This window comes from Micromonospora sp. CA-248212, assembly GCF_050948405.1.
GTDB lineage: Bacteria > Actinomycetota > Actinomycetes > Mycobacteriales > Micromonosporaceae > Micromonospora.
Map to the genome: position 1 here is coordinate 6,070,619 of NZ_CP192023.1, position 453,580 is coordinate 6,524,198.

General features: G+C 71.3%; 431 protein-coding genes, 7 tRNA genes, 5 pseudogenes and 1 riboswitch (2 of these 444 cut by a window edge). Of the genes and pseudogenes, 158 read left to right on the forward strand and 285 right to left on the reverse strand.

Annotated features, from left to right (window positions below; all coding sequences use genetic code 11):
• A protein-coding gene (gene murA, locus ACQP03_RS28495) for a UDP-N-acetylglucosamine 1-carboxyvinyltransferase (protein ID WP_357134005.1) crosses the window boundary here: on the reverse strand, nt 1-123 show its beginning. The gene continues 1,320 nt to the left of window position 1, outside the view; 123 of the gene's 1,443 nt are visible here — the first part of the coding sequence; it begins with the start codon at nt 121-123; the stop codon falls past the left edge of the window.
• On the opposite strand from murA, the gene ACQP03_RS28500 reads away from it, so the two are divergent.
• Together ACQP03_RS28500 and ACQP03_RS28505 are read left to right on the forward strand one after the other, a co-directional pair.
• Entirely contained in the window at nt 122-694 is a 573-nt protein-coding gene (locus ACQP03_RS28500; RefSeq protein ID WP_357133999.1) for a cob(I)yrinic acid a,c-diamide adenosyltransferase, read from the forward strand. The two genes, murA and ACQP03_RS28500, sit on opposite strands and share 2 nt — an antisense overlap.
• A gap of 302 nt (nt 695-996) precedes the next feature.
• Entirely contained in the window at nt 997-1,380 is a 384-nt protein-coding gene (locus ACQP03_RS28505; protein WP_357174583.1) for a peptidase inhibitor family I36 protein, read from the forward strand.
• 90 nt (nt 1,381-1,470) lie between these two features.
• Here the strand turns inward: ACQP03_RS28505 and ACQP03_RS28510 are convergent, their stop codons facing one another.
• From ACQP03_RS28510 to glyA, 13 genes are all read right to left on the reverse strand, one after another.
• Nucleotides 1,471-1,926, reverse strand: coding sequence for a DUF2550 domain-containing protein (locus tag ACQP03_RS28510; protein WP_357133993.1), 456 nt, complete (start codon nt 1,924-1,926; stop codon nt 1,471-1,473).
• A 12-nt stretch (nt 1,927-1,938) separates the two neighbouring features.
• Entirely contained in the window at nt 1,939-2,220 is a 282-nt protein-coding gene (locus ACQP03_RS28515) for a F0F1 ATP synthase subunit epsilon (RefSeq protein ID WP_355052864.1), read from the reverse strand.
• Nucleotides 2,221-2,309: 89 nt separating this feature from the next.
• Nucleotides 2,310-3,452 (reverse strand): LCP family protein, encoded by a 1,143-nt coding sequence (locus ACQP03_RS28520; protein WP_357133989.1) that lies wholly within the window; start codon nt 3,450-3,452, stop codon nt 2,310-2,312.
• A gap of 223 nt (nt 3,453-3,675) precedes the next feature.
• Entirely contained in the window at nt 3,676-5,112 is a 1,437-nt protein-coding gene (atpD, locus tag ACQP03_RS28525; RefSeq protein WP_357133986.1) for a F0F1 ATP synthase subunit beta, read from the reverse strand.
• Nucleotides 5,112-6,041 (reverse strand): F0F1 ATP synthase subunit gamma, encoded by a 930-nt coding sequence (locus ACQP03_RS28530; protein ID WP_357133983.1) that lies wholly within the window; start codon nt 6,039-6,041, stop codon nt 5,112-5,114. The genes atpD and ACQP03_RS28530 overlap by 1 nt, the downstream gene beginning before the upstream one ends.
• A gap of 4 nt (nt 6,042-6,045) precedes the next feature.
• Nucleotides 6,046-7,698, reverse strand: coding sequence for a F0F1 ATP synthase subunit alpha (gene atpA, locus ACQP03_RS28535; protein WP_357133980.1), 1,653 nt, complete (start codon nt 7,696-7,698; stop codon nt 6,046-6,048).
• 140 nt (nt 7,699-7,838) lie between these two features.
• The gene (locus ACQP03_RS28540) at nt 7,839-8,660 is read right to left on the reverse strand and encodes a F0F1 ATP synthase subunit delta (RefSeq protein WP_357133977.1); all 822 of its coding nucleotides are present in this window, start codon (nt 8,658-8,660) and stop codon (nt 7,839-7,841) included.
• Complete coding sequence (locus tag ACQP03_RS28545) at nt 8,660-9,199, reverse strand: F0F1 ATP synthase subunit B (RefSeq protein WP_112584053.1); 540 nt, start codon at nt 9,197-9,199, stop codon at nt 8,660-8,662. Before ACQP03_RS28545 ends, ACQP03_RS28540 begins: the two co-directional genes overlap by 1 nt.
• Nucleotides 9,200-9,232: 33 nt before the next feature.
• A complete protein-coding gene (locus tag ACQP03_RS28550; RefSeq protein ID WP_357133974.1) occupies nt 9,233-9,466 on the reverse strand; it encodes an ATP synthase F0 subunit C in 234 nt (77 codons plus the stop codon).
• A 65-nt stretch (nt 9,467-9,531) separates the two neighbouring features.
• Nucleotides 9,532-10,329: a F0F1 ATP synthase subunit A gene (atpB, locus tag ACQP03_RS28555; protein ID WP_357133971.1), complete on the reverse strand. Its 798-nt coding sequence runs from the start codon at nt 10,327-10,329 to the stop codon at nt 9,532-9,534.
• Nucleotides 10,330-10,340: 11 nt separating this feature from the next.
• Nucleotides 10,341-10,577 (reverse strand): AtpZ/AtpI family protein, encoded by a 237-nt coding sequence (locus ACQP03_RS28560; RefSeq protein WP_355052858.1) that lies wholly within the window; start codon nt 10,575-10,577, stop codon nt 10,341-10,343.
• Nucleotides 10,578-10,767: 190 nt separating this feature from the next.
• Nucleotides 10,768-11,190: a hypothetical protein gene (locus ACQP03_RS28565; RefSeq protein WP_357133967.1), complete on the reverse strand. Its 423-nt coding sequence runs from the start codon at nt 11,188-11,190 to the stop codon at nt 10,768-10,770.
• Entirely contained in the window at nt 11,183-12,472 is a 1,290-nt protein-coding gene (gene glyA, locus ACQP03_RS28570) for a serine hydroxymethyltransferase (RefSeq protein WP_363660972.1), read from the reverse strand. Before glyA ends, ACQP03_RS28565 begins: the two co-directional genes overlap by 8 nt.
• An 84-nt stretch (nt 12,473-12,556) precedes the next feature.
• Here glyA and ACQP03_RS28575 point away from each other — a divergent pair, with 84 nt between their 5' ends.
• Entirely contained in the window at nt 12,557-14,020 is a 1,464-nt protein-coding gene (locus tag ACQP03_RS28575) for an SDR family oxidoreductase (RefSeq protein WP_357174580.1), read from the forward strand.
• Between the two features lie 173 nt (nt 14,021-14,193).
• Here ACQP03_RS28575 and ACQP03_RS28580 read toward each other — a convergent pair whose 3' ends face one another.
• The 4 genes from ACQP03_RS28580 to prmC form a co-directional block, all read right to left on the reverse strand.
• Complete coding sequence (locus tag ACQP03_RS28580; protein ID WP_363660973.1) at nt 14,194-16,308, reverse strand: transglycosylase domain-containing protein; 2,115 nt, start codon at nt 16,306-16,308, stop codon at nt 14,194-14,196.
• A gap of 145 nt (nt 16,309-16,453) precedes the next feature.
• A complete protein-coding gene (locus ACQP03_RS28585) occupies nt 16,454-17,065 on the reverse strand; it encodes a phosphotyrosine protein phosphatase (RefSeq protein ID WP_357133954.1) in 612 nt (203 codons plus the stop codon).
• Nucleotides 17,066-17,716: an L-threonylcarbamoyladenylate synthase gene (locus tag ACQP03_RS28590; protein WP_355052883.1), complete on the reverse strand. Its 651-nt coding sequence runs from the start codon at nt 17,714-17,716 to the stop codon at nt 17,066-17,068. It abuts the gene before it with no gap.
• Complete coding sequence (gene prmC, locus ACQP03_RS28595; protein WP_357133951.1) at nt 17,716-18,663, reverse strand: peptide chain release factor N(5)-glutamine methyltransferase; 948 nt, start codon at nt 18,661-18,663, stop codon at nt 17,716-17,718. Before prmC ends, ACQP03_RS28590 begins: the two co-directional genes overlap by 1 nt.
• 73 nt (nt 18,664-18,736) lie before the next feature.
• On the opposite strand from prmC, the gene ACQP03_RS28600 reads away from it, so the two are divergent.
• Nucleotides 18,737-20,284 carry a GGDEF domain-containing protein gene (locus tag ACQP03_RS28600; RefSeq protein WP_357133948.1) on the forward strand — a complete coding sequence of 516 codons (1,548 nt, stop codon included), beginning with the start codon at nt 18,737-18,739 and terminating at the stop codon, nt 20,282-20,284.
• Between the two features lie 145 nt (nt 20,285-20,429).
• Here the strand turns inward: ACQP03_RS28600 and prfA are convergent, their stop codons facing one another.
• From prfA to argS, 11 genes are all read right to left on the reverse strand, one after another.
• A complete protein-coding gene (prfA, locus tag ACQP03_RS28605) occupies nt 20,430-21,518 on the reverse strand; it encodes a peptide chain release factor 1 (protein WP_357133945.1) in 1,089 nt (362 codons plus the stop codon).
• Between the two features lie 114 nt (nt 21,519-21,632).
• On the reverse strand, nt 21,633-21,857 hold the full coding sequence (rpmE, locus tag ACQP03_RS28610) for a 50S ribosomal protein L31 (RefSeq protein WP_088987870.1): 225 nt from the start codon (nt 21,855-21,857) through the stop codon (nt 21,633-21,635).
• A 322-nt stretch (nt 21,858-22,179) separates the two neighbouring features.
• A complete protein-coding gene (gene rho, locus ACQP03_RS28615) occupies nt 22,180-24,315 on the reverse strand; it encodes a transcription termination factor Rho (protein WP_363661531.1) in 2,136 nt (711 codons plus the stop codon).
• A 295-nt stretch (nt 24,316-24,610) separates the two neighbouring features.
• On the reverse strand, nt 24,611-25,555 hold the full coding sequence (gene thrB / locus ACQP03_RS28620) for a homoserine kinase (protein WP_357174571.1): 945 nt from the start codon (nt 25,553-25,555) through the stop codon (nt 24,611-24,613).
• Nucleotides 25,556-25,621: 66 nt separating this feature from the next.
• Entirely contained in the window at nt 25,622-26,866 is a 1,245-nt protein-coding gene (locus ACQP03_RS28625) for an MFS transporter (protein ID WP_357133934.1), read from the reverse strand.
• A gap of 11 nt (nt 26,867-26,877) precedes the next feature.
• A complete protein-coding gene (locus ACQP03_RS28630) occupies nt 26,878-27,693 on the reverse strand; it encodes a polysaccharide deacetylase family protein (RefSeq protein WP_357133931.1) in 816 nt (271 codons plus the stop codon).
• 151 nt (nt 27,694-27,844) lie between these two features.
• Nucleotides 27,845-31,123 (reverse strand): efflux RND transporter permease subunit, encoded by a 3,279-nt coding sequence (locus tag ACQP03_RS28635; RefSeq protein WP_433459113.1) that lies wholly within the window; start codon nt 31,121-31,123, stop codon nt 27,845-27,847.
• 118 nt (nt 31,124-31,241) lie between these two features.
• On the reverse strand, nt 31,242-32,291 hold the full coding sequence (gene thrC, locus ACQP03_RS28640) for a threonine synthase (protein ID WP_357133925.1): 1,050 nt from the start codon (nt 32,289-32,291) through the stop codon (nt 31,242-31,244).
• A gap of 134 nt (nt 32,292-32,425) precedes the next feature.
• Nucleotides 32,426-33,736, reverse strand: coding sequence for a homoserine dehydrogenase (locus ACQP03_RS28645; protein WP_357134032.1), 1,311 nt, complete (start codon nt 33,734-33,736; stop codon nt 32,426-32,428).
• 8 nt (nt 33,737-33,744) lie between these two features.
• Nucleotides 33,745-35,130, reverse strand: a complete 1,386-nt coding sequence (gene lysA / locus ACQP03_RS28650) for a diaminopimelate decarboxylase (protein ID WP_357174565.1) — start codon at nt 35,128-35,130, stop codon at nt 33,745-33,747.
• A gap of 1 nt (nt 35,131) precedes the next feature.
• Nucleotides 35,132-36,799, reverse strand: coding sequence for an arginine--tRNA ligase (argS, locus tag ACQP03_RS28655; RefSeq protein ID WP_357133919.1), 1,668 nt, complete (start codon nt 36,797-36,799; stop codon nt 35,132-35,134).
• 98 nt (nt 36,800-36,897) lie between these two features.
• Between argS and ACQP03_RS28660 the strand changes: the two genes are divergently transcribed.
• From ACQP03_RS28660 to ACQP03_RS28680, 5 genes and pseudogenes are all read left to right on the forward strand, one after another.
• Nucleotides 36,898-37,698, forward strand: a complete 801-nt coding sequence (locus tag ACQP03_RS28660; protein WP_357174562.1) for a DUF3105 domain-containing protein — start codon at nt 36,898-36,900, stop codon at nt 37,696-37,698.
• 8 nt (nt 37,699-37,706) lie between these two features.
• Nucleotides 37,707-38,375, forward strand: a complete 669-nt coding sequence (locus tag ACQP03_RS28665; protein ID WP_433459116.1) for a DUF305 domain-containing protein — start codon at nt 37,707-37,709, stop codon at nt 38,373-38,375.
• A 525-nt stretch (nt 38,376-38,900) separates the two neighbouring features.
• Nucleotides 38,901-39,593 carry a winged helix-turn-helix domain-containing protein gene (locus ACQP03_RS28670; RefSeq protein ID WP_355052838.1) on the forward strand — a complete coding sequence of 231 codons (693 nt, stop codon included), beginning with the start codon at nt 38,901-38,903 and terminating at the stop codon, nt 39,591-39,593.
• A 92-nt stretch (nt 39,594-39,685) separates the two neighbouring features.
• Nucleotides 39,686-39,757, forward strand: a tRNA-Arg gene (locus tag ACQP03_RS28675).
• A 218-nt stretch (nt 39,758-39,975) separates the two neighbouring features.
• Nucleotides 39,976-40,431: pseudogene (locus ACQP03_RS28680) on the forward strand (HAD family hydrolase); the annotation flags it as partial.
• Nucleotides 40,432-40,489: 58 nt separating this feature from the next.
• Here ACQP03_RS28680 and ACQP03_RS28685 read toward each other — a convergent pair.
• Both ACQP03_RS28685 and ACQP03_RS28690 read right to left on the reverse strand, forming a co-directional pair.
• Nucleotides 40,490-41,008, reverse strand: a complete 519-nt coding sequence (locus ACQP03_RS28685) for a HEPN domain-containing protein (RefSeq protein WP_396833043.1) — start codon at nt 41,006-41,008, stop codon at nt 40,490-40,492.
• Nucleotides 41,005-42,147 (reverse strand): DUF262 domain-containing protein, encoded by a 1,143-nt coding sequence (locus tag ACQP03_RS28690; RefSeq protein WP_396833042.1) that lies wholly within the window; start codon nt 42,145-42,147, stop codon nt 41,005-41,007. The genes ACQP03_RS28685 and ACQP03_RS28690 overlap by 4 nt, the downstream gene beginning before the upstream one ends.
• A 234-nt stretch (nt 42,148-42,381) precedes the next feature.
• On the opposite strand from ACQP03_RS28690, the gene ACQP03_RS28695 reads away from it, so the two are divergent.
• A tRNA-Gln gene (locus ACQP03_RS28695) sits at nt 42,382-42,437 on the forward strand.
• 237 nt (nt 42,438-42,674) lie between these two features.
• Here ACQP03_RS28695 and ACQP03_RS28700 read toward each other — a convergent pair.
• From ACQP03_RS28700 to ACQP03_RS28715, 4 genes are all read right to left on the reverse strand, one after another.
• Nucleotides 42,675-45,056 (reverse strand): ATP-binding cassette domain-containing protein, encoded by a 2,382-nt coding sequence (locus tag ACQP03_RS28700; RefSeq protein WP_396833041.1) that lies wholly within the window; start codon nt 45,054-45,056, stop codon nt 42,675-42,677.
• A gap of 34 nt (nt 45,057-45,090) precedes the next feature.
• Nucleotides 45,091-45,540, reverse strand: coding sequence for a helix-turn-helix transcriptional regulator (locus ACQP03_RS28705; protein WP_357133907.1), 450 nt, complete (start codon nt 45,538-45,540; stop codon nt 45,091-45,093).
• A gap of 103 nt (nt 45,541-45,643) precedes the next feature.
• Complete coding sequence (locus tag ACQP03_RS28710; protein ID WP_357398312.1) at nt 45,644-46,603, reverse strand: DNA polymerase domain-containing protein; 960 nt, start codon at nt 46,601-46,603, stop codon at nt 45,644-45,646.
• A gap of 31 nt (nt 46,604-46,634) precedes the next feature.
• The gene (locus tag ACQP03_RS28715; RefSeq protein ID WP_433459120.1) at nt 46,635-48,053 is read right to left on the reverse strand and encodes an MFS transporter; all 1,419 of its coding nucleotides are present in this window, start codon (nt 48,051-48,053) and stop codon (nt 46,635-46,637) included.
• Nucleotides 48,054-48,175: 122 nt separating this feature from the next.
• On the opposite strand from ACQP03_RS28715, the gene ACQP03_RS28720 reads away from it, so the two are divergent.
• The 3 genes from ACQP03_RS28720 to ACQP03_RS28730 all read left to right on the forward strand — a co-directional run bounded on the left by ACQP03_RS28720 (nt 48,176) and on the right by ACQP03_RS28730 (nt 51,454).
• Nucleotides 48,176-48,562: a winged helix-turn-helix transcriptional regulator gene (locus ACQP03_RS28720; RefSeq protein ID WP_355052881.1), complete on the forward strand. Its 387-nt coding sequence runs from the start codon at nt 48,176-48,178 to the stop codon at nt 48,560-48,562.
• A gap of 100 nt (nt 48,563-48,662) precedes the next feature.
• Complete coding sequence (locus tag ACQP03_RS28725) at nt 48,663-49,250, forward strand: TetR/AcrR family transcriptional regulator (protein WP_357174547.1); 588 nt, start codon at nt 48,663-48,665, stop codon at nt 49,248-49,250.
• Nucleotides 49,250-51,454 carry an MMPL family transporter gene (locus ACQP03_RS28730; RefSeq protein WP_357174544.1) on the forward strand — a complete coding sequence of 735 codons (2,205 nt, stop codon included), beginning with the start codon at nt 49,250-49,252 and terminating at the stop codon, nt 51,452-51,454. Before ACQP03_RS28725 ends, ACQP03_RS28730 begins: the two co-directional genes overlap by 1 nt.
• Nucleotides 51,455-51,550: 96 nt before the next feature.
• On the opposite strand, the gene ACQP03_RS28735 is transcribed toward ACQP03_RS28730, so the two are convergent.
• A complete protein-coding gene (locus ACQP03_RS28735) occupies nt 51,551-52,807 on the reverse strand; it encodes an erythromycin esterase family protein (RefSeq protein WP_357133892.1) in 1,257 nt (418 codons plus the stop codon).
• A gap of 100 nt (nt 52,808-52,907) precedes the next feature.
• On the opposite strand from ACQP03_RS28735, the gene ACQP03_RS28740 reads away from it, so the two are divergent.
• Nucleotides 52,908-53,099, forward strand: a complete 192-nt coding sequence (locus ACQP03_RS28740; protein ID WP_357133889.1) for a DUF2795 domain-containing protein — start codon at nt 52,908-52,910, stop codon at nt 53,097-53,099.
• 50 nt (nt 53,100-53,149) lie between these two features.
• Here ACQP03_RS28740 and ACQP03_RS28745 read toward each other — a convergent pair whose 3' ends face one another.
• Nucleotides 53,150-54,052: a Gfo/Idh/MocA family protein gene (locus tag ACQP03_RS28745; protein ID WP_357174541.1), complete on the reverse strand. Its 903-nt coding sequence runs from the start codon at nt 54,050-54,052 to the stop codon at nt 53,150-53,152.
• A 487-nt stretch (nt 54,053-54,539) separates the two neighbouring features.
• Here ACQP03_RS28745 and ACQP03_RS28750 point away from each other — a divergent pair, with 487 nt between their 5' ends.
• Nucleotides 54,540-54,932 carry a hypothetical protein gene (locus ACQP03_RS28750; RefSeq protein ID WP_396833040.1) on the forward strand — a complete coding sequence of 131 codons (393 nt, stop codon included), beginning with the start codon at nt 54,540-54,542 and terminating at the stop codon, nt 54,930-54,932.
• Entirely contained in the window at nt 54,925-55,341 is a 417-nt protein-coding gene (locus ACQP03_RS28755; RefSeq protein WP_355052829.1) for a hypothetical protein, read from the forward strand. Before ACQP03_RS28750 ends, ACQP03_RS28755 begins: the two co-directional genes overlap by 8 nt.
• 34 nt (nt 55,342-55,375) lie before the next feature.
• On the opposite strand, the gene fabG is transcribed toward ACQP03_RS28755, so the two are convergent.
• Together fabG and ACQP03_RS28765 are read right to left on the reverse strand one after the other, a co-directional pair.
• A complete protein-coding gene (fabG, locus tag ACQP03_RS28760) occupies nt 55,376-56,134 on the reverse strand; it encodes a 3-oxoacyl-ACP reductase FabG (RefSeq protein WP_357133882.1) in 759 nt (252 codons plus the stop codon).
• A 43-nt stretch (nt 56,135-56,177) separates the two neighbouring features.
• The gene (locus tag ACQP03_RS28765; protein ID WP_357133879.1) at nt 56,178-57,830 is read right to left on the reverse strand and encodes an alpha-amylase family protein; all 1,653 of its coding nucleotides are present in this window, start codon (nt 57,828-57,830) and stop codon (nt 56,178-56,180) included.
• A gap of 72 nt (nt 57,831-57,902) precedes the next feature.
• Between ACQP03_RS28765 and ACQP03_RS28770 the strand changes: the two genes are divergently transcribed.
• The gene (locus ACQP03_RS28770) at nt 57,903-58,517 is read left to right on the forward strand and encodes a DUF1349 domain-containing protein (protein ID WP_357133876.1); all 615 of its coding nucleotides are present in this window, start codon (nt 57,903-57,905) and stop codon (nt 58,515-58,517) included.
• 94 nt (nt 58,518-58,611) lie between these two features.
• On the forward strand, nt 58,612-59,283 hold the full coding sequence (locus ACQP03_RS28775; protein WP_357133873.1) for a DedA family protein: 672 nt from the start codon (nt 58,612-58,614) through the stop codon (nt 59,281-59,283).
• 18 nt (nt 59,284-59,301) lie between these two features.
• Here ACQP03_RS28775 and ACQP03_RS28780 read toward each other — a convergent pair whose 3' ends face one another.
• Both ACQP03_RS28780 and ACQP03_RS28785 read right to left on the reverse strand, forming a co-directional pair.
• Nucleotides 59,302-60,060, reverse strand: coding sequence for a YidC/Oxa1 family membrane protein insertase (locus ACQP03_RS28780; RefSeq protein WP_357133870.1), 759 nt, complete (start codon nt 60,058-60,060; stop codon nt 59,302-59,304).
• A 96-nt stretch (nt 60,061-60,156) separates the two neighbouring features.
• Entirely contained in the window at nt 60,157-60,450 is a 294-nt protein-coding gene (locus tag ACQP03_RS28785) for a DUF6412 domain-containing protein (protein ID WP_357133867.1), read from the reverse strand.
• Nucleotides 60,451-60,621: 171 nt separating this feature from the next.
• Here ACQP03_RS28785 and ACQP03_RS28790 point away from each other — a divergent pair, with 171 nt between their 5' ends.
• The 3 genes from ACQP03_RS28790 (at nt 60,622) to ACQP03_RS28800 (ending at nt 64,200) form a co-directional block, all read left to right on the forward strand.
• Nucleotides 60,622-61,755 carry a carboxylate-amine ligase gene (locus ACQP03_RS28790; protein WP_357133864.1) on the forward strand — a complete coding sequence of 378 codons (1,134 nt, stop codon included), beginning with the start codon at nt 60,622-60,624 and terminating at the stop codon, nt 61,753-61,755.
• Nucleotides 61,756-61,779: 24 nt separating this feature from the next.
• The gene (locus tag ACQP03_RS28795) at nt 61,780-63,159 is read left to right on the forward strand and encodes an FAD-dependent oxidoreductase (protein ID WP_357174535.1); all 1,380 of its coding nucleotides are present in this window, start codon (nt 61,780-61,782) and stop codon (nt 63,157-63,159) included.
• A gap of 72 nt (nt 63,160-63,231) precedes the next feature.
• Entirely contained in the window at nt 63,232-64,200 is a 969-nt protein-coding gene (locus tag ACQP03_RS28800; RefSeq protein WP_357134028.1) for a LacI family DNA-binding transcriptional regulator, read from the forward strand.
• Between the two features lie 96 nt (nt 64,201-64,296).
• On the opposite strand, the gene ACQP03_RS28805 is transcribed toward ACQP03_RS28800, so the two are convergent.
• The 6 genes from ACQP03_RS28805 to ACQP03_RS28830 form a co-directional block, all read right to left on the reverse strand.
• The gene (locus ACQP03_RS28805) at nt 64,297-65,583 is read right to left on the reverse strand and encodes an IS256 family transposase (protein ID WP_357175977.1); all 1,287 of its coding nucleotides are present in this window, start codon (nt 65,581-65,583) and stop codon (nt 64,297-64,299) included.
• Nucleotides 65,584-65,879: 296 nt separating this feature from the next.
• Nucleotides 65,880-67,427 carry a hypothetical protein gene (locus tag ACQP03_RS28810; RefSeq protein ID WP_433459127.1) on the reverse strand — a complete coding sequence of 516 codons (1,548 nt, stop codon included), beginning with the start codon at nt 67,425-67,427 and terminating at the stop codon, nt 65,880-65,882.
• Between the two features lie 650 nt (nt 67,428-68,077).
• On the reverse strand, nt 68,078-69,031 hold the full coding sequence (locus ACQP03_RS28815; RefSeq protein ID WP_357133855.1) for a carbohydrate kinase family protein: 954 nt from the start codon (nt 69,029-69,031) through the stop codon (nt 68,078-68,080).
• Nucleotides 69,028-70,293 carry an AGE family epimerase/isomerase gene (locus tag ACQP03_RS28820; protein ID WP_433459129.1) on the reverse strand — a complete coding sequence of 422 codons (1,266 nt, stop codon included), beginning with the start codon at nt 70,291-70,293 and terminating at the stop codon, nt 69,028-69,030. Before ACQP03_RS28820 ends, ACQP03_RS28815 begins: the two co-directional genes overlap by 4 nt.
• A 389-nt stretch (nt 70,294-70,682) precedes the next feature.
• Nucleotides 70,683-71,108 (reverse strand): nucleoside deaminase, encoded by a 426-nt coding sequence (locus ACQP03_RS28825; protein WP_357174529.1) that lies wholly within the window; start codon nt 71,106-71,108, stop codon nt 70,683-70,685.
• 12 nt (nt 71,109-71,120) lie between these two features.
• On the reverse strand, nt 71,121-71,957 hold the full coding sequence (locus ACQP03_RS28830) for a fructosamine kinase family protein (RefSeq protein WP_357134877.1): 837 nt from the start codon (nt 71,955-71,957) through the stop codon (nt 71,121-71,123).
• 120 nt (nt 71,958-72,077) lie between these two features.
• On the opposite strand from ACQP03_RS28830, the gene ACQP03_RS28835 reads away from it, so the two are divergent.
• The gene (locus ACQP03_RS28835; RefSeq protein ID WP_363661449.1) at nt 72,078-72,944 is read left to right on the forward strand and encodes an aminoglycoside phosphotransferase family protein; all 867 of its coding nucleotides are present in this window, start codon (nt 72,078-72,080) and stop codon (nt 72,942-72,944) included.
• 9 nt (nt 72,945-72,953) lie between these two features.
• Here ACQP03_RS28835 and ACQP03_RS28840 read toward each other — a convergent pair whose 3' ends face one another.
• Complete coding sequence (locus tag ACQP03_RS28840) at nt 72,954-73,763, reverse strand: Fpg/Nei family DNA glycosylase (protein WP_363661450.1); 810 nt, start codon at nt 73,761-73,763, stop codon at nt 72,954-72,956.
• A gap of 200 nt (nt 73,764-73,963) precedes the next feature.
• Between ACQP03_RS28840 and ACQP03_RS28845 the strand changes: the two genes are divergently transcribed.
• From ACQP03_RS28845 to rocD, 3 genes are all read left to right on the forward strand, one after another.
• Nucleotides 73,964-74,788: a DUF4190 domain-containing protein gene (locus ACQP03_RS28845; protein ID WP_363661451.1), complete on the forward strand. Its 825-nt coding sequence runs from the start codon at nt 73,964-73,966 to the stop codon at nt 74,786-74,788.
• Between the two features lie 428 nt (nt 74,789-75,216).
• The gene (ddaH, locus tag ACQP03_RS28850; protein WP_357134883.1) at nt 75,217-76,032 is read left to right on the forward strand and encodes a dimethylargininase; all 816 of its coding nucleotides are present in this window, start codon (nt 75,217-75,219) and stop codon (nt 76,030-76,032) included.
• Nucleotides 76,032-77,246 carry an ornithine--oxo-acid transaminase gene (gene rocD, locus ACQP03_RS28855; protein ID WP_357134884.1) on the forward strand — a complete coding sequence of 405 codons (1,215 nt, stop codon included), beginning with the start codon at nt 76,032-76,034 and terminating at the stop codon, nt 77,244-77,246. The genes ddaH and rocD overlap by 1 nt, the downstream gene beginning before the upstream one ends.
• 49 nt (nt 77,247-77,295) lie before the next feature.
• On the opposite strand, the gene ACQP03_RS28860 is transcribed toward rocD, so the two are convergent.
• The 9 genes from ACQP03_RS28860 to ACQP03_RS28900 all read right to left on the reverse strand — a co-directional run bounded on the left by ACQP03_RS28860 (nt 77,296) and on the right by ACQP03_RS28900 (nt 85,653).
• On the reverse strand, nt 77,296-78,450 hold the full coding sequence (locus ACQP03_RS28860) for an FHA domain-containing protein (RefSeq protein WP_357125731.1): 1,155 nt from the start codon (nt 78,448-78,450) through the stop codon (nt 77,296-77,298).
• Nucleotides 78,447-78,740 (reverse strand): 4a-hydroxytetrahydrobiopterin dehydratase, encoded by a 294-nt coding sequence (locus ACQP03_RS28865; protein WP_357125734.1) that lies wholly within the window; start codon nt 78,738-78,740, stop codon nt 78,447-78,449. Before ACQP03_RS28865 ends, ACQP03_RS28860 begins: the two co-directional genes overlap by 4 nt.
• Nucleotides 78,741-78,809: 69 nt before the next feature.
• Nucleotides 78,810-79,862, reverse strand: a complete 1,053-nt coding sequence (locus tag ACQP03_RS28870) for a fatty acid desaturase family protein (RefSeq protein ID WP_357125737.1) — start codon at nt 79,860-79,862, stop codon at nt 78,810-78,812.
• Between the two features lie 134 nt (nt 79,863-79,996).
• A complete protein-coding gene (locus ACQP03_RS28875; RefSeq protein ID WP_433459134.1) occupies nt 79,997-80,545 on the reverse strand; it encodes an SCO7613 C-terminal domain-containing membrane protein in 549 nt (182 codons plus the stop codon).
• Entirely contained in the window at nt 80,428-81,264 is an 837-nt protein-coding gene (locus tag ACQP03_RS28880) for a hypothetical protein (RefSeq protein WP_433459136.1), read from the reverse strand. The genes ACQP03_RS28875 and ACQP03_RS28880 overlap by 118 nt, the downstream gene beginning before the upstream one ends.
• 199 nt (nt 81,265-81,463) lie before the next feature.
• Nucleotides 81,464-83,425, reverse strand: coding sequence for a hypothetical protein (locus tag ACQP03_RS28885; protein ID WP_433459138.1), 1,962 nt, complete (start codon nt 83,423-83,425; stop codon nt 81,464-81,466).
• 48 nt (nt 83,426-83,473) lie between these two features.
• Entirely contained in the window at nt 83,474-83,794 is a 321-nt protein-coding gene (gene cutA / locus ACQP03_RS28890) for a divalent-cation tolerance protein CutA (RefSeq protein WP_357125743.1), read from the reverse strand.
• A gap of 9 nt (nt 83,795-83,803) precedes the next feature.
• A complete protein-coding gene (locus ACQP03_RS28895) occupies nt 83,804-84,820 on the reverse strand; it encodes a 1-acyl-sn-glycerol-3-phosphate acyltransferase (protein WP_433459140.1) in 1,017 nt (338 codons plus the stop codon).
• Nucleotides 84,820-85,653 (reverse strand): patatin-like phospholipase family protein, encoded by an 834-nt coding sequence (locus ACQP03_RS28900; protein WP_355052803.1) that lies wholly within the window; start codon nt 85,651-85,653, stop codon nt 84,820-84,822. Before ACQP03_RS28900 ends, ACQP03_RS28895 begins: the two co-directional genes overlap by 1 nt.
• Nucleotides 85,654-85,817: 164 nt before the next feature.
• Here ACQP03_RS28900 and ACQP03_RS28905 point away from each other — a divergent pair, with 164 nt between their 5' ends.
• Complete coding sequence (locus ACQP03_RS28905; RefSeq protein WP_357175274.1) at nt 85,818-87,317, forward strand: serine/threonine-protein kinase; 1,500 nt, start codon at nt 85,818-85,820, stop codon at nt 87,315-87,317.
• Nucleotides 87,318-87,332: 15 nt separating this feature from the next.
• Here ACQP03_RS28905 and ACQP03_RS28910 read toward each other — a convergent pair whose 3' ends face one another.
• The 9 genes from ACQP03_RS28910 to ACQP03_RS28950 all read right to left on the reverse strand — a co-directional run bounded on the left by ACQP03_RS28910 (nt 87,333) and on the right by ACQP03_RS28950 (nt 96,888).
• Nucleotides 87,333-88,388 (reverse strand): glycosyltransferase family 4 protein, encoded by a 1,056-nt coding sequence (locus tag ACQP03_RS28910; protein ID WP_357126535.1) that lies wholly within the window; start codon nt 88,386-88,388, stop codon nt 87,333-87,335.
• 141 nt (nt 88,389-88,529) lie between these two features.
• Complete coding sequence (locus ACQP03_RS28915) at nt 88,530-89,198, reverse strand: BON domain-containing protein (RefSeq protein WP_357125754.1); 669 nt, start codon at nt 89,196-89,198, stop codon at nt 88,530-88,532.
• 169 nt (nt 89,199-89,367) lie between these two features.
• The gene (locus ACQP03_RS28920; protein ID WP_433461225.1) at nt 89,368-90,915 is read right to left on the reverse strand and encodes a trypsin-like peptidase domain-containing protein; all 1,548 of its coding nucleotides are present in this window, start codon (nt 90,913-90,915) and stop codon (nt 89,368-89,370) included.
• Between the two features lie 218 nt (nt 90,916-91,133).
• On the reverse strand, nt 91,134-92,690 hold the full coding sequence (locus ACQP03_RS28925) for a sensor histidine kinase (RefSeq protein ID WP_357125760.1): 1,557 nt from the start codon (nt 92,688-92,690) through the stop codon (nt 91,134-91,136).
• A complete protein-coding gene (locus ACQP03_RS28930; protein WP_357125763.1) occupies nt 92,687-93,388 on the reverse strand; it encodes a response regulator transcription factor in 702 nt (233 codons plus the stop codon). The genes ACQP03_RS28925 and ACQP03_RS28930 overlap by 4 nt, the downstream gene beginning before the upstream one ends.
• A gap of 74 nt (nt 93,389-93,462) precedes the next feature.
• Nucleotides 93,463-94,074 (reverse strand): PadR family transcriptional regulator, encoded by a 612-nt coding sequence (locus ACQP03_RS28935; RefSeq protein ID WP_357125766.1) that lies wholly within the window; start codon nt 94,072-94,074, stop codon nt 93,463-93,465.
• The gene (locus tag ACQP03_RS28940) at nt 94,071-94,895 is read right to left on the reverse strand and encodes a DUF4097 family beta strand repeat-containing protein (protein WP_357175283.1); all 825 of its coding nucleotides are present in this window, start codon (nt 94,893-94,895) and stop codon (nt 94,071-94,073) included. Before ACQP03_RS28940 ends, ACQP03_RS28935 begins: the two co-directional genes overlap by 4 nt.
• 287 nt (nt 94,896-95,182) lie before the next feature.
• Nucleotides 95,183-96,115, reverse strand: a complete 933-nt coding sequence (locus ACQP03_RS28945) for a lysophospholipid acyltransferase family protein (RefSeq protein ID WP_363661189.1) — start codon at nt 96,113-96,115, stop codon at nt 95,183-95,185.
• A complete protein-coding gene (locus ACQP03_RS28950; protein WP_357125775.1) occupies nt 96,112-96,888 on the reverse strand; it encodes a GNAT family N-acetyltransferase in 777 nt (258 codons plus the stop codon). Before ACQP03_RS28950 ends, ACQP03_RS28945 begins: the two co-directional genes overlap by 4 nt.
• Before the next feature lie 151 nt (nt 96,889-97,039).
• Here ACQP03_RS28950 and ACQP03_RS28955 point away from each other — a divergent pair, with 151 nt between their 5' ends.
• The 3 genes from ACQP03_RS28955 (at nt 97,040) to ACQP03_RS28965 (ending at nt 99,567) form a co-directional block, all read left to right on the forward strand.
• Nucleotides 97,040-97,684 carry a hypothetical protein gene (locus tag ACQP03_RS28955; RefSeq protein ID WP_363661188.1) on the forward strand — a complete coding sequence of 215 codons (645 nt, stop codon included), beginning with the start codon at nt 97,040-97,042 and terminating at the stop codon, nt 97,682-97,684.
• A gap of 129 nt (nt 97,685-97,813) precedes the next feature.
• Nucleotides 97,814-98,749: an ABC transporter ATP-binding protein gene (locus tag ACQP03_RS28960; protein WP_357125781.1), complete on the forward strand. Its 936-nt coding sequence runs from the start codon at nt 97,814-97,816 to the stop codon at nt 98,747-98,749.
• Complete coding sequence (locus ACQP03_RS28965; RefSeq protein ID WP_357125785.1) at nt 98,746-99,567, forward strand: ABC transporter permease; 822 nt, start codon at nt 98,746-98,748, stop codon at nt 99,565-99,567. The genes ACQP03_RS28960 and ACQP03_RS28965 overlap by 4 nt, the downstream gene beginning before the upstream one ends.
• 103 nt (nt 99,568-99,670) lie before the next feature.
• Here the strand turns inward: ACQP03_RS28965 and ACQP03_RS28970 are convergent, their stop codons facing one another.
• Both ACQP03_RS28970 and ACQP03_RS28975 read right to left on the reverse strand, forming a co-directional pair.
• The gene (locus ACQP03_RS28970; protein ID WP_357396515.1) at nt 99,671-100,078 is read right to left on the reverse strand and encodes a hypothetical protein; all 408 of its coding nucleotides are present in this window, start codon (nt 100,076-100,078) and stop codon (nt 99,671-99,673) included.
• Nucleotides 100,075-100,416, reverse strand: coding sequence for a hypothetical protein (locus ACQP03_RS28975; RefSeq protein ID WP_357396513.1), 342 nt, complete (start codon nt 100,414-100,416; stop codon nt 100,075-100,077). Before ACQP03_RS28975 ends, ACQP03_RS28970 begins: the two co-directional genes overlap by 4 nt.
• A 254-nt stretch (nt 100,417-100,670) precedes the next feature.
• Here ACQP03_RS28975 and ACQP03_RS28980 point away from each other — a divergent pair, with 254 nt between their 5' ends.
• The 4 genes from ACQP03_RS28980 (at nt 100,671) to ACQP03_RS28995 (ending at nt 108,045) form a co-directional block, all read left to right on the forward strand.
• Nucleotides 100,671-104,408, forward strand: a complete 3,738-nt coding sequence (locus ACQP03_RS28980) for a multifunctional oxoglutarate decarboxylase/oxoglutarate dehydrogenase thiamine pyrophosphate-binding subunit/dihydrolipoyllysine-residue succinyltransferase subunit (protein WP_357125794.1) — start codon at nt 100,671-100,673, stop codon at nt 104,406-104,408.
• Nucleotides 104,409-104,529: 121 nt separating this feature from the next.
• Nucleotides 104,530-104,715, forward strand: coding sequence for a DUF6104 family protein (locus ACQP03_RS28985; RefSeq protein WP_139582193.1), 186 nt, complete (start codon nt 104,530-104,532; stop codon nt 104,713-104,715).
• Between the two features lie 148 nt (nt 104,716-104,863).
• A complete protein-coding gene (gene pta, locus ACQP03_RS28990; protein WP_357125798.1) occupies nt 104,864-106,933 on the forward strand; it encodes a phosphate acetyltransferase in 2,070 nt (689 codons plus the stop codon).
• A complete protein-coding gene (locus tag ACQP03_RS28995; RefSeq protein ID WP_357396510.1) occupies nt 106,930-108,045 on the forward strand; it encodes an acetate/propionate family kinase in 1,116 nt (371 codons plus the stop codon). Before pta ends, ACQP03_RS28995 begins: the two co-directional genes overlap by 4 nt.
• Here ACQP03_RS28995 and ACQP03_RS29000 read toward each other — a convergent pair.
• A complete protein-coding gene (locus ACQP03_RS29000; RefSeq protein ID WP_357175305.1) occupies nt 108,042-108,209 on the reverse strand; it encodes a hypothetical protein in 168 nt (55 codons plus the stop codon). The genes ACQP03_RS28995 and ACQP03_RS29000 overlap by 4 nt on opposite strands.
• Nucleotides 108,210-108,366: 157 nt before the next feature.
• Between ACQP03_RS29000 and ACQP03_RS29005 the strand changes: the two genes are divergently transcribed.
• Entirely contained in the window at nt 108,367-109,260 is an 894-nt protein-coding gene (locus ACQP03_RS29005) for an alpha/beta hydrolase family protein (RefSeq protein WP_433459148.1), read from the forward strand.
• A 35-nt stretch (nt 109,261-109,295) separates the two neighbouring features.
• Here ACQP03_RS29005 and ACQP03_RS29010 read toward each other — a convergent pair whose 3' ends face one another.
• Both ACQP03_RS29010 and ACQP03_RS29015 read right to left on the reverse strand, forming a co-directional pair.
• The gene (locus ACQP03_RS29010) at nt 109,296-109,670 is read right to left on the reverse strand and encodes a type II toxin-antitoxin system VapC family toxin (RefSeq protein WP_357125810.1); all 375 of its coding nucleotides are present in this window, start codon (nt 109,668-109,670) and stop codon (nt 109,296-109,298) included.
• Nucleotides 109,667-109,921: a type II toxin-antitoxin system Phd/YefM family antitoxin gene (locus tag ACQP03_RS29015; protein WP_357396506.1), complete on the reverse strand. Its 255-nt coding sequence runs from the start codon at nt 109,919-109,921 to the stop codon at nt 109,667-109,669. The genes ACQP03_RS29010 and ACQP03_RS29015 overlap by 4 nt, the downstream gene beginning before the upstream one ends.
• Nucleotides 109,922-110,041: 120 nt before the next feature.
• Between ACQP03_RS29015 and ACQP03_RS29020 the strand changes: the two genes are divergently transcribed.
• Nucleotides 110,042-110,587 (forward strand): nucleotidyltransferase domain-containing protein, encoded by a 546-nt coding sequence (locus ACQP03_RS29020; protein ID WP_433459151.1) that lies wholly within the window; start codon nt 110,042-110,044, stop codon nt 110,585-110,587.
• Here ACQP03_RS29020 and ACQP03_RS29025 read toward each other — a convergent pair.
• On the reverse strand, nt 110,469-110,930 hold the full coding sequence (locus tag ACQP03_RS29025) for a MerR family transcriptional regulator (RefSeq protein WP_363661185.1): 462 nt from the start codon (nt 110,928-110,930) through the stop codon (nt 110,469-110,471). The genes ACQP03_RS29020 and ACQP03_RS29025 overlap by 119 nt on opposite strands.
• Nucleotides 110,931-111,020: 90 nt before the next feature.
• Between ACQP03_RS29025 and ACQP03_RS29030 the strand changes: the two genes are divergently transcribed.
• Both ACQP03_RS29030 and ACQP03_RS29035 read left to right on the forward strand, forming a co-directional pair.
• Entirely contained in the window at nt 111,021-112,070 is a 1,050-nt protein-coding gene (locus ACQP03_RS29030; protein WP_433459152.1) for an aldo/keto reductase, read from the forward strand.
• Nucleotides 112,071-112,145: 75 nt separating this feature from the next.
• Nucleotides 112,146-113,111: an alpha/beta hydrolase family protein gene (locus tag ACQP03_RS29035; protein WP_357125825.1), complete on the forward strand. Its 966-nt coding sequence runs from the start codon at nt 112,146-112,148 to the stop codon at nt 113,109-113,111.
• Nucleotides 113,112-113,235: 124 nt separating this feature from the next.
• On the opposite strand, the gene ACQP03_RS29040 is transcribed toward ACQP03_RS29035, so the two are convergent.
• The 3 genes from ACQP03_RS29040 to ACQP03_RS29050 form a co-directional block, all read right to left on the reverse strand.
• Nucleotides 113,236-114,198 (reverse strand): zinc-binding dehydrogenase, encoded by a 963-nt coding sequence (locus tag ACQP03_RS29040; RefSeq protein ID WP_433459154.1) that lies wholly within the window; start codon nt 114,196-114,198, stop codon nt 113,236-113,238.
• 124 nt (nt 114,199-114,322) lie between these two features.
• Nucleotides 114,323-115,501 (reverse strand): NAD(P)-dependent malic enzyme, encoded by a 1,179-nt coding sequence (locus ACQP03_RS29045; RefSeq protein ID WP_357175327.1) that lies wholly within the window; start codon nt 115,499-115,501, stop codon nt 114,323-114,325.
• A gap of 144 nt (nt 115,502-115,645) precedes the next feature.
• Nucleotides 115,646-115,996 carry a S24/S26 family peptidase gene (locus tag ACQP03_RS29050; protein WP_357125834.1) on the reverse strand — a complete coding sequence of 117 codons (351 nt, stop codon included), beginning with the start codon at nt 115,994-115,996 and terminating at the stop codon, nt 115,646-115,648.
• An 84-nt stretch (nt 115,997-116,080) separates the two neighbouring features.
• On the opposite strand from ACQP03_RS29050, the gene sodN reads away from it, so the two are divergent.
• The 3 genes from sodN to ACQP03_RS29065 are packed head-to-tail and all read left to right on the forward strand — an operon-like array spanning nt 116,081 to nt 117,442.
• Entirely contained in the window at nt 116,081-116,485 is a 405-nt protein-coding gene (gene sodN, locus ACQP03_RS29055; protein ID WP_355050524.1) for a superoxide dismutase, Ni, read from the forward strand.
• Complete coding sequence (locus ACQP03_RS29060) at nt 116,482-117,003, forward strand: GNAT family N-acetyltransferase (RefSeq protein WP_357125838.1); 522 nt, start codon at nt 116,482-116,484, stop codon at nt 117,001-117,003. The genes sodN and ACQP03_RS29060 overlap by 4 nt, the downstream gene beginning before the upstream one ends.
• 31 nt (nt 117,004-117,034) lie before the next feature.
• Nucleotides 117,035-117,442: an ATP-binding protein gene (locus ACQP03_RS29065; protein WP_357126538.1), complete on the forward strand. Its 408-nt coding sequence runs from the start codon at nt 117,035-117,037 to the stop codon at nt 117,440-117,442.
• 119 nt (nt 117,443-117,561) lie between these two features.
• On the opposite strand, the gene ACQP03_RS29070 is transcribed toward ACQP03_RS29065, so the two are convergent.
• Nucleotides 117,562-117,951, reverse strand: a complete 390-nt coding sequence (locus tag ACQP03_RS29070; protein WP_357125841.1) for a hypothetical protein — start codon at nt 117,949-117,951, stop codon at nt 117,562-117,564.
• A 43-nt stretch (nt 117,952-117,994) separates the two neighbouring features.
• Between ACQP03_RS29070 and ACQP03_RS29075 the strand changes: the two genes are divergently transcribed.
• Both ACQP03_RS29075 and ACQP03_RS29080 read left to right on the forward strand, forming a co-directional pair.
• Entirely contained in the window at nt 117,995-118,945 is a 951-nt protein-coding gene (locus tag ACQP03_RS29075) for a diacylglycerol/lipid kinase family protein (RefSeq protein WP_433459158.1), read from the forward strand.
• Nucleotides 118,946-119,392: 447 nt separating this feature from the next.
• Nucleotides 119,393-119,650 (forward strand): WhiB family transcriptional regulator, encoded by a 258-nt coding sequence (locus ACQP03_RS29080; protein WP_007072794.1) that lies wholly within the window; start codon nt 119,393-119,395, stop codon nt 119,648-119,650.
• A gap of 85 nt (nt 119,651-119,735) precedes the next feature.
• Here ACQP03_RS29080 and ACQP03_RS29085 read toward each other — a convergent pair whose 3' ends face one another.
• The 4 genes from ACQP03_RS29085 to ACQP03_RS29100 are packed head-to-tail and all read right to left on the reverse strand — an operon-like array spanning nt 119,736 to nt 123,131.
• Nucleotides 119,736-120,521 (reverse strand): sirohydrochlorin chelatase, encoded by a 786-nt coding sequence (locus tag ACQP03_RS29085; protein WP_433459160.1) that lies wholly within the window; start codon nt 120,519-120,521, stop codon nt 119,736-119,738.
• Entirely contained in the window at nt 120,503-121,264 is a 762-nt protein-coding gene (locus tag ACQP03_RS29090; RefSeq protein ID WP_433459162.1) for a phosphoadenylyl-sulfate reductase, read from the reverse strand. The genes ACQP03_RS29085 and ACQP03_RS29090 overlap by 19 nt, the downstream gene beginning before the upstream one ends.
• Nucleotides 121,261-121,422, reverse strand: coding sequence for a hypothetical protein (locus ACQP03_RS29095; RefSeq protein WP_355050529.1), 162 nt, complete (start codon nt 121,420-121,422; stop codon nt 121,261-121,263). Before ACQP03_RS29095 ends, ACQP03_RS29090 begins: the two co-directional genes overlap by 4 nt.
• Nucleotides 121,419-123,131, reverse strand: coding sequence for a nitrite/sulfite reductase (locus ACQP03_RS29100; protein ID WP_357175330.1), 1,713 nt, complete (start codon nt 123,129-123,131; stop codon nt 121,419-121,421). Before ACQP03_RS29100 ends, ACQP03_RS29095 begins: the two co-directional genes overlap by 4 nt.
• A gap of 257 nt (nt 123,132-123,388) precedes the next feature.
• Here ACQP03_RS29100 and ACQP03_RS29105 point away from each other — a divergent pair, with 257 nt between their 5' ends.
• The gene (locus ACQP03_RS29105) at nt 123,389-124,960 is read left to right on the forward strand and encodes a glycosyltransferase family 39 protein (protein ID WP_433459165.1); all 1,572 of its coding nucleotides are present in this window, start codon (nt 123,389-123,391) and stop codon (nt 124,958-124,960) included.
• A gap of 249 nt (nt 124,961-125,209) precedes the next feature.
• Here the strand turns inward: ACQP03_RS29105 and ACQP03_RS29110 are convergent, their stop codons facing one another.
• Both ACQP03_RS29110 and ACQP03_RS29115 read right to left on the reverse strand, forming a co-directional pair.
• Nucleotides 125,210-126,805: a histidine kinase N-terminal domain-containing protein gene (locus ACQP03_RS29110; RefSeq protein WP_357125854.1), complete on the reverse strand. Its 1,596-nt coding sequence runs from the start codon at nt 126,803-126,805 to the stop codon at nt 125,210-125,212.
• Nucleotides 126,806-126,835: 30 nt separating this feature from the next.
• Nucleotides 126,836-127,867: an SIS domain-containing protein gene (locus tag ACQP03_RS29115; RefSeq protein WP_357126547.1), complete on the reverse strand. Its 1,032-nt coding sequence runs from the start codon at nt 127,865-127,867 to the stop codon at nt 126,836-126,838.
• A 181-nt stretch (nt 127,868-128,048) separates the two neighbouring features.
• Between ACQP03_RS29115 and ACQP03_RS29120 the strand changes: the two genes are divergently transcribed.
• The gene (locus ACQP03_RS29120) at nt 128,049-129,878 is read left to right on the forward strand and encodes a tetratricopeptide repeat protein (protein WP_433459167.1); all 1,830 of its coding nucleotides are present in this window, start codon (nt 128,049-128,051) and stop codon (nt 129,876-129,878) included.
• A gap of 64 nt (nt 129,879-129,942) precedes the next feature.
• On the opposite strand, the gene ACQP03_RS29125 is transcribed toward ACQP03_RS29120, so the two are convergent.
• Nucleotides 129,943-131,526: an MDR family MFS transporter gene (locus ACQP03_RS29125; RefSeq protein WP_433459169.1), complete on the reverse strand. Its 1,584-nt coding sequence runs from the start codon at nt 131,524-131,526 to the stop codon at nt 129,943-129,945.
• A gap of 112 nt (nt 131,527-131,638) precedes the next feature.
• Between ACQP03_RS29125 and ACQP03_RS29130 the strand changes: the two genes are divergently transcribed.
• Nucleotides 131,639-132,250 carry a TetR/AcrR family transcriptional regulator gene (locus tag ACQP03_RS29130; RefSeq protein ID WP_357125864.1) on the forward strand — a complete coding sequence of 204 codons (612 nt, stop codon included), beginning with the start codon at nt 131,639-131,641 and terminating at the stop codon, nt 132,248-132,250.
• 11 nt (nt 132,251-132,261) lie between these two features.
• Here the strand turns inward: ACQP03_RS29130 and ACQP03_RS29135 are convergent, their stop codons facing one another.
• Entirely contained in the window at nt 132,262-132,771 is a 510-nt protein-coding gene (locus ACQP03_RS29135) for a GNAT family N-acetyltransferase (protein ID WP_357175333.1), read from the reverse strand.
• Nucleotides 132,768-132,989: a biotin/lipoyl-binding carrier protein gene (locus ACQP03_RS29140; protein ID WP_007464729.1), complete on the reverse strand. Its 222-nt coding sequence runs from the start codon at nt 132,987-132,989 to the stop codon at nt 132,768-132,770. Before ACQP03_RS29140 ends, ACQP03_RS29135 begins: the two co-directional genes overlap by 4 nt.
• Nucleotides 132,990-133,201: 212 nt before the next feature.
• On the opposite strand from ACQP03_RS29140, the gene ACQP03_RS29145 reads away from it, so the two are divergent.
• Nucleotides 133,202-133,276 carry a 50S ribosomal protein bL37 gene (locus ACQP03_RS29145; RefSeq protein WP_369752275.1) on the forward strand — a complete coding sequence of 25 codons (75 nt, stop codon included), beginning with the start codon at nt 133,202-133,204 and terminating at the stop codon, nt 133,274-133,276.
• A gap of 123 nt (nt 133,277-133,399) precedes the next feature.
• Here ACQP03_RS29145 and rsrA read toward each other — a convergent pair whose 3' ends face one another.
• The 5 genes from rsrA to ACQP03_RS29170 form a co-directional block, all read right to left on the reverse strand.
• Nucleotides 133,400-133,687, reverse strand: a complete 288-nt coding sequence (gene rsrA, locus ACQP03_RS29150; RefSeq protein ID WP_355050536.1) for a mycothiol system anti-sigma-R factor — start codon at nt 133,685-133,687, stop codon at nt 133,400-133,402.
• A 1-nt stretch (nt 133,688) separates the two neighbouring features.
• Entirely contained in the window at nt 133,689-134,516 is an 828-nt protein-coding gene (locus ACQP03_RS29155) for a sigma-70 family RNA polymerase sigma factor (RefSeq protein ID WP_355050537.1), read from the reverse strand.
• A 216-nt stretch (nt 134,517-134,732) separates the two neighbouring features.
• Nucleotides 134,733-135,395 (reverse strand): alpha/beta hydrolase family protein, encoded by a 663-nt coding sequence (locus ACQP03_RS29160; RefSeq protein ID WP_433459173.1) that lies wholly within the window; start codon nt 135,393-135,395, stop codon nt 134,733-134,735.
• 75 nt (nt 135,396-135,470) lie between these two features.
• Entirely contained in the window at nt 135,471-135,863 is a 393-nt protein-coding gene (locus ACQP03_RS29165; protein ID WP_355050539.1) for a WhiB family transcriptional regulator, read from the reverse strand.
• Nucleotides 135,864-136,058: 195 nt separating this feature from the next.
• Nucleotides 136,059-136,769, reverse strand: a complete 711-nt coding sequence (locus ACQP03_RS29170) for an SOS response-associated peptidase (protein ID WP_357125878.1) — start codon at nt 136,767-136,769, stop codon at nt 136,059-136,061.
• Between the two features lie 102 nt (nt 136,770-136,871).
• On the opposite strand from ACQP03_RS29170, the gene aroA reads away from it, so the two are divergent.
• From aroA to ACQP03_RS29190, 4 genes are all read left to right on the forward strand, one after another.
• On the forward strand, nt 136,872-138,170 hold the full coding sequence (gene aroA / locus ACQP03_RS29175; protein ID WP_433459176.1) for a 3-phosphoshikimate 1-carboxyvinyltransferase: 1,299 nt from the start codon (nt 136,872-136,874) through the stop codon (nt 138,168-138,170).
• Between the two features lie 89 nt (nt 138,171-138,259).
• Nucleotides 138,260-139,330 carry a ribosome small subunit-dependent GTPase A gene (gene rsgA, locus ACQP03_RS29180; RefSeq protein ID WP_396832814.1) on the forward strand — a complete coding sequence of 357 codons (1,071 nt, stop codon included), beginning with the start codon at nt 138,260-138,262 and terminating at the stop codon, nt 139,328-139,330.
• 28 nt (nt 139,331-139,358) lie between these two features.
• A complete protein-coding gene (gene hisN, locus ACQP03_RS29185) occupies nt 139,359-140,177 on the forward strand; it encodes a histidinol-phosphatase (RefSeq protein WP_433459178.1) in 819 nt (272 codons plus the stop codon).
• A gap of 59 nt (nt 140,178-140,236) precedes the next feature.
• Nucleotides 140,237-141,091: a hypothetical protein gene (locus ACQP03_RS29190; RefSeq protein ID WP_357126553.1), complete on the forward strand. Its 855-nt coding sequence runs from the start codon at nt 140,237-140,239 to the stop codon at nt 141,089-141,091.
• A 76-nt stretch (nt 141,092-141,167) separates the two neighbouring features.
• Here ACQP03_RS29190 and ACQP03_RS29195 read toward each other — a convergent pair whose 3' ends face one another.
• Entirely contained in the window at nt 141,168-142,367 is a 1,200-nt protein-coding gene (locus tag ACQP03_RS29195) for a glycosyltransferase (protein ID WP_357125889.1), read from the reverse strand.
• A 170-nt stretch (nt 142,368-142,537) separates the two neighbouring features.
• Here ACQP03_RS29195 and ACQP03_RS29200 point away from each other — a divergent pair, with 170 nt between their 5' ends.
• Both ACQP03_RS29200 and ACQP03_RS29205 read left to right on the forward strand, forming a co-directional pair.
• Nucleotides 142,538-143,569 (forward strand): SDR family oxidoreductase, encoded by a 1,032-nt coding sequence (locus ACQP03_RS29200; RefSeq protein WP_357396467.1) that lies wholly within the window; start codon nt 142,538-142,540, stop codon nt 143,567-143,569.
• Nucleotides 143,570-143,620: 51 nt separating this feature from the next.
• Nucleotides 143,621-144,193 carry a DUF5709 domain-containing protein gene (locus tag ACQP03_RS29205; protein ID WP_357125896.1) on the forward strand — a complete coding sequence of 191 codons (573 nt, stop codon included), beginning with the start codon at nt 143,621-143,623 and terminating at the stop codon, nt 144,191-144,193.
• A gap of 7 nt (nt 144,194-144,200) precedes the next feature.
• On the opposite strand, the gene ACQP03_RS29210 is transcribed toward ACQP03_RS29205, so the two are convergent.
• On the reverse strand, nt 144,201-144,848 hold the full coding sequence (locus tag ACQP03_RS29210; RefSeq protein ID WP_433461227.1) for a response regulator: 648 nt from the start codon (nt 144,846-144,848) through the stop codon (nt 144,201-144,203).
• Nucleotides 144,849-144,862: 14 nt separating this feature from the next.
• Nucleotides 144,863-145,987 carry a MacS family sensor histidine kinase gene (macS, locus tag ACQP03_RS29215; protein WP_433459181.1) on the reverse strand — a complete coding sequence of 375 codons (1,125 nt, stop codon included), beginning with the start codon at nt 145,985-145,987 and terminating at the stop codon, nt 144,863-144,865.
• Between the two features lie 120 nt (nt 145,988-146,107).
• On the opposite strand from macS, the gene ACQP03_RS29220 reads away from it, so the two are divergent.
• Nucleotides 146,108-146,548 (forward strand): ATP-binding protein, encoded by a 441-nt coding sequence (locus ACQP03_RS29220; RefSeq protein ID WP_357125902.1) that lies wholly within the window; start codon nt 146,108-146,110, stop codon nt 146,546-146,548.
• Between the two features lie 302 nt (nt 146,549-146,850).
• Here ACQP03_RS29220 and ACQP03_RS29225 read toward each other — a convergent pair whose 3' ends face one another.
• A complete protein-coding gene (locus tag ACQP03_RS29225) occupies nt 146,851-147,789 on the reverse strand; it encodes a ribose-phosphate diphosphokinase (protein WP_357125905.1) in 939 nt (312 codons plus the stop codon).
• A 76-nt stretch (nt 147,790-147,865) separates the two neighbouring features.
• On the opposite strand from ACQP03_RS29225, the gene glpK reads away from it, so the two are divergent.
• The 3 genes from glpK to ACQP03_RS29240 all read left to right on the forward strand — a co-directional run bounded on the left by glpK (nt 147,866) and on the right by ACQP03_RS29240 (nt 150,314).
• Nucleotides 147,866-149,350 (forward strand): glycerol kinase GlpK, encoded by a 1,485-nt coding sequence (glpK, locus tag ACQP03_RS29230; RefSeq protein ID WP_433459184.1) that lies wholly within the window; start codon nt 147,866-147,868, stop codon nt 149,348-149,350.
• 3 nt (nt 149,351-149,353) lie between these two features.
• Nucleotides 149,354-149,776, forward strand: coding sequence for a DUF3592 domain-containing protein (locus ACQP03_RS29235; RefSeq protein ID WP_357125911.1), 423 nt, complete (start codon nt 149,354-149,356; stop codon nt 149,774-149,776).
• An 88-nt stretch (nt 149,777-149,864) separates the two neighbouring features.
• Entirely contained in the window at nt 149,865-150,314 is a 450-nt protein-coding gene (locus ACQP03_RS29240; protein ID WP_357125914.1) for a YbaB/EbfC family nucleoid-associated protein, read from the forward strand.
• A 21-nt stretch (nt 150,315-150,335) separates the two neighbouring features.
• Here the strand turns inward: ACQP03_RS29240 and ACQP03_RS29245 are convergent, their stop codons facing one another.
• Nucleotides 150,336-150,785: a hypothetical protein gene (locus ACQP03_RS29245; protein WP_355050553.1), complete on the reverse strand. Its 450-nt coding sequence runs from the start codon at nt 150,783-150,785 to the stop codon at nt 150,336-150,338.
• A 104-nt stretch (nt 150,786-150,889) separates the two neighbouring features.
• On the opposite strand from ACQP03_RS29245, the gene ACQP03_RS29250 reads away from it, so the two are divergent.
• Together ACQP03_RS29250 and ACQP03_RS29255 are read left to right on the forward strand one after the other, a co-directional pair.
• Nucleotides 150,890-151,183, forward strand: coding sequence for a hypothetical protein (locus tag ACQP03_RS29250; RefSeq protein WP_357125918.1), 294 nt, complete (start codon nt 150,890-150,892; stop codon nt 151,181-151,183).
• A gap of 17 nt (nt 151,184-151,200) precedes the next feature.
• Entirely contained in the window at nt 151,201-152,097 is an 897-nt protein-coding gene (locus ACQP03_RS29255; protein WP_357125922.1) for a hypothetical protein, read from the forward strand.
• A 19-nt stretch (nt 152,098-152,116) separates the two neighbouring features.
• Here the strand turns inward: ACQP03_RS29255 and ACQP03_RS29260 are convergent, their stop codons facing one another.
• A complete protein-coding gene (locus tag ACQP03_RS29260) occupies nt 152,117-152,950 on the reverse strand; it encodes a phosphoribosylaminoimidazolesuccinocarboxamide synthase (protein WP_357175338.1) in 834 nt (277 codons plus the stop codon).
• A gap of 148 nt (nt 152,951-153,098) precedes the next feature.
• On the opposite strand from ACQP03_RS29260, the gene ACQP03_RS29265 reads away from it, so the two are divergent.
• The gene (locus ACQP03_RS29265) at nt 153,099-154,430 is read left to right on the forward strand and encodes an ABC transporter substrate-binding protein (protein WP_433459188.1); all 1,332 of its coding nucleotides are present in this window, start codon (nt 153,099-153,101) and stop codon (nt 154,428-154,430) included.
• 50 nt (nt 154,431-154,480) lie between these two features.
• Here ACQP03_RS29265 and ACQP03_RS29270 read toward each other — a convergent pair whose 3' ends face one another.
• Complete coding sequence (locus tag ACQP03_RS29270) at nt 154,481-154,732, reverse strand: hypothetical protein (protein WP_357125931.1); 252 nt, start codon at nt 154,730-154,732, stop codon at nt 154,481-154,483.
• 172 nt (nt 154,733-154,904) lie between these two features.
• Between ACQP03_RS29270 and ACQP03_RS29275 the strand changes: the two genes are divergently transcribed.
• A complete protein-coding gene (locus ACQP03_RS29275; RefSeq protein WP_433459191.1) occupies nt 154,905-158,684 on the forward strand; it encodes a S8 family serine peptidase in 3,780 nt (1,259 codons plus the stop codon).
• 110 nt (nt 158,685-158,794) lie between these two features.
• Here ACQP03_RS29275 and ACQP03_RS29280 read toward each other — a convergent pair.
• The 6 genes from ACQP03_RS29280 to ACQP03_RS29305 all read right to left on the reverse strand — a co-directional run bounded on the left by ACQP03_RS29280 (nt 158,795) and on the right by ACQP03_RS29305 (nt 164,867).
• A tRNA-Met gene (locus ACQP03_RS29280) sits at nt 158,795-158,871 on the reverse strand.
• A gap of 131 nt (nt 158,872-159,002) precedes the next feature.
• Nucleotides 159,003-159,076: transfer RNA gene (locus ACQP03_RS29285), tRNA-Met, on the reverse strand.
• Between the two features lie 60 nt (nt 159,077-159,136).
• Nucleotides 159,137-160,075 (reverse strand): hypothetical protein, encoded by a 939-nt coding sequence (locus ACQP03_RS29290; RefSeq protein ID WP_433459193.1) that lies wholly within the window; start codon nt 160,073-160,075, stop codon nt 159,137-159,139.
• On the reverse strand, nt 160,065-160,574 hold the full coding sequence (locus tag ACQP03_RS29295) for a SigE family RNA polymerase sigma factor (RefSeq protein ID WP_357125941.1): 510 nt from the start codon (nt 160,572-160,574) through the stop codon (nt 160,065-160,067). The genes ACQP03_RS29290 and ACQP03_RS29295 overlap by 11 nt, the downstream gene beginning before the upstream one ends.
• Before the next feature lie 186 nt (nt 160,575-160,760).
• Nucleotides 160,761-163,757, reverse strand: coding sequence for a UPF0182 family membrane protein (locus ACQP03_RS29300; RefSeq protein ID WP_357175347.1), 2,997 nt, complete (start codon nt 163,755-163,757; stop codon nt 160,761-160,763).
• Between the two features lie 96 nt (nt 163,758-163,853).
• Nucleotides 163,854-164,867 (reverse strand): YlbL family protein, encoded by a 1,014-nt coding sequence (locus ACQP03_RS29305; protein WP_357125946.1) that lies wholly within the window; start codon nt 164,865-164,867, stop codon nt 163,854-163,856.
• Nucleotides 164,868-164,982: 115 nt separating this feature from the next.
• Here ACQP03_RS29305 and ACQP03_RS29310 point away from each other — a divergent pair, with 115 nt between their 5' ends.
• Nucleotides 164,983-166,296, forward strand: a complete 1,314-nt coding sequence (locus tag ACQP03_RS29310; protein WP_357125949.1) for a zinc-dependent metalloprotease — start codon at nt 164,983-164,985, stop codon at nt 166,294-166,296.
• A gap of 322 nt (nt 166,297-166,618) precedes the next feature.
• Here ACQP03_RS29310 and ACQP03_RS29315 read toward each other — a convergent pair whose 3' ends face one another.
• Entirely contained in the window at nt 166,619-167,227 is a 609-nt protein-coding gene (locus ACQP03_RS29315; protein WP_357175353.1) for a hypothetical protein, read from the reverse strand.
• Between the two features lie 366 nt (nt 167,228-167,593).
• Entirely contained in the window at nt 167,594-168,124 is a 531-nt protein-coding gene (locus ACQP03_RS29320) for a M48 metallopeptidase family protein (RefSeq protein WP_357125955.1), read from the reverse strand.
• Between the two features lie 526 nt (nt 168,125-168,650).
• Here ACQP03_RS29320 and ACQP03_RS29325 point away from each other — a divergent pair.
• The 3 genes from ACQP03_RS29325 (at nt 168,651) to ACQP03_RS29335 (ending at nt 171,482) form a co-directional block, all read left to right on the forward strand.
• Nucleotides 168,651-168,818, forward strand: coding sequence for a DUF5679 domain-containing protein (locus tag ACQP03_RS29325; RefSeq protein ID WP_007464795.1), 168 nt, complete (start codon nt 168,651-168,653; stop codon nt 168,816-168,818).
• A 208-nt stretch (nt 168,819-169,026) separates the two neighbouring features.
• Entirely contained in the window at nt 169,027-170,139 is a 1,113-nt protein-coding gene (locus ACQP03_RS29330) for a hypothetical protein (protein ID WP_363661142.1), read from the forward strand.
• Nucleotides 170,136-171,482 (forward strand): ABC1 kinase family protein, encoded by a 1,347-nt coding sequence (locus ACQP03_RS29335; protein WP_357125961.1) that lies wholly within the window; start codon nt 170,136-170,138, stop codon nt 171,480-171,482. The genes ACQP03_RS29330 and ACQP03_RS29335 overlap by 4 nt, the downstream gene beginning before the upstream one ends.
• 294 nt (nt 171,483-171,776) lie before the next feature.
• On the opposite strand, the gene ACQP03_RS29340 is transcribed toward ACQP03_RS29335, so the two are convergent.
• From ACQP03_RS29340 to ACQP03_RS29350, 3 genes are all read right to left on the reverse strand, one after another.
• The gene (locus tag ACQP03_RS29340) at nt 171,777-172,142 is read right to left on the reverse strand and encodes a WhiB family transcriptional regulator (RefSeq protein WP_355050569.1); all 366 of its coding nucleotides are present in this window, start codon (nt 172,140-172,142) and stop codon (nt 171,777-171,779) included.
• A gap of 131 nt (nt 172,143-172,273) precedes the next feature.
• Nucleotides 172,274-172,525: a hypothetical protein gene (locus ACQP03_RS29345; RefSeq protein WP_357125966.1), complete on the reverse strand. Its 252-nt coding sequence runs from the start codon at nt 172,523-172,525 to the stop codon at nt 172,274-172,276.
• Between the two features lie 122 nt (nt 172,526-172,647).
• Nucleotides 172,648-174,813, reverse strand: coding sequence for an ATP-dependent DNA helicase UvrD2 (locus tag ACQP03_RS29350; protein ID WP_357125969.1), 2,166 nt, complete (start codon nt 174,811-174,813; stop codon nt 172,648-172,650).
• Between the two features lie 93 nt (nt 174,814-174,906).
• On the opposite strand from ACQP03_RS29350, the gene ACQP03_RS29355 reads away from it, so the two are divergent.
• Nucleotides 174,907-175,149 (forward strand): mycoredoxin, encoded by a 243-nt coding sequence (locus ACQP03_RS29355; protein ID WP_357125972.1) that lies wholly within the window; start codon nt 174,907-174,909, stop codon nt 175,147-175,149.
• Between the two features lie 68 nt (nt 175,150-175,217).
• Here ACQP03_RS29355 and ACQP03_RS29360 read toward each other — a convergent pair whose 3' ends face one another.
• Nucleotides 175,218-176,576: an MFS transporter gene (locus ACQP03_RS29360; protein ID WP_357125975.1), complete on the reverse strand. Its 1,359-nt coding sequence runs from the start codon at nt 176,574-176,576 to the stop codon at nt 175,218-175,220.
• Between the two features lie 146 nt (nt 176,577-176,722).
• Here ACQP03_RS29360 and ACQP03_RS29365 point away from each other — a divergent pair, with 146 nt between their 5' ends.
• From ACQP03_RS29365 to ACQP03_RS29375, 3 genes are all read left to right on the forward strand, one after another.
• On the forward strand, nt 176,723-177,703 hold the full coding sequence (locus tag ACQP03_RS29365; RefSeq protein WP_357125978.1) for a helix-turn-helix domain-containing protein: 981 nt from the start codon (nt 176,723-176,725) through the stop codon (nt 177,701-177,703).
• Nucleotides 177,704-177,777: 74 nt separating this feature from the next.
• Nucleotides 177,778-178,017, forward strand: a complete 240-nt coding sequence (locus ACQP03_RS29370) for a DUF397 domain-containing protein (protein ID WP_357125981.1) — start codon at nt 177,778-177,780, stop codon at nt 178,015-178,017.
• Nucleotides 178,018-178,234: 217 nt separating this feature from the next.
• Nucleotides 178,235-178,510 (forward strand): hypothetical protein, encoded by a 276-nt coding sequence (locus tag ACQP03_RS29375; protein WP_355050778.1) that lies wholly within the window; start codon nt 178,235-178,237, stop codon nt 178,508-178,510.
• A gap of 127 nt (nt 178,511-178,637) precedes the next feature.
• Here ACQP03_RS29375 and nudC read toward each other — a convergent pair whose 3' ends face one another.
• From nudC to ACQP03_RS29390, 3 genes are read right to left on the reverse strand one after another with little or no spacing between them, the layout of a single operon-like run.
• On the reverse strand, nt 178,638-179,597 hold the full coding sequence (gene nudC / locus ACQP03_RS29380; RefSeq protein WP_357125985.1) for an NAD(+) diphosphatase: 960 nt from the start codon (nt 179,595-179,597) through the stop codon (nt 178,638-178,640).
• Nucleotides 179,594-180,943, reverse strand: coding sequence for a M16 family metallopeptidase (locus tag ACQP03_RS29385; RefSeq protein WP_357125989.1), 1,350 nt, complete (start codon nt 180,941-180,943; stop codon nt 179,594-179,596). The genes nudC and ACQP03_RS29385 overlap by 4 nt, the downstream gene beginning before the upstream one ends.
• Nucleotides 180,940-182,250, reverse strand: coding sequence for a M16 family metallopeptidase (locus ACQP03_RS29390; protein ID WP_357125991.1), 1,311 nt, complete (start codon nt 182,248-182,250; stop codon nt 180,940-180,942). Before ACQP03_RS29390 ends, ACQP03_RS29385 begins: the two co-directional genes overlap by 4 nt.
• A 218-nt stretch (nt 182,251-182,468) precedes the next feature.
• On the opposite strand from ACQP03_RS29390, the gene ACQP03_RS29395 reads away from it, so the two are divergent.
• Genes ACQP03_RS29395 through ACQP03_RS29410 form a run of 4 tightly spaced genes read left to right on the forward strand, consistent with a single transcriptional unit; the run spans nt 182,469 to nt 185,627 of the window.
• Nucleotides 182,469-183,533: an ABC transporter substrate-binding protein gene (locus ACQP03_RS29395; protein ID WP_357125994.1), complete on the forward strand. Its 1,065-nt coding sequence runs from the start codon at nt 182,469-182,471 to the stop codon at nt 183,531-183,533.
• Complete coding sequence (locus ACQP03_RS29400; protein WP_357125997.1) at nt 183,530-184,309, forward strand: ABC transporter ATP-binding protein; 780 nt, start codon at nt 183,530-183,532, stop codon at nt 184,307-184,309. Before ACQP03_RS29395 ends, ACQP03_RS29400 begins: the two co-directional genes overlap by 4 nt.
• Nucleotides 184,299-185,183 carry an ABC transporter permease gene (locus ACQP03_RS29405; RefSeq protein ID WP_357126000.1) on the forward strand — a complete coding sequence of 295 codons (885 nt, stop codon included), beginning with the start codon at nt 184,299-184,301 and terminating at the stop codon, nt 185,181-185,183. The genes ACQP03_RS29400 and ACQP03_RS29405 overlap by 11 nt, the downstream gene beginning before the upstream one ends.
• Nucleotides 185,184-185,186: 3 nt before the next feature.
• Entirely contained in the window at nt 185,187-185,627 is a 441-nt protein-coding gene (locus ACQP03_RS29410; RefSeq protein WP_357175362.1) for an RrF2 family transcriptional regulator, read from the forward strand.
• Between the two features lie 218 nt (nt 185,628-185,845).
• Here the strand turns inward: ACQP03_RS29410 and ACQP03_RS29415 are convergent, their stop codons facing one another.
• The 7 genes from ACQP03_RS29415 to ACQP03_RS29445 form a co-directional block, all read right to left on the reverse strand.
• Nucleotides 185,846-186,046, reverse strand: coding sequence for a hypothetical protein (locus ACQP03_RS29415; RefSeq protein ID WP_357126006.1), 201 nt, complete (start codon nt 186,044-186,046; stop codon nt 185,846-185,848).
• A gap of 201 nt (nt 186,047-186,247) precedes the next feature.
• On the reverse strand, nt 186,248-187,564 hold the full coding sequence (locus ACQP03_RS29420; RefSeq protein WP_355050584.1) for a DEAD/DEAH box helicase: 1,317 nt from the start codon (nt 187,562-187,564) through the stop codon (nt 186,248-186,250).
• A gap of 224 nt (nt 187,565-187,788) precedes the next feature.
• Complete coding sequence (gene cspE / locus ACQP03_RS29425) at nt 187,789-187,992, reverse strand: transcription antiterminator/RNA stability regulator CspE (RefSeq protein WP_007464836.1); 204 nt, start codon at nt 187,990-187,992, stop codon at nt 187,789-187,791.
• Between the two features lie 226 nt (nt 187,993-188,218).
• Nucleotides 188,219-191,641: an ATP-dependent helicase gene (locus tag ACQP03_RS29430; protein ID WP_357175368.1), complete on the reverse strand. Its 3,423-nt coding sequence runs from the start codon at nt 191,639-191,641 to the stop codon at nt 188,219-188,221.
• A complete protein-coding gene (locus ACQP03_RS29435; RefSeq protein ID WP_357175371.1) occupies nt 191,638-195,120 on the reverse strand; it encodes an ATP-dependent helicase in 3,483 nt (1,160 codons plus the stop codon). Before ACQP03_RS29435 ends, ACQP03_RS29430 begins: the two co-directional genes overlap by 4 nt.
• A 126-nt stretch (nt 195,121-195,246) precedes the next feature.
• A complete protein-coding gene (locus ACQP03_RS29440) occupies nt 195,247-195,792 on the reverse strand; it encodes a TIGR00730 family Rossman fold protein (RefSeq protein ID WP_433459204.1) in 546 nt (181 codons plus the stop codon).
• Nucleotides 195,792-196,655, reverse strand: coding sequence for a TIGR00730 family Rossman fold protein (locus ACQP03_RS29445; RefSeq protein ID WP_357126017.1), 864 nt, complete (start codon nt 196,653-196,655; stop codon nt 195,792-195,794). The genes ACQP03_RS29440 and ACQP03_RS29445 overlap by 1 nt, the downstream gene beginning before the upstream one ends.
• Before the next feature lie 154 nt (nt 196,656-196,809).
• Here ACQP03_RS29445 and ACQP03_RS29450 point away from each other — a divergent pair, with 154 nt between their 5' ends.
• The gene (locus tag ACQP03_RS29450) at nt 196,810-196,989 is read left to right on the forward strand and encodes a hypothetical protein (protein ID WP_357126020.1); all 180 of its coding nucleotides are present in this window, start codon (nt 196,810-196,812) and stop codon (nt 196,987-196,989) included.
• Nucleotides 196,990-197,051: 62 nt separating this feature from the next.
• Here ACQP03_RS29450 and dapE read toward each other — a convergent pair whose 3' ends face one another.
• A complete protein-coding gene (gene dapE / locus ACQP03_RS29455; RefSeq protein ID WP_357126023.1) occupies nt 197,052-198,125 on the reverse strand; it encodes a succinyl-diaminopimelate desuccinylase in 1,074 nt (357 codons plus the stop codon).
• Nucleotides 198,126-198,203: 78 nt separating this feature from the next.
• Here dapE and dapD point away from each other — a divergent pair, with 78 nt between their 5' ends.
• Complete coding sequence (dapD, locus tag ACQP03_RS29460) at nt 198,204-199,163, forward strand: 2,3,4,5-tetrahydropyridine-2,6-dicarboxylate N-succinyltransferase (protein WP_357175376.1); 960 nt, start codon at nt 198,204-198,206, stop codon at nt 199,161-199,163.
• Nucleotides 199,164-199,214: 51 nt separating this feature from the next.
• Here dapD and ACQP03_RS29465 read toward each other — a convergent pair whose 3' ends face one another.
• Nucleotides 199,215-202,556, reverse strand: coding sequence for a S8 family serine peptidase (locus tag ACQP03_RS29465; protein ID WP_433459207.1), 3,342 nt, complete (start codon nt 202,554-202,556; stop codon nt 199,215-199,217).
• Nucleotides 202,557-202,712: 156 nt separating this feature from the next.
• Between ACQP03_RS29465 and ACQP03_RS29470 the strand changes: the two genes are divergently transcribed.
• On the forward strand, nt 202,713-203,270 hold the full coding sequence (locus ACQP03_RS29470) for a sugar O-acetyltransferase (RefSeq protein WP_357175381.1): 558 nt from the start codon (nt 202,713-202,715) through the stop codon (nt 203,268-203,270).
• Nucleotides 203,271-203,432: 162 nt separating this feature from the next.
• Here ACQP03_RS29470 and ACQP03_RS29475 read toward each other — a convergent pair whose 3' ends face one another.
• From ACQP03_RS29475 to fdxA, 5 genes are all read right to left on the reverse strand, one after another.
• Entirely contained in the window at nt 203,433-204,068 is a 636-nt protein-coding gene (locus ACQP03_RS29475) for a nucleoside/nucleotide kinase family protein (RefSeq protein ID WP_357126036.1), read from the reverse strand.
• Nucleotides 204,068-204,718, reverse strand: a complete 651-nt coding sequence (locus ACQP03_RS29480; protein WP_357126039.1) for an SIMPL domain-containing protein — start codon at nt 204,716-204,718, stop codon at nt 204,068-204,070. The genes ACQP03_RS29475 and ACQP03_RS29480 overlap by 1 nt, the downstream gene beginning before the upstream one ends.
• A gap of 174 nt (nt 204,719-204,892) precedes the next feature.
• Nucleotides 204,893-206,044 (reverse strand): prephenate dehydrogenase, encoded by a 1,152-nt coding sequence (locus tag ACQP03_RS29485; protein WP_357126043.1) that lies wholly within the window; start codon nt 206,042-206,044, stop codon nt 204,893-204,895.
• Between the two features lie 15 nt (nt 206,045-206,059).
• A complete protein-coding gene (gene dapC / locus ACQP03_RS29490) occupies nt 206,060-207,166 on the reverse strand; it encodes a succinyldiaminopimelate transaminase (protein ID WP_357126562.1) in 1,107 nt (368 codons plus the stop codon).
• Complete coding sequence (fdxA, locus tag ACQP03_RS29495) at nt 207,163-207,489, reverse strand: ferredoxin (RefSeq protein ID WP_007464872.1); 327 nt, start codon at nt 207,487-207,489, stop codon at nt 207,163-207,165. Before fdxA ends, dapC begins: the two co-directional genes overlap by 4 nt.
• Nucleotides 207,490-207,568: 79 nt before the next feature.
• Between fdxA and ACQP03_RS29500 the strand changes: the two genes are divergently transcribed.
• Nucleotides 207,569-208,525 carry a GNAT family N-acetyltransferase gene (locus ACQP03_RS29500; protein WP_357126046.1) on the forward strand — a complete coding sequence of 319 codons (957 nt, stop codon included), beginning with the start codon at nt 207,569-207,571 and terminating at the stop codon, nt 208,523-208,525.
• Nucleotides 208,526-208,641: 116 nt separating this feature from the next.
• Here ACQP03_RS29500 and ACQP03_RS29505 read toward each other — a convergent pair whose 3' ends face one another.
• The 3 genes from ACQP03_RS29505 to mshB all read right to left on the reverse strand — a co-directional run bounded on the left by ACQP03_RS29505 (nt 208,642) and on the right by mshB (nt 210,568).
• On the reverse strand, nt 208,642-209,106 hold the full coding sequence (locus ACQP03_RS29505) for a hypothetical protein (RefSeq protein ID WP_357175393.1): 465 nt from the start codon (nt 209,104-209,106) through the stop codon (nt 208,642-208,644).
• 80 nt (nt 209,107-209,186) lie between these two features.
• Complete coding sequence (locus ACQP03_RS29510) at nt 209,187-209,624, reverse strand: hypothetical protein (RefSeq protein WP_357175396.1); 438 nt, start codon at nt 209,622-209,624, stop codon at nt 209,187-209,189.
• Nucleotides 209,625-209,641: 17 nt separating this feature from the next.
• The gene (gene mshB / locus ACQP03_RS29515; protein WP_357126054.1) at nt 209,642-210,568 is read right to left on the reverse strand and encodes an N-acetyl-1-D-myo-inositol-2-amino-2-deoxy-alpha-D-glucopyranoside deacetylase; all 927 of its coding nucleotides are present in this window, start codon (nt 210,566-210,568) and stop codon (nt 209,642-209,644) included.
• A gap of 87 nt (nt 210,569-210,655) precedes the next feature.
• Here mshB and ACQP03_RS29520 point away from each other — a divergent pair, with 87 nt between their 5' ends.
• Complete coding sequence (locus tag ACQP03_RS29520) at nt 210,656-212,800, forward strand: S9 family peptidase (RefSeq protein WP_357175402.1); 2,145 nt, start codon at nt 210,656-210,658, stop codon at nt 212,798-212,800.
• A gap of 113 nt (nt 212,801-212,913) precedes the next feature.
• Nucleotides 212,914-213,834 carry an alpha/beta fold hydrolase gene (locus tag ACQP03_RS29525; protein ID WP_357126060.1) on the forward strand — a complete coding sequence of 307 codons (921 nt, stop codon included), beginning with the start codon at nt 212,914-212,916 and terminating at the stop codon, nt 213,832-213,834.
• 105 nt (nt 213,835-213,939) lie between these two features.
• Here the strand turns inward: ACQP03_RS29525 and ACQP03_RS29530 are convergent, their stop codons facing one another.
• Together ACQP03_RS29530 and ACQP03_RS29535 are read right to left on the reverse strand one after the other, a co-directional pair.
• Entirely contained in the window at nt 213,940-214,314 is a 375-nt protein-coding gene (locus tag ACQP03_RS29530) for a DUF805 domain-containing protein (RefSeq protein ID WP_433459213.1), read from the reverse strand.
• Nucleotides 214,315-214,446: 132 nt separating this feature from the next.
• Nucleotides 214,447-215,088: a DUF7003 family protein gene (locus tag ACQP03_RS29535; RefSeq protein ID WP_433459215.1), complete on the reverse strand. Its 642-nt coding sequence runs from the start codon at nt 215,086-215,088 to the stop codon at nt 214,447-214,449.
• Here ACQP03_RS29535 and ACQP03_RS29540 point away from each other — a divergent pair.
• Nucleotides 215,055-215,333: pseudogene (locus ACQP03_RS29540) on the forward strand (XRE family transcriptional regulator); the annotation flags it as partial. The gene ACQP03_RS29535 and the pseudogene ACQP03_RS29540 sit on opposite strands and share 34 nt — an antisense overlap.
• 16 nt (nt 215,334-215,349) lie before the next feature.
• On the opposite strand, the gene ACQP03_RS29545 reads toward ACQP03_RS29540, so the two are convergent.
• The 3 genes from ACQP03_RS29545 to ACQP03_RS29555 all read right to left on the reverse strand — a co-directional run bounded on the left by ACQP03_RS29545 (nt 215,350) and on the right by ACQP03_RS29555 (nt 217,325).
• Nucleotides 215,350-215,775: an NUDIX hydrolase gene (locus ACQP03_RS29545; RefSeq protein ID WP_357126069.1), complete on the reverse strand. Its 426-nt coding sequence runs from the start codon at nt 215,773-215,775 to the stop codon at nt 215,350-215,352.
• Nucleotides 215,776-216,061: 286 nt separating this feature from the next.
• Nucleotides 216,062-216,718, reverse strand: coding sequence for an ATP-binding protein (locus ACQP03_RS29550; RefSeq protein ID WP_433459217.1), 657 nt, complete (start codon nt 216,716-216,718; stop codon nt 216,062-216,064).
• Between the two features lie 82 nt (nt 216,719-216,800).
• Entirely contained in the window at nt 216,801-217,325 is a 525-nt protein-coding gene (locus ACQP03_RS29555; RefSeq protein ID WP_357126565.1) for a YfbM family protein, read from the reverse strand.
• Nucleotides 217,326-217,618: 293 nt separating this feature from the next.
• On the opposite strand from ACQP03_RS29555, the gene ACQP03_RS29560 reads away from it, so the two are divergent.
• Nucleotides 217,619-218,383, forward strand: a complete 765-nt coding sequence (locus tag ACQP03_RS29560) for a DUF427 domain-containing protein (protein ID WP_357126075.1) — start codon at nt 217,619-217,621, stop codon at nt 218,381-218,383.
• Nucleotides 218,384-218,513: 130 nt separating this feature from the next.
• Here the strand turns inward: ACQP03_RS29560 and ACQP03_RS29565 are convergent, their stop codons facing one another.
• From ACQP03_RS29565 to ACQP03_RS29595, 7 genes are all read right to left on the reverse strand, one after another.
• A complete protein-coding gene (locus ACQP03_RS29565; RefSeq protein ID WP_396832819.1) occupies nt 218,514-219,200 on the reverse strand; it encodes a uridylate kinase in 687 nt (228 codons plus the stop codon).
• A 39-nt stretch (nt 219,201-219,239) separates the two neighbouring features.
• Entirely contained in the window at nt 219,240-219,539 is a 300-nt protein-coding gene (locus ACQP03_RS29570) for a hypothetical protein (RefSeq protein WP_357175417.1), read from the reverse strand.
• A gap of 308 nt (nt 219,540-219,847) precedes the next feature.
• Nucleotides 219,848-221,590 carry an ABC transporter substrate-binding protein gene (locus tag ACQP03_RS29575; RefSeq protein WP_357392360.1) on the reverse strand — a complete coding sequence of 581 codons (1,743 nt, stop codon included), beginning with the start codon at nt 221,588-221,590 and terminating at the stop codon, nt 219,848-219,850.
• A 146-nt stretch (nt 221,591-221,736) separates the two neighbouring features.
• Nucleotides 221,737-222,723, reverse strand: a complete 987-nt coding sequence (locus ACQP03_RS29580; protein WP_357126087.1) for an ABC transporter permease — start codon at nt 222,721-222,723, stop codon at nt 221,737-221,739.
• 10 nt (nt 222,724-222,733) lie between these two features.
• Entirely contained in the window at nt 222,734-223,741 is a 1,008-nt protein-coding gene (locus ACQP03_RS29585) for an ABC transporter permease (RefSeq protein WP_357126090.1), read from the reverse strand.
• Nucleotides 223,738-224,898: a dipeptide ABC transporter ATP-binding protein gene (locus tag ACQP03_RS29590; RefSeq protein ID WP_433459222.1), complete on the reverse strand. Its 1,161-nt coding sequence runs from the start codon at nt 224,896-224,898 to the stop codon at nt 223,738-223,740. Before ACQP03_RS29590 ends, ACQP03_RS29585 begins: the two co-directional genes overlap by 4 nt.
• Nucleotides 224,895-225,938 carry an ABC transporter ATP-binding protein gene (locus ACQP03_RS29595; protein WP_357392358.1) on the reverse strand — a complete coding sequence of 348 codons (1,044 nt, stop codon included), beginning with the start codon at nt 225,936-225,938 and terminating at the stop codon, nt 224,895-224,897. The genes ACQP03_RS29590 and ACQP03_RS29595 overlap by 4 nt, the downstream gene beginning before the upstream one ends.
• Nucleotides 225,939-226,154: 216 nt before the next feature.
• On the opposite strand from ACQP03_RS29595, the gene ACQP03_RS29600 reads away from it, so the two are divergent.
• The 6 genes from ACQP03_RS29600 (at nt 226,155) to ACQP03_RS29625 (ending at nt 233,733) form a co-directional block, all read left to right on the forward strand.
• Entirely contained in the window at nt 226,155-226,703 is a 549-nt protein-coding gene (locus ACQP03_RS29600; protein WP_357126100.1) for a Uma2 family endonuclease, read from the forward strand.
• Between the two features lie 32 nt (nt 226,704-226,735).
• Nucleotides 226,736-228,172, forward strand: coding sequence for a TldD/PmbA family protein (locus tag ACQP03_RS29605; RefSeq protein ID WP_357126103.1), 1,437 nt, complete (start codon nt 226,736-226,738; stop codon nt 228,170-228,172).
• Between the two features lie 120 nt (nt 228,173-228,292).
• Nucleotides 228,293-229,690 carry a TldD/PmbA family protein gene (locus ACQP03_RS29610; RefSeq protein ID WP_433459225.1) on the forward strand — a complete coding sequence of 466 codons (1,398 nt, stop codon included), beginning with the start codon at nt 228,293-228,295 and terminating at the stop codon, nt 229,688-229,690.
• 231 nt (nt 229,691-229,921) lie between these two features.
• A complete protein-coding gene (locus ACQP03_RS29615; RefSeq protein ID WP_357126109.1) occupies nt 229,922-230,728 on the forward strand; it encodes a hypothetical protein in 807 nt (268 codons plus the stop codon).
• 12 nt (nt 230,729-230,740) lie between these two features.
• A complete protein-coding gene (locus ACQP03_RS29620) occupies nt 230,741-232,669 on the forward strand; it encodes a fumarate reductase/succinate dehydrogenase flavoprotein subunit (RefSeq protein WP_357126112.1) in 1,929 nt (642 codons plus the stop codon).
• Entirely contained in the window at nt 232,666-233,733 is a 1,068-nt protein-coding gene (locus tag ACQP03_RS29625) for a succinate dehydrogenase/fumarate reductase iron-sulfur subunit (RefSeq protein WP_357126115.1), read from the forward strand. Before ACQP03_RS29620 ends, ACQP03_RS29625 begins: the two co-directional genes overlap by 4 nt.
• A 157-nt stretch (nt 233,734-233,890) precedes the next feature.
• On the opposite strand, the gene ACQP03_RS29630 is transcribed toward ACQP03_RS29625, so the two are convergent.
• Nucleotides 233,891-234,352 carry a (deoxy)nucleoside triphosphate pyrophosphohydrolase gene (locus ACQP03_RS29630; RefSeq protein ID WP_433459228.1) on the reverse strand — a complete coding sequence of 154 codons (462 nt, stop codon included), beginning with the start codon at nt 234,350-234,352 and terminating at the stop codon, nt 233,891-233,893.
• A 183-nt stretch (nt 234,353-234,535) separates the two neighbouring features.
• Here ACQP03_RS29630 and ACQP03_RS29635 point away from each other — a divergent pair, with 183 nt between their 5' ends.
• From ACQP03_RS29635 to ACQP03_RS29650, 4 genes are all read left to right on the forward strand, one after another.
• Complete coding sequence (locus ACQP03_RS29635) at nt 234,536-234,844, forward strand: 4a-hydroxytetrahydrobiopterin dehydratase (protein WP_357126121.1); 309 nt, start codon at nt 234,536-234,538, stop codon at nt 234,842-234,844.
• 40 nt (nt 234,845-234,884) lie between these two features.
• A complete protein-coding gene (locus ACQP03_RS29640) occupies nt 234,885-235,247 on the forward strand; it encodes a PH domain-containing protein (protein WP_355050625.1) in 363 nt (120 codons plus the stop codon).
• A gap of 218 nt (nt 235,248-235,465) precedes the next feature.
• Nucleotides 235,466-236,197: a class I SAM-dependent methyltransferase gene (locus ACQP03_RS29645; protein ID WP_357126126.1), complete on the forward strand. Its 732-nt coding sequence runs from the start codon at nt 235,466-235,468 to the stop codon at nt 236,195-236,197.
• Nucleotides 236,198-236,335: 138 nt separating this feature from the next.
• Nucleotides 236,336-237,643: an MFS transporter gene (locus tag ACQP03_RS29650; RefSeq protein ID WP_433459231.1), complete on the forward strand. Its 1,308-nt coding sequence runs from the start codon at nt 236,336-236,338 to the stop codon at nt 237,641-237,643.
• 57 nt (nt 237,644-237,700) lie between these two features.
• On the opposite strand, the gene ACQP03_RS29655 is transcribed toward ACQP03_RS29650, so the two are convergent.
• Nucleotides 237,701-238,462 (reverse strand): class I SAM-dependent methyltransferase, encoded by a 762-nt coding sequence (locus ACQP03_RS29655; protein WP_357126568.1) that lies wholly within the window; start codon nt 238,460-238,462, stop codon nt 237,701-237,703.
• Nucleotides 238,463-238,581: 119 nt separating this feature from the next.
• Nucleotides 238,582-239,013, reverse strand: coding sequence for an ArsI/CadI family heavy metal resistance metalloenzyme (locus ACQP03_RS29660; protein WP_357126132.1), 432 nt, complete (start codon nt 239,011-239,013; stop codon nt 238,582-238,584).
• Between the two features lie 93 nt (nt 239,014-239,106).
• Here ACQP03_RS29660 and ACQP03_RS29665 point away from each other — a divergent pair, with 93 nt between their 5' ends.
• The 6 genes from ACQP03_RS29665 (at nt 239,107) to ACQP03_RS29690 (ending at nt 242,798) form a co-directional block, all read left to right on the forward strand.
• Nucleotides 239,107-239,472, forward strand: coding sequence for an ArsR/SmtB family transcription factor (locus ACQP03_RS29665; protein WP_396832824.1), 366 nt, complete (start codon nt 239,107-239,109; stop codon nt 239,470-239,472).
• Nucleotides 239,469-240,206 carry an aquaporin gene (locus ACQP03_RS29670; RefSeq protein ID WP_396832825.1) on the forward strand — a complete coding sequence of 246 codons (738 nt, stop codon included), beginning with the start codon at nt 239,469-239,471 and terminating at the stop codon, nt 240,204-240,206. The genes ACQP03_RS29665 and ACQP03_RS29670 overlap by 4 nt, the downstream gene beginning before the upstream one ends.
• Nucleotides 240,203-240,604: an arsenate reductase ArsC gene (locus tag ACQP03_RS29675; protein ID WP_357126138.1), complete on the forward strand. Its 402-nt coding sequence runs from the start codon at nt 240,203-240,205 to the stop codon at nt 240,602-240,604. Before ACQP03_RS29670 ends, ACQP03_RS29675 begins: the two co-directional genes overlap by 4 nt.
• 523 nt (nt 240,605-241,127) lie before the next feature.
• Nucleotides 241,128-241,415: a hypothetical protein gene (locus tag ACQP03_RS29680; RefSeq protein ID WP_357126142.1), complete on the forward strand. Its 288-nt coding sequence runs from the start codon at nt 241,128-241,130 to the stop codon at nt 241,413-241,415.
• A gap of 9 nt (nt 241,416-241,424) precedes the next feature.
• Nucleotides 241,425-242,519: a WXG100 family type VII secretion target gene (locus ACQP03_RS29685; protein ID WP_357392353.1), complete on the forward strand. Its 1,095-nt coding sequence runs from the start codon at nt 241,425-241,427 to the stop codon at nt 242,517-242,519.
• Nucleotides 242,520-242,525: 6 nt separating this feature from the next.
• Nucleotides 242,526-242,798, forward strand: coding sequence for a hypothetical protein (locus ACQP03_RS29690; protein ID WP_357126149.1), 273 nt, complete (start codon nt 242,526-242,528; stop codon nt 242,796-242,798).
• A 491-nt stretch (nt 242,799-243,289) separates the two neighbouring features.
• Here the strand turns inward: ACQP03_RS29690 and ACQP03_RS29695 are convergent, their stop codons facing one another.
• The gene (locus ACQP03_RS29695; protein ID WP_433459236.1) at nt 243,290-245,989 is read right to left on the reverse strand and encodes an RICIN domain-containing protein; all 2,700 of its coding nucleotides are present in this window, start codon (nt 245,987-245,989) and stop codon (nt 243,290-243,292) included.
• A gap of 463 nt (nt 245,990-246,452) precedes the next feature.
• Nucleotides 246,453-247,538: a redox-regulated ATPase YchF gene (gene ychF / locus ACQP03_RS29700; protein ID WP_357126155.1), complete on the reverse strand. Its 1,086-nt coding sequence runs from the start codon at nt 247,536-247,538 to the stop codon at nt 246,453-246,455.
• 109 nt (nt 247,539-247,647) lie between these two features.
• On the opposite strand from ychF, the gene ACQP03_RS29705 reads away from it, so the two are divergent.
• Nucleotides 247,648-247,992: a hypothetical protein gene (locus tag ACQP03_RS29705; protein ID WP_357174497.1), complete on the forward strand. Its 345-nt coding sequence runs from the start codon at nt 247,648-247,650 to the stop codon at nt 247,990-247,992.
• Nucleotides 247,993-247,999: 7 nt separating this feature from the next.
• On the opposite strand, the gene ACQP03_RS29710 is transcribed toward ACQP03_RS29705, so the two are convergent.
• Both ACQP03_RS29710 and ACQP03_RS29715 read right to left on the reverse strand, forming a co-directional pair.
• Complete coding sequence (locus ACQP03_RS29710; RefSeq protein ID WP_363661507.1) at nt 248,000-248,734, reverse strand: peptidase E; 735 nt, start codon at nt 248,732-248,734, stop codon at nt 248,000-248,002.
• Nucleotides 248,735-249,216: 482 nt separating this feature from the next.
• Nucleotides 249,217-249,642: pseudogene (locus tag ACQP03_RS29715) on the reverse strand (hypothetical protein); the annotation flags it as partial.
• 242 nt (nt 249,643-249,884) lie between these two features.
• Between ACQP03_RS29715 and ACQP03_RS29720 the strand changes: the two are divergent.
• From ACQP03_RS29720 to valS, 5 genes are read left to right on the forward strand one after another with little or no spacing between them, the layout of a single operon-like run.
• Nucleotides 249,885-251,357 carry a DNA-3-methyladenine glycosylase 2 family protein gene (locus tag ACQP03_RS29720; protein ID WP_433459239.1) on the forward strand — a complete coding sequence of 491 codons (1,473 nt, stop codon included), beginning with the start codon at nt 249,885-249,887 and terminating at the stop codon, nt 251,355-251,357.
• The gene (locus ACQP03_RS29725) at nt 251,354-251,863 is read left to right on the forward strand and encodes a methylated-DNA--[protein]-cysteine S-methyltransferase (protein ID WP_357126167.1); all 510 of its coding nucleotides are present in this window, start codon (nt 251,354-251,356) and stop codon (nt 251,861-251,863) included. Before ACQP03_RS29720 ends, ACQP03_RS29725 begins: the two co-directional genes overlap by 4 nt.
• Before the next feature lie 37 nt (nt 251,864-251,900).
• On the forward strand, nt 251,901-253,829 hold the full coding sequence (locus tag ACQP03_RS29730; protein ID WP_433459241.1) for an ABC transporter ATP-binding protein: 1,929 nt from the start codon (nt 251,901-251,903) through the stop codon (nt 253,827-253,829).
• Nucleotides 253,826-255,706 carry an ABC transporter ATP-binding protein gene (locus ACQP03_RS29735; protein WP_357126173.1) on the forward strand — a complete coding sequence of 627 codons (1,881 nt, stop codon included), beginning with the start codon at nt 253,826-253,828 and terminating at the stop codon, nt 255,704-255,706. The genes ACQP03_RS29730 and ACQP03_RS29735 overlap by 4 nt, the downstream gene beginning before the upstream one ends.
• A 56-nt stretch (nt 255,707-255,762) precedes the next feature.
• Complete coding sequence (gene valS, locus ACQP03_RS29740; protein WP_433459243.1) at nt 255,763-258,327, forward strand: valine--tRNA ligase; 2,565 nt, start codon at nt 255,763-255,765, stop codon at nt 258,325-258,327.
• Between the two features lie 47 nt (nt 258,328-258,374).
• On the opposite strand, the gene ACQP03_RS29745 is transcribed toward valS, so the two are convergent.
• The 5 genes from ACQP03_RS29745 to ACQP03_RS29765 all read right to left on the reverse strand — a co-directional run bounded on the left by ACQP03_RS29745 (nt 258,375) and on the right by ACQP03_RS29765 (nt 262,543).
• Nucleotides 258,375-259,019 carry a hypothetical protein gene (locus ACQP03_RS29745; protein WP_357126179.1) on the reverse strand — a complete coding sequence of 215 codons (645 nt, stop codon included), beginning with the start codon at nt 259,017-259,019 and terminating at the stop codon, nt 258,375-258,377.
• A gap of 85 nt (nt 259,020-259,104) precedes the next feature.
• Nucleotides 259,105-259,815 carry an ABC transporter permease subunit gene (locus ACQP03_RS29750; protein ID WP_357126182.1) on the reverse strand — a complete coding sequence of 237 codons (711 nt, stop codon included), beginning with the start codon at nt 259,813-259,815 and terminating at the stop codon, nt 259,105-259,107.
• Nucleotides 259,816-259,819: 4 nt separating this feature from the next.
• Entirely contained in the window at nt 259,820-260,734 is a 915-nt protein-coding gene (locus tag ACQP03_RS29755; protein ID WP_433459246.1) for an ABC transporter ATP-binding protein, read from the reverse strand.
• Entirely contained in the window at nt 260,734-261,636 is a 903-nt protein-coding gene (locus ACQP03_RS29760) for an ABC transporter permease (protein WP_357126188.1), read from the reverse strand. The genes ACQP03_RS29755 and ACQP03_RS29760 overlap by 1 nt, the downstream gene beginning before the upstream one ends.
• Nucleotides 261,629-262,543 carry an ABC transporter ATP-binding protein gene (locus tag ACQP03_RS29765; protein WP_357126191.1) on the reverse strand — a complete coding sequence of 305 codons (915 nt, stop codon included), beginning with the start codon at nt 262,541-262,543 and terminating at the stop codon, nt 261,629-261,631. The genes ACQP03_RS29760 and ACQP03_RS29765 overlap by 8 nt, the downstream gene beginning before the upstream one ends.
• A gap of 250 nt (nt 262,544-262,793) precedes the next feature.
• Between ACQP03_RS29765 and ACQP03_RS29770 the strand changes: the two genes are divergently transcribed.
• The 4 genes from ACQP03_RS29770 (at nt 262,794) to galT (ending at nt 267,935) form a co-directional block, all read left to right on the forward strand.
• A complete protein-coding gene (locus ACQP03_RS29770; protein ID WP_357174482.1) occupies nt 262,794-264,308 on the forward strand; it encodes a glycosyltransferase family 2 protein in 1,515 nt (504 codons plus the stop codon).
• A gap of 87 nt (nt 264,309-264,395) precedes the next feature.
• A complete protein-coding gene (gene cysC / locus ACQP03_RS29775) occupies nt 264,396-265,925 on the forward strand; it encodes an adenylyl-sulfate kinase (RefSeq protein WP_433459249.1) in 1,530 nt (509 codons plus the stop codon).
• 112 nt (nt 265,926-266,037) lie between these two features.
• The gene (locus ACQP03_RS29780) at nt 266,038-266,862 is read left to right on the forward strand and encodes a DeoR/GlpR family DNA-binding transcription regulator (protein WP_357126574.1); all 825 of its coding nucleotides are present in this window, start codon (nt 266,038-266,040) and stop codon (nt 266,860-266,862) included.
• Nucleotides 266,859-267,935, forward strand: coding sequence for a galactose-1-phosphate uridylyltransferase (gene galT / locus ACQP03_RS29785; RefSeq protein WP_357174479.1), 1,077 nt, complete (start codon nt 266,859-266,861; stop codon nt 267,933-267,935). Before ACQP03_RS29780 ends, galT begins: the two co-directional genes overlap by 4 nt.
• 339 nt (nt 267,936-268,274) lie before the next feature.
• On the opposite strand, the gene ACQP03_RS29790 is transcribed toward galT, so the two are convergent.
• Nucleotides 268,275-269,492, reverse strand: a complete 1,218-nt coding sequence (locus tag ACQP03_RS29790; RefSeq protein WP_355050649.1) for an NADP-dependent isocitrate dehydrogenase — start codon at nt 269,490-269,492, stop codon at nt 268,275-268,277.
• Between the two features lie 138 nt (nt 269,493-269,630).
• Here ACQP03_RS29790 and ACQP03_RS29795 point away from each other — a divergent pair, with 138 nt between their 5' ends.
• Nucleotides 269,631-270,431 (forward strand): MBL fold metallo-hydrolase, encoded by an 801-nt coding sequence (locus ACQP03_RS29795; protein ID WP_357126207.1) that lies wholly within the window; start codon nt 269,631-269,633, stop codon nt 270,429-270,431.
• Between the two features lie 296 nt (nt 270,432-270,727).
• Here ACQP03_RS29795 and ACQP03_RS29800 read toward each other — a convergent pair whose 3' ends face one another.
• The 4 genes from ACQP03_RS29800 to ACQP03_RS29815 form a co-directional block, all read right to left on the reverse strand.
• Nucleotides 270,728-272,014 (reverse strand): IS256 family transposase, encoded by a 1,287-nt coding sequence (locus ACQP03_RS29800; protein ID WP_357175977.1) that lies wholly within the window; start codon nt 272,012-272,014, stop codon nt 270,728-270,730.
• 276 nt (nt 272,015-272,290) lie between these two features.
• A complete protein-coding gene (locus tag ACQP03_RS29805; protein WP_357126210.1) occupies nt 272,291-273,241 on the reverse strand; it encodes a malate dehydrogenase in 951 nt (316 codons plus the stop codon).
• Between the two features lie 152 nt (nt 273,242-273,393).
• On the reverse strand, nt 273,394-274,254 hold the full coding sequence (locus tag ACQP03_RS29810; protein ID WP_357126212.1) for a bifunctional methylenetetrahydrofolate dehydrogenase/methenyltetrahydrofolate cyclohydrolase: 861 nt from the start codon (nt 274,252-274,254) through the stop codon (nt 273,394-273,396).
• 95 nt (nt 274,255-274,349) lie between these two features.
• Nucleotides 274,350-274,514, reverse strand: a complete 165-nt coding sequence (locus ACQP03_RS29815) for a hypothetical protein (protein WP_357126215.1) — start codon at nt 274,512-274,514, stop codon at nt 274,350-274,352.
• A 187-nt stretch (nt 274,515-274,701) separates the two neighbouring features.
• On the opposite strand from ACQP03_RS29815, the gene ACQP03_RS29820 reads away from it, so the two are divergent.
• From ACQP03_RS29820 to ACQP03_RS29840, 5 genes are all read left to right on the forward strand, one after another.
• Entirely contained in the window at nt 274,702-276,303 is a 1,602-nt protein-coding gene (locus ACQP03_RS29820; protein WP_357126218.1) for a peptide ABC transporter substrate-binding protein, read from the forward strand.
• Between the two features lie 197 nt (nt 276,304-276,500).
• Nucleotides 276,501-277,439 carry an ABC transporter permease gene (locus ACQP03_RS29825; RefSeq protein WP_355050654.1) on the forward strand — a complete coding sequence of 313 codons (939 nt, stop codon included), beginning with the start codon at nt 276,501-276,503 and terminating at the stop codon, nt 277,437-277,439.
• 18 nt (nt 277,440-277,457) lie between these two features.
• Complete coding sequence (locus tag ACQP03_RS29830) at nt 277,458-278,414, forward strand: ABC transporter permease (protein WP_357174473.1); 957 nt, start codon at nt 277,458-277,460, stop codon at nt 278,412-278,414.
• Between the two features lie 7 nt (nt 278,415-278,421).
• Nucleotides 278,422-279,450 (forward strand): ABC transporter ATP-binding protein, encoded by a 1,029-nt coding sequence (locus tag ACQP03_RS29835; protein WP_433459254.1) that lies wholly within the window; start codon nt 278,422-278,424, stop codon nt 279,448-279,450.
• A complete protein-coding gene (locus ACQP03_RS29840) occupies nt 279,434-280,468 on the forward strand; it encodes an ABC transporter ATP-binding protein (protein WP_357126227.1) in 1,035 nt (344 codons plus the stop codon). The genes ACQP03_RS29835 and ACQP03_RS29840 overlap by 17 nt, the downstream gene beginning before the upstream one ends.
• 194 nt (nt 280,469-280,662) lie before the next feature.
• On the opposite strand, the gene purH is transcribed toward ACQP03_RS29840, so the two are convergent.
• A complete protein-coding gene (purH, locus tag ACQP03_RS29845) occupies nt 280,663-282,234 on the reverse strand; it encodes a bifunctional phosphoribosylaminoimidazolecarboxamide formyltransferase/IMP cyclohydrolase (protein WP_433459257.1) in 1,572 nt (523 codons plus the stop codon).
• The gene (gene purN, locus ACQP03_RS29850) at nt 282,231-282,851 is read right to left on the reverse strand and encodes a phosphoribosylglycinamide formyltransferase (RefSeq protein ID WP_355050659.1); all 621 of its coding nucleotides are present in this window, start codon (nt 282,849-282,851) and stop codon (nt 282,231-282,233) included. Before purN ends, purH begins: the two co-directional genes overlap by 4 nt.
• Before the next feature lie 182 nt (nt 282,852-283,033).
• Here purN and ACQP03_RS29855 point away from each other — a divergent pair, with 182 nt between their 5' ends.
• Complete coding sequence (locus ACQP03_RS29855) at nt 283,034-283,330, forward strand: CD225/dispanin family protein (RefSeq protein WP_363661426.1); 297 nt, start codon at nt 283,034-283,036, stop codon at nt 283,328-283,330.
• 26 nt (nt 283,331-283,356) lie between these two features.
• The gene (locus ACQP03_RS29860) at nt 283,357-283,923 is read left to right on the forward strand and encodes a DUF4190 domain-containing protein (RefSeq protein ID WP_357126234.1); all 567 of its coding nucleotides are present in this window, start codon (nt 283,357-283,359) and stop codon (nt 283,921-283,923) included.
• Between the two features lie 154 nt (nt 283,924-284,077).
• Here ACQP03_RS29860 and ACQP03_RS29865 read toward each other — a convergent pair whose 3' ends face one another.
• Nucleotides 284,078-285,373: a cell division protein PerM gene (locus ACQP03_RS29865; protein ID WP_433459260.1), complete on the reverse strand. Its 1,296-nt coding sequence runs from the start codon at nt 285,371-285,373 to the stop codon at nt 284,078-284,080.
• Nucleotides 285,374-285,574: 201 nt separating this feature from the next.
• On the opposite strand from ACQP03_RS29865, the gene ACQP03_RS29870 reads away from it, so the two are divergent.
• A complete protein-coding gene (locus ACQP03_RS29870; protein WP_357174470.1) occupies nt 285,575-285,835 on the forward strand; it encodes a DUF4190 domain-containing protein in 261 nt (86 codons plus the stop codon).
• 63 nt (nt 285,836-285,898) lie between these two features.
• Here ACQP03_RS29870 and sucD read toward each other — a convergent pair whose 3' ends face one another.
• The 3 genes from sucD to ACQP03_RS29885 form a co-directional block, all read right to left on the reverse strand.
• Entirely contained in the window at nt 285,899-286,786 is an 888-nt protein-coding gene (gene sucD, locus ACQP03_RS29875; RefSeq protein WP_357126243.1) for a succinate--CoA ligase subunit alpha, read from the reverse strand.
• A gap of 2 nt (nt 286,787-286,788) precedes the next feature.
• A complete protein-coding gene (gene sucC / locus ACQP03_RS29880) occupies nt 286,789-287,967 on the reverse strand; it encodes an ADP-forming succinate--CoA ligase subunit beta (RefSeq protein WP_357126246.1) in 1,179 nt (392 codons plus the stop codon).
• 417 nt (nt 287,968-288,384) lie between these two features.
• Nucleotides 288,385-288,789, reverse strand: a complete 405-nt coding sequence (locus tag ACQP03_RS29885) for a cobalamin B12-binding domain-containing protein (RefSeq protein ID WP_357126249.1) — start codon at nt 288,787-288,789, stop codon at nt 288,385-288,387.
• Nucleotides 288,790-289,216: 427 nt separating this feature from the next.
• On the opposite strand from ACQP03_RS29885, the gene ACQP03_RS29890 reads away from it, so the two are divergent.
• Both ACQP03_RS29890 and ACQP03_RS29895 read left to right on the forward strand, forming a co-directional pair.
• Nucleotides 289,217-289,924 carry a M23 family metallopeptidase gene (locus ACQP03_RS29890; RefSeq protein WP_357126252.1) on the forward strand — a complete coding sequence of 236 codons (708 nt, stop codon included), beginning with the start codon at nt 289,217-289,219 and terminating at the stop codon, nt 289,922-289,924.
• Between the two features lie 261 nt (nt 289,925-290,185).
• Nucleotides 290,186-290,953 carry a M23 family metallopeptidase gene (locus ACQP03_RS29895; RefSeq protein ID WP_363661427.1) on the forward strand — a complete coding sequence of 256 codons (768 nt, stop codon included), beginning with the start codon at nt 290,186-290,188 and terminating at the stop codon, nt 290,951-290,953.
• Nucleotides 290,954-291,044: 91 nt separating this feature from the next.
• Here ACQP03_RS29895 and pcrA read toward each other — a convergent pair whose 3' ends face one another.
• Nucleotides 291,045-293,450, reverse strand: coding sequence for a DNA helicase PcrA (gene pcrA, locus ACQP03_RS29900; RefSeq protein WP_396832831.1), 2,406 nt, complete (start codon nt 293,448-293,450; stop codon nt 291,045-291,047).
• A gap of 292 nt (nt 293,451-293,742) precedes the next feature.
• Here pcrA and ACQP03_RS29905 point away from each other — a divergent pair, with 292 nt between their 5' ends.
• Nucleotides 293,743-294,132, forward strand: a complete 390-nt coding sequence (locus tag ACQP03_RS29905; RefSeq protein WP_396832832.1) for a chorismate mutase — start codon at nt 293,743-293,745, stop codon at nt 294,130-294,132.
• A gap of 73 nt (nt 294,133-294,205) precedes the next feature.
• Here ACQP03_RS29905 and ACQP03_RS29910 read toward each other — a convergent pair whose 3' ends face one another.
• The 8 genes from ACQP03_RS29910 to ACQP03_RS29945 all read right to left on the reverse strand — a co-directional run bounded on the left by ACQP03_RS29910 (nt 294,206) and on the right by ACQP03_RS29945 (nt 303,888).
• Complete coding sequence (locus ACQP03_RS29910; RefSeq protein WP_355050671.1) at nt 294,206-295,219, reverse strand: ABC transporter ATP-binding protein; 1,014 nt, start codon at nt 295,217-295,219, stop codon at nt 294,206-294,208.
• Nucleotides 295,212-296,240 carry an ABC transporter ATP-binding protein gene (locus ACQP03_RS29915; RefSeq protein ID WP_357126580.1) on the reverse strand — a complete coding sequence of 343 codons (1,029 nt, stop codon included), beginning with the start codon at nt 296,238-296,240 and terminating at the stop codon, nt 295,212-295,214. Before ACQP03_RS29915 ends, ACQP03_RS29910 begins: the two co-directional genes overlap by 8 nt.
• A gap of 25 nt (nt 296,241-296,265) precedes the next feature.
• Nucleotides 296,266-297,225, reverse strand: a complete 960-nt coding sequence (locus ACQP03_RS29920; RefSeq protein WP_357126262.1) for an ABC transporter permease — start codon at nt 297,223-297,225, stop codon at nt 296,266-296,268.
• Nucleotides 297,218-298,144, reverse strand: coding sequence for an ABC transporter permease (locus tag ACQP03_RS29925; protein ID WP_357126265.1), 927 nt, complete (start codon nt 298,142-298,144; stop codon nt 297,218-297,220). Before ACQP03_RS29925 ends, ACQP03_RS29920 begins: the two co-directional genes overlap by 8 nt.
• 149 nt (nt 298,145-298,293) lie before the next feature.
• Nucleotides 298,294-299,934 (reverse strand): peptide ABC transporter substrate-binding protein, encoded by a 1,641-nt coding sequence (locus tag ACQP03_RS29930; protein WP_357126268.1) that lies wholly within the window; start codon nt 299,932-299,934, stop codon nt 298,294-298,296.
• 650 nt (nt 299,935-300,584) lie between these two features.
• On the reverse strand, nt 300,585-301,748 hold the full coding sequence (locus tag ACQP03_RS29935) for a Cys-Gln thioester bond-forming surface protein (protein ID WP_363661430.1): 1,164 nt from the start codon (nt 301,746-301,748) through the stop codon (nt 300,585-300,587).
• Nucleotides 301,749-301,939: 191 nt separating this feature from the next.
• On the reverse strand, nt 301,940-302,620 hold the full coding sequence (locus ACQP03_RS29940) for a response regulator transcription factor (protein ID WP_357126583.1): 681 nt from the start codon (nt 302,618-302,620) through the stop codon (nt 301,940-301,942).
• Between the two features lie 2 nt (nt 302,621-302,622).
• The gene (locus ACQP03_RS29945; protein WP_357126274.1) at nt 302,623-303,888 is read right to left on the reverse strand and encodes a PspC domain-containing protein; all 1,266 of its coding nucleotides are present in this window, start codon (nt 303,886-303,888) and stop codon (nt 302,623-302,625) included.
• Between the two features lie 160 nt (nt 303,889-304,048).
• Between ACQP03_RS29945 and ACQP03_RS29950 the strand changes: the two genes are divergently transcribed.
• The 3 genes and pseudogenes from ACQP03_RS29950 (at nt 304,049) to ACQP03_RS29960 (ending at nt 308,054) form a co-directional block, all read left to right on the forward strand.
• Nucleotides 304,049-305,914 (forward strand): PspC domain-containing protein, encoded by a 1,866-nt coding sequence (locus ACQP03_RS29950; protein ID WP_433459266.1) that lies wholly within the window; start codon nt 304,049-304,051, stop codon nt 305,912-305,914.
• Nucleotides 305,911-306,165: pseudogene (locus tag ACQP03_RS29955) on the forward strand (hypothetical protein); the annotation flags it as partial. The gene ACQP03_RS29950 and the pseudogene ACQP03_RS29955, both read left to right, overlap by 4 nt.
• Before the next feature lie 635 nt (nt 306,166-306,800).
• Nucleotides 306,801-308,054 carry a phosphatidylserine decarboxylase gene (locus ACQP03_RS29960; RefSeq protein WP_357126280.1) on the forward strand — a complete coding sequence of 418 codons (1,254 nt, stop codon included), beginning with the start codon at nt 306,801-306,803 and terminating at the stop codon, nt 308,052-308,054.
• A gap of 51 nt (nt 308,055-308,105) precedes the next feature.
• On the opposite strand, the gene ACQP03_RS29965 is transcribed toward ACQP03_RS29960, so the two are convergent.
• From ACQP03_RS29965 to ACQP03_RS29975, 3 genes are all read right to left on the reverse strand, one after another.
• Nucleotides 308,106-309,038 carry a CDP-alcohol phosphatidyltransferase family protein gene (locus ACQP03_RS29965; protein WP_357126586.1) on the reverse strand — a complete coding sequence of 311 codons (933 nt, stop codon included), beginning with the start codon at nt 309,036-309,038 and terminating at the stop codon, nt 308,106-308,108.
• 347 nt (nt 309,039-309,385) lie between these two features.
• Complete coding sequence (locus tag ACQP03_RS29970) at nt 309,386-310,273, reverse strand: NUDIX hydrolase (protein ID WP_433461228.1); 888 nt, start codon at nt 310,271-310,273, stop codon at nt 309,386-309,388.
• A gap of 136 nt (nt 310,274-310,409) precedes the next feature.
• Nucleotides 310,410-311,360 carry an NUDIX hydrolase gene (locus tag ACQP03_RS29975; RefSeq protein WP_433459269.1) on the reverse strand — a complete coding sequence of 317 codons (951 nt, stop codon included), beginning with the start codon at nt 311,358-311,360 and terminating at the stop codon, nt 310,410-310,412.
• A gap of 144 nt (nt 311,361-311,504) precedes the next feature.
• On the opposite strand from ACQP03_RS29975, the gene ACQP03_RS29980 reads away from it, so the two are divergent.
• Complete coding sequence (locus tag ACQP03_RS29980) at nt 311,505-311,843, forward strand: PspC domain-containing protein (protein WP_357126286.1); 339 nt, start codon at nt 311,505-311,507, stop codon at nt 311,841-311,843.
• Between the two features lie 7 nt (nt 311,844-311,850).
• Here ACQP03_RS29980 and guaA read toward each other — a convergent pair whose 3' ends face one another.
• Entirely contained in the window at nt 311,851-313,407 is a 1,557-nt protein-coding gene (guaA, locus tag ACQP03_RS29985) for a glutamine-hydrolyzing GMP synthase (RefSeq protein ID WP_357126288.1), read from the reverse strand.
• Between the two features lie 172 nt (nt 313,408-313,579).
• Here guaA and ACQP03_RS29990 point away from each other — a divergent pair, with 172 nt between their 5' ends.
• Nucleotides 313,580-314,041: a GNAT family N-acetyltransferase gene (locus ACQP03_RS29990; protein ID WP_357126291.1), complete on the forward strand. Its 462-nt coding sequence runs from the start codon at nt 313,580-313,582 to the stop codon at nt 314,039-314,041.
• On the opposite strand, the gene ACQP03_RS29995 is transcribed toward ACQP03_RS29990, so the two are convergent.
• Nucleotides 314,030-315,727, reverse strand: coding sequence for a GMC family oxidoreductase (locus ACQP03_RS29995; protein WP_357126295.1), 1,698 nt, complete (start codon nt 315,725-315,727; stop codon nt 314,030-314,032). The genes ACQP03_RS29990 and ACQP03_RS29995 overlap by 12 nt on opposite strands.
• A 146-nt stretch (nt 315,728-315,873) precedes the next feature.
• Here ACQP03_RS29995 and ACQP03_RS30000 point away from each other — a divergent pair, with 146 nt between their 5' ends.
• Nucleotides 315,874-316,992 carry an LCP family protein gene (locus ACQP03_RS30000; protein WP_396832835.1) on the forward strand — a complete coding sequence of 373 codons (1,119 nt, stop codon included), beginning with the start codon at nt 315,874-315,876 and terminating at the stop codon, nt 316,990-316,992.
• 48 nt (nt 316,993-317,040) lie between these two features.
• On the opposite strand, the gene ACQP03_RS30005 is transcribed toward ACQP03_RS30000, so the two are convergent.
• The 4 genes from ACQP03_RS30005 to guaB form a co-directional block, all read right to left on the reverse strand.
• Nucleotides 317,041-318,501, reverse strand: coding sequence for a M1 family metallopeptidase (locus ACQP03_RS30005; protein WP_363660484.1), 1,461 nt, complete (start codon nt 318,499-318,501; stop codon nt 317,041-317,043).
• Between the two features lie 108 nt (nt 318,502-318,609).
• A complete protein-coding gene (locus ACQP03_RS30010) occupies nt 318,610-320,031 on the reverse strand; it encodes a M1 family metallopeptidase (protein WP_357174442.1) in 1,422 nt (473 codons plus the stop codon).
• Nucleotides 320,032-320,182: 151 nt separating this feature from the next.
• Nucleotides 320,183-321,301, reverse strand: a complete 1,119-nt coding sequence (locus ACQP03_RS30015) for a GuaB3 family IMP dehydrogenase-related protein (protein WP_357126307.1) — start codon at nt 321,299-321,301, stop codon at nt 320,183-320,185.
• 31 nt (nt 321,302-321,332) lie between these two features.
• Entirely contained in the window at nt 321,333-322,895 is a 1,563-nt protein-coding gene (guaB, locus tag ACQP03_RS30020; RefSeq protein ID WP_357126310.1) for an IMP dehydrogenase, read from the reverse strand.
• A 186-nt stretch (nt 322,896-323,081) separates the two neighbouring features.
• Between guaB and ACQP03_RS30025 the strand changes: the two genes are divergently transcribed.
• Nucleotides 323,082-323,504: a DUF5319 domain-containing protein gene (locus ACQP03_RS30025; protein ID WP_357126313.1), complete on the forward strand. Its 423-nt coding sequence runs from the start codon at nt 323,082-323,084 to the stop codon at nt 323,502-323,504.
• Nucleotides 323,505-323,691: 187 nt separating this feature from the next.
• On the opposite strand, the gene ACQP03_RS30030 is transcribed toward ACQP03_RS30025, so the two are convergent.
• Complete coding sequence (locus ACQP03_RS30030; RefSeq protein WP_357126316.1) at nt 323,692-324,510, reverse strand: helix-turn-helix transcriptional regulator; 819 nt, start codon at nt 324,508-324,510, stop codon at nt 323,692-323,694.
• Nucleotides 324,511-324,766: 256 nt separating this feature from the next.
• Here ACQP03_RS30030 and ACQP03_RS30035 point away from each other — a divergent pair, with 256 nt between their 5' ends.
• Nucleotides 324,767-325,150 (forward strand): WhiB family transcriptional regulator, encoded by a 384-nt coding sequence (locus tag ACQP03_RS30035; RefSeq protein ID WP_357126320.1) that lies wholly within the window; start codon nt 324,767-324,769, stop codon nt 325,148-325,150.
• Nucleotides 325,151-325,325: 175 nt separating this feature from the next.
• Here the strand turns inward: ACQP03_RS30035 and ACQP03_RS30040 are convergent, their stop codons facing one another.
• The 3 genes from ACQP03_RS30040 to groES all read right to left on the reverse strand — a co-directional run bounded on the left by ACQP03_RS30040 (nt 325,326) and on the right by groES (nt 329,045).
• On the reverse strand, nt 325,326-326,891 hold the full coding sequence (locus ACQP03_RS30040) for a molybdopterin-dependent oxidoreductase (protein WP_357396948.1): 1,566 nt from the start codon (nt 326,889-326,891) through the stop codon (nt 325,326-325,328).
• A gap of 125 nt (nt 326,892-327,016) precedes the next feature.
• Nucleotides 327,017-328,660, reverse strand: a complete 1,644-nt coding sequence (gene groL, locus ACQP03_RS30045; RefSeq protein ID WP_357126326.1) for a chaperonin GroEL — start codon at nt 328,658-328,660, stop codon at nt 327,017-327,019.
• Between the two features lie 70 nt (nt 328,661-328,730).
• Nucleotides 328,731-329,045, reverse strand: a complete 315-nt coding sequence (gene groES, locus ACQP03_RS30050) for a co-chaperone GroES (RefSeq protein ID WP_030330046.1) — start codon at nt 329,043-329,045, stop codon at nt 328,731-328,733.
• 258 nt (nt 329,046-329,303) lie between these two features.
• Between groES and ACQP03_RS30055 the strand changes: the two genes are divergently transcribed.
• From ACQP03_RS30055 to ACQP03_RS30090, 8 genes are all read left to right on the forward strand, one after another.
• Nucleotides 329,304-330,485 (forward strand): THUMP-like domain-containing protein, encoded by a 1,182-nt coding sequence (locus tag ACQP03_RS30055; RefSeq protein ID WP_357174429.1) that lies wholly within the window; start codon nt 329,304-329,306, stop codon nt 330,483-330,485.
• Between the two features lie 9 nt (nt 330,486-330,494).
• Nucleotides 330,495-330,974, forward strand: a complete 480-nt coding sequence (gene ybaK, locus ACQP03_RS30060) for a Cys-tRNA(Pro) deacylase (RefSeq protein ID WP_433459277.1) — start codon at nt 330,495-330,497, stop codon at nt 330,972-330,974.
• A gap of 176 nt (nt 330,975-331,150) precedes the next feature.
• Entirely contained in the window at nt 331,151-332,239 is a 1,089-nt protein-coding gene (locus ACQP03_RS30065; RefSeq protein ID WP_357126335.1) for a sugar ABC transporter substrate-binding protein, read from the forward strand.
• 113 nt (nt 332,240-332,352) lie between these two features.
• Nucleotides 332,353-333,171, forward strand: a complete 819-nt coding sequence (locus ACQP03_RS30070) for an ATP-binding cassette domain-containing protein (RefSeq protein WP_357126338.1) — start codon at nt 332,353-332,355, stop codon at nt 333,169-333,171.
• The gene (locus tag ACQP03_RS30075) at nt 333,168-334,430 is read left to right on the forward strand and encodes a sugar ABC transporter permease (RefSeq protein ID WP_357174423.1); all 1,263 of its coding nucleotides are present in this window, start codon (nt 333,168-333,170) and stop codon (nt 334,428-334,430) included. The genes ACQP03_RS30070 and ACQP03_RS30075 overlap by 4 nt, the downstream gene beginning before the upstream one ends.
• A 22-nt stretch (nt 334,431-334,452) precedes the next feature.
• Complete coding sequence (locus tag ACQP03_RS30080; protein ID WP_357126345.1) at nt 334,453-335,634, forward strand: ROK family protein; 1,182 nt, start codon at nt 334,453-334,455, stop codon at nt 335,632-335,634.
• Nucleotides 335,635-335,653: 19 nt separating this feature from the next.
• A complete protein-coding gene (locus tag ACQP03_RS30085; protein WP_357126348.1) occupies nt 335,654-335,959 on the forward strand; it encodes a DUF1707 SHOCT-like domain-containing protein in 306 nt (101 codons plus the stop codon).
• 156 nt (nt 335,960-336,115) lie between these two features.
• Complete coding sequence (locus tag ACQP03_RS30090; protein WP_357126351.1) at nt 336,116-336,856, forward strand: DUF4142 domain-containing protein; 741 nt, start codon at nt 336,116-336,118, stop codon at nt 336,854-336,856.
• A 23-nt stretch (nt 336,857-336,879) separates the two neighbouring features.
• On the opposite strand, the gene ACQP03_RS30095 is transcribed toward ACQP03_RS30090, so the two are convergent.
• The 4 genes from ACQP03_RS30095 to tsaB are packed head-to-tail and all read right to left on the reverse strand — an operon-like array spanning nt 336,880 to nt 339,344.
• Nucleotides 336,880-337,134: a hypothetical protein gene (locus tag ACQP03_RS30095; RefSeq protein WP_053660576.1), complete on the reverse strand. Its 255-nt coding sequence runs from the start codon at nt 337,132-337,134 to the stop codon at nt 336,880-336,882.
• Between the two features lie 14 nt (nt 337,135-337,148).
• Nucleotides 337,149-338,195 carry a tRNA (adenosine(37)-N6)-threonylcarbamoyltransferase complex transferase subunit TsaD gene (gene tsaD / locus ACQP03_RS30100; RefSeq protein WP_357126354.1) on the reverse strand — a complete coding sequence of 349 codons (1,047 nt, stop codon included), beginning with the start codon at nt 338,193-338,195 and terminating at the stop codon, nt 337,149-337,151.
• Complete coding sequence (gene rimI / locus ACQP03_RS30105) at nt 338,188-338,670, reverse strand: ribosomal protein S18-alanine N-acetyltransferase (protein WP_357126357.1); 483 nt, start codon at nt 338,668-338,670, stop codon at nt 338,188-338,190. The genes tsaD and rimI overlap by 8 nt, the downstream gene beginning before the upstream one ends.
• Nucleotides 338,667-339,344, reverse strand: a complete 678-nt coding sequence (gene tsaB, locus ACQP03_RS30110; protein ID WP_357126360.1) for a tRNA (adenosine(37)-N6)-threonylcarbamoyltransferase complex dimerization subunit type 1 TsaB — start codon at nt 339,342-339,344, stop codon at nt 338,667-338,669. The genes rimI and tsaB overlap by 4 nt, the downstream gene beginning before the upstream one ends.
• 751 nt (nt 339,345-340,095) lie before the next feature.
• Between tsaB and ACQP03_RS30115 the strand changes: the two genes are divergently transcribed.
• Nucleotides 340,096-340,800 (forward strand): helix-turn-helix domain-containing protein, encoded by a 705-nt coding sequence (locus tag ACQP03_RS30115; protein WP_363660487.1) that lies wholly within the window; start codon nt 340,096-340,098, stop codon nt 340,798-340,800.
• A gap of 104 nt (nt 340,801-340,904) precedes the next feature.
• On the opposite strand, the gene ung is transcribed toward ACQP03_RS30115, so the two are convergent.
• The 6 genes from ung to ACQP03_RS30145 all read right to left on the reverse strand — a co-directional run bounded on the left by ung (nt 340,905) and on the right by ACQP03_RS30145 (nt 346,347).
• A complete protein-coding gene (gene ung / locus ACQP03_RS30120) occupies nt 340,905-341,606 on the reverse strand; it encodes a uracil-DNA glycosylase (protein ID WP_357399260.1) in 702 nt (233 codons plus the stop codon).
• Between the two features lie 66 nt (nt 341,607-341,672).
• Nucleotides 341,673-342,155 carry a tRNA (adenosine(37)-N6)-threonylcarbamoyltransferase complex ATPase subunit type 1 TsaE gene (gene tsaE, locus ACQP03_RS30125; protein ID WP_357126369.1) on the reverse strand — a complete coding sequence of 161 codons (483 nt, stop codon included), beginning with the start codon at nt 342,153-342,155 and terminating at the stop codon, nt 341,673-341,675.
• Nucleotides 342,152-343,255: an alpha/beta fold hydrolase gene (locus ACQP03_RS30130; protein WP_357126372.1), complete on the reverse strand. Its 1,104-nt coding sequence runs from the start codon at nt 343,253-343,255 to the stop codon at nt 342,152-342,154. The genes tsaE and ACQP03_RS30130 overlap by 4 nt, the downstream gene beginning before the upstream one ends.
• Nucleotides 343,255-344,373, reverse strand: a complete 1,119-nt coding sequence (alr, locus tag ACQP03_RS30135) for an alanine racemase (protein ID WP_357126375.1) — start codon at nt 344,371-344,373, stop codon at nt 343,255-343,257. The genes ACQP03_RS30130 and alr overlap by 1 nt, the downstream gene beginning before the upstream one ends.
• 80 nt (nt 344,374-344,453) lie before the next feature.
• Nucleotides 344,454-345,923: an NAD(P)H-hydrate dehydratase gene (locus tag ACQP03_RS30140; RefSeq protein ID WP_357174411.1), complete on the reverse strand. Its 1,470-nt coding sequence runs from the start codon at nt 345,921-345,923 to the stop codon at nt 344,454-344,456.
• A gap of 55 nt (nt 345,924-345,978) precedes the next feature.
• Nucleotides 345,979-346,347 carry a holo-ACP synthase gene (locus ACQP03_RS30145; RefSeq protein ID WP_357126380.1) on the reverse strand — a complete coding sequence of 123 codons (369 nt, stop codon included), beginning with the start codon at nt 346,345-346,347 and terminating at the stop codon, nt 345,979-345,981.
• 174 nt (nt 346,348-346,521) lie between these two features.
• On the opposite strand from ACQP03_RS30145, the gene ACQP03_RS30150 reads away from it, so the two are divergent.
• Together ACQP03_RS30150 and ACQP03_RS30155 are read left to right on the forward strand one after the other, a co-directional pair.
• On the forward strand, nt 346,522-346,818 hold the full coding sequence (locus ACQP03_RS30150; RefSeq protein ID WP_357174408.1) for a hypothetical protein: 297 nt from the start codon (nt 346,522-346,524) through the stop codon (nt 346,816-346,818).
• The gene (locus ACQP03_RS30155) at nt 346,815-348,539 is read left to right on the forward strand and encodes an alpha/beta hydrolase (protein WP_433459284.1); all 1,725 of its coding nucleotides are present in this window, start codon (nt 346,815-346,817) and stop codon (nt 348,537-348,539) included. Before ACQP03_RS30150 ends, ACQP03_RS30155 begins: the two co-directional genes overlap by 4 nt.
• Nucleotides 348,540-348,639: 100 nt before the next feature.
• Here ACQP03_RS30155 and glmS read toward each other — a convergent pair whose 3' ends face one another.
• Nucleotides 348,640-350,553 carry a glutamine--fructose-6-phosphate transaminase (isomerizing) gene (gene glmS, locus ACQP03_RS30160; RefSeq protein ID WP_355050715.1) on the reverse strand — a complete coding sequence of 638 codons (1,914 nt, stop codon included), beginning with the start codon at nt 350,551-350,553 and terminating at the stop codon, nt 348,640-348,642.
• A gap of 239 nt (nt 350,554-350,792) precedes the next feature.
• On the opposite strand from glmS, the gene ACQP03_RS30165 reads away from it, so the two are divergent.
• Together ACQP03_RS30165 and ACQP03_RS30170 are read left to right on the forward strand one after the other, a co-directional pair.
• Nucleotides 350,793-351,773 (forward strand): MmpS family transport accessory protein, encoded by a 981-nt coding sequence (locus ACQP03_RS30165; protein ID WP_357393826.1) that lies wholly within the window; start codon nt 350,793-350,795, stop codon nt 351,771-351,773.
• A gap of 79 nt (nt 351,774-351,852) precedes the next feature.
• Nucleotides 351,853-353,004: a pyridoxal phosphate-dependent aminotransferase gene (locus ACQP03_RS30170; RefSeq protein ID WP_357393855.1), complete on the forward strand. Its 1,152-nt coding sequence runs from the start codon at nt 351,853-351,855 to the stop codon at nt 353,002-353,004.
• Here ACQP03_RS30170 and ACQP03_RS30175 read toward each other — a convergent pair.
• Nucleotides 352,976-353,602, reverse strand: coding sequence for a PadR family transcriptional regulator (locus ACQP03_RS30175; protein ID WP_357393828.1), 627 nt, complete (start codon nt 353,600-353,602; stop codon nt 352,976-352,978). The two genes, ACQP03_RS30170 and ACQP03_RS30175, sit on opposite strands and share 29 nt — an antisense overlap.
• A gap of 73 nt (nt 353,603-353,675) precedes the next feature.
• On the opposite strand from ACQP03_RS30175, the gene ACQP03_RS30180 reads away from it, so the two are divergent.
• Both ACQP03_RS30180 and ACQP03_RS30185 read left to right on the forward strand, forming a co-directional pair.
• Nucleotides 353,676-356,501 (forward strand): ABC transporter permease, encoded by a 2,826-nt coding sequence (locus ACQP03_RS30180; RefSeq protein WP_357393830.1) that lies wholly within the window; start codon nt 353,676-353,678, stop codon nt 356,499-356,501.
• A gap of 3 nt (nt 356,502-356,504) precedes the next feature.
• Nucleotides 356,505-357,251: an ABC transporter ATP-binding protein gene (locus ACQP03_RS30185; RefSeq protein ID WP_357393832.1), complete on the forward strand. Its 747-nt coding sequence runs from the start codon at nt 356,505-356,507 to the stop codon at nt 357,249-357,251.
• A gap of 18 nt (nt 357,252-357,269) precedes the next feature.
• Here ACQP03_RS30185 and glmM read toward each other — a convergent pair whose 3' ends face one another.
• From glmM to ACQP03_RS30230, 9 genes are all read right to left on the reverse strand, one after another.
• Nucleotides 357,270-358,625, reverse strand: coding sequence for a phosphoglucosamine mutase (gene glmM / locus ACQP03_RS30190; RefSeq protein WP_357126402.1), 1,356 nt, complete (start codon nt 358,623-358,625; stop codon nt 357,270-357,272).
• 117 nt (nt 358,626-358,742) lie between these two features.
• Nucleotides 358,743-359,207, reverse strand: a complete 465-nt coding sequence (rpsI, locus tag ACQP03_RS30195; RefSeq protein ID WP_355050719.1) for a 30S ribosomal protein S9 — start codon at nt 359,205-359,207, stop codon at nt 358,743-358,745.
• Nucleotides 359,208-359,227: 20 nt separating this feature from the next.
• Nucleotides 359,228-359,671: a 50S ribosomal protein L13 gene (gene rplM, locus ACQP03_RS30200; RefSeq protein WP_007465158.1), complete on the reverse strand. Its 444-nt coding sequence runs from the start codon at nt 359,669-359,671 to the stop codon at nt 359,228-359,230.
• Between the two features lie 209 nt (nt 359,672-359,880).
• Nucleotides 359,881-361,266: a nitrate/nitrite transporter gene (locus ACQP03_RS30205; protein WP_357174394.1), complete on the reverse strand. Its 1,386-nt coding sequence runs from the start codon at nt 361,264-361,266 to the stop codon at nt 359,881-359,883.
• A 131-nt stretch (nt 361,267-361,397) separates the two neighbouring features.
• On the reverse strand, nt 361,398-361,691 hold the full coding sequence (locus ACQP03_RS30210) for a hypothetical protein (RefSeq protein WP_396832848.1): 294 nt from the start codon (nt 361,689-361,691) through the stop codon (nt 361,398-361,400).
• Nucleotides 361,675-361,938 carry a DUF6364 family protein gene (locus ACQP03_RS30215; RefSeq protein WP_357126411.1) on the reverse strand — a complete coding sequence of 88 codons (264 nt, stop codon included), beginning with the start codon at nt 361,936-361,938 and terminating at the stop codon, nt 361,675-361,677. Before ACQP03_RS30215 ends, ACQP03_RS30210 begins: the two co-directional genes overlap by 17 nt.
• 83 nt (nt 361,939-362,021) lie before the next feature.
• On the reverse strand, nt 362,022-362,717 hold the full coding sequence (locus ACQP03_RS30220; protein ID WP_357126414.1) for a class I SAM-dependent methyltransferase: 696 nt from the start codon (nt 362,715-362,717) through the stop codon (nt 362,022-362,024).
• 137 nt (nt 362,718-362,854) lie between these two features.
• A complete protein-coding gene (locus ACQP03_RS30225) occupies nt 362,855-363,052 on the reverse strand; it encodes a DUF397 domain-containing protein (protein ID WP_357126417.1) in 198 nt (65 codons plus the stop codon).
• Entirely contained in the window at nt 363,043-363,810 is a 768-nt protein-coding gene (locus ACQP03_RS30230; protein ID WP_357126420.1) for a helix-turn-helix domain-containing protein, read from the reverse strand. The genes ACQP03_RS30225 and ACQP03_RS30230 overlap by 10 nt, the downstream gene beginning before the upstream one ends.
• Before the next feature lie 273 nt (nt 363,811-364,083).
• On the opposite strand from ACQP03_RS30230, the gene ACQP03_RS30235 reads away from it, so the two are divergent.
• The 7 genes from ACQP03_RS30235 (at nt 364,084) to ACQP03_RS30265 (ending at nt 372,261) form a co-directional block, all read left to right on the forward strand.
• On the forward strand, nt 364,084-364,344 hold the full coding sequence (locus tag ACQP03_RS30235) for a hypothetical protein (protein WP_357393835.1): 261 nt from the start codon (nt 364,084-364,086) through the stop codon (nt 364,342-364,344).
• Between the two features lie 26 nt (nt 364,345-364,370).
• Entirely contained in the window at nt 364,371-364,619 is a 249-nt protein-coding gene (locus tag ACQP03_RS30240) for a hypothetical protein (protein ID WP_396832838.1), read from the forward strand.
• A gap of 212 nt (nt 364,620-364,831) precedes the next feature.
• Nucleotides 364,832-366,862, forward strand: a complete 2,031-nt coding sequence (locus ACQP03_RS30245; RefSeq protein ID WP_433461230.1) for a molybdopterin oxidoreductase family protein — start codon at nt 364,832-364,834, stop codon at nt 366,860-366,862.
• Entirely contained in the window at nt 366,859-368,298 is a 1,440-nt protein-coding gene (locus ACQP03_RS30250) for an FAD-dependent oxidoreductase (RefSeq protein ID WP_433459291.1), read from the forward strand. The genes ACQP03_RS30245 and ACQP03_RS30250 overlap by 4 nt, the downstream gene beginning before the upstream one ends.
• The gene (gene nirB / locus ACQP03_RS30255; protein WP_357126434.1) at nt 368,295-370,817 is read left to right on the forward strand and encodes a nitrite reductase large subunit NirB; all 2,523 of its coding nucleotides are present in this window, start codon (nt 368,295-368,297) and stop codon (nt 370,815-370,817) included. The genes ACQP03_RS30250 and nirB overlap by 4 nt, the downstream gene beginning before the upstream one ends.
• An 8-nt stretch (nt 370,818-370,825) precedes the next feature.
• The gene (nirD, locus tag ACQP03_RS30260; protein ID WP_357126595.1) at nt 370,826-371,173 is read left to right on the forward strand and encodes a nitrite reductase small subunit NirD; all 348 of its coding nucleotides are present in this window, start codon (nt 370,826-370,828) and stop codon (nt 371,171-371,173) included.
• Nucleotides 371,173-372,261, forward strand: coding sequence for a uroporphyrinogen-III synthase (locus ACQP03_RS30265; protein ID WP_355050730.1), 1,089 nt, complete (start codon nt 371,173-371,175; stop codon nt 372,259-372,261). Before nirD ends, ACQP03_RS30265 begins: the two co-directional genes overlap by 1 nt.
• Before the next feature lie 88 nt (nt 372,262-372,349).
• On the opposite strand, the pseudogene ACQP03_RS30270 reads toward ACQP03_RS30265, so the two are convergent.
• The 4 genes and pseudogenes from ACQP03_RS30270 to ACQP03_RS30285 all read right to left on the reverse strand — a co-directional run bounded on the left by ACQP03_RS30270 (nt 372,350) and on the right by ACQP03_RS30285 (nt 377,012).
• Nucleotides 372,350-372,975: pseudogene (locus tag ACQP03_RS30270) on the reverse strand (GTP-binding protein).
• On the reverse strand, nt 372,956-373,321 hold the full coding sequence (locus tag ACQP03_RS30275) for a DUF742 domain-containing protein (RefSeq protein WP_282305307.1): 366 nt from the start codon (nt 373,319-373,321) through the stop codon (nt 372,956-372,958). Before ACQP03_RS30275 ends, ACQP03_RS30270 begins: the two are co-directional and overlap by 20 nt.
• 89 nt (nt 373,322-373,410) lie before the next feature.
• The gene (locus tag ACQP03_RS30280; RefSeq protein WP_007465177.1) at nt 373,411-373,818 is read right to left on the reverse strand and encodes a roadblock/LC7 domain-containing protein; all 408 of its coding nucleotides are present in this window, start codon (nt 373,816-373,818) and stop codon (nt 373,411-373,413) included.
• Entirely contained in the window at nt 373,815-377,012 is a 3,198-nt protein-coding gene (locus tag ACQP03_RS30285) for a sensor histidine kinase (protein ID WP_433459294.1), read from the reverse strand. The genes ACQP03_RS30280 and ACQP03_RS30285 overlap by 4 nt, the downstream gene beginning before the upstream one ends.
• Nucleotides 377,013-377,458: 446 nt before the next feature.
• Here ACQP03_RS30285 and ACQP03_RS30290 point away from each other — a divergent pair, with 446 nt between their 5' ends.
• Complete coding sequence (locus tag ACQP03_RS30290; protein WP_357126444.1) at nt 377,459-378,640, forward strand: ABC transporter substrate-binding protein; 1,182 nt, start codon at nt 377,459-377,461, stop codon at nt 378,638-378,640.
• 135 nt (nt 378,641-378,775) lie between these two features.
• Here ACQP03_RS30290 and ACQP03_RS30295 read toward each other — a convergent pair whose 3' ends face one another.
• Both ACQP03_RS30295 and ACQP03_RS30300 read right to left on the reverse strand, forming a co-directional pair.
• On the reverse strand, nt 378,776-379,636 hold the full coding sequence (locus ACQP03_RS30295; RefSeq protein ID WP_357174385.1) for an ABC transporter permease: 861 nt from the start codon (nt 379,634-379,636) through the stop codon (nt 378,776-378,778).
• A gap of 128 nt (nt 379,637-379,764) precedes the next feature.
• Nucleotides 379,765-380,796, reverse strand: a complete 1,032-nt coding sequence (locus ACQP03_RS30300; protein WP_355050735.1) for an ABC transporter substrate-binding protein — start codon at nt 380,794-380,796, stop codon at nt 379,765-379,767.
• Nucleotides 380,797-381,065: 269 nt separating this feature from the next.
• Between ACQP03_RS30300 and ACQP03_RS30305 the strand changes: the two genes are divergently transcribed.
• The 4 genes from ACQP03_RS30305 to ACQP03_RS30320 all read left to right on the forward strand — a co-directional run bounded on the left by ACQP03_RS30305 (nt 381,066) and on the right by ACQP03_RS30320 (nt 386,246).
• On the forward strand, nt 381,066-381,851 hold the full coding sequence (locus ACQP03_RS30305) for an ABC transporter ATP-binding protein (RefSeq protein ID WP_357126451.1): 786 nt from the start codon (nt 381,066-381,068) through the stop codon (nt 381,849-381,851).
• 2 nt (nt 381,852-381,853) lie between these two features.
• A complete protein-coding gene (locus ACQP03_RS30310) occupies nt 381,854-382,804 on the forward strand; it encodes an LLM class F420-dependent oxidoreductase (protein ID WP_433121876.1) in 951 nt (316 codons plus the stop codon).
• Entirely contained in the window at nt 382,801-383,109 is a 309-nt protein-coding gene (locus ACQP03_RS30315) for a cupin (protein WP_355050737.1), read from the forward strand. The genes ACQP03_RS30310 and ACQP03_RS30315 overlap by 4 nt, the downstream gene beginning before the upstream one ends.
• 77 nt (nt 383,110-383,186) lie before the next feature.
• Nucleotides 383,187-386,246, forward strand: a complete 3,060-nt coding sequence (locus ACQP03_RS30320) for a hypothetical protein (protein ID WP_433459298.1) — start codon at nt 383,187-383,189, stop codon at nt 386,244-386,246.
• A gap of 91 nt (nt 386,247-386,337) precedes the next feature.
• Here ACQP03_RS30320 and thiC read toward each other — a convergent pair whose 3' ends face one another.
• The 7 genes from thiC to thiE all read right to left on the reverse strand — a co-directional run bounded on the left by thiC (nt 386,338) and on the right by thiE (nt 392,166).
• Complete coding sequence (gene thiC, locus ACQP03_RS30325; protein ID WP_357126457.1) at nt 386,338-387,930, reverse strand: phosphomethylpyrimidine synthase ThiC; 1,593 nt, start codon at nt 387,928-387,930, stop codon at nt 386,338-386,340.
• Nucleotides 387,931-387,947: 17 nt separating this feature from the next.
• The gene (thiD, locus tag ACQP03_RS30330; RefSeq protein WP_357126460.1) at nt 387,948-388,733 is read right to left on the reverse strand and encodes a bifunctional hydroxymethylpyrimidine kinase/phosphomethylpyrimidine kinase; all 786 of its coding nucleotides are present in this window, start codon (nt 388,731-388,733) and stop codon (nt 387,948-387,950) included.
• Nucleotides 388,730-389,479, reverse strand: a complete 750-nt coding sequence (locus tag ACQP03_RS30335) for a thiamine phosphate synthase (protein ID WP_433459301.1) — start codon at nt 389,477-389,479, stop codon at nt 388,730-388,732. The genes thiD and ACQP03_RS30335 overlap by 4 nt, the downstream gene beginning before the upstream one ends.
• On the reverse strand, nt 389,476-390,255 hold the full coding sequence (locus ACQP03_RS30340; RefSeq protein WP_433459303.1) for a thiazole synthase: 780 nt from the start codon (nt 390,253-390,255) through the stop codon (nt 389,476-389,478). Before ACQP03_RS30340 ends, ACQP03_RS30335 begins: the two co-directional genes overlap by 4 nt.
• Entirely contained in the window at nt 390,252-390,452 is a 201-nt protein-coding gene (gene thiS, locus ACQP03_RS30345) for a sulfur carrier protein ThiS (protein WP_357126469.1), read from the reverse strand. Before thiS ends, ACQP03_RS30340 begins: the two co-directional genes overlap by 4 nt.
• Nucleotides 390,452-391,546, reverse strand: coding sequence for a glycine oxidase ThiO (gene thiO / locus ACQP03_RS30350; RefSeq protein ID WP_363660504.1), 1,095 nt, complete (start codon nt 391,544-391,546; stop codon nt 390,452-390,454). Before thiO ends, thiS begins: the two co-directional genes overlap by 1 nt.
• On the reverse strand, nt 391,543-392,166 hold the full coding sequence (thiE, locus tag ACQP03_RS30355; RefSeq protein ID WP_363660505.1) for a thiamine phosphate synthase: 624 nt from the start codon (nt 392,164-392,166) through the stop codon (nt 391,543-391,545). The genes thiO and thiE overlap by 4 nt, the downstream gene beginning before the upstream one ends.
• Nucleotides 392,161-392,270: riboswitch (TPP riboswitch) on the reverse strand. It overlaps the preceding gene by 6 nt.
• A 290-nt stretch (nt 392,271-392,560) precedes the next feature.
• Here thiE and ACQP03_RS30360 point away from each other — a divergent pair.
• Nucleotides 392,561-398,404: a ThuA domain-containing protein gene (locus ACQP03_RS30360; RefSeq protein ID WP_396832841.1), complete on the forward strand. Its 5,844-nt coding sequence runs from the start codon at nt 392,561-392,563 to the stop codon at nt 398,402-398,404.
• 69 nt (nt 398,405-398,473) lie between these two features.
• Entirely contained in the window at nt 398,474-399,013 is a 540-nt protein-coding gene (locus tag ACQP03_RS30365) for a hypothetical protein (protein ID WP_357126481.1), read from the forward strand.
• Nucleotides 399,014-399,195: 182 nt separating this feature from the next.
• Here ACQP03_RS30365 and ACQP03_RS30370 read toward each other — a convergent pair whose 3' ends face one another.
• From ACQP03_RS30370 to ACQP03_RS30380, 3 genes are all read right to left on the reverse strand, one after another.
• The gene (locus tag ACQP03_RS30370; RefSeq protein ID WP_433461231.1) at nt 399,196-400,140 is read right to left on the reverse strand and encodes an aldo/keto reductase; all 945 of its coding nucleotides are present in this window, start codon (nt 400,138-400,140) and stop codon (nt 399,196-399,198) included.
• Nucleotides 400,141-400,226: 86 nt separating this feature from the next.
• The gene (locus tag ACQP03_RS30375; RefSeq protein ID WP_357126484.1) at nt 400,227-401,906 is read right to left on the reverse strand and encodes an ABC-F family ATP-binding cassette domain-containing protein; all 1,680 of its coding nucleotides are present in this window, start codon (nt 401,904-401,906) and stop codon (nt 400,227-400,229) included.
• Nucleotides 401,907-401,947: 41 nt separating this feature from the next.
• A complete protein-coding gene (locus ACQP03_RS30380; protein ID WP_357126487.1) occupies nt 401,948-402,553 on the reverse strand; it encodes a class I SAM-dependent methyltransferase in 606 nt (201 codons plus the stop codon).
• Nucleotides 402,554-402,656: 103 nt separating this feature from the next.
• Between ACQP03_RS30380 and ACQP03_RS30385 the strand changes: the two genes are divergently transcribed.
• Nucleotides 402,657-403,700: a hypothetical protein gene (locus ACQP03_RS30385; RefSeq protein WP_433459307.1), complete on the forward strand. Its 1,044-nt coding sequence runs from the start codon at nt 402,657-402,659 to the stop codon at nt 403,698-403,700.
• 69 nt (nt 403,701-403,769) lie between these two features.
• Here ACQP03_RS30385 and truA read toward each other — a convergent pair whose 3' ends face one another.
• The 60 genes from truA to ACQP03_RS30685 form a co-directional block, all read right to left on the reverse strand.
• A complete protein-coding gene (truA, locus tag ACQP03_RS30390; RefSeq protein ID WP_357174365.1) occupies nt 403,770-404,600 on the reverse strand; it encodes a tRNA pseudouridine(38-40) synthase TruA in 831 nt (276 codons plus the stop codon).
• A 70-nt stretch (nt 404,601-404,670) separates the two neighbouring features.
• Nucleotides 404,671-405,231: a 50S ribosomal protein L17 gene (rplQ, locus tag ACQP03_RS30395; RefSeq protein WP_357126496.1), complete on the reverse strand. Its 561-nt coding sequence runs from the start codon at nt 405,229-405,231 to the stop codon at nt 404,671-404,673.
• A gap of 34 nt (nt 405,232-405,265) precedes the next feature.
• On the reverse strand, nt 405,266-406,288 hold the full coding sequence (locus ACQP03_RS30400; RefSeq protein WP_007465227.1) for a DNA-directed RNA polymerase subunit alpha: 1,023 nt from the start codon (nt 406,286-406,288) through the stop codon (nt 405,266-405,268).
• Between the two features lie 98 nt (nt 406,289-406,386).
• A complete protein-coding gene (rpsD, locus tag ACQP03_RS30405) occupies nt 406,387-407,013 on the reverse strand; it encodes a 30S ribosomal protein S4 (protein ID WP_007465229.1) in 627 nt (208 codons plus the stop codon).
• 13 nt (nt 407,014-407,026) lie between these two features.
• Entirely contained in the window at nt 407,027-407,434 is a 408-nt protein-coding gene (gene rpsK / locus ACQP03_RS30410) for a 30S ribosomal protein S11 (protein ID WP_030329919.1), read from the reverse strand.
• A gap of 17 nt (nt 407,435-407,451) precedes the next feature.
• Entirely contained in the window at nt 407,452-407,832 is a 381-nt protein-coding gene (rpsM, locus tag ACQP03_RS30415) for a 30S ribosomal protein S13 (protein WP_007465236.1), read from the reverse strand.
• A gap of 266 nt (nt 407,833-408,098) precedes the next feature.
• Nucleotides 408,099-408,212, reverse strand: coding sequence for a 50S ribosomal protein L36 (gene rpmJ / locus ACQP03_RS30420; protein ID WP_012184307.1), 114 nt, complete (start codon nt 408,210-408,212; stop codon nt 408,099-408,101).
• Between the two features lie 91 nt (nt 408,213-408,303).
• Nucleotides 408,304-408,525: a translation initiation factor IF-1 gene (infA, locus tag ACQP03_RS30425; protein ID WP_007073013.1), complete on the reverse strand. Its 222-nt coding sequence runs from the start codon at nt 408,523-408,525 to the stop codon at nt 408,304-408,306.
• Nucleotides 408,526-408,826: 301 nt separating this feature from the next.
• Nucleotides 408,827-409,393 (reverse strand): DUF1707 SHOCT-like domain-containing protein, encoded by a 567-nt coding sequence (locus ACQP03_RS30430; protein ID WP_357126500.1) that lies wholly within the window; start codon nt 409,391-409,393, stop codon nt 408,827-408,829.
• Nucleotides 409,394-409,578: 185 nt separating this feature from the next.
• Nucleotides 409,579-410,430, reverse strand: a complete 852-nt coding sequence (gene map, locus ACQP03_RS30435) for a type I methionyl aminopeptidase (RefSeq protein ID WP_357126503.1) — start codon at nt 410,428-410,430, stop codon at nt 409,579-409,581.
• Between the two features lie 88 nt (nt 410,431-410,518).
• Complete coding sequence (locus ACQP03_RS30440; RefSeq protein WP_088950228.1) at nt 410,519-411,172, reverse strand: adenylate kinase; 654 nt, start codon at nt 411,170-411,172, stop codon at nt 410,519-410,521.
• On the reverse strand, nt 411,173-412,501 hold the full coding sequence (secY, locus tag ACQP03_RS30445; RefSeq protein ID WP_355050755.1) for a preprotein translocase subunit SecY: 1,329 nt from the start codon (nt 412,499-412,501) through the stop codon (nt 411,173-411,175).
• 232 nt (nt 412,502-412,733) lie between these two features.
• Nucleotides 412,734-413,177 carry a 50S ribosomal protein L15 gene (rplO, locus tag ACQP03_RS30450; RefSeq protein ID WP_357126507.1) on the reverse strand — a complete coding sequence of 148 codons (444 nt, stop codon included), beginning with the start codon at nt 413,175-413,177 and terminating at the stop codon, nt 412,734-412,736.
• Entirely contained in the window at nt 413,177-413,359 is a 183-nt protein-coding gene (gene rpmD, locus ACQP03_RS30455; protein WP_030329904.1) for a 50S ribosomal protein L30, read from the reverse strand. The genes rplO and rpmD overlap by 1 nt, the downstream gene beginning before the upstream one ends.
• Entirely contained in the window at nt 413,359-413,973 is a 615-nt protein-coding gene (gene rpsE / locus ACQP03_RS30460) for a 30S ribosomal protein S5 (RefSeq protein ID WP_007465263.1), read from the reverse strand. Before rpsE ends, rpmD begins: the two co-directional genes overlap by 1 nt.
• Before the next feature lie 33 nt (nt 413,974-414,006).
• Nucleotides 414,007-414,396, reverse strand: coding sequence for a 50S ribosomal protein L18 (rplR, locus tag ACQP03_RS30465; protein WP_357126510.1), 390 nt, complete (start codon nt 414,394-414,396; stop codon nt 414,007-414,009).
• Nucleotides 414,393-414,935 (reverse strand): 50S ribosomal protein L6, encoded by a 543-nt coding sequence (gene rplF, locus ACQP03_RS30470; protein ID WP_355050757.1) that lies wholly within the window; start codon nt 414,933-414,935, stop codon nt 414,393-414,395. Before rplF ends, rplR begins: the two co-directional genes overlap by 4 nt.
• A gap of 16 nt (nt 414,936-414,951) precedes the next feature.
• A complete protein-coding gene (rpsH, locus tag ACQP03_RS30475) occupies nt 414,952-415,359 on the reverse strand; it encodes a 30S ribosomal protein S8 (RefSeq protein WP_007465270.1) in 408 nt (135 codons plus the stop codon).
• Nucleotides 415,360-415,474: 115 nt separating this feature from the next.
• Nucleotides 415,475-415,660: a type Z 30S ribosomal protein S14 gene (locus ACQP03_RS30480; protein ID WP_007073023.1), complete on the reverse strand. Its 186-nt coding sequence runs from the start codon at nt 415,658-415,660 to the stop codon at nt 415,475-415,477.
• 1 nt (nt 415,661) lies between these two features.
• A complete protein-coding gene (rplE, locus tag ACQP03_RS30485; RefSeq protein ID WP_355050758.1) occupies nt 415,662-416,228 on the reverse strand; it encodes a 50S ribosomal protein L5 in 567 nt (188 codons plus the stop codon).
• Nucleotides 416,228-416,548 carry a 50S ribosomal protein L24 gene (gene rplX, locus ACQP03_RS30490; protein WP_007465276.1) on the reverse strand — a complete coding sequence of 107 codons (321 nt, stop codon included), beginning with the start codon at nt 416,546-416,548 and terminating at the stop codon, nt 416,228-416,230. Before rplX ends, rplE begins: the two co-directional genes overlap by 1 nt.
• Entirely contained in the window at nt 416,545-416,913 is a 369-nt protein-coding gene (gene rplN, locus ACQP03_RS30495; RefSeq protein ID WP_007073026.1) for a 50S ribosomal protein L14, read from the reverse strand. Before rplN ends, rplX begins: the two co-directional genes overlap by 4 nt.
• Nucleotides 416,914-417,010: 97 nt before the next feature.
• Nucleotides 417,011-417,289, reverse strand: a complete 279-nt coding sequence (gene rpsQ, locus ACQP03_RS30500; RefSeq protein WP_355050759.1) for a 30S ribosomal protein S17 — start codon at nt 417,287-417,289, stop codon at nt 417,011-417,013.
• Complete coding sequence (gene rpmC / locus ACQP03_RS30505) at nt 417,286-417,522, reverse strand: 50S ribosomal protein L29 (protein ID WP_007465283.1); 237 nt, start codon at nt 417,520-417,522, stop codon at nt 417,286-417,288. The genes rpsQ and rpmC overlap by 4 nt, the downstream gene beginning before the upstream one ends.
• The gene (rplP, locus tag ACQP03_RS30510; RefSeq protein WP_073834927.1) at nt 417,522-417,947 is read right to left on the reverse strand and encodes a 50S ribosomal protein L16; all 426 of its coding nucleotides are present in this window, start codon (nt 417,945-417,947) and stop codon (nt 417,522-417,524) included. The genes rpmC and rplP overlap by 1 nt, the downstream gene beginning before the upstream one ends.
• Nucleotides 417,948-417,950: 3 nt before the next feature.
• Nucleotides 417,951-418,820 (reverse strand): 30S ribosomal protein S3, encoded by an 870-nt coding sequence (rpsC, locus tag ACQP03_RS30515; protein ID WP_091402401.1) that lies wholly within the window; start codon nt 418,818-418,820, stop codon nt 417,951-417,953.
• On the reverse strand, nt 418,820-419,278 hold the full coding sequence (gene rplV / locus ACQP03_RS30520) for a 50S ribosomal protein L22 (RefSeq protein ID WP_089018943.1): 459 nt from the start codon (nt 419,276-419,278) through the stop codon (nt 418,820-418,822). The genes rpsC and rplV overlap by 1 nt, the downstream gene beginning before the upstream one ends.
• A 42-nt stretch (nt 419,279-419,320) precedes the next feature.
• Nucleotides 419,321-419,602, reverse strand: coding sequence for a 30S ribosomal protein S19 (rpsS, locus tag ACQP03_RS30525; protein WP_007465299.1), 282 nt, complete (start codon nt 419,600-419,602; stop codon nt 419,321-419,323).
• A gap of 12 nt (nt 419,603-419,614) precedes the next feature.
• A complete protein-coding gene (gene rplB / locus ACQP03_RS30530) occupies nt 419,615-420,454 on the reverse strand; it encodes a 50S ribosomal protein L2 (protein WP_355050760.1) in 840 nt (279 codons plus the stop codon).
• 12 nt (nt 420,455-420,466) lie between these two features.
• Nucleotides 420,467-420,769, reverse strand: coding sequence for a 50S ribosomal protein L23 (gene rplW / locus ACQP03_RS30535; RefSeq protein WP_088998352.1), 303 nt, complete (start codon nt 420,767-420,769; stop codon nt 420,467-420,469).
• Complete coding sequence (gene rplD, locus ACQP03_RS30540; protein ID WP_357126515.1) at nt 420,766-421,416, reverse strand: 50S ribosomal protein L4; 651 nt, start codon at nt 421,414-421,416, stop codon at nt 420,766-420,768. The genes rplW and rplD overlap by 4 nt, the downstream gene beginning before the upstream one ends.
• The gene (gene rplC, locus ACQP03_RS30545) at nt 421,413-422,078 is read right to left on the reverse strand and encodes a 50S ribosomal protein L3 (RefSeq protein ID WP_355050762.1); all 666 of its coding nucleotides are present in this window, start codon (nt 422,076-422,078) and stop codon (nt 421,413-421,415) included. Before rplC ends, rplD begins: the two co-directional genes overlap by 4 nt.
• A gap of 11 nt (nt 422,079-422,089) precedes the next feature.
• A complete protein-coding gene (gene rpsJ, locus ACQP03_RS30550; protein ID WP_007073037.1) occupies nt 422,090-422,398 on the reverse strand; it encodes a 30S ribosomal protein S10 in 309 nt (102 codons plus the stop codon).
• A 350-nt stretch (nt 422,399-422,748) separates the two neighbouring features.
• Complete coding sequence (tuf, locus tag ACQP03_RS30555) at nt 422,749-423,942, reverse strand: elongation factor Tu (protein WP_355050763.1); 1,194 nt, start codon at nt 423,940-423,942, stop codon at nt 422,749-422,751.
• A gap of 213 nt (nt 423,943-424,155) precedes the next feature.
• Entirely contained in the window at nt 424,156-426,252 is a 2,097-nt protein-coding gene (gene fusA, locus ACQP03_RS30560; RefSeq protein ID WP_357126520.1) for an elongation factor G, read from the reverse strand.
• 76 nt (nt 426,253-426,328) lie between these two features.
• Nucleotides 426,329-426,799, reverse strand: coding sequence for a 30S ribosomal protein S7 (gene rpsG, locus ACQP03_RS30565; RefSeq protein ID WP_007465317.1), 471 nt, complete (start codon nt 426,797-426,799; stop codon nt 426,329-426,331).
• 1 nt (nt 426,800) lies between these two features.
• Nucleotides 426,801-427,175 (reverse strand): 30S ribosomal protein S12, encoded by a 375-nt coding sequence (rpsL, locus tag ACQP03_RS30570; RefSeq protein WP_007465318.1) that lies wholly within the window; start codon nt 427,173-427,175, stop codon nt 426,801-426,803.
• Nucleotides 427,176-427,676: 501 nt separating this feature from the next.
• Nucleotides 427,677-428,057: a hypothetical protein gene (locus tag ACQP03_RS30575; protein WP_357126604.1), complete on the reverse strand. Its 381-nt coding sequence runs from the start codon at nt 428,055-428,057 to the stop codon at nt 427,677-427,679.
• A gap of 878 nt (nt 428,058-428,935) precedes the next feature.
• On the reverse strand, nt 428,936-429,304 hold the full coding sequence (locus tag ACQP03_RS30580) for a hypothetical protein (RefSeq protein ID WP_355050766.1): 369 nt from the start codon (nt 429,302-429,304) through the stop codon (nt 428,936-428,938).
• Between the two features lie 94 nt (nt 429,305-429,398).
• The gene (locus ACQP03_RS30585) at nt 429,399-433,286 is read right to left on the reverse strand and encodes a DNA-directed RNA polymerase subunit beta' (protein ID WP_357126524.1); all 3,888 of its coding nucleotides are present in this window, start codon (nt 433,284-433,286) and stop codon (nt 429,399-429,401) included.
• A gap of 78 nt (nt 433,287-433,364) precedes the next feature.
• Nucleotides 433,365-436,796, reverse strand: a complete 3,432-nt coding sequence (locus ACQP03_RS30590) for a DNA-directed RNA polymerase subunit beta (RefSeq protein ID WP_357126527.1) — start codon at nt 436,794-436,796, stop codon at nt 433,365-433,367.
• 571 nt (nt 436,797-437,367) lie between these two features.
• Nucleotides 437,368-437,751, reverse strand: a complete 384-nt coding sequence (gene rplL / locus ACQP03_RS30595; RefSeq protein WP_007465324.1) for a 50S ribosomal protein L7/L12 — start codon at nt 437,749-437,751, stop codon at nt 437,368-437,370.
• Between the two features lie 52 nt (nt 437,752-437,803).
• Nucleotides 437,804-438,352 (reverse strand): 50S ribosomal protein L10, encoded by a 549-nt coding sequence (gene rplJ, locus ACQP03_RS30600; RefSeq protein WP_355050769.1) that lies wholly within the window; start codon nt 438,350-438,352, stop codon nt 437,804-437,806.
• Nucleotides 438,353-438,688: 336 nt separating this feature from the next.
• Nucleotides 438,689-439,378: a hypothetical protein gene (locus ACQP03_RS30605; RefSeq protein WP_355050770.1), complete on the reverse strand. Its 690-nt coding sequence runs from the start codon at nt 439,376-439,378 to the stop codon at nt 438,689-438,691.
• On the reverse strand, nt 439,375-440,214 hold the full coding sequence (locus ACQP03_RS30610) for an ABC transporter ATP-binding protein (RefSeq protein WP_357126532.1): 840 nt from the start codon (nt 440,212-440,214) through the stop codon (nt 439,375-439,377). The genes ACQP03_RS30605 and ACQP03_RS30610 overlap by 4 nt, the downstream gene beginning before the upstream one ends.
• A gap of 80 nt (nt 440,215-440,294) precedes the next feature.
• Nucleotides 440,295-441,011 carry a 50S ribosomal protein L1 gene (rplA, locus tag ACQP03_RS30615; RefSeq protein WP_355053306.1) on the reverse strand — a complete coding sequence of 239 codons (717 nt, stop codon included), beginning with the start codon at nt 441,009-441,011 and terminating at the stop codon, nt 440,295-440,297.
• A gap of 78 nt (nt 441,012-441,089) precedes the next feature.
• Nucleotides 441,090-441,521, reverse strand: coding sequence for a 50S ribosomal protein L11 (gene rplK, locus ACQP03_RS30620; protein WP_355053307.1), 432 nt, complete (start codon nt 441,519-441,521; stop codon nt 441,090-441,092).
• Nucleotides 441,522-441,709: 188 nt separating this feature from the next.
• Nucleotides 441,710-442,432 (reverse strand): transcription termination/antitermination protein NusG, encoded by a 723-nt coding sequence (gene nusG, locus ACQP03_RS30625; protein ID WP_355053308.1) that lies wholly within the window; start codon nt 442,430-442,432, stop codon nt 441,710-441,712.
• Nucleotides 442,433-442,471: 39 nt separating this feature from the next.
• Nucleotides 442,472-442,864 (reverse strand): preprotein translocase subunit SecE, encoded by a 393-nt coding sequence (gene secE, locus ACQP03_RS30630; protein ID WP_357134040.1) that lies wholly within the window; start codon nt 442,862-442,864, stop codon nt 442,472-442,474.
• A gap of 213 nt (nt 442,865-443,077) precedes the next feature.
• Nucleotides 443,078-443,150: transfer RNA gene (locus tag ACQP03_RS30635), tRNA-Trp, on the reverse strand.
• Nucleotides 443,151-443,348: 198 nt separating this feature from the next.
• Entirely contained in the window at nt 443,349-443,741 is a 393-nt protein-coding gene (locus ACQP03_RS30640; RefSeq protein ID WP_357174358.1) for a MaoC family dehydratase, read from the reverse strand.
• Nucleotide 443,742: 1 nt separating this feature from the next.
• Entirely contained in the window at nt 443,743-444,189 is a 447-nt protein-coding gene (locus ACQP03_RS30645; RefSeq protein WP_357134045.1) for an FAS1-like dehydratase domain-containing protein, read from the reverse strand.
• Between the two features lie 124 nt (nt 444,190-444,313).
• On the reverse strand, nt 444,314-444,481 hold the full coding sequence (gene rpmG, locus ACQP03_RS30650) for a 50S ribosomal protein L33 (RefSeq protein ID WP_341717669.1): 168 nt from the start codon (nt 444,479-444,481) through the stop codon (nt 444,314-444,316).
• Nucleotides 444,482-444,613: 132 nt separating this feature from the next.
• Nucleotides 444,614-444,686, reverse strand: a tRNA-Met gene (locus tag ACQP03_RS30655).
• A 24-nt stretch (nt 444,687-444,710) separates the two neighbouring features.
• Nucleotides 444,711-444,783, reverse strand: a tRNA-Thr gene (locus ACQP03_RS30660).
• A gap of 92 nt (nt 444,784-444,875) precedes the next feature.
• A complete protein-coding gene (locus ACQP03_RS30665) occupies nt 444,876-447,404 on the reverse strand; it encodes a putative bifunctional diguanylate cyclase/phosphodiesterase (protein ID WP_357134049.1) in 2,529 nt (842 codons plus the stop codon).
• Nucleotides 447,405-447,508: 104 nt separating this feature from the next.
• Nucleotides 447,509-447,646, reverse strand: a complete 138-nt coding sequence (locus tag ACQP03_RS30670) for a hypothetical protein (protein ID WP_357134051.1) — start codon at nt 447,644-447,646, stop codon at nt 447,509-447,511.
• A gap of 888 nt (nt 447,647-448,534) precedes the next feature.
• Entirely contained in the window at nt 448,535-448,744 is a 210-nt protein-coding gene (locus tag ACQP03_RS30675) for a hypothetical protein (protein WP_433459323.1), read from the reverse strand.
• A 601-nt stretch (nt 448,745-449,345) separates the two neighbouring features.
• Entirely contained in the window at nt 449,346-450,059 is a 714-nt protein-coding gene (locus tag ACQP03_RS30680) for a DUF6518 family protein (RefSeq protein ID WP_357134059.1), read from the reverse strand.
• A complete protein-coding gene (locus ACQP03_RS30685) occupies nt 450,056-450,589 on the reverse strand; it encodes a GNAT family N-acetyltransferase (RefSeq protein WP_357134061.1) in 534 nt (177 codons plus the stop codon). Before ACQP03_RS30685 ends, ACQP03_RS30680 begins: the two co-directional genes overlap by 4 nt.
• A gap of 114 nt (nt 450,590-450,703) precedes the next feature.
• Between ACQP03_RS30685 and ACQP03_RS30690 the strand changes: the two genes are divergently transcribed.
• On the forward strand, nt 450,704-451,225 hold the full coding sequence (locus ACQP03_RS30690; RefSeq protein ID WP_357134064.1) for a hypothetical protein: 522 nt from the start codon (nt 450,704-450,706) through the stop codon (nt 451,223-451,225).
• Nucleotides 451,226-451,236: 11 nt separating this feature from the next.
• Here ACQP03_RS30690 and ACQP03_RS30695 read toward each other — a convergent pair whose 3' ends face one another.
• Nucleotides 451,237-452,568 (reverse strand): tyrosine-type recombinase/integrase, encoded by a 1,332-nt coding sequence (locus ACQP03_RS30695; protein WP_433459326.1) that lies wholly within the window; start codon nt 452,566-452,568, stop codon nt 451,237-451,239.
• Between the two features lie 389 nt (nt 452,569-452,957).
• On the opposite strand from ACQP03_RS30695, the gene ACQP03_RS30700 reads away from it, so the two are divergent.
• The gene (locus tag ACQP03_RS30700; RefSeq protein WP_357134069.1) at nt 452,958-453,311 is read left to right on the forward strand and encodes a hypothetical protein; all 354 of its coding nucleotides are present in this window, start codon (nt 452,958-452,960) and stop codon (nt 453,309-453,311) included.
• 26 nt (nt 453,312-453,337) lie between these two features.
• Here ACQP03_RS30700 and ACQP03_RS30705 read toward each other — a convergent pair whose 3' ends face one another.
• Nucleotides 453,338-453,580: the 3' portion of a DUF2637 domain-containing protein gene (locus ACQP03_RS30705; RefSeq protein WP_433459328.1), read on the reverse strand. 267 nt of this gene lie beyond the right edge of the window; the window shows 243 of its 510 coding nt (coding positions 268-510); the start codon falls outside the window, past its right edge; its stop codon occupies nt 453,338-453,340.

Below are 453,580 nucleotides of genomic sequence, written 5' to 3' on the forward strand. Positions count from 1 at the left end.
GACGTCGACGTCGTTGACCGCCGTGTCACCGGCGTCGCCCGGACCCACCACCGCTGGCCAGCCGGCTGTCGTGTCCGGCCGAGCGGGGATCGTCAGTTCCGGTATCCGTAGGCTGTGCGTCATGGCCGTCCACCTCACGCGCATCTACACCAAGGCCGGCGACGCCGGCATGACCAGGCTGAGCAACAACGAGCAGGTCCCGAAGACCGATCCACGGATCGCCGCGTACGCGGATGTCGACGAGTGCAACGCGGCGATCGGGGTCGCACTCGCCCTGGGCCAGCTCGACGAGGAGCTGCGGGCCGTCCTGGCGTCGGTACAGAACGACCTGTTCGATGTCGGCGCCGACCTGTCCACGCCCGTCGAGCCGGAGCCGAAGTACCCGCCGCTGCGGGTAACCGAGGAGTACGTCGAGCGCCTGGAGGGCTGGTGCGACGAGTACAACGCGCGCCTGAGCAAGCTCGACTCCTTCATCCTCCCCGGCGGCACCGCCGGCGCGGCGCTGCTGCACGTGGCGCGGACCATCGCCCGGCGCGCCGAGCGGGCGGCGTGGGCGCTGGTCAGCCACGATCCGGACCGGACCAGCCCGCTCCCGGCAAAGTATCTCAACCGGCTCTCCGATCTGCTCTTTATCCTGTCAAGAACGGCAAATCCGGCGGGCGATGTGCTATGGGTGCCGGGCGGCAACCGCTGACCGTCTGCGTCGTACGGGTGTGGGGTTCCCGATCTCGCGGCTACCACGCGTGGTCCCGGCGAATTCCCAACCAGCCCCCTCCCACCCGGCCCGCCACCGTCGTCGGCACGCCGACCGCACGCCGGCCGACTTGCCGACGTCGGGGCGGTTCTCTCACTCCCACCTGACCCGGCCAGGCGTGGAATCACGCCCGGTTCGCTTCGCCGTCACTCGATATTTATCGACGTCCAACTGTCCTATGTATAGGGTCTGGGGGGCGGCATCGATCGGCTGCCGCGAACTGCCGATGAACGGGGAGATTTGTGAGGATCGCACGCAGGCTCGTCGCCACGCTCGGAATGATGTCGCTACTCGTCTTCGGAATGGCCCTGCCGGCACAGGCAGCCGCCACGTGCCCGGTCGGGGACTTCTGCGTCTGGAGCGGCAGCAACGCCACCGGCTCGATGTGTAGCTGGAGCAACGCAGACAATGACTGGTTCAACGCGCCCGTCGTGTGTTCCTGGGCGGACAACCAGGTGGTCCGCTCGGCCGAGAACCGGGGCCGGAGCACGAGCTACCGGTCCGTGTACTTCTACTCCGGCGCGAACTACACCGGCACGTACGGATGCCTCGGACAGAACGACCAGTTCATGAACGACATCTACGAGAACCTGCGATCGCACCGCTGGCGGACCTCGAGCTGCTAGTCACGCAGCAACAAATTGGGCCACGGCTTGCCGTGGCCCAATTTTTCGTTCCGGGATCCATTCGAGCGGGACACCGACAGCCGGCACGGCTCAGGCAGCCGGCCAGTCCTGGGAGGCCAGACGCGGCGAGACCGCCCCCGGAGGGGCGGCCTCGAGCCAGGAGAGGAAACCGGTCACGGTCGATCGCGCCATGGCGATCTCCACCGGTGCGTGGTGACTCGTACAGCGGAGGATCACCCAGTCGGCCGGCATGGAGAGCCGTTCCTGCCCTTCGGGCAACCGTCGGCGCTCGACCGCGAGATCCTTGCGGGAGAGAACCCGCTTGGGGCGGATCGCGAAGCTGAACATTCGATACCAGCGCAGCTCGTCAGCGGCGAACCGGCCGAAGCCGGGCGACCAGCCACGCCCGTCGAGCACGGTGGTGACCCGGACGCTGAGCCGGATGATGCCACCGCTGCGGGTCACGAGGGCCCGCCGGACGAAGAGCACGAGAAGCGCGACGAGTATGACGGCGACGCCGACCCCGATCCCTTCGACGATCTCCATCCCCGGTGTGACTCAGCGGCTCTGCGCGGAAACCGGGGTCGCGCTCTCGGCCAGCACGGTGACGCCCTCGGCGCTCACCGAGAGGAAGCCGCCGGCCACCTCGTACGAGACCTGCTCGCCGCCGGCCAGCTTGATGCGGACCTGACCGGGCTCGGCGAGCTGGCCGAGCAGCGGCGCGTGACCCGGCAGGACACCGAGCTCGCCCTCGGTGGTCCGGGCGACGACCATCTCGGCCTCACCGGACCAGACCTTCTCCTCGACGGCGACGAGCTCGACGTGAAGCTGCTTTGCCACGCTGTCTCCTTGCTGCGGCGGCGGATTGCCGAAAGTCTAGTCGTGCCGCCGCGCCGCCCCCAACGCGGGTGGCGAGAGCTGCGCCACGGCTACTTGGTCTTGTTCTGGAATTCCGGGTGCTCGAGCAGGAACGGGTCCAGTTGTTCATTGTGCAGGGCGGTGAAGAAGTCCGGGACGCCTGCCTGGAACTGCTCACCCTTGTAGGTCTTGCCCTCGAAGAGCCCGCCACCGGGAAGCTTGATCATCTGGATGGTGTTCGGGCGGATGTTCTTGAGGGCGAGCCCGAAGTCGACAACGCTGTTGCCCCGACCGTTGAAGATCAGGGACTGGCCGGCGGCGCGCAGCACCTTGTCCAGCTTGATCGGGTTGGCGACCACGTCGGCGCTGAATGCCTGCCCGACCATCGCCTTGACGAACTGCTGCTGGTGCCGCTGCCGGCCGTAGTCGGCGTCCGGGACACCGTTGCGCTCGTAGCGCTGCCGGACGTAGTCCAGAGCCTGCCACCCGCTGAGGTGGTGGTTGCCCTTCTTGTAGACCGCCTGCGGGCCGATGTAGCCGTAGCCGTGCGGGTTGCCCGGCCGGGGCTTGCCGTCCGGCTGCTTGTGCTCCGACTTCACGTCCCGCTCGACGTACATGTCGACGCCGCCCATCGCGTCGACGATCTTCTGGAAGCCGGTGAAGTTGATGATGGCACCGGCGTCGAACCGCTTGATGCCGGTCACGTTCTGCACCGTCGTGGCCAGCAGCTCGAACCCCCGCGCCGCGTCGGGGTTCTTGCCGGGCACCTGACTGCCGAACGACATGGCTGCGTTGATCTTCGTCGACTCGCCGTTGAAGTTGGCTTTCTTGAAGGCCGGAATGTCGACGTAGAGGTCCCGCGGCAGCGAGAAGAGGTAGGCCCGGTCCATCGACGCCGGGACGTGCAGCACCATGATCGAGTCGGCCAGCGGCGCCGCCGTCGGCGTACGCGGGTCGATGCCGACCAGCAGGAGGTTGAGCGGGCCCTTGATGTCGCTCTTCTTCTCCTTGGCGCCCGCCGCCTGGTCACCGAAGAGGTCGGCCTTGCCGACGGCGCCCTCGTAGCGGGCCATCAGCACCTCGGTGCCGACCAGCACACCGCCGCTGAGCATGGTCAGCACCAGGCCGAACACGGTGCACACCTTGGCCCAGCGCGGCACGCCCCGCCACATGGACGACTTGCGGCCCTTCTTGCCGGCCTTACCCACACTCATCTCCGTTCGCTACGCCCACGCAGAGGAGACGGGCTCACGTCGTCGAAAGGTTGCACTCGTCCGCGCTCGTGATGGCGAACGCGCGGACCGACCGTATCTCGGCTGCCACGTGAGTGACGACCACGAGTAACGGACCGCGACGATGGTAAGACGTGAAGATGAACAAAAGACTGCCCCGACATTGCCGGGGCAGTCTTTTGCGGTACAGGTACGACGAGGGCTGTCAGGCCTTCATCAGCTCCTCAGCCTTGGCTTCCAGGTCCTCGAGACCGCCGCACATGAAGAACGCCTGCTCGGGGAAGTGATCGTACTCACCCTCGCTGATCTTGCGGAACGCCTCGATGGTCTCCTTGATCGGGACCGTCGAGCCCGGCACGCCAGTGAACTGCTCCGCCGCGTAGGTGTTCTGCGAGAGGAAGCGCTCGATCCGCCGGGCCCGGGCCACGGTGATCTTGTCTTCCTCGGAGAGCTCCTCGATACCGAGGATGGCGATGATGTCCTGCAGGTCCTTGTAGCGCTGCAGGATCCGCTTCACCTCGGTGGCGACCTGGAAGTGCTCCTGGCCGACGAACTCCGGGGCGAGGATCCGGGACGAGGACGCCAGCGGGTCCACGGCCGGGTAGATGCCCTTGTCGGAGATCGACCGCTCCAGGTTGGTGGTCGCGTCGAGGTGGGCGAACGTGGTGGCCGGGGCGGGGTCGGTGTAGTCGTCCGCCGGCACGTAGATCGCCTGCATCGAGGTGATGGCCTGGCCCCGGACGGAGGTGATCCGCTCCTGGAGCTCGCCCATCTCGTCGGCCAGGGTCGGCTGGTAACCCACGGCACTCGGCATCCGGCCGAGCAGGGTGGAGACCTCCGAACCCGCCTGCGTGAAGCGGAAGATGTTGTCGATGAAGAGCAGCACCTCCTGCTTCTTCACGTCGCGGAAGTACTCCGCCATGGTGAGCGCGGAGAGCGCGACCCGCAGACGCGTGCCCGGCGGCTCGTCCATCTGGCCGTAGACCAGCGCGGTCTTGTCGATGACGCCGGACTCGGTCATCTCGGCGATCAGGTCGTTGCCCTCACGGGTGCGCTCACCCACGCCGGCGAAGACCGAGGTACCACCGAAGTTACGGGCAACCCGGGTGATCATCTCCTGGATGAGCACCGTCTTGCCCACGCCCGCGCCGCCGAACAGACCGATCTTGCCGCCCTTGACGTACGGGGCGAGCAGGTCGATGACCTTGATGCCGGTCTCCAGCATCTCGGTCTTCGGCTCCAGGTCCGCGAAGGCCGGGGCCTTGCGGTGGATACCCCAGTGGTCGTCCGGGTTGAGGGTCTCGCCCTCCTTGAGGTTGAGCACCTCGCCGATCGCGTTGAACACGTGGCCCTTGACCGCGTCGCCCACCGGAACGGTGATCGGCTTACCGGAGTCGCGAACCTCGGCGCCGCGAACCAGACCGTCCGTCGGCTGCATCGAGATCGCGCGGACCAGGTTGTCACCCAGGTGCTGGGCGACCTCCAGGGTCAGCGTCTTCTCACCGCCGGACAGGCTCACGGTGACGTTCAGGGCGTTGAACAGGGCCGGCATGCCGTCGCGCGGGAACTCGGCGTCGACGACCGGGCCGATGACCCGGACCACGCGACCCGTGGCCGTCTTGGTCTCTACTGGTGCAGTCATCACACTTCACTTCCCGACGCGGCAAGCGCGTTGGCGCCGCCGACGATCTCGCTGATCTCCTGGGTGATCCCGGCCTGACGGGCCGAGTTCATCTCACGCGTGTACTTCTCGATCATCTCTTCGGCGTTGTCGGTGGCGCTCTTCATCGCCCGCCGCCGTGCCGCCGACTCACTCGCCGCCGACTCCAGCAACGCCGCGTAGATCCGCGTGTTGATGTACCTCGGCAGGAGCGCGTCGAGCAGCGCCTCCGCCTCCGGCTCGAACTCGTACGCCGGCAGCAGCCCCTCGGAGCGCGGCCGGTCCTCGACCTGCATCGGACCGATGACCTTGGTAACCGGGTTCTGCGTCATCAGTGAGTGGAACTCGGTGTAGACGATGTGCAACTCGTCCACGCCCCGCACCCCGTCCGCGCCAGCGCCACCGTCGACGTCGTCCGCGCCGGCCGTGAACGCCTTGATCAGCGTCTCACCCACGGCGCGGGCGTCCTCGAACGACGGCTGCTCGCTGAACCCGGTCCAGTTCGCCTCGATCGGCCGGTCGCGGAACCGGTAGAACCCGACACCCTTACGTCCGATGACGTAGAGCACCGGCTCCTTGCCGTCCGCCCTGAGGCGGGCGATCAGCGACTCGGCCATCCTGATCGCGTTGGAGCTGTAACCGCCGGCCAGGCCACGGTCGCTGGTGACCAACAGGACGCCCGCCCGCCGCACCCGCTCGCGCGGGGTGAGCAGCGGGTGGTCGATCCGCGCGTTGGACGCCAGCGCCGTGAGCACACCGGTGATGGCCTCGGCGTACGGCAGGGACGCCTGCACCCGCGCCTGGGCCTTGGCGATCCGGCTCGTCGCCACGAGCTCCATCGCCTTGGTGATCTTCTTCATCGACTTCGCCGAGCGGATTCGTTGACGAAGAACGCGTACCTGGGCCGCCATCAGATCAGCTCTCGGCCGGGCGGTCGGTCGCGCCGTCGCGGAAGCGGGTCACCGTCTCGCGGTTCTCGTCACCCTCGAGCGGAGCGGCCGGCGCGTCGTTGACCTTGCGCTCATCCTCCTTGTTGAGGAAGACCTGCTTGAACTCGCCGATCGCGGTGTCCAGGGAGTTGATGATGTCATCGCCCCACTGGTTGTCGGCGATCGACGCGAGGACACCCTCGTGCTTGTGCCGCAGGTACTGGAGGAACTCCGCCTCGAAGCGCCGCACCTCGCCGACCGGGATGTCGTCGAGCTTGCCCTCGACGCCGGACCAGACCGAGACGACCTCTTCCTGCACCGGGTACGGCGAGTAGTTCGGCTGCTTGAGCAGCTCCACCAGACGCGAACCCCGGTTCAGCTGGTTCTGCGAGGCCTTGTCCAGGTCGGAGGCGAAGGCGGCGAACGCCTCCAGCTCGCGGTACTGGGCCAGGTTGAGCCGCAGCGAGCCGGCGACCTTGCGCATCGGCTTCACCTGGGCGGCGCCGCCGACCCGGGAGACCGAGGTACCGACGTTGATCGCCGGACGAACGCCCTGGTTGAACAGGTCGGTCTCCAGGAAGATCTGGCCGTCGGTGATCGAGATGACGTTGGTCGGGATGAAGGCCGAGATGTCGTTGGCCTTCGTCTCGATGATCGGCAGACCGGTCATCGAGCCGCCACCCAGCTCGTCGGAGAGCTTCGCGCAGCGCTCCAGCAGGCGGGAGTGCAGGTAGAAGACGTCACCCGGGTACGCCTCACGGCCCGGCGGGCGACGCAGCAGCAGCGACACGGCACGGTACGCCTCGGCCTGCTTGCTCAGGTCGTCGAAGACGATCAGAACGTGCTTGCCGCCGTACATCCAGTGCTGTCCGATGGACGAGCCGGTGTACGGGGCGAGGTACTTGAAGCCGGCCGGGTCGGACGCCGGCGAGGCGACGATGGTGGTGTATTCCAGCGCGCCCGCCTCCTCCAGCTGCCCCTTGATCGAGGCGATGGTGGAGGCCTTCTGGCCGATGGCGACGTAGATGCAGCGGACCTGCTTCTTCGGGTCGCCGGTGCGCCAGTTGTCGCGCTGGTTGAGGATGGCGTCCAGGGCGACGGTGGTCTTGCCGGTCTTGCGGTCACCGATGATCAGCTGCCGCTGGCCCCGACCGATCGGGGTCATCGCGTCGATCGCCTTGATGCCGGTCTGCAGCGGCTCGAACACCGACTGCCGGGACATCACGTTCGGAGCCTGCAGCTCCAGCTCGCGGTAGCCCTCGTCGGCGATGTCGCCGAGGCCGTCGATCGGCTGGCCGAGCGCGTTGACCACGCGGCCGAGGAACGCGTCGCCGACCGGAACCGAGAGCACGCGGTCGGTGCGCTTGACCCGCTGCCCCTCCTCCAGCTTGGCGGAGTCACCGAGGACGACCACGCCGATCTCCCGCACGTCGAGGTTCAGCGCCACGCCGAGCGTGCCGTCCTCGAACTCCAGGAGCTCGTTGGTCTTGGTCGAGGGCAGGCCCTCGACGTGGGCGATGCCGTCGCCGGTGTCGGCGACGGTGCCGACCTCCTCGCGGGAGACGTCGGACGAGTAGGAGGAGACGTAGCGCTCCAGGGCGCCGCGGATCTCCTCCGTCGAGATGGTCAGCTCGGCCATCCTCTGCTTCCTTAAAATTCAGGGGCCCGGGATACCTAGTACCAACCGGTCCGAATGGCGTCTGTCAATCCAGGCGCTGCGGCGGCGGAGCCGCCCCAACGTGAGGCGGCGGAACCACCGCATTGCTGGCGGTGAGCCGTTCAGCGCTTCGCGAGCGCGTTGCGTGTCTCGTTGAGGCGGCGCAGGATGGTGCCGTCGTACAGGTCGGAACCGACCCGGACGCTCACGCCACCGAGAACGGCGGGGTCGACCGTCTGCTTGACGGACACCTCCCGACCGTATATCGCGGCGAGGCTCGCACCCAGTCGACGCTCGTCCTCGTCACTCAACGGGGCCGCGACGGTCACGTACGCCACCTGCCGGTCACGCCGGTCGGCGGCCAGCTCGACCAGCCGGGTGAGCGCTCCGGTGAAGGAACGCCCGCCGAAGCCGGCGAGCGCAGCCTCGACGAGGCTGACGGTGACCGGCCGGGCCTTGCCGGCGAGCAGCTCGCGAGCCAGGGTGGCCCGCTGCTCGACCGGGGCGACCGGGTCGGCGAGAGCGTTGCTCAGCGCCGACTGACCGGACACGACCTGACCGAAGCGGAACAGCTCGTCCTCCACCTCGCCCAGCTCACCGGCGGAGTCGGCGCTGGCCAGCAGCGCCTCCACGCCGAGGCGCTCGGTGCCGTCGAGCAACTCCGACGGTGCCGACCAGCGGCCCGAGACCAGCGTGACGAGCAGGTCGAGCGCGTCCGCGCCGATCCGCCCACCCAGCATGTCGCCGAGCAGCGCGCCGCGGTCCGCGCCGGAACGAGCCGGGTCGGACAGCGCCCGACGCAGCCGCGGCTCACGCCGCAGCAGGGTCGCCACGGAGAGGATGGCGTCGGCGGTGGAGGCCACCGCCGACGGCTCCGCGCCGCGGACGTACGCGTCGAGGCCCTCGGCCGCGACCTTGTACGACTCCCGGCTGGCGGCCTGCATCAGCGGGCCCCCGTGCTCTCGAGGCCGCTCAGGAACCGGTCGACGGTGCCCTTGCGCCGCGCCTCGTCGGCCAGCGACTCGCCGACGATCTTGCTGGCCAGGTCCACCGCGATGGTGCCGACCTCCGCGCGCAGCTCGCGCACGATGGTGGCCCGCTCGGCGGCGAGCGCGTCCTTGCCGGCCTGGATGACCCGGTCGGACTCTTCCCGCGCCTTGGCGAGGATGTCCTGCCGGATGCCCTCGGCGTCGGCCCGCGCGTCGTCACGGATCTTGGCGGCGTCGGTCCGCGCCTCGGCGAGCTGGGCGCGGTACTGCTCAAGCAGCTGGTTCGCCTCGGCCTGGGCGGCCTCGGCGCGCTTGATGCCGCCCTCGATCGCGTCGACCCGAGCCTGGAACGTCTGCTCCATACGCGGGAAGACGAACTTCATCAGCACGAAGCAGAGCACGGCGAAGGCGACCGTGCCGACCACGATCTCCTGCCAGATCGGAATGATCGGGTTGTGGTCTGACTCACCACCCTCGGCGGCGAGGAGGAACAACATGGGTGACCTCCCGGTCGGAAGGGGCGGGTACTACTTGGCCCAGATGAAGCCGAAGGCGATGCCGAACAGGGCGAGCGCCTCGATGACGGCGAAGCCGATCCAGACGTACGGCAGGGTCATGCGCGACGACTCGGGCTGCCGGGCGGTCGACTGGATGTAGGCGGCGAAGACCAGGCCAACGCCGATGCCCGGGCCGATGGCCGCGAGGCCGTAGCCGATGGCGGCGGTGCTGCCGTTGACCGCGGCGAGAACGCTAACGTCCATTGGTGTGGTTCCTCCTGGTTATCACGCGTGACTCTCACGCGGGACGACAACGGTTGGTGCGTGGATCAGTGCTCTTCGGCGAGAGCGCCCTGGATGTAGCTGGCGCTCAGGACCGTGAAGACGTAGGCCTGCAGGACGATGACGAGCGCCTCGAGGAGGGTCAGCGCCACGGTCATCACCCAGGAGACCACCGAGACCGGCGCCAACCAGGCGTTGGCGTTGAGCATCGCGAAGCCGCCGAGCGTGAAGACCAGCAGGAGCATGTGGCCGGCGAACATGTTCGCGAAGAGACGAACGGCCAGCGAGAACGGCCGAATGATGAAGGTCGAGAACGCCTCGATCGGGATCAGCAGCGGCAGGATGTACCAGGGTGCCGGCGGGATCAGGGCGTGCTTGAAGTACTTGCCGAAGCCGTGGTGCCGGATGCCGATGTAGTTGAACAGCACGTAGCTGATCACCGCGAGGATCGCCGGGAAGGCGATGTGCGAGTTCGGCGAGATCTGGAAGAACGGGATGATCGCGAAGGCGTTCGTCACCAGCACGAAGCAGAACAGCGTCGTGAAGTACGGGGCGAACCGCACGCCCTGGTGCCCGATCATGTCGACCGAGATGTTGTTGCGCACGAAGCCGTAGATCGACTCGGCGAACCACTGCTTCTTGGTCGGCACCAGCTTCGGGTTCCGGTAGGTCGCCAGGAAGAAGATGATCAAGGCGCCGACCGCGATCCAGATCATCAAGGTGAACTTGGTGAACCACGGAGCGTTCTCCGCGCCCCAGGGCACGATCGCGGGCAGGTAGAAGTCCTCCACACTGGGTGGGAATGCCGCCTGGCCCGCTGCCAGGACGTTCGCCTGTCCGAACACCGCGTCCCTTCCTAAGTAGGCGTGCCGAGTCGGCGGATGACCAGGATGACGCCCCCAGCCATGCCGAGCACGAAGCCGATCCCGGTGGCGACGCCACCGGTGTCGAGCCACTGGTCGACCAGCCAGCCGATGAAACCCCACACGAGCATGCCTCCGATGAGGTAGCTGAGCGCGGTCCAACCCTGACCGGCGCCGGACGGATAGTCGTCCGGTTGACCGGCGGGACGGGGGGTTTGGTCATCAGCCATGACGGGGCGAACGATATCAGCCGGGAAGACGAGGCTGTGCCTCACCCCCCGCACAACCGTCGTTGTGTGGGCTTCTCGTGGGCGCCGTCGTCTGTGGGCACGCTACTCCCCTTCCGCCCGTCGGAAAATGACCGGAGGCCGACACATTGCCGCGCGTCCGCTAGGTGGGACACCCGTGTCGACGACCAGGTCAGCCGGAGCGGCGGGCGTGCACCGTGGTCAGCCACCAGAGGTGCGCCGCTGTCCACACTGCCACCCCGGCGACGATGCCGAGGCAGAGCGGGACCAACCCCGCCCAACCGGTCGACGCCACCGCCACCAGGACGACACCCAACAGGGTGAACTTCAGCACGTACAGCCCCAGCCCGAGCGGCAGCAGCAACTGCGGGTTGACCTGGTCGGCCCGCGCCAGCACCACCGTCGTGAGGGTGTAGCTGAGCACCGTCACGCCCACCCCGGCCGCCGCGCCGAGCGCGCCCGTCGCGCCACCGGTCACCCCGCCCACCACGGCCGCGACCACGGCCAGCGCCGCCGACGCGGCCAGCAGCACCGGCAGGTGCCGCAGCCGCCACCGCCCGTCGCTCGCGGGCTCGACCACCCCGGGCTCAGCCACGGGGGTACGCCGGGAAAGCCGCGACCAGTTCGGCCACCTCGGCGCCGATCGTGCTCAGCGCGTCGGCGCCACCCGGTTCACCCGGGTTCGTGCGTACCGCGCGGGCGATCAGGGCGGCCACCTGCCGCAGCTCACCCTCGCGCAGGCCCTGCGTGGTGACGCTCGGTGTGCCCACCCGGATACCGGAGGCCACCAACGGCGGCTGCGGGTCGTACGGAATGGCGTTCTTGTTCAGGGTGATCGAGGCGGCGTCGCAGCGGGCCTCGGCCTCCGCGCCGGTCACCCCCAGCTCCCGCAGGTCGATCAGCGCGAGGTGGGTGTCGGTGCCACCGGACACCGGGCGCATGCCCTCGTCGGCCAGCCCGGCGGCGAGCGCCTGCGCGTTGCGCACCACCTGGGCGGCGTACGTCTGGAACTCGGGCTGGGCCGCCTCACGCAGCGCGACCGCCTTGGCCGCGACCGCGTGCATCAGCGGGCCGCCCTGGGTGAACGGGAAGACCGCCTTGTCGATCCGCTGGGCCAGCGACTCGCGGCAGAGGATCATGCCGCCCCGGGGGCCGCGCAGCACCTTGTGGGTGGTGGTGCAGACGACGTCGGCGTACGGCACCGGCGACGGGATGGCCCGACCGGCCACCAGGCCGATGAAGTGCGCGGCGTCCACCATCAGGTACGCCCCGACCTCGTCGGCGATCTCCCGGAACCGGGCGAAGTCGATCAGCCGGGGGTACGCGGTGGCCCCACAGATGATCAGCTTGGGCCGGTGCGCGCGGGCCAGATCGCGTACCTCGTCGTAGTCGATCAGCTCGGTGTCCGGCCGGACCGGGTAGCCCACCGGGTGGAACCACTTGCCGGAGAAGTTCACCCGGCTGCCGTGGGTGAGGTGCCCGCCGTGCGGCAGGTCCATCGCCAGCACCGTGTCCCCCGGCTGCACCAGCGCGGCGTACGCGGCCAGGTTGGCGCTCGCCCCGGAGTGCGGCTGGAGGTTGGCGTGCTCGGCCCCGAACAGCTCCTTGGCCCGGGCGATGCCGATCTCCTCGGCCCGGTCCACCTCGGCGCAGCCGCCGTAGTAGCGCCGACCCGGGTACCCCTCGGCGTACTTGTTGGTCAACGTCGAGCCGAGCGCGGCCAGCACCGCCGGCGAGGTCAGGTTCTCGCTCGCGATCAGTTGCAGGCCACCCCGCAACCGGTCCAGCTCACCGAGGACCACCCCGGCGATCTCCGGATCGGTGGCCCTGAGCTGGGCGAAATCCGGCCCCCAGAAGGTGCTCGTCTCGGTCTCCACAGCGAACGAGTCTAGGGCCTGTCGCACAAGGGCGGCCGGCCAGTTCCTGTGCGACAGGCCCTCCGGGGCCGCACACTGGGACCCGTGAGATGCCTCGTCACCGGAGCCACCGGATACATCGGCGGGCGACTGACGCCGCTGCTACTCGCCGACGGGCACACCGTGCGCTGCCTCGCCCGCAAGGCCGTACGCCTGCGCGATGTTCCGTGGGCGGCGGCGGCCGAGATCGTCGAGGGTGACCTGAGCCGGCCGGAGACACTGCCCGCCGCCTTCGCCGACGTGGACGTCGCGTACTTCCTGGTGCACTCGCTCGGCCGGGCGGACTTCGAGGCGGCCGACCGGACGGCGGCGACGAACTTCGCGGCGGCGGCCCGCGCGGCCGGCGTACGCCGGATCGTCTACCTCGGTGGTCCGGAGCCGGCGGCCGACGCGGAGGTCCCGTCGCCGCACCTGCGGTCCCGGGCCGAAGTGGGCCGGATCCTGCTCGCCAGCGGCGTGCCCACGGCGGTGCTCCGCGCCGCGGTGATCATCGGCTCCGGCTCGGCGTCGTTCGAGATGCTGCGCTACCTGACCGAGCGGCTGCCCGCCATGGTCACGCCACGGTGGGTCCGCAACCGGATCCAGCCGATCGCGGTCCGCGACGTGCTGCGCTACCTGGCCGGCTGTGCCACCCTGCCGCCCGAGGTCAACCGCGGCTTCGACATCGGCGGACCGGACGTGCTGACCTTCCGCGACATGATGGACCGCTACGCCCGGGTGGCCGGGTTACGACGACGGATCATCGTGCCGGTCCGGCCCCTCACCCCGTCGCTCTCGTCGCACTGGGTCGGCCTCATCACCCCGGTACCGAACAAGATCGCCCGGCCGCTGGTGGAGAGCCTGATCCACGAGGCCGTGGCCCACGAACACGACATCGCCCGGTACGTGCCCGATCCGCCCGGCGGCCTCACCGGCTTCGACGACGCCGTGCGGTTGGCGCTGGCCAAGGTGCGCGACGCCCAGGTGGAGACGCGCTGGTCCACCGCGAGCGGCACCGACGCGCCCGCCGAGCCGCTGCCCAGCGACCCGGACTGGTCCGGCGGAACGGTGTACACGGACGTACGGGAACGGGCGGTGGACGCGTCGCCGGCCGCGCTCTGGCGGGTCATCGAGGGCGTGGGCGGCGAGCACGGCTGGTACTCGTTCCCCCTCGCCTGGTCGGTACGCGGCTGGCTGGACCGGCTGGTCGGTGGTGTGGGGCTGCGCCGGGGCCGGCGCGACCCGCACCGCCTCCAGGTCGGCGAGGCGCTGGACTTCTGGCGGGTCGAGGAGATCATTCCGGGCGAGTTGTTGCGGCTGCGCGCGGAGATGCGGCTGCCCGGCCGCGCCTGGCTGGAGATGCGGGCGCTGCCGGCCGAGAACGGCCACAGCCGCTACCAGCAACGCGCCGTCTTCCTCCCTCGCGGCCTCGGCGGTCACGCCTACTGGAGTTCGGTGACCCCGTTCCACGCCGTGATCTTCGGCGGGATGGCCCGCAACATAGCCCGCAACGCCGAACAATCCCCCTAACCCACCCCACCCCCACGCCGCCCACGCCGCCCACGCCGCCCACGCCGCCCACGCCGCCCACGCCGATCTTGCACTTTGTGTTGTCGCTTTGCGGCCTTGGCACCCTAAATCCCCGCAGAAACTGCAAGATCGGCGCGAACGGAGTCGGCGGGGCGGGGCGGGGCGGGGCGGGGTCAGTTTGTGGTTCGGGCGGCGGTGACCTGGAAGGCGGCCCGTTCGCTTGGCGGGACGAAGTCGCGTACCGGCTGGTCATGCAGGGCACGGGAGAGGACCTCGCCCACCCCGGTCACCATCCGGGCCTGCACGGCCTGACCGACCGCGTCGCGCGGGTCGTCCGGGTTGGCCGCCATCGAGGCGACCACCAACTGCGGGGTGAAGGCCACCACCGTCTCCGTCTCGTACCGCTCGGAACTGCCGGTCTTGCCGGCCACCGGGCGGCCCAGCCGGGATCGCAGATCGGGAGCCGTGGCGCCGTCGCACCGCCCGTACATCGACTGGTCGCCCACCGGGCAGCGGGCCGCGTCCGCCGCCGCCCGGGCCACGTCGGTGTCGAGTACCTGCCGACAGTCCGGCTTGGCGGCATCCACCGGCCGGCCGGCCGAGTCGTTGATCGAGACCACCGGCAGCGGCGCGCACCACGTCCCCTCCGCGGCCACCGTGGCGTACGCCGTGGCCAGGTCCAGCGGGGTCGTCGCGGCGACACCCAGGGTGAACGGGCCCCAGTCCTTCGCGCCGTAGCGGGCCAGCCGCTCGTCGGAGTCGGCCCGCAGCACGATGCCCAGCCGCTCGGCCATCTCGACCACCCGGTCGGCGCCGACCCGCTCGGTCAGCCAGGCGAAGTAGGTGTTCACCGACCGGCCGAACCCGGTCCACATCGTGCGGGGGCCGTCCATCGCCGACGGACTGGCGTTCGCCGGGCACCAGCGGCCGTCACAGCTACCCGCACCGGTCGCCGGGAAGCGGGTGAGCAGTTGCGTCGGCGCCGTGAACTCGGTCGACAGCGGCATGCCGGATTCCAGCGCGGCCAGCATGGTGAAGAGCTTGAACGTCGAACCGGCCTGATACCCGTCGATGGCCCCACCACCGGCCACGAGCTGGTTGACCGTGTTCGGATAGTTCTTCTGTCCGACCGGGTTGTCCTCGACGCTGTAGTTGCGGTTCACCGACATCGCCAGCACCCGGCCGGTGCCGGGCTGCACCACGGCGGTGGGTACCGCCCGCGCCTCGGTGGGCCGGTAGATGCGCAGGACCTGCTCGGTGGTGGCCTGCTGCACGGCCGGATCCAGCGACGAGACGATGGAGAACCCGCCCCGGCGCAGCATGCGCTGTCGCTCGTCGGCGCTCGACCCGAACGCCGACTGGCTGCTCCACCAGCGGGTGAACCAGTCGCAGAAGAAACCCCAGTCCGAATGCCCGTCGGGCACCCCCGTGCAGTCGTTCGGCGTCTCGCTGGGCCGCAGCTGCAGCGGCTCGGCCTGTGCCGCCGCCGCCGCGTCGGCGGGGACCTGATCCGTCTCGACCAGGCGCTCCAACACGTACGTCCGGCGGTGCAGGGCGCTGTCGGCGTCCCCGTTGATCGGGTCGTCACTGTCCGGCGACCGGACCAGACCAGCCAACAGCGCGGCCTGGGGCAGGGTCAACTCAGCCGGCGAGACCGAGAAGTAGCGCTTGCTGGCCGCCCCGATCCCGTACGCCCCGGCACCGAAGTAGGCGATGTTGAGGTAGCGGGTGAGGATGTCCTCCTTGCTGAGCTCCCGCTCCAGCGCCAGCGCGTACCGCATCTCCTGGAGCTTGCGGGCGGTGGTGAGCTCGGTGGCCGCCTGGCGCTGCCGCTCGGTCAGCCGGGGATCGCTGCTGAGCACGTTGCGGACGTACTGCATGGTCAGGGTGGAGGCGCCCTGCCGGGTCTTACCGTCGCGCTTGTTCACCGTGAAGGCGCGCACCACACCGCGCAGGTCCACCCCGCTGTGCTGGTAGAACCGGACGTCCTCGGCGGCCACGATGGCCTGGCGCATCACCGGGGCGACCTCGCGCAGCGGGACCTCCACCCGGTCCTCCTGGTAGAAGGAGGTGATCAGGGTGGTGCCGTCGTTGGCGTAGAGGTTGGAGCGCTGCGCGGTAGGCGGCGTGCGGAGCGTGTTGGGCAGCTCCGAGTACGGCGTGGACAGGGCGCTGAAGCCGATCCCGAAGACCAGGGCGGCGGGCAGGGCGGCCCCGGCCAGCACCAGTCCGGCCAGCACGCCGGCGATCACCACGGTCAGCAGTTTGTCGAGTCGGGCCCGGATCATCAGCTCTCCCCGCAGGAGCCGGTCACGCTAGGACCCGTTCAGAATGACCCGGAACGCCCCTTTCGCCCCTGGTTTTCCCCAAACCCGGAGGAAACTCGCACCGCGCCCAGGGCAGCAGCGCGCCGGCCAGCGGCTCGCACCGCGCTCAGGGCAGCAGCGCGGCGGCCAGCGGGTGGACCGTCTCCTCGATCTCGTCCGCGACCCGGGTGAAACACTGGTCGCCGCGACCCCAGGGATCGTCGAGATCGTCGGTGGGCAGCGCCGAGGCGCCCAGCCGGTTGTCGTGCGCCGCCGCCACCAGGGCCACGCCCCGCGCGTACACCGCCTCCGGGGTCGCCTCGGCCGCCGGCAGCGCGGTGACGTCCACCGCGGCCAGCAGCCGGCCGAACTCACCCAGCACGAAGGTACGGGCCGCCGCGTCCGGACGGAGCGCCACCACGTACTCCTGCTGGTCGGCCGTCGCCGTCAGGACCAGGTCGGCGGCGTCGATGTGGTCCGAGCGCAGCTTGCGCGCCGCGAACCCGTCGACGTCACCGCCACGGTCGATGACCTGCCGCGCCGCCGGCGGGTTCATCTCCTCGCCCGCGTGCCAGCCGCCGGTGCCGGCGCTGTGGCTGTGCAGCAACTCCTCGACGCCGGCCGGATCCTGCGAACGCCGCACCAACCGCTCCCGTGCCGCGAGGGCCAGCAGTCGCTCGGCCATCGGTGAGCGGCAGATGTTGCCCATGCAGACGTGCAGGACGGTGAACGGGGGCACTCAGGCCCCCTGGTGGACGTCGAGGAGATCCGGTACGACGTCGCGCAGCTTCTCCAGCGGGATCGCCCCGGCCCGCAGCAACTGCGGCACCTCGCCGGTCAGGTCGACGATCGTGCTCGGCACCGGATCCGGGCAGGGCCCGGCCTCCAGGTACGCACGCACCGAGTAGCTGAGCTGGTCGCGCGCCTCCTCGGCGGTCACCGCCGCCGGCTGGCCCGTCTTGTTGGCCGAGGAGACCGCCATCGGGCCGGTCTCGCGCAGCACCTCCAGGGCCACCGGGTGCAGCGGCATCCGCACCGCGACGGTGCCGGTCTTGTCGCCCAGGTCCCACTGCAGGCTCGGCGAGTGCTCGACCACGATCGTCAGCGCACCCGGCCAGAACGCCTCCACCAAGTCCCGCGCCGCCGAGGGCAGCGAGAAGACCAGGCCGTCCAGGGTGTGCCGCGAACCGATCAGCACCGGCGGGGGCATCTGCCGACCCCGGCCCTTCGCGTCCAGCAGCGCCTTGACCGCGTACGGCGTGAACGCGTCCGCGCCGATCCCGTAGACGGTGTCCGTCGGAAGGACGACCAGTTCGCCGTTCTTGACCGCCTCGATGGCCGCAGCGATGCCGCGGTCCCGATCGGCGGGCGATCGGCAGTCGTAGAGCATCACGAGGAGTCAGTCTGCCACGCCCGCCCGGGCACGGTGTGCTGGCCGTCCGCCCGTCGGGACGCGGTGGCGTACCGGGGGCGGCCGGTGAGGTCCGGATGCTCCGTGACGGCGTCGAACCGGCCGTCGTGGGCGAACAACTCTGGCACCGCCACGCCGTGCGTGTCGTCGTGCTCGACCCCGATCACGCCCCCGGGTCGCAGCAGCGCCGCCGCCCGGTCGATCACCGGTCGGATCACCGCCAGACCATCGACGCCCCCGAAGACCGCCTCCGCCGGATCGTGCCCGGCCACCTCCGGCGGCACCACCACGTCGACCGGCACGTACGGCGGATTGCAGAGCAGCACGTCCACCCGACCCACCAGGTCGGTGAGCAGGTCGGGCGCGGTCACGTCGGCCTCGACCACCTCGATCGGCCGGTCCCCCGCCGCGGCCCGCTCGGCCGCGTTGCGGCGTAACCACGCCAGCGCCGCCGAGGACCGCTCCACCGCGACCACCCGCGCCCCGGGCAGCTCCTGCGCCACCGCCAACGCGATCGCGCCGGTGCCGCTGCACAGGTCCACCACCAGCGGCTCGGATCTGCCCCGGCCCTGCTCGACACCCCACCCGGCCAGCAATTCCGTCTCCGGCCGGGGCACGAAGACACCCGGACCGACCGCCAGTTCCAGGTGCCGGAAACCCGCCCGACCGGTCAGGTGCTGCAACGGCTCCCGGCCGGCGCGACGCCCGACCAGCTCGTCCAGGCGGGCCAGTTGGGCGTCGTCCAGATCGTCGGCGAGGGCCAGCCGACCCCGGGGCACGTCCAGCACGTACGCCGTCAGCAGTTCGGCCTCCACGCGCGCCGGGCCTACGCCGGCCGCGGCGAGTACGCGGGCCGCCCGCGCCACCGCGGCGGACGGACGGGTGCGGCCTGTCCCTTCGGGGGGGTGTTGCGGCAGAGTGGTCACACGATAATCATGGGGCGTCGCGAGGCGACGCCATGAACGGGTGCGTCGAGGCGCACACGACAGGAGGTTGTGGGTGGGCTGGCTCGACCGGGTCCATGACCAGGTTGACACTCTCTCGCACGCCCGCGCTTTGCAGGAAGCAAGTCGCTCCGCGGAGTCGTACACCCTTCTGGAGCGTGTGATCCGCACCACGTCGGACCCGGCGGCCCGCGCGGACGCCATGGTCCAGCGTCTCTCCGCCTTGATCAATCTCGGTCGGACGGCGGAGTTCACCCGGGCCATCGAGGAGGCGTCGGCGGCCGTCCGCGACCTCGCCGAGCCCTACCTGCACGGGCACCTCAACGCGCTGGCCGCGCTCGCCGCCCACCACCAGGGCGCGCTGGACCGCTGCGTCACCCACCTCGTCAAGGCAGCGCGGGCCCTGAACGCCGTGGACGACCCGGACCGGGACACCGCCTGGGGCTGGCACGACCTGGCGATGGCCTACAGCTACCTCAGCTTCCACGGGTACGCCCTGGGCGCGATCGAACGCGCACGGCAGCTCGGGTTGACCGCCGGGATCCCGGAGGAGACGTTCGCCGCGCCGGGCATCCGGCTGCGCAACGCCGTGGCGCTCGACCACAACGGTGACAGCGACGGTTGCCTGCGCGTGCTGCGGGACGTGGCGACCGACCTGGCCCAGTTCGTCCAGAGCGGGCGGGCCGGGCGGCTCCGTCCCAGCAGCCTCGCCGCGTACGGGTACTCGGCGGCACGGCAGGCCGCGCTCGGCGACACCCTGGAACCGACCGGCGACGCCGGCCCGTCCCGGCTGCTCACCCACGGCGGTGACAGCGCCCGCGCGCGGGACCTGCGGCAACTCGGCATGGTCTGCCTGGCCGTCGCGGACGGTCGGCCCATCGAGGCGGTCGCCCGACTGGACACCATCCGGGTGTCCACCGAGACGCTCGGGGCGGCCGAGCCGGCCCGGCTGCGCAGCATCGCGCTCGCCCGCGCCGGCGACCATTCCGCGGCCCACCGGGCGGACCGGCTGGCGTTCCGGCTCGCCGCCCAGCGCAACGACCGGCTGCGCGACGTCTACATCGACGGCATCGCCGCCCGGATCGACCACGAGGAGATGCGTCGCGAGGCGGCACGGTACGAGGGTGAGGCGTTGACCGACCCGCTCACCGGCCTGCCCAACCGGCGTCGCCTGGAGCGGTACATCACTGCCGTCGTCACCCGGGGCGAGCGGGTCGTCATCGGCGTCTGCGACCTGGACGGCTTCAAGGCGGTCAACACCCGGCACGGCCACCACTCCGGTGACCTGGTGCTGCAACGCATCGCCGGGGTGATCAACCGGGTGATGCGCCGGGGAGACTTCGTGGCCCGCTACGGCGGCGACGAGTTCGTCGTGGTGCTCCCGGACACGGGCATGATCGAGGCCACCGAGGTGGCCCGCCGGATCGAGGCGGCGGTACGCAACGAGGACTGGGAGTCGCTGGTACCCGGCACCCCGGTCGGGGTGAGCATCGGCTTCGCCGAGGTCTCCGGCGGTAGCGGGCTGCGCGACGCGCTCAGCGTCGCCTTCGAGCAGGCCGACCGGGAGATGCTACGCGCGAAATCCCGCCCCCGCGCGAGCTGACCACTCCCCCTCTCTCGGGGTCGATCAAGGACTTGTGGTGCCCCGCTAAAGCCCCACCACGGGACAATCTCCCCACCACGACTCCATGATCGACGGGGCAGGGGCGGGGGCGGGGGCGGGGGCGGGGGCGGGGGCGGGCGGGGGGTTAGCGGCGGGTTAGTTCTGTGTCGCCGGCCAGGCGGGCGGCGCGGTCGGCCTCGGCCAGGGCGTCCAGGACGCCGTCGAGGTCACCGGCGAGAGCCAGGTCCAGGTTGTACGCGGTGTAGCCGATCCGGTGGTCGGTGATCCGGTTCTGCGGGAAGTTGTAGGTGCGGATGCGCTCCGAGCGGTCCACGGTGCGTACCTGCGCCTTGCGGGCGTCCGAAGCGGCGGCGTCGGCCTGCTCCTGGGCGGCGGCGAGCAGCCGGGCCCGCAGGATCCGCATCGCCTGCTCCCGGTTCTGCAACTGGGACTTCTCGTTCTGGCAGGACACGACGATGCCGGTCGGCACATGCGTGATCCGTACCGCCGAGTCGGTCGTGTTCACCGACTGACCGCCCGGGCCGGACGAGCGGAACACGTCGATACGCAGGTCGTTCTGGTCGATGGTGACGTCGACGTCCTCGGCCTCCGGCAGCACCAGCACCCCGGCCGCGCTGGTGTGGATCCGGCCCTGCGACTCGGTCACCGGGACGCGCTGCACCCGGTGCACGCCGCCCTCCCACTTGAGCCGCGACCAGACACCGTTGCCGCCGTCCGGCACACCCTTGGTCTTGATCGACAACGAGACGTCCTTGACCCCGCCGAGGTCGGAATCCTGCGCGTCGATCACCTCGGTGATCCACCCGTGCCGCTCGGCGTACCGGGTGTACATCCGCAGCAGGTCGCCGGCGAACAGCGCCGACTCCTCGCCGCCCTCACCGGCCTTGATCTCGACGATCACGTCCTTGGCGTCGTGCGGGTCGCGCGGGATGAGCAACTCGGCGAGGCGCTCCTCCAGGGCCGGCAGGGACGCCGCGATGGAGTCCGCCTCGGCGGCGAAGGACGGGTCCTCGTCGGCCAGCTCGCGGGCCGCGGCCAGGTCGGCGCGAGCCTGCTCCAGCTCGCCGGCGGCCTTGTGCAGCGGCACCAGCGCGGCGTACCGGCGACCCACCCGGCGCGCGGTGGCCTGGTCGGCGTGGATGGCCGGGTCGGCCAGCCGCTTCTCCAGCTCCGCGTACTCGTCGAGGAGTCCGGCCAGACGCTCGCTGCTCATGCTGCGGATGCTCCTTCGAGGATGCGGCACCGGGAGGGCCAAGGGTGTTGGCGGGCGAAACGCGGACGGCGCCCGTGTCCGGTACAAAACCGGACACGGGCGCCGAACGGGGAGTTACTTGGCCTTCTTGGCCTGAACCTTGGCGTACTTCTGCTGGAACTTCGCGACCCGGCCGGCGGTGTCGAGAACGCGCTGCTTACCGGTGTAGAACGGGTGGCAGGCGCTGCAGGTCTCGACGTGGATCGCGCCGCCCTTGGCGGTGCTACGGGTCGTGAACGTGTTACCGCAGGAGCAGCTGACCTCGGTGGTCGTGTACTCCGGGTGGATGTTTGCCTTCATCTCGCCTCGGTCCTCTCGTTGGTGGTCGCCGGGTCGCCGTCATCACTCGTCGCGCCGTACGCGACGGGCTCGGGCGTGAACCGGAACCGGTGTGGCCGATTGACCAGTGTGCCATGGGCCTGGGCCGACCCGGTAAGCGGGCCGCACACCTCGTCCGGCATCGTCAACACGGGCCTACCTGTCCGCATTCCCGCCGTCCGGGCAGGCATTCGTCCGGGGCCGTCGTGCCCCACCCGGGGTACGCGACGGCGGACGGGCCGGTCATGCCGAAGGGGGTACGGCCGCGGCCGTACCCCCTTCGTCGTCGGTCACCGGTGCGGGATCACTCCCCCGGCGTCGACTTCGCGATCTGCATCAGGAACTCGATGTTGGTGCGGGACTGCTTGAGGCGGTCCAGCAGCAGGTCCATCGCCGCCTGCGAGTCCAGCGAGTGCAGCACCTTGCGGAGCTTGTGGATGATGGCCAGCTCCTCGGGCGCGAGCAGGACCTCTTCCTTACGGGTGCCGGACGGGTTGATATCGATGGCCGGGAAGGTCCGCTTGTCGGCGATCTTCCGGTCCAGCTTCAGCTCCGCGTTACCGGTGCCCTTGAACTCCTCGAAGATGACCGTGTCCGCCATCGAACCGGTCTCCACCAGCGCCGTGGCGATGATGGTCAGGGAGCCGCCGTTCTCGATGTTGCGGGCCGCGCCGAGGAAACGCTTCGGCGGGTAGAGCGCGGTGGAGTCGATACCACCCGACATGATCCGGCCGCTGGCCGGCGCCGCCAGGTTGTACGACCGACCGAGCCGGGTCACCGAGTCGAGCAGCACGACGACGTCGTGCCCCAGCTCGACCAGACGCTTGGCCCGCTCGATGGCCAGCTCCGCCACCGTGGTGTGGTCCTGCGGCGGACGGTCGAACGTGGCCGCGATGACCTCGCCCTTGATCGACCGCTGCATGTCGGTGACCTCTTCGGGCCGCTCGTCGACCAGCACCACCATGAGGTGGCACTCCGGGTTGTTGCGGGTGATCGCGTTGGCGATCGCCTGCAGCACCATCGTCTTACCCGCCTTGGGCGGAGACTGGATGAGCGCCCGCTGGCCCTTGCCGATCGGCATGACCAGGTCGATGACCCGGGTGGTCAGGATGTGCGGCTCGGTCTCCAGCCGCAGGCGCTCCTGCGGGTAGAGCGGCGTGAGCTTGTAGAACTCGGGCCGACGCCGCGCCTCCTCCGGCTCCATCCCGTTGATCGTGTCCAGCCGCATCAGCGGGTTGTACTTGTCCCGCCGCTGGTCGCCGCTGTTGCCGCCCTCGCGGGCCGCCCGCACGGCGCCGGTGATCGCGTCACCGCGACGCAGGCCGTACTTCTTGATCTGGGACATCGAGACGTACACGTCGTTCGGGCCGGCCAGGTAGCCGGTCGTCCGTACGAAGGCGTAGTTGTCGAGCACGTCGATGATGCCGGCCACGGGGACGAGCACCTCGTCCTCGCCGACCTGCGGCTCACGGCCGCCGCCGGTGTCCCCGCCGGTCTCCCCGCGCTCGCCGCGACCACGCCGACGGTCCCGGAAGCGGCTGCGCCGGCCACGCCGACCGCCGCCCTCGCCGTCCTCGTCGTCGCTGTCGCGCTCGACGCGCTGACCACGGTCGTTACGGTCGGCGCGCTCCGAACGGTCGTTGCGGTCGCCCCGATCGTTGCGGTCGTTGCGCTCGCCCCGCTCGGCACGGTCGCTGCGGTCGTTGCGCTCGGCACGCTCACCCCGCTCGGAGCGCTCGCCCCGATCGTTGCGCTCGGCCCGCTCAGCACGCTCGCCCCGCTCAGCACGGTCGCCCCGCTCAGCACGCTCGCCCCGATCGTTACGGTCGCTCCGCTCGGCACGCTCGCCCCGGTCGTTGCGCTCGGTACGGTCGGCACGGTCGTTGCGCTCGGCACGCTCGCCCCGGTCGGAGCGGTCGTTGCGCTCGACCCGGTCACGGCGGTTCTCGCCACGCTCGGAACGCTCGCCGCTCTCGACCTCGTCGGTGCGCGCCTCGGCGCCACGCGGCTCGGAGGTGCCGACCTCGGAGGTACGGGCCTCCGCGGCAGCGGTCCGGCTGCGCCGCGAACGACTGCGGCTCTCGGTCTCGGTGGCCGGCTCGGCCGGCGCCTGGTCGGTGCTGCGACCCTCGGCCGTCGGGCGGTCCACGGTCTCCCGCACCTCCTCACGCGCCGGAGCGGCCGCCGCGGCGACCTCGGCCCGCGGTCGAGGGGTTCCGGCGGCGTTGCCGCCCTGCCGCTCGGAGATCGCGGCGATCAGCTCACCCTTGCGCATGCGAGCAGTGCCGGAGATGCCGAGCGACGCGGCCAGGCTCTGCAGCTCTGGCAGCAGCATCGCCGACAGACCGGTACCGCTGCGCCGACGACGGGCGGGAGCGGCAGCGGTGGCATCGCCAGCGACGTTGGAAACATCCGACGTCACGTCGGTGGTGTCGCTCAATGGATTCCTTCCCTCGATAAGGCCGGGACTGCCCGGAGTCGGAGCTCAGGTGGCCGGGCGGCCTCGGTTCACCCGCCTCGCAAGGACGCGTCGCGGGAGTCTGTGACACAGCAGCCGGTGGTTTCCCGACCCACCAAACGTCGGTGGGTAGGTCTCGCCGTCTGCGGCGACCTGTGGAAACTGCGGTGCGGCGTGGGCCTTGGCAGGGGTGACGGGCTGACCGCCGAGAGCTTCGGGGGTGCGCCGCCCCGCAGGAGATCGCGTGCTTCGCGGCTGTGCTAGGTCTAGAGCGTAATCAACTCTTCCGACCTGCGGCAACAGGGTCCCGCTCGGCGTGTCCAAGTCTACCCCGGGCGACCCGGGCGCCGCTGACGTCTATCGGTAACTTCCAAATCTGCCAGTCTGTTCCCGCGTCGAAGCCCGCTGGCGGCTCGCCGAACGCCAGCACGCTCGGCCCGGCGCCGGAGACCACAGCCGCCACACCCGCCTCTCGCAGCGCGCTGACCAGCGACGACGTGCCCGGCATCCCGGCCGCGCGGTAATCCTGGTGCAGCCGGTCGACGGTGGCCGGCATCAGCAGCGCCGGATCCGTGGTGAGCGCGTGCACCAGCAACGCCGCCCGTCCCGCGGTCAACGCGGCGTCGGCGTGGGGCACGGTGGCCGGCAGGGCCGCCCGCGCGGTCGCGGTCAGGCCGCGCTCGGAGGGCACGAAGACAGTAGGTCGTACGGCGTCGGCGACCGGCAGGGACACCGCACGAGCGCCGGCCGTCTCGGTCCAGGCCAGCGTGAAGCCGCCGAGCAGGCACGGCGCGACATTGTCCGGATGGCCCTCGATCTCGGCGGCCAGCCGGAGGAGAGCCGGCTCGTCCAGCCGCTCCACGCCGTCGGCGACCAGGGCACGGGCCAGCAGCACCCCGGCCACGATGGCAGCCGACGACGAGCCGAGGCCGCGCGCCTGCGGTATCCGGTTGACGCACTCCACGCTCAGGCCCGTGGGCTGCGCGCCGAGGACGTCGAAGGTGGCACGCATGGCCCGCACCACCAGGTGCTGATCGTCGGCCGGCAGCTCACCGGCACCCTGACCGGTCACCGTCACCTGGACCCCGCCGGACGACACCTCGGCGGCCAGGTCGTCGTAGAGCCCGAGGGCGAGCCCCAGCGCGTCGAAGCCCGGACCGAGGTTGGCACTCGTCGCGGGAACCCGGACCCGGACCGGCCCGGCGGTGAAGTTCGTCGGCACGCGCTCATGCTAGGGCCCGACACCGACGATCCGGCCGCTCGCCCGCACCGTGGGACCGGCCGGGTGTCAGCCGGCGGCGTCGGAGACGGGCTCGGCGGCCGGGTCGGTCAACGAGAGACGCCGGGTGGCGATCCGCCAGCCGACCGCGTACACGACGGTGACCAGCCCGCAGCCGGCCAGCACCACCCGCTCGTCCACCACGTCCACGACCAGGGCCACCGCCAGTTGACTCACCGAGATGGCCAGTGTCGCGAGCATCATGTCGGTGGCGAACACGCGTCCGCGCAGCCGGTCCGGCACCTCACCCTGAAGGGCGAAGTTCGACATCACCCAGTTGCTGCCGCCGGCGAAGTGCGCCACGAACACCAACAGCAGCACCAGCGGGAACCAGCGGACGACAGAAGCGCCCACATAGGACAGCCCGTAGAGCGACATGGACAGCGCGAGGCCGGGCAGCAGCCAGGACCGGTTGGTCAACACCCGACGCATCAGGATGGGCCCGACCAACGCACCCGCGCCGCGTACCGCGAAGAGCAGACCCGCGCCCAGCGAACCAACCCCGTACACGCTGGCGAGCAGCGGAAACACGGTCAGCACCCCGTTGCCCAGGCCGACCGCCGACTTGACCGTCACCAGCGCCAGCACCCGAGGTCGGTGCCCGATGTAGCCGAGCGCCTCGCGGACCGCCGACCAGGTCCGCTGCGCCGGCAACAACGGGTCGCGGGCCACCTGCAACGGCCGGCGGATCCGCGTGGCGAGGCCCGCGGCCAGCGCCAGACCCGCCGCCGCCACCCAGAAGCAGGCGTACGGGCCGGCGGCCGAGCTGAGCACTCCACCCAGTGAGGCGCCCACCACCGTCATGGTGCCCCAGGCCGAGCCGGCCACGGCGTTGCCGGCGGCCAGCTCGTGCGGCTCCAGAACGTTGGGCAGCGCCGCCTGCGCGGCGGGCGAGTAGAACGCCTTGGCGACCGCGACGGCCCCGATCGCCACCAGCGCCAACCAGGCCGTGCCACGGTCACGGACACCGAGCAGCAGCAACACACCGGCCAGCGCGGCCACGTTCGCGACAATCATGATCTTGCGCCGGTCGAACCGGTCGGCGATGGTGCCGGTGTACGGCAGCAGCAGCGCCACGATGCCGGTGTCCACCGCCAGCACCAGGGCGCCCCAGACGCCGCTTCCCGTCAGGTGGGGCAGCAGCACCAGCAGCGGCACCATGACGAACCAGTCGGCCCCGAAGACCACCAGCTCGGCGAGGAAGAGATTGCGGAAGCTCCGATTGCCGGTAAGGACCGAAAGGGTGGACGCCACGGACCGGCACCCTACCCGGTGGGCGTCGGGGCCACACCCGCTCCCAGCAGCGACGAGACGGTGACGAAGGTGTATCCGCGCTCCCGGAGTCCGCGAATCATGTCGGGGAGGCCGCGCAGCGCGACCAGCCGCCGCCGCTGACCGACGTCGTGCCCGAGCAGGATCGTCCCGGGCCGGACGCCGTCCACGATCCGGCGGGCATGACCGGCCGGATCGTCGGGAAACTCCCGCTCCACCATCTGCAACGACCAGAGCACCAGCCGGTAGTTCAACCGGGCGGCCGCGTGCAGCACCGCACCGCCCAGGTGACCGTACGGCGGACGGACCAGGCGGGGGGCCCGGCCCGTCACGTCGGTGATCACGTCGTGGGTGCGACTCAGGTCGTCGTACGCCTCTGCGGCGTCCAACTGGGCGAGGTCCCGGTGCGCCCAGCTGTGATTGCCCACCTCGTGCTCGCCGAGCCGGTCGCGTACGAGGTCGGGGTGCTTACGGACCTGGCTGCCGACCAGGAAGAACGTGGCGGGCACCCGGTGCTGGGCGAGGGTGTCCAGCACCATGGGCGTCCACTGTGGCGCCGGGCCGTCGTCGAAGGTGAGCGCGACCAGCCGCTGGGTGGTCGACCCCGACCAGACGACCGGCAGGACGCCGGCGCCGACGTCCTGCGCCCCGTTGCCGACGGTGGCGCTGGCCGGGCCGCCGGCAAGAGGCAGCCGCCGGTGGGTCAACCAGACGTCCGTGACGCCCGCCCCGGCGGCCGCTCCGGTCACCACCAGGGCGCTTCGGCGCAGCAGGTCGCGCCGGGACCACCCGCGCGCGCCCTCGGTCATCCGCCTGCCCCACTCGTCACCGCCGACATCTACCAGGAGTATGCAAGAAGTGACGCAAGGCTGCGGTCAGGTCGTTCGATCGATGTGGGCACAAAGAGCAGCGCCCCCGACAGGAGATCCTGCCGGGGGCGCTGCCCGCGATGTCGGTCGGCTACTCGGTCGGCTCCGACGGGGGTAGCGGCGACCGGCGGCTGCGGGGCAACCGCAGCACCTCGAACTGGTCCGTGCCGTCCACCAGCGCACCGGACGGCGCGGGGCGCGTCGCCGACGGCTGCGCGCTCTCGGCCGACGCGGCCGGGGCGCCCGTCGGCACCGCCACCTGGTTCGGACCGTCCGGCTCGACGTTCTCCGACCCGCTCGGCACGGCGTCGCCGGAGCGCCGCCGATGACGCCGCTCCCGCAGCGACTCCTTGGTGTGCTCCACCATCGAGTAGAGCGTCGGCACCAGGACCAGCGTCAGCAGCGTCGAGCTGAGCAGGCCACCGATCACCACGACCGCCAGCGGCTGCGAGATGAACCCACCCTCACCGGTCAACCCGAAGGCCATCGGTAGCAGCGCGAAGATCGTCGCGACCGCGGTCATCAGGATCGGTCGCAGCCGACGCCGGCCACCCTCGACCACCGCCTCCTGGACTCCCATGCCCCGCGCCCGGTACTGGTTGATCAGGTCGAGCAGCACGATCGCGTTGGTCACCACGATGCCGACCAGCATCAGCACACCGATCAACGCCGGCACGCCGAGCGGCGTACCGGTGATCAGCAGCAGACCGATCGCGCCGGTGGACGCGAACGGGATGGAGATCAGCAGGATCAACGCCTGGGTGAGGCTGCGGAACGTGGCCACCATGATCAGGAACACGATCGCGATGGCGACGAGCACCGCCAGGCCCAGGTCGCCGAACGCGTCCGACTGGTCGGCGCTGACTCCACCGATGGTGAGGGTCGCTCCCGGGACGTCGATGCCGTCGAGCCGCTTCTGCAGCTCCTTCGTGGTCGCGCCCAGGTTGGACCCGGTCGCCGCGCCGGTCACCGAGACACTGCGCTCACCGTCGATCCGGGTCACCTGCTGCGGCCCCTCGGCCTGCGTGACGTCCGCGATGTCGTCGAGCTTCACCGGCCCGACCGGAAGGGCGCGCAGCTCCTCCACCGAGACCGGAGCGGTCGCGCTCAACCGCAGCACCACGTCCTGCTGACGCCCGTCGAGCGCCACCTGACCCAGCGGAGCGCCACGGAACGCCTGCGACACGAGCTGACCCACGGCGGCCTCGGTGAGGCCGACCCGACCGGCAGCGACCCGGTCGACGGTCACGTCCACCCGCGGCACCCGCGCGGCGAGGCTCGTGGTGACGTCCTCGACGTCCGGGACGTCGTCCATCGCCGTACGGGCCGCCTCGGCGGCGCGGGTCAGCACCTCCGGGTCGCTGGCCTGGACGATCACCTCGAGCTGACTGGTCGACGCGTCCTGGCCACCGCCGAAGCTGACCTCGCCCACGCTGGTGCCGAGCTTGTCGAACTCCCGGCGCAGCTCCTCGCGTACCTGCTTGGCGTCCTTGTCGCCGCCGAGCGCCAATGACCAGCTCGCGACGTTGTTACCGCCGCCACCCGCCCACGGCGTGTCGCCGCCGCCGGCCGTCACCTGGTACGTCTCGACTCCGTCGATCCGGCCGAGGACCGCCTCGACCTGCTTGGCCGCCGCGTCGGTGGCGGCCAGACCGCTGCCCGCCGGCAGCTCCTGCCGGAAGCTGAGCGTGTCCTGGCCGGAGTCGTCCAGGAAGTTCGTCTCCAGCTTCTGCGCCAGCCCGAAGGTGGCGAAGAGCACCAGCAGGCCGAGCCCGACGGTGATCCAGCGGGTCGACCGCTTACGGGTGGCGAAGCCGATCACCGGCAGGTACGCCCGCTGCAACGGGTTGTGCAGCTCCTTCTCCTCCGCGTCACGACGCACCGCCTCGTCGTCGACGGTGCCGCCACGCGGCTTGAGGAACCAGTACGCCAGCACCGGGATCACCGTCAGCGAGACCAGCAGCGAGGCGAGCAGGGCCACCGTCACGGTGATCGCGAACGGCGCGAAGAGCTGCCCCACGAACCCGCCGACCAGCGCGATCGGGGCGAACACCGCGACCGTGGTGAGGGTGGACGCGGTCACCGCGCCGGCCACCTCACGGACGCCGGTGATGATCGCGTGCTGCTTCTCCTCGCCGTACTCCAGATGCCGTTTGATGTTTTCCAGCACGACAATCGAGTCATCCACCACCCGGCCCACCGCGATGGTCAGCGCGCCGAGGGTGAGCAGGTTGAGCGAGTAGTCGCCGATCCAGAGGGCGATCAGCGCCACCAGCACGGAGAGCGGGATGGAGACCGCGGTGACCACGGTCGAGCGCACCGACAGCAGGAAGACCAGGATGACGATGACCGCCATCAGCAGGCCCAGCAAGCCCTCGGTGGTCAACGACTCGATCGACTTCTCCACGAACGGCGCCTGGTCGAACACCACCGTCAGGTCCGCGCCGGAGGCGTCCTTCAGGTCGGCCAGCCGGTCGCGGATCTCGTGGGAGATCGCCACCGCGTTGCCGTCCGGCGAAGCGGTGACGGCGATACCGAGGCTGTCCTTGCCGTTGGTCCGGGTGATCGCGGTGGCCGGGGCGAGCTGCTGCTCGACCGTCGCCACGTCACCGAGGCGCACCGGCGCTGCGCCGGGCGCGACGACGATGCCGCGCAGGTCGTCCACGGTGGCGACCGGCGTTCCGACCTGCACGGGCAGGGCCAGACCCCCCGAGGTCACCGCGCCGGCTGGGATGGAGACGCCGTTGGTCTTCAGGGCGGTGCCGATCGCGGTCGGCGCGAGCTTCGCCGCGGCCAGCTTGGCCGGGTCCGGGGTGACCACCACGACGTCGTCGCGGGTGCCGGTCACCTCGACCGTACGAACGCCCTCGATGCCCTCCAGCTCCGGCACCACCGTCGCGCGCAGCTTCTCGGCGAGCGCCCGCTCGTCCGCGCCGCCGGCCGCGGCCAGCACCACCGCCGGCAGGTCGTCGGTGCTGCCCGCGATGACCTGCGGGTCGACGCTGTCCGGCAACTGGGCGTCGATCCGGCTCAGCGCGGTCTGCATCTTGTTGACCACGTCGTCCAGGTCGGTGCCGAACTCGTACTCGACCTGGACGGTGGCCGAACCCTCGCGGGACGTGGAGGTGACCTTGTCCAGCCCCGGAATGCCCTGCAGGGCGTTCTCGATCGGCTCGGTCACCTGCGACTCGACGATCTCGGGTCCGGCGCCGGGGTAGGCGGCCACGATGAACGCGGCCGGGAACTCGAGCGACGGCAGCAGTTGCTGCTTCAGCGACGGCACGGCGAACGCTCCGAACGCCGTGGTCACCACCGCGATGAGGGCGACCAGCCCTCGGTTGGCGAGGCTGAATCTGGCGAGCAGCGACATCGGCCTGGCTCACTCCTGAAAGAGAATGCGGGCGGGGATACCTGAAAGTGTGCCGGACTCGATCACCGGAACCCCCGCCGCCCCCGGCGGCGGCCCACCGCCAGCCGCGCCAGCGCTCTCAGGCGAGGTCGAGGGCCCGGGCCGCGGCCAACGGATCGTTGCCGATGGTCAGCGGGGCGGGCGCGGTGGAGATCGCCCACTCCGGGTCCTTCAGGCCGTGACCGGTCACCGTGCAGACCACCGTCGAACCGGCCGGCACCGCGCCCGCCGCGGCCTGCTGGAGCAGGCCGGCCACGCTGGCCGCGCTGCCCAACTCGACGAACACGCCCACCTCACGGGCGAGCAGCCGGTACGCCGACAGGATCTCCCGGTCGGTCACCGCCGCGATGAGGCCGCCGGAGGCTTCCCGGGCGTCGAGCGCCTTCGTCCAGCTCGCCGGGTTGCCGATCCGGATCGCGGTGGCGATGGTGGACGGCTCCGGCACCACCTGGCCGGTCACGATCGGCGCCGCTCCGGACGCCTGGAAGCCGTACATCTTGGGCGCGCGGGTGGTGACGCCGGCGGCCTGCTCCTCCGAGTACCCCATCCAGTACGCGGAGATGTTTCCGGCGTTGCCGACCGGCAGGCAGTGGATGTCCGGAGCGTCGCCGAGCGCCTCCACGATCTCGAACGCGGCCGTCTTCTGCCCGTGCAGGCGGTCGATGTTGACCGAGTTGACCAGGGCGACCGGGTGATCCTGGGCGAGCTTGGCGGCGAGCGCCAGGCAGTCGTCGAAGTTGCCGCTGACCTGGAGCAGCTTCGCCCCGTGCACCAGCGCCTGGGCCAGCTTGCCCAACGCGATCTTGCCCTGCGGCACCAGCACCGCGCAGGTCAGCCCGGCCCGCGCCGCGTACGCCGCGGCGGAGGCGCTGGTGTTGCCGGTGGAGGCGCAGATGATCGCCTTGTTGCCGGCCTCGACCGCCTTCGACACCGCGAGGGTCATCCCCCGGTCCTTGAAGGAGCCGGTCGGGTTGGCCCCCTCCACCTTCAGGTAGACGTCACAGCCCAGCCGGGCCGAGAGCACGGGCGCCGGCAGCAGCGGGGTGTTCCCCTCGTGCAACGTGACGACCGGCGTGGCCGTGGTGACGGGCAGCCGATCCCGGTACGCCTCGATCAGACCCCGCCACATGTCAATCTCCTCGCTTTACCGCAGCTCCGACCCGAGCACCAGGTCACCCTGGACCACCCTGCCGGAGCCATCGATGGCACACCCCGGGTTACCCACCTGGCGGGACGCCCGAGCCGCCCTGATGGTCCAACGACTCAGGCGCCGCCCTCGACCCGCAGCACGCTCGTCACCGACCGGACGATGTCCAGACCGCGCAGCTCGTCGACGGTCGCGGCGAGCGCGGCGTCCGGCGCCACGTGGGTGACGATGACCAGCTCGGCGTCGCCGTCGCGGCCGGGAGCGCCACCGGCCGAGCCCTGGCGCACGGTCGCGATCGACACGTCGTGCCGGGCGAACACGCTCGCCACGGCGGCCAGCACACCCGAGCGGTCGGCCACGTCGAGGCTGACGTGGTAGCGGGTCAGCGCCTCGCCCATCGGCCGCACCGACAGGTCGGCGTACGCGCTCTCGCTGGCCGCGCGGACCCCGGCGAGCCGGTTGCGGGACACCGCCACCACGTCGCCGAGCACGGCGCTGGCGGTCGGCGCGCCGCCCGCGCCCCGGCCGTAGAACATGAGCTGACCGGCCGCGTCCGCCTCGACGAAGACCGCGTTGAACGCATCGCCGACGCTGGCCAGCGGGTGGCTACGCGGGATCATCGCCGGGTGCACCCGGACGCTGACCGTCTCCTGACCGGCCGCGTCGACGCCCCGGGCCGCGATGCAGAGCAGCTTGATCGTGCAGCCCATCGCCTGGGCGCTGGCCATGTCCGCGGCGGTCACCTCGGTGATGCCCTCGCGGTGCACGTCGGCCGCGCCGACCCGGGTGTGGAACGCCAACGAGGCGAGGATCGCGGCCTTGGCCGCGGCGTCGAAGCCCTCCACGTCGGCGGTGGGGTCGGCCTCGGCGTACCCCAGCTCGGTGGCCTCTTCCAGGGCCTCGGCGAAGCCGGCGCCGGTGGCGTCCATCGCGGACAGGATGAAGTTGGTGGTGCCGTTGACGATGCCGGTGACCCGGTTGATCCGGTCGCCGTGCAGCGACTCGCGCAGCGGGCGCAGCAGCGGGATGGCGCCGGCGACGGACGCCTCGTAGTAGAGGTCCCCGCCACCCTCGGCGGCTGCCTCGTGCAGGGCCACGCCGTCCTCGGCGAGCAGCGCCTTGTTGGCGGTGACCACGCTCTTGCCGGCGCGCAGCGCCTCGACCAGCCAACTCCGGGCCGGCTCGATCCCGCCGACCACCTCGATGACCACGTCCACGTCGTCGCGTTTGATCAGGCCGAGCGCGTCGGTGGTGAACAGGCTCTCGTCGATCGGCAGGTCACCACGGTCGCGGCCGAGCCGACGGACGGCGACGCCGGCGATCTCCAGTGGAGCGCCGATGCGGGCGGCCAGGTCGGCCGACTGCTCGTGCAGCAGCCGGACCACCTCCTGGCCGACCGTGCCGCAGCCGAGCAGAGCCAAGCGCACAGGTGACGTCATCCCACATCCAATGCCAGCAGGTCCTCTTCGGTCTCCCGCCGGACGATCAGGCGCGCCTGGCCGTCACGTACCGCGACGACCGGCGGCCGGGGCACATGGTTGTAGTTGCTGGCCATGCTCCGGCAGTACGCGCCGGTGCCGGGTACCGCGACAAGATCTCCGGGCTGCACGTCGGCGGGCAGGAATTCATCCTTCACCACGATGTCCCCGGACTCACAGTGCTTTCCCACCACGCGGGCGAGCAACGGCGCCGCGTCCGAGGCGCGCGAGGCCAGCGTCGCGGAGTAGGACGCGTCGTAGAGGGCGGTACGGATGTTGTCGCTCATCCCGCCGTCCACGCTGACGTACGTCCGGATGCCGTCGAGGTCCTTGACCGTGCCGACCTCGTAGAGCGTGAACACGGCCGGCCCGACGATGGCCCGGCCCGGCTCGATCGACAGGTGGGGAACGGCCAGGTTCTCCGCCGCGCACTCCGAGTCGACGATCTTGCGCAGCCGCTTGGCCAGGTCCTGCGGGGTCGCCGGGTCGTCCTGGGTGGTGTACGCGATGCCGAAGCCGCCGCCCAGGTCCAACTCGGGAAGCTCCACCCCCCGGGCGTCGCGGATCTGCGCCTGCAGGGCGAGCACCCGACGGGCCGACACCTCGAAGCCGCTGGCGTCGAAGATCTGCGACCCGATGTGCGAGTGCAGCCCACGCAGCTCCAGTACGTCCTCGTCGAGGATCTTGAACGCGGCGTTGGCCGCCGCTCCCCCGGCCAGGGAGAAGCCGAACTTCTGGTCCTCGTGGGCGGTCGCGATGAACTCGTGGGTGTGCGCCTCGACGCCCACGGTGACCCGGACCAGCACCCGGGGGCGGACGCCGCGCTCGCGGGCCAGCGCGGTCAGCCGGTCGATCTCGGTGAACGAGTCGACGATGATGCGGCCCACCCCGGCGTCCAGCGCCCGACCCAGCTCGGCGACCGACTTGTTGTTGCCGTGGAAGCCGATCCGCTCCGGCGGCATCCCGGCCGAGAGCGCGGTGGCCAGCTCGCCGCCGGTGCAGACGTCCAGGTGCAGGCCCTCCTCGGCGATCATCCGGACCACCGCCCGGCAGAGGAACGCCTTGCCCGCGTAGTAGACGTCCTCGGTCGGGAAGGCCGCCCGGAAGTCGCGGCAGCGTGAGCGCAGGTCGGCCTCGTCGAGGACGTACACCGGGGTGCCGAACTCGGTCGCGATGTCGCGGACGCTCAGGCCCGCGACGGCGACCGCGCCGTCCGCGCCGCGCGTCACGCTGCGCGGCCACAGCGCCGGCACGAGGGCGTTGACGTCGGCCGGGGTACGCAGCCAGGCCGGCCCCTGGTTGCTGATGTCCGCGTGCAGCGCACCAGCCTCGTGAGCCCGCATGTCACATCCTCTCGGGGGCGGAGACGCCGAGCAGGCGCAGACCGTTGGCGATCACCGTGCGGGTGGCGTTGTTGAGCCAGAGCCGGGCGCGGTGCAGGTCGGTGACCTCCTCGTCGCCCAACGGCAGCACCCGGCAGTTGTCGTAGAACCGGTGGTAGGAGGCGGCGACGCTCTCCTCCAGGTAGCGGGCCACCCGGTGCGGCTCGCGCAGCTCGGCGGCCGTGGCCACCACCGCCGGGAACTCGGCGAGCGCCTTGAGCAGCTCGTTCTCCTTCTCGTGCTCGAGCAGCTCGGGGCGGAACGCGTCGGCGTCGCCCGGAACCAGGCCCACCTCGGCGGCGTTGCGGGCCACGCCCGCCGTCCGCGCGGCCACGTACTGCACGTAGTAGACCGGGTTGTCGCGGGTCGCCCGCGTCCACAGCTCGATGTCGATGTCGATCGGTGAGTCGCTGGAGTAACGGGCCAACGCGTACCGGGAGGCGTCCACGCCGATCGCCTCGACCAGGTCCTCCAGGGTGATCACCGTGCCGGCCCGCTTGCTCATTCGCATCGGGGCGCCGTCGCGCAGCAGGTTGACCAGCTGCCCGATGAGGATCTCCAGGTTGCGCTCCGGGTCGTCGCCGAAGCAGGCGGACATCGCCTTCATCCGGCCGATGTAGCCGTGGTGGTCGGCGCCCAGCATGATCACGACCCGCTCGAAGCCGCGCTCCCGCTTGTCCAGGTAGTAGGCGCAGTCCGCGGCGAAGTACGTCCACTCGCCGTTGGACTTGCGCAGCACCCGGTCCTTGTCGTCACCGAAGTCGGTGGTCCGCAGCCAGGTCGCGCCCTCGGACTCGTACAGGTGGCCCTGCTCGCGCAGCCGCGCCAGCGCGAGGTCCAGCTCGCCCCGATCGTGCAGGTCCTTCTCATTGAAGTAGGTGTCGAACTCCACGCCGAAGTCCCGCAGCGACGAGCGGATCTCGTCGAACATCAACGCGACACCCTCGACGCGGAACACCTCCTGGGCGGCGGCGTCGTCCAGGCCGAGCACGTCGGGCCGGCGGGCCTGCACCTCGGTCGCGATCTCCGCGATGTACGCGCCGCCGTAGCCGTCCTCCGGCACGGCCTCGCCCTTCGCGGTGGCCAGCAGCGACCGGGCGAAGCGGTCGATCTGCGAACCGGCGTCGTTGAAGTAGTACTCCGTGCCGACCTCGGCGCCGGTGGCCCGCAGCAGCCGGCTCAGCGCGTCGCCGACGGCCGCCCAGCGGACGCCCCCGATGTGCACGGGACCGGTGGGGTTGGCCGACACGAACTCCAGGTTGATCTTCTCGCCCGCGAGGCGGTCGCTGCGGCCGTACTCCGCGCCGGCCTCGACGATCACCCGGGCGAGCTGGCCGGCGGCGGCGGCGTCCAGCCGGATATTGAGAAAGCCCGGCCCGGCGATCTCCACCGACTTGACCCCGGGCGCCCGACCCAGCTCGTCGGCGAGGGCGCTGGCCAGCTCACGCGGCGGGACGCCCACCTTCTTGCTCAACTGCAGAGCGAGCGTGGAGGCGTAGTCGCCGTGCTCGGGGTTGCGCGGTCGCTCCACCACCGTGCGCTCCGGCAGCGCGGCGTGATCCAGGCCACGGTCGGTGAAGACGGCGTGGGCGGCGGTGAGGACGACCGAGGCGAGTTCTGCAGGAGTCACCCAACCATGTTATCGGGGGTAGACTCGGGCACTCGGCGGCTACCCTGCGCGTCAACCGGCCCGCCATCTCCCCTGACCGACCGACTTGACGAGGCACGATGAGCATCAGCACCCCGGGTGGCCCAGAGCGCCGCCCGACCGTGGTCAGCACCGGCAAGAAGCCGGCCGCAGGCCGGCCGGCGCCTGGCGCCAAGGCCGGTACCGGCAAGCCGACGGGCTCCCCCCGGGCCGGTGGCAAGGGCCCGCGCAAGCCGGTCGCACCGGTCAAGGTGAGCCAGGGCCGGGCGTGGGGTCCGATCGCGCTCTTCGTCGCCGTGGGCGTCCTCGCGGCCGGCATCATCGGCTACGGCGCCTGGGCCGCGGTCCAGGGCTCCAAGCCGTGGGACAAGCGGGCCAACGCCATCGACGGCATCACCAACATCCGCAAGTCCGACCCGGAGAGCCTCAAGTACGAGGCGCACAAGGCCGGCCCGCTGACCTACAAGTACTCGCCGCCCGTGGGTGGCGTGCACAACGCGGCCTGGCAGAACTGCATGGGCGACGTGTACGACGCCCCGATCGCCAGCGAGCACGCCGTGCACAGCCTCGAGCACGGCGCGGTGTGGATCACGTACCGCCCGGACCTGCCCAAGGACCAGGTCGACAAGCTCGCCGGCAAGGTGCGTGGCGTCGAGAAGATGCTGATGAGCCCGTACGAGGGCCTGGACAAGCCGATCTCGCTCCAGGCGTGGGGCTACCAGCTCAAGGTCGACAACGCCGACGACAAGCGGATCGACGACTTCATCAAGGACCTGCGGGTGAACGCCTCGGTCGAGGGCCCCACGGCGCTCTGCAACCAGGGCGTCACCGCCACCGGCACCACCCCGCGTGAGCTCCAGCAGCAGCCGCCCACCCAGTAAGGACCTCGATGACAGCCCCCACCACCACCGACAGCGAGTACGACGAGACCCAGGCCGGCCCGGACGAGGGCGGCCGGGCGCCGGCACGGCGCTACGGGCTGCTCGCGCTTACCACCCTGCTGGTGGTGGGGCTGTTGCTCGGGTACGCCGGCGGTCTGCTCACCCCCCGGCTCACCCGCCCCGGTGACGCCTCGGTCGAGGCGGGTTTCGCCCGGGACATGACGACCCACCACACCCAGGCCGTGGAGATGAGCCTGATCGCGTACCGGTCGGCGACGCTGCCCGAGGTCCGGCAGATCGCCGTCGACATCGCCACCGGTCAGCAGGGTGAGATCGGCGCCATGCAGACCTGGCTGCGCGAGTGGGGGCTGAGCCCGACCGGCTCGCAGCCGCCGATGTCGTGGATGTCCGACGGCGCGGCCGTCAAGGACGGGCTGATGCCGGGCATGGCCACGCCGCAGCAGATGGCCGCCCTGCGCGACGCCAAGGGCATCGAGGTCGACCGGCAGTTCCTGACCCTCATGTACAACCACCACCTGGGCGGGATCCACATGATCGACGCGGCGCTCGCCGAGACCGACAACGCCGAGGTGGTACGGGTGGCCGAGACCATGAAGTCCACCCAGCAGTCCGAGCTGAACAACCTCCGGCAGCTCCAGGCGCAGGCCAAGGGCTGATCCACTCCGCACGGGCACACCGGGCCCGCGTCACCGCCGCACCTCGGCGGACGCGGGCCCGGCCCGTATCCGGCCGCTGCCCCGCGGCGGGACACGCCGCTGCCCGCCGCGCCGCTGCGCGGGCGCGGCGGGCAGCGGCGGGGGGCGGGGCACGGTCTCGGTGATCGACTCGGATTCCTGCAAATCGGGCTGTCGGCGCGGCCGGGACGCCCCGACTTCCACGAACCCGAGTCGACCATGACGTCCACGACGCGGGGGCGCGCATGATCCACCCGAGATCGGCGATGTGGCGGTGTCCAGGCGCGCGGATGCCGCCACATCGGCGACCTGGCGGCGGACCATGCCGGATCGCCACCCGAGCCACGCCGCCCGCCGGACCCGCCGGGCCACCCGGCGACCGTGGCGTCCCATAGATACCTATTCGTCACTTGTGGCCGTTTTGCCCTAGACAGGCGATTACATCGCTTAGAGAGTTTTCTCCACACATATCGTGACCAGTAGTGATTCGTGCTCGTTGCCCAAGACGTGGGGGTTGCACTCAGAGACGCACGGCGCTCGGTCACCAGTTGGTGCCGACGCCACACCATCGGCGGTGACGGGGCGGTGGCAGCCGTCCGTCGCGGACAGCGGCAGGGCGAGCCGGGAATGCTCAGCCGCGAGCAGGAACTCGAACTGATCGACACACTCCGGGGCGTCCACCCCGACGAGTTCGGCCTGGACGAGGAGCTGTGGACGCGGCAGAGCCTCACCACGCTCATCCAGCGCCGGTTCGACCTTCCGCTGGACGTGGGCGCGGTCGGGGCGTACCTGCGGGCCTGGGGGTTGGGTCCGCGCGAGCCGCGCGAGCGTGCCTGCGGGCTCTGCGTCAGCGCGGTCGAACGGTGGGTACGCAGCGAGTACCCGGCGATCACCCGGACGGCCCAGGAGCACCTCGCCGAGGTCTACTGGATCGGGCGGGTACGGCTGCGCGGCACGATGCCGGCCGCCGACGTGATCTCCGCCGTGTCGTCCCGGGGCCGGGTGCGCTTCATGATCACGACGCCGACGGTCGACCCGCCGCTCCCCCGCGACTTCGTACTGCGACTCAGTGGCGAGGAACAGCGCACCGTGCACCTGATCGTGGACGGGTCCTGGCCCCGCAACGAGTGGCCGCGCCGGCTGCCCCGGCGGATCGTCCTGCACCCGCTGCCCAGTTGCGGACGGGCGGTCGCGGCCTGAGTACCGGGTGGGCCGGTCGCCGACACGACCGGCCCACCCGATACCGATTCGGCGTACGCGGAGGAGGTTTGCTAGTCTTCTCCAGTCGCTGAGCCCCCGTAGCTCAGGGGATAGAGCACCGCCCTCCGGAGGCGGGGGCGCAGGTTCGAATCCTGCCGGGGGCACACTTGCTAAGAAACCTTTGACCAGCACAGTAAGACCCCTGACCAGGGAAAACCCGGTCAGGGGTCTTACTCGTGTGTCGGGCCGTCAGCGGCCCGTGGCGGGCGTCTGTGCCATATCCGTGCCAAAGTTCGGGCGCGTCAGTCGTGGCCAAACGCCCGTTCGACGCGCTGCCGGAGAGCAGCCTCACCGCCGTCTAGGCACTTGGCGTAGATCCTGAGATGCCGTCTGCGCAGCCGAGCGCCGGGCTGTCGAGACTGCCGAGCCGACGCCGTACGGCCGCGAGGTCATCGTGGTGCCCATCAAGCCGGGCTGCCGGTGACGGCGGTCAGCAATAACTCGGCCGGTGAGGTGAGCGCCTACCTGGCAGCGCCACCGGCTCGCCGGGTACGTTTCGCCCGTGGTCGGGCGGGCGTACGCCGACCCGGCTCGTATGAAACCCAATCCTGAACCGATCCTGCAAGCCGTGCGCGCCGTCAATGAGCCGGCGAGTCTGTGCGTTTTGGTCGGTGACTCGCTCTCCGATATCGAAGGAGCACGGGCGGCCGGAGTAAGGGCAATTGGCTACGCAAATCGGCCGACCAAAGTCGAGACATTCCTAGCCGCTGCGGCAGGCGCAGTAGTCACGAGCATGGGCGAGATAGCTAGTGTGCTGGTCGAGGGCATCAGCGGTTGAAATCGCGCCGCAAACTGGCGCGTATATGATGAGCAAACCGGTGGACGGCTACCGCTAGCTATTGGGCGGGAGAAGCGTCCTCCGCCTTGGCAAACCGATCCAACAGCCACTCAATGATCGCTTCGGCCACTTCAAAATACTCCCAAGCCTGCTTACGGGATAGTCCTTGCTGCTTTCCATGAGCTACGCCATTGCGGATTCCCACTAGGGAGTTGAGACTGTTCCTTCGTTCCTCCACCGCCAGGAAGGCTTCGAGCTCGTCAGCCCAGGAGCCGTCGAATCTTCGGACCATCTTCAACAGCGCGTCAGAGCTTAGATTCGGCATCCGGTCAAGCCAGGAGTTGGCAAATTGCTGAACGAATCCCCAGGAGTTTTTCGAGCAGAAATCTCTAAGGATCACTGCCGTTGCTTGCTCGAGATAGCCAGAGACCCGCAGGCAAAGATACTGGCCTAAGTCTGCGGCGAGTTCGGGATCATCGATCGCACGGGGGTCTGCTCGTATGTATAGCTCCTCTAGTTCCTTTTTGAGTCGGCCGACTTCATACCGGGCCTTCAACGAGTGATTCGGACGCCTCATGCGAGCTCTTCAAAGGCTTCCCTAGCCATGCGAAGACGCCGCTCGACACGGTCCTCGTCGGCGGTCGCGCGAGCGACAGCGCTCACGAAATCCGGCTTCCGAAGAAGCTGCTCTCTGGTCGCTGCCACGTGCGACTCATCCTGAAGTGGGCCACGGCTAAGCCTTGAACTCATACCCATGAGAATGGCGTCAGCGAAGGCAGCATTAATCTGGCTCTCTGGACGTAGAGCCTTTCGACCCAGCGTGCGAGCCAGAACGTCGCAGGTTTCGGCGAAGACTTGGCGCAGGTTTGCGACGTCCAGTCCCTCGAGGTTGCGATGGTCGGCCAGAAAGGTGTTCAAGAAAACCTTCAATGGTCTGCGATAGCTACCCTCTTCCTGATGAAAGGCCAAGAACCGCAAAATAAGCTCTTGATCTTTCAAGCGCTCCGAGATCGGACCGTAGATCGCTCGCCAAGAGGGATGGCCGTTGAATTCTCGAAGGAGTTCCACCAGAGATCCATGAAACAGGGCTACTCGAATTTCTTGAGGGTAGAGGTTCGTGCCGCCTGTATTTAGGCGCTCGAACAGTGAGTAAACGCTCTCATCTCCGCCTAGCTGAGAGTTGTACTTGACCACAGTGGCATGAATAAACGTGTTATCAAGCAGTCGCCGTTGTTCATCATCCAGCGTGGAATACGTCAATTCCTTCAACTTGTCCGTGACGTGTTCGAGCTTGAACTCTACCTTGGGATTAATCTTGCCTGCGTAGAAGCGCTGTAAGGTGCGTAGCCGTTGCTGCCCATCAAGTACAAGCAGTTGTTTGTTTGCCTGCTGGACGAGAAAGATGCCTGGAACGGGGAAGCCGAGCAGCAGTGACTCTACAAAACGGTCCATCTGCGGCTTCTTCCATACAAACTTACGCTGGAAGCCCGACAGATCCGACTCTGACTCCACGGCTGGGTCAAAGTTCGGAACGACAATGTCACGATTGTTGAGGCGTCGCACGAGGCCGTGAACGTCGAAATCCGTTCCGAAGTACGAGATTGGCTCGAGGTCTGGGATCGGCGTGTCTTGGTCGTCTCCACCACTGACACCCTCAGGCTCGAACTGCTCGTTCTCGAGGCCACCTTCCCCGTCACCCTGGTATGTGTCCGACATAAGCATCCTCAATCGTTGAAGGGCACGTGTGTCGAGACTAGTAGGCCGTGCCCGAACCGACAGCTCCCGGCCTCGGTGAGCCGGCGTGCCGAGGAACTCCTGTGATTGCTTGTGGATCACGGGCGCGTGGGGCAGCGACCGGGCATTGGACAGCACTCCATGCCACATGTGTGCCAAAGCTGCCCGCGCTGCAGCCCAACTACCAGCGTTCGCCCAGGTCAGGCATGTGGTTCGAGCGTGGCTAGCGCCGCCCTCTGGAGGCGGGGGCGCAGGTTCGAATCCTGCCGGGGGCACAAGCTTTCGCGCTCCATGTCGCTGAGAAGCGCGGACCTGGGGCGCTTGTCATTTCTGTCCCGGGGCCGAACCCCGGACCCCACGTACCCGGTGCCGGCTCGCGTCGAACGGCCCCGAACCCCTCCACTCCGCGATCTTGCAGTTTCGGTTTTCGTTTTGGGAAGTAATGCAACGTTTGTCGCCACCGAAAGTGCAAGATCGCGGGAGACCTGGGGACGCGGGGTGGGGTGGCGTTAGGCGTTTACGTACTCGGCCAGGTGTTGTCCGGTTAGGGTGCTGCGGGCCGTTACCAGGTCGGCCGGGGTGCCTTCGAAGACGATTCGGCCGCCGTCGTGGCCGGCGCCCGGGCCGAGGTCGATGATCCAGTCGGCGTGCGCCATGACGGCCTGGTGGTGCTCGACGACGATCACCGACGTGCCGGAGTCGACCAGCCGGTCCAGCAGGCCGAGCAGTTGCTCCACGTCGGCGAGGTGCAGGCCGGTGGTCGGCTCGTCGAGGACGTAGATGCCGCCCTTCTCGGCCATCCGGGTGGCCAGCTTGAGCCGCTGCCGCTCGCCGCCGGACAGGGTGGTCAACGGCTGGCCGAGGCTGAGGTAGCCGAGCCCGACGTCGACGAGTCGGTCGAGGATGGCGTGCGCCGCCGGGGTACGCGCCTCGCCCGTGCCGAAGAACGCCGCCGCCTCGGTCACCGACATGGCGAGCACCTCGCTGATGTCCCGGCCGCCGAACCGGTATTCCAGTACGGACGCCTGGAACCGCCGACCCTCGCACTCCTCGCAGGTGGCGGCGACGCCGGCCATCATCCCCAGGTCGGTGTAGATGACGCCGGCGCCGTTGCAGCCGGGGCAGGCACCCTCGGAGTTGGCGCTGAACAGCGCGGGCTTCACACCGTTGGCCTTGGCGAACGCCTTGCGGATCGGGTCGAGCAGACCCGTGTACGTCGCGGGGTTGCTCCGTCGGGAGCCGCGGATCGCGCTCTGGTCGACCGACACCACGCCGTCGGTGCCGGACACCGAGCCGTGGATGAGCGAGCTCTTGCCCGAACCGGCCACGCCGGTCACCACCACGAGCACGCCGAGCGGGATGTCGACGTCGACGTCCCGCAGGTTGTGGGTGTTCGCGCCCCGCACGGCGAGCGTGCCGGAGGGTGTACGCACCGACGACTTCAGCGCGGCCCGGTCGTCCAGGTGCCGCCCGGTCAGGGTGTCGCTGGCGCGCAGCCCGTCGACGGTGCCCTCGAACACCACCTCACCCCCGCCGGTGCCGGCGCCCGGACCGAGGTCGACGACGTGGTCGGCGATGGCGATGGCCTCCGGCTTGTGCTCCACGACCAGGACGGTGTTGCCCTTGTCGCGCAGTCTCAGCAGCAGGCCGTTCATCCGGGCGATGTCGTGCGGGTGCAGCCCGATCGTCGGTTCGTCGAAGACGTACGTGACGTCGGTGAGCGACGACCCGAGGTGGCGGATCATCTTGGTGCGCTGCGCCTCGCCGCCGGAGAGCGTGCCAGACGGTCGGTCGAGTGACAGGTAGCCCAGCCCGATCTCCTCGAACGAGTCGAGGAGGTGTTGCAACCCGCTGAGCAGCGGCGCGACCGACGGCTCCTGGATGCCCCGGACCCAGGCCGCGAGGTCGCTGATCTGCATGGCGCAGACGTCGGCGATGTTCTTGCCCGCGATCTTCGACGAGCGGGCCTCGGCGCTGAGCCGGGTGCCGTCGCAGTCGGGGCAGGTCGTGAACGTGACCGCCCGGTCCACGAAGGCACGGATGTGCGGCTGCAACGTGTCGATGTCCTTGGACAGGAACGACTTCTGGATCTGCGGGATCAGGCCCGAGTACGTCAGGTTGATGCCCTCAACCTTGATCTTGGTCGGTTCCCGGTGGAGCAGGTCCTGCAGCTCCCGCTTCGTGTACTTGCTGATGGGCTTGTCCGGGTCGAAGTAGCCGCAGCCCCGGAAGATCCGCCCGTACCAGCCCTCCATGCTGTAGCCGGGGATCGTGATCGCGCCCTCGTTGAGCGACTTGCTGTCGTCGTACAGCGCGGAGAGGTCGAAGTCGGTGACCGCGCCCATCCCCTCGCAGCGCGGGCACATGCCGCCCAGGCGGTTGAAGGTCGCCTTCTCGGTCTTCGTCTTGCCCGCGCCACGTTCCACGGTGATCGCGCCGCTGGCCCGGACCGACGGGACGTTGAAGGAGAAGGCGTTCGGCGAGCCGATGTGCGGCTGCCCGAGCCGGCTGAACAGGATGCGCAGCATCGCGTTGGCGTCGGTGGCGGTGCCGACGGTGGAGCGGGCGTTGGCCCCCATCCGCTCCTGGTCGACGATGATCGCGGTGGTGAGCCCGGCCAGCACGTCGACCTCGGGCCGGGTCAGCGTCGGCATGAAGCCCTGGAGGAAGGCGCTGTAGGTCTCGTTGATCATCCGCTGCGACTCGGCGGCGATGGTGCCGAACACCAGCGAGCTCTTGCCCGAGCCGGAGACACCGGTGAACACCGTGAGGCGACGCTTCGGCAGCTCGACCGTGACGTCCTTGAGGTTGTTGACGCGAGCGCCCTGTACCCGGATCAGGTCGTGGCGGTCCGCGACGTGCGCCGCGGGCGAGTCCGTGGCCTTGCTCATCGTCTCTCCATCTGCTGGGGTGGCGGGGCCCCGGTCACGCTAGGGGTGGCCGCGTGACCTGCGCTTCTCGATTCCTGATGGGTCTGGTGACCTGCTTCGCCGTACAGGATGGCAGCCCGGCGGTCGACAGCGCCGCCTCCCGGCGGTACGTGCTGGGGGGCATACCGACCAGTTCGGTGAAGCGGGTGCTGAAGGTGCCGAGCGACGAGCAGCCGACCGCGAAACAGACATCGGTGACGCTCAGGTCGCCACGACGCAGCAGGGCCATGGCGCGCTCCACGCGCCGGGTCATGAGATAGCTGTACGGCGATTCGCCGTAGGCGAGCCGGAACTCCCGGCTGAGGTGCCCCGCCGACATGTGGACGCCCCGGGCGAGCGCCTCGACGTCCAACGGCTGCGCGTACTCCCGGTCGATGCGGTCGCGGACGCGACGCAGCCGCGCGAGGTCGGCGAGGCGCTGGCTCTCCGTGGATCGGCTGGTCACCCGGCAAATCGTGCCACAGACCACCGACAAGACAGGACCGCCGGACGGCCGAGCCGGAGCCGAGCCGCGTGGCGGCGCGTGGGGCAGTCGTCGGGGCGTACCGTCAGGTGGTTTCGCGGCGGGCGCGGGCCCGGCGCTTGCCCTCGTGCATGGCCTGGACGCGGGCCACCGGGATGGCGCGACCCTCGGTGACCAGGTCTGCGGGGATCTGCTGGGGTTCCGGCAGCAGCGCGACCCACGGGTCGGTCCCGGCGAGCAGCGACGGCGCCGTCCGGATGGTGAAGTCCGCCGGGGTCACCTCGGTCAGGTCGGCCCAGTCGACCGGGAAGGACACCGGCATCCCGGGCCGTAGTCGCGGGCTGTACGCGGCGACGACCGTCGCCCCGCCGGAGCGGGTGGCGTCCACGAACACCTTCCCGCCCCGGTCCTCGCGGATGTACGCCGTGGTGGCGAGCGCCGGGTCGAGCCGTTCGGCGCGGACGGCGAGCGCCCGGGTGGCGGCCGCCAACTCCTCGGCGGTGGCGTCGCCCGTGACCGGGACGAAGACGTGCACGCCCTTGGCGCCGCTGGTCTTGACCGCTCCGACCAGGCCGGCGTCGGCGAGCGCCTGGCGGACCAGCAGGGCCGCGTCGACCGCCGCCCGGAACCCGTCGCCCTCCGGCGGGTCCAGGTCGAGCACCAGGTGGCTCGGTCGGTGCAGGTCGGCAACCGTGGCCAGGGTCGGGTGGTACTCGACCGCGCGCTGGTTGGCGAGCCAGAGCAGGGTCCGCCGGTCGTCGCAGAGGGCGTACGAGATCTCCCGGTGCGACGCCTCGGCCCAGACCGGCGTCCGGCGTACCCAGTCCGGGGTGTAGCGGGGCAGGTTCTTCTGCATGAACGGCGGCTGGCCGGGGCGGACCCGGATCACCGACAGCGGCCGGTCCCGGAGTTGCCCGATGATCGGCCCCCGGACCGCGTCGAGGTAGTCGACAAGGTCGCGCTTGGTGGCGTCGTCACGGTCGGACAGCGGCTGGTCCAGGTTGGTCAGGGCCACGCCGTCGCGGGTCTCGTCAGCCTCACTCACCCGATCACCCTCGCGGCCTCGGCGTCGTCGGTCAACCGGACGCGGCGCTCGGAGGCCTGCCGATTTCGAGGACCACGGTCGGCGGCCGGCCCGTCGACCGGTCCGTCGACGTCGGGTCGCGCCCCGCCCGGCCGGCGCGGCACCGTGCAAGCGCCAGCAGCAGGGCGGCGAGCACCAGGGCGGCGGCCACCGCGAACGCCACCCGGTAACCGCCGGCCAGCGCGGCCGCCTCGGCCTGACCGGAGGCCCGCAGAGCGTCGCTGCGGGCCGCCGCGAGGGTCGCCAGCGTCGCCAGGCCGACCGCCCCGCCGACCTGCTGGGTCGTGTTGGCCAGACCGGAGGCGAGCCCGGCGTCGGCGTCGGTCGCGCCGGCCATCGCCAGCGTGGTGACCGCCGGCAGGGTCAGGCCGCCGGCCACCCCGAAGATCAACATCGCCGGGAGTACGTCGGTGAGGTAGCCACCGTCGGCGGACAGCCGGGCGAGCAGCAGGAAACCGACGGCGGCCAGGCCGAGCCCGGTCACCAGCACGGTTCGGGCGCCCCAGCGGGCGATCAGCCTGCCCGACAGGCCGAGCGACACCGCCGCGATCACTACGGGGGTGGGCAGGAACGCCCAGCCGGTCGCCGCCGCGTTCAGCCCGAGCACCAGTTGCAGCTCCACGGCGAGCAGGAACTGGAAGCCGAGGAACGCGGCCACCATGAGGAACTGCACGGTGTTCGCCGCGAGCAGCCCCGGGACGCGCAGCAGTCGGGGAGGCAGCAGCGGGGTGGACGCCACGCGCTGGCGTAGCGCGAAGCCGCCGAGCAGCAGCGCGGCGAGCGCCACCGCGCCGAGGGTGCGCCGGCTGGTCCAGCCGTGCTCACCCGTACCCACGATGCCCAGCACGGCCGCCATCAGGCCGGCGGTGGCGAGCAGGATCGCCGCCCCGATCGGGAGGTTCACCAGGAAAATCGAACGCCAGCCAGCCAGCTCGGTCAGCACTCCCCCGGCCACCGTGCCGATCGACGCGCCGGCCGCCCCGGTGAAGCTGTAGACGGCGATCGCGCGGGCCCGCTCGGCCGGCTCGGGATAGAGCCGGACGATCATGCCGAGGCTGACCGCCATGGCCAGCGCGCCACCGACACCCTGGCCGAACCGCGCGCCGACGAGCAGGGCCGGATTGCCGGCCACCGCGCAGGCCGCCGAGGCCACGGTGAACAGCACGACGCCGGCCAGGAAGACCCGGCGTCGGCCGAGCAGGTCACCGAGACGGCCGGCGAGCAGCAACAGCCCGCCGAACGCCACCAGGTAGGCGTTGACCACCCAGGCCAGCCCGGCGGCGGTGAAGCCCAGGTCGCGTTGGACGGCGGGCAGGGCCACCGACACGACGCTGCCATCGAGAATGACCATGAGGCTGCCGGCGCAGAGCACCAGCAGCGCCGGCCAGCGGGACGGGGTCGCTCGGTCCACGGAATCCTCCTTGGTGCACGGTTTGTTACCGACGCCATCGTCTGTGACCATGAGCGGGAGCGGAAGGAGGCACTGTTGTGTCCCAGAGGAACAGCGATGTGTCCGCGCTGGTGGAGGCCGAGCTGACCTGCTCACCCGGGAACGTGCCCTTCACCCCCGGGCAGGCGCGGGCGTGCACCGTCCGTGAGGTGCTCGACCGGGTCGGCGGCAAGTGGAGCATCGGCATCCTGGTGGCGGCCTCGCACGGCCCGGTGCGCTTCACCGAGTTGGAGCGGCACATCGAGGGCATCAGCCGGCGGATGCTCACGCTGACCCTGCGCAACCTGGAACGCGACGGCCTGCTGCACCGCACCGTCTACCCGACCGTGCCGCCCAAGGTCGAATACGTGGCCACCCCGATGGCCCTGGAGCTGTACGAGTCGCTGGTGGCCCTGACGAGCTGGGCCGAGCGGCACCGCCGCGCCATCGCCGAGGCGCGGACCCGGTACGACGCGGAGCACGCGGACTAGACAGGAATCGGGTGTGGGGAACGCCACCCGGTTCGTCTGACCGATCGGTCAGGGTCTGACCGATCGGTCAGGCATGCTGGTTCACGGAGGTGGACCGGTGATGGCCAGAGCGGTGTCCGAAACGCACGGCGAGATCCTCGCCGCGGCGGCGCGACGGTTCGCGGTGACCGGCTACCGGGGCACCTCGTTGCAGGACATCGCCCGCGAGGTCGGCTGCTCCAAGGCCACCGTGCTCTACCACTTCGCCAACAAGGAAGCCCTGCTCGCCGAGCTGATGGCACCGGCCATCATGGTGCTGACCGACCTCGACGACCAGCTCAGCGGCCTGACCGGCGCGGCCGCCCAGGACGTCGCCGCGGTCGGCTTCGTCGACCTCGCGGTCCGGTTCCGGCGGGAGATCGCCGTCCTGCGCGGCGAGTTCCCGGAGCTGCTGTGCCAGCCGGCCTTCGCCCACATCCAGCAGATCTCCGAACGGCTGCGCGACGCGCTGGCCGGCCACTCCGACCGTCCCGGCGCCCGGATCGCCGCGCTGGTGCTGCTGGCCGGCATCTCCGAGGCATGCGCCGAGTTCGTCGACATCCCCGACGACGAGCTGCGTCCCGCCCTGCTCACCCTCGCCCGGCGGGCCGTCGAACCCGTCGGGACACCCCAGCCCCAACCACCCACGACCGAGGACAAGGACTCCTGATGGCCACCCTGCTCTACCGGCTCGGCCGGGGCGCGTTGCGCCGGCGACGGCTCGTCGTCGCGCTCTGGCTCGTCGTACTCGTCGGCGCCGGCCTGGCCGCGGCGACCCTGCGCGGCCCGACGGCGAGCAACTTCACCATGCCCGGAACCGAGAGCCAGCGCGCCCTCGACCTGCTCAGCGAGCAGTTCCCCGCAGCCAGCGGCGCCACCGGCACGATCACGCTCAAGGCGCCCGGCGACGGCCAACTGGCCTCCCCGGAGGGCCAGGCCGTGGTGCAGGAGCTGGTCCAGCAGGCCGGGACGCTGCCCGGCGTCGTCGGCGCGGTCAACCCGCTCCAAGTCGGCGCCGTCTCGCCCAACGGCCGGTACGCGCTGGTGCAGGTTCAGTTCGCCACCGGGGCGGACGAGGTGACCGACGCGCAGAAGACCGCGTACGAGGAGGTCGGCGCGGCGGCCAAGGCGAAGGGCTGGCAGGTCGCCCCGGGCGGTGAGGTGCTGGGCGGGGAGCCGGAGATCGGCTCGACCGAGGCGCTCGGCGTCCTGGTCGCCGCGATCGTCCTGATCATCACGTTCGGCTCGCTGGTGGCCGCCGGCATGACCATGCTCAACGCGCTGATCGGCGTGGGCGTCGGCATGGCCGGCCTGTTCGCGCTGAGCGGCGTCATCGAGTTGACCAGCACGGCGCCGATCCTCGCGCTGATGCTCGGCCTCGCCGTCGGCATCGACTACTCGCTGTTCATCACCTCCCGGCACCGGCAGAACCTGCTCGACGGCCTGCCCCCGGACGAGGCGGTCGGCCGGGCCGTCGGCACCGCCGGCTCCGCCGTGGTCTTCGCGGGCGCCACCGTCGTCATCGCGCTCGCCGGCCTGGCCGTGGTGGACATCCCGTTCCTCACCGTGATGGGTCTCGCCGCCGCCGGCACCGTCACCGTGGCCGTCCTCGTCGCCATCACCCTGCAGCCGGCGCTGCTCGGCTTCGCCGGTCGCCGGGTGCTCCCCCGCCGGCTGCGGGCACTCGCCAACGAGGGCACGCCGGGCACCGACGCGGACCTCGACCGGCCGGCCCCGGCCGAGGACCGCACCCGGTTCGGCTTCCGCTGGGCCCGGTTCGTCACCCGTTTCCGCGTACCCGTGATCCTGGTCGGGCTGCTCGGTCTGGGGCTGCTCGCGCTGCCCACGCCCGACATGCGGCTGGCGTTGCCGGGCGCGGCGACGGCCGCCGTCGGCTCTCCGGCCCGGGTGGCGAACGACCTGACCGTCGAGGGCTTCGGCCCGGGCTTCACGGGCCGGCTCGCGGTGGTCGTCGCGGGCGACGACGCACCGGCGACCGCGGCCGCCGTACCGCAGGTCACCGCGCTGCTGCAACGTACCGAGAACGTCCTCGCGGTGGCGCCGCCGCAGCTCAGCCCGGACGGCCGGACGGCGCTGCTCGGCGTGGTGCCCAAGACCGGCCCGACCGACGAGGCCACCGAGACGCTGGTGCACGACATCCGCGACTCGGTCAGCGGCATTCGCGGCGCGGACGTCCTGCTCACCGGCGTCACCGCGATCGGCATCGACGTCTCCGAGAAGCTCTCCGACGCGCTGCCGGTCTACCTGCTGCTGGTGGTCGGGCTGTCGGTCCTGCTGCTGATGCTGGTGTTCCGCTCGCTGCTGGTGCCGGTCAAGGCCGCGCTGGGCTTCCTGCTCACCGTCGCCGCCACGTTCGGCATCACGGTGGCGGTGTTCCAGCAGGGGCACCTCGCCGACCTGGTCGGCCTGGACACGCCCGGCCCGCTGATCAGCTTCCTGCCGATCCTGCTCATCGGCATCCTGTTCGGGCTCGCCATGGACTACGAGGTGTTCCTGGTCTCCCGGATGCGGGAGGACTTCGTGCACGGTGAGAGCGCCCGGGCGGCCACGATCAGCGGCATGGGGCACGGCGCCCGGGTGGTCACCGCCGCCGCGCTGATCATGATGTCGGTGTTCGGGGGCTTCGTCTTCCTCGATGACCCGGTGATCAAGTCGATGGGCTTCGCGCTCGCCATCGGCGTGGCCATCGACGCCTTCGTGGTCCGCATGACCATCGTCCCGGCCGTGATGTCCCTGCTCGGTGACCGCGCCTGGTGGCTGCCCCGCTGGCTGAACCGCGCCCTGCCCAACGTCGACATCGAGGGCGAAGGCCTCCGCGACCACCTCACGACCCAGGAACCCACGAGGGTCTAGGTCCCAGCCTGGTCGATCATGGAGTTGTGGTGCCCGTCGTGCCCTGACTCGGGCACTTCGTCCGGCACCACAACTCCATGATCGGCGCGGGCCCGGTCACACACCGGCCGGGTACGTCTCCATCTCGCCGGGGGCGGCGGGGACCGCCAGCGGGTGCAGGGCCGTCGTTTCGTCGCACCAGATGAGCGCGTCATAGCGCGCGGCCAGGCGCGTCGGCACATAGTTGCCCCAAGACTCGAACGACGGGTCGTAGACCACCCCGATCGCCCGGTGGTCCGCCGGCTCGGTGACCCAGCCCGGCTGGTCGTCACCGCCGAAGACGAGCACCGCCCGCTCGGGCATCAGCTCGTGCAACCGCCGCTCCACCGAGCCCTCCCGTGCCGGCGGCACCACCATCGCCTCCGAGGGGGAGCCCCACCGGGGAGCGGCGATCACCGTGCCCCGGTAGGTGCCGAACCCGATCAGCGCCACCGCGTCGTCGCCGTGCCGTTCGCGGGCCAACTGACCAATGTTGACCATCCCGTCCGCGGCCATGTCGGTGGCCCGCGCGTCCCCCACGTGCGTGTTGTGCGCCCAGACGATCCCTCGGGCGTCCGGGCCGTAGCGGTGCAGCAGCCGGTCCAAAGTGTCCTGCATGTGGGTGTCTCGGATGTTCCACGAGTCCGGACCGCCGGCCACCATCGCCCGGTAGTAGCGCTCCGCGCCGGCCACCACCTCCGCGTTCTGCCAGGCCGAGAAGCGGTCCGGGCCGTCCGACATGGCCTGCTCCCGGGTACGCGCCAACAGCCGGACCACCTCCTCCTCGCACCGGGCGGAGACGAACCGGCTGGCCGCGCCGTACTCCTCGACCCGCTTGCCGTACGGCTCGAAGCACCGGTACGCGTCCTGCGCCGCCTCCAGCGAGGTCGGGTCCTCCTCCCCCAGGTAGTCGAAGATCGCCTGCATCGACTCCCAGAGGCTGTAGACGTCGAGCCCGTGGAACCCGGTCCGCTCACCCTCCGGCCGTTGCAGGTTCCACGCCCGCAGCCACCGGCAGAAGCGCGCCACCTCGGCGTTGGCCCACATCCAGGTCGGCCACCGCTCGAAGCGCTCCAGCGCGCTCTGCGGATCCAGGGCCCCGCCGGGCGCGGCGGTGACCGAGCGGTGCACCCGGTCGCAGTCCGGCCAGTCGCCCTCCACGGCCACGAACGAGAAGCCGCACTCCGCGATCAGTCGACGGGTCAACTGCTCACGGAGCCGGTAGTAGTCGTAACTGCCGTGCGTGGACTCGCCGATCATCACCACCCGGGCGTCCCGAACGCGCTCCAGCAACGGGTCGAAGTCGCTCGGCGCGCCGAGCCGCTGAACCAGCATGGCAGCGGCTACCCGGCGCTCACGCCGACAAACCGTCGGCGCGTCGCGAGCCGACACGCCGTCAGCGTGTACGCCTGACACGAGCGGGTAGCCAACCGACATGACCGTGTCAGGCGTGCAGTTGCAGGAGTACCTGGCCGGGCTCGACTACCCGGTCTCCCGCGAGGACCTCGTCCGCTGGGCGCAGGAGAACGGCGCCGACACGAGCATGCTGCACATGCTCCAGGCCCTACCACCCGAACAGTTCGACAACCCCGAAGAACTAACCGAGGCCCTAACAACCCCCACCTAAACCCCAGACCCCGTTGTACGGGGTGGGAGGGGTTTGGGGGATAGGGAGGGTCAGGGAAGGCGGATCGTGCGGGATTGTTGGCGGGCCTCCTCGGCGGCGGCGATGATCGTGACCACCTCGCGGCCAAAGCGGACGTCGCAGCGGTGGTCGTGGGCACCGGTCCGGACCTGCTCGACGAGCTGGTCGATCGCCACACCGAACGCCGTCGCGGCGTCGTTCTCGCCGTGCGGCACGGTCTCGATGCCGTTCTCGCCGTAGAACACGAACTCGCGGGCCATCGCCTCGGTCGGCGCGTCCAGGGAGAGCGAGGCGCTGCTGGTCGCACCACCCTCGTGGGTGAGCAGCAGGTGCACCATCCCGCTCGGGCCGTCCATCGCGGCCACCTGGGTGACCCGCCCCAGCACCGGCAGAAGGATCGAGAGCGCGTGCGGGGCGATGTCCCAGAGCGCGCCGTGCTCGCGACGCCACAGCGAGCCGCCGTACGGGCTGCCGTCCTGGAAGATCGACGCGAAGGCCGTGGTGCGGCCGTGCTGCCAGCCACCGGCGGCGGCGGTCGACGCGAGGAACGCGGTGACGTTCGGCTGGAACCGCTGGGTGAAGAACACCACCGAGGCCACTCCCGACGCCTGGGCGGCGGCGACCACCCGGTCGGCGTCGTCCACGCTGAGCGCCAACGGCTTGTCCAGCAGCAGGTGCCGGCCGGCGTTCGCGGCACGGACCGCGATGTCGGCCTGGACGTCCGGCGGCAGCGCGACGGCGATGGCCTCGCACTGCTCAATGAGGGCGTCGACGTCGGCGTACGCGGGCACGCCGTACCGCTCGGCCAGCGCGGAGGCCCGCTCCGGGTTACGCCCCCACACCCCGACCAGTTCCGCGTCCGGGTGTGCGTGCAGCGCCTTCCCGTGCGTCTCGATCGCCCAGTGACCGGTGCCGAACAAGCCGAACCGCAGCACGTGTACCTCCGCCGTTTCCCCCGACCGTGGCGACGCCACGGACGTGATCCACGCTAGTCGCCCCAGCAGGTCCGTCGGCGGCGGGTCGCCAACCGGAGCAGCACGCGTACTGCCGACCGGGGGTGACCGTGGTCCGACGAGTGCCTGTCGAGCTGCCCCAGATCCGGGGCGCCCCACACCGTCCTGCAGAGCCCCATCCGACTTCCGACGCTCGCCCCACTGCTGGCGCAGAGATCCGAGATGGCCTTGCCCCAAATCTGGGGCAGCTCGACAGCGCCTGCATACCCTCTTGGGCTGCCGCGCGGCCGAACGCACCGGCCGCCCGCCCCGACACACCCGCCGCGCGGCCGGACGCACCGGCCGCCCGCCCCGACACACCCGCCGCGTTCGCGGACGCGGCGGGGCGCGATGGCCAGGCAGCGCGCGGCGGGTACTACGACGGTTAGTAGGCTGTGCCGGTGACCGAGGCGACGACCGGGTGGGGCCGATGACCAGCGCGGCGGCCGGCTCGCCGGTAGACGGGCCCCTCGCGACGGTGTCGATCGTGCTGTCGCTGCTCGTCGCCGTGTGGGCGCTGGTCGCGGCGGTACGCCACCGGCCGCCGGACCGGGTGCAGTTCGCCGGTCTGGCCGTACTCGAGTTGGTGTTGCTCGCGTTGGGTGTGCTGGCCCTGGTGGCGGTCGGCGGCGGCGACCGGCCGGGCGAGCCCGGCGCGTTCTTCGGCTACCTGGTCACGCTGGTCTGCCTGCCACCGCTGGCCTGGGTGCTGGCCCGGATGGAACCGACCCGGTGGGGGTCGGCGATCGTCTGCGCGGTCTGCCTGGTGACGCCGGTCGTGGTGGTGCGGTTGCAGCAGACCTGGGAGGTCCTCGGTGGTTGAGACTCGTCCGGCCCGACAGCGCACGAACTCCGGGCCCGGCCGTCTGTTGATCGCGGTCTACCTGCTGTTCGCCATCGCGGCGACGAGTCGGGCGGGCCTACAGATCGCCACGAAGTTCGACGAGGCGCCGGTGGCGTACCTGCTCTCCGCCCTGGCCGCGCTCATCTACATCGTGGCCGCGGTAGGTCTGGCCCGAGCGGGACACACCGGTCGACGGGTGGCGCTGGTGTGCTGTTCGGTGGAGTTGGTCGGTGTCGTCGCGGTCGGCATCCTGAGCCTGGCCGACAAGGCCCTCTTCCCCGACGAGACGGTGTGGTCGCAGTTCGGTAGCGGGTACGGCTACATCCCGCTCGTCCTGCCGGTGCTGGGCCTTTTCTGGCTCTGGCGCACCCGCCGCGACCCGGCCTGACCGACCGGGCCGCGGAGAACGGAAGCGGCGCGGGTCAGGCCCGTGGTCCGCCCGCCACGTAGATGACCTGACCGGAGACGAAGCCGGCGCCCTCGCTGGCCAGGAACGAGATGGTGTGGGCGACGTCCTCCGGGCGACCCGGGCGACGGACCGGGATCTCGGCGGCGGCGTGCTTCTGGAGGTCCTCGAAGTCGACCTTCATGCGGGCGGCGGTGGCCGCCGTCATGTCGGTGACGATGAAGCCGGGCGCGACGGCGTTGACGGTCACCCCGAACGGCCCCAGCTCGATGGCGAGCGTCTTGGTGAAGCCCTGGAGGCCCGCCTTGGCGGCGGCGTAGTTCGCCTGCCCCCGGTTGCCCAGCGCGGAGGTGCTGGACAGGTTGACGATCCGCCCCCACTTGCGGTCCACCATGTGCTTCTGAGCGGCCTGGCTGAACAGGAACGCCCCGCGCAGGTGTACGCCCATGACCGTGTCCCAGTCGGTGTTGGTCATCTTGAACAGCAGGTTGTCGCGCAGCACGCCAGCGTTGTTGACCAGGACGGTGGGGGCGCCCAGTTCGGCGGCGACCCGCTCCACGGCGGCCCCGACCTGGTCGCGGTCGGACACGTCGGCACCCACGCCGAGCGCACGGCCACCCGCGCCGGAGATGGCGTCCACCGTCTCCTTGGTGGCCGCCTCGTCGATGTCGACGACCGCCACTGCCATCCCGTCGGCGGCCAGCCGCCGGGCGGTGGCGGCACCGATACCGCGTGCGGCTCCGGTGACGATGGCGACGCGGTGCTCCTCCGACATGATTACCTCCGGGTAACTTTGGGGTGATCGAAGGAGCTTAGCCTCAGAACCCCCGACCCCGGCATAGGCGAATCCACCGGTATCCGTACCCGGAGACCTTCACCGCGCCGAGCTTGCCCAGCTCGCCGTAACCACGGTCAGTGAGCACGTCGATCGGCAGGTCGGCTTCCGCCTCGAGGCTGCTCAGGTCCACCTCGACGTCGTCGGTACCCAGGTTGTGCAGGAAGACCATCGTGCCGGTCGGCCCGTCCGCGCGGTGCGCCAGCACCCCGGGCGGCATCGCCACGTCGATGTGTGTGGTGGAGCCGGAGCCGATCTCGGGGGCCTCCCGAAGGGTACGGATCATGCGCTCGAACCAGGCGAGCAGCGACTTCGGGTCGCCACGCTGGGCGGTGACGTTGACGTTCTGGTAACCGAACTCACCCTTGTCGATCACCGGGCGGACCAGCTTCTCCGTATCCGCGGTGGAGAAGCCGGCATTCGGCTTGTACGACCACTGCATCGGCGTACGGATCGCCTCCCGACCGGGCAGCGACAGGTCCTCGCCCATCCCGATCTCCTCGCCGTAGCGCAGCACCGGAGTGCCGCGCAGGGAGAACTGCAGGGCGTACGCCAGCTCGATGCGCCGCCGGTCGTTGCCGAGCATCGGGGCGAGCCGACGGCGGATGCCCCGGTCGTAGATGCGCATGTTCTCGTCCGGGCCGAACTCGGCGTACACCTGGTTGCGCTGTTCGGTCGTCAACCGGGACAGGTCGATCTCGTCGTGGTTGCGCAGGAAGGTGGCCCACTGCCCACCGACCGGGAGCTTCGGCGTGTCACGCAACGCCTCGATCAGCGACTCCGGGTCCTGCCGCGCGAGGGCGAGCATGAGCCGGCCGTTGAGCATGAAGTCGAAGAGCATGTGGATGCGGTTGCCGGATCCGCCGGCGTCGCCGAAGAACGTCGGAAGCTGGTCCGGTTCGACGTTCGCCTCGGCGAGCAGGACGGCGTCCCCGCGCCGCCACTGCACGTGCTGGCGCATCTCGGTGAGGAACTCGAAGTCCTTTGGGGAGTCCGGGTTGCCCGGCTCGGTCAGCTCGATGATGAACGGCACCGCGTCCATCCGGAAGCCGGAGACTCCGAGCTGGAGCCAGAACGACATGATCTTCTTAACCTCGGCCCGGACCTCCGGGTTGGCGAAGTTCAGGTCCGGCTGGAACTTGTAGAAGCGGTGGTAGAACCACGCCTTCGCGGTGCGGTCGTAGCTCCACGTCTCCTTCTGCTCCCCGGGGAAGACCATGCCCTGGTGGCGGTCGTCCGGCTCGGTGTCGGACCAGACGAACCAGTCCCGGTACGGCGAGTCGGGCGAGGAACGGGCGGACTGGAACCAGGGGTGCTCGTCCGAGGTGTGGTTGACCACCAGGTCGATGATCACGCGGATGCCCCGGTTCTGCGCCTGGTGCAGCAGTTCGGCGAAGTCACCGAGGGTGCCGAAGCGGGGGTCGACGTTGTAGAAGTCGGTGACGTCGTACCCGTCGTCGCGGTTCGGCGACGGGTGGATCGGGTGCAGCCACAGGCACGTCACGCCCAGCCGGGCCAGGTAGTCCAACCGGCCGATCAGACCACGGATGTCGCCCACACCGTCGCCGTCGGAGTCGGCGTACGTGTCGATGTCGAGGCAGTAGACGACGGCTTCGGAGTACCAACGGTCACCCATGCCGCGAAAATCTCTCCAGTTGATCTCCGCGGCAAACCTGCCGGGGCGGCTGCGGTCGGTACCCTGCCCGGCATGGAGACCGACCTCGTACCGCCGAGCGATGAGTTGGACTGGTCCCGGGGCCGGTGGCTGCACCCGCCGGTGCGCGCCGGACACGGTCCGACCGGTGAGCTGGTCGTCGAAGCCGGGGCGGAGACCGACTTCTGGCGGCGGACCAGCTACGGCTTCGTCCACGACAACGGGCCGGCGCTGCTCGCGCCGCTACCCGTCGGCGCGGCCATGGAGGTGAGCTTCCGGCTCGACTTCTCCGCGCAGTTCGACCAGGCCGGCGTGCTGGTCCGGGTGGACGAGCGGACGTGGGTCAAGGCGGGTGTCGAGGTGAGCGACGGCGAGTCGCAGCTCGGTGCCGTGGTGACCCGGGAGTTCTCCGACTGGTCGGTGGCCCCGGTGCCGGGCTGGGCGGGTCAGGAGGTGACGGTCCGGGTCAGTCGGGCCGGTGACGCGCTGACCGTACGGGCGCGGGTGACCGACGCGCCGTGGCGGCTGGTCCGACTCGCCCCGCTGGACCCGGAGGCCGAGGCGATGGCCGGCCCGTTCTGCTGCGCGCCGACGCGCGGCGGCCTCACGGTGGCGTTCACCGCCTGGCGGCAGGGCCCGGCCGACACCGCGCTGCACCCGGAGGGCTGAGCCCGTCCGTGGCGCGGATCACCCGCAGGTGTGCCGCGCCGATCATTGGGTATGACAACCCGATCCCCCCGTAGGCCCGTCGGAAGGATGACCAATGGCGTACGCCCAGACTGGTGACCCCTCCGAGTTCACCGGCCTGACCGGGTGGGTGGCGTCCGTCATCGAGGCGATGGGTCCGGTCGGCGTGGCCCTGCTGGTCGCGTTGGAGAGCATCGTCCCGCCGATCCCCAGCGAGATCGTGCTGGCGATGGCGGGTTTCCTCGCCCACGAGGGTCGGTTCAACGTCGTCCTCGTCATTGTCGCCGCGACGGTCGGCTCACTGGTCGGCGCGCTGGTGCTCTACTGGCTCGGCGCGGCGCTCGGCGAGGAACGGCTCAAGCGCTGGCTGGACCGCATCCCGCTGGTGGACCGCGACGACCTGGAGAGGGCCGACCGCTGGTTCGAGCGGCACGGCCGGTGGGCGGTGCTGATCGGCCGGGTGGTGCCGGTGGTCCGCAGCCTGGTCTCCGTCCCGGCCGGGGCCAACCGGATGCCGCTGGGCGAGTTCGTCCTGCTCACCACCATCGGCAGCGGCGTGTGGAACGCCCTCATCGTCGGGTCCGGTTACGCGCTGGGCAGCCGGTGGCAGAACGTCGAGCGGTACAGCGACTGGTTCAACTACGCAATCGGCGCGGTCTTCGTCGTCATGGTAGTCAGCTGGGTGGCCCGCAAGATCCGCCGCCGCCGGCAACGCGACGACCGGCGGTCGGTGACCGCCGGTCGCTGATCCGCGTCCGCGCCGCGATCAGGGCACCTGATGCCCTGCGGCGGGTGCCGGCGCTGCCTGCGGCCGGCGCAGCACCACCTGCTCCAGCGCCGACCAGGCCGTCGTCGTCACCAGGTAGATCACGGCGGCGAGCGGCAGCACCAACGCCACCACCACGGTCGTGAACGGCAGCAGAGGCAGCAGCCGACCGAGGGTGGCCGCCCCCGGCCCCTCGGTGGGCGTACCGGCCACCGTGCCGACCGCCGCCGACGCACGTCGCGCCCGGCGTGACGACCACCAGGCCAGCGCCAGCAGCAGGACCAGCAGGCCGGCGAAGAGCGGTCCGGCCGCGCCGGCCAACCCGTCGCTGAGGTGGTGACCCAGCGGTACGCCGGCCAGCCGCTCGTCGAGCAGTCCCGTGCCGCCCTCGTCGGTGGCGAACAGCCGGTACAGGACCAGCAGGAACGGCGCCTGGATCAGCAGCGGCAGGCAGCCGGCGACCGGGTTCGCCCCGGCCGTGCGGTACAGCGCGAACACCTCGCGCTGGAGGGTCGCCGGGTCGTCGGCGTACCGCTGCTGTAGCTCGCGGACCTGCGGGGCGAGCGCGGCGCGGCGTCGCTCCCCGCGGACCTGCGCGACGGTCAACGGTGTGATCAGCAGCCGGACGGCGACGGTGAGCAGCACGATGGCGGCGACGGTCGCCGTGCCGTCGGCCAGCGGTTCGAGCAGGTCGGTGAGCCAGGACAAAGCGCTGCCGGCGACGCCGACGACGGTGTGCAGCGGTGCGAAGGAGAGCATGGGAAACCCCTCGGTCCGATTCCGGTGGGTCCTGGAGCCGTCGTGGACGGCACCTAGGACCAATGACGGTGGGATCGGCCGCGCGGCGAGGTGTTGCTACGCGGCGCGGGGGCGTCCGGGTGCGCGGGGGCGGGGTCGTCCGGCGGCGTCCGGATCGATCTGGCGGGGTGTCCGGCGGCTGCGGGCCCGGGCACGCAGCCCGGCCCAGCGTCGCGCGACACCGGGTGCGCGGGACGGGCCGAGCGGGCGCGCGGCGAGCAGCGCGGCGACGAGGACCAGGGCGGTCAGCGCGGCCCCGGCGAGCAGGTCGGCCGGACGGTCGGCGAGCATGCCGAGCTGGGCGAACGCGGACATCCACGTGGCCCAGAGGAATCCCAGCAGCACCGGCACGGGCTCAGCATAGGACCCGGTGTCACGTCCCCCGGCCGGATCGCCGATGGTCCGGCGACACGCCGGAGACGCCGTGCCGTCACCACGTTTCCGGGCGTTACCACCCTGGGTAACCAAACGTCCGACCGGCGCGGACGGACCGCGGGCGGCAGAAACGGACGGTGGTGCGCGATGACCGGGCAGGTGGCGGAGGCGCACGGGACGACCGCGGGGACCGAGGTGCTCACCGTTGGCGTCGAGGAGGAGTTCCTGCTCGTCGACCCACACACCGGCGCCGCGGTGCCCGCCGTGGACCTCGTGCTGGAACAGGTCCCGGCGGAGCTACGCGGTCAGGTCGAGCGCGAGTTCCAGACCAGCCAGATCGAGATCGGCTCGCCGCCCGGGCTGGAGCTGTCCTCGATCCGGCACTCCCTCGGCGTACTCCGTAAGGCCCTTGCCGACGCGGCCGAGCGGGCCGGCGTACGGCTGCTCGCCATCGGCACCGGTCCGGTGGACGGCCCGGTGCCCCCGGTCGTCGACAAGCCCCGTTTCGACCGGATGATCGAACGGTTCCGGCTGCTCGTACCCGGTCCCGGTAACAACGGCATGCACGTGCACGTGGGTGTCCCCGATCCGGAGACCGGCGTGCAGGTGCTCAACCACGTCCGGCCGTGGCTGCCGACGCTGCACGCCGTCACCACCAACTCGCCGTTCTCCCGTGGCGAGGACACCGGCTACGCGAGCTGGCGGTCGGTGGAGTGGGAGCGCTGGCCGTCGGTCGCGCCGACGCCCTTCCTGGAGTCGCACGAGCACTACCAGCGGCTCATCCGCCAGTTGATCGCCAGCGGGGTGATGCTCGACGAGGGGATGCTCTACTGGTACGCCCGGCTGTCGGCGAAGTACCCGACCGTCGAGCTGCGCATCGGCGACGTCTGCCCGACCGTGGACGACGCGGTGCTGGTCGCCGCGCTGGTCCGGGCCCTGGTGGCCACCGCCATGGACGACGTCGAGGCCGGCCGCCCCGCGTTGCGGACCGACCACCACCTGCTGGTCGGCGCGCACTGGCGGGCCGCCCACGACGGCCTGGAGGGCGAGGGCGTCGACGTCACCACCGGCGAGTTGCGTCCCGCGTGGGAGTTGCTGGACGAGTTCGTGGAACGGCTGCGGCCGGCGCTGGAGCGGCACGGCGACTGGGCCGAGGTGTCCGACCTGCTGGGTGGGCTACGCCGCCACGGCACCGGCGCGGCCCGGCAGCGCGCCGTGTACGCCCGTACCGGACGGCTCGTCGACGTCGTGCAGGACGTGGCGCGACAGACCCGCGGTTGAGCGCCCGCATGACAGGATGATCCTGTGGCGCAACGACTGATCGTCATCGGCGGGGACGCCGCCGGCATGTCGGCGGCGTCCCAGGCACGCCGCCGCCGCGACCGGGACGACCTGGAGATCGTGGTCTTCGAGCGGGGACATTTCACCTCCTACTCGGCCTGCGGCATCCCGTACTGGATCTCGGGGCTGGTGCCCGGCCCGGAGGATCTGATCGCCCGCGCGCCGGAGACGTTCCGCACGAAGTTCGACATCGACGTGCGGTTGCGCCACGAGGTGACGGCCATCGACCTCGAACGGCGCGAGGTGGTCGCCCGGGACCTGGACCACGGCCGCGAGGTCACCGAACGCTTCGACGAACTGATGTACGCCGCCGGCGCGACACCGACCAAGCCCCCGTGGGCGCAGTCGGACGTGGCCGGCGTGTTCGGGGTGCAGACCCTCGACGACGGCGCGGCGCTGCGCGACTGGCTGGACGCCGAGCCGCAGCCGCGCCGGGCGGTGGTGGTGGGCGGCGGCTACATCGGCGTCGAGATGGCCGAGGCGATGATCCAGCGCGGCCTGTCGGTGACGCTCGTCGAGCAGGCCGAGCAACCCATGTCGACGGTCGACGCCGACATGGCCGAACTCGTCGCCGATGCCATGCGTGGCCTCGGCATCACCATCCGCGCCGGCCTGCCGGTGACCGGCCTCGAACAGCGGGACGGCCGGGTGTCCGCCGTGGTCACCGCCGAGGGGCCGATTCCGACCGACGTCGTGGTCCTGGGTCTCGGGGTACGCCCCAACATCGGGCTCGCGGAGGCCGCCGGGCTGCCGCTCGGGCCGACCGGCGCGATCCGGGTGGACCGGCGGATGCGGGTCCCCGGCTTCCCGGGGGTCTGGGCGGCCGGCGACTGCGTGGAGACCCTGCACCGGGTCAGCGGGATGCCGGTGTACATCCCGTTGGGTACCCACGCCAACAAGCAGGGCCGGGTGGCCGGCATCAACATCGGCGGCGGGTACGCCACCTTCACCGGCGTGATCGGCACGGCCGTGACCAAGGTCTGCGAACTGGAGGTCGGTCGCACGGGCCTGCGGGAGCGGGACGCCTCGGCGGCCGGCTTCGACTTCGTCTCGGTGATCGCAGAATCGACCAGCCGGGCCGGCTACTACCCGGGTGCCCGGCCGATGACCGTCAAGCTGATCGCGGAACGACCCAGCGGCCGTCTGCTCGGCGCGCAGATCGTCGGCTGGTCCGAGGCGGCCAAGCGGATCGACACTCTGGCCGTCGCGTTGTGGAATGGCATGACCGTGGACGACATGACCGCACTGGACCTGGGCTACGCTCCGCCGTACGCGCCGGTCTGGGATCCGGTGCTGATCGCCGCCCGCAAGGCGGTCGACGCGCTCGCCGCTCTCGATCGCTGACCCGCGCCCGCCGTGGAGGTCCACCCCGTGACCCAGACCCCGACCAGGTCCGCCGCGCGCCGACGACCGACCATGGTCGATGTCGCGCGGCACGCCGGAGTAAGCCTGAAGACGGTCTCCCGGGTGGTCAACGACGAGCCGGTGGGTCAGGAACTGCTCGGCCGGGTGCTGGCCGCCATCACCGAATTGGGCTTCCGGCGCAACGACATCGCGCGCAACCTGCGCTCGCGACAGCTCAACGCCACCGTCGGGCTGTTGATCGAGGAGATCGCCAACCCGTTCTACGCCACGATCGCGAGCGTGGCCGCCGAGATCGCCGCCGCGCACGGCACGATGCTGATCACCGCCTCCTCCGAGGAGGACCCGGAGCGCGAACGCGCCGTCCTGCAGGACTTCACCCAGCGCCGCGTCGACGGGCTGCTGGTCGTGCCGGCCGGCCCGGACCACTCGTTCCTGCGCCGCGAGGTCGAGCTGGGCATGCCGGTGGTCTTCGTGGACCGGCCACCGCAGGGTCTGCTCGCCGACACCGTGCTGTTGGACAACTCCGGCGGCGGCCGGTCCGGGGTCGAGTCCCTGCTCGACGAGGGGCACCGGAGGGTGGCTCTCCTGCTCGGCGCGCCGAGCGTGCCCACCATGCGCGAGCGGCTGGTCGGCGCGCGGACGGCGCTGGCGGCCGCCGGGGTCGAGCCGGACGACTCCCTGGTACGCGACCACCTGATCGCCCCCGAGGACGCCGGGCGGGCGGTCGCCGCGCTGCTCGACTCCCCGAACCCGCCCACCGCCTTCTTCTGCGGCAACAACCGGCTGACGGTCGGCGCGTTGCAGGAGTTGCACCGCCGGGGCAGCGACGCGTCGCTCGTCGGGTTCGACGACTTCGAGTTGGCCCACCTCATGCCCAGGCCGTTCACGGTCGTCGCCTACGACACCCGGGAACTGGCCCGGGTAGCCACCGAGCGCCTGTTCCACCGCATCGCCGGCGACGACTCCCCACCAACAACGACAGTCCTCCCCACCCGCCTCCTACCCCGAGGCCTCCTCTAGTTCTCGGGCCGCCCCCCTGCCCCCTGCCCCCTGCCCCCTGCCCCCTGCCCCCTGCCCGCGGGGCTGTCTCGCTAACGGTGTTTCCGGCGATCTTGGTTAGTAGGTTTCAGCGGCTGGGAAGCGGTCGCTGAAGGTGATGGCGAAGGCGTTCAACGCGGGTTTCCAGCGCATCGTCCATCGGGTTCTGCCTGTTCCGGTGGGGTCCAGGGATCGGGTCACCAGGTACAGACACTTCAACGCGGCCTGCTCGTTGGGGAAGTGGCCGCGGGTTTTGATCGCCCGTCGGTAGCGGGCGTTCAACGACTCGATCGCGTTGGTCGAGCAGATCACCCGCCGGATCTCGACGTCGTAGTCGAGGAACGGGATGAACTCCGCCCAGGCGTTGTCCCACAGCCGGATCACCGCCGGATACCGCTCGCCCCACTTCTCTGCCAGGTCCTCGAACGCGGCCCTGGCCGCCGCCGCGTTGACGGCGGTGTAGATCGGTTTGATGTCGTGCTTGAGCGCGTCCCAGTACTTGCGGGAGGTGAGCCGGAACGTGTTGCGGATCAGATGGATGATGCACGTCTGCACGATCGTGCGGGGCCACACGTTCGTGACCACCTCGGGAAGACCTTTCAGGCCGTCGCAGACGAGGAAGAACACGTCCTTCACGCCCCGGTTACGCAGGTCGGTCAGCACGCTCATCCAGAACTTCGCACCCTCACCACCCGAGCCGGCCCATAACCCGAGGATGTCCTTCTCCCCGTCGAGCGTGACCCCGATAGCGGCGTAGAAGGGCCGGTTCGCGACCTGCCCGTCGCGGACCTTGACCACGATCGCGTCGATGAACACGGCGGCGTAAATCTCATCCAACGGGCGGTGCGACCAGTCGGTCATCTCCTCGATCACCTTGTCGGTGATCCGCGAGATCGTCTCCTTCGACACCGAAGCCCCGTAGATCTCCGCGAAATGCGCCGAGATCTCCCCGGTGGTCAAACCCTTGGCATACAACGACAACACGACTTCGTCGACCCCGGACAGGCGCCGCTGCCTCTTCTTGACGATTTGGGGCTCGAAGGTGCCGGCCCGGTCCCGGGGCACATCGATCTGGACCGGCCCCGTGCTATCGGTCAGCACCGTCTTCGCCCTGGTGCCGTTGCGGACGTTGCCCGACTCCACCCCAGCCGACTCATGTTTCTCATAGCCCAGATGCTCGGTCATCTCCTCCTTCAGCGCCGTCTCCAGGACCGTTTTGGTCAGCTGCTTGAGCAGCCCGTCCGGGCCGGTCAGCGACAGCCCTTGTTCCTTCGCGGCCCGGACCAGCTCGGCGGCGGCCTTCGCCTCAGCCGACGGCTCGGGCCGCTTCTTACGTCCGGTCTGGTCGTTCAGTGTCGCGGTCATCACGGCACCCTCCTCACCAGGCACAACGCCCGATGGGTCAGGCCGGAAACACCCTTAGATGCACAGACCCCTGCCCGCCGATCTTGCAGTTTCTGTTGTCGTTTTGCGCGGGTCCGACCGTTTCGTCGTGACAGGAAGTGCAAGATCGCGGAGGTCTCGGGGTGACGGCCACGGCGATCATGGACTTTAGGGTGTGGGCCGGCACGGTTGGTGAGGGCACGAAGTTCCGCATGAGTGTCTGTGGCGACCCGGTCCCTGACCCACCGGAGCACGCAGAACCCGATGAAGACAGGCCGTCAAGCGCGTCGGCGCTGTTTCCTGGGACGCGGCTCAGGAGTCGGTGATCTGCTTTCGATGACGCTGTTGTCGGCCTGGTAGTACGTCGGGGCTCCTGACGATGGGATGCGTGCCGCGTCGGGTTGCCAACTGGTGGTGATACTCATGGAGTTCATCTGTGCCGTTGTGTAGCTGATGGCTTGCTGGTCGACGTTGCTGTTGCCGTACTGGATGGTCGGTGTGGCGGCGGTGGGGGCGTAGCTCGGGCCGGCGGGGTTGTAGGCGGGACCTGCGCTGTCGGCGTATTGGGTGTAGGTGGACCCGTAATTGGGCGCATAGGTGGACCCGTAATTGGGCGCGTAAAGGGTCGGCTGGTTGACGCCGTAGGACGCGGTCGTGTCGTATTGAGCCGGGTACTGACTGACCTCGGGCGAGGGGTACGAGTAGGGGTCCTGGGGTGTGAATGATGACTGAGCCGCGACCGAATAAAGGTTGGTGTTCTGGAATATCAGGTCTGATCCGGTGGCGGGTGGACCTGCGTAGTACGGGGGTGCTGCGTCGTGGGCGTACTGCGCGGAGGGCGTCGAGTAGGAACGGGCGGGGCTGCCTGGGGCGGGCAGCCGCTGTGGCGGGTGGATGACCTGTTCGTTCTGGTGCGCCTCGACGGGTACCCTCGGTCGCCATCCCTGGGGCAGTGGGATCCTGCCGGGTGCCGCGATCTCCGGGTCGCCCACGGCGGGCAAGCGGTCGGGGTTCGGGTGCAGGACGGAGCTGTTGCCGTATACGTTCAGGATGAACGAACGTCTGGGCAGTCCGTGGGCATCGGTGAAATCGTTCACCACCGCCAGGCTCAGAACGCTGGCGTTGGGATTGGCGAGTCGGCCGGTGGCGCCAGCCCAGGCCGCGATGAGTGAGTGATCGACGATGGCGGGGTTGTCGATGACCTCCTGGTAGGCCACCGGTACGAACAGTCGCGGGGGCCAGCCGGCGGGCGGGTCGATTCGCTGAGCTGCCGCGGCCCTCGGGTCGGCACCGCCGGGGGCAAGATCAGGATGGTTCGCCAGGAAACAGCTCCTACCAAGCTGCTCAGACGTGTAATAGCCGGCGGGAAGCCCGTGCGACCGGGCAAAGTCATCCAACACTCCCGGGCTCATGCCAGCGAGGCTGGTGGCGGTACGCCCCAACCGGCCTGTCGCATGGGTCCAGGCCACCACGATGCGGGCGTCGGCGATGCCCGGGTTGTCGATGACCGCCTGATAAGCCGCCGGGGTGAACACTCGCGTCCAGCGGGCGGGCGGGTCAATTCGCTGAGCTGCCGCGGCCCTCGGGTCGGCACCGCCGGGGGCAAGATCAGGATGCTTCCCCAGGAAATACTTCGCGCCATCCCACTCGAGTGTGTAGTAGCCGGCGGGGAGCCCGTGCGACTGGGCAAATTCCCCCAACACTCCCCGGCTCAACTGACCGGGGCTACTGGTACCACGCGCAAGTCGGCCCGACCTGTGTGCCCAGCTCAGCGCGAGGCTGGTATCGGCGAGGCCCGGGTTGTCGATGATCTGCTGGTAGGCCATCGGCGTATAGGCGGGGGCGGGTCCGGGTCGTCGGGGCATGCTTCTGGTCCTCTCGTGCGGGCGGTCGCTGTCTAGCTCCCCAACGGCGCGTCCACAACGAAGGTTCAACACGAAACGGGCCCACCCGAATCAGTGCCCGCCGCAGCTCCGCACACGGCGCCACTGCGCCTGCTCACCCGCGGTCACCAGGTCCTGCTCACCCGCGGTCACCAGGTTTGGTAGGAGCGGCGCCGCTTGAACGGAGTACGCGGGCTGCCGCGCGCTGGCCCGCCTGGCCACCGAGCGCCTCTTCGAACGCAGCGCCGGCGACGACTCCCCACCGTCAACGACAGTCCCGCCCACCCGCTCCAACACCCAGGCCTCCCCAACCCCGCGCCGCGCCCACGCCCACGCCCGCGCCCGCGCCCGCGCCCGCGCCCGCCGATCTTGCACTTTCTGTCGCCGCCTTGCGCGGATTCGACCGTTTCGCCGGGACAGCAAGTGCAAGATCGCGCAGGTTCAGGGGTGGTGTCCACGGCGATCATGGACTTGTGGTGCCTCGCGTATGCCGCAAACAACCACGGAACGCCCACCACAAGTCCATGATCGACCCGGGCGGGGGCGGGGCGGCGCGGGGCGGGGCGGGGCGGGGGGCGGGGGGCGGGGGTGGGTCAGGTTGTTGTGGTTAGGCGGGCTTTTAGTTCGGCTTGGGTTGGGGGGTTGGCGCCTCGGCGGGCGCAGGTCAGGGCCGCGACGGTCGCCGCTTGGCGCAGCACTGTCGTCCACTGCTGCTCGGTCACCGCGGCGAGCCGTTCGGTCGGCCGGTCGCCGAGCGCATCGATGTCGGCCAGGGCGGCGAGCAGGCCACCGGTGAACGAGTCGCCCGCGCCGACGGTGTCCACCACCGTGGTGCGTACGGCCGGCTGCTCGTGTAGCACCCCGTTCGGGGCGAGCAGCCACACGCCCTCACCACCGCGGGTCACCACCGCGCAGGACACTCCGGCCTCGCGCCACTCGGCCATCACGTCGGCGATCGACCGGTCCGGATAGAGCCAGGCCAGGTCCTCGTCGCTGGCCTTGACCAGGTGCGCGAGGGGCACCTGCCGGCGTACCCGCTCCTGCTCGGCGGTCCGGTCGGTGACGATGCTCGGTCGCAGGTTGAGATCGATCGAGAGGGTCAGCCCGCCACGGTCACGTTCGCGGGCGAGCAGCCCCTCCAGCGCCTGCGCGCCGGGGGCGAGCGCGAGGGCGAGCGACCCGGTGTGCAGGGCCGTCGCCGAGGAGCCGGCGAGGTCGGGCAGTTCCTCCGGCGTCCACTGCCAGTCCGCGGCACCGTCGAGCCGGAACTCGTAACTGGCCTGGCCGGTGGCGTCCAGGGTGGCGACCGCCACCGAAGTGGGCTCGGACGCGTGGACGGCCCAGCGCAGGTCCACCTGGTTGGCCGCCAGGTAGTCGGCGATCTGCCGGCCGTACTCGTCGGGGCCGAGGCGGGCCAGCAGCCGTACCGGCTGGTCGAGCCGGGCCAGGGTGACCGCCACGTTCGCCGGCGACCCGCCCGGGACCGCCCGTTGCCCGTCGGCGGTCACCACCAGGTCGATGAGGGCCTCCCCCGCCACGACGATCATGCGGTCACCGTGCCGGGGGCGAGCGGGCCGGGGCCACCGAGGCCGTCGGCCGAGCGGGACAGCAGCACCGCCTGGTACGCGTGGTACACGTCGGGTCGACCGTGCCAGACCGTGTCGGCGGGCAGGTTCCGCGGGTCCAGCTCGTGCCGCCAGCCGGTGCCGTCGATCAGGTAGCGGCGCGCGTACGCCCAGAAGACCCGGTACCAGTCGGCGTAGACGGCGTCCCCGGTGCGGCGGTGCAGGGTGACCGCCGCGCCGATGGCCTCGGCCAGCACCCAGTGCATCCGGGAGCGGACCACGGGCCGGTCGTCCCAGTCGATCGTGTAGACGAAGCCGTCCGCGCCGTCGACCGCCCAGCCACGTCGCAGGGCGGCGGCGAAGAGGGTACGGGCGTCGGCGAGCAGCCAGCCCGGCGGCTGCGGCAGGACGGCTTCCAGTTCGAGCAGCAGACGGGCCCATTCCAGCCAGTGGCCCATCGTCGAGCCGTACGGCCGGAACGGGTCGGCGGGCTGGTCGCGGTTGTAGTCGAGCAGCGGCGTCCAGTCGGTCGTGAAGTGCTCGGGCAGCCGCCAGTCGTGCCGGGCGGCCTCGGTGTGCACCAGGTGGGTGGCGATCCGCAGCGCCCGGTCGGTCCAGCTCGTGTCCCCGGTGGCGGCGGCAGCGGCGAGGAACGCCTCGACCATGTGCATGCTGCTGTTCGCGCCCCGGTAGTCCTCGGTGACCGTCCAGTCGCGGTTCCACGACTCGCGGACCGCGCCCGCCTCGTCGTCCCAGAACCGGTTCAGGACCACGCTGAGCGCGTCGGCGAGCAGGCGGTCCGCGCCGGGGCGCCCAGCCCGCGCGGCGCTCGACGCGGCGAGCAGCACGAACGCGTGGTCGTACCCGGCCTTGCGCTCGTCGATCGGGGTGCCCTGCTGGTCCACCGCGTTGAACCAGCCGCCGTCCCGGTCGTCGCGCAGCAGCGTGTCGAGCGCGGCGATGCCGTGGTCGACGATGGTGGCGGCATCCGGGTCGCCGTTGCGGTGGGCGAGCGCGGCCACGTGGGTCATCCGGCAGGTGATCCAGGTGTAGACGGCTTCGCCCCGGTCCGGGGTGCGGTCGTCGGTCAGCCACCAGAAGCCGCCCTCGGGTCGGACCGAGCGGCGGGCCGTGTCGAGCAGCGTGCGGGTCTGGTCGGCGAGGAACCCGTCCAGGTCGGGCAGGTCGGGCACCCCTGCCGGGGCAGGGGTCGGTTCGGCGTCGGAGCGGGGCGCGTCGGTCATCTCAGCTGGTCACCGTCGAGGAGCGAAGGGGCATACGGCAAGGATCGGCGGACGGACCGGGTCCGCGCCGGCAAACCCGCTAACGGTACGCCCGGAGCTGGTCGACCGAAGGGGTACGGCGCAAGAAGGATCATGAGGAACATCATCCCGTTTGCCCGTTGACATCGTTGTCACCCCCTCAACCCTGCTCCGACCGCCGGCTCACTGTCAATTCCGTCCCGTGCCCAGGGCCTGTTTCATAAGGGCGGTCGAGCCGAGGCGGAGTCCGGGCGGCGATCCGGCAAGGCGCGGTGTCGTCCGGATACCGGTGTTGTATCCGGACACCACCGCAACGCCGCCGGTCGTCGTCCGGGCCCGCCGCAGGCCGGCCAGTTCTTATGAAACAGGCCCTAGTAGTGCTCGTCGATCGGCCGACGCGCCTCCTCGAACAGCGCCGGCCCCTCGTAGCGCACCGGAGGCAGCGCCGGGGTGGCCGGCTTGACCTCCTCGAACTGCTCGCTGGAGAGCGCGTACACCACCCGGCCGAGGCCGGAGCGGTCGATCGCCGTCGCGCACATCGGGCAGGGCTGGCAACTCGTGAACATGGTGGTGCCGGCGGCCACCTCGGCGGACAGCTCCCGGGCGGCCCAGCGGGCCAACTTCAACTCCGGATGGGCGGTGATGTCCGAATCCGAGACCACGGTGTTGTGGTCCTCGACCAGGACGACACCGTCCGCGTCGACCAGCAACGAGCCGAACGGCCGTTCGCCGGACGCCCCGGCCTGGCTGGCGATCTCCACGGCGCGGCGGAGGAACTTCTCGTCGTCGGGTGTCACACGGCCTCCTGGTCACGTCCTGCTGCGGAACGGGGCGAGCGTGGCCCGGATCTGGTCGCCCGCGCCCCAATCGTCGTCGAACTGGGCCAGCACCGCGAGGTGCTGTCGCAATTGGACGATCGGCATCCGGGCCCGCCAATCATCGTCGAGCGACGTCAGCTCGGCGTAGACGTCGAAGAACCGCCGCGCCTCAGGCGGGGGCGACGTCGTCCAGACGTGGGCGAGGTCGACCTCGGCCCACAGGTAGGACACCGCCGGGTCGATCAGCGCCGGCTCCCCGTCCGGTGTGGCCAGGATGTTCTGCGCCCACAGGTCGCCGTGCGTGAGGCACGCGGGCCGTTCCGGCAGCAACTCGGGCAGCCGCGAACAGAGCCGTTCCAGTGCCGCCCGGTCCTGCCGGTCGAGCGCGGCGTCGACACGGGGCTCGCCGAGCCAGCGGAGCAGCCGGTGCTGCGCGAAGAACGCGAACCCGTCGTCGTTCCAGGTGTTGACCTGTCGGCGACGCCCCAGCCAGTTGTCCCGGTGCCAACCGAAGCGCGGATGGGTCGTGCTCAGGTGCAGGTGGGCCAACTGTTGCGCGAACCGCTCCCAGAACGCCGCACTGCTCGGCCTCGGCCGCAGCAGCGACAGCACCAGCACGTCCCGGTCCGCGAGGATCACCTCGGGCGTCGGCACGCCGCCCAGGTCGCGCAGCGCGGCCAACCCGTCTGCCTCGGCGGGGAAGACGTCGTCGGCCGGCGTCTCGGCGAACGCCTTGACGAACACCGACGGCGCGTCCCGGCGGGTGGCGATACCCGCGAGCGCCGCGAGCCCGCCCGCCGCCGGTTCGACGGCGACGACATCACGCATTCCGGCGCGCAGCAGGCTTTCCCGTAAGAACGGCCCCGGTCGCATCACGACAGGCTCCCGGATGTCCGATCCGCTGTCGACCCGGTATGCCACCCGCCCCGGCGCGGGCAGGATGGCGGGATGGAACTGCCCGAGGGGCTTGGTTGGGTACGAGCGTCAGCGGTGGGCCGGGCCTGGCTGACCGCGCTGCCGACGCTGGTGTCGGAGTGTGCCGAGCGGTGGTCGCTGCGGCTCGGTCCGCCGTTCCGGTACGCGTACGCCTCGCTGGCGCTCCCCGCTGATCTGCCCGACGGTACGGCGGCGGTGCTCAAGGTCCAGTTCCCGGACGAGGACAGCCGGTACGAGGCCCACGCGCTCGGCCACTGGGCCGGCGAGGGCGCGATCCGGCTGCTCGCTCACGACCCCGAACGGCGCGCGCTGCTGGTGGAGCGCTGCCGACCCGGTACGCCCCTGCACGAGCTACCGATGGACCGGGCGCTGGACGCGGCGGTCGACCTGCTGCCCCGGCTCTGGCGACCGGCCGGCGCGCCGTTCACCCCGCTCGCCGAGGAGGCCGCCGGCTGGCTCGACCGGATGCCGCGCAGTTGGGAACGGGCCGGCCGGCCGTACGAGCGGCGGCTCCTCGACGCGGCGCGCGCCCTGCTGGTCGACCTGTCGGCGAGCCAGGGCGAGCAGGTGCTCGTCAACCAGGACCTGCACGCCGGCAACGTGCTCGCCGCCGAGCGCGCCCCCTGGCTGGCGATCGACCCCAAGCCGCTGATCGGCGAGCGGGAGTTCTCGGTGGTGCCACTCGTACGCGGTCCGGAGCTGGGTCACTCGCCGGCGGCCGTCCGGCACCGACTCGACCGGCTCAGCACCGACCTCGGGCTGGACGTCGAGCGGGTGCGGGGCTGGGCGATCGGCCACTGCCTGGCCTGGAGCATCGCCGACCAGGTCGTCTTCACGCACCAGGTCGAGGTGGTCCGCTGGCTGCTCGGCACCGACTGACGCCGAGGGTCAGCGGGCCTGGCAGGTACGGCACCAGTAGAGGTTGCGGCCGACCAGCTCGCCGCGACTGACCTCGGTGCCGCAGATGTGGCAGGGGGCGCCGGCGCGGCGGTAGACGTACACCTCGCCGCCGTGCCGGTCGACGCGCGCCGGTCGACCCATCGCCTCGGGCAGGTGGGCGTCGCGGACGGTGTCGATCCGACCGTGTTCCAGGGCGAGCCGCATCAACGCGACCAGGTCGAACCAGAGGGCGTCCCACCCGGCCCGGGTCAGCGCCCGACCGGGCATCGTGGGCGGCAGCCCGGCCCGGAACAGCGCCTCGGTCACGAAGATCAGGCCGGTGCCGGCCACCACCGACTGGTCCAGCAGCAGGGCCGCGAGGGGCGTCGGGCTGCGGGAGATCCGGGCGTACGCCCGCTCGGGGTCGGCGTCGGCGCGCAGCGGATCCGGGCCGAGGCGGGCCCGCAGGGCGTCGACCTCGGGCGGGGTGAGCAGTTCGCAGGCGGCCGGACCGCGCAGATCCAACCAGTGCCGGTCACTGGTCAGCCGCAGCCGCACCTGGCCGACGGGCTCGGGGGGCGTCCCTGATCCGTCGGTGAATTTGCCGTACAGCCCGAGGTGCACGTGCAGGGTCACCTCGTCGGCGAAGTGGTGCAGCAGGTGCTTTCCGTACGCCTCGGTGCTGTCCAGGACGGTCCCGGAGAGCCGCGCGGCGCCATCGGCGAAGCGGCCCTGCGGGCTGTCGGCGTGCAGCTTGTCACCGGCGAACAGCTCGGCGTGCCGGGCCGCCAGGCGGTGGATCGTGTGTCCCTCTGGCACGGGTGCCAAGGATAGCCAGTCGCACCGGGGCCACCGGGTGACGCTGCTCCTTCACGCCGAACGCCGGGTGGATCCGCCCCTGATCCGCGGGCCGTACCCGGAATCGGTGTCAGGAAACGCCGAGGTGGGTATTTCGGGGTCGTAGCGCGTGGGTGCCACCCCTGAACGTCGGCCACCACGCATTCAACAGGAGGTGTGTAGTGGTCAGGATTCCTTCGCTGTCCCGGCGGTCCGAGCAGACGCCGACGCGGGACGAGAACCTTGACGGTCCCGATACCCCGGTCACCGAGACGGGCCGGACCGACGACGGCCGACCGGTTGTCACCGACCGGGACGCCGACCAGACGACGTACCGCAGCGCCACGGCGACCGGCGACGCCACCGCGACGACCGGGCGCACCGGCGAGGCCGAGCGACGGGCCGCGGAGCGCGCGGCCGTGGCCCGCGCCGCCACCGCCCGGCCGGTGGAGACCGACACCGCCCGCCCGACGGAGGGCGAGGCCCGGCCGCTCGCCGCCAAGACGGGCACGGCCGCCGTCCCGACCATCGAGCGCGACAACGACCTCGACGGTACGACCCGACGGCCGGAGCGCGACCCGGACCTCGACCGGACGACGACCCGCCGGCCCGACGTGACCGACCGTCCGGTCGACACGACCCCCGCTCGCGACACCGAGCCGGAGCCGGTGACGCGCGGCCCGAAGCCGCGGGCCAGCCTGCTCGCCACCCTCGGCCTGATCGTCTCCGTCGTCGGCGCGCTGTTCGTGCTGAGCGGCACCCTGGCCGGGTACGGCATCGGGCTCGGCGCGGTCGGCGCGGTGCTGTCGGTGCTCGGCCTGATGGCGACCCGCCGCCGGCACGTCGCCGGCAAGACCGACGCGCTGTTCGGCATCCTCATCGGCCTGGCGGCGGTGGTGGTCGGCGTGCTCGCGATGACCGGTCAGTTCGCCTGGCCGACCACGGACGGCGACTGGGTGCAGCGCCTCCGGGAGTGGCTTGACTCACAGTTTGTGGATCGTTTCTAGCGGGCACTGTTCCGCTCGCCGGTGGTGCACCGGCGAAGAGCCGGCGGTTCGCCGGCAGCCCGACGGTGGTTCACCAGCAGGGCGACACCCTTTCAGGGGCGGCGATTCGCCGCCCCTGAAGTGCATCCAGACCCCCCACCCCCACCCCCACCCCACCCCACCCCACCCCCCAGAACAGTTGATCAAGAGGTTTGCGTCACCAGAAGCCGGTCTGGTGACGCAAACCTCTTGATCACTGTTGGAGGGGTGAGCTGGCCCTCCTGCGCAACGGATCGTTGGTTGCTGTGCGTTACACGCAACGGATCTACGGTCTGCGCAAGTCTCGGTGGTGGATCCTTCCGCTGACGCCGCATAACGTTGAGCAACGGCGCCAGCCCGTGGGCCACGGTGGCCGGGCGCGCCCGACCCCTGGGAGCAGGACAATGACGATGGACGCCACCAGCCAGCGCCTCTTGATGTGCCGGCCGACGTACTTCGCCGTCGACTACGCCATCAACCCCTGGATGGACCCGAGCGCGCCGGTCGACCCCGCGCTGGCCGTCCGGCAGTGGGAGCAGCTTCGCCAGACGTACCTTGACCTGGGCCACACCGTCGAGGAGATCACTCCGGTGCCCGGCCTGCCCGACATGGTCTTCGCCGCCAACGGCGGCACCGTGATCGACGACAAGGCGATGGCCGTGCAGTTCCGCGACCCGCAGCGCGCCGACGAGGCGCCGGCCTACCGGGCCTGGTTCGAGGCCGCCGGGTTCGAGATGTACGACCCGAAGCACGTCAACGAGGGTGAGGGCGACGTCCTGCTGGCCGGCGACCACCTGCTGGCCGGCACCGGCTTCCGGACCGCCCACGCCGCGCACGCCCAGTTGCAGGAGGTCTTCGGCTACCCGGTGATCACCATGCAGCTCGTCGACCCGCGCTTCTACCACCTGGACACCGCGCTGACCGTCCTCGACGAGCGGACCGTGGCGTACCTGCCGGAGGCCTTCTCCCCCGGCAGCCAGGCCGTGCTGCGCCGGCTCTTCCCCGACGCCGTGCACGCCACCATGGCCGACGCCGAGGTGCTGGGCCTGAACGCGGTCAGCGACGGACGGCACGTCGTGCTGCCCGCGCAGGCCACCGACCTGGCCGCCAAGCTGCGCGACCGGGGTTACGAGACCATCGGTGTCGACCTGTCCGAGCTGCGTAAGGCCGGCGGCGGACCGAAGTGCTGCACGCTGCGACTCCGTCAGGGAAAGGCAACCAAGTGATCGTGGACGACAAGCTGCGTACGCCGGGAGCGGTCCGGGACGCCGAGCGCTGGACGGCGCACAACTACCACCCGCTGCCGGTGGTCATCTCGTCGGCCGAGGGCGCGTGGCTCACCGACGTGGACGGCAAGCGCTACCTGGACTGCCTGGCCGGCTACTCGGCGCTGAACTTCGGCCACCGGCACCCGCAGCTCATCGCCGCCGCGCACGCCCAACTCGACCGGCTGACGCTGACCAGCCGAGCGTTCATCCACGACCAGTTCGCCGACTTCTGCCGGGAGCTGGCCGAGCTGTGCGACAAGGACCTGGTGCTGCCGATGAACACCGGCGCCGAGGCCGTGGAGACCGGGATCAAGGTGGCCCGCAAGTGGGGCTACCAGGTCAAGGGCGTACCGGCCGGTCAGGCGAACATCGTGGTGGCCGAGGGCAACTTCCACGGCCGGACGACCACCATCGTCAGCTTCTCCACCGACGAGGACGCCCGCGCCGACTTCGGGCCGTACACCCCGGGGTTCACGGTCGTGCCGTACGGCGACCTGGACGCCCTCACCGCCGCGATCGACGAGAACACCGTCGCCGTGCTGCTCGAGCCGATCCAGGGCGAGCAGGGCGTGGTGGTGCCGCCGGAGGGTTACCTGCCGGGCGTACGCCGGGTCTGCACCGAGCGGAACGTGCTGTTCATCGCCGACGAGATCCAGTCGGGTCTGGGGCGTACCGGCCGGACCTTCGCCTGTGACCACGAGGGCGTGGTGCCGGACATGTACCTGCTGGGCAAGGCGCTCGGCGGCGGCATCGTGCCGGTCTCCGCGGTGGCCGCGAACACCGACGTGCTGGGCGTGCTCAAGCCCGGTCAGCACGGCTCCACCTTCGGCGGCAACCCGCTGGCCTGCGCGGTGGCCACCGAGGTCGTACGGCTGCTGGCGACGGGCGAGTTCCAGCGCCGCTCGGCCGAGCTGGGCGAGCGGCTGCGGGCCGGCCTGGACGGGCTGGTCGGCAAGGGCCTCGTCGGCGTACGCGTCCGGGGCCTCTGGGCTGGGCTGGACATCGACCCGGCGCTGATGAGCGGACGCGAGGCGTGCGAGCGCCTGATGGAGCGCGGCATCCTCGCCAAGGACACCCACGGCTCCACGATCCGGCTAGCCCCGCCCCTGGTGATCACCGAAGAGGAGATCGACCAGGCCATCACGACGCTGGCCGAGGTGTTGGCTGCCTGACCCGGAACGTGTGAGTGGCGGGCGCCGACGTCGGCGCCCGCCACTCGCGTCACGGACGGGGTAGGCGCATCGCCATGGTGGGAGCCTCGGCCATTACCGAGGTGGGGGTGAACGGGGCGCCGGTGGGCAACTCCTCGGCGCGGCCGATCTGCACGCCGGGGTACAGCTCGATCATGTCGTTCTCGCCGAGGACCCGGGACTGCTGCGGGGCCAGCGGAATCCGGTCCGACTCGGCCATCGAGCCGGCCGGTCGGATGCCCGAGCCGTTGGTGCTGATGTCGGTCACGATGACCTCGCCGACCCGCAGCTCGAAGTGGACGTGACCACGGCTGATCCACCGCCGGGCCTCGTCGTTGAGCCACTGCCCGAGCATGATCCCGCCCTCCTGCTCGGGTGCCCGGCCGGCCACCACCGGCTGCTCCTCACTGAGCACGAACCGCCGCCGGACCAGGCCGCCGACGCGCACCGCGAGCACCTCCGTACGCGGACGCGGGCCCACGTCACCGAGCCGCGCGCCGTGTCGGGGGCAGGTCGGTACGCCGTTGCGCAGCGAGGGCGGCGGCTGCGCGGCCGGACTACGGTCGGCGCCGCCGGCGAGGTCGGCGAACGCGCCACCCCCACCACCGCCGCCGAACAGCGCGCACCCCGACTCCGGGCACCGCCACTGGCGGGCCAGCAGCTTCGCACCGGTGGGCGAGCGCTTGCCGGCGACCGGGGCGTGCCCGCCGCCGACGTGCGCGATGAACACCGGACCACCCGCGCCCGGCACCGGGGCGACCACCCGACCGGGCTGCTCGACCAGCCACGGGAACCGCCCACGCAGCCCGTCGAAACGGACCCGGGTGAGCACCGGCACGCCCAGCAGGTCGGCCACCTCCAGCATCCGGTCACCGGGATTGTCGAGCACCTCGACCAGCCCGTCGTCCGCCCAGCGGCGGACCACCATCCGCTCGTTGGAGGTCAGGTCGGCGTCGGAGAGCAGCGCGCGATGCACCACCGCGTACACCTGGACGCTGTCCTCCTCCAACTCGCGGGAGAGCGCGTCGATGACCATGCCGAGGCGCAGCAGACTCGCCGGCCGACCGCCGTCGATGTCCTGGTAGCGAATGATCTCGGCCAGGTCGAGCACCGCCCGGACCAGCGACGGGTCGGTGCAGACCCGCCCCTCGATGGCGTCCAGCACCTTGCTGATCTCAAATCTCATGCCGCGCTCCGGACGATGTCGTCAATCCGCCTGGCCAGCTCGATGTCCCGGTGGGTGACCCCGCCGGCCGAGTGCGTGACACAGCGGAAGGTCAGGGTCCGCCATCGGATATCGATGTCGGGATGGTGGTCGATCTCCTCGGCCACCGCCGCCACCCGGTCCACCACCGCGATGGCGTCCGGGAAACTGCCGAGCTGGGCGGTACGGCCGATACCGGTCGGGTCGCCCGACCAGTCGGACAACCCGCCCAGCTCTCTCCGCACCGCGTCCGCGGTGAGCAGGTCTGCCATGACCAGACCCTACCGGTGGCGCACCCGCCGCGTCCGACGCGCCACCGGTGGACGGCACAGCGGGACGCGTCAGCCGCGCAACGGCCGGCCCACCTCGTGCAGGTGAGCGAGCGCCTGCCGGTACGACTCGACCAGACCCGTTTCCGCGTACGAGATGCCCTGCTCGGCGCAGTAGGCGCGCACGATCGGCTGCGCCCGACGCAGGTTGGCCCGGGGCATGTTCGGGAACAGGTGGTGCTCGATCTGGTAGTTGAGCCCGCCCAGCGCGGTGTCGACCAGCCGGCTGCCCCGCACGTTGCGCGAGGTCAGCACCTGCTTGCGGAGGAAGTCCAACTCGTCCGCGGCGGTCGGCATCGGCATGCCCTTGTGGTTCGGCGCGAACGCGCAGCCCATGTAGAGGCCCCACAGCGCCTGGTGCACGGCGGCGAAGAGCAGCGCCTTGCCCGGCGACATGACCGCCAGCAGCAGCGCCACGTAGCCGACGGTGTGTGCCACGAGCAGCGCCGCCTCGGCCGCGCGGTGCCGCATCGGGGTGGCGTACCGGCCGTCCGGCCCCCGGCCGACGATCGCCCGGATGCTCGCCGCGTGCAGGTTCAGACCCTCCAACAGCAGCATCGGAAAGAACAGGTACGCCTGCCGCCGCGCCAGCCACCGACCGAACCCTCGCGTACCCAGTGCCTGCTCGTACGTCCACACCAGGGCGCCCGCCCCGACGTCCGGGTCCTCGTCCTCGTGGTTCGGGTTGGCGTGGTGCCGGTTGTGCTTGTCGACCCACCAGCCGTAGCTGAGCCCGACCGCCGCGTTGCCGGCGACCAACCCGACCAGCTCGCTGGGAAGGCGACGACGGAACATCTGGCGGTGTCCCGCGTCGTGGCCCAGGAACGCGACCTGGGTGGTGGCGACCGCCAGCACGACGGCCAGCGCCACCTGCCACCAGGAGTCGCCGACGAGGACCACGGCGACCCAGCCGGCCACGAACGCGCCGAGGGTGAGCACGATCCGGGCGACGTACGAGGCGGGCCGCCGCTCCAGCAGACCGGCCTGACTGACCCGTCGGGACAACTGTGCGTAGTCACTACCCCGCCGTCGTGCGGGCCGTTCCGCCACCGCTCCGAGCGCCATCGCTGCTCCCCGCTTCATGTGGATCGGACCGGACGGTCCGGGCTCACCGTCAACCCTGCCCAAAAAAGTTGCGCTGAGTAACCCTGGGAACCCCCGTACGGGGGGTAGGGCGAGCCCTACCCCCCGACCTCGACTCAGCCCAGCCGGGCCACCACGGCGCGCAGTCGGGCCAGGTCACGCCGCCGCCGCTCGTAGCTCGCGGCCAACCCGATCAACGCCAACCCGCCGACGCCCAGGTAGATCCACCGGGGTAGCAGGTCCCAGCCACGGGCCAGCTCGTGCAGCGCCAGGGCCGCCAACACCGCGCCCCCGACCAGCACCGGCGCCTGCCAGCGACGGCGGGCCCCGGCCAACACGATGCCCAGTGCCGCCGCTCCGAGCAGCAGCCGCCGCCACGGCTGCGGGTCCGGCCCGGCCAGCACCGACACCAGGCTCGGCACCAGCGCCGCGACCAGCCCCGGACCGAGCGCCGGCCAACTGGTCAGCCCCGGCCGGCTCCGCATCGCCAGCAGCCCCGCCCCGACGGCGAGCGCCGCCGCCGGCAGGGTGTACGCCTCCAGCACGGTCACCCCGCCCGCCGCCAGCAGCACCCACGCCCCGAGCAGCTCACTGCCGGCGGCGACGGCCGCGAACCGCCACCGTCGACCGGCCGGCTCGCCCCGCCGCAGCAGCCGCAGCGCCACGGCCACCCCCACAGCACGCAGACGGTCGCGAGATGCCGGGCCGACTCGACGGCGAGCACCGCCGCCACCAGCGCCACCGCCTGCGCGGCGGCATCCAGCACCCGGCCGACGACCAGCCGCCGGCCGCTCGCGGCGGCAACGGCGAGGACCAGCACGGCCACCCCCAGCAGCGGGTACGCCGCCGCCCGCACCGGCAGCCCGCCGGCGAGCGTCGCCGACACCGCCAACGCGCACGCCGCCCCCACCGCCGCGACGCTGCCGGCGACGCGTACCCCGGCCAGCCGCGCCCCGACGCCGATGACCACGGCGGCCACGACGAGCGTGCCCTCGGCCACGAGCGTGCCGGACCGGGTGGCCAGGAACCCCGTCACTCCAGACACGGCCAGCACCGCCCCCGTCGGTGCGACGAGCGACGCGAGCGCCCACCGGGGCGTCAGCAGCGCGGCGAGCAGCAGCGCGGACACCCCGGCGAGCAGGGTGGCCGCCGGCAGCACCGGCCAGGGCGCGCCCACCGCGACGAGCAGCACCGGCAGCGCGGCACCGGCGAACGGCACGGCCGCCAGCACGGGTGGGCGTACCCGCCAACCGGCCAGCACCGCCGCCACCGCCAGCGTGCCGAGCGCCAGCCCCGCGGGGAGCAGCCCACGGTCGGCGACGACGGTCGGCGCGCCGGACCAGACCGGCCCGGGGATGCCGTACGGCGTGAACAGCGCCCCCACACCGCCGGCAACGCGGCCAGCGCCGAGACCCCCGCCAGCACCGCACCCGCCGCCACCAGCACACCCGACGCGCCGACCATCGACGGCCCCCCGACCGCCGGCTGTTCCCCCGGCCCGGCGGGCTCGTCACCGGTCGCCGACAGGCCGCCCCAACGGGCGACGAGCACGACGCCGAGCGCCGCCAGCGCGGCGTACAACGTCACCGGCTCGTCCCCCGCCGCCAGCAGCGGCGCGACCCCGGCCGCCAGCGCGGCGACCACCGAGCCCTGCACCGCGTACCCGATGAGGTCGGTCCGGCGGCGACGCACCGCGAGCACCGCGACCAGCGAGAGCCCGGCGGCGGCCAGGGCCGCGCGGGCCTGCCACCACGGCGGCGAGCCGGCCGCGAACACCGCCGTCGCGGCGACGCCGGGCAGCGCGAGCTGCGCGACCAGCACACCCACACCCGCCACCCGGCGGTACGCCCCGACCCCCGCCGCGACGCCACCGCCACCCCGAGCACCCCGGCGGTGCCCAACGCCACCGCCACGCCGACCGGATCGGCAAGCGCCACCAGCAGCGCGTGCCCGAGCAGGACCGCGCCGCCGGACGCCCAGCCGAGCAGAATCGCCGGTCGGGTCGCCGGACGGGCGAGCACGGCGAGCAGCAGCATGGACGCACCCACCAGGTCCACGGCCACCACCGTCGCCCACGACGCCGTCCAGCCGGCCGGAACGGCGAGCAGCACCGCCACCGCGCCGGCCGAGGCGAGCACCGCCCACAGGCGTCGGGGCAGCAGCGACACGGTCGCGGCCAGCGCCAGTGCCACGGCGGGCGCCAGCTGCCACCCCCAACTCAGGTCCGGCCCCCAATCGGCCCCGTGCCACGGTGGCAGCGACCGGGCGGCGGCGGCCACCGCCAACGCGCCGGTGATCAGCACCGTGATCTGCGCCGTGCCGGCGGCGACCAGCAGCGCGCCGGCACGCGGCCCGGCACGCCAACCGGTGGGCAGCAACCGCACCACCCCCGCCAGGACGAGCGCCACCGCCGACGCCGCGAGCAGCAGCAGCGACGGACGCAGCTCGCCCACCGGGCGCAGCAGCGCGGCGGCGAGCACCGGAACCAGCAGCCCCGCGGTCACCGCCCGCAGCGCCGCGCCGCCGACCAGCCACGCCGCGCCGACCCCCGTCACCGCGACCAGCAGCAACGGCGCCCCGGCCAGCAGCGGCGTACCCGCCGCCCGCCCCAGCAGCAACGGCACCAGCGCACCCGCGGCGGCGGCGACCAGCGCGCCGACGTGACCCACCCCGGCGAGCACCCGACCGGCGAGCCGGCCGCCCGCCACCCCGTCGCGCAGCGCGACCAGCACCCCCAGGTCGAGCAGGGCCACCCCGAGCAACACCAGCGCCCAGCCGTCCGCGCCGACCTCGGCCTCCACCGCGAGCAGCGGCAGCACCGGCTGGGCCGCCACCAGCGCGGTGAACCAGGGCCCGGCCAACCCGCTGAGCCGCCCGTACGCGACGGCGACCACCGCGCTGACCCCCCCGACCAGCGCGGCGTACCGGGTGCCCGGCCAACCGGACACCCCGGCCAGGTCCACCGACCAGGCGGCGTACCCGTCGAGCAACACCAGCAGCAGGCCCACCGCGGCGAACGTCTCCGCCGTCCCCCGTAGACCCCGCCGGACCACCAGCAGCGGGACGGCCAGGACCAGGGCCGTGACCGCCGCCAGGATCAACGCCCGGCCACCGACCCCCACAGCCGCCCAGGCCACCGCCGTGAAGACCACCGCCGCCGTGCCGAGCAGCAGTCCACCCAGGACGAACAGCAGCCCCTGGACGGTCCGCGTCGAGGTCTCCGCCACACCGGGTGCCGGCGTACCCACCGCTGGCGTCGACGCGGCGAGCGACGTCGCCGGCACGACCGGAGTCCCCGCCGCCCGCTGTGCCCGCACGACGGCAGCCAGCTCGGCACGCCGCCGCGAGGTCGCCGCCAGCAGGCCCGCCAACTCGGCGTACGTCCGGCGGGCCCGCTCAACCTCGGGTTCGAGCCGAGCCACCTCCCGGCCGAGTCGGACCACCTCGGCCGCCGTCGGGTCCGGTGGGCGGTGGCAACCGGCGCAACCGGCGCTCAGGTCGGCCGGGCCGCCGCAGGCGGGGCAGGGATAGCGGGTGTCGTCCACCCGGTCATCATCGACAAGCCGGTGGGGTACGGCCCAGAGTAGGCGTACCTAGGGGCGGGTGTGGTCGTGCACCCAGGCCGCGTAGGCGGGGTCCCCGCTCTCCACCCTGGACACGAGGATCTCCGGAACCTCGTACGGATGGCTGGCCCGGATCTGGTCCACCAGCGCGGCCAACCGGTCCGGCGCGGTCTTGAACAGCACGGACCACTCGGTGCTGGTCTCCACTCCGGAGCGCCACCAGTAGGTGCTGTCCACCTGACCGCCGACCTGGGCACAGGCGGCGAGCCGCCCGGCGACGGCCGCGGCCGCCAACACGTCCGCGACCGAACGCGCATCCACCACCGTCGTCACCACGCAGATCTGCTCCACGAGCGCACCCTACGCGGAGACCTCACGGTTGGCGGCGATCCACGTGTCGATCTGCGCCCACCAGTCGAAGAGCCAGTCGATGCGCTGCTGCCGCCCGGTCGGCACCTCCTCCGGCGGCACCGACCAGAACCGCATCACGATCCGCTTGTCCATGGGCAGTTCCCGCCACACGTCGCCGATGCTGACCAGCTGGTCCAGGCCGGTGTGGGCGACGAAGATGACCCCGGCGTCCGGTGCGGCGTCCAACGCGGCGAGCACCCCACCGGGCTGCGGGGCGAGCACGTGGCGCATGCGTTCGGCACGCCTCGCCATGCGTTCCATACCGAGCGAGCGGAGCCGGGCGATGGCGCGCAGTCGCCGCCTCGGGGTGAAGTTGCCGCCCTCCGGGAAGATCACGAAGGCGTCGTTGTCGTCCAGGCCGGTGGCCAGGTGCCCGACCTGGCGTACGGTCTCCTCGCCACGCTCCGCCGTGGGCGCGATGAACCGGTTGGGCAACCTGTTGAGCAGCACGTCGATCGCCGGGTCCCACTGGAGGCTGTCCTTGAGGACGATCCGCGGCTCCCGCTTGAACCAGTTGACCAGCCCGTGGATCAGGATGAACGAGTCGCCCGGCCCGGCGTGCCGGCACAGCACCAGCTCGGGCCGCCCGGGCAGGGCAGTGTCCGGGTCGGTGCCGACCACGTCGATGCTCAGCCGCAGCGACCAGCGGGCCTGCCAGAACAGCACCCGCAGGAACCAGCCGGCCAGCACGTAGTGCGCGCGCTGGAAGGCCGGCGACCGGCTGCGCCAACCGAAGCCCGAGGCGAGCCAGAGGACGAACAGGGCGAGCAGCGCGGCGGCGTCCCAGACCAGGTAGACACAGCCGATCCAGAGCAGTCGCAACGGACGCAGCCGGCCCGGGACCAGCTGTGAGGCAGCCGCGGCCAGCAGCGCCCAGACCGGCAGCGTGGTCACCACGACCACCGCGAGCAGCACCACGCCGGGAGCGATCAGCAGCCGCCGCAACCACCTGGGAGGAAGCGGCATCAGCGTTCCACGTGAGTGGCGAGGTAGCGGCGGGAAGCGGTGTACGCCCGGCTGATCCGGCGGCCCACCGCCGCCATGTCCCGGTACGCCCACGGCGTGTCGTCGCGCGGATTCAGCCCACCGGTCGGGAGGACGTGCACCTCCACCCCCTCGGGCAGCGCGGCCATCTCCCGGAAGAAACGGTGCCGGCGGGAGATCTCGAACGCCACCTGCGCGATCTCCCACGGCCGCCGGGGCGGCGTCAGCTCCCGTTCGATCCGGCCCACCTGAAGGACGAAGACCTGACTCGCGCCCGCAGCCACCGCCTCGCCGATCGGGATCGAGTTGACGATGCCGCCGTCGATGTAGTGCGCGCCGTCGATCTCCGTGGGCGGGAGCAGGCCCGGCACCGACGCCGACGCCAACACCGCCGGAACGACCGGGCCGCTGGTGAACCAGTGCTCGGCGGCCCGCTCGATGTGGGCGGCGCAGCAGCGGAACGGCACCCGCAGGTCGGCGAAGGTGGTGTCCACGCCCAGCTCGGATTCGAGCAGCCGGCGCAGCGGCCGGGGCGAGTGCAGATGGGTACGGGCGGCGAAGCGGCGCAGTTGTCGGGCGACCGAGTCGCCGTACACCTCGCTGGCCTCGGGTGACGCCCAGAGCCGGACCAGCCGGTCGGTCACCGCCTCGGACGGGTCGGCGGCGACCAGCGCGCCGTTGACCGCGCCGATCGACGTGCCGAGCACCATGTCGGGCTGGATGCCGGCGCGGAACAGCGCGCGCAGCATGCCCACCTCGACGGCGCCGAGCACCCCGCCGCCGCCGAGTACGAACGCCACCGGTCCCGGAGCCATGTCCTCATCCTGGCACGGGCCCGCCGCCCACCCACGGCCCGCCGCCAGCGGACGGTCGGCGCACCCCAGCCACCGTCCGCCGACGATCCGTACCGTCGGCGTTGACAGGGTGGACACATTCGCGCAACCTGATACCGCTCCCACCCCGAGGGCAGGTGCGATCCGTGAAGGCAGCATTGCATCCGGGCCGCTTGCTGGCCCGCAGGTACCGACTCATCGACCAGATCGGTGCCGGCGGCATGTCGGTCATCTGGCGCGCGCGGGACGAGGTGCTCGACCGCTTCGTGGCGCTCAAGGTGCTCGCCGCCTCGCTGGCCGCCGACGCGCGGTTCCGCGACATGGTGCGGGAGGAGGCGCGCGCCGCCGCCCAGTTGGTGCACCCGCACGTGACGTCGGTGCACGACTACGGCGAGACGGTCGACCCGGACGGCTCCATCACCTCGTTCGTCGTGATGGAGCTGCTCAGCGGCGAGGAGCTGGAGCTACGGCTCACCGAGGGGCCGCTGCCATGGCCCGAGGCCGTCGAGGTGGGGGCCCAGGTCGCGGATGCGCTGGCCGCCGCGCACCGGCTGGGCATCGTGCACCGGGACATCACCCCGGCCAACGTCATGATGACGGCGATGGGGGTGAAGGTCCTCGACTTCGGCATCGCCACCCGGATCGGCGCACCGGACGAGGACGAGGACGGCGGCACCTTCGGCACCCCGGCGTACGTCGCCCCGGAACGCCTCGACGGCGCGCCCGCCCAGCCGGCCACCGACGTCTACTCGCTCGGCGTCCTGCTGTACGAGGCGTTGACCGGGCGGGTGCCGTACCCGGCGGACACCTGGGAACAGCTCAGCGCCGCGCTCGCCGGCGGCCCCGCGCCGACGCTGGCCGGCGTGCCGGAGCTGCCCACCGAGGTCGCCCGGATCTGCCTGCGCAGCCTCGCCCGCGACCCGGCCGACCGGCCGACGGCCCGGCAGGTCGCCACCGTGCTGCGCGGGCACCTGCTGACGCCCGAACCGCCGACCGCCACGATCGCGGTGCCGGTTCCGACCCTGTCGGGTTCGTTGCCGCAGCCGGCCGTTGCTCCGGCCGCGCGGGCGGGCGTCGTGACGGTGGTACGCGCCGACGACGTGGCCCGGCCGCTGACCTCGCCCGGCGACGGTACCGGCCGGTCGTTCCGACGTCCGGCGCTGCTCCTGATCCCGGTGGTCCTGGCCGTCGCCGTGGCGCTGGCCGGGGTGGCCCTGCTCCCCGACGACCAGCCGCGTCGTCAGGTCCAGCCCACGGCCGGCCCGACGACGCCCGCGACCAGCGAGCCGCCGACCGATCCGCCCGCCACCCAACCGCTCCAACCGGCGCCGGCGAAATCGTCGGCGCCGCCCAGCGTCGCGTCCACCGCCGGGCCGGGCACCCTCGCCGAAGCTGGCCTCCGCGTCAACGGGCTTGTCGACGCCGGGGTGCGCGACGGGGAGATCCGTAGCGATGTCGGCCTCGACCTGCGCCAGTCGCTGGGCAACCTGCTCGTCGCCGTCAGCTCCGGCCGGGACGAGCTGGCACCATCGGTGGCGCGGCTGCGGGCGAAGGTCGCCGTCCGGCTCGGCGAGGGAGCGATCAGCCCGGCGTACGCGCAGCGGCTCGACGCCGCGATCGCCGAACTGGGCGCGGCACGTGTCTGATCCGGGGCGAGGCGGTCAGCGCACCGCGACGGTGGCGGTGCGCCGCACGTCGGGCCGGCCGAGGGCGAAGCGCTGGTAGACCTCCTCGTAGCCGTACGCCATCCGCTCGACCGAGAAGTTCTCGGCGACGTGCGCCACGCAGTCGCGCGGGTCCAACCCTCGCGCGGCCAGCAGCGCGGCGGGCAACTCCTCAGGCCCTCGGCAGATCAGCCCGGTTCGTCCCGGTCGCACCAGTTCCGGCACCGCGCCCCGATCCAGCGCGACCACCGGCGTACCGGTCGCCATCGCCTCCAGCATCACCATCCCGAACGGCTCGTCCCACTGGATCGGCATGATCAGACAGCGGGCGTCGACGAGCATCCGCAGGGTCTCGGCACGGTCGGCGTTCAGGACGACTGTCACGTCCTCGTCGAGAAGCGGCTCGACGACCTGCTCGTAGTAGCGCCGCTCGGCCGGCTCGTTGCACTTGCCGGCCAGCAGCAGCGGTAGGCCCGCCTCCCGGCAGGCGCGGATGGCGACGTCCGGACCCTTGTCCGGGCTGAACCGGGCCAGCCACAGCACCGGCCCCGGGCCCGGCTCGGTCTTGCGCGGAAAGCCCCGCAGGTCCAGCGCGTTGTGCACGGTGCCGGCCCAGGGCAGGCCCGTGTTGAGTCGACGCTGAGCGTGCGAGATGGCCACCAGGGCGACGTTCTCGTCGGCGTCGCCGAGCACGTCGCCGTACTCCCCCACCGGGTTGCCGTGCACGGTCGCCACCGTCGGCACCGACCGACGGCCGGCCACCAGCGGGCCGATCGTGCTGTGGTCGTGGATCACGTCGAAATCGGCCGGCGTGATCAGGCGGTTCACCCGGGCCAGGTGCGCCAGCTCCGGCAGGGACTCGCCGAGTCGTTCGTACTGCACCTCCGCCACGGTGGAGACGAAACCGCTGGCGGCGGTGCCATGGTGATCGCCGGCGCCGAACAGCGTCAGCGCGTGACCGTGCGCGGTCAACGCGTCCACCAGGCCGGCCACCACCTGTTCCAGGCCGCCGTAGCCGGGCGGCGGCACGGACAGCCAGGGCGGGACCACCATCGCGATGCGCAACGACCGCTCCGGCGGGCGGTCGGCGGGCGGGTGGTTCACGGCCACGAGTCCTCCCCGTTGGTCCCCCGGTCGGCATGGTTCGCGGCGGGTTCCCCCCGCGACCACCGATAAACCGGACACGACGGACGCTCACCCGCCGACCAGGAGTTGGTCGTGCACGACCCGCACACCCGGCGTGGACCACGCCACCCGCTCCACCTGGTCCCGTTCCCACCACGAGCGGACCACCCCGGCGAGGACCAGCGTGTCACCGTCCACCTCCACCGTCACTCGTTCGCCGCCGAGCGTCCGCGCCAGCGCGCGCTGGACGTCCTGCCGGGTCCGCTCGTCCGGCGGCGGCGTCGACGGTCGCACCTCGACGAGGTTCGTGACACCCCGTACGCCGTCCAGGCGGCGCAGCTCCCCCTCGGCGGCGCGGCGCTGCCAGCCGAACTCGACCTCGCCGCGCAGCATCAGCCAGCCGTTGGCCACGCTGACGTCCAGCCGCTCGGCGGGTACGAAACTGTCCCATTCGAGGGCGCGGGACGCCGCGAGGGCGATGTCACCGTCGGTACGCCCCGGCGTCCCCGGTAGCCGTACCTCGATCTCGTCGGCCACCGCGCGTACGCCCCGGACCCGCTGGGCGCACCGGGTGGCCGCCCAGCCACGGGCAGCGCCGTCGACGTACCCGGTGAGGGTGACCACCCCCCGGTCGACGGTCACCCCGATCTCGTTCGGCAGCACCTGCGGATCCCAGGCCAGCTCGGCCAGGACGTCCCGCTGGATCCGCTGGTCGTCCTCGACATCCACCGTGCTCATCGGCCCACCCCCGTACGCTCGCCGGCTCGCCCGCCGAGCCTTCCGGGCACACGGGTGACGGCGGTTCACCCGAACCGGGTGAACCGCCGTGGAAAAGCGGCGGGTGACGGAGCCAACCCCCTTGGCTCCGCCACCCGCCGCCGGAGGGAGGCAGGTTCTGTGGTGTCGGTCAGGACGTCTCGGTGAGCGTCACCGTCGCGGTCTTCTCGGCCCCGTTGCGCTTGAAGTGCAGCTCGACCCGGTCGCCGACCTTGCCGGCCTGCACCGCGCCGACCAGGTCGTCGGAGTCGTTGATCGGCTTGTCGCCGAAGCGGGTGACCACGTCGCCCTGCTGGAGGCCGGCCTTCTCGGCGGGGCTGCCCGGGGTAACCGAGGCGACCAGCGCGCCGCCGCCCTCGGCCTGGTTGACGCCGACCCCGAGCGACGGGTGGCTGACCTTCTCGCCGCGCTGGAGCTTGCCCGCGACGTCCTTGGCCTTGTTGCTCGGGATGGCGAAGCCGACGCCGATGTTGCCGGTGCTCTGCCCGGAGGTGGCGATGGCGGTGTTGACGCCGATGACCTCACCCCGGGTGTTGACCAGCGCGCCACCGGAGTTGCCGGGGTTGATCGGCGCGTCGGTCTGCAGCAGCCCGGAGATCGAGCTGACGGCCTGGCCCTGCTGCCTCGGGTCCTGCTGCTGGCCCTCGCCGGCCCGGATGGTGCGGTCCCGGGCGCTGAGGATGCCGGCGGTCACCGAGCCCTGGAGGCCGAGCGGGCTACCCAGGGCGAGGACCTGATCGCCGACCTGCATGGCGTCGCTGTCGCCGAACTTTGCCGGCTTGAGGTCGCTCACCCCGTTGGCCTTGACCACGGCCAGGTCGGTCTTCGGGTCGGTGCCGACGATCTTCGCCTGGACGTTCCTGCCGTCGGCGAAGACGACCTGCACGGTGTCCCCGCTCGCGGAGGCGACCACGTGGTTGTTGGTGAGCACGTAGCCGTCGGCGGTGAGCACCACGCCGGAGCCCTCACCGCTGTCGGTGGCGATGGAGACGACGCTGTCCTGTACGGCGGCGGCGATCTTCGGCAGGTCCGCGCTGTTGAGCACCGGCGCTGCCGTGTAGGTGCGGGTGACGCCGCCACGGTCGCCGTCGAGGGCGAGCGCGAGCGCCCCACCGGCCACGCCGGAGCCGAGCATCAGGGCGAACACCGCGACGCCGGCGCCGGCGAACTTGGCGATCCGGCCCGGTCGGGGCCCGGAACCGGGCGGCGTGGCCTGCGGACCCCAGGGCGGCACGGGCTGTCCGGGGTGCTGCGCGTGCTGTCCCGGGTGCTGCGGGTGCTGTCCGGGGTGCTGCGGGTAGGTCCCGCCCGGCTGGCCCCCGCCGGCCCAGCCGGACTGCTGGCCCGCGTACCAGGGGGCACCCGGGTAGCGACCGTCGGACGGCTGCGGGTAGCCGTGCTGGCCGGGCGTCGGGTGGCCGGAGACCGGGTACGGCGGCGCGGACGCGCCGGCGGTCGGCGGCTCGTACCCGGTGGGCTGGCCGGCAGCCGGCTGGTACCCGGCGGTCGGCGGCTCGTACCCGGCGGGCTGCGCGGCGGTCGGTGGCTCGTACCCGGCGGGCTGCGTGCCGGTCGGTGGCTCGTACCCGGCGGGCTGCGTGCCGGTCGGTGGCTCGTACCCGGCGGGCTGGCCGACGGGCGCGACGGGCGCGGTCGGCGCGTCGTCGGCGGCCGGCATGGCGGCGGTCGGCGTCGCGTCCCCGTGGGTCGCAAGGGAGGTGGTCGGAGAGTCGGACTGCGCGCGCTCGTCGCGCGGCAGCTCGGCGGTGGGGTGCGACGGCTCGGCGTCGGTGGGGGCCGGCCGGCGCTGCGGGTCGGACTCGAACTCGGTCATGCCCCTACCTTCTCCCCCGGCACTGCGATCAAGCTGGAACCGTCCTGGAAGTTGGCTGAAAGTCACTCGCCGCTCTCCTCGGTCGACGGCAGCAGCGGCAGCCGGACCCGGAAGGTCGCGCCACCACCCGGCGTCTCCACCACCTCGACCGAACCGTGGTGGGCGGTCACCAGGGCCGCCACGATGGCCAGGCCGAGGCCCGTACCGGTGTTGCCGTCGGCGCGTCGGGTCCGCGCCGCGTCGGCGCGGTAGAACCGCTCGAACACCCGCTCCGCCTGCTCCCGGGAGAGCCCCGGGCCGGTGTCCGCCACCTCGATGACGGCGAGGTTGCCCGTCTCGGCGCGCAGTCGCAGGCGGATCTCGGCGTCCGGTGGGGTGTGGGTGAGGGCGTTGGTGACGAGGTTGCCGATGACCTGGCGCAGGCGCGCGTCGTCGGCGAAGACGACGAGCGGACCCGATCCGGGCTCGATGTCCAGGTCGATCCGCCGGTCCGGGGCCATCGCGCGGGCCGCCTGCACCGCGTCGGAGGCGAGCACCGGCAGCTCCACCGGGGCCAGCGAGAGCGGGCGTTCCCGGTCCAACCGGGCCAGCAGCAGCAGGTCCTCCACCAGCAGACCCATCCGGGCCGCCTCGTCCTCGATCCGGCGCAGCAGGCCGGCGGTCTGCTCCGGCGCGCGGGCCGCGCCCTGCCGGTACAGCTCGGCGAAGCCGCGGATGGTGGTCAGCGGGGTCCGCAGCTCATGCGAGGCGTCCGCCACGAACTGCCGCATCCGCTCCTCGGAGCGCCGGGCCCGCGCCTCGGACGTCTGGGCGGCGGCGGCGGCGTCCCGGGCACTGCTCTCCGCCGAACGGGCGGCCGTCTCGGACGCCGCGCGAGCGGTGAACGCCGCCTCGATCTGGGTGAGCATCGCGTTCAAAGCGCGGGACAACCGCCCCAGCTCGGAGGTGGGATGCTCCTGGCCCTGTTCGGGGTCGGGCACCCGGCGGCTGAGGTCGCCACCGGCGATGGCGGCGGCGGTCTGTTCGATCTCGACGAGAGGCTTGAGGCTGGTCCGGACGATCGCCGCGCCGACCGACGCCAGCATGATCAGCACCGCGCCACCGACCAGCAGGTCGATCCAGACGAGCTGCTTCACCGCCCGGTCCACGTCGGTCAGCGGCTGACCCACGGCCAGCACCGAGCCGTCCGGCTGGGGAGCGTAGTACACCCGCCAGCGGGTGTAGCCGTTGTGGGCCAGGACGGTCTGCGGCTCGCCCTCCGCCGCCTCGAAACCCGCGCGGCTGGTGGGGAACGCGGGCAGTTGGTCGGGGCCGTAGCTGAGACGGTCGTATTTGGGCTGGTACACCTGCTGCTCGTCGGCCACGATGACGACGTAGTCGCTGGGCAGCATCGCGCCGACCTCACCGCTGCGCAGCTTCGGGAGCAACTGGCCGAGGCCCTGGGCGGTCGACCTCACCTGCCCGTCGACCTGGCCCTGGAGGTAGTTGCGCAGGAAGTAGGCGGTCAGCGAGCTGATCACCAGCAGCGCGACGGCGACCAGCGTGAGCACCGAGGTGACCAGCTTGAGCCGCAGCGGCACGCCGCGGACCCGCACCTTCGCCTGGTGGACCGGGTTCACGCCGCCGGCTTGCGCAGCACGTACCCCACGCCGCGGAGGGTGTGGATCAGCCGGGGCTGCCCGGTGTCCACCTTGCGCCGCAGGTAGGAGATGTAGGACTCGACGATGTTGTCGTCGCCCCGGAAGTCGTAGTTCCAGACGTGGTCGAGGATCTGCGCCTTGGACAGCACCCGGTTGGCGTTGAGCATCAGGTAGCGCAGCAGCTTGAACTCGGTCGGCGAGAGCTGCACCCGCTGCCCGGCGCGGTGCACCTCGTGGGTCTCCTCGTCCAGCTCCAGATCGGCGAAGGTGAGCCGGGACGGGGTCTGCTCGCCGGTGGAGGTGCGACGCAGCACGGCGCGGATCCGGGCGGTCAACTCCTCCAGGCTGAACGGCTTGGTGACGTAGTCGTCGCCGCCCAGGGTGAGCCCGCGGATCTTGTCGTCGGTGGCGTCCCGCGCGGTCAGGAAGACCACCGGGGTACGCGTACCGCCCTCGCGCAGCATCCGGATGACCTCGAAGCCGTCGAGGTCGGGCAGCATCACGTCGAGCACGACGAGGTCGGGCCGGTGGTCCTTGGCGGCGTTGAGGGCCGCGCTGCCGCTGGTCGCGGTTGCCACGTCGAAGCCCGCGAAGCGCAGGCTCGCGGAGAGCAGTTCGAGGATGTTGGGGTCGTCCTCGACGACGAGAAGTCGCGCCTCGGTCTGGGTAGCGGCCATGGGCCCAATCATCGGTGAACTCACTGCGCCGGCGCTGGACGCTTGCTGGAAAAATCCTGTGAGTCGCCGAACGGTCAGCGCAGCAGCCGCCGCAGCCCGTCCAGGGCCCCGTCGAGCAGCCGGATCGCCGTGCGCAGTTGAGTGTCGCTGAACTGCCGCCCGCGCGCCAGGCGGCTCACCTCACCGGTGAACGAGGCCAGCCGCTCGTCGAACTCGTCGAGCAGGGCGGCGCGTGGCGCGTCGGACGGCGGCGGTCGGTGCGACGACGCGGAGGGTGCCCACCGCGCCCGCCGGGTCTGCCGGGTGGCCTCGCTCAGCTCCCGCTTGAGGTCACGCGTCGAGCCACGCACCTCGCTGCGGATCTCGCCGGCCAGGGTGGAGAGGTCCGCCACCGAGGCCGCGATGTCCGCCTCCAACGCGGCCAGCTCACCGGCACGTTGGCGCAGCTCGTCGAGGCCGGCGTCGGTGATGGCGTACGTCTTGCGCCCGCCGGCGGCGGTGTGGCTGACCAGCCCTTCGGCCTCCAACCGTTGCAGCCGGGGATAGATGGTGCCGGCGCTGGGCGCGTAGAGCCCGAGGAACCGGTCCTCCAGGAGGCGGATCAGCTCGTAGCCGTGCTTGGGACCGTCGTCCAGGAGCTTGAGCAGGTAGAGCCGGAGCCGTCCGTGGCTGAACACGGCGGTCACGGCAGCTCCTCGGAATCGTCGTCGACCGCTCGGGCGAGCAGGGCGATGCTGCCCGAGGTCGCGGAGGCCCAGAGCTTACCGTCACCGCTGCCGAGCACCCCCTCGCTGCTCGGCAGCGGATATGTCGAGCTGCGTACCTGCGGGAAACCGCTGGTGATCCGGCCGGCGGCGGTGTTCAGCCGGACGGAGAGGTCGCTGTCCTCGCGGACCCGGACGGTGATGCTGCCGGAGATCGTGGCGAGCCGGATGTCGCTGCGTCGGGGGTTGTCCAGGTCGCAGGTGATCGCGCCGGAGACGGTCTGCGCCCGCACCCGCTCGGCGGCGCTGTCGGCGAGGATCACCTCCCCGGAGACGGTCTCCAGGGTGAGATCACCGCGCACCCCGAGCGCCTCCACCGGCCCCGAGGTGAGCTTCGCGAAGGTGGTGCCGCGCAGCCCCATGAGAGTGATCTGGCCGGCGGCGAGGTCGACGGTGGTCTGCTTGCGCAGCCCGGAGACGACCACCGAGCCGGCGCCCAATCCCAGGTCGGCGAGGACGTCGGCCGGTACGGCAACCGAGACGTCCACCCGGGGGAAGCGGTGGATCGCCCGGAGGCCGCGCAGGAAGTTCGGCCAGCCCCAGTCGCGCTCCTGGCGGATGCTGAGGCGACCGTCGGAGTGGTCGATCAGGACGGGTCGACGGCCGACCTCGGTGATGTCGATCCGGGCCGGCCCGTCGGCGGCGACCACGTTGAGCCGTCCGCTGACGAGGCGGACGTCCAGCCGGGTGACCGGACCGTCCAGGGTGAGCCGCTGCGGCGTCTCGACCGTCCATCCGGCCATGGGTGTGCTCCTCTCGACGGCACGCCGTGGCGCGCCTCCCGAGAAGACAGTAACGCGATACATCGCGATACGACAAGACTGTCGCGAGACGTTGTCCGGCGGCGTCCGCCAAGACCCGCGCAGTTTCCCGGATGTTGCTGCCTCCGGCACACGGGAGGCAGCAACAACCCGGTTGTTGCGCGGATCTTGACCGGCGTTCCCCCGCGAGGGCACGCGGCGCGCGGGGGCCGGCCGGGACAGCGGGCGGGGGCGGGGTCGGGGGGTCGGGACAGCGGGCGGGGGCCGGTTCAGGCGGCCAGGTCCAGCTCCCGACCGGGGTTGGGCGTTGGCGCCGGGACCGCCGGGGTCGCCGTGGGCACCGGCCGCAGCCGGGTCCGCGCCGGGGCGGCCGCCACCAGGTGTACGGCCGACTCGGCGGCCCGGGCCAGCAACCGCCGGTCGGTGTCCTGCCCCGGATGCAGCGCGGCGGCGATCGTCACCGACACCACCAGGTGCCGGGCCGCGACCACCCGGGCCACCGAGCGCAGCAGGGTGTCCGCGCCGAGGAACGCGGCGACCGTGGTGCACGCCCCGGTGTCCGCGATCCGGTACCCGAGCCGCAGCGGCACCACCGGAGCGCCCGCGTCGATCGCCGCCTGGAACATGGCCGGACGGAAGCCGCCCCCGGGGCGACACTCGGCCGCGCCGTTCCCGGCACACCAGGTCGTACCCTCGGGAAAGACCGCGACCGACCGACCGGCGCGCAGCGTGTCGGCGAGCCGGCGCACGGTGGCCGGCAGCGCGCGCGGGCGCGACCGGTCCACGAAGACGGTGCCCGCGGCGGCGGCCAGCAGCCCGACCACCGGCCATGACCGGATCTCCCGCTTCGCCACCATCCGGGTGGGCGCGACCGCCAGCACGGCGAGGATGTCCAGCCAGGACACGTGGTTGGCGACCAGCAGCGCGCGCCGCCGGGGCAGCCGCCCCTTGATCACCAGCCGGACGCCGAAGGCGCGCACCGTGCCACGGGCCCAGCCACGCAGCAGGGCCTGCCGCTCCGGCGCTGGCAGCACGGGCAGCAGCACCACCACGCCCACCCCGGCCAACAGCATGACTCCCGCCCCGACCAGCCGGAGCACCCGGCGGGCCACCGACACCGTGGGCACCTCGCCGGTCGCCGGTAGGCACTCGTCGTCGCAGCCCGACGAGGGCCGCCACAGGTCCTGCGCCGCGACGCTCACCGCTCGTCTCCGCCGAGGAAGTGCCGCAGGTAGCGCGGGTTCATCCGGTCGAGGGAGAAGAGCACGTAGAAGTCGGCGCACCCGAAGTCGGGGTCGTACGACGGCTCACCGCAGATCCACGCGCCGAGTCGCAGGTAACCGCGCAGCAGCGGCGGGACCGCCACCCGAGCGCCCGGATCGGGGGCCGGGGCGGCCAGGGCGGCGGCCGGCTCGGCGAACCACGGACGCAGCGGCCGGACCCGCAGCGGCGGCGGCGACAGGTGCCGGGCCTGGGCCTGGGCCCACACCCCGGCGACGGTACGACCGCCGTCGTCGACCGGCACCGAGGCGCAGCCGCCGAGCCAGCGCGAGCCGCGCAGGTGCAGGTAGCGGGTGAGCCCCGCCCACATCAGGTTGATCACCGCGCCGGAGCGGTGGTCCGGGTGCACGCAGGACCGGCCCGTCTCGACGAGGTCGTCGCGCAGTGGGTCCAGCGCGGCGAGGTCGAACTCGCTCTCGGCGTACCGCCGGTCGGTACGCCCCGGCGGCAGCAGCCGGTACGTGCCGACCACCTGCCCGGTGCTGTCCTCCCGGACGATGAGGTGGTCGCAGTGGGCGTCGAAGGGGTCCACGTCCAACCCGGCCCGACCGGGTGCGAGGGTGGCGCCCAACTCGGTGGCGAACACCTCGTGGCGCAGGCGTTGCGCGGCCGCGACCTGGGTGGGGTCGTCGGCGATCAGCAGGGTGTATCCGCTGGTCGTCAGTGGCGTGCCAGCGACATGCAGAACGGCCATGGGATCTGTGTAAGGGCCCCGGGTGCCATCGGCGGGCACCGCTGGTGTCGGACGGGTGAACGCCGGCCGGCGGATGCCTGCGGGGTGCCTTCGTGCAAGGCTGCGGGACGGATCGGCGACGATGCCGGTCCACGCTTCACGGAGGTCACCCATGCGCGTCGAGTCCCGCTACAACGGGCCCACCGGCTCCGGCAACGGCGGGTGGAGCGCCGGCCTCTTCGCCACCGCGGCGGGGCCCGGACCGGTCGAGGTGACGCTGCGTCGCCCACCGCCGCTGGAGACGGAGCTGACCCTCGTCGACGGCGAGGTCCGGGACCCGGCCGGCGACCTGGTGGCCGAGGTCCGCCCGGCCGGTGTCGTGGACGCCGTCGTACCACCTGTCGACGCCGGGACGGCGGCGGAGGCGGCGACCCGCTACCCCGGGTTCGTCGCGCACCCGTACCCCCGGTGTTTCGTCTGTGGTCCGGGCCGGACCGACGGCTTGCGGATCTTCCCCGGACGACTGCCGGACGGCCGGACCGCCGCGCCGTTCCGCGCGCCCGAGCAGGTCGACGACGCCACCGTCTGGGCCGCGCTGGACTGCCCCGGCGGCTGGACGGTGCTCACGCCGGACCGCCCGTACCTGCTCGGCCGGATCGCCGCCGTGGTCGCGGCCCGGCCGGCGCCCGGCGACGAGTGCGTGGTGACCGGCGCGCTGATCGGTGTCGACGGCCGCAAGGCGCTGGTGCACACCAGCCTGTACGGCCCGGACGGCACGCTGCTCGGCGCTGCCCGCGCCACCTGGATCGCCCGCTGAGGCCCGTCGCCGTTCCGGGCGTCCTTCCCAAGGAGGACCACGCCGTAGGTACTCGGGCTGATTGACCTTGTTGCTCGGTACCGTCACGCTGTGCCACGGCGTACCTCGACGCCACACGGGAGGAGAACGATGACTGACGGGCAGCGAAGCCCCACCAGCGACGGTCAGATCGTGGTGTCCGGTCTGACAAAGCAGTACAAGAACGTGCGGGCGGTGAACAACCTGTCCTTCACCGTGGCACCGGGGCGGGTGACCGGCTTCCTCGGCCCGAACGGCGCCGGCAAGACCACCACGCTGCGCATGCTGCTGAACCTGGTCACGCCCACGGGCGGCACGGCCACCATCAGCGGCCACCGCTACGCCGACCTGACCGACCCGCTGCGGCACGTCGGCGCGATCCTGGAGGCGTCCAGCGCGCACAAGGGCCGCACCGGCATCAACCACCTGCGGGTGATCTGCGCGGCGGCCGGTCTGCCCCGCAGTCGGGCCGACGAGGTGCTGGAACTGGTCGGGCTGACCCCGGCCGCCAAGCGCAAGTTCAAGGGCTACTCGCTGGGCATGAAGCAGCGGCTCGGTATCGCCGCCGCGATGCTCGGCAACCCACGGGTGCTGATCCTCGACGAGCCGGCCAACGGCCTCGACCCGGAGGGCATCCGGTGGATGCGCGGGTTCCTCAAGAACCTCGCCCACGAGGGCCGTACGGTGCTGGTCTCCAGTCACCTGCTGTCCGAGATGCAGCTCCTCGCCGACGACGTGGTGATCATCGCGGCCGGGCAGCTCGTCCGGCAGGGGCCGGTCGAGCAGGTGCTCGGGTCGATGGCGCAGGGCGCCCAGGTCCGGGTCCGCACCCCGCAGGCCGAGGCGCTGACCACCGCGCTGAAGGCGCAGTCGGCCACCGTCACCACCGACGAGCACGGCGTGCTGCTGGTCTCCGGGGTGGACGCCCCGACGATCGGCCGGGCCGCCCTGGCCGCCGGCGTGGAACTGCACGAACTGTCCACCGAACGACCCGACCTGGAACGGGTCTTCCTGGAGCTGACGGCCGGAAAGGCGGGCATCCGATGAACCTGGTCCGATCCGAGCTGCTCAAGATCCGTACCACCAACACCTGGTGGATCTTCGCGCTGATCAGCCTGCCGCTGTGGGCGCTCACGCTGCTCATCAACTGGTTGCAGGCCGACGCCCTCACCAGCACCGACCCCGCCCAGGTGGGCGATCAGGCGGACCAGTTCGCCGCGGCGGCCACCCCGGACGCGCTCTCGTCGAACCTGTTCACCACCGGGCAGTTCTTCGGCCTGCTCATCGTCATGCTGCTCGGCATCATCGTGGTGACCAGCGAGTTCTTCCACCAGACGGTCACCACCACGTTCCTCACGAGCCCGCACCGCACCGCGGTGATGCTCGCCAAGTTGGTCGCGGCGGGGGTGCTGGCTCTGCTGTTCTGGCTGGTCACCACCGTGTTCAACCTGATCGCCGGGTCGGCCGTGCTGAGCGCGGTCGGGGTGGACGGGCAACTGGGTAACGACGCGGCCTGGCGGGCCATCGGGTTGAACCTGCTCGCGTACCTGCTCTGGGCGGTGTTCGGCGTCGGCATCGGCGTGCTGATCCGCAGCCAGATCGGCGCCACCGTGACCGGCATCCTGCTCTACCTGGGCGGCTCGATCGGCGCCATCTTCGTCATCGCCATCCTGGCGGATCGTTGGGGCGATTGGATCAACAACCTGCAACTGCTGGTGCCGTCGCTGGCGTCGTCGCTGATGGTCACCGGGGCGGACATCCCTGGCAACCCGCCGCGCTGGGCCGGCGCGGCCGTGCTGATCGGATACGCGGTGGTGACCGGTGTGGCCGGCTCCCTGCTGATCCGCCGGCGCGACATCTCCTAACCAAGGGTTCTCCCGAAGGAAGGGCCCCTTACTAACGCCTGGTGTCTAGTAAGGGGCCCTTCCTTTCACAATCGGGGGTGGTGGCGGCACGGCCGCACGGGCGTCAGCCGCCGGGGCAGCCCCGGCCACCGCTGATGGGTATGCACTGGGTGATCTGCGGGGCCGGCTCCTGGTCGTCGGGGACGTGCCCGATCAGGGCGCTGGTCGCCATGCCGCCCACCAGCGCGACCGCCACGTAGATCAGCGCCATCCCGCCGAACGCCCCGGCGAAGTGGCGACGCCACCGTTCGTCCCCGGCCAGCCCGGCCAGGAGCAGACCGATCACCGGAAGCACCGCGTTGAGCAGGAGCCCGGTCGTCAACAGGGCGTCGGTGGTGGCGCCGAAGGCCTTGGCTTCGGCGTACGTCGGCGTGTAGGGCGCAGAGACGCGGCGGATGAGCCCCACCATCAGCAGGAACGGCACCCCGTAGAGCCAGGCGAAGAAGAGCCCTCCGAGGCCGAGGCGCTTCATACCAGCCCCGCGAGGACGGCGCCGCAGAGCGTGAGGCTGACCACCGCGGCCAGGGTCCCGGCGATCACGGCCGACGGAACGAGCCGGGCGGCCAGCGCGGCCACCAGCGCCGTCACGAACATCACCCCGACGAATATCGGTGCTCCCCACACCAACGCGACGAACGCCAGCGACTCCCCCGGCGACAGACAACTGAACCAGGCCGCGCAGTCGCCGTCCGACGGCGTGCTCGGCACGCTCGTGGTGCCCACCGCCACAGCCGCGACGGTGGTGACGTACCAACCGGCCGCCACCCCCATGCTCCTGCCGTAGCGCCCCCGTACCCCGTGTCCATCCATGCGCCCGATCGTGGCGGAGGAGGGCCGGCTGAGACATCCGTCGGGATACTCAATCTCGCCGTACCAGCCGGCGACGATCGCCGCAGGGGTTGCCGAACTTCTGGCATGTTCTGTGAATCGGGCCACCCGACCGAGGCGGAAATGCCGGGGCGATCCGTACGGCGTAGCCTGGGAGTCGTCTGTCCGTTCTCCTTGATCGGCGTGACGGACACCGCGTGACACACAAACCCGCGTGAAAGAGGCGATTACCGGCCGTGTCGACCCAGCAGACTTCGCAGGAGAACCCACTGGCGGGTTTCGGCCCGAACGAGTGGATCGTCGAGGAGATGTACCAGCGTTACCTCGCCGACCCCACGAGCGTCGATTCAGCCTGGCACGACTTCTTCGCCGACTATCGACCAGCGCCCGGCGCCGCCACACCGCGCCCGACGGAGAGCGCTGGCAAGCCGGCCGCCGCCCCCGAGCCGGACGGCCAGCCGGAGGCCGCGGCCAAGGTGACCCAGCCCGCCACGAAGCCGGCCGCCGCCGCTCCGGCCAAGCCGGCCGCCGCCGCGCCCGCCCCGGCCAAGAGCGCCCCGGCGCCGGCGAAGGAGGCCCCGGCCAAGCCGGCCGCGAAGGCGCCCGCGCCGACCGCCGACGGCCCGCAGACCACGCCGCTACGGGGTGTCGCCGCGAAGATCGTCCAGAACATGGACGCCTCGCTGAGCGTGCCGACCGCGACCAGCGTGCGTGCGGTCCCGGCGAAGCTGCTGGTCGACAACCGGATCGTGATCAACAACCACCTCGCCCGGGGGCGGGGCGGCAAGGTCAGCTTCACCCACCTCGTCGGCTACGCGATGGTCCGCGCGCTGGTCGAGCACCCCGAGATGAACAACTCGTTCGCCGAGGCCAACGGCAAGCCGGCCGTGGTCCGCCCGGCGCACGTCAACCTCGGCATCGCCATCGACCTGGCCAAGCCGGACGGCACCCGCAACCTGGTGGTCCCCTCCATCAAGGGCTGCGAGCAGATGGACTTCCGGCAGTTCTGGCAGGCGTACGAGGACGTCGTCCGGCGGGCGCGGCGCAACGAGCTGACCATGGAGGACTACGCCGGCACCACGATCTCGCTGACCAACCCGGGCGGCATCGGCACCGTGCACTCGATGCCGCGGCTCATGCAGGGGCAGAGCGCGATCATCGGCGTCGGCGCGATGGAGTACCCGGCCCCCTACCAGGGCATGTCCGAGGCCACCCTCGCCGAGCTGGCGGTCAGCAAGGTCATCACGCTGACCAGCACGTACGACCACCGGATCATCCAGGGCGCGCAGTCCGGCGAGTTCCTCAAGGTGATGCACGAGCTGATCCTGGGCGAGCGCGGCTTCTACGACCAGATCTTCACCTCGCTGCGGATCCCGTACGAGCCGGTCCGCTGGATGCGGGACGTCGCCGTCAACTCCGAGGGTCAGATCAACAAGACCGCCCGGGTGCACGAGCTGATCCACGCGTACCGCGTGCGCGGTCACCTGATGGCCGACACCGACCCGCTCGAGTTCAAGATCCGCAAGCACCCCGACCTGGACGTTCTCCAGCACGGGCTGACCCTGTGGGACCTGGACCGCGAGTTCCCGGTCAACGGCTTCGCCGGCCGGCAGCGGATGAAGCTGCGCGAGATCCTCGGCGTGCTGCGTGACTCGTACTGCCGCCGGGTCGGCATCGAGTACATGCACATCCAGGACCCGGAGGAGCGGCGCTGGATCCAGGAGCGGATCGAGCGCAAGTACGAGAAGCCGTCCGCCGACGAGCAGAAGCACGTGCTCAACCGGCTCAACGCGGCCGAGGCGTTCGAGACCTTCCTGCAGACCAAGTACGTGGGCCAGAAGCGCTTCTCGCTGGAGGGCGGCGAGTCGTTGATCCCGCTGCTCGGCGAGGTGCTGGAGTCCTCCGCCGAGAACGGCCTGGACGAGGTCGTCATCGGCATGGCCCACCGGGGCCGCCTCAACGTGCTGGCCAACATCGTCGGCAAGCCGTACGAGAAGATCTTCTCGGAGTTCGAGGGCCACCTGGACCCGCGCTCCACGCAGGGCTCCGGCGACGTGAAGTACCACCTGGGCCAGAACGGCAAGTTCACCACCCCGGACGGCGAGCACGCGGTCAAGGTGTCGGTGGTGGCGAACCCGTCGCACCTGGAGGCCGTCGACCCGGTGCTGGAGGGCATCGTCCGGGCCAAGCAGGACCGGATCGACCTCAAGCTGGAGGGCTACACCGTGCTGCCGCTGGCGGTGCACGGTGACGCCGCGTTCGCCGGGCAGGGCGTGGTCGCCGAGACGCTCAACCTGTCGCAGCTGCGCGGTTACCGCACGGGCGGCACCGTGCACGTGGTGGTCAACAACCAGGTCGGCTTCACCACCGCCCCGGAGTACAGCCGGTCCAGCCTCTACAGCACCGATGTGGCCCGGATGATCCAGGCGCCGATCTTCCACGTCAACGGCGACGACCCGGAGGCCGTGGTCCGGGTGGCCCGGCTGGCCTTCGAGTACCGGCAGACGTTCAACAAGGACGTCGTGATCGACATGGTCTGCTACCGCCGGCGCGGCCACAACGAGGGCGACGACCCGTCGATGTCCAACCCTCAGATGTACAAGATCATCGACTCGAAGCGCTCGGTGCGCAAGCTCTACACCGAGGAGCTGATCGGTCGCGGCGACATCACCGTGGAGGACGCGGAGGAGCTGCTGCGCGACTACCAGGCCCAACTGGAGAAGGTCTTCAAGGCCACCCGGGACGCCGCCGCCGCGCCGCGCCAGCTCAACCGGCCGCGCCGCGAGGAGGAGCCGGAGCCGGCCGTCGACACCGCCACCGACGCCGCCGTCGTCAAGGCGATCGGCGAGGCGCACGTCAACCTGCCGGAGGGCTTCACCCCGCACAAGCGCATCCAGCAGCTGCTCGACCGGCGGGCCAAGATGTCCGTCGAGGGCAACATCGACTGGGGGTACGGCGAGATCATCGCGTTCGGGGCGCTGCTGCACGACGGGGTGACCGTCCGGCTCGCCGGTCAGGACTCGCGTCGCGGCACCTTCGTCCAGCGGCACGCGTCGGTGGTCGACTCCCGTACCGGGGACGACTACCTGCCGCTCAAGTCGCTCACCGGCGACGGCGAGCGCTCCCGGTTCTTCGTGCACGACTCGCTGCTCAGCGAGTACGCGGCGATGGGCTTCGAGTACGGCTACTCGGTGGAGAACATCAACGCGCTGGTCGCCTGGGAGGCCCAGTTCGGCGACTTCGTCAACGGCGCCCAGTCGGTGATCGACGAGTTCATCTCGTCCGGTGAGGTGAAGTGGGGTCAGCGTTCGGCTGTCACCCTGCTGCTGCCGCACGGCCACGAGGGCCAGGGCCCGGACCACACCTCCGGTCGCCCGGAGCGGTTCCTGCAGATGTGCGCCGAGGACAACATGCGGGTCGCCATCCCGACGACCCCGGCGAACTACTTCCACCTGCTGCGCCGCCAGGCCCTGTCGCCCAAGCGCAAGCCGCTGGTGGTGTTCACGCCCAAGTCGCTGCTGCGGCACAAGCTCTGCGTCTCCTCCGTGGAGGACTTCACCACCGGCACCTTCCAGCCGGTGCTGCGCGACACGGCCGCCCCGGCGCCGGAGGCGGTGAAGCGGGTGCTGCTCTGCTCCGGCAAGGTCTACTACGACCTGTTCCAGGCCCGGCAGGAGCGCGGCGTCACCGACACCGCGATCCTCCGGATCGAGCAGCTCTATCCGCTGCCGGTCGAGGAGATCCGCGCCGCCCTGGCGCAGTACCCGAACGCGGAGGACTTCGCCTGGGTGCAGGAGGAGCCGGCCAACCAGGGCGCCTGGTCGTTCGTGGCGCTCAACCTGCTGGAGCACCTCACCGACGTCCGGCTGCGGCGGATCTCCCGCCCGGCCGCGGCGGCCCCGGCGGTCGGCTCGGCCAAGACCCACGAGGTCGAGCAGACCGCGCTCATCGAGGCGGCACTTCCCCGCCCGTGAACTGACCGCGCCACGCGAGCCGGGGCAGGGCCGTCGACCGCGGTCCTGCCCCGGCTCGCGTCGGTCCATCCGATCACCGACCCGCCCGGTCCGCGCCGGGCCGAGCACGAGGACGTACGACGTGTACTTCACCGACCGTGGCATCGAGGAGCTGGTCGAACGCCGGGGCGACGAGCAGGTGACCCTGGAGTGGCTGGGCGAGCGCCTGCGCGACTTCGTCGACCTCAACCCGGAGTTCGAAACCCCCATCGAACGCCTGGCAACCTACCTGGCCCGCCTGGACGACCCCGACGACGAAGACGCCTAACCCCTTTGACCCGGTGATCAAGAGGTTCGCGTCACTTCTGGCCCCGATCGTGACGCAAACCTCTTGATCACGAGGGCGGGGTGCTCGGGAGGGGGCGGGGTGCTCGGGAGGGAGCGGCGTGGGGCCGGCGATCTTCTAGGGTGGGGGCGTGGCTCGCAGCGTGTACCTGACCAGCGTGGGTTCGGGCGGGGGTAAGTCGACCATCGCTCTCGGACTGGCCGAACTGCTGTCGCGGCAGGTGGGGCGGATTGGCGTGTTCCGGCCGCTGGTCGCCGACACCGGCCCCGATTCGATCCTCGCCCTGCTCAGCGAGCGGTACCGGGTCGAGGTGCCGGTCGCCGAGCTGGCCGGGGCCACCTACGCCGAGGCGGCCGCGCTGGTCGCCGACGGCCGGCGCGAAGAGCTGATCTCCGCGATCGTGGAGCGCTACCGGGCGGTCGAGCGGCAGTGCCCGGCGGTGGTCGTGGTGGGCAGCGACTTCGACGAGCCGGGTGACCCCGCGCACCCTCGCGAGCTGGCCTTCAACGCCCGGCTGGCCACCGAGTTCGGCAGCGTGGTGGTACCGGTCGTGGACGGCTACGAGCAGGAGCCGGCGGCCGTCGCGGCGGCCATGCGCGGGGCGTACCACGATCTGGCCGACCTGGGCGCGACAGTGCTCGCGGTGATCGCCAACCGGGTGCCCGGACCGATGACGCTGCCGGAGCTGCCGGTGCCCGCGTACGCCATCCCGGAGGTGCCGAGCGTGTCGGCGCCGACGGTGGCCGAGGTGGCGGCGGCGCTCGGCGCCACCCTGCTGGCCGGGGACGACGCCGCGCTCGGGCGGGACGTGCTGGACTTCGTGGTCGGCGCGGCGCACGTGCCGACCCTGTTGGGCCACCTCACCGAGGGCGCGCTGGTGATCACCCCGGGCGACCGGGCCGACCTGCTCGTCGCCGCCAGCGCGGCCCACGTGGCCGGGCAGGTGTCGGTGGCCGGGTTGGTGCTCACCCTGGGCGAGCAGCCCGATCCCCGGGTCATGCGGCTGGTGGAGGGGTTGAACACCGGGCTGGCGGTGCTGTCCGTGGGCAGCGACAGCTACGACACGGTCGAGGCGTCCAGCCGAATCGAGGGGCGGCCCAGCGTGGCCAACCCGCGCAAGGTGGAGGCCGCGCTGGGCGCGTTCGAACGCTGCGTGGACACCGACGACCTGGCCCGCCGGCTCCGGGTGAGCCGCTCGACGCGGGTCACCCCGCTGATGTTCGAGAACGAGCTGATCGACCGGGCCCGCTCGCAGCGCCGCCACCTGGTGCTTCCCGAGGGCACCGACGACCGGATCCTGCGGGCGGCGGAAATCCTGCTACGCCGGGGCGTGGCCGACCTGACGCTGCTGGGCCGTCCCGACGACATCGCCCGGCGCACCCGCGAGCTGGGCATCGACCTTGGCGACGCGCGGCTCGTCGACCCGACGAGCAGTGGGTGGCACGACGAGTTCGCCGCCGAGTACGCGCGCCTGCGCGCCCACCGGGGCGTCACCGCCGAGCTGGCGTACGACATCGTGGCCCAGCCCAACTACTTCGGCACGCTCATGGTGGCCACCGGGCACGCCGACGGCATGGTCTCCGGCGCCACGCACACGACCGCCGCCACCATCCGACCCGCCTTCGAGATCATCCGTACCGTCCCGGACGTCTCGGTGGCCTCCAGCGTCTTCTTCATGCTGTTGCGCGACCGGGTGCTGGTCTACGGCGACTGCGCGGTGAACCGCGACCCGGACGCCGCCCAGCTCGCCGACATCGCGATCTCGTCGGCCGACACCGCCGCACGGTTCGGCATCGAGCCCCGGGTGGCCATGCTGTCGTACTCCACCGGCAGCTCCGGCGCGGGCGCCGACGTGGAGAAGGTCGCCGCGGCCACCGCGCTCGTCCGGGAACGCCGGCCCGACCTGCTGGTCGAGGGGCCGATCCAGTACGACGCGGCGATCGATCCGGCGGTGGCGGCGACCAAACTGCCGGAGAGCAAGGTCGCCGGGCACGCCACGGTCTTCATCTTCCCGGACCTCAACACGGGCAACAACACGTACAAGGCGGTGCAGCGCTCGGCCGGGGCGGTCGCCGTCGGGCCGGTGATGCAGGGCCTGCGCCGGCCGGTGAACGACCTGTCCCGGGGCGCGCTGGTGCCGGACATCGTGAACACGGTGGCGATCACCGCCATCCAGGCGGCCGCCGGGGAGGCGTCATGAGTCGGGTCCTGGTGCTCAACTGCGGGTCGTCGTCGGTGAAGTGGCGGCTCTACGACGGGGACCGCACGCTCGGGCAGGGCACCGTCGAGCGGGTCGGCGAGGCCGGTGGCGGCCCGGCGGACCACGCCAGCGCGGTCCGGCAGATCCTGGACGGGCTGGACCTGACCGGGTTGACAGCCGTCGGGCACCGCGTGGTGCACGGCGGCCGGACGTTCACCGCCCCGACGCTCGTCGACGACGCGGTGCTGGCCGCGATCCGCGACCTGGTCCCGCTCGCCCCGCTGCACAACCCGGCCAACCTGGCCGGCATCGAGATGGCACGGGCGGCCCTGCCGGACGTACCGCAGGTCGCCGTCTTCGACACGGCGTTCCACCACACCCTGCCCGAGGCCGCCGCGACCTACGCGATCGACCGGGACACCGCCGAGCGGTACGACATCCGCCGGTACGGCTTCCACGGCACCTCGCACGCGTACGTCTCCCGGCGTACCGCCGAGCTGTTGGACCGCCCGTACGGGCAGCTCAACACGATCACCCTGCACCTGGGCAACGGGGCGAGCGCCTGCGCGGTGGCCGGTGGTCGCAGCGTCGCCACCTCGATGGGGATGTCACCCCTGCAAGGGCTGGTGATGGGCACCCGCAGCGGCGACCTGGACCCGACCGTGATCTTCCACCTGCGACGCGAGGGCGGCCTGTCGGTGGACGAGATCGACGACCTGCTCAACCACCGCAGCGGCCTGCTCGGCCTGAGCGGCGTCAACGACATGCGCGAGGTACTGCAACGCCGGGCCGCCGGCGACCGGGCCGCCGCGCTGGCCTTCGACGTCTACTGCCGGCGGATCACCGGGTACGTCGGGGCGTACTACGCGCTGCTCGGCCGCGTCGACGCGATCGCGTTCACCGCCGGGGTGGGCGAGCACGCCGCCGGAGTGCGGGCTGCCGCGCTGGCCGGCCTGGACCGGCTCGGCATCAGCGTGGACGACACCCGCAACGACGGCCAGGGTGACCGGGTGATCTCACCCGACGGCGCCGAGGTGAGCGTGTGCGTCATCCGCACCGACGAGGAACGGGAGATCGCCCGGCAGACCCGGGACGTGGTGGGGAAGCTCTAGGCGAGCCAGACGACCAGGGCCACCAGCAGCACCACGACCACCGCCGCGCCGACGATGAGGGGCAGCCGGGACGGCGCGTCGGCCGGGGCGGTGGCCTCCGGCGTCTGGGTGAAGGCACGGAACGCCTCGGTGTTGCCACTGGGGTCGGTGTAGTTCTCAGCCATGCCGGTGACCCTAGCGAAGCCGTGGCCGACGCACCGCCCCCACCTCCCGTGGTCGCGTCGGGTCGGGCCGGGCGGCGGAGCGACCCGACCGGGTGGCGGGCAGACGCAGGCCGGACGGCGGGGTCGTCGCGCAGGTCCCGACGCCTACGGTGAGACAGTGGGGGCGGGACGGCTGGTCGCCGTACTGGTGACAGCGCTGCTGGCGGGGTGCGCGCCGGCCTCCGCCGTGGCCGGCGGGTCCACCGGGGCACCGGCCGCGCGCCGAGCGCCCGAGGGGTCGTACACCGTCGGCGTGCGTACGCTCACCCTCGATCCGCGCTCGGCGCGCCCCCTGCCGGTGACCCTCTGGTATCCGGTGGGCACCGACGGTGTGGCCGCCGGGCGGTTCCCGGTGGTCGTCTACAGCCACGGGCTGCACAGCCGGCCCGAACTGCACGCCGGGTTGACCACCCGGTGGGCGGCGGCCGGATTCGTGGTGGCCGCGCCGGCGTACCCGCACACCCGCTCGGACGCCGCGCACTTCACCCGGGCCGACGTCCGCAACCAGCCCGCCGACGGTTGGCGGCTGATCCGGCACCTGGGACGCCTCGACCGCGACCCGGGTGATCCGCTCGCCGGCCACCTGGATCTCGCGTCGGTCGCCGCCGCCGGTCACTCGGCGGGTGGCTTCACCACCTCCGGCATGTTCACCGAGGGCCACCCGACCCGGCTGCGCGCCGGCATCGTGATCGCCGGCGGCGGACTGCCCGGTAGCTTCGCGGGGCCGAGCGCCCCGGTGCTGTTCGTGCACGGCACGGCCGACCCGGTGGTGCCGGTGACGGTCGGGCGGGCGGCGTACGCGCGCACCCGGGGTCCGGCGGCCTTCCTCAGCGTCGTGGGGCAGGGGCACGGCGAGTACCTCACGCCGGACCGTCCCGGGTTCACACCGGTGCTGGCCACGACGACCGACTTCCTGCGCTGGACCCTCTACGGCGACAGCACGGCCGGCGCGCGCCTCCCCCTCGACGCCCGCACGGCGCTGACCCGCTACGAGTCACGCCCGGCCCGCTAGCAACTCCCCACCCGGCACCCGGCCGAGCCGTCCGGTCACACCTTGAGGACGTCCACGTCGTACAGGGCTATCGACGCGTCGCGCGAAGCGAGGGTCAACCCTTCGGTGATCGCCTGCGCCACCAGCATGCGGTCGAAGGGGTCGCGGTGATGTGGTGGCAGGCGGCCAGCGGCGATGGCGTGGGCATGGGTCACCGGGAGGTCCCGGAAGCCCATGTCTCGAACCCGCTCCGCAAGGTCAGGCGGTCCGGCGAGTTTCCCGGTGCTCTGCTTGATGGTGATCTCCCACAGGGTGACCGGGGAGAGGAAGATGTCTGGCTCGTGGCGTAGTTGGTCGAGCAACTCGGGGCCGAGGTCCGGGTCGCCGGCGATGGCCCAGAGGGCGACGTGAGTGTCCAGCAGCAGGTTCATGCGCCGAGGCCGAAGTCCTCGGCGATCTCGGCGTTGGTCCGTGGTGAGTCCCAGTCACCCGAGAGGTCCACTTGGCCGGCGAGCGAGCCGATCGCGGTGCGGTTGGCCCGCCGGACCAGGGGTACGACCTTCGCCACCGGGGTGCCCGCCCGGTCGATGATGATCTCCTCGCCGCGTTCCACCCGTTCGATGATGCGCGACAGATGGGTCTTGGCATCATGCATGTTGTAGTGCACGGCCTCAGCCGACATGGCGCAGCCCTCTCGCTTAGCTAAGGGATTAGTCTAGCCTGTTTGAACGCCGACGTCAGCGGCCTTGTCGGCTCGGGGCGGGGGTCGGACGCGCACGCCTCCCGACGGTACCGTGGCCCGATGGACGACCTCGCGCAGCGTCAGTTGGCGAGCATCGCCGAGCTGGTCGAGGTGAGCACGTCGGCTGGTGTCCCGGTGTGGTTGCGCGGCGGCTGGGCGATGGACTTCCACCTCGGCGCGGTGACCCGCCCGCACGTCGACGTCGACTGGTACTGCTGGCACGAGGACGCGCCGCGACTCGCCGCACTGCTGCTGGCCCGGGGCTGGCGTCCCGACCCGAGGATGCCGGCGGAGCGACAGCTCGACCTGTTCGCGGGAGACGTCGAGGTCAGCGTGGCGTACCTGGGCCGGGACGACAGCGGTCGGCCGACCGTGGGCGCCGGCCCCTGGGCGGGCACCCCTCTGCCGGCCGGGATGCTGGACGCGCCGCCCGGCCGGATCGGCTCGTTGACCGTGCCGACGATCTCGGTGGCGGCCCAGATCGAGTTCAAGCAGATGTACCCGGTGTGGATGCCGGAGCGTCCCCGCCGTCCGAAGGACGCGGACGACCTGGCTCGACTGCTCGCTGGGCCTCGTCGAGCAGGTCCTCGTACACCCCGATCTTGAAACCGATCAGGTCCAGGCACTGCGTGAGTTTGCCGATCTGGCCGGTGACGCGCTCGCGGTGCTCGCGCATCAGGGCAAGACGTTCCTCCTCGTTGCCGGCACCCGCCCGGACGAGGTCGGCGTACCGGCGCAGCGCGGGCAACGGCATGCCCGAGGCACGGAGAATGATGCAGACGGTCAACCAGTCCACGTCGTCCTGGCTGTAGACGCGACGCCCGCCGGGCCCACGGCGTACCGGATCGACGAAGACGCCCTCCTGCTCGTAGAAGCGCAGGGCGTGCACGCTCAGGCCGGTGCGTTCGGCGACCTGCCCGATGCTCAGACTCGCGATGTCGTCGGCCATGCCGAGCAGGGTAGCGAGGCTTGACCTAGAGCCGACTCCAGCTCCTAGGGTCCCCCGTGATCGTCACGACATCGCCAGAGGAGCATCGGCATGCGCTATCGCACCCTCGGCGGGACCGGCATCGAGGTGAGCACCCACTGCCTCGGAACCATGATGTTCGGTGCCGTCGGAAACCCGGACCACGACGAGTGCGTCCGCATCATCCACACCGCGATCGACAGCGGCATCAACGCCATCGACACCGCCGACATGTACGGCCGGGGTGAGTCCGAGCAGATCGTGGGGAAGGCGCTGCGGGGGCGTCGCGACGACGTCGTCCTCGCCACCAAGGTCCACTTTCCGATGGGCGAGGGGCCCAACCAGGGTGGCAACTCGCGGCGGTGGATCCTCAAGGCGGTCGAGGGGAGCCTCCAACGTCTGGGTACCGACTGGATCGACCTCTACCAGGTCCACCGCCGGGACCCCTCGACTGACATCGAGGAGACGCTTTCGGTGCTCACCGACCTGGTGAGCCAGGGAAAGATCCGCGCCTTCGGATGTTCGACGTTCCCCGCTGAGGAGATCGTCGAGGCACACCAGGTGTCCGAGCGTCGCGGCCTCGGCCGGCTGCGCACCGAGCAGCCGCCGTACTCGATCCTCGCCCGCGGGGTGGAGACCTCGGTCCTCCCGGTCTGCCAGCGCTACGGCATGGGGGTGCTGGTCTGGAGCCCGCTCGCCTTCGGCTTCCTCAGCGGCAGGTACCGCAAGGATCGGGCCGTCGACCTGTCGACCGGGCGGGCGGTTCTCCGGCCGGCGCAGTTCGATCCCGCGATCGCGGAGAACGCGGCCAAGCTCGACATCGTCGAGCGGCTCGTCGACCTCGCGGCGGACATCGGGTGCACGCTGCCACAACTCGCCATCGCCTTCACCGTGGCCCATCCGGCGGTCACCTCGGCGATCATCGGACCACGGACCATGCAGCACCTGGAGGACCTGCTCAAGGGCGCGAGCCTCGCCCTGGACGACGCGACCCTCGACCGGATCGACGAGATCGTGCCACCCGGCACGAACCGGTACGAGCCCAACGCCGCCTTCCGCCCCCGCTCCCTGACCGACCCGGCGCGGCGGCGGCGTCCGCTCTCCGAACGCGCCGCGGCCTGAGACGACCGGTGACAGCGTGGCCGCAGCGCGCCGGACCGCCCCGAGCCACCGGCGCGGCACGGCACAATTGAGGCCATGTCGCGTCGTGTCACCCCCACGCTGCTGGCCAGCGCCCTGCTCCTGACCGGTCTGGTCGGCTGCTCCACGGACGCCCCGAGGAAGGAGACCGCGCCGGTCGCCGTCGAGCCGCCGCCGGCCGCCACGCCGACACCGCGGGTACCCGCCGGGTCCGCGCCCGAGAGCGCCTTCGGCGTCGGCGTACGACAGCTCAAGCTGAACCGGGACGGCCGTGCGCTGCCGGTGACCCTCTGGTATCCGGCGGCCGGGAAGGCCGGCGGCGCGGCCAGGCGGTCCGCGGCGGCGGCGGACGGCCGGTTTCCGGTGGTGATGTTCAGCCACGGCCTCGGCGGGCGGCCGGAGGACTACGCCGCGCTGCTGACCCGCTGGGCCGCGGCCGGCTTCGTGGTGGCCGCGCCGACCTTCCCGCACACCTCCAAGGGCGGTGACGGCAACGTCCTCGACGTCCTCAACCAACCGGCCGACGTGTCGTACGCGCTGACCCAGGTGCTGGCGCTCGACGGCAGGGCCGGCGACGGGCTGCGCGGCCGGTTGGCGACCGACCGGGTGGCCGCGGCGGGGCACTCGGCCGGCGGGGTGACCACCATCGGCCTGTTCACCGCGGGCCGGGACGAACGGCTGGACGCCGGGGTGGTGTTCGCCGGTACGGCCGTCGGCGTCGGTACGGCGTTCGCGGGCGCGACCGCGCCGCAGTTGTTCGTGCACGGCGAGTTGGACGAGGTGGTCGACTACGCGGCGGGCAAGGCGGCGTACGACAAGGTGCCGTGGCCGAAGGCGCTGCTGAGCCTGCCCAAGGGTGACCACGGCCGAGCGCTGCTCGGCGACGCCGCGTCACTGCGGGTCGTCTCGGACACGTCCGTCGAGTTCCTGCGCTGGTCGCTGTACGGCGACCCGGCGGCCAAGAAGCGCATCGCCAAGGACGCGACCCGCAACGACATCGCAACCTTCGACGATCACCTCTGAGCGTCGCCCCTCCCCCGCGCGATCTTGCACTTTCTGTCGCGTCATAGCGGGACATTTTTCGCGAGACGGCAACAGAAAGTGCAAGATCGCGGGGGTGTGGAGGTGTGGGGGCCGGGCGCGGGGGTCAGGCGGTGTGGTCGATGACGACCTTGCCGAAGGCGTCGCCGGAGTGCAGGCGGGCGAAGGCGTCCTCGACCCGGCTGAACGGGACCACGCTGTCCACCACCGGGCGGACCTCGTTCTCGGCGCAGAACGCCAGCAGCTCGTACAGCTCCCCCGGGGTGCCCATCGACGTGCCCAGGATCTCCAACTGCATGGCGAAGACCCGGCGCAGGTTGACCGTCGGCTGGTGGCCGGCGGTGGCGCCGGAGACCACGATTCGGGCCATCGGGGCGGCCGACTTCATCGAGTGCTCGAAGGTCGCCGCGCCGACCGTCTCGATCACCACGTCGACCCGCTCCGGCAGCCGGGCGCCGGGCTCCACAGCGGTGGCCCCGAGAGCGGAGATCCGCTCGCGCTTGGCGGCGTCGCGACTGGTCGCGTACACCCGCTTGCCCATCGCGACGGCGAGCGCGACGGCCGCCGTCGCAACGCCGCCGCCCGCGCCCTGCACCAGCACGCTGTCGGCGTCCGCGACGCGACCCTTGGTGGTCAGCATCCGCCACGCGGTCAGCCAGGCCGTGGGCAGGCACGCGGCGTCGGTCGCGGCCATGCCGTCGGGCAGCGGGACCAGGTTCGACCGGGGTACGGCGACCTGCTCGGCGAGGGTCCCGGCGAAGTGCTCGGAGAGGATGGAGACGCCGCGTGGGTCACCGGGAGTGACGACGACCGGGTAGACGACCACGTTGTTGCCCTCGGGGTCCACACCCACCGCGTCGCAGCCGAGGATCATCGGCAACTGCGCCTCGGTGAGCCCCACCCCGCGCAGCGACCACAGGTCGTGGTGGTTGAGCGAGGTGGCGCGCACCCGCACGGTCACCCAGTCGTCCTCCGGGTGGGTCGGCTCGGGTCGCTCACCGACGGTGAGGGCGGTGAGCGGATCGGCGTCGTCGAAGCGGGAGACGAAGGCAGCACGCATGATCGGCACCGTAACAAGCTGAGCGCTCGTTAAGAAGGGCCGGCCGCCGGGCCACGCCGCACGCCGGTCACGCCGTCGCGGTCACCACGCCGGTCACGGCGTTCCGGTCACCACGCCGGTCACGGCGTTCCGGTCACCGCCGGGCCACGCCGTCACGGCGGGCGGCCTCGGCCACCGCCTCGGCGACGGCCGGAGCGACACGCGGGTCCAGCGGCGACGGGACGATCGCCTCGGGAGTCAGCGACTCGGCCACCACCCCGGCGATGGCGTCCGCCGCGGCGACCTTCATCGCGTCGGTGATCCGGGTGGCGCCGGCGTCCAGCGCGCCCCGGAACACCCCGGGGAACGCCAGCACGTTGTTGATCTGGTTGGGGTAGTCGCTGCGGCCCGTGGCGACCACCGCGACGTGCCGGGCGGCCACCTCCGGGTGCACCTCCGGGGTGGGATTGGCCAGCGCGAACACGATCCCACCGGGTGCCATACCGGCGATGGCGGCCTCCGGGATCTCGCCTCCGGAGACGCCGATCAGCACGTCCGCGTCGCGCAGCGCCTCGGTGATGTCGCCGTGGCGGCCGTCCGCGTTGGTGCTCGCCGCCAACTCGGCCTTGCCACCGGTCAGCTCGGTGCGGTGCCGGCCGATGATCCCCTTCGAGTCGCAGACGACGACCTGGTCGGGGTTGACGCCACCGGCGATGAGCATCTTCGTCACGGCCACCCCGGCCGCGCCCGCGCCGCTCACCGCGACCCGCAGGTCGCCGAGCTTGCGGTTGAGCAGGGTGGCGGCGTTACGCAGCGCCGCGAGCACCACGATGGCGGTGCCGTGCTGGTCGTCGTGGAAGACCGGGATGTCCAGCGCCTCGTCGAGGCGACGCTCGATCTCGAAGCAGCGCGGCGCGCTGATGTCCTCCAGGTTGATCCCGCCGAACGAGGGGGCCAGCGCCCGCACCACCGCGACGATCTCGTCCACGTCCTGGGTGTCCAGGCAGATCGGCACCGCGTCCACCCCGGCGAACTGCTTGAACAGCACCGCCTTGCCCTCCATCACCGGCAGGGCGGCGCGCGGGCCGATGTTGCCGAGCCCCAACACGGCCGAGCCGTCGGTCACCACCGCGACAGCGTGCGACGCCCAGGTGTACTCGTCGGCCAGGGCGGGGTCGGCGGCGATCGCCTCGCACACCCGGGCCACCCCCGGGGTGTACGCCAGGGAGAGGTCCTCGCGGCTGGTGAGCGGCACCGTCGAGGCGACGGCCATCTTGCCGCCGACGTGCAGTTGGAAGACGGGATCAGCGGGGTCCACGGTGGATGAAGACATGGCGGTGACTCCAGGATCTGTCGAGCAGATGTGAGGCGGCGGGCCCGGCCGCGAGGTGGGCGGCGAGCGATGGCACGCGGCGCGGGGGGTCACCCGGCACTTTCCGAGCATAGTGTCGACCCTGCCCCTCGGATGTGAGCAGGGTCATATATCCCGACGAGGCACCCGTCCGGGGCGCGGCCAGTAGCGAGCCACCACCCGGCCGCGTACGTCGGCCACGCCGTACGCCCGGGAGTCGTCGGTGATCAACTCGTTGTCACCGCGCAGCCACCAGCCGCCATCCTGGGGCCGGACCGCCCGCTTGACGACCAGCAGTTCCGGCCGTGTTCGGAAGACCGCGACCACCACGTCGCCGGGCCGGATGGGACGCCCGCCCGAGCGGACCAGCACCGCGTCGCCGTGCCGCAGCGTCGGCGCCATGGACGGGCCGGCCACCGCGACCGCCGTCAGCGGGCCGCGCAAACGAGGCGGCTCACCCGGGTGATCGGCGCGCACCGGTTTCACCTCCACCCGGTTCGGGGAGCATTCCCAGGAGTAATGTCGCCTTTGATCATCGCAAACTTCCCATGGAGGATCCCGATGCGACTTCCGCGCATCCTTGCGCCCCGCGTCACCGCGAGCGCTCACTGCGACCTGCCGTGCGGCGTCTACGACCCGGCCCAGGCCCGGATCGAGGCCGAATCGGTCAAAATGATCTGCGAGAAGTACCAGGCGAACACCGACCCGGAGTTCCGCACCCGGGCGGTCATCATCAAGGAGCAGCGCGCCGAGCTGGTCAAGCACCACCTGTGGGTGCTCTGGACCGACTACTTCAAGGCGCCGCACTTCGAGAAGTACCCGAACCTGCACACCCTGTTCAACGAGGCCACCAAGCTCGCCGGCGCCAGCGGCGTCAAGGGCAGCCTCGACCCGGCCACTGCTGACCAGCTCCTCGCGAAGATCGACGAGATCGCGAAGATCTTCTGGGAGACCAAGAAGGCGTGACCAACCCGGTCACCCCGACGATCCGGCCGGTACGTCCCGCGGACGTACCGGCCGTCGTCGCCATGGTGCACGAACTGGCGGCGTACGAACGCGCTCCCGAGCAGTGTCACCTCACCGAGGAACAGCTCACCTCGGCGCTGTTCACCACCGCTCCGGCCCTCTTCGGTCACGTCGCGGTCGACGAGCACGACGCGCCGGTCGGCTTCGCCCTGTGGTTCCTCAACTTCTCCACCTGGGCCGGCGTGCACGGCATCTACCTGGAGGACCTGTACGTCTCCCCGGCGGCCCGGGGCACCGGCGCGGGCCGCCTACTGCTCGCCACGCTGGCCGACATCTGCGTACGTCGGGGTTACCGCCGGCTGGAGTGGTGGATGATCGAGTGGAATCCGGCCGCCGGCTTCTACGCCTCGATCGGCGCCCAGCAGATGAACGAGTGGGTCCCGTACCGGCTCAGCGGTGACGCCCTACGCGATCTGGCCGCTCAGGCGGAGGCCGCCGACACGCGCCCGGGCGACTGACCGGGTAGAGTCCCCGACCGGGGGGATGAGCGTGACTCAACTGACCGGCCAGCCAACGACCGACGACGACGTGGTGCACCTCACGGTGCCCGCCGACGGCGGTTACCTCGGCGTGCTCCGTACCGCCACCGCAGGCCTCGCGGCCCGGCTGCAGTTCGCGCTCGACGAGATCGAGGATCTGCGGATCGCGGTCGACGAGGCGTGCGCCATGCTGCTCGCCATCGCCACCCGTGACGCCGAGTTGGAGTGTCGGTTCGCTGTCACCAACGACGCGCTGACCGTCGAGGTGACCGTGCCGACCGTCCGCGGCGCCACGCTGCCCGCCGAGTCGTCCTTCGCCTGGAAGGTGCTCACCGCGCTGACCACGTCGGCGTCCGCCACGGCCACCGACGGCCGGGCGACCATCTCGTTGCTGACCCGCCGCTCCGGCGGCTACTGACCGGCAACGCTCCGCCGTGCCGGGCCGCGAGGCTCAGGCGGCGCGGCGCGGCGGGGCAGGCGGGACCACCGTGCACGTCAGCGTGCCGCGACGGGATCAGCCGCGCCCGCCGGTCGACGTCACTCGAAGCCGAGGGCCTTCGTCGTGGGCGGGCTGACGAGCAGCCAGCCGACGCCCAGGCCGAGCGCCATCAGCGGAATGCCCAGCCAGCCCAGCCCGCCCTGGATCATGAACCAGCCGATCGGCAGCAGCATCAGCTGAAGGACGATCGCGGGGGCCCGTGCGCCGGCCCGGCGGCGCAGCAGCGCGCGGCCCAGCGCCCACAGCGCGACGGCCGCCCCGACGGCGAAGGCGGTCACCAGCAACGCCGACGCGAGATCGGTGGTGGCGGCGGTCAGGTCGGCCCAGAGCAACCAGACCGCGATCAGCCCGACGGCGACCGCCTCCGCCCACAGCAGCCGCACCGCCCAGCGAAGCGTGCCGGGAATCCGGGCCGAGTCGATGGTCACGCGCGCCACGATACCCGTGCTACCGAGAGGTACAGTGCCGCCCATGCGGGCCGTCCTGGTGGTCAATCCGAAGGCCACCACCACCAGCGAACGCAGCCGAGACGTGCTTGTCCGGGCGCTGCGCAGCGAAGTCGACCTCAGTGTGCGCTACACCCGCCGCCGGGGGCACGCCATGGCGTTGGCCCGGGAGGCCGCCGCGGAGGGCGTCCATCTCGTCGTCACCCTGGGTGGTGACGGCACCGTGAACGAGGTGGTGAACGGCCTGATGACGGCCGAGCCGCCGGCCGGTGTCGGTGACGCGTCGATGGCCCAGCGACTGCCGGCGCTGGCCACCGTCCCGGGCGGTTCCACGAACGTCTTCGCCCGCGCGTTGGGTCTGCCCCGGGAGTGGCCGGACGCCACCAGCATGATCCTGGAAGGGCTGCGCCTGGGCCGGCAGCGCACGGTCGGGCTGGGCCGCGCCGACGACCGCTACTTCACCTTCTGCGCCGGGTTCGGGCTGGACGCCGCCGTCATCCACCGGGTGGAGCAGGCCCGGCGCAAGGGGCGGGTCTCGACGCCCGGGCTCTACTTCCGCTCGATCATGAGCCAGTACTTCTTCGCCTCGGACCGGCGGCATCCGGCGATCAGTCTGGAGCGACCGGGTGAGGAGCCGGAGGGCGAGCTGGCCACCGTCATCATCCAGAACACCGCCCCGTGGACGTACCTGGGTGATCGGGAGGTCAACCCGAATCCGGAGGCGTCGTTCGACCTCGGCCTCGACGTGCTGGCACTGCGACAGCTCCGGGTGGCTAGCACAACACGGACAGTCACCCAATTCATGGGTCGGCAGCCAGATCCGAACGGACGTCAGGTGTTACGCCTCCATGACACTGCGGAGTTCACGCTGGTCTCCAGCCGCCCGCAGGCGTTCCAGCTCGACGGTGACTATCTTGGCGAGCGGGAGAAGGTCAGATTCACCTCCATTCCGGCCGCACTGAGAGTAATCTGCTAGGTCTCGGGTACTGCCCTTGGTCGACGCGGCGCCGCAACCGCTTCGGCAGGCGCCGCCACACCGAGGGGCAGGTGCCGGAAATGTCAGCAATGTCACGCGGACTGTACTATATTGATCCTCGACTGTGGCACGGCGGGTAACCAGGAAGGCACTGGAACCCGGACAAATGGGTTGTGGGCTTGCTCACCGCGCGGAGTTTTTCCGAGCGTCACCCTTGACATCGCGAGCGTTCGTGAAAGTATTCACAAGCGAACTTGAGTTACCGGGACATTGCCTGGATATGCTCGTCAGGTTGAGCTGTTCCAGCAGGTCCCCGGGGCTGACTGCCTGCTCACGCACTGCCGAATGGTCAGACGCGAACGGTCACCATAGGCACTGCGGATGCATATAGGAAAAGCACGACCCGCAATAAATTGCCACCCATCCAGAATGAGGAGTGTTGCCGCCATGGACTGGCGTCACCATGCTGTCTGCCGCGACGAGGACCCGGAGCTGTTCTTCCCGATTGGGACGTCCGGACCGGCTCTCCTTCAGGTCGAGCAGGCCAAGGCCGTCTGCCGGCGCTGCTCCGTCACCGACCAGTGCCTTCAGTGGGCGCTCGAGTCGGGTCAGGACGCCGGCGTCTGGGGCGGGATGAGCGAGGAGGAGCGGCGCGCTGTCAAGCGGCGCGGCGGCCTCCGGGTGCTGCGCGCTCACTCCGCCTGATCTCCCAACGACACAGCAGTACGCCCCGGCGGGTCCGCCTGCCGGGGCGTACTGCTGTCCAAAACCGACCGGGTCGGACGAGCGGTCAGGCCGGCTCGTCGACCCGGCTCAGCACCAGCTCTGCCAACTCGGGCGCATCCGTCAACGGGGCCGCCACCGCCACCGCGCCGGCCGCCCGCGCCGAGGCGGTCACCGCGTCGTGGAACAGGCCCGGCGCGAGAAAGTACGCGGACACCGCGACCCGACGCGCGCCCGCCGCCCGCAGCCGCGTCACCGCCACACCCGTCGCCGGCGGGGCCGCCGAGGCGTACGACACCCGGCAGGGCACCCCGAACTCAACGCCGAGCGCATCGGCCACCCGGCCCACGGAACCGCGCGCACGCGCGTCCCGGGTGCCCGCGGCGGCCAGCACCAGGGCGTCGAAGCGCCCCGGCGCGACCTCCCCGAGCCGACGACGCAGCCCCGCCAGCAGGGCCGGCGTCACCGTCCCGTCCGCCGGGCCGAGCACGTCGGTCACCCGTACCGTCAGCGCTGCTCCGGCCGTCGTCGCGGCGGTCACCGCCGCCGGGATGTCCACCCGACGGTGGTACGCGGCGGTCAGCAGTAGCGGCACCACCACCGCACGCCGGTGCCCCGCCTGGGCCAGCGTGCGCAGCACCTCGGTCGGCCCCGGCTCGGTGTGGTCCAGCCAGCTCGCCCACACCGACAGGCCGGGCCGAGCCGCCGACACCGCCCGGGCCAGCGCCCGGGTGGCCTCGGCGGCTCGTGGATCCCGGCTGCCGTGCGCCACCAGCACCACCGGGACCGCCCCGCCGGCCGCACCGGGGCCGGTCGGGGTCGTCGAAGACGAGGTCAGACGTGCAGCCCGCACTCGGTCTTCTCGAACATGGCCCAGCGGCCAGCGCGCGGATCCTCGCCGGCCTTCGTCCGGCGGGTGCACGGCCAGCAGCCGATCGAGCCGTACCCCTGCTTGAACAGCTCGTTGACCGGCACGTTCCAGCGGGCGATGTAGGCGTCCACGTCCCCCTGCGACCAGGCCGCGATCGGGTTGACCTTGACCTTGCCGCGCCGCCCGTCGAACGTCACCACCGGCGTGTTGGCCCGGGTCGGCGACTCGTCCCGACGCAGACCGGCGGCCCAGGCGTCGTACCCGGACAGGGCCCGCTCCAACGGCTCCACCTTGCGCAACTGGCAGCAGTCGTCCGGCGACTTGTTGAACAGTCGCGGACCGTACTGGCCGTCCTGCTGCCCCACGGTGAGCCGGGGTCGGATCGACCGGACGTTCACCGGCAGCGTACGGGCGACCTCGTCGCGTACGCGAAGCGTCTCGGGGAAGTGCAGACCGGTGTCGAGGAAGACCACGTCCACGCCCGGGGCGACCCGGGACACCAGGTGGGCCAGGACGGCGTCGGCCATCGAACTGGTGACGCAGAACCGGTCGCCGAAGGTCTGCGCCGCCCAGCGGGCGATCTCCAGCGCGGGAGCGCCCTCCAGCTCCCGACCGGCGTCCTCGGCCAGCACGCGCAGCTCGTCCGGGCTGCGCAGGGACGGGTCGGCGGGCTTCGGACCACCCGGGCCGACCAGGCGCAGGCTTGCGGCGGAGACGAGGCTCATCGGGTCACCGTCCGGGAGAGCAGCCCGGTGAACTTCACCGAGAAGACCCGGGCGCAGGCGTGGCACTCCCAGGCGCCGTGCCCCGCCTCGTGCGGCCGCAGGTCCTCCTCGCCGCAGTACGGGCAGTACAGGGGTGCCGCTCGGTTCTCGCTGCTCACCGCAGTTCCTCCTCGTCGACTCTGATCACCCAGTTGGCGAACGTCTCGCCCTCGTTCCGCCCGGCCAGGTAGCGGCGGGCCAGCCGTTCCACGTACTCGGGAAGCTCCTCGGCGGTGGTCTTCAGGCCTCGCAGCTTGCGGCCGAAACCGGCGGTCTGCCCCTGCGCCATGCCGAGGCCGCCGCCCAGGTGCACCTGGAAGCCCTCCACCTGCCGGCCGTCCGGGCCGACCACCAGCTGACCCTTGAGGCCGATGTCGGCGACCTGGGTGCGGGCGCAGGCGTTCGGGCAGCCGTTGATGTGGATCGAGATGTCCGCGTCGAAGTCGCGCAGCCGCTGCTCCAGCCGGGCCACCAGCTCCTCACCGCGAGCCTTGGTCTCGACGATGGCGAGCTTGCAGTACTCGATGCCGGTGCACGCCATCGTGCCGCGACGCCACGCCGACGGCCGGGCCTCCAGGCCGATGCCGCGGAGCGCGTCGACGAGCGACTCCGTCCGCGCCGTCGGCACGTCGAGCACCAGCAGCTTCTGGTACGGAGTGAGCCGCACCCGGTCGCTGCCGTGCGCCTCGACCACGTCGGCCAGTTGGCTGAGCTGCGCGCCGGAGACCCGCCCGACCACCGGGGCAGCACCCACGTAGTTCCGCCCATCGGCCTGCTCGTGCACACCCACGTGGTCGATCGGCTTCGACGGCAGGGTCGGCGCGGGGCCGTCGAGCAGCGTACGACCGAGGTAGTCCTTCTCCAGGACCTCGCGGAAGCGCTCGACGCCCCAGTCCGCGACCAGGAACTTCAGCCGGGCCCGGTTACGCAGCCGGCGGTAGCCGTAGTCACGGAAGATGCCGACCACGCCGGCCCAGACGTCCGGTACCTCGGCCAGCGGCACCCAGACGCCGAGCCGCTGGGCGAGCATCGGGTTGGTGGAGAGGCCGCCACCGACCCAGACGTCGAAGCCGGGGCCGTGCTCGGGGTGGTCGACACCGAGGAACGCGATGTCGTTCGACTCGTACGGGGTGTCGACCAGCCAGGAGATCGACGTCTTGAACTTGCGGGGCAGGTTGGAGTACTGCTTGTCACCCACGTACCGGGCGACGATCTCGTCGACCGCCGGGGTCGGGTCGAGCAGCTCGTCGCGGGCCACCCCGGCGACCGGGCTGCCGAGCACGATGCGCGGGCAGTCGCCGCACGCCTCGGTGGTCTGCAGGCCGACCGACTCGAGCCGACGCCAGATCTCCGGCATGTCCTCGACGCGGATCCAGTGGTACTGGATGTTCTGCCGGTCGGTGATGTCGGCGGTGTCCCGGGCGAACTCCCGGGAGATGTCCGCGATGACCCGCAACTGGGCCAGGCTGAGCTGGCCGCCGTCGATGCGGACGCGGAGCATGAAGAACTCGTCCTCCAGCTCGTGCGGCTCCAGCACGGCGGTGCGCCCGCCGTCGATGCCCGCCTTGCGCTGGGTGTAGAGGCCCCACCAGCGGAACCGGCCGCGCAGGTCCTGCGGGTCGATGGAGGCGAAGCCACGGTGCGCGTAGATGTTCTCGATCCGGGCCCGAACGTTGAGCGGGTCGTCGTCCTTCTTGATCCGCTCGTTGGGGTTGAGCGGCTCACGGTGCCCGAGCGCCCACTGGCCCTCGCCCCGGGGCCGGCGCGGCGGCCGGGCGGGCCGGGCCGTCGGGTCCTCGGGCCGGGCCGGGATGCTGCTGACCGCCATCGCGGCGTCCTCCGTTGTCTGCTGTGCCTCGGGGCACGCGCGGGGCGCGACGGCCGGCCCGACGAAGCGGGCGGGACAACGGTGTCTTCAGACAGCCGGCGCGGAGCGCGCCCGAGACAGATTGGTCGGGCGTCGTCAGTGAGCCGGACAGATGGCGCTGCGCACGCGGCCGTAGTCGACGTGGCGACGAGCCACGAAGCGGCGGACGACAGCGGCGGTCATGCGCCCATGCTGCCACACCGCGTAGGGCCCGGCCAATGTCCACGTGCGGCATCCCACATCACGGGCCAGCCAACTCGCGGCACTTCGCGGGGTGGGCCCGAGGGCCTTGGCGGCGTGGCAGGCTCGGGGCTGTGGACGGATGGTCCGGGAAGTCGATCGGGGTCGCGCGGGGCGTGCCGGTCTGGCTTCTTCCGGCGCTGCTGACCCTGGCGGTCACGCTGACCGGGATCGGTTCGGCGCAGCTCTGGCGCGACGAGCTGGCGACCTGGAGCGCCGCCACCCGGTCGCCGGAGGAACTCGCCCGACTGGCCGGGACCATCGACGCCGCCACCGGACCGTACTACCTGTTCATGCACGTCTGGGTCCTGGTCGTCGGCGACTCCACGGTCGCCCTGCGGGTGCCTGCCGCGCTGGCCATGACCGTCGCCGCGGGGCTGCTGGCCGTGCTCGGGGCGCACCTCGTCGACCGGCGCGGCGGTCTGCTCGCCGGGCTGTTGTTCGCGGTGCTGCCCAGCACCTCCCGGTACGGGCAGGAGGCCCGCCCGTACGCCCTGGCCACCGCCCTCGCGGTACTCGCCACCCTGTTGCTGGTGGCCGCGCTGCGCCGGCCGGGGTGGGCCCGCTGGACCGGGTACGGCGTCGCCGTGGCCGCGCTCGGGCTCACCCACCTGGTCGCGCTCACCCTGCTGGCCGCGCACGCGCTGGTCGTGCTGGTCACCTGGTGGGGTGGTCCCGGGGTGGCCGGCATCGCCGCGACCGGCGGTCGGGATCGGCGGGTGTGGCGGTGGGCGGTCGCGCTGGTGCCGGTCGCGCTGGTGGTGACACCGCTGCTGCTGCATGCCCGCGCGCAACGCTCCGAGCAGTTGAACTGGGTCGGCCTGGCACGGCCGGACGACCTGAGCGCGCTGCCGGGCGGCGTGGCCCAGAGCAGCGTGGTGGGCGGCCTGCTGGTCGGGGTGGCGGCGCTCGGCGCGGCCCGACTCCGACGGCGCGCCCTGCTACCGCTGAGCGCGGTGCTGCTGCCGGTCCTGCTGCTCTTCGTGGCCGGGGCGGTCGTACCGCTGTGGGTGCCCCGCTACCTGGTGTTCGTGGTGCCGTTCGCCTGCCTGCTGGCCGGCGCGGCGCTGGCGTCGGTGCCCGCGCCGGCCGCACTCGCCGTGGTGGTCCTGGCCGGGCTTCTCGGCCTCCCCGACCAGGCCGCGTTGCGGCGGACCCACGAGTGGCCGCGCAGCGCGCCGGTGGACTACGCGGGCGTCGCCCGGGTGATCGCCGACGGCCAGCGCCCCGGGGACGCCGTGGTCTACTCCCCCCGGCACAGTTGGCTCTTCCTCGATCTGGGCATCGAATACCACCTCGACGACCCGCCACGGGACGTGCTCGTCACCGAGGACGAGGTCGCCCGGGGCGATCTCTGGGCCGCCGAGTGCTCGCGACCGGCGCAGTGCCTGGCCGGCACGGCACGGGTCTGGCTCGTGGTTGCCGGGCGGCACGCCGAGCCGCTGGCCGCCGTGCCGGCCGCCAAAGGCGACGCGCTGCGCGCGCAGTTCACCGTCGCCCAGGTCTGGCAGCGCCCCGGCCTGACCGTCGCCCTGCTGACCAGCCGCTGACCGACCGGCCCACCGCGCGGACCCGCGCGTCGACCGTCGGCCTGCTCGCTCGCCGGCGAGGTCGACCGTGGGCCCGACCGAGCAGGAGGCGGGCGGACCCCCGCGGCGTCGGCTGACGGCCTCATCGCCCACGAGGCGTGGCCGGCCCACTGCGATGAGCGTGATGCCGGTGAGTCATCTTGATGACTCACCGGCATCACGCTCATTCACATATCCGCTCCCCGCAAGGGCCCGCGGGCAGCGGACAGCTCAGCCCTGGGAGCGGCCGTCCGAGGCGCTGCGGCCCAGGGGGACGACCAGCAACGCCTCGGTGCCTCCGTTGACGCCCGCGCGCAGCTCGATGGTGCCGCGCAACTCCCCCGTGACCAGTGCCCGGACGATCTGGAGGCCGAGTCGGCTGCCACGTTCGGCGTCGAACTCGGGCGGCAGCCCGCGTCCGTTGTCGGTCACCGAGACGTGCAGCATCTTGCGGAACCGGTGCGCCGAGACGACCACCTCGGGTCGCAGCGACGGATCGACCTCGGGTGCGGCCACCGGCACCAGGCCCGAGGCAGCCGCGCTCACGGCTGGCTCCTCCGCCTCGTCCGCCGGTGGGAAGCCGTGCTCGACGGCATTGAGCAGCAGTTCGTTGAGCACCATCACCAGCGACGTGGCGATCTCGGCCGGCAGTACCCCGAAGCTGCCCTGGCGGCGCATCCCGACGCTCACCTCGGTCGCCGCGACCTCGGTCGCCGCGCTGGCGACCCGGTCGACGATGCCGTCGAACTCGACCGCCTCGTCGCTCGACATCGACAGCGTCTCGTGCACGAGGGCGATCGAGGCGACCCGGCGGACGGACTCCTCCAGGGCCACCCGGGCCTCCGGCATGGACACCCGGCGGGCCTGCAACCGCAGCAACGCGGCCACCGTCTGAAGGTTGTTCTTGACCCGGTGGTGGATCTCCCGGATGGTGGCGTCCTTGGTGATCAGCGCCCGATCCCGGCGGCGGACCTCGGTGATGTCCCGCACCAGCACCAGCGCGCCGATCGGTACGCCGGCGGGCATCAACGGCAGCGCCCGGGTGAGCATCGTGGCCCCGCGCGCGTCGATCTCCCGGCGGGGCGGGGCCTCGCCCCGCAGCGCGGCCAGGATCCCGGTCGCCGCCTCGGTGCCGTCGAGCGGGTCGCCGGCCAGTCGGCGGTGCAACGCCGCCAGGTCCTCACCCACCAGGTGCGAGGCGTAACCCAACCGCCGGTACGCCGACTGGGCGTTCGGGCTCGCGTAGGTGACCTTGCCCCCGGCGTCGAGGCGTACCAGGCCGTCACCGACGCGGGGCGCGGACGTTGTCTCGCCCGGGTGCCGGGGCGGCGGGAAGGTGCCGTCCGCGATCATCTGGGCGAGGTCGTCGGCCGTGGTCAGGTAGTTGAGTTCGAGCTGGCTGGGCGTTCGCGCGGTGGAGAGATTGGTGTCCCGGCCGACCACGGCGATCACCTCGCCGGCCTCACCGTCGGCGGTGCGCAGCCGGACCGGGATCGCCTCGTGCCGGGCGGGCACGTCGCCGTACCAGACCGGGTCGCCTTCGCGCCAGATCCGCCCCTGGGAGTAGGCGACCGCCAGGTGGGCCACCTCCGAGCCGCCGATGATGCGGCCCACCTGGTCGTCCTGGTACGCGGTCGGCGCGGTGGTGGGGCGCACCTGGGCGACGCAGAGGAACGTGCCCTCGGCGTCAACCGGCACCCAGAGCAGCAGGTCGGCGAAGGACAGGTCGGAGAGCAACTGCCAGTCACCGGCGATCCGGTGCAGGTGGTCGATGTCGGCCGGACGGAGGTGGGTGTGCTCCTCGGCGAGGTCGCGCAGCGTGGACACGGTGACCAGGGTGCCACGCCGCGCCGCGCCTCACATCGTCGCGGTGACCTTCTTCAGGCCGCGCGGCGCGTCCGGGTCCTCGCCGCGGGTGAGCGCCAACGCCAGCGCCAGGCGCTGCAACGGCAGGATGTCCAGCAGCGGGGCGTACCGCTCGTCGACCTCGGGGACGGCGAGCCGTGCGGTGCCCGGCACGTCGGCGGAGCCGACCACCACCACGTCGGCGCGGCGCTCGCCGAGCCGGGGCAGCACCTCGCCCATCGACCGGCCGCCGGGGCCGGAGCCGACCACGGCGAGGACCGGGACCTCCGGATCGGTCATCGCGAGCGGGCCGTGCAGCAGGTCGGCGCCGGAGAAGGCGAGCGCCGGCAGGTACGAGGTCTCCATCAGCTTCAGCGCCGCCTCGCGGGCGGTCGGGTAGGCGTACCCCCGGCCGGTGGTGACGAGTTGGCGGGCGAAGCGGTAACGCGGCGCGAGTTGGGCCGGGGTGTCGTCGGCGAGGGTGCGGGCGGCCAGGTCGGGCAGCGCGGCGAGCGCCTCGCTCTCGGCCGTGGGGAGTACGCCGTCGCCGGCCCGGATGCCCTCCACCAGCATCAGCAGGGCGAGCAGCTCGGCGGTGTACGTCTTCGTCGCCGCCACCGCGCGCTCGTGGCCGGCGGCGATGTCGATGCTCAGCTCGGCCGTCTCGACAAGCGGGGAGTCGGGGGCGTTGGTCACCGCGAGGGTGAGCGCGCCGGAGGCCCGCGCGGCGCGCAGCACCTCGGCCAGGTCGGGCGAGCCACCGCTCTGGCTGACCCCGACGACGAGGGCGTCGGACAGGTCGGGGCGTGCGCCGAAGAGGGTGACCACGCTCGGCGAGGCGAGCCCGGCGGGCAGGCCGAGCCGGATCTCGGTCAGGTATGCCCCGTAGAGGGCGGCGTGGTCGGAGGTACCCCGGGCGGTGAAGACGACGTGCCGTGGTCGACGCTCGGCGACGACGGCGGCCACCCGGGCGATCGCCGCCGCGTTGGCGGTGTCGAGCAGGCGCGCGTAACCGGCCGGCTGCTCGTCGATGTCGGCGGCCATTCCCGCCCCTGCACGTGACACGGACACTCCCCTCCTGCGCGATTGCCGCGCGTTTCCTGCTCAGTCTTGCACCCTTCTGCTGGCCAGAGCAATTATTCGAGCAGTAGTGCGCAGTTGATCACTTGATCATCTCAATATCAACTACGCTGGCCCCGCCGAGAAACTGCGACGAGAGGACACCGTGCCCGAGGGAAGGGACAACCCCGCGCTCTCCGCGACGGAGGAGCTGGCCCTGGCCCGGCTGGCACTGGGCGAGGGTGACCTGCACCACGCCGCCCGCCACCTCGCTGGCGCGTTGGCACGAGCGCCCACCCTGCCCGAGGTGCACGAGACGCTTGCCCACCTCGCCGCGGCCGACGGAGGAGGCCTCGACCTCTTTCCGATCAACCACCACACCTTCGTGGGCGCGGTCGTCGCCCGTGCCCACCTACTGGCCGCCGCCGGCCGCCCCGCCGAAGGGCTGGAACTGCTCGCCGCCGCGACCGGCCACGCGCCGGGCGCCGAGTGGGCGGGCGTGCCCTGGGTGACCGCTCCCGAACTGGCCGAACGGCTGGACCCGGGCCGCCTGGCCCGCGTCCTCATGCAGGTCTGCGCGGCGCTCGGCGACCCGGTGCCGCGCGCCGGCCGGGCCGCCCTCACGCCGTACCTCACGCTGGCCCGCAACGCTGTCACCGTCCATCCGGAGAACGGGACGCTGCTGGGCGCGGCGTCCGCGCTGGCCCGGCGTCTCGGCGAGGTCACGCTGGCGATCCGCTGGGCCAGCCGAGGGGTACGGAGCCAGCCGTCGAAGATGGGCGAGGTCTGGCTCGGGTACGCGTACCGCAGCGCGGGCCGGACCCGCGACGCCCTCGCGGCCCTGTACCGGGCAGTCGACCTGGACCCCGACGACCTGGCCGTCTATGCGGACATCGCCGGCACCCTGGCCGACATCGGCCGGCTCGACGACGCGCTGGAGTGGACCGAGCGGGCGCTGGCCCGGGACCCGACGTTCGACTGCGCGGTGCACACGACGCACCGCCTGCGGCACCTGCGCGACGGCGACGTGTCCCACCTGGTCGCGCTCGCCGACTTCATCCGTGACCACCCGGACGACAGTCACGAGCACGGCGACCTGGCCCAGTGCTGTCGGGCGCGGCCCTGGCTCGGGCAACTGACGCCGGCCGGCGGGCCCCTGCTGGACGCGCTGCGCCAGGCGGTCGCCGACGACGACAACGGCATCGGCGGTGTCGTACACCTCACGGCGGCAGCCCCACCGAGCGCACTGCGGACGGTGACGTCCGTGGCGCCCGGGCTGCACATCGAGGTGGCGGGCGCGGTCGAGCCGGACCCGCGCGAGCCCCGGCGCGCGTCCGCACGGCGGCTCTGGACCTTCACGGGGCACCTGCCGACGCCGGCGCTTCCCGGGCCCTCGGCGGTGGCGGTCGAGCGGATCGGTCAGGTGGCCCAACCGGCGTGGCCGCACCCACCCGCCGCCTACGACGCGGCGGTCGGTCTGGCCGGTCTCGACGTGGACGACCTGCTCGGGTTGCTGGTGCGTCCGCCCGCCGCGCCGGCCAACGCGCTGGGCCGGTTGCTGGCCGCGCAGGATCCGTCGATCTGGGTACGCGCCGTCCAGGTGTGGGCCTGCCTGGGGCTGCTGCACCAGCGCACCGACGAGCCCTGGGACGGCTCGACGAGACGACAGGTGCTGCTCGACCTGGTCTGGGGCGTGGAGGACTGGGTCACCGAGGCGGCGCTGTTCGCCCTGGTCACCGCCGCCTGGGTGGACCCGGAGGCGCGGTCGGACGTGGCCCGGGTGGTGGCGGAGCGGTTGGCCGACGTGGCGACGGTGGCCCAGACGCGGCCGGTGCCGATCGCGACCTCGCTGGCCCACCTCGCGCTGGCCGCCCCGGCCGTCGATCCGGTCACCACGGCCCTGGCCACCCGGATGCTCGGTGAGCGGGCCCCCCGCCTTCCCCGCCCCCGCAACCCGCTACGCCGTCTCTGGCAGCGCCTGACCCACCGACCCTGAGTGTTCCGCGCACACGCGAGAAGCGCCCCGCCGAGGATCGGCGGGGCGCTTCTTCGGGGGAGGATCAGGCGACCGGGGCCTTGCCGAGGGCGACCTCGGCGTCTTCCTCCGGTGTCGCCTGCGCCGGCGCCTCGTTGGCGGTGCGCAGCGGGATCTCCTTGATGAACCAGGCGAGCACCGGGATCGCCACGGTGAACAGCACGGCCCAGAGGAACACGTGCGAGATCGCGTCGGCCAGGCCGCCGAGGACCAGCTCCTGCGCCTGGGCGGGGAGCTGCTTGAGCTTCTCCAGGTCCATCCCACCGCCGCTGGACTCGCCGCCGAAGGCCGCGCCGGCGGCTGAGTCGGCCAGCCGGTTGGCGAAGATCGCGCCGAACAGCGAGATGCCGAACGAGCCGCCGATCGACCGGAAGAACGTGGCCGCGCCACTCGCCGCGCCCAGGTCCTTCTGCTCCACGCTGTTCTGCGCGATCAGCATCGAGGTCTGCATGAGGAAGCCCATGCCGACGCCGAGCACGACCATGTAGAGCGAGGACGTCAGCTTGCTGGTGTTGGTGTCGAGCATGGACAGCAGGGCCATGCCGCCGGCCATCACCACACCACCGACGATCGGGTACGCGCGGTACTTGCCGTTCTTGGTGATCGCCCGGCCGACGGCGAGCGAGACGACGAGCATGCCGAACATCAGTGGCAGCAGCAGCAGACCGCTGTTGGTGGCCGAGGCCCCCTGGACGGTCTGCTGGTACAGCGGCAGGAAGTTCATGGCGCCGAACATCGCGAAGCCGAGCAGGAAGCCGACCACCGAGATCAGCGCGAAGTTGCGGTTGGCGAAGAGCGTCAACGGCAGGATCGGCTCCGGGACCCGACGCTCCACCAGGCCGAACGCCACAAGCGTCACCAGCGCCAACGCGGCGAGGCCGAAGATCTGCGGCGAGGTCCAGTCGTACTCGTTGCCGCCCCACGTGGTGATCAGGACGATCGCGGTGATGCCCACCGAGAGCAGCCCGGCGCCGAGCCAGTCGATCCGGTGCTCGGTCCGGTACTTCGGCAGGTGCATGGTGGTGATGAGCACGAGCAGCGCGATGCCACCCAGCGGCAGGTTGACGTAGAACGCCCACCGCCAGGAGAGGTTGTCGGTGATGAAGCCACCGACCAGCGGGCCGGCCACCATGGCGATGGCCATGATGCCGGCGATCATGCCCTGGTAGCGCCCGCGCTCGCGGGGCGGGACCAGGTCGCCGATGATCGCCATGACGCCGACCATCAGGCCGCCCGCGCCCAGGCCCTGCACGGCCCGGAAGGCGATGAGCTGCACCATGCCGTCCTCGGGCCCGCCGAAGATCCCGGAGCCGGCCATGCCGCAGAGCGCCGAGCCGACGAGGAAGATGACGACCGAGGTCAGGAAGACCGACTTGCGGCCGTAGAGGTCACCGAGCTTGCCCCAGATCGGGGTGGAGACGGTGGTACCCAGGACGTACGCGGTGACCACCCAGGTGAAGTGGTTGAGGCCGCCGAACTCGCCGACGATCCGCGGCAGCGCGGTGCTGACGATCATGTTGTCGAGCATCGCGAGCATCATCGCGATCATCAGCCCGAACAGCACGACCCGTACATTGGGTCGCACGTCGGTCTGGGTTGCCTGAGTCATGGGTAAGCTCCCCCCGAGGTTTGTCGTACTTACTTGCCGCCCGGCTAGTCACCTTACTAGCCGCACGGTAAGTTGGATACCGGCACGCGGTCAAACGAATTGGAGGGCGTGGGTGAGGGAGAGCACAGGCGGCACCCGGGAGCGGATCAAGGCCGTCGCGTTGGAGCTCTTCACCGAGCAGGGGTACGAGAAGACCTCGCTACGGGAGATCGCCGAACGCCTCAACGTCACGAAGGCCGCGCTCTACTACCACTTCAAGAGCAAGGACGACATCGTCGCCAGCTTCGTGGAGGATCGGCTCGACCAGATGGACGCGCTGACCACCTGGGGCGAGTCACAGCCGGCGACCCTGGAGACTCGGCGCACGCTGATCTCCCGCTACGCCGACACGATGTTCGGCGGCGACATGCCCTCGGTGATGCGCTTCTTCGAGCAGAACCAGACCGTGCTCAAGAGCCTCTCCTCCGGCCAGCAGATGCGCGGCCGGATGATGCAGCTCGCCAACGCGCTCTGCCGCGGCGACGACTCCCCCGCCGCCCAACTCCGCGCCGCGCTGTCCCTCTTCGCCGTGCACACGAGCTGGTTCGCCGTACGGGCGCCGGGCATCACCGACTCCGAGCGCCGCCGGCTAGCGCTGGAGGTCGCCGACGAGTTGCTGGCCGCGATCGGCACTCCGCGAGACGGGGACGCCACCCCGACCAGCCCGGCCAACGCTCGCGGCTGACGGGCCGACGGTCAGCCGCGGGACAGCTCCAGCCGCAGGCCGAGCAGAGCCACTCCGGCCGCCGGCGACCAGTCCTTCTCCGGCGTCCGCACGAACCCGAGACGCTCGTAGAGCCGGTGGGCCGACACGGCCATCCCCGCGCGGACGCAGATCACGACCGCCGTGCAACCCAGCTCGGCGGCCCGGTCGACGCAGGCGCGCGCCAGCGCCACGCCGACACCCCGCCCCTGGGCGGCCGGGTCGACGGCCAGCATGCGGAACTCCGCCTCGCCCGGCCCGGACAGCTCGGCGAACAGGGTGCCCGGCAGCACGAAGGTCACCGAGCCGAGCACCGATCCGGTCGCCTCGTCCACCGCGACCAGCACCTCGCCGGCGGCGGCCCGGGTCGACACGTCGGCCAGTACCGCCGCGTAACCGTGCTCACCCTTGAGCTGACCATCCGCCTCGTACGCGGCCACGGTCAGGCGGGCGACCGCCGGGAAGTCGGCCGGATCGGCGAGCCGGACCAGCAGGCCGGTCAACCGATCACCGCGATCAGGTCACCGTCCTGCACCACGTCGCCCTCGTGGACGGCGAGCTGCTGGACCACGCCGTCGGCCTCCGCGACGACCGGGATCTCCATCTTCATCGACTCGAGGATCACCAGGGTGTCGCCCTCGGACACGGTGTCGCCCGCCGACGCGACGACCTTCCAGACGTTCGCCACCATCTCGGCGCGGATCTCCTCGGCCATGTCCACGGCCCTCCCTTTTCGCGATGTGCCTGCCGACGTATCCAATCACGCGAGGCTGGGGCATGGGTGCGCAGCGGCGCGGGTCGGCCCCGGCGGCAGGGACGGGGTGTCGGTCGCACTACCATCAGCGGGTCGGACCCGACGCCGGGCGGCGGCGTGGATGCAACCGGCGCGAGGCCGCGCGCGAGACGGATCCGACCCATCACGAGGAGGTCAGCATGGCGAAGAAGGCCCGGAAGAAGAAGGCCCGGAAGAAGAGCAGCGCGAACCACGGTAAGCGCCCCAACTCCTGAACGTGCCGACGGGCCGACAGCCCGTCGACGGTCAGCTCACCCCGGCCGAGGCCGGGTACACCGGTGGCCCGGGTCGCTATCGACCCGGGCCACCGGCGTGTGTGTGCTCTGGTACGCCGACGTTCAGTCGGCCAGCTCGCGGGAATCGCTCGTCTCGAAGACCACCAGCTCGGTGAGCTTCACCCGCAGCCGCTCACGCAGCTGGTCCGGCGCGGTCTCGTTGCCGCAGCAACGCGCGACCAGCGCCCGCACCTCCTGCTCGAGCCCGTACTCGCGCAGGCACGGCCCGCACTCGTCGAGGTGGTGCCGGATCAGCGCGCGCCGCTCGTCGGCGCACTCGAGATCCAGGTAGAGGTAGACCTCCGCGAGCACCTCGCGGCAGTCCGTCTCGTGCGGCTCTCCACAGCTCACGTCACACCTCCCGGCTGGCAGCGGCAGCGGTCGAGCCCTTCGCGGACCGGGCCGGGCTGAAGCCCCGCTCCGCGGCGTACTGCTCGAGCAGCTTGCGCAGATTACGACGGCCGCGGTGCAGACGCGACATCACGGTGCCGATCGGCGTGCCCATGATGTCGGCGACCTCCTTGTAGGAGAAGCCCTCGACGTCGGTCAGGTAGACAGCCAGGCGGAACTCCTCCGGCAACTGCTGGAGGGCCTCCTTCACGTCGCTGTCCGGCAGCCGGTCCAGAGCCTCGGTCTCGGCCGAACGCAGACCGCTGGAGGTGTGCGACTCGGCCTCGGCGAGCTGCCAGTCGGTGATCTCCTCGGTCGGCGCCTGGATCGGCTGGCGCTGCCGCTTGCGGTAGGAGTTGATGTAGGTGTTGGTCAGGATCCGGTAGAGCCAGGCCTTCAGGTTCGTGCCCTGCTCGAACTGGTGGAAGGCGGCGTACGCCTTCAGGTACGTCTCCTGGACCAGGTCCTCGGCATCCGCCGGGTTACGCGTCATGCGCAGCCCAGCAGCGTAGAGCTGATCGACGAATGGCATCGCGTCCCGTTCGAACCGGGCCCTGCGCTCGTCCGTCTTCTCGGTGGTCAACCGCACATCCCCTCGCGTCGGATGCTTTCCCGCCGAGGATACGCGCACGGACCTGCCCACAGATTCACTTCCGGCCGGTGTGCTCGTGCTCACCGCACCCACCCCGCCCGGTCCCGCTGTCACGGGCCAGTCCGGACCATCCAGCAGCCGCCGTAGCTGCCGGGCGTCCCGCTCGTCCCGTTCCAGGCTTCGTGTCTCGGTCGGCACCGGTCACCCCCCTCGCAGAAAAGTCGTCCGGGGTTAGTAACGCGAGATGACCACTGGGGCATTCCGTCCGGCTCTCCCGTTCCTGGTCCCGGCCCCGGAGACGCCGGCGCTGGGACCAGGAAGGGCCTGGGAGGACTGGTGACACCTGTCCGGTTCGGACGGGCGGCACCATCGGATGCAACGACCCGCGCCCAGCACCGGAAACGGTCCCTGAGGTCAGTCGGCTGTCCAGCCGTGGGAGCGCAGCCAGTCCCGGACGACCGCGCCCGTGCCGGCGGGGTCACGTCGCAGGTCGTGCGTCTCCCCCGGCCGGGTCACGACCCGCACGCCCGGCCCGGACCCGGGCACGCCGAACGGATCCCGGTCGCCGTTGACGACGAGCGTCGGCAGACCGGTGGCGAGTTCGGCGGCCCGGGACCGCTCCGGCTTGCCGGGCGGGTGCAGTGGAAAGGCCAGCGCGAGGACGCCGGCCGCGCCGACCGCGCCGGCCGTTCGGCAGGCGACCCGCGCGCCACTGGAACGACCACCGACCAGGAGCGTGGGTACGTCGGTGTGCCGCTCGCGCAGCACGGCCAGCACCGCCGTCCACGCCTCGTCGAGGTGCCCGGCGGGGGCCGGCGCCCGACGGCCGGCGACACGGTAGGGCTGCGTCACCCGGACCACCGTCAGGCCGGCCGTGACCGCCGCGTCCCGAACCGCGAGCAGGTCGGGGGCGTCCACGCTGCCGCCCGCCCCGTGCCCGAGCACCAACAGGGCGACCGGCGCGCGAGCCGTCGCGACGCCGGCCGCCCGGCCCGGCGCAACGGTCGGACCGACCGGTGGGTCGGTGTCGATCCGCGCCGGACCGCGCGGGGTGTCGATCTCTTCGCTGGGCAGCACCGGCCCATTCTGCGCCGACCGGGCCCGTCACCGGGATCGGTTCGCCGCGCTGGTCGGCTCAGCGGCGCGCGATGGTCAGCTCAGCGGCACCAGCGTGAGCAGGCGGTCGCGGACCGGAGGGCCGGCGTCGTCGACCGCGTCCGGGTCGGGTTCGACCTCGCCGCGCCACGCGACGAGCATCGCCCGCCGCTCGCGGGGGGTGGTCGCCCCCCAGACGCCGTGACAGTCGCCGACCTCCAACGCCCATGCCAGGCAGGAGCCCTGCACGTCGCAACTGCGGCAGAGTGCGACAGCGGCGTCCGCCGGTTCGTTAGGTGCCGGAAAGAACGTCTCCGGATCGACGCTCTGGCACGTCCCTCTGGTGCGCCACGCTTCGTCCTGTCGACGTTCTCGCAGAGCCCGCAGCAGCCGCGGATCTCTGCGTGCCGCAGCCACCTCGTGCGGGCGGGGCATACGCGCCCGTGTCATTTCACCCACCTCCCCCGTGGGACCGGCAGGATCGGTGAAGTCGTCCGCCCCGTGCGAACCGACAGCCACTACCGGCGCTGTGTTGTATCGCACTTTCGGACACCGGGACAAGGGGCTTTCAAGAACATGGCTGAACGGCCAGGCGACGAATCGATCAGAACCTGGCAAATCGGCGCTCGACGATGCCTCTCATTCTCAGAACAGGGTCAACTCCGGTGGGGACGACATTGACGGAACGGACACGCGAGCGGTCAACTCCGGGCCGTCGTTGCGCACGTCGCCCACCGCCGGCCCGACCGGGCGGATCTCCAACCCGGCGAGAAGGTCGGACGACGCGGGGGCGAGCAGACGCTCCGGCTCGTCGCACGGCGTCAGCCACGACGACCACCGCTCGGGGGCCAGCAGCACCGGCATCCGGTCGTGCACCTCGGCCAGATCGCCGAGCGCCGCGGTGGTCAGCACGCTGAAGGTGAGCCGGCTGTCCGCCCCGGACTCCCAGAACGACCAGATCCCGGCCAGGGCGAGCACCGAGCCGTCGGCCGGGGTCATGAAGTACGCCTGCCGGCCGCCATCGGGCCGGCGGACCCACTCGTACCAGCCGTCCGCCGGGACAAGGCACCGGCGGCGGGCGAACGCCCCGGCGTACGCCCGGCTGGTCGCCACCGTCTCGGCCCGTGCGTTGATCATGCGGGCGGCGCCGGCGGCGGACCGCGACCAGTGCGGCAGCAGACCCCAGCGGGCGACGCAGAGGCTGCGGTGCCCCTCGGGGCTGAGCCGGACCAGCGGGACGCGATCGGTGGGCGCGACGTTGTGATCCGGCCGGAGCACCCCGTCGGTGTCGTCGGACGACTCGAACAGGGCGCTCAGCTCACCGGCGCCCCGGGTCGTCGCGTACCTGCCGCACATGCGCTCACGCTAACCCGCCGAGGGCCCCGCCTGCTGTCCCGCCAACCGGGAGTACGCAAGCCGGCCGACGTCACCCACCCGCAGACAGGGCAGAATGTGACCGTGGGGAATCTAACCGCGACCCGGCCGCCACAGCCGTGGGCCGCACCGACCGCGTCCGACCCGGTGGCGGCGACGCTGCGCCTACCCGGCTCCAAGTCGATGACCGCACGTGCCCTGGTGCTCAGCGCCCTGGCCGCCGGGCCGTCGACCCTGGCCGAGCCGCTGCGCGCCCGGGACACCGAGCTGATGTCCGCCGGTCTGCGCGCGATGGGCGCGCACGTCTCGATCAGTGACGACGAGCGCTGGCTGGTCCGGCCGCACCCGCTGGTCGGCCCCGCCCACGTGGACGTGGGGCTGGCCGGCACCGTGATGCGGTTCCTGCCGCCGGTGGCCGGCCTGACCGACGGGCAGGTCACCTTCGACGGTGACCCGTACGTCCGCACCCGGCCGCTCGGCCGGCTGGTCGACGCGCTGCGCTCGCTGGGCGTCCGGATCGACGTCGCCGGCACCGGCAGCCTGCCGCTGACCGTGCTCGGCACCGGCGGGGTCACCGGCGGCGAGGTGACGATCGACGCCTCCGTGTCCAGCCAGTTCGTCTCCGCGTTGTTGCTGGCCGCCCCGCGCTTCGACCGGGGCGTGGTGGTACGCCATGTCGGCCCGCCGGTGCCCTCCGCGCCGCACCTGCGGATGACCGTGCAGATGCTGCGGGCCGCCGGCGCCGCCGTCGACGACAGCACCCCCGACGTGTGGACCGTCGAGCCCGGCCCCCTCACCGGGCGCGGCTGGGACATCGAGCCGGACCTCTCCGGCGCGATGCCGTTCTTCGCCGCCGCCCTGGTCACCGGCGGTGAGGTGACGCTTCAGGGCTGGCCGCACCGCAGCGCGCAGCCGGTCGAGCAACTCCGCTCCCTGCTGCAGCGGATGGGCGGCGAGGTCACCCTCTCCACCGACGGGCTGACCGTCCGGGGCACCGGGGTGGTGCACGGCCTGACCGCCGACCTCTCCGACGTCAGCGAGCTGACCCCGGTGCTGACCGCGCTGGCCATGCTCGCCGACTCACCCTCGGTCTTCACCGGCGTCGAGCACATCCGCGGCCACGAGACCGACCGGCTCGCCGCCCTCGCGCAGGAGTTCACCGCGCTCGGGGCCGACGTCACCGAGACGCCGGACGGCCTCGCGATCCAGCCCCGGCCGCTGCGCGGCGGGATCTTCCGCACCTACCACGACCACCGCATGGCGCACGCCGCGGCGGTGGCCGGGCTCGCCGTGCCGGGCATCGAGGTGGACGACGTCGGCTGTACCTCCAAGACCATGCCCGAGTTCCCGGCGCTATGGTCAGCGATGGTGACCGGCAAGTGAGCGTCCCGGACGCGCACTGAGAGCTGACGCGGAAAAGAGGACGGGTCCTGGCGACCAAGCGGCGGGAGTACGACGAGGACGACGTACGGGTGCGGCCCGGGAAGTCGTCGCGTCCGCGTACGCGCACCCGACCTCAGCACTCCGACGCGGTGGACGGCTTCGTCATCGCCGTCGACCGGGGGCGCTACCAGTGTGTGCTGTCCGGCGCCGAACGGGGAGCGGTCGGCGCCGAGCTGCCGACGGTGACCGCGATGCGGGCCCGGGAGCTGGGCCGCAAGTCGGTGGTCGTGGGTGACCGGGTCAGCCTCGTCGGCGACACCTCCGGCGCGCAGGGCGCTCTCGCCCGCATCGTCCGGATCGCCGAGCGCCGCTCGGTGCTGCGCCGCACGGCCGACGACGACGAGACCACCGCCGAGGGCCGGTTGGAACGTGTCGTCGTGGCAAACGCCGACCAGTTGGTGATCGTCAGCGCGTTGGCCGACCCGCCGCCGCGCACCGGGTTCATCGACCGCTGCCTGGTGGCCGCGTACGACGCGGACGTCGAGCCGCTGCTCTGCCTCACCAAGGCCGACCTGGCCGGCCCGGAGGAGGTGCTGGGCTACTACACGGAGTTGGAGCTGCCGTACGTGCTCAACCGTCCCGACGCCGACCTGGGCGCGCTGCGCGCGCTGCTCAGCGGCCGGGTGTCGGTGCTGGTCGGGCACTCCGGGGTGGGCAAGTCGACGTTGGTGAACCGCCTCGTCCCGGACGCCGCGCGCGCGGTCGGGGTGGTCAGCGCCATCGGTCGCGGCCGGCACACCTCCACCAGCGCGGTGGCGCTGCGGCTGCCACCGGTGCCCGGCGTCGACACCGACCCCGGCTGGATCATCGACACCCCGGGCATCCGTAGTTTCGGGCTGGCGCACGTCTCCGCCGACAGCCTGCTGCACGGGTTCCCCGACCTGGTGGAGGGCACCGTCGACTGCCCGCCCAACTGCCCGCACACGGCCGACGAGGCCGACTGCGGGCTGGACGCCTGGGTGGCCGCCGGGAAGGCGGACCCGCGCCGGCTGGCGTCGTACCGCCGGTTGCTGGCCTCCCGGGCCGGCGACGGCGACGCGCGCGGTGAGGGCGACCAGCGCGGGCCCGGCGAGGGCGACCGGCGCGGGCCCGACGAGTGACCCGGTGGACGTCGGCTAGGTTGCCGGCATGACCGGGTACGCCGACGACCTCGCCCTCGCCCATCTGCTCGCGGACCGCGCCGACGCCATCGCCACGGCCCGGTTCCGGGCGCTCGACCTGCGGGTGGACACGAAGCCGGACCTGACACCGGTCTCCGACGCGGACACCGCCGTGGAGCGGGAGATCCGGACGCTGCTGACCGAGCACCGGCCCGCCGACGGGCTGCTCGGTGAGGAGTACGGCGCGCGGCCGGCCACCGAGCCAGGTGGCCGCCGGTGGATCGTCGACCCGATCGACGGCACCAAGAACTTCGTCCGTGGGGTGCCGGTGTGGGCCAGCCTCATCGCGCTGTACGACGGTGACCGGCCGGCGGTCGGCGTGGTCTCCGCCCCCGCGCTGGGACGGCGCTGGTGGGCGAGCGCGGGCGCGGGCGCGTACGCCGGTCCCGGTCCCGACGCGGGCGAGCGGATCGGCGTCTCCGCGGTACGCGACGTCGGCGACGCGAGCGTCTGCTACTCGTCGCTGACCGGCTGGGAGGACGCCGGGCGGCTCGACGCGCTGCTCGACCTGCTGCGGGCCGGCTGGCGCAGCCGGGCGTACGGCGACTTCTACGGCTACATGCTGTTGGCCGAGGGCGCGTTGGAGGTGATGGTCGAACCGGAACTGTCCCTGTGGGACGTGGCGGCGCTGGTGCCGATCGTCACCGAGGCGGGCGGCACGATCACCGATCTGACCGGTCGACCCGCGCCGACGGGCGAGCCCGGCACCGAGAGCAGCGTGGTGGCCACCAACGGTGTGCTGCACGCCGACATCCTCGCCCGTCTGGATCGACCAGCCGAGCGCTGACTGCCGACAACCTCTATCCTCGCCAGGTGGTCTCCTCCGGCTGGTGCTTCCTCGCGGCGATGATCGTCGCGTACGGCTTCGCCAACCTGCTCCAGTCGGTGGCCGCGGCGCGCACCACCGTGCACCACACCTTCGATCCGGGTCTGCTGCTGAGACTGGCCGGGCACCGGACGTACCTGATCGGGCTGACCTGCCAGATCGGCGGTTTCGTGCTCGCCTTCCTGGCCCGGCGCGATCTGCCCCTGTTCCTGGTTCAGGCGAGCGTGGCGGCCGGGCTCGGGGTGACCGCGATCATCGGTGTGCTGGTGTTGAAGTGGCGGATGCCGATGGCGGAGGTGGCCCTGCTGGCCCTGCTCTTCGCCGGGATCACCGCGCTGGTGCTGGCCGCGCGGCCGGCACCGTCGAAGCAGCTCGGCACCGCCGGCTCGATAGCCCTGCTGGTGGCGCTCGGGGTCATCGCGGTGCTCGGCTTCTTCGCCGTCCGGCTGCACGGCGCCCCCGGTTCGGTGGCGCTGGGCTCGCTGGCCGGTCTGGCGTTCTCGTCGGCCGCCGTCGCGGCCCGGCCGCTGGCCTCCGCGCCGTCGGCCGAGGCGTTCCTCGCCGACCCGCTGTTCTATCTGCTGATCGGCCACTCGATCGTCGGCCAACTGCTGCTCGGCCTGGCCATGCAGCGCGGTTCGACGACCGCCGCGGTCGCCGCCATGGACGCCGCCGGAGCGGTGCCCGCGGCGATCGTCGGCCTGCTGCTGCTCAACGACAAGATCTGGCCGGGGCGCGAGTGGCTGGCCGCCGCCGGTTTCCTGGTCACCCTGGCCGCCGTGATCGGCCTGACCCGGTACGCCCAGCCGCAGCAGCACCGCGCGGCGGCCCGCCGCAGTAACCGGGACATGGTCGGCGCCGGCCGAGCCGCCTGACGCGAAAGCCCACGCCGCCGCCTGAGACGAGAGCCCACGCCGCGTCACGCGGACGCGGCGTGGGCTCTGCCGTCCTTCAGGCCTCGACGGGCTTGCGGCGACTCGCCACCCGCTCGTAGAGACGTTCCAGCGCGGCCGCGGTCCGTTCCCAGGTGTAGCTGCTACGGACCCGGTCCACGGCGGCGTGACCGTAGGCGAACCGGCCGGCGTTGTCGGCGAGCAGCCGGCGCAGGGACAGCCCCAGCGTCCGGACGTCACCGGGTGGCACGAGGCGGCCGGTGACCTCGTCGACGACGGCGTCCGCCAGGCCGCCCATCGCGTAGCCGACAACCGGTACCCCGCACGCCATCGCCTCCAGGGAGACGCGGCCGGCCGAGGAGTAGTGCGGAGTGCAGGCCACCACGTCGGCCGAGCGGTACCAGGTCGCCATCTGGTCGTGCGGTACGGCTCCGACGAGGCGTACCTGCTCGGCGACCCCGGCGCGTTCGGCCAGTTCGCGCAGGCGGCGTGCCTCGGTGTGGTGGGACAGTTGGTCGGCGGGTGGGCCACCGGCGATCACCAACTCGGCGTCGCCGACCAGCCGCATCGCCCGGATCAGGTCGTCCTGGCCGTGCCCCGGGGACAGCCCGCCGACGGAGAGGATCCGGGACCGCTGTTCGCGCGGAGCCGCCTCGCCGTCCGGGTGGAACTGCGCGGTGTCCACCCCGGCCGGCACCATCGCCACGGATGTCCGTTGCAGGCCCATCCGGGTCAACTCGTCGACCTCGTCGTTGGACTGGGCCACGGCGATGTCCACCGCCCGGGTCAGCGCCCGTTCCAGCGGGATGCGCTCCCCCGGGCCGTCGTACCCGCCGCCGAGGTGGCGAAGCTGCTCCACACCGAGCGAGTGGAAGGTCTGTACGACCGGGATGTCGGTCTCCCGGACGGCGTGCGCGGCAGCCAGCCCACCGATCCAGTAGTGCCCGTGCACCACCTCGGGACGCCAGGCGCCGCCCCACTCGTCGGTCAGCCAGCGCCCGAACTCGGTGACGTGCGGGACGAGTCCGGCGGTGGGCAGGGCGGTCGGCGGACCGACTGGCACCCGGTGCACCCGGTAGCCGTCGACGTCCAGCGTCGCCGGCAGTTCCGGGTCGTCCCGGCGCTCGTAGATCCGGACATCATGGCCTCTGCCCGCCAACTCGGCGGCGACCCGCGCGATGTGTTGTCGAGTGCCGACCGGCGGGCCGTCGGCGTGCCGGTACGAACTGCTGTGCGCGCAGACGAGGCCGACGCGCATGGGTCACCTCCCTGCGATCTTTTCCTCGGCGGTCCCGGTCAGAGCGTCCCATTAACCTGCGCGCGCCGAGTCGAAACCTGGCAGATCGGGAACAGTCACCGCGAGTGCCACCGACACTTGCGCCACGGCAATCACAGCGGCCCCGAATCGGAACCTCACCGGCCGGTGGTATGACCGGCCCCGACCCGGGGTACCGCTGGGAGATGCCGCTGACCCGGAGCCTCGACGATTCGACCGTGGTGATCACCGGCGCGTCCAGCGGGATCGGCACGGCCACCGCGTACGCGTTGGCGCGGCGTGGTGCCGCCGTGGTCCTCGCCGCCCGCAGCGAGCAGGCGCTACAGCAGGTCGCGCAGCGCTGCCGGCAACTGGGGGGCCGCGCGCTGGCCGTACCCACCGACGTGACCGACCTCGACTCCGTGCAGCGCCTGGCCGAGCGGGCGGTGGTCGAATTCGGCCGCGTCGACGCGTGGGTGAACAACGCCGCGGTGAGCGCGGTGGGTCTGTTCGACGAGATCCCGGTCGCCGAGTTCCGGCGGGTGCTGGAGGTCAACCTGCTGGGCACGGTGCACGGCATCAAGGCCGCGCTGCCGCACCTGGAAGCGGCCGGCGGGGGCGTGCTGGTCAACAACGCCTCGGTGCTGGCCGAGGTGGCGATGCCGTACCAGTCGGCGTACAACGCCGCCAAACACGGCATCCGCGGCCTGGCCGACACCGTCCGGCAGGAACTGCGGGTCACCGGTCGGGGGCAGATATCCGTCTGCACCGTGTTGCCGGCAACCATCGACACCCCGTTCTTCCGGCACGCGGCCAACCACAGCGGTCGGGAGCTGGTGCCACCCCCGCCGATCTACCCGCCGGAGGTGGTCGCCCAGACGATCGTGCGGTTGCTGCGCCGGCCACGCCGGGAGGCGTACGCCGGTGGGGCCGCCCGGCTGCTCGGCCTCCAGTGGCGGCTGGCGCCGGCGTTGGTCGAGCGGACCCTCGGCTGGTACGCCCACCGCACCCAGTTCGGTCCGGGCGTCCGGCTGGACAGCACGGGCAACGTGTTCCACGCCGACGGGCAGGCCAGCCGCGACGGCGGTTGGCACGGCCGACGGCGTCAGTTGGTGCGGATGACGGCGGCGTTCGGTCTCGCCGCGGCGGGCACCGCCGTCGGCACGATGGCGGCGATCAACCGCCGCTCCCGGTCGATCCGCTGATGACGGGCCCTGCCCCGGTTACGGCGGGAGGGCAGCGGGTAGTGATCAGACATGCGCGACAACGAGTTCCCGACCCCCGTGTCCGACACCGAGGCGGAGGGTCTGCCCGACACCGCCGACGACGACTCGACCGCCTACGACGACGTCCTGACCGGGCGTGAGGCGGACGGTCCGGAGCCGGCCCAGATCCCCGGCGACCGTACGCCGGTGGCGGTGGACCGCTTCGGGACGACCGCCGAGGAGCAGCTGGACGGGGAGTCGTTGGACTACAAGCTCGACCGGGAGGTCTACGAGCGCCCGGTGGACGACCCGCTCGCCGGCCCGGTCGACCCGAAGATCGCCTTCGAGGCGGAGAACGAGGCCGCCGCGGCGGAGGCCCAGCTCGACGCCGACGTGATGGACCCGGGGCCCACCTCGGACCCCAACTCGCCGGTCTCCCTCTACGACCACGGTCAGCTCGGCACCGTCGCCGACGCCACCGTGGGCCGGCTGGTGGAACCGGACGAGGGGGCGCACACCGACCAGGAGACCGATTCGGTGGCGTACGACGCGGGCGCGGCCGGTGGCGGGGCGACCGCCGAGGAGCTGGCCATCCACGAGACCGAACCGCCGCGCTCGGTCTGAGGTCCGGTCAGTCGTCCAGCCCACGCTCGATGGCGTAGCGGGTCAACTCGACGCGGTTGTGCAGGTGCAGCTTGCCCAGCGTGTTCTGCACGTGGTTCTGCACCGTACGGTGGGAAAGGCCGAGCCGCTCGGCGATCTGCTTGTACGACATCCCCTTCGCCACCAGACGCAGCACCTCCGTCTCCCGGGCGGTGAGCCGGGGCGTCCCCGGCTCACCGTCGTCGGCCGTGCCGGCCTCCGGCCCGGCGGCCAACCGGCGGTACTCCCCCAGCACCAGCCCGGCCAGGCCGGGCGTGAAGACCGGGTCGCCGTTGGCGGTGCGACGTACCGCGTCGAGGAACTCGCCGGGCGCCGTCGACTTCACCAGGTAGCCGGTGGCGCCCGCCTTGACCGCGTCGAGCACGCTCTGCTCCTCGCCACTGGCACTGAGCATGAGCACCCGCACGGCGGGCAGGGCGGCGCGCAGCCCGACGACGACCTCGACCCCGGAGATGTCCGGTAGTTGCAGGTCGAGCACGACCACGTCGGGTCGGGCGGCGGCGCCGATCCGGATGGCCTGCCGCCCCTCGCCGCTGGTCGCCACCACCAGGAAGCCGGCCTCCGCCAGGTCCCGGGCCACGCCCTCACGCCACATCGGATGGTCGTCGATCACCATCACCCGCACGGCGTTCACGGCCGCGTCCTCGGCACGGTCAGCTCGATCTCGGTGCCGGCGTCGGGGCTCGACATGATCCGGACCGTCCCGCCCAGGTCGGTCACCCGGCCGCGGATCGACTGGGTGACACCGAGCCGCCCCTGCGCGGCGGCCTCGGCCAGTCGGCTCTCTTCGATGCCCGGCCCCTCGTCACGGATCGACACGGTCACGGTCTCCCCCTCGTCCTCGACCAGCACCCAGGCCCGTCCCCCGGCGTGGCGGCCGACATTGTCCAGGGCCGCGCCGGTGGCGGCCGCCAACTCGCCGGCCACCTGCCGGGGCAGGGTCACCGGGGTGGCGGGCGCCGAGAGCGACACCGCCGTCGAGGCGTACCGGCCGAGCAGGTCCCGCAGGTCCACCGCGTCCGTCCCGGTGATTCCGGCGGGCGTGGTGCCGGCGATCAGAGCGCGCAGCGCGGCCTCCTGCTCACCGGCGAGCCGGGCCAACTCCCCGGCCTCACCGGGCAGGTGCGCGCCGCGCCGCTGCACCAACGCCAGCACCTGCAGGACCGAGTCGTGGATGCCGCGGGCCAACCGCTCCCGCTCCCGGGTGGCCGCCTCCAGCTCCACCGCGTGCTGCAGGCGTTCCTCGGCGCGCACGGCGAGCCGGGCGACGTGCCCGACCACCACCCCGGCGAGCAGCAGCAGGATCACCCCGGTGAAGGAGGACTGGCCGATCCGCTCCCGGGTGGCCAGGTCCGCGCCGGCCACCAGCAGCGCGGCCACCGTGCCGCGCCGCCGGCCGCCGGAGACGGCCCAGGCCAGCACCGGGCCGGCCATCCAGGCCACCCCGAGAGTGGGTACGCCGTGCCCGAGCGCCTGCCGCCCCACCACCCACGGGCTGGACAGCACGATGGCGATCACCACGCCGAGGTCGACCAGCAGCAGTGGCCAGCGACGCCAGGCCGGTCGGGCGTACGCGACGGCGGCCAGCCCGGTCCAGATGACCATCACCAGCACCAGGGCGCCGACGATGATCGGGTGGGCGTACCGGTCGGCGTCGCGTACGGCGAGCACGCCGACGTACCCGAGGGAGGCCAGCCGGAAGACGGTGAGCGCCCGCCAGAGCGGCACCTCGAAACCACCCGGCGGCGACGGCATGGCGGTCAGGATGCCACAGCCGGGTCGGTGACGCGGGGGCCACGTGGTGCGGTCCAGGAAACCCTGACGTACGGTTGAAAAGCCGCGAAATATTCCGAGATCCGCCGCCGGGACAGGGCCATGACGAATGCAGATCCGCACGCACCGCGTACGGTTGTGCCCATCGAACCCGCCCTCCTGATCGCCGAGGCCTTCGACCAGGCCCAGGTGACCGAGATTCGACACTCGGTCACCTCCTGCGCGCACGCCTGCGGCCTCGACGGCCAACGGCTTGACGACTTCGTGCTCGCCGTCAACGAACTGATCACCAACGCGGTGCGGCACGGCGGCGGGCGCGGGTGGCTCCGGCTCTGGCAGGAGCCCGGCGAGCTGCTCTGCGAGGTGGCGGACCACGGGCACGGCATCACCCCGCAGCGCCTCGGCGACCGGAGTCGTCCCGCCGCGGAGACAGCCGGCGGATGGGGCCTCTGGCTGGCCCGCGAGCTGACCGACGCGATGGAGATCGCCACCAGCTCCGCCGGCACCACCGTCCGAATCACCACCACCCTCCCCACCCCCTAACCCCACCCCACCCCACCCCGCCCCCACCCCACCCCACCCCACCCCGCCCCCACCCCACCCCACCCCACCCCACCCCGCCCCCGCCGCGCCCCGCCGCGCCCCGCCCCGCCGCGCCGCGCCGCGCCGATCTTGCACTTTCGGTGGCGACGAAGCGGTCCCAAGGCGACATTTGGGAGGCACAAAGTGCAAGATCGGCGAGCCGAAGCGGGGCGAGGCGAGGGGGCGGGCGGGGCGAGGGGGCGGGCGGGGCGAGGGGGCGGGCGGGGCGAGGGCGGGGGGCGGGGAGGGCCGGGGCGGGGCGGTCAGCCGAAGAGGGCGGAGACTGACTCGCCGTTGTGGATTCGGCGCATCGCCTCGGCCAGAGCCGGGGCGACCGAGAGGACCTGAAGCTTCGCCACCCGCTTCTCGGCCGGGATGGGGACCGTGTTGGTGCAGACGATCTCCAACACGCCGTCCTGGTCGCTGAGCCGGCGCAGCGCGTCGCCGGAGAACAGGCCGTGCGTACAGGCCAGCCGGATCGAGCGGACCTTCAGGTCGCGCAGGTGCTCCATCAGCTCGATCACGGTGCTGCCCTTGGCGATCTCGTCGTCCAGCACGATGACGTCCCGGTCGGCGACCTCACCGATCACCGCGCTGATCTTGACGAGGTCGTCGCTGAACCGCTGCTTCGCGCCGGCCGCGACGGGCGTGCCGAGCAGCCGGGCGAAGGCGGCTGCCTCCTTGGCGTTGCCCAGGTCGGGCGAGACCACCACGGTGTTGCTCAGGTCGTACCGCCGGAAGTGCGTGGCCAGCTCCCGCAGCGCGTGCAGGTGGTCGACGGGGACGCTGAAGAAGCCGTGCACCTGCGGCGAGTGCAGGGTCAGCGCCAGCACCCGGTCCGCTCCCGCCGAGGTCAGCAGGTCGGCGACGAGCCGGGCGCCGATCGAGATCCGTGGCGCGTCCTTCTTGTCCGAGCGGGCGTACGCGTAGTGCGGAAGCACCACGGTGATCCGGCCGGCGGACGCGCCCCGCGCCGCGTCGATCATCAGCAGCAGCTCGACCAGATTTTCCTGCACTGGCGGCACCAGCGGCTGGATCAGGAAGACGTCCCGCTCCCGGCAGTTGGCCTGCAACTGCACCTCGAGACAGTCGTTGGCGAACCGGGAGACCCGTACCGGATGCAGCGGCACCCCCAGGTGGGCGCAGATCTCGGCGGCGAGGTCGGGATGGGCAGTTCCACTGAAAACGGCGATGTCGCGCACGTTCGCACATCGTAGGCGACGCGGGGCCGACGTGACGCGTGTCGCACCACGCCGCCACTGCGGGTACGGTGCTGCCGTGACCCCCCAGTACGTCGCCGCCATCGACCAGGGCACCACCTCCTCGCGGTGCATCGTGTTCGACGCCGCCGGGGAGATCGTCACCGCGGCCCAGCGCGAGCACCGGCAGATCTTTCCCCGCCCCGGGTGGGTGGAGCACGACGCCGAGGAGATCTGGGACAACGTCCAGCGGGTGGTCGCCGAGGCGCTGCGGTCCGCCGGCGTCGATCCGTCAGGGCTCGCCGCCGTGGGCATCACCAACCAGCGGGAGACCACCGTCGTCTGGGACCGGGCCACCGGCCGGCCGATAGCCAACGCCGTGGTCTGGCAGGACACCCGCACCGGCCCGCTGCTACGCGAGCTCGCCTCGGCGTACGGCGAGGACTGGTTCCGGGCCCGCACGGGTCTTCCACTGGCCACCTACTTCGCCGGCCCGAAGCTGCGATGGCTGCTCGACGAGGTCGACGGCCTACGCGAGCGCGCGGAGCGCGGCGAGGTGCTGTTCGGCACGATGGACAGTTGGTTGATCTGGAAGCTCACCGGTGAGCACGTCACCGACGTGACCAACGCCAGCCGGACCCTGCTGATGGACCTCACCACCCTCGACTGGGCTCCGGAGCTGCTCGACGCGCTGGGCGTGCCCGCCGCGATGCTGCCCGAGATCCGCTGCTCGGCCGAGGTGTACGGGACGGCCACCGGCGTGCTCGCCGGGGTGCCGGTGGCCAGCGCGCTCGGCGACCAGCAGGCCGCCCTGTTCGGGCAGACCTGCTTCCAGCCCGGCGAGGCCAAGTGCACCTACGGCACCGGCAGCTTCCTCCTGCTCAACACGGGCGCCACCCCGGTGCCGTCCACGCACGGCCTGCTCACCACGGTCGCCTACCGGATCAAGGACCAACCACCGGCGTACGCCCTGGAGGGCGCCATCGCGGTCACCGGATCGCTGGTGCAGTGGCTGCGGGACAACCTCGGGTTGATCTCCTCCGCGGCCGAGGTGGAGGACCTGGCCCGCACCGTGGACGACAACGGCGGCTGCTACGTCGTGCCGGCGTTCTCGGGCCTGTTCGCCCCGCATTGGCGCAGCGACGCGCGGGGGGTGATCGCCGGCCTGACCGGCTACATCACGAAGGGGCACCTGGCCCGGGCGGCGCTGGAGGCGTCGGCGTGGCAGACCCGCGAGGTGGTCGACGCGATGGACGCCGACTCCGACGTGGCGCTGCGCCGACTCCGGGTGGACGGCGGGATGACCGCCAACACGCTGCTCATGCAGTTCCTCGCCGACGTGCTCGACGTCCCGGTGGTCCGCTCCCGGATCACCGAGACCACCTGCCTGGGCGCCGCGTACGCCGCCGGCCTGGCGGTGGGCTTCTGGCCCGACCTCGCCACCCTGCGCGCGCAGTGGCGCTCCGACGCGCGGTGGGAATCGACGATGGCCGCCGAGCTGCGTGAGCGGGAGTTGCGTCAGTGGCGCAAGGCCGTCCAGCGCACGCTCGACTGGGAGGAGTGAGTCATGCCGCAGGTGGTCCTGGCGATCCTGGCGGGCCTCGGCCTGGCCGGAAGCGCGTACGCCCTCGTCCGGTTCCGGCGCGACCTCGGTCTGCTGCGCCGGGGCGTACGAACGCCGGGTGAGGTGGTGGAACTGCGTCCGGTGACCCGGGGGAACGGTCCCCGCACCTACTACCCGGTGGTGCGGTACCGACTGGCCGACGGGACCGAGGTGACCGCGACGCCGGGGCGCTTCCGGCAGACCCCGCTCTCGGCCGCGCCCGGGCCGGTCACCGTGGTGTACGAACCCGAGCGTCCGAACCGGATCCTCGTCGAGTCACCGAGCATCGTCGGAAGGTCCTCGGTGCTGGTCCCGTTCGTCTCGCTGCTCACCGTCAGCGTGACCGTGCTGCTGGTCGGCGTCGGGATCTTTGTGAGCCTGGGCTGATTCGCGCTCCACAGTGGTCCGATCCCCCATGGGTGGACCGTGGTGGGTACCGTCGGCCGGTCACATCGACGACAGCGGGAGGGACACGATGAGCGGGCCGATCGGCGGCACACCGAATCCGGACGTGATGGCGCAACTGTCGGCGCGGATGCGCGAGCAGTTGAGCCGCGGCGAGGAGCTGCGCGAACGGTTGACCGGGTTGACCGGTCACGCCGAGAGCGAGAACGGGTTGGTGCGCGTCACCTGCACCGCCGACGACCCGGCGCGGGAACTACACCTCGACCCACGGGCCCTGAGACTGCCCGCCGCCGAATTGTCGGAGCTGGTCGCCGGCCTCCTGCGCGAGGCGCGGGCCGACCTGGCGCGGGCGACCAACGAGGTGATGCGTGAGTTGGGTGGCCCGGCCGGCCCTGCGGCGGTGCTCCACGACCCGGCGGCAGCGCAGGCGAAGCTGGCGCAGCTCAACGACATGGTCAGCGGGCCGCTCCGGGAGAGCACGGAGATGCTGGAACGGCTGCGGCGTCAACTGGGGGTCTGAGGGCGCCAGCCCGGGAGCGGGTCAGCGGCCGCGCCGCACCCGCTGCACGCCCGCCCGCAGGAAGACGACGGCGAGCGCCACCGTCACCGCCAACAGGACCGCGCCCACCATCAGCGGGGCGATGAGCCAGGCCATCAGGCTGGCGGTGGCCCGGTCGCCGTTGGCCCAGCCGTCGACCCGGTCGCCGGTGTGAAACGAGCCGCCGCCCACCGGGCCGCTGACCACCCTTCCGTCGGACATGTTCCAGGTGCCCCGGCACCGCTGGGTCCCCTTGGGACCACCGTTGTCACAGGACTCGACCTGGATGCTCACCCGCTCGGCGCCGATCAGGTTGCGGCCGAGGCCGATGGGCAGCACCAGCAGGACCAGGAGCATGAGGATCGGCACCATAACCCGCTGCCAGCGCGGTCGGCGGGCCATCCGGGTCAGGTAGTCCTCGGGGGGCGTCGACGCGGAACGTCCGGCTGCCATGGTTCGCAGGCTACCAGCGACGGGCACTCACGCCCATCCATGATCCTGTTAGGCTGTCCGCGCTCCGGCACCATGAACATCGATCACGTACACGGGGAGAGTCGATGATCGAGGTTGACCCGCCGGCGATCCGCGCGCTCGGCGACACGATCGAGCGTCAGGTCGGGCCGCCCCTCGACGCCTGCGCCGAACTGCTGGAGTCCGCCCGCGCCATCGAACACAGCAACTTCACCTCGGTGGTGCCGCAGCTCGCGGTCGCCTACGTCGGCGCGATCGAGTTCGTCGAGGAGCAGTTGCGCACCAAGCGCGAGCACCTCGCTGAGGTCCGGTCCCGGCTGGGCCGTACGGCGGACAACTGGGAGGCCGCCGAGACCGCCAGCACCATCGCTCCCCGCTGAGGACGCCGGAGACCGACATGGCAGACCCCACCTACCCCGCAGCCGCCGCGAAACTCGCGATGACGGAGATCAGCCTGGCCGCCGCGGTCATCCCCGCCGCCTGGCCGATCGCCCAGATCGTCTACTTCAACCAGTGCGACCCCGAGACGATCATGCGCAAGGGCGGCGACTGGTTGGCCATGTACGACCAACTCGGCACCGCCCACGGCAACCTCGACGACGCCCTCGCGACCCTGACCGCGGCCCAGTGGAGCGGCAAGGACCGCGAAGCGTTCGGGGTGCACATCAACGCGTACGGAACGCAGATCGTCGGCACCCAGGTCCTCACGGTCACCGTGGGCGTCACCATGCTCTGCGTCGGAGCCGCCCTACTCTGCCTCGTCGTGGCGTACGCGGTGGTGTCCACCATCCTGGCGGTCTTCGCCGCCTTCATCGCGGCGGCCGGGGCAACCGTCGTCGGCGCACCGGCTGCGGCGTCCGCCCTGGCGACGGCGAACTCGTTCGCCGCCTCGGCGCTCAGCTTCCTCAAGGGGATCGAGACGATGGCCGAGGCGATCGCCACCGGCGGGGCGGCGGCCATCGCGGGTGCCGCCTCGTTCGACGTCGGCACCCACCTGGGCAGCGGCGACGTCGGGGTGCTCAAGGATCTGGTCCAGGCCACCGTCGACGGGCTCGACAATGTCGCCGCCGGGTTCCTGTCCAAGTGGGAGCGCGACTTCGTGGGGTACGGCATCCACAGCGGCGCCCGACACGCGGTCGGTTCCCCGACCGGCCCCGGCTACCTGGTGTACGGAGGCGGCACCCAGGTCGCGCCGGCCGGCACGGACGGCGACGGAGACACCGTCTACGGCACCTCGGGCGTGGTCGACAACCTGTGGTCGAGGTTGTTCGGGAACGACGCCTGGAACCACTGAGGGTCCCAGGCCGGCGCGGTCACTCCCAGCGGTTGCCGGTGAGCTTCTCGTACACCTCGACGTAGCGGGCCCGGGTCGCCTCGACGACCTCGGCGGGTACGTCCGGCGCGGGCGGCAGCTTGTTCCAGCCGCTACCGGTGGCCCAGTCCCGCACGTACTGCTTGTCGTAGGAGAACTGCACACGGCCCGGCTGGTACGACTCGGCGGGCCAGAACCGCGACGAGTCAGAGGTCAGCAGTTCGTCGGCGAGCACCAGGGTGCCGTCCGACGCCCAACCCAGTTCAATCTTGGTGTCGGCGATCAGGATGCCCCGGTCGGCGGCCAGTTCGGCCCCGCGCCGGTAGATGTCGAGGGTGATCTGCCGCAGCCGCTCGGCGGTCTCCTGGCCCACCTTGGCCACCACGTCGTCGTACGTGATCGGCTCGTCGTGCTCGCCGGCCGGCGCCTTGCTCGACGGGGTGAAGATCGGCTCGGGCAGGATCGACGCCTCGCCGAGCCCTCGGGGCAGCGGTACGCCGGAGACCGTTCCGGTGCGCTCGTACTCGCGCAGGCCGCCGCCGGTCAGGTAGCCGCGGGCGACACACTCGACGGGGACCATGTCGAGCCGCTGGCAGCGGATCGCCCGGCCGGCGAACTCGGCCGGCACATCGGTGGCCGAGATGACGTGGTTCGGCACCAGGTCGGCGAGCTGTTCGAACCACCACAACGAGAGCGCGGTGAGCAGTCGACCCTTGTCCGGGATCGGTGTCGGCAACGGCACGTCGTAGATCGAGATGCGATCCGACGCGACCAGGATCAGGTCGTCGCCGTCGGCGTACACGTCCCGGACCTTGCCCGAGTGCAGAAGTTCCACGTGCCCTAGTACACCACGTGACGCCGCCGGGTCCGTCCGGCCACCCCTGGGCCCACGGGCCGACCGGGGTGACCGGACGGACGTTGACACCCTCCTGCGCCGCCTGCGTGAATGGTCCGACCCCCGTCCGTCGGTGCCAGGAGACCCCGTGTCCGCTGTTCGTCCCCCGATCAACCGGTTTGCCGCCGACCCGGGCCGACGCCGGGTGCTCACCGCGCTGTTCGGCGCTCCCCTGCTGGCCACCGGCGGCCTGGCCGGGTGCAGCGACGGCCCCGACACCTCGACCGGGAACGGCCCGGTCGAGCTGTCGGTCTTCTGGTGGGGCGGGGCGAAGCGGGCCGAGCTGACGGAGAAGGTCCTCCGGCTGTACTCCGAGCGCAACCCGGGGGTCACCTTCCGGGTGACCTGGCAGGGCGTCGACGGCTACTACGAGCGGCTCGCCACCCAGGCGGCCGGCGGGAACGTCCCGGACCTGATCCAGCTCGACGACTCGATGCTGGCCGAGTACACCCAACGCCAGATCACGCTCGACCTGAGCCAGCCGATCGCCGATCACCGACTGGACCTGCGTGGCCTGCCGGAGGGTCTGGTCCGGTACGGCACGGTGGACGGGCGGACGACGGGGGTCGCGGCCGGGCAGACACTCGCCGCCGTGGTCTTCAACCGGGACCTGCTGCGCGAGCTACAGGTGCCCGAACCGCGTGGCGGAATGTCCTGGGCGGACTACATCGCCTGGGCGCAGCTGGTCACCGAGGCCAGCGACGACCAGGTGGCCGGCACGATGGACGCGTCCGGCGACTACCGCGCCCTCTGGCTCTGGCTCCGGTCCCAGGGCGGCGAATTCTACCGGGGTCGGGAGCTGGGCTTCGGCGCCGACGAGCTGATCGCCTGGTTCGAGCTGTGGCAGCGGGCCCGCGCCGGCCGGGCGACGCCGGGCGCGGCCCTCGTCGAGCAGGCCGACAGCGGGGAGCCGTCCCGGCAGCCGGTGGTCACCGGGTTGACGGCCGCGTCCTTCGCCTGGTCCCACCAACTGCCGGAGCTGCAACGACTCACCGACTCCGAGCTGGGCGTGGTGGGCTTCCCGGGGCCGCCGGGCGCCCAGTGGGCACGCGCGTCGATGTACTGGGCCGGCTTCCGGGGCACCCGCCACCCGGACACCGTGGCCGACGTGATCAACTTTTTGACCACCAACGGCGAGGCCGGCACGGTCCTCGGCCACGAGCGGGGCCTCAACCCCAGTCTCGCCGTTCGCCGGTACACCCAGGGCAGCATCACCGACCCGGCCCAGCAGCGCGCCGCCGCTCTCGGGGACAGCCTGGCCGATCAGCTCGGGCCAGCGCCGTCACCGCCACCGAAGGGCCACGCCAAGGTACGCACCCTGCTGGTCACCGCCGCCGAGCGGGTCCGGGTCCGACGGGACGGTACCCGAGAGGCCACCGCCCGCTTCCTGTCCCAGGCCATCGGCGCCCTGGCGGGCTGAGCCCGGGTCGTCAGCGCGACGGGTCGGGCTCAGCCCACGAGCGCGACGGATCAGCGCGGCGGGCCGCCGCGACGGTTACGCGTGAGGCGCAGCACCAGGAACACGATGATCGCGACCACCACGAGGCAGCAGAGCAGACCGAGGAAGCCGAAGCCGCCACCACGGGAGCGCCGCCGCGCGGCCTCCACCACCACCTCGCCGGCCCCCGTGGACGCCCAGGCCGCGACCGGCACGAAGACCGCCAGGACCACCGCACCGAGGACCGCGCTGAGCCGGCCCCACCACTTGCCGAAGGAAGACATGCGCCCATCCTCGCCGAAGGGCGCAACCTCGGCACGGCGGTAGACGCCAAATTCACGGGACCGGGCACGGCGGGCCGCGCAATGCGCCCGCAACCACACGGTAAAAGAGATGATCTTTACATCGATCCATCCAGATGATCGGATTCGGCAACTGGTCATCTCAGGAGGCACTGTGCGGCTCTCTCTCACCCGAAGATCTGCGGCAGCAGCGGTGGGCGTCACCCTCGTCACCGCTCTCGTCACCCCAACGACGGCCCACGGCGCTCCGGCGTCCCCACCCCCGACGGCGCCGCCGGGCCGGGCGGCTGACGCCGCGGCCACACCCGTGACGGTCACGCTCGTCACCGGCGACCGGGTCACGGTGACCCCCGGGCGCAACGGCACGACGCCCACCGTGGACGTCGTCCGCGCCCCGGGCGCCACCGGCGCCGTACGCATCGCCACCGAGGGCCGCGACACCTACGTGTATCCGGACGAGGCGTTGCCGTACCTGGCCACCGGTCGCCTCGACAAGCAACTCTTCGACGTCACCCAGCTCGTCGCCCAGGGCTTCGACGACGCGCGGGCCGACGCGCTCCCCCTGGTCGTCACCCGCACCGCGGGCTCGGCGGCGCTGCGGAGCCGCACCGACCTGCCGGGCGCGGAGACCACGCTGGACCTGCCGTCGGTCCGTGGCCAGGCGATCCGCGCCCACCGCCCACGGGCCGCCGAATTCTGGTCGGCCCTCACCGGCGGCCGCCAGCCCGGCGGGACGGCGTCGACGGCCCGCGCCGCCGACACCGCGACGCCCTCCTTCACGGCCGGCATCGACAAGGTGTGGCTCGATGGCAGGGCGAAGGCCGCCCTCGCCGACACCACCGCTCAGATCGGCGCGCCGGCGGCCTGGGCCGCCGGTGGGACGGGCAGCGGCGTACGGGTGGCCGTGCTGGACACCGGAGTGGACACGACCCACCCGGACCTGGTGAACCGGATCGTGGCGTCCCGAAGCTTCATCCCCGGCCAGGACGTCATCGACCGCAACGGGCACGGCACCCACACGGCCTCCACGGTCGCCGGGACGGGCGCCGCGTCGGACGGTCGGGAGCGGGGTGTCGCCCCCGACGCCGACCTGGTGATCGGCAAGGTCCTCGACGACTTCGGAAGCGGCTCGATCTCCGGGATCATCGCCGGCATGGAGTGGGCGGCACGGACCGAACACGCCAAGGTGATCAACATGAGCCTGGGCGTCAGCGCCTGGCACAGCCAGGACGATCCACTGAGCCAGTCCGTCAACCAACTGACCGCCGAGACCGGCGCGCTCTTCGTCGTCTCGGCCGGCAACAGCGGTCCCGACCCGTACACCCTGGGCGCGCCCGGGACTGCGGACGCCGCGCTCACCATCGGCGCGGTGGACGCCACCGACCACCTGGCCGACTTCTCCAGCGCCGGGCCCCGGATGATCGACGACGGCCTCAAGCCCGACCTGACCGCCCCCGGCGTCGACGTGCTGGCGGCGCGCTCGCAGCACATCGAGTGGGGCGAGGGGTTCTACCGTCTGGACAGCGGCACCTCGATGGCGGCGCCGCACGTCGCCGGAGCCGCCGCCCTGCTGGCGCAGAAGCACCCCACCTGGAGCGCCAGCCAGATCAAGGACGCCCTCATGGGCACCAGCGTGCCCACGCCCGACTACAGCGCCTACCGGGCCGGTAGTGGTCGGGTGAACGTGGCCGCCGCCTACCACCAGGACCAGATCATCGCCACCGGATCGGTCGACGCCGGACTCGTCCCGTGGTCGCCCGGCGCGCAGCCGAAGCCGATCACTCGGAAGATCACCTACACCAACACCACGGGCAGCGCCATCACCTTGGCGCTCGCTGTCGAGGGCGCCGACGCCCCCGCCACGACGTTCGCGGTCGGTGCCAGCCAGGTGACGGTACCGGCGGGGGGCACCTCGACAGTCGACGTCGTGGTGGACCCGAAGGCGCTGACCCCCGGCCGGTACTCCGCCCGGATCACCGCCCGCCACGCGGCCGGTGCCGTGCACACGGCCGTCGGGATCGCGGTGGAGTCCAGGAAGTACGACCTCACGATCCACCTGAGGGACCGCGGCGGCCGGCCGATGAGCGGTGAGGTCGAGATCGTCAGCGCCGACGGCGTCTCCACCTTCATGTGGGTACGGGATGGAAAACTCGTCAGCCGATGGGCCCCCGGCTCCTACACCGTGGTCGGCGCGGTCGACGTCGAGGGCCTGCACGGCGACGGCTCCCTCGGCCTCGCGATGCTGACCGTGCCCGAGGTCGAGCTGACGACCAACCGGGTCGTCGTACTCGACGCCTCGGCGGCCCGTCAGGTGAAGGTGGCGACAGCGCAGCCGACCGCCGTCACCAACAGCCGCATCGACGTCTACCGCTCGTTCACCTCGCGCGAGCCGACGCCCAGCGACGCGAGCGCCCTGCGCGAGACGTTCTGGCCCGGCGCCACCTACGACAGTCTGTGGGCGCTCCCCACCAGGGGCACGGTGCGGGAGGGCAGCTTCGTCTTCACCACCCGGATCCGGGCGGAGCAGACGCCACTGGAGATCAGTCACGACGGCCGTCGTACCGGTGACCCACTCGCACAGCCGGGCGCCCGCCCGCTGACCGACGGCACCACGCGCCTGGACGCCGTCTTCGCCGGCACCGGCGCGACGGCGGACTACGCCGGGGTCCCGGCCCGCGGCAAGGCGGTCGTCGTCCGACGCGACGACGCCGTGTCCCCGTCGGACCGGGTCAAGGCGGCGACCGCCGCCGGCGCGGCGCTGCTCCTGGTCGTCAACGACGGCGAGGGCCGCGCCAGCGAGTGGTATGGAGAATCCGACGGTACGACGAACGGGCCGCTCCCGGTCGCGTCACTGATCGCGGGCGACGGCGAGAGCCTGATCGGCAAGATCACCGCCGCCGGCCGCAAGGGGGTACGCCTCACCGTCACCGCCCACCCCTCGTCGCGGTACCTGTACGACCTGGTCGACTACCACCGTGGCGGCGTACCCGTCGACCCGTCGCCCAGGACCGACCCGAAGCACCTCGCCCGGATCGACCTGGTGTTCGCCCCACCACCCGGCCAGCAGGCCGCCGAGACCCGGACGGACTTCCCGCCGTACGAGTGGGCGGCCGCTCGCGGGTTCCGCTTCCAGCCGGTGGCCCCGGGACCACGTACCGACTGGGTCTCCGCCGGCGACGGCGTCCGGTGGAAGCAGTTCGCCGACGTCCTCAACTGGGGGCGGTCGTACACGGATGAGATCGCCTACCGGCCGGGCAGCGTCCAGAAGGACCGTTGGTTCGGGCCCATCACGCGGCCACGCCTGCTGACGTACGACATCCCGTTCCGGGGCGAGTTCGGGATCAGCGCCTACATCCAGGGGTTCGGCGACGGGGGATCCGCGCACAGCGGCGGGGCCGCGATGCTGCAACGAATCTCGTTCTACCAGGGCGACCGGCAACTGGTGCAGTTCGAGAACTGGCCGGAGCTGTTCGCCGGTGAACTGCCGGCGCAGCGGTCACCGTACCGGCTGGTCGTCGAGACGGAGACCAAGCCGGAGTTCAGCCCGTACTCGTCGAGCACGCGTACCGACTGGACCTTCTTCTCCGCCGCCGTCGCTGGCACGGACGTGCAGGCGATGCCGCTGATCCAGTTGGACTACGGCACGGACGTGGACCTGGCGGGCCGCGCGCCGCGCCGGAACGACCTCACCATCACCCCGGTGGTGGTGGGCAGCACGGCCGCGAAGGACGGCGTCTCCTCGCTCGGCCTCGAGGTGTCGTACGACGACGGACGCACCTGGCAACGGCAGAGCCTCAAGGAGCGCGGGGGCACCTGGACGGCGGCCCTGAACGCGCCGGGCCGGGCCGGGTACGTGTCGATCCGGGTCACCGCCAAGCAGCGTAACGGCGGTGGCGTCACCCAGACCGTCATGCGGGCCTTCGGCCTGCGGTGACATGTGCGCGGGGGCCGGTTCGCGCCGGCCCCCGCCCGCGACGGCGGCGACGTCGACCGGAACGACAGAACCCGGTCCCTGTGCGGGAACCGGGTTCTTGTCGTACCTCGTGGTAGCGGGGACAGGATTTGAACCTGCGACCTCTGGGTTATGAGCCCAGCGAGCTACCGAGCTGCTCCACCCCGCGTCGGCTGTTAAAGCTTAACCCACTCGTCCCGGCGATGATCAGCGGGGGGTCGCCCCACCGGGCAACCGCGCGAGCGGACGCGCCAATGACGAAAGCCCGCCTCCGGAAGATCGGAGACGGGCTTTCTCTCGTAGCGGGGACAGGATTTGAACCTGCGACCTCTGGGTTATGAGCCCAGCGAGCTACCGAGCTGCTCCACCCCGCGTCGGCTCGCTAACCGTAGCGCACCGACCCGGGGCACCGCAAAGCGACTCCGATACCGCCGTCAGCCCAGCCAGTTCTCGATCGCCGCCACCGCACGCCGACTGTCGGCGTCCACCTGCGCGCGCTCGGCGGCGGTGTACTCCCAGCCCTGCTCCCAGAGCACCGTCACCACGTCGTCGACCCGGACCGCCCGGACCAGCCGCACCTCGTACGCGCCCGGGTCGCCCATGCCCGCCGGGTACGGGGCCCGCAGCTCGAACAGCACCGACTCGTCGCCGTACGCCCCCGGGTCCAGGATTCGCTGCCGCCAGACCCTGGTGTCGTCGGGCATCTTCTGCTCGGGGCAGGCGCGCACGGCCTGCCGCAGCTCCCGCAGCGCGTCGTCGGCGCGGCCCGGACGGTAGATGGTGATGCTGTGCCGGTAACTGCCGTCCGGCACATTCCCGGCCGGGGTCTCCGGCCGCTTGTAGGCGATCGACCGGGCACGGCGCTGCACCACCGCCGACTCGCTGGCGTACCGGGCGCCGCACAGCGTCGGCAGGACCGGCCCCGCGGCGGTCGACTCCAGACCGGTCCGGTTGGCGGCCGCCAGGACGAAGAAGGCCCGGTCCGGGATCGAGGTGGGCGCGTGGGCGGTGGCCTGGACGGTGGGCGCGCCCGACCGCGTACCCCCTGCGGTGGTGTGCGACGGCGTCGGGGACGACGATTGCGGCGTGGGCGGCGCGGACGCCGACGGGGTGGGCGTGGAACTGCCCGCGACCGACGGCGGGGCCGGCGTGTCAGCCGGTGGCGGCAGCGGCACGGACCCGTCCACGGGGAACGCCAGGCGTCCGCCGACGGCGACCCCACCGAGCAGCACCGCCACCGCCAGCGCGCTACCCGCCGCTCGGACCAGGGCCCGCCGGTCGGCGTGCCGCCGGACCACCTCGGGAGGTGCCACCGTCACGTCGTCCACGGCGACGGTGAGCGATCGGTACAGGTCGGAGAGTTCAGCGGACATCGTTCGCCTCCAGTTCGTCGATGTGGACGTCGGGCAGCAGTACGGCCAGCCGGCACCGGCCGCGGGACAACCAGGACTTGACGGTGCCGACCGGCACGTCGGCCTCCCGGGCGATCTCCTCGACCGACATGTCGAAGAGGTAGTGCAGAGCCAGCGCCTGTCGCTGCGCGGCCGGCAGTTGACGGAGCGCGCTCACGAGCAGCACCCCGTCCTCACCCGGTGGGGGCGCGGTCGGCGGCGGACCGCTGCGGCTCAGCAGGACCCGCCGACGGTGCAGGTGCCGCCAACGGTCGTTCGCCAACCGGGAGACCACCAGTCGCAGCCATGCCTCGGGCGCCGGGTGCTCGGCGAGCCGCCCCCACTGCCGCCAGGCCCGCGCGAACGCCTCCTGCACGACGTCCTGCGCCTCGGTGTGGTCACCGGTCACCGCGTAGCCGTACCGGATCATCCGCCGGACGGTGCCCCGGTAGAAATCGTCGAAGCTCTGTGCGTCCCTCACGACTGCCCCCTTGTCCGCCCCCGATGCATCAAGGACGGCAGGGGGCCGGCCGGGGTTGCGGCTCGGCTGGACAAAGCGTGTCGGAGAGGCGACAGGCCGGCATACCGTACGGATGCGACGGAGCCCCCGACGTCCGGACCCGGGGGTCCGACGTCGAGGGCTCCGGTGTGCCTGACGAGCGGCTGGTCAGCCGCCCGGCGTGGCGCTCGGGGTGCCGGACGGCGGGGGCGCGCCGCCGCTCGCCTGCTGCGCCTGCTGGAACGCGGTCAACGCCTCGTCCAGCGCCTTCAGCGCGCGGCCGTACCGTTCGAAGTCCCCGGAGGTCTGCGCGGCGCGAACCTCCGTGATGGCGGACTGCACCCGGTCCGCGGCGACGGCCAGATCGCCGGCCGGCGGGGCGGTGCCGCCCGGCGTCGGGGTCGCGCTCGGGGTCGCGCTCGGCGTCGCGCCCGGCGACGGGCTGGTCGGGTTGCCACCCGTGGTGGGCGGCGGCGAGGTGCCCTGCCCGGCCTTCTTACCCTGATCGACCAACTGCTTGATGCCGTCGTTGATGTTGTCGGCGAGCGCCACGAACGAGCCGCCGTCACCGTAGGAGAGCAGCACCTTCTGCAACAGCGGGTACGCGTCCTGCTGGTTGCTCTTCACGTAGACCGGCTCGACGTAGAGCATCCCGTCGGCGAAGGGCAGTGACAGCAGGTTGCCGTACTGCACCTGCGCCTGGTTGCTGGAGAGCAGGTTGAGCTGCTGACGGATGTTCGCGTTGTTGGTCATCTGCTGGTGCACCTGCACCGGCCCGGAGATCCGGGTCTGGTCCGGCAGCTCCAGCACCTCCAGCCGGGGCTTGCCGTCGACGTACGACCCGGAGATCAGCGCGGCCAGGTTCTGCCGGCCGTTCGGGGTGACCGCCGAGGTGAGCTGGAACCGAGGGCTCTCCTGCCCGGGGAACTGGGTGAACAGGTAGTACGGCGGCTGCTTCTGCCCGCTGTCCGGCGCGTCCGGCACGTTCGGCACCTGCCAGAAGTCCTGCGCGGAGTAGAAGTCACCCGGGTTGGTCACGTGGAACTTGGTGAGCAGGTTCCGCTGCACCTTGAACATGTCCGCCGGGTAGCGGAAGTGCTCGTTCAACTCGACCGGGATGTCCGCCTTCGGCTTGATCAGGTCACCGCCGAACGCCTTGTTCCACGCCTTGAGCACCGGGTCGGTGTCGTCGTACTCGTAGAGCGTCACGGTGCCGTCGTACGCGTCGACGGTGGCCTTCACCGAGTTGCGCATGTAGTTGACGTTCTCCCGGGCCAGTTGGAAGGTGCCCCGGTTGGTCAGCTCGTCGGTCGTCTCGACCTGGAGGTTGACGCGCTCGGCGTACGGGAAGGTGGCGGCCGTCGTGTAGCCGTCGACGATCCACTGCACCCGACCGTCGACCACCGCCGGGTACGGGTCACCGTCCAGCGTGAGGAAGGGCGCGACCTTCTCGACCCGGTCCCGCGGGTTGCGCACGTACAGCAGCTTGGAGTCCTTGTTGACCGCCTCGGAGAGCAGGAAGTTCGACTCCTGCTCCTTGATGGCGTAGAGGAGCCGTCGCGAGAAGGAATCGAGCTTGACGCCGCCCTCGCCGGTGTAGGTGTAGGACTCGCCGCCGCCCTCACCGACGGGCCTGTCGAACTCGGCCTTCTTGTTCGGGTCGGACTGCCCGACGATCGCGTAGTCGTCGGCGGCCATCCGCTCGCCGTAGTAGATGCGCGGCTGCTTGGCGGGGATCTGCTCGGTCTGCGAGGAGCACGCCTCCTGGGTCCGCTCGCCGAGGAAGCCGGAGACGAAGAACGGCTGCCCGCCGCACACCACCTGGTTCGCCGGGGCGGCCACCAGGCCGTACCCGTGGGTGTAGACGGTGTGCCGGTTGATCCAGGTGTTCTGCTGGTCGGTCAACTCGCCGTAGTTGATCTCGCGAACACCGACGACGTAGTCGGACGTCTTGCCGTTCACCCCGTACCGGTCGATGTCCAGCTTGGGGCCGAAGTCGTAGAAGCCCCGGACCTGCTGGAGCTGGGTGTACGTCTCGCTGACCAACTGCGGGTCGAGCAGGCGCACGTTGGACACGACGGACGTGTCGGTGGCCAGGTTCGCCGGTGGGGTGAGGTTGCTCGCCGCGTACGGGGTGGTCTCGGTGTTGCCCAACCCGAACGCCGCCCGCGTCGCGTCGATGCTGCGCTGGATGTACGGCGCCTCCTTGTCCTTGGCACTCGGCTTCACCTCGAAGGTCTGCACCGCCCAGGGGTAGATGCCGCCGATCGCCACCGCGGAGACGCCCAGCAGGGCGAGCGAGATGCCCGGCCACACCAGGTTCCGCATCCAGGCGTTGGAGAACACGACGATCGCGATGGCCACGACGACCGAGATGTACGCCAGGATCTCCTTCGCCGTCAGCAGCGCGTTGACGTCCGCGTAGCCGGCGCCGTACAGCTTGGCGCCCTCGTTGTACTCGAGCAGCATCGCCCGCCGGTCCAGCACGTACGCGAGGGCCTTGAGCAGGACGAAAACCGCGACGAGACTGCTCAGGTGCGCGCGCGCTGCGTTGCTCATCCGGTCCCCGACGCCCTGGAGGCGGACCCCGCCGAAGAGGTAGTGCACCGCCAGCGCGCCGATCAGCGCCAGCACCACGGCGGTGAAGCCGACCCCGAGCAGGTAGCGCCAGAACGGGAGCTGGAAGACGTAGAAGCCGATGTCCACCCCGAACTCCGGATCGACGGCACCGAAGTCACCGCCGTTGCGGAACAGCAGCCACTGGTCCCACCGACTCTGGGCGGACAGCCCGGCGAAGAGGCCGATCACGGCGGCGATCAACGCGATCCAGGTGCCGAGACGCGGGCTAAGCGCCATCCGGTAGCGCTCCAGCGTGGCCTGCTCCGCCGAGTGCGGTCGCAGTCGCGGCCGCAGCCGGTACGCCAGCCACAGGTTGCCGCCGATGACCACCGCCATGCCGAGGCCGATGACTGCGAAGAGCAGCAGTCGGGTGACGAGCACACCGGTGAAGACCTCGGTGTAGCGCACCTCGTCGAACCAGAGCCAGTCGGTCCAGGCCTGGACACCCCAACCGAGCAGGGTGAAGAGCACGAACACCCCGACCAGGACGGCGATGGTGACCCGGCCGCGCCGGCTCATCCTCGGCAGAGGGCTGCTGCTACGCATTACCACTGTTGGCTCCGCACGCTCGATGTGATCGGCTCCGATCAGGCACCCAGAGTACGGGTTGTTCCTGAGCGTGTCGGGGCACGGTCACACGGGTCAGCAGCGGGTCGGCTGACCACCGGCGCGCAGCGTCTCCAACGCGGTCAGCGCCTCGTCCAGCGAACCCACCTTCAGCAACGGCAGGTCGGGCTGCGGGTTACGGACCGCCTCGGCACAGTTGTCGGCCGGCACCAGGAAGACCTTGGCCCCGGCCCGCTTCGCGCCGACCAGCTTCTGGGCGATTCCGCCGATCGGACCGACGGTGCCCTCGTCGTCGATGGTGCCGGTGCCCGCGATGACCTTTCCGCCGGTGAGGTCGGCCGGGGTCAGCTTGTCCACGATGCCCAGGGCGAACATCAGACCGGCGCTCGGCCCGCCGATGTCCTCCAGGTCGATGCCGAGCGTGAACGGGTGCGGCTGCTGCTGGTCGATCTCGACGCCGATGCGCGGTCGACCGTCCTGCTCCCGGCTGGTCACCGTCGCGGTGGCCGGCGTGCCGTCGCGCGTGTAACCGATGGTCAACGCCGTACCCGCCGGCTTGGCCCGGATCAACTCGGTGACCTTGGCAGCCACCGGCACCGGCTGACCGTCGACCGAGGTGACCACGTCGCCGACCTTGAGCGTCCCGGCGGACGGGCCGTCCGCCGCGACCGTCTTGATCACCACCTGCACCGGGAAGCCCAGTTCCCGCAGCGCGGCGGTCTCGGCGCTGGTCTGCGACACCTTGAAGTCCTCGGCGTTGCGCTGCTCGACCTGCTCGGTCGACTCCCCCGGCGGGTAGACCAGTTCGCGCGGCACCACCGCCTCGTCGTCGGAGAACCAGCCGGCGATCGCCGAGCGGAGCCGAACCGTCGGCTGCACCCCCACCGTCGTCAGCCGCAGCTGGCCCGCCGACGTGGAGGTCTCCCGGCCGGTGACCTGGATGACCTCCTTACCGTCGGTCGTCCCGAGCGTGTTGACCGTCGGGCCCGGGCCGAGCACCACGTACGGAATCGGCACCCGGAGCACCCCGATACTCAGCAGGGCGGTGAACAGGGCACCGAGCAGGACCGTCAGGCCACGACGTCTCATGCGCCAGAGCGTACCGATCGCCACCGGCCGGTCCGACGGATGCGTCACACGACTTCGCCCTCAGCGCAACGCCAGCGGCGACTACCTGGGGCGCGGCGCGCGTACCGTAGAGGTCGTGCCTGATATTCCGTTCGGTTTCGCGCTCCCGGGTGGGCAACCACCAGACCCCAACGATCCCGCGCAGATGCAGCAGTTCATGTCGCAGTTGCAGCACCTGCTCTCGGCGCCGGGCAGCGGGCCGGTCAACTGGGACCTGGCCCGGCAGGTAGCGGCCAGCCAGCTCGCCGCCGCCGGTGATCCGGCCGTGTCACCGTACGAGCGCAACGCCGTCGAGGAGGCGTTGCGCCTGGCCGACCTGTGGTTGGAGCCGGCCACGTCGTGGCCGTCCGGCATCCAGTCCCCGGTCGCCTGGAACCGCAACGAGTGGATCTTCAAGACGCTCGACGTGTGGCGCAAGCTCTGCGACCCGGTGGCCAGCCGGATGGTCGGCGCGATGGGTGACCTGGTGCCGCCGGAGGCGCGCGCCCAGCTCGGCCCGATGCAGTCGATGGTGGCCACCCTCGGCGGCGCGCTCTTCGGCGGCCAGCTCGGGCAGGCCCTCGGCTCGCTCGCCGCGGAGGTGCTCTCCGCCGGTGACATCGGGCTGCCGCTCGGCCCGGCCGGCACGGCCGCGCTGATTCCGGCCAACATCCGCGCGTACGGCGAGGGCCTGGAACTTCCCGAGGACGAGGTACGCCTCTACGTGGCGCTGCGCGAGGCCGCCCACCAGCGGCTTTTCCAGCACGTTCCGTGGCTGCGCGGGCACGTGTTCAGCGCCGTGGAGATGTACGCCGCTGGCATCCGGGTCAACCGTGAGGCGATCGAGGAGGCGATGGGCCGGGTCGACCCGACCGACCCGGAGTCGATGCAGGCGATCGCCCTGGAAGGCATCTTCACCCCCGAGGACACTCCGGCGCAAAAGGCCTCGCTGGCCCGCCTGGAGACCGCGTTGGCCCTGGTGGAGGGCTGGGTGTGCCACGTGGTGGACAGCGCCGCCGGCGACCGGCTGCCCAACGTCGTACGGCTGGGCGAGGCGTTCCGCCGCCGCCGGGCCGCCGGTGGCCCCGCCGAGCAGACCTTCGCGGCGCTCGTCGGCCTGGAGCTGCGCCCGCGCCGGCTGCGCGAGGCGGCGGCCCTGTGGGCGGCGCTCACCCAGCACCGCGGCATCGAGGGCCGGGACGCCGTCTGGGGCCACCCGGATCTGCTCCCCTCGGACGACGACTTCGCCGACCCGGTGGCGTTCGCGATGAACGACATGGACCTGAGCGAGCTGGACAGCTTCGACTTCACCGCCCCGGGCGGCGCGCACGAGAAGGCGCCGGGCGAGTCCGACGACGAGGGCGACAACGACGACAGCGACAGCGGCACGGACGGCGGCACCAAGAGCTGACGCGGCCAGGCCGGGCGCCCGCGAGTCGGGCGTCCGGCACACGCCCGGCGCAGCTCGGGCGTCCGACACACGCCCGGCGCAGCTCGGGCGTCCGACACACGCCCGGCGCGCCTCGGGCGTCCGACACACGCCCGGCGCGGCTTGATGATCCACTCGGCTTCCTGGAAAGCGGGTTGTCCGCGCGGCCTGGACGCCGCGCTTTCCGGGAATCCGCTTGGATCACGCCCGCGACAACCCCGCGCGGGGCGGCCGACGCCTCGACGGCGCGGCGGCCAGGCGGGGCAACCGGGCACGGCGACGGCGGGCCGATCAGGCGGGCCGATCAGGCGGGGCGGCTTGAGCCCGACAGCAGCGAGCGGGTGGCCTCCCAGCCTTCGAAGGCCGGGTCCAGCGCGGCGAGGTCGGCCGGGCCACGCTGGCGTCGCCAGCCGGCCGTGACGGCGACGTCCCCTGGCTGGGGGGCGCCGACCCGGGCGTCGGCCGGCATTGCGGTGTCAAAGTCGAGCGGGGGCAACCACTGCGGCACGGGCAGCCGTACGGCCACTCCGAGCAGACCCGGGCCGCCGCCCTCGGCCGGGGCGACGGCGACCGACCGGGTGGTGAGCGGGCGCAACAGCTTGCCGACGGTCAGCGCGGGCAGGTCGGGCACGTCACCCGCGAGCACTGCCGCCTGGTCGTAGCCGTCCAGCGTGGCAAACACCGCGTTCGGCGTCGGCTCGGGTACCTCGTGGACCGCGGTGCCGGGCCAGACCAGCGCGTCCGCCAGCGGACGGTCTGCCGGGGTCACGGCGACGGCCACGTCCACCTCATTGAGGGTCGCGACCAGGTCGATGACATCCTCGGCGAGCGCCGCCCGCCACTCCGCCAGGTCGATCCCCGGCGGCGACCACCGCACCGGCCCGAACATGACCACCACCACCCGCCGCGCCATGACCCGACCCTAACGCCCCGACCCACCGCCTCACTCACCCCACCGACGCCCACCCCGCCGAGCCCAACGCGCGCCGAGCCCGCCTCGCCGAGCCCAACGACTCGGCCCGCCGCACCGCGCCGGCCCAGACGGGCCTAGTCGGCCGATGGGCCCGGTGATCGACTCCACACCGGTGAAGTCGGGGCATCCCGACGCCAGGACACCCCAACATCGGCGAACCGGAGTCGATCAAGCCGGACAGGCACGCAAGCCGGACAGGCACGCAGGCCGGGCAGGCACGCAGGCCGGGCAGGCACGCAAGCCGGACAGGGCCCTAGGCGCGTCAGGCCGGGCAAGGTCACCGGCTGGGCTGAGCCCAGGGGCGGGTCAGGTGGGGACGGGGGCGCAGGATGCGGCGGCGACGCCCTCCAGGTAGCCGCGCGCACGCTCCGACTTGGGGTACCGGCCGACGAGCCCCCAGAAACGGGCGTTGTGGCTGGGCACGATGAGGTGGGTCAACTCGTGCAGCAGCACGTAGTCGATCACCCAGTCGGGCATGTCCTGGACGCGATGCGAGATGCGAATGCTGCGGTCGGCGGGGGTGCAGGAGCCCCAGCGGCCGTTCTGGTTGGTGACCCATCGGACGCTGGCCGGCACGGCCTTCTCGCCGTAACCGCCCAGGTAGAGGTCGATCAGCCGGTTGGCCCGGGCGACGAGTTCGTCGTCGGAGCGGGCCAGTCGACCCTCGCGGGCGGCGAGCCGTGCCAACATGCGGTCGACCCACTCGCTCTCCTCGGCCCGGGAGAACTGGTCCGGGATGAGGACGACCACCCGCTCACCGTCACGGTACGCAGACACCGTGCGTCGCCGACGCTGGCTGCGCCGTACCTCGACGACCGGCTTACGCGTCCCCGCCATCACTGGGCCGCGCAGCCTCGGCTACGTGTCACGAGGGAAAGCTAATGCGTACTGACCAGGGGTCCGCAAGAGTCAACCGCGCGACACGCGCCCAAAAAATGGTGATTGGTCGCCCGGCGTCCCGAAAATTTCTTGACCGGACCACCGCCGAGGTGCCATCACGCCGTCTCGTCACCCACCGTGTACGCCGGCGGCGGCATCGCGCGGTCCGCCCCTCCACCGTAGGTGATCACCGCGCTCGACGCCGCCGCGGGGGCACCCGCAGGGGTGGCTGTGAGGGTTTGGTCGGCGTGTCCCCGCCAAACTGACTTATCCGACCTAATTCGCCATGCACACTCTCGACGTCGACTTGCTCACAGTGACGATGCACAGCTGACATGGAACTGCCCAGACCTGGGTAGGGTCCGCGAACCAGCGGTCACGAAGGTGGCCGTGGAGTAAGCCCCAGCGCCGGCGCCCCGTGAGGTCCGCCGCCGGGCATTCCGCCGGAACCGTATTGACCGGCGGACGAGACGAGGAGGGCACCGTGGCCGACCAGGCCCAGACCTACAACGGTTACTGCGTGAAGTGCAAGGAGAAGCGGGACTTCGAGGGGCACGTGGAGGTCTCGAAGACCGGCATGAACATGGCCAAGGGCAAGTGTCCGGTATGCGGCACAACAGTGAACCGGATTCTCGGCAAGGCGAAGGTCTGACCCGTACGGATCTGCGGGGGCGGGACGGCGGAGTGGCCGTCCCGCCCCCGTTGCCGTTCCGCCCGTAGGTGACTCTGTCGGGTGGCCGACAGCACGCGCAGTGGCCTGTGGATAACCCCGCAGATCCTGTGGACAAGGCTGGATACGGCCTTGGACGCCTGTGGACAACGATCGACCGAGCGCACGGATGCGGTCACGATTCGTCACCATGAGTCGTACGCCGCTGCCTCGCCCCACCCTGCTGCCCGGCCTGAGCCGGCTCTGGCGGGATCGGCACACCCTGCAGATCGGCCTTGGCCCCGGGCTCGCCGTACTGGTGGAGCTGACCAATCCGCGCACCGCTCACCTGCTCGATCTGCTGGACGGCACCCGCAGCGAGCGGGACGTACTGACCGAGGCCGGCGCCGCCCAGGTTGCCGCCGACGACGCTCGTACGCTGCTGGACGCCCTGCGCGCGGCGGGCCTGCTGGTGCCGGCGCACACCCTGCTCCCCCGCGACCTGGCCGGGCCGGTCCGGGCCCGGCTCGCCGCCGAGGCCGGAGCGTTGGCGCTGGCGGCAGCCCGGTTACCCGGCACCCCGGCGCAGGTCCTGCGCCGTCGGCGGGCGGCCCGGGTGCTGCTCACCGGCGGCGGGGCCCTCGGCGGACCGCTGGCGCTGGCGCTGGCCCAGGCCGGCGTCGGCCAGGTGATCCCGCACCTCAGCGGCCCGGTACGACCGATCGACCTGATCGGGACGGGCATTCCCGCTGCCGAGTTGGGCCGGCCACTGGCCCCGGCGATCCGGGCGGCGGTCGACCGTGTCGCGCCGGGCACCGGCACCCACCCGGTCCGGGCCGCCCGGACGGATCTGGTGATCCAGTTCGGCGCGGACCGTCCGCCCGCGCTGCTCGCCGCCGGTCTCGCCCAGCGCCGCCAGCCGCACCTCATGGTGACCGTCCGCGAGGGCGTACCGGTGATCGGGCCGCTGGTCCGTCCGCCCGCCGGGCCGTGTCTGCGCTGCGTCGAGCTGCACCGGGCCGACCGCGACCCGGCCTGGCCAGGGCTCGCCGCTCAACTGGCCGCGGCGCGGCCGGTGACCGCCGGCGCGACCGGCACACTGTTCGCGGCGATCGGATACGCGGTGGCGGAGGCCCTGGCCCACCTCGACGGCGGGCAGCCCGAGACGCTGGGGGGCGCCGTGGAGATTTCCGGCGCGGGCCGGTTCCGGCGGCGGGGCTGGCCGCCGCACCCGGCGTGCGAGTGTTCGCGGCGCCGGGCGTACGCACCAGCCCGGCCGCACGGCAGCATCGGACCCCTGAAGTCGGTAACAATGGCGAAGTGACCGACATCCCGCGCCGGGCCGTGTCCCGGACCGCCAAGCTCGCCGCTCTGCCGCTCGGCTTCGCCGGTCGGACCGTCCTCGGCATGGGTAAGCGCGTCACCGGGCTCGCCTCCGACGTCATCTCGGCGGAGATCCAGCAGCGCACCGCCGAGCAGTTGTTCAGCGTGTTGGGGCAGCTCAAGGGCGGGGCGATGAAGTTCGGCCAGGCGTTGTCGGTCTTCGAGGCGGCCCTGCCGGAGGAGATCGCCGCCCCCTACCGACAGGCGCTGACCAAGCTTCAGGAGGCCGCGCCGCCGTTGCCCGCCGCGAGCGTGCACAAGGTGCTGGCCGAGCAGCTCGGTCCGGACTGGCGCGACCGGTTCGTCGAGTTCAACGACACCCCGGCCGCCGCGGCGAGCATCGGGCAGGTGCACCGGGCACGGTGGCGGGAGCCGGGGTACGGCCCGTCCGGCGAGCCGAACAGCCGCGACGTGGCGGTCAAGATCCAGTATCCGGGTGCCGGCGACGCGCTGCTCGGCGACCTCAAGCAGCTCTCCCGCCTCGGCGGAATGTTCCGGGCGATTCAGCCCGGCCTCGACGTCAAGCCGCTCCTCGTCGAGCTGCGCGAGCGGATCACCGAGGAGTTGGACTACGAACTGGAGGCCGAGTCGCAGCGGGCCTTCGCCGCCGCGTACGCCGACGACGAGGAGATCTACATCCCGGGCGTCGTCTCCGCGTCGCCCCGGGTGCTGGTCACCGAGTGGGTGACGGGCACACCGCTCGCCGACATCATCCGGGACGGCAGCGAGGAGCAGCGGGACGAGGCCGGCCGACTGATGGCCACGCTGCACCTGTCCGCACCCCAGCGGGCTGGTCTGCTGCACGCCGACCCGCACCCCGGCAACTTCCGGCTCCTGCCCGACGGACGGCTCGGGGTGATCGACTTCGGCGCGGTGGCCCGAATGCCGGAGGGCACACCGGAGCCGATCGGCTTCATCGCCGGTCGGGCGTTGCGCGGGGACGCGGACGGCGTGGTGGCGGGGCTGCGGGACGAGGGGTTCATCGGGGCCACCGACGAGATCGACGCCGAGGGGGTCCTCGACTTCCTCCGCCCGATGCTGGAGCCCATCGCCGCCGACGGGTTCCGGTTCACCCGGGCCTGGCTACGCGCCGAGGCGGCCCGGCTGGCCAGCCCCCGATCCCCCACGTACCAGTTGAGCCGGAAGCTCAACCTGCCACCGTCGTACCTGCTCATCCACCGGGTGACGCTCGGGTCGATCGGGGTGCTCTGCCAGTTGGAGGCCAAGGCCCCGTACCGGAGCATCCTGGAACGCTGGCTGCCCGGCTTCGCGCCGGTCGCCTGAGGACGTAAGGGAAGGGCGGGTGCCGGTCGGCACCCGCCCTTCTGCGTGGGGTGGTACTAGAGAACGCCCAGGTCGCGCGCCGACTGGCGACGGCTGTTCATGGCGACGGTACGGGCGGATCGGGTTGCCTCAGTGCTCGTGGTGGTACGACCGGCCTGAGGCCGGCGCATTCGAGCCCTGGTCAGCGCTTCGTGGAGTAGTTGCATCTCGTAGGCGCCACTCGGAACGTTCAACATCGTCTTCTCACTCACTGCCGGTGTGACACCGGCGTCGTTGGAACGGGTCGGGAACATGTCAGGCTGCCAGCCGGACCGCGCCTCGCACCTCGGACAGCCCACTGGCCGCCAGGCGAGCCTCGGCCTCGACCCGGAGCGCGGCGTCACGAGCGACGTCCTCCTTGCGCGGACGGCCACGGGGCCGCTTGCGCGGGACGACCGCGCCACGCTCGAAGATCTCGCCGCCCCACACGCCCCACGGCTCCGCTCGCTCCACCGCCCCGGCCAGGCACTCGACGCGCAGCGGGCAGTCCCCGCAGAGCGACTTGGCCAGCTCGAGCTCGGCAGGCGAGTCGGAGAACCACAGGTCGGGGTCGAACTTCCGGCAGGGCAGGTTCGCCTCCAACTCGACGCTCACGTCGATGGGGGCCAACGCCAGACTCATCTCCCGGTCACCTCTCTCTCACTTCGATCTCGTGGATCGCATTCCGACGTACTTACGGCGGGGCAAAAAACTGAGGCCGCGGATCCCGGTAATCGGGTTCCGCGGCCTCGAGGTGAGCCGGTGTCTGAGATTCAGACCGGTCTACCTCGAGGTGGAACGCCGCGGACATCCGTACGCTTCTTGGCGCCATCGATGCCCATGCCCGTGAAGCCACTGGTCCCCTGGACTCCGGCATTCGGCGCAACGGTCAGATTCAGCTCGGTCTGAACCTGGTGCACCTGCGAAGCCCACGGTCGGGTAGCCACAAGAGCCACCCGGACAGTCGACAGCGGAGCGCAGACAGACGGCATCGCCGTCAGACGCTCATAGGTGAAGATCTTCACGGGTGCCACCTCCCTCACGTTCCTCGGATCGACTGGACCAACCCCCGTGAGCAGCCGGAATGGCGCCGCTCGCGTGGTGTGTCCTGAGGTTATTCCTCGCCTGGGCGCGAGGGCAAACGAATTTACGACGAGATTTCGAAAGTTTTCTCCGGGCAGACGTCGTCCACCCCCGCGCCCCCCACGAGCGCCAGCACCGACTCACCGTAGAGGCCGAGTTTGCGGGGGCCGATGCCGGCGATCGCGATCAACTCCTCCGGCCGGCCGGGTCGCCGCTCCGCCAACGCGGTCAACGTGGCGTCGGTGAACACCACGTACGCCGGGACCTTCTGCGCGCCGGCCACCCGCTGCCGCCACTCGCGCAGGCGTTCGTGCAGCTCGTCGTCGATGTCGGACGGGCAGGTGGGGCAGCGGCCGAGTTTGCGGTCCGGGCCGGCGAGCAGGGTGGCGCCGCAGATCCGGCAGGAGACGATCTGCGTCCGACGCCGCTCGGGTCGCCGGGCCCCGCCCGTCGAGGCGCCGGCCCGCTCGGTGCCGCCGGAGCGGTCCAACTGGGGCAGGAACCGCGAGGGCCGCCGGGCCCGTCCGCCCGGCGACCGAGCGGCGGCGTACGACAGCCAGAGCCACTGCCGGGCCCGGGTGATCCCGACGTACAGCAGCCGGCGTTCCTCCTCCACCTGCTCGACGGTCTTGGCGTACGTGGTGGGCAGCGTGCCCTCGGCGAGGCCGACCAGGAACACCGCGTCCCACTCCAGCCCCTTGGCCGAGTGCAGGGACGCCAGCGTGACCCCGTCCACCGTCGGCACGTGCTGCTGGGCGGCCCGACGGGCCAACTCCTCGGTGAAGTCGGTGAGGGTGACCGGACGCTCCACCGACGCGGCCTCGCCGATCGGCACCAGCTCGGGCGTGGCCGCGTACTCCTCGGCGAGCTGGACCAGCGCGGCCAGCGCCTCCCAACGTTCTCGTGCCGCGCCGCCGGCCGGGGGCGCGTCCGGCGCCCAGCCCACGGCGGTGAGCGCCTCGACGACGGCGGTCGGCAGCGGGGTCTCCCCCGGGATGGACCGGGTGGCCGAGCGCAGGGCGACCATCGCCTGACGGACCTCGACGCGCTCGAAGAAGCGCTCGGCACCCTGCACCACGTACGGCACGGCGGCCTCGGTCAGCGCCTTCTCGTACGCCTCGGACTGCGCGTTGGTCCGGAACAGGATGGCGATCTCCTTCGCCGGGGTGCCGGCGTCGATCAGCGCCCGACAGCGCGCGGCCACCGCGTTCGCCTCGGCCGGCTCGTCGGTGAAGATCCGCAGGTCGGGTTCCGGGCCCGGAGGGCGCTGTCCGCTCAACTCCAGTCGCAGCCGCGCCTCGGTCCCGCGAGCCTGGGAGATCACGGCGTTGGCGAGCCCGACGACCTGCGGGGTGGAGCGGTAGTCCCGGACCAGCCGGACCACCGTGGCGTTGCGGTGCCGGCGGGGAAAATCGACCAGGTACGCCGAGGTCGCCCCGGTGAACGAGTAGATCGTCTGGCTGGCGTCGCCGACCACGGTCAGGTCGTTGCGGCCGGCCAACCAGGCGTCCAACAACCGCTGCTGGAGTGGGTTGACGTCCTGGTACTCGTCGACCACGAAGTGCCGGTACTGGCTGCGGATCTGCTCGCCGACGTCCGGATGCTCCTCGATGCCCCACACCGCAGCCCGCAGCATGTCCTCGAAGTCGATCACGCCGTTGGAGCGCTTGAGCTGCTCGTACGCGGTGAACACATCGGCGACCTTCGCCGGCTCGTGCGGCGTGTCCCGCAGCGCGCGGGCCGCCGCGACGACGTACTCCCCCGGCTCGACCAGCGACGTCTTGGCCCACTCGATCTCGCCGGCCAGGTCCCGCGCAGCGGCTCGGTCGGCACGCAGACCGACCCGCGCGGCGGCGAGGGTGACCAGCCGCACCTTGCTGTCCAGCAGCTCGGGCATGGCGCGGCCGGCCAGCAGGCGGGGCGCGAAATAGCGCACCTGACGCAGCGCGGCCGCGTGGAATGTCCGTGCCTGGACGCCCTGGGCCCCGAGCAGCGTGAGACGGTGACGCATCTCGGCGGCCGCACGGGCGGTGAACGTGACGGCGAGCACGTGCCGGGGGGAGATCTCGCCGGAGAGCGCCCGGTGGGCGATCCGGGAGGTGATCGCACGGGTCTTGCCGGTGCCGGCTCCGGCCAGGATGCACACCGGGCCCGCCGGCGCGGTCACCGCGGAGCGCTGCTCCGGGTCCAGCCCGGCGAGTACGCCTTCCGACGCTGAGTGAACCCCCACAACCAGGAATCATCTCAGCTCCCCCGGGTGTTGTAGCGGACAGCCTCGGCTTGATCGGCAAGCCGGCGGCCAGAGCGGTTGGAGGATCCGATCATGCTGACGATGTATTCCACTCCCTGGTGCGGCTACTGCCACCGGCTGAAGTCGCAGCTCGACCGGGAAGGCATCGGGTATGAGGTGGTCGACATCGAGCAGGACCCGAAGGCCGCGGACTTCGTGATGAGCGTCAACGGCGGCAACCAGACGGTGCCGACGCTGCGTTTCGATGACGGCAGCGCCCTGACCAACCCGTCGATCGCGCAGGTCAAGCAGCACCTGGCGACGTTGGGCGCCTGACTGCAGGCGTAACGACCTCGACGAACGGCCACCCCCGCGGGTGGCCGTTCGTCGTGTCCGGCCTCCCGTCAACGCCGGAACGGCCGCCGGGTGGACACGGTCACCGAGCTGTCGATGCCGGCGTCGAGTGGGCGGCGTGGCCCCGGAAGGGTCGGCGGCGTGGTCTTCGCGCCGCCGGACGGCGCGCTGAGGTGTCGGCCCCGCCACAGGTAGCCGCCGGCAGCCAGCGTCGCCACCCCGACCAGCACGAACAGGGCACGGTAGTCCAGGACGCCGACCAGCAGGGCGCCCGCGCCGATGGAGAGCGCCTGCGGCCCGCTGACCAGCGCCTGGGTGGCCGCTGCCACCCGTCCGACCAGGGCGGGCGGCGTGCGCCGCTGGATCAGCGTTTGCAGACCCACCATCGTCAGCGGCAGCGAGACGCCGGCCAGCAGCACCGCCCCGAACCCGAGCGGCAGGTCGGGGTACGCGAGCGCGAGCGCCGCCGGAGCGAAGAACGCCACCCCGGCGGCCAGGGTGGCGACCTCGCCGAGTCGCCGGACCAGGACCGGTGAGCAGATCCCGCCGCACAGTCCGCCGACGCCCTGCACCATCACCAGCACGCCCACGAACGCGGCGTCCCGGCCCAACCCCTGGTCGACGTACGCGAAGATCAGCGACTCGCTGAAGCCCATCACCAGCGACCCGAGCCCGTAGCCGACGAGGGCCCGGCGCAGCGCCGGCTCACCGGTCAGGTGTCGCAGGCCGGCGCCCAGCTCGGCGGGCCACCGCAGCCGTACGGTGGGCGGCGGCTGTGCCGGGCTCGGCACCGCGGTCACCACCACGGCGGCGGTCATGAAGCCGACCATCCCGATGCCGGCCAGCGCCCACCCGCCGAGCGCCGCGTAGAGCGCCGCGCCGGCCAGGGGGCCGACCAACCGCAACCCCTGGCGTACGGTCTGCAGCACGCCGTTCGCCTCGGCCAGCAGTTCCACGGGCACCAGTTGCCGGATCAGCCCGCTGAGCGCCGCGCCGAGCGTGATGGAGGACAGGCCGTACAGGGCGGCGACCAGGTAGACGCGCCACACGTCGCCCGCGTCGCGGACGGTGAACAGCGGTACGAGCAGCACCGCGGTGACCGCGTTCGCGGCCACGAAGAAGGGTCGGCGTGGGTACCTGTCGACGAACCACCCGACCAGCGGTGCCATCGTCATCGGGGCGACAACGGCGAAGATGATGCCGCCGGCCAGCCCGTCGGAGCCCGTCAGGTCCTTGACCCAGATGGCGAGCGCGAGTAGCAGGATCGACTCGGCGGTCATGCTGGCCAGTAGGCCGCCGAACAGGAGGCGGAAGTCGGGTCGGCGCAGGACGGTGCGCATGGGTCCCTCCGGCAAGGTGGCGTGCCCGGCTGGGCGCGGTCGACGAGGCTGGGACCGCGGGTCCGTCATCGTCCGGCGTACCCGTGGTCCATTTTTGGCAAGACACGCCCCCGCCGGAACCTCCGACACCGGTCGCGCCGTCCATACTGACCGTGGGGGGCGAATTTCATACAGTTACCGTCGCGTCTGCGGCGGACGACGGGAAAGAGGACACTGTGCCTCCTGCCGCACCCAGCCCAATCATGCGCCGCCGGCGGTTGGGCATCGAACTGCGCAGTCTGCGTGAGATCGCAGGCCTCACCGGCGACCAGGTCATCGAGCGGATCGGCTGGGCGTCCGCGTCCAAACTGTCCCGCCTGGAGAACGGCCGCAGTAGACCGGACCCGCAGGACGTCAGCGTCCTGCTGGACCTGTACGGCGCCGACGCCGCCGCGCGCGAGGAGTTGCTCGGGATCGCCGGCGAGGCCGGCGACATGCGCGGCTGGTTGAAGAACTTCCCGGTGATGACGCAGCAACAGCGGAGCTGGGCCGAGTTGGAGGCCGGCTGCGCGGAGATCTCCGAGTACAACCCGGTGCTGGTGCCGGGCCTGCTGCAGACCGCCGGATACGCGCGGGTCCGACTCCAGTCGGCCCGTCGGGTGAGCGAGCGGGCCGGCGAGCCGGAGCCGGCCGACGAGTTGGAGACCGAGGTCAAGGCGCGGCTGGCCCGTCAGACGCTGCTGACGCGCGAGCCGCACGCGCCGACCTACACGGCCGTGCTGGAGGAGGCCGCCCTCGGCCGTCGGTCCGGGCCGCCCGAGGTGCTGCAGGAGCAGTTGCACCAACTCTGCGAACTTGCTCTGCTACCGAACGTGACGCTGCACGTGCTTCCGCGGGACACTCAGGTGGGCGATTGGTACCTTCCGCCGACCGCCTTCTCCCTCTATCGGTTCGCCGATCCGCTCGATCCGGAGACATTGGCCATCGAAGGGGGGTTCGTCGACGTCATGTCGACCGAGTCAATCACGCTAAATCGCTATAAAGTAGTGTTCGAGTGGCTATGCACGGCGGCACTAGACGCTTCGGACACCCTCTCCTGGCTGATCGAGGCGACGGGACGGCCGACCGGGGCGGCACCCGTATCCACAGTGGCGTTCGGGCCGGCAACGGCGCCGACCCAACGTCGCCGTGATTCGGGACGACTGACGGACCGGTGATCCACGGGGGACCCTCCGTCGGGGCGTGCGGCACCACTCGTCCCATCGGAGCGGTTCACATCAGGAGCAGAACCATGAACGACATCCACCACACGCCGTCCGTCTCCGCCAGCTCCCTGGCGGACGCCCCGTGGCGTACCAGCACACGTAGCCAGACCTCCAACTGCGTGGAGGTCGCGCCGCTGGGCACCGGCCCGTCGGCGGTCGCGCTGCGCGACAGCAAGGACCGGGGCGGCCCGGTGCTGCTGTTCAACCGGGCCGGTTGGCTCGGCTTCATCGCTGGAGCGAAGACGGGCCAGTTCGATCTGAACTGATCCTCCAATGTGGGGCGGGGCCGTCGGCACAGTGCCGGCGGCCCCGTCGTCGTATCCGCCGACGCCCCCGCTGACCAGGCATCCGCCGATCGGACGAGGCTCAAAACCAATAGGCGCGTTTCACTTGCTGGGATGAACACGGGGCGTAACATGACCCACGAGAAACGTGGAACTTCCACACACCGGCTCATCCGTCGCGGTTCATCCGGAGACCCACATGCGGTTCCTGATCGTTCGCACCGACATCCGCACCGTCGCCGACGGTGACATCGCCGCCGCCTGGGCGGACGGCCACCGCCTCCGTGACGAGACCACCACGCCCGAGCCGCGCCGGCAGACCGTGCACGCCGAGGACCGGGACGCCGCGCTGGTGCTGGCCCGGGCCCTGTCCACCGTCGGCGCGGTACGGGCCGGCAAGCAACGGGTCAAGGTCCTGCCGCTCAACGAGCCGCAGCCCGCCTTCCGGCGCAGACCCGGCCGCACCGGCACCTGACCCACCAGACGTCCGCCGTGGTCGGCTCGGCTCCCCCGCCGCGTCATACCGCTCCCACCGACCACGGCGGCCCGTGTTCCCGGCCCGTGACCGTCGCGGCAACGGCGGCCACGGGCCGGGACCGTGCTCACCGGGCGGCGTCCACCCACCCGTCCAACCAGCGGTGGATGAGGAACAACGCGATCGACGACGGCGGCGGCAGGATCAGCTGGGCCCCGTCCCCCACGTCCACGGCCCGCCCCGCGCACGCCGCCCCGATCTCATCCCGGGTGAACCACCGGGCGTACGCGATCTCGGACGGGTCGACCCGCACCGGGTCGGACGGGTCGGCGGTGGCCAGGAAGCCCAACATCAGCGAGCCCGGGAACGGCCAGGCCTGGCTGCCGACGTACCCGATCCGCTCGACTGCGACGCCCACCTCCTCGCGGACCTCGCGCAGTACCGCGGCCTCCGCCGACTCCCCCGGCTCGACGTAACCGGCCAGGCAGGAGTAGCGCCGGCCGCCCGGGGTGCCCGGCCAGCCGGCGTTGTTGCCGAGCAGGCAGCGGCCTTCGGGGCCGTCGACGCCGTCGTGCACCAGCACGATCATCGCCGGATCGGTACGCGGCCAGATCCGCCCGCCGTTGCGATCCACCCGCGACCAACCGGCCTCGTCCATGACGGTGGGAGCGCCGGTCGCCGACGAGTAGCCGTGCCGGGTGTGCCAGTTCAGCAGCGCGAGCGCGGTCGTGAAGAGGCCGGCCTCCCGGTCACCCAGCAGGTGGCCCACCTCCCGCAGATTGACCGCGCGGGTGCCCGGCAGCGCCGGCAACGGGGCGTCGACCGCGAACACCGGCACCCCGTCCGGTTCGACACCGAGGAACATCGCCGTCGACTCCGCGCCGGCCGGCGCGTCGGCCGCGCCGAACAGCACCAGCGTCGGAGGCGACACGTCGGTACGCGCGAGCGTCCGCCCATCGTTGGTCGAATCGAGCAGCAGCACCCGGCCGCGCAGCCACGCCTCGGTCAACCACTGCGCGTCACCCCGGCGGTGCGCGGCCCGATCCAGCGTCGAGCGCGCCAGCGGTGGCGCGCCCTCGCCGCTCACGGCTGCACCGGCTCGGTGTGCACGGGCGTCAGCGCGGTCAGCCCCGGGGTGATCCGCTCGGCGTCGCCGAGCACGACGACCACCGCCCGGGCGGGCGCGAGGTAGTGGGCGGCGACCCGGGCGACGTCGTCGACGGTCGCCTTCGCGAGGCGGGACGCGTACTCGGCCAGGAAGTCCAGGCGCAGGCCATTGCCGGCGTACGCGCTGGTCAGCGCCGCCAGACCGGCCTGGGTGGACATTCCGAGCTGGAGCGTGCCCAGGGCGTACTGGCGGGCCTGCTCCAATTCCTCGGGCTTCGGCGGCAGCGAGGCCAGCCGACCCAGCTCGTACGTGGTCTCCAGCAGCGCCGGGCCGGTGACCTCGGTGGCCACCTCAGCGCCCGCGACCAGCACCGATCCGGCCACCGAGTGCTCGATCACCGAGTGCGGGCCGTACGTGTAGCCCTTGTCCTCGCGGATGTTCTCCACCCAGCGGGACGAGAAGTAGCCACCGAAGATCAGGTTGGCCAGTTGCAGCGGGGCGTGGTCAGGGTCGGTACGCGGCACGGCCGGCAACGCGACACGCAGCGAGGACTGCACCGAGCCGGGCCGGTCGACCAGCAGCAGCGGCCCCGGCGTCAGCGGCGGGGTGGCCGGCAGGGTGGCCGTACGCCCGGCCCCGGCCCAACTGGACAGCGCCCGCTCGGCCGCGTCCAGGGCCTTCTCCGGCTGCACGTCGCCGACCACCACCAGCTGCGCCCCGGCGGGGTGCACCCGCTCGGTGTGCAGGCTGCGCAGCGCCGCCGGTCGTACGGCACGGAGCTGGCCCGGCTCCGGGGTCTGCGTGGCGTACGGATGCCGCCCGTAGATCCTCTTCAGGAGCGCCTCGCGGGCCAGGTGCGACGGCTGGCTCTGCGCGACCTGGATCCGGTCGATGAGCCGGTCCCGCTCGGCGGCCACCTCGTCGTTCGGGTAGCTGGCGCCGGTCAGCACCTCGGCCAGCAACTCCAGCATCCGGTCCAGGCCGGTGACCAGCCCCGCGCCGGAGATCATCAGCCGGTCGGGGTCGACTCCCGCGGATAGGCCGCCGCCCACCTTCTGCAGCTCGGCGGCGAGCTGCACGCTGGTCATCGACTCGGTGCCGGAGAGCATGGTCTGGGAGAGCATCGCCCCGCGCGCGAGGTGGGCGCGGCCGAACGGCACCCAGAGCCGGAGTTCGACCAGGGGCACGGCGGGCCGGCGTACCGCGATGACGGTGAGCCCGTTGCCCAGCGTCCGCTCGGCCGCCTTGGGCACCTTCAGCTTGCGGGTGGGCCCGAGCGGGGGGAGCGTACGCGGCCCGACGGTGGCGGTGGTCGTGGTCGTCATCGGGTGCCTCCGGGGATGACCTCGACCGTCGCGCGGCGTTCCGGGCGCAGGGTGGCCGCGGCGGCCCGGACCTGTTCCTCGGTGACGTCGCCGACCAGTCGGGGCAGGTCGTTGAGCAGGCCCGGCTCGCCGCGTTGCTGCTCCAGGACGGCCATCCGCAGCGCCCGGCCGAGCACCGCGTCGGTGTCGCGCAGCAGGTGGGTGGCCATCCGCGCCTGGGTGCGGGCCAGCTCGCCGTCGGTCAGCCCGTCGGTGGCCAGCCGGTCCAGCTCCTCGTCGATGGTGCGCAGCACCTTGTCCACGTCGCCGCCGGGCGGCAGGTGCGCCTGCAACAGCAGCGCCGTCGGGTCGCGCACGTCGAACGGGTCGCCCATGAAGCCGAGGTAGCCACCCAGGCTGGTCACCGTGCGGTCGCGCTGCACCAGGCGTTCGACCAGGCGGGACGCTTCGCCGTCGGTGAGCACCTCGGCCAGCACCACGTACGGCAGGTAGGCGGCGAAGTCGCCGACCGGGTCGGGCACCCGCCACGCGCCGGCCACCGCCGGCAACGGCGCCAAAGCGTCGGTGTACGAGCTGCGCCGCTCGGCGGTCAGGTCGGGCTCGGTGAAGTCGGGTCGTCGTGGCGCGGGACGGGCCGGCACGTCCCCGAAGTGCCGGGTCACCAGCTCGGTCGCCTCGGCCACGTCGATGTCACCGCTGACGGCCAGGACCGCGTTGCCGCTGGCGTAGTAGCGACGGAAAAAGTCGGCGGCGTCGGCGACGGTGGCCGACTCCAGGTCGTCGAAGGAGCCGTAGCCGTCGTGCGCGTTCGCAAAGGTGTCGAACATGACCGGCGGCAGGGTCAGCCAGGGAAAACCACCGTACGGCCGGCTGAGCACGTTGACCCGGATCTCCTCCTTTACGACGTCGACCTGGTTGCGCAGGTTCTCCTCGGTCAGTCGGGGCGCCCGCATCCGGTCCGCTTCGAGGAACAGGGCGCGTTCCAGGGCGTTGCTGGGCAGCGTCTCGAAGTAGTCGGTGTAGTCCAGGTGGGTGGAGCCGTTGAACGTGCCGCCGGCGCCCTGCACGTGCCGGAAGTGAGCCAGCTTCTCCAGGTTCTCCGAGCCCTGGAACATCAGATGCTCGAAGAGGTGGGCGAAGCCGGTACGCCCCTGGGGCTCGGAGCGGATGCCGACGTCGTAGACCACCGCCACCCCGATCACCGGGGCGCTGCGATCGGGGGTCAGGACCACCCGCAGGCCGTTGTCGAGGGTGAACCGCTCGACCGGATACTTCGTCGCTGGAATTCTGGATCTCCGCGCCGCCACGGGATCGACCCTAGCGCGTCGGCACCCCCGCCACCGGCGACCTTCGCGCAGCCGCTGCCACCGGCTTGAGAGGTCGACCACCTACCACAGCAAGACAGTAGGAAATGCCGACATAACTGAGACGCCCCTTCCCGGCATGTGGATGCCTCTTGACGCTGCTCGCAGCCTGGCCCAGTCTTCCTACCAACTAAGTAGGAATACTGCGGATTGGATGGACGATGAGACGCCTCCCCCTGCGCCGGTTGGTCACCCTGGCCACCCTCACCGCTCTCGGCGCGGCGACCCTGGGCAGCACCGCCGCGTGCGGCGACGACAGCGAGGGCGCGGGGGGCGGCTCCGGCCCGGTGACCCTGCGGCTCGGCTACTTCCCCAACATCACCCACGCGCCGGCCGTCGTCGGCGTGGAGAAGGGCATCTTCGCCGAGAAGCTCGGCGCCGACGTCAAGCTGGAGCCGAAGACCTTCAACGCCGGCCCGGCCGCCATCGAGGCCGTCTTCTCCGGTGCGCTGGACGCGACCTACATCGGCCCGAACCCCACCGTCAACGCGTTCTCCAAGTCCAAGGGTGAGGCGGTTCGGGTCGTCTCGGGCGCGGCCTCCGGAGGCGTGGCGCTGGTGGTCAAGCCCGGCATCAACGGCCCGCAGGACCTCAAGGGCAAGAAGGTCGCCACCCCGCAGCTCGGCAACACCCAGGACGTGGCCGTCCGCTACTGGCTCAAGCAGCAGGGGCTGACCACCACCAAGGAGGGCGGCGGCGACGTGAAGATCGTGCCGCAGGAGAACGCCCAGACGGTGGAGACGTTCACCAGCGGCGCGATCGACGCCGCCTGGGTGCCCGAGCCGTTCGTGTCCCGGCTGGTCAACGCCGGCGGCAAGGTGCTCGTCGACGAGCGGGACCTGTGGCCGGACAAGAAGTTCGTCATCACCAACCTGCTGGTCAGCACGAAGTTCCTCAAGGCGCACCCGGACGTCGTGCAGAAGCTGGTCGACGGCCAGGTCGCCGCTAACGAGTTCGTCAACAGCAAGCCGGACGAGGCCCAGCAGGCCATCTCCGACGCGATCGGCAAGATCACCGGCAAGCCGCTGGACCTCAAGCTGATCAAGCAGGCATGGCCGACGTTGGAGTTCACCAACGACCCGATCGCCACCTCGCTCAAGGCCGGGCTCGACCACGCCGTCGAGGTCAAGCTCACCGAGCCGGTCGACCTCAAGGGCCTGTACGACCTGACGTACCTCAACAAGTCGCTCAAGGCCGCCGGCAAGCCCGAGGTCACCCAGCCATGACGTCGACCACGACGACGCCGCAGAGCGCGACCACCGCGGTCGCGCTCTCCGGGGTAACCAAGGTGTACGGGCGCGGGGCGAACGCCGTACTGGCCCTGGACGGGGTCTCCCTCGACGTCGCGCCGGGCGAGTTCGTCTGCCTGGTCGGCGCGTCCGGCTGCGGCAAGAGCACCCTGCTCAACCTGGTCGCCGGCCTGGACCGGCCGAGCGGCGGCACGATCGGCATCGCCGGAGACGCCAGCCCGGGGCTGATGTTCCAGGAGCCGGCGCTGTTCCCGTGGCTGACCGTCGAGGCCAACGTGGAGGTGCCGCTGAAGCTGCGGGGCCTCTCCCGTGCCGAACGCCGCGACCGGGTCGCCGAGCTGCTGCGCACGGTGCACCTGGCCGAGTTCGGCCGCAAACGCCCGCACGAACTGTCCGGCGGGATGCGCCAGCGGGTCGCGCTGGCCCGCACCCTGGCCCTGGACACGCCGGTGCTGCTGATGGACGAGCCGTTCGGCGCGCTGGACGCCATGACCCGCGACATCCTGCACGACGAGTTGGAACGCATCTGGTCCGAGCGCCGACTCTCGGTCCTGTTCGTCACGCACAACGTGCGCGAGGCCGCCCGGCTGGCCGACCGCATCATCCTGCTCTCCAGCCGCCCCGGCCGGATCATCTACTCCACCGAGGTGGACATCCCACGGCCACGACGGATCGACTCCCCCGAGGTCGCCGCCATCGCCGCCGAGGTCACCGAACGACTCCGTACGGAGGTGGGCCGCCATGGCCAGTGACACCCTCACCAGCTCGGCGCGTAGCGACGCGGAGATCACCGGACTGGACGCGCTGGAGATCGCCGGCCGGGAGAAGGAGGTCTCCCGGGGCACCCGGCTCTGGGCGGCCACCTGGCCCAAGCTCGCCGCGCTGGCGATCGCCATCCTGGCCTGGCAGGTGGTGGTCTGGTCGGGCTGGAAGCCGCCGTACTCCCTGCCCGGCCCGTTGGTCGTGGGCCGTGAGCTGATCACCCAGGCCCAGGGCCCGCAGCTCTGGGAGGGCCTGCTCACGACGCTGCGCCGAGCGGCCGTCGGGTACGTCTTCTCGGTCGCGGTCGGCCTGCTCCTGGGCCTCGCGGTGGCCCGGTCCACGGTGCTGCGCGCCGCCATCGGCTCGATGATCACCGCGTTGCAGACCATGCCGTCGATCGCCTGGTTCCCGCTGGCCATCCTGCTGTTCGAGCTGAGCGAGAAGGCCATCTTCTTCGTGGTGGTACTCGGCGCGGCGCCGTCCATCGCCAACGGCGTGATCTCCGGAGTGGACTACGTCCCACCGCTGCTCCTGCGCGCCGGACGCAACCTGGGGGCCCGTGGGCTCAACCTCTACCGGTACGTGATCGCGCCGGCCGCGCTGCCGGCGATCGTCGCGGGCCTCAAACAGGGCTGGGCGTTCTCCTGGCGGAGTCTGATGGCCGGTGAGCTGATCGTGGTCGGCATCTCGCAGACTTCGCTCGGCGCGCAGCTCACCTACTCCCGGGAGCTGTCCGACGCGCCGTGGCTGCTCTCCACGATGATCGTCATCCTGGTGCTCGGCCTGGTCGTGGACGCCGCGTTCGGCGCGGCGGACAAGGCGATCCGACGTCGCTGGGGCGTGCTCGACCAGGCGGGCAACTGAGCGGTGTACGTCTCCGCGCGCAGCGACTACGCGCTCCGGGCGATGCTCGCCGTCGCCGCCGCCGCGCCGGGCGGCGACGGTGTCGGCGAGCTGGTGAAGGCGGGCAGCCTGGCCGAGGTGCAGGAGATCCCGCTCAGCTTCCTCCAGGGCATCCTGCTCGACCTGCGCCGCGCCGGCCTGCTGCACAGCCATCGCGGCACCGATGGTGGGTACGCGCTGACCAGGCCGGCCACCGCGATCACGGTCGGGGACGTGCTGCGCGCGGTGGGTGGGTCGCTGACCACAGTGCGCGGCCTACCGGCCGAGCGGGCCGGCTACCACGGGGTGGCCGCCGGGCTCACCGACGTCTGGCTGGCGGTGCACGGGGCGATCGCCACCGTCGTCGACAGCACCACCCTGGCCGACCTGCTGCTGGCCCACAACCAAACCCCAACCGCCCCCTGACCCTGCCCTGCGCGCACTGCCCCGCGATCTTGCACTTTCTGCGGCGACAAAGGGGGCGTATCACGGCAGATCGACGACCGAAACTGCAAGATCGACGCGCTGGCGGACCCGTGCACGTAGGCGGTGTGGTCGGGCCGGTGCCCCGCCGGCCCGACCACACCTCGTACCGATCCTGACCGGGCCTGCCCCTCCGCCGGCGCCGGTCGGCCGGTCGCTGCTCAGCCCCGGTGCTCGACCGTCGGGCCGGGGCCCGGGTCGCCGGGACTGCGCAGCTCCACCAGACCGGCGGGAGCGTTGCCCGCCGTGGTGGCATGCCAGGGGCCGAAGGCCGCGACCATGGCGAGGAGCAACCCGGCGAGCCCGACCGCGACCACCAGGATCAGTTCACGCAGCGCTCCCGAGCCGGCTTCACCCACCATTGCCGCTCCTCCCCCGTGCCGGGCCCCCGCCCAGTTCCCCCGCTGGTCAGCTTCGACCACCCGGGAGCAGGGCACAGTCGGCCAGCCGACCCAACGGAGGCTGATTACCGATTCAACCGAACGGTCAGATGGCGGGCAGCGGCACGGAACGAACCGACCCGCCCAGCCGAAGCGGGACGGGTCGGTGTCGTGCGGAAAGGATCAGACCGTACGCGGGCGGCGCGGGCGGCGGGACCGGCCCGACGCGCGGTGCGCGGAGCGGGGCGCGCCGTCCGTGGCTGCCGAGCCACCTGCGGCCCGTCCCCGGTTGGCCGCCACCGGCGGCGCGGCGATGGTGACCGGCACACCGGAGGGCTCACGCGCCCCGGTGACCCGGGCCAGCGCCTCGTCACCCGAGCGCACCTGGACCGACTGCGGCCGGATGCCGGCAGTGGCCATCAGCCGGGACACGTCGCGGCGCTGCTCCGGCAGGACCAGCGTCACCACCGAGCCGGACTCGCCGGCGCGCGCCGTCCGCCCGCCCCGGTGCAGGTAGTCCTTCGCCTCGGTCGGCGGGTCCACGTTGACGACCATGTCGAGGCCGTCCACGTGGATGCCGCGCGCCGCCACATCCGTGGCGACCAGGGCGGTCACCTGGCCGTTGCGGAACTGCTCCAGGATGCGGGTGCGCTGCGGCTGGGACTTGCCGCCGTGCAGCGCGGCGGCGCGTACACCCTTGGAGAGCAACTGGCGCGCGAGCCGGTCGGCGCGGTGCTTGGTGCCCATGAACAGGATGGTGCGGCCCTCGCGAGCGGCGATCCGGGTCAACGCGTCGGGCTTGTCGAGCGCGTCGACGTGCAGCACGTGGTGGGTCATCGCGGTGACCGTGGCGGTACCCGGGTCGACCGAGTGGGTGACCGGACTGCTGAGGAAGCGGCGGACCAGCCGGTCCACGCCGCCGTCCAGGGTGGCGGAGAAGAGCATCCGCTGACCCTGCGGGGCGACCTGCTCCAGGAGCTTGGTCACCTGCGGCAGGAAGCCCATGTCGGCCATCTGGTCGGCCTCGTCCAGCACGGTGATCTCGACCTGGTCGAGCCGGGCGTCGCCGCGGTTGATCAGGTCGTGCAGCCGACCGGGGGTCGCCACGACCACCTCGGCGCCGGCGCGCAGCGCGTCGGCCTGGCGCTGCAACGACAGTCCGCCGACGACGGTGGCGCAGCGCAGACCGACGGCGCGGGCGTACGGGGCCAGCGCGGTGGTCACCTGCTGGGCCAGCTCACGGGTCGGCACCAGCACCAGAGCCAGCGGGCGACCCGGCCGGGCCTTACGGCCGGCGGTACGCGAGAGCAGGGGAAGCCCGAAGGCGAGCGTCTTACCGGAGCCGGTACGACCCCGGCCGAGCACGTCCCGACCGGCGAGCGAGTCGGGCAGCGTGGCCGACTGGATCGGGAACGGCTCGGTGATGCCCTGCGCGGTCAGGGCGCTCAACAGCGCCGGCGCCAGACCGGTATGGGCAAAAGACGGAATAACTGTGGTCACGCAGAAGCCTTCCTCGACGCGGCACGTGTCGAGGGAGGGCGCCGAACTCGGCGCTGTCACCGGCGAAACAAGGCCGCCAGGACTCACAAGCACGAACCGATTAGGGTACGGGCCGGCCCGCCGCCGAGCCGCCGCCCGCGTTACGCGGGTCGACGGCGGGGCGGGCCGGTCCCGTCACCGTCACACCCGGAGGGCGCGACGGGTACTACGAACCGATCCGAAGATCAGAGCGGACGGATGTTCTCCGCCTGCGGGCCCTTCTGGCCCTGGGTCACCTCGAACTCGACCCGCTGGTTCTCGTCCAGGCTCCGGTAGCCGGAGGACTGGATCGCCGAGAAGTGGGCGAAGACGTCAGCGCCGCCGCCGTCCGGGGTGATGAAGCCGAAGCCCTTGTCAGCGTTGAACCACTTCACGGTGCCAATAGCCATGTGTTTCGTCTCCTTGACGGAACGTCGGACGCGCACTTGTTGCGCGCCCGAAGAGGAGCGCTCCGCGCGGGGATGCGCGAATCGCCTGTCGCTTCTGGTCGCCCCGCCCGGAGAACTCCGGACACAACAAAGAGCGCCTGGGGCCACAATCCCGCCAGGCGCACACAGAGTCTCTGGTAACCAAAACTGCAACCCGGTCAACCTACCACGGATTTCCCCGTCGTGGTCAAACTTGGCCGGAATCCACGGGCAAGTGAGCGATCATGGCGGTGAGCCCGGTCACGTCCAGCAAGTCGGTCGGACGGACGGTCGCCCCGTCCCGCACATAGTGGAACGCCGCGCCCACCCGCTCGACGTCGACACCGGCCAGCTCGGCCCAGGCCAGCCGGTACACGGCCAACTGGACCGCCGCCACATCCGCCGCCGGGCCGGTGGGACGCGCGCCGGTCTTCCAGTCGACCACGTCGAACCGCCCGCCCGGGCGGGCAAAGACCGCGTCCATCCGCCCCCGGACCACCACACCCGCGATCACCGTGGCGAACGGCACCTCCACCTCGACCGGCACCCGGTCAGCCCACTCGCTGGCCAGGAAGCGCTCCTGAAGCTCGACCAGGGCCTCATCCGGGGCGGCGTCCGCATCCGCCGCGCCGGGCAGCTCGTCCACGTCGAGCAACCGGTCGGCGCCGAAACGCTGCTCCAGCCACGCGTGGAAGGCGGTGCCCCGGCGGGCGTACGGATTCGGCTCGGTGGGCACCGGGCGGCGCAGCGTACGGGCCAGCGCCGCCGGGTCACGCCGCAACGCCACCAACTGGGTGACGCTGAGCTGTCCCGGCAGGGCCACCTCGACCGCGCCGGAGAGCCGGGTCAGCTCGGCCCGCTCGGCCAGCAGCAGGTCCGCCTCCTGCCGCCAGCGCGCCACCTCCGGGTCTGCTGTCTCGGCCGTCTCGGCGTTCGACCCGGTCGACGGCAGCGCACCGGCGAGCGCCGGCCCGACCGGCCCCGGCAGCGCCGACGCCGGACCGTCGGTCATCAGCCGGCGGACCAGTCCGGCCGCCTCGGCCAACGCCGGCCGGCGGCCACCCAGCGGGTCGGCCGGCCACTCCGCGCGGAGCACCACCTCGGCCGTCGGGTTCGTGGCGTCCGGGGTGGGCTCCGGCGTCCACGTGTCGACCAGGTGCCCGGTGCCGCCGTCCAGGCAGGCGTCGTACACCTCGCGCAGGAAGATCGACGGACCTCGCGGTCGCTTCGTGCCCTCGCCCCACCAGTACCCGGAGCACAGCAGCAGCCGGCGCGGCCGGGTGACCGCGACGTACGTCAGCCGGCGCTCCTCCCGCTCGTCGTGGGCCCGCCACGCGTCGGTGAAGTCGGCCACCGCCCGGGCCACGGCACGCTGGTCGGCCGCCTCGTCGAGCGCCAGCTCGGGCAGCCCGTCGGCGTCCCCCCGCAGCGGGAACGGCAGCACGCCCAGGCCGCCCAGCCAGTGGTCGGAGTTGCGGACCGGACCGGGCCACGAGCCACGGCACAGACCGGCCACCGCCACCACGTCCCACTCCAGGCCCTTGGCGGCGTGTGCGGTGACCACCTGCACCGCGCCCTCCACGACCTCGACCTCGCCCGGGGCGAGGCCGCGCTCCTCGTCCTCGGCGGCGGCCAGGTAGGACAGGAAGCCGGAGAGCGTCGCGCCGGGCGTCTCACCGCTGAAGCGGGCCGCCACGTCGGCCAGGGCGTCCAGATGGCCCCGCGCCAGGCCGGCGTCGCCCGCGCCGTCGCGGCCGGCCCGCACCGCGACCTCCACGTCCAGGCCAATGGTCCGCTCGATGTCCGCGATCAGATCCGGCAGCGCCTGGTCCAGGCGGTAACGCAGCAACGCCAGCTCGGTGCCGTACGCCCGCAGCCGCGCGAACCCCTCCGCCGAGTACGCCTGCGCCGGCCCGAGATCGGCCAACGCCTCCACCAGGGTCGCCTCGTCCAGCAGGTCGGGGCTGATGTCCGAGTCCTCGTCGGCGGCCACCTGCCGGCGGGCGTTCGCGATGCCCCGCGCCCGTCGGTGCAGCGCCACCAGGTCCCGCGGCCCGATCCGCCACCGGGCGCCGGTGAGCAACCGCAGCAGGGCGGCACCGTCGGTCGGGTCGGCCAGCACCCGCAGCGTGCACACCACGTCCCGGACCTCGGGAGTGTCCAGCAGGCCACCCAGCCCGACCACCTCGACCGGGAGGCCACGCTCGCGCAACGCCGACTCGATCGCCGGGATCTGGCTGCGGACGCGGACCAGCACGGCCGTCGTCGGACGCTGCGCCACCGGGATGTGCTCCGGTGCCGCACCGGGCATCCGGGCGGCGCCACGCCACGCGGCGAGCACACTGTCGGCGATCCACGCGGCCTCGTCGGCATACGTGTGCAGCAGCGCGCAGTGCACCGTGCCACCGGCCGCCCCACCGGGGCTGCGGTGCGGAATCGGGTCCCGGACGGTCAGCGCGGAACGCAGCTCCGGAACCCGCGCGCCGGCCGCACGCAACGGCGTGGACAGCGCGTTCGCCACCCGCAGGATCTCCGGGCGGTTGCGCCAACTGGTGGTCAGCCCCAACGCCCGCGCCGGCTCGCCGTCGGACCGCGCGAACTCGGCCGGAAACCGGTCGAGGGTGCCGGCGCTGGCTCCCCGCCAGCCGTAGATGGACTGGCACGGATCGCCCACCGCGGTGACCGGGTGACCGCCACCGAACAGCGCGTTGAGCAGCACCACCTGCGCGTGGCTGGTGTCCTGGTACTCGTCGAGCAGCACCACCCGGAAGCGGTCCCGCTCGATCTCGCCGACCGCCGGGTGATCCCGCGCCACCCGGGCCGCCCGGGCGAGCTGGTCGGCGAAGTCCATCGCCTCGAAGTCCAGCTTGCGCCGGGCGTACGCCCGCACCAGCGGCAGCAGGCGCAGCCGGGTCTGTTGCAGGGTGAGCGCCTTGCGTACGTCGGCGTAGACCCGGCCCGGTCGCGACTGCACCTCGGCGAAGAACCGGCCGGTCCAGGCGGCCAGCTCGTCCGGGGCGACCAGGTGCTCGTCCAACTCCCCGGCGAGCGCCAGCACCGCGTCGGTGATGGTGCTCGGCATCCGGTCCACCTCGGACATGTCGCCGTCGTAGTTGCGCACCAGCAGGTCGACCAACTGCCAGCGGGACGCCTCGGTGAGCAGCCGGGTCGACGGCTCGTAGCCGGCCCGCAGACCGTGCTCGGTGACGATCCGCCCGGCGTACGAGTGGTACGTGGAGACGGTGGGCTCACCGGCGAGCGGATCGTCGAGCGGGTCGCGCTCCTGCCGGCCGACCCGCCGGATCAGTTGGTCGAGCCGGGTACGGACCCGGTGCGCCAGCTCACCGGCCGCCTTGCGGGTGAAGGTCAGCCCCAGGATCTGCTCCGGGCGCACGTACGAGTTGGCCACCAGCCAGACCACCCGCGCGGCCATCGTCTCGGTCTTGCCGGACCCGGCGCCCGCGACCACCAGCAGCGGCTCCACCGGGGCGGCGATGATCGCGGCCTGTTCCCGGGTGGGCGCCGGCAGCCGCAGCAACTTGGCCAGCTCCACCGGCGTGTACCGGGGGCCGGAGTCCGCGAGCCGGGGCGTCGGCGCGGGACCCGCGCCGAACAGGGTGGGCTGGCTCATGAATTCTCCGGGGGACGGACGGTCGGCGGCTCGACCACCTGCCGTCCCTGCCCGGAGACCGGACAGCTGGTCCGCACCGGGCAGACCCGGCACTTCGAGTTGGCCACCGCGGCGAACGTGGCGGCTGCCATCGTATCGGCGGTCCGCCGGACCAGCGCCGTCGCCCAGCCGGCCGCCGGTCCCTCCCCCGCGGCGGGCTGGTTCTGCTCCCGGGCGTCCTTGGCGGAGGTGCCGAGCTGCACCAGCGCCGCGCCACCGGACTCGTCGCCGAACTCGGCGAACGCCCCCGCCTCCACCGCAGCCTGGTACGCGCCGAGCTGCGGGTGCTCGGCCAGTTCGCTGCCGGTGACCGCGGTCGACTTGCCGGTCTTGAGGTCGATCACCACCAGCCGGCCGGCCTCGTCGACCTCAAGCCGGTCGACCCGCCCGGTCAGGTCGACCGGGCGCTGCGGATCGTCCAGCCGGACCGCGAACTCGTGTTCGATGGCGAGCAGCCGACGCGGATTGGTGGCCAGCCAACGCAGCAGCTTGTCGACCATCGCCTCGGCGCGCTCCCGCTCGGGGCCGGCCATCCACCGCGCGGCCAGCTCGATCGCGTCGAACCGGGCGGCCACGTAGTCGAGCAGGGCGCCCCGGTCGGCGCTCGCGTCCTCGGCGAGCATCGCGGCGGCGTGCACCAGGTTGCCGACGCCCTGCGCGGTGCTGGTCGGGCCGCTGCCGCCGTGCCGTTCGAGCAGCCAGCGCAGGCTGCACCGCAGCGCGCTCTCCATCGCCGAGGGCGTGACCCGCACCGGGTCCCCGTCGTCGACCAACGGCCGGTCGTCGGAGAGCGCCCGCAGCCCCCACCAGTCGTCGGGGTGCGCGCCGGGCACTCCGGCGGCGGCGAGCCGCGCCAACTCGGTCGCCGCGGCGCGCCGCCGGGCCGCCGACGCGGCCGGGTCGATGACGGCGGTACGCAGCTCGGCGACCAGCGCCGGCAGGGTGAGCGCCCGTGGCGGCCGGGTGACCGGCAGCGCACCGGGCTGGTCCGGCTCGTCGTCTTCGTCGCTCACGGCAGCGCCGTCGCCGGCCGGGCCGGTTCGCGGGCCGGGCGGGCTCGGCGGCACGGTCGGCGGGTCGGGCGGGCCCGGCCTGTCCGGTGGCGCGCTCGGCGGACTCGGCGGTGCGATCGGGCCCAGCTCGTGCAGGAACCGGCTGGGCTGCTCCTCGTGGTCGTCGCCGCCGACCGCCGCCGACGCCACCGCGCTGACCAGCAGGCGGTGTCGGGCCCGGCTGATGGCGACGTGGAACAGCCGGCGCTCCTCGTCGAGCAGCGCCGAGGTCTGACCCACGACGTTGGCGGCGCGGGCGCCGCCGACGGACCGGCCGGCCAGGACGTCGACCAGCCGTTCCGACCCGAGCAGGCTGCCACGCAGGCGCAGGTCCGGCCAGATGCCCTCCTGCACGCCGGCGATCGCCACCAGGTCCCACTCCAGGCCCTTGGCGGCGTGCGCGGTGAGCAGTCGTACCGCCGCGCCCCGGTCGGCGGTCGGCGCGATGGTGTCCGCCGGCAGGTCCTGGGCGAGCACGTGGTCGAGGAAGACCTCGGTGCGCGCGCCCGGTAGCCGGTCGGTGAAGCGGGCCGCCGCGTCGAAGAGCACGAGCACGGCGTCCAGGTCGCGGTCGGCCGCCTCGGCCCGCCGACGCCGGGCCAGGTCGCCCTCGCCGGCCACCGGCCGCCCCTGGGCGATCGCGCCGGCCCAGCGTTCGGCCAGGCCGCTGGCGTCCCACACCTCCCAGAGGACGGTCTCGGCGGTGGCGCCCGGTTGGGCGGCGGCGTCCCGGGCGGTGGCGAGCAGCCCGGCCACCGCCTGGGCCGGCTCCGCCCACCGCCGGTCGATGGTGGCCAGCTCCGTCGGGTCACGCAACGCCTCGACGATCAGCTCGCCGGACGGGCGGCGGTCGCCCCCGGCCAACGCCAGGGCGCGCAGCCCCTGCCGCAGCCGTCGTTCGGCCAGCGGGTCAGCGCCGCCCAGCGGCGAGTGCAGTAGCGCGACCGCGGCCTCCTCGTCGAGCCGGTCCGGTTCGAGGGCGCACCGCAGCAGCAGCAACAGCGGCGCCACCGCGGGTTGCAGGTGCAGCGGAAGGTCCTCGCCGTGCACCACGGTCGGGACGCCGGCGGCGTGCAGCGCGCGTCGCAGGGTCGGCAGTTGCAGGGCGGTGGACCGCACCAGCACCGCCATCCGCGACCACGGCACGCCGTCCAGCAGGTGGGCCGAGCGCAGCATGTGGGCCAGCCAGGCGGCCTCGCTGGTCGCCGACCGGAAGGTGTGCACCTCGACCACGCCGGCCGGGGCGTCCGGCAGCGGACGCAGCCGGCGGTGCGCCGTCGGACCACGGAGACGGCGGCCCAGCCGGGCCACCGCGTCGAGCAGAACCGGCCCGGCCCGGTACGACGTGCTCAGCAGCACCTGCGCGGCCGGCGCTCCGGAGGCAGTCCGGAAACGGTGCCGGAAGGTGGACACTCCGGCCGGGTCGGCGCCCCGGAAGGCGTACGTGGAGGAGTCGGGGTCGGCGAAGGCCACGAGCGGCTTGCCACCGCCGGCGATGACCGAGAGCAGTTCGAGTTGGGCGGGGTCGGTGTCGGCCAGCTCGTCGACGTACACGTGGGCGAGGCGGTGGCGCTCGGCGGCCAGCAACTCCTCGTCGTCGCGCAGCAGACCGGTGGCGGCCCGGACCAGTTCGGCGGGGTCGTACGCGATCGAACCCCGGTTGCTGACGTCGCGCAGCGCGAGCACCTCGACGTACTCCCGCAGGAAGCGCGCGGCGGCCGGCCAGTCGGCGCGGCCGAGCTTCTCGCCCAGCCGGGCCAGGTCGCCCGGACCCACACCGCGTTCGGCGGCGCGCATGAGCAGGTCACGCAGTTGACCGGCGAAGGCCCGGGTGCGCAGTGCCGGCCGCAGGTCGGTGGGCCAGCCGACCGGGTCGTCCTCGGGCGCCTCGCCCACCACGTCGAGCAGCTCACGGATGATCAGATCCTGCTCGGGGCCGGTCAGCAGGCGGGGTGACGGCTCGCCGCGCTCGGCGGCGGCGCGACGCAGCAGCCCGAAGGCGTACGCCGGGAAGGTACGCACCAGCGGCTCCCGCAGCACCCGGTAGCCGTCCTGCGCGACCCGGGCCTCGATGCGCTGGCGCAGTGCGGTGGCGCCGCGGCGGCCGAAGGTCAGCACGAGGATCCGTTCGGGGTCGACGCCCTCGGCGATCCGGGCGGCGACCGCCTCGACGAGGGTGCTGGTCTTGCCGGTGCCGGGGCCACCGACGACAAGCATCGGCCCGTCGGTGTGCCCGACGATCTCGGCCTGGACGGGATCGGCGTGCCAGCGCGGGCCCGCCGACCGGGTCGGGTCGGCCGCGACGGCGAGGACGCCACCGTCACCCGGCGCGTCCCCGTCCCCCAGCGCCGGCCCCCCGGGCCGCCGCACCAACCGGTACGACTGCATCACCAAATCCCATCACCCCCCTACGACAGCAACCCCATCCCACGCCGCCACGCCGATCGTGAAGGTGAAGGCACGACACGCCGACGGCCCTGCCGCCACCCTCACGACCGACGAGGTGGCCCGGAGTCAGGGTAGGTGGGACTCCAGCGCCTTCAGGGCCTCGGGGACCGTGGTGACCACGGTCAGCAGGTCGAGGCCGGCCGGTTTGAGGAAGTGCTGGTCGGTGATGGTGTGCAGCCAGTCCAGCAGGGGGCGGTAGAAGCCGTCCGCGTCGATCAGCACCATCGGCTTGGCGTGCAGCACCAGGGTGGCGGTGGTCCAGACCTCGAACAGCTCGTCCAGCGTGCCGAGGCCGCCGGGCAGGGCGAGGAACGCGTCCGACCTGTCGATCATCAGGGTCTTGCGATCGGCCATCGAGTCGGTGACCAGCAGTTCGTCCGAGGCCAGGTCGGCGACCTCCAGGTCGACGAGCGCCTGCGGGATGACACCCACCGTGCGTCCACCGGCGGACCGGGCGCCGTCGACCACCGCGCCCATCATGCCGACGCAGCCACCGCCGCTGACCAGGGTGTGCCCGCGCCGGGCCAGCTCCGCACCGGTCTCGGTGGCGAGGTCGAGCCAGCGTTGGTCGAGGGTACGGGAGGAGGCGCAGAAGACACAGACGGCCGCCATCAGTTCTCCCGGGGCCGGTCGGCGGCCTGCTCGGCGGCGGCCTGCTGGTCGGCGCCGGTACGCGCCACGGCCTCGTCGCGGACCGCGTCCTGCTCGACCGAGAGCGCCGCCTCGGCCTCGACGATGTGGCGGACGGCGGCGTTGACGTCGTCGGTGAGGCAGATCAGGTCCAGGTCCACCGGGCCGATCTTGCCGCTGGCGGCCATCGTGTCGCGCAGCCAGTCGAGCAGCCCCTGCCAGTAGGCCACCCCCATCAGCACGACCGGGAACCGGGTGACCTTGCCGGTCTGCACCAGGGTCAGCGCCTCGAAGAGCTCGTCCATGGTGCCGAACCCACCGGGCAGCACCACGAACGCCTGGGCGTACTTGACGAACATGGTCTTGCGGGCGAAGAAGTAGCGGAAGTCGATGGCCAGGTCGACCCAGTCGTTGATGCCCTGCTCGAACGGAAGCTCGATGCCGAGCCCGACGGAGAGCCCGCCGGCCTCGGTGGCGCCCCGGTTGGCGGCCTCCATCACGCCCGGCCCGCCGCCGGTGATCACCGCGTAGCCCGCGCGGGCCAGCGCGCCGCCCACCTCCTCGGCCAGCCGGCACTCGGCGGTGTCCGGACCGCTGCGCGCCGAGCCGAACACGCTGACGGCCGGCGGCAGGTCGGCGAGGGTGTCGAAGCCCTCGACGAACTCGGAGAGGATCCGCAGCGCCCGCCAGGCGTCCCTGGTCTTCCAGTCCTCGCGCCCGCGCGAGTCCAGCAGCCGCTGGTCGGCGGTGCTGCTCGGGATCGCCCCCCGGCGCAGCGTGACGGCGCCCCGGTGCCGCTCCCGCCCCGGGCTGCGGCCGGCCTCCCGCCCGTTGTTCTGGCTCATGCAGCAACCGTAGTGGAGCCGCACACCTCGGGGGCGCGGGCTACCGACGCCGGGAAATAGTTCGCGATCAAGGGCAACTATTTGGCTTCCCCGTACGTCTTACTATTCACATACCGGGTATGCCCCGGCGCGCGCCTTCGGGGGAGGAGACAGCGTGATCAGCAACAGCGAGATGATCCGGATCCGTCGACAGATGCAGCGACGGATCCACGATGTGGTGGCCGAGCGCCGCCGCACCCGCGATCTCGACCCCGCCCTGTCGCCCGCCGCCGCCACCACCACGGGATCCGGAGCCGATCAAGAGGTTCGCGCCGCCGACAACGGGCCAGGCTGACGCGAACCTCTTGATCGCCGGAAACGGGGCCGACCGGCCCGACCTGAGCGATTCCGACCGGGTCAGGCCGGCGCGAGCCAGCGGTGCAGCGTCGCCGCGCCGTCCCGGATCTTGCTGATCTCGACGTGCTCGTCCGGGTGGTGGGCGAGGTTCGGATCGCCCGGGCCGAAGTTCAGCGCGGGAATCCCCATGGCCGCGAACCGGGCCACGTCCGTCCAACCCAGCTTGCCGATCGGGGCGGCGCCGACCGCCGCCAGGAACTCCTTCGCCGGGGCGGCGCTGAGCCCGGGCGGGGCGCCCGCGATCGAGTCGGTGACCCGCACCTCGAAACCGGCGAACACCTCACGCAGGTGTGCCTCCGCCTCGGCCGGGGTCCGGTCGGGGGCGAAGCGGTAGTTGACCTCGACCTCGCACAGGTCCGGGATGACGTTGCCGGCCACCCCACCGTTGATGCGTACCGCGTTCATGCCCTCGCGGTAGTCGCAGCCGTCGATGGTGACCCGTCGTGCCTCGTACGTCTGGAGGCGGCGCAGCACCTCCCCAGCGCCGTGGATGGCGTTGACCCCGTGCCAGGAGCGCGCCGAGTGGGCGCGTACGCCGGTGGTGGTGACCACTGAGCGCATGGTGCCCTGGCAGCCCGCCTCGACGATGCCGTACGTCGGCTCCAGCAGCACCGCGAAGTCCGCCTCCAGCCACTCCGGGAACGCCTGGGCGACCAGGTTCAGCCCGTTGTAGCGGGACTCGATCTCCTCGGCCTCGTAGAAGAAGTACGTCACGTCGTAGCGCGGCTCGGGCAGCGTCACCGCCAGGTGCAGCGCGTAGGCGGTGCCGGACTTCATGTCGGAGGTTCCGCAGCCGTACATCAGGTCGCCGCGCATGGTCGACGGGAAGTTGTTGTTCAGCGGCACCGTGTCGAGGTGCCCGGCCAGCACGACGCGCTGCGAGCGGCCCAGGTCGGTACGGGCCATCACCGTGTTGCCGTGCCGGTGCGTGGACAGGTGCGGTACGCCCCGCAGCACCTCCTCGACGCAGTCGGCGATCGCCTTCTCGTTGAGGGACACGGACTCTATGTCGACCAGTACGCGGGTCAGCTGCACCGGATCGGCGAGGACCTCGGGGGTCAGCGGGTTCTCCATGGTTCGCACGGTACCTTCAGGTCTGTCAGCGCGAGGAGCGAGCCGAGGCCGGCGTGGCCGCGACCGAGAGGGTTAACAGTGACGTCCGCAGATTCCGCGTGGGGCATCGGCCTGGCCACCGTCACCGCCGACGGGCAGGTGCTCGACACCTGGTACCCGACCGGCAAGCTGGGCCTGGGTGAGCTGCCGCTGATCGCCGGCGAGGACAAGTCGGACGTGCTGGACCTGCCGCCGGGTGCGTTGGGCGACCGGCCGCTGCCCGGTCTGCGTACCGTGCAGGTGGTCACCGTGATCGGCTCGCTGGACGAGCCCATCAAGGACGCCTCCGACGCGTACCTCCGGTTGCACCTGCTCTCCCACCGCCTGGTGCGGCCCAACCAGCTCAACCTCGACGGCGTCTTCGGCAAGCTGGCGAACGTGGCCTGGACGTCCGCCGGGCCGTGCCCCCCGGAGCGGGTGGACGAGCTGCGGGTGATCGAGCGGGCCGCGGGCCGCCACCTGTCGGTGTACGGGGTGGACAAGTTCCCCCGGATGACCGACTACGTGGTGCCCTCGGGTGTGCGGATCGCCGACGCCGACCGGGTGCGCCTCGGCGCCCACCTGGCCGCCGGCACGACGGTGATGCACGAGGGCTTCGTCAACTTCAACGCCGGCACGGTGGGCACCTCGATGGTGGAGGGGCGGATCGTGCAGGGGGTGCTGGTCGGCGACGGCTCCGACATCGGCGGTGGCGCCTCGATCATGGGCACCCTCTCCGGCGGCGGCACCGAGAAGGTGACCATCGGCGAGCGGAGTCTGATCGGCGCGAACGCGGGCGTGGGCATCTCCCTCGGCGACGACTGCGTGGTCGAGGCCGGCTGCTACATCACCGCCGCCTCCAAGATCACGCTGCCGGACGGCCGGGTGGTCAAGGGCCGGGAGCTGTCCGGCGTCGACGGCCTGCTGTTCTGGCGCAACTCGGTGACGGGCGCGCTGGAGGCCCGCCCGCGCACCGGCCGCGGCATCGAGTTGAACGCCGCCCTGCACGCCAACGACTGACGTACCCGCCGGGTCCGCGGCGCTCGGCCGCGGACCCGACGGGGGTACGCCTCAGCGCAACCGGTAGGCCTGGATGATCCGCTGCGTCACCGTGTTACCGGCGGCGTCCCGGGCGGTGGCCCGCAGCGACACGTGGCCCTTGCCGGCCGGATGCCGCAACAGTGCCGACCAACCATCGGCCGAGGTACGGACCAGCTTCGCCTTGTCCCAGGTCTTCCCGCCGTCGTACGAGACGTCGACGGTGAGCCCCTCCACCGGGGAGGCCGGAGCGCCCGGCTGGCGCTGCACCCGCACCGGTACGACGAAGCTCCGCCCGGCCGGAGCGCTGCCGTCGACGCGCAGCGGCGGCGCGAAGCGCACCGCCATCAGCGGCAGGCGGGCCGGCGTGTCACCGGCGACGTGCCGGGACCGGAAGGTCCAGCTCGATTCCACCTCGGTGCTCAGGTCGGTGAAGCTCCGCTTCGATGACGTGACGAGCCGGTAGTCCGCCGCGGCCGGCGGCACGGTGAACTCCCCGTAGCCGGCGTACTCGCTCTCGCCGACCAGCTTGCCGTCGCGCCAGAGCTTGGTGTGCTCGCTGTCGTTCAACGAGCCGCCCGGGTGACCGGCCGCGTCGCTGAAGATCGGCAGGTCGACCGCGATGGTGTCGCCGGCCCGGGTGAGGCTCTGGTACGGCCAGCGCGGGTTCGGGAAGGACGGCCCGAACGGCGCCTGGTTCCAGATCTCCTGGACCGTCCGCCCGGCCCGGTACGCGGTGGGGACGGAAAGGAGCACGGCCTGCGGGTTCAGCCAGCCGTCCTCGCCCCGGGTGCCGAAGTAGATGTCCGACTCCCACTGCACGCCCCGGGTGTTGTAGTACTCGACCCGCTGACCGGGCACGCTCGTGGGCAGGACCAGCGTGGAGCCACCGACGTTGTACTCCAACACGGGGTACACGGAGCGCTCAGCGTCCATGCCCGCGTAGGCACCGAGGAACCGGTGCACGACGGCGGCCAGGTCGCTCCGGCGGTAGTCACGGACGAACCCGGTGGGCATCCGACCGGGGATCGCTTCGGCCAGCGCGTACAGGTACGGGCTGTCGGGCGTGCCAGGCTTGATCCACTGGCTGCTGACGGTGGAGACGAACTGGTCGGCGGAGACCGTCTTGCCGAGCTGACCGCTGGTCAGACCGGTGAAGGTGTCCGCCCAGAGTCCGATCCCGTACCCACTGCCGTCGGCAGCCGTGAAGTTGCCGCTGACGTCGATCAGTTCCGGGGCGGCGTTACGGTCCGGAATGGTGGTCCGGACCGGTTTGGCCCGGCGGGCATCCACGACGATCCGGGTGTCCCGCTCGATCGTCAACACGGGCTGCATCAACAACGACATCCCGCGTTGCTCGTCCTCCGGCCCCGGCTCGAAGACCAGGCCGCTGAGGCCGTAGTGCCCCTTGGGCACCCGCACGGTGGCCACCCCATCGGAACTGAAGAGGTCCCAGGCGCCGAAGGTGTCCATCCCGACCAGCGTGCTCCAGTGGTCGGCGGTACGCGCGCCCGCGCGGTTCAGGTGTTCCACGGTCAGCGTGTAGCTCTCCACCTCCCGGTTCACGGCCAGCGGCGTCACGGCGACGGCCGACCCCGCGCGGGCCACGATCCGGCCGGTCCAGTAGCCGTCGGCGTCGCCGATCCGGGTGTCCGTGGTGACGGTCGTGGCGGCCGTGCCACCCGCCGGTACGGTGAGCTGGCTGGCGCCCAACTGGAAGAGACCGGCCGGCAGCGCTCGACCCCCCGGGCCGGCGCCCTCGACGCTCAGGTCCACGGTGACCGGGGCCGGACCGTCGTTACGCCAGGTCACCGTACGGGTGACCGGGGTGTCGTCGTTGTGCGGCCAGAGCGTACGCCCGAACGAGACGCTCACCGGGTCGGTGGTGATCTGCTGGGTGATCGCGTGGGCGACATCGACGCGCCCGGCGCCCTGCTGGTAGGCGGTCTGCTCCGGGTGCGGCTTGGCGGCGGCCATCAGGGTGGCCTTGAGCCGGTCGGCCCGCCATCCCGGGTGCTGCTGGGCCAGCAACGCGGCCGACCCGGCGACGTGCGGGGTGGCCATCGAGGTGCCGGAGAGCGTGACGTACCGGTCCCCCACCGGATCACCGATGACGCCGTTGGCGGACTTCGCGGCGACGATGTCGACGCCGGGTGCGGTGATGTCGGGCTTCAGCGCGTCGTCACCGACCCGGGGACCCCGGCTGGAGAAGTCAGCCAACTCGTCGTCGCGATCCACCGCGCCCACGGCGAGCCCGGCGTCGGCGCTGGCCGGGGAGCCGACCGAGCCGTCCGAGCCGTCGTTCCCCGCGGCGAGGACGAACAGCGTGCCGGTCTGCGCGGTCAGGGTCTGCACCGCCTCTTCGAGCGGGTCGACCTCCGGCGTGTCCCAGCCGCCGAGGCTCATGTTGATGACGGCGGCCTTCTTCTCCACGGCGGCCCACTGCATGCCGGCGAGGATCGCCGAGTCGGGGCAGCCCTGGTCCTCACAGACCTTGCCGTCCAGCAGCGTCGCGTCCGGTGCCACACCCCGGTAGCGGCCGTCGGAGGCCGCGCCGGAACCGGCGATGGTCGAGGCCACGTGCGTGCCGTGGCCGACGGTGTCCCGGGCGTCGGCGACCTCGGTGAAGTTGCGCGCCTCGGCCACCTTGCCGGCCAGGTCCGGGTGGGTCGCGTCGACGCCGGTGTCCAGCACGGCCACGGACACGCCCTTGCCGGTGAACCCGGCCGACCAGGCGGCGGGCGCCCCGATCTGCGGCACGCTGTGGTCGAGGGCCACCCGTCGACGGCCGTCCAACCAGATCCGCTCGACGCCCCCCGCCGCGCCGAGCCGAGCCGCGCTGGAGCCGGTGCTGACCGCCGCCCAGACCGCGCCGAGGGAGGACTTGTCGCTGGTGAGGGCGGCGCCGTCGATCGCCGGTAGGTCGCGGACCACCCGGGTGCCGGGCAGCGTGGCCGGCGCTCGCCGGGCGGCGTCCGTCGAGCCGTACGACACCAGCAGCGGCAGCGTCTTGCGGTGGGCGTCGTCGTAACCCGCCTCGATCAGCCCGGTGACGTCGAAGAGCCGCCGGTCCACCCGACCCGAGCGCAGCAACGGCAGCGCGTCCGTCGGCAGCACCGAGAGGCGTCCTCTCTCGCGCTGGACCAGGAACTGCACGTCTTTACGGCCGGGGCCGGGCTGGGCCGAGGCCCCGGATGCGGTGACGGTGACGCGGTCACCGGTGATCAGCGTGACGGTGTTCGAGCGCTCGGGACTGGCTCCGGGCGCTGTGGACTGTCGGTCGGCGCCGCCAGGTGGGGCAGGCGCGGCGGGCGCGGCTGAGGCGGGAGCCGGCGCGGCGAGCGCCAGCACCGACACGAGACCGAGAGCGGCCATTCTTCTTCCCTGGTGCAACGTTTCCTCCTGGTCATGCGTCGTGATTGATAGGAGTCGCATTGACAACCCAGAATTGCATACCGAGTATGCAAAAAGAAGTCGAAAATACGACGAACCTGCCACGGGACACCGCTCCCCGCCGGCATCATCGACCGGGTGACCTCCATGAAGGACCGGATGCTGGCGGGTGAGCCCTACCTCGCCGACGATCCCGAACTCGTCGCCGACCTGGACCGGGCCGCCCGCCTGATGGAACGCTTCAACACCAGTTCAGCGGCCGACCCGGCGGCCCGGCTCGCGGCGCTGCGCGACCTGCTCGGCGACCTGGGCGACGACACCTGGGTCCGGCCGCCGTTCTACTGCGACTACGGCTGGAACATCCGGATCGGGCCGCGCAGCTTCGTCAACTACCACGCGGTCTTCCTCGACGTCGCCCCGATCACCCTCGGCGCGGACGTCCAGGTCGGACCGAACGTGCAACTGCTCACCCCGACCCACCCGGTGCAGCCCGGCCCACGCCGCGACAAGTGGGAGGCCGCGAAGCCGATCACCATCGGCGACAACGCCTGGCTCGGCGGCGGCGCGATCGTCCTGGCCGGGGTCGCGGTCGGCGCGAACACCGTGGTCGGCGCGGGCGCCGTGGTCACCCGGGACCTGCCCGCCAACGTCGTCGCCGTCGGCAACCCGGCCCGACCGGTCCGCGACCTCGACTAGGGCGTGTGTCGAAGTCTTGGGTCGAGCCGAGGCGGAGTCCAGGCGGCGGTCCGGCAAGGCGGAGATGGGCACGGATACCGGTGTTGTATCCGGGCCCATCTCCAACGCCGCCGGCCGTCGGCTGGGCCCGCCGCAGGCCGGCCAAGGGCTTCGACACACGCCCTAGTCCCGCAGGCGGACCACCAGGTCGGCGTGCACGGCCGTCGGGGTGATGAGAGCCGCGTTGGCCTCGTCGCTGCCCAGCGCCCAGGTCCGGGCCTCCTCCGGCGAACGCCCGTACGCCTCGTGCCGGGCGGTCAACCGGCCCTGGCGCAGCTCGGCGTCCAGGTCGAGGAACCACACCTCGTGCAGCAACGTCCGGACCTCCTGCCACGGAAAGTCCGGCACCAGCAGATAGTTGCCCTCGGTCACCACGAGGCGAACCGACGGCGGCACCTCGATGGCCCCGGCCACCGGCTCCTCCACCTCTCGGCGGAACTCCGGCGCGTACACCGAGGTCGGCTCCAGCCGGCGCAACCGGCGCAGCAGCGAGACGTACCCGTTGGCGTCGAAGGTGTCGATCGCGCCCTTGCGGTCGGCGCGGCCCAACCGTTCCAGCTGCGTCTGCGCCAGGTGGAAGCCGTCCATGGGCACCAGCCGCGCGCTCGCCCCGACCTCGGCGACGATCCGCTCCGCCAGGGTGGACTTTCCCGCACCGGGCGCCCCGGTGATGCCGAGCAGTTGCCGCGGGCCGGCGTCGGCCAGTGACCGTGCCCGCGCCACCAGCTCGTCGATGGCCAGCACCCGGGCCGGCGGCATCAGTCGAGCACCGGTTCGCTGATCGTGAACCGCGCCTGCACCGCCGCCTGCACGGTCTGCGGTTGCGGGTCCAACTCCAGCTCGGGAACACCACCGCCGGCACCGCCTCCGACGTCGAACGCCGCGCGGGCGAACATCGGCCGGTCGGCCGGACCGGAGTCGGCCAGCTCGATGAGCGCGGTGACCCGGGCGCCCAACGCCTCGGCGTACTCCCGGGCACGCAGCAACGCGTCGCCGATCGCGGCGTGTCGCGCCTCGCGGTACGCCGGACTGTCCGGGCGCAGCTCCCACCAGGGGCCGGACACCTGGACCTGATCCTGGTCGGCGAGCCGGAGCATCAGCTCACCGAGCGCGGTGAAGTCGGTGACCGTCACGTTGGTGGTGACGCTGCCGAGCCAGCCCACCACACGCTCACCCGAGCGCTTGGTCTGCGGCCGGACCCACAGGTCGCCGGTCTCCCGTCGGGCCACCGCCGGCTCGGAGCCGTCCAGCAGCACCCGGACGGCGGCTGCCCCCTCGGCCAGCTGGGTGAGCGTCGCCTCCCGGTCCCGGCCGCGGGCCGTCACGGTCACCGCGAACCGGGCCAGTTCGGGCGGCACCTCCCGGGTCGCCTCGCCGCGCACCTGCACCACCGGGCCGTCCGTCGCCATGCCTGTCAGCTTAGGGCCTGTTTCATGAGGGCGGTCGAGCCGAGGCGGAGTCCGGGCGGCGATCCGGCAAGGCGCGGTGACGTCCGGATACCGGTGTTGTATCCGGACGTCACCGCAACGCCGCCGGGTGCCGTCCGGGCCCGCCGCAGCTCGACCGCCCTGATGAAACAGGCCCTAATCAGCCAGCGGCAGCAGTGCCGGGTAGGAGACGACGTCCGGACCGACCCGGCAGCCGGTCAGATGGCCGCCGGCAACACCCAGTTCGCGCAGCCAGGCCACCTCGACGGTGTGGTCGCCGTCGGCCGGGAACTCCCGGTCCGCCGCGGCGAACCGCCGATTCCGCAGCGCCGACCGCGCCGCACCGGCCTGCGCGTACCGGGCGGTCAACCCCGTCGCGTCGGCGGACCGCAACGCGTCCGCCAGCTCATCCAGGAGTACGCGCACCTCGGCCAACTCGTCCAGCACCCGCGCCCGGTTGCCGAGCAGCATGTTGGCCGTCCGCTCGGCCGGCGTCCCGGCGACCCGGGTGCCATCGGAGAAGCTGCCCGCGGCCAGCGCCAACACCGCGTCACGCAGCGGCGACCGCTGCGTCGCACCGGCCAACGCGCCGGCCAGCAGGTGTGGAACGTGCGAGGCGAGCGCGGCCACCGAGTCGTGCGCGGCCGGGGACATCGGCACCACCCGGGCGCCGAACAACTCCACCAGGAGCCCGGCGAGCCAGCGGAAGGCGAGCGTCGCCGCGCCCGGCGCCGGGCAGAGCACCCAGGCGGCGCCGGCGAGCAGCGTCGAGGAGGCCGCCGCCAGGCCGGCGGACTCCGCGCCCGCCATCGGATGCCCGGGTACGAAACGCTCGGTGAGCCCGAGCCGGTCGGCAGCCTCGGCCACCTCGACCTTGGTGCTGCCCACGTCGGTGAGCACACAACCCGGCGCGGTCAGCTCGGCCACCTGCGCCAACGTCCGGGCAAGGGTGGGCAACGGACCGCAGAGGAAGACCAGATCCCGACCGGCGACCGCCTCCTCGACGGCGTCCGGTGCCGACACACCGCACGACCGCATGCGCTCCCGGGTGGCCGGATCGGGATCCCAGCCCGCCACGTCGAGGCCCGCGTCGCGCAGCCGCAACAGCACCGAACCGCCGATCAGACCGGTGCCGACGACCGCCACCCGCGTCCGGGCGTACGCCCCGCCGGCCGCGGGTTTCCGGTCGTCCACCTCCGGGCCTGACCCGGCGGCCTCGCGGCGCTGGTCGCCCGTCTCGCGGCGCTGGTCACCCGGTGGCATGGCGGTACCGGCGTCCGGCGTCGGGACGGTCCTGCCGTCGGTCATCGCCGGACGCCCCGGTCAGGCCCGCAGCCGACCGGCGACCGCGGCGACGTGCTCGTCGGACTCGGTGAACGCCACCCGCACGTACCGCTGAGCGGCGGGGCCGTAGAACGCGCCGGCCGCGACCAGGATGCCGCGCCGGGCCAGCCAGTCGACGGTCTGCCAGCAGTCCTCGTCGCGGGTGAGCCAGAGGTAGAGGCCCGCCTCCGAGTGCTCGATCGTGAAACCGGCCTCGGTGAACGCGGCGCTCAGCACCTCGCGCCGGGCACGGTAGCGCTCCCGCTGCTCGACGGCGTGCCCCTCGTCCTGCAGGGCGGCCACCATCGCGGCCTGCACCGGGGCGGGCACGATCATTCCGGCGTGCTTACGGACCTTCAGCAGCTCGGCGACGAGGGCCGGATCGCCGGCCACGAACCCGGCTCGGTAACCGGCGAGGTTGGACCGCTTGGAGAGCGAGTGCACGGCCAGCACACCGGTGTGGTCGCCACCGCAGACCTGCGGGGACAGCACCGAGACCGGCTCGGCCGACCAGCCCAGCGGCAGGTAACACTCGTCGCTGGCGACCACCGCGCCACGCTCCCGGGCCCAGTCGACGACCTTGCGCAGGTGCGCGGCGGGCAGTACCCGGCCGGTCGGGTTACCGGGCGAGTTGATCCAGACCAACCGGACCCGCGAGGTCGGCCCGACCGAGGTGAGCGAGTCGGCGCGGACCACGGTGGCGCCGGCCAGCCGGGCACCGTCCTCGTACGTCGGGTAGGCGATCGACGGCACGACGACCACGTCGCCCGGGCCGATGCCGAGCAGGGTGGGCAGCCAGGCGACCAGCTCCTTGGAGCCGATGGTCGGCAGCACACCGAGACCGTCGACGCCCGCGCCACAGGCCCGGGCCACCCATGCGGCGATCGCGTCGCGGAGCGCCGGGGTGCCGGCGGTCAGCGGGTAGCCCGGCGCGTCGGACGCGTCAGCCAGTGCCTGACGGATCGCCGCCGGGACCGGATCGACCGGCGTACCCATGGAGAGGTTGATCAGGCCCTCCGGATGCGCCGCGGCCAGGGTGGCCGCGGCGTCCAGGGTGTCCCAGGTGAACTCGGGTAGCCGTGCCGAGACCGGCGCGGGCCGGTTCAGTGGCCCTCGCCGCGCGGCGGCTGCGCGGCGACGAAGGTCGCGTCCTTCTCCACCTTGCCAATCTTCGAGGCGCCTCCGGGCGAGCCCAGGTCCTCGAAGAACTCGTAGTTCGCGCCGGTGTAGTCCTTCCACTGCTCCGGGACGTCGTCCTCGTAGAAGATCGCCTCCACCGGGCAGACGGGCTCACAGGCACCACAGTCGACGCACTCGTCGGGGTGGATGTAGAGCATCCGGTTGCCCTCGTAAATGCAGTCGACCGGGCATTCCTCGATGCATGCCTTGTCGAGCACATCCACGCACGGCTCGGCGATGATGTAGGTCACCGGTCTTCTCCTCCGCAAGACGCGCCGCGATCTCCCGCGACGGTAAGAGCCTAGTATCTCGCCGGGGAGGGGGTCGATCGTGCTCCGACAGCAGGATGTGGGACATCGGATCGTAGTCCGGCGGATTGTGGGGATTCGCGAAGGCCGCCCGCTGTTCAGCGACGCCCTCGGCGAGCTGGTCGAGCTGAGCGAGACTCATCTCACCCTCGCCACGGCGCAAGGTCCGCTGCGCGTCCCGGTGGCGCAGGTGCACCGGGCGAAGCGGGTACCGCCGACCCGCCGGCCGACGGCCGCGGCGGTGGTGGCGCTGGAACGGGCCGCCAACGAGGCGTGGCCCGCCCCGACCCGAGGCCGACTCGGTGACTGGCTGCTGCGCTCGGCCGAGGGCTGGACCGGCCGGGCCAACTCGGCCCTGCCCATCGGCGATCCCGACCGGCCGTTGCCGGCGGCCGTGGACGCGGTCGAGCGCTGGTACGCCGAACGGGGTCAGCCCGCGATGATCAACACGCCGCTGCCGCTCGCCGCGCCGGTCGGCGCCGAGCTGGACGAGCGCGGTTGGACCACCCGCCCACCGACCCTCGTCCAGACCACGCCCCTGCCCCTCGACGCCCTCGCGCTCGGTGGGCCGGGCGCCGCGGTCGTCGAGGTGGTGACCGCGCCGAGCGAGGACTGGCTCGCCATCGCGGCCGGCCGCAAGGGCGGCCTACCGGATGCCGCCCGGCACGTGCTCACCGCCGTGGACCAGGTCCGCTTCGCCCACGGGTACGTCGACGGCGCGCTGGCGGCCATCGGCCGGGCAACGGTGACCGGCCAGGGCCGATGGCTGGGCCTCAGCCTGATCGAGGTGGTGCCGGCCGCCCGCCGGCAGGGGCTGGCCCGCCACGTGATCGGCGCGCTGGCCGCCTGGGGCGGATCGGCGGGCGCGACCCACGCGTTCCTCCAGGTGGAGCAGCGCAACACGCCAGCCATCGCCCTCTACCGAACGCTGGGCTTCACCACCCACCACACCTACCTGACGCGCGTCGCCCCGAGCTGACCCCCGCTCGTCGATCTTGCACTTTCTGCGGCGACATAAAGGGCATCTGCCCTCATATCGACAACCGAAAGTGCAAGATCGGCGCGAGGTTCTGGCTGGCGCGAGGCGCGAGGGCGTCAGCGGCGGACTACCCGGCGGGGCTTGGCGGCCTTGACCTCGGCGTACCGCTTGAGCTGCTGCGAGCGGTGGTCGAGACCGAGGGCGGTCGCCACCAGGTAGCCGCCCAGCGCGCCGAGGCCGGTGGCGAGCAGGTAGAGCCAGATCTGGGCGAAAAACGTCCCCGCGCCACCGGCGAACGGGCTGTGGCCGACGAGCAGCGGCCCGACCAACACGGTCAGGGCCATGGCGATCAACACCACGACCGTCACGTCGCCCGCCCAGACGGCCAGCGGCCGGGCGCGTCCCCAGCGAAAGGCGACCACGGCCAGGGTCAACCCGATCACCACGAACATCACCAGTGTGACCCGGTCGGCCGCAGCGTCGTCGCCGTCGAAACCGAATCGGGTGATCAGCCGGGCAACCACGTTGACCGCGAACAACGCTCCCGCGAGCACCCCGACATCACGCCACCGTCTGTCCATCGCACGACCTCCTGCCGTACGCCCCTCGTCGCGGGGCCGCTTCCCTGGCAGGAATATCTACCACTCGTAGCTGTGTGACGTCACCAGCCGCCGAGGGTGGACGGCGGGGCGAGGACCTGCCGGAAGCCCATCACGGCGAACGTCATCGCGCCGGCCACGATCATCGCCAGGCCGACCCAGTTGTCGCCGGCCAGCAGCAGGTCGCCCTCGGTGGTGCGGATGGCCGCCACCGCCATCAGGGCGAACCACGGCACCGCCGGCAGCGCCACCGCCCAGCGACGGCCGACCGTCTCGTGCGCGAACCAGCTCAGCAGGATGTTCGCGCCGACGGCGAGCAGCGCCGAGAGGCCGATGAGCTGCCCGCCGACCCGGACGGTGGCGAGTAGCAGCTCCAACACCCCCGTCACCACACCGGCCACCACCACGACGATCGCGCCGGCCACCCGTAGGCCCAGGTCCAGCAGACGCGGCGGCGGCCCCGCCGGTGGCGGGGCGTCCTCATCGTTCACGACCGACATCGGCGCGGCGGGCAACGTCACCGGAGACCGGCCGCCGCGACCGGGGAGCGGTCCGCGTCGGCCACGTCCGGCAGCCCGGCGAAGAGGTCGTCCTCCCAGCCGTACGGGCCGAAACCCGGCCCCTTCGCGCCGACGGCGAGGGTGAAGAACTCCACACCCATGAACTCGCCGCCGAAGTTGCCCGCGATCGAGTAGAGCCACGAGGTGGCCGGGATCTGGGTGCCGTGTGCCCGCATCGCCGCCTCCTTGGCCGCGTGCTGGTCGGTGCCGTCGATCCGGGCGGCGATCTGCTCGTCCGGAGTGCCGAAGGGCAGCTCGGCCAGGTCCTGGATGCCGGCGAACGGATTGTCCGAAGATTCGGCGAAGTGCGACATGCCGGCCTCCAGCACGCTGAGCGGCATCGCCGTCCAGTAGACCTTGGCCGGGGCGCAGCCCTCGAGAGCGGCCAGCTCGACGGCGCGCATCGCCACCCGGTGCGCCTGGATGTGGTCGGGGTGGCCGTAGAAGCCGTTCGGGTCGTAGGTGACCAGCACCTGCGGACGTACCTCTCGCATGATCTCCACCAGGTGCCCGGCGGCCTCGTCGAGGTCGGCCTGCCAGAAGGCCCGGGGGTGCTCGTTCGTCGCGAGGCCCATCATCCCCGAGTCGCGGTAACGACCGGCGCCGCCCAGGAAACGGTGGTCGGCGACGCCGAGCGCCGCGCAGGCGGCCGCCAGCTCCGCGATCCGGTACCCGCCGAGCTGGTCGGCCTCGGCGGCGGCGAGCTGCGCGAGCGCCGGTACGTGGATCTCGCCCTCCTCGCCGAGCGTGCAGGTCACCAACGTGACGTGCGCGCCGGCGGCGGCGTAGTGGGCCATGGTCGAGCCGGTGCCGATCGACTCGTCGTCAGGGTGCGCGTGGACCAGCAGCAGGCGGCGGTCGGGCAGCGTCGTCACGACGGTCACTCTAACCGGCGGTACGGTCCGGGAGTCGTTGGACGCGTCCGCCCAGGTCGGCCACATCACGCCCGGCGCGGCTCTACGATTTGGCCTGTGGACTTTCCGGAGCTGGCCGCCCGTACCCGCCGGTTCAGCCACGGCGCGCCCCGGGCTGTCTCCGTGGCCGCGGACGGCTCCCGGGTGATCTTCCTGCGCTCGGCCGGTCCGGAGGATCCGGCGGACGCGCTCTGGCTGCTGGACGTGGCGACCGGCGAGGAACAGCTCGTGGCCGACCCGGCGGCCCTGCTGGGCGACGACGGCGACGTCCGGGCGCTCACCCCCGGCGAGCGGGCGCTGCGGGAACGGCTCCGGCTCAGCGCCGCCGGCATCGGCTCGTACGCGTTGGACGCCGTCGGCCGGGTGGCCGTGTTCGCGCTGGCCGGCCGCCTGTTCCGGGCGGATCTGGTGCACGGCGACGTGGTGGAGGTGGCCACCGTCGGTCCGGTGCTGGACCCTCGACCCGATCCGACCGGCGAGCGCCTGGCCTACGTGACCGACGCGGCCGAGGGGGTACGCCGGGGTGAGCTGCGGGTGATCGACGCCGACGGCGCCGACGCGCTGCTGGCCGGCGAGGACGCGGGCGTGAGCTGGGGGTTGGCCGAGCACATCGCGGCCGAGGAGTTCGGCCGGTACCGGGGCTACTGGTGGGCCCCGGACGGGCGCATGGTGCTTGCCGCCCGCGTGGACGAGTCCCGGCTGGACCGCTGGCACCTGCACGACCCGGCCGAGCCGGGCAGTCCGCCGACCGCCGTCGCGTACCCCCGGGCCGGCGGCCCCAACGCCGAAGTGAGCCTGCACCTGCTGGACCTCGACGACGGCTGGGTCGACGTGCACTGGGACCGGGAGACCTACCCGTACCTGACCGGGGTGAGCTGGGGTGAGGGCAGTCCGCTGATCACCGTGCTGCGCCGCTCGCAGCAGCACGGGCTGGTCCTCGCGGTGGATCCTCGTACCGGTGAGACGCAGGTGCACGCCGAGCTGGCCGACCCGCGCTGGGTGGAGCCGATCGCGGGTACCCCGGCGCACCTGCCCGACGGCCGGGTGCTGGTCGGGGGCGAGTTGGCCCACGACGGGTACGACGCGCGGTGCCTGTTCGCCGACGGCACGCTGCTCACCCCACCCTCGCTGTACGTGCGGCGGGTCGTCGGTCGACTGCCGGCCGTCAGCGGTCCCGCCGACCTGCTGGTGGAGGCGAGCGACGGCGAGCCCAGCGAGCGGCACCTGTTCCGGGTCCGTACGACGATTGGCGGCGGGGTGGACGCCCGGCGTATCACCACCGACTCGGGCTGGCACACCGCTGCTGTCGGCGGGGACGTGCTGGTGGTCGGGACGGCGTCGCTGGACCACGCCGGGGTGCGCTGGACCGTGTCGCGCGGCGGCCAGGAGCTGACCGAGCTGCGGTCGTTGGCCGCCGAGCCGCCGTACTCGCCGCTGCCGCTGCTGGAACGGGTGACCGACCGGCGGTTGCCGGCGGCGGTGCTCTACCCGGACAACCACGTGACCGGCCGGCGGCTACCGGTGCTGCTCGACATCTACGGCGGCCCGGGGCACCAGGAGGTGGTGGCGGCGCGGGCCGCGTGGTTGGAGCGGCAGTGGTGGGCCGACGCCGGGTTCGCCGTGGTCACGATCGACAACCGGGGTACGCCGGGAGTGGCCCCCTCGTTCGAGAAGGCGATCCACCGACGGCTGGCCGACGTGATCCTGACCGACCAGATCGACGCGCTGACCGCGCTCGCCGGCAAGCACCCGGACCTGGACCTCGGTCGGGTGGCCATCCGCGGCTGGTCGTTCGGCGGGTGGCTGGCCGGGTTGGCGGTGCTGCGTCACCCGGAGCTGTTCAAGTGCGGCATCGCCGGCGCCCCGGTGACCGACTGGGCGTTGTACGACACCGCGTACACCGAGCGGTATCTCGGCCTGCCGGAGGACGGCATGGACGTGTACGCGCACCACTCGCTCATCGAGTTGGCCGCCGAGCCGGTCACCGGCCCGGACCAGGCCCGCCCGTTGCTGCTGGTGCACGGTCTGGTCGACGACAACGTGGTGGCCGCGCACACGCTGCGACTGTCGGCGGCGCTGCTGTCCACCGGCCGGCCGCACGCCGTGCTGCCGCTGACCGGCGCCACCCACATGGCCGCGAACGGCACCGCCGAGCGGCTGCTCCCGCTGGAACTGGAATTCCTGCGTACGCATCTGCGCTGAGCGGCATTCCGCACATCGAGCCCACGGCCGCATGCCATGCTGATCGAAGGCGGGACCCGACGGCGCAATTTCCGGGGTGATACCGCGTTTCGCTATCCCGAAAGGAATCCAGGATGGTTGGCATCGCCCAGAAACCCTCGGTCGCCGCCGTCCAGGAGGGCGAATTTCCCGTCACGCACTTCCGAACCGCGACCGTGAACGGGATCGACATCTTCTACCGCGAGGCCGGGCCGGCCGACGGTCCCGCGGTCCTGCTGCTACACGGCTTTCCCACGGCGTCCTCGCAGTTCCGCCACCTGATTCCCCTGCTCGCGGACCGGTACCGGGTGATCGCGCCGGACCTCCCGGGTTTCGGCCACAGCGCCAGCCCGGACCGGTCGACGTTCGACTACACGTTCGCCAACTTCGCCGACCTGATGCACGGCCTGATCGACCAGCTCGGCGTGGACCGTTACGCGCTCTACTGTTTCGACTACGGAGCGCCGACCGGATACCGGCTGGCCCTCAAAGGGCCCGAGCGGATCAGCGCGCTCATCGTGCAGAACGGCAACGCGTACGAGGAGGGCCTGAGCGAATTCTGGAATCCGATCAAGGCCTACTGGGCGGAGAAGACCGACGAACGCCGACAGGCGATCGCGTTCATCCTCAGTTCCGACGCGGTGCGGTCGCAGTACACCCAGGGGGTGCGGGACCTCAGCCGGCTCGACCCCGACCGGTGGATCCACGACGAGACGCAGCTCGCCCGCCCCGGGAACGCGGACATCCAACTCGACCTGTTCTACGACTACGGCAGCAACGTCGCGCTGTACCCCGAGTTCCAGGCCTTCTTCCGCGACCACCAGCCACCGACGCTGGTGATCTGGGGCAAGAACGACATCGTCTTCCCGCCCGATGGCGCCCACCCCTATCAGCGTGACCTGCCGTCGGCCGAGTTCCACCTGATCGACACCGGCCACTTCCTGCTGGAGGACAAGCTCGACGTCGCCGCGCCGATGATCCACGACTTCCTCGACCGCTCGATCGGTCGCTCCTGACCCGGAGCGGCGACGACGCCGCAGGGCCCCTTTCAGACAGCGCTGTCTGAAAGGGGCCCTGCCCGCTCAACACTGGATCCGCGCGGGTGGTGGCGCGGACTGCGGTCAGCCCTTGGGGCTGGGGCCGAAACGGTTCGCACCCGGCGTGCTGTCCTGCACGAAGAACACGATCAGGACGATGGCGCCGATGAGCGGGATCAGGGCGATCAGCAGCCACCGCCCCGTCTTGTCGGTGTCGTGCAGGCGTCGTACCGCGACGGCCAGCGTCGGCAGCAGCAGCGCCAGGGAGACGACGAGGCCGATGAAGCCGCTCGACGAACCGTCCACGAAGTTCAGTCCCAGCGCGCTGTCCAGGACGGAGGTGACAATGCTGACAAGGACAGTGAACAGGGCGAACCACCAGTACTCGGACCGGCGGGCCCGACCCGCGAAGCCGACGTACTGACTGAGAACCGATTTGATCGCGGCATTGAAGGACACAGCTATCTCCCGTTGGGTGAGGGGCTTGCAAGCTCAACGCGGAGGCAGCCAAGCAGATCGATCTGGCGGGGGCAACGGCCGAGCGGCCGGATAGCGGTAGCTACAGCGCCTGACTGTCGGCGGTATCGGCGGCTACAGGCTCCCCGACTCCGGCCAGTGGGACCAGTGTGTGTTCGGGTGCGCTCTCGGCGCGTAGAGCGTGCGATCGCCGGTCGCCAGGACATCGGCGATCTGGCGGAACGTTTCGGACTGGCTCGGACGTGAGCCACCGGCCAGGTCAGGGTGGTGCCATTCGTCCAGCCGCAGGATCTCAGGCAGGTCGACGGAAATTCGGCGTCGCAGTTCGCGTTCGTCCGCCAGGAGAAGCTCGCGGTGACGCGGAACAAGCCGACGCAGTACGTCGATGAGATCCTCACCTGATTCGGCGGCAACGGCGATGTCCTGACCGCGAAGCACCAAGGGCCCTCCCCGGTACGTCTCCGGCTCCTCCGGATCCTCTATCTCGTCCCAGTTGTCGACCCGATCGAGAAAGTCGCCGTTGTCGGCGCCAGGTTCGCCGCTGGTCAGGCAGTTGCCGAACACGAAGAGCACGTCGGTGAGGTTGCCGGCCCGTGGCGAGTAGCCGATCGTCTCGACGATGAGAGCCCATCGCCCCGCGTCCCGATATCCGTGCAGCCGAGCGTCGACGGCGTAGGAGTAGCCATTGTCGAGGTCCGGAAACCGGAACTCTTCGGCTGCGGCGTCGAGCTGTTCGAGGATGTCGGTCGAGCGCACAGCCGAGCACTGTAGTGCCTAACGCGGTGACCGTGGAACAGACCGATCCCGCCGGCTACTACCGCGGAGCCCGTTACCACGGCGCTATCCAGCTTCTGGTGGAACCGACGGGCAGGCGGATGGCCGGAAAATGGGTCGGATTCGGCAAGGACATGGACGTCAACACCGGCCCATGGGAACTGACCTTTCGCGATGCCTCCACCTCGAAGGCGACGCTCGACCGGTACAACACGTCACCCGAATAGGGCTGCCCTCTTGTGGTCAGGCGCGAGGCTTGGCGAGCGCTCTGCTGAACAGGGCGAGGTAGCTGTCGTGGGCCAGGCACAGTCCGCCGAGCTCGTCTTCGGTGAACCAGCCGATGGCGTCGTGTTCGTCGGGCGCGGCGTTGACCGGGGACCCCTGCCACGCCTCGACCAGCCAGATCTGCATGTCGAACGTGTCGGTGTGCACCTCGTGCATCGGAGACGCCGAGGGTGCCGTGATGTCGATGCCCACCTCCTCCCGAAGCTCCCGGGCGAGCGCCTCGCCCGGTAGTTCCCCGGGCTCGACATGCCCGCCGGGCATGTCCCAGACGTCGGGGTACCACCGACGCCGCGGAGAGCGGTGACACAGCAGCACCCGGTTCCCGTCGCGCAACAGGCCGGCGACGATACGTGCCTTGGCAGAGCTGTCCACGGTGTTCGACACGGCCATATCGTGCCGCCTGTCGCGGCTCAGCGATGCCCCGCGCCCCGCCCCGCCCCGCGCCGCGCCGCGCCGCGCCGCGCCGCGCCAAGATCCTCACAACATCCCCGATGTTGCTGCCTCAGGGTCTCCGCAGGCAGCAACATCAGGGTTGTTGCTGCTTCAGAGGCTCGGCACACAGCAACATCACCGCTGTTGCTGCTTCAGAGGCTCGGCACACAGCAACATCAGGGTTGTTGCTGCCTCAGGGGCTCTGCAGGCACCACCGTCGGCGTCGTTGCTGGGGCGATCAGGGAAGATCGCGCCGACTCGGCGGCCAGCGGTCGGCGCGCCAGTCGTCCCAGGTCGCGAAACCGGCCGGTGGGTCGTCGACAGGTTCGGAGCCGTCGAGTTCGCCTGGCGTCGGGATGTCCATGCGGGCGGCCCAGTCGGCGAGTTCCTCGTTGGACATCGGCCATGTCGTGTGGGGTGCGTCCGCCTGGCGCTGATCCAGCCGCACACGCTGCTCGGCCGGGGTGAGTTCGAAGTAGCGCAGCTCCACCCGCGCGCCGAGGTCGGCCGCGGCCTGCCGCAGGGCGGAACGCTCGTCCCGACTCCAGAGGCCGAAGTCGATCACCACATTGGTGCCGAGTTCGAGGGCGCGCAGCCCGATCTCGATGAGTCGTCCCTCGATCACGTCCGAGGCCGCAGGCGGATTCTCGACCCCGTAGAGGGCCTTCACCCACTCGTCCTTGGTCAGCCGAAGCGCCTTCTGCTCGACCTCGATCCGGCGCGCGGCAGTGGTCTTTCCGGTACACGGGAGCCCCACCGTCAGGAACAGTGTCGGTCGCGTCAGCACGGATGCCATCCGGTCAGCATGCCCGGATCTGCCAGGTTGGCAGCGGGCATCGTCGTTGTGCACGATGACGTCGGCGTGCTGCTGTTCAAGCTCCACCTGCTCGCTCATACCCGAGTCCCCCGGCCGGGCCATCGCCGACTGTCGACCTCAGGCCAGGTTCGCACAAGTCCGCCGGAGAGCCGAGCACAATTCAGTCAAGCCAGCAGATCACCGCGTCGCCGTCACTGGCGGCCGCGGCGAAGAAGGTCTGGACGCCGGGCAGATAGTGGGCCACCCACGCCAGTTCGCCGGGCTCTTCCCAGGTGTGTGGGTAGACCTCGGCCAACTTCAACTCCTGGGGGTCGACACCCCCGATCAGGTTCTCCTGGGTGAGCGCGGCCAGGTGCGAGGCCGCGACCGTCACCTGCGACGGGGTGAGGTAGGAGGGCGGCCCGTAGCCCCAGTCGTCTTCGAGGTTTTCCAGGAAGTCGAACATCTCGTCGCTGTCGGGTTCGACGTCCGGCAGCTCCACAAAGCTCTCCGCGCCGAGGACCAGCGGAACCTCGAAGCCGAGCCGGTCGAGGAGGAAGTCGAGCCCGTGCCACGCCTTGTCGGTGCCGGCCCAGCGTCCGGAGTTGTCGTCCCGCGCGCTCATGGCGTGCTCGTAGGCCCAGCCGAGGTCCCCCTTGGCCCGCTCCAATTCGTCTGGCGAGACGCGCAACCAGTTGCCGTTCATGCTCACGCCGCCAAACCTAGATCCCGGCTACGACAGGACTCGCGCCGGCTCACCTCGGGTTCAGGAAAGTGGGCTGTCGGGGCGGCCGGAACACCCCGATTTTCTGGAAATCGAGTCGATCAAGGGGCCGAGACGGCAAAGGGCCCCTCCCCACAACCTCTGCCGCGAAGGGCTCGTCACGAATGGCGAGATCGGTTACGGTCTCTGCAACAAACGCATGTGACGACGCGGGGGCCACCCTGACCGTTGAACCGGCGCCTGCCGAGCCGGCCGTCACATCACGGGAGGACAACGTGTCGGATTATCCGAAGATGATCGTCCCGGTCGACCACATTGAGCCGGTGCCTCGCCGGATCCGGGCGTTCCTCGGCGGCGAGCAGGTACTCGAAACCACGCGGGCGTTGTACGTGTGGGAATGGCCGTTCTTCCCGCAGTACTACATCCCCGTCGACGACGTGGATCGCAACCTGTTGATCGAGGGCCAGCACACCGAGGCGTCCCGGCGCGGGACCGCGCGGCTGCTCGGGCTGCAGGTTGGCGAGACGATCCGTCCTTCGTGCGGGCGGTTGTACGGAGATGACGCGCTGGCCGGGTTGGCGAACACGATCCGGTTCGACTGGGCAGCCATGGATGCCTGGTTCGAGGAGGACGAAGAGGTCTTCGTGCACCCCCGGAACCCGTTCTCGCGGGTGGACGCGGTGCGTTCCACCCGCAGCGTCAGGGTGGAACTGGAAGGGGTCGTCCTGGCCGAGTCGACATCGCCCGTGATGGTCTTCGAAACCGGTCTACCGCCCCGCTATTACCTCAACCGGACCGACGTGAACTTCACACACCTCGTGGCGTCGGCGACGAGGACCGCCTGCCCGTACAAGGGCCAGACCAGCGACTACTGGTCCGTCCGTCTCGATGACCAGACCCACCCGGACCTGGCCTGGTCGTACGACTTCCCGACCGCCGCACTCCTGCCGATCGCCGGCCTGATCGCCTTCTACAACGAAAAGGTCGATCTCTTCGTCGACGGCGAGCGACTGAGCCGGCCGGCAACGCCCTTCCACTGAACCAACCGCAGGCCCCGGCACCGCGTCGAACCGGATTCCCGGTGTACGGATGCCCAGCACGCTCGATCCGGTACACGGGAGCCCCACCGTCAGGAACAGTGTCGGTCGCGTCAGCACGGCTCCCAACCGGTCAGCGTGCCCGGGTCTCCCAGACCGGCTTCTGCGGCTCGTCATTGTGCACGAGAAAGTCGACGTGATCGGTCGGGCGCACGGTGTCGAAGTAGAGCTGTTGGGCGGGGATGTAACGCTCCCGCCAGCGCCGTTCGACCTCCGCCCGGGATGACACCCGCCGCTCACGGATCACGGCACGGTCCACCGTCGTCTCGATCGCCGTGGAGACGAGAATGCGCAGCTCCCACCGATCGATCAGCTCCGGGCGCATGAGGAAGACGCCGTCGAACACCAGCACGGCGTCGGCGGGGGCCGTCCTGCTCGGCGGGGACAGCACGGTATCCGTTGCGCGGTCGTACACCGCGGGTTGGAAGCCCCGATCGCCGCCCGGTCCGAGGGCATCGAGCAGAACCCGGTTCAGCGCCGCCCAGTCGTGGGTGTCGAAGTAGCAGCCTTCGGCCGAGTACTCGCCGCGCGGATAGCGTCGCGCCCGCGGAAAGAGGAAGTCGTCGACCGTCGCGCGGATGACCTGGCGGCCCTGACTCCGCAGGACGGCGGCGAGTTCGTCGGCGAGGGTGGTCTTGCCGGTGGCTGGTGGACCGTCGACGGCAACCCGTACCGGGTGTGCGACATCAACGGACCCGACCGCCTCGGCGAGACGGCCGAGCAGCTCCACCCGGCGCGGCCCCGGCCGTACCCCACTCACCGCAACTCGCAATCTCGGATCTGCAGCCACAGCCTCACGTCAGTCGTCCTCGATGCGCCCGGTGGTGGGATCGACCATGGCCAGGAAATCCCGGATGTTCTTCCGGTGCTCCTCCAGCGACAGGTCCGGAGCCGAACCCACGCCGAATCCGTAGCCGGGCCTCGGCCCGCTGAGCCACGTGTAGTGGGTGCCGTTGCACTCGTTCGGGCGGAGAGCGAACAACTCTCCGTCGACGTCAACCGTGAGTGACGCGGCGTCGGCGGCATCTTCAGGATCGGGGTACAGGCTGGGCACAGCCTCCGGATCGGCGTTGCCGTCATTCGGGTAGATGGGCTTCACATAGCCATCATCGCGCGGAAAGGACCATCCTGGCGGCCCAGCCGCAACTCCTGCTGCCGCACCGACCAACCCGCGACCACGCCGACCCACGACGCCGGCGGTTGCCGTCATGCCCGCACCAGGACGTCCGTCGACCCGCCGACGGCGGTGCGCGAGTGGGAATTGCCATTCCTACGCGGCACAGCCGCGCCGCCAGCCGTCACTGCGGGAACAGGTCCGCAGATTGCGACCGGACGGTGACCCGATCAGCGGAAACGGAGAGGCCCCCTCCCGACGGCATTGTCGGTAGGGGGCCCTCCTACGACGAGCTACGGCTTGACGTACGCGTTGACGAACGCCGGGTAGCCGAACACGCTGGAGACGAAGACGCCGCCGGCCTTGGAGCCGTGCACGTGGTACGCCACGTCGACGTACATCGGCACCACCGGCGCGTGCTCCTTCATGATCCGCTCGTCCAGCTTGGCCCACTCCGGGCCCTGCTCGGACGGGGCGAGCGCCAGGATCCGGTCCATCTCGGCGTTGATCGTCGGGTCGTTGAAGTAGGACTGGTTGCTGTTGCCCTCGGCCTTGATGCTGCGGCCGTCGTACAGCACCGGCAGGATCGCCGCGCCGCTCGGCCAGTCCGCCGCCCAGTTACCGATGTACAGGTCCCACGGGTTGTCCTTCTTCTTGATCTCGTCGAGCTTCGCGTCGTCGGAGATGTTCCGCAACGTGATCTTGAAGCCGGCGCGCTCCAGGTTGGCCTTGAGCTGGGCGCCCTGCTGCTGCTCGGTCGAGTTGTCGGCGACACCGAGGACCAGCTCCGGAGTCTGCCCGCCGAGCAGCTCCTTGGCCTTGGCGACGTCGCCGTTGGGGCCCGCCGGGTACGCCTCGTACGCCTTGTAGCCGATCGTGGCCGGCGGCATCAGCGTGGTCAGCGGGGCGGCGACGTTCTGGCCGCCGAGCGCCTTGACCATGCCCTCCCGGTCGATGGCGTAGTTGAGCGCCTGCCGGATCTTGAGGTCCTTGACCCGCTGGTTGTTGATGACGAGCTGGTTGGCGCTCGGCGTCGGCGAGAGGATGCTGCGCGACTTCAGCGTGGCGTCCCCGGCCACCTTGGCGACCAGCGAGGCGGGTACGGCGTTGAAGGCGAGCGCGCTCTGGTCGGTGCCGTTGTCGGCGATGACCCGGTTGTTGGCGGCGTCCGCGGTCGGGCCGAAGCTCCAGACGAACTGGTCCGGGTACTGGTGCCGGACCGGGTCGGTGTTCGGGTCCCAGTTGGTGTTGCGGTCGAGCGTGATCTGGACGCCGACCTGGTTCTTGGCGACCTTGTAGGGGCCGGACGAGAACGGCTGCTTGTCCAGGTCGATGCCGGTGTCCTTGTCCGGGGGCAGCGGCGCGGTGGTCGGCAGCGACACGGCGAACGGCAGGTCACAGCGCGGCTTGGCGAACTCGAACCGCAGCGTCTTCGCGTCCGGCGTGGTGAGGCCGGGCGGCAGGGACGTCTTGTTCTTCTTGAAGTCCCACTTGGTGTCGAACTGCGGGGTGTCGGCCAGCCACTCCTGGATATAGGTCGGGCCGCCGGAGAGGTCGGGGTCGAAGGAGCGGGCGATGCCGTACGCGATCTCCTTGGAGGTGATCGGCCGGCCGTCCTCGAACTTCACCCCGTCCTTGATGGTGAATTCCCAGACCTTGCAGTCGTTGTTGACGTTCTTGCCCGGCGTCTCGGCGAGGTCGCCGACGAGGACCAGGCCGCCCTTGCCGTCGTCCTTCCAGGTGGTCAGGTAGCGGGCGAAGAGCGGGTTGGTCATGAGGCCGGCGAACGAGTACGTCCGCTGCGGGTCGAGGTGGGAGATCGGCGACTCCCGGATGATGGTGAAGGTGCCGCCCTTCGCGGCGCCGCTCACCTCGGCCGCCGGCCCCTGCGAGTCCTTGGGGTCGGTCGCGATGACCCCGGTCTGCTGCCGGTTGTTGTCCACCGTGGTGCCCTCGCCCGTGTTCTTCGAGCACGCACCCAACGTCACAACCAGAGCGATCGCGCCGCCTGCGGCAACCGCCACGCGTGGTCGCATGAAGTACCTCCTTCACCCATGTGTCGTGCGGTTCCGTCGGGGCGGGAACCGCCGACGTCCCGAGGATCGTAAGGAAGAAAACCTACAAGTTGTGTAACAGTTGTCGATAAATTCCGCCAGCAGCCACGCGCGGCACGGCGCACGGCTCAGCGCAGCCGCACCCGTGGGTCGATGGCCGCGTACAGCAGGTCCACCAGCACGTTCGCCAGCACCACGAAGACGGCGGCGATCAGCACGGTGGCCATGATGGTGGGCAGGTCACCCGAGCGCACGGCGTCCACCGCCGTACGCCCCAACCCCTGGATGCCGAACGTCGTCTCGGTGATCACCGTGCCGCCCAGCGCCCCGCCCACGTCCAGCCCCGCGATGGTCACCACCGGGGTGATCGCCGCGCGCAGCGCGTGTCGCCCGTACACCGTGGGTTTGGCCAGGCCCTTGGCCCGCGCGGTCCGGACGAAGTCCTCGGACAGCGTCTCCAGCATCTGCGCCCGCGACAGCCGGGCGTAGATCGCCGAGAACAGGAACGCCAACGACACCCAGGCGAGCACCAGCCCACTGGCCCACTTCACCGGATTGTCGAACAGGGACGTGTAGCTGGGCACCGGCAGCCACCGCAGGTTGTAGACGAACACCAGCAGCAGCACCGCGCCCACGAAGTAGAGCTGCAACGACGCGCCGGTGAGCGAGAAGCCGATGGCCGCCCGGTCCAGCCAGGTACCCCGACGCAGCGCCGAGACCATGCCCAGCCCCACCCCGAGCAGCAGCCAGAGGATCGCCGCCGGGATGACGATGCTCAGCGTCACCGGCAGCACCCGGGCGATGGTGTCCGAGACGGCCTCGTTGGTGACGTACGACCAGCCCAGGCAGGGCGCGTCGCACCGGCCACCCTGGGCGCTGCCCAGGTCCCGACCGGTGACGATGCCCTTCATGTAGCCCGCGTACTGGCTGATCAGCGGGTCGTTGAGGCCCAGGTCGTCGCGGACCCGTTCCAGCCGCTCCGGGTTGCAGTTCTTGGAGCAGATGCTGCTCACGGGATCACGTGGCAGGGCGAAGAACATCAGGAACGTCAGCACGCTCACCGCGAACAGGGTGAGCACGGCGGAGAACACGCGCTTGAGCAGGAATCGCGTCATGGCGAACCCCCTACCGGGACGACTTCGGGTCGAGCGCGTCCCGCAACGCGTCGCCGAAGAGGTTGAAGGCGAACACCAGCGCGAAGATCGTGATGCCCGGGAAGAACACGTACGCCGGGTCGGTCTGGAGGAAGTCCAGACTCCGGTAGATCATCCGGCCGAAGCTCGGCGTCTCGTCGCTGAGACCGACGCCGATGAACGACAACGCCGCCTCGCTGGTGATGAACTGCGGCACCGCCAGGGAGAACGACACCAGGATCGGCGCCCAGATGTTCGGCAGAAGCTGTCGGAAGATGATGTGCCCCAACCCGGCGCCACTGGCCTTGGCGGCCTCCACGAACTCCCGCTCGCGCAGCGCGATCACCTGCCCACGTACCAGGCGGGCCGTGCCGGTCCAGCCGAAGATCGCGAAGACGGCGATCAGCACCCCCACCCCGAACGCGGACGACACCTGCCCCCGCTCGCCGTAGAAGCGCAGCGTGATCGTGGGGGTGAGCGCCAACGCGATGATCAGGAACGGCATGGCCAGCGTCAGGTCGGTGATCCAGTTGATCACCGCGTCCAGCCAGCCGCCGAGGTAGCCGGCCAGCGCGCCGAGCGCGATGCCGATCGCGGCCGTGATCAGGGCCGCGGCGAACGCGATGAACAGTGACGTGCGCAGCCCGTAGATCAACCGGATGAAGATGTCCCGGCCCAGCCCCGGTTCCAGGCCGAACCAGTGCTCCCCGGTGACCCCGCCGACGTAACCGAGCGGCATGCCGAAGCCGTCCAGCAGGCTCTGGAACTGCTCGCGCGGCCCGACGCCGTAGACCATCTCGATCAGCGGGGCGGACAACCCCAACAGCATGAAGAACACCAGGAGTACGCCGCTGACCACAGCCGTACGGTCGCGGCGCAGCCGCATCCAGGCGAGCTGGCCGGGTGAGCGCCCGACGACACCCTTCGTCGCCGGCCCGCTCGCCTCCGAGCCGGCCTCGATCTCGGCCAGCGCCACACCCTCCACCGGGGACAGGCTCACGACGACACCTCCTCGACGATCGCGTCTGTCGTCCCGGCCCCGACAGCCGCCCCACTCTCCGGGCCGGTGCCGCCTGCTTCCCCTTCGGGGCCGGTGCTGCCTGCTTCCCCTTCGGGGCCGGTGCTGCCTGCTTCCCCTTCGGGGCCGGTGCTGCCTGCTTCCCCTTCGGGGCCGGTGCTGCCTGCTTCCCCTTCGGGGAAGTGGCACGCGGTGGCCTGCCGGCCTCCGTCGCGCGGCGTCAGCGCGGGCTGCTCGGTGGCGCAGACGTCCTGCGCCTTCCAGCAGCGGGTACGGAACCGACAGCCCGACGGCGGGTCGAGCGGTGTGGGCACGTCACCGGTCAGCCGGATCCGGCCCGCCGGGCCGAGCTGCGTGACGTCCGGGATCGCCGAGAGCAGCGCCCGGGTGTACGGATGCTGCGGGCGCTCGTAGATGTCGTCCCGGTCGCCGATCTCCACGATCCGGCCCAGGTACATGACCGCGACCCGCTGACAGAAGTGCCGGACCACGGCCAGGTCGTGCGCGATGAACACGAACGCCAGCCCGAGTTCTCGTTGCAGGTCGCGCAGCAGGTTGACGACCTGCGCCTGGATCGAGACGTCCAGCGCGCTCACCGGCTCGTCGGCGACGATCAGCTTCGGCCGCAGCGCCAACGCGCGGGCGATCCCGATGCGCTGGCGCTGCCCGCCGGAGAACTCGTGCGGGTACCGGTTGTAGTGCTCCGGGTTCAGCCCGACCAGCTCCAGCAGCTCCTGCACCCGCGCCTTGATTCCGCCGGGCGGCTTGATGCCGTTGACCTGCAACGGCATCGCCACGATCCGGCCCACCGTGTGCCGGGGGTTCAACGACGCGTACGGGTCCTGGAAGATGATCTGGAGTTCCTGCCGCAGCGGGCGCAGCTCGCGCCGGCCGGCGTGGGTGATGTCCCGCCCGGCGAACTCGATGCTGCCACTCGTCGGCTCCAGCAGCCGCACCAGCATCCGGCCGGTGGTCGTCTTGCCGCAGCCCGACTCCCCCACCAGGCCGAGCGTCTCGCCAGGGCGCACGTCGAAGTCGAGCCCGTCGACCGCCCGCACGGTGCCGGTGGCGCGCAGTCCCTGCCGTACCGGAAAGTGCTTGGTCAGCCCACGGACCCGCAGCAGTGGTTCGTCGCTCATCGGGCCACCCCCACGGATGCCACGTTCTCGGCGTAGATCGCCGCACGCTCCTCGGCGCTCAGGTGGCAGGCGACCAGGTGGCCGTCGCCGCCCGCCGGCCGCAACTCGGGCACCTCGACACGGGACCGGTCGCCGACCCGGTCGTCGTACCGGCAGCGCGGGTGGAAGGCGCACCCGGACGGCAGGTTGATGAGGCTCGGCGGATTGCCGGGGATCGGCACCAGGTCCGCGTCCGCGTCGCCGTGCAGCGACGGCACGCTGGAGAGCAACCCCCAGGTGTACGGATGCTGCGGCGAGCGGAGCACCTGCTCCACGCTGCCGCGCTCCACGGCCCGCCCGCCGTACATGACCAGCACCTCGTCGGCGACCTGGCCGACCACACCGAGGTCGTGGGTGATCAGGATGATCGCGGAGTGGAACTCGGCCTGGAGGTCGGCGAGCAGGTCGAGGATCTGCGCCTGCACCGTGACGTCCAGCGCGGTGGTCGGCTCGTCGGCGATCAGCAACGCCGGGTCGTTGACCAGCGCCATGGCGATCATCGCCCGCTGGCGCATGCCGCCGGAGAACTCGTGCGGGTACGCATCGAAGCGGCGGGCGGGCTGCGGGATGCCGACCCGGTCCAGCATGTCCACCGCCCGCTGGCGGGCCGCCCGCCGACCGACCTTCGGGTGGTGCACCCGGTACGCCTCGGCGATCTGCCGGCCGACGGTGTAGTACGGGTGCAGCGCGGACAGCGGATCCTGGAAGATCATCGCCATCTCCTGGCCGCGCAGTTGGCGTACCTCCTCCTCGGGCAGACCGACGAGCTGCCGGCCGCCGACGGAGATCTCTCCGGTGATCGTGGCCCGCTTGGGGTCGTGCAGACCGAGGATGGCCAGCGACGTGACGCTCTTTCCGGAGCCGGACTCACCGACGATGCCGAGCGTGCGGCCCCGCTCGACGGCGAAAGACACCCCGTCGACCGCGCGCACGACGCCGTCCGAGGTGTCGAAGCGGACCCGCAGGTCACTCACCCGCAGGTAGGGATCCGAGCTGTCCACGGCACCTCCCTCAGTGACGAAGAGAACTTACAACAATGTCCAGAGGGTGAAAATAAGCTACAAGTTCGGCACGTGTCAGCGGGCCCGAGCGTAACGACTCCGCATCAGCCCCGCACGCCCGTCACCTACGGCGTTCATGGCCTCGGACGCACGTCAGGTGCGACCATGGGGCGAGCGACCAGCAGAGGATGCACCCGGCACGAGGTGGAGGTGACGATGACCGCGGCGGTGTTCAACCACGAAGGCCCGTGGACCGAAGAGGATTACCTCGCCCTCGGCGAGACGCAGCAACGCGTCGAACTTTTCGACGGGAGCCTCCACGTGACCCCAGCCCCCACCCCCCGACACCAGCGCATCTCCCGCAGGCTCGGCAACATCCTCGAAGCAGCCACCGGGCCCGCCGGCCTCGAATTGCTGGAGGCGGTCAACGTCCGACTCCGGCCCGGTCGGATCCCGATCCCCGACCTCGTGATCACCGGTCCGATCGACTTCGACGAACTCAACGTCGAAGCGGGTGACGTGCGGCTGGTATGCGAGATCATCTCACCGAGCAATGCATCCACCGACAAGGTGTTGAAGATGCACTACTACGCCGCCGCCGGGATCGGGTGGTATCTGTTGGTGGAACAGGAAACCGGCGCGCTGCGCCTCTACCGTCGCCAAGGCGGCCACTACGTCGAAGTAGGGGCCGCGAAGCGCGGCGAGGTTCTGGAACTGACCGAGCCGGTCAAGGCCACCATCCGGCCGGAAGAACTTCTTCCCTGACGGGCGTCGGTCCGCTGCCCTAGGGTCGTCGCATGACCGAGTTCGACGCGGCCACCGCCGCCGTCCAGGCCGCTCTCGACGCGGGCGCCCGGTACGCCGACGCGCGGGTGATGCACCGCCGCTACGAGTCGATGACCGCACGCAACGGCGACGTGGAGGAGCTGACCCAGGACGAGAGCATCGGGCTCGGCGTCCGGGCGCTGGTCGGCGCCAGCTGGGGCTTTCACGCCGTACCCGATCTGTCGGACGCCGCCGCCCGCGACGCCGGCCGGCGCGCGACCCGGACCGCGATGGCCAGTGCCCGGGTGCCCGGCCCCGCGGTCGACCTGGTCGCGGTCGAGGCCGTGACGGCGAGCTGGTCCTCGGACTGCCGGATCGACCCGCTCGCGGTTCCGCTGTCCGACAAGGGCGACCTGCTCGTCGGCGCGACCCGCACCATGGCCGAGCACGGCGCGGACCTGGCCGAGGGGCTCTACCAGATCTGGGACACCGCCAAGTGGTTCGTCTCCAGCGAGGGTCACCGCATCGACCAGCGCATCCGCGAGTGCGGTGGCGGTATCTCGGCCACCTCGATCGGCGACGGCGAGACGCAGCGGCGGTCCTGGCCCAGTTACCGGGGGCAGTACGGCACCACCGGCTGGGAGCTGGTCGAATCGCTCGACCTGGCCGCGCACGCCGCGCAGATCGCCGAGGAGTCACGGGCGCTGCTCACCGCGCCACCCTGCCCGGCCGGCGAGACGGATCTGATCCTCGGCAGCGAGCAACTGGCCCTGCAGATCCACGAGTCGGTGGGCCACGCCATCGAACTGGACCGGATCCTCGGCTGGGAGGCCGCTTTCGCCGGCACGTCCTGGCTGGACCTGGCCCAGCTCGGCTCGCTGCGCTACGGCTCCGAGCTGATGAACATCACCATCGACCCGACGATCCCCGGCGCGCTGGGCAGCTTCGGTTTCGACGACGAGGGCTCCCCCGCCGTCAAGCGGGACGCGGTACGCGACGGCCGGTGGGTGGGGGTGCTCGCGGGTCGCGACTCCGCGGCTGTGGCCGGTCTCGGCTACGGCGGCAGCGTACGCGCCGACGGGTGGGCCCGGCTGCCGATGGTGCGAATGACCAACGTGGGCCTGGAACCCGGTCCGCACACCCTGGAGGAGATCATCGCGGCCACCGACGACGGCGTGCTGATGGACCTCAACCGCTCGTGGTCGATCGACGACAAGCGGCTCAACTTCCAGTTCGGTTGCGAGATCGGGTGGGAGATCAAGAACGGTCGGCGGGGGCGGATGCTGCGCAATCCGACGTACACCGGGATCGGCCCGCTGTTCTGGCGTTCGATGGACATGCTCTCCGGCGAGACGGTGCCCTGGGGGACCCCCAACTGCGGCAAGGGCCAGCCGGGCCAGATCGGGCACACCGGCCACCCGGCCGCGCCGGCCCGCTTCCGCAACGTCCGGGTGGGGGTGTCCGCGTGAGCGCGAGGAGTGAGCCGGTTTTGCGAGCCCCGCAGTCGCGAACGAAAGGCGGCCCAGCGTGAGCGCGAGGAGTGAGCCGGTTTTGCGAGCCCCGCAGTCGCGAACGAAAGGCGGCCCAGCATGAACGAGTTGGAGCTGGCGGGGCAGGTCGTCGAGTTGGTCCGGCGGCTCGGTGGCCCGGACGTGCAGGCCGAGGTGGTGGCGACGCGGGCGGATCTGGCGCTCACCCGCTTCGCCAACTCGGCCATCCACCAGAACGTCTCCGAGTCGACGGTCGGCGTCCGGCTGCGGGTGCACCTCGACGGACGCACCGTCGCCGGCAGCGGGAGCATCGTCACCCCTGACGGGCTGCACGCGCTTGTCGAGCGGACCCTGGCCGCGACCCGCCTGGGTCCGCTCGACCCGGGATGGCCCGGCCTGGTGCCGCCCACGCCCGCGCCGGCCGCGCCGCCCGTCGACGAGGCGACCGCCCACGCCGAGCCGGACCAGCGGGCCGACCGGGTGGCCGCGTTCGTGGCCGCCGCCGGGCCGCTCACCACGGCGGGGTACTGCCGTACCGCGCACCGCTCGTCGGCGTTCGCGAACTCGGCGGGGCACAGCGCGGACGGCCGGTCGGCGGAGGCGGCGATGGACGGCATCGCCCGCCGCGACGGCGCGGACGGCGTCGCGCGGCACAGCGCGGACCGACTGTCTGACCTCGACGGGGCCGAGTTGGGCGCGCAGGCGGCAGCGAAGGCACAGGCGGCAGCGGATCCGGTCGAGTTGCCGCCGGGGCGCTACGAGGTGGTGTTCGAACCGGCCGCCGTGGCGGACCTGTTGCAGAACCTGTCCTGGTACGGCTTCAACGGCAAGCGGTACGCCGAGCGGCAGTCCTTCGCCGAGCCGGGGGCGGCCCAGTTCGACCCGCTGGTGACCCTGGTGGACGATCCGCTCGGCGCGTCCGGCCTGCCGTTCGACGCCGAGGGCACCGGCCGGCGGGCGGTGACCCTGGTCGAGGCGGGCACCACGCGGGCCGTCGCACACGACCGGCGGACCGCCGCCGACGCGGGCGCGGAGTCCACCGGACACGCGATCGCGGGCGGCGCCACCTGGGGCCCGATGGCCCGCAACCTCCGACTCTCGCCTGCGGCGGCCGGCCCGGCCAGCGCGGTGGGCCGGAACACCACGGGCACGGCCGCCGGCGCGGTGGTCGACGCGGACACGGCCGCGCTGGTCGCCGGAGTACGACGGGGGCTGCTGGTCAGCGACCTCTGGTACACCCGTGTGCTCGACCCGAAGAGCCTGGTCGTCACCGGGTTGACCCGCAACGGGGTGTGGCTGATCGAGGACGGCATGGTCGTCCGGGCGGTCCGCGACCTGCGGTTCACCGAGTCGTACCCCCGGGCGCTCGGGCCGGGCGCGGTGCTCGGGCTGGGTTCTCGGACGGTGCGCCAACCGGACCGGGTGGACGGTGCCTGGTGGGCGGCGCCCTCGGTGCGGCTGGCGTCCTGGCACTTCACCGGAGGCGCGTCGGGCTGAGGAGCGCGACGGTCCGCGCGCCTCGGCGTTTCACCAGGCCAGACACACGGGACGCTCCCTTGCGCGGACGGCCCGCAAAGATCGGCGTAACGTGTGTCACTTAGCTGCGTCGGTCGATCCGGCGTGGTCGTTGGTGTGCGCATGACGTGGCAGCGGGTGCGGGTTCGCCGGTCCGCGTGCCGACCGGAGACAGCAGCCCGCCCGTACGGGCCCGTCGAGGAGACGACTCGAATGACTTCAACGGCAACGAGGCCGCGGGGGGCGCGGGCGCGCGCCGCCATCACGGCGAAGACGTTGCGTACCGACCGATGGTGGTTCGCCCCGCTGATCACGGTGATCGGGCTCGGCGCCTGGGTGGCGTACGCGACGGTCCGGGTGTTCATGCACGACCACTACTGGGTCGACGCCTACCACTACCTGACCCCGTTCTACTCCCCGTGTGTGACCGACCGGTGTGTCGAGCAGGCCTCACACTTCGGCCGGTTCCTGCCCGGCTGGTGGATCATCCCGGACGCCGCGCTGACCCTGCCGTTCCTGCTGCTGTTCCGGCTCACCTGCTACTACTACCGCAAGGCGTACTACCGGTCCTTCTGGCTGTCGCCGCCGGCCTGCGCCGTCCCGGACGGTCACAAGGAGTACGGCGGGGAGACCCGTTTCCCGCTGCTCGGCCAGAACCTGCACCGTTACTTCTTCTACGCCGCCGCGATCATCTCGCTGATCAACACGTGGGACGCCATCCTCGCGTTCCACTCACCCAAGGGCTTCGGCTTCGGGCTGGGCAACCTCGTCCTGCTGCTCAACGTGGTGATGCTCTGGGCGTACACGATCTCCTGCCACTCCTGCCGGCACATCATCGGCGGCCGGCTCAAGCACTTCTCCAAGCACCCGGTGCGCTACCGCGCGTGGACCGTCGTCTCGGCGTTGAACGTCCGGCACATGCAGCTCGCCTGGATCACCCTCGGCACCCTCGCGCTGACCGACTTCTACGTGCTGGCGCTGTCGGCCGGCTGGTTCAACGACCTGCGGTTCATCAACTAAAGGGCCCCTGACATGACCACTACCACTCGCATCGAACGACACCACTACGACGTCGTCGTCATCGGGGCCGGCGGCGCCGGTCTGCGCGCGGCCATCGAGGCCCGCCTCGCCGGCAAGAAGACGGCGATCATCTCGAAGTCGCTGTTCGGCAAGGCGCACACGGTGATGGCCGAGGGCGGCGCCGCCGCCGCGATGGGCAACGTGAACAGCCGTGACAACTGGCAGGTGCACTTCCGCGACACCATGCGCGGCGGCAAGTTCCTCAACAACTTCCGGATGGCCGAGCTGCACGCGAAGGAGTCGCCGCAGCGGATCTGGGAGCTGGAGACGTACGGCGCGCTCTTCGACCGTACGAAGGACGGCAAGATCTCCCAGCGCAACTTCGGTGGGCACGAGTACCCCCGACTGGCGCACGTGGGCGACCGGACCGGCCTGGAGCTGATCCGCACCCTCCAGCAGAAGATCGTCTCGCTGCAACAGGAGGACAAGCGCGAGTTCGGCTCGTACGACGCCCGGATCAGGGTCTTCTCCGAGACGACCATCACCGAGTTGGTGCTCGACGGCGACCGGGTAGCGGGCGCGTTCGGCTACTACCGCGAGTCCGGCGAGTTCATCCTCTTCGAGGCGCCGGCGGTGGTGCTGGCCACCGGCGGTGTCGGACGCTCCTACAAGGTCACCTCGAACTCCTGGGAGTACACCGGGGACGGCCACGCGCTGGCGTTGCGCGCCGGGGCGACGCTGATCAACATGGAGTTCCTCCAGTTCCACCCGACCGGCATGGTCTGGCCGCCCTCGGTGAAGGGCATCCTGGTCACCGAGTCGGTCCGTGGCGACGGTGGTGTCCTCAAGAACTCCGAGGGCAAGCGGTTCATGTTCGACTACGTCCCCGACGTCTTCCGCAAGCAGTACGCGGAGACCGAGGAGGAGGCGGACCGCTGGTACACCGACCCGGACAACAACCGGCGTCCACCGGAGCTGCTGCCCCGCGACGAGGTGGCCCGCGCGATCAACAGCGAGGTCAAGGCCGGTCGGGGCTCCCCCGCCGGCGGGGTCTTCCTGGACATCGCGAGCCGGCGCTCCGCCGACGAGATCCGCCGACGGCTGCCCTCGATGTACCACCAGTTCAAGGAGCTGGCCGACGTCGACATCACCGCCGAACCGATGGAGGTCGGGCCGACCTGCCACTACGTGATGGGCGGCGTCGAGGTGGACCCGGATTCGGGTGCCGCCTTCGGCCACGTACGCGGTCTGTTCGCCGCCGGTGAGGTCTCCGGCGGCATGCACGGCTCCAACCGCCTCGGCGGCAACTCCCTGTCCGACCTGCTGGTGTTCGGCAAGCGGGCGGGCGGGCACGCGGCCAGCTACGCCGACGGGCTGTCCGCCCGGCCGAAGGTGGCCGTGGACGCCGTCGAGGCGGCCGTGGAGACCGCCCTCGCCCCGTTGCAGCGGGACACCGGCGAGAGCCCGTACACCCTTCAGCAGGACCTCCAGGCGGTCATGGGGGATCTGGTCGGCATCATCCGGCGCGAGGGCGAGCTGGCCGACGCGCTGGTGCGACTGGCCGAGCTGCGCGAGCGGGTCGCCAAGGTGAGCGCGGCCGGCGGCCGGCGCTACAACCCGGGGTGGCACCTGGCCCTGGACCTGCGCAACATGCTGGTGGTCTCGGAGTGCACCGCGAAGGCGGCGTTGGAGCGGCAGGAGTCGCGCGGCGGGCACACCCGCGAGGACTATCCGGCGATGGAGCCGAAGTGGCGGCAGGTGAACCTCGTCTGCTCCCTGGACGGCGACACCGTGCAGCTGACCCGTAAGCCGCTGCCGACGATGCGGCCGGAGCTGATCGGCCTCTTCGACCGGGCCGAGCTGGCCAAGTACCTCACCGACGAGGAGCTCACCGACTTCGACGCTCTCGTCGCCGACGCTGGAGAGGCGGACAACCGATGAGCGCGAAGCGTCAGTTCCGGATCTGGCGGGGCGACGAGACCGGCGGCGACCTGCAGGACTACATGGTCGAGGTGAACGAGGGCGAGGTCGTCCTCGACGTCATCCACCGCCTGCAGGCCACCGACGCGCCCGACCTGGCCTGCCGGTGGAACTGCAAGGCCGGCAAGTGCGGCTCCTGCTCCATGGAGATCAACGGCAAGCCGCGACTGGGCTGCATGACCCGGATGTCGACCTTCGGCGACGACGAGACCGTCACGGTCACCCCGCTGCGGACCTTCCCGGTCATCCGGGATCTGGTCACCGACGTCTCGTTCAACTACGAGAAGGCGCGGGAGACCCCGGCGTTCGCCCCGCCGGCGGACGTCGCCCCGGGCGACTACCGGATGCAGCAGGTCGACGTCGAGCGCTCGCAGGAGTTCCGCAAGTGCATCGAGTGCTTCCTGTGCCAGACGGTCTGCCACGTGATCCGTGACCACGAGGAGAACAAGCAGGCGTTCTCCGGTCCGCGGTACTTCATCCGGGCGGCCGAGCTGGACATGCACCCGCTGGACGCCCGGACCGACCGCAAGGAGTACGCACAGGCCGAACAGGGCCTCGGTTTCTGCAACATCACCAAGTGCTGCACCGAGGTCTGCCCCGAGCACATCAAGATCACCGACAACGGGATCATCCCCATGAAGGAACGCGTCGTCGACCGCAGGTACGATCCCCTTGTGTGGCTTGGTAGCAAGATCTTCCGTCGGGGCGAGACGCCCCAGACCAGCGTGACCACCGCCCGTCAGGGCTCGGCGACGTCGTCGGGTGCGACTCGGGGCGGGTTGCACTCGCACGCGGGTGGCTCGCACGACCAGCGGGCCGAGGCGCAGGCGCAGGCCGGCGTCAACTGGGACCGGGAGGTGCCCCACCCGACCGCTCCGGCGGTCGACGACCGGGGCCGGCTGCCGCTGACCGAGCTCACCTTCGACCGGCCCGCCGCGCCGTCGCCCTTCGGCGACGACGTGACCTTCCCGCTGCCTCCGGAGCACCTCAACTTCGCGCACCCGGACCAGGACGACAAGCACTAGCAGGACCACCGGATGAGGGGGCTGTCGGCATCGCCGACAGCCCCCGCCCCATTCCCCCACCCAACCGGCCGACCCTCAACCCCACCCCCGCCCTTGCCCCGGTTGATCATGAAGTTATTGCCCCGACACGCCGGCGGGAAGGGCAATAACCTCATGATCAACGGGGTGGGGCGGGGGGGTAGGGGGTTTTCAGGTGGGGGTGTAGGGCGGCCACGATGGGGGCGTCGGCGGGGAGCCAGGTGACCGAGTCCAGTTCGTCAATGGTCAACCAGCGCAGCGCCTGGTGCTCCAGTGCCTGCGGTTCGTCACCGTGGAGCAGGCGGGCGGCGTACACCTTGAGCACCGACCGGCCGTGGGCCATCCGGACGTTGCGGCCGACCCGGGCGCCGACCTCGACGCGTACGGCCAACTCCTCGGCGCACTCCCGGATCAGCGCGTCGGTCTCGGCCTCACCGGGCTCAACCTTCCCACCAGGGAACTCCCACATGCCGGCCACCTCCGGCGGGGCGGAGCGCGCACAGGCGAGCACCCGTCCGTCCCGGATGATCGCCGCTCCCACGATCACCTTCAGGTCCCGTCGCTGGGCCTGCCCGCCACCATTAGCCCGTTCGGTCTGCACGGGCGTCCAGGGTGCCAGATCAATCGGCGGTTTGGGTACCGACACCGTCCGCTAGGCCAATAGAACACGGAAGTGTGGGCGTGGACACCCCTACCGAGCGACGACAGACTAGAAGGCACCGACAAGACACGGGATGGCGACGATTTGGCCACAAGCCGGCAACGGCGCTTGGGGGGTGCGGTAATGCGCGTGCTGTTCAGCAGCCGAGCCAAACACGACTACCTTTCCGACGCGTTGACCTTGCTATCTGGTTGGACGCGGGACGGTGAGCAGATCCGGCGCACGCTGGTGATCGACGATACCCAACACGCGGCCCTGACTGAACGGGTCAAGGTCGTGGCGGACGCCCTGCATCTACGTCCCGAGATAAGCCGCCGGTCCGACAGCACCCTGATCCGGGTGGGGCACGGCAACGGTGACCCCCTGACCGAGGGTGAGGTCCTGCTGGCCGCCCGTATCGAGGACGCCTACCGGGCGGTCACCGAGTCCTGACGAGCCGGCGCGGTGGCGCCGGTTTCCTAACCTGGATCGCATGGCGAACATCGCGTACGACCGCAAGGAGCAGGTCCAGCAGATCGAAAGTGGGCTGCTCGACGGCGAGCAGATCATCGCCGTCTACGACGCCGTCGGCACCGGCACCGGGTTCATCGGGCTGACCGACCGGCGCGTGATCATCCAGGACCGCTCCTTCGTCGGTAAGCGGTATGCGATCACCAGCATCCCGTACTCGAAGATCACCAGCGTGAGCGTGGTCAGCAACAAGTCCTGGGGTGGGTCGTTCTTCTCCACCGGCGCGATCGCGATCCACGTCGGCACGCACACCTACGAGGTGGAGTTCCGCGGCGCGCAGAAGAGCCACCACGTGCACAACGTGATCCTGCACCACATCTCCTGACGATCCTTCGACCGGGAGCCCGGCGGGCGTAAATGCCTTGCCGGGCTCCCGGCGTCTCTGGTGTCCTCGGTGCACAGCCGCCCGAAGGGAGCAGTGCCATGCCCAACACGACGAAGTCCCCCCGACCGAACGTCATCCGACTTGAGGAAACGAGGCTTCGTGAGCAGAACTGCTCCGCAGAGGACACCCGTCACTGAGCACAACCCCGGAGGCCGCTGATGTCGGTCTTCGACGATCCGGGCCTCTTCGGCCGGCTGTGGGCTGCCGGATACGACAGCCCCGGCAACCCCGACCCGGCGCCCGCCGTGGACTTCCTGGCCGATCTGGCCGACGGCGGTCCGGTCCTGGAACTGGCGATCGGCACCGGCCGGGTCGCACTGCCACTGGCCGAGCGCGGCCTCACCGTGCACGGCATCGAGGCGTCCGACGAGATGCTGGCGCTGATGCGGGCCAAGCCCGGTGGCGACCAGATCCCGACGGTCGTCGGTGACATGGCGGACGTGGGCGTAGAGGGCCCGTTCCGCCTGGCGTACCTGGTCTTCAACACGCTGTTCAACCTGGTGGACGCCGAGCGGCAGGCGGACCTGTTCCGCAACGTCGCCCGGGTGCTGTCGCCGGGCGGGGCGTTCGTCATCGAGACGTTCGTCCCCGACCCGAGCGGTTTCGACGCGGACGAGCAGTTACAGGTCCGCGAGGTGACCGAGGACTCCGTGACGATCCGGGTGCACCGGTACGACCGGCCGGCGCAGCGGTTCATCCGGCAGACCATCACCTTCGACGGCAACGGTGTGCACCTGAAGCCGTTCGCGATGCGATACGCCTGGCCGCACCAGATCGACGAGATGGCCCGGCAGGCGGGCCTTGCGCTCACCGAGCGGTACGCCGACTGGCACCGGCAGCCGTTCACGGCGGAGAGTCCGTCACACATCTCGGTCTACCGGGCGCGGTAGCGGTCGGTCGACTCGGGTCCCCCGTGGACGTCCACGGGGGACCCGAGTCGATCCCGCCGAGCGCCTTGCGCGCTGGGCTGATTCTGCTGGCAGCAGTACCTGCTGGCGGATGGCGTCGATGCCCGGTCGACTGCTCTCATGCCTCGTTTTCCGCGTACCTCGCCGTACTGGCCGGTGGTCAGTCATCCCCTGCTGCGGCGCGTACTACCCGGGTTGGCCGTGTCCGCTCTCGGCGACGGCATGGCGGTGGTCGCGGTGCCCTGGCTGGCCAGGCAGCTCGCACCAACCGGTCAGCACGGTCTCTGGATCGCGGTCGCGGTGGCCGCGTACACCCTTCCCAGCGCTGTCGGAACGCTGGCGTTCGGTCGGCTGCTGCGCGGGCGCGGCGGCGCCCGGCTCGCCGGGTGGGACGCGATCCTGCGGGCTGCCGCGCTCGCCGCGATCCCGATCGCGTACCTGACCGGCACGCTGACGATCGGGCTGTACGCCGTCCTGCTCGCCGCCTCCGCCCTCCTGCACTCGTGGGGTTCGGCCGGACGGTTCACCCTGATCGCCGAGTTGCTGCCGCAGCGACACCATCTGCCGGCGAACGCGGTCCTCACCACCATCTCCGGCTTCGCCACCGTCGTCGGCCCACCGCTGGCCGGCCTCCTGATCGGCTGGGTGGGGCCGGCGTGGGTCATCGCCGCCGACGCCGCCACGTTCGCGGTGCTGGCGCTCACCTATCGGCTCGCGCTGCCCGCCACCGGAACAATCCGTCGGTACGAGCACAGCGCCCCGCGCACCGCAGGTTTCGCGTTCATCCGCCGCCAGCCCACGCTGCTGGGCCTGCTGGTGCTGAGCGTCGCATTCTTCTTCCTGTTCGGCCCGGTGTACGTCGCGATGCCGTTGCACGTCACCGACGACCTGCGAGGTTCCGCGACGCTACTCGGCGCGTACTACACCGCTTTCGGCATCGGTGGCCTCCTCGGCGGTGTGGTCGCCGGCCACCTCCGGCACTGGCCGCTGCGCGCGACGATCATCGGGATCGTCATCGGGTTCGGCGTCGCCATGCTGCCACTCGGCGTGGGGGCGCCCGTCGGATTGTCCCTGCCGGCCTTCGCGCTGGCGGGCCTGATCTGGGCGCCGTACATGTCCATGTCGATGGCGCTATACCAGCGCAGCGCGTCGACCGGGCAACTCCCCGCCGTACTTGCCGCGAACAGCGCCGTGCTTGTTCTCGCGGTGCCTCTGGGCACCATGCTCGGCGGCCCGCTGGTCGGCGCCATCGGTCCCCGCCCGACGCTGCTCCTCAGCAGTACGGCGATTCTGGCGCTCGGGCTGGCCGCGGCAGGGTTCGCCATGCTGCGGCAGAGTACGCCGAGTCCCGTCAGAGTGCCCCGCCGGTCCAGCTCGCGGCCCTGGCGCTCACAAGGCGAGCGCGAGGCCGAGACCGACCAGCACTGACACGGCGGCGCCGGATCGAGAAACCCGTGCAGCCCTGACGGAGGCCGTCGGCGACCGTCAGAGTCGGCGGGCGCGAAGGACACCGGTCAGCATCGGCAGGGTGAAGTCGCCCTCGGCGGTCTCGGCCATTCCGCCCAGGAACTCGCGGATCCGGTCGAGCGTGGCCGTCCGCTCCGGTTCCGGCATGACCAGCAACCCGGCCCGGGTGGCGAGCGTCGCGACCAGGGAGTCGGCGCTCCGGCGCTGCCCGTGGGGAAACTCGGCCTGCTCGGGCGTACCGAATCGGTCGGCAGTTCCGTTGCCCGGCCTGAGCAGGCCTGCCGTCGCCGCGCGCCAACTGCTTAAGGTGTCACGCGGGCCGATGGCCGCGCTCCCGCTGACCCGTTCGAGGGCTGCCACCCAGTCCACCCGGTCGTCCATCACGTTCCACAGACCGGCCAGGATGCCGCCGGGCGTCAGGACCCGGGCGATCTCCGGCCCCGCGACGGTCATGTCGAACCAGTGCAGGGCGTTGCCGGCCAGCACCGCGTCGACGGACGCGTCCGGCAGGGGGATCGCCTCCGCGCTACCGGGGAGGGCCCGTACGGTCGGCAACGCCCGGCCCAGCTCGGTGAGCATCGCCGGGTCGGGCTCCACCGCCACGACGTCGACACCGAGCGCGATCAGCGTGGCGGACAGCTTGCCGGTGCCGGCGCCGAGATCGAGGACTCGCGAGCCGGGCGCGACCTCGAGCGCCCACCGCGCCGCGGCCTGCGCGTAGTCCGGGCGATGCCGGGCGTACGCGGACGCCGCCGTACCGAACGACGAGCTGAGCACCATCGATTTCACGTCCTTCGATTGTCGGTGTCCGCATCATCCCTCGGATCCTGGATGTCGGGGTGTCCCGATCGACCGGACACCCCGACATCCAAGACGCCGGAGGCGCAGATCTGCCGTGGTCAGCAGCAGTGTGAGCCGACTCCGCTGGCCACCGGTTCGGTGTCGGTGGCCTTGGTGAGCGTGTCGGCGTCGGCCTTGACGGTGTAGACCTCCCAGCGCTCGGCACCGGGGCCGCGGACCCAGACCTTGTCCTGCAGCGCGTAGCAGCATTCGGTGTCGTTCTCCTCCAGCGTGATCAGGCCGGAGTCGGTGAGGCGCCTGGTGGCGGCGGTGACGTCGTCGGTGCTGAACACCTCGACACCCAGGTGATCCAGCGCGGTGGGCTGGTCGGCCTCGCCCTCGATGAGGACGAGCTTCAGCGGCGGGTTCTCGACGGCGAAGTTGGCGTAGCCGGGCCGACGCTTGGCCGGGTCGACGCCGAACAGCTTCGAGTAGAACGCGATCGAGCCGTCGAGGTCGGACACGCGCAGAGCGAGCTGAACACGGGACATGGGAATCCTCCTGCTGGGGCGAACTGCTGTCTAGACGGATTTCGAAGCAACCCCACCGTTGCAGCCTGATTCGATGTCTGTCAAGGTAGATGAGTGCCGAAACAGAATTTGCCGGTCGTGGACCTGCAAGCGGTAGCCTGCTGTGCGCCGCTGGCGGCCCGCCCGATGGACGCCGAACAGGCGGCGGTGGTCGCGCCGATGTTCAAGGCCCTCGGTGACCCGGTCCGACTGCGATTGATGTCGATGATCGCGTCGGTGCCGGAGATCTGCGTGTGCGACCTGACCCCGGCGTTCGACCTGTCCGGGCCGACCATCTCCCACCACCTCAAGGTGCTGCGGGAAGCCGGCCTCGTCGACTCCGAACGTCGCGGCACCTGGGTGTGGTACAGGGTGGAGCCCGAGGCGTTCCGTCAGCTCGGCGTACTGCTCGATCTGCCGACCACTCCTGCCACCGCGTGAGCCGCAACCTCACCCGCCGGGCCTCGGCCGAGTTCGCCGGCACCGCACTCCTCGTCGCCGCCGTCGTCGGGTCCGGGATCGCCGCGGCTCGCCTCTCCCCCGGTGACGTCGGGCTCCAACTACTGGAGAACGCGATCGCCACCGCGTTCGCGCTGGGCGCGCTGATCCTCGTGTTCGGGCCGGTGTCCGGCGCGCACCTCAACCCCGTCGTGTCCGCCGTCGACTGGTGGCTCGGCCGCCGCGCCGGCACCGGCCTGACCGTCCCCGACCTCGTCGCCTACACCGCCGCGCAGGTCACCGGCGCGGTCGCCGGATCCGTGCTGGCGAACCTGATGTTCGACCTGCCGGCGGTCACCTGGTCACACACCGAGCGCACCGGCGCGAACCTGTGGCTCGCCGAGATCGTCGCCACCGCCGGCCTGGTCGTCCTGGTCTTCGCCCTCGCCCGCAGCGGCCGGACCGCCACCGCGCCCGCCGCCGTCGGCGCCTACATCGGGGCGGCCTACTGGTTCACCTCGTCCACGTCGTTCGCGAACCCCGCCGTCACCATCGGCCGGGCCTTCACCGACACCTTCGCCGGAATCGCCCCCACCTCGGTGCCCGGCTTCGTGGCCGCCCAGCTCGTCGGCGGCCTGGTCGGCGTCGCCGCGCTCGCCGCCTGGTACCCCCACGCCGGAGACGTCGCTGGCGACGTCCTCGTACCCCACCTCACCGAGGAGACAGAAGCCCGATGAGCGACAAGCCCAGCGTCCTGTTCGTGTGCGTGCACAACGCCGGCCGCTCACAGATGGCCGCCGGCTGGCTCCGCCACCTCGCCGGGGACACCGTCGAGGTCCGCAGCGCCGGCAGCGAACCCGCCGAGACGATCAACCCGGTCGCCGTCGACGCCATGCGCGAGGTCGGCATCGACATCACCGACCAGACCCCGGTCCGACTCACCTGGGACGCCGCCGAAGCCAGCGACGTCATCGTCACCATGGGCTGCGGCGACGCCTGCCCCGTCTTCCCCGGCAAACGCTACGAAGACTGGAAACTCACCGACCCGGCCGGGCAATCCATCGACGTCGTCCGCGAGGTCCGCGACGACATCAAGGGTCGCGTCGACGCCCTGCTACGAGAGCTACGCCCCTGACGCCGCCACCGCGCAGGGAAGGCCCGACAGCTACATTGTCGCCACCAACACTGCCGATCATGGGGGCGTCTTGGCCAGGAACGACGATGGTGCGGGCCGCGGCAGGAACGCGCTCAGGAACCTGTTCGCGATCGGCGGTCTCAGCGGGATCGCTCTGATCGCCATCGTGGCGCTCATCGTGCTCCTCTGTTGCGCCCCCTGCCTCTGGTACCGGTCCCTGTCGCCAGACCTGCCCTTCAACTGAGGAATCCTCGGATCCGCTTCTCAGGCGGTGTCTTGACCGTCGGCGAGCGCTCGTAGCGGCGTCAGCGCCTCGCGTCCTTCACCGTCGTTGCCCCTCGCCGACCCTCGTATCGGGGCACCTCACGGGCACGCGACTGGTAAGACCGGGGCCACAGGTGCTGCTTACGCAGGGCAGCGAGGGTGTGACCGTCGATGTATCTTCGGCGGCATGGGTGGAGGCCGGAAGCCTGGTAGCCGTAGTAGGCGACGGCAGGTCAGCGAGGATGAGCGCGCTGCGGCGGTGGAGGCTTACAAGGAGTCGGTCGCCCGGTTGCAGCACACCGCCTATCGGAACATGCGGCAGGTCGTCGCCTACGCGACGATCTTTGTCGCGGTCATGGCCACGTGGATGGTGTTCATCGGCCAGCCCACGCCGGCTACTTTCCCGTGGTACGCGATCGCGATCCTCAGCGGCGCATTGGGCCTGTCTAGCTACGTCATCAGTGAACCGCGTCCGCGGCTCTACGTGCTCGCCGCCGCTGTCGTCTTCGCTGTTGTGGGCGTGACCGGCGTCTTCGTTACGGACTAGGCGCTAACTATGACGTTGTCCGTCGAGCCGGAAGCTTTGGTCAGCTTCGCCCGCCAGGTCGATCGTGGTGCCGCCGATGTGTGGGAGGTGCGCAGCTACCTCAACCGCCATGCCGACGTGGCCACGGGAGGCGAGCATCTGAAGATCGCCAAAGCCGCACATGAGCAAGCGGTCGAGGTCATAGACAGCACTCTCAAGCGACTCGCCTGCCTTCTGGAGAACTCCGCCCCCGAGCTGCGGGCTGCCGCTGGCTACTACCGCGCAACTGACCTGGCCAACGCCGACCGCCTTGAGCTCACCCTGCCGCCAGCGGGCGACCGGTGCATCACTGCCCTTGAACTGGAATTGGCGAACAACCCCTGCGCTCCCGCAAACTTCGTCGACGTGCGCGACGTGCGCGGCCACCTTGACACGCCGGGCGACCCGGACAAGCCCCCGAACGCGCTGGGTTGGATGGACTACGTCAGCCCGTCGAACTGGCTCAACGAAGTGTTCAACAACATCTTCGGCTTCGACCCCATCGGTAGGCTCCAAAGCCAGGTCTCCGGGGACTGGGAAGCCCTGGCCAAGATGGGCCCGGTTGTCGACAACATCGGGGCCGCCCTGCATGACCTCGCCTACAACCTCCAGTCCGGTACCACGACCCTGCGTCCCTTGTGGCAGGGCGTCGCAGGCGACGGAGCTTTCCGCTACTTCACGACCACTGCCAACGCCACCGCTGACCTCCGCACTCCCCTGTCCGCAATCAGCAAGGCGTACCGGGGCATGGCCGACGCCGTCTGGTCCGCCGGGGAAGCCCTCGGCGGCATTGTCAAAAGTTTCATCGACGGCGCCATCATCATTGGCGTCAGCGCTGCCGCCGGCACCGCCACCGCAGCAAGCGGGGTCGGCGCGATCGTCGGTTACGGCGTCGCGGCCGCAGAAGTCGCCGACATGTTCCGACTCTGGGGCGAAGCAACCAAACTCTCCCAGCAGATCGCCGCCGCCGTCCTCACGTTCCGCGCCATACTCAGCCGCGAACTCAGCGACCTCGACGCCGTCGCCCTCCCCGCGCTCCCCGACGGCGGCCGCTATGACCACCCCCTCGCAGGCGTGAAGGCATAAGACTTCGTGGACAACCTAGACGACATCGGCAGCGGCGACGAGAAACAAGCCCATGCCCTCCGCCGCATCCTCGACCACCTGGCGCGCAGTGAGAATCCCCTACTCAGCGAGATGGCCACCGCCGTCCAATCCGGTCAACTCACCCTGCGCCAAGCAGCCACGAGCCCGGCCTACAGCGCTGAGCTAACAACACCCTTCCAGACCTTCTGGAACGCCTATCAGAAGATGACCCCGGAAGAGCGTGAAGATCTCGCCTCTAGTTACTTGCCGCCCGAGTGACGCTCCATCTCGATCCGCCTATGGATATCAACCCCGACCCCTTGACCCCCAGGCAACCAACACACCCTTGCCACCTGCCGAACGTGCACATCGCGTTGGCCGAGTGCCGCCAGCTCGACGTGACGCCCGGCGCGGGCGAGCAGGTCCATGTGCCACAGGTGTGCGTTATGGCGCTCGTAGTCGGTGCTGTAGCACTACGCGGCAGCACCGACTACCGCGATTGCCTGGTGAGCGCCGAAACGCGCTTTCATCAGCGACCGGAAGCCCAGGTTGTTGCCGATGATCTTCCGGAGGTTGCTGTAGACGCCGGCGGGGTCCTTCAGCCGAGTGAGGCGAGGGCCCGATGCAGGCGGCCGTGCGGTACTGATTTGTCTATTCTATCGAGAGCGGGTCGTGGTCTACTCGGGCACGGGAATCCGTGCCCGAGTAGACGTCACCACATCGTCAGCTGGTCACCGGCGGTCGGACTTGTCAACCGCCTCTGGCGCTGGTCAGGCGCGCACGAACTGCCACTGTTGGTTGGTCCCGTTGTTGGCGGTCCACTGTACGACCTGCGCGCCGTCACTGGTCGCTGCGGCGTAGACGTCGGCTGCCAGGCCGCTGGCCTGGTTGACGATGGTGTAGTAGCCGTCGCCGGTAGGCCGCAGGTACCACGACTGGTTGGTGCCGCCGTTGGCCGACCACTGTTGCAGTTGCAGGCCCGTCGTGGTGCTGCCGGCGTTGACGTCGAGCATCTTTCCGGAGGCGGTGTAGCGCAGGGTGTACGCGTCCTGGGTGGTGCTGATCGTCCAGGTGGGGGTGCCGCTCTGCTGGACCGCCTTGGCGCCGTCGGCGGTGGAGTTGCCGGCGATGGCGAGGGGCTTGCCGCTGTTGCGGTTGACGATGCGGTAGGTGCCTGCTGCCGGCCCGGTTCCACCGCTTCCGCCGAGGTTGAGGTATTCGGCGGAGTCGGTGAAGACGGTGCTGCCGGACTTGGCGGTCGACAGTTGCAGGTACACGCGGCTGCCGGTGGCGGGGGCGGTGAAGGACACCGGTTGGGTGACCCGCGAGCCGAGTGGGACGGTCAGGGTGCTGTTGCCGGACGCGACGACCGCGCCGGTCGGGCTGTCGAGCCGGGCGGTCCAGGTGAAGTTCACCGAGGTGTTGGTGAGGTCGTCGTTGAACACGGTGATGTTGCGGGTCACCGTGGCGTTGCGGGCGTAGCTGGGCACCGCCTGCGCCAGCGGGAAGTTGCCGTTGGAGTCCGAATTGCCGGAGGCGGACCAGTACGGGAGGTCGATCGCGGCCACCGGGTTGAACGCCGCCTGCACACGCTGGATCTGCGCGTTGCTCCACGGGTCGGGCAGGTTGTCCGCGCCGTAGACCGGGCGAGTGTTCTCCTCCGTGGTGAAGTCGGTGGTTCGCACGCCGGGTACGACGCTGGCCCAGGCGGAGAGCAGCGTGTACGGGCGTAGGTCGCTGGCGTCCTTGCCGCGCTTGGCGGCAGTCGCGGTGGCGAACCATGTGAAGCCCTGCTTGGTGCTGCAGGCGGGCCAGATGTACTCGCCTTCGCCGTCCGGGCGCCCGGTGTGGCGATTCAGGGCCTCGCCGTAGCGGCCGACGCCGTCCAGGTAGTGCGCGAAGATGGTGAAGTTGGGGTAGGTCATGGCCGGGTACCGGCTGGGCGAGTCCGCGCCAATGCCGGCGTCGATGCTGATCGGCCGGGTGCCGTCGTTGCCGTTCATCGCCGCGTACAGGTCCTGTTGGAACTGCTGCGAGTCGTTGCTGTTGGAGCTGGGCTCGTTGATCTGACTCCAGCGGATGATCGCCGGATGGTTGCGGTCGCGCAGGGTCAGCGCACGAGCGTGGGCCACCATGTTGGTGCGTCCGGACACGAAGTCCTGGGAACCACTGCGGATGGCCGTCTCGTCGATGACCATCAGGCCCATCTCGTCGGCCACGTCGAGCATGTACGGGCTGGCCGGTTCCATGTGCATGCGTACCACGTTGTAGTTGAGACGCTGGTAGTTGTCCACCGCCTGCGGCCAGCCGCCGTTGCCAGACGACGGCGGCAGGAAGCCGGGCAGGGTGTCGTACGCGTCGCCCTTCCCGCCGTTGTTGACCCGGTCGTAGTCGGCGCCCTGCAGGCTGTCGCCGCGGAAGTTCACCCGCACGCCGTTGAGGTAGTAGTACTCGCTGTTCTGCGTGCTCTCCCGGAACCCGAAGCGGTACGTGGCGTCACTGGTGCGGCCGTCGTCAGCGGTGGCGTGGATCGCCAGGCGGTGCAGTTGGGCCCGGTACCCGGACCGGTACGGCACGTTGGGCCACCAGTACGAGGTGACGCCGAGGTCCCACGCCACGGGGCCCACCGTGACCTTCGCCGTCGAACGGGCCGCCACCGTCACGCTCTGCTGCGGCAACTGTGGGTAGCTGAAAGAGCCCGCGCCGTCGGACGTGATCGACCCGCCCAGGGTGACCGTTCTGGTCGCGGCCGAGGAGTTGGTCACCGACACGTCGTAGCTGAGGGTGCGGTTCGCCACCGAGGTACGGACGAACGCGTCGCTGACGTACACCGCCGGGTACACCCGCAGGGACGCGGACCGGTAGATGCCCTGCGGTACCGCCTCGGACCAGTCGGCCGCGATCGGGACCAGGTACTTGCCGTCGGACGACCGCAACGCACCGCGGCCCTTCACCTGCACGCTGATCGTGTGGGTGGTGCCCGGTGCGGCGTAGCTACTGATGTCGAAGTTCGACGGGGTGAACGCCGTCGTCTGGGTCGCCACCACCCGGCCGTCGACCGACAGTGTCGCCTGGTGGTTGACGGCGCCGAACTCGATCCAGGTCGACTGCGGCTGCCCCGAGTCCGGCACGGTGATGCTGCGCGAGTACACCGCCTCGTTCACGTCGGTGAAGCCCTGCTTGTACCAGCCGCCACCGGGCACCGCGATCGACGTCGTTCCCCGACCCGAGGGCGTGAAGCTCCACGTCCCGCTCAGATCGACCGAGGCGATCGCAGCGCTACCGGCCGCCACACCGTCAACTCCGGCGGCCGCGACACTCTGCGTCGCGACCGGCACGGCCAGGGCCGACCCGGGAGTCGCCAGGGTCAGGCCACCCAGCGTCAGGGGCAGGGCGAGCGCCACGGCCGCGGCCAGCCCTCTGGCCGACGCCGACAATCGGCCACCCCAGCGGACGTTCGTACGATGCACGGCAACCTCCTGTGACTCACCCAGCAGCCTTACAACTCCGGGTCAAGGCTTCGCTGCTGGCAGTAGTCGAATCGATTCGACGGTCCGCCAGGGGCGTCGGTCACCCGGGAGGGTGAACACGGCCGACACGTAGATGTGATTAACCGGCAACATGGGCACTGAGTCAAGGATTTGGACTCATCTATCTTGTGCCGAAGCCTGTAATTCCATCAATGCCGACAAAAGCCGCAGCAAAGATAGGATGAAAGGCCGGTCGGCACCACCGTCGACGCCGGGGTCACCGGCTTCACACTGCACGACCTACGCCACTAGACAGCCACCTGTGGCCGACGGTCGAGGATCGGACCCGCGAAGCGACGGCCGCTCTGATGACCGAAACGCTGGGTCTCGCCGAACGGCCTGCGGACTCCCTGCGGACCAAGGAGGCGTGACGTAGCCCGTGAACTGCGCGAACGCGGCCCACCTAGACGTTGAAGCGGAACTCCACGACGTCGCCGTCCTGCATGACGTACTCCTTGCCCTCGATGCGGACCCTGCCCGCCGCCTTGGCCGCCGCCATCGAGCCGGCCTCGACCAGGTCGCCGTAGGAGACCACCTCGGCCTTGATGAAGCCGCGCTGGAAGTCGCTGTGGATGACACCCGCAGCCTCCGGCGCGGTCGCGCCGACCGGGACGGTCCAGGCCCGGGCCTCCTTGGGGCCGGCCGTGAGGTACGTCTGGAGCCCGAGCGTACGGAAGCCGACGCGGACGAGCTGGTTGAGGCCGGGCTCGTTCTGGCCGATCGACTCCAGCAGCTCGCGAGCCTCCTCCTCGGGCAGGTCCACCAGCTCGGATTCGATCTTGGCGTCCATGAAGACAGCCTCGGCGGGGGCGACCAGGGCCCGCAGCTCGTCGAGGAACGCCTCGTTGGCGAGTTCGGCCTCGTCGACGTTGAAGACGTACAGGAACGGCTTGGTGGTGAGCAGGTGCAGCTCGCGAAGGTGCTCCAGCTCGATCTTCGCGGCGGCGGCCCCGGAGTAGAGGGTGGTGCCGCCGTCGAGCACCTCGATGGCCTGCTTCGCGGCGGCGACCGCGGCGGCCCGGTCCTTGCGGAGCTTGGCCTCCTTCTCCAACCGGGGCAGCGCCTTGTCCAGGGTCTGCAGGTCGGCGAGGATCAGCTCGGTGTTGATCGTCTCGATGTCGTCGGCCGGGGAGACCTTGCCGTCGACGTGCACCACGTTCGGGTCGGAGAAGGCCCGGACCACCTGGCAGATCGCCGAGGCGTCCCGGATGTTGGCCAGGAACGCGTTGCCCCGCCCCTGCCCCTTCGACGCGCCGCGCACGAGGCCGGCGATGTCGACGAACGACACCGGAGCCGGCAGCACCTTCTGCGAGGAGAAGATCTCGGCGAGCTTGCCCAGCCGCTCGTCGGGCAGCCCGACCACGCCGACGTTGGGCTCGATGGTGGCGAACGGGTAGTTCGCCGCCAGCACGTCGTTCTTGGTCAACGCGTTGAAAAGCGTGCTCTTGCCGACGTTGGGCAGGCCGACGATGCCGATGGTGAGACTCACGACGAGCCAGCTTACGCCGGTGCCGAGCGGACCGGTCCACGCGGCTCCGAATCCACCGGGCCGGACGCGGCCCTGGTCGCCCCTCAGCGCGTCTGCCAAGGTGGCAGACGTGCCGACGTTGCGGTTCCTCATCATGGTCGACGGCCCGCTGACGGCGGCGGAGCTGCTCGACCTGATCCGCGCCCGGCTGCCCGACGCGAAGCCCTACCGCCGGGACTCGGTCGACGTCCGGGCCAACCTGCTGGAGATCAACACCAACGAGGGCGCCGACCCGAGGCTCGCCGCCACCGACGAGGACGGCTATCTCTATTTCCAGTGGCGGGTGGAGGTGACGCCGATGGACCCGTCGGTCGACGAGGCGCAGCAGATCGCCCTGGCCCGGGAGCTGCTGCGGGCGATCGAGGGGCAGCAGGTGCGGGCGACCGTGTGCGCCGCGTTCGAGGATCGGGTCTGACCCGCGCTCACCGGAGCAGGCGGGGCGCGATGACCTCTTCCCGCACACTGCCGTCCGCGCGACGACTCACCTCGTACGCCGAGACGCCCTCGCGGTCGGCGACCGCCTCGACCAGGCGGGTCCCCCGGTAGACCAGGCCGACACCGTCGTCGGTGCAGTGACTGGTCGGCAACGTCCCGTCGCCGACCAGCTCGTGCATCAGCGGCCGGCGCTCACTCTCGCTGTCGTAGTGCACGCCATTGCCGTACGGCAGCCAACCCAACGCCTCCGTGTAGCCCCGCAGACGGGGTCCGAAGCTGTCGGTGGCGCCGCCCACGTGCCAGCAGATCGAACCGGCCGAGACGCCGGCCAACACCACGCCGGCCTGCCAGCACTCGTGCAGGATCTCGTCCAGCCCGTGTACCCGCCAGACCGCGACGAGATTGGCGACGCTGCCGCCGCCCACCCAGATCGCATCCTGGGCGAGCAGGTGGGTTCGGACGTCGTCGACGTTCGGCATCGGGAACAGCGCCAGGTGCGACAGACGGAACCGCGTGTCGGCGAACGCACCGTAGACAGCGGTGAACGAGGTCGGCTGGTCACCGACGGCCTGCCCGAGGTAGCAGATCCGTGGCTGCGGACCGGCCTCGGCCAACTCGGCGGCCAGCTCGAAGATCGGGCCGGGACGCAGGTCGGACGGCCCCCGGTCACCACGGAAGAAGCCCATGCTGGTGGCGAGGATGGTGGGTTCGCTGGCGGGCATGAGCGATCCTTCCGTCGGTGTGCTCTGCCCTCCATCCTGCCGTAGTCGATCATTGTCCAGGGGCTATCAGCATTCGGGCGCGTCGACCTGCCCGACCTCCGTCGATCTTCCGACACGGCGTCGGCCCAACCCGCTCAGCCGGCGGGCCGTCGGCCCAACCCGCTCAGCCGGCGGGCCGTCGGCCCAACCCGCTCAGCCGGCGGGCCGTCGGCCCAACCCGCTCAGCCGGCGGGCCGTCGGCCCAACCCGCTCAGCCGGCGGGCCGTCGGCCCAACCCGCTCAGCCGGCGGGCCGTCGGCCCAACCCGCTCAGCCGGCGCGGCGTTGCCGGGGAATGAGAGCGGGCCGCGCGTTGGCCGGGTCGGCGGTGCCGCTCGACGCGGCCGACGGAGTCGCCTGCGGATCGGGCCGGTGTCTCGCCGCCGCACCTCCGGCGGGAGGCTCGATCTCGGCGGGCAGGTCGTCGCACGGCCGCTCGGACGCGGGCAGTTGCGCGCACGCGGCGCGGGGCAGGGTGAACCGGTCCGCTGCCGCCGGGCCTGCGGAATTCGACTCGCGCAGCATCCAGCGCACCTCGTCCGCCGTCCAGCCGAGGCTGGGCCGGGCCGCGATCTCCGCGATCAGCCGCCGGCCGACGGTCGTGTCGTCGTCGTAGAAACGCATGCACCGGTGATGCGTCCACATGCCGAGCGCCCGCAGGCCGGCCTCGTCGAGCGACCGGACCAGCCGGCCGCAGGCGGTGTCGGCGAACGGCTCCGCCTGGTCGGCGGACCGGTCCCGTTCGATGGCGCCGACGGCGGCCGGCGCGACGGCCCGCATCCGGCGGTAGAAGGACTGCACCACGGCGCGGGGCAACGGCGGAATCGAGCCGTGTGTAGACGCCGCCACCCAACCCGCAACGCTCGCCATCGCCGCCCCCCTTCTTGAGTTGGTGGCGAGACGTTACCCGGGACGACCGACACTCCCGGGCGGAAATCCCCCACCCCCACCTCTCCGCCTCGGTGATCAAGAAGTTCGCGTCACGGGGTACGGCGTGTCGTGACGCGAACCTCTTGATCACCGGGAAAAGCGGGGGTGGGTTTGGGGGGTGGTGATGGTCGGGTCTGATTTCCGCCAGCCGACGGCTTGAGCAGCGGGGCATCATCGGTGGCGTGGAGATGGACTTCGAACGGTGCTACCGGGCGGTGGACAGTCGCGACCAGAGGTTCGACGGCTGGTTCTACACCGGCGTGACGTCGACCGGGATCTACTGCCGGCCATCCTGCCCGGCGATCACGCCGAAGCGGCAGAACGTCCGGTTCTTCCCGTCGGCCGCTGCCGCCCAGGGCGCCGGGCTGCGCGCCTGCCGCCGCTGCCGGCCGGACGCCGCGCCCGGCTCGCCGCAGTGGGACGTCCGCGCCGACGTGGTGGGCCGGGCGATGCGGCTGATCGCCGACGGGGTGGTCGACCGGGACGGCGTACCGGGGCTGGCCGCGCGGCTGGGCTACACCGAACGGCACCTGCACCGGATGCTGCGCGCCGAGATGGGGGCCGGGCCGCTCGCGCTGGCCCGGGCCCAGCGTGCGCAGACCGCGCGGATCCTCATCGAGACGACCGGGCTGGGGATGGCCGAGATCGCGTTCGCCGCCGGCTTCGGCAGCGTGCGGCAGTTCAACGACACGGTCCGCGAGGTGTACGCGAGCGCCCCCTCGGAGCTGCGGACCGCTCGCGGCCGACACCTGGCGGCAATCGGGGCGGGGACGATCACGCTCCGGCTGGCGTACCGTCCGCCGCTGCACGCCCACGCGCTGCTGGACTTCCTCGCGCTGCGCGCGCTGCCAGGTGTCGAGGAGGTACGCGACGGGACGTACCGCCGCGGGTTGCGGTTGCCACACGGCCTCGGCCAGGTGGCCCTGACCCCGGCGGACGGGCACGTGGCGGCGACGCTGCGCCTGGCCGACCTGCGCGACCTCGCGCCGGCGGTGGCCCGCTGCCGGCGTCTGCTCGACCTCGACGCGGACCCGGAGGCGGTCGACGCCACGCTGGCGGCCGACCCGGCCCTGGCCCCGGCGGTGACGGCCGAGCCCGGGATCCGCGTCCCCCGCGCGGTCGACGGTTTCGAAATGGCCGTACGCGCGATAGTGGGCCAACAGGTCTCGGTGCGCTCCGCCCGCACCACCCTGACCCGCCTGCTGGCCACCCGCGTCGATCATGAAGTTGTTGCCACCGACGACGGCGTGTCGCGACAACAACTTCATGATCAACGGGGTGACCTGCGGGGGTTCCTCACGCCGGAGGAGGTTTTGGGGATCTCCGACGGGGAGTTCGGGATGCCGGGGCGGCGGCGGGACGCCATTCGAGGGCTGGCCCGTGCCCTGGTGGACGGATCCGTGGACCTGGCGCCCGGGGGTGACCGTCAGGAGACCAGGCGGCGGCTGCTCGCGCTGCCCGGGATAGGGCCGTGGACCGCCGACTACCTCGCCATGCGCGCCCTCGGCGACCCCGACGTCCTCCTCGACAGCGACCTCGCGATCCGCCGCGGCGCGACGGCGCTCGGCCTACCCCACACGACCCTCGACGCGCACGCCGAACGGTGGCGCCCCTGGCGGTCCTACGCCACGATCAGACTCTGGAGAGCCGCATGAGCATCGACAGCACCGTCCTGACCACCCCGACCGGTCCGCTGAGCATCCTCGCCGACCGCGACGGTCAGGTCCTGGCGGCCGGCTTCACCCCCGACCCGGAGGCGCTGCCGCCCCTGATCCACCCGAGTCTGCGAGCGCCGGTACGACCACGCGCCGATCTCGGGCCGACCACCGTGGCCGTTCGGTCCTACCTGGACGGGGATCTCACCGCCATCGACTCGGTGCCGGTACGGCAGCACACCGGCGGCGAGTTCATGGCGTACGCCTGGCAGGTGCTGCGGGACGTGCCTCCGGGCGCGCCGGTCACCTACACGGGATACGCGGCGCTGGCCGGGCGGCCACCCGCGGTGCGGGCCGCCGCCGCCGCCTGCGCGCGTAACGCCGCGGCGCTCTTCGTGCCGTGCCACCGGGTGCTGCGTACCGACGGGAGCCTCGGTGGCTACCGCTGGGGGCTGGACGTGAAGAAGTGGCTTCTCGGTCATGAGCGGCGGTTGACGGCAAGCTGACAACTACACGGGCACCCAATGACGCTACCGTCGGGTAGTGCCTGTGGAGAGCGACGGCGACCGGGCCGCCCCGGTCGCCGCGGGCCGCCACCCCGTGCACAACCTCTGGCGGCTGCGCCGCTACCTGCGCCCGTACGCCACCGAGTTCGCCTGGTTGCTGGTCGCCGGGCTCGCCGGCACGGCCGCCGGGATCGCCGTACCCCTGGTGGTGCAGCGCGTGGTGGACGGGCCGGTGGCCCGCCACGAGCCCGCAGGCCTGCTTCAACTCGGTGGTCTGGCGCTGCTGCTCGGCGTGGTCGAGGCGGTGCTCATCTTCATCCGTCGGTGGGTGCAGTCGTCCTCGGCGGTGGGCATGGAGGCGGCACTGCGCGCCGACGTCTACGCGCACCTGCAACGGCTGCCGGCCAGTTTCCACGACCGCTGGCAGTCCGGCCAACTGCTCTCCCGGATCACCAGCGACCTGTCGGTGATCCGCCGGTTCCTGTCCTTCGGTGTCTTCTTCCTGGTGCTCAACCTGACCACCTACGTGGTGGTGGTGCTGCTGCTGATCCACCTGCACGCGGCGCTCGGGTTGCTGGTCGCGGCCAGCGCCGTGCCCCTGCTGCTGATCACCCGCCGATTCGGTCGGCACTACCACACCGCGTCCCGGCGGATGCAGGACCAGCAGGGCGACGTGGCGACGCTGGTCGAGGAGACCGCGCAGGGCCTGCGCACCATGAAGGCGTACGGGCGAGGGCCCGAGCTGGCCGCCCGCTTCGCCGACGGGGCCCGGGCGCTGCACGACACCGGCGTGGGCAAGGGCCGGCTGCTGGCGAACACGGCGGCGCTGCTCGACCTGGTGCCCAACCTGACGCTGGGCGTGGTGCTGGTCGCCGGTGCCGCCGCCGCCGCGCGGGGAGTGCTCACGATCGGGGAGCTGGTGGCGTTCGCCAGCCTCCAACTGATGCTCATCTGGCCGGTGCAGTCGCTGGGCTGGATCATCGCCAACGGGCAGGAGGCCGCCACCGCCGCCGACCGGGTCCAGGAGGTGCTGGACACTCCACCGCAGATCGTGGACGCTCCCGACGCGCTCACGCTCAGCCGCGACGCGGTCCAGGGTCGGCTCCGCTTCGAACGGGTCGCCTTCCGCTACCCGGGCGCGGCCACCGGCGTCCTGGACGAGATCGACCTGACCATCGAGCCCGGCGAGACGCTGGCCCTGGTCGGTGCCACCGGCTGCGGCAAGAGCACCCTGCTCTCGCTGGTGCCCCGACTGCACGAGGTGACCGGCGGCCGGATCACCCTCGACGGGCACGACCTGCGCGACCTGCGGCTGGCCTCGCTGCGCCGGCTGGTCGGGGTGGCGTTCGAGGAGCCCACCCTCTTCTCCATGTCGGTGTGGGAGAACCTCACCCTGGGCCGCCCGGACGCCGGCGACGACGAGGTCCGCGCGGCCCTCGCGCTGGCACAGGCCGATTTCGCGTACGACCTGCCGTGGGGCCTGGCCACCCGCGTGGGTGAGCAGGGGTTGTCCCTCTCCGGGGGCCAGCGGCAGCGGTTGGCCCTGGCGCGGGCGGTGCTCGGTCGCCCGGCGCTGCTGGTGCTCGACGACCCGCTTTCCGCCCTCGACGTGCACACCGAAGCGCTGGTGGAGGCGGCGCTACGGCAGGTGCTGCGGGCCAGCACCGCCCTGCTGGTGGTGCACCGACCATCGACGATCGCGCTGGCCGACCGCGTCGCCCTGCTCGACGGTGGACGGATCGCCGCGATCGGCCGGCACTCGGAACTGCTCGCCACCGTGCCCGCCTACCGGGCGCTGCTCGCCGCCGAGCCACCACCCGCGCAACCGGCTCACCCCGGAGCCGCCGAGCCACCACCCGCGCAACCGGCCGCCGCCGTCCACCCAGCCGGAACCGGGCCCGGGGGTGTCGGGCCGCCGGGGCCCGGCGCGTCCACCTCGGACGGCTGGGGCCTGGTGCGCTCGTGACAACCCCGGAGCAGGCCGATCCGTCTCCCGAGGGGGAGCCGGAGCTGGCCCGCTGGCGGGGGACGGCCACCGACCCGGAGGCCGACCGGAGTCGGGCCGAGGAGGACACCCCGGAGGCCGTCGCCCGGCTGCGCCGGCACAGCCGGGCCCTGCTGGCCGACCTGCTGCGCCCGCATCGGGGACGACTCGCCGCCGCCGTCGGTCTGCTGCTCGCGCAGAACGCCGCCGCGATGGCCGGCCCGTACCTGGTCATGATCGGCATCGATCGCGCCATCGCCCCGCTGCGCGCCGGGAACGCCACCCCGCTGGTCGCCGTGGCCGGGGCGTTCGCCGCCGCCGCCGTGACGGAGTACGCGGCCCGCCGAGGCTTCCTGACCCTCTCCGCCCGCATCGGCCAGGCCGTCCTGCTGGACCTGCGACAGCGGGTGTTCGGGCACTTCCTACGACTGTCGGTGGGCTTCCACGAGCGGTACACCTCGGGTCGGATGGTGTCCCGCCTCACCAGCGACCTGGACAGCATCGCCGAGTTGGTCGACGGGGGAATCGACAGCCTGGTGCTCGCCGCGCTGTCGATCCTGTCGGTGGCCGCCATCCTGCTCTGGCTGGACCTGCCACTGGCCGCGGTGACGCTGCTCGCGTTCCCGTTCCTGTTCTGGCTCTCCCGCTGGTTCGCCCGGGCTTCGGCCACCGCCTACCGGCGGACGAGGGAGGCCGTCGCGCTGGTCATCGTGCACTTCGTCGAGTCGATGCGGGGCATCCGGGCGGTGCAGACGTTCCGTCGGGAGCCGCGCAACCAGCGGATCTTCGTGACGCTCGGGGACGACTACCGGCGGGCGAGCCTGCACGCGTTCCGGCTGATCGCCACGTACTCGCCGGCGATCAAGTTGATCGGCAACCTCACGGTCGCGGTCGTGCTCTGTTACGGCGGGTGGCGGGTGCTCGGCGGGCGGACCGAGGTCGGCGTGCTCGCCGCGTTCCTGCTCTACCTGCGACGCTTCTTCGAGCCGATGCAGGAGCTGAGCCAGTTCTACAACTCGTTGCAGTCGGCGACGGCGGCGCTCGAGAAGCTGGCCGGGGTGCTCGACGAACGGCCCGGCGTCGCCGAGCCGGCCCGGCCGGTGCCGCTGCCGCGCGGCCCCGGTCACGGCGAGCTGACCTTCCGGGGCGTCTCGTTCGGCTACCGCGCGAACACCCCCATCCTCGCCGGACTGGACCTGCGGGTGCCGGCCGGGCAGACGGTCGCGCTGATCGGGCCGACCGGCGCGGGCAAGTCGACCATCGCCAAGCTCGTGGCCCGGTTCCACGACCCGGACGCCGGCACGGTCCTGCTGGACGGCATCGACCTGCGCGCGGTGTGCGACGCCGACCTGCGCCGCGCCGTGGTGCTCGTGACGCAGGAGAACCACCTGTTCAGCGGCACGGTGGCGGAGAACATCCGGTTCGGCCGGCCGGGCGCCGACGACGCCGAGGTGCGGGCCGCCGCCCAGGCGATCGGCGCGCACGAGTTCATCGCCGCGTTGCCCGACGGGTACGCCACCCAGGTGCACCGGCGCGGCGGGCGGCTCTCCGCCGGCCAGCGACAACTGGTCGCGTTCGCCCGGGCGTTCCTCGCCGACCCGACCGTGCTGATCCTCGACGAGGCGACGTCGTCGCTGGACGTGCCGACGGAACGGCTGGTGCAACGCGCGCTCGGCACCATCCTGCGGGACCGGACGGCGCTGGTGATCGCACACCGCCTCTCCACAGTGGAGACGGCCGACCGGGTGCTCGTCGTCGACGGCGGGAAGGTCGTCGAGGACGGCCCGCCGGCCGTGCTGGTCGGGTCCGGCGGCCGGTACGCGGCCCTGCACCGGCAGTGGCGCGACTCGCTCGGGTAGGACCGGCGATACGCAACTGCGTGGCTCGGCACCCGGCTGATGCCTACGATCGGCAGATGACCGATACGGCGAGGACCGCCCGCGCCGGCGTTCCCGAGCGTCCCAGTCTGGACGGGCTCGAGGAGCGTTGGGCGCAGCATTGGCAGGAGGAGGGCACGTACGCGTTCGACCGTTCCCGGGAGCGGAAAGACGTGTACTCCATCGACACCCCGCCGCCGACCGTATCGGGCGAGTTGCACATGGGGCACGTCTTCTCGTACACGCACACCGACACCGTCGCCCGCTACCAGCGGATGCGGGGCAAGGCGGTCTTCTACCCGATCGGCTGGGACGACAACGGGCTGCCCACCGAGCGTCGCGTGCAGAACGTGTACGGGGTGCGCTGCGACCCGGCGTTGGCGTACGACCCGGTGTGGCGGCCGCCGGCCACCCCGGTCGACGACGCCGCCCGACGCGACCCGACGCCGATCTCGCGGCGCAACTTCATCGAGCTGTGCGAGCGGCTGACGGTCGCCGACGAGCAGGTCTTCGAGGCCCTCTGGCGGCGGCTCGGGCTCTCGGTGGACTGGTCCCTGACGTACACGACGATCGGCCGGGTGGCCCGCGCCACCAGCCAGCGGGCGTTCGTGCGCAACCTGCGCCGGGGTGAGGCGTACCAGGCGGAGGCGCCGACGCTGTGGGACGTCGGCTTCGCCACCGCGGTGGCCCAGGCCGAGCTGGAGGACCGGGAACGTCCCGGCGCGTACCACCGGCTGCGGTTCGCCGGGCCCGGCGGGCGCGAGGTGCTCATCGACACCACCCGGCCGGAGCTCCTGCCGGCCTGCGTCGCGCTGGTCTGCCACCCCGACGACGAGCGGTACGCCGACCTGGTGGGCGCGACCGTGCGCAGCCCGCTGTTCGACGTCGAGGTGCCGGTGCGCGCCCACCCGCTCGCCGATCCCGCGAAGGGCACCGGCATCGCCATGGTCTGCACGTTCGGCGACCTCGCCGATGTGACCTGGTGGCGTGAGCTACAGCTGGACACCCGGGTGGTGATCGGCCGGGACGGCCGTCTGCTGCCGGAGCCGCCGGCCGGGGTGCCCGCGGCGCCGTACGCGGGGCTGGCCGGGCAGACCGTCAACGGCGCCCGCCGGGAGATCGTCGGGATGCTGGCCGACGCGGGTGACCTGATCGGAGAGCCGCGTCCGGTGACCCACCCGGTGAAGTTCTACGAGCGTGGCGACCGGCCACTGGAGATCGTCTCCACGCGCCAGTGGTACCTGCGCAACGGCGGACGGGACGCCGAACTGCGGGCGACGCTGCTGGCCCGGGGCGCGGAGCTGCACTGGGTGCCGGCGCACATGAAACACCGCTACGACAACTGGGTGGGCGGCCTGACCGGCGACTGGCTGGTGAGCCGGCAGCGCTTCTTCGGAGTGCCGGTGCCGGTGTGGTACCGGCTCGACGACACTGGCGAGCCGGACTGGTCCCACCCTCTCACGCCGGACGAGTCGACGCTGCCGGTCGACCCGTCCAGTGACCCGGCGCCCGGTTTCGACGAGTCGCAGCGCGGGCGGCCGGGCGGCTTCATCGGCGACCCGGACGTGCTGGACACCTGGGCGACCTCGTCGTTGACGCCGCAGATCGTCGGCGGCTGGGAGACCGACCCGGAGCTGTTCGCGCAGGTCTTCCCGATGGACCTGCGCCCGCAGGGGCAGGAGATCATCCGAACCTGGCTCTTCGACAGCGTGGTCCGTTCGCACTTCGAGCACGGGGTGCTGCCCTGGCGGGACACCGTGCTGTCCGGCTGGATCCTCGACCCGGACCACAAGAAGATGGCCAAGTCCAAGGGGAACGTGGTCACCCCGCTCGCGCTGCTGGAGCAGCACGGTTCGGACGCGGTGCGCTACTGGGCGGCCAGCGGCAAACCCGGCATGGACCTGGCCTTCGACCCGGCGCAGATCAAGGTCGGCCGCCGGCTGGCCACCAAACTGCTCAACGCGTCGAAGTTCGCGCTCGGCCTGGGCGCCGCGGACGCGCTGCGCGCGACCGCGACGACCCCGCTGGACCGCGCCATGCTCGCCGAACTGGGCACGGTGGTGAGCGCCGCGAGCACGGCCTTCGACGGGTACGACCACACGGCCGCCCTCCAGGTGACCGAGGCGTTCTTCTGGCGGTTCTGCGACGACTACATCGAGTTGGTCAAGGAACGGGCGTACGGCACCGGAGCGGCGGCCGACTCGGCGCGGGCGGCGCTGGCCTCGGCGCTGTCGGTGCAGTTGCGGCTGTTCGCGCCCGTGCTGCCGTACGTCACCGAGGAGATCTGGTCGTGGTGGCGGTACGGGTCGGTGCACCGCGCGCCCTGGCCCACCACCTACGAGGTGGCCCGCGCGATCGAGGGGACGGGCGAGCCCGCGCTGCTGCGGCTGGCCGGGGACGCGTTGGGCCAGGTGCGACGGGCCAAGTCGGAGCGGAAACTGTCGATGAAGGCGGAGGTGCCGCTGGCCGAGGCGCTCGGCCCGGCGGCGATGCTGGAGCAGCTCACCCTGGTCGCCGACGACCTGCGGGCGGCGGGCCGGATCGGCAAGCTCGACCTGCTGCCGGACCGCACCCCGGAACTCGTCATCGCCTGCGCCTTCTGACCGGGTCCGCCGCCGCCCACCCCCCGGGGGCGGCGGCGGACCGGCCGTCACCAGCCGCGCAGGAAGCGCAGGCCGAGCAGGAAGGCCACCACGGAGGGCCCGACCAGCAGGGTGATCGCCTGGAGCCGGTACGGCATCCGGTGCCGGGCCAGCTCAGCCGCGTTGCCCAGCACGATGACCCCGGCGAGCATCATGAACGCGCCCCACCAACCCGTCTCCAGGTGGATCACCCGGGCGTGGAGCAGTTGCAGGGTCACACCGACCAGCGCGCCGGTCAGCGCGAGCAGCGCCACCGCGCGGTGCAGACCACGGGCCAGCGGGTGACCCGCATGCCAGCCGTACGTGCCGGCCACCGCCAGGCAGGGCAGCACCACCAGCAGTGGCCAGCCCTCACCCATCGCGCCGAACATCAGCAGCGCGCCCACCACGAACGCCAGTGCCCCGACGCAGGCGACGACGTAACCCGCGAAGGCGCGACCACCGCCGCGGGCCAGCAGCGGGCCGCCGCTGGCCGCGATCAGCGCGGCCGGGATCAGGATGAAGCCGGCCCACCAGTGGAACCGGCCGCTGCCCTGGGCGGCCGTCGCGACCGTCGCGGACGCGAGGCCGGCAGCGGCGAGGCTGATCAGCCACGCCCGGCTACGGCGGGAGTACGGGTCAGCCAAGGGTCTGCGCTCCGCTTCGACAGTCACGTCCACCAGCCTCGTGGGTGGGGCCCGCCCGGTCCATCCGGCCAGCCCTACCCGTGGCCGGAGGGCTGGCCGGACTCCGCACGCCTCAGCTCGTCTCGCCGGCCACGCTGAACGAGCGCAGGCGGTCGATCGCCAGCACGGTGAAGCCGACGCTCACCAGCGCGGTCATCACGCCGGCCACCGGCACCGACACGCTGGTCTCCAGCAGCCCGCTGGGGGCGAGCCGGTCGGCGAGCGCGATCACGTACTGCTGGATGGAGAGCACCTTCGTGCCGCTGACGAAGTTGCCCAGCAGCCCCTCCCAGATCAGCACGTAGACGAGGCCGAGCAGCACCGGACGCCGGGTGATGAGGCTGAGCGCGAGGAACAGCGCCGAGTACGCGAGCGCGCCGAACGCGGACGCGGCGGCGAGCGCCAGTCCGAGGCGTACCGAATCGGCAAGCACGCCCGCGACGTAGAGCGGCACCGCGACGGTGGCCGCGGTGACCCCGGTGGCGACCGCGAGCTTCGGCAGCACGATCTGCCAGCGCGGCAGCGGCTTGGTGAGGATGTGCACGACCGTGCCGTCGTCGATCTCGGCGCCCAGCACGCCCGTTCCGATGATCAGGGCCACCACCGGCAGCACCACCGCCAGGCCGAGGCCGACCAGCACCGGCGGGCCCCACTCGCCCGGGTCCACGCCCAGGGACCGGCAGAGGACGGCCAGGCCGAGCAGCACCAGCGGCAGGGGCAGCAGCAGGAGGAACCGCCGCCGGCCGAACAGCCCACGCGCGGTGATCCAGGTAATCGTGGACATGTTCTCAGGCCTCCACCAGGTAGGAGAAGACGCTCTCCAGGGACTCGTCGGACGGCACCAACTGACGCACCCGGATGCCCTGGCGCAGGGCGATCCGGGGCAGCGCCCGGGTGAAGGCGCCGTAGTCGCCGGCGCGCACGGTCAGGCCGGTGCGGTCCAGCTCGACACCGCTCACCGACGGCTCGGCGATCAGTGCGACGGCCAGCGCCCGGTCGTCGGTGGAGCGCACCGCGAAGACGTGCGGCCGGTTGGTCATGAGCCGGCGGATGGTCCGGAAGTCGCCGGAGGCGGCCAGCCGGCCCGCCACCATCACCTGCACCGTGCCGGAGACCTGTTCGACCTCTTCCAGGATGTGCGAGCTGAACAGGATCGTCCGGCCGGAGTCGCCGAGGGAGTGCAGCAGATCCATCATGTGCAGCCGCTGACGCGGGTCCATCCCGTTGAACGGCTCGTCGAGCAGCAGCACCTGCGGGTCGTGCACCAGCGCCGCGGCCACCCGCGCGCGCTGTCGCATGCCCTTGGAGTACGTGCCGATCCGGCGGTCCTGCGCCGACTCCAACTCCACCAGGTCGATGGCGCGTCGGGCCGCCGCCGCCGGGTCGGCCAGTCGGTGCAGCTTGGCGCTGGCGAGCACGAACTCGTACGCGGTGAGGAAGCTCTGCACCGCCTCCCGCTCGCTGACCAGGCCCAGCCGGCGGTAGACGGCGGGATTCCGCCAGGTCGGCTCGTCGTCGAGGGTCACCGTGCCGCGCGACGGGGCGAGGAATCCGGCCATCATGTGCAGCAGCGTGGTCTTGCCGGCGCCGTTCGGGCCGAGCAGACCGGTCACCCCGGGGCCGAGGATCATGCTGATGTCGTTGACGGCCACCACGTTGCCGTACCACCGGGACACCCCGGTCAGGCTCAGGGTGCTGCTCATCAGGAGGCGACCTTCCGGTAGCGGGCCAGCAGGAGGGTGGTCGCCCCGGCGACCAGCAGCACCGCCACCAGGGCGTAGACCGGGCCGAATCGGCCGATCATCATCTCGCCCGGATCGCCCTCGACCAGCAGGTCACCCAGCGACCAGATGCCGACCCCCTGCACGAGGGTGGAGGGCGAGGCCATGCCGGCCAGTTCGTTGGCCGTGTTCGACGGCAGGATGCTCAGCACGCCCACGATCGGGGTGGTCATCAGGAAGACGGCGACCACCCCACCGGCGGCGAACGCGCGCTTGCCGGTCAGCGACGCGACGAGCAGCCCCACCGAGGCGAAGACCACCGCCCACAGCCCGGCGTAGAGCAGACCGGGGAGCAGGTCGAGCAGCTCGTTCCAGACGCCCTTCAGGCCGTCCTTGGTGGTGAACGCGGCACCCAGGAACATGATCAGTTGCGGTCCACCGAGCAGCAGCCAGAGGCCGGTGACGAGCGCCAGCAGCTTGGCGATCGCGTAGTCGGCGCGCGGCAGTGGGCGGGAGAAGTAGAGCGGCAGCACACCACTGCGCAGGTCGCGCGAGACCAGCTCCGGGGCGGCCACCGCGACGAAGAACAGGACCAGCCAGCTCATCGCGTCGGCGAACTGGGCGTACGTGGCGACCGGCTCACCGAGTTGGCTGCGCACGGCGGCCAGGGCCACCGCGACCAGGGTGACGATGCCGATCACCAACCACGGAAAGATCTTGGCCTTGGCGCTGCGACCGAGCCCGAAGATGGTGCGCAGCCCGTGCAGGTAGAGCGCGCCGAAGACGTGCCGGCGGCCCAGGCGGGGGCCTTCGTAGCGCTGGTAGCCGATGTCGTGGATGACACCGGCCGGCGCGGACCGGACGGCGGATGACGGCTCAGGCATGGGTGAGCTCCCTCGTGGCGAAGAGTTCGGCCACCCGGTGCCGGCGCTGGTCCAGCCGGTGCAGCGGCAGGTCCAGTTCGGCGACCGCGCCGAGGATCAGGTCGTAGGTGCTGTCGTCGGCGAGCGGTACGAGCAGCAGCCGGCCGTCGCGCGCCACCGGCAGGTCGAGCGCGGTGAGTCGGGCCGCCAGCTCCTCGGTGCCCTCGCTGACCTCGACGGCCAGCACGTCGGTGGCCGAGGTCATGGCGGAGATGTGGTCGGCGCGCAGCAGCCGGCCACCGTCGATGGCGATCAGCGTGTCGCAGATCCGCTCCACCTCGCCCAGCAGGTGCGAGCACACCAGCACGGAGATGCCGAACTCGGTGCCGATCCGGTGCACCAACGCCAGCATGGCGTCCCGCCCGGCCGGGTCCAGACCGTTGGTCGGCTCGTCCAGCAACAGCAGGTCGGGGTCGTGCACCAGCGCCTGGGCCAGCTTGACCCGCTGCTTCATGCCGGTGGAGTAGCCGCCCACCGGCCGGTAGCGCTCCTCGTAGAGCCCGACGTGACGCAACGCCTCGGAGGCGCGCTCGCGGGCCACCGTGCGCGGCAGGCCACTGATCCGCCCGAGGTGGGTGACCAACTCGGCGGCGGACAGGTCGGGTGGGAGGCAGTCGTGCTCGGGCATGTAGCCGACGCGGGCGCGGACCGCCGCCGGTTCGGTGGTCGGGTCGATGCCGAGCACCGAGACCTGCCCGCTCGTCGGAGCGATCAGGCCGAGCAGAATCTTGATCAAGGTGGATTTGCCGGCGCCGTTCGCCCCCACCAGGCCGATGATCCCGGGCTCGACGGCGACGGTGAGGTCGGTGAGCGCGGTGACCCGACCTCCGTACGTCTTGGTGAGCGACTGGGTCGCGATCAGTGTCACCAGGCCAGCGTAGGGAGTCGATGCCCCAGGTCGACACCGGCGCGCCCCCGGCGCTCCCCTGATCCTCGCGGCGCCGTACCCCTAGGGTCTGTTTCGTGCGGGCGGTCGGGCCGAGGCGAACGTTTGCGCCGGTCCCGCGCTCACCCAGACCCCGCCGCCGGAAAGTCCGCTCCGGGGTGGCACGATTCACTTCCCGTTCACCGGGCAGTGTTCCGGGGGATATTCGACCGCCGACGCGGGAAGGATCGTGATGGTCGAGGTTGGCGTCCCCAAGGTCAGTGTCGTGGTGCCCGCGTACAACTGCGGCCCGCACATCGAGAAGCTGGTGGCCTCGCTGCTGAGCCAGTCGCTACCAGCCGACGAGTTCGAGGCGATCTTCGTCGACGACGGGTCCACCGATGGCACGGGCGCGCGGCTGGACCGGCTGGCCGCCAAGCACCCGCACATCCAGGTGGTGCACATCGAGAACTCCGGCTGGCCGTCGCGCCCGCGCAACATCGGGATCGAGCGGGCCCGAGGCGAGTACGTGTTCTTCGCCGACGACGACGACTGGTTCGCCGACCAGGCGCTGGAACGGCTCTACGACTGCGCGAAGAAGTACGACGCGGACCTGGTGATCGGGAAGATGGCCGGGCACGGGCGCGGTGTGCCCCGGGAACTGTTCCGCAAGAACCGCTTCGACGCCACCCTGGAGAACGCGCCGCTGATCGACAGCCTGACCTGCCACAAGCTGTTCCGCCGCGCCTTCCTCGACGAGCACAAGCTGCGGTTCCCGGAGGGCGGTAAGCGGCGGCTCGAGGACCATTCGCTCGTCGTACGCGCCTACTTCGCGTCCCGCCGCACCTGCGTGCTGTCCGACTACACCTGCTACCACCACACCCAGCGGCCCGATGCCAAGAACGTCACCGCGGCCCGGCTGGAGCCGGCGAGCTACTTCGCGAGCGTGCGCGACGCGCTCGACGTCGTCACCGCCCACACCGAGCCGGGGCCGCTGCGCGACCGGTTGCACCGGCGGTGGCTGCGCAACGAAATGCTCAACCGGCTGCGCGGCAAGCGGCTCCTGGACGCTCCCGAGGACTGGGTGGAGCAGGTCGCCGCCGAGGCCCAGAAGATCATCCAGGAGCGGTTCGCCCCCGGGGTCGCGGCTGGCCTGCCGCCGCTGCAACGAGCCGTGGCGTACCTGGTCGAGCGGGGGCGGGTCGCGGACCTGCGGCGGCTGGCCAAGTGGGAGTCGGGCATCGCCGGGAGAGCCAGGATCGACGCCCTGGAGCCGGACGAGCACGCCGTCACCGTGGGCGTGGCCGCCGAGCTGCGCTCCGCGGACCAGCCGATCGGCTTCCGCTCCGACGGCGAACGCGACGTGCTGGTGCTCCCGGTGGACGAGATCCCCTCCGACGTGCTCGACTCCACCGCGCAGGTCCGCAAGGCTCGACTGGACGTGGTCGCCCGCCGCCGGGAGACCGGTGACGAGATCTTCCTGCCGGTGAAGTTCCAGGTCGAGCGGGTCGCCACGCCCGGCGGCGCCGACACCGTCCATCTGGTGCACCGCGCCACCACCACGATCGACTTCCGAGCCCTCAACGGCGGTCGTACGCGGGGTAGCTGGCTCCTCAAGGCACGGATCACCAACGCCGGATGGACCGAGGACGCGCGGCTGCCGCTGCTCTTCATCTGCCCGGCCGACGGCGCGACGCCGAGGATCCGGGACGAGCGGAAGGCTTGGAACTGGCTGCGGTCGGCGGTGGGGCGCCGGGTCCGTCGCTGACCCGACCGCTCAGGTCGTGGAGTGGCGGCCTCGACCGATCGGCGGTCGGCTGCGAAACTGTGTGCCGTCAGCGAGTGGGGGGTGTGGATGAGCAACGGCTGGGTGCTGCCCGACGAGGTGCTCCGGGACGCGCCGGCGTACACGCCGCGTCCCGGTGAGCTCGCGGATCTGGAGCTGCTGCTGACCGGCGCGTACGCCCCCCTGACCGGCTTCATGACCCGTGCCGACCTGGTGTCGGTGAGTCGACGCGGCCGGCTGGCCGACGGCACACCGTGGCAGGTGCCGGTGACCCTGCAGGTGCCGGCCGCGCTGGCACAGGGCTTCGATCCGCGTGATGAGGCCCGCCGGGCGCTGGTGCTGACCGACGCCGAGGGCGCGCCGGCCGCCGCCCTTCAGGTGACGGACGTCTGGCCGGTGCGCGACGGCGTCGCGGGCCTGGGTGGCCCGCTCCGGCGGCTCGGCGACGGCGCCCAGGGCCCGTTTCAGCGGTTGCGACGCAGCCCCGAGGAGGTTCGGGCGCTACTTCCCCCGGGCCGCGTGCTCGGAGTCATCGCCGACCGTCCGCTGCACCGGCCACAGCTGGCCCAGATCGCGCACGCTGCCCGTACCCTGGCCGCCCACCTGCTGGTGATGATCCCGGTCGGCGAGGGCGGTGTCGGTGGGCTCGCACCGGAGGCGCTGGTGCGTACGATCTTCGCCGCCCGCGACCGGATGCCCCCGGCCACCCTGGTTGCCGTGCCGCTGTCGCACCGCCGCGACGAGATCAGCGACGCGCTGCTGCGGGCCCGTGTCTCCGCCGCGTACGGGGTCACCCACCTGCTCTCCACCGGGGAGATGCTCTCCGGGGCGGGCCTGCGGGTGTTGGTGCCGCGCGAGCTGGCGTACGACAACCGGGACGGGCAGTGGCGCTGGCGGGAGGACATTCCGCCACGTAACCGGCGTCTCGCGCTCACCCAGGAGGAGATCGAGGACCTGCTCGACCGCGGCTTCCCCCTGCCCGAGTGGCACACCCCTCCGGCGGTGGCGAAGGAGTTGGCCCGGGCTCGGCCGCCGCGCCGGCACCGGGGGCTCGTGGTGTTCCTGACCGGCCTCTCCGGCTCCGGCAAGTCCACCGTCGCCCGAGGGCTGGCGGACGCGTTGCGGGAGAACGGCGACCGGTCGGTGACCCTCCTCGACGGCGACGTGGTACGCCGCGAACTCTCCGCCGGGTTGAGCTTCAGCAAGACCGACCGGGATCTCAACGTCCGTCGGATCGGGTGGGTGGCGGCCGAGATCGCCCGGCACCACGGCATGGGTATCTGTTGCCCGATCGCTCCGTACGCGGCGGCCCGTGCGACGGCACGGGAGATGGCCCTGGCCGCCGGGGCGGGCTTCGTGCTGGTGCACGTCGCGACACCGCTCGAGGTGTGCGAGCAACGGGACCGCAAGGGCCTGTACGCGCGGGCCCGCGCGGGTCTGCTGACCGGGATGACCGGCATCGACGACCCGTACGAGGAGCCGACGGACGCGGACCTGGTGCTGGACACCTCCCGCGTGAGCGTCGCGGAGGCGGTGCAGGCCGTACTGGATCACCTGACCGAGACCGGCTGGGTGGAGTTGAAGATCCAGTCCGCCTGACCGTTCGCCCCGCCCCCTTTCCTTCCGCCGGTTCCGGGCACGCGCTAGTGTTCATCTTTGTTGGAACACGTTCGACCGCGTGAGAGTACGTGGACCCTGGGAGGCACGGCGGATGCTCGCACGGCAGCGGCAGTCGGCCATCCTCGATCGGGTCCGTGCCACCGGCGGTGTCCGGGTGAGCGACCTGGCGACCGAGTTCGGCGTCTCCGACATGACCATCCGGCGCGATCTGGAGGCGCTGCACGAGCGCGGCCTGCTGGCCAAGGTGCACGGCGGAGCGACCGCGGCCGGCACCAGCTCGACCGACGAGCCGGGCTTCCACGCCAAGTCCGTCCGGCAACTACCGGAGAAGGCCGCCATCGCGGACCGGGCCGCGGCGCTGGTCCGGCCCGGCGCGGCGGTCGCCCTCTCCGCCGGTACCACCACCGCCGAACTGGCCCGCCGGCTGGTGGAGGTTCCCGGCCTGACCGTGGTGACCAACTCACTGCCGGTAGCCGAGATCCTGCACGCCGGCGGTCGATCCGACCAGACGGTGGTGCTCACCGGCGGCGTCCGAACGCCGTCGGACGCGCTGGTCGGACCGCTCGCGGTCGGGGCCGTCCGCCGGCTGCACCTCGATCTGCTCTTCCTGGGCGTCCACGGCATCACCGAGCGGGCCGGCTTCACCACCCCGAACCTGATGGAAGCCGAGATCGACCGGGCGCTGGTCGCCGCGGCGGACCAGCTGGTGGTGCTCGCCGACCACACGAAGTGGGGCACGGTCGGCATCTCCTCCATCGTCGAGCTGGCGGCAGCCCACGTACTGGTCAGCGACGAGGCGTTGCCTCCGACCGCGCGACGGGTACTCGGCGAACAGGTGGGCCAACTGATCATGGTTAAGGCGACGAGGGCGGGCCGCGCGACGCGCACGCCGACGAGTGAGGGGACGGCGCCGTGAAGCGCACCGCGATCAACCTGGCCGACGGCCGGGAACTGATCTACTTCGACGAGAACGACGACGCCGTCCGCGACCAGCCGGACCGCCGTGACCTGCCGCCGCCGCCACCCGCGTCGCAACTGCGCTACGACCCGCTGACCGACGAGTGGGTGGCGGTGGCCGTGCACCGGCAGACCCGTACGTTCCTGCCGCCCGCGAACGAGTGCCCGCTCGACCCGTCCGAGGGCGACCGGCTGACCGAGATCCCCGCACCGGACTACGACGTCGTGGTCTTCGAGAACCGGTTCCCCTCGTTGAGCGGCCGGGTCGCCGACGAGCCCGGCGAGATCACCCCGTTCACACCGGTCCGACCGGGCCAGGGGCGGTGTGAGGTGGTCTGCTTCACCTCCGACCACAACGCCTCCTTCGCCAGCCTCCCGCCGCGCCGCGTCCGCACCGTGCTGGACGCGCTCGCCGACCGGACCGAGGTGCTCGGCGAACTGCCCGGGGTGGAGCAGATCTTCTGCTTCGAGAACCGGGGTGTCGAGATCGGCGTCACGCTGCACCACCCGCACGGGCAGATCTACGCGTACCCCTTCGTGACGCCGCGCACCCGGGCGTTGCTGGCCGCGGCCCGCCGGCACGCCGAGCGCACCGGCGGAGGCAACCTGTACGCGGACGTGCTGGCCGCCGAACGCGCGGCCGGCGACCGCGTCGTCACCGAGAACGAGCACTGGACGGCGTTCGTGCCGGCGGCGGCCCGCTGGCCGTTCGAGGTGCACGTCGCACCACGGCGCGTGGTGCCGGACATCCCGGCCCTCGACGACGGCGAGCGGGACGCCTTCGGGCCGCTCTACCTGGATCTGCTGCGCCGCTTCGACGGGCTGTTCGACATGCCGATGCCCTACATCGCGGCATGGCACCAGGCGCCGGTGCGCATCGACCGCGAACTGGGCCACCTGCACCTTCAGCTGTTCAGCATCCGGCGGGCCAAGGACAAGCTGAAGTACCTGGCCGGTTCCGAGTCGGGGATGGGCGTCTTCATCAACGACATCTCCCCCGAACGCGCCGCCGAACTACTACGCGCCGCCTGAAGGAAGGGCACCTTATTAACGCCTCGTGTATAGGAGGGGGCCCTTCCTAACACCTGCCAGCGCGCCGGCCGCCTGCTGGAGAACAGGGCGCGGGGGGCCCGGGACAGGGCCCCCCGCAGGGAAGGGACGGCTGGCTGTGCGCGACACAGCCGGGAAGGCTGGCAGATCGGCACGCAGACCGCGGTCGACCTCGGTCAACCTTCTGGACGCGACTGGCATCTCGTCCACCCTGGTCAACGAGACGTGCCGGGCCGGGGTGACGCCGCACGCGTGTCACCCGCCGGACACAGCGGAGCCCGCCGGCGGGTGCCGACGGGCTCCGGTGCTGGTGCTGTCGAATCAGGCGGAGAGCCGGCGGGCCAAGTTCTCGTCGAGCGCGTTCATGAACTCGTCGGTGGTCAGCCACGGGGCGTCGCGCGAGATGAGCAGCGCGAGGTCCTTGGTCATCTGGCCGCCTTCGACGGTGTCGATGATGACCTGCTCCAGGGTGTTGGCGAACTCGGTGACCGCCGGGGTGCCGTCCAGCTTGCCCCGGTGGGCCAGGCCCCGGGTCCAGGCGTAGATCGACGCGATCGGGTTGGTCGAGGTCTTCTCGCCCTTCTGGTACTGCCGGTAGTGCCGGGTGACCGTGCCGTGCGCCGCCTCGGCCTCGACGGTACGACCGTCCGGGGAGAGCAGCACCGAGGTCATCAGGCCCAGCGAGCCGAAGCCCTGCGCGACAGTGTCGGACTGCACGTCACCGTCGTAGTTCTTGCAGGCCCACACGTACCCGCCCTCCCACTTGAGCGCGGCGGCGACCATGTCGTCGATGAGCCGGTGCTCGTAGGTCAGTCCGGCGGCGTCGAACTCCGCCTTGAACTCGGACTCGAACACCTCGGCGAAGATGTCCTTGAACCGGCCGTCGTACGCCTTGAGGATGGTGTTCTTGGTCGACATGTAGACCGGGTAGTTGCGGTCCAGGCCGTACCGGAAGGAGGCGCGGGCGAAGTCCCGGATCGACTCGTCGTAGTTGTACATGCCCATGGCGATGCCGCCGCCGGGGAAGTTGGCGACCTCCATCTCCATCGGCGTGCCGCCGTCGGCCGGCGTGTAGGTGATGGTCACCGTGCCCGGGCCGGGGACGACGAAGTCGGTGGCCTTGTACTGGTCACCGTGGGCGTGCCGGCCGATGATGATCGGCTTGGTCCAGCCGGGGACCAGCCGCGGCACGTTGGACATGATGATCGGCTCACGGAAGACGACGCCGCCGAGGATGTTGCGGATGGTGCCGTTGGGCGACCGCCACATCTTCTTCAGGCCGAACTCCTCGACCCGGGCCTCGTCCGGGGTGATGGTGGCGCACTTGACGCCGACGCCGTGCTCCTTGATGGCGTTGGCGGCGTCAATGGTGACCTGGTCGTCGGTCTCGTCGCGGTACTGGATCGACAGGTCGTAGTAGTGCAGGTCGACGTCGAGGTAGGGCAGGATCAGCTGCTCGCGGATCTGCTTCCAGATGATCCGGGTCATCTCGTCGCCGTCGAGCTCCACGACCGGGTTGTTTACCTTGATCTTCGCCATCGGCCGGCGCTCCTCTCGGGGGACACGTGCTCAAGCAGTACGAGCGTACTGCAATTGGGCCGGCAGCCCCCAGCCGGCCTCGGCCGACCGGTGAAACCGGGGCTGCACGGCACAGCAGTTCCCTGACACGATCGCGCGATGCCACTGAGCCGCACTCTCGGGTCTATCACGATCACCGCGCTCACCGACGGAGAGGGCGCGTTCTTCCAGCCCCGCGACGAGGTATTTCCGCACGCCACGGCCGCACACTGGGCGGAGGCCGACCGCCGCGACCCTGGTTCGGTCACCGCAGACGGGCAGTGGTGGCTGCCGTTCCGCAGCTTCGCGATCCGCTCCGGCGACGGACCGGTGACCCTGGTCGACGCCGGAATCGGCCCGACCGACGCGCCCGCCGCGAGCTGGGCGCCGGTGCCCGGCCGGCTACCCGCCGAACTGGCCGCCGCCGGCATCGACCCCACCGACGTCGACACGGTCGTACTGACCCACCTGCACAGCGACCACATCGGCTGGGCGGTCACCGGCACACCCGGCCGGCCGTACTTCCCGAACGCGAGCTACCTGCTGCAGCGCGCCGAGGTGGACGCGGCCCGGACGCTCAACCCGGGCCTGCCGGCCGGCCTGATCGCGCCGTTGCGCGCCGCCGGCCAGCTCCGGGTGGTCGACGGCGAGACAGACCTCACCCCGGGGGTACGACTGCTGTCCACCCCCGGACACACCCCCGGCCACCAGTCGGTGCTCGTGACGGTGGCCGACGAGCGCCTGCTGATCACCGGCGACCTCCTGGTCCACACGGTGCAACTGGTCGACCCCACCCTGGCGTACGCCCACGAGGAAGACCCCGACGAAGCCCGCCGTTCCCGGGAAACCACCCTGACCACGGCAAACCCCACCCTGCTGGCCACCCCCCACCTAACCACCCCCTTCACCCCCCACCCCTAACCCCGCCCAGCCAGCCCCCCGTACCCCGCACCCCGACCCCGCCCGCCCCGCCCCCGCCTGCCCGGCCCACCCGGCCTCCGGCCCGATCTCCGCCTACCCGGCCGGCGACTGCCCGGCCCACTCTCCGCCTGCCCGGCCCGCCCTCCTACCCGCCCGGCGACTGCCCGGCCCGCCCCCGTCGATCACGAAATCATTGCCTTCCCACTCGGCGTGTCCGGGCAATAACTCCATGATCGACGCGTGGATCGAGGTACGGACCGGGGCTGTCTCGCTAACGGTGTTTCCGGCGATCTTGGTTAGTAGGTTTCAGCGGCTGGGAAGCGGTCGCTGAAGGTGATGGCGAAGGCGTTCAACGCGGGTTTCCAGCGCATCGTCCATCGGGTTCTGCCTGTTCCGGTGGGGTCCAGGGATCGGGTCACCAGGTACAGACACTTCAACGCGGCCTGCTCGTTGGGGAAGTGGCCGCGGGTTTTGATCGCCCGTCGGTAGCGGGCGTTCAACGACTCGATCGCGTTGGTCGAGCAGATCACCCGCCGGATCTCGACGTCGTAGTCGAGGAACGGGATGAACTCCGCCCAGGCGTTGTCCCACAGCCGGATCACCGCCGGATACCGCTCGCCCCACTTCTCTGCCAGGTCCTCGAACGCGGCCCTGGCCGCCGCCGCGTTGACGGCGGTGTAGATCGGTTTGATGTCGTGCTTGAGCGCGTCCCAGTACTTGCGGGAGGTGAGCCGGAACGTGTTGCGGATCAGATGGATGATGCACGTCTGCACGATCGTGCGGGGCCACACGTTCGTGACCACCTCGGGAAGACCTTTCAGGCCGTCGCAGACGAGGAAGAACACGTCCTTCACGCCCCGGTTACGCAGGTCGGTCAGCACGCTCATCCAGAACTTCGCACCCTCACCACCCGAGCCGGCCCATAACCCGAGGATGTCCTTCTCCCCGTCGAGCGTGACCCCGATAGCGGCGTAGAAGGGCCGGTTCGCGACCTGCCCGTCGCGGACCTTGACCACGATCGCGTCGATGAACACGGCGGCGTAAATCTCATCCAACGGGCGGTGCGACCAGTCGGTCATCTCCTCGATCACCTTGTCGGTGATCCGCGAGATCGTCTCCTTCGACACCGAAGCCCCGTAGATCTCCGCGAAATGCGCCGAGATCTCCCCGGTGGTCAAACCCTTGGCATACAACGACAACACGACTTCGTCGACCCCGGACAGGCGCCGCTGCCTCTTCTTGACGATTTGGGGCTCGAAGGTGCCGGCCCGGTCCCGGGGCACATCGATCTGGACCGGCCCCGTGCTATCGGTCAGCACCGTCTTCGCCCTGGTGCCGTTGCGGACGTTGCCCGACTCCACCCCAGCCGACTCATGTTTCTCATAGCCCAGATGCTCGGTCATCTCCTCCTTCAGCGCCGTCTCCAGGACCGTTTTGGTCAGCTGCTTGAGCAGCCCGTCCGGGCCGGTCAGCGACAGCCCTTGTTCCTTCGCGGCCCGGACCAGCTCGGCGGCGGCCTTCGCCTCAGCCGACGGCTCGGGCCGCTTCTTACGTCCGGTCTGGTCGTTCAGTGTCGCGGTCATCACGGCACCCTCCTCACCAGGCACAACGCCCGATGGGTCAGGCCGGAAACACCCTTAGATGCACAGACCCTACGGACCCCGGCGGCACCCCCGTGATCAAGAGGTTTGCGTCAGGAATCGGGGTTTTGGTGACGCGAACCTCTTGATCACCGGGTTAGGTGGGCGCAGGCCGGGATGTGGCGCGGGCGGCCGGGTGGGGGTGGCGCGGGGGTGGGAGGGAGTGCGAGAAGGGCGCGCCGGCTTGGCCGGCGCGCCCTTCGTTGTGCTGCTGGTGGATCACATGCTGGAGATGTCGCCCTGCTTCGCGCGGACGGCCTCGGCCGCCTCGAGGAGGCTCGCGCGCTCGTCGGCGTCCAGGTCGGTCTCGACGACCCGACGGACACCCTCGGCGCCGATTTCGGCCTCGACGCCCAGGTAGACGCCGGAGATGCCGTACTCGCCGTCGACCCAGGCGCAGACCGGCATGACGTCGCCGGAGTCCTCGGCCACGGCCTTCGCCATGCGGGCCGCGGCGGCGGACGGAGCGTAGTACGCCGAACCCGTCTTGAGCAGCGCGACGACCTCGGCCCCACCGTTGCGGGTCTTGACGACCAGCTCCTCGATCTGCTCGGCCGGCATCGCGTCGCGCAGCGGCTTGCCGTTGACGGTGCTCTGCGACGGCACCGGCACCATGGTGTCGCCGTGCGAGCCAAGGGTGAGGGTGCGTACGGACGCCACGGGCACGTTCAACGCCTCGGCGACGAAGTTGCTGAACCGCGCGGTGTCGAGCATGCCGGCCTGGCCGAGGACCCGGTTCTTGGGGAACTGGGTGGCGATCTGCGCCAGGGCGGTCATCTCGTCCAGCGGGTTGGAGACGACGATGACAACGGCGCTCGGGGCGTACTTGGCGACGTTCTCGGCGACCTGGCGGACGATCTTGGCGTTGGTCTCCAGGAGGTCCATTCGGCTCATGCCCGGCTTGCGGGGCAGACCGGCGGTGATGACGACGACGTCAGAGCCCTCGATGGCCTCGTAGCCCTCACCGTTCGGGCCGGTGGTCACGCCGACGACCTTGGTCTCGAAGCCCTCGATGGCCCGCGACTGGTTGAGGTCGAGCGCGAGGCCCGCGGGCTTGCCCTCCACGATGTCGGTGATCACTACGGTGTCGAAGACGTCGTACTCGGCCAGGCGCTGTGCGGTGGTGGAGCCGTAGAAACCAGCCCCGACGACAGTGACCTTCTTACCCATGGTCGTCCCACTCCCTGATACCAGTCGGTTTTCCGGACCGTATCAGCCATCCTGGCACCGATCGGGCCAGGGGCGGAGGGTTACCGCCTTGTCGGGTTAGGAAGGGCCCCTTTACATGCACCAGGCGTTAATAAGGTGCCCTTCCTTACACCTCAGCCGCGTTCGGCGCGCTCCACCACGTTGGTCAGCAACATGGCGCGGGTCATCGGGCCGACACCGCCGGGCATCGGGACGAGCGCGCCGGCCGTCTCGGCCACCTCCGGGTCGACATCCCCGGTGTAGCGGCCCTTGCCGTCCGGGCCGATCACCCGCGTGATGCCGACGTCCACGACCACCGCGCCGGGGTTGATCATGTCGGCGGTCAGCAGTCCGGGTACGCCGGCCGCGACGATGACGATGTCGGCGGCGCGGGTGTGCGAGGCGAGGTCGAGGGTGCCGGTGTGGCAGAGGGTCACGGTGGCGTTCTCGCTACGACGGGTGAGCAGCAGGCCGAGCGGGCGGCCGACGGTGTTGCCCCGGCCGACCACGGCCACGGTGGCGCCCCGTAGCGCCACGTCGTGGCGGCGGAGCAGCTCGACGATGCCACGCGGGGTGCAAGGCAGCGGACCGTCGTAGCCGAGGACCAGGCGACCCAGGTTGACCGGGTGCAGGCCGTCGGCGTCCTTGTCCGGGTCGATCAGCTCCAGCACCCGCTGGGTGTCCAGGTGGGCGGGCAGCGGCAGCTGGACGATGTAGCCGTGGCACGCCGGGTCGGCGTTCAGCTCGGCGATCACGTCGTCGACCTGCTGCTGGGTGGCGTCGGCCGGCAGCTCCCGGCGGATCGAGGCGATGCCCACCTCGGCGCAGTCGCGGTGCTTGCCGTTGACGTACGCCTGGCTTCCCGGGTCGGCCCCGACCAGGACCGTGCCCAGCCCGGGGATGATGCCGCGCTCCGCGAGCGCCTTCACCCGTGTCCGCAGCTCGTCCTTGATCTCCGCTGCGGTCGCCTTGCCGTCCAGAACCGTCGCCGTCACGACCAGATCGTCTCATGTCCGGCACCCGCCGTTCCCGGGACCTCGCTCCGGCCGACCGCCGAGGCCCCGATCACACACCCATCGGTAACGAAGAGTCACGTGCCGTTCATCACTATCAGTGACTGCCTGTGGAACTGGTCACCGTCGAAACGGGCGGCGGCGGTGCGCGTGGGCGACACCGGACGACTCGCCACGGAGCGCCGAATCCGTTTCACCAGAGCACGGAAGATCTCCGCTTCACCGGCGAATTCCCAGTTCATGGCCGCCTGTCCGGTCTGGGGTAGCACGCGCTAGGTCCGCACGCAAGCAGGTACGACTGGAACCGTTACCCGCCCGCGACCCAGCCGTTGTCGACAGGCGGTAAGCCGACCTACCGTTACCGCCTGTTGCGCAGCGTAAACCCAGCGTCGGGCATGACTGCGCAGCGTGAGGAGATGAGGAGGCTCAATGCGAGTTCGTAGACTCGCTGCCTGGACCGCCCTCCCGCTCGCGGTGACGCTGGGCCTCGCGGCCTGCGGCAGCGGCGGAGACGGCGGATCCGGTGGCAACGGCAGTTCGGCCGTCAGCATCCAGATCGGCGAGCCGAAGCACCTGGTTCCCACCAACACCACGGAGACGTCCGGCTCTCAGGTCATCGCCGGCCTGTTCAGCCCGCTCGTCGACTATGACGCCCAGAACAAGCCGTACGAGGTGGCTGCCCAGTCGATCACCTCGTCCGACAACAAGGTCTGGACGATCAAGCTCAAGGACGGCTACACCTTCCACAACGGTGAGAAGGTCACGTCCCAGAACTACATCAACGCGTGGAACTACGGCGCGTACGCCCCCAACGGCCAGGACACCAACCCCTTCTTCGAGAAGATCGCTGGTTACGCCGACCTGCAGGGCAAGGAGCCGAAGGCCAAGGAGATGTCCGGCCTGAAGAAGGTCGACGACCTCACCTTCACCGTGACGCTCTCCGACCCGTACATCGACTTCCGCACGACGCTGGGCTACAACGCGTTCTTCCCGATGCCGGACGCCGCGTTCTCGGCGCCGGGCGTGCTCAAGGACTCCTACGAGCAGGCTCCGATCGGGCAGGGCCCCTTCAAGATGAAGGGCACCTGGCAGCACGACAGCAAGATCGAGGTCGAGCGGTACGACGCGTTCCCGGGCGAGAAGCCCAAGGTCAAGAACGTGGAGTTCCGGATCTACCAGCAGCTCACCGCGGCGTACGCGGACGTCCTGGCGGACAACCTGGACGTGCTGCCGACGATCCCGACCGAGAGCCTGAGCACCGCGCCGACCGACCTGGGCGACCGGTACCAGACCAGCCCGATGTCGTCGTTCCAGTTCCTGGCGTTCCCGACGTTCGACAAGGACTACAGCAACCCGGACGTCCGCAAGGCCATCTCGATGGCGATCGACCGTGACGAGATCACCAAGTCGGTCTTCAAGGGCTCGCAGACGTCGGCGCGCTCCTTCGTCTCGCCGGTCCTGCCGGGCTACCGCGAGAACACCACCGGCACGGCGGGCGAGTTCAACCCGACCGAGGCCAAGAAGCTCTACCAGGCCGCCGGCGGTCCCGCGAAGATCGTCATCTCGTACAACGGCGACGGCGGTCACAAGGACTGGGTCGACGCCACGGTCAACCAGCTCAAGGCCAACCTGGGTGTGGACGCGGTCGGCGTGGCCGAGCCGAAGTTCGCCGACCTGCTGACCAAGGTCGAGAAGAAGACGCCGGTGGGTGCCTTCCGGATGGGTTGGGTCATGGACTACCCGACCATGGAGGACTACCTCGGCCCGCTGTACAGCACGAACGGCTCGTCGAACTACTACGGCTACAGCAACAAGGATTTCGACAGGCTGGTCAAGGAGGGTGCCGCCGCCAAGACGCAGGACGAGGCGATCGCCAAGTACCAGCAGGCGGAGGACATCCTGGCCAAGGACATGCCGGTGATCCCGCTGCGCTTCGGCCAGAACGTGTTCGGCTACTCGTCCAAGGTCAAGAACGTGCAGATGGACCTGTTCCAGCGGGTCAACCTCGTCAAGATCGAAGCAGCCAACTGAGCTGAGCAGGGTGCGGGCCACCCGGGCGACGAAGCCCGGGTGGCCCGGTCTGCACCACCGGGGCCGGGCCGCAGCAGCGGACCCGGCGTCGGTGGCGCCGGCTCCCCCGGGCCGGACGGCACGTTCCGGATATTTCGGGTACGACCAGAGATGCCGTCCTGCGACCCTTTCGCACATTTCCGGAGAGACTGCTAAGCATGTTCCGCTACATCCTGCGGCGCCTACTGCAGATGGTCCTCGCCTTCTTCGGGACCACCCTGATCGTCTACGCGCTGACATTCGCCGGGCAGGGCGACCCGATCCAGGCGCTCGCCGGCGAACGGCCGGTGACGCCAGCGCAACGGGCCTACCTGACCGAGAAGTACCACCTCGACGCCACCGGCGTCGGCGGGTTCTTCTACCGCTACTTCGACTACGTCAAGAACCTGCTCCAGGGCAACCTGGGCGAGTCACTCACCGGTCGGAACATCGGTGACATCCTCCAGTCGGCCTGGCCGGTCACCGTGCGGCTCGCGCTCATCGCACTCGCCGTGGCGATCATCTTCGGCGTCACCGCCGGGGTGCTCGCCGGCATCCGCCGGGCCAGCATCTTCGACAACTCGACGCTCGTGCTGACCCTCCTGGTGCTCGGCATCCCGACGATCGTGCTGGCGCCCCTGGCGCAGTACCTGCTGGGCGTCAAGTGGCAGCTCTTCCCGCCCACCGCCGGCTCCGACCCGACCTTCTACGCGCTGCTGCTGCCGGGCATCGTGCTCGGCTCGCTCTCGCTGGCCACCGCCCTGCGACTCACCCGGGCCTCGGTGGCGGAGAACCTGCGCGCGGACTACGTCCGGACCGCTCGGTCCAAGGGCCTGGTCAAGCGGCGCATCGTCGTCGTCCACGTGCTGCGCAACTCACTGATCCCGGTGGTCACCTTCCTCGGTGTGGAACTGGGCAACCTGATGAGCGGCGCGATCATCACCGAGGGCGTCTTCAACATCCCCGGCGTCGGCTTCAACCTCTTCCGCGGCATCCGCACCGAGGACGGCCCCCTGGTGGTGGGCATCGTCAGCGTGCTGGTCGTGGTCTACCTGGTCTCGAACCTGGTGGTGGACGTCCTGTACGCCGTACTCGACCCGAGGATCCGCTATGAGTGAGCGCAGCGAGGTGCCGGCATGAGTGACTTTGAGACTGTCGCGGCCAGCGAGAACCAGGCCGCGCGGCGGGGCCCTTCGGGCGAACCGGGCGCACCCAACCAGGTGGGCGTTCCGCAGAAGCCCCGCAGCCTGGCCGGAGACGCCTGGCGGGACCTGCGCCGCAACCCGATCTTCTGGATCTCGCTGGCGCTGGTCACCATCTTCACCCTGATGGCACTGCTCCCCGGGGTGTTCACCACGAACAATCCGAACGACTGCCTGCTCTCCCGACAGCACGCCGGGCCGTCCGGCGGAGCTATCTTCGGGTACGACTTCCAGGGCTGCGACACGTACTCCCGGGCGGTCTACGGCACCCGGGCCTCGCTGCTGGTCGGTGCGCTCGCCACCCTCGGCACCGGGATCATCGCGCTCGTGGTCGGCATGCTCGCCGGTTACTTCGGCCGCTGGGTCGACGCGGTGCTCTCCCGGGTAATCGACGTGGTGCTCGGTATCCCGCTGCTGCTGGCCGCGATCGTGCTGCTCAAGCGGGTGTCCAGCGACAGCCAGTGGGCCCGGATCGGCGCTGTCGTCTTCGTGCTGGCCCTCCTCGGATGGACCACCGCCGCCCGCGTGGTCCGTTCCTCGGTGATCACCGCCAAGGAACAGGACTACGTCGCGGCGGCCCGGATGCTCGGCGCCGGCAACAGCCGGATCATGTGGCGGCACATCCTGCCGAACTCGCTGGCTCCGGCCATCGTGGTGCTGACGATCGCGCTCGGCTCGTTCATCGCCGCCGAGGCGACGCTGTCCTTCCTCGGCATCGGCCTCAAGGCGCCGACCATCTCGTGGGGCCAGGACATCGACACCGGCCGGATCCACATGCGCGAGGCGGCCACCCCGCTCCTCGTTCCGTCGGCCTTCCTCGCGCTCACCGTCCTGGCGTTCATCATGCTCGGCGACGCGATCCGTGACGCCTTCGACCCGAAGCTGCGGTGATTCACTCATGACCGTCGAACCCACGCCCGCCTCCGCCACGCCCGAGGGCGGTCACCTGCTGGAGCTGCGGGACCTGCACGTCGAGTTCCGCACCAACGAGGGTGTGGCCCGGGTGATCAACGGCGTGTCGTACCACCTGGACGCCGGGGAGACCCTCGCCGTGCTCGGTGAGTCCGGCTCCGGCAAGTCGGTCACCGCTCAAGCGATCATGGGCATCCTGGACTCGCCGCCCGCGTTCGTCCGCTCCGGCCAGATCCTCTACCAGGGTCAGGACCTGCTCACCCGCTCCGAGGAGCAGCGTCGGCAGGTACGCGGCAAAGAGATCGCGATGATCTTCCAGGACGCGCTGTCCGCCCTCAACCCGGTGTTCCCCGTCGGCTGGCAGATCGGTGAGACGTTGCGCCAGCGCGCCGGGATGTCCCGGGGTGACGCCCGCCGTCGCGCGATCGAGCTGATGGACCTGGTCAAGATCCCCGGGGCCGCCAAGCGGGTCGGTGACTACCCGCACCAGTTCTCCGGCGGCATGCGGCAGCGCGTCATGATCGCGATGGCGTTGGCGCTGGACCCGAAGGTGCTCATCGCCGACGAGCCGACCACCGCGCTCGACGTCACCGTGCAGGCCCAGATCATGGACCTGCTCGCCGACCTGCGCCGGGACCTCAACATGGCGATGATCCTGATCACCCACGACCTGGGCGTGGTCGCCGGCGTCGCGGACCGGATCGCGGTCATGTACGCGGGCCGGATCGTCGAGCACGCCGACGTCCGCTCGCTCTACAAGGCGCCGGCCCACCCGTACACCAAGGGGTTGTTGGAATCGATCCCCCGCCTGGACGTCCGCGGCCAGGAACTGTCGACGATCAAGGGGTTGCCCCCGAACCTGATGCGCATCCCCTCCGGATGCCCCTTCCACCCCCGGTGCCCGTACGCACAGCAGGTCTGCGTGGACGTGGTGCCGCACGACCTGGTCCTCGGCGACGGCCGAACCAGCGCTTGCCACTTCGCGCAGGAGGTCCGTGATGACAGCGCCCGCTAGCTCCGCCAAGGTCCGGGGCGAGACGATCCTCTCCGTCGACAACCTGGTGAAGCACTTCCCGATCAGTCAGGGTGTGCTGTTCCAACGGCAGATCGGCGCCGTCAAGGCCGTCGACGGCGTGAGCTTCGAGCTGCGCCGGGGCGAGACGCTGGGCGTGGTCGGCGAGTCCGGGTGCGGCAAGTCCACCCTCGCCCGACTGCTCATGCGGCTGGAGACGCCCACCTCCGGAAGCGCCACCCTGGAGGGCAGGGACCTGTTCAAGGCCTCCGGGTCCGAACTGCGCCGGCTACGCCGGAACATGCAGATGGTCATGCAGGACCCGTACACGTCGTTGAACCCGCGGATGACGGTCGGCGACATCATCGGCGAGCCGTTCGAGATCCACCCGGACGCCGCGCCCAAGGGCAGCAAGGCCAAGCGGGTCCAGGAGCTGCTCGACCTGGTGGGGCTGAACCCGGAGCACATCAACCGGTACCCGCACCAGTTCTCCGGCGGTCAGCGGCAGCGCATCGGCATCGCCCGGGCGCTCGCGCTGCGGCCCGAGGTGATCGTCTGCGACGAGCCCGTCTCGGCGCTGGACGTCTCCATCCAGGCCCAGGTGATCAACCTGCTGGAGCAGCTCCAGGACGAGTTCGGGCTCTCGTACATCTTCATCGCCCACGACCTGTCCGTGGTGCGGCACATCGCCGACCGGGTCGCCGTCATGTACCTCGGGCGGATCGTCGAGATCGGCACCGAGGACGAGATCTACGAGCGGCCGACCCACCCGTACACCCAGGCCCTGCTCTCGGCCGTGCCGGTGCCGGACCCGGAGGTACGCGACCAGCGCAGCATGATCCGGCTGGTCGGCGACGTGCCGAGCCCGGCCGACCCGCCGAGCGGCTGCCACTTCCGGACCCGCTGCTGGAAGGCCCAGGAGATCTGCGCGATCGAGGACCCGCAGACCGTCCCGAGAGCGGCAGACCCCCACCCCTCCGCCTGCCACTTCGCCGAACTCCGCTCCCCCACCACAGCCTGACCCCGCCCCCGCCCTTCCGCCCGCCCGCCCCCGCCCTTCCGCCCGCCCTCGTCGATCATGAAGTTGCGGTGGGCGAACCCTCCGCCGGCGCCCCTTTTGCGGGGCACCACAACTCCATGATCGACGCGGGCAGGGCGGGGCAGGGCGGGGCGGGGCGGGGTGGGGCGGGGCGGGGTGGGGCGGGGTGGGGTGGGTCAGTGGAAGAAGTGGCGGGTCTTCGTCAGGTACATCGTTACGTTGGCCTTCTTCGCCGCTTCGATTACCTCTTCGTCGCGGATGGAGCCGCCGGGCTGGACGATGGCGCGGACGCCCGCGTCGATGAGGATCTGCGGGCCGTCGGCGAACGGGAAGAACGCGTCCGAGGCGGCCACCGAGCCACGGGCCCGGTCGGCGCCGGCGCGGCTGACCGCGAGCTGCGCCGAGTCGACGCGGTTGACCTGACCCATGCCCACCCCGACGGTCGCGCCGTCCTTGGCGAGCAGGATCGCGTTGCTCTTCACCGCGCGGACCGCCCGCCAGGCGAACGCCAGGTCGCGCAGCAGCTCCTCGTCGGCGGGCTCACCGGTCGCCAACTGCCAGCTCGCCGGGTCGTCGCCGGGGGCGTCCACCCGGTCGGCGGCCTGGGTCAACACGCCGCCGGTCACCGACCGCCACTCGACGGCAGCCGGAGTCCACGCGGGCGCGCGCAGCAGCCGGATGTTCTTCTTGCCCTGCAACACCTCGACCGCGCCCTCGTCGAAGCCGGGGGCGACCACCACCTCGGTGAAGATGTCCGCGACCTGCCGGGCCATCTCGACCGAGACCGGCCGGTTGACGGCGATGACACCGCCGAACGCCGACACCGGGTCGCAGGCGTGCGCCCGGCGGTGCGCCTCGGCCACGTCCACGCCCACCGCGATGCCGCACGGGTTGGCGTGCTTGATGATCGCCACGGCCGGCTGGTCGGCGAAGTCGTTCGCGGCCCGCCAGGCGGCGTCCGCGTCCACGTAGTTGTTGTACGACATCTCCTTGCCGTGCAACTGCTCGGCCTGAGCCAGCCCTGCCGGGGCGTCCGGGTCGACGTAGAGAGCGGCCGGCTGGTGCGGGTTCTCGCCGTACCGCAGCACCGTCGACTTGCGCAGCGCCGAACCGGCGAACGCCGGCCAGGTGTCGTCGGCGGGAGCCAGCTCACGGGCACACCACTGGGCGACCGCCACGTCGTACTCGGCGATGTCGGCGAACGCGCGGGCCGCGAGCGCGCGACGCTGGGCCAGCGTGAAGCCGCCCTCGTCGAGCGCGCCGAGCAGCGCCGGGTAGCCGGCCGGGTCGGTGAGCACGGCGACCGAGGCGTGGTTCTTGGCGGCGGCGCGCACCATGGCCGGGCCGCCGATGTCGATCTGCTCCACGCACTCCTCGACGCCGGCCCCGGAGGCGACGGTCGCCTGGAACGGATAGAGGTTGGAGACCAGCAGGTCGAACGCGGCCACCCCCAGCTCGTCGAGCTGGGCCACGTGGGTGTCCTTGCGCAGGTCGGCGAGCAGGCCCGCGTGCACCTTCGGGTGCAGGGTCTTCACCCGGCCGTCGAGCACCTCGGGGAACCCGGTCACCGTCTCCACCGGCGTCACCGGCACCCCGACGGCGGCGATGGTGCCCGCCGTGCTGCCGGTGGACACGATCTCCACACCGGCCGCGTGCAGGGCCTGGGCCAGCTCGACCAACCCGGTCTTGTCGTAGACGCTGACCAGCGCCCGCCGAATCGGGCGACGCCCGTCCTGAGTGGGACTCACGGAACCGTGACCTTCCTTCCGGTGATGGTCCAGCCTTCGCGGACCAGCCGACCGACCTGCTCGACGAGCTGGCGGCGCTCGGCTTCCTTGATGCGTTCGGTGAGGGTGTCCACGTCGTCGTCGTCCAGCACCGGCACTGCGACCTGCGCCACGATCGGCCCGGTGTCCATGCCGGCGTCGACGAAGAACAGCGTGGCCCCGGTGAGCTTCACGCCGTAGGCGAGAGCGTCGCGCGGGCCGTGGATGCCGGGAAACGCCGGCAGCAGGGTGTTGTGGGTGTTCAGGTAGCGGTCGCCGAAGGCGGCGAGGAAGTGCGGGCCGACCAGCTTGAGGAACCCGGCGGAGATGACCAGGTCCGGTTGGTGCTTGGCGACGTGCGCGGTGAGCGCCCGGTCCCAGTCTTCCCGGCTGTCGTGATCCGGGACCCGCTCGACGAACGTCGGCACCCCGGCGGCCTCGGCCCGGTCCAGGCCCGCGATGCCGTCGCGGTCCGCGCCGACCGCCACCACCTGGGCGCCGTACGCGGGATCGACCGCGGCGTCCAGCAGGGCCTGGAGGTTGCTCCCGGAGCCGGAGACGAGGACGACGATGCGGGCGACGGACGCGGGCTCGGTCACCGCAACACCCTATCGGGCAGGTCACGAACGACCTTCGACCGGGCGGCGCGCCGATTCTGTGCCGGTGCGGACGAGCATCGAACCGGTACGCTGCCGGTCGCTCGGGCTGGACACCGCGCCGGCCCGCACCCCTGTCAGTAATCCGGCACGGCGAGCGTGCCGATCGAATGAGGAGCACCCCCATGCACCCCGGCGCCCACCCCCAGCAGCAGCCGCCGATCAACAACAACATGACGATGTCGATCGTCGCCATTTTCCTGTTCTGGCCCCTGGCCATCCCGGCGATCATCAACGCGTCGAAGGTCAACCCGCTGCTGCAGCAGGGTGACTACGCCGGTGCCCAGGCCGCCGCCGCGGAGTCGCGGAAGTGGTCGAAGTGGGCCCTCATCGTGGGCATCGCGTGGCTTGTCATCGTGTTGCTGTGCTGTGCGTTGGGCGGCCTGGGCGCGATCATGAGTGGGAACAGCAGCACCAACTGACGGATCCAACCAAGGAGTTCTCTCGAATGCAGCCCGGTAATCCCGGTCAGGACCCGTACGGCCAGCAGCCGAACGACCCGTACGGCCAGCAGCCGAACGACCCGACCGCACCCCAGCCGCCGCACGACCCGTACGCCCCGCCGCCGGCCGCCCCGTACGGCCAGCAGCCCACCTCGGGCCAGCCGTACGGCCAGCCCGCTCCGGGGCAGCCCTACGGCCAGCCGCCGCAGGACCCGTACGGCGCGCCGCAGGCCCCGTACGGGCAGCAGCCGCAGGCGCCCTACGGCGCTCCGACGTACCCGAACGCCGGGTACCCGCAGGCCCAGGGGCAGAACAACACCCTCGGTCTGGTGTCGATGATCCTCGGCATCGCGTCGATCCCGCTGGTCTGCTGCGTCTTCCTGGGTATCCCGGTGGGCATCGCCGCCGTGGTGACCGGCTACCTCGCCAAGCAGAAGGTCGCCCAGGGCCAGGCCAGCAACGCGGGCCAGGCCAAGGCCGGTCTGATCTGCGGCGCGGTCGGCGTCGGCCTGGGCATCCTGCTGCTCCTGCTGAACGTCATCGGGAGCTTCAGCCTGCCGACCGAGCCCTGATCGGCAACCCTCTCGTCGGGGCGCTCCGGATCTCCTCCGGGGCGCCCCGCGGCGTTCCCACCCTCGATCCCCCACGCGTTGATCATGAAGTTATCGCCCCGCACCTCGGCGTGTCGTGACAACAACTTCCTGATCAGCCGAAGGGCGGGGGTGGTCAGGGGGTGGGGGGGGGGGTGCGGGCCAGTACGCGGGTGGCGGCGGCGCCGAGTAGCGCGCCTACCGCGACGACGCCGGCCGCCACGGCGCCGACCTGCCAGGCCACCGGCCCGAGCTGCGCCAGCCGCCCCGATCCGAGTGGTCCAGCGGAGGCCGCGGCGGCGACGCCGAGCAGCACGCCGGCCACCGGGCCGGCCAACGCGGCCGGCGCCAGCAACTCCGCCCACCGTCGCGGGGCGCGCTCCGGCCCGGCGACGCGGGCCAGCCGGCGGGCGAGCAGCCAGCCGGCGACCATCCCGGCCAGCACCGGCACCGCGAGCAGCAGGGCGCCGAGGCCGTCCACCGGGCCGCGCGGCAGGCCGGCGAGCAGGGGTACGGCCGGCAGCGCGCCGACGGACACCTCGCTGGTACGCACCGCCGTGTCGACGCCGACCGCGAAGCCCGGCCCGAGCAGATAGCTCGTCGACCAGACCGCCGCGTTCGGCGCGTACGCCATGCTGACCAGGGTGATCCCGGCCTGCCCGGCCACGCCGGTCCGGTACGCGCCGATCATGTCCGCCGCGTCGCCGCCACCGGTGGCCACGGCCAGGCCGGCCGCGCCGGCCCCCGCGCCGAGCAGCAGGAGCGCGGCCACCAGGCCGGTGCGGACGCCGTCGCGCAGCGGGCCGGGTATCCGGGCGACGAGCAGCCGGGTCACGGCGGTGATCCGGATCGCGCCGACCAGCGCGCCGAGCGTGCCGACCACCGCGAACGTGGCCGCCGCCCGCACCGGGGACACCTGTGGACCGTGCGCGCCGATCAGCACCGCGGCGAGAGCGCCGAGCAGGGCGTACGCCAGACCGACCGCTCCGGCCGCGATCAGCGCCCGGCGCGGTGAGCGGCTGTCGCGGGCGCCGATCGCGCGACTCACGTGCACGCCGGCCCGGGTGAGTCGCCACAGCGCGAGCACGGTCAGCGCCAGCGGGGCGAGCCCGAACGGGCCCGCCTCGGTGTGCAGCGGAACGCCGTGCCCCACCAGCCAACCGGCCAACGCGGTGCGCAGGGTGCCGCCCAGCGTGGTGGAGTCCGCGCCCAACTGGACCAGGCCGAGCACGATGGCCACCGGCAGGTACGAGGTGAGGGCGGCCCCGCCGGCGGCCACCCCGGCGGCGACGGGCAACGGCGCCCGTCCGCGCGGCGACCCACCGGCGCGGGGCGCGGGCACCCGTCGGCGCGGCGGGGCGCGGTCGACCGGCCGGTCGTCGGCGCGTACGCCGCCGGCACGGCTGGGACGGTCAGGGGTGACGGGGGACATCCGCTCTACTCTGGCACGTCGCGCGGGCTGTGGCAGTCCGTTAACGCGCCCTCAGGGGCGGCGAGTTGGGCGAACCGGGTTCCGGACGGCCCGCGCGGGTCTAGCCTCGGCCCAGAGGGGGGTGGCCGTCGCCGCCATCGGGTCTCATCCGCCGGTCGCGGCCCGGGTCCGCCCGCCGCCCAGGACCGACCGGAGGTAGTCGTGACGACCGCATACCCGCCGCCACCGCCGGCCCGGGGCCGGGACCGCACCACGCTCTGGGGCGTGCTGGGCATCGTCCTCGGCCTGATCTGTTGCGGCATCCTCGGCATCATCTTCGGTTACCTGTCACTGCGGGACGCGCGGCGTAACGGCCAGTCGCCGGTGCTCGGCTACCTCGCCATCGCGTTCGGCGTGATCAACATCATCGGCGGGTCGATCCTGCGTCTCACCGGCAACTACCCGTTCTGGAACAACGACTGAGCCGGCGGTACGACGAAGGGGCCGACCGGTTCCGGTCGACCCCTTCGCTGTTGCCCTGCCGGCTCAGTTGCCGGACATGATCTCCCGCATCAGCTTCGCGGTCTCGGTCGGCGTCTTGCCGACCTTCACCCCGACGGCCTCGAGCGCCGCCTGCTTCGCCTCGGCGGTGCCGGCCGAGCCGGAGATGATCGCGCCGGCGTGGCCCATGGTCTTGCCGGGGGGCGCGGTGAATCCGGCGATGTAGCCCACCACCGGCTTGGTGACGTTGGCCTTGATGAACTCGGCGGCCCGCTCCTCGGCGTCGCCGCCGATCTCACCGATCATCACGATGGCGTCGGTCTCCGGGTCGGCCTCGAACGCCTTGAGGGCGTCGATGTGCGTGGTGCCGATGATCGGGTCGCCACCGATGCCGACGCAGGTGGAGAAGCCGATGTCGCGCAGCTCGTACATCATCTGGTAGGTCAGCGTGCCGCTCTTGCTGACCAGGCCGATCCGGCCGGAGCCGGTGATGTCGGCCGGGATGATGCCGGCGTTGGACGCGCCCGGGGAGGCGATCCCCGGGCAGTTCGGCCCGATGATTCGGGTGCGCTCGCCCTGGGCGAGGTTGTACGCCCAGAACGCGGCGGTGTCGTGCACCGGCACGCCCTCGGTGATCACCACGGCCAGCGGAATCGCGGCGTCGATCGCCTCGACCACGGCGGCCTTGGTGAACTGCGGCGGCACGAAGATGACGGTGACGTCGGCACCGGTCTCGGCCATGGCGTCCGCCACGGACGCGAACACCGGCAGCTCGGTGCCGTCGAAGTCGACCTTCTGGCCCGCCTTGCGCGGGTTGACGCCGCCCACCACGTTGGTGCCGGCGGCGAGCATCCGCCGGGTGTGCTTGGAGCCCTCGGAGCCGGTCATCCCCTGGACGATGACCTTCGATTCCTTGGTCAGCCAGATAGCCATGATCAGACCCCCGCAGCTGCCAGCTCAGCGGCCCGCTCGGCCGCACCGTCCATGGTGTCCACCCGCTGCACGAGCGGGTTGTTCGCGCCGTCCAGGATCGCCCGGCCAGCCTCGGCGTTGTTGCCGTCGAGACGGACGACGAGCGGCTTGGTGACCTTCTCGCCACGCTGCTCGAGCAGGGCCAGCGCCTGGATGATGCCGTTGGCGACCTCGTCGCAGGCGGTGATGCCGCCGAAGACGTTGACGAAGACGCTCTTCACGGCCGGGTCGGAGAGCACGATCTCCAGCCCGTTCGCCATCACCGCGGCGCTCGCGCCACCGCCGATGTCGAGGAAGTTGGCCGGCTTGACGTTGCCGTGCCGCTCACCGGCGTACGCGACCACGTCGAGGGTCGACATGACCAGGCCCGCGCCGTTGCCGATGATGCCGACCTCGCCGTCGAGCTTGACGTAGTTGAGGTCCTTGGCCTTGGCGGCCTGCTCCAACGGGTCCACGCTGGCCTGGTCGACCAGGGCCTCGTGGTCCGGGTGCCGGAACGCGGCGTTCTCGTCCAGGGTGATCTTGGCGTCGAGCAGCAGCAGCCGCCCGTCGCCGTTCTTGGCGAGAGGGTTCACCTCGACCAGGGTGGCGTCCTCGGCGACGAACGCCTGCCACAGGCCGACGGCCACCTCGACGACCTGGTCGGCGACCTCGGCCGGGAAGCCGGCCGCGGTGACGATCTCCCGCGCCTTGGCCTCGTCGACACCGGTGTTGGCGTCGATCGGCGCCTTCACCACGCGGTCCGGGGTCTCGGCGGCGACCTGCTCGATGTCCATACCGCCGGCCACGCTGGCGATGCAGAGGAAGGTGCGGTTCGCCCGGTCGAGCAGGTACGAGAAGTAGTACTCCTCGGCCACGTCCGCCGTCACGGTGATCATGACCTTGTGGACGGTGTGACCCTTGATGTCCATGCCCAGGATGTCGGTGGCCCTGGCCACCGCCTCATCCGGGCCCTCGGCGAGCTTGACGCCACCGGCCTTGCCTCGGCCGCCGACCTTCACCTGCGCCTTGACGACCACTCGACCGCCGAGGCGTTCGGCGATCGCGCGGGCCTCTTCCGGGGTCGTGGCAACGCCGCCGGCCAGCACGGGCAAGCCGTGCCGCTCGAACAGGTCCCGCCCCTGGTACTCGTACAGGTCCACGATTGCGCGTCCCGTCCCGTCTCCGCGGCGCGCCGTCGCGCCGCCACCAGCGTTCAGAAAACAGTTTGACGCCTGTCATCAGTTGAAACAGGCCATTGGCCGCAGCCTAGCGAGGTGGGCACGGCCGGCAACCGAGCGGGTGCGCGGTGTGCCGTAATGCACAGAGGCGGTCGGGACACGACCCGTTCCGACCAGGCCAGGGTCGGTGTCAGCCGTCCGGGCGATGTTGGCCGGGGTGCGTAACCCGGCCGTGGGGTCGTCGTTGAGTCAGGTGTCGGAGCGCTGCACAGCGCGATGACGGGAGACGGCCGATGCCCTGTCGGTCGAGGGGTGGCGGCGGGGCATCGTGCATAGAGGGGCCGGACGTGTGAGGGGTGCGTCCGGCCCCTCCCCCGTGCCCGGATACCGCGCCGCCGCTCAGGAGACCGGCTGCGCCACGTTCTCGCGGACCCACTCGACGATCGCCTGGGTGGTGGCGCCCGGCGTGAAGATCTTCGCGACGCCCAGCTTCTCCAACTCCGGGATGTCGTCGTTCGGGATGATGCCGCCACCGAAGACGACGATGTCCCGCGCGTCGCGCTCGGTGAGCAACTCCAGCACCCGACGGAACAGCGTCATGTGCGCGCCGGAGAGCACGGAGAGTCCGACCGCGTCGGCGTCCTCCTGGATGGCCGTCTCCACGATCTGCTCGGGCGTCTGGTGCAGGCCGGTGTAGACGACCTCCATCCCGGCGTCCCGCAGGGCGCGGGCGACGACCTTCGCGCCGCGGTCGTGGCCGTCCAGACCTGGCTTCGCGACGACGACCCGAATTCGAGAGCTCATCAGCGCACACCTTTCACCGGCTCCACGGCCTTCACCTGAACGAACGGTAACCCGCCCGGCCGGGGCCGGGAAATCCGGGCTGGAAACACGTCCGTCATCCCGGCGACCACGGACGCGCCCGGCGGCAAGCGCCCTCGCCCGGCCGTGGCGTCAAGCCGGACGATTCCGCCGGATCGGTCACGCTCGGCGACGAACGGGTGGTTACGGGGGCACCGTTCGACGGCACGATGCATGACAATCACGGACGCAAACGGACAAGTCGACACGCCAATTCAGCGGTCTGGCTTGTGACTCGCCTGGTGGTTGGCTAACGTGTCCACGGTTGTCATCAGGTCCATGGACGGGTGACGACGCGGTCGGCAGACGTTCATCCGAGCTTCACGGACGTCCACCGGTCGCCTCGGAACCCCGACAACGGAGGGTGTGCGTGCGCCAGCGCCTGTCGTCTGAGCCCGATCGATATCGCGGCCGCCGCCGCGTACCCACCCCCCCGCGTAGCCGTTACGCGGCGGTCGTCACCACCGCGTTCGTCGGCGCGGGCATCGTCGCGCTGGGCGCGTCGGCCCTGCCGGACGCCAAGGACGTCAGCCCGTCGGTGCTCGACGAGCTCAAGCAGGCGTCGGTCACCAGCCAGGACGCCGCAGCCCGCGCGGACAACGCCGAGCGCGCCTCCCGGGACAGCCGCGGCAAGGAAGCGGCCGAGCCCGAGGTCTGGATGCTGCCGCTGCAGGGCTACGACTTCAACTCGCCGTACGGGATGCGGTGGGGCAAGCTGCACACCGGTGTCGACCTGGTCGTCCCCGAGGGCACGCCCTACGTGGCCGTCCACGACGGGCTGGTCACCAAGGCCGGCTGGTTCGGCGGCTACGGCTACGCCGTGATCGTGCAGCACGCCGACGGCAGCGAGGCCATCTACGGCCACTCCTCCGCGCTCAGCGTCAAGGAGGGCCAGCAGGTCAAGGCGGGCGACCAGCTCGGCCTGGTGGGCCAGACCGGTCACGCCTACGGCACCCACCTGCACCTCGAACTCCATGTCAAGGGCGCACCGATCGACCCCGTTCCGTACCTGCAGGAGCGCGGAGTGGACATCAAGCTGCAAGTCGAGGCAATCTACAGCGATGTAGCCGCGTCCTGACGCTGGGTACTGACCGTTGACCGCCCGGATCTGTCGATCCGGGCGGTTCTGCGTGCGCTGATGTTCCCTGGGTCACAGCGTCGACTGTGGCCCAGCACACGGGCCGCATGATCACTTATCCGGACGGAACGCCTCAGGACGCCGCATAACGGGCCGTCCCGGCTGCGGCCGGCGGGCCGGGCGTCCGGTCCCGGCCATCGCCCGACTCGGCCCGGCACCAGTATTTCGAGGTCAAGTGCCCCTCGACTGTGAAGGTCCGCCGTGCCGGAAGACAGCCCCGTCCAGAACGAGAACACCCCCGACACCACCGGTGAGCAGCCTCGGCGTGCCCGCCGGCGGAACCGCCTCATCGTGCTCGGCGCGGCCAGCCTGGTCGCCCTCGGCCTGGGCGGGGTCGCCGTCGCCACCACCGGACCCGACCGGCCCGCGCCCACCGCCGTCTCGCTCGACGCGCAGTCCCGGGCCGAGGCCGCCAGCCGGGCCGACCGTTCGGCCCGCGAGGCGAGCCCGCCCGCCTCCCCGTCGGCCAGCCCGACCACGAGCCCCTCGGCCGTCGCCGCCAGCCCGTTGCCCACGAAGACGGCCACCGCCAAGCCGAAGCCGAAGCCGAAGAAGACCACCAAGCCGACGGCCGCCTGGGTCGACCCGATGCCCGGGGCCGCGGTCACCTCCTGCTACGGCGAGCGCTGGGGCACCCTGCACGCCGGGATCGACCTGGCGCTGCCCTCGGGCACCCCCATCCGCGCCGCGGCGGCCGGCACTGTCACCCAGGCCGGCGACGCCGCCGACGGGTACGGGAACTCCGTCTTCATCGACCACGGCAACGGCTACCTGACCCACTACGCCCACCAGAGCCGCATCGCGGTCACCGTCGGCCAGAAGGTCAAAGCCGGCCAGGTGATCGGTTACGAGGGCGCCACCGGCGACGCCACCGGCCCACACCTGCACTTCGAGGTGCACCAGGGCATGTGGAACCAGATCGACCCGGCCCCGTTCATGCGCGCCCGAGGCGTGGACCTGGGCTGCTGACCCCGTACCTGCGCCGATCTTGCACTTTCTGTGGCGACAAAAAGGGCATGAGCCCCGATGTCGACGACCGAAAGTGCAAGATCGGCGCGGGTTAGAGCTTGTCGACCGGGGCGTGGCGCAGGACCAGCCACATGATCTGGTCGCCGAAGTCGATCTGCGCGCGGGCACCCGGGCCGTGGCCCTCGACGGCCAGCACCCGGCCCAGGCCGTAGCGCTGGTGGTTGACCCGGTCGCCGGCCGCCACCTTCGGCCCCTGCGGCAGCTCGCTGGCCGTGGTCAGGCGACTGCCGTCCACGCCGAGCCGCTGGGCGAGCTGAGCCGCCTTGGGCGTACCCCCGGTGAAGGTGCCGCGCCCGCCGGGCGCGCGGTCCGCGCGGCCACCGACGCCGCCGCCCCCGCCAGCCCACGAGGTGTACGACCCCTCGGTGCGCTCCCAGCGCACCAGCTCCGGCGGCAGCTCCTCCAGGAAGCGTGACGGGGGGTTGTAGGACGGCTGCCCCCACGCCGAACGGGTGACCGCACGGGACAGGTAGAGCCGCTGTCGGGCACGGGTGATCCCCACGTACGCCAGTCGGCGCTCCTCCTCCAACTCGCGGGTGTCGCCCAGCGAGCGCAGGTGCGGGAAGACGCCGTCCTCCAGGCCGGTCAGGAAGACCACCGGAAACTCGAGGCCCTTGGCGGTGTGCAACGTCATCAGGGTGACGACGCCCTGGTGGTCGGGGTCGTCGGAGGGGATCTGGTCGGCGTCGGCCACCAGCGCGACCTGCTCCAGGAACCCGGCCAGGGTGGCCCGCTCCCCGTCCTCGCCCAGGGCCTCGATCCGCTCGGTGTACTCCCGGGCGACGCTGACCAACTCCTGGAGGTTGTCCACCCGACCGGCGTCCTGCGGGTCGAGGCTCTCCTCCAGCTCGGTGAGGTAGCCCGAGCGGGTCAGCAGGGCCTCCAGCACCTCCTCCGGGGTGCCGGTCTCGGCCAGCTCCCGTGCGCCGTCGAGCAGCGCCACGAAGTCGGCGATGCCGTTGGCCGCCCGGGTGGAGATGCCGGGCGCCTCACGGGCCCGGCGCAGCGCCGCGCCGAACGAGATCCGGTCGCGGCTGGACAGCGCCTCGACGCACGCCTCCGCACGGTCGCCGATGCCCCGGCGTGGGGTGTTCAGCACCCGCCGCAGGCTCACGGTGTCGTCGTCGTTGACCACCGAGCGCAGGTACGCCAGCGCGTCGCGGACCTCCTTGCGCTCGTAGAAGCGCACCCCGCCGACCACCTTGTACGGCAGGCCGGCGCGGATGAACACCTCCTCGAAGACGCGGGACTGGGCGTTGGTGCGGTAGAAGACGGCGACGTCACCGGGGCGGGTCTCGTCGGCGTCGACGAGTCGGTCGATCTCCCGGCCCACCCAGTCGGCCTCGGAGTGCTCGGTGTCCGCCACGTACCCGACGATCCGCTCGCCGTCGCCGGCCTCGCTCCACAGCCGCTTCGGCTTGCGGGACGTGTTGCGGTCGATCACCGCGTTGGCCGCGTTGAGGATGGTCTGCGTGGAGCGGTAGTTCTGTTCCAGCAGGATCGTCCGCGCGTCGCTGAAGTCCCGCTCGAACTCCAGGATGTTGCGGATCGTCGCGCCCCGGAACGCGTAGATCGACTGGTCGGCGTCACCGACCACGCACAGCTCGGCCGGGTCCAGCCCGTCGGTGCCGGAGACCAGCTCCTTGATCAGGACGTACTGGGCGTGGTTGGTGTCCTGGTATTCGTCGACGAGCACGTGCCGGAACCGCCGCCGATAGCTCTCGGCCACGTGCGGGTGGGACTGGAGCAGGTGCACCGTCGTCATGATCAGGTCGTCGAAGTCCAGCGCGTGCGCCTCGCGCAGCCGGCGCTGGTAGAGCGTGTACGCCTCGGCGAGCGCCCGCTCGTTGGGCCCGCTGGCCCGCGCGGCGAACTGCTCCGGGTCGACCAGCTCGTTCTTGAGGTTGGAGACCTGGGCGGCCAGCCCACGCGCCGGGTAGCGCTTCGGGTCGAGATCCAACTCCCGGGTGACCAACTGCATCAGGCGGCGGGAGTCATCCGCGTCGTAGATCGAGAACGTCGATTTGAGGCCGGCGTGCTCGTGCTCGGCGCGCAGGATGCGGACGCACGCGGAGTGGAACGTCGACACCCACATCAGCCGGGCCCGGGGACCGACCAGCGCGGCGACGCGCTCCTTCATCTCGCCCGCCGCCTTGTTGGTGAACGTGATGGCGATGATCTCGCCGGGGTGGACGTCCCGTGCGGCGAGCAGGTAGGCGATCCGGTGGGTGAGCACCCGGGTCTTGCCGGAACCGGCGCCGGCCACGATCAGCAACGGGGAGCCGGCGTGGCTGACCGCGTCGCGCTGCGGCCCGTTCAACCCGTCGAGCAGTTGCCCCGGATCGAGGCGGGCGGCGGCCGGCCCGGGCCGGTGCGGACGGGCCGGCGCGGACTCCGGCGCGGGCGGGGACGCGGGGATGTCGAAGAGAGGATGCATCGCGCGCCAAGTCTATGCCGCCAGCCGGACACTTCCCGACCGGTGCGGGGCCCGTCCGCCAGCCGGGCCCTGCGTCACGAACCGCGTCGAATCCTTGCGCGCCGGCCATCCGCGTGGGCATACTCGACGGCGTGATCGGAGCGCGCTACTACTTTTACTACGGCACCGGGAGTCCGGCTGCCGTAGGTCGCGCCTGATCGATCAGACCTGCGAAAAGCCCCGGGCTCCTGGAGTCCGGGGCTTTTTCGTCCCGGGTTGCGGGCACGGGGCACCAGAGCGCGAGAGGTACCCGATGATGACAGACGTGGTGGAGCAGAACGGCGGCCCGGCACGGCCGGACCCGGCACAGGCCCCGGTCGACGGGAGCGTGCCGGAGGCGGGCCCTCCGATGGAGTCCGGCGAACCGGCCGACGCGCGGACCGGCACGGTGGAGCCGACCGCCGCCGCGCGGATCGTGCAGATCAGGGAGCGGATCGACGAGATCGACCACGCCTTGATCACGCTCTGGCAGGAGCGGGCCGCGCTGTCGCGGGAGGTCGGCGCGACCCGGATGGCCTCCGGCGGCACCCGGCTGGTGCTCTCCCGGGAACGGGACATCCTGGAACGCTTCCGGCTCGCGCTCGGCGCCGACGGTACGCAACTGGCGCTGTTGCTGCTGCGAGCGGGCCGCGGCCCGCTCTGAGGCGCTCAGCGGGCCGGGAAAGACAGAACCGCCTGCCGTCGTCGTGGTGACGTCGGCAGGCGGTTCCGATGGATCACGCCTCGTGGGTGGCGACGATCTCGCGCCGCTCCGCGAAGTGGCAGGCGCTCGGGTGGTCCGAGTCGCGGCGGATCTCCAGCAGCGGGACCTGCTCGGCGCAGACATCCTGCGCCTTCCAGCAGCGGGTCCGGAACCGGCAGCCCGAGGGCGGGCTGATCGGCGACGGCACGTCACCCGTGAGCCGGATGATCGTCTTGTTGTTCCGCTGGGTCGGGTCCGGCACCGGCACCGCCGAGAGCAGCGCCTGGGTGTACGGGTGGGTCGGCCGCTCGTAGATCTCGTCCTCGGTGCCGATCTCGACGATCTTGCCGAGGTACATCACCGCCACGCGGTCCGACAGGTGGCGGACCACCGACAGGTCGTGGGCAATGAAGATGTACGACAGGCCCAGCTCACCCTGCAGCTTCTCCAGCAGGTTCATCACCTGGGCCTGGATGGAGACGTCCAGCGCCGAGACGGGCTCGTCGCAGACGATCACCTCGGGCCGCAGCGCGAGCGCCCGGGCGATGCCGATGCGCTGCCGCTGACCGCCGGAGAACTGGTGCGGGTACCGGTTGATGTGCTCCGGGTTCAGCCCGACCAGGTCGAGCAGCTCGCGGACCTTGGCCCGGCGGCTGCCCCGGGGCGCCACCTCCGGGTGGATCTCGAACGGCTCACCGATCAGGTCGCCGACCGTCATCCGCGGGTTCAGCGAGGTGTACGGGTCCTGCATGACCAGCTGGATCTGCCGACGCAGCCGGCGCAGCGCCCCACCGGAGAGCTTGGAGATGTCCTGGCCCTTGTAGACCACGCTGCCTGCGGTCGGCTTCTCCAGGTTCATCAGAACCCGGGCGAGGGTCGACTTGCCGCAGCCGGACTCGCCGACGACACCGAGCGTCTCGCCGGCCCGAAGACCGAACGAGACCCCGTCGACGGCCTTGACCTGACCGACGGTCTTCTTGAACACCACACCCTGGGTGACGGGGTAGTGCTTGACCAGGTCACGGACCTCGAGGATGTTCTCAGACACGGTTCACCAGCTCCTCGGCGAAGTGGCAGGCGCTGGCCCGGGCGTGGCCCACCTGAAGCAGCGGGGGGACCTTCTCCCGGCACACCGGCTGAGCCATGGGGCAGCGCGGGTTGAACGGGCAGCCCGGCGGGATGTTCATCAGGTTCGGCGGGAGGCCCTTGATCGTCCGGAGCTGCTGCCCCTTCTCGTCGAGACGCGGGATCGAGTCGATCAGACCCATCGTGTACGGGTGCGCCGGCTTGGCGTACAGGTCGTACACGTCGGCTTCCTCGACGATGCGGCCCGCGTACATGACGGCGATCCGGTCCGCGACGTCGGCGACCACGCCGAGGTCGTGGGTGATCAGGATCATGCCCATCTGCCGCTCACGCTGAAGCTCCGCGAGCAGGTCCATGATCTGGGCCTGCACGGTCACGTCGAGCGCGGTGGTCGGCTCGTCGGCGATCAGCACCTCGGGGTCGAGCGCCAGCGACATCGCGATCATCGCGCGCTGCCGCATACCACCGGAGAACTGGTGCGGATAGTTGTTGAACCGGCCCTTGGCGTTCGGGATCTTGACCTGGTCGAGCATTTCGATCGCGCGCTTCTTGGCGTCGGCGCGACCCATGCCCCGCCGGACCCGGAACTGCTCGGCGATCTGGAACCCGACGGTGAAGACCGGGTTCAGGGCGGAGAGCGCGTCCTGGAAGATCATCGCGATGCCCTCGCCGCGGATGCGGCGGCGCTCCTCGCCGGACATGCGGAGCATGTCCTTGCCGTGGAAGCGGACCTGCCCACCGGTGACGAAACCCGGGGGCGTGTCGAGGATGCCCATGATGGTCTGCGCCGTGACGCTCTTGCCGGAGCCGGACTCGCCGAGCACGGCGAGGGTCTCCCCCGCGTCGACGTGGTACGTGACCCCGTTGATGACCTTTGCGACGCCGTCCCGGGTACGGAACTCCACCCGCAGGTCGTCGACCTCGAGCAGCCGGCCGGAGGGACGCCCGGACCCGCCGGATCCCGGCGCGGACTGCTCGGACACGAGAATGTCGGACACTGGATCTCCCCTAGCGGAGTTTCGGATCGAGGGCCTCGCGGACCGCCTCGCCGAGCATCACGAAGCTCAGCACCGCGGCGACGAGGAAGGCGGCGGGGAAGAACACCAGCCCCGGCGCGACCCGGATGAAATCCTTGCCCTCGCTGATCATGATGCCCCAGGACACCACCGGCGACTTCAGGCCGACGCCCAGGAACGAGAGGGTGGCCTCGGCGCCGATGAACGAGCCGACCATGATCGTGCCGTAGACCAGCAGCGGGGCCAGACAGTTCGGCAGCAGGTGCTTGAGGATGATCCGACCGCTACCGGCACCCAGCGCGCGGGCCGCGACGATGTAGTCGGCCTCCCGGGTGGCGAGCACCGAGGAGCGCATCAGCCGCATCACGACCGGCCAGCTCAGCACGATCAGCGAGACGGTCACCAGGCCCATGATCTCGGCCTTGCTGTTGCTGGTGCCCGAGCCGTTGAACGTGGTCAGGATGACGATCGCGCCGAGCACGAACGGAACCCCGAAGAACACGTCGGCGATCCGGCTGAGCAGCGTGTCGACCCAACCACCGAGGTAGCCGGAGATGATGCCCATGGTCCCACCAACCAGCAGGGTGCCGACCACGGAGAGCACGGCGACCACGACGGAGGCGCGGGCACCGTAGATGACCCGGGCGTAGACGTCCCGGCCCTGTAGGTCGTACCCGAACCAGGCGTTCCCGGACGCCTTGTTGAGGCTGCGCGACAGGGAGCCGTTGACCGCGTCGCCCGGGGCGAACAGCGACGGGAAGGCCGCCATCAACAGGAAGATGACGATGAACGTCGCCGAGATCCAGAACAGCGGCTTGCGGCGCAGGTCGCGCCAGGCGTCACCGAGCAGACCGCGCGGCTTCTCGTTGCTCTGGGGCCCCGGGGCGGCCGGGGTGTCCGTCGCCTGCGGGGTGGGGGTGCTGACGATCGATGCGGTGCTTGGGTCACTCATAACGGATCCTCGGGTCCAGGGCGGCGTAGAGCAGGTCGACCAACAGGTTCATCAACAGATAGACGACCACCAGTACGACCACGATGCCGACCACCGTAGCGCTCTCCTTGGTGATGATCGCGCGGTAGACCTCGCGGCCGATTCCGTTGATGCCGAAGATGCCCTCGGTGACGATCGCGCCGCCCATCAGCGCGCCAAGGTCGGTGCCGAGCAGGGTGACCACCGGAATGAGCGAGTTGCGCAGCAGGTGCACACCCACGACCCGGCGCATCGGCAGGCCCTTGGCGATGGCGGTGCGCACGTAGTCCGCTCGGCGGTTCTCCGCGATGCTCGTGCGGGCCACCCGGGCGATGTACGCCACCGACGCGCTACCGAGCACGAAGCCCGGGACGATCAGTTCGGACAGCCGCATCTCCGACGAGACGGTCGGCTTGACGAGGCCCCACTGCACGCCCAGCAGCCACTGCAGCACGAAGCCGACGACGAACACCGGCAGCGCGAGCAGGAAGAGGGTCGAGACCAGGACCAGGTTGTCCAGGAAGCCGTTGCGGCGCAGACCGGTCAGGATGCCGGCGCCGAGGCCGACGATGGCCTCGATGGCGAGCGCGACCAGGGCCAGCTTCAGCGTGTTGGGGTACGCCGTGGCGATGATGTCGCCGATTTCGCGCTGCGAGAACGTCTGCCCGAAGTCGCCCTGAAGGAGGTTCTTCATGTAGTTGCCGTACTGCACGAAGACGTTCTGGTCCAGGTGGTACTTCTCGGTCATGTACGCGATGTACTGATCCGGGCAGCGGCGCTCGCCGCACTTGCCGGCGAACGGGTCGCCCGGGACCGACCAGACGAGCCAGTAGATCAGGAAAGTCGAGCCGATGAAGACCGGCACGAGTTGGAGCAGCCGTCTCAACAGATAACGGCCCATGGGGTGGTCCTCCAGACAGGGGGCGCGTCGGACGGCCGACACGGTGGCGACAACGTGGCGAGTGGCATGTTGTAGCACCCACTCGCGGAACGGCCCCGGGTCGGGCTCACCGGATGTGGCGAGCCCGACCCGGGGTCAGACCGTACGGATCAGAGCTCGACCGAGGTGATGTCGAGTTCGCCGACGTTGTTCAGCTCGAGCTTCTTGATCTTCTCCGAGTGGCCGGACTGCTGGCCGTAGAAGTAGATCGGGATGCTCGGGACGTCCTGGTCGACAACCTCGACGGCCTTGGCGAACGCCTCGTGCGAGGCCTCCAGGCTCGGCGCGGCGCTGGCCTGCTTGGCCAGGGTGTCGACCTGCGGGTTGCTGTACAGGCCGTCGTTGGAGGAGCCACCCTTGACGTAGAGCGGGTTGACCCAGTTCTCCACGTCCGGGTAGTCCTGCTGCCAGGCGGCACGGTACGGGCCGTTCATCTTGTGCGCGTTGATGTTCTGCCGGAAGACCGCGAAGGTCGGGACGCCCTCGGCGCGGGCCTCGATGCCGAGGTTGGTCTTGACCTGCTGCGCAACGGCGTCCATCCAGTCCTTGTGGCTGGAGTCGGCGTTGTAGTAGAACACCATCTCACCGGTGAAGCCGCCGGCCTCGGTCAGCAGCTGCTTGGCCGTGGTCGGGTCGAACTTGCAGGCGGTGCAGTTGCCCGGCTTGGCGCCCGGGGTCAGCGGGTTCGCCCAGCTGTCGGCCGGCTTGCGGGTACCGAAGAAGATCTTGTCCGAGATCTCCTGCCGGTTGATCGACAGCGAGACCGCGCGACGCAGCTTCGGGTTCTGGAAGCGCTTGTCGTAGATCGGGAACGCGATGAACGCGGTCGACGGGGTGACCGTGTTCAGGCCCCGCTCGCCGAGGTCGGCCTTCCACTTGTCGCCGGCGAGCGCCGAGGTGGGGACAACCTCCATGAAGTCGAGGTTGTTGCTCAGCAGGTCGGCGTACGCGGCCGTCTCGTCCTGGTAGAGCTTGACGTCGACGTCCTTGATCTTCATCTTGTCACGCAGGTTGTAGTCGTCGAAGCGCGTGAGCTTGATGACGACGTTGTCCTGCCACGAGACGAACTTCACCGGGCCGTTGCCGATCGGCTTCTTACCGAAGTCCTCGGGCTTCATGGTGAAGAACGCGTCCGGCAGCGGCATGAAGGCGCTGTAGCCGAGCTTGGTCGGGAAGACCGCGGTCGGCGCGGCGAGGGTGACCTCGAAGGTCTGGTCGTCGACGACCTTCAGGCCGGAGAGCTCCTTGGCCGACGGGGTCGGGGCCTTCTGCGGGCCGTCCGCGCCGTCCGGGTCCTCGGTGTAGGTCTTGTCGAAGCCCTCGATGTCCGAGAAGAAGGAGCCGTTCTGCGCGCCGTTCGGCGAGTACGCGGCCCAGTTCCAGGCGTCGACGAAGTTCTTCGCCTTCACCTCGGTACCGTCGTGGAACTTGGTACCCTTCTTGATCTTGATCGTGAAGACCTTGGAGTCCTTGGTGTCGATGGACTCGGCCAGCGCGTTGCGCGGGGCCCCACCGTCGTTCGGGTACTCAACCAGGCCGGTGAACAGCCAGTCGATGACCTTGCCACCGCCGGTCTCCGTGGTGTTCGACGGAACCAGCGGGTTCTCCGGCTGGACGCCGTGGATGACGATGGCGCCGTCCTTGCTGGCGGCGGCGTCGCCGTCGCCGTCACCGCTCGAGCAACCGCTCGCGACAAGCGCGGCAGCCGCGCTGAGCGCGATCGCGCTCGTCGCCCGCTTCGAGACTCTCATTCCGAGGGGCCTCCTCTTTCTAACCTGGTCCGTCGTGGGTTTCACGCACGTTTGGGGGTGACACCGCCCGGCTACCTCGGGGCGGAGGTCGCCGGGACCACAGGGAAGTTTGGAGACACCCCTGATGTTCCGATCCGCCGGGCTCCCCACCCGACGGGGCACGACGCTACGCAGGCGTCGCGACCACGAACCCGCCGGGAAGCAGCGGAGATCATGGTCGTGGGCCGTACGGAGTGCCACACACCGAGGGTGAGGTGCTGCCACTGTGACACCCACCGGCCTCTTCCGTGAAGGTGCCGTTATCAAGCCGTTAGTTGCCCGCCACGTAGCCGATACTTGAAAAATGATCATAAAACGGTCGGTGTGTAGCTCCCCGGCTTCAACGCTCCGACCTGCCAGGAGACCCGTGCGGCGCTCAGATCCCGGTCTTTGTGAGTCACCCCGCACCCGGGGCCGTCGATCGGTGACCGCTCGCGCACTCAGTGTTCTTTACCCGTCCGGATGATGTCCTCGTCCGCTACACGGGCACCAGCACCAACTGGGTGGACGAGGGCGCCGCGGACGGACTTCTGCACACCACCTACGGCCGAGATGACATCGGCCCCGGCACCGCTCGCGCGGTTCCGGGGCCGATGGTGCGGCGAAATGGATCAGGCGGTGAAGCGGACCTTACGGCGACGCACCACCAGGACGGCCACCGCGCCCGCGGCGAGCAGCAGCAGACCCGCGGTCGCCGCCGCCGCGATCGGCGAACCGGTCAGCGGCAGGCCGCCACCGTTGCTCGCCGGCGAGGTGGACGGGGCCGGGCTGGCCGGCTGCGCCGAGTCCGACGGCGTGGCCGACGGGGTGGTCGGCGACGGCGACGCGCTCGGGGTCGCCGACGGGGTGGCCGGCGGCGTCGTGGGGACGGCCGTGAAGGTGGCCGCCGCCTGGGCGGTGACCGTCGCGCCGGTGCTGCCACCGAGGATCAGCTTCTGCGCCTTCTTGGGGCCGGTGAACAGGAACACCCGGCCGAAGGAGACCGAGTCCTGCGCGGTCAGGGTCACGTTGACCGTGCCGGCGGCCTCGGCGGCGAGCCAGAACTGCCCGCCGTTGGTGGTCGTGGTGACCGGCTTGCCCTCGGCGTCGACGGCGGTGCCGCCGGTGGCCGCGACGGTGATGGCGCCCGCCGGGCCCTTCACCGTGAACGGACCGGCCTTGCCGCCGACCGTCGCGGTGGCGCTGGCCGGGTCGACGGACAGCTCGGCACGCGGCTCCGGCTGGTCGGTGGCGTTCTTGACGAGGTAGTCACGAACCTTCGTGATCACCTCGTACTGGTTGCGCGGCTGCAGGTCCTTCTCCCAGGCGCCCAGCTCGATGCCGTCGCTGAAGTGCCAGATGGCGGTCTGGGTGCCGAAGTAGAGCAGGTTGTCGAGCTGCTTCTTGCCGATCTTGGTCTCCACGCCGGCGGCGGCGAGGAGCTTGGTCGAGTCGGCGTTCGGGTAACCGTGGGTGAGCACCCACTGCACCTTGCCGAGGTTCTTCACCTGGGACTCGTCCCAGGTGCCCTCCTCGTACTTGCCGTCGAGCTTCACGTTGGTGTGGTAGTCGATGCAGAACGCCGGCACCAGCTTGCCGTCGATCTTCAGAGCGAGCGCGGACGTCTGGATCGGCTTGCCGTCGAGCTTGAGCTTGACCTGGCTGCCCTCGACCGCCTTGGCCACACCGGTGGCCGGAGCGGCGGCGGCGGCGCCAGCCACGCCGAACGCCAGGGCACTGCCCGCGACAGCGGCCAGGGCGACCCGCGCCCAGCGTTGTCCTCGTTGTCCGAACATCAGAAGTGGTACCTCTCCCCCAGGGGTGACCCGCGATCCGCGGGCACGCGCGTGAGCCGTCGTTTCCGCGGGATGCGACACCCACGCGCGGAAACGGGACCGGGGCAGTATGGAACCACGGTTGATCTTTTGTCAGCCCCGCCCGGCGGCATCCGTGGCATGTGTCCGAATTGCCGGGGCGGAGGAATTAATCACACGAGCCGGCGGTCCGCCGCCCAGCGGGAAAGCTCGTACCGGTTGGACATCTGGAGCTTGCGCAGCACGTTCGACACGTGCGTCTCCACCGTCTTGATGGAGATGAACAATTCCTTGGCGATCTCCTTGTACGCGTACCCCCGGGCGAGCAGGCGCAGCACCTCCCGCTCACGGTTGGTGAGCTGGTCCAGCTCCGGGTCGGCGACCGGCGCGTCCGGCCGCGCCGCGAACGCGTCCAGCACGAACCCGGCCAGCCGAGGGCTGAACACGGCGTCACCGTCGGCCACCCGGCGGATCGCGGCGGCCAACTCGTCCGGCGAGATGGTCTTGGTGACGTACCCCCGCGCGCCGGCCCGGATCAGCCCGATCACGTCCTCGGCCGCGTCGGAGACGCTCAGGGCCAGGAACTTGACCTGCGGGTGACTGCGCCGCATCGCCTCCAGCACCGCGCGGCCGCCACCGTCGGGCATGTGCACGTCGAGCAGCACCACGTCGGGCACCGTGACGGCGATCCGGGCCACCGCCTCGGCCACCGTGCTCGCCTCGCCCACCACCTCGACGTGGGCGCCCAGCTCGGCACGTACCCCGGCGCGGAACATCGCGTGGTCGTCCACCAGGAAGACCCGCAGGCGTTCCGGGCGGCTCTGAACCGGGTGCTCCGTCGGCTGCTCGGCCATGGTCATTTGTTCCTCTCCGCCGCGGACGAGTCCCGGGAGATCGGCAGGATCAACCGGACCTCAGTCCCCTCCCCCGGGCCGGACCGGATCTCGGCCCGTCCGCCGTGCCGCTTCATCCGTCCGATGATCGAACCGCGTACGCCGTGCCGGTGGTCCTCCACCGTATCCGGATCGAAGCCCTTGCCCCGGTCCCGGACGAAGACACTTACCTGTTCCGGTTCCACCTCGGCGTAGAGCGACACGGTCTGCACGCCGGCGTGCCGTGCCGCGTTCACCAGCGCCTCCCGGGCGGCGGCGACCAGCGCGCCGACCTTCTCGTCGGTCTCGCGGTCACCCACCACCACCGCCTCCACGGTGATCGCGAACGTGTCCTCGACCTCGGCGGCAGCCTGCTCCAGGGCCGCCGCGAAGCGCTCGTTCGGCGAGGCCGTGGGCTTGTAGAGCCAGTTGCGCAGCGAGCGTTCCTGCCCCCGCGCCAACCGCTGCACCGTCTTGACGTCGCCCGCGTTGCGCTGGATCAGCGCCAGGGTGTGCAGCACCTGGTCGTGCACCATCGCGGCCAGCTCGGCCCGCTCCTGCTCCCGGATGCGACCCTCACGCTCCGCGCGGAGCTGGTTGTACGTCCGCCAGAGCACCGGCGCGGCGACCACGCCGACCCCGGCCAACCCGACCAGCGCGAAGATCACCCCGTTGATCACCGCGTCGAAGTTCTGTGCCGGCGAGTAGACCGCCGCGACACCGATGATGCCGACCGCGACCAGTACCCCGCCGCCGATGAACCGGAGCACGAAGGCCCGCCGGTCGCTCTCCTCGACGACCGCCCCAAGCCACGGGACCGGCATCGTCTCGCCCCAGCGCCGCCGCCGCTCGGGCGCCGACTGGTGCCAGATCACGCCCGCGCCGACCGCGATGATGGCCACCAGCCACCCGGCGGTGCCCGCCGCGCCGACCGAGTCGAAGACCATCACCTGGATCAACAGGACGCCGAGCCCGATCGCGACGAACGGCAGGAGCTGGGCCACGTCCCGCCGGGGCGGCACGGCGGTGTCACCGGGCCGCAGCGGCACCACCGCCCAGAACGCCGCGTACAGCAGCAGGCCGAGCCCACTGAGCCCGAGCAGCACCATGAACGCGACGCGCACGCGCAGCACCGAGATGCCGAGGTGATCGGCGATACCGGCGGCCACGCCGGCGGCCATCCGATGCTCGGGGGCCCGGTACAGGCGCGGAGGCGGGGTCACGGTGCTGATCACAGGCTCCCTGGTCACGGTGGTGGGGCTTGGTGCGGGTCGGTGAGTTCGATCGTCACACGCTGCGGCGTCCCACGACCACGGGGACGCCCCCGACATTCCGGCCTTGGAGATCTCAGGGTGGTGTCAGGGTCGGGTCCTGAGGTCGTTCGGGCGAGGTGGGTCGCAGGATCGAGGCATGACCGAGGAAGCTGCCCCGCCGCCCCGCCCCGGGCCGGCACAGTCGGGCGGTTCAGTACCGCCCGCACCGCCCACGACACCCGCCGGCTGGACCGAGCCGACCACGTTCGGCCCACCCGCCACACCGCCGACTGACGCCCAGCACGAGCCGCCGGGCGCCGGCTACGCCCCGGGTGCCGGCTACGCGCCGGGTGCCGGCTACGCGGCCGGCACGGGCTACGGGCCCGGCGGGGGTACGACCGGCACGGGCTACGGGCCCGGCGGTGGCGCGGGTACGCCTGGAGGGCCCGGCACGGCCGGACCGTCCGGGGGCCCGCTGGGCGGCACCGGCTTCACCTCGCGGTACGGGCTGGTCCGGCCCCGCGACGGCCGTTACCTCGCCGGGGTCTGCGCGGCGATCGGACGAGCCACCAACACCGACCCGGTGCTGTGGCGGGTGCTCCTCGCCGTGCTCGGGTTCTTCGGCGGCATCGGCATCCTGGTGTACGTCGCCGCCTGGCTGATCATCCCCAACGAGGGCGACACGGCCTCTCCGGTGGAGTCCATGCTGGGGCGGGGCCGTTCCAGCATGTCCCCGGTAACCGTGATCATCCTGGGCATCCTGGTGGCCGCGAGCTTCGGCTACATCGTCACCGACGCCTTCCGCGCGGTCCTGCTCGGCGCGGCCATCCTGATCGGCGGCGCGTTGCTCCTCAACCGGGACAACCGTGGGCCACAGCCCTCGGGTGGACCGGTGCCGCCCGCCCCGGCGGGCACGCCACCCGGGCCGGTTCCGCCGGTCGCCTGGCCCGCTCCCGCGTACGGCACGGTGCCGCCCGGCGGTCCGCTGGCGACCGCGCCGCTGGCGGGCGACACCCTGTCGTACGCCACCGCGCCGCAGAGCGCGTACCCGCCTGTCCCGGGTGGTCAGCCGCCCGCGACGGCGCAGCCGCCCGTCGGCGCGCAGCCGGCATCCCCGGCGACGCTGGTGTCCGGGGCAGGTCCGGTGTCCGCGCAGCCGGCCGCCGCGACGGCCACGTCGCAGGGCACCGGTTGGCCGGCCCCCGATCCCGGATGGCCGGGCGGCGACTCGCCCACCAGCGGCTGGCCGTCGGCGCCGGTGACCGCCGTACCCGCCGCCGGCCCGTCCACCCTCCCCGGGGCGACGACGCCGGGCGGATACCGCCCTCCGTTCGCTCCACACGGCCCGTACGCGGCACCGGCGCCGGTCGCGTACCCCCCGCCCAAGCCACCGAAGCCACCGAAGCGACCCCGGGAGCGTTCGCCGCTCGGTCCGGTGACCTTCTCGCTGATCTTCCTGGCGCTCGGCGTGGTCGCCCTGCTCGACCTGTTGGACGTCTTCGACGTCGGCGCCTCGGCGTACTTCGCGGCCGCGTTGGCCACTATCGGGCTGGGACTGCTGGTCGGCACCTGGTTCGGCCGGGCGCGCTGGTTGATCGCGCTGGGGCTGGTGACGGCCGCCGCGTTGGGCACGGCGACCGTCGCCGAGTCCTACGACCGGATCCGGGGCGTGGACGGCGCGGTCACCTGGGCGCCCACCGACTACCGCGACCTCGCCGACCGGTACGAGAACAGTTTCGGTGACGCCGTCCTCGACCTGCGCGGCATCGACTTCACGAAGCAGGACACCCAGGTGACCGTGGCGATCAACTTCGGTCAGGCGACCGTGGTCGTACCGCCCAACGTGGACGTCACCACGGTGGCCGACGTCAACGCCGGCGACGCCACCGTCTTCGGCAACCGATCCGGCGGAATCGACGGCCGGCTGCGGGAGTCCACCGACCTGGGCGCGGACGGCCCCGGCGGCGGGAAGCTGCGGCTGTACATCCACGTCAATGCCGGCAACCTGGAGGTGACCCGGTGAAGGCTCACCGTACGGACCTGCTCTCGTTCGCCTTCGGGCTGGTGTTCCTGGCGCTGTCGGCCTGGTGGCTGCTCGCCCAACTGCTCGGGCTCGCGCTGCCGCCGGTCGGCTGGTTCCTGGCCGGCGCGCTGATCCTGATCGGAGTCTTCGGTCTGGTCGGCGCGCTGCGCTCCGGCCGGTCCGGCCGCCCGGAGCCGATCGAGACCACCGGACCGGGTGCGACGGCCTCCGCTGCGACGGGCGCGCCCGCGCCCGTCGCAGCCGAGCAGGGCACGCCGCGGACCGCCTCGTTCGAGCCGACCGGGTACGAGCCGCCCGCGCCGACCATGTTCGAGTCCATGCCCGACCCTGCGCCCACGGCGGAGCTACGCACGCCGGAGCCGCCCACGGCCGAACTACGGACACCGGAGCCGCCCATGGCCGAGCTGGGCACACCGGAGCCGCCCACGGCCGAGCTGAGCACGGCGGACGCGGCGACGGCCGGCATGGTCCATCCCGCCTGGCTGGCGCACGCCCCGGCCGAGCCGGAGACCTCGCCGGCCACGGCGCAGGCCGCCGAACCGACCCGGGTCGACCACCCGCTCACCCCGGTCGGCGAGACCCGGGCGGCCGATCCGTCGGCCGAGACGTCGGCCGGCGACAAGGATCCGGCGGCCAGCGCCGGCCCCGCCACCGGCGACGATCCGGCGGGCGCTGACGAGCGGGCGGGGCGGCGAGAGGATTCCTGACCCCGGCGGTCGCCCCGGGCCGGAGGGCTCGCCGCTGCGGCCGGGGCGGACAGGCGCATATGCTGGCCGGTGGAGATCTCGCCTCCGCCGGCCGGCCCGTCCCGCCATGGCGCCCCCGCCGCGATTCCCGTCTCTACCCCGTCAGGAGCCCGCCCGTCATGACGCAGTCCCCCGCCGTGCGTACCACCGGCCGGTCCGGTCCGGTCCGCATCGGCGAGCGAGCCGCCCGTACGCTCGTCTCCGAGCTGGCCCGGATGAACGACCCGAAGGTCGCCCTGCTGGTCGGCGTGAGCCCGGAGTCCGCGGTGCTGGCCGCGGCGATCGAGGCGCTGCTCCCCGGCGACCGGCTCACCGTGGTGCCCGCCGAGTCGTCCACCGCCGCCGCGCTCCGTGAGCACGTCACCGCCCAGGGCCGGTGGGTCGCCGACCGGGTACACGTGGTCGACGCGCTCTCCGACGCCGAGCCCGCGGCGGTGGTCGTCGCCGGTGAGGCGTTCGTCGGCACCGCCGAGGAGGCCCGTCACGACATCCAGGGGTTGTCGAAGTACCTCGCCGACGGCGCGGTGCTGACCGTCGCCACCACCGCGACGCCGGGCCGGACCACCGGCGCGGCCGGCGAGCTGGGCCGCCAGGACGCCCTGTACGGCGTCGGCAGCGACCTGGTGCTGCGCAACTCGCCGCCGATACGGGTCCACCGACTGCGGTTCACGCCGGCCAGTCCGGCGGCGGCCGACCGGCTGGCCCCGGCGTACCGGCCGTCCAGCGTGCCGCTGACCAGGGGCATGCACATCGACTCCAACGGGGTGGCGGCGGCGGGCATCACGCTGGGTCTGGCGGCGCTGGCCCGGGTGGCGCGTCCGTCGTCCAAGCTGTGGCTGCTGCCGGCGCTGGCGGCCGGCCCGGTCGCCGCGTTCTTCCGGGATCCGCAGCGGGACGTGCCGGAGGACCCGAACGCCGTGGTCGCCAGCGCGGACGGCAAGGTCCTGTCGGTGCAGCGGCTGCACGACGAGCGGTTCGGTGACGGCGAGTGGCTGCGCGTCGCGGTCTTCCTGTCCGTGCTGGACGTGCACGTCAACCGGGCCCCGGTCGCCGGCAAGGTGGTGGACTACTTCGTCGCCGACGGTGGTTTCGTCAACGCGATGAAGCCGGACGCCGAGCACAACGTCGCCGCGTACACGGTGCTGGACACCAGCCGCGGCACGGTGGTGGTCGCGCAGCGGACCGGTCTGATCGCCCGCCGCATCGTGCAGCGCGCGCCGATCGGCGCGCTGCTGGCCAAGGGCGAGCGGTTCGGGCTCATCCGGTTCGGCTCGCGGACCGACGTCTACCTGCCGGCCGACGCCGCGGAACCGCTGGTGGGGCCGGGCGACAAGGTCGTCGGCGGCGCCACGGTGATCGCCCGCTGGCGCTGAGACGAAGAACGGGGCGCCGCTGTCCGCGGCGCCCCGTTCTCGTACGTCGGGTCAGGCGGTACGACGCTGGCGCAGCCAGAGCACCGGCCCGCTGATCAGGTAACCGACCACGATCAGGGCGAACGTGAGCCGGATGTCGACGAGCGCGCCGAGCACCGGGGCGAGCCAGAGCCACGGCGGCAGCTTCACCAGGCGCGCGAGCTTGGCGTACGGGAAGCTGGACACCATCGCGAAGGCGAGCAGCGCCACGCCGGCCACGAGCACGAAGCCGGGCACCGGCAGACCGATCGCCACGGTCACGGCGAGCACGGCGGCGGCCATGGTGGTGGGGACACCGCAGAAGAAGCGGCCGTCCTTCGGTGAGACGTTGAAGCGGGCCAGCCGGATCGCCGCGCACGCCGCGACCAGCGCACAGGCGACCGCAGCCGCGGCCGTCGACACGGAGCCGGCGAGCGACGCGTAGACCACCACCGGCGCGGCGAGGCCGAACGAGCACATGTCGGCGAGCGAGTCCATCTGAGCGCCGAACGGGCTGGCGACGCCGAGCCGACGCGCCAACGCACCGTCCAGGCCGTCGAAGATGACGCAGGCGATCAGGCAGAGGGCGGCGATGCGCACCTCGCCCTGCATGGCCAGGAAGATCGCCAGCATGCCGAGCATCAGGCTGGCCAGGGTGCAGGCGTTGACCAGGGCGAACTTCATCCGGCGGGCCATCGTGCGCTCGCCGGGGAGCAGGGGGATCGACCCGGCGGTGGCCTCGTCGGTGTGCGCCATCGGCAGCGCCGGGCTGACCGGCATGACCGCTTCGATGCCGGCGCGGCTGACGCCGGCAGGCCGGCTGAGCCGGTCCAGGCCGTAGCGACGGCGCTGGCGGTCGGCGTACCGGTGCTCGGGCAGTGTCAGGTCGGTGGTCCGCAGGTCACCGTCACGGCGGCCCACCCGGACCAGCAACACCTGGCGGGCGAACGTGCTGCTGCGGCGCAACTGGCCCGCCCAGCGACGCCCTGCGGGGCGCGGACTGTCAGTCGTACGACGCCGGCGCCAAAGGGCTCTCGGCACGTTTCCTCCATCACCGGATCGGCTTGCCGCCCTCGGGGGGCGGGTGTCCGGCTGTCTCGTGCCGGACCTTACGTGGCCCGGCAGCCGTTTTGGCGGAGTACACCATCGCACAGGGGAACGGGGCTTGGCGATAGCTGCCGGCGGTACTCATCTGGTACAAACCACGCGAACCGCTTGTTATTCCCCATCCCGGGCTTCATCGCCCGTTTCCTCCACCATTCCCGCCTCTGACTCTACCGGAGGGTAGCCAACTCGGCTCGCTGAGCCGAGTGCTATGCGGCCAGCTGTCCGATTGCCGAGGCAGCGATGCCGGTCAGCGGCAGCTCAGCGGTCTGCGCGACGGTGAACCAGCCCGCCCGCGCGGTCGAGCCACCGGCGGACTCGGTCACCACGGCGTCGGTGGGGGCGTCCACCAGCACCCGGTAGACCACCCGGACGCCGTGCCAGTCCAACGGACGACCCTCCGGGCCGAGCGCGGCCGGGTTGTGCAGGTTGTCCACGCCGAGCAGCTCCACCACGCGGCCCACCTGACCGCCCTCCTCCACCAGTTCCCGGAGCAGCCCGGTGGTCGGCTGCTCACCGTGATCGGTGCCGCCGCCGGGTAGGTGCCACTTGCCGGCACCGGGGTAGCCGTCGGCGATCTGGGTCAGCAGGATCCGCCCCGCCGGGTCGGTGACCAGCCCGTACGCCCCGAAGCGCAGCCGGCGATCCGGATGCGACGGCGCGGGCGGCTCGGCGGACGGGTACGCGTCGACCGGAAGCGAAACGGCGGGCAGGCCGAGCAGTTCGGCGCTGAACGGCGTCAACGGCAGCTCGGCCACGGCCCCGGGGTCGACCCAACGGGTCTCCACGCCACCGCCGGTGACCTCCGGCACACCGTCAGGTACGGCGAGGTCGAACAGCAAGCGGTCGGTGTGCACCGACGTACCGCCACCCGCGTCGGCGTTCACGTCCGCGACGACAGCCCGCAACCGACCCACCGACGCGCTCGAACCGGTCTGCTCGGTGAACGCGCGCACCACGGCCCGCTCCGGGTGCTCCGCGTGCGCGACAAGCCCTCCCGGCAGCGACCAGGCCCGCGCCCCGCTATCCCGGACAACCAGAAACCGCCCCAGATCCCCCAACAGACCATAGGAACCAACCCGCCGCACCGACTCCACCCCGCCCACGCCCCTACCCCCGTCCCCAACAGCACCCGGTGATCATGAAGTTATCGCCGTCCATCTCGGCGTGTCCTGACAATAACTTCATGATCACCGCGAGGCCGGTGGGCGGGGGCCAGGGTGGGGGTGGGGGTCAGGTTAGTTGGGCTGCTTGGACTGCTTCGGCTGTCACCTCGGTCAGGCGGTCGGTGGGCAGGGCGCCCAACTCCTCGCGGGCGAACCAACGGGCCTCGCAGGTGGAGCCGCCGACGTCGCCGATGATCAGCGGGTTGGGCTGGTCGACCACCACGCGGTAGAAGGCGCGTACGCCGTGCCAGTCGATCGGATAACCCTCCGGACCGAGCGAGGCGGCGTCGCGGTGGCTCGCCACACCGAGCAGCTCGACGAGGCGTCCGGCCTGGCCGGTCTCCTCGACCAGCTCCCGGATGAGCGCCGCGCCGGGCTGCTCGCCGTAGTCGGTGCCGCCGCCGGGCAGGTGCCAGCAGCCGGCGCCCGGGTAGCCGTCGGAGATGCGGGTGAGCAGCACCCGGCCGGCCGGGTCGGTGCACACCGCGTACGCGGCGAAGCGCTGCGCCCGGTGCAGCCCGTCCGGGCCGGGGACCGCGTAGAAGGAGGGGAACTCGGGGGCCTCCTCGGGCACCACGTCGGCCGAGGAGGAGGGGAGGCCGAGAGTGCGGGCGGTGAAGGAGCGCAGCGGCAACTGACGCGCCTCGTCAAGCGTGTACCACCGGGCCAGGTCGGTGGGACGCTCGCCGGCCCGGTCGGCCAGCGTGCCGCCGCGCACCGCCACCCGGTAGATCAGGCGATCGGTGTGGATGGTGATGCCGCGCTCGGGCAGCGCCCGCATGTCGGCGAGCACGTCGGCCAGGCCGGAGACGGCGACCGAGAGGCCCGTCTCGGCGGCGGTCTCGCGGACCACCGTGTGATGGGGGTCCTCGCCGTGGTCGACCGCCCCTCCGGGCAGCGACCAGGTGCCGGGGGTGCCGGAGCGCTCCGATGCGCGGACCAGCAACACTCGGCCGTCTGAATCAGCACAAACTGCGTATGCCGCGATCCTGCGGAGCGGCTCCAGCATGGTGGTCACGGGTCCAAATTCTCCCCGGGCCGCGTTACCGGAACGGAAAAGAGTCGGATTCCTGACTTCTCGCTTCCCGCTCAGGGATCGATCAGGGTAGGGATCCGGGCGGTCACCGAGGGCAGGCCGGGCGTCGACGAGGACCGTGGAGGCATGACACCTACCGCCGCTCCCCAGGCCCCGTACAAGCAGCTCCGGCGACCCACCACCGACCGCATGGTGGCGGGGGTCGCCAGTGGCCTCGGCCGCTACTTCGACGTCGACCCCACCCTGATCCGCGTGGCCTTCGCGGTCACCGGCCTGCTCACCGGCGGGGTCGCGCTGCTCGCGTACCCGATCATGTGGTTCCTGATGCCCGAGGAGCCCACCGGCGCGCCCGCCTGGCCGCACCCGGCGGGCGTCGCGCCGACCGCCGGGTCCGCGCCGGGCGGTCCACCGCCGGGGTACGCCCCGACGCCGCCCTACCCGCCGACGACCCCGCCGGCCGCGTGAGGCCCGCTCACTCCCACTCGATGGTGCCCGGCGGCTTGCTGGTCACGTCCAGCACCACGCGGTTGACCTCGGCGACCTCGTTGGTGATCCGGGTGGAGATCCGGGCGACGACCTCGTAGGGCAGCCGGGACCAGTCGGCGGTCATCGCGTCCTCGCTGGAGACCGGGCGCAGCACCACGGGATGCCCGTAGCTGCGCCCGTCACCCTGCACCCCGACGCTGCGCACGTCGGCGAGCAGCACCACGGGGAACTGCCAGACGCCCCGGTCCAGGCCGGCGGCGGTCAGCTCCGCACGGGCGATCAGGTCGGCCTGACGCAGCAGGTCGAGGCGCTCCCGGTCGACGGCGCCGATGATCCGGATGGCCAGACCGGGGCCGGGGAACGGGTGCCGCCAGACCATCGCCTCGGGCAGGCCGAGCTGGAGGCCGAGCGCCCGGACCTCGTCCTTGAAGAGCGTGCGCAGCGGCTCGACGAGCGCGAACTTCAGGTCCTCCGGCAGGCCGCCGACGTTGTGGTGACTCTTGATGTTGGCGGTGCCGGTGCCGCCGCCGGACTCGACCACGTCCGGGTAGAGGGTGCCCTGGACGAGGAACTCCACGTCACCGTGCGAGGCGATCTCCCGGGCGGCGGCCTCGAAGACCCGGATGAACTCCCGGCCGATGATCTTGCGCTTCTGCTCGGGGTCGGTCACCCCGGCCAGCGCGCCGAGGAACCTCTCCGCCGCGTCGACCACCTTCAGCTTGATGCCGGTGGCGGCGACGTAGTCCTTCTCGACCTGCTCGGCCTCACCGGCGCGCAGCAGGCCGTGGTCGACGAAGACGCAGGTGAGCTGGTCACCGACCGCCCGGTGCACCAGCGCGGCGGCGACCGCCGAGTCCACCCCGCCGGAGAGGCCGCAGATGACCTCCTTGTCGCCGACCTGCGCCCGAATGCGGGCGACCTGCTCGTCGATGATGTTCTCGGGCGTCCAGGTCGGCTCGATGCCGGCGATGTCGTACAGGAAGCGGGTCAGCATCTCCTGGCCGTGCGCCGTGTGCCCGACCTCCGGGTGGAACTGCACGCCGGCCCGGCGGCCGACGATGTCCTCGAAGGCCGCCACGGGCGCACCCGCCGACTCGGCCGTCACCGTGAAGCCCTCGGGGGCCTCCGTGACGCAGTCGCCGTGGCTCATCCAGACCGGCAGATCAGCCGGCAGGTCACGCAGCAGCACACCCGGCTCGGTGAGGCGGGGACGCAGCGGGGTACCGCCGTACTCCCGGCTGCCCGTGTGCGCGACGGTGCCGCCGAGCGCCTGGGCCATCGCCTGGAAGCCGTAGCAGATGCCGAAGACCGGCACGTCGGCCGTGAACAGGCCGGCGTCGATCTGCGGGGCGTCCGGCGCGTACACGCTGGCCGGACCGCCGGAGAGGATGATCGCGGCCGGGTTCTTCGCCAGCATCTCGGCGACCGGCATGGAGTGCGGCACGATCTCGGAGTAGACCTTCGCCTCGCGGACCCGGCGCGCGATGAGCTGGGCGTACTGGGCTCCGAAGTCCACCACGAGGACGGGGCGAGGCAGGCTCATGTGCACAAAGCCTACCGACAGTCACCCCCGGCCCGACCCGCGCCCCACGCACTCGGCGCGGCGGCCGCACCGTCGGCGGTATGCCCCGTGATGTCCGGCGGGGTGGCGACGGCGTCCCGCGTCCCGATACGGTGCGCGACGATCCCCGTGCGGACCGGACGGAGGCGTGCCGATGACCGAGCTGACCATCCGAGCGTTCCGCCCCGAGGACGGCGAGGCACTGTCGGCCCTGGTCGTCCGCTGCCTGCGGGAGGTGAACAGCCGTGACTACCCGGCCGAGCTGATCGACCGGATGTGCGACCACTTCACCGCCGACCGGTTCCGCGACCTCAGTGCCGAGCGGCGGATCTACGTCGCCGAGCAGGACGGACGCCCGGTCGGCACGGTGTCCCGCGACGGCAACAAGGTCTACACCATGTTCGTCGACCCGGACGCGCACGGCCGCGGCGTCGGCCGCCGGTTGATGCGGCACGTCGAGGAGCTGGCCCGGGCCGAGGGGCACGCGTTCATGGAAACGGGCGCCAGCCACACCGGGCACGGGTTCTACCACCGGCTCGGCTACACCGACGTCCGCGTCAGCGACACCGTGTTCGGCGTCAACCACATCCTCCGCCGGCCCCTGTCAGGGGCGTAGGGCGGCCGGGGCGTCCGCGGGCACGGCCGGCGTGCGCGGGGGTACGGCCGGCAGCCGTCGGTACGGATCTCCGAGTGGGGGCCGGGGGTCCTCGTCGCCCCGGTTGGGCCAGAAGGACATCGCCCGCTCCGCCTGCGCGGTGATCGTCAGCGACGGGTTGACCCCGAGGTTGGCGGAGACGGCCGCGCCGTCGACCACGTGCAGGCCCGGATGGCCGTACACGCGGTGCCAGGGGTCGACCACCCCGTCGGCCGGGGTGGCGCCGATCACCGCCCCGCCCAGGATGTGCGCGGTGACCGGGATGTCGAACGGCTCGGTGAGCGAGCCGCCGGGCGTACCGCCGATCTCCTCGGCGAGCAGTCGGGTGGCGGTGTTGCCGGCCGGGATCCACGTCGGGCTCGGGGTACCGTGCCCCGGCCCCGCGACCAGGCGGCGGCCCCACGGACCGCGCCGCCAGCGGGTGGTCAACGAGTTGTCCACCGACTGCATCACCAGGGCGATCACCGTCCGCTCCGACCAGCCGCGCACGGTCAGCATCCGCGCGGCCAGGCGCGGCTGCCGGACGATGCTGCCCAGCCAGCGCCGGACCCGGTGCGGCCCGCCGTCGACCAGCAGCGACTGGAGCAGGCCCATGGCATTCGAGCCGCGGCCGTAGCGGACCGGTTCGATATGGGTCTGCGGATCGGGGTGGAACGAACTGGTGATCGCCACCCCCTCGGTGAAGTCGGTCCGCTCCCGTCGGGCCCGTCGCCGGGGGATCGACGCGCCGAGGATCGCCTCGGAGTTGGTCCGGGTCAACGCGCCCAGCCGGTCCGACAGGCGCGGCAACGCCCCGGTGGCCTTCATCTCGTGCAGCAGCCGCTGCGTGCCGAGCGCCCCGGCCGCGAAGACCACCTGGTCGGCGTGGATGACCTGCCGCCGTCGGCGCAACCACGCCCCGGTGCGCTCGGTGTGCACCTCGTACCCGCCACCGGCGGCCGGCCGGACGGCCGTCACCGTGGTCAGCGGGTGCACGGTGGCGCCCAGCCGCTCGGCGAGCCAGAGGTAGTTCTTGGCCAACGTGTTCTTGGCGCCGTGCCGGCAGCCGGTCATGCACGAGCCGCAGTGCAGACAGCCGGTGCGCTGCGGGCCGACGCCACCGAAGTAGGGGTCGGCGACGCGTTCACCCGGACGACCGATGTGCACGCCGACCGGGGTGGCGTGGAAGGTGTGCCCCACCCCCATCCGGTCGGCCACCGCCCGCATGGCGCGGTCCGCGCCCGTGTGGACGGGGTACGTGGTGACGCCGAGCATCCGCTTCGCCTGGTCGTAGTGGCGGGCCAGCTCGTCACGCCAGTCCGTGACGTCGCGCCACTGTGGATCGCGGTAGAAGGCGTCGAGCGGCTCGTAGAGGGTGTTCGCGTAGACCAGTGACCCGCCGCCCACCCCCGCTCCGGAGAGCACCAGCACGCCGCCGCCGGACCGGCCGGCGGCCGAGCGGAGCAGGGTGAGCCGCTGGATGCCGTAGCAGCCCAGCTTCGGCGCCCAGAGGAACCGGCGCAGACGCCACGACGTCTGCGGGAACTCGTCGTCGGCGAAGCGGCGGCCCGCCTCGACGACACCGACCGAATAGCCCTTCTCCGCCAGCCGCAGGGCGGTGACGCCGCCGCCGAAGCCGGACCCGATGACGACCACGTCGTACCGCATGGACGCATCATTACTCGCGAGTAGCGCTCGCGCCAGCGCCCGTTTTCGCGCGATCATGCACCGGCCGACCGACCCGTCGCCTCCCGGCCACAACCCGGAGCACCCGTCGGAGCGTTGTTCCGGATACGGGTGGAAGGAAGCACACGATGATCCTGGGGTCGATGGAGCCGCGCCGACGCTGGCTGCTGCTCGGGCTGGCGGCGCTCGCCGTCGTGGCGTTGGTCGTCGGCGGAGCGACGGTGATCATGCGGCTGAGCGGCGACGACAAGCCCGCCAGCACCCCGCTGGCCGGCTCGCCGAGCCCGTCGCCGGCCGCCCCACCCACCCCGAGCCCGACCGGCCCGCCGCCGGGCGCGAACATCAGCGGCCCGTTGACGCTGCTGCTGGTCGGCGTGGACACCCGGGTCAGCGTGCCGGGCTGGGAGCCGCACTCCGACGCCGTCCTGGTGCTGCACGTGCCGAAGGGCCTGGGCCGGGCGTACCTCTTCTCGCTCCCCCGCGACCTGCTGGTGGACATCCCGCCGTTCCCCAAGGCCGGCTACAAGGGCGGCAAGACCAAGCTCACCCACTCGATGAGCTTCGGCAGCCGGGTGCCGGGCAAGCCCAAGCAGCCGAGCACGGCCCAGGGGTACGAACTGCTGCGCAGCACGGTCAGCGGCTACACCGGGCTGCGGATCGACGCGGGCGCCGTGCTCACCTTCGGCGGGTTCGACAAGCTGGTGAACGCCCTCGGCGGGGTGGACATCTACGTCGACCAGCGGGTCGCGTCCCTGCACCGCAAGCCGGACGGCAAGTACCGGGACAGCGCCCCCGGCGGCTACACCGGCCCGCAGAAGGTCTACGAGAAGGGCGAACAGCACCTCAATGGCTGGCAGGCACTGGACTACGCCCGGCAGCGCTACATCACCGGCGGCGACTACGCCCGCCAGCGTCACCAGCAGCAACTCGTCAAGGCCCTGACCCGCAAGATCCTCGACGAGGGCCTGGCCCGGCAGCCCGAGCGGGTCGACCAGGTGGTCGCCGCCCTGGGCGACACCCTGGTGTACGTGGGCGGCGACCGGATCGTCGACCTGGCGTACGCCCTCAGCGGGGTGCCGGAGAACCAGTTCACCCTGGTCGGGCTGCCCGGCTCCGGCGTCGGCAAGGGCAGCGCCTACCGGGGCGAACAGCTCACCAGCGAGGGGCGGACGTTCATCACCGAACTCCGGGCCGGTCGCGCCGACGCGTACCTGAAGGCCCACCCCAAACTGGTGGTCAAGAACTGAGCCCGGCCCCCGCCCCGCCCGGTGGGGCGGGCGGGGGCGTGGGCGGGGTCAGAGCTTCTTGGGCTGGGCGGGCTTCTTGGTGCCGAAGAGCCACGCGTCGAAGAGCGCGTCGAGCTGCTTGCCGGAGATCCGCTCGGCGAGGGCCACGAACTCGGCGGTGGTGGCGACACCGTTGCGCTTCTCCGCCGCCCACGTCTTGACGATCTCGAAGAACGCCTTGTCACCGACGGCCACCCGCAGCGCGTGCAGGGTCATTCCGCCGCGCTGGTAGACCGACTCGCTGAACAGGTCCTTCACGCCCGGCTTGCCCGGCGGGGTCTTCCACACCGTGGCGGGCACCCGCTGGTACCGGATGTCGAAGGCCTGCTTGGCGGTGTACTCCTTGGTGTGCTCCGCCCACAGCCACTCCGCGTACGTCGCGAAGCCCTCGTTGAGCCAGATGTCCTCCCACTTGGCCAGCGCCACGCTGTCGCCGAACCACTGGTGGGCCAGCTCGTGGGCGACCACCTCGGTGTTCTCGCCCCGCCGGAAGAAGCCGGCCGAGTAGACCGGGCGGCTCTGCGTCTCCAGCGCGTACGCGATCCGGCTGTCCGAGACCACCACGCCGCCGTACGCGTCGAACGGGTACGGCCCGAAGACGGTCTCCAGGTAGTCGGCCACCTTGACGGTCTTCGCGATCGACGCGTCGGAGGCGCCCTTGGCCACCTTCGTGGTGACCGCGCTGTACACCGGCTTGCCCTTGTGCTGGCCCGTGGTGATCCGGAACTTGCCGATCACCACGTTGCTCAGGTAGCTGGCCATCGGCGACTTCTCCGACCACTTCCAGGTGGTCCAGCCATCCGTGGTGGTGCTACCGCCCGGCACGCCGTTGCTGACCGCGGTGATGCCCTGCGGGACGGTGATCTCGAAGTCGTACGCCGCCTTGTCCGACGGGTGGTCGTTGACCGGGAACCAGGTGCTCGCCGACTCGGGCTGACCCAGGGCGATGGCGCCGTCGGCGGTGTGCAGGAAACCGCCCTCGCCGAGCAGTTCGTTCTTCAGCGGCTTCGGCACACCCTCGTACGCGATCTCCACCACGAATCCGTTGCCCGTGATGAGGCCGGCCGCCGGCGTGATGACCAGCTCGTTCTTGTTCCGCGTGTGGGTGGCCGGCGCGGCGTCCACGGTGACCGTCGTGACCGTCAGGCCCGCCAGGTCGAGGTTGAAGGTCGACAGGTCCGCCGTCGCCGTGGCCTGCACGGTGGTCGCACCCGTCAACCGGTCCTTCGCCGGGTCGTAGCGCACCTTGACGGTGTACTTCCCGACGTCGTACCCGCCGTTGCCGTAGCTGGGGAAGTAGGCGTCGCCGACTCCGGCCGCACCCGGAGTGAAGTTCCGCGACGGCGTCGGGGACGCGCTCGGCGACGGCGGTGCCGCCTCCGGTGTGGACGAGTCGCATCCGGACAACACGAGCGCCCCGGTCACCAGCAGACCGACGCCCGCCCGCAGCCTGTGCCGCCTACCCCGCATCACGAACCTCCCCGTACACCCGGTGCGGGAGGGCCGCGCCACCCCCGCGCGACCGGCGCTCCTGCCCGATCGCAGGCGGCAGCCTATCGATAGATGATCACAAGGCCGTCACGGCAGGGTCGGTGCCGCGCCGCCCACCAGCCAGGCGTCGAAGAGCGGCCGGAGCTGCCGGTCGGCCACCCGCTCGGCCAGCGCCACGAAGTCCGAGGTGGTGGCGGTGCCGGACGCCCGCTCCGACGTCCAGGTGCGCAGGATGCGGAAGAAGGTGTCGTCACCGACCGTCCGGCGCAGCGCGTGCACGGCGAGCGCGCCGCGCTTGTAGACGGCGGTGCCGAACATCCGCTCCCGGCCCGGCTCGACCGACGGCTCCGACCAGTCGGTCGACGCGTACTGCAGCTCGAAGTTGCGCTGCGCGGTCCGGCCGCCGTCGTGCTCCTCCCACAGCCACTCGGCGTAACTGGCGAAGCCCTCGTTGAGCCAGATGTCGCTCCACCTGCGCAGGGACACGCTGTCGCCGAACCACTGGTGGGCCAGCTCGTGCGCCACCACCCCGGGGTTCGGGTGGTCGCCGGTGAAGAAGGCCGGCCCGTAGACCGGCCGGGACTGCGTCTCCAACGCGTACCCGATCCGCTCGTCGGCGACCACGATCCCGCCGTACGAGTCGAAGGGGTACGGACCGAAGCGGCTGGCCAGGAAGTCGACTATCTCCCCGGTGCGGGCCACCGAGCCGGCCGCGCCACCGTTCGCCGGCAGGCTCGCCGCGACCGCGGTGACCAGCGGCCTTCCGGCGTGGGTGCCGGAGACCACCCGGTAGTTCCCGATCACGAGGGTGCTCAGGTAGCTGGCCATCGGGGTGCGCTCCGACCAGCGCCAGGTCGTCCACCCGTCGGCGCTGCTCCGGGGGCCGGGCACCCCGTTGCTCAACGCGGACAGTCCGTCCGGGACGGTCACCGCGATGTCGTAGCTGGCCTTGTCCGACGGGTGGTCGTTGACCGGGAACCAGGTGGCCGCCGATTCGGGCTGCCCGAGCGCGATGGCCCCGTCGGCGGTGTGCAGGAAACCGCCGCTGCCCAGCACGCCGTCGTCGACGGGGGTGGGCACGCCCGCGTAGTCGACAGTCACCGTGAACGACCGACCGCGCGCGAGCCCGGCGCGTGGGGTCACCACCAGCTCGCCGTCGTCGCGTCGGTGCTGGGCGCGCTTGCCGGCGACGGTGACCCCGTCGACGTTCAGGCCGACCAGGTCCAGGTTGAACCGGGACAGCTTCTGGGTGGCGGTCGCCGTGATGGTGGCCCGACCGGTGAGCCGGTCCGTCCTCGGGTCGTAGCGGACGTCCAGCCCGTAGTGCGTGACGTCGTAGCCCCCGTTACCCCGGCCCGGCACGTACGGGTCACCGGCGTCCACCGCACCGGGCCGGAAGCCGTCGTCGTCGCCCGTGCAGCCGGCCGTGGTCAGCACGACGGCGCAGCTCAGAGCCGTGAGAGTGGCGACCAGCCGACGGCGCGGCGGCGTCAGTCCGCTCCGGACCATGCACCACTCCTTCCGCGCCACCCGGGGTCAGGACCGAGCGTAGCCACCGACCCGCCGACGGATGCCCGAATCGACGGCGAGGGCGTCGACGGTGACGGCGAAGGGCCGGCCCCGCCCGGTGGCGGAGCCGGCCCTTCGGCGACGCGAGCGATCAGCGGTCGAGGACCAGCCCGACCTTCTGGAACTCCTTGAGGTCGCGGTAGCCGCACTTGGCCATGGCCCGACGCAGCCCACCGAACAGGTTGAGCTGGCCGTCCGCCTCGTCCGCCGGCCCGAAGAGCAGCTGCTCCATTGAGCCGATCGGGTCACCGGACACCTCGAAGGCGCCCCGGGGCAGCGACGGGTGGCTGGCCGCCGAGTGCCACCAGGCGCCACCGGCGGGGGCCTCGTCGCAGAGCGACAGCGGCTCACCGAGCATCACCGCGTCCGCGCCGCAGCCGAGCGCCTTGGCGATGTCACCGGAGGTCTGGATGTCACCATCGGCGATCAGGTGCACGTACCGGCCACCGGTCTCGTCCAGGTAGTCACGACGGGCCGCCGCGGCGTCCGCGATGGCGGTGGCCATCGGCACCCGGATGCCCAGCACCGACTCGGTCGTCGACCACTCGTCGCCGCCGATACCCACGATCACGCCGGCCGCGCCGGTCCGCATCAGGTGCAGCGCCGTCTTGTAGTCCGTGCAGCCGCCGACGATCACCGGCAGGTCGAGGTCGGCGATGAACTCCTTGAGGTTCAGCGGCTCGTCGGTCGTCGACACGTGCTCGGCCGAGACGATGGTGCCCTGGATGACCAGGATGTCCACCCCGGCGTCCAGGATCACCGGCGCCAGCGCGAGGGTGTGCTGCGGGGAGACCCGCACCGCCACCGTGCCGCCGCCGGCACGCAGCTCGCGCACCCGCTCGGCGATCAGGTCGGGACGGATCGGCTCCGCGTAGACCTCCTGGAGTCGCTTGGTGGCACGGGCGTCCTCGTCCAGGCCGGCCAGCTCGTCCAGCACCTTCGTCGGGTTTTCGTAGCGGGTCCACAGACCCTCGACGTTGAGCACGCCGAGACCGCCGAGCTGGCCCAACCGGACCGCCGACGACGGACTCATCGTGGCGTCCGAGGGGTGCCCGACACAGGGGATGCCGAACGGGTACGCGTCGAGCTGCCACGCGGTCGAGACGTCGTCGACGTCCCGGGTCCGGCGGCTCGGCACGATGGCGATGTCGTCCAGGTGGTAGCCGCGCTGCGCGGTCTTGCCCAGCCCGATCTCGACCACGTCACGCATGGGGGACTCCAGGTGGTTGGGGGTGGTGGGGTCAGCGGGAGTGGTAGTTGGGCGCCTCGACGGTCATCTGGATGTCGTGCGGGTGGCTCTCCTTGAGCCCGGCCGCGGTGATCCGGATCAGCTGGCCGCGCCGGTGCAGCTCGGGGATGCTCTCCGCGCCGACGTACCCCATGGCGGCCCGCAGCCCGCCGATGAGCTGGTGGGCGACCGCGGACAGCGGGCCCCGGTAGGGCACCTGGCCCTCGACGCCCTCGGGGACCAGCTTGTCCTCGGCGAGAACGTCCTGCTGGAAGTACCGGTCCTTGGAGTACGACTTGGCCTGCCCCCGGGACTGCATCGCGCCGAGCGAGCCCATCCCGCGGTACGCCTTGTACTGCTTGCCGTTGATGAAGATCAGCTCGCCGGGGCTCTCCTCGCAGCCGGCCAGCAGGCTGCCGAGCATCACCGTGTCCGCGCCGGCGACCAGGGCCTTGGCGATGTCGCCCGAGTACTGGATGCCACCGTCACCGATCACCGGCACGCCGGCCGGGCGGGCGGCACGGGCCGCCTCCATGATCGCGGTGATCTGCGGGACGCCAACGCCGGCGACGATCCGGGTGGTGCAGATCGCGCCCGGGCCCACACCCACCTTGATGCCGTCGGCGCCGGCCTCGACCAGCGCCCTCGCGCCGGCGTACGTGGCCACGTTGCCGCCCACGATGTCGATCGTCACGTCCTTCTTGAGCCGGCGGACCATGTCCAGCACGGCCCGCTGGTGCCCGTGCGCCGTGTCCACGATCAGCACGTCGACACCGGCGTCGACCAGCGTGCGCGCCCGCTTGTACGCGTCCTCGCCCACACCCACGGCGGCGGCCACCCGCAGCCGGCCGGCGTCGTCCTTGGTGGCGTTCGGGTACTGCTCGCTCTTGGTGAAGTCCTTCACCGTGATCAGGCCGCGCAGCCGGCCGGAGTCGTCCACGATCGGCAGCTTCTCGACCTTGTGCTGGCGCAGCAGCGCCAGCGCGTCGTCCTTGCTCACCCCGACCCGGGCGGTGACCAGCGGAGTCCGGGTCATGATCTCGCGGACCGGGGTGTCCGGCTCGGTGACGAAGCGCATGTCGCGGTTGGTCACGATGCCGACCAACTGGCCGTTGCCGTCCACCACCGGAACGCCGGAGATGCGGTACCGCCCGCACAGCTCGTCGACCTCGCGCAGCGTGTCGTCCGGGCTGGCGGTCACCGGGTTGGTGATCATGCCGGACTCGGAGCGCTTCACCAGGTCGACCTGGAGCGCCTGGTCCTCCAGGGACAGGTTGCGGTGCAGCACGCCGATGCCACCCTGGCGGGCCATGGCGATCGCCATCCGCGCCTCGGTGACCGTGTCCATGGCGCTGGAGAGCAGCGGGACGGTCAGTTCGACGTTGCGGGTGAGCTTCGTCCGGGTGTTGACCCGGCTGGGCACCACGTCCGACTCGCCCGGCTGGAGCAGCACGTCGTCGAAGGTGAGCCCGAGCGGAACGACCCGGGCCGAGCCGGCGGGCAGCTCGGGCAGGTGGCCGCCCAGGTCGGCGTGCTCGACGCCGGCCGGAAGATCGGTGCTGGGCGAATTTTCCACGATTGCTCCCCTGAGCTGCTCGGATGGGCTTCAGCGAGGTGGCGCGGGCGGGCACCGGAACACGCCACGGTGCCGGCACGTCGTCCCATCGTACCCAGTGACCTGCGCGACCTGGATCGGCGGCGGTTGCCTCGGCGCGGTGCCCGGGGGCGGACGTTCCCGCCGCGTTGGGTCTACGGTGAGGGGGTGCACGACGAGCCCATCGACCCGTTCAACGGCGACCCGGCCGACCCGACCGCGGGGCTGGACGATCCGGGCGACGACGCGACGCCGGATCCACTGACCGACGTCGAGCGACAGGACGTGCTGGAGGACCTCGCCGATCTGGAGATCTACCAGGCCCTGCTGGCGCCCATCGGGGTGCGCGGGCTGGTCATCGAATGCGAGGACTGCCGGGAGCCGCACTACTTCGACTGGGACCTGCTGCGGGGCAACCTGCGGCACCTGCTCAACTCGGGGCGGCCCCGCGTGCACGAGCCGGCGTACGACCCGGATCCGGACCACTACGTGACCTGGGACTACGCCCGTGGGTACGCCGACGGGGTGCACGACACCCTGACCGAGGGCACCGAGGACGAGCCGGACCCGGGCGCCGCCCCCACCGACTGAGGTTCCGCCGGCCCCGGGCGCTCCCGAAGACCGCTCAAGATCGTGCTGGAACAAGGAAGTAGTGGCCCCGCCGCGCCGGGAGGCCACTACTTTCCGGTTCGAGCACGATCTTGAGCGGGTCGCGGCGGGCTGCGGCGGGTCGCGGCGGGCTGCGGCGGGCTGCGGCGGGCTGCGGCGGGCTGCGGCGTCAGGAGACCAGGCCGGCCCGGAAGCCGGCGGCGACCGCGTGGGCGCGGTCCCGGGCGCCGAGCTTGCGGAACAGCCGGCGCGCGTGTGTCTTGACGGTGTCCTCCGAGACGAACAGTTCCCGGCCGATCTCCGCGTTGCTCTTGCCCTCGGCCATGCCCAGCAGCACCTGGAGTTCCCGTTCGGTGAGCCCGATCGACGACCGGCCGCCACGAACGCCCGCGCCGGGCCGGATGGCGTCGGACTGCCCGGTGGCGGTCCCGTCGGTCGCCGCCTCGACCTCGTCGTCGCCCCGCTGCACGGGTACCGAGGCGACGCCCGCCGGCCCGTCGCCGGTCGCGGCGGTCCAGCCGGGCTCTGCGGCGCCGCGTACCGACGGAGTGGAACGGGCCGAGCCGCCGACCGCCGCCGCATCCCGCGCCGGGTCGGTGACCCGCTGCCGGGAGGCCCGGCCGGGCGCGGTCAACAGGAGCAGGGCCTTCGCCACCGCGCTGGTGAGGTCGTGGTCGGCGTTCTGGATCAGCCCACGGGCGCCGGCGCTGATGGTGGCGGCCGCCGCCTCGGATTCCTCGGCGCCGAGCAGCACGACCGCGGCCTGCGGCGCGCGGGCCAGCACCCGACGGACGAAGCCCGCGCTGTCCGGCCGGGTGAGGGCCGTGTCGGCCAGAACCACGTCGGCCGGTCGTTCGGCCAGTCGCAGCATCACCTCGGGATCGGAGACGGCGGTACGAACGATCGCGGACAGACCCAGCCGCGCGGCAGCAGAAGTGAGGTGCTGAGCCGCGAGCGGTGTCCGAACGCACACAAGAACGGTACGCACTGTGATGGTCTCCTCTCCGCACACGAGCAGACCATGACGAGGTCGGCTGGGGAGGAGGTTCCCGGCAATCATCTGAACTTTTCCGACAGATGGGGCAAAAGCCGCAAGTTGTCGGGGGTTTTCGATCACAGAAGTGTGAGCCGGCAACGACCCGGGTACCGGGGGGTCCAGGCCGGGAACGGTGCGCCTGCGCGGCCCGCCGCCCGGAAGCCGGCCACAAGCATTCTCGCGGTGCCGCGCGGGAGGAGGGGTGCTGATGTCGAACGTACGTAGACTGCCCGGACCCATCGTCGACCTCTGGGACTGGCAGCGGCTCGGTGCCTGCCGGGGCCGGGACAGCGCGCAGTTCTTCCACCCGGACGGGGAGCGCGGATCCTCGCGGCTGCGGCGGGAGTCCTCGGCCAAGTCGGTCTGCCGCGCCTGCCCGGTCCGCGCCGAGTGCGCCGCACACGCGCTGTCGGTCCGCGAGCCGTACGGCGTGTGGGGCGGCTTCAGCGAGTCGGAGCGGCTGCGCCTGCTCGCCGTCGGCTGGGAGGACCTGGCGGACCGCCGGCAGATCCGGGTCGACGTGGCCCGCCTGGAGGCGCGCCTGGGTCGCCCGCACAAGTCGACGGTCCCCGCCCAGCGCAACGTCGCCTGACCCCACACACCACCCCGACACCGCGAACCGCGCCCCCGCCCAGCGGGAGCGCGGTTCCCGCGTACCCACCCCACCCAACCCCGACCCCGGTGATCATGAAGTTGTTGCCCCCGACACGCCGTCAGGGTGGCAACAACCTCATGATCACCGGGCCGAGGGGTGGGGGTGGGTGGGGTTAGTGGACGTTTACCGGGACGGTGTGCCAGCCGGTGGCGCCGTCGGGGGCGACGCTCTGGGTGCGCTCGGTCTGGGTCTCGCCGGTCGCGTCCGTGGCCCGGACCTGAAGGCGGTGCTCGCCCGGCGTGGCGTCCCAGCGCCAGGACCACTGGACCCAGGTGTCCACCGACACCGTCGGGGCCAGCGCCGCCTCCTGCCAGGGGCCGTCGTCGACGCGTACCTCGACCCGGCTGATGCCCCGGTGCTGCGCCCAGGCCACACCGGCCACCGTCACCGGGCCGGCGGTCAGCTTGTTGCGCCGTCGTGGCGCGTCGATCCGCGACTGGGTCTTGATCGGCCCCTGGGCCGACCAACCGCGTGGCACCCAGTACGCGTCGAAGTCGGCGAAGCGCGTCAACTCCAGCTCGGTCACCCACTTGCAGGCCGACACGTAGCCGTAGAGACCGGGCACCACCATCCGCACCGGGAAGCCGTGCTGGACCGGCAGCGGTTCGCCGTTCATGCCGATCGCCAGCAGCGCGTCCCGCCCGTCGCGCAGGGCGGCGGTGGGGGTGCCGCAGGTCCAGCCGTCGACCGACCGGCCGACGACCTGGTCGGCGTCCTCGTCCGGCTGGGCCTCGTCCAGCAGTTCCCGCAGCGGTACGCCGAGCCAGCGCGCGTTGCCGATCAGGTCCCCGCCGACCTCGTTGGAGACGCAGGCCAGCGTGACGTACCGCTCGACCAGCGGCCGGGCCAGCAGGTCCGCGTAGCTGTAGGTGCGCTCGGTACCCACCCGGCCGTGAATGCGCAGCCGCCAGGTGTCCGGGTTCACCTGCGGCACCACCAGGGCGGTGTCGATCCGGTAGAACCCGGAGTTCGGGGTGACGTACGGCGCGAGCTGGGCCAGGGACAGGTCCGCTCCCGCGGGCACGGCCGGCGCGGGGACGGCCGGGGCGGGGAGCCGGATCGCGTCCCGGGCGGCCGAGACGCCCCGCCGCCCGGCCAGCCAACGGCCGCCGAGACCGGCCACGGCCGCCGTACCGAGCAGCACTCCGGTGCCGGTGAGGAACCGTCGGCGCGACTCCGGGTCGACACCCTCGACCGGCGCGGCCGGCGTCACCGGCGTGGGTGGGTCCCACGGCCAGGGTTCCAGCTCGAACGGGCCGGCGATGAACAGCCAGAGCACCAGGGCGCCGAGCCCGCCGCCGACCAGCGACGGCAGCGCGTCGAAGACGTCCGCGCCGGGGCGGGTCAGCGCGGCGGCCACACCGACGGCGCCGAACGCCGCGATACCGGCCAGGCCCAGGGCCAGCCGCCGGATCGCCAGCATTCCGAACAGGGCCGCGAACCCACCCAGCAGCAGGGCCGTTCCGGTCAGCAGGGCGATCTTGTCGGCGGTGCCGAAGACGTCGATGGCGAACTGCTTGATCGGCTCGGGAACGGCGTCGACGACCACCCCGCCGACCGCGACCAGTGGCGCCGACCGGGGGCCGGTCAGCACCGCCACCGGCTCCGCGGTGCCGATCGCGACGGCGGCGGCGGTGACTCCGGCCAGCGCGGCGTACCGCCGCGACGTCGTGCTCATCGGCCCAGTGTGCGCGATCATCTCGGCCGATCGCCAACGACGTCATCGCTTGGTAATGCTCGCCCGACGAAACCGGGGCACACCGCCGTACGGCGGTGTGCCCCGGAACGGGTGTCGCTACCGGGTCAGAAGCCCGGGCCGTGCTGGTGGCCGTGGCCGTGGCCGTGCCCGCCACCGGCGGCGGCCGGCTCGGGCTGCTCCGGCTTCTCCACCACGAGGCTCTCCGTGGTGAGTAGCAGGCCGGCGATCGACGCGGCGTTGGTGACGGCGTTGCGGGTCACCTTCACCGGGTCGATGATGCCGGACTTGACCAGGTCGCCGTACTCGCCGGTGGCCGCGTCGAGGCCGTTGCCCCACTGCATGCCGGCGACCTTCTGGGTCACGACGTAGCCGTCGTGGCCGGCGTTCTGCGCGATCCAGCGCAGCGGCTCGACCAGCGCCTTGCGCACGATCGAGACGCCGACCTTCTCCTCGCCGGTGAAGCCCAGGTCGTCGTCGAGCACGGGGAGGATCTGCACCAGGGCGGCGCCGCCGCCGGGCACGGTGCCCTCCTCGACCGCGGCCTTGGTCGCCGCGATGGCGTCCTCGATGCGGTGCTTGCGCTCCTTCATCTCGACCTCGGTCGCCGCACCCACCTTGATCACGGCGATGCCGCCGGAGAGCTTGGCCAGCCGCTCGGCCAGCTTCTCCCGGTCCCAGTCGGAGTCGGAGGCCTCGATCTCCTTGCGGATCTGGGCCACCCGGTCGTCGACCTCGGTCTTCTGGCCGCCGCCGTCGACGATCGTGGTGTTCTCCTTGTCGACCACGACGCGCCGGGCGGTGCCGAGCACCTCCAGGCCGACCTGGTCGAGCTTGTAGCCCAGCTCCGGGGCGACCAGCTCGGCGCCCGTGGAGATCGCGATGTCCTGGAGCATGGCCTTGCGCCGGTCGCCGAAGCCCGGGGCCTTGACCGCGCAGACCTTGAGGGTCTTGCGCAGCGAGTTGACCACCAGGGTGGAGAGCGCCTGGCCGTCCACGTCCTCGGCGATGATCAGCAGGGGCTTGCTGTTCTGCAGGACCTTCTCCAGCAGCGGCAGCAGCTCCTCGATCGCCGAGATCTTCTGGGTGGTGACCAGGATGTACGCGTCCTCGAGGACGGACTCCTGACCCTCCAGGTCGGTGACGAAGTTCGGCGAGATGAAGCCCTTGTCGAACTGGAGACCCTCGGTCACGTCCAGCTCGGTGGTGAGCATCGAGCCCTCCTCGACGGTGATGACACCGTCGCGGCCGACCCGCTCCATCGCCTCGGCGATCAGCTCGCCGATGGTGGCGTCCTGCGCGGAGATCGTCGCCACGTTCGCGATCGACTCCTTGCCGGCGACCTCGACGGCCTTGCCGAGCAGCGCCTCGGAGACCTTGGCGGCCGCCGCGTCGATGCCCCGCTTGAGGCCGGCCGGGTTGGTCCCGGCGGTCACGTTGCGCAGGCCCTCACGGACCATCGCCTGCGCCAGCACGGTCGCGGTGGTGGTCCCGTCGCCGGCGACGTCGTTGGTCTTGGTCGCCACCTCCTTGACCAGCTGCGCGCCGAGGTTCTCGTAGGGGTTGGTGAGCTCGATCTCCTTCGCGATGGTCACGCCATCGTTGGTGATCGTCGGCGCACCGAACTTCTTGTCCAGGACGACGTTGCGCCCGCGCGGGCCGAGGGTGACCTTGACCGCGTCAGCGAGGGCGTTGACACCGTGCTCCAGCAGGTGTCGGGCGTCGTCCGAGAAGCTGAGGATCTTCGCCATGAATGTCCCTTCGAAGCGCCGCTGCCCCGGCCCGGCGAGCCGGACCGGGGCAGCGACACTGATCGGTTGCTTACTTCTCGATGACCGCGAGGACGTCGCGGGCGGAGAGCACCAGGTACTCCTCGCCGGCGTACTTGACCTCGGTGCCGCCGTACTTCGAGTAGAGGACGGTGTCGCCGACCTGCACGTCAACCGGAACCCGGTTGCCGTTGTCGTCGACGCGCCCCGGACCGACAGCGAGGACGGTGCCCTCCTGCGGCTTCTCCTTGGCGGTGTCGGGGATCACGATGCCCGACGCCGTGGTGGTCTCAGCCTCGTTCGCCTGGACCACGATGCGGTCCTCGAGCGGCTTGATCGCAACCTTGGTCGCGGTAGTCACGGGCATACCCTCCTGGGGTACTGGTTTCGTTGCTGGCCAGCGGGGCTGACCAGCGTCAATCTGCCTCATGCCACCGGGCGGGGCCGTCGTCGCGGGTGCCGGTCCGCCTGGCGTGCGCACCCGGGTCGCGAGACCCGGAAGCTGGCACCCTCAGGGTGAGAGTGCTAATCGCAGGTTATTCCGTGGCTAGCACTCCGTCAAGGAGAGTGCCAGCGCGTCGCGCCCCGCCAGCGGTATTTTCCCCTCGGTCGGGAGAATGGGCAGGTGGATCTCGATCAGTTGGCGGCACTGCGTACCCCCGAGGGGTCGGCCGCCCTCACGGCGGCGGCCGAGCTGGCCGGCGGCGATCCACTGGCCGCGGCGTCGGCGCTCCGCGCGGCCGGGGTGCCGCCGACGCTGGCGGCGGCGGCCCTCACCCAGGCCGAGCTGCGCCACCGGGCGGTGGGCAAGTTCGGCCCGGCCGCCGCCGGGATGTTCCTCACCCGCCCCGGCCTGGAACAGGCCACCCGCCGGGTGGTCGCCGACCGGCGGGCCGCCCGGCTGCACGCGGCCGGCGTGCGCACCCTGGCCGATCTCGGGTGCGGCCTCGGCGCGGACGCGCTGGCCGCCGCCCGTGCCGGCATCCGGGTGTACGGGGTCGAGGCCGACCCGGTGACCGCGGCGATGGCCGCCGCCAACGCCGCCGCCGCCGGGCTGGCCGACCTGTTCACGGTCGAGTGCGGCGACGCGACCGCGTTCGACGTGTCGCGGGTGGACGGCGTCTTCTGCGACCCGGCCCGACGGGCCACCGGCACCGGCCGACGGATCTTCGACCCGCGCGCCTACTCGCCGCCCTGGGACTTCGTCACCGGCCTCGCCGAGCGGGTGCCCCGCACGGTGGTGAAGGTGGCGCCGGGCCTGGATCACGCGCTCATCCCGGCTGGCGCGGAGGCGGAGTGGGTCGGCGTGGACGGCGACCTGGTCGAGGCGGCGCTCTGGTGCGGCGAACTGGCCGAGGTGCCCCGCCGCGCCAGCGTGTACCGGAGGGAGATCCACCAGCTCACCGGCTCGGGCGACACGGAGGCGCCGGTCGGACCCCCGCGCCGCTACCTGTACGACCCGGACCCGGCGGTGGTCCGGGCGCACCTCGTCGCCGAGCTGGCCGCGGAGCTGGACGCCACCCTTGCCGACCCGAGCATCGCGTACCTCTACGCCGACCAGCCGACCCGCACCCCGTACGCGCGCTGTCTGGAGATCACCGACGTGCTGCCGTTCTCGCTCAAGCGCCTGCGGGCATTGCTGCGCGAGCGTCGGGTGGGTCGGGTGGAGATCCTCAAGCGGGGTTCGGCGCTGACGCCGGAGCAGTTGCGGCGGGACCTGCGCCTGGCCGGCGACCAGGCGGCGAGCCTGGTGCTGACCCGGGTCGCCGGAGCGCCGACCGTGCTGATCGGCCGGCCGGTGGATTAGGTTCGGGGCGTGGCGGGACAGGGCACTCCGGCAACGGCACTACTGGCCAAGCGCGGGATCGCGCACCGCACCCACCCGTACCGGGTGGCACCCGACGCTCCGAACTACGGCGCCCTGGTGGCGGCGGCCCTCGGCGTGGCGCCGGAGCGGGTGTTCAAGTCGCTGGTGACCGAGGTGGACGGCGTCCTCACCGTGGCGGTCGTACCGGTGACCGGTGAGCTGGACCTCAAGGCGCTCGCGGCGGCGGTCGGCGGCAAGCGGGCGGCGCTCGCCGAGCGGACGGTCGCCGAGCGGGCCACCGGCTACGTGCGAGGCGGGATCAGCCCACTCGGGCAGCGGCGGCGACTGCCCACCGTGCTCGACGACTCCGCGCTGGACCTGCCGACGATCCACGTCTCCGCTGGTCGGCGCGGGCTGCAACTCGAACTGGCGGCGGTGGACCTGGTGGCGCTCACGGCGGCCCGCACCGCGCCCTTGCAGGCCCGCTGACCTGTCGTTACATCGCTCTTTTCGGCGGATGTTCGGCGAGTAACAGTCGCGTTGCTGAATTGTTATCGCTTCCAACAAACTTGGGACCTGGGTGGTCTTGTGGTGCGAGTGTGACGCGGAATACGTTGCCGGACACAACAAAACAACACCTCCCCACCTCCGAAAGGACCCTGCACATGCGTAAGGGGATCCTCACCATCGCCGCCGTGGGCCTGCTCGCGACCGGCGGTTTGACCGCCTGCGGCGACGACTCCGGCAACGGCTCGGCCGACTCCAAGAAGACTCCCAAGATCGGCGTGATCCTTCCGGACAGCAAGTCCTCCCCCCGCTGGGAGACGGCGGACCGTCGCTTCCTGGAGGAGGCGTTCAAGGCCGCCGGCGTCCAGTCCGACATCCAGAACGCCCAGAACGACAAGGCCGCCTTCCAGACCATCGCCGACCAGATGATCACCGGCGGCGTCACCGCCCTGATGATCGTCAACCTGGACTCCGGCACCGGCAAGGCCGTGCTCGACAAGGCCAAGTCGCAGGGCGTCGCCACCATCGACTACGACCGGCTCACCCTGGGCGGCTCGGCCCAGTACTACGTCAGCTTCGACAACGAGGTCGTCGGCAAGCTCCAGGGCGAGGGCCTGTCGAAGTGCCTGACCGAGAAGGGTGCCAAGAACCCTGTCGTGTCGTACCTGAACGGCTCGCCCACCGACAACAACGCCACCCTGTTCAAGGCCGGCTACGACTCGGTGCTCAAGCCGAAGTTCGACTCCAAGGAATACACCAAGGGCCCGGACGACGCCGTGCCGGGCTGGGACGGCCCTACCGCCGCGACCATCTTCGAGCAGCAGCTCACCGCGACCAAGGGCAAGATCGACGGCGTGCTGGCCGCCAACGACACTCTCGGCAACGCCGCCATCTCGATCCTGAAGAAGAACAAGATCAACGGCAAGGTGCCGGTGACCGGGCAGGACGCCAGCGTGGAGGGCCTGCAGAACATCCTCGCCGGTGACCAGTGCATGACCGTCTACAAGGCAGTCCGGGAAGAGGCCAAGGCCGCCGCAGACCTGGCCATCGCGCTGGCCAAGGGCGAGAAGAAGGACACCGGCCAGTCGGTGAAGGACGGTGACCGCGACGTCCCCTCGGTGCTGCTCACCCCGAAGGCCATCTACAAGGACAACGTCAAGGACGTCATCGCCGACGGCTACGCGACCAAGGAGCAGGTCTGCACCGCGGCGTACGCCAAGTTCTGCGCCGAAGCCGGCATCAGCTGACCGACGCCGCAGTACCCGCCGGGACGACCATCGCCGCCCGGCACGGGAGCACCCTCCCGTGCCGGGCGGCGCCCGCCGGACGGGCCCCGACCCTCCCTTAAGAAGGAGACCCCGTGTCCGCGACTCCCCTGCTGGAACTCCGCGGGATCGACAAGAGCTTCGGTCCCGTCCAGGTGCTCCGCGACGTCGCCCTGAGCGTCCACCCGGGCGAAGTGACCGCACTTGTCGGCGACAACGGCGCCGGCAAGTCGACCCTGGTGAAGTGCATCAGCGGCATCTACCCCACCGACGCCGGTGAGGTCCTGTTCAACGGCGAACAGGTGCACATCGGCAGTCCCCGCGACGCCGCAACGCTCGGCATCGAGGTCGTCTACCAGGACCTCGCGCTCTGCGACAACCTGGACATCGTGCAGAACATGTTCCTCGGCCGGGAGAAGCACAGCGGCATCGTCCTGGACGAGCCGACCATGGAACAGCTCGCCGCCGAGACCCTGGCGGGGCTCTCCATCCGCACCGTCACCTCGCTTCGCCAGCACGTCTCCAGCCTCTCCGGCGGTCAGCGCCAGACCGTGGCCATCGCCAAGGCGGTGCTCTGGAACAGCAAGCTCGTCATCCTGGACGAGCCGACCGCAGCCCTGGGCGTGGCACAGACCGCCCAGGTCCTCGAACTCGTTCGCCGCCTCGCCGACAACGGCCTGGCCGTGGTGCTCATCTCGCACAACATGAACGACGTCTTCGCCGTCTCCGACCGGATCGCCGCGCTGTACCTCGGCCAGATGGTCGCCCAGGTGAAGACCACCGACATCACTCACGCCCAGGTGGTTGAGTTGATCACCGCCGGGCGCTCGGGCGGCCTCGGCCTCGCCACCGACCCGGGCGGCAACGGCGACGGCCCGCAGCCGGCCGACTCGATCTCAGGAGGCGTCCGATGACCACCACCGCCGTGCGCAAGGACGGCCCGGCGGCCGTCACACCGCCGCCGACCGTCGGGAGCCACGTCCGCAACTACGTGAGCCGGGTACGCGGTGGCGACGTCGGCGCGCTACCAGCCGTGCTCGGCCTGATCGTGCTCTGCACCGTCTTCGCGGTCATGCGGCCGTCGTCGTTCCTGTCGGCCGGCAACTTCGCCAACCTCTTCACCCAGGGCGCGGCGGTCACGCTGATCGCGATGGGCCTGGTCTTCGTGCTGCTGCTCGGCGAGATCGACCTCTCCGCCGGCTTCGCCAGCGGTGTCTGCGCGGCGGTACTGGCAAACGTGGTCACCGTGCTCGGCTACCCATGGTGGGTCGCCGTCCTCGCCGCGATCGCCACCGGTGTCATCATCGGCACCACGCTCGGCATGCTCGTCGCGAAGATCGGCATTCCGTCCTTCGTGGTCACTCTCGCCGGCTTCCTCGCCTTCCAGGGCGTCGTGTTGCTGCTCGTGCAGGAGGGCACCAACATCTCCGTCCGCGACGAGGTGCTGGTCGCCATCGCCAACCGCAACCTCGCCCCCGCGCTGGGCTGGGCGCTGACCGCCGTCGCCGTCGTCGGCTACGCGGCGGTGCAACTGCTACGCCACCGCAACCGGGCGGCCCGCGGCCTGATCACCGACCCGATCGCGGTGGTGGCGCTGCGGATCGGCGGGCTCGCCGTCATCCTCGGCACCGCCGTGTACGTGCTCAACCTGGAGCGCAGCCGCAACGTCCTCATCGTCTCGCTCAAGGGTGTGCCGATCGTGGTGCCGATCATCGCGGTGCTGCTGGTCATCTGGACCTTCGTGCTCCAACGCACCAGCTACGGCCGGCACATCTACGCCGTCGGCGGCAACCGGGAAGCGGCCCGCCGGGCCGGCATCGGAGTCGACCGGATCCGGATCTCCGTCTTCGTGATCTGCTCGTCCATGGCCGCCGTCGGTGGCATCGTGGCCGCCAGCCGGGCCAACTCGGTCGACCCGAACACGGGGGGCAGTAACGTACTGCTCTACGCGGTCGGCGCGGCGGTGATCGGCGGCACCAGCCTCTTCGGCGGCAAGGGCCGGGTATTCGATGCCGTGCTGGGAGGCGCGGTGGTCGCGGTCATCGAAAACGGAATGGGCCTGATGGGGTACAGCGCGGGAGTCAAGTACGTGGTGACCGGCGTCGTGCTGCTGCTCGCCGCCAGCGTCGACGCCCTCTCCCGCCGCCGCGCGGCAGCCACCGGCTCCCGCTGACCGCGCGGGAGGTAGCACCAGCATGCGCCCGGCACCTAGCCAGGAAGAGGTTCGCCGGCAGAACCTCGGGGCCCTGCTGCGGTACGTGCACGTCCACGGGCCGACCACCCGTGCCGAACTCACCACGGCACTGGGGTTGAACCGGAGCACCATCGGCGCGCTCACCGCCGACCTGGCCGGCGTCGGGCTGGTCAGTGAGGGAACGCCGAAGGAGACCGGCCGGGCCGGACGACCGTCCATTGTCGTCCGGCCCGAGTCGGCCCGGGTGTACGCGTACGCGTACTCCGTGGAGGTGGACCGGCTGCGGGCCGCGCGGGTCGGTCTGGGCGGCGCGGTGCTGGACCGCCGCGAGCTGGACCGGCCACGTGGCCTGCTGGCCGCGGAGGCCGCGCCGATGCTGGCCGGCGCCGTCAAGGAGATGCAGCAGGCGGTCCCGGGCGGCGCGATCTGCGTCGGCACCGGCGTCGCGGTCTGCGGCATGGTCCGCCGGGAGGACGGCCTGGTGCGGCTCGGCCCCACCACCGGCTGGGTGGACGAGCCGATCGGCGCGGCGCTCGGGGCCGAGATGGGCCTGGACGTGCCGGTCACGGTCGGCAACGTGGCGGACGTGGCGGCGTTCGCCGAGCACACCAGGGGCGTCGCGGCCGGCTGCGACAACGTCATCTACCTGTACGGCGACGTCGGCGTGGGCGCCGGGATCATCGCCGGTGGGCGTCGGCTCACCGGACACGGCGGGTACGGCGGCGAGGTCGGCCACATGAAGGTGGTGCGCGACGGCAGGCCCTGCGAGTGCGGCGCCCGGGGTTGCTGGGAGACCGAGATCGGCGAGCACGGCCTGCTGCGCGCCGCCGGACGCTCCGATGCGCGGGGACGCGACGCCCTGCTGGCCGTCTTCGACGCCGCCGACCGGGGGGACGCCCGCGCCCAGACGGCGGTACGCCAGGCGGGTGACTGGCTCGGCTTCGGGGTCGCCAACCTGGTCAACGTCTTCAACCCCGAGATGGTCATCTTCGGCGGCACCATGCGCGACCTCTACCTCGCGGCGGCGGCCCAGATCCGCAGCCGGCTCAACTCGAACGCACTCGGCGCGTGCCTGGAGCACGTCCGGCTGCGTACGCCGACGCTGGGCGAGGACGCACCCCTGATCGGGGCCGCCGAGCTGGCCTTCGAACGACTGCTCGCCGACCCCCTCGACGTGGGCTGACCCGCGTACGCTGTCCGGCGTGGACGTCGAGTTGCGCGCCTCCGACGACGACCGTCACCGGGTGGTCGCCGAGCTGCACCGGCACACCACGGTGGGCCGACTCACCCTGGACGAGTTCTCCGAACGGGTCGGCGCGGTGTGGACCTCCCGCACCCTCGGCGACCTCGCCACGCTGACCCGGGACCTGCCCGCCCTGCCCGATCCCGCAGCCGCGGCGAAGGGCGACGACGGGATCGGGCACGGCCGCCGGGAGCTGCTGGTGCTCTTCGCCGTCGCCGCGCTCACCCTGCTGCTGCTCGGTGGCTTCCTGGCCGTCACCCGCTGATCCGTGTGGCACGCCCGACGGGCTCCGCATTTCCACGGCCCGAGCGGATGAACTGATCGGACGATCAGTCCGTACCAGTGGGCGGACGGGCGGCCGGCAGGGTGCGGCTGCCCGGTCCAGACGCGTTTCGGTCCGGACCGAGGAGGCACCGCAGACATGGCACCGCTCAGATTGGCCCGTCGCCGGCCGGGCAACCGGACGCACCGCGCGGCGATGTTGCTCATCGCGATCATCGCGGGGGTCGGTGTCCTGCCGGGCGTGGCCATCGCCGCCCCCGCGGGTGGGCAGCAGCTCAACGCCGCCGACATGACGCTGCTCAACGGGGTGCGCCTGGCCGGGCTGTGGGAGATGCCGGCCGGCCAGATGGCCGCCGAGAAGGGACAGTCGCCGAAGGTACGGGAGATCGGGGCCGGCATCGCCGGCGAGCACCAGAAGCTCGACCAGCTCGTCGTGGACGCCGCCAACAAGCTCGGCGCGTCCATCCCCACCGAGCCGACGGCCGAACAGAAGGGCTGGCTGGCCGAGATGCAGAACGCGTCCGGCGCTCGGTTCGACCAGATCTTCGTGACCCGGCTCCGGGTGGCCCACGGCAAGATCTTCCCGGTGATCGGCGCGGTACGGGCCAGCACCCGCGACGCCACCGTCCGCAAGCTCTGCGAGGACGCCAACGCCTTCGTACAGCACCACATGCAGATGCTGGAGTCCACCGGACTGGTCCGCTGGCCCGAACTGCCGCCGGCCGCGCTGCCCGCGCCCGGCAAGGACGGTCTGCTCGCCGCCGCCGGGGCGAACGCGGGGCCGCAGGTCGGGGTGAGCAGCACCGTCGTCTGGCTGGTCTTCCTCGCCGCGCTCGGTACCGGCGGGATCGCCACCTACCGGATGCTGCGCCGGAGCTGACCGACGATTGAGGTGGCCCGGAGTCAGCGGTCGACCTGGGTGAAGTCCCAGGAGTGCGGGGCGCGGGCCACCAGCAGGGCGGGCGGATCGGGCAGCGGACGCGGGTTGCTGCGCCACTTCGAGATGACCACGACGCGGTGGTCGGTGGACGAGAAGACCTCGCTCGACACGTGCAGCGGGTCGTGCTCCAGCTCGGGCAGGGCGGTGTCGCACACCCAGGTGATCAGGTCGGCGACGCCGTACGCCTCGGCGCGCGCCTCCCACATCCGCACGATCATCTCCGGCGTCCCCGTCACACGCTGACCGTGGTCAACGGCAGCGCCGAGTCGGCCGGCAGATCCAGCCGGCTCGGCGCGACCCCGGCGGCAACCAGGTGCGATCCGAGCGCGGCCACCATCGCCCCGTTGTCGGTGCACAGCTTCGGCCGCGGCACCCGGACCCGGATGCCGTACTTCTCGGCCCGCTCCTCGGCCAACGCCCGCAGCCGGGAGTTCGCGGCCACTCCCCCACCGATCACCAGGGTGTCGATGCCCTGCGCCCGGCAGGCGGCGATGGCCTTGTTGGTCAGCACGTCGCAGACCGCCTCCTGGAAGGACGCGGCCACGTCGGCGACCGGCACCGGCTCACCGGCGCGTTGCCGTGCCTCCACCCAGCGGGCCACGGCCGTCTTCAGACCGGAGAACGAGAAGTCGTACCGGTGGGCCGCCAGGTCCTTCGCGGCGGTCAGGCCACGCGGGAAGGCGATGGAGGCGGCGTCACCCGCCCGGGCCTCACGGTCGATGGGCGGACCGCCCGGGAACGGCAACCCGAGCAGCCGGGCCACCTTGTCGAACGCCTCACCGGCCGCGTCGTCGATGGTGGCGCCGAGCGGGGTGACACCCCGGGCCAGGTCGTCGACCAGCAACAGGGACGAGTGCCCGCCGGAGACCAGCAGGGCGATGGCCGGTTCGGGCAGTGGGCCGTGTTCCAGGGTGTCCACCGCCACGTGCGCGGCGAGGTGGTTGACGCCGTACACCGGCTTCTCGGCGGCGAGGGCGTACCCCTTGGCGGCGGCGACGCCGACGAGCAGCGCGCCGGCCAGACCCGGCCCGGAGGTGACCGCGATGGCGTCGATGTCGGCGAGGGTGACGCCAGCGTCGGTGAGCGCCCGCTGCATGGTCGGCACGATGGCTTCGAGGTGGGCCCGGCTGGCCACCTCCGGCACCACGCCCCCGAAACGGGCGTGCTCCTCGACGCTGGACGCGAGCGCGTCAGCCAGCAGGGTGTGCCCGCGTACGATGCCGACGCCGGTCTCGTCGCACGAGGTCTCGATGCCCAGGATCAGCGGTTCGTCAGCCATGGTCGTGTGGTCCGTCCCCGGTCGGCTCGGCGTCGCGCCGCATGACCAGCGCGTCGGTGTTGCTCGGTTGGTAGTAGCCGCGACGCACCCCGATCGGCTCGAACCCGTACGTCGCGTAGAGGCGCTGGGCGGGGGCGTTGTCCACGGCCACCTCCAGCAGGGTGCTGCGGGCGCCCCGACGGTTCGCCTCGGCGAGCAGTTCCTCCAACAGGACGCGGCCGACGCCACGTCGCTGGACGTCCCGCCGGACGGCGATGACCTGCACCCACACCTCGTCCGGTGGGGCGCCGGCGAGCCCGGCGTAGCCGAGCACCGCTCCGTCGCTGTCGGTCGCGACCCGGTAGTGGTGCCCGTTGGCCAGCTCGTTCCAGAACATGGAGGGCGACCACTGCCCGGCGCCGAACAGGTCCGCCTCGATCGGCATCGCCTCGTCGACGTGCCACCAGCGGAACCGTTCCAGCCGTACCGACGTCACGGGAGGACCGGTTTGCGGCCGGTGGCCGCCACGGCGTCGGGACGGCGCAGGTAGAGCGGGGTGAGTCGCTCGCCGGGCGCGCCGGCCCGGATCCGCTCGGCGGCGAGCAGCGCCAGCACGGTGGCCTCCGGGTAGCGCGGTTCGACCCGGACCGGCAGGTCCAGAGCCTCGGCGTACCGGTGTGCTCCGTCGCCGACCGCGACCGTAGCGCCCAGCTCACGGGCGCGGGCGGCGGCCACCGCCGGCGAGGACACCTCGGGCCCGACGACCCGCTGGCCGGCCCCGTCGTAGACAGCCCAGTACAGCTCCTTGCGGCGGGCGTCGCTGGCTGCCAGCACCGGCTCGCCGGCAGCCGCCGGGTGGCCGATGGCGTCCAGGGAACAGACGCCGTACGTCGGAATGCCGAGCACCTGCCCCATCGTGGCGGCGGTGACCAGGCCGACCCGCAGCCCGGTGAACGGCCCGGGGCCGAGCCCGGCGACTATCGCGCCCAGGTCACGCGGGCGCGCGCCGGCGTCGGCAAGGACCGCGTCCACCTGAGGCGCGAGCAGTTCACCGTGCGCGCGGGCATCGACCGTGCACCGGTGCGCCCGGGACGTGACGCCGTCCGCCGAGATCTCCACCAACGCTGCGGTCACCGCGGGGGTCGAGCTGTCCACCACGAGTACGAGCACGGTTAGCCAGCCTAGCGGCCCCGCCACCGCCCGCCCGTGACGCCCCGCCCCTCGGCCACCACCGGGCCTACCGGCGGACGAGCAGCGCCGCGACTCCACCCCTCGCCACGCCACCCCGCCGGCCGTGCGCCTTCCCGACCGCCACGCCACGCCACGCGTCTTCCCGACCGCCACGCCACGCCACGCGTCTTCCCGACCGCGACGCCACGCCACGCGTCTTCCCGACCGCGACGCCACGCCACGCGTCTTCCCGACCGCGACGCCACGCCACGCGTCTTCCCGACCGCGACGCCACGCCACGCGTCTTCCCGACCGCGACGCCACGCCACGCGTCTTCCCGACCGCGGCGACGGCGACGGCGACGGCGACGGCGACGGCGACGGCGACGGCGACGGCGACGGCGACGGCGACGGCGACGGCGACGGCGACGGCGACGGCGACGGCGACGGCGACGGCGACGGCGACGGCGACGGCGACGGCGACGGCGACGGCGACGGCGACGGCGACGGCGACGGCGACGGCGACGGCGACGGCGACGGCGACGGCGACGGCGACGGCGACGGCGACACCATCCTGATGAGCCTGATGCCTGTGAGTCATCAAGATGACTCACAGGCATCACTCTCATCAGCAATACCGCCGCCGCTCAGCGACGCGGCCCCGACCGTGCTGATCCCGGCCTGCAAGACCGCGAGTCGTGAATCCGCCGCAGAGCTACCGCGACCGTCTGATGCTGGGCCAGCATGCCGGGATGCCATCGACTCGCCTCGTCACCCTCCTCGGCGCCGTGCTGCGACAACAACGCCAGCGACGCGAGCTGAGCCAGCGCCAGCTCGCGGGACTCGCCGAGGTCAGCCAGGCGGCCGTGGCGCGGATCGAACGCGGCGAACGCGCGCCGAGCGTCCCGGTGCTGGAGCGGTTGTTCACCGCGATGGACGTGCAGCTGGTGGTCGGGGTCGAACCGCTGGACGCGCATCTCGACGCTCGCATCGACGAACTGGCCGCCCGCCCGATCGGCGAACGCATCGACGAACTGGGCCTCAACGAGACGCTGGACCGACTGATCGACTTTCCGCAGGTGCTCACCGGTAGCACGGCGGCGCTGTTGCAGGGCGCGCCGGTGCCGGTGGACGCCGTCGAGATCGCCCTCCGCTGGCAGGACTCGAAACGGTTCACCGGCTGGCTGGAGGCAAACTACGGCCAGCGGTGGAACGCCCGGTGGGGCGAGTTCGGCGGGGTGTGGTTGGAGCCGGAAGAGCCGGGCGAACACCGCTGGTCGACCCGGTACGGCGAGATCAGGGCGACCATGTGCGACGAGTTGCCCGAGACGATCGAGGTACGCCACGGTGGCCGCGATTATCAGGTGGTGCCGCTGGTCGAGCTGGAGTTGACCGAGCCGCGGGCCGCCGACCTGCTGCGCCGCTACCGGGCCCGGCGCCGCGCCCCGGAAAGCTGACCGGACCCGGCCAGCCGGCGCCGGACCCGGAGCAGGCCAGCCGGCGCCGGACCCGGAGCAGGCCAGCCGGCGCCGAACCCGGGCCAGGCCAGGCCAGGCTGAGGTCAGTCGGCGGTGCGCTCCCAGTCGATGGTGGGACGGCCGGCGTCGGCGAGGGCCTTGTTGGCCGCGCTGAACGGGCGGCTGCCCAGGAAGCCGCGCGGGTTCATCGGGCTCGGGTGGCCGGCCTCCAGCACGACGTGCCGAGAGTTGGTGACCAGGCCGGCCTTCTTGCGGGCGTAGCCGCCCCAGAGCAGGAAGACCACCCGGTCCGGCAGGGCGTCCAGCGCCCGGATGGTGGCGTCGGTGAACTCCTCCCAGCCGGCGTTCGCATGCGAGCCGGGGGTGGCCTGACGGACGGTCAGCACCGCGTTGAGCAGCAGCACGCCCTGCGCCGCCCAACCGTCGAGGTTGCCGCTGCGCGGCTTGGGCACCCCCACGTCCTCGCCCAGCTCCTTGAAGACGTTGCGCAGCGAGGGCGGCACCGACACGCCCTCGCGGACGCTGAAGCTCAGCCCGTGCGCCTGACCGGCCCGGTGGTAGGGGTCCTGCCCGAGGATCAGCACCCGGGTGGCCTCCGGCGGGCAGAGTCGGTACGCCGAGAAGAGGTCCTCCAGCGGCGGGAAGACGGTCTGCGTCGCGTACTCCCGGGCGACGAACTCGGCCAGCGCGGCCGTGCGGGCCGGGTCGAGGTGCGGGGTGAGCACGGCACGCCACTGCTCCGGCAGCAGCGCCAGCAGATCCAGGGCGGGGGCATCGTCGGGCATCAGAAACCTCTTCCAGCGCGGGTCGGTCCCCCGCACTCTAAGCATCACGTCCGACAGCGCCGCGCCCTAACCCAGCTCGGCCAACCGCCGAGCCCAGTCACCACCGACCGGATCCAGCTCGACGACTCGGGTGTCGTCGTCGCGGCGGTCGATACGGACCCGCAGGTGCGCGTCGACCAACTGCTCCACCAGGCCCTCGCCCCACTCCACGACGGTCACCGACGCGTCCACCGAGGCATCCAGGTCCAGGTCGTCGATCTCGGCGCGCGGGTCGCTGGCGGCGCCCAGCCGGTACGCGTCGGCGTGCACGAGGGCCACCCGGCCGCCCCGGGCCGGATCGGGCCGGTGGACCCGGGCGATCACGAACGTCGGCGAGGTCACGTCCCCGAGGACGTTGAGCCCGGCACCGATGCCCTGGGTGAGCGCGGTCTTGCCGGCGCCCAGCGGGCCGGTCAACAGCACCAGGTCACCGGCCCGCAGCAGCCCGGCCAACCGGCGGCCGAACTCCCGAGTGTCCTCGACGGTCGGCAGTTTGACGACGAAACTCACCGGTCCTCCATGCTCTCCAGTGATTCGAGGAACCGCTCCAGCGCGGCGTTGACCTCGTCGGCGTGCTCCAGCATCACCACGTGACCACTGTCTTTGATCTTGATGAACTCGGCGTGCGGCAGCCGCCGAACGATCTCCTCGGAGTGGGTCACCGGCGTGATCATGTCCTTGTCGCCGACGACCACCAGCACCGGCGCGTTCGCCAGCGCTGCCAGCGCCGGGAAGCGCGAGTGTGTGGCGAGGGTCCGCAGGTAGCGGGTCACCGTGTCGGCCGAGGTCCGGGAGTTCATGGTCTCCACGTAGGACACCAGCCGAGGGCTGGGCTTGCGGGTGCCGAAGCCGTACTTGCGGGTCAGCAACCAGGCCACGTTCGAGGTCGACTTGCGGGCCCGGTCGATCACCGGGCCGCCGTACCGCGTGGCGTTGCTGACCATGTAGAGCACCGGACCACCGACCCGGCCCAGCAGCGCCGGGGCGACCAACTTGGTCTCCGCGACGAGACCGCCCGACGTGGCCATCAGCACCGTGCCCACCACCCGGTCACCGAACAGCTCCGGGAACAGTTCGGCGAACGCCATGATGGTCATGCCGCCCATCGAGTGGCCGACCAGCACCAGTGGCCCCTCCGGGGCGACCCGGTCGATCACCCGGCGCAGTGTCCGGCCGAGCACGGCCAGGTCGTACTCGCCGGTCTCCAAGCGACCGGACTGGCCGTGACCGGGCTGGTCGTACGCCACGATCCGATAGTCGCCACGCGCGGCCAACATCTCGCGCTGGAAGTGGAAGGTGCCCATGTCCAGGCAGAACCCGTGCACCAGCACCACCGTCGGGTGCCCCGGCACCGGACGGGTCGGCTCGACCACCTCGACGTGGATGTCGGTGCCGTCCGGCAGCTCCAGCCGGAACGCCTCGTCGTACCTCTGTTCGCCGAACGTCTCCTGGGCGTAGCGGTCGGTCGGGTCGGTCTTCAGCCGGCGGACCAGGGTGCGTTCGGTCGCGACGCCAGCGGCCAGACCGGCCGCCGCCACCCCGACCGCAGCCCCGACCAGGCCGGCGACGCGGCCGGCCGCGGTCCGCGGGCGCGGGATGCGGTACGCCATCAGGGGCGCTCACCGTCGTAGACGCGCGGCACCCGGGTGCTGCCGAACCGGGTGACGATCTCGTAGTTGATCGTGCCGACCGCCTCGGCCCAGTCGTCGGCCGTCGGCTCGCCGTCGGCGCCGCTGCCGAAGAGGGTCGCCACGTCACCGTCGGCCACCGGGTCGTCGCCGCAGTCGAGCACGAACTGGTCCATGCAGACGCGTCCGGAGATCGTCCGCCGCGCGCCGGCGAGCTGTACGGGGCCGGTGTTGGAGGCGTGCCGGGGCACACCGTCGGCGTACCCGAGCGGCACCACGGCCAGGTTCGCGTCCGACTCGGTGGTGTAGGTGTGGCCGTAGGAGACGCCGGTCCCGGCGGGCACCCGCTTGGTGAGCATCACCCGGGCCCGAGCGGTCATCGCCGGACGCAGCCCGTACGTCTCGCCGGCCACCGGGGACAGGCCGTAGATAGCCAGCCCGGGACGGACCAGGTCGAAGTGCGTGTCGGGGCGGGTCAGGGTGGCCGCCGAGTTGGCCAGGTGCCGCCACCGGGGGCGCAGCCCGGCCCGCTCGACCATGGCCAGTCCCTCGTGGAAGACGGCGAGCTGCCGGTCGGTGGTCGGGTGGCCGGGCAGGTCGGCGTACACGAAGTGGCTCCACACACCGACCACCTCGACCAGGCCGTCGGCCTGGGCCTTCGCGGCGGCGTCGAGCAGGGCCGGCCAGTCGGCGACGGTGGCGCCGCCCCGCGACAACCCGGTGTCGATCTTCAGGTGCAGGCGGGCGGGGCGCTCGGCACGCCGGCTCGCCTCGATCATCTCGTCGAGCTGCGGCACGCTGGCGGCACCGAGATCGACCCCGGCGCTGACACCCTCGTGCAGCGGCAGCCCGGGCGCGAGCAGCCACGCCAGCACGGGCGCGGTGATTCCGTTCCGGCGCAGCGTGAGCGCCTCGTCGAGGGTGCAGACGCCGAGCCAGTCGGCCCCCGCGTCGAGCGCCGCGCGGGCGGCCGGGAGCATGCCGTGGCCGTACCCGTCGGCCTTCACCACCGCCATCAGCTCGGCGGTGGTGCCGGAGCGGAGCCGGCTCACGTTCTCGCGGATCGCGTCAAGATCGACACGTACCTCGGCCTGCCACATGCGCCCAGCCTACTTTCCAGCCTGATCACCGTGGGCGGCGACGCTCGGCCCGCCGCACCGGTCGGGTCGGTTCGGGACGATCAGCCCAGCCGGGCGACGACCGGGCGCAGCGCGGTCACCACGTCGGGCGCGGTCACCGGGCCGCCGCGGGCCGCCTCCCGACCGGCCAGCCCGTGCAGGTACGCGGCCCCGGCCGCCGCCCGATCCGCCGGCACCCCGGCCGCCAGCAGCGAGCCGAGCAGCCCGGCCAGCACGTCGCCGGTGCCGCCGGTGGCCAGCGCCGGGGTGCCGGTGGGGTTGACGTACGCCCGGCCGTCCGGCGTGCCGATCACCGTGCGGTCCCCCTTGAGCAGCACCACCGCGTTCATCCAGGCGGCCAGTCGCAGCGCGGACCCGACGCGGTCGGCGCCCGGCTCCTCCCCGCACAGCCGGGTGAACTCCCGGTCGTGCGGGGTGACGACGATCGGCGCGTCCCGGCCGCGCAGCCGGTCGGCGAGTGAACCGTCGACCAGCAGGGTCAACGCGTCCGCGTCGAGCACCACCGGCACCGGTGTCGCCAGGACGGCCCGCAGCTCGGCCGCCGCCTCGTCTCCGGTGCCCAACCCCGAGCCGCACACCCACGCCTGCACGCGGCCGGCATCGGCCACCCGGGGCGTGGCGATCACCGAGGGGTGCTGGCGCAGCACCTCGTCGCGGGCCCCACCGGCGTACCGGACCAGGCCGGTCGGCCCGGCGAGCGCACCGCCGACGGAGAGCACCGCCGCGCCCGGGTACGTCGCCGAGCCGGTCGCCACCCCCACCACACCCCGGGTGTACTTCTCCGACGCGGCGCCCAGCTCGGGCCACCACCGCTGAAGGTCGGACCAGTCGGTGACGTTCAGCGCGGGGGTGCCCCGCAGCCAGGGCTCCAACCCGATGTCGACCAGCTCGACCTGCCCCGCCAACGCGGCGGCCGGCCCGACCACCAGGGCGGGCTTGAGCGCGCCGAAGGCGACGGTCACGTCGGCGCGGACGGCGGTGGGCCGGCCGGACGCGGACAGCGGCACGTGCCCGGTGTCCACCGCGACCCCGCTCGGCACGTCCACGGCCAAAACGGTGGCCCGCTGGCCGTCGCGCCCGCGCAGGTCGCCCAGCCCCTGGACGACCTCGTCCGCGTTCGCCCGCAACCCACCCGTGCCGCCGATCCCGACGATGCCGTCGAGGACCAGGTCGACGGGGCCGGCGGGGCGGTCGACCAGCCGGCCACCGGCGGCCCGCAGCGCGGCCAACCCGGCCACGTGCGCCCGGCCGGGGGTGAGCAGCAGGGCGAAGACCTCGACGCCCCGGCGGGCCAGCCGCTCTCCGGCGTAGAGCGCGTCACCGCCGTTGTCGCCCGAGCCCACGAGCAGCAGCACCCGGCCGCCGTACACGCCGCCGCGCTCGGCGAGCAGCAGGGCGGCCCGGCGGGCCAGCCCGGCGGCGGCGCGCTGCATCAGCGTCCCCTCCGGCAGCGTGCCCATCAGCCCCGCCTCGGCGGCCCGTACGTCGCCCACCCGCCACACCGGTCTCATGTCACCGTGTCCCATCCGTTCCGCGGGCTGGCCGGCACGGCCCACCCGGCCGACGTCACCGTTCCGCGACCACCATCGCCGAGGCGATGCCACCGTCGTGCGAGAGCGACAGGTGCCAGTGGTTGATACCACGCTCGGCGGCCACCGCCGCGACGGTTCCCGAGACGCTCAGCCACGGCCGGCCATCGGTGTCGGGCACGATCTCGCAGTCGTGCCACCGCAGGCCGGCGGGAGCGCCGAGGGCCTTGGCGACGGCCTCCTTCGCGGCGAAGCGGGCGGCCAACGACTCCGGCGAGCGGGGACCGCCGGAACGGGTGACCCGCTCCGGCCCGGTGAAGAGCCGGTCGGCGAGCAGCGGCGTCCGCGCCAGGGACCGGGTGAACCGGTCCACCAGGACGACGTCGAGGCCGACAGCGACGATCACCAGACCACCCTACCGGCGGCGGGGGCGGCAGATTAGCCGTCGGGCCCGCGGTGGGCAACGCCTGTGGACAGACCGGGGTACGACCGCAGTCCGCCGTCCACAGGGCACCTCGGCGCGGCCCGGCTCTGCCTAGCGTTCACCGCGTCGATGCCGATCCGACACGGGGGTGGGGTCATGACCGAGGAGCCGTTCGCCGTCCGGCCGCAGGAGCTGCGCGCGGAGGCCGGCGCGCTCGACGACGAGGCGTACCGGTTGGCGTGGGGTCTGGCGCGGGTGCCCGGGCTGCTGGTGCCGGCCCCGGGCTGGCGGACGGCCACGGCGCTGGCGGGGCTGGAGGCGGCCGGACACGCCTGGTTCTGCCGGCTGGGCACAGCCGTGGCGGTGACCGCCGATGGCATCCGTGGGGCGGCCGAGGCGTACGAGACGGTGGACGACCGGGCCGCCGGCCGGTTCGTCACCGTGCCCCGGTGAGCGGGGTCGGCTACCGGCAGCTCTGGGCCGCCGATCCGGCCGGCTGGCGGGCGGCCGGATCGGCCTGGGCCGGGCTGACCGGCCCGGTCCACCGGCACGCCGACGAGCTGGCCGGGACGGCCGGGCGGCTGCGCGGTGGCTGGTCCGGTGCGGCGGCCACGGCAGCCGACGCCCGGCTCGCCGGTCTTGCCGACGAGCTGACGTCGGTGGCGCCGGCGCTGATCGAGGCCGACCAGACGCTGGCCGAGTTGGCCCGGCAGCTCGCCGTGGCGAGGGCCCAGCTCGCCGAGGCGGTCACCCGGGCCGAGGCGGCCGGCCTGACCGTGGACCGAGCCGGTGGTGTGCGGGCGGCTCCGGTGGACCCCGCGCATCCCGTCGGAGCCGGCACGGCGGCAGCCGGGCCACCGGCGGGTACGAGGGCCGGCACGGCGGCGGGGTCGGCAGCCGGCACGGCGGCGGGGTCGGCAGCCGGCACGGCGGCGGGGTCGGCAGCCGGCACGGCGGCGGGGTCGGCGGTCGGAGTCGCGGTGGCGGGAGTGGCGGCGGCCGTACGCGCGGCGGTCGAGCGGGCCGACGCGGCGGATCGGGCCGCCGCCGACCGGTTGGCGGAGCTGGCCCGTGCGGCCGGCACCGGCTGGGCGTCCCCGGCACCGCCCGGCCGGCCGGCCACCGGGGCGTCGCCGTCGGTTGTACGCGCCTGGTGGTCCGGGTTGACGCCGGCCCAGCGGCGCTGGCTGGTCGGGCACGAACCGGCGCTGGTCGGCGCCCTGGACGGGGTACCGGTGGCGGCCCGCGACCAGGCCAACCGCCTGCTGCTCGGCGCGCGGCGCGACGAGTTGCTGGCCGAGCGGCGGCGATTGTCGGTCCGGGTGCCGCCGGGACCGCTGGTGTCGGTGCGACTGCGCGCGCTGGCCGCACGGTTGGCCGGCCTGGACGCGCTCACCGAGCGGCTGGCCGGCGGGACGCCGCGGGCGTACCTGCTGGGGCTGGACCCGACCGGTGAGGGGCGGGTGGTGGTGGCGCTCGACGACCCGGACCACGCCGATCGGGTGCTGACGTACGTGCCGGGGATGACCGCCGGGCTGGACGACGCCCCCGGCGAGCTGGGTCGGGCCGCCCGGGTGCTGGAGCGCTGCGCGGCGCTCGCGCCGGGTCAGCGCAGCGCGGCCGTGCTGTGGCTGGACTACGACGCTCCGGACTTCCTGACCGAGGCGGCGTCCGCCGGCCAGGCCCGGGACGCCGGGCCGGCGCTGCACCGTTTCCAGGAGGGGCTGCGCGCCACCCACGAGGGGTCGCCGGCCCGGCAGACGGTGCTCGGGCACAGCTACGGGTCGCTGGTGGTGGGGGTGGCCGCCCGGGAGCACGGGCTGGCGGCCGACGCGCTGATGTTCGTCGGTTCGCCCGGGGTGGGCGTGGCGCACGCCGACGAACTGGGCGTCCCGGCCGGGCAGGTGTGGGCCAGCAGGGCACCCGACGACGTGATCCGCCTGGCCCGGCCGGTGGACGAGCTGGGTCGCCCGGCGCTGTTGGGCGCGGCTCCGCTCGCCGCGGTGCTGGGTTGGCCGGATCGCACCGGTCACGAGCTGTGGTTCGGTCACGACCCGGCCGATGCCGGGTTCGGCGGCCGGGTGTTCCGCAGCGGCCGGGGTGGGCACGCCGGCTACTGGGAGCCGGACAACCCGGCGCTGGACGGGATGGCCCGCGTCGTACTGGGCCGGTGACGGGACTGGGCCGCCGACGAGCCACCGGACGCGACGCCGACGACGGAGCCCCGGCCACCGCGGGTGCGGCGCGGCCGGGGCTCCGGGGCGTGGCTGGCGACTACTCGACGGTGACCGACTTGGCCAGGTTGCGGGGTTGGTCCACGTCGTGCCCCCGAGCCGCGGCGATCTCGGCGGCGAACACCTGCAGCGGCACGGTGGTGACGAGCGGGGCGAGCAGGGTGGGCGTACGCGGCACGTAGATCAGGTGGTCGGCGTACCGGACGACGGCCTCGTCGCCCTCCTCCGCGATCACGATGGTCCGCGCGCCACGCGCCCGGACCTCCTGGATGTTGGAGACGACCTTGTCGTGCAGCATCCCGCGCCCCACCGGGGAGGGCACCACGCAGATCACCGGGGTGCCCTTGTCGATCAGGGCAATGGGGCCGTGCTTCAGCTCGCCGGCAGCGAAGCCCTCGGCGTGCATGTACGCCAGCTCCTTGAGCTTGAGCGCGCCTTCGAGGGCCACCGGGTAGCCGACGTGCCGGCCGATGAACAGCACCGTCGGCTCGGACTTCAGCTCGCGGGCCAGCTCGCGGACCGGCTCGATGCGGTCCAGCAGCTCGCGCAGCTTGCCCGGCATCTCCTGGAGCTGGGCCACGACCGCGCCGACCTCGTCGGCGAACTTGATGCCGCGTACCTGGGCCAGGTGCAGGCCGATCAGGTAACAGGCGACGACCTGGGTGAGGAACGCCTTGGTGGAGGCGACGGCGATCTCCGGCCCACCGTGGGTGTAGAGCACGGCGTCGGACTCGCGGGGGATGGTGGAGCCGTTGGTGTTGCAGATGGCGAGCACCCGGGCCTTCTGCTCCTTGGCGTGCCGCAGGGCCATCAGGGTGTCCATCGTCTCGCCGGACTGCGAGATCACCACGATGAGCGTGGACCGGTCGAGCACCGGGTCGCGGTAGCGGAACTCGCTGGCCAGCTCCACCTCGCACGGGATCCGGGTCCAGTGCTCGATGGCGTACTTGGCGACCAGGCCGGCGTGGTACGCGGTGCCGCAGGCCACGATGAAGATCTTGTCGACGTCGCGCAGATCCTGGTCGCTGAGGCGGACCTCGTCCAGGGCGATCTCGCCGCTCTCGGTGAGTCGGCCGAGCAGGGTGTCGGCGATCGCCTGCGGCTGCTCCTCGATCTCCTTGAGCATGAACCAGTCGTAACCGCCCTTCTCGGCGGCGGACGAGTCCCAGTCGATGTGGAAGTCCTTGCCGCTGGCGGGCTGACCGTCGAAATCGGTGATCTCGATGCTGTCGCCGGTGATCAGGACGATCTGGTCCTGACCCAGCTCCACCGCCTCGCGGGTGTGCTCGATGAACGCGGCCACATCGCTGGCCAGGTAGTTCTCGCCGTCGCCGCGCCCGACGACCAGCGGCGAGTTGCGCCGGGCGCCGACGACGGCACCGGGCACGGAGGCGTCGACCGCGAGCAGGGTGAACGCGCCCTCCAGTCGCTGGCACACGACACGCATGCCGGCGGCGAGCAGCTGCGGGCCGTCCGGCTGGCCGGCGGCGCGCAGGTCGGCCAGGGCGGCGGAGAGCAGGTGCGCGGCGCACTCGGTGTCGGTGTCGCTGGTGAACTGGACGCCGTCGGCCTCCAACTCGGCGCGGAGCCTGGCGAAGTTCTCGATGATGCCGTTGTGGATCACCGCGACGCGGCCGTCGGGCGCGACGTGCGGGTGGGCGTTGCGGTCGGTCGGCCCGCCGTGGGTGGCCCACCGGGTGTGCCCGATGCCGGTGGTGCCGTCACCGATGCCGATCGGACTGGCCGCGCAGGAGGTCGGGTCGTCGGCGGCACGCTCGGAGAGCACCTTTTCGAGGTTGGCGAGCTTGCCGGCCTTCTTCTCGGTCAGGAGCTGGTCGTCGCAGACGATGGCGACGCCGGCCGAGTCGTAGCCCCGATATTCCAGCCGTCGCAGCCCGTCGAGCACGATGCTCAGCGCCGGGCGCGCGCCGGCGTATCCCACGATTCCACACATGGCCCGCAGCCTAACCCAGTTTCGCTCATCATGGGTGCTCGAAAGACGGCTAAACAAGCACCGAATTTGAGCGATCGGTGGTTGGTGGGCCGCAATGGGACGAGCTTCACGAGCCGGGCCGGCGTGCGCGGGACCGGACGGGGTTGCGGGACGACCGGCGCGTACGACAGTCTTCCGGCGGGTTCGGCGCACGCTCCGCTGACTCCTCGACCCCTTACCCACTCCCGCCCGGAGCAGCCATGTCCGACGCGCCGCCCCCCGAGTCGTCCCCGACGCCACCTCCGGACCCCGCCCCGCCGCCGCCGGACCCGACGGCTGCGCCGCCGACGACGAACCCGCCGTCCGGTTGGTCCGCGCCGGACGCCTTCCCGACGCCGGATCCGTTGACACCGGGCCAGCCCTGGGCGCCCCCACCGGCCTGGACCCCGCCGCCCCCGTCCGCGCCGTGGACGCCCGATCCCACCGGCGTTCCGGGTACGCCCGACGCCGCCGGAACCGGCGCCTGGCCGCCGCCCCCGGAACAGCCGTCGGCCGGCTACCCGCCGGGTTACCCGGCACCCGGCTACCCGCCGCCCGGCTACCCACCGCCCGGCTATCCACCGCCCGGCTATCCACCGCCCGGCTATCCACCGCCCGGCTACCCACCGCCGTACCTCTATCCCGGCTATCCGCCGCCCGCCCGGCCGGGCGGCGGGGCCGGCCGGGTCGTCGGGATCGTCGTCGCGGTCGTCGTGGCGCTCGCCCTCCTCGGGTGCGGATGCTTCTGCGTGTCCGGGTCACTGCTCAGCCGGCTTGTCCCGGACACGGTCGCCGAGGACCCGTACGACAGCGACCCCTTCGGCGACGACACCTGGCCGCCGAGCATCGCGCCCGAGCCGCCCACCGTGCCCGACACCCCCACGACGGGGCCCACCAAGAAGCCGATCACGCGCCCGACGTCGGGTCCGGCCCCCGTGACGGTGGTCTACGAGGTCACCGGAGTGGGCCGGGCGGACATCGCGTACTTCGACGCCGAGAGCGATCTCATCCACATCGACGGCGCGAAACTGCCCTGGCGCATGACCATCCGCACCAACGGCCAGAGTCGGGTCATGGTCGAGGCCAGGTGGACCGATGACGGTGAGAGGCCGATCGGCTGCACCGTCACGGTCACCGGCGCCGGAAAGCCCGTGACGAACAAGACCCAGGGGACCTGGGCCACCAGTTGTGAGCCCGAGTGAGGCTGGAGTCGGGTCAGCGGGTGACCGTAGGCTGGCGCAGGTGACGACGAGCACCGATGTCGACCCGCTGGTGGCCCGGATGCGGCCGTTCGGTACGACGATCTTCGCCGAGATGTCCGCCCTCGCCGTCCGGACCGGGGCGGTCAACCTCGGCCAGGGCTTCCCGGACACGGACGGCCCGCCGGAGATGCTGGCCGCCGCCGTCGAGGCGCTGCGCGGCGGGCAGAACCAGTACCCGCCCGGTCCGGGGATCCCCGCCCTGCGCGCGGCCGTCGCGGCGCACCAGCGTCGGTTCTACGACCTGGCGTACGACCCGGACGGCGAGATCGTGATCACGGCGGGCGCGACCGAGGCGGTGGCGGCCAGCATCCTCGCTCTCTGCGAACCGGGCGACGAGGTGGTCTGCTTCGAGCCGTACTACGACTCGTACGCCGCTTCGATCGCGCTGGCCGGCGCGGTCCGGCGGCCGGTCACGCTGCGTCCCGGCGCGGACGGCCGGTACGCCTTCGATCCGGCGGCGCTGCGGGCGGCGTTCGGGCCGCGTACCCGACTGGTGCTGCTGAACTCGCCGCACAACCCGACCGGCAAGGTGTTCACGCCGGCCGAGCTGGCGCTGGTGGCCGAGTTGTGCCAGGAGTTCGGCGCGTACGCGGTCACCGACGAGGTGTACGAGCACCTGGTGTTCACGGACGCGTCCAGCGCGCACGTGCCGCTGGCGTCGCTGCCCGGGATGCGGGAGCGGACGCTGCGCATCTCGTCGGCCGGCAAGACGTTCTCCTGCACGGGCTGGAAGATCGGCTGGGTGAGCGGCCCGGCGGCGCTGGTCTCGGCGGTGCTGCGGGTGAAGCAGTTCCTCACCTACGTCAACGCCGCGCCGCTGCAACCGGCGGTCGCCGTGGCGCTGGCCCTGACCGACGACTACTACACGGGCTTCCGCGACGGGCTCCAGCAGCGGCGCGACCAGCTCATCGGCGGCCTCACGGACGCCGGGTTCGACGTGCTGACGCCGGAGGGCACGTACTTCGTGACCGCCGACGTCACCGCGCTCGGCGGCACCGACGGGATGGAGTTCTGCCGGTCGCTGCCGGAGCGCTGCGGCGTGGTGGCGGTGCCCACCCAGGTCTTCTACGACGACGTTGAGGCCGGCCGGCGGCTGGTCCGGTTCGCGTTCTGCAAGCGCCCGGAGGTGCTGGCCGAGGCGGTCACCCGGCTGCGCGCGCTGACCCGCTGACCGGCCCGGAGCCGGTCGCGTCCGGATCGGTCGCCGACTGATCCGGGGTGGGCGACGCCAGTCGGGTGAGCAACTGGCCCTCATCGCCGAGCAGCGCCGCCTCGGCGTCGTCCACGAAGGACAGGTCGGCGGTCACGTGCCGGCTCGCCGCGGTGAGCAGCAACCCGACCACCGGATCCTCGGCGGTCCGCCGGAGGCCGTCCAGATTGCGCAACTCGCGCAGCAGGTGCCCGCGCTGGTTGCTCAGCACGGCACGAACGGTGACCGCGGACCCGGACCGGGCGGCGGCGGTGACCTTGAGGAAGAAGTCGTCCCGGAATCCGCCGCTGCGCGGGCTCGGCTCGCCCAGCCACCGCGCCAGCTCCGCGCGCCCGGCCGGGGTGATCTCGTAGACGACCCGGTCCGGCTTGATCGGCTGGGGCTGCCGTTCGGCGACGACCAGTTCGTCCCGGGAGAGCCGGTCGAGGATCTGGTAGAGGTGGCCGATGTTCAGCGGCCCCCACTGCGGGCCGACGGCGGCCTCGAACGCTCCCTTGAGCTGGTAGCCGTGGCTGGGGCCACCAGCGAGCAGGGCGAGGACGGCGTGCTGGATCGCCATGTCACCTCCGGTACCGGTCTTGCATTGTCACAATGTATCGCGCAGAGTGGGAGACGGCACACGGGGAGGCGCGATGCTCGGCTTCATCTGGCGACAGCTACGCGGCCGTGCGGGGCGGTCGGTGGCACTGCTGGTCGGAGTGCTGGTGGCCACCACCGGTTTTGTGGTCCTGACCGGTGCCACCACCACCTCCCGCCTGGATGTCAACGGCACGGTCGAGCGCAACACCCAGGTCGCCTACGAGATCCTGGTGCGCCCGAAGGGCACCCGCACCCCGCTGGAAGCCGAGCGCGGGCTGGTCCGCCCCAACTATCTCTCCGGGCTCTTCGGCGGCATCACCACCCAGCAGTACGAGCAGGTGGCGGCCGTCCCCGGCATCGAGGTGGCGGCCCCGATCGCGATGCTGGGCTATTCCACCACGCTGCTGCCGACGCCGATCGACCTCACCGGGGCCGTCGACCGCTCACTCGATCATCAGGTCATCCGGGTCGACCCCACCTTCCACGCCGAACGCGGTCTCTCCAGCGCGCGGGGCAAGCCCCGGTACGTCTACGTGACCAAGAAACCGTTGATCTTCCCCCGGCTCGACGGGGGACTCGGCAGCGAATCGGTCCCCTACTCCGACGGGAACTCCTACCCCTGGCCGGAGGCCTGCGGACCGGCCCCCCGGGAGGTGCAGCCGGACGGCCGCAGCCTGCCCATCTGCGATCCCCAGTACGCCCTGCTCGGCAACCCCGGCACCTACTCCGAGCGGGAGGCGTGGTCGCTGCACGCCGTGCAACTGTTGCCCGACGGCCGGTTCCGGGGCCAGCCCTACGCGTTGGCGAGCGATCGGGACGGCACCTCGGCGCCCGCCGACCGGCTGGTGATGGCGTACGACCTGACCGTGCCGTTCCTCCTGGCCGCTGTCGACCCGGTCGCCGAGGAACGTCTGGTCGGCCTCGACGACGCCGTGGTCACCGGCCGGGCCGTCCGCCCGGACGACACCGTCGCCGTCGAACGGGCCGGCAGCACGGAGAACCTGCAGGTGCCGGTCCTCGTCACCAACCGGCCCTTCATCGACGAGGCACTGTCGGCCACCTTCACCCGGCTCTCGGCCAGTCCGGTGGGCGTGCCGGCGATCGACCTGGAGAAGACCCTGAGCCGCCCGGTCGGGGCGCCAGCCGGGTCCGCCCGAACCGACCTCACCGCCGGCCACCAGACGATGCTCACCGAGGAGCTGTCCCCGACCGGGTGTTGCGTGGGCCAGTTGCAGGCCATCGTGCAGTCGGCCGACGTGCAGTACGACCGTCTTGCCGACGGCAGCCTGCGGGCCCGTCCGCAGCCACCCGGCGCACCCACGGCGTACGGCCGGGAGACGGCGTACAACCCGATGCCCCGCCCCTGGCTCGCCGACGACAGCGGTTCGCGGTCGGTACGGCCGCTGCTGCTGGCCGCCGCCGGGAACACCACCTTCCGGTACTGGCGGGCCACGGGTGTCTTCGACCCGAGTCGGCTGACCGGCTTCGCCGACCTCGGCCACCTGCCGCTGCAGACCTATCAGGCGCCCGTCGCGCAGGGCGCCGACGAGCGCAGCCGCGCGGCGCTGGGCGGTCAGCCACTCGCGCCCAGCGGCAACCCGGCCGGATACCTCTCCGCCCCACCGCTGCTGATCACCAACCTCGGCAGCCTGCCGACCCTCCTCGCGGGCACCGGCAGCCCACAGGCCAAGGCCCCGATCAGCGCGATCCGGGTACGGGTGGCCGACGTGGGCGGGTACACCGAACGTTCGGCCGAGCGGGTCCGGTTGGTCGCCGAGCAGATCGCGGCGCGCACCGGACTGGACGTCGACATCACCCTCGGCTCGTCGGCCGCGCCGCAGACGGTGGAGCTGCCCGCCGGCACGTTCGGTCGGCCGACGCTACGGCTGACCGAGAACTGGTCGGCGCTCGGCGTCGCCTCGATCATCACCCAGGCGGTGGACCGCAAGAGCCTGGTGCTCTTCCTCCTGGTGCTGGTGGTCTGCGTCCTGTTCCTCGGCAACGCGGTCAGCGCCGCAGTCCGGGACCGACGCTCCGAACTGGCGGTGCTCTCCTGCCTCGGCTGGCCGGTCCGCCGCATCGCGGCGCTGATCCTGGGCGAGGTGGCCCTCCTCGGGCTCATCGCCGGCCTGCTGTCGCTGACCCTCGCGGTGCCGCTCGGAACAGCCCTCGGCATCGATGTCGACTGGCGACGGTCGGCTCTGGCCGTACCCATCGCCCTGCTGCTCGCGCTGGCCGCGGGCCTGGTGCCGGCGCTGCGGGCCGCGCGCGCCCACCCCGCCGCCGCCCTGCGCCCGATGGTCGCTCCCGCCGGTTGGGTACGCCGGCCCCGCACCCTGCTCGGGATGGCGCTGGCGAATCTGGCCCGCACCCCCGGACGCACCTTCCTCGGCGCCGGCGCGCTGGCCATCGGGGTGGCCGCGCTGACGTTGGTCACCGCCGCTGCCTGGGCGTTCCGGGGCGCGATCGTCGGCAGTCTGCTCGGCGACGTGGTCTCCCTGAGCGTGCGCGGCGCGGACACCGTGGCCGCGGTGGCCACCGTGCTGCTCGGCGCGGCGGCGGTCGCGGACGTGCTCTACCTGAACATCCGCGACCGGGCGGCCGAGCTGGCCACCCTGCGGGCAATCGGCTGGACCGACGCCGAACTGGGCCGGCTGGTCGGTTACGAGGGGCTGACGCTGGGGCTCGTCGGGTCGACGACCGGCGCGGCGGTCGGCCTGGCCAGCGCGGCGTGGCTGATCGGCGCCCTGCCCGGCGCGCTGATCCTGGTGGCCGCGCTGGTCGCGCTGGCGGGCGCGCTGGTGAGCGCTCTCGCCGCGCTGGTGCCCGCCGCTCTGTTGCCGCGCCTACGGCCCGCCCGACTTCTGGCAGAGGAGTAGCTAATGAGCGAGCAGAGCGGCAGCGTGATCTCGGTCGACCACCTGGTCCGACGGTTCGGCGTCGGCGCGGACCGACTCACGGCGGTCGACGACGTGTCGCTGAGCATCGCGGCGGGCTCGGTGGTGGCGCTGACCGGGCCGAGCGGGTCGGGGAAGTCGACGCTGCTGCACCTCATCGGCGCGATCGAGCAGCCAGACGAGGGCAGCATCACCACCGACGGTGTGGTGGTGAGCGAGCTGCGGCGTGCCGCGCTGGCCCGCTACCGGCAGCGGGTCGGGTTCGTCTTTCAGCGCTACCACCTGCTGCCCGCGCTCACCGTGCTGGACAACGTGATCGCGCCGGTCCTGCCCCGCCGTGGTCGGACCGATCACGCGGCACGTGCCCGGGAACTGCTCGACGCGGTCGGCCTGGCCGGGCGGGAACGCGCCCTGCCCGCCCAGCTCTCCGGCGGACAGCAGCAACGGGTCGCCATCGCTCGGGCGCTCATGGGCGCACCGGGCCTGCTGCTGGCGGACGAGCCCACCGGCAACCTCGACTCCACCACCGGCGGCCAGATCCTCGACCTACTGCTCGACCTCCGTGACCGGCACGGCATGACCATCCTGCTGGCGACCCATGATCAGGCCATCGCCGCGCGCTGTGACCGACTGGTCCGACTGACCGACGGCCGTGTCACCGAGGATCTCGATCTCACCGACGGCGAGGACCCCGCCGACACCTACGGGCGGGCGAGCCAACTGCGGTTGTGAGATCGCCCCGGGATGGTCTCAGGCGGCCGGGCTGGCCGTACGCACCAGGGCGGCGATCCGCTCGGCGACGTCGCGGGCGATCGCCTCGGTGGCGGCCTCGACCATCACCCGGACCAGGGGCTCGGTGCCCGACGGGCGCAGCAGCACCCGACCGGTCTCCCCCAGTTCCGCCTCGGCCCGCTCGACCTCGGCGCGGACGGCCGGTGCGTTGGCCCCGACGGTCCGGTCGCCGACCGGCACGTTGATCAGCACCTGCGGCAGCTTGGTGACCACCGAGGCCAGCTCGGCGAGCGACCGGCCGGTGGCGGCCATCCGGGCCATCAGGTGCAGACCGGTGAGGACCCCGTCGCCGGTTGTGGCGTGGGCCGGCATGACGATGTGACCGCTCTGCTCGCCGCCGAGCGCGAGGCCGGACGCGCGCAGCTCCTCCAGGACGTACCGGTCGCCGACCTTGGTTTCGATCAGCCGGATGCCCTGCGCGGACATCGCCAGCCGCAGACCGAGGTTGCTCATCACGGTCGCCACCAGGGTGTCCTGGGTGAGGGTCCCGGCCTCCCGCATGGCCAGCGCCAGGATCGCCATGACCTGGTCGCCGTCGACCTCGTCGCCGTCGGCGCTGACCGCCACGATCCGGTCGGCGTCGCCGTCGTGGGCGATGCCCAGGTGGGCGCCGTGCTGCACCACGGCCTCACGCAGGGCCTCGATGTGGTTGGAGCCGCAGTCGTCGTTGATGTTCAGGCCGTCGGGCTCGGCGTGGATCGCGACGACCTCGGCGCCGGCCTCCCGGTAGGCGACCGGAGCCACCTCACTCGCCGCGCCGTTGGCGCAGTCGACGACGACCTTGATCCCGTCCAGCCGGTGCGGCAGTGCGCCGACCAGGTGCTGCACGTAGTGGTCCGCGCCGTCGAGCAGGTCGTGCACCCGGCCGACGCCGGCACCGATCGGGCGGTCCCAGGCGGTGGTGGCGTTCGCCTCCACCGCGGCCTCGATCTTCATCTCGATCTCGTCGGGCAGCTTGTGACCACCGGCGGCGAAGAGCTTGATGCCGTTGTCCGGCATGGGGTTGTGTGACGCGGAGAGCACCACGCCGAGGTCGGCCTTGGCTTCGGCGGTGAGGAAGGCCACGGCCGGGGTGGGCAGCACACCGACGCGTACGACGTTCGCGCCGGCGCTGGTCAGCCCGGCCACGACGGCGGCCTCCAGCATCTCGCCGCTGGCCCGGGTGTCCCGGCCGACAACGGCGAGCGGCGGGTGACTGCGGTCCGTCTCGGCGAGTGTGTGCGCGGCGGCCACGGCCAGCGCCAGCGCCAACTCGGGCGTGAGATCCGCGTTCGCGCGCCCGCGTACGCCGTCCGTGCCGAACAACCGACCCATACCCGCCAACCTCCGATGAGCAACTGCCGATGAGGAGAAAGCGGAACGGCCGGTCCACCTCCCCGGTCGGGGGAGGCGGACCGGCCGTCCGTCAGAAGTACAACGCGCTGGAGAAGATCAGCGCTTCGAGTACTGGGGAGCCTTACGGGCCTTCTTGAGGCCGTACTTCTTGCTCTCCTTGACCCGGGCGTCCCGGGTGAGGAAGCCGGCCTTCTTGAGGGCCGGGCGGTCGTCCGGCTCGTTGACGATCAGCGCGCGGGCGATGGCCAGCCGCAGCGCACCGGCCTGGCCGGTGGTGCCGCCGCCACGCAGGTTGGCGATGACGTCGAACGCCTCGGGCTTCTCGGCGGTGACCAGCGGGTCCTTGATGAGCTGCTGGTGCACCTTGCTCGGGAAGTAGGCCTCAAGGTCGCGGCCGTTGCAGGTGATCTTGCCGGTGCCCGGAACGATACGGACCCGGACGATGGCCTCCTTGCGCCGACCCACGGTCTGGATCGGGCGGTCACCACGCGGCGCGCGGGCGACGGGCGCCGGCGCCTCGGTGGCCTCGGGGGCAACCTCGGTCTCGGTGATGTCGGTCATGCTGCTTCCTTCGCCCGCGCTCACTGCGCGATCTGCTTGATCTCGAACGGCACCGGCTGCTGCGCGAGGTGCGGGTGCTCGGCACCGGCGTAGACCTTCAGCTTCTTGATCAGCTGACGGCCGAGCTTGTTGTGCGGGAGCATCCCCTTCACAGCCAGCTCGATGGCCCGCTCGGGGCGCTTGGTCAGCAGCTCGTCGTAGCCAACCTGCTTCAGACCACCCGGGTAACCCGAGTGGCGGTAAGCGACCTTGGTCTGGCGCTTGTTGCCGGTCAGCGCGACCTTGCCCGCGTTCACGATGACGACGAAGTCGCCCGTGTCGACGTGCGGCGCGAAAGTCGGCTTGTGCTTACCACGCAGCAACGTGGCGGCGTGGGTGGCCAGGCGGCCCAGCACGACATCAGAGGCGTCGATGACGTGCCACTGACGCTCGATCTCACCCGGCTTCGGGCTGTACGTACGCACAGGTCTACCTTGTCTCGTCGTCGGTCTGGGGTCGCGCGCCGAGGTGACCAGAGCTAGCAGGCCGGACCAGCGCGCACGAACGACCAAGCGTACCTGATAGGGCACGCCTCTGGATGTCGTACAACAGCAGGCAACGATACCCGGCGCCCCATCGGCAGGTCAAAACGGGGGTGGGCCGCCGCGCTCGGGCGCGGCGGCCGTGACCCGGTTCACACGCCGGCGAGCCGCTGGGGCGACCCCGGACGACGGTAGGCGACCCAGGTGACCGCGAAGCACAGCGCGTACCAGCCGATGAACGCCAGGTAGGCGGCGTCCGCGTTGCCGGAGCTGAGGAACGACTGGCGGAAGGCGATGTTGACCAGCACCCCGCCGGAGGCCCCGATCGCGCCGGCGATCCCGATCAACGCGCCGGTCATCCGTCGCGCCCACCGGGCGGCGGCCTCCGGGTCGCGCGTGCCGTCGGCCACCGCGTCCGCCGCCCGGGCCCGGAAGATCGCCGGGATCATCTTGTACGTGGAGCCGTTACCGATCCCGGAGAAGACGAAGAGGGCCAGGAACCCGGCCAGGTAGAGCCCGAACGAGCGCTCGCGGGCCGCGTACAGGACCATGCCGGCGCCGAGCGCCATCGCCACGAAGTTCCAGAAGGTCACCCGTGCCCCGCCGAGCCGGTCGGCGAAGTGCCCGCCCAGCGGCCGGACCAGCGAACCGATCAGCGGCCCGAGGAAGGTCAGCCAGGCGGCGTCGACGGGGGTGGGGAACCGGTCGGCGAACTGGAGCTGGAGCACCTGGCCGAAGGCGAAACCGAACCCGATGAACGACCCGAAGGTGCCGATGTAGAGCAACGACATCACCCAGGTGTGCGGGTCCCGGGCCGCCTCGCGCAGCGCTCCCGGTTCGTTGCGCGCCCCGGGCACGGTGTCCAGCCAGCGGGCCGCCGCCAGCGCGGCCAGCACGATCAGCGGCAGATACACCGCAGGCACCAACCGGGGGTACGCGGCGCCGGCGGTGGCCAGCACCGCCAGCCCGACGAGCTGCACGGCCGGTACGCCCAGGTTGCCGCCACCGGCGTTGAGCCCGAGGGCGCGTCCCTTGAGGTGCTGCGGGTAGAACAGGTTGATGTTCGCCATCGAGGAGGCGAAGTTGCCGCCGCCGACGCCGGTGAGGCAGGCGAGCACCATGAGGGTGGAGTAGGACACCCCCGGCTCCAGCAGGATCGTCATCGGCACCGTCGGGAGCAGCAGCAGAAGCGCGCTGATCATCGTCCAGCGCCGCCCGCCGAAGCGGGCCACCGCCAGGGTGTACGGCAGCCGCAGCACCGCGCCCAGCGCGGCCGGCACGGCGGTGAGCAGGAACTTTCCGGCCGGGTCGATGCCGTACGCGGGGCCGAGGAAGAGCACGGTCACCGACCAGAGACTCCACACGGAGAAGCCGACGTGCTCGGCGAAGATCGACACCCAGAGGTTGCGGCGGGCGATCGGCGCGCCCGTCGTACGCCAGAAGTCCGGGTCCTCGGGCCGCCAGTCGTCCAGCGGGCGTCGACGCCCGGTGACGGCAGGTGGGTCGGCGGTGACTGCGGTGCTGGTGAGCGTGCTCACGGCGGCTCCTCCTCGTCGATCTGACGAGGAAAAACGCTAGGAAGGTGGAGTTACCTGGCAGTGCCTGTCGTGGGTCGGCCCGGAAACGCCTGCCGCACCACGGGCCGGGGGCGTTGGTGAGGTCCGTCGATTCAGAGCTGTTGGAGGATGCGCAGCGCGCGGCCGACCCGGAGCATCGTGTCGGTGTCGGCGACGTCCACGCACTCGGTGAACCACTTCTTCATGGGCGAGGAGATCCGGTCGGGCATCACCACGTACGCGCCCATCGGCACGGCCAGGGGCGAGTCGCGCAGCAGCGACTCCTCGACCACCTCGACGACGATCACGATGGGCACGTCGGTGGAGTTGTAGACATCCGAGCTGATCACCAGACCGAGGCGTTCCCGGGCGCCCTCGATGCGCCAGACCTCACCCCTGCGCAGCACGCGGCGGTTCACCGGAGAAGAGGTCGTTGACCATGCCCACCTCGCGGGCGTCGGCGAGGGCGGCGGACTCCAGGTCGAGGCCGGCGCGTCCCACGGCGGCGGCGTGCGCGGTGAAGACCTCGCGCAGCGCCTTCTCCCGGGCGGCCTGGTCCATCCACGCCGAGAGGGACAGCCCTTCGCGCTTGGCGAAGCGTCGGGCCTCCTCGATCGTCTCGTCCGTGAACGACAGCGTCACCTTGGCAGTCATGCCGGTGAGACTACCCATCGGTATGACTGTCAGTCATCCACGCGGTGGCCGGCTCGCTCCCGGGTGTCGAAACGTGCATATCGTCAGCGGGCACGTCCGCCGAACACCGCGAAACGCCACTCCTTGAAGTAGCAGTCGACGTCGACCAGGCCGGCCTCGTCGAGCCATCGGCACTGGTCGGCGACGGTCGCCGGAAGGTCGTAGCGCATGCGGCCCCGAGAGGCGGCGATCTCCTCCGGCGACGACCCCAACTCGGCGATCCGCGCCATCCACACCTCGTCGTAGCGCTGGTCGAGCGCGGGAGTCGGCCCCGCGACCTGCTCGGCGTTGACGAACACCCCACCGGGCGTCAGGGCGGCGGCGGCCCGCCGGTAGAGCGCCCGCTTGCCGTCGTCGTCCAGGTGGTGGATCGCGAGCGCGCTGACCACCGCGTCGTAGCGGCCGGGGGGCAGCTCGTCGGACAGGTCCGCCTGGACGGTCCGGTGCGGCACCGAACGCGCCGACAGCTCGTCGGTGGCGCGGGCCAGCATCGCCGGCGCGGCGTCCACAAGGGTCAGCCGGACCCCGGGCACCGCCGCGGCCAGCAGGAGCGAGAGCAGCCCGGTGCCCGCGCCCAGGTCCAGCACCTCGGGGGTACGCCCCGCCGCCAGCGCGGCACGCAGCGGTGGTGTGGCCACCTCGACGGCCGTGCCGTAGAAGGCGTCGAAGCAGGGCACCAGCCGCCGCCGCGCCTCGTCGTAGGTGCCGGCCACCGCGTCGAAAACGTCCACCACACTCATCGCGCGCACTCCCATTTAGTGAGACAGATTTCCCACATTATAAGCGCCGATGGGCCAACGCCGCCGACCCCGGACACGCGAAAGCCCCCGGCACCCTTCGTGGGTTTCAGGAGCCGGGGGCCGCTACGTCTAGCTGTTCAGGCCGGGTCGTGTGCCTTCGCCATACCGACGAACGCCTGCCAAGCCGCTGACCCGAAGGCCAACACCGGCCCTGCCGGGTCCTTCGAGTCCCGCACACCGACGATGCCAGGCAGGTTGTCCGCAACCTCGACGCAGTCGCCGCCATTGCCGCTGCTGCGGGTGCTCTTACGCCACTGCGCGCCGGTCAGTTCCATGTCTTCGCCATCTCCGTAAGTAGCTCGACGGATTGCCAGTGGGACAACGCCTCACCGCGCACGTTCTCCCACGCGGCCAGCATCGCCGCTATGTCCTCAGCACCGGTGACGACCTGCCCCTGAAGCTGATTGTCGAGGTAACCGGCAATCCGATGCTCAGGCCCCACGGCGATCACGAAGGGTCCATTCAGGCCAGCGTACGCGCCGACGGTGGAGGGGACGATGTGCACGCGGACGTGCGGGGCCCCGCACGCGGCGACGAGGGCCCGTACCTGCTCACGCATGACGGCGCGTCCACCGACCGGCCGCCGCAACACGGCTTCGTCGACAACGGCGGTGAAGTGTGGCGGGTCTTCACGGGTCAGGATGCTTTGCCGGGCGAGCCGTGAGGCCAGGTGTCGCTCGACGTCGCTGCGGGCGATGACGTCGGCTCCGGCGAGCACGGCGCGGGCATATGCCTCGGTCTGGAGGAGGCCGGGGAGGACGGTCGACTGAAACGACCGCAGCGAGATCGCCTCGCGCTCAATCTCCTGCCATGGTCGGAACCAAATTGGCTCGCGGCGTCTTGAAGTGTCCGGCCAGATGTCCCCTATGGGCCGTCGGAGCGCACTCGCCGCCGCCTCCCGGTGTCGGGGGTGGGGAATGTGGTCGTGGTTCAGCCAGCGCGCGACCGTCTTCCGATCGACCCCGACCAGCCCTGCCAGGGACTCAATCGAATGACCCGTCTCTGCTAGCGCGGCGCGTAGCGCATCGTTCACGACTTCCCCCCTCGGATGCGCGGAATGTCTCGCGACCATATCGCTACGGGCTGTTCTTGTCCTGTTACTGCCCGCAAGGTGAGATCAGGCGGCGCGGCCGGTAGGGAGCAGAACCCGGCGGACGCGTTCGTATCGGGGCCGCCCCTGGCCCGTGGGCATCGCGGGGCGGCCCCTTCCCACAGTGACGACCAGGGGGAGAGCACCGTGCCGGACAAGCCGCCGGATCGGAGACCCACACCGAAGCCCACACCTCGGAAGCCACACACGGGTGACGTGCTGCACCTGACGCGTGCCGCGAGTGTGCAGTTCCTGCACCCGATCTTCGTCCGCGTGATTCGCGTGCTCGACTGGCCGACGTACGACGGGTGGCTGTGGATTGACGCTTACGAGCTGGCCCCGAATGGCGACGCGGTCGCGCGCCGATCCCTGTTCGTGATGCCGGTGGGCCTGATCTGGGCGGGCACGTCCGCCCCGGCGGCCCGTCGCTCGACCACCCGCACTCCCGTCAGGCGCGGTCCGGCGCGTGTTCGATGACCCGTCGTCCTCGCCCGCACCATCCGATGCGCCCGGCGTGGCTCTGCGGCAACTGTGCCGCTCCCTGGCCGTGCCCGCCGGCACAGCTTCACCTCGCGACCGAGTTCCACGGCCATTCGATCGCCCTGGCGTTCTACCTGGCAGCAAACATGCAGGACGCGGTTGCCGACCGGTACGCCCTGGGTCTTGATCCTGACCTGCGGGCACTTCACGCCCGGTTTCTGGGCTGGCTTTCGCTGTCCCGCCGACCGAACCGCGCCGACCTGGAGGGGTGACTGTCGGTCCGCCGCCACCTACCCGTCACGCCCGTTGCTCCCGTGCGGTGTGAGGCCCACTTGACAGGACCGAAACAGAAGGGACCCGGACTGGAAACTGCCCGGCGGCACGCTTTGCCGACATGACAGACGGTGCACGGCCGGCAACTCGATCGGGGCGTACGCCCCGGGAGGTGGCGACGCACTGCCCGTACTGCGCTCTCCAGTGCGGCATGACCCTGCGCGAGGACGAGGCAGGGGTGAGCGTGCTCCCCCGCCAGTTCCCGACCAACCGGGGTGGGCTGTGCCAGAAGGGCTGGACCTCGGCGGAGCTGCTCGACCACCCGGACCGGCTGACCAGCCCGCTGGTGCGTGACACCGTCAGCGGCGAGCTGCGCCCGACGACCTGGGACGCCGCGCTGGACCGGGTCGCCACCGGCGTACGCGCCATCCAGAACAGCTCCGGGCGGGACGCGGTCGCCGTCTTCGGCGGCGGCGGGCTGACCAACGAGAAGGCGTACGCGCTGGGGAAGTTCGCCCGGGTCGCACTGCGTACCCGCAACATCGACTACAACGGGCGGTTCTGCATGTCCTCGGCGGCCGCCGCCGGGATGCGCGCCTTCGGCATCGACCGAGGGTTGCCGTTCCCCCTGTCCGACCTGGGTCAGGCCGACACGCTGCTGCTGGTCGGCGCCAACCCGGCGGAGACCATGCCGCCGCTGGTGCGCTGGCTCACCGAGCAGCGCCAACGCGGCGGGAAGCTCATCGTCGTCGACCCCCGCGTCACCGCCACCGCCCGCCAGGCCGACCTGCACCTGCAACCGCTGCCCGGCACCGACCTCGCCGTGGCCAACGCGCTGCTGCACATCGCGCTCACCGAGGGCTGGGTCGACCAGGCGTACGTGGCCGAGCGCACCACCGGCTTCGACGCGGTCCGCCGCAGCGTTGCCGCCTGGTGGCCGGCCCGCGCGGAACAGCTCTCCGGGGTGCCGGTGGCCGATCTCGAGGCGACCGCCCGCGCGCTGGGCACCGGCGGCCGGGTGATCACCCTGACCGCGCGCGGAGCCGAGCAGCACGCCAAGGGCGTCGACACCGTCACCGCGTACGTCAACCTGGCACTCGCCCTGGGCCTGCCGGGCCGACCGGGCTCCGGGTACGGCTGCCTCACCGGCCAGGGCAACGGTCAGGGCGGGCGGGAGCACGGGCAGAAGGCCGACCAGCTCCCCGGCTACCGCAGGATCGATGATCCGGCGGCCCGGGAACACGTCGCGGGCGTCTGGGGCGTACCGGCCGACGAGCTGCCCGGTCCCGGTGTGCCGGCGTACCAGCTCCTCGACTCGCTCGGCACCGCCGACGGTCCCCGGGCGCTGCTGGTGTTCGGCTCGAACCCGGTGGTCTCCGCTCCCCGGGCCGCCCGGATCGAGGGCCGGCTACGCGACCTCGACCTGCTGGTCGTCGCCGACCTACTGCTCTCCGAGACGGCGGCGCTGGCCGACGTGGTGCTGCCCACCGCCCAGTGGGCCGAGGAGGACGGCACGATGACCAACCTGGAGGGTCGGGTGCTGCGTCGGCGCGCGCTGCGCCCACCGCCGCCGGACGTCCGCACCGACCTGGCCATCCTCGCCGACCTGGCGGGACGCTTGGGCGACGCCGAGACGGCGGCGGCGCGGTTCCCGACCGACCCGGCCACCGTCTTCGGCGAGCTGCGCCGCGCCTCCGCGGGCGGCATCGCCGACTACGCCGGCATCACCTGGGAGCGCATCGACGCCACCGACGGCGTCCACTGGCCGTGTCCCAGCGCGGACGGGCCGGACACGCCACGACTCTTCGCCGACAGGTTCGCCACCCCGGACGGCCGGGCCCGGTTCCACCCCGTCGACCACCGGCCGGCCGCCGAGGAGGTGTGCGCCACGTATCCGCTGCACTTCACCACCGGCCGGGTGCTGGCCCAGTACCAGTCCGGCACGCAGACCCGCCGGGTACCGGCGCTGCGTCGCGTGGCGGCCGAGGCGTTCGTCGAGCTGCACCCCGACCTGGCCGCCCGGTTGGGCATCGACGACGGCGACCCGGTGCGGGTCACGTCCCGCCGGGGCGAGCTGCGCGCCCCGGCCCGGCTCAGCCCGGGTATCCGGCCGGACACGGTCTTCGCGCCATTCCACTGGCCGGGCGCCGGGCGGGCCAACTCGGTGACCAACGACGCGGTTGACCCGATCTCCGGGATGCCCGAGTTCAAGATCTGCGCGGTCCGGGTGGAGAAGGCATGACCGCCCGGGTGGTCATCGTGGGCAACGGCATGGCCGGCGCCCGGCTCGCGACCGAGCTGCACGCCCGCGGGGACGAGCGCAAGGTCACCGTCCTCGGGGCGGAACCGCACCGCGCGTACAACCGGATCATGTTGTCCACGCTGCTGGCGGGCCGCATCGACGAACCGGACGTGGAGCTGACCGAGGCCGCCGGGCACGGCATCGACCTGCGCTCGGGCGTGACGGTCGCCGCCGTGGACCGGTCCGCCCGCGAGGTCCGCACGGCCGACGGCGAACGGATCGCCTACGACCATCTGGTGCTGGCCACCGGCGCGCGGGCGGTGGTGCCGCCCCTGCCCGGCCTCGACCCGGCCGACCTGCCCCGGCGGGTCGTCCCCTTCCGCACCCTGGACGACTGCCGCCGCATCCTGGCCGTGGCGCGCGACGCACGCGCCGCGATCGTGCTCGGCGGCGGGCTGCTCGGGCTGGAGGCCGCCCGGGGCCTGGCCACGCGCGGGCTGGCCACCACCGTGGTGCACCCGACCAACCACCTCATGGAACGGCAACTCGATCCGGCGGCCGGCACGGTGCTGGCCGGCACGCTCGCCGGGCTCGGCGTCACGATCCAGCTCGGGGTGCCCGCCACCGGGGTGGCGGCGGACGACAGCGGCGTCCGACTCGACCTGGCCGACGGCCGGTCGCTGCACGCCGACCTGCTGGTGCTCTCCTGCGGGGTACGCCCGGACACCGCCCTCGCGCAGGCCGCCGGGCTGGCCGTGCGGCGCGGCGTGGTGGTGGACGACCGGCTGCGCACCAGCGACCGGTCCATCTCGGCGCTCGGCGACTGCGCCGAGCACGACGGGACGCTCACCGGACTGGTCGCGCCCGCGTGGGCCCAGGCGCGGGTGCTCGCCGACGTGTTGACCGGCACGGACCCGCTCGCCCGGTACCGGCCCCGCCCGGTGGTGACCCGGCTCAAGGCGGCCGGGATCGACCTGGCCGCGATGGGCGAGGCGGTCGGCGGCCCGCCGGGCGAGGAGCTGACGTTCACCGACCCGACCCGGGGCACGTACGCCCGGCTGCGCATCCATGACGAGCGGTTGATCGGCGCGATCCTGCTCGGCGACAACCCGGCGATCGGCACGGTGATCCAACTTTTCGACCGGGGTCACCCGGTACCGGCCGACCGGCGGGCCCTGCTGCTCGGCCGGGCGCTCGGCGGGGCCGTCTCGACGCCGAGCGCGTCACCGGCGCTGATGCCGGACGCGGCCGTCGTCTGCCAGTGCAACAACGTGACCAAGGGAGCGCTGGTGCGCTGCTGGCGCTCCGGCGCGCGGACGGTCGACGCGGTGGTGGCGGGCACCCGGGCCGGCACGGGATGCGGCGGATGCCGCGACGCGGTCGGCGGCATCGTCGACTGGTTGTCCGAAGCGGAATCTGTGGAGGTGACGCGATGAGCGGCGCGGACCTGGTCGTCGTCGGCAACGGCATGGTGGGGCAACGCTTCGTCGACGCACTGCGCGCCCGTGACCCGCAGGGCCACTGGCGGGTCACGGTACTGGCCGAGGAGAGGCGTCCGGCGTACGACCGGGTGCGTCTCTCGGCGTACTTCGACGGGGTGAGCGAAGAGGAACTGAACGTGCACACCCCGGACGACGGGGTGCGGCTGCACCTCGGTGAGCCGGCCACCGCCATCGACCGGGAACGGCAGGTGGTGAGCACCGCCGAGGGCGACTACCACTACGACGCGCTGGTGCTGGCCACCGGGTCGTACCCGTTCGTGCCGCCGGTGCCCGGGGCCGACCTGCCCGGCGTCTTCGTCTACCGGACGCTCGACGACCTGGCGGCGATCCGCACGTACGCCGCCGGTCGGCGGGTCGGCGCGGTGATCGGCGGCGGGCTGCTCGGGCTGGAGGCGGCGAACGCCCTGCGCCTGCTCGGCCTGAGCACCGACGTGGTCGAGTTCGCGCCCCGGCTGATGCCGGTGCAGGTGGACCAGGCCGGCGGCGCGATGCTGCGCCGCTACGTCCACGACCTGGGTGTGCGTACCCACCTCGGGGTCGCCACCACGGCGATCCGCGCGGGCGCCGACGGCACGGTGGCCGCGTTGGAGCTGTCCGACGGCCGGGTGGTCGACGCCGAACTGGTCGTGGTGGCCGCCGGCATCCGACCCCGCGACGAGCTGGCGCGGGCCGCCGGGCTGCCGTTGGGTCCGCGCGGTGGGGTGCTGGTCGACGAGACCTGCCGCACGGCCGACGAGCGGGTCTGGGCCGTCGGCGAGTGCGCGGCGGTCGACGGCACCTGTCACGGCCTGGTGGCACCGGGGTACGCGACGGCCGAGGTGGTCGCCGACCGGCTGGTCGGCGGCGCGGCGACGTTCCCGGGCGCGGACACCGCCACGAAGCTGAAGCTGCTCGGGGTGGACGTGGCGTCGTTCGGCGACGCCCACGGCACCACCGAGGGCTGCCTGGACGTCACGTTCACCGACCCGGCCACCCGCGTGTACGCCAAGCTGGTCCTCTCCGACGACGCGCACACCCTGCTCGGTGGGGTGCTGGTGGGCGACGCCAGCGCGTACCCGACGCTGCGGGCCAGCGTGGGTGGCCCGCTGCCGGCCGCGCCGCTGGCCCTGCTCGCCCCCGACGGCGGCGGCGCGGACGCCGGGACGCTCCCCGCCGCCGCGCAGGTCTGCTCCTGCAACGCGGTGACCCGGGGCGACGTGGACGCCGCGATCGCCGGCGGCTGTTCGGACGTGCCGGCGCTGAAGGCGTGCACCAGGGCGGGCACGAGCTGCGGCTCCTGCGTGCCGATGCTCAAGCAGCTTCTCGACGCGGCCGGGGTGGCACAGTCCACGGCGCTGTGCGAGCACTTCGACGTGAGCCGCCGCGAGCTGTTCGAGATCGTGCGCGTACGCGGCATCCGCACCTTCTCCCGGCTGGTCGCCGAGCACGGCCGGGGACGCGGCTGCGACATCTGCAAGCCCGTGGTGGCCTCGATCCTGGCCTCGCTGGGCAACGGGCACGTGCTCGACGGCGAGCAGGCGTCGTTGCAGGACACCAACGACCACTTCCTGGCCAACCTGCAACGCGACGGCAGCTACTCGGTGGTGCCCCGCATCCCCGGCGGCGAGATCACCCCGGAAAAGCTGATCGTGATCGGCGAGGTGGCCCGGGACTTCCAGCTCTACACGAAGATCACCGGTGGGCAGCGGATCGACCTGTTCGGGGCCCGGGTGGAGCAGCTACCGCAGATCTGGCGACGCCTGGTCGACGCCGGCTTCGAGTCCGGCCACGCGTACGGCAAGGCGCTGCGCACGGTGAAGTCCTGCGTCGGCGAGACCTGGTGCCGGTACGGCGTACAGGACTCGGTGGGGTTGGCCGTGGCGCTGGAGCTGCGCTATCGCGGGCTGCGCGCCCCGCACAAGCTCAAGTCGGCGGTCTCCGGCTGCGCCCGCGAGTGCGCCGAGGCCCGCAGCAAGGACTTCGGCATCATCGCCACCGAGACCGGCTGGAACCTCTACGTCGGCGGCAACGGCGGCTTCCGGCCCCGGCACGCCGACCTGTTCGCCACTGATTTGTCAACAGAAACCCTGATTCGACTAATCGATAGATTTTTGATGTATTACATCCGCACCGCCGACCGGCTGCAACGCACGGCCGGCTGGATCGAGGCCATGGACGGCGGCCTGGACCACCTGCGGGCCGTGATCGTGGACGACTCGCTCGGCATCTGCGCCGACCTCGACGCGGCCATGGCACAGCACGTGGCGTCGTACTCGGACGAGTGGCGCGACGTGCTGGACGATCCGGAGCGGTTGCGCCGCTACACCTCCTTCGTCAACGCCCCCGACGTGCCCGACCCGTCCATCACCTTCGCCGTGGAGCGCGGCCAGCCGGTGCCGGCGCGCGGCGGCACCCCACCCGACGGCCACGGCCGTCGTCCCGTCACGCTCGGCCTTCCGGAGGTACGGCGATGAGCATCACGATGACCACCAGGACCACCCTCGGCTGGACGGCGGTCTGCCCCCTCGACCGGCTGGAACCGGAGCGGGGTGTCGCCGCCCTGGTCGACGGCGTGCAGGTGGCTCTCTTCCACACCGTGGACGGGCTGTTCGCGATCGACAACCGTGACCCGGTCACCGGCGCGTACGTGCTGTCCCGGGGCATCGTGGGCAGCCGTGGCGGAGTGCCGACGGTCGCGTCGCCGCTGCACAAGCAGGTGTACGACCTGCGCACCGGCGAGTGCCTCGACCTGCCCGGGGTGACCGTGGCCCGGCACGACACGCGCTGCCACGACGGGATCGTCGAAGTGCGGTTGCGACGGGAGGACTGATGCGGGAAGAACTGGCCGGCTTCACCATCGGGGTGACCGCCGACCGGCGGCGCGACGAGTTGGCCGCGCTGCTCGAACGCCGGGGCGCACGCGTGGTGCTCGCCCCGGCGCTGCGGATCGTGCCGCTGTCCGACGACAGCGAACTGCGCGAAGCGACCCGCGCCTGCCTCGACCAGCCACCCGACATCCTGATGGCCAACACCGGCATCGGGATGCGCGGGTGGCTGGAGGCGGCCGAGGGCTGGGGGCTGGCCGAGCCGCTGCGTTCGGTGCTCGCCAGCTCGTACGTCGTCGCCCGGGGTCCCAAGGCGCGCGGCGCGATCCGTGCGGCCGGCCTGCACGACCAGTGGTCACCGGCGTCGGAGAGCTGCGACGAGGTGGTCGACCACCTGCGTCGGCGGGGGGTGGCCGGGCAGGTGATCGCCATGCAGTTACACGGTGAGCGGCAGCCCGAGTGCACCCTCGCGCTGGAGGCGGCCGGCGCGACGGTGATCGAGGTGCCGGTCTACCGCTGGGCGCCACCGACGGACCCTGCTCCGCTGCACCGGCTGATCGACCTGATCGCCGGCCGGCTGGTGGACGCGGTGACATTCACCTCCGCGCCGGCGGTCGAGGCGCTGCTGCGGGCGGCCGGCGACCGTACCGACGCGGTGGTGTCCGCGTTCCGCACCGACGTGCTGGCTTGTTGCGTCGGCGCGGTGACCGCCGAGCCGTTGCTCCGGCTCGGGGTGCCGGTGAGCGCGCCCGGCCGCGCCCGGCTGGGTGCCCTGGTTCGCACCATCGTCGACGAGCTGCCCCGGCGGACCGTGACCTTCAAGGCCGGCGGCCACCTGCTCACGTTGCGCGGGCACGCCGCGGTGATCGACGGCGACTTGCGGCCCCTCGCTCCCGCGCCGATGGCCGTGCTGCGGGCGCTGGCGCAGTCCCCGGGCCGGGTGCTGTCGCGTACCGCCCTGCTGCGGACCCTGCCCCGGGGCGCGGACGAGCACGCCGTGGAGATGGCGGTGGCCCGGCTGCGTGCCGGTCTGCGCGCGCCCCGGGTGGTGCAGACCGTGGTGAAGCGCGGCTACCGGCTCCGGGTCGACTGAAACGCGCCACGGCCGGCTGTCGCCAGCCGGCCGTGGCCGTGGGTTCAGTCGGCCGTGACCGTGGATCCAGCCGGCCGTGACCGTGGGTTCAGCCGACCGGCGTGGGGAAGCCCCGGCCGTGCTCCGCCTGGAGGCGGAGCATGGCGTGCTCGACCACCGTCACCAGCACCTGCTTGACCGAGTCCCGCTGCCGGGCGTCGGTCATGACCAGCGGCACCTGCGGCGAGATGGCCAGCGCCTCGCGGATCTCCTCCAGCTCGTACTGGGGAGCGCCGTCGAAGTTGTTCAGCGCCACCACGTACGGCAGGTTCCGGTTCTCGAAGTAGTCCAGCGGGGCGAACGCGTCCGTGATCCGACGGGTGTCCACCAGGACGGCGGCACCCACCGCCCCTCGGATGATCTCATCCCACATGAACCAGAAGCGGGTCTGACCCGGCGTACCGAACAGGTACAGGATCAGGTCCTGGGCCATGGTGATACGACCGAAGTCCATGGCGACCGTGGTGGTCTCCTTGCCGGGCACCTTGGACGGGTCGTCGATGCCGACACCGGCCGCGGTCATCACCGCCTCGGTCGTCAACGGCGTGATCTCGGAGATCGCGCCGACCAGGGTCGTCTTACCGACGCCGAAACCGCCCGCGACGACGATCTTCGCGGAGACGATTCCCCGGCTCGGCTGCCGCCCCCAGCGGGGTCATAGCCTGCGAAGTCCACTTAGCACCCTTCCAAGCAGTTCCATCCGCTCCTCGAACCCCTCGGCGGGAGCAGCAGTGTGTAACGTCAGCAGGCTCTCGGCCACCATGTCGGCGACCAGCACCCGGGCGACGCCCAGCGGCATCCGGGTGTACGCGGCGATCTCCGCCAGCGACTGTGCACGGCCCTCGCAGACCGTGGCGATTCGGTGCTTGTCGTGCCCCGCGAAACGGGACTCGGCAACCTGGGTGGGAGAGGAGGTGAGGACCGCCTCGAGGGCGATGTCCTGCCGGGGCTCGGTACGACCACGGGTGACCGCGTACGGACGCACCAACGCGCCACGCGGGTCAACGCGTCGTTGGTCCATCCCCGATCACCTCCTCGTCTCCCGCGGAGCCGGTAGAGACCGCCTCCCCTCCCTGCTCCGGCGCGCGGTCCGCGCGCCGGACTGTGGCGCTACGAACGCACCGCGTCCCGGGGCAGCGGCACCAGCGCCGCGCCCACCCGTTCCACCAGCAGCGCCATCTCGTAGCCCACCTGGCCCACGTCACAGCTCCGCGCGGCCAGCACGGCCATCGACGAACCGTCGCTGATCGACATGAGGAACAGGTAACCGCTGTCCATCTCGATGACGGTCTGCAACACACCGCCCGCGCTGAACATCCGGGCCGCACCCTCGGTCAGGCTCACCACGCCGGAGGTGATCGCGGCGAGCTGGTCGGCCCGGTCCCCCGGCAGGTCCCGGGAGGACGCGAGCAGCAGCCCGTCGGCGGACACCGCCACCACGTGGGCGATACCGGCCACGCTGTCGGCGAAGTTGGTGAGCAGCCAACCCATGTCCTGCATGGCAGCTGGCCTGTTCATCGGCTCTCCTTGGTCGAGGTGCTGTTCAGGTCCGTACCAGCCGACCTACCGCGCTGCACGCCACGGTGGTAGGCCGACAACAGGCCGCGTACTTCGTCGGGGGTCCGCCGGCTGCGGTCCCGGCCACCCTTCGGTTCGATACCGCCCGGCACGAGCTGCGCCTGCGGCACCCGCTTCGGCAGACCCGAGCGGGTGGTGCCGGCGGGGGCCGGCTCGGCGGCCCGGCTGGCCAGCGTCCACCCCTCGTCGGCCGCCGTGCGCCAGGCGTCCGGGTCCGGGGCCGGCGGCGCGGCGGCCGGCGCGGGAGCCGCGACGGGGGCCGCCGGAGCGGCCGGCGCCGGGGCGTAGGACGGTGGTGGCGTCGGCGTCGAGGCGGTACGACCGCCGGCCTTCGCGGTGCCGAATCCGTCCATGCTTCCCATGCTCTGCGCTCCGGTGCCCTCGGAACTGCCCGGGGTCCGGGTGGGCAGCGGCGGTCGGGCCGGCGCTTTCGCGGCGCTCGACGGGCCACCGTTGGTGACCCGCGTGCCGGCGTCGGCCGGCGGGGGCGGCGTGTCGAACTGCGGCCGGGTGAAGATCGCGGTGGCGTCGTCGCCGTGCGACCGGAACCAGACCGCCTCCATCTCCCGGAAGATCGGCGCTTCGGCGGGGAACTCCGGCCGGTTGCTGACCGGCGCGGCCGGCGTCGGCGGCGCGACCGGCGCGGCGGGCCGCACGGGCGGGAGCGACGGCGTGGCGGGCTGCACGGGCGGGAGCGGCGGCGCGGGCGGCGCCGGCGGGGCGACCGCGCCCGGCCCGGCGACCGGACCGACCGGCAGCACCGACGCGCTCCGGGCGTCCGTGGTGTCGGCCGCCGCGCCCCGCCGGGGCAGCGCGTCGATGGTCGGGTACGCCACGGTGGGGCTGCCCGCCGAGGTGCCGTTGCCGTTGCCGTACGACGGTCGCGCGGGCGGTGCCGGCGCGGCCGGCGCGGCGGCGGGCGGCACCGTCGGACGCGCACCGGTGTATCCGCCGGCCTGCACGGCCGGGGTGGTGTCCCGCGTGTCGAGTGGGGACTGCCACTGCGCGGGCGCCGGGGCGTTGCTCCGCCACTGGTCCGGCAGCGTGGCCGCCGTGGTGGTCGCGCCGGCGTACGACTCGGCGTGGCCGACCGGGGTGAGCGGCGTCTGCTCGACGGCCATCGGCTGACGCGGGCGGGTGAGCACCTGCTCGCGTCCCCGGCTGCTGGGCAGGATCACGGTGGCGGCGGGCAGCGTCACCTGGGCGACCGTGCCGCCCTCGACGTTGCGGCGCAGCTCCACCCGGATGCCGTAGCGGGACGCGAGCCGGCTCACCACGGCCAGGCCCATCAGCCGGAACGCGGCGACGTCCACGCTCGGCGGGGCGGCCAGCCGACGGTTGAGCGAGTCGAGCTGCTCGTCGGTGAGGCCGAGGCCGCGATCCTCGATCTGGATCAGCACGTAGTCGCGGATGCGGCGACCGTCGGCGACGACCGTCGTGTTCGGCGGCGAGAACCGGGTGGCGTTGTCGAGCAGTTCGGCGACGAGGCGTACGACGTCGTTGACCGCGTGCGCGGCCACCGAGATGTCGGTGTCGACGGTGCCGAACTCGATGCGGTTGTACAGCTCGACCTCGGACTGGGCGGCGCGCAGCACGTCGACGACGAGCGCGTCGTCGCGGCGCGGTACGGCCGAGTCCGCGCCGGCCAGGACCAGCAGGTTCTCGTCGTTGCGGCGCATTCGGGTGGCCAGGTGGTCCAACTCGAAGAGCTGGGCCAGCCGCTTCGGGTCCTCCTCGCCGCGCTCGATCGCGTCCAGCTCGCCGATCATCCGGTCGACCAGGGTCTGACTACGGCGGGCCAGGTTGAGGAACATCGCCGAGACGCTGGTACGCAGCGCGGCCTGTTCGGCCGCAACCCGGACCGCCTCCCGGTGGACGACGTTGAAGGCCGACGCCACCTGGCCGACCTCGTCGCGGCTGTTGAGCTGGATCGGATCCCGGACCTGCCGGACGATCTCGTCCACACCGCCGTCGCCGACGCTGCCCATGTTCTGCAGTCGCTGCACGGCGTCCGGCAGGTCGTGGTTGGCCACCGAGAGCGCGCCCTCGCGCAGGCGGCGCAGCGAGTGGTTCAGCGACCGGGCCAGCACCACAGCCAGCGACACGGCGATGATCAGGGTGAGCAGCACCAGGATCGACTCGACCACGGCCTGCCGGATGACGTCCGAGCGTGCCTCGTCGGCCTGGTCGAGCAGCCGGTCCTGCAGTTGGATCTCGGCCCAACGCATCAGGTCGTTCACCGCGCCGATGGCCGCGGTGGCGTCCTGCGCGCTCACCAGCGCGCGCTGCCCGACGGAGCGAGTGATGTCGGTGGCGACCCGGTCGGAGAGGCCGACGGCGTCACCGGAGACGGTGCTGTCGACCAGGGCCCGCTGCACGGGGTCGGCGGCGAGCGAGAAGGCGACGAGCGCCTCCTGCTGGCTGGTCAGCGTGGCCACGAAGGAGGAGAACTGCTCCGGGTCGAGCTGGCCGGCGGTCAGCGCGGTGAAGGCGACCGCCTCCTCCTCGGCGACGGACGCCTTGGCGCGGGCGAAGGCGGCGACGGCGCGGCGACTGTCCGCCAGGCTCTCGTCGCCGGGTAGCTGGGCCAGCCCGTCGCCGTAGCTGATCAGATCGGTGAGGATGACGCCGTAGCGCAGGACCGCCTCGGCGACCGCCATCTGCCGGCGGTCCAGCACCTCCTGGCGGGTGCCGTCCAGGGTGGCCAGGTGGTCGTCGATCGCCGCCAGCCGGTCCCGCACCGCCGTCGGCACCTCGCCGATCCGGTCACGCTCGGCGCGGTACTCGTCCACCCGCTGCTGCGTCTGGCGTACCCGCAGGTTGTACGCGTCGGCCGGCTGCTGCGGAGTGGCCAGGTAGGCCGCCGCCGCCATCCGCTCGGCCTGCAGATCCTGGGTCAGCGCGCTGACGTCGATGGCGAGCGCGGTGAGCGACCGGGCCCGGGTGGCGTCGTAGGCGCCCTCGCCGATCGAGATGAGTCGGACGGTGGCGAGCGCGATCACCGCGGCCACCGGAACGACCAGGATCAGCGCCAGTTTGGACCGGATCCGGGCGTCCCGCAGCCTCGGCATGCGCCGGCGCGTACGCCCGGTATCGCCGCCGATCGCGGGCAGGGTCGTCGGTCCGGTGCTCACGACATCGCCTCCGTCGTTTCTTCCCCGCCTGACCCGCCGAGCCGTGCCGGGAGCGGAGGGGACCACGCGCGGCACGGCCGCGATTTCATCAGAGAAGATCGTGTTTGGGAAGCCGCAGTGAGGTAGGAAACGGTCGGACGGCGCGGAACCCTTGATCCGGTCAACTGATACCTTCATTTCCGCAAGCCCCTGATCAGGGCATGTAACTCCAGAGTGGTCACGCGTGTATGCAAAGTGAGGTTTTGCAAACATTGCGTTACCCCAGCATGTGGGATGACCGTCCCGAAAATGCAACCGGGGTCCGCGCTTGACCACAGCGCCGGCCATTGGCAAGGTTTTGCAGGCTTCGCGCACACACCGTACGGCAGAGGAGATCCCGTCCTCCACTGAGGACGGATTAGCGGCGGTGACCGGGCAGCGCCCGCGCCCGCACCTGGAGGACTGAGTTGAGCCCCATCCGCTCCGCGACCATCGCGGCGCTCGCATCGGCCCTCGTGGCCACCACGCTCACCGGCTGCCAGTTCGGCGAAGCGGAGCAGGACACGAGTCCGATCGTGATCGCCGCCGACCTCGAGCTCTCCGGTGCCGCGGCACCAATGGGCCGGGCATACCAGCGCGCGCTGGAACTCAAGAGAGACCAGTTGAACTCCTCCGGAGCACTGAACGGCCGGAAGATCGACCTTAGGATCAAGGACAACCGTTCCGACGCTGCCGAGTCACTGCGCAACATCGCGGACTTCAGCAGCGATTCCCGGGTCAGCGCGATCGTCATGGGCGGTTGTAGCGAATGCGCGGTCGGCGCGGTCGGCGTCATCAACGAGAAGCGGATTCCCACCATTGCGCTGGCCGCTTCCGGGGCGATCTCGAGCCCGGTCGCCGACCGGCGCTACGTGTTCAAGCTGGGCCCGAACGCGGCCGACAGCGCCTCGGCGCTCACCACCGAACTGCGTCGCAAGAACGTCCGCAAGGTCGCCCTGCTCGCCAGTAACGACGACTACGGCCGCGAGGGCGTCCTCGCGCTGCGCCGCGAACTGGGCAAGACCACCATCAAGGTGGCCGGCGAGGAATCGGTGAAGACCACCGACACCGAGGTCGGCCAGCAGATCGGCAAGCTCGTCAAGCTCAAGCCCGACGCGCTGGTCGTCTGGACCCCGCCGGAGCAGGCCGCGCTCGCCGCGACCAGCGCCCAGCAGGCCGCGTTCCGCGGGTCGCTCTTCTTCGACGCGGGAGCGGCCGGCGACCTCTTCCTCGGCGCGGCGGCCCGGGCCACCGAGAAGGCCACGATGGTCTTCACCCAGACCATGGTCATCGACGACGTGATCGCCACCACGCCGGCGAAGGCGGCCCGGCGGCAGTGGTTCCAGGACTACACGGCCCGCTTCGGCGGCTACAACGGCTCGTCCTCCTTCGCCGCCGACGCGATCCAGCTGATCGCCGACGCCGAACTGCGGGCCGGCGGCCCGGCGGGGAAGGTCGACCGGGACGGCATCCGGGACGTGTTGGAGACGTCCCAGATCGACGGCCTCTCCGGCCCGATCCGCATGACGCCCGACAACCACTCGGGGCTCATGCCGCAGGCGCTCACCACGCTCGTCGCGCGCAACGGGCGCTGGCGGCTCGCGGGGTAACCCGCCAAGATCCACGCAACTTCGGTGATACTGCTGCCTCCGCCACTCGGGAAGCAGCAGTATCACCGAAGTTGTGACTGGTAGACGACCGTGCCGGGCTGCCCAAGATCTACCCTGGCCTCCCGCCTCACCGGGTCAGCGGCTGCTGGTGGTCTCTCGTACCCAGGGCAGCGCGATCCGCTCGACGAGCACCAGCGCGGAGTAGAGCAGGATGCTGACCAGCGCCACCAGCATGATCGCCGCCCAGGCGGTGGCGGTGTCGCCGACGCCCGCGTACTGGGTGATCACGTAGCCCAGGCCCTTCTCCCCGGCCTGGAACTCGCCGATCACCGCGCCGATGGCCGCCAGCGGCATGGCCACCTTGAGCCCGACGAAGATCTGCGGCAGCGCCGCCGGGAACCGCACCTTGCGGAACGCCTGCCAACGGGAGGCGTTCCAGGACCGGACCAGCTCGGCCAGGTCGGCCGGCGTGGTGGTCAACCCCGTCGCGGTGGACAGCACGATGGGGAAGAAGCAGAGCAGGAACACCATGGTCAGGATCGGCTTCTGCCCCCAGCCCAGCGCCACCACCAGCAGCGGGCCCAGGGTGATCTTCGGCACGGCGTTCACCGCGACCAGCAGCGGCGTGAACATCCGCTCGACCGTGTGGGAGCTGGCCAGGGAGAGTCCGATCAGGACACCGGCGGCGGCCGACAGGACGAACCCGATCAGGATCTCCAGCAGGGTGGCCCAGGTGTGCTCCAGCATCTGGGCGGGCTTGTCGACGAACGCGCTGAGCACGTCCCCCGGCGGCGGCAGGGCGGCCGGGTGGACCAGCTCCAGCCGGGCGACCAGCCACCACACGGCCAGGGCGACCACGAGACCGGCCGCGGGCAGCAGCGCCGCCCCGGTCCCCGCCCGCAGGCCGGCGCCCCGACCCGCCCGACGCGCCTGGCGGCCGGCGCCCGAGGGTGCGGGCCCCGTCACCACCGGCTCGGCTGAGCGGACGTCGGTCATCTTGTCCTCCTCGTTGTTCGCCGGCCCGCAAGGGCCGACAGGATTCGCCGGCCCCGAGGGCCGACAAGCGACGGGGGTACGCCCCACCGGAGACCGGTGGAACGTACCCCCTGGTGACGACCGGACGATCAGGCCTTCGGCGCGAGGCTGAAGTCGATGATCTGCTCGGGGGTGATGTTCTGCTTGAGCGCGCCCGCGCCCTGCAGGATCGCGATGCTCTTCGCCACCCGGCCGCTGTCCAGCGTGCCGATCGCGGTGCCGGAGTTGCCGGAGCGCACGTACGCGGCCATCAGGTCCAGCTCGGCGGCGGCGGCCACCGGGTTGGCGGCGTCGACGTTCTTCTTCAGGATCTCGCCGGCCTCCTTGGAGTTCGCCAGGCTGTACTCGAGGCCCTTGAGCAGCGCTGCGGTGAACCGCTTCACCATCTCGGGCTTCTCCTTGGCGATCTTGCTGGAGGTGATCAGCACGTTGCCGTAGAGGTCCTGCATCACGTTGCTGTACGGCAGCATGACGGCCTTCTTCTTGGACACCGCCTCGATCGTCGGCTGACCGACGACGAACTGGCCGATGCCGTCCACCGAGCCGGAGGCCAGCGTGCCGATCAGCGCCTGCGCCTCACCGTTGACCCAGGTCACCTTGCTGGCGTCCACACCGGCGAGCCGGGCGTACGTCGGGAACAGGTTGCGCACCACGGAGCCGGGGGTGTCGGCGAGCTTCTTGCCCTCCAGGTCCTTGGGCGAGTTGATGTTCTTGCCCTCGACGGTGGCGATGCCCGCCATCGTGCGCTGCTGGATCGCGGCCACGGCGGTGAAGTCCTTCGCCTGACCGTTGCCGAGCTGGAGCAGACCACCGGTGAGGTCGATCGGCCCGAAGTCCGCCTGACCGCCGACGACCGTCTGGATCACGCCGCCGGTGCCCTGGCCGGCCTTGATCTCGACGTCGAAGCCGGCCTCCTTGAAGAAGCCCTTGTCCTTCGCCACCCAGGCGTAGGAGTCACGGCCGAAGTTGCCGAAGGAGGTGAGGTAGGTCACCTTCTCCAGTGCTCCGTCTTTGCCACCCTTGGCGTCGTCGGACGAGTCCGACCCGCTGCTGCAGGCGGAGACGAGGGCGAGGGCAGTGGCCAGCGCGGCCGTAGCGACCGTACGGGTCAGCCTTCTCATCAGTAGCACCATGTCCTTTCCGACCGGGGCCGCAGGCCACCGGAGGGGGTTGTCGCGGCGGTACCGGCGGGAGGGGCAAGCCGGGCACCGCCATCGTGAGGGGACTCTTCGCGGGCACAGCGTACGAGAAACCCACAGTTGCGACGCCAGGCGTACCGGGTTGCGGATCGGAAACAACCTGACGACGACCCCGGACGGTGCGACATGTCAACAGGGCGGCTAGCCTTTGTCGGATTCCTGACCGTCCACTCAGCGGAGGTCCGCCGCAGATGATCCGACTGTCCGGGGTGTCGCGTACCTTCGAGGGCCGGTCCGGCCAGGTCGAAGCCCTACGCGGCATCGACCTCGACGTCGCCGAGGGCGAGTTCGTCGCCGTCCTCGGGCGCTCGGGCTGCGGCAAGTCCACCCTGCTGCGGCTGATCGCCGGGCTGCTCCCGCTGACCTCCGGCGAGATCACTGTGGCCGGTACGCCGATTACCCGACCCCGCCGCGACATCGCCATGCTGTTCCAGAAGCCGGCGCTGCTGCCCTGGCGCAGCGTGCTGGACAACGTCCTGCTGCCGGTGGAGATCTTCGGCTGGAGTCGCGCCAAGCACCGCGAACGGGCCCGGCAACTGCTCGACGTGGCCGGCCTGGCCGGGTTCGAGAAGCGGCTGCCGCACGAACTCTCCGGCGGCATGCAGCAGCGGGTGTCGCTGTGCCGGTCGCTGATCGGCGAACCCCGGGTGATGCTGATGGACGAGCCGTTCTCCGCGCTCGACGCGCTCACCCGCGAGGAGCTGTCCGGCGAACTCCAGCGCGTGCACATGGAGAACAAGCCCACCATCGTCTTCGTCACCCACTCGATCGACGAGGCGGTGCTGCTCGCCGACCGGGTGATCGTGCTGAGCCCCCGGCCCGGCCGGATCCGCAAGGTGGTCGAGGTGGCCATTCCCCGTCCACGCACCCTGGGCCGCAACGCCCACCTCGCCGACGTCGCCCGGGTCAGCGCCGACCTGCACGAACTGTTGATGGAACGCGACCAGCCGGCCACGGCCGGCGCGGAGGGACGATGACCATGCGGGTGTCGGTGTTCACCGAGCCGCACCGGGGTGCCGACTACGACACCCAGCTCCGGTTCGCCCGACTGGCCGAGGCCGGTGGCTTCGAGGGATTTCTGCGGGCCGACCACTACCAGTCGATGGGCGACGACCCGGGCCTGCCCGGCCCGACGGACGCCTGGCTGACCCTCGCCGCGCTGGCCCGGGAGACCGAACGGATCCGGCTCGGCACCCTGGTGACGTCGGCCACCTTCCGCCTGCCCGGCCCCCTCGCCGTGCTGGTCGCGCAGGTCGACCAGATGAGCGGCGGCCGGGTCGACCTCGGCATCGGCGCCGGCTGGTACCAGCGGGAGCACACGTCGTACGGCATCCCGTTCCCGGCCGTCGGCGAACGCTTCGACCGGCTGGCCGAGCAGCTTGAGGTGATCACCGGGCTGTGGTCCACCCCGGTGGGCGAGACGTACAGCTTCACCGGTGACCACTACCGGCTGGTGGACGCGCCCGCGCTGCCCAAGCCGGCGCAGGTGCCCGGCCCGCCGATCATCGTGGGCGGACGCGGCCCCAAGCGGACCCCCGAGCTGGCCGCCCGGTACGCCGACGAGTTCAACATGCCGTTCAAGTCCGTGGCCGAGACCGCCGGGGCGTACGACCGCGTTCGGGAGGCGTGCGACCGTACCGGTCGGGCCGAGACCGGGCGAGCGCCGCTGGTGCTCTCCGCCGGCATCGTGGTGGCCATCGGGCGTACCGACGCGGAGGCCGCCCGACGGGCCGCGCCCCTGCACGAGAAGAGCGCGCTGCCGCCGGAGGACCCGGTGGTCGGCTCGCCGGCACAGCTGGTGCAGCGGATCGGCGAGTTCGCCGAGATCGGCGCGAGCCGGGTGCACCTGCGCCTCACCGATCTCGACGACCTCGACCACCTCGAGCTGATCGCCGCCGAGGTGCTTCCCCAACTGGACGGTGGACGATGACCGACGTGATCGACGGCACCGAACTCGGGCCCGTGGGCCAGGAGGTCGTGTACGAGAACGACCGGGTCCGGGTCTGGCACATCCGGCTCGAACCGGGTGAGCGTCAGCCCCTGCACCGGCACGACCACCCCTACCTGGTGGTGGCGATCCAGGGCGCGAAGAACGTCGTGCAGACGATCGACGGGACCCGGATCGACGCCGACGAGCCCACCGGCGGTGTCGTCTATCGCGACCCCGGCGCGGTACACATGCTCACCAATGTCGGGGACACGACATACCTGGCCCGACTGGTCGAACTCAAGTAGACCCGCCCGGCGTGCCCCGGCGCGCCGCGCGGCGCGCCGGTGGCGATCGGGTGTACCAGGTGCGTAACGTGCCCGACATGGCCTATCGGACCTGGGGCAGACTGCTGCTCACGGCGCTCGGGGTGAGTGTGCTGGCCGGAGCCGGCCAACTCGGCGTCGCGTACGGCTTCGGCATCGTCCGGCTCACCGGCGCCTTCACCGGCTCGACGGTAAACCAGTGGCCGGCCCAGCTCGTCTGGGTGGGCTGGTTCGCCGCGAACGCCGCCGTGGCCGGCGCCGTCCTGACCGGACGACTGGCCCGCCGGGACACCCCGCCGGCCAGCACCGGCCGGCACCTCGCCATCGCTGGCGCTGCCGCGCTCGGCGCCACCGCCGTCGCCCCGCTCTGTATGCAGCCCGCCCGAGCCGCCGAGTTGATCTCGGTGGACCCGGTCTGGGCGGTCGGCATCTGCGCCATCCTCGGCGCGGTCATCGGAGCGGGCGCGGCCATCGCCGTACTGCTCCGGCCGGTGCTGGGCTGGAACATGGCGGCCGTTGCCGGGACGATCTGGCTGCTGGCGCTGGTCTCCGTTCTGCCGTCGCTCGGCACGGCCGGCCCGCTGCCCACGGTCCGACTCGGCGTACTCGAACCGAACTGGCTCAACGACGCGGCCGCGCAGCGCCTGGCGCTGCTCGTGCTGCCCCTGGTGGCGTTGCTCGCGGGCGCGGCGACCGCCGGACTGGCCCGGTGGCGCGGCCAGATACCGCTGATCAGCGCGGCGACCGGGGTGGCGGGTCCGGTGCTGGTGGCGTTCGCCTACCTGACCGCCGGCCCCGGCGACGCCGTCGACCGCTACCAGACGACCCCCTACTACGGCGCGCTGATCGCCGTCCTCGCCGGCGCCCTCGGGGCTGCGGCGGCCGCCCTGCTGCGCTGGCCCGTCGGCGTCCGCGCCGCCGACTCCGAGGCGATCGCGCCCACCGACATCCTGCGTCCGCTGCCCACCGGCCCGACGCTGCCGGGCGGTGACCAGGCGACGCCGGCGGACCAGGCCGAGGACCACCCCGGGCCCGCCGGCCGACAGCTGGTCGAGACGGCTGCGGGTCCGCGTGCCGGTGACGACACCACCGGTGTACGCACCGTCCCCGCCCACTGGGACTGGCCGTCTGCCACGGTGAGCGGCCAGCACGGCCCGGTCCCCGCCGACGCGACGCGCGCGGGCGAGACCCCTCGACCCGCCGGCCCCCGCCAGCGGTCCGACGCCGCCGGGTCGGCAGCGGACGCCGCGACTCCGGACCCGTTCGCCACCGGCGCACGGCACGACCGCACACCGGCCCGCGCCTCCTGGCTGACCGACCCGACCGGCGAGTTCACCGCCGGGCGGCAGCCGTCGAGCCGCGACGAGGACGCGACCGGCGGTGCCGCCGACCCGGCCCGTACCGCTGCGACGTCCACCACGCCCGCATCGGCAGCCGTCAGCCCGACGCCCACCACGCCCGCATCGGCAGCCGTCAGCCCGACGCCCGACGCGGGCGGCGACGGCGCGACAGACAGCGCGACGACCGGCTGGGACAAGCCGGGCAGCGACCGCACGACGATCAGCGCCACGCAAGCGCCGCCCGACATGGAAGCCCCGGTCGGCACGGACGGCTCCGGTGACACGAGCACTCCGCTTGCGGGCGCCACCGTCACTCCGGTCGCCCGTAGGGCAGGCACGCGGGCCAGGGGCGGCGCGGGCACGCCGAGCGCGGGCGACACCGGCGAGCCGGTCGCGACCAATTCCGGCACCCCGAGCACGCAGGGCACGAATCCGCAGGTCGTGGCCGATGCCGGCACGCCGAGCACAGGCCCGCAGGTCGTGGACGTGGCTGGGCCGAGCACGGGTCCGCAGGTCGTGGAGGTCGCCGGCACCACGAGCACGGACAGCGCCGCCGACACGGACAGCGCCGCCGACGCGGGCAGCGCCGCCGACGCGGGCAGCGCCGCCGACGTGTCCGCGCCCAAGCCGCGTCGCTCACGCAAGCCGAAGTCCGTACCGGCCGCCACCTCGACGACCGCCACCTCGACGACCGCGGCCGAGGACGGCACGGCAGCGGCCACCGGGACGAACACCAACGCGACGGCAACCGCCGGAGCGGCGCCCACCGGTACGAGCACCGAAGCGACGACCGGCGGACGCGCCAAGCGGACGGCCCGCGCCGGCAAGGGCGCCGACGTGACAAGCGCCGACCAGCCGCTCGGCCAGGACGCGCCGCGCCCCTCCCCCGAGGGTGAAGGCGTCGAGCCCGGCGAAGCGGCACGGACCGCTGGAGCGGAACCCGACGCCCTGGCCGCCGAAGAGGGTGCGGTCCTGCCCGCCGACGGCTCCATCCCGGTCGCGGAGCCCGGGGCGGGCCGCCGCACCGGACCGGCGACGGCGGAGGGTGGCACCGGCGCTTCGCTGTTCGGCGAGCCGACTGCGGGCGACGCGGGGGCCGACCGGTGGACGCCGGCAGCGCCGGCCTGGTCGGCCACCCCGTCGTGGAACACGACGTCGACCGACCCGGAACCGGCGGATGCGCCCGTGAGCGCCGAGGAGTCGACCGACTGGACGCCCCGCTTCCGGCACCGGGCACCCCTGCCCGACCTGAGCCGGGTGCCCACCTGGGACGCCTTCGACACCACCCGCCGCACCAGAGCATCGGATCAGAGCACCGGTACGCCGGACCAGAACACCAGCGCGGCCGAGGCCGGCACCGCCGGACCTGCTGTCAGCACGCCGGTCCAGACCCCCGCCGGTACGACCGACCAGGCCAGGGCGATGGCCGCCCTGGCGAGGTCCATCGTGCCGCCGTCGATCACTCCGGTCGTACCGGAGCAGGGCGACGCGTCCACCACCGCCGGCAGGGCCGAGCCGGCGAACGACCCCGCGCGGACGTCCACGGACGACGGGCGGTCCTCCCGGCGAGGGCGGCTCGGCGGGCTGTTCCGGCGTAACCGGGTGCGGGCCGACGAGGAGAGCCGGCCCGCGCCCGATGCGGCGGAGCCGCTGCCCTCGCAGGACGAGGAGTTCGTCGACTGGGTCGCCGGCCTGAGCAAGCCGGTCACCGACAACGAGCCCGAGCAGGAGAGCGGCCGTCGCTCGCTGCGCTCCACCGGCCGCCACCACCGCGACTGAACCGACCGACCCCGGGTTCCGTGAATTCGGGCCTTCCTGCCGGCCAGGACGCCCCGACTTCCCGGAACTCGGGGTCGACCGCGCCAAACCGTCAGGCCAGGGGCAGGTAGACCTTCCCGCCGCCGGAGACGAACTCCTCCGACTTGTCCTTCATGCCGCGGGCGGCGTACTCCTTCAGCTCCTGGGTGATCTTCATGGAGCAGAACTTCGGGCCGCACATCGAGCAGAAGTGGGCGGTCTTCGCGGGCTCGGCCGGCAGCGTCGCGTCGTGGTACGACCGAGCGGTCTCCGGGTCCAGCGAGAGGTTGAACTGGTCCTCCCAGCGGAACTCGAACCGTGCCTTCGACAGCGCGTCGTCCCACGCCTGCGCGCCGGGGTGCCCCTTGGCCAGGTCGGCAGCATGGGCGGCGATCTTGTACGCGATCACGCCGGCCTTCACGTCGTCCCGGTCCGGCAGGCCGAGGTGCTCCTTCGGGGTGACGTAGCAGAGCATGGCGGTCCCGAACATGCCGATCATCGCCGCGCCGATCGCCGAGGTGATGTGGTCGTACGCGGGCGCGATGTCGGTGGTCAGTGGACCGAGCGTGTAGAAGGGCGCCTCGTGGCACCACTCCTGCTGGAGGTCCACGTTCTCCTTGATCTTGTGCATCGGCACGTGACCCGGGCCCTCGATCATCACCTGCACGTCGTGCTCCCAGGCGACCTTCGTCAGCTCACCGAGGGTGCGCAGCTCGGCGAACTGCGCCTCGTCGTTGGCGTCCGCGATCGAACCGGGCCGCAGCCCGTCACCGAGCGAGAACGTCACGTCGTAGCGCGCGAGGATCGCGCACAGCTCCGCGAAGTTGGTGTACAGGAAGTTCTCCTCGTGGTGCGCCAGGCACCAGGCCGCCATGATCGAGCCGCCCCGGGAGACGATCCCGGTCACCCGGTCCACGGCCAGCGGCACGTACGGCAGCAGCACCCCGGCGTGCACCGTCATGTAGTCCACGCCCTGCTCGGCCTGCTCGATGACGGTCTCGGCGAACACCTCCCAGCTCAACTTCACCGGGTCGCCGCCGACCTTCTCCAACGCCTGATAGATCGGCACCGTCCCGATCGGCACCGGGGAGTTGCGCACGATCGCCTCACGGGTCTCGTGGATCCGCTTGCCCGTGGACAGGTCCATCACGGTGTCCGCGCCCCACCGGGTCGCCCAGGTCAGCTTCTCCACCTCCTCGGCCACCGACGAGCTGACCGCCGACGTGCCGATGTTGGCGTTCACCTTGACCAGGAACGCCTTACCGATGATCGCCGGCTCGCACTCCGGGTGGTTCACGTTCAGCGGCAGCACCGCCCGACCGGCGGCGATCTCGGTCCGGACCAGCTCCGGGTCGACGTTCTCCCGGATCGCCACGAACTCCATCTCCGGCGTCACCACACCCGCCCGCGCGTACGCGAACTGCGTGGGCCGACGACCCTCCGCGCCGGCCAGCGGCGTGCCCGCGCCCCGCACCGGGGCCACGTCACCGCGCTCGGCGATCCACGGACCACGCAGCGCCGGCAACCCCACCGCCGGGTCCGACCCCGGGCCGGACGTGTCGTAAAGCCGTACCGGCGGATGGTCACCGGTCAGCGTCACCTCCGCGAACGGCACCCGCACATCCGGCCGCGACCCCTCGACGTACACCTTGCCTCGTGCCTGCATGACAACCTCCCTGGTGATCAGGCGGACCAGCCGAAGTGATCCAGCGGCCCGCGCCCCGTGCCCAGCTCCCAGCCCCGCCCGCCGGTCAGCGCGCGGAACACGTACTCCTTGGCGACCTGCACCGCCGCCGGCACCGGATCCCCCAGCGCCAGCCGCACGGCGACGGCCGCCGAGAACGAACAGCCGGTGCCATGGGTGTGTCGGGTGTCCACCCGGGGACCGCGCAGCAGAGTGGTGACGCCAGCGCCGCACAGCACGTCGACCGCCTCGTCCCCAGCGACGTCGCCGCCGGTGACCACCACGTACTCCGGGCCGCCGGCCGCAAGCGCCTCGGCGGCCACGACCATCCCCGCCACGTCGTCCACGCCGCGTCCGGTGATGGCCGCGGCCTCCGCGCAGTTCGGCGTCGCCACCCGGGCGTACGGAAGCAGCCGCTCCACCGCGCCCACCACGCCCAGCCGGTGACCGCTCGTCGCGACCAGCACCGGATCGACGACGAGCTGGGGCAACCGACCGTCCCGGGCCGCCTGAGCCACCACGTCGGCGACGGCCGGGGTGCCGAGCATCCCCGTCTTGACCGCGCCCACGGTGAAGTCAGCGAGCACGCTGTCCAACTGCTCCGCGACCGTGCGCGGTGGCAACGGCAGGACGGCGTCGACCCCCCGGGTGTTCTGCGCGGTGACCGCCGTGAGGACACTCGTGCCGTACGCGCCGAGCGCCGCGAAGACCTTGAGGTCCGCCTGGATGCCCGCGCCACCGCCGGAGTCGGAGCCGGCGATGGTTAGCGTGGTTTTCGGGGTCACTGGCTTTCCTTCGTGGTCGCGGTTTGGGGCTGCGGCCGACCGTGCCCACTCCGGGCGGTCAGGCTTGATCCCTGCGTGGGCACGGTCGGCCGCAGCCCTGACCGGGGGACCTCCGTGCGCCCGTGCCGGCCTTTTAGGACCTTCTGGGTGACCGCCTCTTCGAAGGCGCTGGTCAGGTTTGCCGCTGCCTCTTCGGGGTTTCTTGCGCGCATGAGTGCGCCGAGTACTGCCACTCCGGCGGCTCCTGCCTGCACGCAGGCGGTTACCTGTTCCGGGGTTTCGATGCCACCCAGCGCCAACAGGGGCACCGGGCTGACCTCGATCAGCTTTCGCAGGCCCGTTGCTTGTAGGGGTGGGCCGTAGCCGGGTTTGGTGGTGGTGGGCCAGATCGGGGAGAGGGTGGCGTAGTGCTCGGTGGTGAGGCGGTTCAGTTCGGTCTCGTTGTGGCAGGAGCGGCCGACCAGACCGTGGCGTGGCGGCGGGTACGGGCCGGCGGCCGGCAGGTGGACGACGTCGCCGCCCAGCGGGTCGGGGCCGGCCACGATGAGGGTCCCGCCGGCGTCGGCGAGGATCGCGCGTAGCTCGACGGCGAGGGCGGCGCGCTCGGCGCGGGGCAGGTCCTTCTCCCGCAGCACGACCCAGCGCACTCCCCCGGCGACCGCCCCCGCCACGACCCGTTCGAGACCGCTCCTGGCGATCAGCCGATCGGTCAACAGGACCACCCCGGCCGGCGGCGACCCCGTCACAGGTTCGGTCTTCCCTCGTCGGGGGTGGACGCGAGGGCGTGGAAGCGCCGGGCGATCCGGCCCGCGCCCGCCGCCAGGCGGCCGGCCGCGACGGCGTACCGCATCGCCGTCGCCATCGCCACCGGGTCGGCGGCCCGGGTGACCGCGCTGGCCAGCAGGACGGCGTCGCAGCCCAGCTCCATGGCGAGCGCCGCGTCGGAGGCGGTGCCGATGCCGGCGTCGAGGATCACCGGCACGTCCACGCTCTGCCGGATCAGCCGGATGTGGTGCGGGTTGCCGATGCCGAGTCCCGAGCCGATCGGCGCCCCGGCGGGCATCACCGCGGCGCAGCCCACGTCGGCGAGGCGGCGGGCGAGCACCGGGTCGTCGCTGGTGTACGGCAGCACCGTGAAACCGTCGGCGACGAGTTCCTCGGCGGCGCGGAGCAGCTCCACCCCGTCGGGCAGCAGCGTCCGCTCGTCGCCGATCACCTCCAGCTTCACCCAGTCGGTATCGAACGCGTCGCGCGCCAGCCGGGCCACCTTCACCGCCTCGGTCGCGGTGTGGCAGCCGGCGGTGTTCGGCAGCAGCCGTACGCCGCACCGGTCCAGCAGGTCCAGCAGCCCGCCTCCGGTGCCCGGGGCGGTGTCCACCCGGCGCAGTGCCAGCGTGACGAGTTCCGTGCCGGACGCCCGGATCGCCTGCTCCAGCACGTGCAGGTTCGCGGCCCCGCCGGTGCCGAGGATCAACCGCGAGCCGAACCTCTCCCCACCCAGTTCGAACGGCACGCCGCTCACCCGCCCTGCGCGGCGGTGAGCACCTCGACCTGGTCGCCGTCGCGCAGCTCCGTGGCCGGCCAGCCGGCCCGGGGCACCACCTCGCCGTTGACCGCGACCGCGACGCCACGCTGGTGCGGCGCGACGTCTTGGACCAGGTCGGCCACCGACACACCGCCGGGGACGCTGCGCCCGGCTCCGTTCACCGTCAGCTCCATCACTCCTCCTCGAAACTGCTTCTCGGGCCGGCGAACCGGTCGGCGCCGAAGCCGGTGAGCAGCGGGTCGGGCGTTCCGGTGAGCACCAGTTCGGTGATCGCCTCGGCGGTGACCGGGGTCAGGACGATGCCGTGCCGGTGGTGCCCGGTGGCGGCCAGCACGTCCGGCCGGCCGGGCAGCGGCCCGAGGATCGGCGCGTTGTCCGGGGTGCCGGGCCGCAGCCCGGCGACGGCCTCCACCAGGTCGTACTCGGTCAGTTCGGGCAGCAGGTCGACCCCGGCGCGCAGCAGCCGCTGCACCGCGCCGGCGGTGACGGTGGTGTCCGACCGCTCCTCGACCGTCGCGCCGAGCACCACCTCGCCGTCGGCGCGGGGCACCAGGTAGACGTGCTCGCCGTCGGCGTACCCCCGGATCACGTGCCGGAAGCCCGGCGCGACGCCGCCGGGCGCGCGCAGCCGGAGGATCTGGCCCTTCACCGGCCGAACCGGCAGGCCGGTGAGGGCGGCGGCGCCGCAACCGGCCGCGACCACCGTGACTCCGGCCTCCACCTCGGACAATCGCCGGACCGGCCGCGGCACGAACGCCGCGCCGGCCCGCCGCGCGGCCGTGCGCAGCGCCGGCACCAGCCGCCGGGGATCGACCTGGTGGTCGGTGGGCGCGAACGCGCCGCCGCGAACCCGGGGCGCGAGCGCCGGCTCGCGGTCGCGCAGCTCAGTGGGGCGCAGCGCCGTCACCGGCAGATCCAGACCCTGTTGGTACGCCCACAGCCGGCGGGCCTCGGCCAGGTCGTCGCCGGTCAGCCCGACCATCAGGGTGCCCTCGGTCCGGTAGCCGATCGTGGCGTCGCTGGCGTCGGTCAGTTCGGCGGCGAACGCGGGCCAACGCGCGGCGGAGGCCACCAGCAGCTCGGTCAGTCGCCGTTCCCCGAAGTACGCCTCGGCGACCGGGGAGAGCATCCCGGCGGCGACGGCCGACGCCCCCGACCCGGGCGTCGGGTCGTACACCTCGACGCGCAGACCACGGGTGGCACAGCGCCACGCGATCGCCAGCCCGATCGGGCCCGCGCCCACCACCGCCACGTCGGCGCGGGTCACGCCAGCGCCCGCAGCAGGTCGGTGGTAGCCCGTCCCGGATCGGCGGCCGAGGAGACCGCCCCGACCACGGCCACCCCGTACGCCCCGGCGGCGCGCAGCGCCGGCACCCGGTCGGCGGTCACTCCCCCGATCGCGATGACCGGCACGTCGACGGCGTCGACGACGTCGCGTACCCCGACGGCCCCGATGGGGTCGGGCAGGCCGGCCTTGGTGCTGGTGGCGTGGCACGGGCCGACGCCGAGGTAGGTGGCCCCGGCGACGACCGCCTCGACCGCGCCGCGCGGCTCGCGGGCGGTGACGCCCAGCACGCCGGTGGGGCCGAGCACGTGCCGGGCCGCGGCGACCGGCAGGTCGTCGGCGCCGACGTGTCCACCGGCGGCGTCGACCGCCAGCGCCACGTGCAGTCGGTCGTTGACCAGGCACGTCGCCCCGTACGGCGCGCACAGCGCGAGCACCCGGGCGGCCAGGTCGTACGCCTCGCGGTCGGTGGCGGAGTCCTGGACCCGGACCTGCACGACGAGGTCGGCGCGGGCCGCCGCGAGGGCGGCCCGGACCACGGTGAGGGGATCGCGCCCGGGTCGGGTGTCGGTGATCAGATGCAGTCGTCCAAGGGACGGCACGGCAACGCTCCTCCCTGCGCCGGCATTACCCGGATCAGGTTCGACGGTCGGGGGCTGTCAGCCCCCCTCTCAGCCCGGTACACCGGGCTCCCGTGGGTTACTTGCGTGTCACCGTACGACAGTTCGGCCTCCGCTGCCAAGGGTGGGTCATCGACCCGAGGCGGCGTATCGATCGGGGTGCTTTCTCCTGTCCTGTTCGGAATGTCGCCCGCCGTTGCAGAACCGTTACCCGCCGGCATCTTGCCGGACATCGATGCAGCAGAACTAATTTGTTCAGCGATTCGACAAAATGCCGGCGTGGACGCCCTGGCACGGCGTCCCCACCGGCTCCATCTGGGACGGTCTTCGGCGAGCCGGCCCCGCGATCCCTGTCCACCGCGACATTGGAGGCGGCGTGTCCCGTTCTCGTCGTGCCCGTTTACCACTCACCGCTACCCTGTTGTCCCTCGCCCTGACGTCGACGGCCCTCATCGGGTCCCCGGCGCAGGCGGCTCCGACCGGAGCACAGATCCCCGCGCGAGACGTGCCTGTCGCGGCTCCGCTCTCCCAGGCGGCGCCGAACGCGCCGAAGGCCGCAGCGGCCGACCCCTACTCCGTCCTGATCTTCTCGAAGACCGCCGGCTTCCGGCACGACGCCATCCCCACCGGCATCGCCGCCATCCAGCAGCTCGGCGCCACCAACGGCTTCACGGTGGACACCACCGAGGACGGTGCCGCGTTCAGCGACGCCAACCTCGCCAAGTACAAGGCCGTGATCTGGCTCTCCACCACCGGTGACGTTCTCAACGCCGACCAGCAGGCGGCCTTCGAGCGGTACGTGAAGGCCGGCGGCGGTTACGTCGGCGTCCACGCCGCCTCGGACACCGAGTACAGCTGGGCCTGGTACGGCGACCTGGTCGGCGCGTACTTCGCCAACCACCCGCAGAACCAGCAGGCCACCGTCAAGGTGGAGGACCCGGCCCACCCGTCCACCGCCGGACTGCCGGAACGCTGGTCCCGGTTCGACGAGTGGTACAACTTCCAGACCAACCCCCGGTCGGACGTGCACGTCCTGGCCAGCCTGGACGAGAAGAGCTACACCCCGGGCGCCGGCGCGATGGGCGCCGACCACCCGACGGCGTGGTGCCAGGACTTCGACGGTGGCCGCTCCTGGTACACCGGCGGCGGGCACACCCGTGAGTCGTACGCCGAGCCCGAGTTCCTCAAGCACCTGCTCGGCGGCATCCAGACGGCGGCCGGCGTGGTCGACGCCGACTGCGGCGCGTCGAAGACCTCCAACTTCGAGAAGGTCACGCTGGACAGCAACACCAGCAACCCGATGGAGCTGGACATCGCCCCCGACGGGCGGGTCTTCTACATCGAGCGCGACGGTCGGGTGCAGATCATCAAGCCGGACACCGGCAACACCGTCACCGCCGTCGACCTGGACGTCTTCACCGGCAACGAGGACGGCCTGATCGGCATCCGGCTCGACCCGGACTTCGCCACCAACAAGTGGGTGTATCTCTACTACGCCCCGAACGACAACGTCACGCGCAACCTGCTGTCCCGGTTCACCGTGACCGGCGACACCATCGACCTGGCGAGCGAGAAGCAGGTGCTGCGGGTCGACACCCAGCGCAACACCTGCTGCCACGCGGGCGGCAGCATGACCTTCGACAGCGCCGGCAACCTGTACCTGGCCACCGGTGACAACACCAACCCGTTCGAGTCGAACGCGTACGCGCCGCTCGACGAGCGTCCGGGTCGCCAGGACTACGACTCGCAGCGCACGTCGGCCAACACGAACGACCTGCGCGGCAAGGTGCTCCGGATCCACCCGGAGGACAACGGGACGTACACCGTCCCGTCCGGCAACCTCTTCCCGGCCGGCACCGAGAAGACCCGTCCCGAGATCTACGCGATGGGCTTCCGCAACCCGTTCCGGATCGGCACCGACCCGAAGACCGACACGCTGTACGTCGGTGACTACGGGCCGGACGCCAACTCGAACAACCCGGACCGGGGCCCGCGGGGTCTGGTCGAGTGGAACGTCGTGACCCCCGGCAACTACGGCTGGCCGTACTGCACGGGCACGAACGAGGCGTACAACGACTACACGTTCCCGTCCGGCCCGAGCGGTCCGAAGTTCGACTGCGCCGCGCCGGTCAACAACTCGCCCAACAACACCGGCCTGACCAACCTCCCGCCGGTCGTCCCGGCCACCGTCGACTACGGCTACGCCGGTGACGCGCGGTACCCGGAGATCGGTGGCGGTGGCGCCCCGATGGGCGGCCCGGCCTACCGGTACGACGCCAACCTCAACTCGACCCGCAAGTGGCCGGCCTACTTCGACGGCAAGGCGCTGCTGGGCGAGTGGAACCAGAACAAGATGTACACGATGCAGATGACCGCCGACGGCAAGTCGTTGGTGGACATCAACCAGTTGCTGCCCGGCATGTCGATGATCCGGCCGATGGACTTCGAGTTCGGTCCGGACGGCGCGCTGTACCTGATCGAGTGGGGCAGCGGCTTCGGCGGCAACAACGACAACTCCGGGGTCTACCGGATCGACTACACCGCCGGTGACCGTGCGCCGATCGCGGCGGCGGCCGCCAACCCGACCTCGGGTCCGGCCCCGTTGACGGTGGAGTTCTCCAGCGCCGGCTCCCGGGACCCGGACGGTGGAACGCTCACCTACGCCTGGGCGTTCGGTGACGGGCAGACCTCCACCGAGGCCAACCCGACGCACACCTACGCCACGGCGGGCAACTACACGGCGCAGCTCACCGTGACCAACCCGAAGGGCCGCACGGCGGTGGCCAACGTACCGGTCACCGTGGGCAACACCGCGCCGACGGTAACCATCGAGTTCCCGCCGGACGGTGGCTTCTTCAACTGGGGTGACCAGGTCCGCTACACGGTCAAGGTGACCGACCCCGAGGACGGGCAGATCGACTGCACCAAGGTGAACCTCCAGGTGCTGCTCGGTCACGACGAGCACGCCCACCCGCTGGAGCAGCACACCGGCTGCACCGGCACGGTCCAGACGTCGCTCGCCTCCGGGCACGGCGCCGAGGCGAACGTGTTCGCGGTCTTCGAGGCCACCTACACCGACAAGGGTGGCGCGGGCGGTTCCGGCGCGCTCACCGGCCGGCAGATCGAGATCCTGCAGCCCAAGCAGAAGCAGGCCGAGTACTTCACCGCCACCGGGCGTACCCCGGTGAGCACGGGCGGCGGCGACGCCGGCGTGCAGCGCGAGGCCGCGACCGACACCGCCGGTGGCGGTCAGAGCATCGCGTTCATCGAGGACGGCGACTGGTGGTCGGTCGTTCCGGCGAACCTCACCAACATCACCGAGATCCGGTTCCGGGCCGCCTCGGCCGCCGCTGGCGGTCGGATCGAGGTCCACGCCGGTGCGGTCGACGGACCGGTCGTGGCCACGGCCACCGTTCCGGCGACCGGCGGGTGGCAGACGTACACGGACGTGAGCGCGCCGGTGACCGGTGCCGCGAGCGGCGGGCTGTACTTCGTGGCCCGCGACCCGAACGGCGGAACGGGTTCGCTGTTCAACGTCAACTGGATGGACTTCGTCGGTCGCGGCGTCACCGAGAACGGGCCGCCGGTGGTCACCGCCACCGCGACCCCGACCACGGGCACCGCGCCGGTCACCGTCGCCTTCGACGGCACGGCCACCGACGCCGAGGGTGACACCCCGCTGACGTACGCCTGGGACTTCGGTGACGGCGGTACGGCGTCCACCCTGGACGCCAGCCACACGTACACCAGCGTCGGCGCCTTCACGGCCACCCTCACGGTGACCGACAGCAAGGGTGCCAAGTCGTACGCCACGGTGCCGGTGCGGGTCAACGCTCCGGACACGTCCTGCCTCGGGGCGCGTTCGGACGACTTCAACGGCAACACGCTGGACAAGAGCCGGTGGACCACCGTGGTCCGGGAGAACCAGCTCTACTCCCTCAGCGGCGGCGCGCTGAAGCTGCCCACCGCCGTGGGTGACCTCTACGGCGCCCGCAACGACGCCACCAACCTGGTGCTCCAGCCGGCGCCGACCGGCGCCTGGGAGATGACCACCAAGGTCACCCTCCCGGTGACGGCCAACTACCAGCAGGCCGGCCTGCTGGTGTACGGCGACGACGACAACTACGCCAAGGTGGACCTGCTCTACAACGGCAGCCGTCGGGTGGAGTTCATCCGGGAGACGGCGGCCACGCCGCGCAACGACGCTGCCGACGCCACCAACGCGCCGGCCGGTGACACCGTGTACCTGCGGATCACCAGCGACGGGACGAACCTGACCGCGGCGACCTCGGGCGACGGGCAGACGTTCACCACGGTCGGCCGCTCGGCCGCGCTGGCTGGCATCACCAACCCGCGGATCGGGGTGTTCGCCCTCAACGGCGGCACCGAGGCTCCGGTGGTGGACGCCGCGTTCGACTCGTTCGTGGTCACGCCGGACGCTCCGGCCGGCCCGGTCGAGCCGTCGGACGAGTTCACCGGCAGCACGCTGGACAAGTGCCGGTGGGACGCCATCGTTCGGGAGGACCCGAACGGCTACCGGGTGACCGACGGCGCGCTGCGGATCGACGTGCCGAACGGTGACATCTACGGCACCGACAACACCGGTCCGAAGAACTTCATCCTCCAGACCGCGCCCTCGGGCGACTGGACCCTGGAGACCAAGGTCGACGGCAGTCTGCTGAACGAGCAGTACCAGCAGGCCGGTCTGCTCGTGCAGGCCGACGACGACAACTACCTGAAGTTCGACTTCATCGCCGACAACACGGCCGGCTCGGCGGTGACGCGGCGGATCGAGTTCCGCAGCGAGATCGCCGGGACGGTGCAGAGCCCGCAGCCGGAGGCGACGAGCCTCACCTCGGCGGTGTGGTACCTGCGCCTGGCCCGGGTGGGCGACACCTTCACCGCGTCGTACTCGGCCGACGGGACGACCTGGACCACGCTGGAGGCACTGACCAACAGCGCGGTGGGCGCCACCCCGAAGGTGGGTCTGTTCACCCTCGGCGCCAACCAGACGGCGTCGAAGACGGCCGCGTTCGACTACTTCCGGTTGAGCACGAAGGTGGCCGACGACAAGGCGCCGGTCACCACCGCGGCGGTGTCCGGCACCCCCACCGACGGCTGGTACACCGGCCCGGTGACGGTCACCCTGACCGCCGCCGACGAGGCCGGCGGCAGCGGGCTCGCCAGCACGGAGTACCAGCTCGACGGGGCCACCGCGTGGACGGCGTACACCGCGCCGGTGGCGATCAGCGGTGACGGCGAGCACGAGCTGCGGTTCCGCTCGACCGACAAGGCCGGCAACGTGGAGTCGACGAAGACCGTCGCGGTCAAGATCGACGCCACCGCTCCGGTCACCACGGCGACGTTCGCTCCGGCGAACGACGCGGGCTGGCACAACGGGACCATCCCGGTGGTGCTCGCCGCGACCGACGCCGGTTCCGGGGTCAAGACGGTCGAGTGGTCGCTGGACGGTGGCGCGTGGACGCCGTACACGGAGCCGGTCGAGGTGACCGGTGACGGGCAGCACGAGCTGCTGTACCGCTCCACCGACAAGGCGGGCAACGTCGAGACGCTCAAGTCGGCGATCCTGAAGATCGACGGCACCAAGCCGACGCTGCTGGTCTCCGGCATCGCCGACGGCCAGCTCTACGGCGACAGCCAGGACGTCCGCGTGTCCTGGCAGGCCGTGGACCCGACCTCGGGCATCGCGTCCGTGGTCGGCCAGCTCGACGGCAACACGTACGCCAGCGGCACCCTGCAGGCCATGTACGAGCTGTCGCTCGGCCTGCACGAGCTGACCGTCACCGCGACCGACAAGGCCGGCAACAAGACGACCTCGAACGTCCGGTTCTTCGTCACCACCTCGTTCCGGGACATGCAGTTCCTGCTGGACCGGTTCAAGGCGACGGGGCGGTTGTCGGCCAAGGCGCACAAGCAGTTGACCGCCAAGCTCGACGCGGCCCGCCAGGCCGAGGCGGCCGGCAACGACAGCAAGGCGATCAAGCAGCTGACCCAGTTCCGGGACCTCGCCACCGACGCCACCCTGGTGGCCGAGGCCGAGATCCGGGACACCCTCACCCGGGACGCCGACGCGATGATCGTGCGGCTCGGCGGTACGGCCAGCAAGGCCGGCGTCAAGGCCAATGACGGCGAGCCGGTCAAGGGCACGGGACGGCTCGGTGGCGACGCCACCCGGCTGGCACCCGGTCGCCAGCTCTGATCCGATCGAGGCCCCTCCCCCACGCTCCGGCGTCGGGGAGGGGCCTCCCTCATTAGGGAGGAGACGTCCGTGACGCGTATCCGCAAGGTGCTGGCCGCCGTGTTCGCCGGACTGGCTCTGACCCTGCTCGCCGCGACCCCGGCGGCCGCGCAGGCCGACAAACTCAAGCTGACGGTGGCCGGCGACGGAGCCGAGGGCGTCACCATCCAGGCCACCTACGCCGACGGTCGTCGGCTGGACCGGGTGGTACGACTGGTGCTCACCGCCACCGGCCCGGACGGGCAGAAGGTCGGCCCGGTGCAGCTGGAACCGCAGCCCGAGGGGCAGGGCTTCTACAGCAGCGGCCCGGTGCTCTCCACCGGCACGTGGAAGGTGACGGTGAACTCCCCCGCTCCGCTGCAGAGCAAGGCCACCGCGACGGTGCAGGCGAAGGCGGCACAGTCTCCGCCGGTGCCCACGCCGGTCGCGGTGACCGCGGACCGGGCCGACGGACGCGGGGCGGCTGCCGGCTGGTGGCCGTTCGCGGCGGCCGGGCTGGTGCTCATCGCCGCCGCGATGGGGGTGGCCATGCTGTTCGGCCGCCGCCGCTCCGCCACGCCGAACGACTGACCTGTCGGCGCTCCAGCGCCACTCCGACGACCGGGCCGGGCCGCGACGAGCGGCCCGGCCCGGTTCCGTCCGGCCGGCTGGTGATCGACTCGTGTTCCTTGAAGTCGGGGCATCCCCGACCGCAGGTCACCCCGCATTCAAGGAACGCGAGTGGATCACGACGCGGCACGCGGCGCCCGCGCTCAGAGGATGTCGCGCAGGGCCGTCAGGTCCTCGTCGGTGGGCTCCCAGGTGCCGGCGGCGGCATTGGCGTGCACCTGCTCGGCGCTGGTGGCACCGGCGATCACCGAGGTCACCGCGGGCTGGGCGGCCAGGCCACCGATCGCCACCTGGAGCATGCTAAGACCCCGCTCGTTCGCGTACGCCTCGATGGCCTCGATGGTGTCCCAGTCGGCCGCCGCGAGCCGGTCGGCGTACCGGCCGCCGCCGGAGAGCCGACTGCCGGCCGGAGGCTGCTCGCTGCGCTTGTACTTGCCGGTGAGCAGACCGTTGGCGAGCGGGAAGAACGGCAGCATGCCGAGGCCGAACCGCTCACACGCCGGGATCACCTCGGCCTGGACCGAGCGCTCCAGCAGGCTGTAGTGGTTCTGCGCGCTGATGAAGCGGGCCCGGCCGTTGGACGACGCGACCCAGTCCGCGTCGGCGATCTGCCAGCCGGCGAAGTTGGAGTTGCCCAGGTAGCGCACCTTGCCGTCACGGACCAGGTCGTCCAGCGCGGCGAGGGTCTCGTCGATCGGCGTACCCGGGTCGGGCTCGTGCATCTGGTACAGGTCGATGTGGTCGGTGCCGAGCCGGCGCAGCGACGCCTCGACCGCGCGGGCGATGTACCGGCGCGCGCCACGGGCCCCGAAGTCCGGACCGTTCAGGCCGTTCATGTCCATACCGAACTTGGTGGCCACCACCACGTCGTCGCGGCGGCCCTTGAGCGCCTGCCCGAGCAGCTCCTCCGAGCCACCCTGCGGCTCGCCGTAGATGTCGGCGGTGTCGAACAGGTTGATCCCGGCGTCCAGGGCGGCGTCCACCACCGCTCGCGTGCCGTCGAGGTCCAGCTTGCGGCCGAAGTTGTTGCAGCCGATTCCGACGACGGACACCACGAGCCCGGAGTCGCCCAGCCGGCGATAGGTCATCTCAGTCACGAGTTCCACCCTATGCCCCGTGAAGGAAGGGCCCCTTACTAACGCCTGGTGTCTAATAAGGGGCCCTTCCTTTCGCGTCAGCCGACGTCCCAGACCGGCTCGGGGGTTTCCACCACCTCGTTGTCGCCGCGGAACAGTACGAAACGGTCGAAGGAGCGGGTGAACCAGCGGTCGTGGGTGACCGCGATCACCGTTCCCTCGAAGGCGTTCAGGCCGGCCTCCAGGGCTTCCGCGCTGGCCAGGTCGAGGTTGTCGGTGGGTTCGTCGAGCAGTAACAGGGTCGCCCCGGACAGCTCCAGCAGGAGCACCAGGAAGCGGGCCTGCTGCCCTCCGGAGAGGGTGCCGAAGCGCTGATCACCCTGCCCGGCCAGCTCGTACCGACTGAGCACCCCCATCGCCGCGTGCCGGTCCATCCCCTGGCGGTGCTCGTCGCCCCGCCACAGGATCTCGACAAGCGTCCTTCCCATCAGCTCCGGTCGGTCGTGCGTCTGGGAGAAGTGCCCGGGGCGGACCCGCGCGCCGAGCCGGGCCACGCCGTCGTGCACCACCGGCGCGAGCGCGCCCGCGCCGTCGACCGGCCCGTTCGCCGGGTCGGGATCGGTGCCGCCGCGCGCCAGCAGACGCAGGAAGTGCGACTTGCCGGTGCCGTTGGCGCCGAGGACCGCCAACCGGTCGCCGTACCAGATCTCCAGGTCGAAGGGGAAGGTCAGGCCGTCCAGCTCAAGCTGGTCGCAGACGACCGCGCGCTTGCCGGTCCGCCCGCCGGTCAGCCGCATCCGGATGTCCTGGTCCTTGGGGGGTACGGGCGGAGGCCCGGCCTCCTCGAACTTGCGCAGCCGGGTCTGCGCGGCCTGGTACCGCGAGGCCAACCCGTCGTTGTACGCGGCCTTCTGCTTGTACATCAGCATCAGCTCGCGCAGCTTCTGGTGCTCCTCGTCCCAGCGTCGACGCAGCTCGTCGAGGCGGGCGTGCCGGGCCACCCGGGCCTCGTGCCAACTGGCGAAACCACCCGGGTGCACCCAGGCGCTGCCGCCCTCGACGGCGACCACCCGGTCGGCGCTCTGCGCCAACAGCTCACGGTCGTGCGAGACGTAGAGCACCGACTTCGTCGACTCCCGCAGCCGCCCCTCCAGCCAGCGCTTGCCGGGCACGTCGAGGAAGTTGTCCGGCTCGTCGAGTAGCAGCACCTCGTCCGGGCCGCGCAGCAGCAACTCCAGGGCGAACCGCTTCTGCTGCCCGCCCGAGAGCGTCCGTACCGGTCGGTCCCGTACGGCGTCCCACGGCTGGTCGAGCACGATGGTGGCGACGGTGTCGAAGAGCACCTCGGCGTCGTACCCGCCGGTCTCGCCCCAGGCGCCGAGCGCGTCCGCGTACGCCAACTGCGCCTTGCCCGCGGCGTTGCTGAACTTGCCGTGGGTCTCGGCCGCCCGCATGGCCGCCTCGGTCTCGCCGAGCCGGCGGCCGGCGTCGCGAAGTGCCGGCGGGGCCAGCGACAGGGCCAGGTCGGCGAGCGTCGTCTCGTCGCCGATCATGCCGATGAACTGCCTCATCACGCCCAGCCCGCCGGCCCGCGCGATGCTGCCCGCGCGTACCGGAAGGTCACCGGCGACCATCCTCAGCAGTGTCGTCTTGCCGGCGCCGTTCGGCCCGACCAGGGCGACCTTGGCGCCCTCACCGACTCGGAACGACACGTCGGCGAAGAGTTCCCGACCGTCGGGCAGGGTGTGCCCGACCGCTGCCACGTCCACGTATCCCACGCCGGGATCCTGCCCCAACCGGGACCGGTAGGGACATCCAATTACCGGGTGACCCGCAGCACCCGGAAGCCCTTCTGGCTGGCGTGCCGCTCGACCTGCCAGCCCTGTTCGACGAGCCAGCGCTGCAGCGAGTCGCCACCCAGGTGCCGGGCGACGACCAACCAGCCGACGCCGTCCGGGGCGAGCCGGGGCAGCCAGCGCCGCAGCAGCTCGTGCAGCTCGTCCTTGCCGACGCGGATGGGCGGGTTGGACCAGAGCTGGGCGAAGGTCACCTCCGCCGGTACGTCGTCCGGCGCGCTCACCCGGACCCGGTCACCGGCGCCGATCCTCGCCGCGTTGGCGGCGGTGAGGTCGCGGGCGCGGGAGTTGACGTCGACGGCCCAGACGGTGCTCGTCGGCGCGAGGTCGGCCAGGACGCACGCGATGGGTCCGAACCCGCAGCCGAGGTCGAGCAGGTCACCCGTGGTGTCGGCGGCGGGCAGGTCGGCCTTGCGCAGGAGTACGGCGGTGCCGGGATCGAGACGGCTGGCGGAGAAGACACCGCCGGCCGAGGCGAGTCGGTAGTCGCGGTCGGCGACGGAGAATTCGACCTCGCGCGCCGGTGCGTCGCTGGCGGGCTGCGCGGTGAAGTAGTGGTCGCCGGTCACGTCGGCAATTCTCGCATCGGCTCGGGCGGCTCACGACACTGCCCACACCCACATTTCCCTGATATTACCCCCTAAAGGGACAATCACTCCTACTCTGGGCGACATGGTGTATCGGTACCAGTCCGAAGAGGACGCATTCGAGGACCCCGAGCCCGGCTCCGACCTGGACGTGGTCGGCGCAGGTCCCCCTCCACCGGCCGGCCCCTCACCGTCGCGTTTCCCCGCGCCGTCGCTGCCCCGACCCAACCAGTTGGTGCTGCCGTCGAACCAGCCGCCGCCGGCCCCCCGCGTCACCCCGTCGGTGGCGGCTCCCCGCAGCCAGGTCTACACCTCGGCCCAGCCGGTGGAGCCGTCCGCCCGGCGTGGCGGTGGGCGGCTCTGGCAGGTGGTGATCGGCGGTGCCGCCGTCCTCGTCCTGCTCGCGCTCTGCGGCCTGGGCGCCGCCGCACTGCTGCTGGATCGCGACGCGACACCACAGTCCACCCCGACGTACCAGCCGAACGCCGCGCCGTCCGCCAGCGTCCAGCAGCCGCAGGATCTCGACTCGCGGGACACCGACCAGGCGCCGCTCACCGCGAAGGAACTCTTCCCCGGCAAGGATCTGAAGCTCGCCGAAGGCCAGCCCGCCTACCAGGTGCTCAAGACCCAGTCCAGCGGCAGTTGCGCCGTCGCCGCCACGGACGAGGTCGCGGACCTGCTGGTCCGGCTCGGCTGCAACCAGGTCGTCCGGGCCACCCTGCGGAGCCCCGGCGGCGAGCACCTGGTCACCACCGGCCTGTTCAACCTGACCGACAGGGCCAACGCCGAGCGGGCCCGGGACCGGATCCGGCAGATCCTCGACGAACGGCAGGGCCGGTTCCTCGGGCTCACCGCCGGCGACGACACCGATGCGCTGACCAGCGCCCCGGCCCGGGTCGGCTGGCAGGTCCGCGGCCACTACCTGGCGTACGCGCTGGTGGTCCGTGCCGACGGAACCGCGGTCAAGCCCGGCGACACCAAGATCCGGGAAGTCCTGTTCGACATGCTCGAGGCCCACCTCAGCAAGGGCGTCCTCCAACGGCGGGCCGACATCGGCACGGCCGGGCAGCCAACGGGGGCGTCCACCGACGGCAGCGGCAGCCAGAGCGGCGGCGAGGACGGCGACTGACCGCGACCGCGTCCGACGGGTGGGCCGCCGAGGTGGCACACCCGTCGTCGTCCGTACCGGGTTCGCCCGTCAGCCCTCGACCGGCACGCGCAGCCGGCGCGTCAGGTCGGCACGGCGCGCGTAGTCCACCGGATCGTCCGGGTAGCCGACCGCGACCAGGGTCAACCCGTGCGCCGGCGCCACCGTCACCTCGCTGGACCGCTCCTGCCGGGTCAGCAGGCTGCCCGGCCACCGCACCGGCCGGCGGCCGTCGCCGGCCGCGAGCATCGCCCCCACGAGGCTGCGCACCATCGCCTGACAGAACGCGTCCGCCTGTACGGTGGCGACCAGGATGCCGTCCGGGTCCCGCCGCCAGTCCAACCGGGTCACCTCGCGCAGCGTCGTCGCGTTCTCCTTGCGTCGGCAGTACGCGGCGAAGTCGTGCTCTCCCACCAGGCCCTCGGCCGCGGCGTTCAGGGCCGCCAGGTCCAGCGCCCGCGGCCAGGCCAACACCTCGTGCCGACGGAGCGGCTCCGCGCCGTACGGGGCGTCGGTCACCCGGTACTCGTAGCGCCGGTAGGTGGCCGAGAAGCGGGCGTCGAAGTCGGTGGGCACCTCGGTCATCGCCCGTACCCGCACGTCGGTGGGGAGCAGCCGGGCCAGCCGGCGCAGCAGCCGCCCCTCGTGCTCCCGCCACACCTCGACGGGTAGGTCCAGGTGACAGACCTGCCCGCGGGCGTGCACCCCCGCGTCGGTCCGGCCCGCGACGGTCAGACCGGTCGCCGTACCCGCGCCCAGGACCAGGTCCAGGGTCTCGACGAGCACCCCGGCGACGGTCCGCCGCGTCGGCTGGGGCGCCCACCCGGAGAAGTCCGCGCCGTCGTACGAGACGTCCAGCCGCAGCCGGATCCGCTCGTCCACCTCGTACCTCCTGTTACGGGTCGGGCCCGACACCCCGAAAGGGGTGCCGGGCCCGCACTGATGCCCGAGGTCAGGCCTTGTTCTCCTCGGTGGCGAGGTCGCTGTCCTCGCGGGCCTCGGCGGTGTCGCCGGAGGCCGACACCGGCGCCTCGGAGTCCTGGTCGGCGTCGGCCGACTTCGGAGCGTCCTCGGCCGGGGCGAGCGCCTCGACCTTGTCCTGCTGCGCGGCCTTGCGGGCGGCGGTCTTCTTGTTCGCCTTCGGCTCGGCGACCTGAAGCTCCTCCACCAGCTCGATGATCGCCATCGGCGCGTTGTCACCCTTGCGCGGACCGGTCTTCACGATCCGGGTGTAACCGCCGGGGCGGTTGGAGTACCGGGGCGCGATCTGGTCGAACAGGGCGTAGACGACGTCCTTGTCCTTGACGACACCCAGCACCCGACGCCGCGAGGCGAGGTCACCGCGCTTGGCCTTGGTGATGAGCTGCTCGGCCAGCGGACGGAGCCGCCGGGCCTTCGTCTCGGTGGTCTGGATCTTGCCGTGCTGGAACAGCGCGGTCGCCAGGTTGGCGAGCATCAGCCGCTCGTGCGAGGGGCTGCCGCCGAGGCGGGGGCCCTTGGTGGGCGTGGGCATTTTTGGTGCTCCTCAGTTGTGGCGGCAGCGCGGACTAGAGCTGCTCGGTCTCGCGGTAGTCGTCGGTGTCGTAGTCGGCCTCGCCGAAGGTGTCCACGACGTGCGCCGGGTCGAAGTTCGGAGCCGAGTCCTTCAGCCCGAGACCCATCCCGGCGAGCTTCATCTTGACCTCGTCGATCGACTTCTGACCGAAGTTGCGGATGTCGAGGAGGTCGGCCTCGGTACGCCCGATGAGCTCACCAACGGAGTTGATGCCCTCGCGCTTGAGGCAGTTGTAGGAGCGGACGGTCAGGTCCAGCTCCTCGATCGGCAGAGCGAGGTCCGCCGCCAGCTGGGCGTCCTGCGGGGACGGCCCGATGTCGATGCCCTCAGCCGTCTCGTCCAGCTCACGAGCCAGACCGAACAGCTCCACCAGCGTCGAACCGGCGGAGGCCAGCGCGGTACGCGGGCCCATCGACGGCTTGGTCTCGACGTCGATGATGAGCCGGTCGAAGTCGGTGCGCTGCTCGACGCGGGTCGCCTCGACGCGGTAGGTCACCTTCAGCACCGGCGAGTAGATCGAGTCGACCGGGATCCGGCCGATCTCGGCGCCGGACTGCTTGTTCTGAGCGGCCGTCACGTAGCCCCGGCCCCGCTCGACGGTCAGCTCCATGTCGAGCCGGCCCTTGCCGTTCAGGGTCGCGAGCTTGAGGTCCGGGTTGTGCACCGAGACGCCGGCCGGGGGCTGGATGTCGCCCGCCGTCACGTCGCCCGGGCCCTGCTTACGCAGGTACATGCTGACCGGCTCGTCGTGCTCGGAGCTGACGCACAGCTCCTTGATGTTCATGACGAGCTCGACCACGTCCTCCTTGACACCGGGGATCGTGGTGAACTCGTGCAGCACGCCGTCGATCTTGATCGAGGTGACCGCCGCACCCGGGATCGACGACAGCAGCGTACGCCGCAGCGAGTTGCCCAGGGTGTAGCCGAAGCCCGGCTCGAGCGGCTCGATGGCGAACCGCGACCGGGTCTCGTTGATCGACTCCTCGGAGAGGGAGGGTCGCTGACTGATGAGCATCTTGTCTCTTCTCTTCCGGGACGCCCGCTATTTGACGCCCACGACACAAACTGTTCCGGTGGCCCGCCCCGAAGGGCAGGCCACCGCAACGAGCCCGACTACTTGGAGTAGAGCTCGACGATCAGCTGCTCCTGGACCTGCGTGTCGATGACCTGCCGGGCCGGGAGGGAGTGCACGAGCACCTTCATCTGGCTCGGAATGGCCTCAAGCCACGCCGGAACCGTCTTCGAACCGGCCTGAGCCTGCGCCACCACGAACGGGGTGAGCTCCTTGCTCTTGCCCCGAACCTCGATGATGTCGTGCTCCTTGACGCGGTACGACGGGATGTCGACCTTCTTGCCGTTCACCGTGAAGTGACCGTGCTTGACCAGCTGGCGGGCCATGTCCCGCGAGTGGGCGTAGCCGGCCCGGTAAACGACGTTGTCCAGCCGCGACTCGAGGATCTGCAGGAGGACCTCACCGGTCTTGGCCTGCTTGCCGACGGCTTCCTCGTAGTAGCCACGGAACTGCTTCTCCAGCACGCCGTAGACGCGACGGGCCTTCTGCTTCTCGCGGAGCTGGAGCAGGTACTCCGTCTCCTTGGTGCGGCCGCGGCCGTGCTGCCCGGGCGGGAACGGCCGGGACTCGAACGGGCACTTCGGACCATCGCACTTGCTGCCCTTGAGGAACAGCTTCATCTTCTCCCGCCGGCAACGGCGGCAGTCAGCACCGGTGTAACGAGCCATCTCTCTCTACCTCTCAGACCCGACGACGCTTAGGCGGACGGCACCCGTTGTGCGGCTGCGGGGTGACGTCGGCGATCTGGCCGACCTCCAGCCCGACGGCCTGCAGCGAACGGATAGCGGTCTCCCGGCCGGAGCCGGGGCCCTTGACGAACACGTCGACCTTGCGCATGCCGTGCTCCATGGCGCGACGCGCGGCGGCCTCGGCGGCCAGCTGCGCGGCGAACGGAGTCGACTTGCGGGAGCCCTTGAAGCCCACCTGGCCCGCGGAGGCCCAGGAGATGACCGCACCGGTCGGGTCCGTGATGGACACGATGGTGTTGTTGAAAGTGCTCTTGATGTGCGCCTGCCCGTGGGCGACGTTCTTGCGTTCCTTGCGCCGGACCTTCTTGACAGCGGCTCCGGCACGAGCCTTCGGTGGCATAAGTCTGTGCGCTCCTATTACTTCTTGCCGGGCTTCTTCTTGCCGGCGACGGTCCGCTTCGGGCCCTTGCGGGTCCGCGCGTTGGTCTTGGTCCGCTGGCCACGCACGGGCAGGCCCCGGCGGTGCCGGATGCCGGCGTAGCAGCCGATCTCAACCTTGCGGCGGATGTCAGCGGCGACCTCGCGGCGCAGGTCGCCTTCAACCTTGTAGTTGCCCTCGATGTGGTCGCGGAGCTGCACGAGCTCCTCGTCCGTGAGGTCCCGAGCGCGCTTGTCCGGCGAGATGCCGGTAGCGGCGAGCGTCTCCAGGGCGCGGGTTCGACCGACCCCGAAGATGTAGGTGAGCGCGATCTCCATCCGCTTCTCGCGGGGGAGATCCACGCCGACTAGACGTGCCATGTGCGGGCGTACTCCTCGTGATGTGTGGCGGAGGTGTGGACCCGTCCCACCCCGCTACCGGCCGTCCCGTCTTTCCGACGCCATCAGCGCCGGCGACCGGGATCGGTCGCTGCCCAAGCGGGCCCCGGCCTCCGACCGGGGGTCAGCCACGAAAGGAGTACGCCTCGCGTACCGCTCGCGGCTGGGACGAGCATGTGTGATGTGTGTGTCGCTGAGGAACTGCCCGGACCAACACCACCCGGCCGTGTTCGGCCGGACGGGCTGAGTCAGCCCTGGCGCTGCTTGTGGCGCGGGTCGGTGCAGATGACCATGACCCGGCCGTGCCGGCGGATAACCCGGCACTTGTTGCAGATCCTCTTGACGCTCGGCTTGACCTTCACGGTTGCCTTACTTCCCATCTGGCCCGGCAACGCGCCATGCGCGAGACCGGACGTCGAAGACGGACACGGGACTTCCCGGCCGCCGTCAGGACTACTTGTAGCGGTAGACGATGCGCCCGCGGGTCAGGTCGTACGGCGAGAGTTCGACGACGACCCGGTCCTCCGGCAGGATGCGGATGTAGTGCTGCCGCATCTTGCCGCTGATGTGAGCCAACACCTTGTGGCCGTTCGCGAGCTCCACGCGGAACATGGCGTTCGGCAGGGGCTCGATGACCCGACCCTCGATCTCAATGGCTCCGTCTTTTTTCGGCATGTCCTCCGCTGTCCTGACGTCGATTGCTCCGGGCGACCCACAACGTCTTACACGGAAATCTGACCAGAATCAGAAGACCGCGCCAGCCGCGGCTCCGGGACCCACCGAAGCGCAGGGTGGGCATGCCGGAGTGGACGCTGTGCGCCGATCAGAAAGTGTACGCCCGCCTGCCGCCCACCGCCAAACCACCCACCCACCACGACCCGCAGCCTCTGGTTGATCATGAAGTTATTGCCATGACACGCCGGGCCCCGAGGGCAGTAACTTCATGATCGACGGGGATCTGGGTGGGGTTTGTGAGTCAGGTGGGGGGTGGGGTTTTGTCTGGTTCGGTGGAGCGGAGTTGGCGTCTGCGCTCTCGCTTGGCGCGCTTGCGCTGGCGACGACGCTCCCGCTCGATCGCCTGCCGCCGGGGCTCTCCCGCGGCCAGCCCACCCACCGTCCGAAGCACCAGCACCACACCCCACGGCCCGGCCACCCAGACCGGCCAGAAGTAGAGCAGATCCTGACTCAGCAGCGAGGTCACGCCCCAGATGGTCACCACGATGGCAAGCACCTTCAGGTACGGGAACCACACCTCGCCCAGCCAACGATTGGTGTCACCGATCGCGAACGAGGCGAGTCGGCCGCTGGACGGCTGGGCCACCGGGCCAGGCGACTGCGGGGCCGGCTGCGCCGCAGGCGACATCGGCGGCAGGTCCGACAGCAGCGGATCCAGTTCCGCGTACGTCCGCGCAGCGTAGGCCCGCTGCAACCGCTCGTCGTACTCGTGCAGGTCCAACCGACCCTCGTTGAGGGCGGCCCGCAACCGTTCGGCCACCGCTTCCCGGTCCGCGTCCGCCGCTCGCATCCCGTCGCGCCCGTCCATGCCGGCAAGCATGCCACCGCCCCACCAATCCGTCCCGCCCGGTTGCCCTGCCCTCGATCGACCCGACATCAGGGCAATCGGGGTTTCCATGGCGGTGGGACAGGGCGACCTTCCGGAACCCGAGTCGATCAACCGACTGGCCCGCCCGGTCGGGACCGTCAGGGGGTGGTGGAGGCGGCGGGCCGTCAGGGGGTGGTGGAGGCGGCGGGCTGGCGGGCCGTCACGAGGTCGCCGAGTCGGGCCCGGCCCCCGTCGAAGGCGGTGAGCACCCAGACGCCGTCGGGCAGGAGCGCCATCGAGTGCTCGACGTGCGCCGCGATCGACCCGTCCCGGGTGACCACCGTCCAGCCGTCGGCCAGTTCGACCGTACGGGGCGAGGCCATGGTGATCATCGGCTCGATCGCCAGGGCCATGCCCGGGACCAGACGCGGCCCCTTGCCCGGCCGGCCGTGGTTGAGCACGTGCGGATCCTGGTGCATCTCGGTGCCGATGCCGTGCCCGCCGTAACCGTCGACGATGCCGTACCGGCCGCCCTTGCGGACCGCGGTCTCCACGGCGTGCGAGATGTCGGTGAGCCGGCCCTTGCCGCTGGCCGCACCACGGGCCGCGGCGGCGATACCGGCCCACATGGCGTCCTCGGCCACCTCAGCCATCTTCAACAGCGCCGGATCGACCTCGCCGACCCCGACGGTGATCGCCGAGTCGCCGTGCCACCCGTTCAACACGGCACCGCAGTCGATCGAGATCAGATCGCCCTCGGCGAGCACCTGGTTCGACGATGGGATGGCGTGCACGATCTGCTCGTTCACCGAGGAGCAGATCGACGCCGGGAAGCCGTGGTACCCCTTGAACGACGGGACGGCGCCCGCCTCGCGGATCGTCGACTCGGCGATGGCGTCCAGATCGGCGGTGCTCACACCGGGCGCAACAGCCTCGCGCATCCGGCGGAGCGCCTCGGCGACCACGAGCCCGGCCGCGCGCATCTTCTCGATCTGGTCAGGGGTCTTCAGCTGGATGTCCAGCTGGGGACGACGCATGGAGCGGTTACCTTTCGTTGCCGAAACAGCGGGGCACGTCTCGCGTACCCCGCTGTTCGCACTCTATCCGCCGCGGTGCGGCCGGGCCTCAGCCGCCGTACGACCGCAGGGCGTCGATGGCCCGGGTCGTGACGTCCTCCACCGGGCCGGTGGCGTCGATCCCGACGAGCTTGCCCTGGGCGCCGTAGTAGTCGACCAGGGGGGCGGTCTTCTCGCTGTACTCCCGCAGGCGGGTGGCGATGGTCTCCGGCTTGTCGTCGTCGCGCTGGAACAGCTCGGCGCCGCACCGGTCACAGATGCCCGGACGGGTGGTGGCGTCGAACTCGACGTGCCAGATCTTGCCGCAGCCGCGGCAGGTACGCCGGCCGGAGAGCCGCCGGATCACCTCGTCGTCGTCGACCACCAGCTCCAGGACCAGGTCCAGAGCGGTGCCCAGGTCGGCGAGGAGCTTGTCCAGAGCGGCTGCCTGCGGAGTGGTCCGCGGGAAGCCGTCGAGGAGAAAGCCCTCGCTGGCGTCGGGCTCGGCGAGCCGATCCCGGACCATGTTGATGGTGACCTCGTCCGGAACCAGCTCGCCCGCGTCCATGTAGCGCTTCGCCTCGACGCCCAGTGGCGTGCCCTGGGTGACGTTCGACCGGAAGATGTCCCCGGTCGAGATCTTGGGCACCGAGAGGTGCGCGGCGATGAACTCGGCCTGCGTGCCTTTGCCCGCGCCCGGCGGGCCAACCAGAACGAGTCTCATCTACCGCAGGAACCCTTCGTAGTTCCGCTGCATGAGTTGGCTCTCGATCTGCTTCACGGTCTCCAGACCGACGCCGACCATGATGAGCACAGCGGTGCCACCGAACGGGAAGTTCTGGTACTGCTGGTTGTCCAGCCAGATGAAGAAGAAGTTCGGCAGGATCGAGATGACGCCCAGGTAGAGCGCGCCCGGCAGGGTGATCCGGCTGAGGATGAAGTCCAGGTAGTCGGCGGTCGGCTTGCCCGGACGGATGCCCGGCACGAAACCGCCGTACTTCTTCATGTTGTCCGCGACCTCGGTCGGGTTGAACGTGATCGACACGTAGAAGTACGTGAAGAAGATGATCAACAGGAAGTAGACCGTGATGTAGATCGGGCTGTCCGGGGCGACCAGGTTGTTCTGGATCCAGGCCTGGACCTTGCCCGGGTCGTTCTGGTCGAAGAACTGGAGAGCCAGCTGCGGCAGGTAGAGCAGCGACGACCCGAAGATGACCGGGATGACGCCCGCCTGGTTGACCTTGAGCGGGATGTAGGTCGAGGTGCCGCCGTACATGCGCCGGCCGATCATCCGCTTGGCGTACTGCACCGGAATCCGGCGCTGTGCCTGCTCGATGAAGGTGACCGCCGTGATGACCACCAGGACCAGCGCGATGACCAGGGCGAACATGTCCCAGCCCTTGCTGGTCTTGATCTGCCAGCCCTCGCTGGGCAGGCGGGCCGCGATCGAGGTGAAGATCAGGACGGACATGCCGTTGCCGACGCCGCGGTCCGTGATCAGCTCGCCGAGCCACATGACCATGCCGGTGCCGGCGGTCATCGTGATCACCAGGATGGACAGCGTCAGCCAGTCCGGGATGCCGGTGCCCTCGGGGATGATCGGGAACTGGTCGCAGCGGTTCTGGAACAGCTGCCCGGAGCGGGCCAGGGCCACGAACGCCGACGCCTGCAGGACACCCAGACCCAGGGTCAGGTAGCGGGTGTACTGCGTGATCTTCGCCTGGCCGGCCTGGCCCTCCTTGCGGAGCTGCTCAAGGCGCGGGATCACGACGGTCAGCAGCTGCAGGATGATCGACGCCGTGATGTAGGGCATGATGCCCAGCGCGAAGACCGAGAGCTGGAGCAGCGCTCCGCCGGAGAATAGGTTGAGCAGATTCAGCGGGCCCGTCGTGTCGCCCGAGATGGAGTCGAGGCACTTCTGCACGTTGCCGTACGAGACGCCGGGGCTGGGCAGCGTGGCACCCAGCCGGTAGACCGCGATGATGCCTACTGTGAACAGCAGCTTCTTGCGCAGGTCAGGCGTACGGAACGCACTGAGAAAGGCGGACAGCAACTTCTTCCTCCTGCGCGAGGCGGGCCGCCGGTGATCCCTGGCGGGTCGGGGTGAATCCCGGGCGAGTGCCCGGAATCCATGGCTGGGATGGGACTCTAACAGCCCTGTCCCACTCCGGGCAGGTGTGCCCGGCTACATAAACCGATTCCGATATTACCGGGCGCTCAGGCCCCAGGCAGACCTAGGCGCCCGCCAGTTGCTCGCAACTGGACGGGCGCCGAGGTCGTACGCCTTACAGCTCGGTGGCAGAGCCACCGGCGGCGGCGATCTTCTCCTTGGCCGACGCGCTGAACGCGTGCGCCGACACCTGGAGCGCCACCCCGCCGAGATCCCCGGTGCCGAGGACCTTGACCGGCTGGCCCTTGCGGACCGCGCCGGCCTCGACCAGCTCGATCGGGCCGACCTGGCCGCCGTTCGGGAACAGCTCGGCGAGCCGGTCCAGGTTGACCACCTGGAAGACCACCTTGAACCTGTTCTTGAAGCCCTTCATCTTCGGCAGGCGCATGTGGATGGGCATCTGCCCACCCTCGAACGCCGCCGAGATGTTCTTGCGGGCCTTGGAGCCCTTGGTACCGCGACCGGCGGTCTTGCCCTTGGAACCCTCACCGCGACCCACACGGGTCTTCGCGGTCTTGGAACCGGGCGCCGGGCGCAGGTGGTGCACCTTGATCGTCATTACTCGACCTCCTCGACCTTCACGAGGTGGTTGACCGTGAAGATCATGCCGCGAATCTCGGGCCGGTCCTCCTTGACCACCACGTCGTTGATCCGCTTGAGACCGAGCGAACGCAGCGAGTCACGCTGGTTCTGCTTGGTCCCGATACCGGACCGGAGCTGGGTGACCTTCAGGCGTGCCATCAGCGCGCCACCCCCGCCCGCGACGCCAGCATGGCGGCCGGCGCGACGTCCTCCACCGGCAGACCACGACGCGCTGCGACCTGCTCGGGGGACTCGAGCCCCTTCAGGGCCGCCACGGTGGCGTGCACGATGTTGATCGGGTTCGACGAACCGAGGCTCTTGGAGAGCACGTCGTGGATACCGGCGCACTCCAGCACGGCACGCACCGGACCACCGGCGATGACACCCGTACCGGCCGAGGCCGGCTTGAGCAGCACCACACCGGCCGCGTCCTCACCCGTCACCGGGTGCGGGATCGACTGACCGATCCGCGGCACCTTGAAGAAGTGCTTCTTGGCCTCCTCGACACCCTTGGCGATGGCCGCGGGCACCTCCTTGGCCTTTCCGTAGCCCACGCCGACCGTGCCGTCGCCGTCGCCCACGATCACCAGGGCGGTGAAGCTGAAGCGACGACCACCCTTCACGACCTTGGCGACGCGGTTGATCGCGACGACCCGCTCAAGGTGCGGGGTCTTCTCGACGGGCGCGTTTCCGCGGCCGCCCTCACGGCGGTTGTCGCGGCGACCACCCTCGTTGCCACCGGACCCGCCGCCACGGCGCTGTTGACCTGGCATCAGCAGCCTTCCTTATCTCTCGTGACGGGGTTGTTAGAACTCGAGCCCGGCTTCGCGGGCGGCGTCGGCAAGCGCGGCGACTCGGCCCGCGTACCGGTTGCCACCGCGGTCGAAGACGACCTTGGAGACGCCAGCGGCCTTGGCCCGCTCGGCGAGCAGGGCGCCCACCTTGCCGGCGAGGGCGCTCTTGTCGCCCTCCGTACCGCGCAGCGAGGCGTCCAGGGTCGACGCCGACGCCAGGGTGTGGCCCTTGGTGTCGTCGACGATCTGGGCGACCATGTGCCGCAGCGAACGGGTGACGACCAGGCGCGGACGCTCGGCCGTACCGGTGACGTTCTTGCGGACGCGGAAGTGCCGACGCGCACGCCCAACGGCGCGCTTGGCGGCGACGCCGCGGCGGCGCTTGAGCAGCGTGGCGCTCACTTCTTACCTGCCTTTCCAGCCTTGCGGCGGATGACCTCGCCCTGGTACTTCACGCCCTTGCCCTTGTAGGGCTCCGGCGGACGGATCTTCCGGATGTTGGCGGCGACCTCACCGACCTGCTGCTTGTCGATGCCGGCCACGTGGAACAGGGTCGGCCGCTCCACCGTGAAGGTGATGCCCGCCGGGGCGGGGACGACCACCGGGTGCGAGAACCCGAGCGCGAACTCGAGGTCCGAACCCTTGGCGGTGACCCGGTAACCGGTGCCCGCGATCTCCAGGCTCTTACGGTAACCCTCGGTCACGCCGACGATCATGTTGGCGACCAGGGTACGGCTCAGGCCGTGCAGTTCCTTGGCCTTGCGCTCGTCGTTCGGGCGGCTGACGTTCAGCTGCCCGTCCTCCGCGCGCTCGATCGTGATCGGCTCCGCGATGGTGTGCTGGAGCTCGCCCTTCGGGCCCTTGACCTTGACGGTCTGCCCGTCGATCGTGATGTCGACGCCGGATGGCACCGGGATCGACTTACGTCCAATTCGCGACATTTCTACCAGTCTCCCGTTACCAGACGAAGGCGAGGACTTCCCCGCCAACACTCCGCTTGCGGGCCTGCCGGTCGGTCAGCAGTCCCTGGGACGTCGAAATGATCGCCACGCCCAGCCCACCGAGCACCCGCGGGAGCCCGTCCGACTTGGCGTACACCCGGAGACCGGGCTTGGACACGCGCTTGATGCCGGCCAGGCTCCGCTCGCGGTTCTGGCCGTACTTCAGCTCGACGACCAGTCGCTTGCCGACGGCGCCCTCCTCGGGCTCCTCGACCGACCAGGTGGCGATGTAACCCTCGGCCTTCAGGACCTCGGCGATGTTCGCCTTGATCTTGGAGTAGGGCATCTTCACCTGATCGTGGTACGCCTGGTTGGCGTTACGCAGACGCGTGAGCATGTCTGCGATCGGGTCGGTCATCGTCATGGATTTCGTCAGCCTTTCTCGCCGGGGTTCCCGGGGCACCAGCCCCGGGCCTACGGCGAAGAGCAATACCTAATCGGTGCAGGAGTTCCCGGCCGGAGCCGGGACGCGGTCGCCCTTACCAGGAAGCCTTGGACACACCCGGCAGTTCACCGCGGTGGGCCATCTCCCGGATGCAGACCCGGCAGAGCCCGAACTTGCGGTAGACCGCCTTCGGACGCCCGCACCGCTGGCAGCGGGTGTACGCGCGAACCGAGAACTTCGGCTTCGCGGCCGCCTTGAGGATCAGCGCCTTCTTGGCCATCTCAGTTCTCCTTGAACGGGAAGCCCAGGAGCTTGAGCAGCGCCCGGCCCTCGTCGTCGGTCGTGGCGGTGGTGACCACCGTGATGTCCATGCCCCGCTGGCGATCGATCCGGTCCTGGTCGATCTCGTGGAACACCGACTGCTCGGTCAGACCGAACGTGTAGTTGCCGTGCCCGTCCAGCTTGCGCCCGTCCAGACCGCGGAAGTCGCGGATACGCGGCAGCGCGATGGAGAGCAGCCGGTCCAGGAACTCCCACATGCGGTCGCCGCGGAGGGTCACCTTCGCGCCGATCGGCATGCCCTCGCGGAGCTTGAACTGCGCGATGGACTTGGTCGCCCGCCGCACCTGCGGCTTCTGGCCGGTGATCGTGGCGAGGTCGCGGACCGCGCCGTCGATCAGCTTGGCGTCGCGAGCGGCCTCGCCGACACCCATGTTGACGACGATCTTGACCAGCCGCGGCACCTGCATGGGGTTGCCGTAGCTGTTCTGCTCACGCAGCTGGGCCACGATCTCGTTGCGGTACCGCTCCTTGAGGCGCGGCATGGTCTTTTCGGTAGCCGTGGTCATCACAGGTCCTTACCGGTGCTACGCGCGATGCGGACCTTCTGGCCGTTGTCGTCGATCCGGTAACCGACGCGGGTCGGCTTGCCGTCGGAGTCCAGGACCTGCACGTTCGAGACGTGGATCGGGGCCTCCTGGGTGACGATGCCGCCGGTCTTGGCGCCACGCTGGGTGGTGCTGATGCGGGTGTGCTTCTTGACCCGGTTCACGCCCTCGACCAGGACCTTGTCCTGCCGCGGGTAGGCCGCGATGACCTTGCCCTTGGCGCCCTTGTCCTTGCCGGCGATGACGACGACCGTGTCGCCCTTCTTGACCTTCACGGTCACAACACCTCCGGCGCGAGGGAAATAATCTTCATGAACCGCTTGTCCCGCAGCTCCCGGCCCACCGGGCCGAAGATACGGGTTCCACGCGGGTCCCCACCGTCCTTGATGATGACGGCGGCGTTCTCGTCGAAGCGGATGTACGAGCCGTCCGGCCGCCGCTTCTCCTTGGCCGTGCGAACGACGACCGCCTTGACGACGTCGCCCTTCTTCACACCGGCACCCGGGATCGCGTCCTTGACCGTGGCCACGATGACGTCGCCGATGCTCGCGTAGCGCCGACCGGAGCCACCGAGAACCCGGATGCACAGGATCTCCCGAGCACCCGTGTTGTCGGCGACGCGCAGTCGCGACTCCTGCTGAATCACGTCTATCTCCTATGTCTGCCGGTTCTCCGGCCGCCGTGGCGGCCGGAGCCTGGCGGAACCTACGCCCGACGCAACGCCGGGCGAGCTCGAGCCTTCGCTACTTGGCCTTTTCCAGGATCTCCACGATCCGCCAACGCTTGGTGGCGCTCAGCGGCCGGGTCTCCATGATCAGGACCCGGTCGCCGGTGCCAGCGGCGTTCTGCTCGTCGTGCACCTTCAGCTTGCTCGTACGACGCATGATCTTGCCGTACAGCGCGTGCCGAACCCGGTCCTCGACCTCGACCACGACGGTCTTGTCCATCTTGTCGCTGACCACCAGGCCCTCGCGGACCTTGCGGCGCGCGCGGGTGGCGTCAGCGGTGGTGTTCTCGGTCATGATGCAGTCACCTCAGTCGGCGCGGCCGAGAGCCCCAGCTCGCGCTCGCGCATGATCGTGTAGATCCGGGCGATCTCCCGACGGATGACCTGCAGCCGCCGGTTGTTGTCCAGCTGCCCGGTTGCGGCCTGCACGCGGAGGTTGAACAGCTCCGCCTTGGCCTCCCGCAGCTTCGTGACCAGCTCCTCCTCGGAGAGCTCACGCAGCTCGGTCGCCTTAACGCCCGCTGCCATCAGGATTCACCCACTTCGCGCGTAACAATGCGGCACTTCATCGGGAGCTTGTGGATCGCGCGACGCATGGCCTCACGCGCGATCTGCTCGTTGGGGAACGACATCTCGAAGAGAACCCGTCCCGGCTTGACGTTGGCGACCCACCACTCGGGCGAACCCTTACCGGAACCCATCCGGGTCTCGGCAGGCTTCTTGGTGAGGGCCTGGTCCGGGAAGATCGTGATCCAGACCTTGCCGCCACGCTTGATGTGACGGGTCATCGCGATACGCGCCGACTCGATCTGGCGGTTGGTCACGTACGCCGGCTCGAGAGCCTGGATCCCGAACTCGCCGAACACCACCCGGTTACCACCCTTGGACGCGCCGTGGCGGTCCGGGTGGTGCGGCTTGCGGAAGCCCTTCGGGGGCTTGCGCGGCATCAGCATCTGTCAGCCCTCCTGCTGCGTTTCAGCCGGAGCAGCAGTGGCGGCGACAGCAGCGCTGTCGACCGGCTCGCCGCTCGGCGTCTCGGCCTGCTGCGCGATGGTGGTCGCAGCAGCCCGACCGGCCTCGGTGCCACCAGCCGTGGTGCCGGACGAACCCGACCGGCCACGGCGCGGACGCTCGGGACGGTCGCCGCGCTCACCACGACGCGGGCGGGACGGACCGGCCTCGGCCGGAGCCTCCCGGCCCGGGACGGCGTCGCCCTTGTAGATCCAGACCTTCACGCCGATCCGGCCGAACGTGGTACGGGCCTCGAAGAAGCCGTACTCGATGTTGGCCCGCAGCGTGTGCAGCGGAACCCGGCCCTCACGGTAGAACTCGGTCCGGCTCATCTCGGCGCCGCCGAGGCGACCCGAAACCTGAACCCGGATGCCCTTGCAGACCGGGTTCTTCATGGCCGACTGCATGGCCTTGCGCATCGCCCGACGGAAGCTGACCCGGCTGGACAGCTGCTCGGCCACGCCCTGCGCGACGAGCTGAGCGTCCGACTCGGGGTTCTTCACCTCGATGATGTTCAGCTGGACCTGCTTGCCGGTGAGCTTCTCCAGCTCGCCGCGGATCCGGTCGGCCTCCGCACCCTTACGGCCGATGACGATGCCCGGCCGGGCGGTGTGGATGTCGACGCGGACGCGGTCGCGGGTGCGCTCGATGTCGACCTTGGAGATCCCGGCACGCTCGAGGCCCTTGGACATCATGCGGCGGATCTTGACATCCTCGCCGATGTAGTCCTTGTAGAGCTTGTCCGCGAACCAACGGGACTTCCAGTCGGTCGAGATGCCGAGCCGGAACCCAGTGGGGTGAACCTTCTGACCCATTACTCGGCGTCCTCCGTCTTGCTCTGCGCTTCGGCCGGTGCGGCCTGCGTGGCCGGGGCGGCCTTCTTCGCCGCGGCCTTCCTCGGCGCTGCCGGCGCGACCGCCTCGACCGCCACGGTGATGTGACAGGTGCGCTTGCGGATCCGGTACGCCCGACCCTGCGCCCGCGGCTGGAACCGCTTCATCGTCGGGCCCTCGTCCACGAACGCCTCGCTGACGAGCAGCGCGTCGGGGTCCAGCCGCTCGTTGTTCTCCGCGTTGGCGATCGCGCTAGCGAGCACCTTGTACACCTGCTCGCTCGCAGCCTGCGGCGCGAACTGCAGCACCGTGAGCGCCTCCTTCGCGGGCAGGCCGCGGACGAGGTTGACCACCCGGCGCGCCTTCATCGGCGAGATGCGCACGTGCCGCGCAACCGCCCGCGCGCCCGGAAGCACCGGAGCGTCGCCCTTTCCTGGCATCGCTGTAACCCCTTGTTCCCTCTATCCGTATGCCTGGCGGCGTCAGCGCCGACGGCTCTTCCGGTCGTCCTTCTCGTGACCCTTGAAGGTGCGGGTCAGCGCGAACTCGCCGAGCTTGTGCCCGACCATCGCCTCAGTCACGAACACCGGGACGTGCTTGCGTCCGTCGTGCACGGCGATCGTGTGCCCGAGCATCTCGGGGATGATCGTCGAGCGCCGCGACCAGGTCTTGATCACGTTCTTGGAGCCCTTGTCGTTCTGAACTTCCACCTTCTTGAGCAGGTGGTCGTCGACGAACGGGCCCTTCTTCAGGCTGCGAGGCATGTCTTATCTCCCTCAGCCGCGCTTACGCGTGGCGTAGCGGCGGCGGACAATCAGCTTGTCGCTCGCCTGGCCCTTACGGCGGGTGCGGCCCTCGGGCTTACCCTGCGGGTTGACCGGGTGGCGACCACCGGAGGTCTTACCCTCACCACCACCGTGCGGGTGGTCGACCGGGTTCATGGCGACACCACGGACGGTCGGGCGCTTGCCCTTCCACCGCATCCGGCCGGCCTTACCCCAGTTGATGTTCGACTGGTCGGCGTTGCCGATCTCGCCGATGCTGGCGCGGCAACGCACGTCCACCCGCCGGATCTCGCCGGACGGCATACGCAGGGTCGCGTACACGCCCTCGCGGCCGAGCAGCTGGATGCCGACGCCGGCGGAGCGGGCGAGCTTGGCCCCACCGCCCGGACGCAGCTCCACGTTGTGGATCGTGGTACCGACCGGGATGTTGCGCAGCGGCAGGTTGTTACCCGGCTTGATGTCGGCGCCCGGACCGGACTCGACGCGGTCGCCCTGCTTCATGTCCTTCGGCGCGATGATGTACCGCTTCTCGCCGTCGGCGTAGTGCAGCAGCGCGATGCGCGCGGTGCGGTTCGGGTCGTACTCGATGTGGGCGACCTTCGCCGGCACGCCGTCCTTGTCGACCCGCTTGAAGTCGATCAGACGGTACTGGCGCTTGTGACCGCCACCGTGGTGCCGCGTGGTGATCCGGCCGTGGGCGTTACGCCCGCCCTTCTTCGGCAACGGAGCCAGCAGCGACTTCTCCGGCGTAGACCGGGTGATCTCGGCGAAGTCGGCGACGCTGGAGCCACGACGGCCCGGCGTCGTCGGCTTGTACTTACGGATAGCCATTGTCTACACCCCTCAGCTGACCGGGCCGCCGAAGGCCTCGATACGGTCACCGTCAGCCAGCTTCACGATCGCCCGCTTGGTCGCCTTGCGCTGACCGAAGCCGGTCTTGGTGCGCTTGCGCTTACCCTGGCGGTTGAGCGTGTTGACCGTCAGGACGCGGACGTCGAAGATCTGCTGGATAGCGATCTTGATCTCGGTCTTGTTCGCGTCCGGGTGCACCAGGAAGGTGTACCAGTTCCGGTTCAGCTCGCTGTAGCTCTTCTCCGAGACGACCGGCGCCACGATGATGTCGCGCGGGTCGGCGATCGTGCTCACTTGCCACCCTCCTCGGTGGTCTCGGCGGGCACGCCCAGGAACTCGTCCAGGGCGTCCTTGGTGAAGACCACGTCGTCGGCCACCAGCACGTCGTACGTGTTCAGCTGGCCGGACTCGATCAGGTGCACCCGCGGCTCGTTGCGCAGCGACACCCAGTTCAGCTCGTCGGTGCTGCTCAGCACGACCAGGACCCGACGGGCCTCGGTGAGCTTGGCAAGCGTGGCCAGAGCGGCCTTGGTCGACGGCTTCTCGCCCGAGACGAACGCCTCGACGACGTGCACCTGCCCGGCGCGGGCCCGGTCGGAGAGGGCACCCCGCAGCGCGGCGGCCTTCATCTTCTTCGGGGTCCGCTGGCTGTAGTCGCGCGGCACGGGACCGTGCACCACGCCACCGCCGGCGAACTGCGGCGCGCGGATCGAGCCCTGCCGGGCGCGACCGGTGCCCTTCTGCTTGTACGGCTTCTTGCCGCCACCGGCGACCTCGCCGCGGGTCTTGGCCTTGTGCGTGCCCTGTCGGGCCGCCGCGAGCTGGGCCACCACGACCTGGTGCATCAGCGCGACGTTGGCCTGCACGTCGAAGATGTCCGCCGGCAGCTCGACCGAGCCGCTGGTGGTGCCTTCGACGGTGCGCACGTCAACGGTGGTCACTTGGCCGCACCGCCCTTCTTCACCTTGCTCTTGGCCGCGGTACGGACCAGAACGAGCGCGCCCTTCGGACCAGGAATGGCACCCCGGACGAGCAGCAGGTTGTTCTCGGTGTCGACCGCCTGGACGGTGAGGTTCTGCACGGTGTAGCGCACGCCACCCATGCGGCCGGCCATCCGGGTGCCCTTGAAGACACGACCCGGGGTGGCGCAGGCGCCGATGGAGCCGGGCGAGCGGTGCTTGCGCTCGACACCGTGGCTGGCGCGCAGACCGTGGAAGCCGTGCCGCTTCATCGGGCCGGCGTAGCCCTTGCCCTTGGTCTTGCCGGTGACGTCGATCGTGACGCCCGCCGGGAACTCCTCGACCGTGACCTCCTGGCCGAGCGAGTACTCCGACGCGTCCGTGGTGCGCAGCTCGACGATGTGCCGGCGCGGCGCCACGTCCGCCTTCGCGTAGTGCCCGCTGACCGGCTTCTTCACCTTGCGCGGGTCGATCGTGCCGTACGCCAGCTGGACCGCGGAGTAACCGTCCTTCTCGGCGCTACGAACCTGGCTGATGACGCACGGGCCGGCCTCGACCACGGTCACGGGAACAACCTTGTTGTTGTCCCAGACCTGGGTCATGCCGAGCTTGGCGCCCAGGATCCCCTTGACTTGCCTGTCCATTTGTCCGGTCCCTACAGCTTGATCTCGATGTCGACGCCAGCCGGCAGGTCGAGGCGCATGAGCGAGTCGACCGTCTTCGGGGTCGGGTCGATGATGTCGATCAGCCGCTTGTGCGTGCGCATCTCGAAGTGCTCGCGCGAGTCCTTGTACTTGTGCGGCGAGCGGATAACGCAGAAACGGTTGATCTCCGTGGGCAGCGGCACCGGGCCCGCGACCTGCGCCCCGGTACGCGTCACCGTCTCGACGATCTTCCGAGCCGAGGAGTCGACGACCTCGTGGTCATAGGCCTTGAGCCGGATGCGGATCTTCTGTCCCGCCATGGTGGCTTCTGTTCCTTCTCTCGATGCCGCTGTGTTGCGGGCGCCTGTACCGGCTGGCACAGGCCCACTTCGCCGACCCCCGCGGTCGGGCGTGTCGCGCCCTCGGGCCAGGCTCCGCCCCGGGGTTCCGGAGTGGTGCTGACCGCGCGGTGGGTCAAGGCGCCGATCGCACTACCGCGACCTGAACGCCGTGCGAGGGTGGTTGGCGACTGGGCCGCCAACCACCCTACGCTCGACTGCCTCGCCACCCGGAGGTTCAGCGAAAGCCGAACACAGGCGACGAACTGTCGTTACGCAACCTGACTAGTATGCCGCACGACCGGCGGCGGGTCTAATCGGGGTTACCCAGGTCACTTCTGGATCTTGGTGACGAACCCGGCGCCGACGGTGCGGCCACCCTCGCGGATCGCGAACTTGAGGTTCTCCTCCATGGCGATGGGCTGGATCAGCTTCACCGACATGGTGGTGTTGTCACCCGGCATGACCATCTCGGTGCCCTCGGGGAGGGTGACGACACCGGTGACGTCCGTGGTCCGGAAGTAGAACTGCGGGCGGTAGTTCTGGAAGAACGGGGTGTGCCGGCCGCCCTCCTCCTTGGAGAGGATGTAGACCGTCGCCTCGAACTCCGTGTGCGGGGTCGTGGTGCCCGGCTTGACGACCACCATGCCGCGCTCGACGTCCTCGCGCTTGATGCCACGCAGCAGCAGACCGACGTTCTCGCCCGCGCGGGCCTCGTCGAGCAGCTTGCGGAACATCTCGATACCGGTGCAGACCGTCTTCTGCGACTTCTCGCGGATACCGACGATCTCCACCTCCTCGTTCGGCTTGAGGATGCCGCGCTCGGCGCGACCGGTGACGACGGTGCCACGACCGGTGATCGTGAAGACGTCCTCGATGGGCATGAGGAACGGCTTCTCGGTCTCGCGCTCCGGCTGCGGGATCGCGGTGTCGACCGCGGTCATCAGGTCCAGGAGCTTGCCGGTCCACTCGGGGTCACCCTCGAGGGCCTTCAGCGCCGAAACCCGCACGACCGGCAGGTCGTCACCCGGGTACTCCTGCGAGGAGAGCAGCTCACGGACCTCGAGCTCGACGAGCTCCAGGAGCTCCTCGTCGTCGACCATGTCGCTCTTGTTGAGCGCCACGACGATGTACGGCACGCCAACCTGACGCGCGAGCAGCACGTGCTCACGGGTCTGCGGCATCGGGCCGTCGGTCGCCGCGACCACCAGGATCGCGCCGTCCATCTGCGCGGCACCGGTGATCATGTTCTTGATGTAGTCCGCGTGGCCGGGGCAGTCCACGTGCGCGTAGTGCCGCGACTCGGTCTGGTACTCGACGTGCGCGATCGAGATCGTGATGCCGCGGGCCTTCTCCTCCGGCGCCTTGTCGATCTCGTCGAACGGCGTGTACGGGTTCAGGTCCGGGTACTGGTCGTGCAGGACCTTGGTGATGGCCGCCGTCAGCGTCGTCTTACCGTGGTCGATGTGACCAATGGTGCCGATGTTGACGTGCGGCTTAGTCCGCTCGAACTTAGCCTTCGCCACTGGTGTCCTCCTGTGGACTTCTTGGTTCGTACGCCCGGCGCGCCGGTCGGCGCTTAGGACTCTGTCGACAGCCTTTCCGGCCTGACGGCCGGAGAGCCTTTGTGGGTTCTGCGGCGATGAAGCCTACAGGCCCGGTCTCACGCGATCCGATCGTGGTGGCCGCGGGCGGGTTGAGTCACCCGCGACCGACCACGAATCACCTGCTCGGGGCAGTTACTCGCCCGTTGCCTTCGCGATGATCTCCTTCGCGACGCTCTGCGGAACCTCCGCGTAGGAGTCGAACTGCATGCTGTAGCTAGCCCGGCCCTGGGTCTTCGACCGCAGGTCGCCGACGTAGCCGAACATCTCCGACAACGGCACCAGAGCCCTCACGATGCGGGCGCCGCTGCGCTCCTCCATCGCCTGGATGATGCCGCGGCGGGAGTTGAGGTCACCGATGACGTCACCCATGTTCTCCTCAGGAGTGGTGACCTCAACGGCCATCATCGGCTCAAGCAACGCGGGATCGGCCTTGCGGGCCGCGTCCTTCATCACCATCGAGCCGGCGATCTTGAATGCCATTTCCGACGAGTCGACCTCGTGGTACTGACCGTCCAGCAGCGTCAGCTTCACACCGACGAGCGGGAAGCCCGCGAGGATGCCGTACTGCATGGCGTCCTGCGCACCGGCGTCGACCGACGGGATGAACTCCCGCGGGATGCGACCGCCGCTGACGGCGTTGGCGAACTCGTAGGTCGGCGAGTCGTTGTCCAGCGGCAGCGGCTCGACGCTCACGATGACGCGGGCGTACTGGCCGGAGCCACCGGTCTGCTTCTTGTGGGTGTACTCGACCTTCTCCACCTTGCGGCGGATGGTCTCGCGGTACGCCACCTGCGGCTTGCCGACGTTGGCCTCGACGTTGAACTCGCGGCGCATCCGGTCGACCAGGATGTCCAGGTGCAGCTCGCCCATGCCGGAGATGACCGTCTGACCGGTCTCCTCGTCCAGCTGGACGCGGAAGGTCGGGTCCTCCTCGGCCAGGCGCTGGATGGCCGTGCCCAGCTTCTCCTGGTCAGACTTGGTCTTCGGCTCGATCGCCACCGAGATGACCGGCTCCGGGAAGGTCATCGACTCCAGGATGACCGGGTTCGCCGGGTCGGAGAGCGTGTCGCCGGTGGTGGTCTGCTTGAGACCCTGCACGGCGATGATGTCGCCGGCCTGCGCCGACGGACGCTCTTCCCGCTTGTTGGCATGCATCTGGTAGATCTTGCCGATCCGCTCCTTGCGGTCCTTGGTGGAGTTGACCACCTGGGAGCCGGAGTCGAGCGTGCCGGAGTAGACGCGCACGTAGGTAAGCTTGCCCAGGTGCTTGTCCGTCTGGATCTTGAAGGCCAGACCGGAGAAGGGCTCCGAGTTGGACGGCTTGCGCAGCAGCGGGGTCTCACCGTCGGTGGCCGTACCCTCGATCGCCGGAACGTCCAGCGGCGACGGCAGGAAGTCGACCACGGCGTCGAGCATGGGCTGGACGCCCTTGTTCTTGAACGCCGAGCCGCACAGCACCGGGTTGGCCTTGCCGGCGATGGTGGCACGCCGGATGGCGGCCTTGATCTCCTCGATGGAGACCTCCTCGCCTTCCAGGTACTTCTCCATCACCGAGTCGTCGACGTCGGCGAGGGTCTCCATCAGCTTCTCGCGCCACTCGGCCGCGGAGTCGGCCAGCTCGGCCGGGATCTCCTCGATCGCGTAGTCCTCACCCTTCTGGGTCTCCCCGCGCCAGGTGAGGGCGCGCATGCCGACCAGGTCGACGACACCGATGTGGTCGCCCTCGAGCCCGATCGGGATCTGGAGCACCAGCGGGGTGGCGTTGAGCCGGTCGATCATCATCTGCACGCAGCGGAAGAAGTCGGCACCGGTCCGGTCGAGCTTGTTGACGAAGCACATCCGCGGGACGTTGTACTTGTCGGCCTGCCGCCAGACGTTCTCCGTCTGCGGCTCGACGCCGGCGACACCGTCGTAGACCGCGACCGCACCATCCAGGACCCGCAGCGACCGCTCGACCTCGACCGTGAAGTCGACGTGGCCAGGCGTGTCGATGATCTGGATCGTGTGGCCCTTCCACTCACACTTGGTGGCAGCGGAGGTGATGGTGATACCACGCTCCTGCTCCTGCTCCATCCAGTCCATGACGGCGGCGCCCTCGTGGACCTCACCGATCTTGTACGTGATGCCGGTGTAGAACAGGATTCGCTCGGTGGTCGTGGTCTTACCGGCATCGATGTGCGCCATGATGCCGATGTTGCGTACGTTGGCGAGCGCGTCTGCGGCGGCCACTTCAATCCCTACTTATCGTCGTCTCGACTCAACTGGTGGCGGTTCCGGCGCCCGGTGGGCGCCGGAACCTCAGGTGTTACCAGCGGTAGTGCGCGAAGGCCTTGTTGGACTCGGCCATCTTGTGCGTGTCCTCGCGCCGCTTGACGGCGGCACCGAGGCCGTTGCTCGCGTCCAGCAGCTCGTTCATCAGCCGCTCGACCATGGTCTTCTCGCGCCGGGCACGGGAGTAGGTCACCAGCCAGCGCAGGCCCAGCGTGGTCGCCCGGGTGGGGCGGACCTCGACCGGCACCTGGTAGGTGGCGCCACCGACACGACGGCTGCGCACCTCGAGGGTCGGCTTGACGTTGTCCATCGCCCGCTTGAGGGTGACGACCGGGTCGGTGCCGGACTTCTCGCGGCAGCCCTCGAGGGCCGCGTACACGATCGACTCGGCGAGCTGGCGCTTGCCGCGCAGCAGGATCTTGTTCACCAGCTGGGTGACCAGCGGCGAGTTGTACACCGGGTCAGCGACCAGCGGCCGCCGCGGAGCGGGTCCCTTACGCGGCATGTCAGCTCTTCTCCTTCTTCGCGCCGTAACGGCTGCGCGCCTGCTTGCGGTTGCGGACACCCTGGGTGTCCAGCGAGCCGCGGACGATCTTGTAACGCACGCCGGGGAGGTCCTTCACACGACCGCCACGCACGAGCACGATCGAGTGCTCCTGCAGGTTGTGGCCGACACCCGGGATGTACGCGGTTACCTCGATCTGGCTGCTGAGCTTGACACGAGCGACCTTGCGCAGCGCCGAGTTCGGCTTCTTCGGGGTGGTGGTGTACACGCGGGTGCACACGCCGCGCCGCTGGGGAGACCCCTTGAGCGCAGGGGTCTTGGTCTTGGTCGTCTTGGCCTGACGGCCCTTTCGGACCAGCTGCTGAATGGTGGGCACCGGGTTTCTCCGCTCCCTTCGGCCGCTGTCTGCGGCCGCGCCGTCTGCTCGTTAGCCAGCCTGATGACCGGCTCTCCTACATTCCGACCAGGGTCACCTTGCGGAGGCCCCGGCACCCGCGGTCGGGCGTGTCGCCCAGCTCACGGTCCCGGTGCGGACGCTGTCGCGGACGTACCGGGTTTTCTGTCACCGGCACGCGGATCGCCCCGCTCCGGATCTTTGGCTTGTCGTGCCGCCGTCCGGACTCCGGAACCAGCGCACGCACGAGTTGCCCGGGCACGCCCGGGCACAAGGGGAAAGAGTACCTACCACAGCCGCCCAGGTCAAAACGGAATGGGTCGGCGAACGTCTCACCCCTCGCCGGCCGGATCGCGTCCCGCCTCGGCACCCGCGATGGGCACCTACAAACATAAGTGTACCGGCTTCCCCGCCGAAGCACCCGTCGCCCCCGGGCAGGCCCCCAGGCACCACCTGATCCACGGACCCGTCCCCGCGCCCCTGTCACGTCAGACTGATCAGCAACCCCAGCCCCAGACCCAACAGGCTCAGCAGGGCGCCCGCCGCGCCGCAGCTGACGCCGGCCACCGCGAGCCCCCGACCGGTGAACCGCACCGCCGACGGCGCCGCCGCCCGGCGGATCTGTCGCTGGCCCAGCAGGCCGGTGACGACCGCTGCCAACCCCGCCAGCACCCCCAGCACCGTGAAGGCGCCCGAGACCCACACTCCCCCACGGGCCCCGAAGGCCACACCGACGCAGATCACCAGCAGCGAGACCAGGATCGACGCGATGCCGGCCACCAGCGACCCGGTCGCCAGCCCGGCGGTCACCGGCGGCACGTCCAGGTGCACCACCCCGAACGGGGTGCCGGGCACCGCCTCCACCCGCTTCGGCGGCCTCCGCTGCTCATCGGTGGGTGGCGGCACCGGCCGGGCGGGGGCCGTACCCCAGGCGGGGAAGTGCCCCGGCGCCGGCTGCCCCCAGGGGCCCGGCCCGGACGAGGGCTGCCCCCAGCCGGGCGGTCCCGACGATGGGTGGCCCCAACCGGCCGGCGTGCCCGGTCCGGACGGTGGCTGCCCCCACCCGTGTGCGGCGGCGGGCCCCGACGGCGGTTGGGCCCAGCCGTACGGCACCGGCGTACCGGCGGCAGGGTGGGGCTGGTGGTAACCGGGCGGGAAGACCCCGCCCCACTCGGCCGTGGGCGGACCCCAGGCGGGCGAGGGCGGCGGACCCCAGCCCGCCGACGAGGGCGTACCCGCAGCAGGGGCGCCAGTCGTCGGCGCCGGCTGTCCGCCCGCTTCGGGTTGCGCCCACTCACTCCGCGCCGAGGGCATCGGCCCGAAATCCGAAACCGGTGCGGACGACGCGCTCGACGCCGGCGCGGTGGAACCGGAATCGGAGGAGGCAGGTGAGCCGACCCCCGGGGAAGACGCCGCGGTCGGATTCGGGCCGGAGGTGGCATCGACAGCTGGTTTCGAGGGAGCCGCGTCCGGAGCCGGCGCGGAGGAGGCCACGCCGGGAGCCGGCGAGCCGGGAGCCGCGTCCGGAGCCGGCGAGCCGGGAGCCGCGTCCGGACCCGGCGAGCCGGGAGGCGCGCCCGGAGCCGGCACGTCAGGATGCCCGGCTGGTTCGTCCGCCGGGGGCCGCGCCGGTTCCGTCACGAAGTCCTCCTGTCGACAGGGCCGCCAGCGCGCGCGGCGGACACCGGCCAGGCTACCGCCGGAGGCGGCGCCGTCCGCGCCGGGCGCGGTCGCCGCATGCCTCAGTCCATGTTCGAGGGGTAGTCGTGGCCGAACGGCGTGCCCGCCAGCCGGACCACGCCGATCACCACGACGACGACCACGCTGACCGCGACCAACGCCAGACCGGTCCAGGCCATCCGCTCCCCCCGCCGCAGCCAGACGCTTCCGGTGAGGAAACCCCCCGAGGCGTACGCCTCCCGGCGGGCCTGCCGGGCCAGCTGGAGCGCCACCGTCGCGGGCACCACCCCGCCGATGAACAGCCCGGTCAGCATGCCGAGCAGACCCAGCGCGAAGACCGCCCGCGCCTTGGTGGCGCGGGCCGGATCCGGGTCGAGCGGGTGGCGCAGGCCTGAAGAGGCGACGGACACCTGCCCGGATGCGGTCGTCATGCCTCCATCATGCCCAACCCGGTCCGCTGGCAGGGCGGTCCGGGAACGACGAGGCCCCCGGGCGGATGCCGGGGGCCTCGTCGTTGTCTGGTGCTTAGCGGTACGACCCGAAATCGAAGTCGTCCAGCGGCACAGCCTGCCCACTGGCCGGCCCGAAACCGTAGTCGGTCTCCGGGTAACCGGTCATCGAGTAGACCTTGGCCTTGGCCTCCTCGGTCGGCTCGACCCGGACGTTGCGGTACTTGCTGATGCCCGTACCGGCCGGGATGAGCTTACCGATGATCACGTTCTCCTTGAGGCCGACCAGCGAGTCGCTGCGCGAGTTGATCGCAGCGTCGGTCAGCACCCGCGTGGTCTCCTGGAAGGAGGCCGCGGAGAGCCAGGAGTCGGTGGCCAGCGAGGCCTTGGTGATACCCATCAGCACCGGACGGCCGGCGGCGGGCTCGCCACCCTCCGACACGAGTCGGCGGTTCTCCGACTCGAACAGCGCCCGGTCGACGAGCACGCCCGGCAGGAACTCGGTCGAGCCGGAGTCGATGACCGTCACCCGCTTGAGCATCTGGCGGATGATGATCTCGATGTGCTTGTCGTGGATGAGCACACCCTGCGAGCGGTAGACCTCCTGGACCTCACTGGTCAGGTGGACCTGGACCGCACGCGGACCCATGATCCGCAGAAGCTCGTGCGGGTCGATGGTGCCCTCGGTCAGCTTCTCGCCGACCGCGACGTGGCCGCCGTCGTGGGTCCGGAGCTTGACGCGCTTCGAGATCTTGTCGTAGACGATCTCTTCGCTGCCGTCGTCCGGCACCACGATGATCTTCCGCGAGCGCTCGCCGTCCTCGATGCGGATCCGACCGGGGGTGTCGGCGATGGGCGCCTTACCCTTCGGGACCCGGGCCTCGAAGATTTCCTGCACACGCGGCAGACCCTGGGTGATGTCCTCACCCGCGACACCACCGGTGTGGAAGGTACGCATCGTCAGCTGCGTACCCGGCTCACCGATGGACTGGGCGGCGATGATGCCGACGGCCTCACCGATGTCGACCGACTTGCCGGTCGGCAGCGAACGGCCGTAGCAGGCCGCGCAGACGCCCAGCTTCGACTCGCAGGTGAGCACGCTGCGCACCCGGACCGTCTCCACACCAGCGGCGACGATCTTGTCGACCCCGATGGAGTTGATGTCCTGGCCGCGCTCGGCCACCACGGTGCCGTCCGGCCCCTTGATGTCGTCGGCCAGGGTCCGGGCGTGCACGCTGGTCTCGGCGTGGGTGTGGACGACGAGCTTGCCGTCGAGCTTCTCGCCGATCTGCATCGGGATCGCCCGGTCGGTGCCGCAGTCCTCCTCGCGGATGATGACGTCCTGGGAGACGTCCACCAGACGACGGGTCAGGTAACCCGAGTCGGCGGTCCGCAGCGCGGTGTCGGCGAGACCCTTACGGGCACCGTGCGTGGAGATGAAGTACTCCAGCACGGACAGACCCTCCCGGTAGCTGGCCTTGATCGGCCGCGGGATGATCTCGCCCTTCGGGTTGGCCACCAGACCACGGATCGCCGCGATCTGCCGGAGCTGGAGCAGGTTACCGCGAGCACCCGAGTTGATCATCTTCCACAGTGGGTTCTCCTGCGGCAGCGCGGTGTCCATCTCCTTGGCGACCTCGTTGGTCGCCTTGGTCCAGATCTCGATGAGTTCGCCGCGACGCTCCTCGGCGGTCATCAGACCACGCTGGTACTGCTTGTCGATCCGGTCGGCTTCCTTCTCGTACTTCGCCAGGATCTCCGCCTTGCGCGGCGGGGCGATGACGTCCTCCATGCCGATCGTCACGCCGGACCAGGTGGCCCAGTGGAAGCCGGCCTCCTTGAGCCCGTCCAGGGTGGCCGCGAGAGCCACCTTGGGGAAGCGCTCGGCGAGGTCGTTGACGATCGCGGAGAGCTGACCCTTGCGGATCTCGTAGTTCACGAAGCGGTAGCCCTGCGGCAGCGTCTCGTTGAACAGCACCCGACCGAGGGTGGTCTCCACGGTCAGCGGCTCACCCTCGACCCAGCCCTCCGGAGCGGTCCACGCCTCGGCGCCGGCGCCGTTGTCGACACCGATCACGTTCCGCAGGCGGATCTTCACCGGAGCCTGCAGGTGCAGCTCACCGTTGTCGAACGCCATCCGCGCCTCGGCGTCCGAGCTGAACGCCCGGCCCTCGCCCTTCTCACCGGCGGTGAGGTGGGTGAGGTGGTACAGGCCGATGACCATGTCCTGGGTGGGCATGGTGACCGGCTTGCCGTCGGCCGGCTTGAGGATGTTGTTCGACGACAGCATCAGGATCCGCGCCTCGGCCTGGGCCTCGGCGGACAGCGGCACGTGCACCGCCATCTGGTCACCGTCGAAGTCCGCGTTGAACGCGGTGCAGACCAGCGGGTGGATCTGGATGGCCTTGCCCTCGACCAGCTGCGGCTCGAACGCCTGGATGCCCAGACGGTGCAGGGTCGGCGCCCGGTTGAGCAGCACCGGGTGCTCGCCGATGACCTCTTCCAGCACGTCCCACACGACCGGGCGCTGACGCTCGACCATCCGCTTGGCGGACTTGATGTTCTGCGCGTGGTTGAGGTCGACCAGCCGCTTCATGACGAACGGCTTGAACAGCTCCAGGGCCATCTGCTTGGGCAGGCCGCACTGGTGCAGCTTGAGCTTCGGGCCGACCACGATGACCGAACGGCCGGAGTAGTCGACGCGCTTGCCCAGCAGGTTCTGGCGGAACCGGCCCTGCTTGCCCTTGAGCATGTCGGACAGCGACTTGAGCGGGCGGTTACCCGGACCGGTGACCGGCCGGCCACGACGACCGTTGTCGAACAGCGCGTCGACGGCCTCCTGGAGCATCCGCTTCTCGTTGTTGACGATGATCTCGGGCGCGCCGAGGTCGATCAGCCGCTTGAGGCGGTTGTTCCGGTTGATCACGCGGCGGTACAGGTCGTTGAGGTCCGAGGTCGCGAACCGACCACCGTCGAGCTGCACCATCGGGCGCAGGTCCGGCGGGATGACCGGGACGCAGTCCAGCACCATGCCGAGCGGCGAGTTGCGGGTGTTCAGGAACGCCGCGACGACCTTGAGCCGCTTGAGCGCCCGGATCTTCCGCTGGCCCTTGCCGGACCGGATGGTCTCGCGCAGGCTCTCGGCCTCGGCGTCGAGGTCCATGTTCTGGACCAGCGCCTTGATGGCCTCCGCGCCCATCGAGCCGGTGAAGTACTCACCGAACCGGTCGCGCAGCTCGCGGTAGAGCAGCTCGTCGGTGACAAGCTGCTTCGGCTCCAGCTTGCGGAAGGTGTCCAGCACCTCGTCCAGGCGGTCGATCTCGCGCTGGGCCCGGTCGCGGATCTGGCGCATCTCGCGCTCTCCGCCCTCCTTGACCTTGCGCCGGACGTCCGCCTTGGCACCCTCGGCCTCCAGCTCGGCCAGGTCGGCCTCGAGCTTGGCGGCCCGCTTCTCGATCTCCGAGTCGCGGCTGTTCTCGGACTGCCGCTTCTCGGCCAGGATCTCGTTCTCGATCGTCGAGAGGTCACGGTGACGCGACTCCGCGTCCACGCTCGTCACGACGTACGAGGCGAAGTAGATGATCTTTTCGAGGTCCTTGGGGGCGAGGTCCAGCAGGTAACCCAGCCGACTCGGAACGCCCTTGAAGTACCAGATGTGGGTCACCGGAGCGGCGAGCTCGATGTGCCCCATCCGCTCACGACGAACCTTGGAGCGGGTCACCTCGACGCCGCAGCGCTCGCAGATGATGCCCTTGAACCGAACGCGCTTGTACTTACCGCAGTAGCACTCCCAGTCCCGCTGCGGACCGAAGATCTTCTCGCAGAAGAGCCCGTCCTTCTCCGGCTTCAGGGTGCGGTAGTTGATGGTCTCAGGCTTCTTGACCTCGCCGTGCGACCACTGACGGATGTCGTCGGCGGTGGCGAGACCAATGCGCAGCTCGTCGAAGAAGTTGACGTCGAGCACTATGTCCCCTATGTCGTCGTCTTTACAGCTAGATCACGGGCGGGGGTCGGGAGCCCGAAGGCCCCCGACCCGCACCACTTACACCTCTTCGACCGAGCTCGGCTCGCGCCGGGACAGGTCGATGCCCAGCTCCTCCGCGGCCCGGAACACCTCGTCGTCGGTCTCGCGCATCTCCAGGGCCACACCGTCGCTGGACAGCACCTCGACGTTGAGGCACAGCGACTGCAGCTCCTTGAGCAGCACCTTGAACGACTCCGGGATGCCCGGCTCCGGGATGTTCTCGCCCTTGACGATGGCCTCGTAGACCTTCACCCGGCCGAGCACGTCGTCGGACTTGATCGTGAGCAGCTCCTGCAGGGCGTACGCGGCGCCGTACGCCTGCATCGCCCAGCACTCCATCTCACCGAAGCGCTGACCACCGAACTGCGCCTTACCACCCAGCGGCTGCTGAGTGATCATCGAGTACGGACCGGTCGACCGAGCGTGGATCTTGTCGTCGACCAGGTGGTTGAGCTTCAGGATGTAGACGTAGCCGACCGCGATCGGGTCCGGCAGAGGCTCACCGGAACGACCGTCGAACAGCTGCGCCTTACCGGTGCGCCCGATCAGCTGCTTGCCGTCCCGGTTGGGCAGGGTCGACTCGAGCAGACCGGAGATCTCCTCCTCGCGGGCACCGTCGAAGACCGGGGTGGCCACGTTGGTGTCACCCTCGGACTCGTGCGCGTCGATCGAGCGGAGCTGGCGCTTCCACTCGGCGTCGTCACCCTCGACCTTCCAACCGGTCTTGGCCACCCACCCGAGGTGGGTCTCCAGAACCTGGCCGATGTTCATCCGGCTCGGCACACCGAGCGGGTTGAGCACGATGTCGACCGGGGTGCCGTCCTCGAGGAACGGCATGTCCTCGACCGGGAGGATCTTGGAGATGACGCCCTTGTTGCCGTGCCGGCCGGCGAGCTTGTCGCCGTCCTGGATCTTGCGCTTCTGGGCGACGTAGACCCGGACCAGCTCGTTGACGCCCGGCGGCAACTCGTCGCCGTCCTCGCGGGAGAACGTGCGCACACCGATGACCGTGCCGGTCTCGCCGTGCGGCACCTTCAGCGAGGTGTCCCGAACCTCACGCGCCTTCTCACCGAAGATCGCGCGGAGCAGTCGCTCCTCCGGGGTCAGCTCGGTCTCACCCTTGGGCGTGACCTTGCCGACCAGGATGTCGCCGGGAACGACCTCGGCGCCGATCCGGATGATGCCGCGCTCGTCGAGGTCGGCGAGCATTTCCTCGCTGACGTTCGGGATGTCGCGGGTGATCTCCTCCGGACCGAGCTTGGTGTCCCGGGCGTCGACCTCGTGCTCCTCGATGTGGATCGAGGTGAGCACGTCCTGCTGCACGAGGCGCTGCGACAGGATGATCGCGTCCTCGTAGTTGTGGCCCTCCCAGCACATGAACGCCACCAGCAGGTTGCGTCCGAGTGCCATCTCGCCCTCGTCGGTGCAGGGACCGTCGGCGATGACCTGACCGGCCTCGACGCGGTCGCCCTCGAAGACGACCGGCTTCTGGTTGACGCAGGAGCCGGCGTTGGAGCGGCGGAACTTGTGCAGCAGGTACGTCCGGCGGTGGCCGTCATCCTGGTGGATGGTGACGTAGTCGGCGCAGAGATCCTCGATCACACCGCCGACCTCGGCGACCACCACGTCGCCAGCGTCGACCGCGGCCCGGTACTCCATGCCCGTACCCACGAGCGGCGCCTCGGCCTTGACCAGCGGCACCGCCTGGCGCTGCATGTTCGCGCCCATCAGTGCCCGGTTGGCGTCGTCGTGCTCGAGGAACGGGATCATGGCGGTCGCGACCGAGGTCATCTGCCGGGGCGAGACGTCCATGTAGTCGACGGCACCGGGGACGACGTCCTCGGTCTCGCCGCCCTTACGACGGCAGAGCACCCGGTCCTCGGCGAACGTGCCGTCAGCCTTCAGGCGCGCGTTGGCCTGGGCCTTGACGAACCGGTCCTCCTCGTCCGCGGTCAGGTAGTCGATCTGGTCGGTGACCCGACCCTCGACGACCTTCCGGTACGGCGTCTCGATGAAGCCGAACGGGTTGACCCGGGCGAAGGTGGACAGCGCGCCGATCAGGCCGATGTTCGGGCCTTCCGGCGTCTCGATCGGGCACATCCGGCCGTAGTGGGACGGGTGCACGTCGCGGACCTCGAAGCCGGCCCGCTCCCGGGACAGACCACCCGGGCCGAGCGCGCTCAGCCGACGCCGGTGGGTCAGGCCCGCCAGCGGGTTGGTCTGGTCCATGAACTGGGACAGCTGCGACGTACCGAAGAACTCCTTGATCGCCGCCACCACCGGGCGGATGTTGATCAGGGTCTGCGGCGTGATCGCCTCGACGTCCTGCGTGGTCATCCGCTCGCGGACGACCCGCTCCATCCGGGAGAGGCCGACCCGAACCTGGTTCTGGATCAGCTCGCCCACGGTACGGAGGCGCCGGTTGCCGAAGTGGTCGATGTCGTCGGCCTCGTAGCCGTCCTCACCGGCGTGCAGCCGGCACAGGTACTCCACGGTGGCGACGATGTCGTCCTCGGTCAGCGTGCCGGTGGTGATCGGCACGTCGACTTCGAGCTTCTTGTTGAACTTGTAGCGCCCGACCTTGGCCACGTCGTACCTCTTCGGGTTGAAGAAGAGGTTGTCGAGCAGGGTCTGGGCGTTCTCGCGCGTCGGCGGCTCGCCAGGGCGCAGCTTGCGGTAGATGTCTAGCAGGGCCTCGTCGGCGCCGGCGATGTGGTCCTTCTCGAGCGTGGTCATCATCAGCTCGGACCAGCCGAACTTCTCACGGATCCGCTCGGCCGACCATCCGATGGCCTTGAGCAGGACCGTGACGGCCTGCCGGCGCTTGCGGTCGATACGTACGCCGACCGTGTCGCGCTTGTCGATGTCGAACTCCAGCCAGGCACCCCGACTCGGGATGACCTTGACGCTGGAGAGGTCGCGGTCGGAGGTCTTGTCCGGCTGCTTGTCGAAGTACACGCCCGGAGACCGGACGAGCTGGCTGACCACGACGCGCTCGGTGCCGTTGATGACGAAGGTGCCCTTGGGCGTCATCATCGGGAAGTCACCCATGAACACCGTCTGGCTCTTGATCTCGCCAGTGGTGTTGTTGGTGAACTCCGCGGTCACGAAGAGCGGAGCGCAGTAGGTCAGGTCCTTCTCCTTGCACTCCTCGATCGAGGCCTTGACCTCGTCGAAGCGCGGCGCCGAGAAGGAGAGCGACATGGTGCCGGAGAAGTCCTCAATGGGACTGATCTCTTCAAGGATCTCCGCGAGACCCGAGCGTGCGTGCGGGTCGTCCGCCGACCGGCCCTGCCAAGCCTCGTTGCCGACGAGCCAGTCGAAGGACTCGTTCTGGATGGCAAGGAGGTTGGGGACCTCGAGGTGTTCGGTGATCCTGCCGAATGAAACTCGGCGGGGAGCGAATGCGCTCGACGTACGACTGGTCTTCGCAGGGCGGGAAGCTGCCAAGATGCGTCCTTCCGAGGACCGGTGCTGCAGAACGGCTGGTACGCGTGCACTCCAATGACCCCACCAGAATTATCCGTAAACGGACATTTCCGAGCAGGGGTCAAGTCGGAAGGCAGCGCAAACTAGCAGTGTAGCCGAGAGGCTAACCGCTGTCCAGCCCACCCCGCAGGTCGTTTGCGGAACGCTCCTCGGCCCCCGTTCACCGGGGTCTGCCGGGCCGCTCAGAACGCAACTCCCCACTGGGCCGCTCGGGTGACCGCGACCGATGGTGCCGTCGCTGTCATTACCCACATCGTGGCCGTCGCAAGCGCGGTGTCTTGCTGGTGTCAGGGTGCCTGTCAGGCCGGGGCCGCGTCAAGGGCCGGTATCCGGGTCGTCGGTTCTTTCCCACCTCAGGAGGATCCGGTCGTTCGTGCGGATGATCCCGCGCCGACCATCGGCGCCCAGCTCAGCACGGTTGTCGCCCGGTCCACGAAACACGGCGGGCGGTGATCCGTGTCGGATCACCGCCCGCCGCGACGCGACCGTGTCCCAGCTCACCGAGCCGGGTACGCGCAGGTTGGAGCTCAGGTCACTTGAGGGTGACCTTGGCGCCCTCACCCTCGAGCTTGGCCTTCGCCTTCTCGGCGGTCTCCTTGTTGACCTTCTCCAGGATGGCCTTCGGCGCGGACTCGACCGCGTCCTTGGCCTCCTTGAGGCCCAGGCCGGTCAGCTCACGCACGACCTTGATGACCTGGATCTTCTTGCCACCGTCAGCCTCGAGGACGACGTCGAACTCGTCCTTCTCCGGCTCGGCCTCGGCGGCGGCCGGAGCGCCACCGGCGGCGGCAACCGCGACCGGAGCGGCGGCGGTGACCTCGAAGGTGTCCTCGAACTGCTTCACGAACTCAGAGAGCTCGATCAGCGTCATCTCCTTGAACGCGTCGAGCAGCTCGTCGGTGCTGAGCTTCGCCATGTCTGGCGTCCTTTCTAAAGGTTGTTAAAGAACGTGGGTGCGCCGCGCGGCCTCAGGCCGCCTCGGCGCCCTCCTGCTCGCGCTTCTTGTCCGCCAGGGCGGCCGCCGCGCGGGCGGCCTTGGAGAGCGGAGCCTGGAACAGGGCCGCGGCCTTGCTCAGGTTGCCCTTCATCGCGCCGGCCAGCTTGGCCAGCAGCACCTCACGGGACTCCAGGTCGGCGAGCTTCGTGACCTCGGCCGCGGAAATGGCCTTGCCCTCGAAGACACCGCCCTTGATGACGAGCTTCGGGTTGGCCTTCGCGAAGTCGCGAAGCCCCTTCGCCGCCTCGACGACGTCGCCCGAAACGAAAGTCAGCGCGGTAGGACCGGTGAACAGCTCGTCGAGGCCGGTGATGCCCGCGTCCGTCGCGGCACGCTTCGCCAGCGTGTTCTTCGCGACCGTGTAGCTGGTCTCGGCACCGAGCGATCGCCGCAGCTGGGTGAGCTGGGAAACCGTCAGACCGCGGTACTCGGTCAGCACGGTAGCGCCCGCGCTGCGGAAGCTCTCGGTCAGCTCAGCGACGGCCGTGGCCTTGTCGGCTCGGATCGGCTTGTCCGCCATGTCCCTCCTCTCTCGTTGCTCGAGGCTGGTCCCCGGGCACGGCCGAAGCCGGAGCGGGGACGAAGGCAGCACGACAACGAAAAGCCCCGGCGCAGGGCGCACGGGGCGAGGGCCGGCGGGAAGTCACGGTCGGCGGACCATGCTCACTGCCGAATTACGCTTGCCGCCCTACGCGGGTCGCCCGTCGTCGCGGGGCCTTCGACCGTGCCGAAGCACGGTGACCAGCGGTCTCTGGGTGGTTCCTTATCCGCAATAACACGGATGAGGTTAAGAGTACGTGCCGCCGGGACCAGCGCCAAATCGCCCCCGGTGAGCCGGGTCACGCCGCCGGGCCACTCAGCCCTGGGCCCGCCGCCGCCACAGGTAGCCGGCGGTGACCGCCACGCTCCACGCCAGGGCCCAGGCCGTGAGCCCGAGCAGGGTCAGCGCGGCGGCGTCACCCGCCGTCGTCCGGGCGGTAGCCATGATCGGCGGTACCAGCCAGGGCGCGACGGAACCACGCAGGCCGAGCGCCACCGCGCCGACACCGCCGAGGGCCAGCACCGCGACGCCGTACGCGGCACCGCCCACCGACGCCCGGCTGGCCAGCGCGCCGAGGGCAACCGCGGCGGGTACGGCCAGCAGGTGCGCCCACAGCCCCAGCGCGATGCCGACCGGCACCGACCGGTCACCCGGCTCGACCGGGCCGGTGACCCCACCCACCAGCCACGGAAAGAGCAGCGCGACGGCCACCGCGACCAGCGCCGCCGCGCCGGCCGCCAGGAGTCCGGCGAGACGCTCCCGGGCCACCCCGACGGTCACCTGGGCCAGCCGACGCTGCACGTCCGGCTCGATGTCCAGCAGGATCTTGGTCTGCCAGGCGAGCACCGGGAAGAGCACCACCGCCGAGACGCCGTACGCCTCCGCCGGCTGGGACCGGCCGCCGCCGTAGAGCGTGCCGAGGACGACGAGGCCGGCGAGCAGGGGCGCCAACGCCCGTCCGGTACGCAGGAAACCCGCCAGCCGCATCCGCACCAGCGCGTTCATCGGCCCTCCCCCGTGTCGGGCTCGACCATCGCGTCGGCCGCCCCGAGCCGCGCCGACGTGGCCGACGGGGTGGGCGGATGCGCCTGGGGTGGGGTGGTGGAGGCGTCGGCGCGTACTCGGAGGATCTGATGGCCCTCGGCGCGCAGGCGGGCGACGGTGCCGGCGACCCGCGCGGCCGGCACCGCGACCTCGACCACCGCGATGGCCTCCTCGTCGGCGGGCGCGGTCTCCTCGGTCAGCACGCCCGCGGCCACCGACCAACGGCGCGCGGCCGGCAACCGGACCGTCTCCCCCCGGTGGTCGCTGACCAGGACCGTGCCACCGTCGGCCAGCACCTCGTCGATCAGCTCGGGAACCAGCTCGCGGGTCGCGGCGTCCAGGCCCTCCCACGGCTCGTCGAGCACCAGCAGGCCCGGCGCCCGCAGCATGGCCTGGGCGAGGCCGACCTTCTGCGCGGTGCCCTTGGACAGCTCCGCGAGGCGCACCGAGCGGAACGCGTCCAGCCCGAGCCGCCGCGTCCAGGTCGTCACCGCCTCGTCGGCGGCCGAGCGTCCCAGCCCAGCCGCGCGGGCCATGCCGGTCAGATAGCGGGACACGGTGAAGGGCTGATCGGCCGGGAAGCGCTCGGGCACCCAGCCCACCCGGGCCGGCCGGTCGACGACCCGACCCCGGCCCGGCCGCAACACCCCGGCGGCCACCTGGAGCAGGGTGGACTTGCCCACCCCGTTGCGGCCCAGGACGACCGCAACCTCACCCGGGCCGATCTGCGCGTCCACGCTCCGCAGCACCCACGGACCCCGCCGGTGGTACCGCAACCAGACGTTCTCCAGCCGCATGCGGACGAGCTTGCCACACCCGGAACGCGCCGGGGCGCCGCCACGATCGTGGCGGCGCCCCGGTGGAGCGATGAGTCGGCTCAGGCGTCGGCCGAGTCCTCGGTCAGGTTCTTCACCAGGTTCGGGTCGACCGGAACGCCCGGGCCCATCGTGGTGGTGAGGATGACCTTGCGGAGGTACTTGCCCTTGGCGGCGGACGGCTTGGCCCGCAGCACCTCGTCGAGCACCGCGGCGTAGTTGTCCACCAGCTGGCTCTCCGAGAAGGAGGCCTTGCCGATGATCAGGTGCAGGTTGGAGTGCTTGTCCACCCGGAAGGTGATCTTGCCGCCCTTGATGTCCTGCACCGCCTTGGTGACGTCCATGGTCACCGTGCCGGTCTTCGGGTTCGGCATGAGACCGCGCGGGCCCAGGATCCGCGCGATCCGGCCGATCTTGGCCATCTGGTCCGGCGTGGCGATCGCCGCGTCGAAGTCGAGCCAACCACCCTGGATACGGGCGACCAGCTCGTCGGTGCCCACCTCGTCCGCACCCGCCGCGGCGGCCTCCTCGGCCTTCGCGCCGCTGGCGAAGACGATCACGCGGGCGGTCTTACCGGTGCCGTGCGGCAGGTTGACCACACCGCGGACCATCTGGTCCGCCTTGCGGGGGTCGACGCCGAGGCGCATGGCGACCTCGACCGTGGCGTCGAACTTGACGTTGGTGGTCTCCTTGGCCAGCTTCACGGCCTCGGCGGGGGTGTAGAGCTTCGACCGGTCGATGACGTCGGCGGCCTTGCGGTAGCTCTTGCTGCGCTGCATTGCTGATTACTCCTGTGGTCTCTGGCGGGCCGCTCGGCGCGAGCCCTCCCACGATCGGGTCGTCGGCGGAGGCCGACGTCAGTCGTTGACGGTGATGCCCATCGACCGGGCGGTGCCGGCGATGATCTTCTCGGCCTGGTCCAGGTCGTTGGCGTTGAGGTCGGCCATCTTCTTCTCGGCGATCTCACGCAGCTGGGCGCGGCTGACCGAGCCGACCTTGGTCGCCTGCGGAACGCCCGAGCCCTTCTGCACACCGGCGGCCTTGATCAGCAGCCGGGCGGCGGGCGGGGTCTTCAGCACGAAGGTGAAGGACCGGTCCTCGTACACGCTGATCTCGGCGGGGACGATGTCGCCCCGCTGGGACTCGGTCTGCGCGTTGTAGGACTTGCAGAACTCCATGATGTTCACGCCGTGCTGACCGAGCGCGGGGCCGACCGGCGGCGCCGGCGTGGCCTGGCCCGCCGGCAGCTGAAGCGTGAACGTCTTGACGAGCTTCTTCTTCGGAGGCATGTCACTTCCTGGGGCTTGGAGCTGGGAAAATGCGGCCGTCGCCGCCGCGGCTGGGCGCGCACGGTCAGCGCGATGCGACAGCGGCGACGTTCAAGAGTAGCGCACGCCGCAGCCCGCTCGTCCGCCGAGGTCGAGCGGGAGGGCGTACGCCGACGTCGGCGGCGGGCTGAGCCCGCCGCCGACGACCATCAGATCTTGGCGACCTGGTTGAAGTTGAGCTCCACCGGGGTCTCCCGGCCGAAGATCGACACCAGCACCTTGAGCTTCTGCTGGTCGGCGTTGATCTCACTGATCGTGGCCGGCAGCGAGGCGAACGCGCCGTCGGTGACGGTAACGGAGTCGCCGACCTCGAAGTCGAGGACCTTGATCTCCGGCTTCGCCTTCTTCTGCTCGGTCTCGACGGCCGGCGCCAGCCACTTCAGCACCTCGTCGAGCGACAGCGGCGCGGGCCGGTCGGCCCGGTCGGTCGCACCGACGAAGCCGGTCACACCCGGGGTGTTGCGGACACACGAGTAGGACTCGGCGGTCAGCTCCATCCGGACCAGGATGTAACCGGGGAAGACCTTGGCCTGGACCTGCGAACGCTTACCGTTCTTGACCTCGACCTCTTCCCGGGTCGGCACCTCGACCTGGTAGATGAAGTCCTCCATGTCGAGGCTCGTGATCCGGGTCTCGAGGTTGGTCTTCACCTTGTTCTCGTAACCGGCGTACGAGTGCACCACGTACCAGTCGCCCGGCGCGTAACGCAGCTTCTGCCGCAGCTCGGCGACCGGGTCGTAGTCCTCGTCCGGCGCGGGCTCGGTGGTGGGGAACTCCGGCTCGCTGGCGGCCTCAACCGACTCGTCACCAGCCGCCGTCGCGACCGTGGACTGCTCGTCCACTTCTCCGGCGGTCTCGTCGTACTCAGGCACGCTCGCTCACTTCCGTCACTATCGGCTGGAGACAGCCGGTCAGTCCGAGTTGCCGAAGACGAACAACACGGCCTTGGCGAAGCCGTAGTCCAGCACGCCCACGATCGTCAGCATCACCGCGACGAACGTGACCACCACGGCGGTGTACGTCAGCAACTCCTTGCGGGTCGGCCAGATGACCTTACGCAGTTCGGCTACGACCTCGCGGAAGAACCGGGCGATGCGGCCGAACACGCCCACCCGACCGGTTTCCGACCTCGTGGTCGGCCGGCTGTCGGCCGATTCCGCCCGGGCGCGGGCCCGCGTCGCGGTGCCGCCCCGGGAGACCGGCTCGTCCGCGCCGGTGGCGTCGTCGTCGGCTACGTCGTCGACGATCTCATCGTCGAGACGATCGTCGCCGGCGTCCTCGCCGCGCCGCTTGTTGTCGGCCACTTCGCCCTCCGTCGCGGAATCTCGGGTCGCACGCCGGGCGGCGTACGCGGCGCTGGTCACGCCGGCCGAACCCAACCGTCCCGCGACGGGCCGCGGCCGGTGGTCCGACCGGGAGCCCCGATTGCCTCGGAACCACCCCGCCGATGCCACCACCACGGGCCGGACGCCGCCTTGTCGGCGGCGCGACCCACGGGAACGGTCAGGCCTGAGGCGCAGGGGTGACAGGACTTGAACCTGCAGCCTGCGGTTTTGGAGACCGCTGCTCTGCCAATTGAGCTACACCCCTGTGCGGCAACACTCGCCCCACGCGGTCACAGACGACCGTGCAGGGGTCACTTGCCCCACGGCGGACCAGTGTACGGGTAGGTGCCCGACTTTCCCAACCGGTCTCCCCGCCACGCGTGGCGAAGCCGATCCAGCGCGCCGCGCGGCCCCCGGTTCAGCGGGCCGGGCCGCCGTGCTCTCGCGTGTGTCCGGCCTCGGTTCAGCGCGCTGTGCGGATGAGCGCGCGCGCCTGCGACAGCACCTTGTCGCCCAGGCAGGTCGCGGTCACGTCCAGCCGGGTGAGGCCGTCCTCGGTCACCTCGCGGACCCGCGCGGTCACCTCGATCTCGGTCCCCTGGTCGTCGTCGGGGACCACCACCGGCCGGGTGAACCGGACGCCGTACTCGACCACCGCGTCGGGCGCGCCGGCCCACTCGGTGACCGCCCGACCGACCAGCGCCATCGTGAACATGCCGTGCGCGATGACCCCGGGCAGTCCCACCTTCGTGGCGACCCGGTCGCTCCAGTGGATCGGGTTGAAGTCGCCCGAGGCGCCGGCGTAGCGGATCAGGTCCGCCCGGGTCACCCGGAACGTCTTGGTTGGCAGTTCCATCTCAGGCCTCTCCACGGATGACGTACCGGGCCCAGACGGCGACCACCTGCTCCCCGGCGACGGTGCTCACGTCCGTGCGGGTGGTGAGCAGGCCGTGCCCGCCCCGGTTGCTGACCTCTTCGATGGTGTTGACGCAGACCAGCTCGTCGCCCGCGACCACCGGCCGGTTGTACGCGAACCGCTGGTCGCCGTGGACCAGCCGGCTGTAGTCGACGCCCAGGTCCGGGTCCTCGATGATCTGACGGGTCGCGGCCATGGTGACGATCACCGGGAAGGTCGGCGGGGCGACCACGTCCGGGTGGCCCAGGGCCTGCGCCGCGGCCGGGTCGTGGTGAGCCGCGTCCGTGGCGCCGATGGCCGTGGCGAACTCACGGATCTTTTCTCGGCCCACCTGGTAGGGGGCGGTCGGCGGGTACGTGCGGCCGACGAAGGAAGGGTCCAGGGACATGCCGCGAACCTACACGGAAAGCACAACCGCCGATCTGGTCGGCAGGCTGCGGCGATGCCGCGCCCGACCGGTCAGATCGGCGGTTGGAAAGGCTTCGACGACGGCCGGCGGTGCCGGCCGGCGGTCAGCGGGTCTCGCGGTGAACCGTGTGCCGGCCGTCGCGCGGGCAGAACTTCTTCATCTCAATGCGGTCGGGGTCGTTCCGGCGATTCTTGCGCGTGATGTAGTTGCGCTCCTTGCACTCCACACACGCCAAAGTGATCTTCGGCCGGACATCGGTAGCCTTCGCCACGGCGGAGTGCCTTCCTCGCTAACGGAAACAACTACGACGCGTCAGCCTAGACGCTGACTGCGCGGACATGCAAAGTGGGCGCCAGTGGCGCCCATCTCAACGACCACCGGGAACCAGCCCGGAAGACGAGAGTAGCGGTGGCCGGACTTGAACCGGCGACACAGCGATTATGAGCCGCTTGCTCTGCCATCTGAGCTACACCGCCGCGGTGGGTCCAGCTGAACCCTCGAGCCCCCTTACGGAATCGAACCGTAGACCTTCTCCTTACCATGGAGACGCTCTGCCGACTGAGCTAAGGGGGCCTGCGCGATCTCCCCGTGGGGCGCGCAGAAGTAGAATACACGGCAGGGGTCGGCAGGTGAAATCGGATCCCCGGCGGCCGGATCTGCGCAGCTCAGGGCACCACACGCAGGCGTGGAAGCTCTCCGCCGGAGATCGTCTCCGGGTCCACCTGAGCGCCGAACCAGGCGGCCAGTCGCTCGTACGGCAGCGGCCGACTGAACAGGAAGCCCTGACCGATCTCGCACCCGATGTCCTGAAGAAGCTCCAGGGTCAGTTCGCTCTCCACACCCTCGGCGACCACGGCCAGACCGAACTGCTGGGAGAGCGTCACCACCGCGTTGACGATCGCCAGGTCCCCCGGGTCGGTGGCCATGCCCTGCACGAAGGAGCGGTCCACCTTCACCTCGTGCACCGGCAACCGGCGCAGGTGGGCCAGCGAGGAGTCGCCGGTGCCGAAGTCGTCCACCGACAGCCGGACGCCGAGGTCGCGGAGCCGACGCAGCGTCGGGATGGGCCGGTCCGTGCCGTCCAGCACCCCCGACTCGGTGATCTCCAGGGTGAGGCGTTGCGCCGGGACCCGGTACTCGGTCAGCAGCTCCTGCACCCGGTCCGGGAAGTGCTGGTCGGTGAGCGTGCGGGCGGCGAGGTTCACGGCGATGGGCAGCGGCTGGTCCGCCTCGGCCCAGTCCCGGCTGCGCCGCAGCCCTTCGCGGAGCACCACCTCGGTGAGCCGACTCAACTGGCCGGTGTGCGCGGCCACCGCCACGAAGTCCTCGGGAGCGACGGTGCCGTGCGTCGGATGCTCCCAGCGGGCCAGACACTCGACACCGACCAGACGCCGGTCCCGCAAGGTCACCTTCGGCTGGAAGTAGACCTCCAGCTCGCCCTGGTCCAACGCCTGGCGCAGGTCACCGGCGAGACCCAGCCGGCGCAACGACCGGGACTCCAGGCCCGGGTTGAACAACTGCACGCTGCCCGGCACCGACTTGGCGGCGTTCGCCGCCAGGTCGACCCGGAGCAGCAGGGTCGCGGCATCGCTGCCATGTTCCGGGTGTACGGCCACACCCACGGCGGTGTTCACGTCGAGGGTGAGCGCGTCGAAGACCATCTCGTCACGGATCTGGTCGCGCAGCTGTTCGGCCAGTTCGAGTGCCGCCTCGGCGCTCTCCAACCGAAGAGTCACCAGGAACTCGTCGCCGCCCGCACGACCGACCAGAGCCGACGACGGAGCGCTCGCCCGCAGTCGGTTGGCGACCTCGACGAGCACCTTGTCCCCCGCAGCGTGGCCGAGGGACTCGTTGACCTGCTGCAACCCGTCGACGTCGAACAGCAGCAACGCCACCACCTCGTCGGGCGCGCCGATCTTGACTGACTCGTCCAGGGCGGCGGTGATGCGCCGCCGGTTGGGCAGCCGCGTCAGGGTGTCGTGGTACGCGTCGTGCCGCAGGCGGTCGACAAGACGCGAATTCTCGAGCGCCACCGCGGCATGCGCGGCCACCGTCTCGAAGACCGCGATATCCGCAGAACTGAAGTTGTTGCCGTCGCCGAGCCGGTTGGCAACCTCGAGGGTCCCGATGACGACCTCACCCGACCGCAGCGGCACCACCACCGCGTCCTTGATCCGCCGCTCGGCCAGCTCCGCGCGGAACTCTCCGTCGGTCGTCACCCCACGGCCCACCGCAACGGTACGTCCGGTCTCCTGGACCCGTTCGCGGATCATCGCCGGGGTGAGCGCCAGGTCGAGCAGGCCCGGGTCGTCCACCCGCGCGGTCAACAGGGTCTCGGGGTGCCTTCCCTGGGCGGGCAGCCACAGCGTCGCGTACTCCACCTGCATCAGCGCGCGGACCCGGCCGAGCAGCGCGTCGGCGAGTGTGCCGCTGTGCCCGCTGCCGACCACGGCGCGGGTCAGGTCGTACAGGTCGGTCAGGGTGCGGTGCTGGCGGAAGAACTGGGCGTAGGCCCGGTAGACCAGAGCAAGGCCGGCACCGAGGGCTGCCAGTAGGAGCAGCGACCACCACGTGCTACGGACCAGAATCAGCACGATCAGGCCGACCGACACGTTGATCGCCGCGGTGAGCACCGCCGGCGTGGCGGTACGCAACGTCCCGCGCCCGGTCTGCCAACCGTGCAGCAACGTGTGTACCGCCGCCACGCTGGCGTAGCTGATCAGGATCACCATGCTCACGGCGGCGAAGATGCTGCCCCAGGTGCTCGGACCGACGCCCTCCATGGGAGGGAACGCCTGGAGGACCAGGACAGCCAGCGACGTTCCCGCGGCGGCGCGCGCCACGTTGAACCACACCTTCGGCGCCGAGAACCGCTGCCTGGTGTGGGTGATCAGGGAGCTCAACGTGTAGATGACCACCACCGTCAGCGGTGGCAGAAAGTACAGCGCGAGAACCATCGGCAGCTCGGTGAGCGTGACACCGATCGTCTGCCGCCGCACCACCAGACTGAGCAGCGGCAACCCCGCCACGATCATGATGACGAGAAGGAGCATTGCCTCGGGCCAGTCGCCGAAGGGCTCCTTCGCGATCAACCCGGTGGCGGTGGCACAGACGACCGCGATCAGCGCGAGGGGCGCGGTGATGATCCACGCGTCCTCGGATGACCGTCGCCGGGGTTGACCATGACCGCTCATGGCGCTCCTTCGGATTGACGCCGAGCGGTCACGATACCGTCACTACGTCGATGGTGCCTTCCACCCGAACGGGCAAACAGGATGATCACCCCGAGGCAACCGCCTCACTGCCAGACGATGTCAGCTGCCTGCGCCGTCGGCACGGGCTTGTCGGCGGTGGACACGGTCTGCCAAACGATGTCGCCAGCCTGAGCGCCGCCCCCTGAGCTGCTGCCGAGATCAACACTGGCGATGCCGCTCACGAGTGCGGCGAGGGTGAGAAGTGAGCCAAGCAGCCGGCCCAACCTAAGACCAGACATGATTGCTCCTGTCGGAAAATGTCGTGGGGGTGGTGGAGGTTCCACGATCGTGCCACAGTGCGGGCAGCCAGAGAAGTGGTGGACAGCCCGATGGGCCCCACCGTCTGTAACTTCCCGCCGTTCGGCCCACCGCCCCCACCGCACCGGAGCAGATCACGGCCGTGCAGGGCAGGTCAGCGCTTCACACAGCGTCGAATACGACCTTCACCACAAATTCGGCGCTGTCGCGTCAGAGCACCAGATCCGACATCTTGGTCACTGTGAGTGACGCCTCCAGGAGATGCGTTCGCGTCGTGCGTTCGGCGTCCAGCCATCGACCACCATACCGGGTCTTCGCCAATAGGCCAGCCCCCGAGTCGGATTCCATCCTGGTGACCCGACGCACGTCCGAGCGCCTCAAGCGACGCGTTTCCGCAGCTCAAGCCGGCCAGGAAGCAACAACCAGGGGTCCTGCACGTCCGAGAGAAAGGACGTGGGGAGTCGCGGGCTCCGCGGGTTCAGGCCGCTTCCCACTTGTCGCTCGCGCAACCGACCTCGAAGCTCCACCAACCCTCCGCCTCGCCGAGTCGCAGGGTCGCCTTGATGGCCGGGAAATCCGCGGCCGCCGGCAGCCCTCCTGCGGCACGAACCTGAACCAGACCTTGATGAGGTGGTCTCCGGCAGGTGGGTCACGGTCCGGTGCTGGCGAGGACACGCCCGCATCATTCTCTGGAAGGGTGGCGCTCCCACCACACACCACCGCCGGACAAACTCGGTCGGCGAACCACCGGGCACCTCCGCCCGGCGAGCCGGTATCTCGAAAGACGACGCCAGGCTTGGCAGCGTCTCCGATCAGTCGTCCTTCGGCATCGGCCACACATCCCGGGAGTCGTTCAGGGCCCCTCCCGGAGGTGGCTCGACCGTCAGGGACTTCAGAGCACGCGGCAGAGAGGTAACCCCACGCCTCAACGCCCGCCACAGCAGCGCCGCCACGTACACCAGGGCGAAGAGCGCAGCGGCGGCCAGCGCCAACAGCAGCACGAGGCCGACCATTCCTGTCATCACTCGAACATTCTGACCAGCCGAGCGCCACGACGGGCACCGTGGCTGATCTTGTCGTTCCTGGTGTCGCCTCCTCGTCGACGCAGTTGGCGTAGACGAGGAGCAGAACGGCGACGCCGTGGCCCAGACGCCGGCGACCTCGGTCGGCGAGGCGCCGGCATGCAGCCAGAGCGATGCCGCCGCGTGGCGCAGGTCGTAAGGACGGCGGACCTGCGATTCGGTCAGCGCCTTCTCGCGGGCGAGCTTCCACCACCGGTCGTAGACCGACTCGGAGGGCGGCCCGCCGTGCAGGCCCCCGGAAGAAGCGCGCATCCGGGCCGACCCTGTCGTTGTCGACATGGCTGGACTCAGCCGGACTCGGCTAGATCAACGACAACGGCCCCTGATCAGCATCTCTGCTGGTCAGGGGCCGTGTCTGCACCTGGTGGCGGGTAGAGGATTCGAACCTCTGTAGCTTTCGCGACGGATTTACAGGGCGTCCGCGATCTTGGCTTGGGCATAGTCACTGAGCTGCCGTTTCTGCCGTCCAATCGCCTGTCCGGGAGAGAGCCGCCCACCATCTGCCCACGGATGGAACTTGCCCCCAGGACGCCCCTCGCGGCTACAGCGTCATCCGAACCGACTCGATGAGATGCCAACTCGCGATGCTCGCCACCGTCGACACCGCAGCGGCCATCATGAAGACCCGCGGTGAGACCGGTGGCCGGCGGAGCCGTAACGCCACGAGGGCGGCCGCAGCCGCAAGGAGAATTTGCACCGCTGCCGCTCCCAGCCTCGTCCACACGAAGAAATCCATGGGGCCGACCCAGACGAACGCGATGAAGAGGACGGTGTAGGCCGCCTCCCCGGCGAGCAGCCCGAGCGCTACGCCGAGAGCGATGCCGGCGTTGCGGGTAGTGCCCGTCCTGAAGACGTGGGCGAGGTAGCCAAGCACCAATCCGCCAACCAACGAACCAACCAGCCAGAAGGCCGACGCGCGCATGATGGAGCCGAGCCCGTCCGGTGGTGGCGCCGAATCGCTGAGCCATTGCCGACTCAGCGAGGCAACGAGGCCGTAGTAGGTCAGGGTCGACAGGGCGAGTGTGCCGACCCCAGCGACAAGAGCTGATCTGAAAGTCGGGGCGTAGTAGCTCACGACGAGGGCCACCACACCCCAGGCGAATCCCGAGCTGAAGGCTGGCACGAGGACCCTGCCCACAGCTTCCGGCACGAGGTCGGCAGCAAACGCCGCCACCCCCAGGGCGACTCCCGCGAAGACCGGGGGAAGCACCTCACGCCGTACCGACCGTCTGCCGACGGTCCTCAACTCCGTCATTCGGGCACCGTCGGACAATTGAGGTTCATGCTTGCTGCCTGCGGACGGTCGACTGCGAACATCACCTGACGTGCGGCGAACTCCTCGAACGTGTCGACCCGCACCATGCCAAGGGCTTCCAGGAGCCGGACCGATCGAAGGTTCACCTCCTGTGTGACGGCGACCAGCCGGGGTGCGTCCGGGAACCGGTCGAAGGCAAGGCCGACGGCCGCAGCGCACCCTTCTCGGGCGTAGCCACGTCCCCACCACTCCGGCAGGAAGACGTAGGACAGTTCCAGATCCCCCGTCCGGTACCGGCCGAGGTGGCACCAACCGACGATCTCTCCGGAACTCCTCGTCACCATCAGCCCGCCCGTGTGGTCACCCATTCGCCGGTCGGCCGCCACCTCGTCAGACACCGGGCCGCCGAGGTAGCGCCGCATCACCGGGTCCTGCCACATCCGCTCAAGCACCGGCAGGTCAGACGATCGGACCTCCCGCAGCACGAGACGTTGGGTCCTGGCCAGCGCCTCGCCGGACTCGGTACTCATCGCGTCATCCTCCACCAGTCCCTCACTCATCCAAGGAGTCGGACGCTGAGTACATCGATCCCCGCGGCTGGATAACTCTGAGACAACGCCAACTCGACGGCGGACCATGTCCCGATGCTTAAAGAGGACGCTCTCGCCCGACTCCAGGACGCCGCTGTCTTCTGGAGCGTCGGTTCCGGCACCGCGGCCCAGGTGATCGAAGCCGCCTGCGACTGCCTCACCGCGGGTATAGACAGCCCGACTCTCGGGATCCTCGCCGGCATCTCGCCTGTGAAGGGCGAGGAGAATGACGATCTGCGGCGTTGGCTCGAAGGCGCACTGTCGGAACTCTCTCTGGATTACTACGGTGAGGGAAGCCGAGAGAGCGGGGAGGAAGCCCTCCGAATCATGGCCCGGCGACTGCTCGCACAGACCATCGCGCCCCGTGATCTCACCTCTTGGGCATACCGATTCATCTCCTATGACGGCACTCCGCTGGCAGCCGAACTGATCGCGTTGGACAACGCCTACGACCTCGTAGCCGCCATCCACGACTGGCAACCGCACACCAGCACCGCAACCAGGGATATCGACGCGGACGTCGTCGACGAAGCTCGGCGCCTTCTCGGCCACGCAACGACCGCCGAGACGGACTGAAGCACGGACGCTCATCCGAGTGCGTCCCCGATCTTGTCGTTCATGGTGTCGTCGCCGCCGTCGATGCAGTTGGCGTAGACGCGGAGCAGGACGGCGACGCCGTGACCCAGGCGCCGGGCTACCTCGGTCGACGGGACGCCGGCATTCAGCCAGAGCGAGGCCGCCGCGTGCCGCAGGTCGTAGGGACGCCGGACGAGCGGCGAGGCCACCTGCGATTCGGTCAGCGCCTTCTCGCGGGCGAGCTTCCACCACCGGTCGTAGACCGACTCGGAGAGCGGCCCACCGTGCAGGCCCCGGAAGAACCGACCGTCCGGGCCAACCCCGTGATTCTCGACGTGCGCGCACAGCAGCTCGACGAGCCGAGGCGGGATCGGGACCGTCCGAGTCTCCGCCCTCCCCCGGTGCTTGAGTCCGCGCCGCTCGTGGGAGCCGCCGTCATCGTCCAGTGCGAGCCGGCCCGCGGGGAGGTGCCGGCGAGCACCAGGCGGCCCCAGCGGTATTCGATCTTCTCGTGGTCGCAGGACCGGGAAGGCTTGACCGCCGCCAGGTCGTCGAAGTCGGCCCCGCAGTCGGCGCACCGGGCCGGCAAGGTCACAGTCTTCCCGTCGTAGGTCCGCGGCTTCCGATGGACGCATCCCCGCGTAGTAGAGGCAGCCGAAGAAGGCGGTGACCTTGTCGGCGCGTTTGCCGAGAGATTTCACCGCCTCCAGCAGCGTGGCGACCTGGGCCGGGTTCGCCACCACCCGCCGGTCGATGGATTGCGCGACCTCGGGGGCGGTCCACTGGACCCGGTCGACCGGGTTGGAGGCGATCAGCTCCAGCTCGACGGCGTACCCAAGGACGTTGTAGAAGGTGGCCCGCTTCCGCTGGACGGTGGAGGCAGCCGCGGGCTTGCCGTCGAGGCGTACGCACAGGCTGTCCAGGACTCGGCGGACCATGGCGGGCGAGTCCAGCTCGACGACCGGGAGCGACGCGGTTTCCAGCCAGGCCAGCGCCGCCGCGTGGTCGGCCGGGATCTCGTCGGACCAGCGGCGCGGGTTGAGGCCGTAGAGGTACAGCGCCTCGCGGAGCAGAGCGTCAGTCGGTCGACCCCGCTTGGTCGGGCGGGTCAGGGTCACCGTGATCGAGGTCAGCGCTTCGACGATCGAGCGCCGGGTCTTGGCCGCCGCCCGGGGCCACTTCATCTCGACGTACGCGCGGCTGTGCGCGTACCAGGTGGTGGGGCTCTTGGTTCTGGCCTCGGAGACCGGGCGGCCGGTGGCCGGGTCGAAGGGCTCCCCCGCGTTGGCCGCCTGGACCAGCTCGGCGCGGAACGAGTGCGCCAGGGCTTTGGTACGGAACATGTCCTCGAAGCGTTGGCCGCTCACCGCCCAGCGGACCCGCCAGGGCCGAGCCTTCCGGTCGGCGCTTGGCGATCTCCCAGATCTGGACCTCGTAGCTCTTCACGCGGCGTCCTGCTCCAGGTCACCGAGCCACCGACCGAGCGCCGAGCGGCCGACCCGAAGCTGCCCGTTCGGCGACCCGCGAAGACAAGTGCCCGCCGTGCGCCAAGATGAACCGCCGGCTACGGCAACCCCGGCCGAGGAGCAGCCGGGGTCGGGGCGGATTCGAGACCGGGCAGGGTGGGAGCCGTCATCGGCCCACCCCCACAGCGAGGCGAATGCGGTGGTCCCGGGCGCAGGTCCGCCGGTACTGTCCCGGGGTCACCAAGAATCCGAACGGCGAGGTCGAGATGAACAGCGATGACGGTACGACGGTGCTGTGGCGCCCAACCGGGCCGAAAGAGCTGGATCTCGTCCGCGAGTCCGGATGGCTGAAGTGGCCGCCGCGCCTGCCGGATCAGCCGATCTTCTACCCGGTCCTGAACGAGGACTACGCGGTCATGATCGCCCGGGACTGGAACGTGCCCGCGTCCGGCGTCGGCTACGTGACCCGCTTCCGGGTCGAGTCGGAGTTCCTGAGTCGGTACCCGGTCCGCCAGGCCGGCGGAAAGACCATTCTGGAGCTGTGGGTGCCGGCCGAGGAGCTGGACGAGTTCAACGCTCACATCGTCGGACTCATCGAGGTCGTGCACGAGTTCCGCTAGCCGCCAGCTGGCGGCGAGGGTGGCCGTCATCGGATGATCCCGACGACTTCGGGCCGATTGGGCTGGACGACAGCGGCTGGAGGCAGCACCGCGACTGATGCCGGCGGCATCACCGGCGCCGGCGGCACGGGTTCGGCGGTCTCCGGCTCGTCGTCCCAATCGCCCTGCGGCTGATCGGGCTCGGGGGCCGGCGGGGTGGTGGGTGCGCTGGACAGGACGACCTTGACCAGGGCGAGGAAGGCCAGCGACGGCACGGCCGCGACGATCCA

Coding starts and splice junctions, on each gene's coding strand:
- ACQP03_RS29645 (WP_357126126.1), top strand. CDS start 235,466: ATGTCGGTCTTCGACGATCCGGGCCTCTTCGGCCGGCTGTGGGCTGCC.
- ACQP03_RS29090 (WP_433459162.1), bottom strand. CDS start 121,264: ATGAGCCTCGTCTCCGCCGCAAGCCTGCGCCTGGTCGGCCCGGGTGGT.
- glmS (WP_355050715.1), bottom strand. CDS start 350,553: ATGTGTGGAATCGTGGGATACGCCGGCGCGCGCCCGGCGCTGAGCATC.
- ACQP03_RS28770 (WP_357133876.1), top strand. CDS start 57,903: ATGGAGACCGACCTCGTACCGCCGAGCGATGAGTTGGACTGGTCCCGG.
- ACQP03_RS30695 (WP_433459326.1), bottom strand. CDS start 452,568: ATGTTCCGTACCAAAGCCCTGGCGCACTCGTTCCGCGCCGAGCTGGTC.
- ACQP03_RS28630 (WP_357133931.1), bottom strand. CDS start 27,693: ATGACCGAGGGCGCGCGCGGGTGGTCCCGGCGCGACCTGCTGCGCCGA.
- thiC (WP_357126457.1), bottom strand. CDS start 387,930: ATGCAGGCACGAGGCAAGGTGTACGTCGAGGGGTCGCGGCCGGATGTG.
- ACQP03_RS29865 (WP_433459260.1), bottom strand. CDS start 285,373: ATGTCCCCCGTCACCCCTGACCGTCCCAGCCGTGCCGGCGGCGTACGC.
- ACQP03_RS29930 (WP_357126268.1), bottom strand. CDS start 299,934: ATGAGAGTCTCGAAGCGGGCGACGAGCGCGATCGCGCTCAGCGCGGCT.
- rpsQ (WP_355050759.1), bottom strand. CDS start 417,289: ATGACCGAGAACACCACCGCTGACGCCACCCGCGCGCGCCGCAAGGTC.
- thiS (WP_357126469.1), bottom strand. CDS start 390,452: ATGGAGCTGACGGTGAACGGAGCCGGGCGCAGCGTCCCCGGCGGTGTG.
- ACQP03_RS29075 (WP_433459158.1), top strand. CDS start 117,995: ATGCGGGCCGTCCTGGTGGTCAATCCGAAGGCCACCACCACCAGCGAA.
- ACQP03_RS28810 (WP_433459127.1), bottom strand. CDS start 67,427: ATGGCCTACCAGCAGATCATCGACAACCCGGGCCTCGCCGATACCAGC.
- ACQP03_RS28665 (WP_433459116.1), top strand. CDS start 37,707: ATGACAGCCCCCACCACCACCGACAGCGAGTACGACGAGACCCAGGCC.
- ACQP03_RS30640 (WP_357174358.1), bottom strand. CDS start 443,741: ATGGAACTGCCAACCAAGACGTTCCGGGTGACCCGGGCGGACCTGATC.
- ACQP03_RS30685 (WP_357134061.1), bottom strand. CDS start 450,589: ATGAGTACCGAGTCCGGCGAGGCGCTGGCCAGGACCCAACGTCTCGTG.
- ACQP03_RS29575 (WP_357392360.1), bottom strand. CDS start 221,590: ATGCGACCACGCGTGGCGGTTGCCGCAGGCGGCGCGATCGCTCTGGTT.
- ACQP03_RS28540 (WP_357133977.1), bottom strand. CDS start 8,660: ATGCAGGCCGCCAGCCGGGAGTCGTACAAGGTCGCGGCCGAGGGCCTC.
- ACQP03_RS29660 (WP_357126132.1), bottom strand. CDS start 239,013: ATGTCCCGTGTTCAGCTCGCTCTGCGCGTGTCCGACCTCGACGGCTCG.
- macS (WP_433459181.1), bottom strand. CDS start 145,987: ATGCCGTCGCCGCCGGGTGGTTTCGAGGTGCCGCTCTGGCGGGCGCTC.
- ACQP03_RS29655 (WP_357126568.1), bottom strand. CDS start 238,462: ATGGTGCTCAGCTCGTCGTTCGGTACGGCGGCGTCCGCGTACGCCCGG.
- ACQP03_RS30250 (WP_433459291.1), top strand. CDS start 366,859: ATGACCGCCCGGGTGGTCATCGTGGGCAACGGCATGGCCGGCGCCCGG.
- ACQP03_RS29750 (WP_357126182.1), bottom strand. CDS start 259,815: ATGTCCACGATTACCTGGATCACCGCGCGTGGGCTGTTCGGCCGGCGG.
- ACQP03_RS29210 (WP_433461227.1), bottom strand. CDS start 144,848: ATGGTGATCGACGACCATCCGATGTGGCGTGAGGGCGTGGCCCGGGAC.
- ACQP03_RS30665 (WP_357134049.1), bottom strand. CDS start 447,404: ATGAGCGGTCATGGTCAACCCCGGCGACGGTCATCCGAGGACGCGTGG.
- ACQP03_RS30310 (WP_433121876.1), top strand. CDS start 381,854: ATGCGGGTGTCGGTGTTCACCGAGCCGCACCGGGGTGCCGACTACGAC.
- ACQP03_RS30315 (WP_355050737.1), top strand. CDS start 382,801: ATGACCGACGTGATCGACGGCACCGAACTCGGGCCCGTGGGCCAGGAG.
- ACQP03_RS29620 (WP_357126112.1), top strand. CDS start 230,741: ATGACCACTACCACTCGCATCGAACGACACCACTACGACGTCGTCGTC.
- ACQP03_RS29190 (WP_357126553.1), top strand. CDS start 140,237: ATGATCGTCGCGTACGGCTTCGCCAACCTGCTCCAGTCGGTGGCCGCG.
- ACQP03_RS29820 (WP_357126218.1), top strand. CDS start 274,702: ATGCGAGTTCGTAGACTCGCTGCCTGGACCGCCCTCCCGCTCGCGGTG.
- rplE (WP_355050758.1), bottom strand. CDS start 416,228: ATGACCACGGCTACCGAAAAGACCATGCCGCGCCTCAAGGAGCGGTAC.
- ACQP03_RS29195 (WP_357125889.1), bottom strand. CDS start 142,367: ATGCGCGTCGGCCTCGTCTGCGCGCACAGCAGTTCGTACCGGCACGCC.
- ACQP03_RS30140 (WP_357174411.1), bottom strand. CDS start 345,923: ATGAGACCGGTGTGGCGGGTGGGCGACGTACGGGCCGCCGAGGCGGGG.
- ACQP03_RS29830 (WP_357174473.1), top strand. CDS start 277,458: ATGAGTGACTTTGAGACTGTCGCGGCCAGCGAGAACCAGGCCGCGCGG.
- ACQP03_RS30090 (WP_357126351.1), top strand. CDS start 336,116: ATGGCACCGCTCAGATTGGCCCGTCGCCGGCCGGGCAACCGGACGCAC.
- ACQP03_RS29315 (WP_357175353.1), bottom strand. CDS start 167,227: ATGGCGCGGCGGGTGGTGGTGGTCATGTTCGGGCCGGTGCGGTGGTCG.
- ACQP03_RS29980 (WP_357126286.1), top strand. CDS start 311,505: ATGACACCTACCGCCGCTCCCCAGGCCCCGTACAAGCAGCTCCGGCGA.
- cspE (WP_007464836.1), bottom strand. CDS start 187,992: ATGGCTATTGGCACCGTGAAGTGGTTCAACGCTGACAAGGGCTTCGGC.
- ACQP03_RS28580 (WP_363660973.1), bottom strand. CDS start 16,308: ATGATCCGGGCCCGACTCGACAAACTGCTGACCGTGGTGATCGCCGGC.
- sucD (WP_357126243.1), bottom strand. CDS start 286,786: ATGGCTATCTGGCTGACCAAGGAATCGAAGGTCATCGTCCAGGGGATG.
- rplV (WP_089018943.1), bottom strand. CDS start 419,278: ATGCCAGGAAAGGGCGACGCTCCGGTGCTTCCGGGCGCGCGGGCGGTT.
- ACQP03_RS30700 (WP_357134069.1), top strand. CDS start 452,958: ATGAACAGCGATGACGGTACGACGGTGCTGTGGCGCCCAACCGGGCCG.
- ACQP03_RS29755 (WP_433459246.1), bottom strand. CDS start 260,734: ATGAGCAGCACCCTGAGCCTGACCGGGGTGTCCCGGTGGTACGGCAAC.
- ACQP03_RS30690 (WP_357134064.1), top strand. CDS start 450,704: ATGCTTAAAGAGGACGCTCTCGCCCGACTCCAGGACGCCGCTGTCTTC.
- ACQP03_RS29395 (WP_357125994.1), top strand. CDS start 182,469: ATGAGACGCCTCCCCCTGCGCCGGTTGGTCACCCTGGCCACCCTCACC.
- pcrA (WP_396832831.1), bottom strand. CDS start 293,450: ATGCATCCTCTCTTCGACATCCCCGCGTCCCCGCCCGCGCCGGAGTCC.
- sodN (WP_355050524.1), top strand. CDS start 116,081: ATGCGACTTCCGCGCATCCTTGCGCCCCGCGTCACCGCGAGCGCTCAC.
- ACQP03_RS30385 (WP_433459307.1), top strand. CDS start 402,657: ATGGTGTATCGGTACCAGTCCGAAGAGGACGCATTCGAGGACCCCGAG.
- ACQP03_RS30400 (WP_007465227.1), bottom strand. CDS start 406,288: ATGCTCATCAGTCAGCGACCCTCCCTCTCCGAGGAGTCGATCAACGAG.
- ACQP03_RS28685 (WP_396833043.1), bottom strand. CDS start 41,008: ATGAGGCGTCCGAATCACTCGTTGAAGGCCCGGTATGAAGTCGGCCGA.
- ACQP03_RS29220 (WP_357125902.1), top strand. CDS start 146,108: ATGACGAATGCAGATCCGCACGCACCGCGTACGGTTGTGCCCATCGAA.
- ACQP03_RS30010 (WP_357174442.1), bottom strand. CDS start 320,031: ATGGTCCGGAGCGGACTGACGCCGCCGCGCCGTCGGCTGGTCGCCACT.
- ACQP03_RS28700 (WP_396833041.1), bottom strand. CDS start 45,056: ATGAGCAAGGCCACGGACTCGCCCGCGGCGCACGTCGCGGACCGCCAC.
- groES (WP_030330046.1), bottom strand. CDS start 329,045: ATGCCCGTGACTACCGCGACCAAGGTTGCGATCAAGCCGCTCGAGGAC.
- alr (WP_357126375.1), bottom strand. CDS start 344,373: ATGTGGCAGGCCGAGGTACGTGTCGATCTTGACGCGATCCGCGAGAAC.
- rplK (WP_355053307.1), bottom strand. CDS start 441,521: ATGCCTCCGAAGAAGAAGCTCGTCAAGACGTTCACGCTTCAGCTGCCG.
- ACQP03_RS29885 (WP_357126249.1), bottom strand. CDS start 288,789: ATGAGCTCTCGAATTCGGGTCGTCGTCGCGAAGCCAGGTCTGGACGGC.
- ACQP03_RS29935 (WP_363661430.1), bottom strand. CDS start 301,748: ATGTTCGGACAACGAGGACAACGCTGGGCGCGGGTCGCCCTGGCCGCT.
- ACQP03_RS29995 (WP_357126295.1), bottom strand. CDS start 315,727: ATGCGGTACGACGTGGTCGTCATCGGGTCCGGCTTCGGCGGCGGCGTC.
- ACQP03_RS28590 (WP_355052883.1), bottom strand. CDS start 17,716: ATGCTCTACGACTGCCGATCGCCCGCCGATCGGGACCGCGGCATCGCT.
- ACQP03_RS29475 (WP_357126036.1), bottom strand. CDS start 204,068: ATGCCGCCGGCCCGGGTGCTGGCCATCGACGAGCTGGTGGCGCGGGCA.
- ACQP03_RS28930 (WP_357125763.1), bottom strand. CDS start 93,388: ATGGCCGCTACCCAGACCGAGGCGCGACTTCTCGTCGTCGAGGACGAC.
- ACQP03_RS30185 (WP_357393832.1), top strand. CDS start 356,505: ATGAGCGAGCAGAGCGGCAGCGTGATCTCGGTCGACCACCTGGTCCGA.
- ACQP03_RS29625 (WP_357126115.1), top strand. CDS start 232,666: ATGAGCGCGAAGCGTCAGTTCCGGATCTGGCGGGGCGACGAGACCGGC.
- guaA (WP_357126288.1), bottom strand. CDS start 313,407: ATGAGCCTGCCTCGCCCCGTCCTCGTGGTGGACTTCGGAGCCCAGTAC.
- ACQP03_RS29405 (WP_357126000.1), top strand. CDS start 184,299: ATGGCCAGTGACACCCTCACCAGCTCGGCGCGTAGCGACGCGGAGATC.
- ACQP03_RS29400 (WP_357125997.1), top strand. CDS start 183,530: ATGACGTCGACCACGACGACGCCGCAGAGCGCGACCACCGCGGTCGCG.
- ACQP03_RS28725 (WP_357174547.1), top strand. CDS start 48,663: ATGGCCAGAGCGGTGTCCGAAACGCACGGCGAGATCCTCGCCGCGGCG.
- rpsK (WP_030329919.1), bottom strand. CDS start 407,434: ATGCCACCGAAGGCTCGTGCCGGAGCCGCTGTCAAGAAGGTCCGGCGC.
- ACQP03_RS30130 (WP_357126372.1), bottom strand. CDS start 343,255: ATGGCGTACCGCATCCCGCGCCCGCGGACCGCGGCCGGCCGCGTCGCC.
- ACQP03_RS29125 (WP_433459169.1), bottom strand. CDS start 131,526: ATGACTCAGGCAACCCAGACCGACGTGCGACCCAATGTACGGGTCGTG.
- ACQP03_RS29860 (WP_357126234.1), top strand. CDS start 283,357: ATGCAGCCCGGTAATCCCGGTCAGGACCCGTACGGCCAGCAGCCGAAC.
- ACQP03_RS29320 (WP_357125955.1), bottom strand. CDS start 168,124: ATGGCGGGGACGCGTAAGCCGGTCGTCGAGGTACGGCGCAGCCAGCGT.
- prfA (WP_357133945.1), bottom strand. CDS start 21,518: ATGAGCAGCGAGCGTCTGGCCGGACTCCTCGACGAGTACGCGGAGCTG.
- ACQP03_RS30095 (WP_053660576.1), bottom strand. CDS start 337,134: ATGATCGTGCGGATGTGGGAGGCGCGCGCCGAGGCGTACGGCGTCGCC.
- valS (WP_433459243.1), top strand. CDS start 255,763: ATGACCGATACGGCGAGGACCGCCCGCGCCGGCGTTCCCGAGCGTCCC.
- ACQP03_RS28660 (WP_357174562.1), top strand. CDS start 36,898: ATGAGCATCAGCACCCCGGGTGGCCCAGAGCGCCGCCCGACCGTGGTC.
- ACQP03_RS30480 (WP_007073023.1), bottom strand. CDS start 415,660: ATGGCCAAGAAGGCGCTGATCCTCAAGGCGGCCGCGAAGCCGAAGTTC.
- rplC (WP_355050762.1), bottom strand. CDS start 422,078: ATGGACAGGCAAGTCAAGGGGATCCTGGGCGCCAAGCTCGGCATGACC.
- ACQP03_RS29255 (WP_357125922.1), top strand. CDS start 151,201: ATGGCAGACCCCACCTACCCCGCAGCCGCCGCGAAACTCGCGATGACG.
- ACQP03_RS29580 (WP_357126087.1), bottom strand. CDS start 222,723: ATGACGCGATTCCTGCTCAAGCGCGTGTTCTCCGCCGTGCTCACCCTG.
- tsaD (WP_357126354.1), bottom strand. CDS start 338,195: ATGGCTGACGAACCGCTGATCCTGGGCATCGAGACCTCGTGCGACGAG.
- ACQP03_RS29270 (WP_357125931.1), bottom strand. CDS start 154,732: ATGTCTTCCTTCGGCAAGTGGTGGGGCCGGCTCAGCGCGGTCCTCGGT.
- ACQP03_RS29035 (WP_357125825.1), top strand. CDS start 112,146: ATGTCGCGTCGTGTCACCCCCACGCTGCTGGCCAGCGCCCTGCTCCTG.
- ACQP03_RS29805 (WP_357126210.1), bottom strand. CDS start 273,241: ATGGGTAAGAAGGTCACTGTCGTCGGGGCTGGTTTCTACGGCTCCACC.
- ACQP03_RS29825 (WP_355050654.1), top strand. CDS start 276,501: ATGTTCCGCTACATCCTGCGGCGCCTACTGCAGATGGTCCTCGCCTTC.
- ACQP03_RS29790 (WP_355050649.1), bottom strand. CDS start 269,492: ATGGCGAAGATCAAGGTAAACAACCCGGTCGTGGAGCTCGACGGCGAC.
- ACQP03_RS30015 (WP_357126307.1), bottom strand. CDS start 321,301: ATGCGTGACGTGGTCGAGATCGGGCTGGGCAAGACCGCGCAGCGCGGC.
- ACQP03_RS29685 (WP_357392353.1), top strand. CDS start 241,425: ATGACGTTGTCCGTCGAGCCGGAAGCTTTGGTCAGCTTCGCCCGCCAG.
- ACQP03_RS28865 (WP_357125734.1), bottom strand. CDS start 78,740: ATGGCAGACCTGCTCACCGCGGACGCGGTGCGGAGAGAGCTGGGCGGG.
- rplP (WP_073834927.1), bottom strand. CDS start 417,947: ATGCTGATGCCGCGCAAGCCCCCGAAGGGCTTCCGCAAGCCGCACCAC.
- ACQP03_RS29430 (WP_357175368.1), bottom strand. CDS start 191,641: ATGAGCCAGCCCACCCTGTTCGGCGCGGGTCCCGCGCCGACGCCCCGG.
- rpsI (WP_355050719.1), bottom strand. CDS start 359,207: ATGACCGACATCACCGAGACCGAGGTTGCCCCCGAGGCCACCGAGGCG.
- fabG (WP_357133882.1), bottom strand. CDS start 56,134: ATGTCGGAGGAGCACCGCGTCGCCATCGTCACCGGAGCCGCACGCGGT.
- ACQP03_RS30225 (WP_357126417.1), bottom strand. CDS start 363,052: ATGGAACTGACCGGCGCGCAGTGGCGTAAGAGCACCCGCAGCAGCGGC.
- rplF (WP_355050757.1), bottom strand. CDS start 414,935: ATGTCGCGAATTGGACGTAAGTCGATCCCGGTGCCATCCGGCGTCGAC.
- ACQP03_RS29015 (WP_357396506.1), bottom strand. CDS start 109,921: ATGTCGGCTGAGGCCGTGCACTACAACATGCATGATGCCAAGACCCAT.
- ACQP03_RS29290 (WP_433459193.1), bottom strand. CDS start 160,075: ATGTCCGCTGAACTCTCCGACCTGTACCGATCGCTCACCGTCGCCGTG.
- rpmE (WP_088987870.1), bottom strand. CDS start 21,857: ATGAAGGCAAACATCCACCCGGAGTACACGACCACCGAGGTCAGCTGC.
- ACQP03_RS29370 (WP_357125981.1), top strand. CDS start 177,778: ATGAACGACATCCACCACACGCCGTCCGTCTCCGCCAGCTCCCTGGCG.
- ACQP03_RS28970 (WP_357396515.1), bottom strand. CDS start 100,078: ATGAAGCGCCTCGGCCTCGGAGGGCTCTTCTTCGCCTGGCTCTACGGG.
- ACQP03_RS29020 (WP_433459151.1), top strand. CDS start 110,042: ATGGACGACCTCGCGCAGCGTCAGTTGGCGAGCATCGCCGAGCTGGTC.
- ACQP03_RS30065 (WP_357126335.1), top strand. CDS start 331,151: ATGCGTAAGGGGATCCTCACCATCGCCGCCGTGGGCCTGCTCGCGACC.
- ACQP03_RS29925 (WP_357126265.1), bottom strand. CDS start 298,144: ATGGGCCGTTATCTGTTGAGACGGCTGCTCCAACTCGTGCCGGTCTTC.
- ACQP03_RS30430 (WP_357126500.1), bottom strand. CDS start 409,393: ATGGACGGGCGCGACGGGATGCGAGCGGCGGACGCGGACCGGGAAGCG.
- ACQP03_RS29590 (WP_433459222.1), bottom strand. CDS start 224,898: ATGAGCGACGAACCACTGCTGCGGGTCCGTGGGCTGACCAAGCACTTT.
- ACQP03_RS29375 (WP_355050778.1), top strand. CDS start 178,235: ATGCGGTTCCTGATCGTTCGCACCGACATCCGCACCGTCGCCGACGGT.
- ACQP03_RS29615 (WP_357126109.1), top strand. CDS start 229,922: ATGACTTCAACGGCAACGAGGCCGCGGGGGGCGCGGGCGCGCGCCGCC.
- ACQP03_RS28775 (WP_357133873.1), top strand. CDS start 58,612: ATGGCGTACGCCCAGACTGGTGACCCCTCCGAGTTCACCGGCCTGACC.
- ACQP03_RS28750 (WP_396833040.1), top strand. CDS start 54,540: ATGACCAGCGCGGCGGCCGGCTCGCCGGTAGACGGGCCCCTCGCGACG.
- ACQP03_RS29010 (WP_357125810.1), bottom strand. CDS start 109,670: ATGAACCTGCTGCTGGACACTCACGTCGCCCTCTGGGCCATCGCCGGC.
- ACQP03_RS29605 (WP_357126103.1), top strand. CDS start 226,736: ATGACCGAGTTCGACGCGGCCACCGCCGCCGTCCAGGCCGCTCTCGAC.
- rpsS (WP_007465299.1), bottom strand. CDS start 419,602: ATGCCTCGCAGCCTGAAGAAGGGCCCGTTCGTCGACGACCACCTGCTC.
- ACQP03_RS28955 (WP_363661188.1), top strand. CDS start 97,040: ATGCGCGTCGAGTCCCGCTACAACGGGCCCACCGGCTCCGGCAACGGC.
- ACQP03_RS29100 (WP_357175330.1), bottom strand. CDS start 123,131: ATGGCGGTCAGCAGCATCCCGGCCCGGCCCGAGGACCCGACGGCCCGG.
- ACQP03_RS28870 (WP_357125737.1), bottom strand. CDS start 79,862: ATGGCGCTCGGAGCGGTGGCGGAACGGCCCGCACGACGGCGGGGTAGT.
- ACQP03_RS29105 (WP_433459165.1), top strand. CDS start 123,389: ATGTCCACGTGCGGCATCCCACATCACGGGCCAGCCAACTCGCGGCAC.
- ACQP03_RS28780 (WP_357133870.1), bottom strand. CDS start 60,060: ATGCTCTCCTTCGCACCGCTGCACACCGTCGTCGGCGTCGCCGGCAGC.
- atpA (WP_357133980.1), bottom strand. CDS start 7,698: ATGGCCGAGCTGACCATCTCGACGGAGGAGATCCGCGGCGCCCTGGAG.
- ACQP03_RS28960 (WP_357125781.1), top strand. CDS start 97,814: ATGACTGACGGGCAGCGAAGCCCCACCAGCGACGGTCAGATCGTGGTG.
- ACQP03_RS29815 (WP_357126215.1), bottom strand. CDS start 274,514: ATGAACTGGGAATTCGCCGGTGAAGCGGAGATCTTCCGTGCTCTGGTG.
- ACQP03_RS28790 (WP_357133864.1), top strand. CDS start 60,622: ATGACCGGGCAGGTGGCGGAGGCGCACGGGACGACCGCGGGGACCGAG.
- ACQP03_RS30165 (WP_357393826.1), top strand. CDS start 350,793: ATGTCCGACGCGCCGCCCCCCGAGTCGTCCCCGACGCCACCTCCGGAC.
- ACQP03_RS29780 (WP_357126574.1), top strand. CDS start 266,038: ATGCTCGCACGGCAGCGGCAGTCGGCCATCCTCGATCGGGTCCGTGCC.
- ACQP03_RS29555 (WP_357126565.1), bottom strand. CDS start 217,325: ATGAACGGCAACTGGTTGCGCGTCTCGCCAGACGAATTGGAGCGGGCC.
- ACQP03_RS30370 (WP_433461231.1), bottom strand. CDS start 400,140: ATGACCTATCGCCGGCTGGGCGACTCCGGGCTCGTGGTGTCCGTCGTC.
- ACQP03_RS30220 (WP_357126414.1), bottom strand. CDS start 362,717: ATGAGTGTGGTGGACGTTTTCGACGCGGTGGCCGGCACCTACGACGAG.
- ACQP03_RS30610 (WP_357126532.1), bottom strand. CDS start 440,214: ATGCGGCTGGAGAACGTCTGGTTGCGGTACCACCGGCGGGGTCCGTGG.
- infA (WP_007073013.1), bottom strand. CDS start 408,525: ATGCCGAAAAAAGACGGAGCCATTGAGATCGAGGGTCGGGTCATCGAG.
- rpsJ (WP_007073037.1), bottom strand. CDS start 422,398: ATGGCGGGACAGAAGATCCGCATCCGGCTCAAGGCCTATGACCACGAG.
- ACQP03_RS29920 (WP_357126262.1), bottom strand. CDS start 297,225: ATGAGTGACCCAAGCACCGCATCGATCGTCAGCACCCCCACCCCGCAG.
- rpsH (WP_007465270.1), bottom strand. CDS start 415,359: ATGACGATGACCGACCCGATCGCAGACATGCTCACGCGTCTGCGTAAC.
- ACQP03_RS30245 (WP_433461230.1), top strand. CDS start 364,832: ATGACCCTGCGCGAGGACGAGGCAGGGGTGAGCGTGCTCCCCCGCCAG.
- ACQP03_RS28950 (WP_357125775.1), bottom strand. CDS start 96,888: ATGGCCGTTCTGCATGTCGCTGGCACGCCACTGACGACCAGCGGATAC.
- rplA (WP_355053306.1), bottom strand. CDS start 441,011: ATGCAGCGCAGCAAGAGCTACCGCAAGGCCGCCGACGTCATCGACCGG.
- ACQP03_RS29835 (WP_433459254.1), top strand. CDS start 278,422: ATGACCGTCGAACCCACGCCCGCCTCCGCCACGCCCGAGGGCGGTCAC.
- ACQP03_RS30275 (WP_282305307.1), bottom strand. CDS start 373,321: ATGGACCAACGACGCGTTGACCCGCGTGGCGCGTTGGTGCGTCCGTAC.
- ACQP03_RS30075 (WP_357174423.1), top strand. CDS start 333,168: ATGACCACCACCGCCGTGCGCAAGGACGGCCCGGCGGCCGTCACACCG.
- ACQP03_RS29025 (WP_363661185.1), bottom strand. CDS start 110,930: ATGGCCGACGACATCGCGAGTCTGAGCATCGGGCAGGTCGCCGAACGC.
- ACQP03_RS30240 (WP_396832838.1), top strand. CDS start 364,371: ATGCGCCCGGCGTGGCTCTGCGGCAACTGTGCCGCTCCCTGGCCGTGC.
- ACQP03_RS29200 (WP_357396467.1), top strand. CDS start 142,538: ATGACCGGCCCCGACCCGGGGTACCGCTGGGAGATGCCGCTGACCCGG.
- ACQP03_RS28805 (WP_357175977.1), bottom strand. CDS start 65,583: ATGACCGCGACACTGAACGACCAGACCGGACGTAAGAAGCGGCCCGAG.
- ACQP03_RS29330 (WP_363661142.1), top strand. CDS start 169,027: ATGAGTCGTACGCCGCTGCCTCGCCCCACCCTGCTGCCCGGCCTGAGC.
- rplB (WP_355050760.1), bottom strand. CDS start 420,454: ATGGCTATCCGTAAGTACAAGCCGACGACGCCGGGCCGTCGTGGCTCC.
- groL (WP_357126326.1), bottom strand. CDS start 328,660: ATGGCGAAGATCCTCAGCTTCTCGGACGACGCCCGACACCTGCTGGAG.
- ACQP03_RS28900 (WP_355052803.1), bottom strand. CDS start 85,653: ATGGCTCCGGGACCGGTGGCGTTCGTACTCGGCGGCGGCGGGGTGCTC.
- ACQP03_RS29165 (WP_355050539.1), bottom strand. CDS start 135,863: ATGACACGGGCGCGTATGCCCCGCCCGCACGAGGTGGCTGCGGCACGC.
- atpD (WP_357133986.1), bottom strand. CDS start 5,112: ATGACTGCACCAGTAGAGACCAAGACGGCCACGGGTCGCGTGGTCCGG.
- ACQP03_RS29525 (WP_357126060.1), top strand. CDS start 212,914: ATGGTTGGCATCGCCCAGAAACCCTCGGTCGCCGCCGTCCAGGAGGGC.
- ACQP03_RS28965 (WP_357125785.1), top strand. CDS start 98,746: ATGAACCTGGTCCGATCCGAGCTGCTCAAGATCCGTACCACCAACACC.
- ACQP03_RS30580 (WP_355050766.1), bottom strand. CDS start 429,304: ATGACGACCGCATCCGGGCAGGTGTCCGTCGCCTCTTCAGGCCTGCGC.
- ACQP03_RS28995 (WP_357396510.1), top strand. CDS start 106,930: ATGAGTCGGGTCCTGGTGCTCAACTGCGGGTCGTCGTCGGTGAAGTGG.
- ACQP03_RS30005 (WP_363660484.1), bottom strand. CDS start 318,501: ATGCGGGGTAGGCGGCACAGGCTGCGGGCGGGCGTCGGTCTGCTGGTG.
- ACQP03_RS28910 (WP_357126535.1), bottom strand. CDS start 88,388: ATGGTGGTCCCGCCCTGGCTGTCCGTGCCGCCGCCCGGCTACGGCGGC.
- ACQP03_RS28550 (WP_357133974.1), bottom strand. CDS start 9,466: ATGGACGTTAGCGTTCTCGCCGCGGTCAACGGCAGCACCGCCGCCATC.
- ACQP03_RS30320 (WP_433459298.1), top strand. CDS start 383,187: ATGGCCTATCGGACCTGGGGCAGACTGCTGCTCACGGCGCTCGGGGTG.
- ACQP03_RS30605 (WP_355050770.1), bottom strand. CDS start 439,378: ATGAACGCGCTGGTGCGGATGCGGCTGGCGGGTTTCCTGCGTACCGGA.
- ddaH (WP_357134883.1), top strand. CDS start 75,217: ATGGACGCCACCAGCCAGCGCCTCTTGATGTGCCGGCCGACGTACTTC.
- ACQP03_RS29650 (WP_433459231.1), top strand. CDS start 236,336: ATGCCTCGTTTTCCGCGTACCTCGCCGTACTGGCCGGTGGTCAGTCAT.
- rpmC (WP_007465283.1), bottom strand. CDS start 417,522: ATGGCAGCGGGCGTTAAGGCGACCGAGCTGCGTGAGCTCTCCGAGGAG.
- ACQP03_RS29940 (WP_357126583.1), bottom strand. CDS start 302,620: ATGGCCGAGCAGCCGACGGAGCACCCGGTTCAGAGCCGCCCGGAACGC.
- ACQP03_RS29480 (WP_357126039.1), bottom strand. CDS start 204,718: ATGGCGACGGACGGCCCGGTGGTGCAGGTGCGCGGCGAGGCGACCCGG.
- rpsE (WP_007465263.1), bottom strand. CDS start 413,973: ATGCCAGGTCAACAGCGCCGTGGCGGCGGGTCCGGTGGCAACGAGGGT.
- ACQP03_RS29505 (WP_357175393.1), bottom strand. CDS start 209,106: ATGGACAGACGGTGGCGTGATGTCGGGGTGCTCGCGGGAGCGTTGTTC.
- rpsM (WP_007465236.1), bottom strand. CDS start 407,832: ATGGCACGTCTAGTCGGCGTGGATCTCCCCCGCGAGAAGCGGATGGAG.
- rpmD (WP_030329904.1), bottom strand. CDS start 413,359: ATGGCACGCCTGAAGGTCACCCAGCTCCGGTCCGGTATCGGGACCAAG.
- ACQP03_RS29360 (WP_357125975.1), bottom strand. CDS start 176,576: ATGACGGACCCGCGGTCCCAGCCTCGTCGACCGCGCCCAGCCGGGCAC.
- lysA (WP_357174565.1), bottom strand. CDS start 35,130: ATGCGGGCTCACGAGGCTGGTGCGCTGCACGCGGACATCAGCAACCAG.
- ACQP03_RS29550 (WP_433459217.1), bottom strand. CDS start 216,718: ATGAGCGAGCAGGTGGAGCTTGAACAGCAGCACGCCGACGTCATCGTG.
- ACQP03_RS29435 (WP_357175371.1), bottom strand. CDS start 195,120: ATGCAGTCGTACCGGTTGGTGCGGCGGCCCGGGGGGCCGGCGCTGGGG.
- ACQP03_RS29675 (WP_357126138.1), top strand. CDS start 240,203: ATGAGCGACAAGCCCAGCGTCCTGTTCGTGTGCGTGCACAACGCCGGC.
- ACQP03_RS30080 (WP_357126345.1), top strand. CDS start 334,453: ATGCGCCCGGCACCTAGCCAGGAAGAGGTTCGCCGGCAGAACCTCGGG.
- ACQP03_RS28860 (WP_357125731.1), bottom strand. CDS start 78,450: ATGAGATTTGAGATCAGCAAGGTGCTGGACGCCATCGAGGGGCGGGTC.
- ACQP03_RS29800 (WP_357175977.1), bottom strand. CDS start 272,014: ATGACCGCGACACTGAACGACCAGACCGGACGTAAGAAGCGGCCCGAG.
- ung (WP_357399260.1), bottom strand. CDS start 341,606: ATGCCCGACGATGCCCCCGCCCTGGATCTGCTGGCGCTGCTGCCGGAG.
- ACQP03_RS29950 (WP_433459266.1), top strand. CDS start 304,049: ATGACCGAGGAAGCTGCCCCGCCGCCCCGCCCCGGGCCGGCACAGTCG.
- ACQP03_RS30035 (WP_357126320.1), top strand. CDS start 324,767: ATGTCGAACGTACGTAGACTGCCCGGACCCATCGTCGACCTCTGGGAC.
- ACQP03_RS28740 (WP_357133889.1), top strand. CDS start 52,908: ATGACCGTGTCAGGCGTGCAGTTGCAGGAGTACCTGGCCGGGCTCGAC.
- thrC (WP_357133925.1), bottom strand. CDS start 32,291: ATGTGGCGGGGTCTGATCGAGGCGTACCGGGATCGGCTGCCCGTCACC.
- ACQP03_RS28895 (WP_433459140.1), bottom strand. CDS start 84,820: ATGCCGCTTCCTCCCAGGTGGTTGCGGCGGCTGCTGATCGCTCCCGGC.
- ACQP03_RS29640 (WP_355050625.1), top strand. CDS start 234,885: ATGGCGAACATCGCGTACGACCGCAAGGAGCAGGTCCAGCAGATCGAA.
- ACQP03_RS29855 (WP_363661426.1), top strand. CDS start 283,034: ATGCACCCCGGCGCCCACCCCCAGCAGCAGCCGCCGATCAACAACAAC.
- ACQP03_RS29240 (WP_357125914.1), top strand. CDS start 149,865: ATGAGCGGGCCGATCGGCGGCACACCGAATCCGGACGTGATGGCGCAA.
- rpsC (WP_091402401.1), bottom strand. CDS start 418,820: ATGGGTCAGAAGGTTCACCCCACTGGGTTCCGGCTCGGCATCTCGACC.
- ACQP03_RS30305 (WP_357126451.1), top strand. CDS start 381,066: ATGATCCGACTGTCCGGGGTGTCGCGTACCTTCGAGGGCCGGTCCGGC.
- nirD (WP_357126595.1), top strand. CDS start 370,826: ATGACCACCAGGACCACCCTCGGCTGGACGGCGGTCTGCCCCCTCGAC.
- ACQP03_RS29170 (WP_357125878.1), bottom strand. CDS start 136,769: ATGTGCGGCAGGTACGCGACGACCCGGGGCGCCGGTGAGCTGAGCGCC.
- ACQP03_RS30040 (WP_357396948.1), bottom strand. CDS start 326,891: ATGAGCACGACGTCGCGGCGGTACGCCGCGCTGGCCGGAGTCACCGCC.
- ACQP03_RS30675 (WP_433459323.1), bottom strand. CDS start 448,744: ATGACAGGAATGGTCGGCCTCGTGCTGCTGTTGGCGCTGGCCGCCGCT.
- ACQP03_RS29385 (WP_357125989.1), bottom strand. CDS start 180,943: ATGACGACCACGACCACCGCCACCGTCGGGCCGCGTACGCTCCCCCCG.
- ACQP03_RS28730 (WP_357174544.1), top strand. CDS start 49,250: ATGGCCACCCTGCTCTACCGGCTCGGCCGGGGCGCGTTGCGCCGGCGA.
- ACQP03_RS28560 (WP_355052858.1), bottom strand. CDS start 10,577: ATGGCTGATGACCAAACCCCCCGTCCCGCCGGTCAACCGGACGACTAT.
- ACQP03_RS30170 (WP_357393855.1), top strand. CDS start 351,853: ATGCGGCCGTTCGGTACGACGATCTTCGCCGAGATGTCCGCCCTCGCC.
- ACQP03_RS29045 (WP_357175327.1), bottom strand. CDS start 115,501: ATGTCTTCATCCACCGTGGACCCCGCTGATCCCGTCTTCCAACTGCAC.
- ACQP03_RS28800 (WP_357134028.1), top strand. CDS start 63,232: ATGGTCGATGTCGCGCGGCACGCCGGAGTAAGCCTGAAGACGGTCTCC.
- ACQP03_RS29760 (WP_357126188.1), bottom strand. CDS start 261,636: ATGCCTGAGCCGTCATCCGCCGTCCGGTCCGCGCCGGCCGGTGTCATC.
- ACQP03_RS28820 (WP_433459129.1), bottom strand. CDS start 70,293: ATGACCGACGCGCCCCGCTCCGACGCCGAACCGACCCCTGCCCCGGCA.
- ACQP03_RS30300 (WP_355050735.1), bottom strand. CDS start 380,796: ATGAGAAGGCTGACCCGTACGGTCGCTACGGCCGCGCTGGCCACTGCC.
- ACQP03_RS29080 (WP_007072794.1), top strand. CDS start 119,393: ATGGACTGGCGTCACCATGCTGTCTGCCGCGACGAGGACCCGGAGCTG.
- ACQP03_RS28735 (WP_357133892.1), bottom strand. CDS start 52,807: ATGCTGGTTCAGCGGCTCGGCGCGCCGAGCGACTTCGACCCGTTGCTG.
- ACQP03_RS29355 (WP_357125972.1), top strand. CDS start 174,907: ATGCTGACGATGTATTCCACTCCCTGGTGCGGCTACTGCCACCGGCTG.
- ACQP03_RS29635 (WP_357126121.1), top strand. CDS start 234,536: ATGCGCGTGCTGTTCAGCAGCCGAGCCAAACACGACTACCTTTCCGAC.
- ACQP03_RS29725 (WP_357126167.1), top strand. CDS start 251,354: ATGAGCATCGACAGCACCGTCCTGACCACCCCGACCGGTCCGCTGAGC.
- ACQP03_RS28975 (WP_357396513.1), bottom strand. CDS start 100,416: ATGGATGGACACGGGGTACGGGGGCGCTACGGCAGGAGCATGGGGGTG.
- ACQP03_RS29960 (WP_357126280.1), top strand. CDS start 306,801: ATGACGCAGTCCCCCGCCGTGCGTACCACCGGCCGGTCCGGTCCGGTC.
- ACQP03_RS28530 (WP_357133983.1), bottom strand. CDS start 6,041: ATGGCGGCCCAGGTACGCGTTCTTCGTCAACGAATCCGCTCGGCGAAG.
- ACQP03_RS30440 (WP_088950228.1), bottom strand. CDS start 411,172: ATGAGACTCGTTCTGGTTGGCCCGCCGGGCGCGGGCAAAGGCACGCAG.
- ACQP03_RS28510 (WP_357133993.1), bottom strand. CDS start 1,926: ATGGAGATCGTCGAAGGGATCGGGGTCGGCGTCGCCGTCATACTCGTC.
- ACQP03_RS30295 (WP_357174385.1), bottom strand. CDS start 379,636: ATGACCGACGTCCGCTCAGCCGAGCCGGTGGTGACGGGGCCCGCACCC.
- ACQP03_RS30150 (WP_357174408.1), top strand. CDS start 346,522: ATGACCGAGGAGCCGTTCGCCGTCCGGCCGCAGGAGCTGCGCGCGGAG.
- rplQ (WP_357126496.1), bottom strand. CDS start 405,231: ATGCCCACGCCCACCAAGGGCCCCCGCCTCGGCGGCAGCCCCTCGCAC.
- ACQP03_RS29205 (WP_357125896.1), top strand. CDS start 143,621: ATGCGCGACAACGAGTTCCCGACCCCCGTGTCCGACACCGAGGCGGAG.
- ACQP03_RS28690 (WP_396833042.1), bottom strand. CDS start 42,147: ATGTCGGACACATACCAGGGTGACGGGGAAGGTGGCCTCGAGAACGAG.
- ACQP03_RS28835 (WP_363661449.1), top strand. CDS start 72,078: ATGGAACTGCCCGAGGGGCTTGGTTGGGTACGAGCGTCAGCGGTGGGC.
- ACQP03_RS28920 (WP_433461225.1), bottom strand. CDS start 90,915: ATGCCGGCCGCCGACGACGCGCCGACCGCGCCCGTCGCGCCCGTCGGC.
- map (WP_357126503.1), bottom strand. CDS start 410,430: ATGCGTCGTCCCCAGCTGGACATCCAGCTGAAGACCCCTGACCAGATC.
- ACQP03_RS30180 (WP_357393830.1), top strand. CDS start 353,676: ATGCTCGGCTTCATCTGGCGACAGCTACGCGGCCGTGCGGGGCGGTCG.
- ACQP03_RS29305 (WP_357125946.1), bottom strand. CDS start 164,867: ATGAGACGTCGTGGCCTGACGGTCCTGCTCGGTGCCCTGTTCACCGCC.
- nirB (WP_357126434.1), top strand. CDS start 368,295: ATGAGCGGCGCGGACCTGGTCGTCGTCGGCAACGGCATGGTGGGGCAA.
- ACQP03_RS29600 (WP_357126100.1), top strand. CDS start 226,155: ATGACCGCGGCGGTGTTCAACCACGAAGGCCCGTGGACCGAAGAGGAT.
- ACQP03_RS29795 (WP_357126207.1), top strand. CDS start 269,631: ATGCCACTGAGCCGCACTCTCGGGTCTATCACGATCACCGCGCTCACC.
- ACQP03_RS29990 (WP_357126291.1), top strand. CDS start 313,580: ATGACCGAGCTGACCATCCGAGCGTTCCGCCCCGAGGACGGCGAGGCA.
- ACQP03_RS30265 (WP_355050730.1), top strand. CDS start 371,173: ATGCGGGAAGAACTGGCCGGCTTCACCATCGGGGTGACCGCCGACCGG.
- ACQP03_RS29445 (WP_357126017.1), bottom strand. CDS start 196,655: ATGAGCCAGAACAACGGGCGGGAGGCCGGCCGCAGCCCGGGGCGGGAG.
- ACQP03_RS28815 (WP_357133855.1), bottom strand. CDS start 69,031: ATGATCGTCGTGGCGGGGGAGGCCCTCATCGACCTGGTGGTGACCGCC.
- rpsD (WP_007465229.1), bottom strand. CDS start 407,013: ATGGCTCGTTACACCGGTGCTGACTGCCGCCGTTGCCGGCGGGAGAAG.
- ACQP03_RS29415 (WP_357126006.1), bottom strand. CDS start 186,046: ATGGTGGGTGAAGCCGGCTCGGGAGCGCTGCGTGAACTGATCCTGGTG.
- ACQP03_RS29340 (WP_355050569.1), bottom strand. CDS start 172,142: ATGAGTCTGGCGTTGGCCCCCATCGACGTGAGCGTCGAGTTGGAGGCG.
- ACQP03_RS29115 (WP_357126547.1), bottom strand. CDS start 127,867: ATGGCCGCCGACATCGACGAGCAGCCGGCCGGTTACGCGCGCCTGCTC.
- rpsG (WP_007465317.1), bottom strand. CDS start 426,799: ATGCCGCGTAAGGGACCCGCTCCGCGGCGGCCGCTGGTCGCTGACCCG.
- ACQP03_RS28915 (WP_357125754.1), bottom strand. CDS start 89,198: ATGAGCACGGTGGATGTCGAGGACGACCAGCGGATCCAGCGGGACGTC.
- ACQP03_RS28500 (WP_357133999.1), top strand. CDS start 122: ATGGCCGTCCACCTCACGCGCATCTACACCAAGGCCGGCGACGCCGGC.
- ACQP03_RS29245 (WP_355050553.1), bottom strand. CDS start 150,785: ATGGCAGCCGGACGTTCCGCGTCGACGCCCCCCGAGGACTACCTGACC.
- ACQP03_RS30680 (WP_357134059.1), bottom strand. CDS start 450,059: ATGACGGAGTTGAGGACCGTCGGCAGACGGTCGGTACGGCGTGAGGTG.
- ACQP03_RS29440 (WP_433459204.1), bottom strand. CDS start 195,792: ATGGCGGCCGTCTGTGTCTTCTGCGCCTCCTCCCGTACCCTCGACCAA.
- dapE (WP_357126023.1), bottom strand. CDS start 198,125: ATGGAGAACCCGCTGACCCCCGAGGTCCTCGCCGATCCGGTGCAGCTG.
- ACQP03_RS28830 (WP_357134877.1), bottom strand. CDS start 71,957: ATGCGTGATGTCGTCGCCGTCGAACCGGCGGCGGGCGGGCTCGCGGCG.
- ACQP03_RS29840 (WP_357126227.1), top strand. CDS start 279,434: ATGACAGCGCCCGCTAGCTCCGCCAAGGTCCGGGGCGAGACGATCCTC.
- ACQP03_RS29770 (WP_357174482.1), top strand. CDS start 262,794: ATGGTCGAGGTTGGCGTCCCCAAGGTCAGTGTCGTGGTGCCCGCGTAC.
- ACQP03_RS30215 (WP_357126411.1), bottom strand. CDS start 361,938: ATGACTGCCAAGGTGACGCTGTCGTTCACGGACGAGACGATCGAGGAG.
- glmM (WP_357126402.1), bottom strand. CDS start 358,625: ATGGGTCGGTTGTTCGGCACGGACGGCGTACGCGGGCGCGCGAACGCG.
- ACQP03_RS28635 (WP_433459113.1), bottom strand. CDS start 31,123: ATGTCGCTGCTCGCCAGATTCAGCCTCGCCAACCGAGGGCTGGTCGCC.
- rplJ (WP_355050769.1), bottom strand. CDS start 438,352: ATGGCGGACAAGCCGATCCGAGCCGACAAGGCCACGGCCGTCGCTGAG.
- ACQP03_RS29030 (WP_433459152.1), top strand. CDS start 111,021: ATGCGCTATCGCACCCTCGGCGGGACCGGCATCGAGGTGAGCACCCAC.
- ACQP03_RS28520 (WP_357133989.1), bottom strand. CDS start 3,452: ATGAGTGTGGGTAAGGCCGGCAAGAAGGGCCGCAAGTCGTCCATGTGG.
- ACQP03_RS30115 (WP_363660487.1), top strand. CDS start 340,096: ATGCCATCGACTCGCCTCGTCACCCTCCTCGGCGCCGTGCTGCGACAA.
- ACQP03_RS30000 (WP_396832835.1), top strand. CDS start 315,874: ATGATCCTGGGGTCGATGGAGCCGCGCCGACGCTGGCTGCTGCTCGGG.
- cysC (WP_433459249.1), top strand. CDS start 264,396: ATGAGCAACGGCTGGGTGCTGCCCGACGAGGTGCTCCGGGACGCGCCG.
- ACQP03_RS29485 (WP_357126043.1), bottom strand. CDS start 206,044: ATGACCGACGGCAGGACCGTCCCGACGCCGGACGCCGGTACCGCCATG.
- ACQP03_RS29300 (WP_357175347.1), bottom strand. CDS start 163,757: ATGCGTAGCAGCAGCCCTCTGCCGAGGATGAGCCGGCGCGGCCGGGTC.
- ACQP03_RS29610 (WP_433459225.1), top strand. CDS start 228,293: ATGAACGAGTTGGAGCTGGCGGGGCAGGTCGTCGAGTTGGTCCGGCGG.
- ACQP03_RS29905 (WP_396832832.1), top strand. CDS start 293,743: ATGATGACAGACGTGGTGGAGCAGAACGGCGGCCCGGCACGGCCGGAC.
- ACQP03_RS30645 (WP_357134045.1), bottom strand. CDS start 444,189: ATGTCCCTGGACCCTTCCTTCGTCGGCCGCACGTACCCGCCGACCGCC.
- ACQP03_RS28940 (WP_357175283.1), bottom strand. CDS start 94,895: ATGGCCGGATGGACGGTCGAGACGCCGCAGCGGCTCACCCTGGACGGT.
- ACQP03_RS28765 (WP_357133879.1), bottom strand. CDS start 57,830: ATGGGTGACCGTTGGTACTCCGAAGCCGTCGTCTACTGCCTCGACATC.
- ACQP03_RS29710 (WP_363661507.1), bottom strand. CDS start 248,734: ATGCCCGCCAGCGAACCCACCATCCTCGCCACCAGCATGGGCTTCTTC.
- ACQP03_RS29510 (WP_357175396.1), bottom strand. CDS start 209,624: ATGTCGGTCGTGAACGATGAGGACGCCCCGCCACCGGCGGGGCCGCCG.
- ACQP03_RS29235 (WP_357125911.1), top strand. CDS start 149,354: ATGCCGCAGGTGGTCCTGGCGATCCTGGCGGGCCTCGGCCTGGCCGGA.
- ACQP03_RS29250 (WP_357125918.1), top strand. CDS start 150,890: ATGATCGAGGTTGACCCGCCGGCGATCCGCGCGCTCGGCGACACGATC.
- rplL (WP_007465324.1), bottom strand. CDS start 437,751: ATGGCGAAGCTCAGCACCGACGAGCTGCTCGACGCGTTCAAGGAGATG.
- rplO (WP_357126507.1), bottom strand. CDS start 413,177: ATGACGATCAAGGTGCACCACCTGCGCCCGGCGCCCGGTTCCAAGACC.
- ACQP03_RS30175 (WP_357393828.1), bottom strand. CDS start 353,602: ATGGCGATCCAGCACGCCGTCCTCGCCCTGCTCGCTGGTGGCCCCAGC.
- ACQP03_RS29000 (WP_357175305.1), bottom strand. CDS start 108,209: ATGGCTGAGAACTACACCGACCCCAGTGGCAACACCGAGGCGTTCCGT.
- ACQP03_RS29465 (WP_433459207.1), bottom strand. CDS start 202,556: ATGGCCGCTCTCGGTCTCGTGTCGGTGCTGGCGCTCGCCGCGCCGGCT.
- hisN (WP_433459178.1), top strand. CDS start 139,359: ATGACCGGGTACGCCGACGACCTCGCCCTCGCCCATCTGCTCGCGGAC.
- ACQP03_RS30280 (WP_007465177.1), bottom strand. CDS start 373,818: ATGAACAGGCCAGCTGCCATGCAGGACATGGGTTGGCTGCTCACCAAC.